Source organism: Nocardioides massiliensis, from assembly GCF_030811215.1.
GTDB lineage: Bacteria > Actinomycetota > Actinomycetes > Propionibacteriales > Nocardioidaceae > Nocardioides_A > Nocardioides_A massiliensis.
Genome location: NZ_JAUSQM010000001.1, coordinates 2,096,587 through 2,550,292, shown reverse-complemented (window position 1 = coordinate 2,550,292; position 453,706 = coordinate 2,096,587). Strand labels below are relative to the sequence as shown.

Below are 453,706 nucleotides of genomic sequence, written 5' to 3'. Positions count from 1 at the left end.
GCCTCCTGCGCGGCGATGTCGGCCTTGCGCAGCTTGTTGAAGCCGGTGATCACGAACAGGGCGAGGATCACCAGGACGGCGATCACGATCAGGGTGGGGATCACGAAAGGGACTCCTTCTCAAAGACGTGCACGACGTGGGGGTCTGCGGGACGCAGGCGACGAACCGGGCGACTCACCAGGAGCCGCCGCCTCCGCCCCCGCCGCCACCGCCGCCGCCTCCGCCGCCGCTCGACGAGGAGGACTGGGTGGCCTGGTAGGCGCTGATGGAGCTGGACAACGCGCTGTCGAAGCTGCCCAGCGAGTCGGAGAACGAGCCGACGGAGCCGGCCCCGACCCACGCGGCGGTGTGCACGTAGCTCGGGGCGGGGGCAGGCTGCCCCGTCTCGACCTCGTACTTGCGCTGCCACGCGTCGGCGCAGTCGAACGCGACCGCCCAGGGGATGAACGCGGTGTAGAGGTCCTTGCGGGCGCTGAAGTCGAAGCGCGCCTCGGCCGAGTCGGTCGAGAGGATGCGCACGAAGCCGGCCACGCGCGACCACAGCTCGCGCCCGCGGTCCGTACGTCGGGTGCCGGTGCCGGTGCGGATCGCACCGACCGCTCCGGCGGCGAAGGCGAGGAACGGCAACGCCACCAGGCTGAGGTGGAAGGGGTTCCAGATCGCCAGCACACCGCCGAGGATCGCGGCGACGATGGCGAGCAGGACGGTCGCCGCCTCCGACCCGCGGCGCTCGATGTAGCCGTCCGAGCGGGCCCAGGCCGCGGCGTCCGAGTCGATGCCCGCCACCGCGGTGCTCAAAGTGGTGCCGGAGTCGACCGACCCGTCGGCGGAGAAGACCCCGCCGGGGTGGCTGACGCCGAGTGCCTGCGCAAGCTGGCGACTGACCGGGTCGGCTTTGCGCCAACCCGCGGAGTCCGCGAGGCCCGTGACCGTCCAGGTGTCGTCGTCGACCTGCTCGAGCTCGATCAGGCCCTGCTCGGCCTGGTGCAGCAAGGTGGCGACGAGAGCGTGGCCGCCGGTGGACTCGTGCACGACGTAGTGGCCCTGCACCGGACCGATCCCCTCCGGCGGGGCATACATCAGCGGGGTGCCGGGCGGGTGCTCGACGACCGCGCTGGCGCGACGCCAGCCGTAGCCGCACGTGAGCAGGCCGAGCACGAGCAGGACGCCGACCGGCCAGATGCTGGTGCCGAGCACCGGCTCCCACGTGCGCGACCACGGGGGGAGGCCCAGGTCGGGGGGCGACACCGGGACGGCGGCACGGATCGTCAATGCCGTGCGCCGCGGCAGCTGCGGGACGGTGATCGTGAGGTCACGCGAGCTGGTGCCGGTGACGACGCAGCCGGGCTCACCGCCGACCCAGCACTCCACCGGGCCCTCGGGAGCCTCGGGCAGCCGGACCGTGATCGTGCCGCCGTTGATGCCCATCTCCCACCCACGCGGGATGAGGTCCCAGTGGAACACCGAGGACTCCCCGTCGTCGGACGGCAGCAGCGCGCCCTCGACGGCGTAGTCGATCTCGTAGGTGTGGATGCCGGCCGGGAGGAAGACCGACTCCTCGCCGATCCGCGCGACCCGGAAGCGCCTGCCGTTCTCCCAGCTCATGGCGACCGCGGCGGACCCGCCGTCCTGGGTGATCTCGATGTCACGCGGGGTCAGCCTTGGTCCGCCGTCCTGGCCGTGGGTGTCCCAGTAGCGGAAGATGCCGCGGCGGCCGCTGGGCATCTCGACCTCGAGGGTCTCCTCGGCGGTCAGGCGCCCGTCGGCGTCGACCTCGAAGGCGGCGTCGTAGGTGTCGATGACCGACGGGTCGCTGCCGGACCCGCCGTCGCCACCGGCGGCCTGCTCGACGACCACCGGCACGAGCAACGCCACGAACCCGAGCACGGCGACCACGACCGTGGCGATGATGCGACCCATGGCCGCAGCCTAGGGCAGATCGAACGGCGCAGACGCCAACCTCAGACGGCGTACGGCGCGAGGGCTCCGGCCAGGTCGTCGTGGGCGCGTCCGCGGACGCGGGTGCCGTCGCCGGTGTGCTCGAGCTCCTCGATCTCGCCCTGCTCGTGGAGGCGGTTGAGCAGGTCGCCACGCTCGTAGGGCACGAGCGCGTCGAAGCTGACCTCCGGGCGCGGCAGCTCCTTCTCGATCGCGGCGAGCACGTCCTCGATGCCCTCACCCGTGCGGGCGGAGATGACGACGCTGTGGGGCTCGCGCTGGCGCAACCGGGCCAGCACGAGCGGGTCGGCGACGTCGGCCTTGTTGATCACGACGAGCTCGGGCACCGATGCCGCCTCGATGTCGGCCAGCACCGCTCGGACGGCGCTGAGCTGACCCTCGGGGTCGGGGTGCGATCCGTCGACCACGTGCACCAGCAGGTCGGCGTCGGCGACCTCCTCCAGCGTCGAACGGAACGCCTCGACGAGCTGGTGCGGGAGGTGGCGGACGAACCCGACAGTGTCGGACATCGTGTAGACGCGACCGTCGGAGGTCGTCGTCCGTCGCGTGGTCGGGTCGAGGGTTGCGAACAGCGCGTCCTCGACGAGCACGCCGGCGTTGGTGAGGCGGTTGAGCAGCGAGGACTTGCCGGCGTTGGTGTAGCCGGCGATCGCGACGCTCGGCACCGCGTTGCGGCGGCGCTCGGTCCGCTTGGTGTCGCGGGTGCCCTTCATCGCGGCGAGCTCGCGGCGGAGCTTGGCGATCTTGGTGTTGATGCGACGCCGGTCGGTCTCGATCTTCGTCTCACCGGGACCACGACCACCGATGCCCTCACCACCGGCGACCCGGCCACCGGCCTGACGGGACAGGTTGCCACCCCAACCGCGCAGTCGCTGCTTCATGTAGGACAGCTGGGCCAGCTCGACCTGCGCCTGACCCTCCTTGGACTTCGCGTGCTGGGCGAAGATGTCGAGGATCAGCGCCGTGCGGTCGACGACCTTGACCCCGATCTTGTCCTCGAGGTTGCGCAGCTGGCTCGGAGCGAGCTCGCCGTCGCAGATCACCGTGTCGGCGCCGCTCGCGGCGACGATCTCACGCAGACCCTCGACCTTGCCGCGACCGATGTAGGTGGCCGGGTCGGGCGAGGAGCGGCGCTGGTAGATCGCGTCGAGGACCTCGGAGCCGGCAGTCTCGGCGAGCAGCGCGAGCTCGGCCATGGAGTTCTCGGCGTCCTCGACCTTGCCCTCGGTCCAGACCCCGACGAGGACGACCCGCTCGAGGCGGAGCTGGCGGTACTCGACCTCGGTGATGTCCTCGAGCTCGGTGCGCAGGCTCGCCACACGGCGCAGCTGGTGGCGCTCGGCGAGGTCCATCTCACCGGCGGTGAGGACCTCCGGGTCGGGCTCGGCGTCGGGGTCGACGAAGGCGTAGCCGGACTCCCAGTCCTCGTCCTCCCAGCCCTCGGTCGCGTCGAGAGCGGCGGAGAGGTCGACCGGCTGGGCGCCGGTCGTGTCGGAGTTCTTGTCATGAGCCGTCATGGAGTGCGTCATCACCTGCTGCAACGTCGGGGTGGGAGGAAACCTTCCCCGATCGTGGCACGCGGAACCGCTGCTGGCGACCGGGTGTCGCCTCAGTCGTCCGGCAGGTGCGCGACCCCGGACGCCACGAGGACGGCGGGACCGATGAGCACGAGGTGCTCCTCGTCGGTCCAGGCGACGGCGAGCTCGCCGCCGGGGACGTCGACGCGATAGGTCACCGCTCCCTCCCCCGGCGCCGGAGCCACTCGACCGTCGGCCAGCACGGTGGCGAGCATGACGGCGCACGCGCCCGTGCCGCACGAGCGGGTCTCCCCCGACCCGCGCTCGAAGACCCGGAAGGCGACGTGCTCGGGACCACGGCGTACGACGAACTCGACGTTCACCCCGTCCGGGTAGGCCACCTCGTCGTACGCCGGGGACTCGTGCAGCGGTCCGGCGTCGTCGAGGTCGTCGACGAAGACGACGGCATGCGGGTTGCCCACGTCGACGTGTGTGGCGGGCCAGCTCCGCTCGCCGACCGACACCTCGGTGTCGGCGAGCACGCGGGCACTGCCGAGGTCGACACCGATGCGCCCGTCGTCGGTGAAGGTGGCGACCTTGACGCCGTCACGGGTCGCGATCGGCAGACCACCGGTGGGGTCGACGCCGGCGTGCGTGACGAGGTACTGCGCGAAGACCCGCGTGCCGTTGCCGCACATCTCCGCCACCGAGCCGTCGGCGTTGCGGTAGTCCATGAACCACTCGGCCTGCTCGCGCGCGGCGACCGCAGCGGGGTCGTCGGTGGCGTCGGTGCGCACGACCCGGATCACGCCGTCGCCGCCGACGCCCGCGCGGCGGTCGCACAGCCACGCCACCTGGGCCGGGCTCAGGTCGGCGAGGGCCGTGCCGTCGTGGTCGGGCAGCAGCACGAAGTCGTTCTCGGTGCCGTGGCCCTTGACGAAGGGCACCTCGCGGTTGCTCATCGTCCTAGTGTGCCCGCGCGGCCGCGGTGCGCACGGCCGTGACCGCGGTGCGTACGCGCTCGGGGTCGTCGTGGGCGACCCAGGTCACGCGGTCGTCCTTGGTGAACCAGCTCTCCTGCCGACGGGCGAAGCGGCGGGTGCCGTGCACGGTCTGCTCGCGCGCCTCGTCCTCGCTGCAGCGTCCGTCGAGGTGGGCCAAGATCTGCTGGTAGCCGAGCGCGCGGCTCGCGGTGAGGCCGTCGCGCAGCCCGTGCGCCGCCAGCGTCTCGACCTCCGCGACGAACCCTGCCTCCCACATCTGCGCCACCCGCCGCTCGATCCGCTGGTCCAGGGTCGGCCGGTCGATGCGTACGCCGACCTGCACCACGCCCGGCAGCGCGTAGCGCGGCGGCGGCAGGGTCGCCCGGAACGGCTCACCGGTGAGCTCGACGACCTCCAGCGCACGCACGATGCGCCGGCCGTTGGCCGGCTCGATGTGGGCGGCCGCAGCCGGGTCGACCTCGGCCAGGCGCGCGTGCATCGCCGCGACGCCCTCGGCCTCGAGCTGCGCGGTCAGCCGTGCCCGCAGCTCCGGGTCCGTGCCGGGGAAGGTGAACTCGTCGACCACCGCACGCGTATAGAGCGCCGACCCGCCGACCAGGACGGGCACGCGTCCCCGGGCGCGGATCTCTGCGATCGCCGTACGCGCCCACTGCTGGAACTCCGCGACCGTCGCGGTCCGCTCGATGTCGAGGACGTCGAGCAGATGATGGGCGATCCCGCGGCGTTCGGCGAGCGGAACCTTCGCCGTGCCGATGTCCATGCCGCGATAGAGCTGGAAGGCGTCGGTGTTGACGACCTCGCCGTCGAGCGCCTCGGCGAGGTCCAACGAGAGTGCCGTCTTCCCCGCCGCCGTCGGGCCCACGACGGCGACCACCGGCGGACCGGCGTACGACGTGGGGGCGGCGGGTGAGGTGCGGCTCATGGCCCGCACATTGTCGTGCGAGCGCCTCGTCCCGGCATAGCCGGGCCGTCGCCGGGTAGGACTCCCTCCATGAGTGCCCACCCCGACGACCCGAAGCAGGGCCCCGCGAACCACGGTGCGGCGCGTGCTCCCGGCGACCTCGACGCACCGACGCCGCCCGGCGGCCCGCAGCGCGCCGACCAGCCCGGCGGGAGCCTGCCCCCGGTCGAGGACCCGATGCCCGACCCGCAGCCGGAGATCCACCCCAGCAGCACGCCCGACGGTCCGAGCACCGTGCCCACGCCCGATGCCGTGCCCGAGCCGGACCCCCACGAGAACCCGGGCGGAGCCGACACCGGCGCCCAGGCGTTGCAGCAGGAGAACGCCGAGACGTCGCTCGACCAGCCCTCGACGTGAAGGAGTCCGCGATGGACGACGCCAACCCGCACCACGAAGCAGCTCGTTCCTCCACCCCCGGGTCCACCGGCCCGCAGGGCGCAGCCGGCGGCATGGGGATCAGCTCGGAGCGCCAGGGTCCGGACGTGCCCGACGACGGACGGGAGCGCCCGCGCAGCGACATCGAGGGCACCGGGACGGTCGGAAGCGCCCGAGACCACACCGACGGCACCACCACGCTGAGCGCTGCCGAGACCGCCGCGGTCTCCACCGATCTGCCCGAGGAGAGTGCCGGTGGGGTCGAGCCCCACCCCGACCCCGTCCCCTCCCACGAGCTGGGCAACAAGAACCCCGGTCACCAGCGCTCCTGACCCCCGCGTAACCTCCGCCCGGCTCGATCGATGATCCGGGTGTGACCGACCCCTGCTGCGCACACGTCGGGCTCGACGGCTCCCCCAGCCACGCGAGCGCAATCGGGCGGCGTGCGCTGCTGATGGCCGGCGCCGGCGTCATCACCACTGCCGCGGTGGCGACCCCGGCAGCGGCCGGTCCGCGCGTGCGCCGGCATCGGTTCACCGGCCGGTTCACCGGGGTGGGGACCCCCGACTGGCACTACCTCCCCGTGCGCGTGCCCCGCGGGGTGCGCGAGATCGAGGTCTCCTACACCCACTCGCCGATCGACACCGGGCTGGGATTCAGCCTGAACGTCGTCGACCTCGGGGTCTTCGACGCCAACGGCCACACCGGGACGGCCGCCGCGGCGGGTTTCCGGGGCTGGTCGGGCGGCGCCCGGAAGGGCTTCCACATCAGCCGTCGGCGCGCCACGCCCGGCTACCTCCCGGGCCCCATCGACCCGGGCGTGTGGCACGTCGTCCTCGGACCGGTGGCGATCGTGCCACCCGGCGTTGCCTGGACGGTGACGGTGACCCTGCACTTCGGTCGACCGATGCGCCGCTTCCAGCCGCAACCGCCGCCGCGGCGGGTCCCGCGCACCGGACCGGGCTGGTACCGCGGCGACTGCCACACCCACACGGTCCACTCCGACGGTCAGGAGACCCAGCCCGCGTTGGCTCGGCGCGCGCTCGCCGCCGGACTGGACTTCATCGGGTCGACCGAGCACAACACCTCGTCAGGCTCCCTGACCTGGGGACGCCACGCGCCGGCGGGGCTCCTGGTGCTGCCGGGCGAGGAGGTGACCACGCGCGCCGGACACTGGCTGGCGCTCGGTCTGCCCGCGGGCAGCTGGATCGACTGGCGGCACCGCCCGGGCCAACGCGGTCTGGCTGCGGCGACGCAACGGGTGCGTGGCCTCGGAGGCATCGCCGTGGCTGCCCATCCGTTCGTCCCCATCCCGGGCACCGGCTGGGAGTTCGGCCACGACTACGCCGACATGGACGCGGTCGAGATCTGGAACGGTCCGTGGACCGCCGACGACGAGGTCGCGGTCACGGCCTGGCACGCCATGCTGGTGACGGGGCGGTTCGTCCCGGTGATGGGCAACTCCGACACGCACGGCCCCGGCACGCCGATCGGCACTCCCCAGACGGTGGTGCACGCCAGGACGCTGTCGGTGCCGGCGGTCGTCGCAGGGCTGCGCCGAGGACGGTCGTGGATCGCGGAGTCGTCCACGGTGGACCTGTCGTTCACGGTCCGCAGCGGCGGCCGCACGGTGTCGTGCGGGCAGCGGCTGCGCGCCACGTCCGGCGCCCGGGTGCCGGTGCGGCTCGTGGTCCGCGGCGCACCCCACTGCCTCGTCCAGGTCATCGGACCGCTGGGTCCGCTCGCCGGGGCGTTCACGGGCGCGGCCGGCAGGGCCGAGGTGCGGGTGACCGTGCCGGCGGCCCTGGTTGCGTTCGTCCGGGCCGAGGTACGCCGCCTCGACGGCACCCCGGAGGTCAACCCGCTGGCGGGCGTGCTCGGCCTCGCGATGGTGGCGATGACCAACCCGATCTTCCTGCGCTGACCGAGCCCCTACGGACGACGGCCCGTCACCCCCCGTGAGGTGACGGGACGTCGCGGTCCGTGGCGCGCGTCGGTCAGCCGGCCGGTGGGGTCCGCGGCGTGCGGGAGACCCCGCACAGCGCGTCCTTCACCGACAGCGTGATGTCGCCGATGATCGGGATGTCGTAGGCCGTCACGTCGAGCACGGTCGAGCCGACACAGTTGACGATCCCGGTGCCACCGACGCCGTCGAGACCCACGGGCTGGCCCAGCAGCTTGCGGACCCGCAGGTTCGTGATCGCGTCGACCGCGAAGAACCCGTTGCCCGGGTCGAAGCGCAGACCCGCCCCGCCGAGGTCGACGCGGACGCTGCCACCCAGGATCGGGTGGCGGCAGCCGTCGAACCCGCACTCACCGTCGAACTCGGTGGTGTTGAGGTAGACGTCACCGCCGTTGTCGATGTCGAGGCTCCCGGTCAGCTCGAGCAGCCGGACGCGCAGGTTGCGCACGTCCATGCCGCTGGAGGGGTCCACCAGGTTGAGCGTGGTGTGCTCGCTGGCGGCGAACCGGATGGTGCCGAGCTCGGGGTTGGCGATCCCGGCGCCTGGGAGGCATGCCTCGTCACCGGCCATGCAGACGTCCAGGGACGCCGGCAGCGGGTCGGCGATCGAGCCTTGCAGACCGTCGAAGTCGAACGACAGCGAGTTCGTCGGCTCCGACGCCCTGTACTGCAGGCTCATCGCCCCGCTGCCGTCGTCCTGCAGGCCCAGGCGCAGGTGGGGCACCAGGTGGTCGATGACCGCGTTGACGTTGCCGGTCACGGCACCGCCGTCGTCGGTCTGCTCCAGCCCGAGGGTGAACACCTTGCCCGCGACCGTGTCGAGCAGCACCTCCGGCATGCCGCCGAGGCCGGCCTCGATCTCGCGCAGGCCGGTGATCCGCCCGGCGAGCGTCGTGCCCGTCGGCCCGGTGCGGACCGTGAGCCCGTCCTCGGTCGGCATCGGCAGCGCCGTACCCCCGTGAGCGTTCAGCTCGAGCAGGCCGATGGGCTGTCCGCCGGTGCCGAAGCGCACCTTCTCGCCCTCCATCTGGACCTGCAGCAGCCCGGGGATCTCCTCGATCCGCAGGTCGAGGTCCGTGGCGCCGTCGAAGATGCCGTCGGCGTCGTGGGCCTGGATCCTCACCAGGTCGATCGGAGCCGAGCCCTCCACGGTCACGGCGCCGCTCTCGCCCAGGGCCAGCGCGAGGCGGCCCGGGGCGTCGAGGACGTGGGCGTCGAGCTGCAGACCGTCCTGGTCCACGACCACGTGCAGCGGCGTCGGGGCCAGCCGCAGGTCGATGCCGAGCTCGCCGCTGTCGTCCCCGAGCGCGAGGTCCATGCCCTCGAACCCGGGCAGCTTGAGCCCGATCGACTGGGTGTCGTTCGCGGTGTCGCTGACGAGGTTGAGGTACGCCGGGTCGTCGAGCGTCTGGATCATCCGGTTCTGGCCGTAGCCGACCTCGAACTCCGTCACCGGTGCGCTCGCGGTGAGCGAGCCCTGCCCGTCGGCGCCCAGCTCGAACGCCAGCGACCGAGGCACGTCGGTGAGGCCGAGCAGCAGGTCAGTGACCGGCCGGCCGTCCACGACCTCGCGACCCTCCACCCGCAGCGACGGCAGCGGCCGGTCGGCCTCCACACTCGCGGCGAGACCGTCGGCGGTGTCGCCGGCGAGACCGAAGGACACGGTGCCGTCGACCTGGGCCAGCTCGACACCGGCGCGGAAGACCTTCGCGCCACCGGAGTCGTCGTCGAAGCTGACCTCGATGTCGGTGGGCTTGTCGGTGGTCAGGCTCGCGGCCAGGTTCTGGGTCGAACCGAGCTCCACCGCGACCGTGGCCGACCGCGGAGCCTCGCTGAAGGCCGCGGCGAACCGCTGCTCCGCACCCGCAGCCGACGCGTCGGCGTCCACCGCCCCGGAGACCTTCAGCGCACCGCTCGCGGTGCTGGCCACCTGCAACGCCGCACCCTCGTCGTCGAGGACGACATCAGCCCGGAACCCGCGCGGTGCAGTGCCCTCGCGGGCGTCGTACCCGAAGCGGAAGGACTCGCTCGCGCCCGGCAGCTCGAGGACGGCCTGCACGCTCGCGGGAAGCGGCGCGGCGACGTCGCCCAGCCGGGCGATCTCCAGGCGCGGCACGATCGTGGTCAGGCTGCCGCGCGGGTCGATGTCGAGGTCGAGGCCGCGGGAGCTGCCCGAGTAGCCGAGGGCCACCGCGCCGGTCACGAGGCTGACGTTGGCCAGCAGGTCGGGCGCACCGTCGCCGGTCACGTCGATCGGCTCGGGGACGCCCATCCGGGCGCGGAACTCCCGAGCCAGACGCTTGCCGTCCCCATCGACATACACCGAGCGCCACTGGAAGCTGGTGACGTCGAGCAGGTCGTCGAGCGGCGTGCCGGTGCGAACCTTCGACACCAGGCCCTCGACGATCGCATCGACCGGTCGGCCGGCCTCGCGCACCGTGGTGACCAGACCGTCGTTGAGCTGGGTGAGCAGGTCCTGGAGCCCCGTGCTGTCGAGCAGGTGCACGACGCCCGAGTCGACCATCGACACGAGGTCGTCCAGCGGAGTGTCCCCACCGGTGAGCAGACCCACCAGCTCGCCGAGCGAGAGCGGCTTGTCGGTCCCGGTCACGATGCCGGTGACCCCACCGAGGAGGCTGCCGAGCAGCGACGTGAGGCCGCCGATCGGACCGTGTACGACGGGTGCCGGCGTGCCGGCGTCGTCGCCGACGTAGAAGACGACCTCGTCGTCGCTCGCCGCGTAGACCCCGTCACCGGCATATGCCGCACCGGCCGTGGTCATGCGCGAGGGACCGGAGACCGCGACCTCGCGGATCGCGCGGCCCGAAGCCGTGGTGACGACCTCCTCGCCCTGGCCCTCGAAGACCAGGCTGAGGGGCTCGTCGCTGAGCGGGTCGCCCAGACGCTCGCTGCCAGGGGTCGCATCGACCAGCTGGGCTTCGAGTCGAGCGGTCCTGCCCGGGTCGACGCGGGTGTCGCCGCGATAGAACACGCGCGTCGCCCGCTTCGCCAGACTCGTCGTGGCCGAGCCCGGCGCGGAGCCCAGATAGTGGTCGTCCTCCCCCGCGACGGCGGTGACCGTGAGCGATCCGGCCGGCAGGTCAGGGAGGTCGAAGGTCGCGGACGCGACGCCCGCGGCGTCGGTGGTGACCTCTTCGGTGCCGACGCCGGGCACCTCGATGGTCACCGGACGCTCGCCGAGCGCGGAGCTCACACCGGTGCTGGCGTGGCGGGTGTTCACCGTGACCGTGAGGTCCTCACCGGTCACGACCCTGGCCGGCAGCGACACGTCGACCGCCGACCCGTTGGCCAGCGTGACCGTCCGGACCGGCTGAGCCGACTCCGACTGGTTGGTGCAACCGAGGTTCAAGAAGCCGGACCGGACCGAGTTGCGGATCCACGAGCGGATGACGTACTGCCCGCGCGGCTGTCCGATCGCGTTCCACGTCGTGGTCAACGTGCCGGTGTCGTCACGCCGCGCGGTGTGCACCACGGCGTTGTCGCTCGCCCGCCGCACCTCGACGCGGGAGTACGGCGAGCCCTGGCCGAGGGTGCAGTTGTTGGATGCGCCCGACTCGGTGATCGTGACCCGACCCGAGACGGTCGCGTTGTTGCCCGGGGCGGTCAAGGCGGCCTGCGCGGGCAGTGCCGGCAGCACCGCCAACGCGAGGCCACCGGTCAGCGTCACCGCCAACAGTCGGACAGGACGGCCGCGGCGACGTATGCGCCGGGCCATGGGAGGAGGGGTACCCATGGGTCTCCTTCGACAGGTCGGGGTGCCGTCCACGGCGACGGCACACCTCACCGGCATCAACCCCCGAGGCGTTCCGGAGGTGCGGGTGGTTCTGCTGTGGCCCGAAGGTGTCTTGTGAGACTGCTGGGATCTTTGATAGTGACGGGGATCACGCGGCAGGTGGGCGCGGTCGCCGACCGACCACCGTTGTCAGCCGCAGGCCGGCGCCGGCGGCAGCGGCGCCGGGATGCCGACGGCCGGCATGCCGAGCCCGACGCCCTTGGCGGCAGGAGCGGCGCCCTGACGCAGGTCCCACGCGTCACCGGAACGCGTGCGGCGTACGTCGAGGACGGTGCCGTCGGCGACCAGGTGGTGGGGCGCGGCATAGGTGACCTCGACGCTGACGACGTCGCCGGGACGGATGCCCTCGACGGCCGTGCCGTCGGGACGGGTCGGGGTGAAGTGCACGAGCCGGTTGTCGGGACCGCGGCCGCTCAGGCGGCGGGTCTGGGTGTCCTTGCGCCCCTCCCCCTCGGAGACCAGCAGGTCGACGCGGCGACCCACGAGGCGCTTGTTCTCCTCCCAGGCGATGTCGTTGACCAGTGCGACGAGGCGCTCGTAGCGCTCCTGCACGACCGCCTTGGGCACCTGCTCCTCCAGGACGGCGGCGGGGGTGCCAGGACGCTTGGAGTACTGGAACGTGAACGCGCCGGAGAAACGTGCCTTCTCGACGACCGCCATCGTCGCGAGGAAGTCCTCCTCGGTCTCGCCGGGGAAGCCCACGATGATGTCGGTGGTGATCGCGGCGTCGGGGATGGCGGCCCGGACGCGGTCGATGATGCCGAGGAACTTCGACTGGCGGTAGGAGCGGCGCATCGCGCGGAGCACCTGGTCGGAGCCCGACTGCAGCGGCATGTGCAGCGACGGCATCACATTGGCGGTCTCGGCCATCGCCTCGATCACGTCGTCGGTGAACTCCGCCGGGTGCGGGGACGTGAACCGGACCCGCTCGAGCCCGTCGATCTCGCCGCACGCGCGCAGCAGCTTCGAGAACGCCTGGCGGTCACCGAACTCGACGCCGTAGGCGTTGACGTTCTGCCCCAGCAGCGTCACCTCGCTGACGCCCTCGGCGACCAACGCCTCGATCTCGGCCAGGATCTCGCCGGGGCGGCGGTCCTTCTCCTTGCCGCGCAGGCTCGGCACGATGCAGAAGGTGCAGGTGTTGTTGCAGCCGACCGAGATCGACACCCACGCGGCGTACGCCGACTCGCGCTTGGTCGGGAGCGTGGACGGGAAGACCTCCAGGCTCTCGATGATCTCGACCTGGGCCTCCTCGGCGACCCGCGCCCGCTCCAGCAGCACCGGCAGCGACCCGATGTTGTGGGTGCCGAAGACGACGTCGACCCAGGGCGCCTTGCGGGTGATCTCGCCGCGGTCCTTCTGCGCCAGGCAGCCACCGACAGCGATCTGCATGCCGGGGTTCTTCGCCTTCGCCGGCGCCAGCTGGCCCAGGTTGCCGTAGAGCTTGTTGTCGGCGTTCTCCCGCACCGCGCACGTGTTGAACACCACGACGTCGGCAGCATCGGCCTCGGCGGCGGTCGGGTCGAAGGCGACGTACCCCGCGTCCTCCAGGAGCCCGGTCAGGCGCTCGGAGTCGTGGACGTTCATCTGGCACCCGTGGGTGCGGACCTCGTAGGTGCGCGGCCCGGCGTGGACCGGACTGGAGTCAACACTGCTCATAACGACACCAGGGTACGGCGGCGGAGGCGATGCTCCGGCGCCGCACCCTGGTGCGCGCTGCTTCGTGCAGAAGTCAGTGACGGCAGGTCACTTGGGAGGCATCCGGATACCGCCGTCGACCCGGATCACCTCGGCGTTGAGGTAGGAGTTGGTGACGGCCTCGACGACCATCGAGGCGAGCTCCTCGCCGCTGCCGAGGCGCTTGGGGAACAGCACGTTGGCGCCCAGGTTGGCCTTGAACTGCTCGGCCGCCTCGCCCTCGCCGTAGATCGGGGTGTCGATCAGGCCCGGGGCGATGGTGTTGACGCGGATGCCGGCGGCGGACAGGTCGCGCGCGATCGGCAGCGTCATGCCGACCACGCCGCCCTTGGAGGCGGAGTAGCTGGCCTGGCCGATCTGGCCGTCGAAGGCGGCGACCGAGGCCATGTTGACGATCGCGCCGCGCTCGCCGGACTCCAGCGGCTCGGTCTGGCTCATCGCGGTCGCGGCGAGGCGGATGCAGTCGAAGGTGCCGATCAGGTTGATCGCAATGACCTTCGAGAACGCCGCCAGGTCGTGGGCCGACTCGTAGGCACCGTCGCGACCGATGGTCCGCTGCGCCCAGCCGATGCCGGCGGAGTTGACCAGGACTCGCAGCGGGCCCAGCTCCTTGGCCACCTCGACGGCGTTGATGATCTGGTCGGTCTTGGTGACGTCGACCTCGACGAACGCGCCGCCGATCTCCTCCGCCAGGGCCTGGCCCTTGTCGGCCTGCAGGTCGGCGACGACCACGTTCGCGCCACGGGCGGCCAGCTGGCGGCAGGCAGCTGCCCCGATGCCGGAGGCGCCGCCGGTGACGATTGCACTCACACCATTGATGTCCATGCTCGGAGCGTAGTGGTCCCGGTCACCCTCGCGACGTGGGCTCAGTCACTCTCGCGCCGGGGTGGCAGGGAGCCGCCCGGCGCCGACTCGCGGGCCTCGTCGAGCGCCGCCGACTCCTCGACCGCCGCCTCCTGCGCGAGCGTCGGCTTCGCCGCGAGGTCGGCGGGTGTCGCGTCGACCTCGGGGAGGTTGGTGTCGACGTCGGTCACGGGCTCGGTGGCAGCGGCCTTCTTCGCGGGAGCGGCCTTCTTGGCCGGCGCCGCCTTCTTCGCAGCTGGGGCCGCCTTCTTCGCGGGAGCGGCCTTCTTGGCAGGAGCGGCCTTCTTCGCAGCCGGCGCGGCCTCCTCCGCGGGAGCCGCCTTCTTCGCGGCCGGGGCCGCCTTCTTCGCGGGAGCGGCCTTCTTGGCGGGGGCGGCCTTCTTCGCGGGTGCCGCCTGCTTCGCCGGGGAGCTCTCGACGGGAGCCTGTGCCGCGTCCTCGCGCTTGGCGTCGGACTTCTTGTCCGCGGGTTCGGCCGCGGCGGTCTTCTTCGCGTCCGGCGTGGGCGTGGGAGTGGGCTCCGACGACCGCGACTTGCCGCCGACCAGCTTGCCGCCGACACGCAGGAGGGGGTCGGGCACCAGACCGACGGCACGGCCGCCCACCTGCTGGCCGACGTCGCCGGCGAGCTTGCCGACGCCTCGCGCCAGTGATCCGATCTGGTCCAGGGGCAGCAACTTGCGGGGGCTCATGCAGGTCCTCTCGGAGGGGGCGTACGCGGGATGCGGCACCGACGCGCCCGTTGCCACGATCGCGCGGGCCGCTCCTGATGTGGTGCACATCCGTGACCGAATCGAAACCCTGCGCGGGCGCCAGATCGTGGCTCTCGCGTCACAGTCTGGATACCGTGCAGCACCATGACCACCCCTGTCGACGAAGAACCCCGCGCTGCCATCGGTGAGCCACTGGTCGTGCTCGACGGGGTCAACAAGTGGTTCGGCGACCTGCACGTGCTGCAGGACATCAACCTCACGGTCACCCGCGGCGAGGTGGTCGTCGTCATCGGCCCCTCCGGGTCGGGCAAGTCGACGTTGTGCCGCGCGATCAACCGGCTCGAGACGATCGGCAACGGCACCATCAGCATCGACGGCGAGCCGCTGCCCGAGGAGGGCAAGGCCCTCGCCCGCCTGCGCGCCGACGTCGGCATGGTCTTCCAGGCGTTCAACCTCTTCGCCCACAAGACGATCCTCGAGAACGTCACCCTCGGCCCGATCAAGGTCCGCAAGCAGAAGAAGGCCGACGCCGAGAAGCGCGCGCGTGAGCTGCTCGAGCGCGTTGGCGTCGCGCACCAGGCCGACAAGTACCCCGCCCAGCTCTCCGGCGGTCAGCAGCAGCGCGTGGCGATCGCCCGCGCGCTGGCGATGGAGCCGAAGGTGATGCTCTTCGACGAGCCGACCTCGGCGCTCGACCCGGAGATGATCAAGGAGGTCCTCGACGTCATGGTCGACCTCGCCAAGGGCGGCATGACGATGATCGTCGTGACCCACGAGATGGGCTTCGCCCGCACGGCCGGCGACCGGGTGGTCTTCATGTCCGACGGCCAGATCGTCGAGGAGAACACCCCCGAGGAGTTCTTCACCAACCCGCAGAGTGACCGCGCCAAGGACTTCCTCGGCAAGATCCTCAAGCACTGACCCGTTCCGCAGGGGCCGGCACATCGGGGCCGGCCAGGTATGACCCTCCCACCACGACGGCGGGGGGACCCGTCCAAGAAGGAGTGCAGATGCGACTCAAGAAGATCACCGCAGCGGCAGCGGGCCTCGGCCTTGCGCTGGCGTTGGCGGCATGCGGTGGCGACGACGGTGGCGACAGCCCGGCCGAGGTCGCCGACAGCCCCGAGTTCCCCGCGGGCACCACGATGGCGAAGCTGGCCGACGCTGGCGAGATCACCGTCGGCACGAAGTTCGACCAGCCCGGCTTCGGCCTGCTCAACCTCGAGGACGTCCCCGAGGGCTTCGACGTCGAGGTCGCCAAGATCATCGCCGGCGCCCTGGGCATCGGCGAGGATGGCATCAACTGGCGGGAGGCCCCCTCCGCCGAGCGCGAGAACCTCATCGAGTCCGGTGACGTCGACATGGTCGTGGCCACCTACACGATGAACGAGGAGCGCGCCCAGCGCGTCACCTTCGCCGGGCCGTACTACCAGGCCGGCCAGCAGCTCATGGTCCTGTCGGACAACGACACCATCAACGGTCCCGAGGACCTGAAGGACAACCCGGACATGAAGGTGTGCTCGGTCGACGGCTCGACCCCGGCGGAGAACATCAAGGAGTACCTCGCCGCTCCCGACCAGCTGGTCACCTTCGACGTCTACGACCGCTGCGCCGACTCGCTGAGCAACGGCCAGGTCGACGTGGTCACCACCGACAACGTCATCCTGCTGGGCTTCGTCTCCGAGTCCGACGGTGAGTTCAAGCTCGTCGGCGAGCAGTTCACCGAGGAGCCGTACGGCATCGGCATCGAGAAGGGCGACGTGGAGTTCTGCGAGTTCATCCACGAGACCCTGCGTGACAACGAGGACGCCTACGTCGAGGCCTGGAACAACACCGCCGGTCAGGCCGAGGGCACCGAGGAGCCCACCCTGCCCGAGTTCGGCACCTGCTCCTGACGTACGCGGGTGGTCGGTCGCCGGTGAGGCCGGCGACCGACCACCTGTGGCACCTGCCGACGACGATCCGCGCGACAAGAAAGGGCTGAGGTGGAGCAACTCTGGACGCGGTTCATGGACTTCATGGACCCGGTCTTCTCCAATCCCGACCTGTACTGGTCGGGGTTCCAGCGCTCCTTCGGCCTGATCCTGTGGGCGACCGTCGGTTCGCTGGTGCTCGGCACCCTCATCGCGGCCTGCCGCGTCTCGCCGGTGGCCCCCCTGCGCGGGTTCGGTTCCGCGTACGTCACCGTGATCCGCAACAGCCCGCTCACCGTCGTCTTGTTCTTCTTCGCCTTCGGGTTGCCGGAGATCGGCATCAACACCAGCTTCTACGTGTTCGGGATCAGCGCGCTGTGCATCTACACCGCTGCGTTCGTGTGTGAAGCGATCCGGGCGGGCATCAACTCGGTCTCCGCCGGCCAGGCCGAGGCGGCACGCGCCGTCGGGATGAATTTCGGCCAGTCCCTGACCTCGGTCATCCTGCCGCAGGCGTTCCGCTCCACGATCCCCCCGCTGGGCAGCGTGATGATCGCGATGTTCAAGAACTCCGCGGTGGTCGGGGCGTTCGGGATCGGCGGCGACCTGTTCAGCGTCTTCCGCTCGCTCAGCTCCGCCCAGGGCTACCCGCCGTTCCCGGTGCTGATCGGCGTCGCGCTCGGGTTCTTGGCGATCACCATCCCCGCCGGCATCGCCTTGTCGGTCGTCGAGCGAAAGGTGGCGATCGAGCGATGAGCGCCGCCCCGTCCGTCCTTTACGACATCCCCGGCCCCCGCGCCCGCCGCCGCGCCCTCATCGGCACCGTCGCGGTGCTCGCGCTCGTCGCCGTGGCTGTCTACTTCGCCGCCCGCAGACTGGCCGACCGCGGCCAGTTCGACGGTGACCTGTGGGCGCCGGTGTTCAACCCCAGCGACGAGAACTTCCCGCTGGTGTGGGACCTGCTCGGCAAGGGACTGGTCGCGACCCTGACCGCAGCTGCGCTGGCGATCGCCTTCTCCCTCCTCATCGGCACGGCCCTGGGCTCCGCGCGGATGCTCCTCGCCGCCTCCCACACCCGGGCGCGCTGGTTGCGCTACCCGATCGTGGTGCTCATCGAGCTGTTCCGCGGGTTGCCGGTGGTGATCTCGATCTTCTTGAGCTACCACCTGTTCCGCTATGCGGGGTTCCGCCTGACGTTCCTGCCCGGCGAGGAGCTGATGTGGTACGTCGTGGTCGGGCTGACGGTCTACAACTCGGTGATCATCGCGGAGATCCTGCGCGCCGGGGTCGCCTCGCTCCCCCGCGGCCAGGCCGAGGCCGGTCGGGCGACCGGCATGACCGAAGGCGCCATCATGCGGCTGGTGCTGCTGCCGCAGGCGTTCCGGGTGATGCTCCCCGCGCTGATCAGCCAGCTGGTCGTGATCGTCAAGGACACCTCGCTGGGTACCTTCATCGCCTACTCCGAGCTCCTCAACCGGTCGCTGCGCATCTCGCAGAACCTCGACAACCCGATCCAGATGCTGCTGGTGGCCGCGGTGCTGTTCATCGCGATCAACTACGCGCTGAGCCGCCTGGCGGTGTGGACCGAGCACCGGCTGAGTCACAGCAAGCGCGGCACCACCGCGCAGGCGGAGCCGGAGCAGACCGGCGCCGTCGCGGGTGCGTGAGGCTCAGCGGCTGGGCTTGCGCGTGACCCAGAGCCGGATGACGCCCTCGATCACCACCGTGCCGTCGGGCTTGACGCCCCACACGCGGACGCCGACGTCGGGGTCGTCACCGCTCCACTGCGCCGGGTCGGTCTCGGCGATGCACAGCACGTCATCGTCGGCCTTGGCGGTGTAGCGCACCTCCATCCCCTTGGGGATCCAGCGCTTGCCGGCCGGCACGGTGGCCTCGGCCATCGCTCCCATCGCCGCCTCCAGGCCGTTGCACAACGCGATGGCGTGCACGGTGCCGAGGTGGTTCTGCACCCCGCGCCGCTTGCGGATCCGCACCGCGGCGTAGTTCGGTCGCAGGGCGACGAAGTGCGGCCGGATGGAGGCGAAGTACGGCGCCTTCTGCGCGAACCCGACGGAGAACAGGTGCGGGCCGAGCACCGGGACCTTGGACAGCGCGTCGTACACCGACTGGATCTGGCTCATGACCCAACCCTACTGGTCAGTAACCGTAGGTCGCAGCGACATCCAGCGTGCACCCGATGACCGTGCTGGCCTCCCCGCCCGGGACCGGGCAGTCGAACCACACCCCCTGCGTGAATCCGAGCTTGTCGAGGACGCGCAGCGAGGCCCGGTTCCGGTGGTCGGGGGCGGCGAAGATGACCGGGGCGTCGTACGCCGGGGCCACGACGTCGGTCAGGTAGGCGCTCAGCATGCGGGTGCCGATACCGCGACCGACGTGCGCGGGCTCGCCGATCAGATAGTCGATGCCGACGGAGTCCTGCGGCGCCGTGGTGAGTGCCCAGTCGGGGTGGTCGGCGACCCGGTAGTCCTGCACCCAGCCGATCGAGCGTCCGTGGCGCTCGACGATCCAGTGCCGGGTCGGGTCGGTGCCGTCGATGGCGGGCCCGTAGCGCGTCTCGGCTGCGGCGAGGTCTACCGCGCTCGCCCGCCACCAGGGGGCGACGTGCTCGGCCTGCTGCCAGCGCACCAGGTCGCGCAGGTCGCCGCGGGTCAGGGGACGGAACGCGAGCCCTGCGAACTCCACCAGCACGAACCGGCGGGGACTGTCCGCAAGGTCCTCGGCGAGCAACTGCCACCCGGCGTGGTCCGGCACCCGGTCGCGGGCGAGCTCGCGCGCGGCGGCGTACCACCCCTGACCCGCCCCGACCTCGCCGCGGTGGCGGGCCGGCGGGGGCGGTTGCCCGAACGGCTCCACCCGGATCTCCACAGTTGCTTCCGGGTCGGTGTCCTCGGCGGCGGCGCTCATGCTCTCACCGTGCGATCTCGGTCGTCCGGGACTCGCGGATCACCGTGACCGCGACCTGGCCGGGGTAGCTCAGCTCCGCCTCGATCTGCTTGGCCAGGGTGCGGGCGAGCTCGGCGGCGCCGAGGTCGTCGACCCGGTCGGGCAGCACGAGCACCCGCAGGTCGCGACCGGCCGAGACGGCGTACGCCCGCTCGACCCCGTCGTGGGAGAGCGCGAGCGCCTCCAGACGGCGCAGGCGCTGCTGGAAGTCCTCGGTTGACTCGCGGCGCGCGCCGGGGCGGCCGCCGCTGATCGCATCGGCCGCCTGGACGATGAACGCCTCGAGGGTCTGCGGCTCGACCTCGTTGTGGTGGGCCTCGATCGCGTGCACGACGTCCGCATGCTCGCCGCACCGCCGGGCCAGGTCGGCGCCCACCAGCGCGTGGCCGCCCTGGACGTCGTGGCTCGGGTCGTGAGCGCTGTCGTGGGTCAGCGCCTTGCCGATGTCGTGCAGGAAGGCCGCCCGGGTGGCGATCGCGGGGTCGACGCCGAGCTCACCGGCGAGCAGCCGGGCGGCGTGGGCGGACTCCACGAGGTGGTGGAGGACGTTCTGGCCGTACGACGTGCGGAACGCCAGGCGCCCGAGCGTCTCCTGCAGGTCGGGGTGCAGCCCGTCGATGCCGACGTCGAGGCACGCATCGGTGGCGGCGGCGCGGCAGTGGGCCTCCACCTCGCTCTCGGCCCGGGCGTGGACCTCCTCGATCCGCGTCGGGTGGATGCGGCCGTCGGCGACGAGCTCATCGAGGGTACGGCGGGCGACCTCGCGGCGGATGGGGTCGAAACAGCTGAGGACGACGGTGCTCGGGGTGTCGTCGATGACCAGCGAGACGCCGGTGACCTGCTCGAAGCTGCGGATGTTGCGGCCTTCACGACCGATGATGCGGCCCTTCACGTCGTCGGAGGCCAGCGTGACCGTGGTCGTCACCGCATCGGCGGTGACCGAGGCCGCCATCCGTTGCACGACGGTCGTCAGCATCCGGCGCGCGCGCCACTCGACCTGCTCGGCCGCTTCGCGCTCGATCTCCCGGGATCGGCGCGCGACCTCGCTGCGGGTCTGGGCCTCGGCATCGGCCAGGACCGCGGCGCGCGCCTGCTCCGGCGTGAGCTCCGCGAGCTCGGTGGTATGGCGGGCGCGGGCCTCGGCGAGCTCGGTCGTCAGCTGGGTGCGGGCCTGTGCGAGCTCGGCGTCGTGCTCGGCGCGGGCACCGGCGAGGTCGGCCTCGTGCTGGGCACGCGCTTGCGCGAGGTCGGCCTCGTGGCGGTCCCGCGCGGTCTCGAGTGCGGCCTGTTGGCGCTCGCGCTCGCGGGCGAGCTCGGCCGTCGCTGCGGCGAGCGCGGACTCCCCCGCCGTCAGTCTCGCCTCGGCAGCGTGGAGCCTGGCCGCGAGCTCGTCGAGCGCGCGCCGTCGCTCCTCGACCCGACTCTCACGCTCGTCGAACTGGGCGACCCGGCGTTCGTGGGCCGCCGCGGTCTCCCCCTCGAGCACCGTCGAGCGGGACCGCTCGCGGAGCACGAGCACCAGCACGGTGCCGACCACCGCCGCCACCACGGCCAACGCGACCACCAACGCGACGAGGACGGTCACGGTGGACACGGGCGACCTCCCTCTCACGACGCGGCGGTGCGGCCGGCTGGCCGACGCCCAGCCTAGAGGGTGGGCTCGTCGAGGCCCTCGCTGTCGCGCCCGGCGGCTGCGAGCTCCTCGCGCACGACGCGGAACGTCAGGGATGACGGGTAACCGCGGCGGGCGAGCATCCCTGCCAGCCGGCGGATCGCTGCCTGGTCGTCGACCCCGCGCAGGGATCGCAGCTTGCGCTGCACCAGTCGCCGCGCGGCGGCCTCCTCCTCGTCGGGCTCGAGGGTGTCGAGCGCCTCGCGAGCGACCTCGTCGTCGACGCCCTTGCGCCGCAGCTCCTGGGCCAGCGCGCGGCGGGCCAGGCCCTTGGCCTGCTGGCGGCCCTGGACCCACGCATGGGCGAACTGCGCGTCGTCGACCAGACCCACCTCGGTGAACCGGTCGAGCAGCCGCTCCCCGATCTCCGTCGGCACGTTCTTGCGCGCGAGGAGATCGGCGAGCTCGGAGCGCGAGCGGGCCCGGCCGGTCAGCGCGTCCAACAAGATGGTGCGCGCGACCGACTCCGGGTCGGCCTCGGGGACCTCCGACTCCGGGTCGGGCGGCGGCTGCTGGTCGGGCTGCATGGACCGGTCGCTGCGCGGGGACCGACTCAGAAGTCGATGCCCGTCGGCTCCTCGGCGGCCTCGACGTCGACCTGCGGGGTGACGCCGAGCTTCTCGAGGATCTTCTTCTCGAGCTCGTTGGCCAGGTCGGGGTTGTCGCGCAGGAAGTTGCGCGCGTTCTCCTTGCCCTGACCGAGCTGGTCGCCCTCGTAGGTGTACCAAGCGCCGGCCTTGCGGACCAGGCCCGCCTCGACGCCGACGTCGATCAGGCCGCCCTCACGGCTGATGCCCTTGCCATACATGATGTCGAACTCGGCCTGCTTGAACGGCGGAGCGACCTTGTTCTTCACGACCTTGACGCGGGTGCGGTTGCCGACCATGTCGGTGCCGTCCTTGAGTGTCTCGATGCGCCGCACATCGAGGCGCACCGAGGAGTAGAACTTCAGCGCGCGGCCACCGGTGGTGGTCTCGGGCGAGCCGAACATGACGCCGATCTTCTCGCGCAGCTGGTTGATGAAGATCGCGGTCGTGCCGGAGTTGTTGAGCGCACCGGTCATCTTGCGCAGCGCCTGGCTCATCAGCCGGGCCTGCAGACCGACGTGGCTGTCGCCCATCTCGCCCTCGATCTCGGCGCGCGGCACGAGCGCGGCCACGGAGTCGATGACGATCAGGTCGAGCGCGCCGGAGCGGATCAGCATGTCGGCGATCTCGAGGGCCTGCTCACCGGAGTCGGGCTGGGAGACCAGCAGCGCGTCGGTGTCGACGCCGAGGTTCTTGGCGTACTCCGGGTCGAGGGCGTGCTCGGCGTCGATGAAGGCGACGATGCCGCCGGCCGCCTGGGCGCTGGCGACGGCGTGGAGGGCGACGGTCGTCTTGCCGGAGGACTCCGGGCCGTAGATCTCCACCACGCGACCGCGCGGCAGGCCACCGATGCCGAGCGCGACGTCGAGCGCGATCGCGCCGGTCGGGATGACCTCCAGCGGCGGGCGGGTGTCGTCGCCCAGCCGCATGACCGAGCCCTTGCCGTACTGCTTGTCGATGTTGGCCAGTGCGGCCTCGAGGGCCTTCTCGCGGTCTCCTGCAGCCATGGTGCTTCCGTCCTCTTCGCCGTCTGCGGTCAGTGTGAATCAGTGGTGAGCGGGTGCTCTTCAGGTGCGGTGGCGACCCTAGGTGGGGGCACCGACACTGCCGGTCGCAGCGGGTGACCCCGTGGATGCGAGGACCGCCGACGTGGGCTGTGCACCGAGCCTAGCCCGAACAGGTGTTCGATGCGATCACACGGGGCGGCGTGTCGTGTGGCGCGCCGCGACGGCCGCCGCCACCGCGACGCCGGCGGCCAGGACCGCGCCGAACACGTTGAGCAACCCGAAGCCGAAGCTGCCCACGATCACGCCGGCCAGTGCTCCGGCGGCCGCGGCGGTCAGGCCCATGACGAGGTCCGCGATCCCCTGCACCTCGGTGCGGACCTCGAGCGGTGTCTCGGCCGTCAGCAGCGTCGAGGCCGCGACCGTCGCGCAGGACCAGCCGACCCCGAGAAGCAGCAGACCGAGGGTGATCTGGACCGAGGCGCCCTGGGCCGAGAGCCCCGCCAGCACGAGCGAGACGAGGAGCACGACTGCTCCCCCAGCGAGCACGAGCGGCGCGCCGAGCCGGTCGACGGCCCACCCGACCAGCGGCGACAGGGCATACATCCCCAGCACGTGGATGCTGATGACCAGACCGATGACCTCCAGTCCGGCGCCGCCGTGATCCATGTGCAGCGGCGTCATGATCATCACCGCGACCATCGTCGCGTGCGCCAGCGCCATCCCGGCGACGGCCGCCGCCACCGCGGGCCGCTCGCGCAGCGCGGCCATCCCCCGCGCCCGCCGTGGGCGCCGCGCCAGCTCGCCGACCTCGGCCGTCGGGCCGACCGTCGCGGTGGCGTCCGGCAGGGCCGCCTCGCGCTCCGGCTCCACGATGTCGGACGCCGGCGGGACGACCGCCGGCGCCGGCGCAGCGGCAGAGCCGCCCCGTGCCAGGTCGCGCGCCAGCAGCAGCGGGTCGGGTCGCAGACCGACGAGGATCACCAGTGCCGCCACCGCCATCCCGACGGCACCCAGCACGAACGGTCCGGTCAGCTCGGGGATGTCCCAGGCCGCCGCCAGGTCGCCCGCGGGGCCGGCGAGGTTCGGTCCGGCGACCGCCCCGATGGTCGTCGCCCAGACCACGATCGACAGGTGCCGGGCGCGCTGGTCGGCGGTCGCGAGGTCGGTGGCGGCGTACCGCGACTGGCTGTTGGCCGCCGTGGTCGCACCGAGCAGGACGGCCGCCGCGATCAGCAGGGGGTACGACGACACCACACCCGCGACGACGCACAGCGCGGCGCCGAGGGTGCCGACGACGTACCCCAGGGCCAGTCCCGGCCGGCGACCGGACCGCCCCATCACCCGGGCGAGGACGTACGCCGCCAGGGCCGCGCCGAGCACCTGGGCGGTCTGCACCAGCCCGGCGAGCTCGGGTGAGCCCGACACCTCCTCGGCCAGCAGCGCGGCGGTCGCGACCCCGATCGTGATGCCGACCCCGCCGAACGCCTGTCCCCCGACGAGGGTGGCGAGGGTGCGCCGCTGGACCCGGTGCTGCATCTGGTGTTGCGCCTGCTGCTGCCGCGGCGCGCTCACCGGTCGCGCTCGGGCAGCTCGAGCTCGGCGTGCACGGCCCGCCAGACGCGCTGGGGGTCCTCGCCCTCGTCGAGCGCGCCCTGCACGGTGCGTCCCTCGAGCGCGGTGAGGACGTGGTCCTGGGCCCAGGATCGGGCACGGATGCCGAGGACGTCCTCCAGCCGGCTCCAGAACTCCGTGTAGCGCATGGGACGAGATTAGGACCCACCCTGTTGTCAGTCCGTGGGCGGCCGCCCGACCCCAGGCCGGCGTGCGAGAAGATGGCGCTCATGGCGCGGAACCCGGCAGAGGACTTCCAGACGCGCGCAGCGACCGAGCGGGACCTGCCCCAGATCGCGGCCATCTACAACCACGAGGTCGAGACCAGCACGGTCACCTTCGACCTCGAGCCTCCCGACCTCGACCACTGGCGCGCCCGGCTCGAGGGCCAGCACCCCGGTGACCACCTGCTGGTGGCGGTCGACCACACCGACACCAACGTCGTCGGCTACGCCTACTCCTGGTCCTACCGGCCGCGTCCGGCCTACGAGCTGACCCGGGAGACCTCGCTCTACCTCGACCCGTCGGTGCGGGGTCGGGGCGTCGGCCGGCTGCTCTACCCGGCGCTGCTGGAGACCATGGCCGTGTCCGGGGTCCACACCGCCGTCGCGCTGGTCGCGCTGCCCAACCCGGCGAGCCAGCGGCTGCACGAGAGCGTCGGGTTCGAGAAGGTCGGCATGCTGCGCGAGGTCGGCCGCAAGTTCGACCGGTGGATCGACGTGGTGTGGTACCAGAAGATGCTCACCAACCTGCCCTGAGCCACACGTGTGCGGTCAGTGCGCGCCGGCCCGCCGCAACCGGTCCTCGAGGTCGCGCAGCGTGGATCCGACCTCGAGGTCGCGGCTGATGACGTGTACGGCGATGCGCGGTCCGTCGATGCGGGCGGACAGGGTCCCCGGCAGCAGGTTCATCACCAGCGCCAGTACGACGCGGGCGCCCGGTGACTCCAGCGCGGTCTCGTAGGTCTCCCACACGGGCTCGACGTCGACCGCAGGCACGGTCACCGCGCGCCGCGCCACATCGACCCCACCGACCGCCGCGCGGGCAACCAGCCAGCCGAGCAGGCCGAGCAGCGCGCCCGGGCGCGGTCCCCGACGTCGGCGGTCCGAGGTCCGGACGCCGGTCACCCAGAGACTGAGTGCCACTCCCACCGGCACGATGACCGCGCCGTACGCCACCATGCCGCCGTCGCCCTCGACCAGGCCCCACCAGACCAGTGCGCCCAGGACGAGCCGCACCAGCACCGCCCCCACGACGCCGCTGACCGCTGCCATCAGCCCACCCTTCCCGTCGCCGCCACCCACACCAGGGCCGCGGCCACGGCCACGAGCAGCACGACCCCCGAGCCGGCCCAGGTGCCGATGCGGGCCTGGACCGACGCCACGAGCGGGAGCGGTGACGGGGTCGCTCGGAGACCCTCGCGCCCCCGCGCACCGATCTGCTCGAGTCGGCGCACCGCCCGTGCGAGCGCACGTCCGACGGCCCGCACCGCTCGCTCCCCGATCTCCACCACATCGCCCGGTGGCACGAGGTCACCGCGCGGATGGGCCACCCGGGAGCGGTCCAGCTCGCGCCGCGTGGCGATCGCGGCCGCGGCCGCGGCGAGCACGAGTCCCAACAGCACGGGCCACGCCTGGCTCCAGAGCGCCGACGCGTCCAGCCAGCCCGGCACGCTCTGCAGCGGCGCGTGACTGCGCGCCAGCGCCATCACGCCGATCGCCGCGACGACGGTCAGCAGCGCCCAGCCGGCATCGCGGCCCACCGGCGTACGGTCCTGGCGACGCTCACGGCGCCACATCACGACGCCGAAACGGGCGAGCAGCAGCGTCGAGCCCAGGCCGATCCACGGCAGGACGTCGGCCAGCAGGACCCCGCCCCCGACGGGGAGCGTCGTCTGCGCCACCGCCTCCTTGGCGCCGTACTTCGCGACGTACCCGCTGGTGAACGGCGCCCCGGCCACGGCGAGGCCGGCGACCACGAGCACGCCGGTCACGAGCGGTCGCGGCAGGCGTTCGGTGTCCCATGCCTGGACGCCGAGGAAGAGCGCGCCCTTGGCGATGCCGTGGTGCACGGCATAGACGACGGCCGCCAGGATGCAGGCCTCAGCCAGCTCCGGCACGGCCAGGGCTGCTCCGACAACGGCCGCGAGGAAGCCCATCTGGCTGATGGTGCTGTAGGCGAGCACGACCTTCGGGTTGTCCTGCAGCAGTCCCAGCGGCACGGCCACGAACCCTCCGAGCAGGGCGACAGCGAGGAACGCGGTGCCCCAGATGGCGTGGTCGGCGACGCCCTCACCCGCCTCGCCCAACGGCAGGAACCGCACCCACCCCACCAAGCCGGCCTTGACCATCACCCCGGAGAGCACCGCGCTCGCCGGCGTCGGCGCGGCCGGGTGCGCCAGCGGCAGCCACACGTGCAGCGGCACCGTGCCGGCCTTGACCCCGAAGCCGACGAGGACCAGCACGATGATCCAGCCCGCGTACGGCGACGAGGCGACGGCGGCCGGCACCTCCGCCAGCCGCACCGCGCCGGCGTGGGCCACCAGCAGCACCGCCGCGAGGACGGCTCCCTCGCCCAGCACCGCCAGGACCAGGTAGATCCGCCCTGCCCGTCGTGCGTCGGAGGTCCGGTCGTGGACCACCAGCGCGTACCCGACGAAGCTCATGACGGTGAAGCAGAGATAGAAGGTGACGACGTCCGCGGCCGCGAACACACCGGCGTTGGCGGCGAAGCAGATCAAGAGCCAGGCGCTGAGCGTGGGTTGGCGCTCGATCGGTGACCTCGGCACGAACGCGAGGGCCAGGCCGTAGAGCACGACAGCCAGCGCGAGCAGAGGCCGCCCGACCTGGTCGAGCTCGACGCTGGTGCCGAGGAGCATCTCCTCGACCAGCCGCCCGCGCCCGTCGTCGAGCGTCGTCAGCGCGGCCGCCGGCACGACTGCGACCCAGGCCCAGCGCGCGAGCGGCGCCCGGGCCGACGGGACGAGTGCGATGGCGAGGGCAGCCGTCACCGGCACCAGGAAGGTCAGCACCCACAGGGCGTCGACGAGATCGCTCACGGGTAGCTCCCTTCCGCGATCAGCTGCGCCAGCGCCCACGGGGAGTAGTCCCATCCGGCCAGCACCCCGACGGCGAGGGCGAAGCACGCGGTCAACGCCGCCGGGACCAACAGTGGCAGCGGCGCCTCGAGCGCACCGGGACGCTCACGGTGGGGCGCGGTCGACCACTCCGCCCCCTCCTCCGGGTCGGCCACCCACAGCGTGTAGAGGATCGGGAGGAAGTACGCCGCGTTGAGCAGCGTGCTGGTCACCAGCACCGCCACCACCCACGGGTGGCCGGCATCGAGCCCGCCGAGGGCCAGCGGCCATTTGGACACGAAGCCCGCGATCGGCGGCAGGCCGATCATGCCGAGCGCGCCCACGGTGAAGGCGGCCGAGGTGACCGGCATCCGCCGGCCCACACCGGCGAGCTGGCTGACCTTGGACAGACCCAGCACCTCGGCGAAGAGGCCGGCGCAGAAGAACAGCGTGATCTTCATCAGGCCCTGGTGGACGATGTGCACCAGCGCGCCGGCGGTCGCCATCGGTGCCAGCAGCGCGGCCCCGAGGGCGACGTACGAGAGCTGGGAGACCGTGGAGTAGGCCAGCCGCTTCTTCAGGTCGTCCTGCATCAGCGCGCGCAGCGAGCCATAGACGATGGTGAAGGCGGCGAACGCCGCAAGCACCGACAGCACCCCCAGGTCGGCGAGGACCGCCACCCCGAAGACGTCGTGGACCACGCGGACGATGCCGAAGGCGCCCGCCTTGACCACCGCGACCGCGTGCAGCAGCGCGCTGACGGGCGCGGGAGCGACCATCGCGACGGGGAGCCACCCGTGTAGCGGGAAGATCGCGGCCTTCACGGCCAGTCCGGCGAGCAGCACCCCGGCCACGGCCGCCGCGGTGGCGGGACGCTCGGCAGCCAGGTCGGCCACCTCCTGGACACCACCTGCGGTGAACTCCACCGGGCCGACCAGGGCGGTCAACCAGACCACCCCGCCCAGGAGCACGACGCCGCCGCCGAGGGTGTAGGCGAGGTAGGTGCGGGCGCCGTCGTGAGCGGCCTTCGTGCCGCGATGCGCCACGAGTGGGTAGGTCACGAGGGTCAACAGCTCGTAGAACAGCAGGAACGTCAGCAGGTTGCTCGACAGGGCGATGCCGGTCGTGGCCGTCACGCACAGGCTGAAGAACCCGAAGAACCGGCTGCGGTTCGGTGAACCCTCGAGGTAGCCGATGGCATAGATCGTCGTCAGCAGCCACAGCAGCGCGGACAGTCCGACGAAGAAGAGCGCGAACGCGTCGGTGACGAGCACGATCTCCAGCCCCGGTGCCCACGGCATGGAGGCGCGCAGCTTCTGACCGTCGACCACCGGAGGGATCAGCGCGATGACGAACCCGACCTTGGCGATGGCGCCGGCCAGGTTGAACGTGGTGCGCAGGCGGACCTGGTCCTCGCGCAGCGTGAAGATCACCGCTGCCGGGATGAGCGACGACAGCAGCATCAGCAGGGGTACGACGCTGTAGGTGACGGCGGCGTTCTCGCTCACGGCAGGTCACCTCCCGGCGCGGCACGGGCGACCAGGGCGACCACGTCGGCGGAGAACACCCCGAAGGCGACGGAGGCGAGCGCCAGCACGAACGGGACCACCGCCAAGACGAGCGGCACCCTGACCGCGGGTGCCTCGACGTCCTGGGCGCCGGGCGGGTTGAAGGTCGCGCGGACCATGGCAGCGGTGTAGGCGAACGTGACCAACCCGCCCAGGAGCAGCACCGCCAGCACCCACCAGTCCTCGCGTCCGATCGCTGCCACCAACAGCTGCCACTTGGCGACGAACCCGAAGGTCGGCGGCAACCCGGCGAGGCTCACGCCGGCGACGCCGACCGCCGCCACCGTCATCGGCATGTGGGTCACGGCTCCCCGGAGTCCGCTGAGGTGGTCGGAGCCGTACGCGTAGGCGAGGGTGCCCGCCGCAAGGAACATCGCCGCCTTGGCGAGCCCGTGCGAGAGCACGAGCAGGACTCCCCCGGCCCAGCCCGCTGCTGCCGCGACGTCCGGACCGCCCGGGTCGGCAAGGCGGAGAACGAGCGCGAGGTAGCCGACCTGCGCGACCGTGGAGTAGGCCACGATCTCCTTCAGCCGCCGCTTGCGCAGCGCCATCAGGCCACCCCAGAACACCGCGACGGCGCCGGCGACGGCGCTCGCCAGCGCCAACCCGTCGCGCATGGGCGTGCCGACGGCGACGCCGCCGAGGTCGAACCAGACCCGCCACAGCACGAACAGCGCGGCCTTGATGACCAGCGCCGACAGCAGGGCACTGACCGCGGCCGGTGCGGCCGGGTGGGCGACCGGGAGCCAGGAGTGCAGCGGCAGCAGCGCCATCTTGGCGGCCATCCCGACCAACGTCAGCGCCAGCACGGCGCCGAGCACCGGACCGGCCTCCACCCGGTCGGCGGCGGCGACGTAGTCCAGCACCCCGGTCTGGCCATAGACCAGCCCCACGGCGAGCACGAACAGCAGCGACCCGGCCACGCCGACGAACAGGTAGCGCAGCGCAGGGGCGGCCGAGCGCCGGCCTCCCAGTGCCACGAGCGCCACCGCGGCGACGGTGAGCAGCTCCAGGCTGACGTAGGTGTTGAAGAGGTCGCCGGCCAGGTAGACACCGTTGAGCGCGGCCCACAGCGACAGCCAGAGGGGCCAGAAGATCGGGCCGCCGGTCACCTCGTCGCCCCCGAGCGCGTACGCCGTCACCGCGAGTCCGACCGTAGCGGTGATTGCGAGGAGGGCCGCGCTGGCCCCATCGGCGCGCAGCACGATCCCGAGCGGCGCGTCCCAACCCGCCAGGGCGATCTCCAGCTCGCTGCGCTCGGAGCGGATCAGTCCGGCGACCAGCACGCCGCTCGTCGCGGCGATCGCGATGGCGCCGGCGACGCCGAGGGCCGGGCGGTGTCGCGTCGGCAAGATGGCCGCGACGGCAGCCAGCGCCACGGGACCGAGCACGAGCAGCGGTAGCAACCAGGTCAGGGGGGTCGCATCGAGTGGGGAGTCGCTCATGGCGTCTCCTCCTCGTCGCCCACCGACTCCACCCGGCGTACGAGCGCGACCGCGAGGCCGGTGGCGGCCGCCATGATCACGATCCCGGTGAGCACGAGCGCCTGCGGGACCGGGTCCGGCTCCTCGCTCCGGGCCGCCAGTGCCAGCAGCACCATCATCACGCCGCCGGAGGCGACGTTGAGCGCCACCACGCGCCGCAGCAGGTCCGTGACCAGGAGGTGCCCCACCAGCCCGACCACGAGCACCGCTGCCCCGAGCGCGAGGACGAGGTCGACGTACGTCCAGGACGTCCACAGCTCCGTCACGACGCCCCACCTCCGAACCTCGCGCCGCGCCGGTTGACCACGAAGAGGCGCGCCAGGGCGATGCCGATGCTGACGGTGAGTGCGGTCTCCACCGCCAGGATCGCGGCACCCGCCCAGCTCGGGCTGAGCACGAGCCACCCGCCTCCCGCCACGGCAGTGCCGAACGCCAGCGCCACGAAGACGAGCAGTCCCCCGGCCACCAGGGCGGCTGCTGTCGGTCCTCCGAGGTCCACCCCGCGGACGCCGGCCAGGTGTGCCACCACCAGCGCCGCTCCCAGGACCGCACCCGCCTGGAAGGCGCCGCCCGGTCGCGTGGTCCCGGCCACCAGCAGCCACCCGGCCAGCAGCACCAGCACGGGCAGCAGCAGGACGGCCAGCGTGTGCAGCACGGGCGGTGGCGGACCGAGGACGGGAGCGGTGCCGTGTGCCACTCCGGACGCGGCCACGACCACGACGACGAGGACGGCGATCTCCAGCAGCGTGTCGTAGCTGCGGAAGTTGAGCAGCACGGCGGTGGTCGGATGCGTGGCTCCGGACTCCCCGATCTCCTGGTCCACCAGGGCCGGCACCGGACCCGCGCTGTCGGGGAGCGTGCGCACGATCGCGACCAGCGTGCCGACGACCACCGCCCCGGCGAGCGCTGCCGCGCCCACGAGCCAGCCCGACCTGCGGCGTACGCCGGGGGCGGGTGGCGAGGAGAGCGCGTCGACGAGCAGCGCCCCGGCCACACCGCCGCCGAGGGCGGCCTCGGCGAGCGCGACGTCGGGTGCGCCCAGTCGCGCCCAGAGGACGGCGAGCAGGATCCCGAAGACCAGGAACGCCGTCACCGCAGCCGGACGCCGCGGGAGAGCGACGGCCGCTACGGCCACCACCAGGACCGCGCCGGCGAGCGCGACGTCGATGACACCGGCCGTGCCGGTCATGGCGCGTCCTCCGGCTCGTCCTCCCACTCCTCGCCGGGGGCGACGGCGAGCAGGTGACTGTTGGTGGCGGTCCCGAGCAGCGCGAGGAGCCAGATCAGGACGAGCTTGGCCGCGACCCCGAGCCCGCCGCCGTCGATGACCGCGTGCACGACCAGGCCCACCGTGACCAACCCGAGGCCGAGGCTGTCGGCCTTGGCGACCGCGTGCAGGCGCGTGGGCAGATCGGGGAACCGGAGCACCCCGACGGTCCCGACGACGAAGAAGCCGGTGCCGGCCACCAGCAGGACGATCACCGCGACGTTCGCGACCGCCTCCGCGGCGGCGATCACTGCTCCGGCTCCGACCGCTCCGAGGGCTGCTGTCCGGGCCGGGCCAGCACGACGGTGACGACGGTGGCCAGGGCGACGAGGATGAGCGCTGCGTCGCGGAGCGCCGCCGTCTCGGTGGCGGAGCCGAGGACGGCGAACAACGCCGCTCCGGTGGTGCCGAGCAGGACGAAGGCCGTGAGCCGGTCGCGCGTCGTGGGGCCCCTGGCGGCCCGCCACAGCCCGGCGACGACAGCGACGAGCAGGACCCCGGCCACGACGAACATCACCGTCGAGACCAGGGCAGACACGTCGTTCATCGTTCCTTCCGGGTCGGCGCGCACGTGGCCGCTACGGCCACTCGCGGGCACCCTTCCCCGGAACGCTGCGGACTAGACCTTCCGGCGCACGGGTCGGGGTGACAGGTCGGTGTCTCTGGGTTGCTTGACCGGTCGGTCAGGCAGCAGTCTGCCGGATGCGGCGCTTGAGTTCCTTCTTGACTTGCAGCGGGGTGCGGCCGGCCATGTAGTCGCCGTGGTTGGGGCGCTCGTTGTTGTAGTCGACGACCCAGGCCTGCAGGGCCCTGTCGAGCAGCGCGATGTCTTCGACCCGTCCTCGGTGGAAGTGGGGCCGGTAGAACTCGTGGAGCACGGTTCCGTGGAACCTCTCGCACACCGCGTTGTGGTTCGGTGACCTCGGCGGGATCCGGTGATGATGCAGCCCGAGCTCGCCGACGCGGGCTTGGAACGCCTTGCCGACGAACTCTGGACCGTTGTCGGTCAGGACCCCTTCGAGGGTGATGCCGTGCTTGCGCAGCGCCTTCTTCAGATGATCCAGGAGCAGCGCCGTGACGGCGGCTGTCTTGTCGCCCACGACGAGCTGGACGACCGCGATCCGGGTGGCGATGTCGACCGCGGTCAGCTGCCACACCGCACCCACGCCCTTGAGGCGCCCGACGTAGAACGCATCCAGGGCTACGACCTGGCCCGGGCGGGAGGCGTATTGGCAGAACCCGAAGGGGCCCTCGAGGGCAGCCTCGGTGAGCTGCCCGGTTTCGGTGGCAGTCAGACTGGCCAACGCGATGATCCGCTGCTTGGCGGTGCCCAGGTTGTGACGCTTGAGGACCTTCGCGACGCCTGAGGCCGACCGGTCGACACCGCGCTTGCTGAGGTGGCGAAGCAACGACTTCGGACCCAGCGTCGGCTTGGCGATCGCTTCGGAGAGGATCACCGCGACCTCTTCGGAGGACATCGCGTTCGGCATGTGCGGACGGCGTCGCTCACGCGGCAGCAGTGCCGAGAGGCCGTACTGCTCGGCTTTGTTGACCCACTCGTAGTAAGTCTTGCGCGAGATGCCGAACACTCGGCACGCCTCGCTCACGTTGTTGATTCTCGCTGCGTACTCGAGCACTCGCACACGCCTGTCGTACACAATGTCGTCGTGGGTCACGGAATGACTTCCTGTTCTCTAGATCTCAGCAATCCAGAGACTGTCTTCCGTGGCCCACACCTACGCGCAGGCTCACCGGGTGTCACCCCAACCCGTGATCCCTACGGACCTAGTGCCTGCGTGACCGGAGCCACCCGCAGGACCGGAACGTCAGGACAGCAGCAGCGTGGTCAGCCGACGTCGGCATACCCACAGGCCCGCGAGCCCCATCGCCGCGAGGTAGACCACCGAGATCGCGGAGTCCCAGGTGAGGACGCCCGTGGTGAGCTCGCGGCACAGCACGACGCCGCGGTAGAGCGGCGTGCACTCCACCACGACCCGCAGCCATCCCTCGAAGGTGTCGACGGGGAAGAACGTCGCCGAGAACATGAACATCGGCATGACGACCAGCTGCACGAGCTCGAGGTCCTGCCACGACCGCATGAACGTCGTGACCGCCATGCCCACGGCGGCGAACGCGAAGCCGACCAGCAGCGTCGCCGGCAGCGCGAGCACGCCCCACCACGACTCGACGTACCCGAGCGCGCCCATGATCGCGAGGAACGCCGCGGAGTAGAGCCCCCCGCGGGCCAGGGAGAACCCAATCTGGCCGCCGGCGACCTGCACCGCGGTCAGCGGCGTCGACAGCATCTGGTCGTAGAGCTTGTCGTACTTCAGCCGATGGAAGACGTTCATCGTCGAGTCCATGACCGCGCCATTCATGGCGGAGGCGGCGAGCATGCCGGGCGCGACGAAGGCGGCGTACGCGACCTCCTTGCCCCCGATCTCGAAGCCGCCGACGAGCGCGCCGACGCCGATGCCGATGGAGAGCAGGTAGAGCAGCGGCTCGAGGAAGCCGGTGGCGAAGATCCACCAGACGTTGCGCATGGCCAGGACGTGGCGGCGTACGACGAGCCCGGTGCCGACCGCCGGCGGCAGCACGGTGGGCTCGGGACGCTTGGCGGCGAGGTAGCCCGCGACGGCCATCAGACCACCAGCTTCGCGGTCAGGCGACGCACGGCCCACCAGGTGCCGAACGCCGCGAGGGCGCCGAGGTAGACCAGGTGCACGAGCGCCTGGCCCCCGGCGAGGGTGTCGGTGGTGAGCATCCGGGTCAGCGAGACGCCGTGCCACAGGGGTGTGGCCTTGGCCGCCCACTCCAGCGCGGTCGGCAGCTGGCTGACCGGGAAGAAGGCGCCGGAGAAGAGGAACATCGGCAGGATCGCGAGGCGGTAGATCACCGTCAGGGTCGTGTCGGAGTCCAGCCCGGCGGTGAACCCGAAGCACACCGCGGCGAAGGCGAGGCCGACGAGGATGAGGACGGGTACGGCGAGCAGCGCGCCCCACCAGGTCGCGAGCACGCCGAACGGCGCGAGGACGAGCAGGAAGACGGCGACCGCGACGAAGAGCCGGAACCCGACGAAGGCCAGCTGGGCCAGCACGATCGACGGCACCGTCAGCGGCGTGGCGATCTGGCCGACGTACACCTTCTGCCACTTGATGCCGCTCATGACCGGCCAGCTGGTCTCGCTGACACCGACGGTCATCACCTGGCCGGCGATCATGCCGGGGACGACGAAGGCGAGGTACGACGAAGCGCCCTCGAGCTGCGCGGGGTCGCTGTCGATGTAGCCGCCGAGCAGGACGCCGATCGCGACGACGTACAGCAACGGCATGAGGAACGACGAGGCAAGCGTGCCGTGCCAGGTGCGCAGGTAGACGCGGCCCCAGTAGTCGAGCTGGCGCGCGACGAGCTGGCCGGTCGTCGGCACGGGGACGGCTTCGGCTGTGCTGCCGGTGGTGTCGGTGGGGCGAATGCTGCTCATCAGTCCACCAGCGAGCGTCCGGTCAGGTGGAGGAACACGTCCTCCAGCGTGGAGCGGCGCACGAGCACCGCCGCGGGCTGCAGACCGCGCTCGTGGACCAAGGCCAGCGTCTCCTCGCCGTGCTCGCTGTAGAGCAGCAGCCGGTCGGGCAGCACCTCGACGCGGTCGGCCAGGTCGGCGACCTGGTCGGCCAGCGCGTCGTGCCCACCGTCGACGGAGACACCGAAGCGCAGCTCGGTGACCTCGCGGGTGGAGTGCGAGCGGATCAGCTCCAGCGGCGAGCCGTCGGCGACGATGCGGCCCTTGTCCATGACCACCAGCCGGTCGCACAGCTGCTCGGCCTCGTCCATGTAGTGCGTGGTGAGCACGAGCGTGACGCCCTGCGCCTTGAGCCGGAACAGCCGGTCCCACAGGACGTGGCGCGCCTGCGGGTCGAGGCCGGTGGTCGGCTCGTCGAGCAGCAGCAGGTCGGGGCGGTTGATGAGGCTGCGCGCGATGGTGAGGCGGCGCTTCATCCCGCCGGAGAGGTCCTCGACGCGTGACTTGGCCTTCTCGGTCAGCTGCACGAACTCCAGCAGCTCGTCGGCGCGGTCGCGCACCTCGCCGCGCGGCAGGCCGAAGTAGCGGCCATAGACGAGCAGGTTGTCGCGGACGTTGAGCTCGACGTCGAGGGTGTCGTCCTGGGGGCAGACACCGAGCCGAGCGCGGATCTGCGGGCCGTGGGTGGCGGGGTCCATGCCGAGCACGCGCAGCTCTCCGCCGGAGATCGGCGAGACGGCCGCGATCATGCGCATCGAGGAGGACTTGCCGGCGCCATTGGGGCCGAGGAAGCCGAACGCCTGCCCGGCGGGGACCTCGAGGTCGATCCCGTCGACGGCGGTGAAAGAGCCGAACTCCTTGCGCAGTCCGCGGGCGCTGATCATCGCGGGCCGATCCCCCGTGCTGGTGGTCACCGGAGCACCCTACGCCCGCCGCTGGACTACTCGACTAAGGTCGGCCTAACTTCAACAGAGGAGAGCCATGCACGGCGAGGTCGTGGCGACCGAGGCGCTGACCCCGCACCTGATCCGGGTCGTCCTGGGTGGTCCGGGTCTGGACGGTTTCGCCGCTCCGGGTGGCGCGGACTCCTACGTCAACGGGTTCTTCCTGCCGCCCGAGGCGGGCTACACCGCGCCGTTCGACGACGCTGCGGTCCGTGAGCTCCCGTGGGAGCAGCGACCCTTCCCGCGCCGGATCACGGTCCGGGCGTGGGACCCGGTCGCGCGGCAGCTGACGCTCGACATCGTGACCCACGGCGACGTCGGGTACGCCGGACGTTGGGCGCTGCACGCCCGTCCCGGCGACACGCTGCAGTTCCGCGGCCCGGCCGGCGACTGGTCGCCGGCCCCGGCTGCCGACTGGCACCTGCTCGTCGGCGACGCCAGTGCGCTGCCGGCGATCGCGGGTGCGGCCGAGCGCGTGGCGGCGGGCGTCCCGGTCGTCGCGGTCATCGAGGTCGCGGGCGCCGAGGAGGAGCTCAAGCTCGACTCCCCCGGCGACCTGTCGGTCACCTGGGTCCACACCGGCACGCCGTACGACGCCGAGCAGCTCGCCCGCACCGTCGCCGACCTGTCGCTTCCCGTCGGCCGGTGTAGCGCGTTCGTCCACGGGGAGGCGGAGGCCACCCGCGCCGTACGCCGACACCTGCTGAGCACCGGCGTGGTCAGCCGTGAGGACCTGTCCTGCTCGCCGTACTGGCGCCACCCCGACACCGACGAACAGTGGCGTGCCGCCAAGGCGGCCTGGACCCGCGACATGGAGACCGACGTCCCGTAGCCGGTCGAGCTCCCGGTAGGTGATCGAGTGCCACGGCGAGGCGCCAGCCGAGCTCCCTGTAGGTGATCGAGTGCCACGGCGAGGCGCCAGCCGAGCTCCCTGTAGGTGATCGAGTGCCACGGCGAGGCGCCAGCCGAGCTCCCTGTAGGTGATCGAGTGCCACGGCGAGGCGCCAGCCGAGCTCCCTGTAGGTGATCGAGTGCCACGGCGAGGCGCCAGCCGAGCTCCCTGTAGGTGATCGAGTGCCACGGCGAGGCGCCAGCCGAGCTCCCTGTAGGTGATCGAGTGCCACGGCGAGGCGCCAGCCGAGCCGGGTGTATCGAGATCCCACCACCCGACCCGCGGGGGTCTCGATACGCCGGCTCGTCCCTCGCCGACGCTCGATCACCGCAGCGGAGTCGAGACCCCGCAGTCGGTGCCGTCGGGCAGTATCAAAGGCGTGAGCGACGTCCTCGACCTCTTCGCCGCACCCACGCGCACGTGGTTCGCTGCGGCCTTCGCCGAGCCCACCCCGGCGCAGGAGGGTGCGTGGCGGGCGATCGCGGCGGGTGACAACGCGCTGGTCGTCGCGCCGACGGGTTCGGGCAAGACGCTGTCGGCGTTCCTGTGGTCGATCGACAAGCTGCTGAGCACCCCGCCGCCGGCCGAGAAGCTGCAGCGCTGCCGGGTGCTCTACATCTCCCCGCTCAAGGCGCTGGCCGTCGACGTCGAGCGCAACCTGCGCGCTCCGTTGACCGGCATCCGCCAGACCGCTGAGCGACTTGGCGAGACCGCGACCGAGGTGCGGGTCGGCATCCGGTCCGGTGACACCCCGCCGGCGGAGCGACGGAAGCTGGCGACCGCTCCCCCGGACATCCTGATCACCACGCCGGAGTCGCTGTTCCTCATGCTGACCTCGGCGGCGCGCGAGACCCTGCGCGGTGTCGAGACGGTCGTGCTCGACGAGGTGCACGCCGTCGCCGGCACCAAGCGCGGCGCCCACCTCGCGTTGACGCTCGAGCGACTCGACGCGCTGCTCGACAAACCCGCTCAGCGCATCGGTCTGTCCGCGACGGTGCGACCGATCGAGGAGGTCGCACGGTTCCTCGGGGGCCAGGCGCCGGTGGAGATCGTGGCGCCGCCCTCGACCAAGGAGTGGGACCTCTCGGTCGTCGTACCGGTCGAGGACCTCGGCGAGCTCGGCAGCGCCGCGGGCGAGGAGGACGAGCGCAGCGGCTCGATCTGGCCCCACGTCGAGGAGCGCATCGTCGACCTCATCGGCGAGGCGCGCTCGACGATCGTCTTCGCCAACTCCCGGCGGCTGGCCGAGCGACTGACGGCGCGGTTCAACGAGATCACTGCCGAGCGCGCGGGCATCGCGACCGAAGCCGACCCCAGGCCGCCCGCGCAGATCATGGCGCAGTCCGGCCGCGCCGACGGCGCCCCGACGCTGGTCGCCCGCGCTCACCACGGCTCGGTCAGCAAGGAGCAGCGCGCGCTCATCGAGGACGACCTCAAGCAGGGGCGGCTGCCCGCGGTGGTGGCGACGTCCAGCCTCGAGCTCGGCATCGACATGGGTGCGGTCGACCAGGTGATCCAGGTCGAGAGCCCGCCCAGCATCGCCTCAGCGCTGCAGCGCGTGGGGCGCGCGGGCCACCAGGTCGGAGAGATCTCGCGCGGCGTGCTTTTCCCCAAGCACCGCGCCGACCTCGTGCCCACCGCGGTGGCAGTCGAACGCATGCGGGCCGGTGCGATCGAGTCGCTGCGCATCCCGGCCAACCCGCTCGATGTCCTCGCCCAGCAGGTCGTCGCGATGGTCGCGATGGAGGACTGGGACGTCGACGAGCTCTACGCCGTCGTACGCCGCTCGGCGTCCTTCGCCGGGCTCCCCCGTTCGGCGTACGACGCGACCCTGGACCTGCTCGCGGGCCGCTACCCCAGCGACGAGTTTGCCGAGCTGCGCCCGCGCATCGTCTGGGACCGCGTGGCCAACAACCTCAGCGGACGTCCGGGCGCGCAGCGGCTCGCGGTCACCAGCGGCGGCACCATTCCCGACCGCGGACTCTTCGGCGTCTTCCTCGTCTCCGGCTCCGACAAGGGCGGCGCCCGGGTCGGCGAGCTGGACGAGGAGATGGTCTACGAGTCCCGCGTCGGCGACGTCTTCGCCCTGGGTGCGACCAGCTGGCGCATCGAGGACATCACCCACGATCGCGTGCTCGTCACGCCCGCGCCCGGAGTCCCGGGCCGACTGCCGTTCTGGAAGGGCGACCAGCTCGGTCGTCCAGCCGAGCTCGGCGCGGCAGTGGGCGCATTCACCCGCGAGATCGCCGCGCTGGCCCCGGACGCGGCGCGCAAGCGCTGCCGCGAGTCCGGCCTGGATGAGTGGGCCGCTGGCAATCTCGTCACCTTCGTCCACGAGCAGGCAGCGGCCACCGGCGCCGTACCCACCGACAAGACGCTGGTGCTCGAGCGGTTCCGCGATGAGCTGGGCGACTGGCGGCTGGTGCTGCACTCGCCCTACGGCACGCCGGTCCACGCGCCGTGGGCGCAGGCGATCGCGACCCGGATGCGGGAGCGGTACGGCGTCGACGCCCAGGCGATCCCCAGCGACGACGGCATCGTGCTGCGGCTGCCCGACACCGACGCGGAGCCGCCGGGTGCGGAGCTGGTGATGTTCGCCCCCGACGAGATCGAGGAGATCGTCACCTCCGAGGTCGGTGGGTCGGCGCTGTTCGCCTCCCGCTTCCGCGAGTGCGCCGCGCGTGCACTGCTGCTCCCCCGTCGTGACCCCGGGCGCCGCTCGCCGCTGTGGCAGCAGCGCCAGCGCTCGGCGCAGCTGCTCGAGGTGGCGTCGAAGTACCCGTCCTTCCCCATCGTGCTCGAGGCTGTCCGCGAGTGCCTGCAGGACGTGTACGACGTCCCGGCGCTCGTCGCGCTCCACCGTGACCTCGACAACCGCACGCTGCGGGTGGTCGAGGTCGCCGGCAACCAGCCCTCGCCGTTCGCGCGGTCGCTGCTGTTCGGCTATGTCGCGGCGTTCCTCTACGAGGGCGACTCCCCGCTCGCCGAGCGGCGCGCGGCCGCACTGACCCTCGACCAGAGCCTGCTCGCCGAGCTGCTCGGGCGTGCGGAGCTGCGCGAGCTGCTCGACCCCGAGGTGCTGGTCGAGGTCGAGGCCGAGCTCCAGCGGCTTGCGCCCGACCGTCGCGCCCGCGACGCCGAGGGTGTCGCCGACCTGCTGCGACTGCTCGGCCCGCTGACCACCGACGAGGTCGCGGCGCGCGCGGTCGAGGGAGCCGACGCCGCCACCTGGGTCGCCGAGCTGGCCGCGGCCCGCCGCGTCGTGGAGGTGCGCATCGCCGGCGAGGAGCGCTGGGCGACCGTCGAGGACGTCGGCCGGCTGCGCGATGGGCTCGGCGTCCCGGTGCCGCCCGGCACGCCGTCGGCGTTCACCGAGTCGGTCGAGGACCCACTCGGCGACCTGGTCGGCCGCTACGCCCGCACCCACGGGCCGTTCGCCGCCGCGGAGTGCGCGACGCGGCTCGGCCTCGGAGTCGCGGTCGTCCGCCAGACCCTGCTGCGCCTCGCGGCGTCCGGGCGCGTGCTGGAGGGCGAGTTCCGCCCCGGTGGCGTCGGCGAGGAGTGGTGTGACGCCGAGGTCCTGCGCCGACTGCGCCGCCGGTCGTTGGCGAAGCTGCGCCAGGAGGTCGAGCCGGTCGAGCCGGCCGCGCTCGGTCGCTTCCTCCCCGCCTGGCAGTCGGTCGGCGCCACCGGCAGCAGCCGCCTTCGCGGGGTCGACGGCGTGCTGGCTGCCGTCGAGCAGCTGGCCGGGTGTGCCGTGCCGGCGTCCGCGCTGGAATCACTGGTGCTACCGGCGCGGGTCGACGACTACCAGCCGGCCTACCTCGACGAGCTCACCTCCACGGGCGAGGTCGTCTGGGCCGGTCAGGGTGCAGTCGGCGGCAAGGACGGTTGGGTCTCGTTGCACCTCGCCGACACCGCGCACTTGACGCTGCCGGAGCCGACCGAGGTCGAGATGACGCCCGTCCACGAGGCGCTGCTCGAGGCGCTCGCCGGCGGTGGTGCATGGTTCTTCCCGCAGCTCTCGGCGCGGGTCGAGGCCAGTGATCCTGACGTGCTGCGCGCGCTGCACGACCTGATGTGGGCCGGCCACGTCGGCAACGACACGCTGGCTCCCCTGCGCTCGCTCGTCGGCGGACGCGGCACCCACCGCACGCGGGCGCCGGCGCCGCGCGCCCGGGCCGGACGACCGGGACGCCTGGGCCGGCCGGGTCGCGGCGGGGTGCGCAGCCTGCCCGAGGGCGCCGCCGGCCGCTGGACCCTGCTGCCGGAGCTCGACCGCGACCCGACCAGGCGGGCGCACGCCGTCACCGAGGCGCTGCTCGAGCGCCACGGCGTCGTCACCCGCGGTGCGGTCGCGGCCGAGCGGGTGCCGGGCGGGTTCGCCGCGGTCTACAAGGTGCTGGCGGCGTTCGAGGAGACCGGGCGCTGCCGGCGGGGGTACTTCGTCGAGGGCCTCGGCGCCGCGCAGTTCGGGCCCGCCGGCGCGGTCGACCGGCTGCGCACGTTCTCCCGAGCGCCGGGCGAGGAGCCAGGCACGGCACCGGTCGGCGTCGCACTCGCCGCCACCGACCCCGCCAACCCGTACGGCGCCGCGCTGGCCTGGCCCGAGCGCGTTGTCGAGGGTGACGGTGACGGCGCGACCGGCCCCGGCCACCGGCCCGGCCGCAAGGCGGGCGCACTCGTGGTGCTCGTGGACGGTGAGCTCGCGCTCTACGTCGAGCGCGGCGGCAAGACGCTGCTGACCTTCGGCGAGCTCGACAAGGACGCGCTGGGTGTGGCGGTCCGGTCGCTGGCCACAGCCGTACGCCGCGGGGCCCTCGGCCGGCTGACGGTCGAGCGGGCGGACGGCGTCTCGCTGCTGGCCGGCGACGGTCCGGCGGCGCGGTTGCGCGATGCCCTGGCGGAGAACGGCTTCGTGGTCACCCCGCGTGGCCTGCGGTTGCGCGAGTCCGGGACGGGGTGGACCGGGGGCGGCAGTGCCTGAGGGCGACACCGTCTATCGCGCCGCGCGCGAGCTCGACGAGGCCCTGACCGGACGGGTGCTCACGCTCTCGGACTTCCGCGTGCCGGCCTACGCGACCGTCGACCTGGCGGGTCGCACCGTGCTGGGCACGATCCCCCGTGGCAAGCACTTGCTTACCCGCTTCTCCGCGGCTGGCGACTCTCCCCCGCTGACCCTGCACACGCACCTGAAGATGGAGGGCATCTGGCAGGTGCAGCGGCCGGGCGACAAGTGGCGCCGCCCGACGCACCTGCTGCGCGTGCGCCTCGCAGTCGGTGAACGCGATGCAGCCGACCGCATCGACGCGCTGGGCTTCGAGCTCGGCGTCGTCGACCTCGCCCCCACGGCCGAGGAGGACACCTTCGTCGGCCACCTCGGCCCTGACCTCCTCGGCCCCGACTGGGACGTCGACGAGGCGCTGCGCCGGATGCGCGGGACCGATCAGGACCGCGCGATCGCCGAGGTGCTCCTCGACCAGCGCGTCCTCGCGGGCGTCGGCAACGTCTTCAAGTCCGAGATCTGCTTCGTCTCCGGTGTCCACCCGCACACCCCCGTCGGTCAGCTCGACGACGCGAAGCTGCGCAAGATGCTCGTGCTCTCCCAACGGATGCTCGAGGCCAACAAGCTCCGCGGCGAGCGCACCACCACCGGCATCGCGCGCCGCGGCCAGCGGCTGTGGGTGTACGGCCGCCGCGACCAGCCGTGTCGCCGGTGCGGTGCCAAGATCCGGCGAGCTGAGGACGGGGAGCCGGGCAAGGAGCGGTCGACGTACTGGTGTCCGGGGTGTCAGGCGACGTAGGGCAATTCGCCGCCTTTACTGCCGCGCCCGTGCGCAACTCGATTCCCGTCTCGCGTCCCGCAGCGGGCTTTGAGTGACCAGTTCAGTTCGACTTCTCAGACTGCTCGCGGCCGCCCTCCCCCGCCACGATTGGTGACGGATCCGCGGCTGGTTCGGCTCCGTCCTGCGAGGACAACGACGTGGAGGATAGCGCTACCGGCTGGACCGGCTCAGGCTCTGCCTCCCGCATCCGTGGAGGCGCTGCGGACCAGGCCTTCAGGTACTGCACGACATCGCCGTAGAACGCGTCCACCAAGTCCAGCACCGAGTCGATGAACGCCCCTCGACCTCGTCCGCGCTTGTTCCCCATGGGAGCGCTCATCGCGACGCGGAAGGACCGGATCTCCTTCTTTGGGTCGATGACGATCGCGGAGGGGTTCTCGCGCACGGCTCCTAGCAGTTCAGCCGCGCCAGCCCCACGTGCATTGGCCACGAACGCCTCGACTCGAAGACTGTCTGGTGCTGCCTTCAGCTGACGAAGGAGCCAGTTCACCCGAGTGGCGGCTCGTCCGTCCTTAGGCGCGTCGATGTCCACGTGACAGGTAATCCGTCCGGCGCGCAGATCTGCTGTCACGTGGATGGGTGCGACCGTGTTGGGGATGCGGATGGCACCTGCCAGCTCGCCCCGGTTCACCAGCGCGTCGAGTAAGGACTCGGCCCGCAAGTTGGGTCGGCAAGTTCCTTGCGGCTGAGCACATGCACCACATCGGTGCCGAGCTGCCGGCCGAGACGTAGGGAGGTGTAGCGCAGGAGCGCGTCGAACCGAGCGACCACTTCCGGAGCGGTCTGTCCGTACTGCGAAGGGTCCCAGCTGTCACAGCCTGACGGACCGAGACCCAGTTGGCGCCCATGTCCTCGAGCTCCATCGCGCCGGAACGCGGGTGCTCCAAGTACCGGATCAATTCGCCCAAGATCCATGCCTGTTCAGGGTCGGAAACCCCCTTGTGGTCCTTCTGCATGACGGCCGTGGAGAGGATCGCCGTCCACGACCGGTGATGGATCGACACCTTCTTGAGCTTCCGCTTATCCACCTTCGTGGGGTGCTGACCGGCCACCGGCGGGATCTCGTTGCTGATCGTCAAGAGAACGTCGAAGCCCTGCTCTCGAGCGATGTCGAGGTAGCTCTCCAACTGCTCGGTTTCCAGTTGGTTGCGGCCGGTCTTCACCTCTACGAGTGCCGTCCATGTCTTGCTTCCTCGAGTCACCCGAATCAACCCATCGGGGTAGCACTTCTTCTCCCCGAGCACGAACGGCACCTCGATGTAGGTCTCGACGTTGCCGGACGGCGCACCCAATGGCGCGAGGATGGCCTTGCTGAACTCTTTGACCGTGCCCATCACTGCGAGGAGAGCCGACGTCGCTCGGCGTTCTTGCTCCTCCGCCCCTGAGATGCCGGACGTTGGAATGAGCCGTGCTTGATGCCAGTTCTCTTCGGTCATGGGATCCCTCGGTTGATGACGCGCTCTGGAAGTGAAGGCATTTCGACCATAACGACGACCACCGATGAGCGCAGCCGAATCGAACCGCCCGGGGGTGTCGCAGGCAGCGTGCGTCGCCACGCCACGATCTGGCCTCCTGGGCTCCGGGAGCCGCGTCACTTGGATCGGGCAGCAGACCCGACCGTCAAGCAAACTCGAGCGAGCCACCCCTCGTGGCGTCAACGCTCCGGGTAGCGTCCAGTGGTGGCCAGCTCTCGCCGATCCAGTGCGCGCCGGCGCAGCGCGTCACCGCGTCGAAGCCGGACGCGGCAGCCACAGCGGCCACTCCCTGTCGCTGGGTCCGGCGAACGACTCTGGGTGCTCGACGTCCCGTACGGAACCCAAGTCGACGGCGCTTCCTGGCACCCGGCGGTGAAGACCCACCTCTTCGTTGGCCGCGCACTGCCCGCGCACCTGGCTCCCTACTCCCCCGGCCCGCACACGCTCGGTCGGTTCATCGAGAACACCCTCAACCGCGACGATCCAGCTCCCGCCCCCGAGCCGACCGGCGCACTCGAACCTCGCAGAATCCAGTTCGAGGCAGCCGACGCGATCGCGGAGCGCGCGGCGGCGGGCGGACGGCAGTTCCTGCTCGCTGACGAGCCCGGCGTGGGCAAGACGATCTCTGCGGTGCTCGGCGCGATCGCAGTCGGTGACCTCCGTGGTGCGCGACGGGTGCTGGTTGTGGCCGACCGGCCCGCCGCCATCACGATCGGTCACTGGTGTCGCACCATCACCGCCCTCGGCGACGGGGGTCTGGAGTGGGTCGTGATCACGTGGGACCGGCTGGAGAAGGTGAAGGGCCACGAGTGGGACGTGATCATTGCCGACGAGGCCCACGCGCTGCGCCGTACGACGACGAAGCGGTGGAAGCTCTGGGCGACGATCTCGGGACACCACCGCCCGCACGACAAGGCGCCGTTCGTCATCGCAACCACCGCGACGCCCGGACACACGCCGCTCGAGCTGCCGTACCTCGCGCCGGCGTACGCCCAGGTGCTCGGCGAACCCATGCGGGAGTGGAGCTCGGCGACGCAGCCGGGAACCGCGTTCGCCACCGCGCTCGAGCGACACGGCGTCGGGGTGGAGCACGGCCGCTACGGCGCCACCTGGACCACCGACCCGGCACGGCGCGCTGCCGACCTCAAGCTGGTGCGCGGCTGGCTCGCGGACGAGCGACCGCCAGCGATGCTGCACCGCGCCGCGCCGTGGGGGCCGGTGCCGATCTCCGGCATGCCGGTGGCCCTCACGCCGGCGGAGCGGACGGCCTACGAAGCCGAGTGGGGTGAGTTCTGCCGCGAGATGGACCTCGCCAGACGGGGTCGGAGTGTGGCGAAGGGTCGAGCCGCACTTCTGCGGTTCCGGCAGAAGGCCGGCTTGATCCGTGTCGACTCAACCGTCGACTGGATCGCCCAGCAGGTCCAGTCCGAGCGACAGGTGGCGTGCTCGGTGGAGTTCGTCGCGACCGCCGCGGACCCCATCGCCGACCGGCTGCGCGACTCCGGCATCGAGGTCGCCACGATCTATGGTCGCGACCGGTTCGACGCCGAGGCCGAGCGGATCCGGTTCCAGACCGGGCAGGCGAAGGTCTGCGTCTTCACCACCGTCGCCTCGATCAGCCTGCACGCAGGCGAGACCCTCGCCGACGGGCGACAGGCGAGCAGCGAGCCGCGCGTCGGGGTCTTCCACCAGGCCCGCTTCTCCGGGATCGCCGCGCGCCAGGTCACCGGCCGCACCCACCGCGACCATCAGGTGTCGCCGTGGCACATCGCGTACGCCGAGGACACCGTCGAGGAGAAGGTCGGCCAAGTGATGGTGGAGCGGATCGCCGCTGCCTCCGACACGGTGGGCAGCGACACCACCGGCCTCGCCGACGTCGCGCAGCTGCTCGGCGCCGACTGGCTGCCGCCTACGGCCCTAGTCGACGACGGCGCCTGAGGTCGCGCCTACGCCTGCAGCTGGTTGACGGTCTTGGTGATGTTCTCTCCGTGCTTCTCGAGGAAGACGATCTCGCCGTACTTCAGCTCCAACCAGTCGTCGGTGCCCTCGGTGAGGGGCTCGGAGGCAAAGATGGCCGAGGTCGCCTCCTCTTCGCTGCAGTCCTCGAACTCGTACGTGCCGCGGTCGTGGAAGTCGCGGCCGAGCAGCATGTACATCGGCTCCAGCAACATGCCGAGAGCGAAGTCGTCGGTGCCGGGCTCGGCCTTGCGCAGCTCGCGCCAGTCGCCGTCCGGGTGGACGTTCCCGTCGTGTCCGGCTCCAATGTTGACGCCGATGATGCGGCGCGGCGAGACCATCGCGAGCTTCAGCTTGAACAGCGCGACGAGGTCGAGCTTCTTCATCGCCTCCACGATCAGTCCCACCAGTCGCTCGAACACCCGCTGGATCTCCTCATCGCTGTCGCCCTCGAGCAACGACAACAGCAGCACGTAGAGGAACTCCGTGTCGGTCGTGCCGCTCATCTGCTCGAGGTACTCGTCCTTGCAGTGCTGGAGCAGTTCGCGCTGCAGGAGCTTCCAATTCGGCAGGTCACCGTTCTGGGCGACGAGCCACTGGGTCTTCTTGAAGGCGAAGGGATGGCAATTCTCGTCGGCGAGCACGGCCTGCTCGTTGACGTCGCCCGCTCGTACGTGCGCGAGCATCGTGTTGGCACGCAGATGCGGCACGATCTTGGTGACGTTGTCGTCATAGAACGCTGCCATGGGCCGGTGATAGACGAACGGCTTGTCGGGGTCGAGGAAGTGCTCGCTCCACGCTCCGAACCCCCAGCCGGCCAGCTGCAGCTGCGGGTGCCGCTCTGGGTCGAGGGTCTGGTTGATCAGGCTGTTCGCCGGTTTGAGCAGCAGGTTCTCCAGCGGCAACTCAGGTCCGATGTAGGCGAGCACGCGGCACACAGGTGGGTCCTCCGTCGACGGGACAATGGTCGGTGTCGGTCATCGCACTCCCGGGCCGCGGAGGGACAAGACTGTCGGCGGGTGTTGCGATACTCCGAGTTGTGTCCAGGCCACCGCGTATCGAACCATCCGGCGACGTCGTCGCACGGATCGCAGCCATCGCCCTGGCGCTGCCCGAGGCGCATGAAGAGGACGCCTGGACCGGCGTGCGGTGGCGGATCCGGGCAAAGACCTTCGCCCACGTCCTGGTCTCCCAGGAGGGCTACACCTCGGCGTACCGCGAGATGACCGGCATCGCCGAACCGACGACGGTGCTGACTCTCCGGTCGACCGGAGACGAGCTGTTGGCGCTGGCCCAGGCAGGTCCGCCGTACTACCAACCTCCCTGGTCCCCGACGGTCGTCGGCATGGTGATCGACGACAACACCGACTGGGACGAGGTCGCCGAACTGGTGACCGAAAGCTACCTGTTCTGCGCCCCTCAGAAGTTGCGCCGTCTCCTCGCGCGGTGACGGACTATCGGCCCCGGTTGCGCGGGTGGTTGCGGGCTTGCCGCTCGTTGCCGCGGCGGTAGTTGCCCGTCAGGCGCGCCATGAGCTCTTGGTCGTCCGCCGACTCGACGTCGCGCAGGAAGTCGACAGCGCGGCCACCGCGAAGCGTCGTCGCGACACGTCCGTGGTGGCTGATGACGACGTCGCTCCCACGTACGACGTAGGTGAAGCCGTCCGGTCCAGGCATGGCCAGACTGTAGATCCCGTGGAGGTTGCAGCGCCTGCGGTTATCCGTCGCGCAACCAATTCAGCTGAGCAGCGCGAGGTCGCGGCGGACGTAGCGCAGATGCGCCCATTCCTCCTCGAGGATCACTCGGATGCAGTCCCCGACCGTCGGTCGCCAGTCGTCGCCTCCGCCCCAGGGATTCGTCCGTTCCTCGGCCAGCAGCTCCGCCGTCGCGGTGGCGAGGAAGTCGGTGACCATCTGCTGGCGTTCTGCGCGGACGGTGAGGATCTCGTCGAAGGTCGGGGTGTCCTCGCGGAACATCGACATGTCGAAGCCCATGGACGCAGCTCCGGTGAAGATCAGTCCGATCTCGTGGAAGGGCTGCTCTATGCCGAGGATTCCCCCACGCAGCCAGGCGTCGGTCGCAAGGATCAGGTGGCGCAGGGTCTCGGCGAGCGACCACTCGTCCTCCACGTGGGCGTCGCGAAGCTTGGGCGGTGTGCTGTCGACGGTCTCCTGCCACGCTGCCTGCACCGCGACCCACCCGGCACGCAGCCCTTCCGGCGTCTCGGCCTTCTGCAGCTCCCGTCCCGGGAACTGGCGGTTCAGCTCGGCGTCGACCAGAGGAACCACGTCGACGCCGTTGACGATCAGCTTGCCGAAGAAGAGGTCGTGGCTGTCGATGTCGAGCCCGTCGCAGTCGACCGCGCGCATCGTCACGCCGCTGACATCGGAGAAGCGCAGCTTCGCGCCCTTGAAGCTCGTCTTCACGAAGGTCGCGCCTTCGAACTCCTTGGTGCCTGTGTAGTCGGCCATCGCATCATCATGCGCCTGACGCACAGGATCGGGGAGGGTTTGGCGCACCAGACGCGTCAATCACTCCCCGCTGCTGTCCAAGGCAGGTGACTACTGCCAGCACGGAGCGGCCCATCGGCTCGAGCGCAGACAGCGGGCGGATGTGGTGCCACCTGCTGACACCAGATCCACCCGCTGTTCGTGCTGACGCTCAGACCACCGCGCGGATCAGGTACTGCACCTGCACTTCGTGGTTGGGGGCGACGCCGTACTCCCGGTCGAGCTCGAGGATGCGCTGCAGCGGGGTGAGGGTGACCTCGGAGAAGCCAGCGGCGCGGACGCGCTCGACGATCGGGTCCATCGACCGCGCCTCGGCGAGCGGGAGGGCGGCGCGGACGGCGTCGTCGTACTTCTCCTGGAAGTCCTCGGTCGTGTCGGCGGCGAGGCCCTCGGGGAACCAGTTGCTGTCGATCGCGACGAGCACTCCCCCGGACTTCAGCAGCCGGCGCCAGTTGGCCAGCGCGGTGTCGGGCTCGCGCAGGGTCCACAGCACGTAGCGGTTGGTGATCGCGTCGAAGCTGCCCGGCGCGAAGTCGGGCGCGACCGCATCGGCGCGGAGCACCTCGGGCACCCCGATGCCCTGCGCGGACAGCTCGGCGGCGCGAGCACGCGCGACCTCGAGCATGCCCTCGGCGAGGTCGGTCGCGGTGACGTCATAGCCGAGGGAGGCGAGCAGGAACGCGACGTACCCACTGCCGCTGCCCACGTCGAGCACCTTCGCCGGCGCCGACGGCAGCGCCTCGGTCAGCACCTCGCCCCACGCGGCGCGGTCGAGCTCGAGGCGCTCGGGGCGCTGCTGGTAGGCGTCGTACTCCGGGTCACGGCCCGACCAGTACGCGTCGAGGTTGGCCTGGACGTCCGAGGCGGTGTCAGACGAGGTGCTCATGGGGTTCTCCGTGGGACTCGTGGGCGGGATGGAACGCAAGATGGGGTACGCCGTCGACGTCGAGGCGGTGGGTGCCGATGCCATAGACAGGCTCGATGACCTCGGGCACGAGCACCGCATCCGGAGTCCCGTACGCCGCCACGCGGCCGCCGTCGAGGACCAGGAGCGCGTCGCAGTAGCGCGCCGCGAGGTTGAGGTCGTGGAGCACGACCACGGCCGCGACCTCCGAACCGACGGCGAGGTCGCGCACCAGGCCGAGCACCTCGTGCTGGTAGCGGATGTCGAGGTGGTTCGTGGGCTCGTCGAGCAGCAGCGTGCCGGCACCCTGCGCCAGCGCGCGGGCGATCAGCACGCGCTGCCGCTCACCACCCGACATCGTGCTCAGCGGGCGTCGTGCCAGCTCGATCGCCCCGACCCGGCGTAGCGCGTCCTCGACCGCGGCGATGTCGGCGCGGCCGGGACGCTGGAACGGCCCGAGGTGCGGCGTGCGGCCGAGCATCACGATCTCCGCCGCGCTCAACGGCGTCTCGGTGATCCCCTCGTCCTGCGAGACCATCGCCAGCAGCTTCGCGAGCGCCTTGGGCGAGGTGCGTTCGACCGGGTGGTCCTCGATGTGCGCCTCGCCGTGCTCGGGCGTCACCTCACCCGACAGCATCCGCAGCAGGCTGGTCTTGCCGCTGCCGTTGGGCCCCGCGATCCCCAGCACCGCACCGGCCGGCACCGTCAGGCTGACGTCGTCGACGACCACCCGGCCGTCGTACGACAGCCGGAGGTGCTCGGCGCGCAACCGGGGGCCTGTCACTGCATCGACTCCAGCGCGTCGACGAGCTTGCGCAGGCCCTCGATCGTCAGCGGCGTGGCGGGCTCGGTGTAGTTGAACAGCTGCGTGATCAACCGTCCCTCGCGTACGGCGCCCAGGTCGTCGGCACCCGGCAGGGAGGTCACCGCCCCCTCGACCGCTTGCGGATCACCGTCGCTGTGCAGCAGCACCAGCACGTCGGGGTCGCGGCCGAGCAGCTCCTCGACGCCGATCTCGAAGACTCGCTGGTCGACGTCGCCGAAGACGTTCTCGAGCCCGGCCGACTCCAGCTGGGCGTGCGCCATGCTGTGGGTGCCGTAGGCGTAGGTCACGCCACCGCCGACGGTCGGGTAGAGCACCGCGGCGGTGGTGACGTCACCCTCGCGCGGCTCGACGGTGATGCTCTCGACCTCGGCCTCGAGCTCGCCTGCCTTCTCCTCGGCCAGCTCGCGGACGTCGAACACCTCGCCATACATCCGCATCTGGTCGTAGATGTCGTCCCAGGTCGGCTCGGCGGCCCAGCTCGGGCACAGCGCCGGCTCCTCCAGCAGCGGGATGCCCACCGCCTCGAGGGTGCCGCGTTCGAGGTTGTCGACGCTGCCGAAGACCAGGTCGGGCTCCTGCTCCAGCACCGCTTCCTTGGAGATCTGCAGGTGCCCGGAGGTGTCGGTTCGGTCGGTGAGCAGCGGGATGTCGACGAGCGTGGCGAGGGTGTCGGCGTCGTAGTAGTCGGGCGGGTACTCCCCCGCCCGCGCCACCGCCCGGTCGAGCACGCCGAGCGCGTCGAGGTAGGTCACCGACGCGCTCTTCAGCAGCACGAGCCGCTCGGGTGCCTGCTCGAAGGTCACCTCGGCGCCACAGTTCTCGACCGTCACGGGGTAGTTGCCCTCGGCGGCGACCTCCTGCTGGCCGGGCTCACCGCACGCAGCGAGCAGCAGCGCGCCACCCAGGGCGAACGACACGACGGGCACGAGACGGCGCAGCCAACGGTGGGGCATGGGGGTCCCTCTCACGGGGTCAGCCGGTCGCCGAGGCGTGCAGGCGACGGACCAGGATCAGCAGGAAGGGCGCCCCGACCAGGGAGGTGATGATCCCGATCGGGATCTCCTGGGGCGCCAGCAGCGTGCGGGCGACGATGTCGGCCCACACCAGCAGGATCGCGCCCATCAGGGCGGCGACCGGGACGACGTACGCATGCTTGGCGCCGACCGCGCGGCGCGCCAGGTGGGGCACCACCAGGCCGACGAAGCCGATGCTGCCGGCCGCGGCCACCACGACCCCGATGCACAGCGACACCAGCAGCAGCAGCCGGGTGCGGGCCGCGGCGGCGGACGTACCCAGGGCCCGGGCCGTGGCGTCGCCGATCATCAGCAGGTCGAGCTGGCGCGAGCTGAGCATGAGCAGGACGACGGTGAGCGCGACGACGACCAGCACGACCACGAGCGGCGAGCCCCACTGTGCCAGCCCGAGCGAGCCGAGCAGCCAGAACAGCACCGACCGCGCCCCCTCGGCCGAGCCGGAGGCGAAGATCAGGAAGCTGGTGGTGGCATAGAGCGCGTAGCCCACCACGACCCCGGCGAGCAGCAGGCGTACGGCGGTGACCTGGCCCCCGCTGCGCGCGATGCCATAGACCAGCGCCGAGGCCGCCATCGCCCCGAGGAACGCGCTCACCGACAGCGCGTGCTGGCCCAGGCCGGCGGCGAAGCCGAACAGGATGGCCGCGGCCGCGCCGCTCGAGGCGCCGGAGTTGATGCCGAGCAGGTAGGGGTCGGCCAGCACGTTGCGCACCATCGCCTGGAGCGCGACGCCGCAGACCGCGAGGCCGGCGCCGACCGCGACGCCGAGCAGCACTCGGGGCAGGCGCACCTGCCAGACGATCGCGTCGACCGACGGCGCCCACGTCACCTCGACCGGGAAGCCGCTGCGGTCGGCCAGTACGCCGGCGACGACACCGGGGGCGAGGCTCACCGACCCCCAGGCCACCCCGAGCAGGACCGACCCGATCAGGACGACGAGCAGGCCACCGGCCCAGCCGACGAAGCGCCGCCGGCGGGCGGCGATGCCGAGCAGGTCACCGGTCTCGTCCGCGTCGGTCGCCGGTGCGGCTGCCGGATCCACTGCGGGTACGACGGAGCCCCGGGGCGTCGTCCCGGTCGGTCCCATCGCGGCCTCCGCTCGTTATTGCCAACTGTTTGCAATAACAGTCCGACGCCAACCTAGTGCACGCGGGCACGCGACGCCGCATCGGGACGCGGCAGCACACCTCCGGTCTGCCGGAGCGAACAGAACGGCCGGAGCGGTCAGGCAGCGGCGACGACGTCGCCGTCGGTGTCGACCCCGGCGGTCGCCTCGGCGACGACCAGGCCGAGCGCGACCTCCTCGAGGGCGACCGCGTCGCTGACCTCGCTGAGGATGGCCGACAACGGCACGTCGAGGGCGGCGCACAGCGAGCCGAGCAGCTCGGAGGAGGCTTCCTTCTGACCGCGCTCGATCTCGGAGATGTAGCCCAGGCTGACGCGCGCAGCGGCCGAGACCTCGCGCAGGGTCATCCCTCGACGCATGCGTTCGGCACGCAGCACTTCGCCGAGCAGGCGACGGAACAGGACCATGGCTGCTCCTTCCGGTCTCGAGGGTTGCGCCAGCCTAGCGACCGACGACGACCAGCGTACTGAGTGACTCAGACATCGGGCGGCGCGACCGCATTGAGGGCGGCCTGCAGCACCGCGCGGACGGTGCCGTAGCGGACCTCGTCGCGCTCGCCGTCGAGGTCGAGCTGCTCGACGTGGGTGCCCTCGGGCGTCGCCACCGCGATGTGGACCCGCCCGACGGGCTTGTCCTCCTGCTTCGTGGGGCCGGCGACACCCGTCGTGGCGAGCCCGACGTCGACACCGAGCACGCGGCGTACGCCCTCGGCCATCTCCTGCGCGCACTCGTCGGAGACCACGCCGCACGTGTCGACGGTCTCCTGGGAGACGCCGAGCACCTTCACCTTGACCTCGCTGGCGTAGGACACGACCCCGCCCAGCACCGCCGAGCTCGAGCCCGGCATCTCGGTGAGCACGGCGGTCAGCGCGCCGCCGGTGAGGGACTCGGCGCAGCCGATGCTCCACTCCCGGAAGGCCAGGCCGGCCAACACTCCTGCGGCGATCGACGACCCGCGGTCGAGCTCTGCCTCCGCGTCGTCGGTCATGGGCGGTCAGTCCTGAGGGGCGCGCTTGCGGTCGGCACGTTGAGCGGCAGCATCACGGAAGAACTCATACCCACTGGTCAGCGTGAGAAGCACGGCCGCTCCCATGAATGCGGCAGCGACCCACCACAGCACCTCGCCCGGCACCTCGAGGGCGCCGCCGAGCTCGCGCAACGGGAGGATGAAGGCGCCCAGCGCCAGGGCCTGCAGCGTGGTCTTGACCTTGCCGCTCTGACTCGCGGGCATGACGACGTCCTTCATCACCGACAGCCGCAGCAGCGTGACGCTCCACTCGCGCACCAGCACGATGATCGTCACCCACCACCACAGAGCGCCGATGACGGAGAGCCCGATGAAGGCCATGCCGGTGATCGCCTTGTCGGCGATCGGGTCGGCGATCTTGCCGAAGTCGGTGACCAGGTCGTGCTTGCGCGCCAGGTCGCCGTCGATCTTGTCGGTGACCATGGCGACGGTGAAGATGACGAACGCCAGCACCCGCCAGCCCTCGGACGCGCCGCCGTCGTGGAGCAGCGCCCAGCCGAACACCGGGACCAGCAGGATCCGCAGGGTGGTCAGCGCGTTGGGGACGTTCCAGTTGCTCCCGCGGCGGCCCACCGGGGTGCGCTCGCCGCGCTCGCCGGGCAGAGGGATGTCGGCGCTCATCGAGGCGCTCCTTCGCTACGCGTCACGTGCCTACGGGCTGTCCACCTGGGCGACCAGGTCGATGCCCTCGGTCGCGACCACGGTCGCGGTGACGAAGTCTCCCACGCGCACGCCGCTCAGCGGGTGACCGTCGACGTCGAGCAGGCTGGTGACGCCGTCGACCTCGGGACCCTGGTGAGCCGCGCGGCCCTCGGCCGGCTCGCCGTCCTCGACGCTCTCCACCAGCACATGCACGGTCTCGCCGATGCGGTCCTCGGCGCGCTGGGCGGTGAGCTCCTCGACCAGGGCGGTCACGTGCGCGACGCGCTCGGCGACCTCGTCGGGGTCGAGCTTGTCGTCGTACGACGCCGCCTCGGTGCCGTCCTCGTCGGAGTAGCCGAAGACCCCCACCACGTCGAGGCGCCCGGCCTCGAGGAAGTCGCACAGCGTCTGCAGGTCGTCCTCGGTCTCGCCGGGGAACCCGACGATCACGTTGGAGCGCACGCCCGCCAGCGGCGCCTGGCTGCGGACCTGCTCGAGCAGCCCGAGGAACGACTCGGGGTCGCCGAAGCGCCGCATCCGGCGCAGCACGGTGGCCGAGGCGTGCTGGAAGGACAGGTCGAAGTAGTCCGCGACGCCCGGCGTGGACGCGATCGCCGTGACCAGCCCGGGACGGGTCTCGGCCGGCTGCAGGTAGGACACCCGCACCCGCTCCAACCCGTCGATCGCGGCCAGCTCGGGCAGCATCGTCTCCAGCAGCCGCAGGTCGCCGAGATCCTTGCCGTACGACGTGGAGTTCTCACTGACGAGGAAGACCTCCTTCACGCCCTGCTCGGCGAGCCACTGGGCCTCGCCCAGGACGTCGGAGGGGCGGCGCGAGACGAACGAGCCGCGGAAGCTGGGGATCGCGCAGAACGCGCAGCGCCGGTCACAGCCGCTGGCGAGCTTGAGCGGCGCCATCGGGCCACCGTCCAGCCGCCGGCGTACGGCGCGGGGGCCCGACGCGGGAGCCGCACCGACGGGCAGGTCGGGTGCGACGACCTGGTGGCCGGGCACGACAGCGGCCGCGTCAGCCCGCTCGCGCGGGGAGATCGGCAGCAGCTTGCGGCGGTCGCTGGGCGTGTGGGGGTGCAGCTTCTCCCCCGCCAGCACCGAGCGCAGCCGCGCGGCGATGTCGGGGTAGTCGTCGAAGCCGAGCACCGCGTCGGCCTCGGGCAGCGACTCGGCGAGGTCCTTGCCGTAGCGCTCCGAGAGACACCCGACCGCGACGACGGCCTGCGTGCGGCCGGTCTGCTTGAGGTCGGCGGCCTCCAGGAGCGTGTCGACGGAGTCCTTCTTGGCCTGCTCGACGAAGCCGCAGGTGTTGACCACGACCGTGGTCGCGTCGGCGGGCTCGTCGACGAGCCGGAAGCCCTCGGCCTCCAGCCGGCCCGCGAGCTCCTCGGAGTCGACCTCGTTGCGGGCGCACCCGAGGGTGACCATCGCGACGGTGATCGGCTCACCCGCCTCGGGCGCGAGAGCGGCGGCGGACGGGGCGGGAGACGGGGCGGCGGTGCTTGTCATGTCCCACCGAGGATAGCCCCGAATCCGCGTTCAGCCTGCTTCGGTGCGGGTGCGGCCGTCCCCGAAGGGGCGGTCCCGCTCGTCGAGCGCCGCCGTCACGCGGCCACCGCTCGCTGCCGCCATGAACTGGCCGAAGGCCTCGGTCCCGGTGGCGACCACGCACGCGTCGGTGCCGGCGCGCACCGCGGTGTGCATCCCCATGGCCTGCATCGCGCGGTGCACCGTGCGCTTGTTGATCTGCACGATCTCGGCCGGGATCGCCGCGATCCTCGCCGCCTGGGCCAGCACCTGCGCCTCGAGCTCGGCGGCCGGGTACGCCCGGTTGGCGAGTCCGGCCTCGACGGCCTCCGCACCCACGACGACGTCCCCGGTCAGCACTGCCTCCATCGCACGCCGCATCCCCATCAGCCAGGGGTGGTACTGCAGGTCGGGCACCCCGAACCGCACCGCCGGGTAGCCGATCCGGGCGTCGTCGGCGACGTAGACCAGGTCGCAGCACGCCACCAGCTCCGACCCGCCGGCCAGGCAGTGGCCGTGCACCTGGGCGATCACGGGCAGGCGCAGCTCGGTCAGGCTCAGCCAGCCCTCGACGACCTCACGGGTGAAACGCCCTGGGCCGGCACCCGCGTCGGCGTACTTCTCCCCCTCGGCGGGATCCAGGTCGTAGCCGGCGCAGAAGTCCGGCCCGTCGGCGGCGATGACCACCACCCGGCACCTCTCGTCGGCCGCGGCCGCATGCACCGCGTCCAGCACCTCGCGCCTGGCCACGCCGTCCAGGGCGTTGCGCTTCGCCGGCCGGGCAAGGGTCACACGGCGTACGCCGGGGGCGGGGTCGTCGATGCGGATCCGGCGCAGGTCCTCGGTGGTCATGGGCGTCGAACGTAGGGCGGTGGTGGTGAGGTCACCAGCGGGAGTCCCGGAGGGCGGTCTCGGCGCTGTTGGTCGAGCGGAGTCGAGACCGACGTGGTCTCGATACACCGCTCACTTCGTTCGCGGCACTCGACCACCCCGAAGCTAGTGGAACTGCCGGTAGTAGTTCGCCGCCTCGACCACGCTGTGGTTGTAGGCGAGGCCGGCGTTGTAGGAGGCGACCGCGTCGATCCAGGCCTGCGAGTCGCGCAGGTCCCGCCCGGAGTGACACAGGTAGTACGCCGCGCTGAGTGCCGCGTCATCGATGTCGTCGATGCGGACCTCGCCGTCGCCGTCCCCGTCGCGGCCGTGGGTGCGCCAGGTGGAGGGGATGAACTGCATGGGTCCGACCGCCCGGTCCCAGGTGGGGTCGCCGTCGAGCTCGCCACCGTCGGTGTCGCGGATCGCCGCGACCCCGTTGCCGTCCAGTGCGATCCCGCGGATGCGCGGGCTCGTCATGCCGTCGTCGAGCAGGCGGCTGCCGTTGATCGACCCGTGGCCGGACTCCACGTGCCCGATCGCGGCGAGCGTGTTCCACCCGAGATGGCAGCCCGGGCGGTCGTCGGCGACGGTGAGCACCGCACCGGCGTACGCCGCGAGCGCGCGTGGTGGGATGCCGGCGCCCTCGGCCACCCGCGCGACCCAGGCGGGGTCGGCGCGCAGCTCGACCGGGACCGGTCCGTCCAGCCGGGCCTCCGGTGCGGGCACCGCCGGCGCGACGGGCGTCGGGGCCGGTCGCGCACCACCGACGTCGGCGGCGGTCGGCACGGTCACGGGCCCGGAGCGTTCGTGCACGCCCAGGACCACGAGCACCACGCCGATCACGACCGCGACCACGACGCCCACCAGGGCGAGGGCTGGCAGCAGACGGTCGTTCGATCCCACGCTCAGCGACGATACGTGGCGGTGACCGGCTCCGGGTCCGTGCCGGCAGTCGGCTCACCGAGCAGCCCGCGGTCGCGACCGCGCACGCTGATCTCCACGACGCCGGGGACACTGGCCCGCACGCGCACCGGCGGCGGCACCGACAGGCGCTTGCGCTCGCCCAGCACGAGCGGGCCGCGGAACACGACGTTGCCCTCGCGGTCGCGCACGACGACGCGGGCGTCGGCGGTCGCGGTGAGGACCACCTGCACGGGCTTCACGACCGGCGTCGCCGGCGCGATCGGGGCGATGTCGGCGCGGGTCAGCCCGGCCGAGCCGTTGAGGGACGGCGAGGGCACCTCGACGGAGCCACCGTCACCCGTGAACACCCGCGCGACGCCCCACACCAGCGCGAGGCTCAGGACGGCGGCGGCGAGGGCGGTCCAGTTCGGGCCCCCGGACGTACGCCGCATCGATCCGGTCATACCGGTGGCGAGCTCGGCCTCGAAGACCCGGCGCGCGTCGATGGGTGCGTGCGCGTAGCGGTGGTCGAACGTCGCGACCAGCCCGTCGGCGTCCATCCCCAGCACCCGGGCGACCGTGCGCAGGTGCCCGCGTGCATAGACGTCGCCGCCGCACGGCGCGAAGTCGTCGACCTCGATGGACTCCAGGACGTGCGGCCGGATGCGGGTGCGCTCGGCGAGCGCGTCGACGCTCAGGCCCAGCCGGGTGCGCGCGGCGGTGATCTCCGGTCCGATGACGGGGTCGGGGGCGGGCTCGGCGTGGTCGTCGATGACGATCGGCTCGACGGCGCGACCGGGCCGCGCGATCGGGACGACGCCCCCACCCTGGGGCACCTGCTCGACGAACAGGTCGACGGCACCGGGGCGACGCAGCTCGCGGCCCTCGGGCAGCTCGTGGCGGGTCTCGTCGTGGTCGTGGTCGCGCGCCAGCGCGTTGGCGCCCCACGTGGTCTCGGCGACCAGCTCGGCGCGGACGGCGGGGCGGGTGTCGCGCAGCGGCACCGGGGACGGCGAGGCGGAAGGACCGGCGGAAGGCGCCAGGAACGGCTCGCTCGCAGGGCTCGACGGCTCTGCCACGTCGACGTCGCGGGTGTCGCCCCCGCCGAAGCGGGACACGAAGGTCGCCAGCGGGCCCACGACGGAGCGGCGCGGCTGCGGGTCGGTGGGCGTCTCGCGCGCGTCGTCGTACGCGGCATCCGCGTCGTACGCGTCGAGTGTCTCCGCGGGCTCGGGAGCGGTCTGCACCGGCTCGGGTGCAGTCTGGGCGAGCAGGACCTCGACGGGGCACCGGCCGTCGGCCAGGTGCGTGAGCACCGCGGTGGGGGGCGCGTCGGCAGCACTGCCGCTCACCCGGACGCTCGGACCACCCAGCGGCACGGCGAACGGGGCGCCGTACCAGCGCGAGGTCCAGCCGGCCTGGCGGCGGGCGCGGCCGTCGAGACCGGCCAGGGCGCGGTCGACGTCGCGCGGGACGAGGACGAGACGGTCCTCCTGCAGGCGGTGGCGTGCCGGGAGCACGACGACCCGCTCGAGGGACTCCCAGGTCAGGCCGCGCCAGACACTGCCGAAGCGCAGGCGGACGCCGAGGTCGTCGGCCACCGCGAGCGGCGTACGCGCGTCAACCAGCGCGGCGAGCTGGTAGGCGGCTACCACCGTGAGCGCGAGGCAGAACGCGGCGTCGACCCACGAGCCGGTCTGCACGGCGCGCCACAGGAACGCGATCGCGAGCGCGGCGCCGGCGACACCGATGAGGGCGGCCGTGCCACCGCGGCGGCGTACCTCCCACGACGGCTCCTGCTGCGCGTCGGGCACGCCGTCGGCCCAGGGGGTGCTCACTGCTCCCCCTGGATGACGGCGATGACCTGGTCGATCTCGTCGGGCTTGACGAGCACGTCGCGCGCCTTCGACCCCTCGCTGGGGCCCACCACGCCGCGGCTCTCGAGGATGTCCATCAACCGCCCCGCCTTCGCGAATCCGACCCGCAGCTTGCGCTGCAGCATGGAGGTGGAACCGAACTGGGTGGAGACGACCAGCTCGATCGCCTGGATCACCAGGTCGAGGTCGTCACCGATGTCGTCGTCGAGCTCGCGCTTGGACGCCGCCGGCGCGGTGACGTCCTCGCGGTAGCTCGGCTCGAGCTGGGTCTTGCAGTGGCTGACGACCTGGGCGATCTCGGCCTCGGTGACCCACGATCCCTGCACGCGCACGGCCTTGCTGGCGCCCATCGGCAGGAACAGCCCGTCGCCCTGGCCGACGAGCTTCTCCGCGCCCGGCTGGTCGAGGATGACCCGGCTGTCGGCGAGGCTGGAGGTCGCGAACGCCAACCGGCTCGGCACGTTGGCCTTGATCAGACCGGTGACGACGTCGACGCTCGGGCGCTGCGTGGCGAGCACCAGGTGGATGCCCGCGGCGCGCGCGAGCTGGGTGATGCGGACGACCGCGTCCTCGACGTCACGCGGGGCGACCATCATCAGGTCGGCGAGCTCGTCGACGACCACGAGCAGGTAGGGGTACGGCGTGAGCACCCGCTCGCTGCCGGGCAGCGGCTGGATCTTGCCCGCGCGGACGGCCTTGTTGAAGTCGTCGACGTGGCGGAAGCCGAACGCGGCGAGGTCGTCGTAGCGCATATCCATCTCGCGCACGACCCATTGCAGCGCCTCGGCGGCCTTCTTGGGGTTGGTGATGATCGGCGTGATCAGGTGCGGGATGCCCTCGTAGGCGTTGAGCTCCACGCGCTTGGGGTCGACCATGATCATCCGGACCTCGTCCGGGGTCGAGCGCATCAGCAGCGACGTGATCATCGAGTTGATGAAGCTCGACTTGCCGGAGCCGGTCGCACCGGCGACCAACAGGTGCGGCATCTTCGCGAGGTTCGCGACGACGAAGCCGCCCTCGACGTCCTTGCCGAGGCCGACCACCATCGGGTGGTGGTCGGTGCGCGCGACGTTGGAGCGCAGGACGTCGCCGAGCGAGACGATCTCCTTGTCGACGTTGGGGATCTCGATGCCGATCGCGGACTTGCCCGGGATCGGCGAGAGGATCCGCACGTCGGCCGAGGCCACGGCGTAGGAGATGTTCTTGCCCAGCGCGGTGACCTTCTCGACCTTCACCGCGGGGCCGAGCTCGACCTCGTAGCGCGTCACCGTCGGGCCACGGGTGTAGCCGGTGACGTGGGCGTCGATGTCGAACTGCTCGAGCACCTGGGTGAGCCGCTCGACGACCTCGTCGGAGGCCTTGGAGCGCGCCTTGTGCACACTTCCGGGCTTCAGCACCTCGTTGGCCGGCAGGGAGTAGGTGACGTCGCCCGACAGCGACAGCTGCTCCACCCGCGCGGGCAGCGGGGTGTGCGGCGGGGCCTCGACCTTCTCGCCCGCGCCCTTGTCGCTTCCCTGGTCGGTCGAGCTTGTCGAGACCAGGTCCGCCGCCGCCACGTCGGCGTCCACGTCGTACGGCGCGTCCGGGTCGGCCTTCTTGCGGCGCTTGGCCAGCTCGCGCTCGGCGAGCACCGGGCTGTCGTAGGCGTCGGGGCCTCCGGGCTCCAGCGCGTCGTCGTCACCGTCGCCGTCGGCCATCGCGCCCTGGCGGCGGCGCGGACGACGACGCTTGAGGGGCTTGGGCTCCTCGCCCGGCGCGAGGGCGACGGTGTCGTCGTCGGCACCGTCGGCGCCCTCGGCGGGTGCGGTGCGACCCATCATCTGGTCGCCGAGGGCGCGCAACCGGGCGGGCACCTGATAGACGGGCGTCGCGGTGATCACGAGCACGCCGAAGACCGCGAGCAGCAGCAGGAGCGGCACGACGACGTACGACGTCTGCAGCAGGTCGAGCAGCAGGCTGGAGACGACGAAGCCGATCGCGCCGCCAGCGTCCTGCAGCGGGGTGACGTCGCCCTCGACCGGGCGTGGGGCGCCGTTGGAGATGTGGACGATGCCGAGGACACCGAAGAGCAGCGCGGTCCAACCGATGACCTGACGGCCGGCGGGGCCGTTGGTCTCGGGGTCGCGCATGTTGCGCCAGGCGACCAGGCACAGCAGGAGCGGGACGAACCAGCCGACCAGACCCACCGAGCCGGTGACGATCGTGCGGGTCACCTCGCCGACCCAACCCGGGATGTGCCACCACACGGCGGCGGCCACGACCGTCGCGAGCGCGATCAGCAGTAGGCCGATCCCGTCACGGCGCTGCTCGGGCTCGATCTCGCGAGCGGAGTGCCCGATCGCGCGGGCCCCTCCCCCGACGACGTGCGCGATCCCGAGCCACACCTTCGTCAGCGCCCGCCCGATGGCGAGCGCGATGGTCGCGATCGGGCCTGGGCCGTTGCGGACGGCGCGCGGGGCCGGCCGGGCCGCCGACTTCGAGGCAGGCTTGGACCGGGTGCTGGTCTTCGGTTTGCTACCGGACGCCCGGGTACGCGAGCCGGAGCCTCGTCCGCTTGCGGACGTGCTCTTGCTGCGCGACCCCGGCGGGGAAGACGTACGGGTCGCCATGCTGGGAGCCTAGAACAACAGTCACACCAGTCACTGGTTTCACACGCCGTCGGCGCGCCCTTGTCGGTCGAACGCTGTCGAGACCCCTTGTCGGTCGAGCGTCAAGCGGCCTGGTAGTGCACGATCGCTTCGTCCGCACCACCGGCGATGAGCCGAGCGACCAGGGCGTCGAGCTCCTTCATCACTGCGGGGGTGAGGTAGACCTCGCCGCAGCTGCCGCACTCGTACATCGGCACATCACGGATCACGACCAACTTGCCGTGCCGGTCCACAGCATGGGGTCGGAGGACCTCGACGGCGCTGCTGCCGCACTCCACACAGGGAAACTCACCGACGTCAGCCATGTCGTTTCCTCCTCTCCCGGAAGCCGGGCTGCCATTCGTTCAGCGTCGGCAGATAGATCGTGCGAAACACGATCAGTCTACGGTCGTGATGGACGACGTACACCACATGAAGCGGCACATCCCAGTCCAGCAGAAGCCTGATCTCCTTGACCATCAGATCGTCGAAGACGTGAGCCTCGATCACCTCGCCGCCATCGAGCATCGCCTCGACCTCGGACCAGGTGATGTCGATGCTGACGCACTTGTCGTAGACATGGAGCCGCGCCCTGTGCGACCGCCGGAAACGCTGTCGGCTTCATGGTTGGCGAAACGCAAACCGATCCCGATCGTGAGGAGTCCTGATGGACAAGAAGCTGGCGATTCCCGCCTTGGCCCTGTTGGCGCTGCTTGGCAGCGGGTGCGATGTCGCCGAGGTCGCCACGGCCCCGGATGAGGAGACGAAGCACGTCACGACCAGCGACCAGGCCACGGACGACGAGCCGAATGCCGACCAGGGCGCGGCGGCCGACGCCGCCGTGTCGGGCGACGTGCGCTCCTTGCGCAAGAAGGATGTCGTGATGCGGCTTCGGGTCACCGAGAAGAAGTGCTACGGCTCGGCCGGCTGCAACGTGGGCTATGAGGTGAAGCCCGCGCTCCGTCAGGAATTCGATCTCGACGGCGACTACGACATCACCTACCGAGTGATCGGCGACGAGTCCGGGCCGCAGATCGGCACGGTGACCCTGCGCGAGGACGGCAGCTACGACGAGATCTGGCCAGGCTTTGCCAGCACCACCTCGGAGTCCGTCGAGCTCCGCGTCCGGGTGGACAGCGTCACCGAGGCCGGCGGCTGGTGACTGCCCGAGCTCGGTGGCCGCCGGCGCTCGCCCACGGTCAGTGTCGGTGCCTTCTGGTTGAGTTTCGGTATGGCAGAGATCTCGGGCATTCAGGTCACCGGCGGGGTCGGCGCAAGCCGTCCTTCGCACCCGGTGCTGACCTGCACGTCCCGGGTCCGCGCGGCCCTTGATGACGTCGCCGATGTGGATCCGTTGTTCGCCACCACCGAGGCCAAGAAGGTCATGCTCACCGAGCTCACCGAGTTGGCCGATCGGGTGGTGGCGTTGCGCAACGAGGTCCTCGCCTCGGCTGACGATGTCGCGGCCGACACCGCGGCTCGGCGTACGGCGAACTGGGTCGCCGACGCCACCCGAGAGCACCCCGGCCGCGTCGCCCGCGCCCAAGACCTCGGCGAAGCACTCCGGATCCGCTACCAAGCGCTCGGGGCCGCGGTGCGCGACGGGCGCGTGCGGATGAGCCAGGCCGAGATCGTCGTCAAGGCCCTCGACAAAGCACCGCCGTCGATCTCGGTCGAGCTGCGCAAGCGCGCCGAGACCGACCTGGTGAAGCTGGCGCAGAAATGGGGACCCAAAGCGCTGACCCGCCTCGCGGAGCGGGTGTGGTCCCACCTCGATCCTGAGGGATTCGCCGACCACGAGCGCGAGCAGCTCGAGAAGGAACTCAGGGAGGCCGAAGCGCAGACCCGGTTCCGGATCCGCCACCGCTCCGACGGGACCGCGGACATCACCGGTCGGATCCCGCGCCACTACGCCACCCGGTTGCGCGGCTACCTCGAGGCGTTCACCGCACCACGCCGGGACACCGCCCTGACCGGCGCCGGGGGCAGCATCTTCGGGATCGAATCCGTCGCCACGACCGACGAAGCCACCGGTGCGAAGCGTCCCCACGACCAGGTCCTGGGCGAAGCGTTCTGTGCGTTCCTCGATGCCTACGACCCCCACGCGTTGCCGCAGCACGGCGGGATGGCCACCACGATCATCGTCCGCATCGATCTCGACGACCTGCGCGACGGCCTCGGCGTCGGGCTGCTCCCGGACGACGGCACCATCCCCGTCTCCGAGGTCCGACGGTTAGCTTGCACCGCGGGCATCGTTCCCGCCGTCCTCGACGGTGACGGTGAAGTCCTCGACCTCGGCCGCACCCAACGACTCTTCTCCGCCGCCCAACGCAAAGCACTCGCACTGAAGTATCCGTCGTGTGCTGCGCAGGGATGCACGATCCCCGCCAGGTGGTGCGAAGCCCACCACGCCGGGGATCCCTGGTGCGAGGGCGGGCGCACCGATCTGGCCGAAGGTGTCCTGCTGTGCTCCTGGCACCACCACCGCGTCCACGACCCCACCTACGACCACAGCCGCCACGCGGACGGGTCGTACCGGTTCTATCGACGGACATAGATCTCGACTCCGCTCGATCCACCGGATCTCGACCCTTCGACTCCGCTCAGGGCACCGCTCCGCTCGATCAACAACAGCCGCTCGACCGAGATCTCGACCCTTCGACTCTGCTCAGGTCTCGACTTCGCTCGACCGACAGGCGGTCCCTCGATCGACAGGCTCTGGTGGCACCCTCAGCGCGGTGCCGACGAGTCGCAATGCGGCGAGCCTGAATCAGCGACACCCCATCGGCGTGGCTCGGGGCGATCAGGCGGGGCCGGGGCGTTCCCACCGCAGTCCGTCGAACCGCGCGAAGTCAGTGTCGAAGGAACAGATGCCGACGCCGTACTCGATCGCCAGCGCTGCGAGGTGGGCGTCGGGGACCAGGTTGCCGCGCAGATCGCCGCCCACGACGAGTTCGCCCAGGATGTTGCGATGACGCGGACCAGGCACTGGTATCCAGACGCCATCGACATCGAGCCAATCCTCAATGTGACTCCATGCCTGCTCCGCGGCGAGTGGAGCAGCCGTGACCCGCGGATGGGTGATGATGCGCTGGAACGCGGTCAACGTCGCCCACGGCAGGCCGACCCGTCCAGGACCACCCATTGCCGACTCGAGCCAGATCCGGGCGCTGTCGTGGAAGGGCGCTCGCTCATCGACGGCATAGAGCAGCACGTTCGCATCGACGATCACCGGGCGCCTTCGGCGTCGTCAGCGTCCAGCAGTTCGAGCACCTCGGCGACGTTGGCGACGTCGACCTTCAGCCCGACGGGTGCGGTCCGCTGACGGAAGGGCGGAACGTCGCGATCACGCGCGAGCAGCCCGGCCCGAGCCAGCTCGTTCACCGCCTCACCCAGGCCGATGTGTCGCTCGCGCCGCAGCTCTTCGGCGGCCGCCGCCACCTCGGGATCGAGTCGCACCGTCGTCCGCATGGCTACCACGGTAGCACCACTGATTCAGGTCCACGCGCATCTCTGGTGCGCACATCGATGCCCCACCTCCGGCGGAACGTCACGGCGACGGCGAAGCTCAGCGCAGCAACCCAGTGACCCACGGCTGCACGACCAGCACCGTGGGCAGCACGAGCACGGCGGCGGCCAGCGCGTAGGCGACGACCACCCGGACCTGGTCGCGCACAGAGGGTGCAGGGCCGGCGAGGAGCTGCGCGCGCTCGGCGAGCTGACCGCCCGCGCCAAGGGTGGCCACGGGACGAGCCGTGCCCGCGAGCGCCTGGAGCGCCCGCAGCAGCGGCACCCGCCCCACACGGCGTACGGCCGCGGCGTCGGCGAGCACCTCGACCAGGAGGCTCACCTCGCGCAGTGCGGCGGCACTGGAGACGTAGCGCGGGAAGGCGCGGTGCAGGACGCCGAACGCCTCCAGCACCAGGTCGTGGCGCGCGCGCAGGTGGGCGCGCTCGTGGGCGAGCACCGCGTCGAGCTCGTCGGACGCGAGCCGTTCCATCGCGGCGGCGCTGACCACGACGCGTGAGCCGGTCAGGCCGGGCACGCAGTAGGCGACCGGGACCTCTGCGTCGATGACCGCCACTCCCCCGCGGCGCTCGGCGAGCACGTCGACCAGTGCGCGGTGGCGCCGGCGCGCCGCGCGCAGCCCGGTGCCCTCGAGGTGCCCGCTGAGCAGCAGCCGGGCCAGGACGACGATCGTGACCAGCGCGGACGCCCCCGCGAGCACCCACCCCCACCAGGTCGGCTCACGATCGCCGAGGACCAGCAGCGTGACCAGCGAGGCGCCCGAGCCGAGGGCGGCGAGCACCGCCGCCAGCGCCACGCACTGCCACAGCGTCATGGCCGCCCGGGGCGTACGCCGCAGCGCACGCCAGCCAGCGAGCAGCACCGGCACCGGACCGGTGAGCACCAGCGCGAGCCCGGCGAGCGACGCCGGCACCCACACGGTCACCGCCGCTTCACCCCTCCAGCCGGGCGAGCGCCTCCCGCAGCGCGGCGCGCTCCTCCTCCGACGCCTCGCCGACGAACGCGACCAGGGCGTCGCGGGCTCCGCCGGCGTCGTCGGCGACGCTGCCCAGCGCCTGGCGCATGAGGTCGGCCGCCATCTCGCCGCGGGACCCGGCCGCGCGGTAGAGGTAGGCCTTGCCCTGGCGGTGCTGCTCGACCAGGCCCTTCTTGGCCATCCGCGCCAGCACGGTCATCACGGTCGTGTAGGCGATCGGCCGCTCGGCCTCGATCACGGCGAAGACGTCGCGGACGGTGCGCCAGGGACGCGACTCGTCATCCGGGGATCTCGACGAGCTCGATCGCCGGGGAGAGTCCCACAGCACGTCGAGGACGGCCTTCTCCAGGTCGCCGACACGGGCGCCGCGGGCGCTCCCGGAGGCGGTCTCGGACACATCGGCAGCCATGGGGGCAGTCTACCGACACATCGTCGTACTACACGGCGTAGTATCTACGACGCTGCGTAGTTGGTACGTGGCCGTACTGGATGCAGGAGGGCCCTGTGGAGGTCGTCGACATCGCGCGGTGGCAGTTCGGGATCACCACCGTCTACCACTTCTTGTTCGTCCCGCTGACGATCGGCCTGACGCTGATCGTGGCGATCTTCGAGACGCTCTGGCTGCGCACCGGCCGTCCGGAGTACCTCCGGCTGACGAAGTTCTTCGGCAAGCTGTTCATCATCAACTTCGCCCTCGGGCTGGTCACCGGCATCGTCCAGGAGTTCCAGTTCGGGATGAACTGGTCGGACTACTCGCGCTTCGTCGGCGACATCTTCGGCGCACCGCTCGCGATCGAGGGGCTGCTCGCCTTCTTCCTCGAGTCCACGTTCATCGGGCTGTGGGTCTTCGGCTGGGACAAGCTCCCCCGCGCGCTGCACGCCGCCTGCATGTGGATCGTCCATCTCGGCGTCCTGGCCTCGTCGTGGTTCATCCTCGCCGCCAACTCCTGGATGCAGCACCCGGTCGGCTATGAGTTCAACGCCGAGACCGGGCGCGCGGAGCTGACCGACTTCGCTGCGGTGATGTTCAACAAGGTCCAGCTCGTCACCTTCCCCCACGTCGTGCTCGCGGCCTACATGACCGGCGCCGCGTTCGTCATCGGCATCAGCGCGTGGCTCTATGCCAGCAAGCGCCACGGCTCCCGCGTCGATGACGACGGTCGCGACGCCGGCGCTCCCGACCGCGAGATGTATCGCAAGTCGATGCGCATCGCGGGCGTGCTCATGCTCGTCAGCGGCATCGGCGTGGCCGTCTCCGGCGACATCCAGGGCAAGATCATGACCGAGGTGCAGCCGATGAAGATGGCCGCGGCCGAGGGGCTCTACGAGACCGCCGAGTCGTGCGCGCCGTTCTCGGTCCTCACCATCGGCACCCCCGACGGTCGCGAGGAGAAGTTCGCGCTCACGGTGCCCTGCCTGCTCTCCTGGCTCGGCGCCGGCAGCTTCGACGCCGAGGTCAAGGGCATCAACGAGCTGCGCGAAACCTACCGCGAGGAGTACGGCACCGACCCGGGCGCGGCCTACTACACGGCCTCCGAGTACGTGCCCAACATCCCCGTCACCTACTGGAGCTTCCGCTGGATGATGGGCTTCGGCGTCATCGGTGCCGGCGGTGCGGCCCTGGTGCTGTGGCTGACGCGCCGACGCAACGACGGCGCCCGCTTGCCGTCGTGGATCGGCCGGGTCGGCATCGGCCTGCCGATCGCGCTCGCCGCCGCCAACTCGTTCGGCTGGATCTTCACCGAGATGGGCCGTCAGCCGTGGGTGGTCTTCGGGCTGATGACCACCGAGCGCGGCGTCTCCCCGGGCGTCAGCGTCACCGAGGCACTGATCTCCGTCGTCGTCCTGACCGCGTTGTACGGCGTGCTCATGGTCATCGAGATCGGCCTGCTCGCGAAGTTCACGAAGAAGGGACCGGAGCCGTTCGTCGAGCCGCCGGACCCGGGCTCCCCCGACCACGACCAGGACGCCCCGATGGCGTTCGCCTACTGACCGGCCGACCCGAGACAAGCGAGAGAAGAGGAAGACGATGATCTTCGGCATCGAGCTCACCACCGTCTGGTTCGTGCTCATCGCGGTCCTGTGGATCGGCTACTTCACCCTCGAGGGCTTCGACTTCGGCGTCGGCATGCTGGTGCCGGTGCTGGCCCGCGACGAGACCGAGCGGCGCGTCATGATCAACACCGTCGGGCCCGTCTGGGACGGCAACGAGGTGTGGGTGCTGGTCGCCGGCGGCGCCACCTTCGCGGCGTTCCCGGAGTGGTACGCCACGCTGTTCAGCGGCTTCTACCTCCCGTTGCTGCTGATCCTGGTCGCGCTGATCCTGCGCAACCTCGCCTTCGAGTACCGCCACAAGGGCGACACCGCGCAGTGGCGCGGCCGGTGGGACGCCGCGCTCATCGGTGGCTCGTTCGTGCCTGCGCTGCTGTGGGGCGTCGCCTTCGCCAACATCGTGGCCGGCGTGCCGATCGACGCCGACAAGGAGTTCACCGGCACCCTCTTCACCCTGCTCAACCCCTACGCACTGCTCGGCGGCGTGACCACGCTGCTGTTGTTCCTCACCCACGGCGCGATGTTCGTGGCACTCAAGACCGACGGCGACATCCGCCACCGCGCACGGGCGCTGTCGGTCAAGCTCGGCCTTGCCGCTGCGGTCGTCGCGGTGGTGTTCTTGCTGTGGACGCAGGGCCGCACCGGGTCGATCGGCTCCGCGGTCGCGTTCTTGCTCGCCGCTACTGCCCTGCTCGCCGCCATCAGCGCCGCGCGCGCCGGCCGCGAGGGCTGGGCCTTCACCGGCACCTTCGTCACGATCGCGCTCGCGGTCGCGGGGCTCTTCCTCGCGCTCTTCCCCGACGTCATGCCCTCCAGCACCAATCCGGCGTACTCCCTGACGACGACCAACGCCGCCGCGACCGACTACACGCTGACCGTGATGACCTGGGTTGCTGCGCTGTTCACGCCGATCGTGCTGGGATACCAGGCATGGACGTACTGGGTGTTCCGCAAGCGGATCTCGACGCGGCACATCCCGACCGAGGAGCTGGCGCAGGCGCGGTGACGGCGACATGAAGCCCCTCGACCCGCGGCACCTGCCGCTGCTGCGGCCCGCGACCGGCGCGTTGGTCGCCATGGTCCTGGCATCCGTCGCGACCGGGTTGCTCGTGGTCGCCCAGGCGTTCGCGCTCGGGTGGCTGGTGGTGGCCGTCCTCGACGACCCCACCGGCACCAGCTGGCACCAGCCCGCGCTGGTGCTCGGGCTCGTGGTGCTCGGGCGCGTCGCGGGTGGGCTCGCGAGCGACCTGGCCGGGGCGCGTGCGGCCGCCCAGGTCGGCGCGGGGCTGCGGGCCCGCGTGCTCGCCGCGATCCAGCGGGTCGGACCGGTCGGGCTCACCGGCCGCCGCACGGGCGGCCTCGCCCTGCTCGCGACCCGCGGCATCGCGGCCGCCGAGCCCTATCTCGTGCGCTACCTCCCGGCGCTCGTCACGGCGGCCGTCCTGCCGCTGGCCACCGTGGCCGCGATCGCCTGGCTCGACTGGTGGAGCGCGCTCGTCGTCGTCCTGACCCTCCCACTCGTGCCGGTCTTCGCGATCCTCGTGGGCCTCACCACCCGCGACAAGGCCGATGCGCAGTACGCCGCCCTGTCGGCGCTGGCCGGGCACTTCGTCGACGTCGTCCGCGGGTTGCCGACGCTGGTCGTGCACCGGCGGGCGCGGGCGCAGACCGACACCATCGCCGCGGTGACCGACCGCTACCGGCGGACCACCGTCGACACCATGCGGCTGGCGTTCGCCTCCTCCGGCGTGCTGGAGCTCGTGGCGACCATCTCGGTCGCGCTGGTGGCCGTGCTCGTCGGCCTGCGACTGGCCGGCGGCAGCCTGGAGCTCCAGGTCGCCCTCACCGTGCTGCTGCTCGCGCCCGAGGCGTACTGGCCGCTGCGCCGCGTCGGCGCGGAGTTCCACGCCGCCGCCGAGGGCAGCGCGACGCTCGAGGAGGTCCTCGCCCTCGACGACCTCGATCTCGACCCGCTCCACGACCTCGACGACCCGGCCACGGGGTCGCTGCTCGGCGCGCTCGACGTCCCGCGCCCCCTGCGCCTGCACGATCTCGAGCTCACCTGGCCCGAGCGCACCACCCCTGCCGTACGCCGGCTCGACGCCGTGCTGCCCGCCCGCGGCCTGGTCGCGATCAGCGGGGCCAGCGGCTCGGGCAAGTCGACGCTGCTCGCCGCGCTGGTCGGCGACCTGGAGCCGACCCACGGTGCCGTCGAGGTCGGTGGCGTGCCGGTGCACGAGCTCGAGCCTGCGCTGTGGCGAGGCCGCATCGCGTGGCTGCCCCAGCGCCCGTGGCTGCAGTCCGACACCATCAGCGCCAACCTCCGCCTGGGTGCGCCCGAGGCCACCGAGCCCGAGCTGTGGGCAGCGCTGACCTCGGTCGGCCTCGCCACCGTCGTCGCCGCCCTGCCCGCCGGGCTCGCCACCGAGCTCGGCGAGGACGGCGCGGGACTCTCGGCCGGGCAGCGGGCGCGGCTCGCGCTCGCCCGCGTCGTGCTCGCCAAGCGGCCGCTGGTCGTGCTCGACGAACCCAGCGCCCACCTCGACGCCGAGTCCGAGGAGGTCGTCCTGCGCGTCATCCGCGAGCTGGCCACCTCCGCCCTCGTCGTGGTCGTCGCCCACCGGCCCGCCCTCGTGCAGGAGGCCGACCACGTCATCACGCTGCCGGCGCCGCTGGTCCCCGAGCGTGAGCGTCCGGTCGCGTCCCTGCTGCCCCGGCCGCGCACCGACGCCGACGCCTCCCCAGCCCCCCGAGACCACGATGCCGCGAGCGGGCTCGAGACCAGCGATACCACCGAGACCGGCACCTCGCGCTGGCGCTGGGCCCTGGCCACCTTCCTCGGCGCCGGTTCGTCGCTGGCGGGTGTCGCCCTCACCGCCACCGCCGGCTGGCTGATCGTCCGCGCCTCCGAGCAGCCCCCGGTGCTGATGTTGATGGTGGCGATCGTGGGGGTGCGCGCTTTCGGGCTGGCCCGTCCCGCGATGAGGTACGCCGAGCGGTTGCTGTCCCACGACCTCGTCCTGCGCATGCTGGCGCGTCGGCGCACCGAGGTGTACGCCGCCCTGGTCCCCCTCGTCCCGGGTGCGCTCGGCCGGCGCCGCGGTGACCTGCTCGCCGGCGTGGTTGACGACGTCGACGCCCTGCTCGACGACCGGCTCCGGGTCCGCCAGCCGGTGGCCTCGGCGATCTGGGTGGTCCTCGTGACCTGCGCGGTCGTCGGCTGGCTGCTGCCGGTCGCCGGCCTGGTGCTGCTGCTCACCGCGACGGTGGCGGGTGCGGCGGCGTACGCCCTGGGCCGGTGGGGTGCCCGGCACGCCGAGACCGCGGCGGTGACGCACCGCTCCGACCTCTCGGCCCGCGTCACCGAGCTGGTCACCGACCTGCGTGACCTGCGCCTATGGCAGCGCGACGACCACGCCGCGGAGCGCGCCCTGGACAGCGGCGAGCGGCTCGCCGCCGCCCAGCACCGCTCCCTGCGTGGCCAGGCGTTCGGTCGTGCCGCCGTGGCCCCCCTCGTGCTCGCCGCGATCGTCGCGATCGCCGCCACGGGCTCACGGGAGTACGCCGACGGCGCGATCAGCGGCCCGCTGCTCGCGCTGGCCCTGCTCGTGCCGCTCGCCCTGGCCGACGTGCTCACCCCGCTGGCCGAGGCCGGGGCGCTGCGCGTGCGCACCCGCGCCGCGCAGGAGCGGCTCGACGACCTCAGCAGCCGGCGTCCGGTGGTCACCGACCCCCAGCACCCGGCACCGCGGCCCGGACCGCACCCGCGCCTCGACGCCGTCCGCATCTCGGCGGGCTACGGCGGACGCGACGCCTTCACCGACCTCGACCTGCGGCTGCGTCCCGGCACCCGGGTCGGGGTGGTCGGACCGTCGGGCTCGGGCAAGTCGACCCTCGCGGCCGTGCTGCTGCGCTTCATCGACCCCCGCACCGGCCATGTCGACCTCGACGGTGTCGACGTCCGGCAGCTGGCGCTCGACGACGTGCGCTCCCGGGTGCTCCTGGTCGACGACGACCCCTACGTCTTCGGCTCGAGCGTCGTCGAGAACGTCCGCCTCGCCCGTCCCGACGCCACCGACCACGAGGTGGCTGCGGCCCTCGAACGCGCCGGCCTCGGCGACTGGGTCGCGGGCCTGCCTGCCGGGCTCCACACGCGCGTGGGCGACGGCGGTGCGGCGGTCTCCGGCGGCGAGCGGGCCCGCCTCGGCCTGGCCCGCGCGATCCTGGCCGACCCCCCGGTCCTCGTGCTCGACGAGCCGACCGCCCACCTCGACGGCCCCACCGCCCGCGCCGTGACCGCCGACCTGCTGCGCGACCGCGACCGCACCCTGGTGTGGATCACCCACGACGGCATCGGGCTGGACGAGATGGACCAGGTCCTGCGGTTGGGCGACGCCCCGTCGAGCGTCCCGGTGCTGCCCTCCTGAGCCGCGCTCAGGCCTCCACGACAACCGGGATGATCATCGGCCGGCGCCGGTGCTTGCCGGAGACCCAGCGCCCGATGACCCGCCGCATCGCCTGCTGCAGCTGGTAGGTGTCGGTGACGCCCTCGCGCACGAGCGCGTCGAGGGCGTCGATGATCGGCTGCTTGATCTCGTCGAAGACCGCGTCGCTGCCGAGGAAGCCGCGCGCGTGGATCTCCGGCCCACCGGCCACCTTGCCGGTCACGGAGTCGATGACGGCGATGACGGAGATGAAGCCCTCCTCGCCGAGGATCCGTCGGTCCTTGAGCGAGGACTCGGTGATGTCACCGACGGAGGTGCCGTCGACGAAGACATAGCCGCACGGCACCTTGCCGGCGATCCGCGCCACCCCGTCGATCAGGTCGACGACGACGCCGTCCTCGGCGATCACGACCCGGTCGGCCGGGACGCCCGTGGCCTTCGCCAGGTCGGCGTTGGCGCGCATGTGCCGGATCTCGCCGTGGATCGGCAGCACGTTGCGGGGCTTGACGATGTTGTAGCAGTAGAGCAGCTCCCCGGCCGAGGCGTGGCCGGAGACGTGCACGAGCGCGTTGGACTTGTGGACGACGTTGGCGCCCCACCGCGAGAGGCCGTTGATGACGCGGAAGACGGCGTTCTCGTTGCCGGGGATGAGCGAGGACGCCAGGACGACGGTGTCGCCCTCCTCGATGTGGACGAAGTTGTGGTTGCGCTGGGCGATGCGCGACAGCGCCGACAGCGGCTCGCCCTGTGACCCGGTGGAGATCAGCACCTGCTTCTCCGGGGGCAGCTCGGCGAGCTCCTTGGCGTCCACAACCAGCCCCGGCGGGACGTTGAGATAGCCCAGGTCGCGCGCGACGCCCATGTTGCGCACCATCGAGCGCCCGACGTAGGCCACCTTGCGCCCGTGGGCCTCGGCGGCGTCCATCACCTGCTGCACGCGGTGGATGTGGGAGGCGAAGCAGGCGACGATGATCCGCTGGTTGCTGGCGTGGAAGACCCGGTCGAGCACCGGCGAGATGTCGCGCTCGCTGACGTTGAAGCCCGGCACCTCGGCGTTGGTGGAGTCGACCATGAACAGGTCGACGCCCTCCTCCCCCAGTCGTGCGAAGGCCCGCAGGTCGGTGAGCCGCCCGTCGAGCGGCAGCTGGTCCATCTTGAAGTCGCCGGTGTGCAGCACGACCCCGGCGGCGGTGCGGATCACGACGGCGAGCGCGTCGGGGATCGAGTGGTTGACCGCCACGAACTCCAGCTCGAACGGCCCGAAGGAGATGCGCTCGCCCTCGGCGACGACGTGCTTGACGGTCTCCTTGAGCCGGTGCTCGCGCAGCTTGGAGCCGAGCAGCGCCAAGGTGAGCTGGGAGCCCACCAGCGGGATGTCGCCGCGCTCGCGCAGGAGGTACGGCGTGGCGCCGATGTGGTCCTCGTGGCCGTGGGTCAGCACCAATGCCTCGACGTCGTCGAGGCGGTCGCGGATCGACTCGAAGTCGGGGAGGATCAGGTCGACGCCGGGGTGGTGCTCCTCCGGGAACAGCACGCCGCAGTCGACGATCAGCAGCCGCCCGGCGTGCTCGAAGACGGTCATGTTGCGACCGACCTCGCCCAGCCCGCCGAGCGGGGTCACCCGCAGGCCGCCCTCGGGGAGCGGGCCGGGCGCGGACAGTTCGGGGTGCGGGTGAGACACGGAGCGCGGTCCTTCGAGTCGTTCGGTCAGGGCAGGAGGCCGGCGGCCGCGAGGCCCGACCGCAGCGCTGCCAGCTCGTCGTCGTCGAGCGCCACCAGCGGCGAGCGGACGTGGCGGTTGTCGAGCACGCCGAGCAGCTCGAGCGAGGCCTTCGCCGTCGTCGCGCCGTAGTTGGCCACGCCCATGACCGCCTCGAACGCCGGCAGCAGCCGCAGGAAGATCTCGCGCGCCCCGTCGTGGTTGCCGCTCAGGAACGTGCGGATCATCGTGGCGAGCTCACGCCCGGCGACGTGACCGACCACCGACACCAGGCCCACGGCGCCGTGGGCCAGGAAGCCGAGCGTGTTGACGTCGTCGCCGGAGTAGACGGCGTACCCGAGGTCGACCAGCTGCGCGGCGCGGGGCATGTCGCCGACCGCGTCCTTCACGGCGACGACGGGCTCGAGCCCGACGAGCTCGCGGTAGGACGCCAGGGCGATCTGGCTGCCGGTGCGGCCCGGGACGTCGTAGAGCATCACCGGGAGCTCGGCGGCGTCGATGACCTGACGGAAGTGGTGCACGATGCCGCGCTGGCCGGGTTTGTTGTAGTACGGCGTCACGAGCAGTACGCCGTCGGCGCCCCGCTCGCGGGCCTGGCGCGCGAGGAACGTCGAGGTGCTGGTGTCGTTGGTGCCGACCCCGGCGACCAGGACGACCTCGGGACCGACGGCGTCGCGGACGGCGGCGAGGATCTCGCCGTCCTCCTCCTTGGTCGTCGTCGCCGACTCGCCGGTGGTGCCGGAGACCACGAGCCCGTCGTTGCCGGTCGCGACCAGGTGCTTGGCGATGCGCTGGGTGCCCTCGAGGTCGAGCGTGCCGTCGGGACGGAACGCGGTGGCCATCGCAGTCAGCATCGTCCCGAAGGGCGCTTGGGCCGTCCCGAAGGGCGCGCTGGCAGCGCCGGACGGCGCAGCGGGATCGAGGGGCGTGGTCATGGGCTCAGGCTATCGCCCGGTTGCCCCGCTCCTCGTCACAGTCCGAACGCACGGTCCTGGAAGTCGGCGATCTCCTCGCCATCGGCGAGGAGCTCCGGCGTCGTCTCCAGGGCGATCGCGGGGTCGAGCAGGATCGACTCGAGCACCGTGCGCGAGACGGGGAATCGGGTCCAGTCGACCGAGGACGGGATCCGCGCGCCGGCGACGGTCACCGACACGCGTGCGTCACCCCGCAGCAGGACCATGCCGGCCGTGCCCTGACCCGTCGCGGCGCCGGCGGGCTGCCACAGCACCTGGTACGGCGTCCGGTTCCCCTCGTCGTCGGTGGCGACCGCGTCGCTGCACCACCGCGCCAGCGCACCGCACAGCTGCGCACCGTCCAGGTCCGGGTCCTCCGGCGCCACCGACACCGAGACCTCGGCGTCGTCGATCGCGGCCGTGGCGATCAGGACCGGGCGCGGGTCGTCGGTGGCGTCGGTGTCCTCGACCCCACCGACGGCGCGGACGTCCACGTCCTCGAGGTGGTCCAGCAGTGCCGCCGCCGTCGAGCGGGCGGTCGCCGGCACGCGCTCGTCCGTGTCCAGCTCACCGCGGTAGTAGGGGTCCGCACCGCACGCGGCGAGCAGCACCAGCGCCACCAGACCGGCGGCGACCCTCACCGCCGTACCCACCACACGATGTCGAAGCCGTCGTGGGGCTCGCGCCGGTCCTCGCGCCACGCGGAGCGGTCCCAGTCGGGATAGAACGTGTCGCCCTCGGGCGAGAGGTGCACCTCGCTGAGCACCTGCTCCTGCGCCCCGGACTCCAGGGCGAGGCGATAGATCTGCGCCCCGCCGACGACCATCAGCGGCTGGTCGGGGTGGAGCTTCGCCGCGAGCGCGAGTGCCTGGTCGATGTCGTGGACGACGTGGGCGTCGTGGGCGACGAAGTCCGGGTTGCGGGTGAGGACGATGCTCGTGCGCTGGGGCAGCGCACCCATCTCGTCGTACGTCGTGCGGCCCATGAGCATCGCGTGCCCGGTCGTCGTGCGCCGGAAGTGCCGCATGTCCTCGGGCAGGTCCCACGGGATGGCGCCGTCGCGGGCGATCACCCCGTTGTCCGCCACCGCGGCGACCAGGATCATCCGCGGCTCGGGGCCGCCGTCGTCGCGCGGCATCTCAGACCGCGATCGGCGCGGCGATGGCCGGGTGCGGGTCGTAGCCCTCGACGCTGATGTGCTCGAGCTCGAACGCGTCGAGCTGCGTCACGCCCGCGTCCAGGCGCAGCGTCGGCAGCGGCCGGGGCTCCCGGGTGAGCTGCAGGCGCGCCTGGTCGAAGTGGTTGGCATAGAGGTGCGCGTCGCCGAAGGTGTGGACGAAGTCGCCCACGCCCAGGCCGGTCACCTGGGCGACCATGTGGGTCAGCAGCGCGTAGGAGGCGATGTTGAACGGCACCCCGAGGAAGACGTCGGCCGAGCGCTGGTAGAGCTGGCACGAGAGCCGACCAGGCGTCTCGCCGGTCGGGTCGGGCGCGACGTAGAACTGGAACAGCGCATGGCACGGCGCGAGCGCCATCTGCGGGATGTCGGCGACGTTCCACGCCGACACGACGTGGCGCCGCGAGCTCGGGTCGCGACGGATCTGCTCGACCACCTGCGCGAGCTGGTCGACGTGCTCCCCGCTCGGGGTCGGCCAGGAGCGCCACTGGGCGCCGTACACCGGTCCAAGGTCGCCGTTCTCGTCGGCCCACTCGTCCCAGATCGTCACGTTGCGCTCCTGCAGCCAGGCGACGTTGGTGTCGCCGCGCAGGAACCACAGCAGCTCGGCGAACACCGAGCGCGTGTGGACCTTCTTGGTCGTCACCAGCGGGAACCCGGCGTTGAGGTCGAAGCGCAGCTGGTGGCCGAAGACGCTGCGCGTCCCGGTCCCGGTGCGGTCGTCGCGATCGACGCCCTCGTCGAGGATCCGGCGCACGAGATCGAGGTATGCCTGCACGGTTGAGAGCCTAGAGCGTCCGCGGGCACCGCAGGTGCAGGCGTCCGGCCGTGCCGGGCGTGGAGGGCGCCCGGCACGGCCGGAACATCGGGGGCGGCAGGGCCGCGGGCGGGGGCTAGCGGTTGCGGCGCGCGGCGGAGCTGCGGCGCTGGGCCTTGCGGATCGCGGCTGCCTCGGACTTCACGGTGTCGACGAGGAACGAGCGGATCGCGGGACTGTTGAGCTCGGCGTACACCCCGGGGAACAGCGGTGTCGCACACCCCAGGCCATAGCTGACCACGCCGACCTGGACCGGGCGACCGTTGGCGCGGCGACCGAAGAGCGGCCCACCGGAGTCGCCCTGGCAGGAGTCGCCGAGCAGGGTCTGGGCACACATCTCGGTGCGGGGGCGGAACCCCATCAGCCCGTTGAGCAGGCACCCGGAGTCGGAGACGGCCTGTACGTCGACCTTGCGCAGCACCGTGGACGGTGGTCCGAGCAGGAAGAACGTCGTGCCCCACCCGGTCACGGTCAGGCGTGCGCCGTTGCGCTCGAAGGCGTCGTTGCCCGCCGCGACCACGGGGATCCGGGCCCCGGTGATCGGGCGGGTGGTGCGCAGCAGGGCCACGTCGTGGGTGCCGGTCTCGGCGTAGCGCGGGTGGATGACGATCTTGTCGACGGCGTACGCCGTGCCCCGCCGGGAGTCGAGGTGGTGGGCACCGACGACCAGGCGCAGGTCGCGCGGCTCGTTGCCGGTGACGCAGTGGGCGGCGGTCAGCACCAGGCGCTTGCGCAGCACCGAGCCACCGCAGAAGTGGGCGTCGGAGCCGGTGCGGTCGGCGGCCTGGACGGAGACCATGAAGCCGAACTCGCCCGGGGCTGCGGCGCTGCCGCCGACGATCGCCTGGGCCGCAAGCGGTGTGGTCGCGAGGATCGTCGCCACCGTGGCGAGCGCCGCGGTCAGCAACGCTGCGACCCGCATCCGCCGGGGGCCCCGGGTGCTTCGGGCGCCCGAGGTGCTTCGGGTGCGCTGCCACGACTCGGACGTCATCTGTCCTCCGCCCTGCCGGCCCGTCGCCGGCACTGTGGACCCCAACGAGGGCGGGCCGACGGGGGTTACGCAGGTCACGCGGCCGGGTGGGTCAGGCGTCGTAGTCCAGCTCCAGCACGGCGGTGGTCGCCCGGGAGCGACAGGTGAGGACGTAGCCGGCCTCAACCTCGGCGGCCTCGAGCGCCCACTGGTCCGCCATCGCGACCTCGCCGGACACGACCTGGGCCCGGCAGGTGCCACACACCCCGCCGCGGCAGGCGTACGGCGCGTCCGTCCGAGCGCGGAGCACGGCGTCGAGGACGCTGGCGTCGTACGGCTGGGTCGCGACCGTGGTCAGGCGACCGCCGAGCCGGGCGGTGATGATGTGCGCGGCGGCGTCCTCGTCACCGGGCACGGCGGGGGCCGCCAACGGCGCCCCGGCGTGGAACAGCTCGACGTGCACCCGGTCCGCCGGCACCCCGCGTGCGCGGACGGCGTCGCGTGCCTCGTCGACCAGGGCGAGCGGACCACAGAGATACCACCCGGTGACCGCCGGCGCACCCGTCAGCGCGGCGTCGAGCAGCCGGGCCCAGCGCTGCGGGTCGGGTCGCCCCGAGAGCACGGGCGCTGCCTGCGGTTCGCGGGTGAGCACATGGGTGAGCACGACGCGGGCGGGGTGGGCGTCCTTGAGGTCGGCCAGCTCCTCGGCGAACATCACCGACTCCGCCGTGCGGTTGACGACGAGGAGCGTGACCCGGGAGGTGGGATCGGCGGCGAGGAGCTCCTCGGCGATGGCGAGCACGGGCGTGATGCCGGACCCGCCGACGATGCCGACGACGTGGGCGGGACCGGACTCCGCAGCTGTCGGGGCGAGCACGAACCGGCCCGTGGGCGCGGCGACCTCCAACACGTCACCGGGGCGCAGGTCCTCGACGAGGTGGGTGGAGAGCCGCCCGCCTGCGAGGCGGCGTACGCCGATGCGCAGCTCCCCTCGAGCCCGCGACCGGGACGGGGCCACGCACACCGAATAGGTACGCCGCTCCTCGGCCGCGCCGTCGAGCAGCAGGTGCGCCGGCACCCGCACGGGGACGTGCTGGCCCGGGAGGTGGCAGAAGACCTCGGCCAGGTCAGGCGGCACGCACAGCCCGATGCTGACCGCGTCGGCGGTCAGACGCGTGACGTCGGCGACCTGCAGCCGGTGGAACCCGCTCATCGGACGGTCCGCCTCACCGCAGCGTCCGCACGTGCTCGTACGGCTCCTCGCACGCCCCGCAGACCCACAGCGACGTGCACGCTGTCGGGCCCGAGCGCGACACGAGCCGGGACCGCTCCGCCCCGCACTGCGGGCACGCCGGGTCGGCGTACCGGGTCGGGGCGAGGGTGAGCGCCGTGGCGCCGCCGGCGGACGGGTCCGGCGGCGTCGGCGGGGCGATCCCGGCCGCGCGCAGCGCCGCCAGCCCGGTCGGTGTGATCGCGTCGGTCGTCCACGGCGGCGACCACACCGTCTCGACGTGCGCCTCGACTCCGTGCTCGGCGAACGCGGCCACGAGGTCGCTCGCCATCGTCTCGACGGCGGGACATCCCAGGTAGGTCGGGGTGATCCGCACCTGCACGGTGCCTTCGGGAGCGACCACGACACCACGCAGGACCCCCAGGTCGGCGAGCGAGAGCACGGGGAGCTCGGGGTCGAGCACGCTCCCGGCGATCGCCCACGCCTGCTCCGCGCGCAGGACCGTCCGCGCGCTCACCAGACCGCTCCGGGGTGGGCGCGTGCGACCTCCTGCATGGTGGCCAGCAGCGGCGCGAGGTGCTCGGTGTGGCGGCCCTCCCGGCCCCCGGCGTACGGCGTGGGGTCGTCGGGCTCGGACGGCACGACCAGCGTCGCGGCGGCGATGTCGTCGGCCAGCTGGCCCCGGACGGTCGCGCCGGTCTGCGGCGTCAACAGCTCGGCCAGGTAGGGCCACTCCGCCTCCAGCGCCCGCTGCACCCGGTCGTGGGACTCGTGGGTGCCGTCGCCGAGGCGCAGCAGCCAGGTGCGGGCGTGGTCGCGGTGATAGCTGACCTCGGCGACCGCCTTGGCCAGCACCGCGGCGACCGTGGGGTCGGGCACGGAGCGCAGCGCGGCGTAGCGGTGCAGCTGCGCGGTGCTGAGCAGCAGGAGGCGTACGACGAGCACGCCGAAGTCCTGGCCGTCGGGACGCTCCACCAGCAGCGCGTTGCGGAGCTCCGCCGGTGTGCGCCAGTAGGCCAGGTCGTCCTCGCTGCGCCCGCGTCCCTCGAGCTCGCCGAAGCGGGTCAGCAGGGCGCGGGCGACGCCGAGCTGGTCGAGGGCGATGTTGGCGAGCGCGACGTCCTCCTCGAGGACCGGCGCGAGGCTCACCCAGCCGCCGAGCCGCTGGGCGGCGATCAGCGCGTCGTCGGCCAGCGCCAGCAGGTCGTCCGCGTCGAGCATGGCGGCGGCGGGAGGCGAGACGCTCACAGGTGCGGCACCCCCTCGGGCACGGCGTAGAAGGTCGGGTGGCGGTAGGGCTTGTCGGCGCTCGGGTCGAAGAACGCGTCCTTCTCCTCCGGGCTCGAGGCGGTGACCGCGCTCGAGGGGACGACCCACAGCGAGACGCCCTCGCCGCGACGGGTGTAGAGGTCGCGGGCGTTGCGCAGGGCGAGCTCCGCGTCCGGTGCGTGCAGGGACCCGACGTGCTGGTGGGACAACCCGCGGCGCGGTCGGACGAACACCTCCCACAGCGGCCAGTCGCTCACTGGATTACCTTCCTCAGGTCGGTGGCTTCAGATGGGTTGCCGGTACACCCCTGGTCCCCACCGGACCATCGCCACGGTCGCTCGACCTTCGAGGTCCAGCGTGAGTTCTGCGAGGTCCGGTGGCCCAGGACCCGCCGACCGGCTACAGGGCTATGCGCCGATGAGCGCCGATCAGTGAGCGACCGGCTGCAGGGTCCCGGGACCACCGGGTGTTCTCTCACTGCTCCAACAGCGAGGAACTGACCATGAGTGTGACCCCTGAAGCGACCCGACCACGAGTGTGCGCCGGTCTGGACTGGGCCAAGGACGACCACGTCGTGTGCATCCTGGACCCCGACGGCGAGGTGCTTGACCGGTTCACCGTCGAGCACACCGCTGCCGGCCTCAAACGACTCGTACGACGTCTGTTGGCAGCTGAGGTCGTCGAGATCGGCATCGAACGCGGCGACGGGCCCGTCATCGATGCCTTGCTTGCCACCGAGCTGACCGTGCTGGTGATCAGCCCCAACCAGGTCAAGAACCTCCGCTCGCGCTACGGCTCGGCCGGCAACAAGGACGACCGGTTCGACGCCTACGTCCTGGCAGATGTGGTCCGCACCGACCGCCGTCGCCTGACCCCGCTGACCAGATCGACCCCGGCCACCCAAGCGCTGCGCTCCAGCGTGCGTGCTCGTCGGGACCTGGTCGCGCACCGCGTCGCGGCAGCCAACCAGCTCCGCGCGCACCTGCAGGTCGTGTTCCCCGGCATCGTGGACCTGTTCGCCCACCTGGACTCCGCGATCAGCCTGTCCTTCCTGGAACGGTTCCCCACCCAGACCAAAGCCGACTGGCTCACCGCCGACCGGCTCGCAGCATGGCTGAAGAAGCTCGCCTACTCCGGGCGCACCGACCCTGCCGTGTTGCACCAACGGCTGCTCGCTGCGCCCCGCGGCACCACCGGTGCTGAAACCGGCCCCCATGCCGCAACCACGCTCGCGTTCGTCGCGGTCCTGCGGAGCTTGAACACCCAGATCGCCACGCTCGCGGACTCGATCGCTGAGCAACTCGACGTCCACCCCGACGCGCACGTCGTGACCTCGCTGCCTCGCTCCGGGACCGTGCGCGCCGCGCGACTGCTCGCCGAGATCGGGGACGCCCGCGGCAGGTTCCCCACCGCCGACTCCCTGGCCTGTCTGGCCGGCGTCGCGCCCTCGACGCGGCAGTCCGGCAAGGTCAAAGCCGTCACCTTCCGGTGGGGATGCGACAAAGAACTCCGCGACGCCCTGTGTGACTTCGCCGCTGACTCCCGACACGCCAACCCGTGGGCCGCCGACCTCTACAACCGCGCCAGGGCACGCAACCACGACCACCCCCACGCCGTCCGGATCCTCGCCCGCGCCTGGGTCGACATCATCTGGCGCTGCTGGCAAGACCGGGCCACCTACGACCCTAGCCAGCACCGAGCCTTCCAACGCGTCCTCAACGAACACCACCAAATCGCCGCCTGACGGCGCGGAGGTTGACACAGGGCAACTCACGCCGTGGCCCCCTCGCGCTCGGCGCGCCGGGCGGTGCGCTTGGCTTCGTACGCCGAGGCCGCCTCGCGCACCCAGGCCCCCCGCTCGTGGGCACCGACCCGGTGGGCGATGCGCTGGCGGTTGAGCGGGCCGTCGCCGCGGATCACGGCGTACAGCTCGGAGAAGTCGATCGCGCCGAAGTCGAAGGACCCGCGCTCGGGATTCCACCGCAGGTCGGGGTCGGGCAGGGTGAGCCCGAGCGCCTCGGCCTGCGGGACGGTCATGTCGACGAACCGCTGACGCAGCTCGTCGTTGGAGAACCGCTTGATCCCCCACGCCATCGACTGCTGCGAGTGCTCCGAGGCGTCGTCGGGCGGGCCGAACATCATCAGGCTCGGCCACCACCACCGGTCGACGGCGTCCTGGGCCATGGCGTGCTGCTCGGGTGTGCCGTGGGCGAGGGTGTGCAGGATCTCGAAGCCCTGGCGCTGGTGGAAGGACTCCTCCTTGCAGATGCGCACCATGGCCCGGGCGTAGGGCCCGAACGAGCAGCGGCACAACGGCACCTGGTTGACGATCGCTGCCCCGTCGACCAGCCACCCGATCGCCCCGACGTCGGCCCACGACAGCGTCGGGTAGTTGAAGATCGAGGAGTACTTCTGCCGTCCGGTGTGCAGCGCGTCGAGCAGCTCCTCCCGGCTCGCGCCGAGCGTCTCGGCGGCGGCGTACAGGTAGAGCCCGTGGCCGGCCTCGTCCTGCACCTTCGCCAGCAGGATCGCCTTGCGGCGCAGGCTGGGCGCCCGGGAGATCCACTCCCCCTCGGGCTGCATGCCGATGATCTCGGAGTGCGCGTGCTGGGCGATCTGGCGGATCAACGTGCGCCGGTAGGTTTCCGGCATCTCGTCGCGCGGCTCGACGCGCTCGTCCGCGGCGAGCAGCGCGCGGAACGAGTCGGGCTCGCGGGGCGCCTCGGATGTGATCGCGGTCACCATAGAGTGAGGGTACCTGAGTTATGACACCTCTGCGCACATCATGCGGTTGGCCGTCACACGCGCGCAGGCGCGCAGCAGGGACCGTCACGGGACGACTGCGATCGGTGAGTCTCACCTCGGGTGCGAGGATGGCGCCATGAGCACCGAGCCTGGCCGCCCCACCGCCGACGTCTCCTGCCGCGTCGCGTGGGCCGACGATGCCCGCGGGATTGCCGAGGTGCAGGTGCGGGCCTGGCGGCAGTCGTACGCCGACCTGTTCCCCGCCGAGGTGCTCGCGAGCATGGACCCGGCCCAGATCGCCGCGGTCTGGCACCAGTCGCTGACCAAGCCGCAGGACGCCCGCAACCGGGTGCTCGTCGCATTGGAGCGCAACCGGATCGTCGGCTTCGCCGTCACCGGACCGACCGCCGACGACGACAGCGACCCCATCGCCGACGGAGAGATCGCCGAGTTCTCCGTCGACCCGGACGACCAGCGGCTCGGCCACGGCTCGCGACTGCTGCAGGCCTGCGTCGACACCCTCGTCGCCGACCGGTTCACCCGCGGTCTGTGCTGGCTGAACTCCACCGACGACGCCCGTCGCGCCTTCCTCACCGAGGCCGGCTGGGCCCCCGATGGCGCCCACCGCGAGCTCGATCTGCACGGCGACGGGACGGTCCGGGTCAAGCAGGTCCGGCTGCACGTGGCATTGACCGACTGATCTTCGCGGGGGATGCTGGAATCGGGTTTGCCGTCCGCGCGGCGGGGAACCTCGCGTTCGCCGACCACGTCCCGAGCAGCCGTGGACTCCCCCCGGGCCGGCCTCGCGTAGCTGGCCTCAGGAGGCGCCATGCTCGGTCCCCTACCCCTGGTCCATCAGGTCGCGGTCGGGATGGCCGCGGTGCTCACGTGCGCGGCCCTGGGCCTGTGGCTCGGCTGGCTGGTGCCACTGGCCATCGTCCCCACCACGCTCGCGCTTCTCGGTGCAACGGTGGGTGCCGTCGCCGCCTACGTGCTGCTGCACGACTCCACCCGCCGCCCGGCCTCGCGCCCGTAGCGGTCCCCGGCCGACACCGCCCACCGGCGACCGCGCGCGGACCCGGTCGTTAGGGTCCCGCTGTGCCTGCGCCCCCGCCCTACCCCGACGAGCTCGCCGTCCCCGACGAGCCCCTCGACCGGCCACTCGACCGGGCTGAGCGGCGTGCCGTCGTCCGGGACTCCCTCGCCGTGGGTGTCGCGACCGGTGCCTATGGCATCTCCTTCGGCGCGGCGGGGATCGCCGCCGGGCTCGACGTGTGGCAGACCTGCCTGCTGTCGCTGCTGATGTTCACCGGTGCCAGCCAGTTCGCGCTCGCGGGCGTGATCGGCGCGGGCGGCTCGCCGGTGGCAGCTGCGGCGGCGGGTCTGCTGCTCGGCACCCGCAACACCCTCTACGGCCTGCGGCTGGCACCGATGCTGGGCTGGCGCGGCGTACGCCGGTGGGGTGCGGCGCACCTGGTCATCGACGAGTCCACCGCGATGACGATCAACCGCGAGTCCCGGCCGGCCGCCCGGCTGGGCTTCCTCACCACCGGCGGCTCGATCTTCGTGCTGTGGAACGTCTTCACCGCGATCGGCGCCTTCGGCGGTGAGGCGATGGGCGACCCGCGCGCGTACGGTCTCGACGCCGCGGTCGGGGGTGCGTTCCTCGCGCTGCTGTGGCCGCGGCTCACCGACGCCGTCCACCGGGTCGGTGCGCTCGCAGGGGCGGCGCTGGCGCTGGCGCTCGTCCCGCTCACGCCCGCCGGCGTCCCGGTGCTGGCCGCGGCCGTCGTCGCCCTCGGCCTGGCCCTGCGCGCACGGGAGGCCCGCGCATGAGCCTCTGGGTCGCGATCATCGCGGCCGGGCTGGGCTGCTACGCCCTTAAGCTCGCCGGGCTGTCGGTGCCCGAGTCGGTGCTCGACCGGCCCTACGTACGCCGCGCCACGGACCTGCTCCCGGTCGCGCTGCTGGCGGCGCTGATCGCCGTGCAGGTGTTCGCCGACGGCCAGCGGCTGGTGGTCGACGCCCGCGTCGCGGGGCTCGCCGCGGCGGCCGTGGCCCTGCTCCTGCGCGCGCCGTTCCTCGTGGTGGTGGTGGTCGCGGCGGGGACGGCTGCGCTGCTGCGCGCCCTCGGCATGCCCTGACCCCCACTCCGCTGACGTCATGCGCTCCCGGAGCAATAGCGTCGGAGTCGTATGACGTCGCAGCGGGGCGTCATGCGCTCCCGGAGGAATAGGGCCGGAGGCGTATGACCTCCCGGCGGGGCTGGCGCCTCACGCGAGGTCGAGCAGCTCCTCCAGGCCCACGGTGAGCCCGGGCCGCTCCCCGATCGCGCCCAGCGCCCGCAGCACACCCGGCGCGAACGACGCACGGTCCATCGAGTCGTGCCGGATCGTCAGGGTCTCCCCCGGCCCGCCGAGCACGACCTCCTGGTGGGCGACCATCCCGCGGATGCGCAGCGCGTGGACGGGGATGCCGTCCACGGACGCACCGCGAGCACCGTCGAGCGCGGTGGAGGTCGCATCGGGTGCCGCGCCGAGGCCGGCGTCGGCGCGAGCAGCCGCGATCAGCTGCGCCGTACGCCGGGCGGTGCCCGACGGGGCATCGGCCTTGTCGGGGTGGTGCAGCTCGACGACCTCGACGGAGTCATAGAACCGCGCCGCCTGGCCGGCGAAACGCATCATGAGGATCGCACCGATGGAGAAGTTCGGCGCGATCAGCACGCCGACACCGGGGGCGTCGGCGAGCCAGCCGCGCAGCGTCTCCAGGCGCTCGTCGTCGAAGCCCGTGGTGCCGACGACGGCGTGGATGCCGTGCTCGATGCAGAAGCGCAGGTTGTCCATCACCACGTCGGGGTGCGTGAAGTCGACGACCGCCTCGGCGCGGGTGTCGACCAGCGTCTGCAGCGTGTCGTCCTGGTCGACCTCGGCGACCAGCTCGACGCCGTCGGCCTCGTCGACCGCGCGACAGATCTCGCGACCGACCTTGCCCTTCGCTCCGAGGACACCGACCTTGCTGACACGCGCTGCAGGACTCACGCGCGCCAACGTATCCCAGCCGGTCTCAGTCCAGCGGGCCGACCATCGCGAGGACCGGGGCGCGTCCGAGGGTCGAGGCGGCAAGGGCGCGGACGTCGTCGAGCGTGACCGCCTCGATCCGGCCCAGCACCTCCTCGACGCTCGGCAGCTCGTCATAGAGCAGCTCCGCCTTGGCGATGCGCGACATCCGCGACGCCGAGTCCTCCAACCCCAGCACGAGCCCGCCGCGCAACTGGCCGATCCCGCGCTGCAGCTCGTCGGAGGTGATGCCGTGCGCGGCCACCTCAGCCAGCTCGGCGCGCACGACGTCGAGCAGCTCACCGACCCGGTCGGGCAGGCAGCCCGCAGCGACGCCGACCAGGCCGGCGTCGGAGTAGTGGGTGGTGAAGGCATAGATGCCATAGGCCAGCCCGCGCTTCTCCCGCACCTCCTGGAAGAGCCGCGACGACGTCCCGCCGCCCAGCGCCGACGTCAGCACGCCCAGGGCGTAGCGGCGCGGGTCGGTGCGCGTGAGGCCCGGCATCCCGAGCACGACGTTGACCTGCTCGAAGGGACGCGCGACCCGCACCTCACCCGGCGTGACCGAGCGGGTGCGCGAGGCCTGCCGCACGGGCGCCGGCCGGCGACCCGAGTCGGCGAGGAAGTCGTTGCCGGCGAACGCCTTGCGCACGGCGCGGACGACGGTGGTGTGGTCGAGGTTGCCCGCGACCGCGACCACCATGTGCTCGGGGCGGTAGCGCGAGCGGTAGTAGCGCTGGATCTGGGTGCGGGTCAGTGCCTGCACCGACTCCTCGGTCCCGCCGACCGGGCGGCCCATGGGGGTGTCACCCCAGGCCTGGGAGACCAGCAGGTTGTGGACGACGTCCTCGGGGTCGTCGTCGTGCATGGCGATCTCGTCGAGGATCACCGCCCGCTCGGCCTCGACGTCGTCGGCACTGATCACCGAGGAGGTGATCATGTCGCCGAGCACGTCGATCGCCACCGGCAGGTCCTCGTCGAGGACCCGCGCGTGGAAGCAGGTGTACTCCTTCGCGGTGAAGGCGTTGAACTCCCCGCCCACCGCGTCCAGTGCGACCGAGATGTCCATCGCCGAGCGGGTCGGCGTGCCCTTGAACAACAGGTGCTCGAGGAAGTGCGAGGCACCCGACAGCGTCGGGCTCTCGTCGCGCGACCCGACGCCGACCCAGACCCCGATGGAGGCCGAGCGGACGTGCGGCATCGCCTCGGTGACGACCCGCAGTCCCCCGGGAAGCACGGTGCGGCGAACGCGGCTCGTCGCCGCGCCCGCCGCATCCGTGCTCGTGAGGAGCGTGCGGGTCGTCCCGGGCTTCTGCTCCGTGGCCCTCACCGGGGACGACCCAACACTCTCAGGCCTGCGATCTCAGGCCTCCGTGTCGCTCTCGGCGTCGGCCTGCTGCTCACCGGCTGCCTCGTCGACCACCGGCGACAGCGACAGCTTGCCGCGGTCGTCGATCTCGGTGATCTCGACCTGGACCTTCTGGCCGACCGAGACGACGTCCTCGACGTTCTCGACCCGCTTGCCGCCGGCGAGGCTGCGCAGCTTGCTGATGTGCAGCAGGCCGTCCTTGCCAGGCATGAGCGAGACGAACGCACCGAAGTTGGTCGTCTTCACGACCGTGCCGAGGTAGCGCTCGCCGACCTCGGGCATCGTCGGGTTGGCGATCGCGTTGACCGCGGCGCGCGCAGCCTCGGCCGCCTCACCGTTGGTCGCACCGATGTAGACCGTGCCGTCGTCCTCGATCGACAGGGTCGCGCCCGTGTCGTCCTGGATCTGGTTGATGATCTTGCCCTTGGGGCCGATGACCTCGCCGATCTTGTCCACGGGGACCTTCACGGTGATGATCCGCGGCGCGTGCTGCGACATCTCCGCCGGAGCGTCGATGGCCTCGGCCATCACCTCGAGGATCGCCATGCGCGCGTCGCGCGCCTGGGTCAGCGCGCCCGCCAGCACGTCGGCCGGGATGCCGTCGAGCTTGGTGTCGAGCTGCAGCGCGGTCACGAACTCCGACGTACCGGCGACCTTGAAGTCCATGTCGCCGAACGCGTCCTCGGCACCGAGGATGTCGGTGAGGGCGACGTACTCGGTCTTGCCGTCGATCTCACCGGAGATCAGGCCCATCGCGATGCCCGCGACCGGCGCACGCAGCGGCACACCGGCAGCCAGGAGCGACAGGGTCGAGGCGCAGACCGACCCCATGGAGGTGGAGCCGTTGGAGCCCATCGCCTCCGAGACCTGCCGGATGGCGTAGGGGAACTCCTCGCGCGTGGGAAGCACCGGCTCGAGGGCGCGGCCCGCGAGGGCACCGTGGCCGATCTCGCGACGCTTGGGCGAGCCGACGCGACCGGTCTCGCCGGTGGAGTACGGCGGGAAGTTGTAGTTGTGCAGGTAGCGGCGGCTGGTCTCCGGGGAGAGGGTGTCCAGCTTCTGCTCCATGGTGAGCATGTTGAGCGTCGTGACGCCGAGGATCTGGGTCTCGCCGCGCTCGAACAGCGCCGAGCCGTGGACCCGCGGGATCACGTCGATCTCGGCCGACAGCGTGCGGATGTCGCTGAGGCCACGGCCGTCGATGCGGACCTTGTCGCGCAGGACGCGCTCGCGCACGACCTGCTTGCTGAGGCCACGGAACGCGGCGCCGACCTCCTTCTCGCGACCCTCGAAGTCACCCGCGACGCGCTCGAGCAGCGTGGCCTTGATCTCGTCGAGCTTGTCCTCGCGCTCCTGCTTGCCGGCGATCGTGAGGGCCTTGGCGGTCTCGTCCTTGACGGCCTTCTCGACCGCGGCGTAGACGTCGTCCTCGTAGTCGAGGAAGACCGGGAAGTCCTGGACCGGCTTGGCGGCCTGCTTGGCCAGCTCGGCCTGGGCCTCGCACAGCTGCTTGATGACGGGCTTGGCAGCGTCCATGCCACCGGCCACGACCTCCTCGGTCGGGGCCTGGGTGCCGGAGCGCACGAGGTTCCAGGTGGCGTTGGTCGCCTCGGCCTCCACCATCATGATCGCGACGTCACCGGTGTCGGTGACCCGACCCGCGATGACCATGTCGAACACGGCCTCCTCGAGCTGGCTGTGGGTCGGGAACGCCACCCACTGGCCGTCGATGAGCGCCACGCGGGTCGCCCCGATCGGGCCGGAGAACGGCAGGCCCGAGAGCTGGGTCGAGATCGAGGCGGCGTTGATCGCGAGCACGTCGTACGGCGTGTCGGGGTCGAGCGCCATCACGGTGATGACGACCTGGACCTCGTTGCGCAGACCCTTCTTGAAGGTCGGGCGCAGCGGGCGGTCGATCAGCCGGCAGGTGAGGATCGCGTCCTCGGAGGGGCGGCCCTCACGACGGAAGAACGAGCCGGGGATGCGGCCCGCGGCATACATCCGCTCCTCGACGTCGACGGTGAGCGGGAAGAAGTCGAGGTGGTCCTTGGGGTGCTTGGAGGCCGTGGTGGCCGACAGCAGCATGGTCTCGCCGTCGAGGTAGGCGGTCACCGAGCCGGCGGCCTGGCGGGCCAGGAAGCCGCTCTCGAAGGTGACGGTGCGGCTGCCGAAGCGGCCGTTGTCGATGGTGGTCTCGACGGTGTAGATCTCGGGTCCCTCGGTCAAGGGGTGTCCCTTTCTGTTCGCGGAGCGAGCCGCGAGGCGCCTTCACGCACCGAGCCCCGCCGGCACTGCCGGCGGTCTCGGGGGTTGGGCACCATGCCTTGATGGCCGATCAACCTGCTGCGGGTGGCCGGTCTTCGATCGAGGCCTACGGACGCTGCCCGCGATGGCGGGGTTCCGGGGGCCACTACCGAGGACCGGGCCAGACGTCCGGCGGTCGCTCCTTGTGTGGTGTGACACTGTGCTTTTGTTGTGATGCTGTGCAGTTGTGGGTGCCGCGCAAGGCGGCCTTCGGGCTCACGGTAGCGAACCGGGGCCGAAACTCACAGGAGCGGCACTCCGTGGCGGAGTGCCGCTCCCGCGACGTGGTTCAGCGACGCAGACCGAGCCGCTCGACGATCGAGCGGTAGCGGTTGATCTCGCTCTTCTGCAGGTAGTTGAGCAGCCGGCGGCGCTGGCCGACCAGCAGCAGCAGCCCACGGCGGCTGTGGTGGTCGTGCTTGTGCGTCTTCAGGTGCTCGGTGAGGTGGCTGATGCGGTGCGAGAGCAGCGCGATCTGGACCTCGGGCGAGCCGGTGTCGCCGTCGGTGGTGGCGTACTCGGCAATGATCTTCTTCTTGGTCTCAGCGTCGGTACCGATGGACACGTGGGCTCCTCAGGAGGTCTCGTTGCGCGGCGCGCCGGGGCCTGTTCACCCGGGCACTCTGGATCCGCGGCCGATTGCACGGCGGTGACATGATCGTGCCCGGCGTCGCCGGGCAACCGCCCAAGGTTATCAGCGCGGCGCGTTGGTGCCCAATCCGTGCCACGATGAGCCATGGGCGAGACGCGCATCGGAGTGTGCAACCTCTGCGAGGCCATCTGCGGACTGGAGATCACCGTCGAGGGTCGCACGGTGACCGGCATCCGGGGCAACCCGGCCGACCCGCTCTCGCGGGGCTATGTCTGCCCCAAAGGCGTGTCCCTGGCCGACGTGTACGCCGACCCCGACCGGCTGCGCCGCCCGGTGCGGCGCGTCGGCGCCGGCGCCGAGGCGACCTGGGTCGAGATGGACTGGGACGAGGCCTACGACCTGGTCGCCGAGCGTCTTGCCGCCGTCATCCGCGACCACGGCCGGAACGCGGTCGCCGGCTACCTCGGCAACCCCACCGCTCACTCGATCGGCGCGGCGACCCACGGCAGCGAGCTGCTGCGCGTCATCGGCACCCGCAACCGGTTCAGCGCCTCCTCGGTCGACCAGATCCCCCACCAGCTCGTCGCCTGGCAGCTCTACGGCCACCAGCTGCTGATCCCGATCCCCGACATCGACCGCACCGACTACTTCTGCGTCTTCGGCGCCAACCCGATGGCGTCCAACGGCTCGTTGATGACCGTTCCCGACTTCCCGCAGCGCGCCCGCGACCTCGCCGCGCGCGGCGGACGCATGGTCGTCTTCGACCCCCGGCGTACCGAGACCGCCCGCATCGCCGACGAGCACCACTTCGTCCGTCCTGGCACGGACGCGGTCGTGCTCCTCGCCATGGTCCGCACCATCCTGGCCGACGGCCTGGCCCGCCCCGCGGCGTACGTCGACGGGAGGGAGCGGCTGCGCACCCTCGTCGAGCCGTTCACGCCGGAGCGGGCGGAGACCGCCAGCGGCGTGCCGGCTGCGACCGTGCGGCGGGTGGCCCGCGAGATCGCCACCGCCCGCAGCGCCGCGGTCTACGGCCGGGTCGGGGTGTCCACCCAGGAGTTCGGGTCGCTGTGCCAGTGGGCGATCGGCGTGCTCAACATCCTCACCGGCAACCTCGACCGACCCGGCGGCGTGCTCTTCCCCGAACCGGCCATCGACGTCGTGGGCCGGCAAGTCCTCGCCCCGGGCCACTTCGACGCCTGGCGCAGCCGGGTGCGCGGGGCGCCGGAGTTCGCCGGCGAGCTGCCGGTCGCGGTGCTCCGCGAGGAGATCACCACGCCCGGCGACGGACAGGTCCGAGCGCTCCTCACCCACGCCGGCAACCCGGTGCTCTCGACCCCGGACGGCCGGGGCCTGGCCGATGCGCTGGACTCGCTCGACTTCTTCGTCGCGGTCGACATCTACGTCAACGAGACGACCCGGCACGCCGACGTCATCCTGCCCCCGACCACGGCGCTCGAGCGCGACCACTACGACCTCGTCTTCCACGGCCTGGCCGTGCGCAACACCGCCCGGTGGACCCCCGCGGTGCTCCCCCGCGACCCGGACCAGCGCCACGACTGGGAGATCTTCCGCGACGTCACGCGCCGACTGATCGCCCAGCTGGACCGCGACCCGGCCACCCGGCTGCCGCGGGCCAAGCGGTGGCGCGCCCTGGCCCGCGTCCTGCCCAGCCCGGCGACGATGGTCACCGCAATGTTGCTCCGCGAGCGACGTACGTCGATGCGGGCGCTGCGCCGCCGGCCCGAAGGCGTCGACCTCGGTCCGTTGCGGCCCACCCTCCCAGGTCGGCTGCAGACGCCCGCCGAGCGCATCGACCTCACCCCGGAGCTCCTCGTCGCCGACCTGGCCCGGCTCGAGACCGCGCTCGCCCGGACGCCCGTGGCCGACGACGAGCTGCTGCTGATCGGGCGACGCCACAAGCAGGACTGCAACTCCTGGCTGCACAACACCGAGCGGCTGACGCGCGGTCGTCCCCGCCACCACCTCCTGATGCACCCCGACGACCTTGCCGCGCGGGGCATCGGCGACGGGGAGTGCGTCGAGATCACCTCGGCCGTCGGCGCCGTCCGGGTCGAGGTCACGGCGACCGACGACGTGCTGCCCGGCGTGGTCTCGCTGCCCCACGGCTACGGACACCAGCTCGAGGGCGTCCGGCTCGGGCGCGCGAGCCAGGTGCCGGGGGTCTCGATCAACGACCTCACCGATCCCGCGCTCCTGGACCTGTCGGGCAACGCCGCGCTGTGCGGGGTGCCGGTGCGCGTGGCGGCGGTCCCGGTCGAGGCGGCGACTCAGCCGCTGGTGTCGCCGGTCGGCTGACCCGGCTCCCGGTCCCGCAGCTCGAGGTACGCCGTACGCGCACGCAGCGCCCGGGTGAGCTCGTCGGTGACCGTGGTGAAGAACTCCTTGCGGTAGAGGTCGTCGGTCACCGCCGTCACCGTGAAGTGGAGGCCGGAGAACGCCGCGAGGAAGATCGAGACCTGCACCAGCTCCCAGGTCAGGTTGGGGATCCCGAGCAGGCTCTGCGGTGGCGCACCGGTCCAGGACTCCACCAGCCCGCGGTCCATCACCATCGCGCCGAAGACGAGGAAGAACGCCAGGAGCGCCAGGGCCAGCAGCAACACCTGCACGGCCTGCGCGACAAGCAGGACCAGCACGAGGTTGGCCCGCTCGAACGGCGTCAGCCGGTGCTCACCGGACTCGGAGGTGGCTGCCAGCTCCTCGGGCATCCGACCGAGGAGGAACCCCGCCGCGATGGCGGTGAAGAGCAGCACGACCAGCCAGAGCACTCCGCCTTCGAGCCGGGCAGCGAGCTCCCAGACCTCGGCGTTGATGAAGAGGAAGGTGACGAAGAGCAGCAACAGCGGCAGCGCCCGGGTTGCCAGGGGCACGAGCAGACCGAGGCTGCCCAGCGTGTGCCGGATCCCCCACCCGGCGATCGGCCCGGCCCGCAGGGTCGTCAGGGCATAGAGCGCCGCGACCGCCCCGGCGGTCGTCATCGCGCTCGGCACGCCCCATGACACCCGGCTCGCCAGCGCGACCGTGCCCCCCACGATCGCGCCCAGCGCCACCGCACCGAGCGCGACCAGCACGAGACGCGCCGGTCGCAGACCGGCGTGCACCGCGTGCCGGGTCTCCGGCACGAAGTAGGGCAGGCCGTGCCGACCGAACCAGGTCTCGGCGCTCGTCCGGTCCGCGAACTCGCTCACCGGGCCGGGAGGCCGAGGAGCCCGCGGGTGCGGGAGACGTCGTCGGCCATCGCCTCGACCAGCTGCTCGATGCCGTCGAAGCGACGCATCCCGCGGATCCGGGCCACGAAGGTGACCTCGACCTCGACGCCATACAGGTCCAGGTCGGTGCGGTCGAGGACGTAGGCCTCCACGCGACGGTTCCGCTCCCCCTCGAACGTCGGGTTGGTGCCGACCGAGATCGCTGCGGGGAATCGCTCGGCGGTGTCGTGGCGGGTGAGCCAGCCGGCGTACACCCCGTCCGCGGGGACCGCGACGCCGTCGCGGGCCGGCACGTTGGCGGTCGGGTAGCCGAGCTCGCGCCCGCGCTGGTCACCGCGCACCACCGCGCCGTCGACGGTGACCGAGCGACCCAGTGCCTCCGCGGCGCCCTCGACGTCACCGGCGGCCAGGCAGTTGCGGACGTACGTCGACGACCAGACCTGCGGCCCCCCGTCGAGCGCGACCGGGTCGACGGTGAAGTCGTGGACGGCCCCGAGCTCCTGCAGCGTCGCGACGTCACCCGCGGCACGGTTGCCGAAGCGGAAGTTGGCACCGACGCAGACCCCGGCCGCGCGCAGGGTGCGCACCAGGATCTCCTCGACGAAGTGCTCAGGGGTCCAGTCCGCGATCGCGCGGCTGAACGGCACCACGAGGACGTCGTCGATGCCCGCGCCGAGCAGCAGCGGGAGCCGGCGATCAACCGTGGTCAGGGTGGGGGGTGCGTGCTCGGGCCGCAGCACCGCGATCGGGTGCGGGTCGAAGGTCACCGCGACCACCCGCGCCACGCCGAGCCGGTCGGCGAGCTCGCGGGCGCGGCGGATCACGTGCTGGTGTCCGAGGTGCACACCGTCGAAGTTGCCGATCGTCACGACGGTGCGCCCGAGGTCGGACGGCACCTCGTCGAGGGTGCGCCACACGCGCGTCGCTTCCGGATCTGCCACAACCGCGATCATCCCAGGTCGCCCCAGCTCCTCGCGAACGGGTGCCGCGGGGACGGCTCTGAGGGACGGCTCTGAGGGACGGCTCAGGCGAACGGGCCAGGCGAACGGGTCAGACGAACACCGCGACCGGGCGGGCGCGGCCGTCCTTGGGCTCATACAGCGCGAGGAACTCCCCCGCCGGGTCGAGCAGTGCCGTCAGTGCCTCCAGCTCCGCGTCGATCGCGCGGCCGAACCGGACGGCCTGCGCCGTGTCGTCGCTGAGGTCGAGGGTCGGGAAGGCCGCGCGGGCGACCTGCGCCATCGGCAGCAGCGCGTCGGCATCGAGATCGTCGGGCAGGTGCGCGACGTCGAGCCCGAACGGTCCGACCGCCGTACGCCGCAGCGCGGTGAGGTGCCCGCCGACCCCGAGGTCGCGACCGGCGTCGCGGGCGATCGCCCGGACGTAGGTGCCGCTGGAGCAGCGGACGCGGAAGGACACCTCGGGCAGCGTGACGCCGGTGACGTCGAGCTCGTGGATGGTCACGGGCCGGGCCTTGAGCTCGACCTCCTCGCCGTCGCGCACCCGCTGGTAGGCACGCTTGCCGTCGACCTTGATCGCGGACACCGCGGTCGGCACCTGCTCGATCTCGCCGACGTACGCCGCCAGCGCCGCCCGCACCGCGTCCTCGTCGAGGTGCGCGGTGTCAGCCTCGGCGACGACCTCGCCCTCGGCGTCGTCGGTGGTCGTGATGACCCCGAGCCGCATCGTCGCCTCGTAGGTCTTCTCGGTCAGCATCAGGTGCCCGAGCAGGCGGGTCGCCCGCCCGACACCGAGGACCAGCACCCCGGTCGCCATCGGGTCGAGCGTCCCCGCATGGCCGATCTTGCGGGTGCCGAGCGCCTTGCGGGCGCGCGCGACGACGCCGTGGGAGGTGATGCCCGCCGGCTTGTCGACGACCAGCAGCCCCGTGGGAGCCGGAGCGCTCACTCCCGCTCCGCGCCGCTCTCGCCCGCGTCCTCGTCGTCGTCCGCGTCGTCCTCGCCGATGACCCGCGGCTTCTTGTAGGGGTCGGGCTCGCCGGCGTACGTCTCCTTGCGCGACGCCGCCAGCTGCTCGTCGAGCTGCCGCGCCCGGGCCAACACCTCGTCGAGCTGGCGCGCGGTCTCGGGCAGCGCGTCGTGGACGAACGTCAGGCTCGGCACGTGCCGCATCCCCAGCTGCTTGCCCACCTCGGAGCGCAACAGCCCCTTGGCCGACTCCAGCGCCGCGGCCGACGACGCGATCGCCGACTCCTCGTCACCGGCATCCATGCCGAGCACGGTGTAGAACACCGTCGCCTGCTGCGCATCGCCGGTCAGCCGCACGTCGGTCACCGTCACGAACCCCAGCCGCGGGTCCTTGATCCGCCGCTCGAGCATCTCCGCGACGATCACCTGGATCCGGTCAGCGATCTTGCGCACCCGCGGGCTAGCCATCAGCGTTCTCCCTCACTCGGCACCTGAACAATCGATTCTGCCTGCCACCTGGGAAGCCCCCACGCACTCCCCTACGCCAGCGCGGTCCTTGAGCATCCTCAGCCGCCCTCACGTAGGGGAGTGTCCGCCGCTCGGCCGACCTCTGAGGCCGGCCCGCCGGGAGATTCCCCGGGGCTGCGACCCCCTGGACCTCTTGGCCCGGACCCGACCTCGCGCCTCCGCCGCAGGTGGGCGAGCGGAGGGAAGCGGGCGGAGGCGTGGATGGGACTGGCCCCCCGGAGCGAGGAACGAGCGGAGGGGTGGTTGCCTCCGCCCGCTTCCCGGAGGTCGACCGCCGGAGGCGGGCGCCGGGAACTGTTCCTCGCCCCGCAGGGCCAGGCGACTCACACGGTCAGTCCCGCGGAATCTCCCGCATCTCGAAGCACTCCACGACATCACCGATCTTGATGTCGCCGTACCCCTTGACCACCAGACCGCACTCGAAGCCCTCGCGGACCTCCGACACGTCGTCCTTCTCGCGGCGCAGCGACGACAGGTCGGTGCTCTCCACGATGACGGCGTTGTCGCGCAGCAACCGCACCTTGGCGTTGCGGCGGATGACTCCGCTGGTGACCATGCAGCCGGCGATGTTGCCGATGCGCGAGGACCGGAAGATCTCCCGGATCTCGGCCTGGCCGAGGACAGCCTCCTCGTACTCCGGCTTGAGCATGCCCTTGAGCGCTGCCTCGATCTCCTCGATCGCCTGGTAGATGACCGAGTAGTAGCGGATCTCGACGCCCTCCTTCTCGGCCATCTCCGTCGCCTTGCCCTGCGGGCGGACGTTGAAGCCGATGATGATGGCGTCGGAGGCCGCGGCCAGGTCGACGTTGGTCTCGGTGATCGCACCGACACCGCGGTCGATGACCCGGATGCTGACCTCGTCGCCGACGTCGATCTGCGACAGCGAGTCCTCGAGGGCCTCGACCGAACCGGACACGTCGCCCTTGAGGATGAGGTTGAGCTCCTGGCTCGACCCCTTCTCCATGGAGGCCATGAAGTCCTCGAGGGTACGCCGCACGCGGCGCTTCGCCTGCAGGGCGGCACGCTCGCGCGCCTCCCGCTTCTCGGCGATCTGGCGGGCGACCCGGTCATCGTCGACGACGATGAAGTTCTGCCCGGCGCCGGGCACCGCGGTCAGACCCAGGACCATCGCGGGACGCGACGGGGCGGCCTCCTCGATGTTGTTGCCGTGCTCGTCGAGCATCGCGCGGACGCGGCCGTAGGCCGGACCGGCGACGATCGAGTCGCCGACGCGCAGCGTGCCGCGCTGGACGAGGATCGTGGCCACCGGGCCACGTCCACGGTCCAGGTGGGCTTCGACGACGAGACCCTGGGCGTCCTGGTCGGCGTTGGCCCGCAGGTCGAGCGAGGCGTCGGCGGTCAGGACGATCGCCTCGAGCAGCTTGTCGAGGTTGAGCTCGGCACGCGCGGAGACGTCGACGAACATCGTGTCGCCGCCGTACTCCTCGGGCACCAGGCCGTACTCGGTCAGCTGACCGCGGACCTTGGTCGGGTCGGAGTCGGGCTTGTCGATCTTGTTGACCGCGACCACGATCGGGACACCGGCGGCCTTGGCGTGGTTGAGCGCCTCGACCGTCTGCGGCATGACACCGTCGTCGGCCGCGACCACGAGCACCGCGATGTCGGTCGCCTGGGCACCACGGGCACGCATGGCGGTGAACGCCTCGTGACCGGGGGTGTCGATGAAGGTGATGCGACGGTCGTCGCCATCGACCTCGGTGACGACCTGGTAGGCACCGATGTGCTGGGTGATCCCACCGGCCTCCTTGTCGCCGACGTTGGCCTTGCGCAGCGCGTCGAGCAGGCGGGTCTTTCCGTGGTCGACGTGACCCATGACGGTGACGACCGGCGGACGCGCCGAGAGCGCGTCCTCGCCACCCTCGTCAGCGCCGAACTCGAGGTCGAAGGACCCCAGCAGCTCGCGGTCCTCGTCCTCGGGGGACACGATCTGGACGACGTAGTTGAGCTCCTCGCCCAGCAGCTCGAGCGTGGCGTCGTTGACCGACTCGGTCGCCGTCACCATCTCGCCGAGGTGGAAGAGCATCTGCACCAGCGATGCCGGGTCGACGCCGATCTTCTCGGCGAAGTCGGTCAGCGAGGCGCCGCGGGCCAGCCGGACGATCTCACCGTCGCCCTTGCGGACGCGCACACCACCGATGGTCGGGGCCTGCATGGCCTCGAACTCCTGGCGACGTGCCCGCTTCGACTTGCGACCACGACGCGACGGACCGCCGGGGCGACCGAACGCACCCTGGGTCTGACCGCGCTGGCCGGGACGGCCGCCACCGGGACGGCCGGGGCCGCCACCGAAGCCCGGACGACCCGGAGCACCGGCACCGCCGGCACCCGGACCACCACGACCCGGTGCGCCGGGACGACCCGGAGCGCCACCACGGGCTCCGCCGGGGCCACCACGGGCTCCACCGGGACCACCCGCGCGACCGCCGGGACCGCCGCCGAAGGCAGCCGGGGACTTCGGCATCATCGCCGGGTTGGGACGCGGCATGCCCGGACGACCGCCGCCGCCCTCACGCGCCGCCGGCGGACGCGGCGGTCGGTCAGCACTGCCGCCGGGAGCGGGTGCCGAGGGACGCCGCCCCATGCCCTGGGTGGACGAGAACGGGTTGTTGCCCGGACGCGGCGCACCCGGACGGGGCGCGGGACGCGGCGTCGGACCGCCGCCCTCGCGGGCGGCAGGCGCTGCCGGGGCCTCGGGGGCCGGCGGCTCGTCGGCAGCGGCAGGGGCCGTCGGGGCGACGGGGGCGGGCGGCGCCGGCGGCGCCTCCTCGACCGGGGCCGCCTTCGGACCGGGCTTGGGACCAGGCTTGGGGCCCGGGCGGGGCGCGGTGGCCGCGTCGCCGGAGGCAGGGGCCTCGGGAGCGGGAGCGCTCTCGGTCTCGACCGCGGGCGCCTCGGCAGCCGGGTACGCCTCGGCCGGCATGTCCTCGGTCAGGGCGTCGCCCTGCTCCTTGGCCGGCTCCTTCTTGGGGGCGGCCTTCTTGGCCGGCGCCTTCTTGGCAGCCTTCTTCTCGGCTTCGGCCTTGAGGGCCTCGCCGTACTCCTTCTTGAATCGCATCTCGACGGGGGGCTCGACCGTCGACGATGCCGACTTGACGAACTCGCCCATCTCCTTGAGCTTGGCCAGAACGACCTTGCTCTCGACGCCGAGCTCCTTCGCGAGCTCGTGTACTCGGACCTTAGCCACGCTTCTCCTCCTGGTCCGAGCCGTCAGGAGGGCGTCGGACCGTTAGCTGGTGTGCATGCTCATCGTGAAGTACTCATCGAGTGCTCATGAGCTGCTGCTCCCTTAATCGGTCTGGCGGACGGTGTCCGCTTCGGAACGTTTCGCAGTGAGGTACGTCGTCAACGGTGCGAGGTCCAAGCCCCCCGGTGCGCGCAGTGCGCGGGGGAAGGCCTTGCGTCGCACCGCCAGGTCGAGACACGCGGGATCGGGGTGCAGGTGCGCCCCGCGCCCGGGTGCCGTGCCCGCCGGATCGGGGACTGCGGCGGGGCCACGGTCTCCTGCACCGACGACCACACGGACCAGTGCGGTCTTGGTGACCCGCTGACGACAACCCACACAGGTGCGTATGGGACGCGTCGGAACAGGTTCCGCGCGCGGGTCGAGGTCAGATGGGTGAGCCACCGCGTTTCACTCTACCCGCTCAGGCGTCGTGCTCCGAACCGGGTAAAGGTCGTGGGCATGTCATCGGGTCTCGAGCGTTTGGTTGCGGCTCCGGTCGTTGCGGTCGCCGGTTGAGTCACCGGGTCTCGACGCGCTCGTGCGACCTCGCAGGCTCGGTCGCGTCGCTTGCTCGACCTGGCCGACACACCGACGCGTTCGTCCCTCACGCCTCGGTGGTCGGCTCATCATCCGACCTGATGTCGATGCGCCAGCCGGTGAGGCGCGCGGCGAGGCGGGCGTTCTGGCCCTCCTTGCCGATGGCGAGCGAGAGCTGGTAGTCGGGAACGATGACCCGGGCGGCCCGTGCGGAGGCGTCGACGACCTGGACGGAGGCGACCCGGGCGGGGCTCAGCGCGTTGCCGACGTACGTCGCGGGGTCCTCGGCCCAGTCGATGATGTCGATCTTCTCGCCGTTGAGCTCCGACATGACGTTGCGCACGCGGCTGCCCATCGGCCCGATGCACGCACCCTTCGCGTTGACCCCGGCCACCGTCGAGCGGACCGCGATCTTGGTGCGGTGACCGGCCTCGCGGGCGATCGAGGCGATCTCGACCGTCCCGTCGGCGATCTCGGGGACCTCGAGCGCGAACAGCTTGCGCACGAGGTTCGGGTGGGTGCGCGACAGCATCACCTGGGGACCCCGCATGCCCTTGCGGACGCTGACGACCAGGCCCTTGATGCGGGTCCCGTGGCGGTAGTCCTCCCCCGGCACCCGCTCGGCGGCGGGCAGCAGCGCCTCGAGCTTGCCGAGGTCGACCAGCACGTCCTGCGGATCACGTCCCTGCTGGATGACCCCGGAGACGATGTCGCCCTCGCGCCCGGAGAACTCCCCGAAGCGCAGCTCGTCCTCTGCCTCGCGCAGACGCTGCATCATGATCTGCTTCGCGGTGGTCGCGGCGATGCGGCCGAAGTCGGCGGGGGTGTCGTCGTACTCCCCCACCGGGTTGCCCTCGTCGTCGGTCTCCGTGGCGAGCACGGTGACGTGGCCGGACTTGCGGTCGAGCTGCACCCGCGCGCGCTCCTGGGCGCCCGGCGACTTGTGGTACGCCGTCAGCAGCGCCTGCTCGATGGCCTCGACGAGGACGTCGAAGGAGATCTCCTTCTCGCGCTCGAGCATCCGCAGGATGGTCATGTCGATGTCCACGTCAGTTCTCCTTGCGGTTGAACTCGATCTGCACCAGGGCCTTGGCGACCTCGGCGTAGCTGATGCGCTCGATGCTGCCGTCGACGTCGAGGTCCACGCCGTCGTCGTCGGAGGACACGATCCGGCCGGTGATCGTGGGCTCCTCGTGGCGGGTGACCTTGACCAGGCGGCCGTGGTTGCGGCGCCAGTGGCGCGCAAGCGTCAGCGGCCGGTCGACGCCCGGGGAGGTGACCTCCAGGGTGTAGGGCTGCTCGCCCATCACGTCGCCCTCGTCGAGCACCCGCGAGATCTCCCTGGTCGCGGCGGCCACGTCGTCGAGGTCGATGCCACCGTCCTTGTCGACGGCGATCCTCAGGACGCGGCGCTTGCCGGCGCTGCTCAGGTCCACGGCCTCGAGGTCGAGCCCGAGGTCGTGCAGTGGCGGGGCGAGCACTTCGTGAAGGCGGTCCCTGGTCGCTCCTGCGGGTCCGGGGGTGCGGGCGGTCACTGCGGACACCGTCCTCTCGCTCTGCTGTGCACTTGTGGGTCTGTCAGCCTAGCGGCTCCGCAGCGCCGCGCTGCGCGGTAGCCTCGCCCCATGTCCCCACGGTCCCTCCCCGTGTGGTCGCGCCGCATCCCCCGGTCGACGTCGTCCCGTCGACCGCCGTCGGCGCCCACCCGCACCGCCGTACCACTGCTCGCCCGACCGGTCGCGCTGGTGGTCGCGCTGCTCGTCGGTCTCGTGCTCACTGGGTGCGGCGGGAGCGAGGCGGAGCCGCAGGACACTCCATCGGCTGCGAGCAGCCCGGCGTCGACGGGCGCCGCCGGGCCGTCAGCCGCAGCAGCGGGTCCGACCACGAGCGCGAGCCCTGGCGCGACGGCGCCCCTGATGTCCCCGCGCGTCGCCGAACGCACCACGTCAGGTCCCACGACCCGGCCCGTCCCGCCGCTGCCCGACGCCGCGACGACCCGGTCGGTCGCCGGGCGCGACGCCTTCGTCGAGCACGTCATCGACCTGTGGGCGCACGCGCTCGCGACCAACGACGCCGCGCCCCTGCGTGCGCTCGCGCCGCGCGGGCGCTGCGAGGGATGCGCGACGCTCACCCGCGAGCTCGACGGTCGGGCGCAGGAGGGGTGGTACGTCGCCCTCGACGGCGTGCAGGTCACGGACCTGACCGGTCCCCGGCGGGTCCGGCCGCAGACCCCTGCGACGATCGTGGCCACCATCGACATCCCCGCGACGTACTCGCTCAACGACGACCAGACCTACCGCACGAGCAACCCGTCGCACGAAGGCGCGATCTTCGAGGTGGACGTCGTGTGGCGCCAGGGGCGCTACTTCCTGCTGGGCTACGCGCTGACCGGCTGACCGGCTGACCGGCCGACCGCGCGGCGGTTGTGAGAACCTGCGGTCCGTGACCGGAGGATCGCTGCCCGCCGTCGGGCGTCGCGCGCTGGGCGCCGGCGCGCTCACCGTCGGTGCGGCGTGGGCTCTGGGCGCCTGCACCGGCGCCGACGACCCCGGGAACCCCGACCGGTCCCAGGATCCCGACACCGCGCTGGCCGCCGAGGTCATGGCGACCCTCGACGGGCTGCTCACGCTGCACGCAGCGGTCGTCGCCGAGCACCCGCGCCTGACCCGACGGCTCAGCGCCGTCACCGCGGCCCACGAGGACCACCGCGCCGCAATCGTGGAGGCCGTCGTCACCGGCTCCGCGGACGTCACCCCCGCTCCCGGCGCGGGAGCGACCACCTCCTCGGTGACGCCAGCGCCCCCGCGTCCGCGGGCTGCGCTGGCGACCGTCGCCGGCGCCGAGGCGGCGGCGGCCGAGACGCTCTCGCGGCTCGCGTTCCGGGCGCTCAGCGGACCGTTCGTCCGGGTGATCGCCGGCATGGCCGCCTCCGCACACCAGCACTCGCTCGCACTCGCGACCCTGGCCGGCGAGGAGGGTGCACCGTGAGCACCAGTCTCACGCCCGTCGACGCTCTGCAGGACGCCCTCGCCGCGGAGCACGCGGCCGTCCATCTGCTCGGCTTCCTCGGCGCTCGCACCTCCACCGCCGCCCAGCCGCAGCTCGCCGGTCTGCTGCGCGCCGGCTACGTCCTCCACCGCGGGCGCCGCGACCAGCTCGTCCGGATGCTGCGCGACCGCGGCGCTGAGCCGGTCGCGGCCTTCCCGACGTACGACGACCCGCGCGAGCTCACCAGCGCGGCGGGGCTGCGCGGCCGCGCCCGCCAGCTCGAGGAGGACTGCTGCGCGGTCTATGCCACCGCGGCCGGCGCCACGTGGGGAGCGGCCCGCCAGTGGGCGCTGCAGGCTCTGCTCGAGAGTGCCGGGCGAGCGATCGCGCTGGGTGCCGAACCGGCCACCTGGCCGGGGCTGCCCGAACGCGTCGGATAGACAGCCGTCTCCGCCAGGCTGCGCGCGGTCAGCGCCGCACCCGCACGACCTTGCTCCGCGCCGCGTTCAGGCCGCGGACCCCCGCCTTCCGGACCGTGACCCGCACCGAGAGCTGACGACCGCGGTCGACGCGGCGCACGACGTACGTGCGCTTGGCACCCGCCCGGCCGCGGATCGGCGCAGTCCCGCGGAACCATCGGAAGGCGTAGCGCGTGGGCTTGCCGGTCCAGGCCCCCCGCGTCGCCCGCAAGGTGCTGCCGACACGTGCCTGCCCGCGGATGGCCGGACGCTTGCGGAGCTTCAGCACCTGCTTGGCCGTCTTCGGCTTCGGCTGGACGCGCGGCTCGGGCGTGACGTCGTACTTCGCGGCCGACCAGTCCGGTTGGGTGGCGTTGCTCAGAAGCCGCTTGAACTGGGCGCTGCCGCACTCGGGTGACGCCTCGAAGTCCCAGCCGATCCAGACCTCGTTGCCGTTCTCCTGCCACAGCATCGAGGTCGAGTCGGGAGAGAAGTGAGGGTGCTCGAGGGGTGCGTCCTCCCCGGCGAGGCCGCACAACGCGGTCGGGGTTCCGGGCACCGAGGTCCGCACGTCCCCGTTGACGCGCGCCAACAGGATCCGGCCGGTGGTGTAGCTGGTCCAGGCCACCAACCGACCGTCGCGCGAGACCTGGGGGAAGCCCGGCGTGTCCCCGTAGTCCCTGGTCACCTCCGCCTGGTTGAACCACAGTCGCGACTGGGAGTTGCGGCCCAGCTCGTAGACGTGGATGTCCCCGTCGACCAGGACTCCACGGGAGTTGCCGAGCCAGGCGAACTCGTCGCCGAGCACGATGCCGTACTTCTCCACGCTCGAGAGTCCGGTGGTGTCGGTGAACGCGGTGCGGACGTCGGCCGGTGAGGAGATGGACGGGTAGCGCACCTGGTGGTAGGCGACCTTCGATCCGTCCGGGGAGATCTCGGCGTCGACCGGTCCGGTCACGCCGAAGGAGCCCGCCCCGTTCTCGACTTAGAGATGTCCCTTCGGGACCGCGATCCGGCGCAGGACAGTGCCGTTCTGCAGACGACATGCCGCCATCCTCGAGAGCCCACCGAGGCGGCACATCGTCCTCGCGGACGAAGCGGTTCCTTCGCGCGGACGAGTCCCCGGGGCGGGGGTTCTCCGGGCGGGGGTGCAGTGACGACAGGGTCCGCGGCGTGCCGCGGACCCTGTCGAACGAGGAGTGCTGTGTCCCAGCCGCCCCGAGATGGCGGCTGGCCCACCGGGCTGGCGACGATCCCGCGACTCGTCGCAGCCGACAGCCTCGATGGTGCCCCGCCGAGGTGTGGGGTGTAACCCCTCGAGGGGTTCACGTCTTCGCACTGCACGATCGTGCAACTTCGCCGGCCATAGAGAACCGCGACGGGGCGCTGCGCTGCAGGATCGTGCAACCGACGCGCGGGGCTCAGGCGTCGACCACAGCCCGCACCCGGGCGGCGAGGTCGCCCAGCGCGACCTCCTCACGCTCGCCCGTCACGCGATCCTTGATCTCGGCCACGCCGGTGGCGACGCCCTTGCCCACCACGACGATGGTCGGGACGCCGATCAGCTCGGCGTCCTTGAACTTCACGCCGGGGCTGACCTTGCCGGTGCGGTCGTCGAAGAGGACGTCGAGACCGAGCGCAGACATCTCCTCCACCGCCCGCTCCGCGGCGGCGAGGATCTCGGCGTCCTTGCCGGCGGCGACCACGTGGACGTCGGCGGGTGCGACCGCGCGCGGCCACCGCAGCCCGGACTCGTCGTGGTTGTATTCCGCGGTGACGGCGACGGCGCGGGACACCCCCACGCCGTACGACCCCATCGTGACCGTGACGAGCTTGCCGTTCTCGTCGAGCACCTGCAGCCCGAGCGCCTCGGCGTACTTGCGTCCGAGCTGGAACACATGGCCCATCTCGACGCCGCGGGCGATCTCCATCGGACCCGAGCCGTCAGGCGAGGGGTCGCCGGCGCGGACCTCGGCCGCCTCGATCGTGCCGTCGGCGACGAAGTCCCGGCCGTAGACCAGGTCGAGGACGTGCTTGCCCGCAACGTTGGCACCGGTGACCCAGCGGGTCCCCTCCACCACGCGGGGGTCGACGAGGTAGCGGATGCCGGACTCCGACTCCTCCCCCAGGACGGTGCGACCGTCATGGGCCGGACCGATGTAACCCTTCACCAGCGCGGGGAACTTCGCCAGCTGCTCGTCGGTCATCGGCTCGACCTCGGCGGGCTCGAGCTGGGCGTGCAGCCGCTTGGCGTCGACCTCGCGGTCGCCGGGCAGGCCGATCGCCAGCGGCTCGGTCGTGCCGTCGGGGTGGTGCAGCACCATCAGCACGTTCTTCAGCGTGTCGGAGGCCTGCCACGGCCGGTCCTCGCGCGGGAACGCGGTGTTGAGGTGGTCGACGAGGGTGGCGATCGTCGGGGTGTCAGGGGTGTCCTCGGCGTGCGCGGCCGGGACGTCGTCGAAGGGGACCGGGTCCGGCACCGGCGTCGTCACCGCCTCCACGTTGGCGGCGTATCCGCCGGGGCTCACGACGAAGGTGTCCTCCCCGACGTCGAGCCGGGCGAGGAACTCCTCGCTCCGCGAGCCGCCCATCGCCCCCGAGGTCGCCTCGACGATGACGTAGTCGAAGCCGAGCCGGTCGAAGATCCGGATGTAGGCCGCGCGGTGGGCCTCGTAGGAGCGCTGCAGGCCGGCGTCGTCGATGTCGAAGGAGTAGGAGTCCTTCATGACGAACTCGCGCCCACGCATCAGGCCCGCACGGGGTCGCGCCTCGTCGCGGTACTTCGTCTGGATCTGGTAGAGCCAGACCGGCAGGTCCTTGTAGGAGGAGTACAGGTCCTTCACCACGAGGGTGAACAGCTCCTCGTGGGTCGGGCCGAGCAGGTAGTCGGCGCCCTTGCGGTCCTGCAGGCGGAAGAGCGTGTCGCCGTACTCCGTCCACCGGTCGGTGGCCTCATAGGGCTCGCGCGGCAGCAGCGCGGGGAACTGCAGCTCCTGGGCGCCGATGGCGTCCATCTCCTCGCGCACGATCGCCTCGATCTTGCGGTAAACCCGCAGGCCGAGCGGGAGCCAGGTGTAGATCCCCGGCGCCGTACGCCGGATGTAGCCCGCCCGCACGAGCAGCCGGTGGCTGGGCACCTCCGCGTCGGCGGGGTCATCGCGCAGCGTCCGGACGAACAGGCTCGACATCCTCAGGATCATGCGCGCAAGGCTACGACCCGTTCGTCCGGGACTGCTATCGGCCCGTCACCAGCCCGGGGGGCGCCAGTACATGACGGCCTGGCTGGTGTCCTGGCTGCGCTGGACGACGTAGCGACGGCCCTTGCGCGTGTTGCTCTTGGGGTGCGGGGCGTTGCCGTCGATGGTGACGACGTCGCCGTTCTTCTTCACGCGCACGATGAGGCCGCCGTGGGCGGGCTTGCCGTTGCCGACGCGGTCGATGAACATGAACGCGCCGCGCTGCGGCTTCTTCAGCATCGTGCCGCGCTGGCGCATCACGGCGATCTGCTTGGTGTAGTGGTCGGCCTTCGGGTAGCGGTTGCCGTTGAGGGAGGCCCGGCTCACCCAGGCGTTGAAGAACCCGCACCAGGCGCGGTCGTTGCCGATCCACTCGTTCCACTTGCTCCCGCGGACCCTTGGCTCGCGGTAGCCGACGTAGGCCCGCGCGACCGCGAGGTAGGCGGCACGCTGCGGCTTGCCGAAGGCGTGCACGACCTTCTTGATGGCGTCGCGGTCGTGAATGATCGCGCCGCGCTTGAACCGCTGCGAGCACACGCCGGTCGGCTTGTGGCACCGCTGCGGGCCGATGGGGGCCCCGAGCCGACCGTTGGCGCCGCCGAGCTTGCGGTAGCGCTTGCCGATGGGGCCCGTGACGGCGTACGACGCCGGGGCGAACTTGGCCTTCGCGTGCACGACCTGAGGCGCGGCCGCCGCAGGGGCGGGCGCGGCCGCGAGCGGCAGGGCACCGGTGAGGGCGAGGGCCATCCCGGCGGCTCCAGCGAGGAGGCGCCGTAGGCGCGGAGCGCGGCGGGCGGCAGGTCGGGCGACAGGGACGGTGTTCGTCAGCATCAGCGTGATCACGGCATCCAGTAGGAATGAACGTTGTAGGTCGAGCGTACGGACTCCACGATGCCACGCGCGTGCCGAGGACCGGTGTTGCCCTCCAGCGTCGTGATGGTGCCGTTGGCGTGCACCGCGGTGATGTAGCCGACGTGGCTGGGACGTCCGTAGCCGTGGTTGTCGAAGAACACGATGGCGCCGACCCGCGGTCCGCGCAGCTTCGTGCCGCGCGCGTAGACCCGCGCCACCTGGGTATCGAAGTGCTTGGCCGCCGGGAACCAGTCGCCGTTGCCGCTGGCCCGGCTCACCCACGACTGGAAGAACCCGCACCAGGCACGGTTGCTGCCCATCCAGGCGTTGAACTTGCTCTTGCGGTACGCCGGCTCGACGTACCCGATCTGCGAACGCCCCACGGCGATATAGGCCGCCCGCGCCGGCGGGTGACCGCTCACGACCACCAGCGGGCGGGGAGCCTGCGGGTTGCGGTAGATCGCGCCGCGCTGGAAGCGCTGCAGGCAGCCGTTGCCGGTCAGCTGGCAGTGCTGGTCACCGACCGGCGCACCGAGCCGGCCGGTCACGGCGCCGTTGCGGCGGTAGGCCTGGAGGATCGCACCCTGCACGACCGAGCTGTTGGCGCCGACCTGGGCGATGATGCCGCGGGCGTGCTCGACGAAACGCACGCGGCTGCGGAACCTGTTGACCGTGCGTACGTTGCTCCGCGCCGCTCCCAGGGCCTTGCCCCAGGCTGCGCGCCGCTCCTCGAGCCGGCGGGCCGCGGTGCGCCGCTCGACGGTCACGATCCGCGAGCTCGCGATCAGCGAACCGTTCGGACGCTCGAGACGGGCGCGGTACTGCGTGGTGGCGGCGCGCCGATGCTGGATGCTGTAGCGACCCGCGGGGCCGGTGCGGGTGACCCGCACCCGGGTGAACCTGCCGCCGGGCTTGCGGGCGACGAGCGCGATGCGGACCCGGCCCGGCGCCTTGCCGTCGACCAGGGCGCGACCCTGCACGAGCAGCATCTCGCTTCCGCGTACGTCGCCCTGGTTGATCCGCAGCGACACGGCGGCGCCGCTCGCCGAGGCGGGCGCTGCGGCGATCAGGGCGAGCAGCGGGGCGACGAGCGCGAGGGCGGCGGTAGCCGATGCCCAGCGGCGGGCGCCGGAGCCGGCGGCGCGTCGGGCGGACGCGCGTGGCGCGACAGGGACGGTCATCAGGTCTCCTCGCTCGGACTTCCGAGATGGTCGGGGCGGGGCACTCCAGGGTCGCTCATGCGGGACGGGCCGGCCAAACCCGGGCCGATCACATCGAGGCATAGAACAGGACCGACCCGGGCGAGCGGACGATCGGGAAGACGCCCCGCGGATGGCCGGTGCCGCCGTTGCTGGCCACGTTGCCCTCGATCAGCTCGATGCGTCCGTCCTTGCGGATCCCGGTCACGAGACCGACGTGGGTGGGTCGGCCGTTGCCGAAGTAGTTGATGAACGCGAACGATCCGACGCGGGGACGGGAGTGGGTCCGGCCACGGGAGCGGATGATCGCGACCTGCTCCGAGAAGACTCCGGAGCGCGGGAACGCCTCACCGTTGCCGCTGGCGTGACTCGCCCACGACAGGAACGACCCACACCAGGCATTGCGGTTGCCCTGCCAGTGGGAGAACTTGCCGCCGCGGTAGCTCGGCTCGCGGTAGCCGGACCACGCCTGGGCTGCGGCCAGCAGCGAGGCGACGCGGCGCTCGCCCACGACGCTGGTCACCCGGTGGGGCGCGGAGGGGTGGACGTAGATGGCGCCGCGCTGGAACCGCTGCAGGCAGGCGCGATCGAGCCCCTGGCAGTCGACGTCGGCGACCGGTGCGCCGAGGCGTCCGCGCACACCCCCGCGGCGGGTGTATTCAGTCAGCACCGCACCCTCCACGAGCGAGGTGTTCTTGCCCCACCGCACCAGCAGGCCACGCGCGAACGGCTGCGCGGCGACGCGGGCGCCGAAGCGGCGGTAGGTCCGCGCCGGCCCGGTCGCGTCGCGGAGCCGGGATCGAAGCAGCTGCGCGCGGGCCGGCAGGGTGCGTCCGGCCTTGCGCACCGCCACCCGCCGCACCGGCGAGCGCGACGCTGCCCGCTCGGCGTCGCGGACGACCACGGCGCGGTAGTCGCGGGCGCCGTACGGGCGGTGCTGGACGAAGAACCGTCCCTTCGGCCCGGTACGGACGGTCATGACGGTGCTGAACGCGCCGCCCGGGCGCCGGGACTCGATCCGGACCCGGGCGCGCCCGGGAGTGCCGCCGCCGGCCAGGCGGACCCGTCCGCGCAGCACGACGGCCTCGGTCGTGCGGGCAGCATCCTGGCTGACCGCCAGGGCGACGCTCGTCGAACGCGGGGCGGCGCTCGCCGGTGGCGCGGCGAGCAGACCGGCGACAGTCAGCAGCGCGGTCGCCGCGGCGGCACGGGTACGCAGGTGCATCGATCCTCCGAGAAGCGCATCAGGTGTGACCGGGAGCACGCCCCCGGCGCCGACTCCCTACCCCCTCCGCTCGGCGTTCACTCCCGTCACATGCGTCCCGGAGGCGTTTCTGCTCTCCCGCCGCGCCGCGAGGCGGCACGGCGTTGCAACCTTCCTGGGACCCACCGCGTCGAGAAGGATGGAGCACGCAGTCACCGCGCTCCCCCGAACTCGTGGAGGAAGAACCCCATGCACTCATCGCTCACGTCCTCGGGCCGGCGACCGCGGCGTCGCGTCCCTGCCCTCGCCCTGGGCGCCCTCGCCCTCGCTCTCTGCGCCGGCACCCTCGTGGCACCCGCGCAGGCCGCCCCCGCCTCGGCCCCCGCCTCGACGGAGGTCAAGCCCGCGAAGCTCAAGCGCGGCGCCGACAGCTCCGTGGCGTACTTCGACGGCTCGACCCTCGTCGTGGGGTCCGAGCGCATCCCGACCAACCTCCAGGGACACCGCACCGTCCTCGGCACCGAGGCGGATGGCGACCACCTGGTCAGCGCCGAGCGCTCACGGCGTACGACGGTCGCGCGGGTCACCCCCGACGGCGAGGTCTCGGTCGTCGCCCGGATCCACCGGCCCGCGCAGGTCATCGCGTCCAGCGACCTGAACCGCGTCGTCTTCACCACCGCCTACCGGGCACGCACCGTGCTGTCGGTCCGCACGGTCGACACCGGCATCGGCATCCTGCAGCGCAGCTTCCCCGGCCACCTGCAGACCCTCGCTGCCGGCCCACATCGCGTGCTGGTCAGCCAGACCCACAAGAACCGCACCTCGACGTGGTGGTGGAACCCGACCACCAACCGCACGCAACACGTCAGCAACTGGCGCGGCTACCGCGCCGACCTCGCCAGCGACCGGCTCGCGCTCCTCGAGGGCGACCCCTACCAGGACGCCTGCCAGCGGGTGGTCCGGCTGTCGGCGCCACGGAAGACGCTGTGGCGCAGCTGCGCCGACCGGGTCGACGCGTTCGGCCCGACCGGGATGATGGCCACGGTCCACATCCTCAGCGACGGCCTCGGACCCAACCACGTGGCGCTGCGCCGGGTCGGCGGACGTGCCGTGGCCCGCTTCCACACCAGCGGCTGGTTCGGCGACATGGTCTTCGAGGGTCCTCGGGCGCTCGTGACGTACGCCGCCGGGCGCAGCCAGGCCGCTCGGATCCGGTGCCTGCCCCGGGGCTGCGAGCGGATCTCCGACCTGGAGCCGAAGCCGCAGTTCTGAAGTGCCGCGGTCAGAACATGATCGTCGAGAACACGCCCGCCGGACCGAACCCCACCCGTTCATAGGTCCGGCGGGCGGGTTCGTTGTGGCCGTTGACATAGAGGGAGACCGCGGGCGCGATCTGGGCGCGTGCGTGCGCGACCACCGCAGCCATCCCGCGGGCGGCGAGGCCCTCACCGCGGCGCTCGGGCGCGACCCAGACCCCCTGCACCTGACAGGCGGCGGGCGACGCGGCGGCGACCTCGGCCTTGAAGACCACCCGGCCGTCCTCGATGCGGGCGAAGGACCAGCCGCGAGAGATCAGCTGGCTGACGCGGGTGCGGTAGAGGTCGGCCCCACCACCGATCTCCGGCGAGACGCCCACCTCCTCGGTATACATCGCCACGCAGGCCGGGTAGAGGACGGCCAGGTCGCCGGGGACGGTGGGGCGCACCAGCGGGTCGGGTGCCACGTCGGGGGCGCGGTCGATCACCAGGTGCGGCTGGTCCCAGCGCAGCTCGCGCGGGGTGCCCCAGGCGGGTCCGAGGCGCTCCCACAGGCCCTCGACCTCGGGTCGCGGACCGACGATCGTCGAGCACCGCCGCCCGCGCGAGAGCGCGCGGCCGGCGAACGCCTCGATCGCGGCGTCGGTGGCAGCCACCGGCACGAGGTTCGCCGCCGCGTGGCAGGCCGAGACCAGCTGCCCGTCCTCGACGTACCCCCACATCTCACCCCCCAGCCAGCGGGGGTCCAGACGGGTGAGGCGAGCGCGGTACTCCGCGAAGACGTGGGTGACGGGGTCCTGCGCGACCAGGCGCAGCAGTGCCGGCAGGTCGTCCGGCCCGAGCACGCGGACGCCGGGCCTCAGCGGGGCCTCGGCGTCGGCGGGCGCGGACATGGTGAGTCGCTCGTCAGCCGACGGTCACGGTCGGGGCGCCGTCGACCGCCTCGCCCAGGTCCATCTCCTCGGCGATCCGCATGGCCTCCTCGATCAGGGTCTCGACGATCTGCGACTCGGGCACGGTCTTGATCACCTCGCCCTTGACGAAGATCTGGCCCTTGCCGTTGCCGGAGGCGACACCGAGGTCGGCCTCGCGGGCCTCGCCGGGACCGTTGACGACGCAGCCCATGACGGCCACGCGCAGCGGGACCTCGAGCCCGTCGAGACCGGCGGTCACCTCGTCGGCGAGCTTGTAGACGTCGACCTGCGCGCGACCGCAGGAGGGGCAGGAGACGATCTCGAGCCGACGCGGGCGCAGGTTGAGCGACTCCAGGATCTGCAGTCCGACCTTGACCTCCTCGACCGGCGGCGCGGACAGCGAGACCCGGATGGTGTCACCGATGCCCTTGCTCAGCAGGGCGCCGAAGGCCACCGAGGACTTGATGGTGCCCTGGAAGGCGGGGCCGGCCTCGGTCACGCCGAGGTGGAGCGGCCAGTCGCCGCGCTCGGCAAGCATCTCGTAGGCGCGCACCATCACGACGGGGTCGTTGTGCTTGACCGAGATCTTGAAGTCGTGGAAGTCGTGCTCCTCGAACAGGCTCGCCTCCCACACGGCCGACTCGACGAGCGCCTCGGGCGTCGCCTTGCCGTACTTCGCCAACAGCCGCTTGTCGAGGGAGCCGGCGTTGACGCCGATGCGGATCGAGGTGCCGCGGTCCTTCGCGGCGGCCGCGATCTCCTTGACCTGGTCGTCGAACTGGCGGATGTTGCCGGGGTTGACGCGCACGGCGGCACACCCGGCGTCGATCGCGGCGTAGACGTACTTCGGCTGGAAGTGGATGTCGGCGATGACGGGGATCTGGCTCTTCTGCGCGATCGCCGGGAGCGCCTCGGCGTCGTCCTGGCTCGGGCAGGCCACGCGGACGATGTCGCACCCGGCAGCCGTCAGCTCGGCGATCTGCTGCAGCGTCGCGTTGACGTCGGAGGTCAGCGTCGTGGTCATCGACTGCACCGAGACGGGGGCGTCGCCGCCGACCAGGACCTTGCCGACCGCGATCTGGCGGGACTGCCGGCGCGGCGCCAGCACCGGCGGGGGTGCGGACGGCATGCCGAGCGAGACGGAGGTCATCGAGGGCCTTTCACGAGCGGGGTACGACAGGGATCACGCGGGCGCGGGCTCCGCCTCCGAGACTAGCGCGGGTCTCGACAGGCTCGACCTACTGGAGGGCCGGCTCGACCGGCTGGAGCCGGACTCACCCGAGCCGGACGGGAGCGACGATGTCGGCGTAGATGAGCAGGACGCTCATCACCACCAGCACCATCGCCATGGCGTAGGCCAGCGGCAGCAGCTTGGCAACGTCGACGTAGCCCGGATCGGGGCGCCCCCACAGCCGGGCCCACCCCCGCCGTACGCCCTCGTAGAGCGCGCCGGCGATGTGGCCGCCGTCGAGCGGGAGCAGTGGCACGAAGTTGAACATGCCGAGGAACAGGTTCACCCCGGCCAGCAGCATGATCAGGCTGATCATCCGGTCGACCGCGGGGGTGGTGTGGTCCGACGAGATCTCCCCCGCGACCCGGCCGGCCCCGACCACGCTCATCGGGGAGTTCGGGTCGCGCTCCTGCAGGCCGAGCACGGTCTTGCCGACGTCGTAGAGCCGGATCGGCAGCTGGCCGAGCGCCTTCACCGTCTCCCAGGTGTAGGTGCCCATCTGCTGCACGACGAAGACCGGGCCCTGGCGCTCGAGCTCCGTGGTGGGGCTCACGCCGAGGAAGCCGGCCTGGACGACCGCCTCGGGGTCGTCGAGGTCGAGGACGGTGTTGACGGTGGTGTTGGTCGTCGCGGTCTGCCGCTCGCCATCGCGGACGAACTCGATGCGCGCCTCGCCGTCGGTGTTGGCCCGGATGAGCGTGGTGAGGTCGTCCCACGACTCGACGGTCGCGCCGTTGAAGCCGACGATCCGGTCGCCGGGCAGCAGGCCGGCGTCAGCGGCCGGGGTCGGCGGGTCGTCGGCGGTGCACTCCCGGGCGGGTGCGTTGGCCGGCACCACGCACTCACTCACCACGGAGATCGTCTGGGTCGGCACGGCCACGCCGTGGAGCATGAAGACGCCGCCGAAGAGCGTGAAGGCGATGCCCAGGTTCACCAGCGGTCCGCCGGACATCACGATGAGCTTCTTCCACCACGGCAGCTTGTAGAAGAGCCGGTCCTGGTCCTTCGCCTCGACCTGCTCGTACTCGAAGGAGCGAGCGTCGGAGACCATCTGGGTGAACAGACCCGTGTTGGACTTCCGCACGCGCGTAGGGTCCTCCCCCGGGTGCGGGGGGAACATCCCGACGAGCTTGACGTAGCCGCCGAGCGGGATCGCCTTCAGTCCGTACTCGGTCTCACCACGGCGCACGGAGAAGATGGTGCGGCCGAAGCCGACGAAGTACTGCGTGACCTTGACGCCGAACTTCTTGGCCGGGGCCAGGTGACCGACCTCGTGGAGCCCGATCGAGACCGCCACGCCGAGGGCGAACAGCACGACCCCGAGGGTGTAGAGCAGGACGGTGTCCACCGGGGTTGATCCTCCTTGGGGGCGGGCGGAGCGGCGGACTCAGCCGGCCACCCGCGCGCGGGCGTCCTCACGGGCCCACGCGTCGGCGGCGAGGACGTCGTCGACCGTGACAGGGGCCCGGCTGTGGGTCGGGTCCGCGGCCGAGCCTACGCCGGACCCGTAGGCCGCGAGGACCTCTGCGACGGTGTCGACGATCGCGGTGAATCCGAGTCGGCCCTCCAGGAACGCCGCGACACAGACCTCGTTGGCGGCGTTGTAGACCGCCGGGGCGACACCACCGCGGGTCCCGGCCTCGCGCGCCAGCGCCACCGCGGGGAACGCGTCGTCGTCCAACGGGGTGAACTCCCAGGTCTGGGCGCTCGTCCAGTCCACGGCGGGAGCGACGTCGGGCAGCCGCTCGGGCCACGTGAGGCCCAGCGCGATCGGGATCATCATCGTCGGGGGCGAGGCCTGCACCAGCGTCGAGCCGTCGCGGAACTCCACCATCGAGTGGACCACCGACGTGGGGTGGACGACGACCTCGATGGCGTCGAAGCCGATGCCGAAGAGCAGGTGGGCCTCGATCACCTCGAGTCCCTTGTTGACCAGCGTGGCGGAGTTGACCGTGATGACCGGTCCCATGGACCAGGTCGGGTGGTCGAGCGCCTGCTCCGGGGTGACCGTGGCGAGCTCCGCGCGCGTGCGCCCGCGGAACGGACCGCCGCTGGCGGTGAGGACGAGCTTGCGGACCTCGCCGGCCTCCCCCGAGCGCAGGCACTGGGCCAGGGCGGAGTGCTCGGAGTCGACCGGGACGATCTGGCCCGGCCGGGCGCGCGAGGTGACCAGCTCGCCGCCGATGATCAGCGACTCCTTGTTGGCCAGCGCGAGCGTCGTACCGGCATCCAGGGCGGCCAGGGTGGGCAGCAGCCCGACGGCGCCGGTGATGCCGTTGAGCACGACGTCACACGCCATGCCGGCGGCCTCGACGGAGGCCTCCTCCCCCAGCCCGCTAAAGGCCGGGCCGAACTCGGCGACCTGGTCCTCGAACAGCTTGCGGTTGCTGCCGCCCGCGGTCAGCCCGACGACCCGGAACCGGTCCGGGTGGCGGCGTACGAGCTCGAGTGCCTGGGTGCCGATGGAGCCGGTGGAGCCGAGGACGACGACGTCACGGCGGGCGGTGGACTGCACCGCGCCATCCTCGCTCACTCGCGACGCAGGACGGGGCGCAGGGTGTCGAGGACCTGCGGGTCCTCGATCGTCGAGGGCACGGTGGGGTCGCCGCCGTCGGCGATCTCGCGCATCGTGCGGCGCAGGATCTTGCCTGAACGGGTCTTCGGCAGCGCCTCGACGATCTCGACGTCGCGGAACGCCGCCACCGCGCCCACCTCGCTGCGCACGCGGGCGACGAGCTCCTCGCGCAGCTGGTCGGGCGAGATCTCGGCGCCCGCCTTCAGCACGACCAACCCACGCGGCAGCTGGCCCTTGAGCGGGTCGGCGACGCCGATGACCGCGCACTCGGCGACGGCCGGGTGCCCGGCCAGGGCGGCCTCCAGCGAGCCGGTCGAGAGCCGGTGACCGGCGACGTTCATGACGTCGTCGGTGCGGCCCATCACGAACAGATATCCGTCCTCGTCGAGGTAGCCGCCGTCGCCGGTGAGGTAGTAGCCGTCGTACTCCGCGAGGTAGGAGCGCACGTAGCGGTCGTCGTCGCCCCACAGGGTCGGCAGCGTGCCGGGCGGCAGCGGCAGCTTGATCGCGATCGCACCCTCGGTGCCGGCGGGGACGGGCTCGCCGTGTGGGTCGAGCACGCGCACGTCGTACCCAGGCACGGGGACCGAGGGCGAGCCGGCCTTGAGCGGCATCGGGGCCAGCCCGCGCAGGTTGGACGCGATCGGCCAGCCGGTCTCGGTCTGCCACCAGTTGTCGACCACTGGAAGCCCCAGGCGCTCCCCCGCCCACGTGAAGGTCTCGGGGTCGAGACGCTCGCCGGCGAGGAAGAGCGTGCGCAGGCTCGACAGGTCATGGCCGGCCATCAGCTCGCCGTCGGGGTCGGCCTTCTTGATGGCGCGGATCGCGGTCGGGGCGGTGAAGAGCGCGTTGACGCCGTGGTCGGCGACGACGCGCCAGAAGGTGCCGGCGTCCGGGGTGCCGACAGGCTTGCCCTCGAACAGGACCGTGGTCGCGCCGGCGATCAGCGGCGCGTAGACGATGTAGGAGTGGCCGACGACCCACCCGACGTCGGAGGCGGTGAACCAGACGTCGCCGGGGCCGATGCCGTAGACCTCCGGCAGCGACCACGCGAGCGCCACGGCGTGACCACCGTTGTCGCGGACGATCCCCTTGGGCTTGCCGGTGGTGCCGGAGGTGTAGAGCACGTAGAGCGGATCGGTCGCCGCGACGTCCTCACAGGCGGCCGGGTCGGTCGCTCCGGCCCGCATGACGACGTCCCAGTCGAGGTCACGTCCCTCGACCAGGTCGGCGGTGAGCTGTGGGCGCTGCTTGATGATCACGGCATCGGGCGCGTGCTCCGCCAGCTCCAGCGCACGGTCGAGCATCGGCTTGTAGTCCACGGTGCGGCTCGGCTCGATGCCGCAGGAGGCACTGACGACGACCTTGGGCTTGGCGTCGTCGATGCGCACGGCCAGCTCCTGGGAAGCGAACCCGCCGAACACGACCGAGTGGACCGCACCGATGCGCGCGCACGCCAGCATCGCGATGACTGCCTCGGGGATCATCGGCATCGACAGCACGACCCGGTCGCCCTTGCCGACGCCCAGCCCGTGCAGCACTCCTCCGAACGCCGCGACCTTCTCCAGTAGTTCGGCGTAGGTCAGCAGCGACACCGACTCTGTCACGGGGCTGTCGTGGATCAGCGCCACCCGGTCGCCGTGGCCGGCGACGACGTGCCGGTCCAGCGCGTTGTAGCAGGTGTTGAGCGTCCCGTCGGGGAACCACCGGTAGAACGGCGCCCCGCTGTCGTCCAGCGCCCTCGTCGGCTTGCGGAACCACGTCACCCGCTGCGCTGCCTCCAACCAGAACCCCTCCGGGTCCTCCAGGCTGCGCCGGTAGGCCGCGTCGTACGCCGTGCGGGCCTGCCCGGGGTCGGTCTGCGCATCACGAATCGCCATGGCCCTATCTTGCCCAAGGCCGGTGACGGGTACGGCGAGGGTGGTTCAGACGTTGGCGGCGGCGAGCTGGCCGCAGGCCGCGTCGATCTCGCTGCCGCGGGTGTCGCGCACGGTCGTCGGGATACCGGCCCGCTCCAGCCGGCGGACGAACTCGTCGGTGTCGGCGTCGCGGGAGCGGGTGTATTTCGACCCCGGCACCTCGTTGAGCGGGATGAGGTTGACGTGGACCCACCCCCAGTCGCCGTACGACTGCAGCACCTCGCCCAGCAGGTCGGCGCGCCAGGCCTGGTCGTTGATGTCGCGCATCATGGCGTACTCGATGGAGACCCGGCGCTTCGTGACCCGCGCGTAGTTCCAAGCGGCCTCGACCGTCTCGGCGACGCTCCAACGGGTGTTGATCGGCACGAGCTCGTTGCGCAACTCGTCGTCGGGCGCGTGCAGGCTCAGCGCGAGCGTGACCGGGATGCCCTCCTCGGCGAGCTGGCGCATCCGCGGGACCAGGCCCACGGTGGAGACGGTGATGCCGCGCGCGGACATGCCGTAGCCGTCGGGCGCCTCTGCCGTCAGGGCGCGCACCGCACCGACGACGGCCTTGTAGTTGGCCAGCGGCTCGCCCATGCCCATGAAGACGATGTTGTTGACCCGGCCGGGACCACCGGGCACCTCGTCGCGGGCGAGGGCGCGCGCCCCGGCCAGCACCTGCTCGACGATCTCGGCGGTCGACATGTTGCGCTGCAGTCCGCCCTGGCCGGTGGCGCAGAACGGGCAGGCCATGCCGCACCCGGCCTGCGACGAGACGCAGATCGTCGTGCGCATGCGTCCGTCGCTGTCGCGGTCGCCGTAGCGCATGAGCACCGACTCGACCAGCGCGCCGTCGAACAGCCGCCACAGCGTCTTGCGGGTCGTGCCGCGGTCGGCGGTGCTGACCTTGAGCGGGGTCATCAGGTCGGGCAGCAGACCGGCGACGAGCTCGGCGCGCTGCGCGGCCGGGAGATCGGTCATCTGCTCGGGGTCGTCGGCCAGCCGGGCGAAGTAGTGGTGGGCGACCTGGCGGGCGCGGAACCGGGGCAGTCCGAGCTCCTCGAGGCGCTGCTTGCGCTCGGCTGGAGTGAGGTCGGCGAGGTGGCGCGGCGGCTTCTTGCGGCCGCGGGGCTCGTCGAAGACCAGCGGAAGGCTGCGGGTCGGCTCGGGGGAAGGAACGACGGAATCAGTCATGGGTCCAAAGGGCGGCTAGAGCACCAAGTAGTGCAACAGCAGCCAGGTAGGGGCGACGGTGGCGAGCAGGGAGTCGAGCCGGTCCATGAGGCCGCCGTGACCCGGGATGATCTGGCTCATGTCCTTGATCCCGAGGTCGCGCTTCATCACCGACTCGACCAGGTCACCCAGCGTAGCCATCACCCCCACGATGAGGCCCAGGACGACGCCGACCCACCAGTCGCCGTCGAGGAGGTGGACCACGAGCAGCCAGCCGGCGAAGGTGCAGAAGGCGAGCGAGCCGGCCAGCCCCTCCCAGGATTTCTTCGGCGAGATCACCGGCGCCATCGGGTGCTTGCCGAACAGCACGCCCGCGACGTACCCCCCGGTGTCGGAGGCGATGGTGACGAGGATGAAGGTGACGATCGCGAGCTCGCCGCGGTCCTCGGCGAGCAGCAGCGCGACGAACGACCCGAGGAACGGGACGTAGACGAGCGTGAAGATCGCTGCTGACGCAGTGTGGACGTAGCCGTCGATGCCGCGGCGCAGCAGCCAGAGCATGGTCACCAGGGCGGTGACCGCCGTGGCAGTGACCAGCGCGGGCGCCCCGAAGAAGTAGGCGACGACCACCATCACGACTCCGCCGGCCATCAGCGGCTGCTCGGGCAGGTCGATGTCCTTGGCGAGCATCCCCTGTCGCAGCTCCCAGATCGCGACGACCACCGCGATGACGACGATCACCATGAACGCGGTCTTCCAGAAGACGAGCGAGGCGGCGATCGCCGCGAGCAGCACGACCGCCGAGGCGATCGCGGCGGGAAGGTTGCGTCCCGCCCGTCCGTGATCCTTCTTCGGGGTCGCTGAGGAGCTCGGGCTGGGCGGGGAGGTGTCGGTCATGGCGTCGTACTGGGGTCTGGCGCTCAGACCTCCAGGAGCTCGGCTTCCTTCTTCTTCAGCATGTCGTCGATCTCGTCGGTGTGCTTCTTGGTGGTGGCGTCGAGCTTCTTCTCGGCACCGGTCACGTCGTCCTGGCCGACGTCGCCGTCCTTCTCCGCCTTGTCCATCGCCTGCTTGGCGGTACGGCGGATGTTGCGGACCGCCACGCGGCCCTCCTCGGCCTTGGCGCGTGCGACCTTGATGTATTCCTTGCGGCGCTCCTCGGTGAGCTCCGGGAACACGCAGCGCAGCACCTTGCCGTCGTTGCTCGGGTTGACTCCGAGGTCCGACTCGCGGATGGCCTTCTCGAGTGCGTTCATCGCCCCGATGTCGTAGGGCTGGATGAGGATGACCCGAGCCTCGGGCGCCGTGAAGGAGGCGAGCTGCTGGATCGGGGTCGGGGTGCCGTAGTAGTCGGCGGTCAGCTTGGCGAACATCGACGGGTGCGCCCGTCCCGCACGGATGGCGGCGAAGTCCTCACGGGTGACCTCGACGGCCTTGCCCATCTTCTGCTCGGCCTCGCGCAGGGTCTCGTTGATCACGGTTGCTCCTCGTCTCGTCGTCGTGCTGCAGGTCTTCGCCGGGCCCGCCCAGGGGTCCCGGGGCGCTCAGGGCTCGCGGGAGACCGTCGTACCGATCTTCTCACCTTGGACGACCCGCGCGATGTTGCCCTCTTCGGAGAGGTTGAACATCACCATGTCCATGTCGTTGTCGCGCGCGAGGCTGACGGCCGTCGCGTCCGCGACCTTGAGCCCGCGGGCGAGGAACTCGTCGTACGACAGCGTGTCGAACTTCTGCGCGTCCGGGTTGGTCTTGGGGTCGGCGTCGTACACCCCGTCGACGCCCTGCTTGCCCATGAGGATCACCTCGGCACCGACCTCGAGCGCGCGCTGGGCGGCGACGGTGTCGGTGGAGAAGTACGGCATGCCGGCGCCGGCGCCGAAGATCACGACGCGGCCCTTCTCCAGGTGGCGAATCGCGCGGCGCGGGATATAGGGCTCGGCGACCTGCCCCATGGTGATCGCCGACTGCACGCGGGTCTCCACGCCCTGCTTCTCGAGGAAGTCCTGCAGGGCCAGGCAGTTCATCACGGTGCCGAGCATGCCGATGTAGTCGGCGCGCGAGCGGTCCATGCCACGCTGCTGCAGCTCCGCTCCACGGAAGAAGTTGCCACCGCCCACCACGATCGCCACCTGCACGCCGGTGCGCACGACGTCGGCGATCTCGCGGGCGATCGAGTTGACGACGTCGGGGTCGACTCCGACCTTGCCTCCGCCGAACACCTCGCCGGAGAGCTTGAGCAGCACGCGCTGGTAGGTCACAGGGTCGCCTCCTGGATCAGGGCTGGGTCGGTGTCGGTGTGTGCCGGAACGGCTGCGGACATGAGAAAGCCGGCTCGTACGGATGTGTGGTCCATGCGAGCCGGCCTCCTCGAGTTGGTCCTCGAGTCCGCACGCTACTGCACGCGGTGCCCGGTGAGGTATCGGGCGAAACTCAGCCCCCCACCTCGAAGCGAGCGAACTTCGTCACCGTCACGCCGGCCTCGTCGAGCACGGCCTTGACCGTCTTCTTGCTCTCCTGGACCGACGCCTGCTCGAGCAGGACGACGTCCTTGAAGAAGCCGTTGACGCGACCCTCGATGATCTTGGGCAGCGCCTGCTCGGGCTTGCCCTCCTCACGCGCGGTGGCCTCGGCGATCTCGCGCTCCTTGGCGACGATCTCCTCGGGCACCTCGTCACGGGTGAGGTACTTCGGCCGCATCGCCGCGATCTGCATCGCGACACCGCGTGCGGCCTCGTCGGAGGCACCGTCGTACGCCACGAGCACGCCCACGGCCGGCGGGAGGTCCGCGGCGCGCTTGTGCATGTAGGTCGCGACCGTGCCGTCGAAGTAGGCCACGCGGCCCAGCTCGATCTTCTCGCCGATCGACACGGCGAGCCCGTCGACGATCTCGCCGACGGTCTTGCCGTCGAGCTCGACCGCCTTGAGCGCCTCGGTGTCGGCCGCCTTGGCCGCGTCGGCGGCCTCGGCGATCCGCTGGGCGGCGGCGATGAAGTCGTCGTTCTTGGCGACGAAGTCGGTCTCGCACTTGACTTCGACGAGGGCACCACCCGCGGTGGCGACCAGGCCGGCCGACGCCTCGCGCTCGGCGGCGCGCTCAGCCATCTTCTTGCCACCCTTGATCCGGAGGATCTCGGCGGCCTTGTCGAAGTCGCCCTCGGCCTCGGTCAGGGCCTTCTTGCAGTCCATCATGCCGGCGCCGGTGAGCTCACGGAGCTTCTTGACGTCGGCGGCGGAAATGTTCGCCATGAAAGTGGTGATCCCTTCTGGGGTCGTCGTACGGGGTGGGCTGCTCAGGCCTGCTCGGCCTCGGTCTCCGCCGCAGCGGTGGCCTCGGCGGGAGCCTCGGGAGCCTTCTGCTCGGCGGCCGGGTCCTCGGCGCCGCCCGCACCGGCGGTGGCACCCACGGGCTCGGTGGCCTCCTGCGCGGGAGCAGCGACCTCGGTGGACTCGCTCGACGCGCCGGTCGCCTCGGCCGCCGGGGCCTCGGTCGCGGCGTCGCCGCCGGTCGCGGAGACGGCAGCCTTCTCCGCCTCACCGGCGAGGAGCTCGCGCTCCCACTCGGCCAGCGGCTCGTCGGTGGTGCCGCCACCCTCGGCGGTCTTCGCACCCGAGCGGGCGATGAGGCCCTCGGCCACGGCGTCGGCCACGACGCGGGTCAGCAGCCCGACCGCGCGGATCGCGTCGTCGTTGCCCGGGATCGGGTAGTCGACGACGTCGGGGTCGCAGTTGGAGTCCAGGATGCCGATGATCGGGATGCGCAGCTTGCGCGCCTCCTCGACGGCGAGGTGCTCCTTGTTGGTGTCGACGATCCACACCGCGTTGGGGGTGCGGGTCATCTCGCGAATACCGCCGAGCGACTTGTTGAGCTTGTCGCGCTCGCGACGCATCTGCAGCAGCTCCTTCTTGGTGCGGCTGCTGCCCGCCACGTCGTCGAAGTCGATCTCGTCGAGCTCCTTGAGGCGGTTGATCCGCTGGTGCACGGTCTGGAAGTTGGTGAGCATGCCGCCCAGCCAGCGCTGGTTGACGTAGGGCATCCCGACGCGGGTCGCCTGCTCGGCGATCGCCTCCTGGGCCTGCTTCTTGGTGCCCACGAACATCACGGTGCCGCCCTTGGCGACGGTATCCTTGATGAACTGGTAGCTGCGGTCGATGTAGGCCAGCGACTGCTGCAGGTCGATGATGTAGATGCCATTGCGCTCGGTCATGATGAAGCGCTTCATCTTGGGGTTCCAGCGACGGGTCTGGTGCCCGAAGTGGACGCCGCTCTCGAGGAGCTGGCGCATGGTGACGACGGCCATGGTGTCCGTACCTCTTCTTCATGGCCCCACGCGGGGGCCGTCCAGTTTGTCGCAGGGCACGCCCGGTGCGTGTCCCGCCCTGGCGCTCGGCGCGACCCGACCCGGTTGCCCAGGACTGGAGGTCGTCGCCCGGTCCCCGCCGTAGCGGAGTCTGGAAACGAGCGCGCGAAGTCGACCCGCACACGCGGGCCGCTGCCTCAATCGTAGGTCCGGGGGTGGGGGTTGGCCTAATCGGCCCCCGGGGTCGCCCCACCTGCCCCACAAAACGCCACATCTGTGGCGACTTCAGCGCTTCGGACAGGTTCTCGCCGGCGTGTCGCGCAACAACCTGTCCGAAGTGTGACCGGTGGGACCGAGCGTGTACGGCGGCGCCGGGTGCCGGATCCGTGCCGACGGTGCCAGCGACCGCTCGGCGTCCCCATCCGACCGCGAGAGCTGCTCCTCCACCGGCGTTGGCGACGCGCCCCAACCGCCGGCCCGCCCGTCCTTGGATGTTGCGATGACCTCCGCCCTCCGGACCTCGTGCCGGGCATCCCTGATGGCAGTGCTCGTCGCGCTCATCCTCCTCGTGGCCTCGTCGCCCGCGGCCGGGTTCGGCGAGCCTGCGTCCACCGATGGTGTGTGGCCCCTCGACCCGCGCCCCGAGGTGGTGAAGGGCTTCGACCCGCCGGCGGTGACGTGGGGCGCGGGGCACCGCGGCGTCGACCTCCGGGGGTACGTCGGCCAACCGGTCCGCGCTGCGCTGGGCGGCACCATCAGCTACGCCGGCATGCTGGCCGGTCGTGGTGTCGTGGTGGTCGACCACGGAGGGCGGCGTACGACGTACGAGCCCGTCGACGTCGAGGTCAGCGTCGGTGACGTGGTCGCGCGGGGCGGGCGACTGGGCACGCTGGCGCCGACACCGGGCCACTGCGCTCCGTTGTATTGCCTGCACTGGGGCCTCATCCACACCACCTTCACCGGTGACGAGTACGTCGACCCGTTGACCCTGGTCGGCGGCGGCCCCGTCCGGCTGGTGCCGTGGGACGGCCTGCCCAGCACTCGCGGGTTCGGCCCCAGCGGCCCGGCCCCGTCGTCCGCGCTGGCCGCCGCTGCCCTGCCCGTGGAGTCAGGCGCGCGGGTGGGCCTGACGGTAGGCCTGGCGTAGCCGGTCAGTGCTCACGTGGGTGTAGAGCTGCGTCGTCGCCAGCGTGCTGTGGCCGAGCAGCTCCTGGACGACCCGCAGGTCCGCGCCGCCCTCCAGCAGGTGGGTCGCAGCCGTGTGGCGCAGTCCGTGCGGGCCGAGGTCGGGCGCGCCAGGGACGGCGGCGATGCGGGCGTGCACGAGCTCGCGGACGCGCCGCTGGTCCAACCGTCCGCCGCGGGCTCCGAGGAAGAGCGCGCTGCCGGAGCGGTCAGCGGCCAGCTCCGGGCGACCCCGCACCAGCCAGGCGTCGACGGCGTCCTCGGCCGGCTTGCCGAACGGCACGGCCCGCTCCTTGCGTCCCTTGCCGAGCACGCGGACGACCCGCCGCTCCCGATCCAGGTCGTCGACGTCGAGGCCGCACAGCTCCCCCACCCGGATCCCGGTGGCATACAGGAGCTCGAGCACAGCGGCGTCGCGCAGCCCCTCGGGCGTGCCGTCGGCCGCGTGGGTGGCAGCCTCGGTGAGCAGGTCGCGCGCCTCGTCGCGGCGCAGCACGGGCGGCAGCGTCCGGTGCGGCTTGGGTGAGCCGAGCAGCGCGCCGGCGTCGGTGGATGCGCGGCCGGTCCGGGCTGCCCATCGGGTGAAGACGCGGGCAGCGGTCGCGCGGCGCGCCAAGGTCGTGCGCGCCAGGCCCAGCGTCTGCTGCTTGGCCAACCAGCTGCGCAGCAGGCGCAGGTCCAGACCGTCGAGCTCGTGGTGGCCGAGCCGTGCGGCGTGCTCGAGCAGCCCGGTGACGTCACCGACGTAGGCGCGCACCGAGTGTGGGGTGAGGTCGCGCTCCACCGCGAGGTGTCGCTCGTAGTCGGCCAGCACCCGGGCGAAGGACTCCGGCAGGTCCGGGTCGGCGGAGCCCGAGCCCGCCTCAGTCGGATCTGCGGTCATGCTTGGAGCCTAGGAGCGGGGCGTCCTCCGGCGAGCGCGCCACGCAGGGCGCGCCGTCAGGTGCTGCGCCCCAGAGGCCCCAGGCGCCACCCGTCCTCGCTGGCCTCGGCGAACCCCGCCTCCTCGAGCACAGCCAGCGACCGACGGACCCGCGGCCGGGCGAGGCCGGCGGTCGACGCAAGCGAGGCAAGACCGGCGGGGCGGCGTACGGGCAACGCATCCAGCACGCGCTTCTCGATCGGGTCGAGCCAGTCGCGCGGGGACTCAGCGCCACGCGGCTCGTCGAGCGTCCGACTGCCCATCGGCGCGAGCAGCTCGAGGACCTCCTCGCCGCGGGTGACGAGGACCGCACCCCGGTTGCGGATCAGCTGGTGCGCGCCCGCCGAGGCTGCGCTCGTCACCGGACCGGGGACCGCCATCAACGGACGACCGAGCTCGTTGGTCCACGAGGCAGTGTTGATCGCACCGCTGCGCAGGGCCGCCTCGATCACGACGGTGCCCGACGAGAGAGCGGCGATCACACGGTTGCGGGTCAGAAACCTGCCGCGGGTCACCGTGCACCCTGGCGGCAGCTCGGACACGATCACGCCGTGCTCGGCGACGAACCCGAGCAGCCGCTGGTGGGCGATCGGGTAGGCCCGATCCACCCCGCACGCGAGCACGACCGCGGTCCGACCCTCGGCCAGCGCGCCACGGTGCGCCGCCTGGTCGATGCCGAAGGCTCCACCGGAGACCACCGTCCACCCCTCGTGGGCCATGCGTGCCGAGAGGTCTCCGGCGACCGTGGTGCCGTACGTCGTCGCGGAGCGCGAGCCCACCACTGCGACCGCCTGGATGGCGACCTCGTCGAGCCGCAAGGGCCCGCGGGCCCACAACCCGAGCGGCGCTCCCCCGCTGCCGTCGACCTGCCCGCAGTCGTTGAGCCCGTCGACCGCCGACGGCCACTCATCGTCGCCAGGAATGACGAACCGGATGCCCTGCTCCGCAGCGCGATCAAGCTCCGCGCGGGCGTCGAGCCCGCGCAGTCGATCGGCCAGGTCGCTGCGATTCCCGAGCACGTCGCTCTCGGAACGGATCTCCTCCAGCACGAGCACAGCGCCGTGCTGCGCCACCGCCTGCGCGAGGTTGCGGCGCCCGGGCTCGGTCAGCCGGGACAGTGCCGCACGCGCCTCCCGCTCCTCCGCTGACGCGGTCATGAGGCGGACCGCTCTTGGAGCCACCGCGCTTCCAACGGCCGTCCCGTGCGCAGGCGGAGTGCCATGTCGACCTCGACCGACCCGGGGCGCGCGGAGCTGAACAGGTCGGCGATCGTCCAGGCGAGACGATGGACCCGTGTCGCTCCACGACGGGTGAGCGACCCGCCGTAGAGCTCGGTGTCGAGCAACCGTCGCCCCTCCTCCGTCAACGGGAAGTCCGACAACAGGACCGGCCCCGGTACGTCGGCGTTGAGCCGCCACGGCGTCTCGGCGTACCGCGTGCTCTGGCGTGCCCGTGCCGCCTCGACGCGGGCGCGGACGACGGCGCTGGGTTCGGGCGAGGCCAGCGGATCGCGCGCCTCGTGGGGTCGAAGTGGCTCGACGTACCGCACGATGTCTATGCGGTCGGCGACCGGGCCCGAGATCTTCCGGCGGTACTCGCGGCGTTTGACCTCCGCGCAGACGCAACGGTCCTGCGCTCCGGCACTCGGTGAGTAGTCGCCACACGGGCACGGGTTCATGGCGAGCACGAACATGGTGCGGGCTGGGTACGTCGCGGTCTCCTCGCCCCGCGCGATCGTCACCTCACCGCTCTCGAGCGGTTGACGCAGCGCCTCGACGATGTCGCTGCTGAACAGGGGGAACTCGTCGAGGAAGAGGACGCCGAGGTGAGCCCGGCTGAGCTCGCCGGGCCGCACCTTCCCGCTGCCGCCACCCAGCAGACTGGCCCGGGTGGACGAGTGGTGCGGCGCGAAGAACGGCGGTCGCACCAGCCGCGGAGCAGCGGGGTCGAGGACCCCGGCGAGGGAGTGCAGCGCGGTGAGTTCCAGGGACTCCTCGACGGTGAGGTCCGGCAACAGACCCGGAAGACGCTCGGCCAGCGTCGTCTTCCCGGCGCCCTTGGGTCCGGTGATCATCAGGTGGTGGCCGCCGGCCGCAGCGACCTCGAGCGCGAAACGCGCGTCCTCCATCCCGAGCACATCGGCCAGGTCCAGGTCATGCAGCCGGTCCTCGCCTCGCCACCGCAGGAACGACGCCTGCGACGCCCCGTCGACCGGCGGCGCGTCGGGGATCTCGTCGCCGCGCAGCACCGCGACCACCTGGGCGAGCGATCGTGCACCGATGACCTCGATCCCCGGCACCATCGTCGCCTCCGCGACCTGCGGCTCGGGGACGATCACGCGGGCGATGCCGTGAGCGCGCGCAGCCATCACCATCGGCAGCACCGCCGGCACGCAGCGCAGTCCCCCATCGAGCCGGAGCTCACCGAGGAAGACAGTGTCGGCGAGCATGTCCGGCTTGAGCCTGCGCGTCGGCTCGCCCTGCGGCGCCAGCGAGTCGCCCGCGGCCGCGAGTACGGCGAGAGCCATGGCCAGGTCGAAGTGCGGCCCGCGCTTCGGCAGGTCGGTGGGTGCGAGAAGGATCGTCGTACGCCGGGTCACCGGCCACGGGAACCGACTGTTGGTCACGGCCGCGCGGCACCGGTCCCGACCCTCGCTGATCGACGGGTCCGGTCGACCGACGATCATCGTCGCGATCAGTCCTTGGGAGACGTCGACCTGTACGTCGACCAGGTGGCCGCTCGCTCCGGTGAGCGTGATGGAGCGGGCCGTGGCGTACCCCATCAGCCGACCCCGCGGATGTGCTCGACCTGCGCGGGACCCGAGCGGGACCGCAACACGCCGACGACGTCGATCCGCACCTCGGGCGGGTGAACGCCGCGCGCCTCGATCCACTTCGCCGCCAGCCGGCGCAGGCGCTGCGCCTTCGCAACGGTGACGCCCTCCAACGGCGAGCCGAAAGCATTGCTGCTGCGGGTCTTGACCTCGCAGACCACCAGCGCCCGGCCGTCTTTGAGCACGATGTCGAGCTCGCCAGCGTCACAGCGCCAGTTCTGCTCGAGCACCACCATCCCCTGGTCGGTCAGATGGCGTACGGCGATGCGCTCGCCGTACTCGCCGAGGGCGTGCTTCTGGGCTGCGGTCGCGCCAGAACGCGACGCGACCGTGGGATCTGAGTGCATCAGGGTCCTCCTCCGTAGGAGGAGAACCTCTTACAAAGGGCACTCCGCACCGTCCTCGCACGACCGGTACTGGGGACAACAACGGCTCACGCCGGGCTGGGGACGGCTGACGGTCGCGCCGGCCCATGCGTCAATTCTGCAGGTGCAGACTCCCAGGTGGCCGTTGCCACGTCTGGGTGAGCCCGTTGGTGACCCGCAGGTGGGACTTGTTGCCGTTCAGGTAGATGCCCCGCACCACGATCGACCCGTTGGTGACCCCGTTGCCCGAGTTGCCGTTCGCGTAGAGCCGTGCGGAGGCGGCGTACACGGTCCCGGTGATGTTGGTGACGCCGTTTCCCTGGACCCGGACCTCGGCGGTGTTGTGGCGGTCGTACAGGATCGCGATACCGGGGATCGCCCCTGCCGTGATCGTGACGTCTCCGTTGGTGGCGTCGAACTGGCCACCAGCTTCGCCGGGCTGGCAGTTCCTCGGCGCCACGGCCGTCCCGCAGGTCGCAAACAACGTGACGCCCGTGCCTCGAAGATCGGTGTTGTTCTTGAGCCCCCAACGGCCTGTCAGGACGTAGAGGCCCGGTTGCAGGACGCAGGTTCTGTCCGGGAGCTCGTGGGCACCGTAGACGCCAGGTCCGTCCGCACAAGGATTCAACTTCGCCGGAATACCTCGGAGGTCGGGGAGCGCCAGCCCCGCCAACGGATCGCCCACTCGACCGGCGCCAGTCCGGGCCTTCGGGACGAAGTTGTGCCCGGTGGCGGTGCCCTCGACCGTGATCTGGTGTGCCACCGCCGTGACGTGCCCGTTGGGGCCGGCGACGATGCTGCCGTTGATGTGCACGCCGCTGTTCTCCACGGTGATGTCGCCGTTGCCCACGTCGTGCGTCCCCTGTCCGAGCACGCACAACGCGCACCGGTACACCTCTCCCGGGAGGAGGGCCGCTTGCGCCGCGGTACCGATCGGGATGCTCTCGATCCCGGCGAGTCCGCCGAACGCCGGCTTCACCTCCCGCGTGGGGATACGCACCCGCACCTTTGAGGGTCGCGCGACGTCGTCGAACGAGATGCAACCGCTTCCGTCCGCAGCATGCACGAGTCGGTCTGGGTCGGTACACCCCTCCCAGTCCGCCTCGGAGACGCCGAAGTTCTCGGCTGCATAGGTCTGAGCCGCTTGCACCGCTGCGGCCAGGTCAACGCGACCCTGATCGTCGTACAACGCTGTCCCCGCTGCGAGCGCCGAGGCGTCCGCCGCGTTCTGCGACTGTGCACGTACGTCGCGAGCAAGGCCGAGGTCCATCACCAGACCCACGACGAGCAGAAGGGCGACAGCGATGAACGCGACCAGGAGAGCGATGGCGCCTGACTCATCGCGCCCGGGGGCACTCACCTGCACCACGCCCACGCGTCCCCCGACGGGTCGACGGACGCCTTAGCCATGGCGACCGCCCCGGTCGGCTCCACGTCGTCGACCTCGATGGACATGCGCAACTTGGTAGAGATGACCCCGCCGTTCGGCATCGGCAGCAGACCGAGATCAGCACCGGAATCCACCACCGCACAGACCAGCAACGGGCGACCCTTCGCCCAACCCTCTGGCGCGGTCACCCGGACCTGCGCCGGTCCGGTGAGCGCGTTCACCTGTTCCCTCACGGTGCACTCGAAGGCCGCCCACTGGTTGTCGTCACTTCCGCAGGAGTGCGACTTCACCACTGCCATCCGTGCAGCTTCGCGCACGCCTTGGCGAAGATTCAGTGAGTCGTTGAAGTACAGGCCGTACTGCAACACCCCGAAGACGATCAGGAGCAGCACCGAGCCCACGAGCGCGAACTCGACCGCTGCCGCCCCATTGTCTTGCTCCATCCGCGCATGCCGATGACGAGCCACGCCCCCCCTCCCCAAGAACCAATGCTCGAGTTCCATAACGGCCGAGGGAGCCCTCTCTTGAGGAGATGTGGTGCGGATCTCCATGAGACCTTGCGGAACAGAGGCCTTGGAGCACAGACCCGCAATGGCGCACCCCGACACACGAGACCGGACGCCTGCCCAGCGCTCAGGCCGAATGGAGCGGCGAGTTCGACCAGTGGCGTAAGCGCCGTCTTCGTTGCGCGAGGGGCGTAATCGTAGGGCCGCTACCGCAACTGATATGTAGTGATTTCCTGTCAAGAGGCAGGGTGAGGCGCCCGTCCCCGTTGGTGGGGGCGGGCGCCTCTGGCTTCGTCGATGTGGTCGGTGGGGAGCGTGTCGTTGGCGACCGCGGTCAGACTGATATGCGCGGGTTGATTACCGCAGGACGGGGTGTTCGGCAGGAGCGGACCGCGTGTCTAGGGTCGAGCGTCGCCCGGTGTAGTCGGGCTGCTCATAGTTGCTTCGCGGGTCGCTCCACGCGCTGCTTCCACCCACCTTGTCGGCGAAGCGGTCTGGGGTGGTTATTCCTCGAGCACGGCCAGGGACCAGCACCAGCCGGCCAGCTCGCGAGCGATCGCGACGTTCGCTACGACGTGACGATTTCGGCGCTCACGGAAGGTGTTCCAACGAGCATGGAGTGGGCGGTTGCCGTCGTCGCCGCGGGCTCGAGCAGCAGGCGTGGCGAGTTCCCATCGGTCACGCATGGTCTTGCCGACGACGTAGCGGGCGCGGTGGTGCCAGGCAGCCTCAACCAGCAGCCTGCGGACGTGGGTGTTGCCGGTCTTGGTGATCGAGCCTTGTGCTCGTGACCGGCCCGAGGAGTACTCGGATGGGACGAGCCCGACGAACGCGCCGATGGTGTTGCCGCTGCACCGGTGCCAGTCGCCGATCTCCACCGCCAGTGCCAAAGCGGTCAGATTGCTGATCCCGCGCAGACAGCTCAGCGCCGCACGAGCGGGGTGAACTCGCTGTTCGCAGCCATCGCGGCGATTGCCTCGTCCAGTCGGTCTCGGCGGGCTTTCACCGTCAGCACGGCGTCGAAGTCGGACTCGAAGGTCATCTGCAGCGCCGGTGATTCGAACCGTTGTCGGCGCAACCACGCGTCGTGGGCATCGGTCCAGGCTTTCCCGCCGGAGTAGACGATGCCCTGACGCAACAAGAGCTTGGACAGTCGGTGACGTGCGCGCATCAGGTCACCGCGGGCGTCCTCGCGTGCGTGGACCAGATGGCGGGCGTGTTCTTGGTCGATGCTCGGGATCGACACCGAGGTGTACTCATCGAGTCTCAGCAACCGCGCCAAGTGCACCGCGTCCTTCGCGTCGGTCTTGACGTGGTCCCCGCTGGGACGCTGCAGCTTGCTCGGTGCCACAACCTCGCACCCGATCCCGGCCGAGCTCAGCGACCGCGACAGCCCGAACCGGTCGGTCCTGCTTCATAGGCCACCGGGACCGGGCCGGGAAGCGCGCTGAGCCAGGAACGGATGTGCTCGTGTGAGGAGTCAGTTTGGTCTGGATGAGCTCGCCCGTGACGCCATCGATCGCTGCTGCGACGACCGATCGTGCGTGCACGTCGAGCCCCACGCTCGTACGCTCGGTGAACACCGGGGCCTCCCACGAATGTCGAGAGACCGAGCAGGTGGCCCCTGCTCGCTAACCCACGAATGTCGTGAGCGAGGCCCCGGCCCGCAACCCCGCCACTACGACCGGGCCGCTACATACCGTCTAGCGGATCAATCTCGGCGAGGCACACCTGGCATCGGGAACGGCCACGATGTCGGCACCACCGAGTTGCAACCCTAACAACTTCGACAACGGTTCGACGATTAGCGGCTGCAACACGTCGTCGACGAGCGGACCCAAGACAGAAGTTAGTCCGCTTACAACTGGGCTAACGATGTTGTCGAACAGTGGCTCAGTATTCAGTACTTCAACTACCCGATCCGAGCCGAACAGACGCTTGTAGTGAATACTCACATTCGTTGCACTGGTTGCTTCGATCGTGGGCGTCGAAAGGAGCACCCCTGAGCCAGTGCCATGTCGTACGCCATATCCGGTCGGCAGTGGAATCGAAACGGAACGGTTGTAAGCGTCCGGCATCGGTATTGAAGCACCGACACCTACATTACCTTCCACAACGATCGTCGGCGCACTAAGCAAGTCGAGCAAACTTAACTTCAACCAACCCAACAGCAAATCCAAGAGGCCGCCGAGAGGGTTCGACGAGACGTTGAACCCCAGAGTCCCAGCCACAGAAACCGGGCCTGCCACGGCCGACTTCACAGCCACTTGCATCGAGGTTGGGTCACCCTGAGTGCAGGGGACGTCCAGCAAACGAGCTTCGGCGCCGGCGAGGTCAACGGTCAGAGTGATTGTGGCGGGTTTGACCGTGACTGAAGTCGCCAGGCCGGGCACCGAAATCGTCCTTGCCGGAATCTGCACATTGACCCTCACTACAACCTGGGCCGTACGGGCCACCGTCCCCAAGTGGCCACATGCCATCTGGGGAGCTTGAATTACGTCGAGATCCGCAGATACCGTTGCGCCCGTCAACGAATCGGGCAACGCTAAAGAAAAGTCGTTCAACCCAATCGCGGACCTGCCTCGACTACTCAGGAACGCTGCGCCAGAAATCAGATCCAGCACGTTGACATCGGCATCCAGAGCCGCATCGTCGCCGGGCGCCGCCTTGATCAGATCGCCTAGACGGATCGGCGGCGTGCTGGCGGCAACGTTGATCTCTCCCAACCGTTTCAGCGCCTGAGCATCTACGAGACCCCTGGCGTCAAGCACCGTGATCGTGGCGTCGATCAGGTCGGCAATCTCAACTGACCCGGAGTGCAGGAGTCTCTCCGGAGATCCCGCTGAGAGGCCGCCGATCTCCACCAACTCCGTGAGGGTGACGCTGGCATTCGCGAGGCCCTGATAGTGCACCAAGTCAAGATCGACAGTTGAGCCGAGGAGGGCACCGAGGATCGGGTTCAGGAGCGCGCTCTGCGCGCTATCGACCGACGCAGCAAGTGACCCGACCCGAAAACAGGCAGTGGCCTGGGCAAGCGCGTACGACTGCCGAGATACACCGCCTGCTCCGCCTACAAAGGCGAAGTCGACCGACGACGAGGTTTGAACCTTCACCGCTTCAGGGAGGTCGTCGTCACCGCTAACGTCGACTAAGCCAGCATCGTCTTGCATAGCGAAAGTTACTTTGACGCGGATCTCCGGGTAATGCACGCTCGTAGCCACGCTCGCGCCGGGTTCACCGGTATCAACACTCCACGAGCCGTTCTCAGTCGGGAGCTGGCGCTCTACCGTGCTCCGCAGAGCGCTCGTCCAGGCTTCATCCTCCCGGATTTCGCCAATGCTTCGCCCCTTCAGTTCTCGCGCCATGTCCATGGCAACTACATCGGCGAGTGCCTGCATGTCGCGGCGTTCGACTCGCTGAACACCCAAGTCGACGGCAAAGGCAGCGATCGCGACTACGAGGACAACGACCGCCGCCAGCATGATCGCGGCGGCACCTCGTTCGTTCCTGCGCCTGCCGAACCGCATCAGTCCGCCCTCACCGACGCCGAGTAGCTCAGAGACTTGGGATAGATGATGCCCATCCCGGGGAGTGACGGCAGGAGCGAATGATCGCGATAGGGGTAACTCACGGTGACCTCCGCGCAGGTGCCCGTCCCACATTCAGCTGCGGGATCGACCTCACAGTTCAGGACAGCACCGCAGGAAACGCCGTAAGACGCTACGGCTTCGTTGATCATGGTTCGCGCCATGGCCTCTTTGGCCGGACCGTCCGTCGCAGAGATCTCCACGGCAGCGGCGCGTGCCGCTTCTGAAGCCGCCTGGCTGATCGCCTGCCGGAAGCTGAGCATGTAGCCGTACCCGATGATCCCGAACGTCAACGGCAGGACCAGGAAGCAAATGATCAAGGCAGCTTCAACCGCGGCCGCGCCGCCGTCGGCACGACGATTTCGGCGGATCAGCCGGTCCTCAAGACGCAGAGGGCGCGCGCATGCGCGACGTCGGAGCACGATTCCCCCTCCTGAAGTTGGTGGGACGGATCACAACCGTGATCGGCCCCGGGAGTGCTGACCTGAGGGGTCTCGACAAGCTCGACGGCGACTAGCACCTCCACGAGGAATTTCGAAGCGCGCTCAGTTCTTCGGCGGCTCGAAGTCCTGCGCCGCCAGCTCCTCGACGTTGACGTCCTTGAAGGTCAGCACCTTGACGTTCTTCGCGAAGCGCGCGGGTCGATACATGTCCCACACCCACGCGTCGGTCATCGACACCTCGAAGAACACGTCACCGGCCTCGGTGCGCGCCTTCACGTCCACGGCGTTGCAGAGATAGAAGCGCCGATCGGTCTCGACGACGTACTTGAAGATCCCCACCACGTCGCGGTACTCGCGGTAGAGCTTGAGCTCCATCTCGGCCTCGTACTTCTCGAGGTCCTCCGTGCTCATTGCGTCTCCTCCGCGCAGCGGTCTTCGGACGCTGGCGAGGATAGCCCCGCAGCCCGACGCACGTTGACGAAGCACCAGCGATGGATCTCGCACGGCCCGTGCTCGGCGAGCTCGGCGGTGTGCAGGGGCGTGATGTAGCCCTTGTGGACGTCGAAGGAGTACGCCGGGTAGTCCGCGGCGTACGCGGTCATGATCCGGTCGCGCGTCACCTTCGCGATCACCGACGCTGCGGCGATGCACGCCGCCACCCGGTCGCCCTTCCACACCGCCAGCCCGGGTACGCCGAGGCCGTCGACGGGGAACCCGTCGGTCAGGACGTACGCCGGACGCACCTCCAGCGCCGCGACGGCACGACGCAGCGCCTCGATGTTCGCGACGTGCATGCCGAGTCGGTCGCATTCGTCGTGCGGGACCACGACCACCGACCACGCCAGCGCCCGACGCACGACCTGCTCGTAGCACCGCTCGCGCGCCGCCTCGGTGAGCAGCTTGGAGTCGGCCAGACCGGGCACCTCACCGCGCCGCCCGTCGGGCAGGACCACGGCAGCCGCGACCAACGGTCCGGCACACGCACCGCGGCCGGCCTCGTCCGCACCGGCGACGGGGGTGAGCCCCGACCGCACGAGCGCGCGCTGGTAGCCGTACAGGCCGGCGTCACGGCGGATCGCCGTACCGCGGGGCAGGACAGTCATGGAGCACTCACCGACCAGCAGACCTCAGGATGCGTCCGGGACGTCCTCGAACGTCGCGGGACGTCGCATGATCTTCGCATTGTCGAGCGGCCAGACGACGCTGAAGACCTTGCCGACCACGTCCTCCACCGCGACCGTGCCGCCACCGGGGTCACCGAGGTGGAAGCGCGAGTCGGAGGAGTTCGGCCGGTTGTCGCCCATCAGCCACAGCCGGCCCTCGGGCACGTCGACCTCGAAGGGGTTCAGCGACGGCCGCACCCCGTCGAAGAGGTAGTCCTCCTCCTGGAGCGGCACCCCGTTGACGACCAGGCGGCCCCGCTTGGTGCAGCAGCGCACGTTGTCGCCTCCGACGCCGATGACCCGCTTCACCAGGTGCCCACCGGTCGGGAAGAGCCCGAACATCTCGAGCGTCTTGGTGAACGGGTTGTCGGCGGTGCGGATCTCGGCGGGGTCGAGCCAGCCGCCGGGGTCGGCGAAGACCACCACGTCACCGCGCTCGGGCCCGTCGCCGCCCCAGTAGGAGACCTTCTGCACGAGGATCCGGTCGTCCTTCACCAAGGTGTCGCGCATCGACCCGGACGGGATGTAGAACGCCTGGACGAAGAACGCCTTGATGACGATCGCGAGGGTCAGTGCGATGCCGAGCAGCAGGATGCTCTCCTGCCACACCGGCATGGACTTGCGATCCTTGCCGGCCTTGGTCTGCTGCTCGCGCGCCGCTTTGCGGTCCGCCCTGCTGGGGAACGGCTGGTCCCCATGGGGATGCCGCTCGTCCTCCGGGCTCGGGTCACTCACGCGGTGAGCCTAGGCCCTGGGAGGTGCCGACGATCAGGCGGTCGGGGTGGTGTCGCGACGCTCGCGGATCTTGGCCGCCTTGCCGCGCAGGTTGCGCAGGTAGTAGAGCTTCGCGCGGCGCACGTCACCGCGGGTGACGACCTCGATCTGCTCGAAGATGGGCGAGTGCAGCGGGAAGGTCCGCTCGACGCCGACCCCGAAGGAGACCTTGCGGACGGTGAAGGTGCGGCCGATGCCGGCGCCCTGGACGCGGATCACGACACCCTGGAAGACCTGCACGCGGGACCGGCTGCCCTCGATGACCTTCACGTGCACCTTGACGGTGTCACCGGCGCGGAACTCCGGGAGGTCGGTACGGCGGGTCGCCTCGGCGAGCACGTCGATCGGGTTGGTCTGAGCCATGATCACTCCTCACGGGCGCCACAGGTCACCCGCGGAACGTCGTTGTCATCGGGGCGGTCCGGCCGCGCATGCGGCGATGTCCGCGGCGCTCCCCCTGTGGCAGGCGGGCCGCCGACCCCCGCTCAGGCGGGCAGTCGAGACTTGGACCAAGGAGGAAGTCTGCCACACTCCCGCGCGTCGCCGGAAATCCGCCGCCCGCCCGGCCGCAGGGCTGAGCCGCCTGGTCCGAGCCCCCGAGCAGGGAGCCCTCAGCGCCGCGACCGGCGCCACAGCCGCGGGTCGACCCCGTCCCCGGGCACGGTGCGCTCGACGCCGGCCGGGACGCGCCCGCGCGCCTCGGTCAACAGCCAGGCGTCGACCCCCCGGTCCTGCAGGTCCGGCGCCACGACGAGCCGGTCGACGACGTACGCCGAGCCACGGACCCGGGTGCGCACGGAGCCGATCAGGCGCCCACCCTCGCGTACGACGAGGGTGTCGCCACGCGCCACCTCCGCGCGGACCTGCTCCAACGACTCAGCGCCGCCGACCTCCCCGGCCTGACCGGCCGCGACGCCGGAGGCGAGCCGCAACGTCCACAGCTCCCCTGCGTCGGCCGGCACGGCCGTCCGGAGCTCGAGCGCCCCCAGCCCCTCGACCGAGAGCGCGTGCACGGCCGGCAGCAGGTCCGGACGGCGTACGGCGGTGCGGGCCCGGGCCTGCTCGTGGCGCCAGCTCGCGATCCGTGCGTGGTCACCGCTGCGCAGGACCTCCGGCACCTCGCGCCCGCGCCAGACCTGCGGCTTGGTGTAGGTGGGGTACTCGAGCAGTCCGTCGGAGTGCGACTCCTCGACCAGCGACGCGGGGTTGCCCATGAACCCGGGCAGCAGACGCACCACGGCCTCGATGACCGCGAGCGCCGCCACCTCGCCACCGTTGAGCACATAGTCGCCCAGCGAGATCTCCCGCACCGGTCCCCGATCAGCGGCATCGTCGAGCACCCGCTGGTCGATGCCCTCGTAGCGCCCGCAGGCGAAGACGAGGTGCTGCTCGGCGGCGAGCTCCTCCGCGACGCGCTGGGTGAACCGCTCCCCCGACGGGGTCGGCACGACCAGGACCGCGCCGCCTGCAGGGTTCGGACCGCGGTCCAGGCAGTGGTCCAGCGCTTCCCCCCACGGCTCGGGCCGCATGACCATCCCGGCGCCGCCACCGTAGGGGGTGTCGTCGACGGTGCGGTGCCGGTCGGTGGTCCACTGCCGCAGGTCGTGGACGGCCACCTGGAGCAGTCCCGACTCCTGCGCCTTGCCCGGCAGCGACAGGCCCAGGGGCGCCAGGTAGTCCGGGAAGATCGTGACGACGTCGATCCGCATCCGCGGGCCGGCCGGAGCCGCGCTCACGACTCCCCCGCCTCCGGGTCGAGCAGACCGGGCCGGTCGGCCACCACAAGGAAGCCACCGGCCACGTCGACCGTCGGCACGAGCGCCTGCACGAACGGCACCAGCACCTCGCCGGCGTCGGTGCGCACGGCCAGCAGGTCCTGGGCGGCACCGTGGATGACCTCGGCGACGGTGCCGGCCACCTCGCCGTCGGGCGTACGGACCTCGAGGCCCTCGAGCTGGTGGTCGTAGAACTCCTCGGGATCCTCCGGGGTGTCCGTCGGGTCGAGGGTGACGGTCAGCAGCATGCCGCGCAGGAGCTCGGCGCGGGTGCGGTCGCCGAGTCCGGCGAAGGTCACCAGGAGACGGCTCTGGTGCCAACGGGTCCGCTCGACCTCGAGCGCGGCGGGGCAGTCTGCCGGGCGCTGGACCCCGCGGGGCGGTGTCACGTCCAGCCGTGCGCCGGTCGCGAACCGCTCCTCCGGCGCGTCGGTGCGGACGTCGACGGCGACCTCGCCGCGGACCCCGTGGGCGCGTCCCACCCGTCCGACGACCACCTCGGGGCGCTCGGCTGCTCGACTCATCAGGCGTTTCCTCTCGAGACGCGACAGAGCGGGGAGACCTCGGTCTCCCCGCTCTGTCGATGGTGCCAGTAGGTGCGTGCCGCTCAGCGGCGACGGTCCACGTCGACGAAGTCGACCCGGGCCCCGCCGCGACCTGCGAGCGCACCGATCACGGTGCGGAACGCTGTCGCCGTACGACCGTTGCGGCCGATGACCTTGCCGAGGTCGTCAGGGTGGACCCGGACCTCGAGCACAGAACCGCGCCGCAGCTGCTTGTCCCGGACACTGACGTCGTCGGGGTTGTCGACGACACCACGCACCAGGTGCTCGAGCGCCTCGGCGAGCACGCTCAGGCCTCGGTGCTCTCAGCCTCGGCCGGAGCCTCGGCGGTCTCCTCGGCCGGAGCCTCTGCTGCGGGCTCCTCGTCCTTCTTGGCCTTCTTGGTGACGGCCTCGCGGGCGGGAGCGTCGGACGCCTTGAGCGCCTCGTTGAAGATCTCGGCCTTGTCCCGCTTGGGCTCGGCCACCTTCAACGTGCCCTCGGTGCCCGGCAGGCCCTTGAACTTCTGCCAGTCGCCGGTGATCTTGAGCAGGGCCTCGACAGCCTCGGACGGCTGCGCGCCGACCCCGAGCCAGTACTGCGCCCGGTCGGAGACGACGTCGATGACCGACGGCTCCTCCTTGGGGTGGTACTTGCCGATCTCCTCGATGACCTTGCCGTCCCGCTTCTTGCGGGAGTCGACGACAACGACGCGGTAGTACGGCGCGCGGACCTTGCCCATGCGCTTGAGACGGATCTTGACGGCCACGGGTGTGGTGTCTCCTCGATGCTGGATGGAAGATGAGCGGGCCGCTCCCTGTGGGGCAAGGGCGACGCCGGCTCTACGGGCACGACACGCGATGGGTGAGAGGGTCCACGCGCGCCGAGACTCAGCGGGTCATTGTGCCAGAGGTACGGCGGGGCGAGAAATCAGGAGGCTCCGCCGGCAGCGATCAACGCGTCCCGCTCCGCGCGGCGTGCTTGCTGCTCGTCGGGGTCCGGCACGGGCACGGCGGCGACGAGGCGCTGGGTGTACGCCGCCTGCGGCTGGTGCGCAACCTGCGCTGCAGGCCCGACCTCGACGAGCTTGCCGTGGTGCAGCACCGCGATCCGGGAGGCCAGCATCTCCACGACCGCGAGGTCGTGGCTGATGAACAGGCAGCCGAACCCATGCTCGCGCTGCAGCTCCTGGAAGAGGTCGAGCACGCGCGCCTGCACCGAGACGTCGAGCGCCGAGGTCGGCTCGTCGGCGACGAGCAGCTCCGGCTCGAGCGCGAGGGCACGCGCGATGCCGACGCGCTGGCGCTGACCGCCCGACAGCTCGTGCGGGTAGCGGTTGCGCATCGCCCGCGACAGCTGCACCTGGTCGAGCAGCTCCTCCACCTTCCGCGACAGCTCGGCTCCCCGGAGGTTGGCGTGCAGCTGCAGCGGCTCGCCGATCGACTCGCCGATCGGGAAGCGCGGGTTGAGCGAGGAGCCCGGGTCCTGGAAGACGATGCCGACCCTGCGGCGCAACGGCTTGAGATCCTTGGCTTTCGCCCCCGCCATCTCGACACCGGCGACCTTCAGCGAGCCGGCGTGGATGGGCAGCAGGCCCACGGCGGCACGACCGATGGTCGTCTTGCCCGAGCCCGACTCCCCCACCAGCCCGACGATCTCGTTGCGCGCGATCGAGAACGTCACGTCGTCGATCGCCCGGAAGGCCGGCTGGGAGCCGCGCTTGGGATACTCGAGGACCAGGTTGGTGAGCTCCAGCACCGGCTCCGCAGGCGCAGCAGCACCAGCCAACGGATCGGGGTCGGGCTCGACCGGCTGCCGGCTGTGGGTGCCGAAGTGCGGGACCGCCGCCAGCAGCTGCTGGGTGTAGGGGTGCTGCGGGTCGTTGAAGATCTGGCGGGTCGGGCCCTGCTCGACGATCCGCCCGTCCTTCATCACCAGCACCCGGTCGGCCATGTCGGCGACGACACCCATGTCGTGGGTGATCAGGACGATGCCGGAGTCGAAGCGGTCCTTGAGGTCGCGGATCAGCTTGAGGATCTCGGCCTGGACGGTGACGTCGAGCGCCGTGGTCGGCTCATCCGCGATCAGCAGGGTCGGGTCGCAGGCCAGCGACTGGGCGATCATCGCGCGCTGTCGCTGACCACCGGAGAGCTGGTGGGGGAAGTTGTCGAAGCGTCGCTCGGGCTCGGGCATCTCCACGAGCCGGAGCAGCTCGAGAGCCCGCTCACGCGCCTCGTTGGGCGACATGGGCAGGTGGGAGCGGAGCATCTCCATGATCTGGAAGCCGATGGTGTAGACGGGGTTCAGCGCCGTCATCGGCTCCTGGAAGATCACCGAGATCTCCTGGCCGCGGATCCGCCGCGCGGCAGCACCGCGCAGGCCGAGGATCTCCTTGCCCTTGAGCTTCGCGCTGCCGGTGGCGCGCCCGTTGGGTGGCAGGAGACCCAGCAGCGACATCGACGACTGGGTCTTGCCGGAGCCGGACTCACCCACGATGGCGAGCACCTCGCCGGGGTGAACCTCATAGCTCACGTCGCGCGCGGCGGCGTGCCACTCACCGTCGACGTAGAACGACACCGAGAGGTCCTTGACCTCCAGCACGGGCTCACGTGTCGGGTCGGAGCTGGTCCGCGGACTCGGGTCGGGCGTGGTCACAAGACACCTTCCAGGTCTGTCAGAGTGTGGCCATGGCGTACGTGCAGACCTACCGCTCGGGTTGGTCCCGCTTCCTGGCGTTCGCCGCCATCGCGCTCGCCGTGGCGTTCGCCGTCTCGCTGCTGATCGCGGGCGACGCCCGCGGCGTGCTCCGCTGGACACCCGCGCTCCTGCTGCTCGCGGTGGGCGGGTGGCTGGCCTACGGACGTCCGCTCGTGCAGGTCGACGAGGACGGGGTGACGCTGCAGAACGTCCTGCAGCGCGTCGTCGTGCCGTGGCCGGCACTGGTGGAGATCGACAGCAGGTACGGCCTGCGCCTGGAGACGACCGACGGCAAGCGCTGGAGTGCCTGGGCGGTGCCGGCACCGGTCGGTGTGCAGCGGGCCCGCGGTCAGGAGACCGAGGCGGCCCTGCTGGTGCGCCAGCGCTGGGACCAGCTGCGCGGTCGCGGCGAGATCCCCGCCCGACCGGACGCCCAGGTCGTCGCCCAGCCCGACCCGGTCGCGCTGGCGACCATCGGTGCGCTCGCCGTCGCGACGCCGCTGGCCCTGCTGCTCCTGCGCTGACTGCTGGCGCGCTGACCGCGGGTGCGCTGGGCCCGCGGTCACGACGCGTCCTTGTCGCCGCGCTCGCTGGCCCGCAGGGCGCGGTCCATCTCCCGTGCCGAAGGGATCTTCTTCTGGCGCGGGTCGAAGGCGTCGCGGATGCCGTCACCGATGAAGTTGATCGACAGCGCGATGGCGATGATGAAGACGCCCGGCCACCAGAACAGCCACGGCCGCGTGCTGAACGCGGACTGGTACTCCGAGATCATCCGGCCCAGCGACACATCGGGCGCGCGTACGCCGAACCCGAGGAAGCTCAAGGCTGCCTCGAGCAGCACCGCGGCGGCCATCAGCAACGTGATGTTGACGATGATCACGCCCATGGCGTTGGGGATCATGTGCTTGCGGATGATCCGGAAGTTGCTCGCTCCGGCGACCTTGGCCGCGTCGACGAACTCGCGCTCGCGCAGCGACAGGAAGTCACCACGGACGAGTCGTGCCAGACCGGTCCAGGTGATCAGGCCAAGCACCAGCGCCAGCAGGAAGACGCCACCGGCGCCGGCCATCTTGCCCAGCACCGCACCGATGACGATCACCGGGAAGGTGATGACCAGGTCGGTCAGGCGCATCAGAGCCTGGTCGATCCAACCGCGGAAGTAGCCGGCTGCCGCACCCACGGCGACACCGATCACACCGGCAACGAGGCCGATGATGACCATCACCTGCAGCGAGGTCTGCACCCCGAGCATGGTGCGGGCGAAGATGTCACGCCCGATCTCGTCCTGGCCGAACGGCGCGTCGCCGAACGCCAGGCCCTCGCCACCGAGCCACGTCGGTAGACCCATCGTGGGCCGGCCACCGGGATTGATGACGGCGTTGGTGGCGTTGGGGTCCCACTTCCACCACCCGGGGAGCGGGCCGTAGCCGATCGAGGTCACCGAGAGCAGCAGGATGAGCAGCAGCGCGGTGGTGCCGGCGATCGCGCCGCGGTGGCGGACGAACTTGCGCAGGACGATGCGGCCCTGCGAGAGCCCCTCGACGTCCTTGAGCTCGATCGCGTTCTCGACCGACTCCTCGGGGGGGACGCTGCTGGGAGGCGTGGGCGTGGTCATGCCCGGATCCCTTCTGCGAGGCGTGCGTGTGTGCGGGCCGGCCGGCTCATGCGTTCACCCGGATCCGCGGGTCGAGCACGGCATAGACGAGGTCGGCGATGAAGTTCGCGATCACGGCGAGGATCGCCACGATCAACAGGTACGCCATCACCGGATCGATGATGTTGTGGGCCAGCGAGTCGACGAAGAGCTTGCCCATGCCGAACCAGCTGAAGATCGTCTCGGTGATCACCGCGCCGCCGACGAGCGTGATGATGTCGACCGGCACGATCGAGGCGAGCGGGATCAACGCGTTGCGGAAGGCGTGGCGCATCACCACGGTCCGCTCGGTGAGGCCCTTGGCGCGCGCCGTACGGATGTAGTCCTGGTTGAGCACCTCGAGCGTGCTGGCCCGCGTGTAGCGCGTGTAGGCCGCGAACGAGATGAGGATCAGCGTCAGCGTCGGCAGCACCAGGTGGGTCAGCAGGTCGAGGGTCTCCATCCAGAAGCTGCCCTCGAAGTTCGGCGTACGACGACCGAAGGTCGCGATGGGTCGCCCGCGGATGAGCCCACTGTTGGTGTAGCGCTCCCAGTTGACCAGGAGCTGCTCGAGGAACAGCAGCCCCGACACGGGGATCGCGGTGATCGCGGCGGTGCGCGCGGCACGCCAGCGGTCCGGCCCGCCCCACAGCAGACCGATGCCCATGCCGACCAAGACCGCGAGCACGCCCAGGCCGAGGATGATCGGCCAGCTCTCGTCGAGGTAGTACCAGAGGAACTGGATCGGGTAGTAGAGCGCGATGCCGAGGCCGGCCACGGTCAGCGCGGCGTAGAACGAGCGGCGGTCGCGGATGCCCGTCGAGAGCGTCGTGATCGCGATCGCGAAGGCGATCGCACCGATCGCGACGCCGACGATCGTCAGCTGGGGGTCGGTCAGCCAGTTGACCCAGTCGATGTAGAGCACGGCGAGCAGGGTCAGTCCGCCGGAGATGGCGAAGTTGCGCAACCGCATCAGGCGGGAGCCGCCCATCGCCGCGGTGGTGAACCCGCCGACGAGCAGCACCGTGCCGACGTAGAACCACAGCGGGATGCTCGGGTCGGCGAGGAAGTTGTTGAACTCGATGGCACCGAACTGCTTCAGCAGCACCGCGACCCAGAAGACGGGCAACGAGTAGAGCAGGAAGGAGACGAAGGTGATCGAGTAGTCGAAGCCCGTGTATTGCCGCAGCGCGCTCACCACGCCGACCAGCACGCCGAGGATGATCGCGAGCACCGTCGCCGCGGTGATCAGCTGCAGGGTGGTCGTGATCGCACCCGACAGCAGCGAGGTCACGGGCTGACCGGTCACCCAGTTGGTGCCGAGGTTGCAGCTGCCGGTGAAGCACTGCCCGACGCCTCCGAGCCAGTCGAGGTAGCGCACCAGGACCGGGTCATTGAGGTTGAGCAGGGCGATCCGGCTCTCGAGCAGCTGCGCCTTGTTGGGCGCCGTGCTCAGGCGCAGGTCCTCGAGCGGGTCGATGGACAGGTCCACCAGGACATACATGATGAGCGTCGAGACCAGGACCACCAGGCTCGAGGTGAGCAGGCGCCGGGCGAAGAACATGATCATGAGAAGTCGCGCAACCTTCGAACGATGCGGTCGGGAGGCCGACCGGTCGGTGTGGGGCCGGATCGAGACTCGGGCCGAGAGTCTCTCCCCAGCCTGGCGAGAGGAGCGCCGCCGGAGTCGACGACGCCCCTCTCGGATGCAGGTGCCGCCGGTGGGCGGGGCGCTGGGCGCCCCGGCCACCGTCGGTCAGCTGACGATCAGCTCTCCGGAACCTTCCAGTCCCAGAAGGCGTGGAAGATCGTCGGGTTCAGCGGAGCGGGCGAGACGTTCTCGATCCGGTCGCTACGCCAGGCGGCCACGGCCGGGAACTGGAACAGCGTCGTACCGATCTGGTCCTCGACCAGCAGCTTCTCGATCTCCATCTGGATGTTGAGCTGCTCGTCGGCGTCGGTGGTGACCGCCAACTGGTCGAACAGCGCGTCAACCTCCTCGTTGGAGTAGCCGATGAGGTTGTTCAGGCCACCGGTGCCGTAGGTCGGCTGGCTCTCCGAGACGGCGGTCGAGGTCGACTGCCACGCGAAGAACACCGCGTCGTACGTGCCGTCACCGAGCTTGGAGCCCCAGTCGACGTTGCGACGGTCGATGAGGTTGAAGCCGGCCTCGGCCAGCACCGGCTTGGCGATCGCGAAGAGGTTCTCGCGACGCACGTTGCCCTCGGCGAACATCGTCCGGACGTCGATCGGCGTGTCGACGCCGGCGTCGGCCAGGATCTGCTGCGCGGCCTCGACGTCACCGGTGTGCTGGTCGGCCATGCCGTTGGAGCCGGCGATCTCGTCGTAGCCGGGGGCACCGGGGGTGACGAGGAACGAGTTGCGGACCTCAGCGTCCTCCTGCAGCGGCGTGACCAGCTTGTCGACGACCTCCTGGCGCGGGAACGCGGTCAGGAACGCCTTGCGGACCTCGCGAGCCGTGGCCTCGTCGCCGCCGTACGACGCCGGGTCGAACGGACCGCCGTTGTTGAACACCAGGTCGACGTGCTCGTAGGTGCCCTCGACGCCGGTCTCGACCTCGACACCGTCGATGGCCTCGACGCGCTGAAGCACGTCGGTGGTGGCCTGCGGGGCGAACAGGTCGAGCTCGCCGTTCTCGAGCGCCTGGGCCTGCGCGAGCGGGTCCTCGTTCCAGCGGACGGTGACCGTCTCGATGCTGGCGGCGTGGTCGCCTTCGTAGTCCTCGTTGGCCTTGAGGGTGATGTACTGGTTCTCGACGAACTCGGTCATGAGGTACGCGCCCGAGGACAGGTACAGCGACGGGTCGTCGGGCAGCGACGAGTAGTCGTAGCCGGAGTTCCAGAAGTTTGCGATCTGCGAGAGCGCGGCGTTGTCCTTGTTGTTGACCGCGTCGATGAGGGCCTGCTTGGCCTCCATCGGGTCCTCGATGCCGAGCGCCTGCTGAGCCGTGACGTGCGCCGGGACGTTGGCGCCCATCATGAGCTCCCAGTCGGCGAACGGCTCGTCGAAGACGAGCGTGATGGAGCGGCCGTCCTCGGAGATCTCGGGGGTCTGGGTCACGAGGCTCAGGCCGGCCGAGGAGGAGTCGAAGAAGACGCCGTCACCGGGCTCGGGCACGTTGGTGTCGGGGTTGCGCTCGACCTCACCCGCGCTCACGGTGTTGAGGTGACCGCCCTGGGAGGCCCAGGTCAGCAGCAGGTCGGCCGCGTCGAGAGGCGTGCCGTCGGACCACTGGGTGTTCTCGTTGACCGTCCAGGTGACGGTCAGCGGGTCCTCGGACTCCAGCTCGTAGGTGCCGAACGACTCGTCCTGGACGAGCTCCTGGTCGGCGTTGTAGTAGTTGAAGCCGCCGTTCATCATGTACTTGATGATCGAGTTCGCGGTGGCGTTGCCGTTCGAGGTGTTCTCGTTGTACGAGTAGAACGGCTGGTTCCAACCGACGGTGACGGCGGTGTTCGCCGCGGGGCCCTCCGAGGAGCCCTCGTCGTCGGCCGGGGGCGAGCACGCGGCCGCCACCATCCCGAGCGTCACCGCTACTGCGGCGACTGTGAACTTCCTGATCTTCACGGATCCTCCAGATCTCGTCTGATGCCGTGGTGATCGTCGCGCGAGGCTAAGTCACCCGATCGACGTCCACCCTCTGCGCGGACAGTAGTCATCAAACGTTGCCGGTTGGCCCACGCATCAGAGTCGGGACCGCATCGTTACGCAAGTGAGACGCGTGTCTTCTCACCGTCCTGACGACGCGTAAGCGTCACACGACGCTCCCGCAGCCGGCTCGCGCGTGCGCTCAGGCGACGACGCGACCGCGCAGCACCACGGTCCGCGGGTGCTGCAGGACGCGCAGGTCGGCCAACGGGTCGGCGTCGTACACGACGAAGTCGGCCATCGCTCCCGGCGTCAGGACGGCGTCGAACCCGAGCCAGGCGCGTCCCTTCCAGGACGCCGCGGCGAGCGCGTCCTGCGCGCTCAGCCCGTACGCCGTCAGCTCGAGCACCTCCTCGGCGAGCAGGCCGTGCGGTTGGACCCCACCGGCGTCGGTGCCGGCGTAGATCGCGACCCCGGCGTCGTACGCCGCACCGATGGTCTCCTTGCGCCGCGCGAAGAGGTCCCGCATGTGGGCGGCGTAGCCGGGGAACTTCTCCTCACCCGAGGCGGCGTACTCCGGGAAGTTGAGCAGCTGTTTGACCGTCGGCACGAGCGCCACACCCCGCTCCGCCATGAGCCCCACGAGGTCGGGAGACAGCCCGGTGCCGTGCTCGATGCAGTCGATGCCGGCCTCGATCAGGTCGGGCAGCGCCTCCTCGCCGAAGACGTGCGCGGTCACCCGGGCGCCGTGCGCGTGGGCGACCTCCATCGCCGCCTCCAACACGTCGCGCGGCCACAGCGGAGCCAGGTCTCCACGGTCGCGGTCGATCCAGTCCCCCACCAGCTTCACCCAGCCGTCGCCGCGCTGGGCTTCCTGGGCGACGTACGCCGGCAGCTCCTCCGGCTCGAACTCGTGGCCGTAGTTGCGGATGTAGCGCTTCGGCCGCGCCAGGTGCCGGCCTGCGCGCACGAGCCGGGGCAGGTCCTCACGGTCGTGCACCCAGCGCGTGTCGGCCGCGGAGCCGCAGTCGCGCAGCAGCAGCGCGCCCGAGTCGCGGTCGGCGATGGCCTGCGCCTCGGTGGTGGCCTCGTCGACCGCGCCACCGGAGTCGAGACCGATGTGACAGTGGGCATCGACCAGGCCCGGGACGATCCACCCGTCGGTGCAGACCACCTCGGCATCGGCCACGGGCTCGGGGGCGATCACACCGCCGACGACGTCGAACGTGCGTCGTTCGCCGTCAGGCAGGACGATGCCGGTGAAGCGCAGGACGGTCGAGGCAGCCATGGCCCGACGCTACCCGGTCGCTCCCCCGTCACTCACCCGTCACAGGGTCGCGGAACGCCACGGACGGGTAGCCGGTGTCGAAGTGCATGTAGTCGGGCACGTCGATGTTCTGCCAGATCCAGCCCTCGTCGATGAACGCCTGCCACACCGGGCCGCCCTCGAGGATCTTGCCCGGACCGGGCGTGCGCTCCTTGAACTCCGGTCCCGGGAACCAGCACTGACAGCGCAGGTCGATCCAGGGGTTCTCGCGCGGGTTGATGTCGATCGCGCGGCCGTTGGCGTGCGGCGACGCCTGCTGCGGGGCGTTGATCTGGTCGGGCCGACGGCAGTTGTAGGAGGCCGTGTTGTCGGCGCGCAGGCTGGCGTGGCTGTCGCCGCCGTAGTGCTCCAGCGGCCGCATCCGGCGGATCGGGAATTCCTCGTCGAACAGCTTCGTGAACACCCGCGCGACGCTCGCCGCCACGTCGGCGTTGACGACGAGCACGCCGCGCTTCACCCGCCCGTCGAACGTGTGGTGGTTGACCACGACCCGGCTCAGCTGCTCCCGGCTGGTGATCGGGCAGCCCGCGTAGGCCATCCCGGCTGCGACGATGCGGTTCCACTGCGCCTGGGTCACCGGGCGCACGCGGGCGTCGGCCGTGGTCGGTTCGGGCTCCTGCGTCGGCGTCGGGTCCGGGCTCGGGCTGGGGGTGGGGTCCGGCGTCGACGACGGCTCCGGTTCCGGCGCGGGTGCGGAGCTCGCCGGCGCCGACGGGCTGGGCTCGTCATCGGCCAGCAGGTCCTCCACCGCGCCGCATCCGGACAGTGCCAGGGTCAGCGTGAGGCCGAGCGCGGCGAGGGACCACCGCAACGGCGTACGCCGTCGGCTCCGGGACGGGCGCCGGGTCACTGCTTGAGGTACTTCGCCAGGTCGTCGGGCAGCTGCAGGTCGGCCGGGTCGAGGTCTTGGTCAGCCGGGAGGCCGAACGGGTTGGCGGCCGCGGGGGCCGGGGCCTCCTTGCCCTGCTGGGCGCGCTTGGCGGGGTTGCCCGAGACGCGCTTGCCCTTGGCCTTGCCCTTCTTGGCCGTCTGCTTGCCCTTGCCTCGCTTGCCGGCGCCGGGCATCCCCATCCCCGGCATCCCCGGCATGCCGGGGATCCCCCCGCCGCGGGCCATCGTCTGCATCATCTTCTTGGCCTCGAAGAACCGGTCGACCAGCGTGTTGACGTCGGAGACCTTGGTGCCGGAGCCCCGGGAGATGCGGGCGCGCCGGGAGCCGTCGATCATCTTCGGGTTGGCCCGCTCGGCCGGCGTCATCGAGAGGATGATGGCCTGGATCCGGTCGATCTCGCGCTCGTCGAAGTTCTCGAGCTGCTCGCGCATCTGCCCCGCACCGGGCAGCATCCCGAGGATCTTCGACAGCGAGCCCATCTTGCGCACGGCCTGCATCTGCTCGAGGAAGTCCTCGAGGGTGAAGTCGCCTCCCTGACCGGTGAGCTTGGCGGCTGCCTTCTCCGCCTGCGCGACGTCGAAGGACTTCTCCGCCTGCTCGATCAGGCTGAGCATGTCGCCCATGTCGAGGATGCGCGAGGCCATCCGATCGGGGTGGAACAGGTCGAAGTCGGTCAGCTTCTCGCCAGAAGAGGCGAACATGACCGGCCGCCCGGTGACCGAGCGGATGGACAGCGCCGCGCCACCACGAGCGTCGCCGTCGAGCTTGGTGAGCACGACCCCGTCGAAGCCGACACCGTCGAGGAACGCCTGAGCCGTGGAGACCGCGTCCTGACCGATCATCGCGTCGACGACGAAGAGCACCTCGTCGGGCTGCACGGCATCGCGGATGTCGGCGGCCTGCTGCATCATCTCGGCGTCGACACCCAGGCGACCGGCGGTGTCGACGATGACCACGTCGTGCAGGGTGCGGCGCGCTTCGTCGATCGCCGTACGCGCCACCGCGACCGGGTCGCCGACGCCGTTGCCGGGCTCGGGCGCGAAGACGGTTACTCCGGCACGCTCACCGTTGACCTGGAGCTGCTTGACGGCGTTGGGTCGCTGCAGGTCGGCGGCAACCAGCATCGGGCTCTTGCCCTGGCCCTTGAGCCACAACGCGAGCTTGGCTGCGAGCGTCGTCTTGCCGGCGCCCTGGAGGCCCGCGAGCATGATCACGGTCGGGGGGTTCTTGGCGAACCGGATGCGCCGGGTCTCCCCACCCAGGATCGTCACGAGCTCCTCGTTGACGATCTTCACGACCTGCTGCGCGGGGTTCAGCGCTCCGGTGACCTCGGCGCCCCGGGCACGCTCCTTGACCGCTGCCACGAACTCCTTGACGACCGGCAGGGCGACGTCGGCCTCCAGCAGGGCGATGCGGATCTCGCGTGCGGTCGCGTCGATGTCGGCCTCGGACAGGCGACCCTTGCCGCGCAGTTGCTTGAAGGTGTCAGCAAGGCGGTCGGAGAGCGTGGCGAACAAAGTGGTTCATCCTCGAGTCGTCGTGCGCCGGGCCCCTGCCCGGCACGGGTGTGTCGAGGCGGACCGCAGGCGGTGCGGTCAGCCGTGGTCCAGCGTAACGGCGGCGAGCAGCGCTGTGCGTACGGCGTGGGCGGCCGCGTCCGCGCGCTCGGGCGACAACGGGCCGCCGCCGGGCTCCTGCACGTAGAACACGTCGACCGCCTGCGGGCCCCAGGTCGCGATGTGGGCCGAGCGCACGGAGATCCCCTCGGCTGCGAGGGTGGCGGCCACCAGGTGGACCACCCCCGGCCGGTCATCCATGCGCACCTCGAGCACCGTGGCCCGATCAGAGGCCTCCGCACACACCGTGACCGTGGGTTCGAGCCGCGCCGGCGTCGGCCGTGCGAGACGGCTGCTCGGATCGAGGCGACCCGCCTCGATCGCCTCGAGCCGGGTGGCGAGCAACGCCGGGTCCGCCGCGGTGTCCTCGACCTCCCAGACCGAGATCCCCCACCCGTCCGTCGACCAGGCCCGAGCGCCGTGCACGCGGATGCGCTGCAGCGCGAGCACCGCCGCCACGTCGGCGAGCAACCGGGTCCGGTCGGGCGCGACCACCGTCACGCGCTGGCCCCCGGGCACGTCCTCGACGGTGAGTCGACGCCGTACCGGTAGCGGCTCCGCGGCCCCCGTCGGCCCGTCGTCGGCTGGGGTCTCGTCCTCACTTGCGGGTGCCGACCCGAGTGCCGCCAGGCACCGGCGGGCCAGGTCGTCGATCAGCGCCGCACGCCACGGCGTCCACGCCTTCGGAGCGGTCGCACGGGCGTCCGCCTCGCTGAGCTGGCGCAGCAGCTCGATGTCCGCCACCGTCGGCAGGTGCTCGACCACCGCGGCGACCGTCGCCGGGTCCTCAGGGTCGCGCGTGGTTGCCGTCCCGGCCAGCAGCAGGTGCCAGCGCACCAGCCGAGCGATCTGCGCGACGTCGGGGTCCGAGAATCCCAGCCGACGCGCGATCGTTCGTGCCACCGGCTCACCGGCGACGCTGTGGTCGACAGTCCCTCCCTTGCCGATGTCGTGGAGCAGCGCTGCGACCACCAGCAGGTCCGGCCGAGCGACCCGGCGGATGAGCCGGGCGGCCTCGATGCAGGTCTCCACGACGTGCCGATCGACGGTGTAGCGGTGCACGACCGAGGCGTGCGGCAACAGTCGGATCTGCTCCCACTCGGGCAGCAGTCGCGGCAGCGCGCCGGTCTCGTCCAGGGTCTCCCACACCGCGCGCAGCCCCTCCCCGGAAGCGAGCAGCCGGACCAGCAGACCGCGCGCCTCCTCCGGCCACGGGTCCGGCAGCGCGGCAGCCTCCCGCGCCAGTCGTGCCGCTGTCGGTGGCGCCAGCACGAGTCCGCGCTCGGCGGCCTCCGCGGCTGCCCGCAGCAACAGCGTGGGATCGAGGTCCGGACGCGCGCGCGGCGCCAGCACCACCTCGCCATCGGCGATCGCCACACCCTGCCCGAGGGGCTGGAGGTCGGGTCGGCGGCCCAGACGCGGCGTACGACGCCGACCCAGCGCGGCATCCACCCGCCGCCAGGTGAGCCGGGACAGGTGCGTCATCCGGCGCGCCTGGCTGCGCACGTGACGCTGTGCGGCCCGCTCGTCGGCGAGGCCGAGGTGACGAGCCACGCCCTCCCAGTGCTCGGGCGCGACCCGGTCGGTCGCCCGCCCCGCGACCGCGTGCAGCGCGTCGCGCGCGTCCAGCAGGTGGGTGCGGCACCGCTCGAGGTCCGCGTGCGGCACGTCGACCAACCAGGTCGCGACCAGGGCCTTGAGGACCGTGGCGTCGCGCAGTCCCCCGGCGGACTCCTTGAGGTCGGGTACGGCGGCGTGCGCCAGCTCGCCGAGCCGCTCGCCGCGAGCTCGCACGATCTCCTGCAGGGCGGGGAGTCGATCTCTGGCCGACTGGCGCCACTGCGCGAGCACCGCCGTGCGAAGTCGCAGCGTCAGGTTCGGGTCGCCGGCGAGGTGGCGCAGGTCCAGCAGGCCGAGGGCCACCCGCAGGTCGTCGGCCGCGGCGGAGGAGCACTGTTCGAGGCTGCGTACGGAGTGGTCGATGCTCGCTCCGGAGTCCCACAACGGGTACCAGAGCGCGGCGGCTTCCTCGCCCAAGGTGACCTGGTCGTCGTGGATCAGCACGATGTCGAGGTCGCTGTGCGGCGCGAGCTCTCCTCGGCCGTAGCCACCGACGGCCACCAGCGCCACGCCATCGGCGGGCAGCGCCGTCTGCTCGTAGGCCGAGCGGACGAGCTCGTCGGCAGCGTCGCGTCGGTGCAGGCGCTCGGTGGCGGTCATGGGTGGTGTCGTCCTCGTCGTCGAGCCCCGGACACGCCCACGGGCACGACCCGCCTGGCTGGCGGATCGTGCCCGGTGGGCAGCACGGGACGAGCGTGTCAGTCCCGCGTCAGATTGCGGCGGTGTCGGTGTCTCCGGTGCGGACCCGGACGACGCTGTCGACCGGGGTCACCCACACCTTGCCGTCACCGATCCGACCGGTCTGCGCGGTCTTCACGATGATGTCGACGACGTCTTGGGCGTCCGGACCGTCGACCACGATCTCCAAGCGGATCTTGGGGACCAGGGCGATGTCGTACTCCGCCCCTCGGTAGACCTCGGTGTGGCCCTTCTGCCGGCCATAGCCCGAGACCTCGCTGACCGTCATGCCGGTCACTCCGAAAGTCTCGAGGGCCTCGCGGACCTCTTCCCACTTGTGCGGCTTGATCACCGCGGTGACGAGCTTCATGCCGTTACTCCTTCGGAGGCAGGTGCGCTGGTAGCGGTGGGGAGCGATCCACGACGCACGGCGCCAACGCCGCCGAAGTCGTAGCCGGACTCACCGTGTTCGACGGAGTCGATGCCTGCGGCTTCGTCCTCCTCGGTGATGCGCCACCCCATGATGGCCTTCAGGGCGAGCGCGATGAGGAGGGTGAGCACACCGCTCCACAGCATGGCGAACGCGGCGATCGCGATCTGGACGACCAGCAGCTTGATGCCGTCGCCGTAGAGGAGACCACCCGAGGTGGCGATGAAGCCGAGGGCCACGGTGCCGACCAGGCCACCAACAAGGTGGACGCCGACCACGTCGAGCGAGTCGTCATACCCGAGCTTGTACTTCAGGCCCACGGCCAGGGCGCACAGCGCACCGGCGACCAGACCCAGGCCGATCGCGCCCACCGGGCTGACATCGCCGGCGGCCGGGGTGATCGCGACCAGACCGGCGACGATGCCCGAGGCGGCACCGAGCGAGGTGGCCTCGCCGTCGCGGATCTTCTCCACGACCAGCCAGCCGATGATGGCCGCGGCGGTACAGGTGGTGGTGTTGACCCAGGCCAGACCGGCCGCGCCGTCGGCCCCGTACGCCGAACCGCCGTTGAAGCCGAACCAGCCGAACCACAGCAGACCCGCGCCGAGCATGACCAGTGGCAGGTTGTGCGGACGCATCGGCTCCTTGCCGAAGCCCTTGCGGGCACCGATGACCAGGGCGAGCACCAGCGCGGCCACCCCGGCGTTGATGTGGACCACGGTGCCGCCGGCGAAGTCGATCGGGGCGACCTCGGCGACGCCGTCGACCGCGCCGAAGATCAGCGCCGCCAGACCATCCTCGGAGTCACCCAGGAAGCCGCCGCCCCACACCTGGTGGGCCAGCGGGAAGAAGCAGGCGGTGGCCCAGATCGCGGTGAAGACCATCCAGGTCGAGAACTTCACGCGGTCGGCGATGGCGCCGCTGATCAGGGCGACGGTGATGATGGCGAAGGTCGCCTGGAAGCCGACGTCGACGATGACCGGCAGGCCGCCGGAGAGGACGTACTCGCCGGCGTCGTCCAGGATCGTGCCCTGCAGGCCGAACTGCTCGAAGGGGTTGCCGAAGAGCCCACCGACGGTGCCGTCGGAGTAGGACATCGACCAGCCCCACAAGACGTAGACCACGCCGATCACGCCCATGGCGCCGAACGACATCATCATCATGTTCAGCACCGACTTGGAGCGGACCATGCCCCCGTAGAACAGCGCCAGACCGGGGGTCATGAGGAGGACCAGGGATGCGGAGGTCAGCATCCAGGCGGTGATGCCCGGATCCAGTACTTCTTCCATGTGCGGAACCTCGTGTTCGTGTCGCGGGAGGAGTCCGGCGACGCGTAACGACGCTGTTCGGCGGGCGCGGGCTCCAGGTGGAGACACTGTGACGAGCCGAGGTTTCAGCCCGCGTCGTCAATCGTGACGACTGTGTGACGAGTGCGGGCGCTGTGTTGCGGGAATGTGTCGGGCGGCTGTCCGGGCCGGCTGGACGGGCCGGCGGGGAGGGGCCGGTCAGGCCTCCAGCAGGGCGTCCACGAACGCACCGGCGTCGAAGGGCGCCAGGTCGTCGGCACCCTCGCCGAGCCCGACCAGCTTCACGGGCACGCCGAGCTCGCGCTGGACGGCGACGACGATGCCGCCCTTGGCCGAGCCGTCGAGCTTGGTGAGCACGACGCCGGTGACGTTGACGACCTCGCTGAACACCCGCGCCTGCGCCAGGCCGTTCTGGCCCGTGGTCGCGTCGAGGACCAGCAGGACCTCGCTGACCGGCACCTGCTTCTCGATGACGCGCTTGACCTTGCCGAGCTCGTCCATCAGGCCGGCCTTGTTCTGCAGGCGCCCGGCGGTGTCGACAATGACGACGTCGGCGTCCTGCTCGACGCCGCTGCGGACGGCCTCGAACGCCACCGACGCCGGGTCCGATCCCTCCGGTCCACGGACGACGGGCACGCCGACGCGCTCACCCCACGTGCCGAGCTGCTCGGCGGCGGCCGCGCGGAAGGTGTCGGCCGCGCCCAGCACCACCGACTTCTCCTCGGCGACGAGCACCCGGGCGAGCTTGCCGACGGTCGTGGTCTTCCCGGTGCCGTTGACGCCGACGACCAGCGTGACCGCGGGCTTGCCGTCCGCTCCCTGGGTGGCGAGGGTGCGATCCAGGGTCGGGTCGACGAGCGTCAGCAGCTCCTCGCGCAGCACGGTGCGCAGGTCCGTGCCTTCGGCCCCCTCGATCCGCAGCCGGTTGCGCAGCCGCTCGACCAGCTCGGTCGTGGCGGCGACGCCGACGTCCGCGGTGATGAGGGTGTCCTCGAGGTCCTCCCACGCGTCGTCGTCGAGCCGGTCGCGCGACAGCAGCGCCAACAGACCGCGACCGAAGACGTTCTGCGAGCCGGCCAACCGCTGACGCAGGCGCACCAGCCGGCTGGCGGCACCCTCCGGACGCTCCAGCTCCGGAGCCGGGGCGACCTCGGGCTCCGGCGCGAGCTCCGGCTCCGTGACCGCCGCCGGACCCGCCGGCGGCTCGTCCAGGACGGCCGTGCCCGCGTCCGTCGTACGGCCATCGGCCTCGGGGGGTGGCGGCAGCAGGTCGTCGGAGCTGCTGCGGTCCGGCGGCAACGGCCGCGCGCGACGCCGCAGTCGCGGCACGACCAGGGCGGCGAGCAGCACCACGGCCAGGACGCCGAGGACGAGGATCAGCCAGATGTACTCGGAGAGAGTGTCCACGTCGGCCATCCAAGCAGAGGACCCACAACCCTCACGGGCGTGGTCGGGCGGTCACCGGGTGCCGGCGGACGCTTCCTCGCGCTCGCGCTGGTTGTCGAGCGTCGGCAGTGCCTCGACGCCACGCCGCAGCGCGTCCCCCACCCACGGCAGCTGCGGCACCTCCTGCCCGCGGTGGGGGTAGGCGACGTACAGCACGACCGTCCCGGCCAGAACGAGGATCCCAAGCATCAACACGATCATCACGGTCATGGTCCTCATGGTCCCACCCGTTCCTGAACTCAATCCTCAGGAAGGCAGCGGGTTGGAGGTGCGAGTTGGACTGTGTAGGCGAAACTGCGCGACACGCCGACTGGAACGTATACGAAGAGACAGTTTCACTACACGTGTAGTGAAACTGCCGGGGGTCGCGTCAGCGCACCAGGGGTTCGGCGGCGGCGCGGATGACGTCGGGGATGGGGCGGACGGGGCGGTTGCCGGGACCGCGGGTGTTGTCGACGTAGACGTGCACGAAGCGTCCCTCGGCGGCGACCTCGTCGTCGTCGCCCTGGAAGAGCCCGATGCGGTAGATCACCGACGAGGTGCCGAGGCGCTCGACGACGAGTCCCATGTCGATGGGCGCGGGGAAGCCGATCTCACGGAAGTAGCGGCACGACGTCTCCGCGACCACGCCGATCTCGGGCAGCGCGCGCACGTTGACGCCCGTGGCCTCGATGAGGTGGGCGTTGACCGCGGTGTCGAACAGCTCGTAGTAGCGCGCGTTGTTGAGATGGCCGTAGACGTCGTCGTCGGCCCACCGGGTCGTGGCCTGGCGCCAGACGACATAGTCGGTACGCCGTGGGCGCGCGGGCCGTGCGGAGTCACTCATGCCGGCTCCACCTCCCGCAGGCGCTGGCTGATCACGGCCGAGACGCCGTCGCCGCGCATGGTGACGCCGTACAACGCATCCCCCACCTCCATGGTCCGCTTCTGGTGGGTGATGACGAGCAGCTGGCTGGTCTCGCGCAGCTCCTCGTAGATCTCCAGGAGCCGGCCGAGGTTGGTGTCGTCGAGCGCCGCCTCGACCTCGTCGAGGATGTAGAACGGCGAGGGCCGCGCCTTGAAGAGCGCCACCAGGAACGCGACGGCGACCAGCGACCGCTCGCCACCGGAGAGCAGGGAGAGGCGCTTGACCTTCTTGCCGGGCGGACGCGCCTCGACCTCGACGCCGGTGGTGAGCATCGACGACGGGTCGGTCAGCACCAGCTTGCCCTCGCCACCGGGGAAGAGCCGCGAGAAGACGTGGTCGAAGGCGACCCGGACGTCGTTCCACGCCTCGGTGAAGACCTGCTCGACGCGCTCGTCGACCTCGCGGACGATGTCCATGAGGTCCTTGCGGGTCTGTTTGAGGTCCTCCAGCTGCTCGGTGAGGAACTTGTGCCGCTCCTCCATCGCGGAGAACTCCTCGAGCGCGAGCGGGTTGACCCGTCCCAGCATCGCCAGCGCCCGCTCGGCCTTCTTCAACCGCTGCTGCTGCTCCTCGCGGACGTACGGCACACCGGCGGGTACGGCGGGCTCCCCGCCCTCGCTGTCCGGTTCACCCTCCGGCTCGCCCTCTGCGACGGGTTCCGCCGTCGGCGCTTCCGGCGCCTCCACCGGCGGCACGAGCTGGTCGGGGCCGTATTCGGCGACCAGCGCCTCAGGGTCGAGCCCGAGCTCCTCGAGGGCGCGCTCCTCGAGCTGCTCGATGCGCATCCGCTGCTGGGCACGCGCCATCTCGTCGCGGTGGACCGAGTCGACCAGCTTGTCGTGCTCGCGGGCCAGGTCGCGCAGGTCCTCGCGCACCTCGCGCAGCTGCTGCTCGCGGCCGGCGCGGGAGCGCTCGACCGCCGTGCGCTGCTCGGCGGCGCGCTCGATCGAGAACTCCAGGAACCGCAGCACCTGCTCGGTGCCGGCGACGACCGCACGCGCGGTCTCGCCCTCGCGCAGCAACCGCTCGCGGCGCTCCCGGGCCCGCTCGCGGGCCGCCTCCTCCTCCGTGGCGCTGCGCTCGAGCGCGTCGGCCCGACCGTGCAGGGCACGCCCGCGCTCCTCGGCGGTGCGCAGCGCGAGCCGCGCGTCCATCTCGGCCTGCCGCGTCCCACGGGCCTTCTCGGCCAGCTCCTCGCGGACCGTCGTGTCGGGGTCCTCATCGTCGGTGTCCTGGGCGGCGGCGAGCCGCTGCTCGAGCTCCTCGAGCCCAGCGACGTCGGCGTCGCGCGCCTCCTCGGCACGCGTGATCGCCGCGGCCAGGCGGTCGGCCTCCCCCCGCGCCGAACGCACGAGCGAGGCGTGCTGACCGAGCTCCTCCGCGACCGCGGCGAGGGTGGCGTCGGACTCGTGCAGTTGCGCGAGTGCGACGTCGACGCGACGCTGCGCCTCCGAGCGCTCGTTCTCCAGCCGGGTCTGCTCGAAGCCCAGCCGCTCCTCGGTGTGGGCGGCCGCCTCGAGCTGCTGGGTCGCCTCGTCGACGGCCGCCTGGACCTCCAGGAGGCTCGGGGTGCTGGCGGACCCGCCCGTCACCACGAGAGCGCCGAGGACGTCACCCTCGCGGGTGACGGCGGTCAGCTCGGGCCGGCTGCGCACCAACCCCCGGGCGGCCGACAGGTCGTCGACCAGCACCACGTCACCCAGCAGTCGGGCCAGAGCGGGGCGCAGCTCTGCTCCGCAGTCCACCGCGTCCATCGCCCAGACCGCGCCCGATGGCAGGTCGGCGGGTGCCGTCGGCAGACCGATGCCGGAGCCGACCAGGATGCCTGCCCGGCCGAGATCGTCGGCCTTGAGCCGGTCGAGCGCACCCACGGCGGCGTCCAGGTCTGCGACAACGACCGCGTCGGCGGCGGTGCCCAGCGCCGCCGCGATCGCCGCCTCGTAGCCCGACCGGACCGTGACCAGCGCCGCGACCGAGCCGAGGATCCCGGAGAGCTCGTCGCTGGCGGCGAGCAGGCCGGCAGCGCCGTCCTTGCGCTGCAGGCCGAGCTCGAGCGCCTCCTTGCGTGCGGCGAGCGCGGCGCGGTCGCGGTGAGCCTGCTGCACCTGCTCGCGAACGGCGGCGAGGCGGTCCTCGATCTCCGCGAGTGCGGCTGCGGCCTCCTCGTGCTCGGCGTCGAGGCCCTCCTCGCCCGCGTCCAGCCCGGCGATCCGGGTCTCGAGCGAGGTGAAGTCACGCTGGGCCCGCTCGGCGCGTGCCTCGGCCTCGGCCCGCGCTGCGGTCAGCCGCTCGATCTCCGCCTCGGCCGCAGCGGCCCGGCTCTTGACGGTGTTGACCTTGCCCTGCAGGCGCGCCAGACCCTCACGACGGTCCGCAGCCGCGCGCTGCAGCGCGGAGATCCGTTGGTCCTCGGCCTGGTGGGCGGCCTCGGCGTCGTGGCGCGCCGCGACGGCGGCCTCCAGCTCCTCACGGTGACGCGCGATCTCCGCCTCGATCTCCGCCTCCCGCTCCCGCATGCGCGCCGCCTGGGCCCGGAGCTCGTCGGGGTCGCGGGAAGAGGTGGGCTCGCCGGCGTTGGAGGCGTCGCCGGCGTTGCGCACCCGTTCGGCGGCCAGCCCCGCGGTGCCGCGCAACCGCTCGCGCAGCGCGTTGAGCCCGAACCAGACCTCCTGCGCCTGCGACAACGCCGGGAGGTCCTCGCGCAGCGCCGCCTCGAGCTCGGCCTCCTTCGACCGCGCGGCGGCCGTGGCCTGCTCGACCTCCGTACGCCGCGCCACGAGAGCCGACTCGTCGGCCATCTCCTGCTCGAGGGCGGTGCGTGCGGTCACCAGGTCGTCGGCGAGCAGACGCGCCCGCGCGTCGCGCGCGTCGGCCTGCACGACCGCCGCCTGCCGCGCAACCTCGGCCTGCTTGCCCAGCGGCTTGAGCTGGCGGCGGATCTCGGTCAGCAGGTCCTGCAGCCGGGTCAGGTTGCCGTCGGTGGAGTCGAGCTTCCGCAGCGCCTTCTCCTTGCGCTTGCGGTGCTTGAGGACCCCGGCCGCCTCCTCGATGAAGCCACGCCGGTCCTCCGGGGTCGCGTGCAGGATCGAGTCGAGCTGCCCCTGCCCGACGATCACGTGCATCTCGCGGCCGATCCCGGAGTCCGACAACAGCTCCTGGACGTCGAGCAGGCGACAGCCCTGCCCGTTGATGGCGTACTCCGAGCCGCCGTTGCGGAACATCGTGCGCGAGATCGTGACCTCGGCGTACTCGATCGGCAGCGCGCCGTCGGAGTTGTCGATGGTCAGCTGCACCTCGGCGCGGCCCAGCGGCGGGCGCCCGGAGGTGCCGGCGAAGATGACGTCCTCCATCTTGCCGCCGCGCAACGACTTCGCCCCCTGCTCCCCCATCACCCAGGCGAGCGCGTCGACGACGTTGGACTTGCCCGACCCGTTGGGTCCGACGATGCAGGTGATGCCGGGCTCGAGCTGGAGGGTGGTGGCGGAGGCGAACGACTTGAAGCCCCGGAGCGTCAGGGACTTGAGGTACATCGGTGCGGACTCCTCACGAGCGGCGGGCAGGCGCTGACGGCGCATCTTGCCAAAGACGCCCCGTGGGGAAGCAGCGAGCACAGCGTACGACGCCTGCGCCGGCACCGCGGGAAGCGGACCGGGGCGGCCAGCGGCCGGTCAGGGGCGGTCAGGAGCGGCGGTGGACGAGCGGCGCGAGCGCGGCAGCCGGGCCACGTCCGCTGAGCACCCACAGGTCCTCCGGACCGGAGCCCTCGCGCTCGTCCACGACGACCACCACCCCCCGGCGGGGCCAGGGCGCCGGGCATCCGCACCGGCGTCACCCCGCGGATGGCCGCCGCTGGCACGGTGACCCCGGGGACCGCGTCATCGGCAGGACGCAGCTCCAGCGACCCGTCGGGACCCCTCACCACGTCGACAGGTCGGGCGCGGCCCACCCCCAGCCGGTCGGCGGGCCCGGCCGTGAACGCGTGCACCAGGGGTCGGTGGCGTCGCCGGGTCGCCTCGAGTGCGACGAGGACACCGACGCCCAGCATGGCCGCGACGGCCAGCAGCGCCTGGGACTCACTGGTGGTGACCTGCACGCCGAGCGTGACGAGCAGACCGCAGAAGAAGGCGACCCAGACGAATCGCGCTGCTCGGGCCGGGCGCAGGGGCGCATCCGTCGGTGCGACGCCGGGGTGCAGCAGCGCACGCCGGGCCAGCAGCACCTCGCGCTCGATCCACCGCTGGTGATAGGCGACCTGACGGCGGAACGCCTCCCGGTAGGCCAACCCGAGCAGGGTCGCCGCCGGCACCAGGCAGACGACCACCGCGACCGCACCCCCGACGCGGTGTGGGGTCTCGGCGAAGGGAAGGACGACGGCCAGCAGCCCGACGAATCCGATCATGAAGGGCAAGGTCGCCACGAGGTGGCCGCGCGGACCCATGGCGAGGATCGATGCCCACTCGCGCGTCGCGCGACGGTCGGCGGCCTCCTCGAGGTCGGCGGCGTCGCGTCGGTCCCAGGCCGTGGCCAGGTCGCCGGGCTCGCCGGCCGGGAGCGCCCGCGCCGCAGCCGTCCGGTCGAGGTCACGCCAGTGCACCGCCGCCTCCGCCTCGCGTGCGGTCAGCATCAGGGCACGGCACAGCGCACGTCCCCCGCGCCACAGGACGAGCGCCGCTGCGGCGAGGACGAGGACGAGCGCCAGCACGGAGTCGTCGGCGAGGTCACCGGTCACACCCTGCAGCGCCATCAGCACGACGAGGAGCACCGCCAGCATCCATGCGGTCGCCGGCGCCATCCGGCGCAGGCCCCAGGTCCGGCGGTCGAGCTCAGCCACCGCCCGGTCCTGCGCGATGAGCAGCGCCTCGCGGCTCGGGTACGCCGATGCCGGCGGCACCTCGGTCAGGACGTCGCTGTCGACCCCGGCTGCCCCCACGCTCACGGCGACGGCTCCGCCGCCAGTCCGGTGTCGAGGACCGAACCGGCACCGATCGCCGTCACGAGGCCCCCAAGCTCGAGGACCTGGTCGGGGTCGATGCAGATGCCGAGCACGCCGAGTGCGACCGAGGAGCCGTGGGCGCCGGTGATCGTCGCTGCGACGCCGACCTCGCCCACCTCCGCGTGGGCGGGCCCGCCGGCGACCGCGTGCCCACCCAGGCCGGCCACGAGCGGGCCGATGCCCTCCGGCAGCTGGGGGGTGAAGGACCCGAGCACGCCGACGCCCCACCCCATCCGGCTCTCGAACGGCTCGACGTAGGTCCTCGTCTCGTCCCAGCGCTGCCCGAGCACCCGGGCGAACAGCGTGCCGACGTCGAGCTCGTCGGGCGTCGGCACCTCGAGCGCTGCGACCAGCACGTGCCAGTGGACCGGGACGGGGGTGTGCTCACCGGCAGGCACCCCGACGAAACCGTGCACGAGCACGTGGGCCGAGGTGAGCAGCTCCCGCCACCGCATCATGCCGTCCACCGCTGCCGCGATCTGCTCGGCCGAGGCCGTGGGCAGCATGCGCCGGAACAGCACGTCGAGCTCGGTGCGTGCCTGCACGGGATCCGCGGGGTGCAGGAGGTCGTAGAAGTCCGGCGGGAGCAGGAGATCGACCTTGGCGTCCGCGCCGAGGGGCACGGTGCCGCGTCCGGCGGTGGGGTCGGGACTCATCGCACCACCACGGGGTCGTTGGTCCACCGGCGCGGGTAGGAGGAGCCGGAGAACAGCCCGCCGGCGAAGCCTGCCGTGTCGCCGCCGCCGATGATCAGCTCGCCCAAGCCCCAGTAGGTGCCGCGCAGGTTGACGGTCCGCAGGACGAACTCGGCGGTCTCCATCGTCGGGACCTTCCCAGCCATGATGCTGAAGAAGCCGTAGGGGACCTCACGGGTGCCACCGATGAGCAGCTGCGGGACCTGGCGGGTGTTGCCACTGAGCCGCGCGGCCGCGGTGAGGTGGTTGCCCAGCGCCATCCCGCCGACCCCGATGGCCAGGGAGACCGCTCCGATCCAGAACTCCCCGGTGGTCATCGGCTCCAGCCAGCTGCCCGTCGTGCCGGCGTCGGCCAGGTAGTTGGCGAGGAACGAGATGGCCGCGAGCGCCAGGGCCGGGCCAGCGAGCCAGTTCAATCCCGGGATGAAGGCGAGCAGGCCGAGGATGGTCGACAGCAGACCGGTCAGCTCGCCGATGAACTCCAGCAGCGGCGCGATCTTGTGCAGGAAGTCCAGCACTGCGTCGCTGAGGTCGGCGAGCAGGTCGCCCAGCGCGGAGAGCGCGCCGCTGATCGCCTCGACCGCCCGGTCGAACCATCCCGGCTCGGCCGGCGCCGCGTCGATCGCGTTGGCCAGCATCCCGGCGATGTCGCGCGCACGTGTTTCGTACTCCTCCTGCAGGTCCTCGGCGGCATCGCGGGCGTTCTCCAGCCGGGTCCGCGCCGCAGAGAGCGCCGCCCCCTGCACCCGGCGGGTGTCGGCGTCGGACTCGGCCCGCGTGCGCTCGGCGGGGTCCTCCGGCAACGGCGTGCCGGGCGGCGCCTCCGGCGGGAGGCCGTCGAGCACGGCGGAGGCGGCGTCGATGTCGTCCTGGGCGTTGCGGGCACGCTCCTCGACCGCACGGGCGCGCTGCTGGAAGAGCGCGAGGTCGTCGGACCAGGTGTCGAGGGCGCGGTAGGCGTCACCGAAGGCCAGCTCGGCGCTGTCGATCTTGGGGCGCAGGTCCTCGGCGAGCAGGTCGCGGAAGGCGATCGCCGCCTGGCCGCGCCACTCCCCGTCGGCCGCACCGTGCAGGACGCTGCGGATCTCGGTCAGCGCATGGGCGGTGGTGCGCAGGGTGCGGACGGTCTGGGTGACCGCCCAGACATCGCCGGGAGTCGGGTCGAAGCCGAGGTTCGGGTAGTCCGCAGCGGAGGTGGGTGCCATCAGGACACCCCGTTGGCGTCATTGAGCGCGTTGGCGAGGTCGGTGTCGGCCTGCTGAAACGCCTCCTCGATCGAGGTGAGCGCCTCCACCGCCGAGGCAGTGAACTCGCCCAGCTGCGCGATGCCGTAGGCCCACTCGTCGGCGAACTCGGTCACGCGCGAACGCAGCTTCGCCGGCCCGAGCTCGGTGCCGTCCAGCGCCTTCATGTCGTTGGCGGGCCGGCTCAGCATGGTCTCGATGCGCCCCAGGTTGGTGCGGACGCGACGCAGCATCCCGGCATCGATGTAGAGATCGTCACCCACGTCAAGACTCCCCCGTCAGCGCTGGCGTGTGCGGGACCATCGTAACGAAGAACCGTCGGGGGCGGACGACGGGCGGGGCTGGGTTCAGGCGGGCTGCATGCTGGAGTCGTCCAACGCGAGCAGCGGCCGGTCGGCCAGGGCGGCGGCGAGCGCGTCGTTGTCGGCCTGGAGTCGCAGCACGTGTGCCTCGAGGTCGGCCACCCGCTCGCGGAGCCGACGGTTCTCGGCGACCAGACGCGCGTGCACGCGGGGGTCAGTGGTGCTCATGTGACCGAGCAGGGCCTTGGCCATGGGGTTCCTTCCACCGGGGTGGTGCTCACCGGGCGCGAGGGCGAGCGGTGTCGGGTGCCGGGCTGTGGTCCGAGGGGCCGGACCCGGCCTCCGCGCAGACGACTCCCAAGAATCTCACCGTTGCCCTGCTGGGTCAATCCGGGCGGGGCATCGTCGGCACGGGCGTGGGTCAGCGCGTACGCCGTCGCAGCCGCGGCGGCGGCTGGCAGGTCGGGCAGAAGTACGACGAGCGGTTCATGAACGCCACCCGGCGGATGGGCGTCGCGCAGCGCGCGCAGGGCAGTCCCTCCTGGCCGTAGGCGTGCAGGGACCGGTCGAAGTAGCCGCTCTCGCCGTTGACGTTGACATACAACGCGTCGAACGACGTCCCGCCCTCGGCGAGCGCGGCCTGCATCACGGCCCGGGCGTGAGCGACGAGCTCGACGGCCTCACCCTGCTTCAGTCGGGTGCCCGGCCGGTCACCGTGCTGCTGGGCCCGCCACAGGGCCTCGTCGGCATAGATGTTGCCGACCCCGCTGACCAGCGTCTGGTCGAGCAGCTGGCGCTTGAGACCGACCTCGCGCCGGCGCAGCCGACGGGCGAAGGCCACGTCGTCGAACAGCGGATCCAACGGGTCGCGGGCGATGTGGGCGATCTCGGCGGGGAGGTCCGCCCCGTCCGGGGACACGAGCAGCCCGCCGAACATGCGCTGGTCGACGAACCGCAGCTCCTGGCCGTCGTCGAGGGTGAAGCGCACCCGCAGGTGCCGCTCATCGGCCGCAGACGACGGCTGGACCAGCATCTGCCCGCTCATGCCGAGGTGGCCGAGCACGGCTGCGCCGTCGTCGAGCGCGAGCCAGAAGTACTTCCCGCGCCGGCGCACGTCGAGCACGACCCGGCCCTCCGTGCGGCTCGCGAAGTCCGCCGGCCCGGCCGTGTGGCGGCGTACGGGACGGGGGTGGAGGACCGTCGTGACGGTCAGTCGCCGTCCGACGACGTGCCGCTCGAGCCCTCGGCGGACGACCTCGACCTCCGGCAGCTCGGGCACGGCGTGGTCAGTCCTGGCCGGGCGGCGGCGCCTGGGGCGCCGGTCCGGCGCTGCGCGCCTGCTCCGACAGCGCCGTGTAGGCGGTCTCGGCGGCCTGCTGCTCGGCTTCCTTCTTGGATCGGCCCGTGCCGTGGCCGTAGAGCTGCTCGCCCACGCGGACGCGTGCGGTGAAGGTCTTCTCGTGGTCGGGACCGGAGTCCTCGATGACGTACTCCGGCACGCCGAGGCCGTGCTCGGCGGCCAGCTCCTGCAGGCTCGTCTTCCAGTCCAGGCCGGCGCCGAGGGCTGCTGCCGCCTCCATCAGCGGGTCGAAGAGCCGGTGCACGACCTCGGTCGCGACCTCGAAGCCGGCACTGAGGTAGACCGCCCCGATGATCGCCTCGACGGTGTCGGACAGGATCGAGGACTTGTCGCGCCCGCCGGTGGCCTCCTCGCCGCGACCGAGCTTGATGTGCTCACCCAGACCGATGGTGCGCGCCACCTGCGCGAGTGCGCGGGCGTTCACCACCGCTGCCCGCAGCTTCGCCAGCCGTCCCTCGGAGAGGTCGGGATGGGTGCGGTACAGCGTCTCGGTGACGACGACGCCGAGCACCGAGTCGCCGAGGAACTCCAGGCGCTCGTTGGTCGGCAGCCCGCCGTTCTCGTAGGCGTAGGACCGGTGCGTCAGGGCATGCTCGAGCAGCTCGGGAGCCAGGGACGGCTCACCGAGCTGCTTGCGCAGGTCGTCGTACGCATCGGCGCTCGCCGACGCCGTGGACGCCTCGCCCACGCCGACGTCGCTGGTCAGAGGACCTGACGCCGGTTGTTGCGAGCGCCGTACTGGCCGCACTCGCCGCACGCCCGGTGCGGGAGGTGCTTGGCGTTGCAGGCGGGGTTGGCGCAGTCGACCAGGGAAGGCGCGACGGCCTTCCACTGCGAACGACGGTGCCGCGTGTTGCTGCGCGACATCTTCCGCTTCGGGACTGCCACTTCACTCACTCCTCTTCGGCTCGGACCCCGTCGGCCCGGCTTCGCCTGTTGCAGAACGGTCGGATGGACCGTCGGACTGTTCTCTCAGCGCCGTGAGGCCGGCCCACCGGGGGTCGATCGGCTCCTCGTGCTGGTGGTCGGGGTCGTCAGCCAGGCGTGCACCACACTCGATGCACAGCCCCGGACAGTCGTCCCGGCACAGCGGCTGGAAGGGCAGTGAGAGCACTATCCCGTCCCGCAGCAGTGGTTCGAGGTCGAGCAGGTCCCCGTCGAGACGGAAGACCCCCTCCTCCTCATCGTCCTCAATGTCGCTGTCGTCATAGACGAACAGCTCCTGGACGTCGACCTCGATGGGTTCCGAGAGCGACTCCAGGCACCGTGCGCACTCGCCCTCCAGTCCGGCCGTGGCCGTCCCGGTGACGAGCACCCCCTCCATGACCGCCTCCAGGCGGAGCCTGAGCTCCACCGGCGACCCTTCGGGAACGCTGAGCACCTCGATACCGAGTTCTGGTGGTGCCGGGACGGAGAGGTCGACCTCCCGTTGCGACCCCGGGCGTCGGCCGAGCTCGCGTGTGTCGAGCACGAGCGGCGCTCTCGGGTCGAGGTTGGTCACAGTCCTACTTCGTCACGGCACAACAGAACAGCACGAGTTTACCGATGGGCGGCCCCGGCGCGAAATCGCGGTGGGCCAGCGGTTGCTCAGCGGTTGCCCAGCGGTTGCCCAGCGGTGGCTCAGCGGTCGGCCTCGAGGTGCTCGGGCAGCCGGATCGCGTCCACGTCGTCGCCGCCGAGACGGTCGAGCGCCGCGCGTCCCGCGAGCCGGTCCCGGCCGCGGCGCACCGCTTCGAGGGTCCGCTCGAGCGTGATCTCGAAGTTCGCCAGCGAGGAGTCGACGTAGTCGTCGGTCTCCTTGCGCAGCTCGCTCGCCTCGGTCTGGGCGTCGATGACCAGCGCCTCGCCCTTGCGGCGGGCGACCGAGAAGACCTCCGTGTCGGAGACCAGTCGGTCGCGCTCGAAGTGGGCGTCCTTGATGATCTGGTCGGCCTGGGCGTTGGCCTCGGCGATGAGCCGGTCGCGCTCGGCGAGCACCCGGCCCGACTCCGCGCCGGCCTCGTCGACCGCGGCCTGCAGCTCGTCGACCAGGCGCAGCATCTCGGCGCGGTTGACCACCACCGAGGTCGACATCGGCATCGCGCGCGCTGCGGTGATCGCGGTACGCAGCGCGTCCAGCCGGTCGTTGACGTCCACTCGTGCTCCCTCCGGCCCCGACGGCGTCAGGGCCAGCCCAGTATTCCCGGTGCGTGCCCGGCTCATGCGTCGAGGCGCGCGCGCAGCCGCTCGAGGACCGCAGGAGACAGGAACGGCGTGACGTCACCGCCGAACGCCGCGACCTCCTTGACCAGGCTGGAGGACACGAAGGACAGCTCGGGATCGGTCGCCACGAAGACGGTCTCGACGCCGGTCAGCCGTGCGTTCATGTGGGCCATCGGCAGCTCGAAGTCGAAGTCCGAGGCGTTGCGCAGACCCTTGACGATCGCCGCGATGTCGCGCTCGCGGCAGAAGTCGACCAGCAGGCCGCTGAACCCGGCGACGGAGACGTTCGGCAGGTGGGCCGTGGCCTCCTCGAGCATCTCGATGCGCTCCTCGGGCGAGAACAACCGGCGCTTGGAGGGGTTGGTGCCGATCGCGATGACGAGCTCGTCGAAGAGCGCAGCCGCCCGGCCGAAGATGTCGACGTGCCCCAGGGTCACCGGGTCGAACGTTCCCGGACACACGGCCTTGCCCACGCGCACCTCCACTCCCGGATCCGCTGCTCCCCGCGGCCACCTGCGGGGGCATGCCTCACACGTCGGCGCGACCGTACCAAAGCGTGGTCTCGCCATAGGCCCGCGTGCGGACCACCGAGACCGGCGCGGACCACTGCAGCGGGTCGCTGCGGGTCGCGCGCTCGACCACGACCACCGCCTCGCTGGCGAGCCACCCGTGGACGGCCAGAGCGGCGACCACCGCGTCGACCGCGGTCGAGGTCACCGGGTAGGGCGGGTCGGCGAACACGACGTCGTACGCCGCCTTGGCCGGTGCCGCGACGATGCGTGCGACGTCGCCCGCGACGACCTCGGCATTGGGGAGCCCGAGGGTGCGGACGTTGTCGCGCAGCACCTTCAGCACGCGTTTGTCCTGCTCGACCAGGGTCGCCGCCGCGGCGCCGCGGGAGAGGGCCTCGAGTCCGACAGCACCGCTGCCGGCGTACAGATCGAGGACGCGGACGTCCTCCCACCCGCCGAGCTCGGACTCCAGGGAGGAGAACAGCGCCTCGCGGACCCGGTCGGCGGTCGGCCGGGTGACGCTCCCCTCCGGCGTGCGCAGCCGGTGGCCCCGGGCGGCGCCGGCGATGATCCGCGTCATCCGCGCTCCAGGTAGTCACCGCGGCCGCTGTGCTCCAGCTCCGAGACGGCCTCCATCAGGTCGGGCGCCCCCAGCAGCGCGGGGTCCTCGGCGAGATAGGCGGCCGCGGCATCGCGCGCCTCGGCGATGACGTGCTCGTCGGCCACCACCGAGAGGTGGCGGAAGCCCGATGCCGTGCCGGCCTGCGCCGCGCCGAGCACGTCGCCCTCGCGACGCGTGGCCAGGTCGAGCTGCGCGACCGCGAAGCCGTCGGAGGTGTCGGCCATCGCCTGCAACCGCTGGAACGACGGCGAGTCCGGCAGGACGCGGGTGACGAGCAGGCACAGGCCGGCGGCCGAGCCTCGCCCGACCCGGCCCCGGATCTGGTGCAGCTGCGACAGGCCGAACCGGTCGGCGTCGAGGACGACCATGACGGTGGCGTTGGGGACGTCGACGCCGACCTCCACCACCGTCGTGCACACGAGCACGTCGATCTCACCCTCGGCGAAGGCGCGCATCACCTTGTCCTTGTGGTCCGGCGCCTGTCGGCCGTGCAGCCGGTCCACGCGCAGCGCCGCGAGCGGACCGGCGGCGAGGAGGTCGGCGACCGACTCGACGGCAGCGCCGGCGGGGTCGTCGCCGTCGGCCTCGATCTTGGGACAGAGCACGAACGCCTGGTGGCCGGCCGCGACCTCCTCGCTGATGCGCTCCCACGCACGGTCGAGCCAGCCCGGCCGCGCGCTGATCGGGACCAGCGTCGTCTGCACCCCGGCGCGACCGCGCGGGACCTCGGTGAGCAGCGACGTCTCCAGGTCGCCGAAGACCGTCATGGCGACCGTGCGCGGGATCGGCGTCGCGGTCATGACGAGCAGGTGCGGCGGCCGGTCGGACTTGGCCGTCAGCTCGGCGCGCTGCTCCACTCCGAAGCGGTGCTGCTCGTCGACCACCACGAGGCCGAGGTCGGCGAAGTCGACCTTCTCCTGCAGGAGCGCGTGGGTGCCGACCACGATGCCGGCGGCGCCGGAGGCGATCTCGAGCAGCGCGGCACGGCGGGCCGCGGCGGGCAGCGAGCCGGTGAGCAGGGTGACTCGGGTCGCCTGGTCGGAGCCGCCGAGCATGCCCGCCTCGGCCAGGGGGCCGAGCATCTCGCGCAGCGAGCGGGCGTGCTGCTGCGCGAGGACCTCGGTCGGTGCCAGCAGCGCGGCCTGTCCCCCGCCGTCGACCGTGCGCAGCATCGCGCGCAGTGCGACGATGGTCTTGCCGGAGCCGACCTCGCCCTGGAGCAGGCGCTGCATCGGGTGTGTCTGCGCGAGGTCGTCGAGGATCTGGGCCGAGACCTCCTGCTGTCCCTGGGTGAGCTCGAACGGCAGTCGCTGGTCGAAGGCGTCGAGCAGGCCGCCCTCGCGCGGCAGTCGCGCCGTGCTGGCGATCGAGCGCAGCGCCACGCGGCGGCGCGCCAGCAGGGTCTGGGCGGTGAACGCCTCGGCGAACTTCCAGTACTCCTGCGACCGCTCCACCTGCGCCAGGTCGGTCGGGCGGTGGATCCACTCCAAGGCCTGACGTCCGGTGACGAGCCCGCGAGCGCGGCGTACGGACGTCGGGACCACCTCGGGCCAGTCGTCGAGCAGCTCCAGGACGAGCTTGACGAGGTCGCGCAGCTGCCAGGTCTGGACCTTCGCCGAGGCCGGGTAGACCGGGGTCAGGTCGGGCTGGAGCTCGAACTCCAGCGCGGCGTCGTCCTCGCTGCCGAAGGTCGTGGCGTCGGGATGGGTCAGCTGCAGCTGTCCGCGGAACTCCCCCAGCTTGCCCGAGAAGATCCCGACGGTGCCGGGGCGGTAGCGGTCCATCCGCCAGTCGGCGATGTGCTGGCGGCGGTCGAAGAAGGTCAGCAGCAGCCGGCCGCCCTCGACCGCGACGACGAGCTCGACGCGGAAGGCCTGGCGGTTGGTCCGCCGATCGGTGTAGGGCCGCACCTGCGCGTCGACGACGCGGCCCACGACGCTCACATGGGTGTCGGGCTCCATGTCGGCCAGCGTGCTGAGCTCGCCCTTCGCGACGTAGCGACGCGGGTGGTGGTGCAGGAGATCGGCGACGGTGTGGAGCCCGAGCTTGGCGAGTGCCTCACCACCCTTCTTGCCCCCGGCGAGCTGGCTGAGCCGCGTGTGCGGCGACACTGCCGCCATCACTCGACCGCGACGAGCAGCGGGTAGCGCTCCTGCCCGCCCTCGTAGACGACGACGTCGACGGTCGGATGGGTGGCCTCCAGGTGCGCGGCGCAGCGCCCGGCGAGCTCGGCTCCGTCGACCCCCGCGACGATCGTGACCAGCTCCCCACCCCCGCCGAGCAGCCGCTCGAGCACGGTCACGGCCACGGCGTAGAGGTCGGCTCCCACCTCCACGAAGTCGCCCTCGATCGCGCCCAGGACGTCACCGGGCCGGCAGGCACCCGCCGTGGTCATCGCCTCCTTGACCGCCACGGTCACCGCGCCGTGGCGCGCGTGCCGGGCCGAGGCCGTCATCTGGACCAGGTCCTGCTCGAAGCTGCGGCCGGGCTCGTGGACGGCGAGGGCGGCCAGGCCCTGGACCTGGGCGGTCGTCGGCACGACCGCGACGCGTACGTCGTGGTCGGTCTCGGCGGTGCGGGCAGCAGCCTCCGCCACCCGCACCGAGTCGCCGTCGTTGGGCAGCACGACCACCTCGGCCGCGCCGGACCCGGTGATGGCCTGCAGCAGGTCACCGGTCGAGGGCCGCCGACCCGGCCCGCCGCTGACCACGACGGCACCGCACTCCGCGAAGAGCTCCGCCAGGCCGGGGCCTGCTGCGACGACCACGACCTTGCGGCCCTTCCGATCGGTCGGGACGACGGCACGCGCACGCCCGATCTGCTCGGCGAAGTGCGTCACCTTCACCCGGCGCGGGCGACCGGCGACGAGCCCCGCCTCGATCGCGGCCCCCACGTCGTCGACGTGGACGTGGACGTTCCAGAGCCCGTCACCCCCCACGACGACGAGCGAGTCCCCCAGGCTGCGCAGGGTGCGGCGCAGCTCGGGGATCGACGCGTCGTCGGCGTCGAGGAGGTACATCACCTCGTAGGCCGGTCCCTCCGCAGTCAGATCGCCGCTCGGCAACGGCACGGGGATCCGGCGTGGCTCGCCGAGCCGGAAGGTCGACCCGACCGCGCGCTTGCCGGTGATCGCGGACTCGGCCGCGTCGAGGACCACGCACAGGCCACGGCCGCCGGCGTCGACGACGCCGGCGTCGCGCAGCACCGGCAGCTGCTCCGGCGTGCGCGCCAGTGCCTCGCGCGCTGCGGTCGCGGCGGCGCCGATGACGTGGCCCAACCGGGTCGTGGGCACCGCGGCCACGGCGCGAGCAGCGTCGCTGGCCGCGCGGGCCACCGACAAGATGGTGCCCTCCACCGGGTCGCCGACCGCGGCATAGCTCGCCTCGGTCGCCGCCACCAGTGCCTCGGCGAAGACCTCCGCCGTGCGGTCACCGACCTGGGCGGCCGCGATCCGCCCGGCGAACGCCGCGATCACCTGGCACAGGATCACGCCGGAGTTGCCGCGCGCGCCCAGCAACGCGCCGCGGCCCAGCGCCGTCAGCGCCGTGCTCAGGTCTGCGTCGGGGTCACCGCCGGTCGCGGCGAGCATCGCGTCGCGGGCCGCCTGGAAGGTGAGGTACATGTTGGTGCCGGTGTCGCCGTCCGGCACCGGGTAGACGTTGAGGGCGTCGATCTCCTCGCGCGCCTCGGCCAGCCGGTCGACGGCCAGGTCGCAGAACCGGGTGACGACCGCGAGATCGAGCGAGCCCACCTGGTCGACCGGCGGCAGGGACGCACGCACACCGGGCGCGGGCGCGTCGTGGTCCACGTCCCTGGCCTCCTGCTCCTGTGGGTCCGAGCGGCGTCGCGGCTTGCGCTACGGCGTGTGCGCGATCACCCTAGGACATCGCACCCCCCACGCCCGGGGGCTGCCCGGGGGCTGCCCGGGGGCTGCCCGGGGACCGCCCGGGACGCCGGACGAGGGCTCGATTCGCCTCACCGGGGACACTTCGTTATCCTGTTGCGGTTGCCCGGCGTACGCCGGGACCCCGTTCTGATTCTCGAGATCCCCAGGAGTGCCACGGTGGCTGCCGTCTGCGACATCTGCGCCAAGAAGCCGGGCTTCGGTAACAACCGGCCGTGGTCCCGCAAGATCACCAAGCGCCGCTTCAACCCCAACATCCAGCGCGTCCGCGCGACCATCGACGGCACCCCCAAGCGGGTCAACGTCTGCACCGGCTGCCTGAAGGCCGGCAAGGTCTCGCGCTGACCTGAGCGACAACTCGTCGAAGGGCCGTCCCGTCCGCGGGGCGGCCCTTCGACGTTCAACGTGCCCGGCGGGCGCCATTCAGAAGTGCGTCCAGCCCCCGGCCTCGGACCGCGGCTCGCCGTCGACCGTGACTCCGGACCCCGCGACGACCCGGCCGATCCGGAGCCAGCCGTCGGGGACGTCGGCGGCGTTCTCGAAGCACGCCACCAGGCTGTGGTCCTCGCCCCCGGTGAGGATGAACGCCAGCGGGTCGGCGCCGAGCGCGGCCCCCACGGCGTGCAGCGGCTCGGGGATCTCGAAGACGGTCGAGTCGATGTCGATGGCGACCCCGCTCGCCGTCGCGACGTGACCGAGGTCGGCCAGCAGTCCGTCGGAGACGTCGATCATCGCCGTCGCCCCGGCACGGGCGGCCTCCGGTCCGGCGGCGTACGGCGGCTCGGGGCGGCGGTGCGCCTCGACCACCGTGCGGGGTGAGCGGAACCCCCGGCTCAGCACCGCGAGGCCGGCGGCCGACCAGCCCTGTCGGCCGGCCAGCGCGACGACGTCGCCCGCACGGGCGCCGTCGCGCAGCACCGGCGCCTGGGCGCAGGCGCCCATGACCGTCACCGCGATCATGATCTCGCCGGACTGGGTGAGGTCACCGCCGACCACATCGGCCCCCACCAGCGCCGCCTCCTCGGCCAGCCCGCGCGCGAGGTCGCGGACCCACTCCACCGGAGTGTCGCCGGGCGCCGCCAGACCCACGGTGAGCCACGTCGCGGTGCCACCCATCGCCGCGATGTCGGCGAGGTTCTGCGCGGCCGCGCGCCGCCCCACGTCGTACGCCGAGGTCCACGCCCGGCGGAAGTGCCGGTCCTCCACGAGCAGGTCGCTGGAGACCACCACGTGGCCCGTGCGCACGCGCAGGACGGCCGCGTCGTCGCCGGGGCCGACCAGGACGTCCTCGCCGGGCGCGCGGGCCTCGCGGATCGCCTGCGTGATCGCGCCGATGACGGCGAACTCCCCATGGTCGGCGAGGGTCTGGCCGTCCTGTGCTCCATCCATGACGTCCATCCAACCCGATGCCGGACGGCGTACCGGCACCCCCGCGGCGTGTTCCGACGGGTTCGCAGAGCAGGTAGGTTGTGCCGGTCCCCCACCCGCGACCCGCAGGAGTCCTCATGGTCGTCCAGGCCTACATCCTCATCCAGACCGACGTCGGGAAGGCCGCGGACGTGGCACGGGCGATCTCCGAGGTCAAGGGCGTCACCCTCGCCGAGGACGTGACCGGCCCGTACGACGTCATCGTGCGCGCCGAGGCGCGCAACGTCGACGAGCTCGGCAAGCTGGTGGTGGCGAAGGTGCAGACGCTCGACGGCATCACGCGCACGCTGACCTGCCCCATCGTGCACATCTGACGCCCGCGCCCAGGCACCTCCCGCTCGTGCTCCCCCCGCTCGCACCCTCGTGAGGCGCGCGTTCGCGGACATCCGGCCGCTGCGCGAGAGTGCCGACTACCGCCGGCTGTGGATCGGCACCTCGGCCCAGGGCTTCGGCCGCCAGGTCGCCTCCGTGACGGTGCTCTACCAGGTGTGGGAGCTCACCGGCAGCCCGCTGTGGGTCGGGGTCGTCGGGCTCGTGCACGCGGTCCCGATGGTCGTGATGACCCTGGTCGGCGGGGTGCTGGCCGACCTCACCGACCGCAAGCGACTCGTCGTCTGGACGACCGCGATCGCCTGGGTCACCTCACTCGGTCTGGTCGCCCAGGCCTTCCTCGACGTGGGCTCGCTCGCCCTGCTCCTCGGGGTGCTGGCGGTGCAGACCACCGCGACGTCCCTCGGCGCGCCGGCGCGCCGGACGCTGATCCCCCGGCTGCTCCCGCCCGCGCGGGTCGGCGCCGGGATCGCGCTCATGCACCTGAGCTTCCAGGCGAGCATGCTCGCCGGACCGGCCGTCGCCGGCGTCGCGATCGCGGAGGGCGGTCTGGCCACGGCGTACCTGGTCGAGGCGGTGGCATTCGTCGTCTCGTTGTACGGCGTGGCCCGGCTGCCGTCGATGCGACCGGAGCGGGCGCCGGACACGAGCGTCACCGGCTTGCGGCTGGTGCGTGAGGGCATCGGGTTCGTCGCGCGGACCAAGGTCGTGGCGGGAGCGTTCTGGACCGACCTGTCGGCGACGGTGCTGGCGATGCCGATGGCGTTGTTCCCGGCGATCAACGAGGACCGCTTCGGCGGGGACCCGCGCACGCTGGGCCTGTTCGTCAGCTCGGTGGCCGTCGGCGGGTTGGTCGCCGGCCTGCTGTCGGGTTGGGTGGTGCGGCAGCGTCGCCTTGGGACGATGCAGCTGTGGGCGGCGGGCGTCTGGTGCGTCGCCCTGGCCGGGGTCGGGTTGGCGGGCTCCCTCCCGCTGCTCCTCGCGCTCCTGGCCGTCGCCGGCGCCGCTGACACCGTCAGCGTCGTGTCGCGCGCGAGCCTGCTGCAGCTCGCCACGCCTGACGCCGTACGCGGCCGGGTCAGCTCGGTCGAGCAGGTCGTCGGCGTCGCGGGCCCCGAGGTCGGCAACTTCCGCGCGGGGGTGATGGGCTCGGCCCTCTCCCCCGCCATGGCGATGACCGGCGGTGGGCTGCTCGCGCTCGCCGGTGTCGTGGCGGTGGCGGCCACCAACCGTCCGCTGCGCGACTTCCGGACGCCGACGGGGCCCGACACGGCGGACGGAGGCCCCGTCAGCCCGTGATCAGCGCAGGCCCGTGCTGCGCGCGGCAGCCAGCCGCACGAGGCGGTCGACCAGCGCCGGGTAGTCAACGCCCGTGGCGGCCCACATCCGGGGGAACATCGACGACGGCGTGAAGCCGGGCATGGTGTTGATCTCGTTGATGACCAGCCGGCCGTCGGGCAGCCAGAAGAAGTCGACGCGGGCGAGCCCCTCGCACTCCATCGCGTCGAACGCGCGCACCGCGAGCTCCCGCGCCTCCTGCGCGACGTCGTCGGGCAGGTCCGCGGGGACGTCGAGGCGGCTGCCCTCGTCGGGCAGGTACTTCGCCGCGAAGTCGTAGAACTCGTGGTCTCCCTCGACCACGATCTCGGCCACGACGCTGGCCTCGGGCGCGTCGTGGCCGAAGCCGCCGAGCACGCCGCACTCGAGCTCGCGGGCGTCGACGGCCGCGGCCTCCACCAGCACCTTGGGGTCGTGCTGGCGCGCCAGCTCGACTGCCTCGTCGAGCTCCTCGAGTGAGCCGACCTTGCTGATGCCGATGCTGGAGCCGCCGCGCGCGGGCTTCACGAAGACGGGGAACCCCAGGCTCGCCACCGGCTCGCGGGCGGCCGCACGGTCGGTCTCCCAGGTGCGCTCGGTGATGACGGCGTACGGGAGCACGGGCAGGCCCTGGGCCATCAGGTGCAGCTTCATCGCGTGCTTGTCCATGCCCACGGCGGAGGCGAGGACACCGGAGCCGACGTAGCGCACGTCGGCGAGCTCCAGGAGTCCCTGGATCGTGCCGTCCTCGCCCCAGGGGCCATGCAGGACGGGGAAGACGACGTCGACCTCGCTCAGCTCGGCCGGGAGGTCACCGGCGTCGAGGGCGACGAGGTTGCCGCCGGGGGCGAGCACGAGCCCGGTGCCGTCGGTGGTGACCTCGGGCAGCGCTCCCTGCTCGGAGATCCGCAGGGCGGCGGGGTCGCGCGACTCCAGCACCCAGCGACCGTCGCGCGCGATGCCGATGGGGACGACGTCGTAGCCCGCGCTGGTGAGGGCGTCGATCACCGAGCCGGCCGTCACGCAGGAGATGGCGTGCTCGGTCGAGCGGCCTCCGAAGATCACCGCCACCCGGTGCGGACGCGGGGTCGACGGTGCGGGGCTGGCGGTGGTCGTCATGGCAGGGCGACCCTATCGCGGGACGGCGACGGTCCCGCGGCACCCAGCGCCTACCGTGAGGGGCATGAGTGCACCTGGAGACGCGACCGGACCCTGGCGGCGCGGCACCGTGGTCGTCGCTGCCGGACGACCCGCCCGCGAGCCGGACCAACCGCTCAACGTGCCCGTCACCCTGGCTGCGCCGTACGTCGCGGGCGGGGACCGCGAGTACGGGCGCTACGCCAACCCGAACTGGACCGCGTTCGAGGACGCGCTCGGTGAGCTCGAGGGTGGACGCTGCCTGGCCTACGCCAGCGGCCTCGCGGCGATCGCCGCGGTGCTCGACCTCGTCGCCCACGGCGAGCGCGTCGTGGTCCCGCGCCACGCCTACCAGGGCAGTCTCGGCCAGCTCGCCGACCTCGAGGCGCGCGGCCGGGTGCAGGTCGAGCTGGTCGACGTCACCGACACCGCCGCCGTCGTGGCGGCGTGCGAGGACGCGGCGCTGGTCTGGATGGAGTCCCCCACGAACCCGGCACTCGAGGTGGTCGACCTCCCCGCGGTGATCGAGGCCGCCCACGCGGCCGGCGCCCGCGTGGCTGTCGACAACACCTTCGCGACGCCGCTGGTGCAACGGCCGTTGGAGCTGGGTGCCGACATCGTCGTGCACTCGGTGACGAAGTACCTCTCCGGCCATAGCGACATCGTGATGGGAGCCGTCGTCACCGCCGACGACGAGATCGGCGAGGTGCTCAAGCTCCGGCGCGACTCCTTCGGCGCCATCCCCGGCCCGTGGGAGGCGTGGCTGGCCCTGCGCGGGATGCGCACCCTCGAGGTGCGGCTCGAGCGCGCCCAGGCCAACGCCGCCGAGATCGCCCGGCGGCTCGCCGAGCGGCCGGAGGTCGCCGAGGTCCGCTACCCCGGCTTCGGCGCCGTCGTCGCCGCCGTGCTCACCGACGCCGACCAGGCCGACCGGTGGACGCGCGCGACCTCCCTGTGGGTCAACGCCACCAGCCTCGGCGGCGTCGAGTCCACGCTCGAGCGACGTCGCCGCTGGCGCACCGAGTCGCGCACGATCCCCGAGGGTCTCGTGCGCCTCGCCGTCGGCATCGAGGACGTCGAGGACCTGTGGGAGGACCTGGCCGGCGCTCTCGACCGGACCGGGTGAGGCGACGGCGTACCGGTTCTGCCTACTCCTGCTCGTGCTTGGTGCGCCGCTCGAGGAACGCGGCCATCGTGTCGGCCGGGGTGATGGTGCCGGCGACCACGGCCTTGACCGCCTCGGCGATCGGCGCGTCGACGCCGGTCTGCTCGGCGAGGTCGACCAAGGACGAGCACGACTTGGCGCCCTCGGCGACCTGGCGCGTGGACGCCGTGATCTCGGCCGTGCTCATCCCCTGGCCCAGCTTCTCGCCGAAGGTGCGGTTGCGCGACAGCGGTGACGAGCAGGTGGCCACCAGGTCACCCAGACCGGCCAGGCCCATGAGGGTGAGCGGGTCCGCGCCGAGCGCCATCGCCAGGCGCGCGGTCTCCGCCAGGCCGCGCGTGATGAGCGAGGCGGTCGTGTTGTCGCCGAATCCCAGCCCGACCGCCATCCCGACGCAGAGCGCGACGACGTTCTTGTAGGCACCACCCACCTCGCAGCCGACGACGTCGGTGCTGCGGTAGGGCCGGAACGCCGGCGAGTGGCACAACGCCTGAAGCCGTCGCGCCACGTCGTCGTCGGCACAGGCGACCACGCTGGCCGCAGGCTCGCGCCGCGCGATCTCCTTGGCGAGGTTGGGCCCGGAGACGACCCCGATCCGCGCCGGTCCGATGTCGGCGACCTCGGTGATGACCTCGCTCATGCGCTTGACGGTGCCGAGCTCGACGCCCTTCATGAGCGACACCAGCACGGCGTCGTCCGGGATCACCGGCGCCCAGGACTCGAGGTTCGCCCGCAGGGTCTGCGACGGCACCGCGAGAACGACGAACTCGGCGCCCGCCATGGCCTTCTCCGGATCCGTAGTCGCCGACACCGTGGGAGGCAGCTCGACGCCGGGCAGGTAGTCGGAGTTCTCGTGGCGCTCGTTGATGGAGGCGGCGAGCTCCTCGCGCCGGCCCCACAGGGTGACCTCGCTGCCCGCGTCGGCGAGGACGAGCGAGAACGCCGTACCCCACGAGCCGGAGCCCATGATCGCGACCTTGCTCATCGGTGTCCTCGCTTCCGTCGACGCTCACGTTCGGCCTGCTCGTGGGGGTTGCCGATCTCGCGGACACCGGCAGCCTTGGGGTCGAAGCGGACGGCCGGCGCCTTCTCCTGCCGCACCATCTCCAGCTCCGCGGTGATGGCGTCCATGATGTCGCTGGTGGCGGCCCGCAGCACCTCGGGCGTCAACGAGCGACCGTCGTACGCCGACAGGTCCACCGGCGGACCGGCGCGCATCGTCATCGTCTTGCGGGGCAGCAGGTTGACCTTCTTGGCGTACGGCGCCAGCAGCTCCTGGACCCCCCACTGGGCGACGGGGATGACCGGGCAGCCCGTCGCCAGCGCGATGCGGGCCGCTCCGGTCTTGCCGACCATCGGCCACAGGTCGGGGTCGCGGGTGATGGTCCCCTCGGGGTAGACGATCACCAGGTTGCCGGCGCTGACCGCCTCGACGGCGGCGGCGAACGCGCTCGCGGCGCCGGCGCTCAGCCGGGCCACGGGGATCTGCCCGGTCGCGTGGACGAGCCGACCGGCGACCGGGATGTCGAAGACCTCGGCCTTGGCGAGGTAGCGCGGCAGTCGGCCGTGGTCGTAGACGAAGTGGGCGAAGGTCAGCGGGTCGAGGTGGGACAGGTGGTTGGCCGCGATCACGCAGCCGCCCTCGGCCGGGATGTGCTCGCCACCGGTCCAGTCCTGCTTCGTGGTCGCCAGGAGCGTCGGCTTGACGATCGCGACGGCGATCCCGAACGCCAGCCCTCGCTTCTCCTGCAGCTTGCGCCGCGCCACGTCCGCCTCCTCGCTCCGTCCCCTGCGACGGGACCTCCACCCGTGCGCCCGAGGAGGCTCCTGCCTCCGCGCACCGCCCACGTGAGCGTACTGCGCGGGGCCGGGCCCGCGGAGCCGGACACGGGCTCGGCTGGCAGGATCTGGGCGGTGTCCACGTCGTCGCCGTCCGCGGCACCCCGCCGCTACCGGGCCCTCGTCCCGGTCAAGTCGTGGGCTCGCGCGAAGACACGGCTCGGTCTCAGCCCAGCGCAGCGGGCGCGGTTGGCGCTCGCCTTCGCGACCGACACGCTGCAGGTGCTGGCCGCGACCCCGCAGGTGGAGGAGGTCGTCGTGGTGACCGACAGTGCGAGTGCTCCCGATGAGCTGCCCGGCGCGTGGCGCTTCTTCGTCGACCCCGACGCGCGGGGGTTGAACGACGCGCTGCTGCGCGCGAGCGCGGCGCTCGGAGACGACGACATCGCCGTTCTCGCCGTGTGCGCCGACCTCCCCGCCCTGCGCAGCGCCGATGTCGGCGCAGTGCTCGCCGCTGCCGACGAGGCGGGTGGTGGAGCAGAAGCCCTCAACCACGGTTGGTTCGTCGCCGACGCGGCCGGCGTCGGGACGACGGTCCTGGCCGCGCCGCACCACACGGGCTTCCACCCCACGTTCGGTGCTGGGTCGCGGGAGGCCCACCGGGGCCTGGGACTGCGCGACCTGAGCGGCTCGGCGTCGATCCGCCTCCGTCAAGACGTCGACACCCTCGACGACCTGCAGCGCGTACGCCGACTGGGGGTCGGGCCCGCGACGCTCACCGCGCTCACCGAGCTCGGACTGGTCTGACTGATCGCCGCTGCTCGCCGACGGACGCGAAGAAGGGGCGGCCGATGGCCGCCCCTTCTCCTCGTCGCGTCGGTGAGTCAGACGCTCAGGCCTTCTTGGCCGTCTTCTTCGCGGCCGTCTTCTTGGTCGCGGTCTTCTTGGCCGGCGCCTTCTTGGCCGCCGTCGACTTGGTCGCGGTCTTCTTGGCCGGCGCCTTCTTGGCCGCCGTCGACTTGGTCGCGGTCTTCTTGGCCGGCGCCTTCTTGGCCGCCGTCGACTTCGTCGCGGTCTTCTTGGCCGGCGCCTTCTTGGCCGCCGTCGACTTCGTCGCCGTCGACTTCGTCGCGGTCGACTTCTTCGCTGCCGTCGACTTCGTGGCGGTCTTCTTCGCCGCGGTGGTCTTCGCGGTCGACGCCTTCTTGGTCGGGGCTGCCTTCTTGGCGGCCGAGGCGGCGGACTTGGTGCCGCTCGCGGCCTTCGCGACGGTCAGCTTGGGGAGCTTCTTGGCGCCGGAGACGACGTTCTTCAGGTCAGCACCAGCACTGAACTTCGGGACGGCCGTCTTCTTGGCCTTGATGCGCTCGCCCGTCTGCGGGTTGCGGACCCAGCGAGCCGCGCGGATGCGCTTCTCGAAGGAGCCGAAGCCCGTGATGGCGACCTTCTCGCCCTTCGCGACCTCACGCGTGATGGTGTCGAGCACCGACTCCAGCGCGTGGGCTGCCTGCTTCCGATTGCCGTCGAATCGTGCGGCAAGCACGTCGATCAGCTGAGACTTGTTCACTTCACTTCCCTTTCGGTGAACGCGGGAGCCGAGTCCATGCTCGACCTTCGCTTGGCACGCTAGGGAAATCCCGCCTGCCCCACAATGGGCGCGCCGACACGAAAGGTGAGTTTCTGCAGGTCACCGCCACTGTCGTCGATGCTCAGAACACCGGATCCTGAGGGGTTCTGAGCGTATTGGGTCGCTGAGAACCGGCGAGCCCCGCAACGCTCGAGCCACACCTGCGCTCCTGCTGCAGGAACGACCGAGGCCCAGAACCCTTCTGTTGAGCGGGTTCTGGGCCTCGGATCGGTTGCTGCACCGTCATGCGCGGATCGTGACCGGCTTCCACGACGGCCGCTTCGCCTCGAACGCGGAGATGGTCTCGTCGTGGCCGAGGGTGATCCCGATGTCGTCGAGACCCTCGAGCAGACGCCAACGGGTGTAGTCGTCGATGTCGAAGGAGTCCTCGATCGCGTCAGCACCCTCACCCGCGCGCACCGTGCGCGACTCGAGGTCGACGGTGACCTGCGCGCCAGGCTGCGACTCGAGCAGGTCCCAGAGCCGCTGGATGACCTTCTCGTCGACCTGTGCCGCGAGCAGACCGGCCTTGCCGGAGTTGCCTCGGAAGATGTCGGCGAACCGCAAGGACAGCACGACCTTGAAGCCGTAGTTCTGCAAGGCCCAGACGGCGTGCTCGCGCGAGGAACCGGTGCCGAAGTCCGGGCCCGCCACGAGCACCGAGCCCTGGGCGTAGGAAGGGTTGTTGAGCACGAACTCGGGGTCGTTGCGCCACGCGGCGAACAGCCCGTCCTCGAAGCCCGTGCGCGTCACTCGCTTGAGGTAGACGGCCGGGATGATCTGGTCGGTGTCGACGTTGCTGCGTCGCAGCGGGACTCCGATGCCGGTGTGGGTGGTGAACTTGTCCATGGGCGATGCTCCTGATCGTCAGTCTAGGTTTCGACACGCGCCTTCGCGCTTCGCAGGCTCAGCCGGAGCGCTGCTCAACCTTCAGCCATCGAGCGCGTTCGTTCCTCACGCACTCGGCGGAAGGTCAGCAGGCGAGGACAACGTCCCGCGCACGGCGGTGGCGGCGGCGACCGGCACGGAGACCAGGTGGGTCCGTCCGCCCTTGCCCTGGCGGCCCTCGAAGTTGCGGTTGGAGGTCGAGGCGCTGCGCTCCTGCGGGGCGAGCTGGTCGGGGTTCATGCCCAAGCACATCGAGCACCCGGCCCCACGCCACTCCGCGCCGGCCTCCTTGAAGACCACGTCGAGGCCCTCCTCCTCGGCCTGCAGGCGCACGCGCACCGAGCCGGGGACCACGAGCAACCGGGTGTTGTCGGCGACCTTGCGTCCCTTGATCACCTCGGCGGCCAGGCGCAGGTCCTCGATGCGCCCGTTGGTGCACGAGCCGACGAACACGGTGTCGACGGCGATGTCGCGCATCGGCGTACCGGCCTCGAGACCCATGTAGTCCAGCGCGCGCTCCGCTGCGATCCGGTCGTCGGCGTCGTCGAAGTCGGTGGGCGACGGCACGCTTGCGCCCAGGGGCACGCCCTGTCCGGGGTTGGTGCCCCAGGTGACGAACGGCGTCATCGTGGAGGCGTCGAGGACGATCTCCTTGTCGAAGACCGCGTCGTCGTCGGTGACCAGGCTGCGCCAGTGTGCGACGGCGGCGTCCCAGTCGGCCCCCTCCGGCGCCTCGGGGCGGCCGGCGATGTAGTCGAAGGTGGTCTGGTCCGGCGCGATCATGCCGGCCTTGGCGCCCCACTCGATCGACATGTTGCAGATCGTCATCCGCGCCTCCATCGAGAGCTCCTCGATGGCCGGGCCGCGGTACTCGACGATGTAGCCCTGACCGCCACCGGTGCCGGTGTGCGCGATCAGTGTCAGGACCAGGTCCTTGGCGGTGACGCCCTCGGGCAGGCTGCCGTTGACGGTGACGGCCATCGTCTTGGGCTTGGCCTGCATCAGCGTCTGTGTCGCCAGCACGTGCTCGACCTCGCTGGTGCCGATGCCGAAGGCGATCGCGCCGAAGGCGCCGTGCGTCGAGGTGTGCGAGTCACCGCACACGATGGTCATGCCGGGCTGGGTGAGGCCCAGCTGAGGACCGACGACGTGCACGATGCCCTGCTCTACGTCGCCGAGCGGGTGCAGCCGCACGCCGAACTCCTCGGCATTGCGTCGCAGCGTCTCGACCTGGGTGCGCGACACGGGGTCGGCGATCGGCTTGTCGAGGTCGAGGGTGGGGACGTTGTGGTCCTCGGTCGCCAGGGTGAGGTCCGGGCGGCGCACCGGCCGACCGGCCAACCGAAGGCCCTCGAACGCCTGGGGCGAGGTGACCTCGTGGATGAGGTGGAGGTCGATGTACAACAGGTCCGGCTCTCCGGCTGCGCTGCGGACGACGTGCTCGTCCCAGACCTTCTCGGCAAGGGCCTTGCCCATGACTTCTCCCTCAGACGTTCAGACTCGTCGGACCGTCACAGCGCTGGGTGCTGTGACCTCGACCCTAACGCTTGCGTCCCACACTCCGAGACGGCAGTATTAGAGTATGGACAACTCTAGCGGAGTCGGCGTCCTCGACAAAGCCGCACTGGTGCTCTCGGCGCTCGAGGCCGGACCGGCCACGTTGGCGGGCTTGGTGGCCGGCACGGGCCTCGCCCGCCCGACCGCTCACCGCCTCGCGGTCGCCCTCGAGCACCACCGCCTGGTCGCCCGTGACATGCAGGGGCGCTTCGTCCTCGGCCCGCGGCTGGCAGAGCTCTCCGCGGCGGCCGGTGAGGACCGGCTGCTCGCTGCTGCCGGCCCCGTCCTCGCACGGCTGCGCGACATCACCGGCGAGTCCGCGCAGCTGTGGCGTCGCCAGGGTGAGTTCCGCGTCTGCGTCGCAGCCGCCGAGCGCCCCTCCGGCCTGCGCGACACGATCCCGGTCGGCTCGCAGCTGACGATGCGTGCCGGCTCCGCGGCGCAGGTGCTGCTGGCGTGGGAGGACCCCGACCGGATGCACCGCGGTCTGCAGAACGCCGCGTTCTCGGCCACGGCGCTGTCCGGCATCCGCCGTCGTGGGTGGGCGCAGTCCATCGGCGAGCGCGAGCAGGGCGTCGCCTCGGTCTCGGCTCCGGTCCGCTCCCCCAGCGGCAAGATCATCGCCGCGGTCTCCGTCTCCGGCCCGCTCGAGCGACTGTCCCGTCAGCCCGGCCGGATGCACGCCCCCGCCGTGCTCGCCGCCGCCGACCGGCTCTCGGAGTCCCTGCGCCGCGCCGCCGCCGACTGACGTCATACGTCCGCCGCGCTATAGCTCGTCGCCCGTATGACGCTGCCCCGCAGCGTCATACGAAGCAAGGGCTATAGCTCCGGTGGCGTATGACGTCCGGCGGGGGTCAGAAGAGCGCACCCTGCTCGAGGTCGAGCAGGATCTGCTTGCGCTCTATCCCGCCGGCGTAGCCCGTGAGCGCGCCCTTGGCCCCGATGACGCGGTGGCACGGGATGACGATCGGGATGGGGTTGCGCCCGTTGGCCAGGCCGACAGCGCGCGACGCCGCGTTGGTCATGCCCAACTGTGTCGCCACCTGCCCGTAGCTCAGCGTCTCGCCGTACCCGATCGCCCGCAGCTGAGCCCATACGCGCTGCTGGAAGTCCGTGCCGTCGGGGGCGAGCGGCAGATCGAAGTCGGTGCGCTCCTTGGCGAAGTACGCCGTGAGCTGCTCCCGGGCCGCCCGCAGCACCGGGTGGTCGTCGGCACGCTCGCCGCGTGGCCTCCCGTCACCGACGGGGAACGGCGCGAACTCGATCGCAGTGATCTGGCCGTCGCGCTCCACCAGGCGCAGGTCACCGACGGGGCTCTGCATCACGGTCCACATCAGCTGGCCTCCTTGGTCGCGGGTCGGGACGGGCGGGTACGGCGGGTGGGGCGCGGTTGCTCGAGGACGAGCTGCCACAGCTGGCTCTGAGCGTAGGAGCGCCACGGGCGCCAGGACTCCGCAGCCTCGGGTCGCAGACCCAGCATGGTCAGTGCCTGCTGCGTGCCGAGGTCGGTCGGCAACCACACGTCGGGATCGCCCCAGGCACGCATCGCCACGACGTCGACGGTCCACGGCCCGATCCCGGGCAGCGCGAGCAGCGCGGCGCGCGTCGCGTCGCGGTCCACACCGCGGTCGAGCTCGAGCCGACCCTCGGCGACCTCCGTGGCCAGACGGTGCACGGTGGCGGCACGGCGCCGCGGCATGGGCCACTGCTCCGGATCGGCCTCGGCGAGCTGTGCAGGAGACGGGAAGACCACGGTGGGTACGTCGTCGCCGCCGCCGAAGGTCGACCCGTGGGCGCTCGCCAGGCGGGCAGCGGTGCCGCTCGCACTGGCGATGCTCACCTGTTGACCGAGCACCGTGCGGACGGCGGCCTCGAAGCCGTCGACGTGACCCGGGACGCGCAGGCCCGGGTGGCGGCGCACGAGGGGACCGAGACCCGCGTCGCGGGCGAGGTGGTCGTCGACCGCGCCGGGGTCCGCGTCAGCGTCGAGGAGTCGCCGCGCACGCTCGACGGCGGCAGCGGTGTCGCGCAGGTCGGCAAGACGCAGCTGCAAGCGCACCCGCCCCGGGTCGTCGAGGAGCTCGACGCGCAGTGACCCCGCTCCGTGCGGCAGGCGCATCGTGCGCGCGAACCAGTCGGCGCCACCCGTCTCGACGCCGGCGACGCGGTGACGCACGAGGAAGGCCATCAGCTCGGCGGCGGCGAACGGCGCGCGCAACCCGATCGCGAGCTCGATCGTGCCCGTCCCAGGCGTCGCGCGCCGTCCCTGACGCAGCTCGCGCGGCGTGGCGGCGTACACCTCGCGGATCGTGTCGTTGAACTGCCGGACGCTGGCGAACCCGGCCGCGAAGGCCACGTCGGCGAAGGGCAGGTCGGTCGTGTCGATGAGGACGCGGGCGGTCTGCGCGCGGTGGGCCCGGGCGAGGGCGAGCGGGCCCGCGCCGAGCTCGGCGTGCAGGACGCGGTTGAGGTGCCGGCTGCTGTAGCCCAACCGACGGGCCAGACCCTCGACACCCTCCCGCTCGACGACGCCGTCCGCGACCAGGCGCATCGCGCGCCCCGCCAGGTCGGCCGCGAGGTCCCAGCGCGGCGAGCCGGGGGTGGTGTCGGGCAGGCAGCGCCGGCACGCCCGGAATCCGGCGGCGTGTGCGGCCGCGGCAGTGGGATGGAAACTGACGTTCTCCACGCGCGGGGTGCGCGCCGGGCAGGAGGGGCGACAGTAGATGCCGGTGCTGTGCACGGCGGTGTAGAAGACCCCGTCGAAGCGCCGATCGCGGCTCTGCACCGCTCGGTAGCAGGCAGCGGGATCGAGATCCATGGCTCCATCCTGCGCGACCGCAGTCCCGCTGTCTCGCGGAAATCGGACACCGCGGTGCGAGCGCGCCGAGGAAAGCCGAAGGGCCCCTCCCCGCGTCACGCGGAGAAGGGCCCTTCGGTGATTGGTACCCCCGACCGGATTCGAACCGGCGCTACCGCCTTGAGAGGGCGGCGTCCTAGGCCACTAGACGACGGGGGCGAGCGGACGGAACTTAACCACAGCGGGCCGAGCAGCGTCCAATCGGGTCAATCGCTGGGGTACTAGGACTCGAACCTAGACTAACTGGACCAGAACCAGTCGGGCTGCCAATTACCCCATACCCCATGGGAATGCTGGATCCTGGCGGCTGCTGCAGCGGCCTCAGGAACCGAGGGGAGACATTACACGGGGCTCCTCGGCGGTGCCAAAACGGGGTGGCGTGGTGGTGCGCTGGACGCCCATCCGTCGTGCGACCCAGACCACGAGCACGGCGTACACGCCCGCCTGGGTGAGCGTGACGGGGATGTTCCACCAGGAGATCTCGCCCACGTTGAGGCTGTCGCCCACGTTGCCGAGCAGGATCGCGACGCCGAAGGCGAGGATGTTGTTGAGCACGTGCAGCGCGATCCCGGCCTCGAGCCCGCCCGTGCGGATCACCAGCCAGGCGGCGATGAAGCCGAACATGAAGCGGTCGAAGAACAGCGGGAAGTTCTGCGCACCGTGCGCGAAGGCGAACAGCAGTGCTGTGACGAAGATCGTCACCCAGCGGTTGGTGAAGATCGCCCCGATCGCCTGCAGCAGGTAGCCGCGGAAGACGTACTCCTCGCCCGCCGCCTGGAGCGGGGTGGTGAGGATCACCACCAGACCGAGTAGCACGGTGGTCGTGGTGATCGGGTTCGGCTCGATGGGCGGGAGGGTGTCGTCACCGGGCACCAGCATCCCCGCGACGACCTGCGCGACCAGGGCGACGACGGAGATCCCGAGGCATGCCGCGAGGAACTTCCAGCGCATCTTGGGCACGACCGACGTCAACCACCGTGGGCGCATGCCGTGCAGCAGCCGGATCACCAGCCAGGTGACGAGGATCATCGCCCCCAGCACCAGGTTGAGGTAGAGCAGGCCCGACGGAGTGATCTCCTCGAGCAGCAGCGCGCGTTCGAAGCCGTCCCAGAACGGACCGCCCTCCAGCCAGATCCCGACCGCGAGCACCGGCAGCACGACGATGGGCGCCACGACCAGGGCGAGCACGGCGACGAGGATCACGCCGACGGTGGGTCGCCACCAGGCGTAGTTCCAGGTGCGCAGCATGCGGTGGTACTCGCGCGGCTCCGGGTGCGGGTGGCCCCGCCCCTCCCCCTGCCGTACGGCGACCTCGGCCGGCTCGCGGCCGGCCGCGACGGGCAACGGTCCCGCGACAGCCTGTTGTCCAGGCGGGCCCGCCCACCCGCCGGGTGGCGGGTGGGTCGGCGTCGGCTGGTGGACCGGCCCGGGAGCACTCACCCGGCGTCCGCCTCCTGCTGGGCGGAGGCCAGCCGGGCCAGGGACCGCTCACGGCCCAGGAGCTCGAGAGACTCGAACAGCGGCGGGGAGACCTTGCGGCCGGTGAGGGCGACGCGGACGGGCCCGAACGCGTTGCGGGGCTTGAGCCCCAGCTCCTCGACCAGGCTGCGGCGCAGCGTCGCGTCGATGCTCTCGGTGGTCCACTCCGACGCGGCCGCGAGGGCGTCGTGCGCCGCACGCACGACCGCGACCCCCTGCTCGTCGAGCAGCTTCGCCACGTCGGCCGGGTCGCGGGTGAACGCGTCCTCGTCGACGAGCAGGAACTCCAGCATGGCCGGAGCCTCGTCGAGGGTGACCATGCGCTCCTGCACGAGCGGGGTCGCGGCGTGCACCACCGCCCGCTGCTCGTCGGTGACGTCGGCCGACAGGACGCCGGCACGCTGCAGGTGGGCGACGATCCGCTCGGCGAGGTCGTCGACGGCGAGCGCCCGCACGTGCGAGGCGTTGATGGCTTCGCACTTCTTCAGGTCGAAGCGCGCGGGGTTGGGGTTGACCCGACGGATGTCGAAGACCTCGACCATCTCGTCGATGCCGAACACGTCGCGGTCCTCGGCGATCGCCCAGCCCAGCAACGCCAGGTAGTTGAGCAGGCCCTCGGGCAGGAAGCCGGCGTCGCGGTAGCCGAGGGCGTTGGCCTCGGGGTCGCGCTTGGAGAGCTTCTTGTTGCCCTGCCCCATGACGTAGGGCAGGTGACCGAACTGCGGGGTCGTGCCGTTGCCGACACCGATCTCGGCGAGCGCGTCGTAGAGGGCGATCTGGCGCGGGGTGGACGACAGGATGTCCTCGCCGCGGAGCACGTGGGTGATCTCCATGAGTGCGTCGTCGACGGGGTTCACGAGTGTGTAGAGCGGGTGACCGTTGTTGCGCACCAGCACGAAGTCGGGGACGTTCTCGGGCTGGAAGGTGATCTCGCCGCGCACGAGGTCGTCGAACGTGATCGCGCGGTCGGGCATGCGGAAGCGCAGCACCGGCTTGCGCCCCTCCGCCTCGTAGGCCTGCACCTGCTCCTCGCTGAGGTCGCGGCAGTGACCGTCGTACCCCGGCGCGCGGCCCTCGGACCGCGCCGCCTCGTTGCGTGCCTCGAGCTCCTCCGTCGAGCAGTAGCAGTCGTAGGCCCGGCCGGCCTCGCGCAGCCGGCGCGCGACGTCGGCGTAGATCTCGAACCGCTCGGACTGGCGGTAGGGACCGAAGTCACCACCCACGTCCGGCCCCTCGTCCCAGGTGAGGCCGAGCCAGGTGAAGAGATCGATGAGCGCGTCGTAGGACTCCTGGGTGTTGCGCGCGGTGTCGGTGTCCTCGACCCGGAAGACGAACGTGCCGCCGTGGTGACGCGCGAACGCCCAGTTATAGAGCGCCGTTCGCACCAGCCCGACGTGGGGGCTGCCCGTCGGCGAGGGCGCCATCCGGACGCGCACCGGTCGCGCGGCCACTGCTGCGTCGTCGGAGCCGGCGTTGTCGAGAGCCGCGTCAGTCACGCGCTACCACCTTGTTGGTCAGGGATCCGATGCCGGCGACGGAGATCTCGACCTCGTCGCCGACCTGCATGGGGCCGACACCCTCGGGGGTGCCGGTGAGGATGACGTCACCGGGCAGGAGCGTCATCACCGAGGAGACGTGCGCGATCAGGGCCGGGACGTCGAACACCATGTCAACGGTCGTGCCGTCCTGGACGACCTCGCCGTTGAGGTGGGTCGTCACCCGCAGGTCGGCCGGGTCGAGCTCGGTCTCGATCCACGGGCCCAACGGGCAGAACGAGTCGAACCCCTTGGCGCGGGTGAACTGCACGTCCTTGCTCTGCAGGTCGCGTGCGGTCACGTCGTTGGCGACGGTGTAGCCGAAGACCACGTCGAGCGCCTTCTCGGCCGGCACGTCACGACAGATCCGTCCGATCACGACGGCCAGCTCGCCCTCGTAGGCGACGTGCTCGCTCTGACGCGGGTAGAAGATCGGGTCACCCGGACCGACGACGGTGGTGTTGGGCTTGAGGAACATCATGGGCTCCTCCGGCACGTCGTTGCCCAGCTCGGCCGCGTGCGCGCGGTAGTTGCGGCCGATGCCGACCACCTTGCTGCGCGGGATCACCGGCGCCAGCAGGCGCACGTCCGCGAGCGGGATCTCGGTGGAGGTGAGCTTCAGCCCCACGTAGAGCGGGTCGCCTGCCAGCACCACCACCACCGCGTCGTCGGCGGGCTCACCGTGCTCGTCGACCTCACCGGTCACCACGCCGTACTGGGGGTCCTCGCCTGTCGTGAATCTCGCTATCCGCACCCTGCGAGCGTACCGGCGGCGCACGGCGTCTCCCGCGGCGCTCCTACCCTGGTGCCGTGCCCACCGCGACCCACACGACGCCTGCGTCCACCACCGTGCTCACCGAGCCACAGTGGCAGCGACGCCCGGTGGCGCACGAGCAGCGCGTGGACGGTTGGACGCAGGGCTACCTGGACCGCCGGCGCGACGGCGTCCCGCACCCGGTCGAGGACTTCCTCTTCCGCTACTACAGCCAACGGCCGGCGCAGTTCCGCCAGTGGCACCCCGGGTTCGGCACGACGCTCGTGGGTGCGACCGACCACCTCGCCCTCAAGGGGTACGCCGACCTCGGTGCCGGCCAGGTGGGAGTAGACATCGAGCACGTCCGCAGTCAGCAGCGACTCGTGCGCACGGTCCGCACGTTGCTCGTCGCCACGGCGCAACGGCCCGCCCAGCTCGGGTGCTTCGGCCTGCACGAGTGGGCGATGGTCTACCGCCTCGACGCGGACGAGGTGCGGCACGCGGCCTGGCCGCTGCGCCTGGGCTCCGCCGGCACCGACGCCGTCGTCGAGCAGCACCGGATTCGCTGCACGCACTTCGACGCCTTCCGGTTCTTCACCGAGCCTGCGCGTCCGCTCAACGTGCTCCAGCCCGCCCGCGACGACCGCCCCGACTTCGAGCAGCCCGGTTGTCTGCACGCTGGCATGGACCTCTACAAGCACGCCTTCCGGCTATCGCCGATGGTGCCGTCTGAGCTGGTGGCGGACTGCTTCTCCCTCGCGCGCGAGATCCGCGAGCTCGACATGCGCGCCTCGCCGTACGACCTCAGCGAGCTGGGCTTCGAGCCGGTCGCCATCGAGACGGCCGAGGGCAAGCAGGCCTACGTCGAGGCTCAGGCCGACTTCGCGCGTCGGGGCGCGCCGTTGCGTGCAGTGCTCATCGCGTGGTGTGACCGGTTGCTGGAGGCCGCTGCCGACGCGTGATCCATGAGATCCGGTCAGGTGAGCGCCGGCGGCTTCCTGTCGACCCACGGCGCCGCCGCCTCGACCTGGGCGGCGGCCGCGAGCAGGACACCCTCCTCCCCCGGGCGCGCGGCGAGCATCACGCCGACCGGGAGGCCGTCAGGGGTCTCGTGCAGCGGCAGCGAGATCGCCGGCATACCGGTGACGTTCCACGCCGAGGTCCAGGGTGTGAACCGCTTCTGGGCGGCGAAGTCGGCCGCCGGATCCGCGTCGTCGCGCAGCGCGCCGACCGGCAGCGGCACGTCGGCGAGGGTGGGGGTGAGCACGAGGTCGAACGGCGCGAGCAGCCGCAATGTCACCGCGGCGTGCCGGCGCAGCGCCCCGATCGCCAGCCCGAACTCCGGGCCGGAGACGGCGCGTCCGCGCTCCGACAACCATCGGGTCAACGGGCGGATGTCGTCCTCGCGCCCGGGCGGCACCGGGGAGAGCGCGGTCAGGACCGCCCAGCAGGTCTCGAAGTCGGCGACCGCCTCCGTCGGCAGCGGGGGCGGCACGTCGACGACCTCGTGGCCGAGGTCCGCCAGCAGCGCAGACGCCTCGTCGTACGCCGCGAGACACTCGGGGTGCACCTCGGTCTCGGCGATGAGCGGTGTGCTGAAGCGCGCGACCCGCAACCGTCCGGGCTCACGGCGGGCGAGGTCGACGAACGGCTCGGCCGGCGGCGCGGCCCAGAACGGGTCGCCGATCGCGGGGCCGGCGAGCACGTCGAGCATGGCGGCGGCATCGGCCACCGTGCGCGTGAGTGCGCCGGGCGTGCCGAGCCCGATCGGGTCGCCGTACGCCGGGGAGCCGCTGATCCGTCCACGCGACGGCTTCAGCCCGACAAGGCCGCAGCAGCTGGCCGGGGTCCGGATCGAGCCGCCGCCGTCGGAGCCCTGCGCCGCCGCCACGATCCGGGCCGCGACCGCCGTGCCGGCGCCGCCGCTCGATCCGCCCGCCATGCGGGTCGGGTCCCACGGCGTGACGGCCGCCGGCAGCCCTTCCGGCTCGGTGTAGCAGGGCGAGCCGAACTCCGGCGTGCTCGTCTTGCCGATGCTCACCAGCCCAGCCCGCTGCAGCCGGAGCACGACCTCGTCGGAGACGTCGGGCACGAAGTCGGCGTACGCCGCGGAGCCGAAGGTCGTGCGCACCCCGGCGGTCACGTTGAGGTCCTTGATGGCGGTGGGGACGCCGTGCCAGGGCCCGACCTGCTCCCCGCGCGCCCGCGCCTGGTCGGCGGCGCGCGCCTCGGTCAGCGCGAGCTCGGGCGTCATCGTGACGAACGCGCCCCAGGCGGCGTATCGCTCGGCACGCTCGAGCGCGGTGGTCACGAGCTCGACCGAGGAGACCTCCCCAGCGGCGAGCGCGGCCGCCTGTCCGTGCAGGTCCAGGTCCGCGAGGTCAGCCATGGCGCCACCGTACGTCGCGCGCGTGCTGGCCGGCCGTCGTCGTCGCCTCAGCCGGGATTGGTCGGCCTGGACTCAGACGCCGTGCCGGCGCAGCCCGAAGGTCACGCCGTCGAGCAGCGCCTCCCACGAGGCCTCGATGACGTTGGCGCCCACCCCGACCGTCACCCACGACGAGACGCCGTCGGAGGTCTCGATGAGCACCCGCGTGATCGCGTCGGTCCCGTGCCCCTGGTCGAGGATGCGGACCTTGTAGTCGATCAGCTCGAACTTCGCGACCTCGGGGTAGGCCTGACCGATCGCCTCGCGCAGGGCGTGGTCGAGCGCGTTGACCGGGCCGTTGCCCTCTCCTGTGACCACGATCCGCGCACCTCCGGCGCGCAGCTTCACCGTCGCCTCCGAGAGCGCCTCGGCGCCCGGACGCGAGTCGGTGATCACCCGCCAGGACTCCACCTCGACGTACGCCGGCCGGGTGCCCTCCACCTCCTCGACGAGCAGGAGCTCGAAGGACGCGTCAGCCGCCTCGAACGTGTAGCCGCGGGCCTCGTGCTCCTTCACCCGGTCGGTGACGCGGGTGATGAGCTCCTTGCCCTCGGCGGTGTCGGCGGAGAGGTCGAAGCCGAGCTGGCGGCCCTTGAGCTCGATGCTCGCGCGACCGGCCATGTCGGACACCAGCAACCGCATGTCGTTGCCGACCTCGAGCGGGTCGAGGTGCTGGTAGAGATCGGGGTCGACCTTGATCGCGCTCGCGTGCAGGCCGGCCTTGTGGGCGAAGGCGCTGACCCCGACGTAGGGCTGGCGCGACGACGGCGGGACGTTGGTGACCTCGGCGACGGCGTGCGCGATCCGGGTGGCGTCGCGCAGCGCGCCGTAGGGCACGACCGGCTGGCGCAGCTTGAGCTCCAGCGCGGCGACGACGGCGATGAGGTCGGCGTTGCCGGTGCGCTCGCCGTAGCCGTTGATGCAGCCCTGCACGTGGGTCGCCCCCGCCCGGACGGCCGCGATCGAGTTCGCGACGGCGCAGCCGGTGTCGTTGTGGGCGTGGATCCCAACGCGACCCGAGCCCTGGTCCATCACCTCCGCGACGGTCTCCCCCACCCAGTCGGGCAGCATCCCGCCGTTGGTGTCGCACAGCGCGACGACGTCGGCGCCGGCGTCGTGCGCCGCCGCGACGACCGCGAGGGCATAGTCGCGGTTGCGCTGGAAGCCGTCGAAGAAGTGCTCGGCGTCGACGAAGACCCGCATGCCCTCGCCGGTGAGGTGCTCGACGGTGTCGCGCACCATGGCCAGGTTCTCCTCGAGCGTGGTGCGCAACGCGAGCTCGACATGCCGGTCGTGGGACTTCGCCACCAGGCACGCGACCCGCGCGCCGGAGTCCCGCAGGGCGGCGACCTGCGGGTCGTCGGCGGCGGCCAGGCCCGCACGGCGCGTGGATCCGAACGCGACCAGCTGGGCGTGCTCCAGCACCAGCTCGCCCTGGGCACGGCGGAAGAACTCGGTGTCCTTCGGGTTCGCGCCGGGCCAGCCACCCTCGATGAAGCCCACCCCGAGCCCGTCGATGAGACCGGCGATCGTCAACTTGTCGGCGACGGAGAGGTTGAGACCCTCCTGCTGGGCGCCGTCGCGCAGGGTCGTGTCGTAGACGTGGAACTGGTCGCTGATCACTTCGGTCCTCACCACTCACTTCGTCGAATCCGTGCGGGTGCGGGCATCAAAAAACCCTCTCGGGGTGCGAGAGGGTGGCGCGCCGGTGCTGAGCGGACTCAGCGAGCGGCGCGCTCGGCAATGATGATCGCGGTGACGGTCACCCCTCCAGGGTGCCAGATCCGGCGTCTCGCCGTCACCCGGTCTCGCGATCCGGGTCAGCGGCGCAGGTGTCCGAGCAGGGTGCCCTCGGCCCACGGCGCGCCGGCGAAGGGCTCCCACGACGGGCCCGTCGTGCCGGCCGCCCAGCCGAGCGCCAGACCGAGGACGGCGAGCGCGGCGATGGCGGTCCAGGCGAGCCCGGGTCGCCGGGACCAGCCGCGGACCAGTGCCGTCGCGGGGCGGCGGACCCGGCCGGAACCCGGCCCCCACCACAGGCCGGCCACCACCGCCGTACCGAGGAGCGGGAGCACGAGCTGGTCGCCCGCACCCAGCAGGAGCAGGACGACCAGGAGCAGGAAGACCAGCAGGCTGGTCCAGGCGAGCAGGACCAGGGCGCCCCACGACGCGATGGCGGCGTACCACGGGCTGGCCAAGGCGCTGAGGGGTACGTCGTACCACCGGGCCGCGCCGCGGATCTGGCGCCGCTCGCGGGTCGCCGAGGCGGTCCAGGACGCCGTACGGAGCGCGAGCACCCCGAAGATCAGGACGACCAGCGCGAGGACGGGCGCGGCCACCAGGCCGAGCACCGCGCTCACGGCCCCACCGGCCGTCAGCAGCCACCGCCGCAGCGGGGTCCGGTCGGGCCGGGGTGCGGGGAGCTCGGCGGCATCGGGGTCCAGCAGCGTCGCGGGATCGGCCATCGGCCAGTCGTCGGGGTCCTCTCGCTCCCGCAGCCCCCACGCCAGCGGCATCGTCATCGTGACCGGCTCGGCGTACGCCGCCTCGTCCAGCTCGTCATCCAGGCCGTCGTCGAACCCGTCGTCCAGCTGCTCACGCTGCCAGGTCTCGAGGCGCTCGAGGATCTCGGTCAACGACGGCCGCTCGTGGGGCACCGGCGCGAGACACTCGGTCAGCAGCGGGCGCAGCACCGGATCGACGGCACTCAGATCGTGCTCACCGCGCCGGACCCGGTCCATCACCGCCATCGCCGGTCCACGCCCGTAGGGCGGCGCGCCGGTCGAGGCGAAGGCGACCGTGGCGGCCCAGGCGTGCACGTCGGCCGCGGGCGTCGGGTCGTCGCCGTACAGGATCTCGGGGGCAAGGTAGCCGGGCGTGCCGAGCAGCCACCCGGTGTGGGTGATGCGCGAGTCCTCGGCCAGCCGGGCGAGACCGAAGTCGATGAGCACCGGCGCGCGACCCTCGAGCAGGACGTTGGACGGCTTGATGTCGCGGTGCAGGACACCGGCGGCGTGCACCGCGCGCAGCGCCTCGGCGAGACCATGGGCGAACCACACCAGGTCGGTCCCGGTGATGGGTCCCTCCGTGCGCAGGTGCTCGTGCAGCGACAGCCCGGGCACGTAGCGGGTGGCGACGAACGGCAGCTCCCCCCACGGGTCGGCGTCGAGCACCTCGGCCACCCGTGGGCTGTGGATCCGCTGCAGCGACGCGACCTCGCGCGCCAACCGCGCCCGCGCCTCGTCGTCACCGACGACGTGCGCCCGCAGCACCTTCAACGCGACCCGTCGTCCGTCAGGCGCCCGGGCGAGGTGGACGACGCCCATTCCCCCCTCGCCGATCTTGGTCAGCAGGCGGTAGCCGCCGACCTCGGGTCCGGCGGCGTCCGGGCCCGGTCGCTGGACCGGCGCGTAGGGATCGGCCACCGCTCCACGGTATCCGCTCGACTCACCGACCTCGCTCAACCAGGCCGTTCATCGAGTGAGCTAGCGCCCGACGGCCTGCAGGGTGAGGTGGAGGCGGCGTACGGCGTCGGAGTCCCAGCCCGGCCGGATGATCGCCCGCCACGCGCCGGCCGGCATCTGCCCGTAGCGATGCCCGGCACCCTCGTCGAAGTCGTTGCTCACCACCATGTCGACCGTCAGGTTGAGGAAGGTCACCAGCGGGCGCCATTCCAGAGCGGGGTTGACCTCGCGCGCCAGCGGCTCGGCCAGCCAGTCCGGGCGGGTGAAGGCGGTCCGCGGGTCCCACCAGACCACCCCGTCGTCGGGCTGCTGCAGGAAGACCGCCCGCGGCCCGGCGCGGTCCTCGTCGACCAGCAGCTCGCGCAGGTCGCGGCTGCGGTTGGCGAAGACGATGTCCTCACCGTCGCCGACGACTGGGCGCACCTGCGGTGATCCCGGGCGCCGCTCCCGCTCGGCCTCGCCGCGCAGCTCGCTCATGGACGGCGTGCCCACCAGCACCGCGCCGTCGACCTCCGAGGTCAGCGCGTCCAGGTCCGCGAAGGCGCCGTCGAGCGCGAAGGCACCCAGGCTCTCACCGGCGACGTACAACCGCGGGCGCGCTGCGGCGGGCAGCTCGTCCAGCCGTGCCCGGACCGCGGAGACGAGCTCGCGTGCGGACTCCTTGGCACCGGCCCGCTCGGCGACGAAGGCCAACGGACTGGGCATGTGGGAGTACTGCGTGGCCACGGTCGCCAGGTCCCCGCTGAGCAGGTGCTCGAGCGGACGGACGACCTGCTCGTTGACCCAACCGGTGCCGGTCGGCATCACGACCAGGACGGCGCTGCGCTCGAACCCACCGAGCCGCTCGAGCTCCGCGACCGCCAGTCGCGCGCGCTCATCGGGCTCGGCGCTGGCGTGCCGCCCGATGAACGCCCGCACCGGCGGGGTCACGTCCTGGCCCTCAGGCGCCACCGCCGCGAGCTCCGCCGCGTCGGGTGCGCGCGCGACCCACGTGCGTCCCTCGGAGCCCAGGGTCGACCAGGGTTGGGCGGACGCCGGACCCCCCGAGACGTACGGCGAGGTGGGTGGCGGTTGCTCCGTGGTGTCGACCACCTGGTCGACGAGCGCGAAGCCCTCGTTGGCGGTGTCGATCACGCGTTCGTAGACCTGGGTGTCGAGTGTCACCACCAGCAGCCACGGCACGAGCACGGCCGCGGCGAGCGCTGCGAGCCAGGACGGCAGCACCAGCCGTCCCGCGCGGTGCAGCAGGCGCCACAGCGCGACGATCAGTCGCGCCACGACGAGCACAAGTCCCGCAGTGCCGCCGGCCAGCAGGACGATCCCGACATAGGCCCAGGTCCACGACGTCGGCTCGTAGCCGAGCCGGCGCCAGGTCCATGAGTGCTCACGCGCCGCGACGACGAGGACCCAGCCACCCCCGGACACGATCCCCAGGAGGGCGAGGCGGCGCAACACCAGGGCAGTGCGTGGCGACCACCACTGCGCGGGGCCCCGGCGCAACAACACGCGCCGCACGGCCCCCGCCACCAACGACCCCACGCCGTACCCGACGACGAGGGCGACGCCGGTGACCGCACCCTGGAAATACCACGTCCGTGGAAGCAGCGTCGGACTCAACGACGCCCAGGCGGCCAGGAGCCCGACGAGCAGCCCGACCACGTCGAAGCGCTGGAAGACGCGGGCGCGGACCTCCGGCCGCTGCTGGCTCACGAGCCGTCGAGCTCGACGAGCAGCGTCCGTGCGGCGACCTGGCGATAGGAGGCGTCGACCAGCTCGGCGACCTCGTCCCAGTCGACGTCCGGGCCGTCGAGATCGACGCCCAGCCAGCCCGAGGGACCGAGGTACGCCGGCGACCAGAACCGTGCGTCATCACGCAGCGCGTCGGCCTCGGCCGGGTCGGGCTTGAACAGCAGCCCGGCGTCGTGCGGCTCGTGTCCTTGCGGCTGCTTCACGCTGCCGCCGAAGTAGGCGAAGACCTTGCCCTTCTCCCCGGCCCGGAACGTCGGCCGGCCGTGGGCGACCTTCTCGAAGCACCCCGGGAAGCGACCCACCACCGACCGCAGACGGGCCAGGTACGGGTCGTCCTCGTCGAACATGATCGGGTGGGCCATGAGCCGATCCTGACGCGCGATGCCCCCTCCCGCCTAGAGGACGCGGTGCATCCAGCCGAACGTGTCCTCGGAGCGGCCGTACTGGATGTCGACCAGCTGGCGCCGCAGCTCCTGGGTCACCGGGCCGACGAAGTCCTCGCCGGTGCTGACCTCGCCGCCGTCCCAGCGCAGCGTGCCGACCGGGGTGACCACGGCCGCCGTGCCGCAGGCGAAGACCTCGGTGATCGCACCGCTGGCCACACCGTCGCGCCACTCGTCGATGGAGAACCGGCGCTCCTCGACCTGGTGGTCGAGCTTGCCGGCCAGCTCGATGATCGAGGCGCGCGTGATGCCCTCGAGGATCGTGCCGATCTCCGGGGTCACGATGCGTCCGTCGGCGTGGACGAAGTACATGTTCATCCCGCCGAGCTCCTCGACGTACTTCCCCTCCTGGGCGTCGAGGAAGACCACCTGGTCACAGCCGTGGGCGGTCGCCTCCTGCTGGGCGACCAGGGAGCTGGCGTAGTTGCCCCCGGTCTTGGCCGCGCCCATGCCGCCGCGACCGGCCCGGGTGTAGTCCTCGGTCAGCCAGATCGAGACCGGCTTCACGCCCTTCGAGAAGTAGACGCCCGCCGGGGAGGTGATGACCATGAACGTCACGTGCTGCGAGGGCCGCACGCCGAGGAACTTCTCGGAGGCGAACATGAACGGCCGGACGTAGAGGCTCTTCTCCCCCGTCGGATCCGGCACCCAGCGCTCATCGATCTCGATGAGCGCGTCCACGGCCGCCACGAAGTCCTCCACCGGGAGCTCGGGCAGTGCCAGCCGCTGCGAGGACCGGATCATCCGCTCGGCGTTGGCCTCCGGGCGGAAGGTCCACACCGACCCGTCCTCGTGCCGGTAGGCCTTCAACCCCTCGAAGGTCTCCTGCGCGTAGTGCAGGACGGCCGTCGCGGGGTCGAGCTGGATGGGGCCGTACGGCGTGATCCGCGCGTCGTGCCAACCGGCGTCCGGCGTCCACTCCACCGTGAGCATGTGGTCGGTGAAGTGCTGGCCGAAGCCGGGGGCGGCGAGGATCTCAGCGAGGCGGTCGTCCGGAACCGGGCGGGGGTTCGGGGTGACCGCGATGTCGAGCGAGCGGGGCATGGGAGGCACGGTAACTCACCTTTCGGGGTGCGAGAGACGTGCGGGGCAGCGCAGTCGAGCACCCCGCGGATCAGGCCAGGCGAGCGGCGATCGCGTCGCCCACCTCAGAGGTACGCCGACCCCCGGTGGGGCCGGCGCCGGGTACGCGCTGGGCCAGGTCCTCGGTCACCGCCGCTTCGATCCGGGCCGCGGCCTTGTCGTGACCGAGGTGGTCGAGGAGCAGGGCCGTGGACAGGATCGCGGCCGTCGGGTCGGCCTTCTGCTGACCGGCGATGTCGGGCGCGGAGCCGTGGACGGGCTCGAACATCGAGGGCGCCGTCCGGTCCGGGTTCACGTTGCCGCTCGCCGCGAGACCGATGCCACCGGTGATCGCCGCGGCGAGGTCGGTGATGATGTCGCCGAAGAGGTTGTCGGTGACGATGACGTCGAAGCGCGCCGGGTCGGTGGTCATGAAGATCATCGCCGCGTCGATGTGCATGTAGTCGAGCTCGACCTCGGGATACTCGGCCGAGATCTCCTGAGCGAGACGCCACCACACCGCACCGGCGTGCACGAGCACGTTGGTCTTGTGGACCAGCGTGAGCTTGCGCCGCGGCCGGCGCTGCGCCCGGGCGAAGGCGTCGCGCAGGACCCGCTCGACGCCGAACGCGGTGTTGACGCTGACCTCGGTTGCGACCTCGTGGGGCGTGCCGACGCGCAGGGCGCCACCGTTGCCCGTGTAGGGGCCCTCGGTACCCTCCCGCACGACGACGAAGTCGACCTCGCCGGGGTTCGCCAGCGGCGACGAGGAACCCGGGTAGATCTTCGACGGCCGCAGGTTGACGTAGTGGTCGAGCACGAACCGCAGGCGCAGCAGCAGCCCACGCTCGAGGATGCCGGGCGGCAGGTTCGGGTCATTGGGCTTGCCGCCGACGGCGCCGAGCAGGATGGCGTCCGCGCCGCGGACCTCCTCCAGCACGCTGTCGGGCAGCACCTCGCCGGTGCGCAGGTAGCGCTCGGCACCCAGGTCGTAGGTCGTGGTCTCGAAGCGCACGCCCTCGGGCGCCGCGACCTCGAGGACCTTCAACGCCTCGGTGGTGACCTCCCCACCGATGCCGTCGCCAGGGATGACTGCCAGCCGCACGCTGCTCGTTGAGCTCATGGGGCAGACGTTAGTTGTCGTCGGGGCGCTGCCCGCCGTTGTCTCGCAGGTCAAGCGCCGTCTGCACGGCGCTCGGACCCCCGATCAGCGGGTGGTCGGGGTGGTTCTCCGGGTGGTGCTGGGCGGGGCCCCATTCGGGATACATGGCGTACATCGCGGAACTCTCTCGGCTACTGCCGTGTCGAGCGACACAGCGGACGGAAGTCGTAGAGCCGAGACGTCGCCGAACCCCGCGGCGAGGTGGCCCTACTTAGCAGGCCCCGCCACGGCGGTCGATGAGTACGCAGACGTTCCGCATGATGGGCCCGATCGTACGCCGCGCCGCGCGACCTTGTCTGCACCTACGCGCGCACTTTTTTTTCGCGCACTCCTTTCCGCGCACGGCTGGGCCGCACGTCCACACCGGTCCCAGTGCCCGGACGGGACGGGGGCGCGATGGGGTGGTTTGTCAGACTCGCGGCATGAGCGCCCCCCTCGAGCTCCCGCCCGTGGTGTCAGCCGCCTTCGAGGTGTCGCTGCGCCACGGCTACGCCTCGTTCTGCCGCAACGAGACCGGTCGGCTGCTCGCTGCGCTCGCCGCCACCCGCAGCGGCACGCTCGCCGAGTTCGGCACCGGCACCGGCGTCGGCACCGCCTGGCTGCGCTCGGGCATCCGACCGGGCGCGCGGATCCTCTCCGCCGAGCTCGACCCCACCCTGGCGGACGCGGCGACCAAGCTCTTCGAGACCGACGACCAGGTCGAGGTCGTCGCCGCCGACTGGTCGACCCTGAGCGGACGCTCGCCGTTCTCGCTGCTCTTCCTCGACGCCCGCGAGCCTGAGCACAGCGGTGCGGACACGGTGATCGACCTCATGGAGGAGGGCGGCATCGTCGTCATCGACGACCTGGTCCCCTGTGAGTCCTGGCCGCCGCTCTACGCCGGCCGGGTCGACAGCGTCCGCGAGGCGTGGCTGACCGACGACCGCTTCACCGCGGTCGAGGTGATGGTCGCCTCCGACACCGCGGTGCTGCTGGCCACCAAGCGCTGAGGTCGTCAGGCGGGAGGCGGAGCGTCCTCGTCCACGACGGGTGGCACCGCCCCCGGGAGCCGCACGACGAACCACGGCAGCGCCCACTGGGCGATCGGACCGATCGCCAGGGCGTAGACGACCGTGCCGAGCCCGACGATGCCGCCGATCAGCCAGCCGATGACGACGACGGTGACCTCGATGCCGGTGCGCACGAGCCGCAACGACCAGCCCGTACTCCGTGCGAGTCCGGTCATCAGCCCGTCGCGGGGTCCACGCCCGAGCTGGGAGCCGATGTACATCGCGGTGGCCAGGCCGTTGAGCACCACGCCGGCGACGAGCAGCCCCACCTGCGTCCACAGCGCGGACGGCTCGGCGAGGACCGCGAGCGTCGCGTCGGCGCTGAGCCCGACGAGCAGGGCGTTCGCGACCGTGCCCAGACCCGGCTTCTCGCGCAGCGGGATCCACAACAGCAGCACGACGAAGCTCATCACGATGACGACCTGACCGATGGTCAGCGGCACGTAGCCGGTCAGACCGGAGTGCAGCACGTCCCAGGGCGCGAGGCCCAGGGTGCTGCGCAGCATCATCGCCAGGGAGACGCCGTAGAGCACGAGGCCGACGACCAGCTGCACCAGCCGGCGCGGCAGCACACCGGCGCGCAGCTGCGCGACCGGACCCAGGTCCGCGAGGGTCGACATCGTCAGGCCGTGGGCTCGAGGTCGACCGCGCGGACGTTGTCGGCGCCCATGGCCACCTCGATCTCGTGCAGGACCTCGACCGGGATCGCGGAGTCGACCGACAGCGTCACCAGGGCTCGGCCGCCCTGTCGCTCGCGGGAGACCTGCATGCCGGCGATGTTGACCTGCGCGTCGCCGAGGAGCTGGCCGATCGTCCCGACCATGCCCGGTCGGTCCTCGTAGCGCAGGAAGGCCAGGTGGGCGGTCGGCTCGATGTCGACGGAGAACCCGTTGACCTCGACCAGACGCTCCCGCTGGGCGATCCCGACCAGCGTGCCGGAGACCGACACCTCGCTGCCGTCGGCCAAGGTGCCGCGCAGCGTCACGAGGTTGCGGTGGTCGGGGCTGGTGTCCTCCGTGACCAGCCGCACCTCCAGTCCGCGCTCGGCGGCGAGCAGCGGCGCGTTGACGTAGGAGACCGCGTCCTCGACGACATCGGCGAAGACGCCCTTCAGTGCGGCCAGCTCGAGCACCCGGACGTCGTGGGCGGTGATCTCGCCGCGGACCTCGACGTCGAGGGTGGAGGCGACCTCGCCGGCCAGTCCGGTGAAGATCCGGCCGAGCTTCTCCGTCAGGCCGATGCCGGGGCGGACCACCTCGGCGATCACACCGCCCTGGACGTTGACCGCGTCCGGGACGAGCTCCCCCGACAGCGCCAGGCGGACCGAGCGCGCGACGGCGACACCGGCCTTCTCCTGGGCCTCCTCGGTGGAGGCACCGAGGTGAGGCGTCGCGACGACGTTGTCGAGCTCGAACAGCGGGGAGTCGGTGCACGGCTCGGTGTCGAAGACGTCGAGCCCGGCCGCCGCGAGGCGGCCCTCCTTGAGCGCGGCATAGAGCGCAGACTCATCGACGATCCCCCCACGGGCGGCGTTGACGAGAACCATCCCCGGCTTGGCGGTCGCGAGCTCGGCGGCGCCGATGAGGCCGGTGGTCTCCGGCGTCTTCGGCAGATGCACCGAGACGAAGTCCGATTGGGTGAGGAGCGTGTCGAGGTCGACCAGGCGCACCCCCATCTGGGCTGCCCGGCCGGGCTGCACGTAGGGGTCGTAGGCGATGACGCGCATCCCGAAGGCGGAGAGCCGTTGCGCGACCAGCACACCGATGCGTCCCAGCCCCACGACGCCCAGCGTCTTCTCGAACAGCTCGATGCCGGTGAACCGGGACCGCTGCCACTCTCCCCGACGCAGTGCCGCGTGCGCGGGCGAGACGTGCCGGGCGGCGGCGAGCATCAGGGCGACCGCGAGCTCGGCGGCCGAGACGACGTTGGAGGTGGGGGCGTTGACCACCATGACGCCGTACTGGGTCGCCGCGCGTACGTCGACGTTGTCGAGCCCGACTCCTGCGCGCGCGACCACCTTCAAGGACGAGCCGGCCGCCAGCGCCTCGGCGTCGACCCGCGTGGCACTGCGCACGAGCAGCGCGTCCGCCGCGGGCAGGGCCGCCAACAGGGCCGCGCGGTCGGTCCCGTCGCAGTGACGGATGTCGAAGTCGGGTCCGAGCGCGTCGACCGTGGCAGGGCTGAGCTCTTCGGCGATGAGTACGACAGGCTGGGTCAACGGGGGTCCTCGAGGGTCGTGCGTCCGGCGCGCGGGGGTGGCGTGCACGGCGGGCCCGCCCGGACAGCGATGCTACGCCAGCCGGCCCGGCACGCTCCGGGACGCTCGGGACCCGGTCAGTCGGTGTCGACGCGCAGCACCTCACCGCTCTTCGCGTCGATGTGGATCTCCTGCTCCGTCCCGTCGGCACGGATGCTCACCTGCCAGACGAGTGTGCCGCCGTCCTCGTCCAGGTCGGCGTCCTCGATCTCGCCGGCGACCTCCGCTGCTGCGGCTTCGAGCGCACCGCCCAACGTCACCGTGGCGGCCTGGAGCTCTGCGCGGTCGTCGTCGTCCAGGCGGTCGTCCTCGCGGCTGTCGAGCACCTCGCCTCCGGTCTGGTCGGTGCGCACCTCGACCTGCCGGTCGTCGACCGCGACGTCGATCTGCCATCCCCCGTCCTCGCGGTCCAGGGCGTAGGCGGTCCCGCCGGTCTCGGACTCGGCCAGAGCCACGGCGGCCAGCGCCTGCCCGAGCGGGCTGCCCGACGGGTCCGCCGGGGTCTCGTCATCCGACGGGCTGGACCCGCCCTCGGTCACCGCCGACTCGATGCCGGCCGTGGGACTCGACGCCCCCGACGGCTCCTCGTCGGTCCCACAGCCGGCCAGCGCGGTGGCCAGGCCGAGGGCGAGCAGTGAAGGGACGATGCGGCGCGTGGAGGTCATGACGTGTCCGTGCCCCCGCCCCGACACGCGGAAACGGGTCCGCTCAGGCCGAGGCGGTGGCGAGCTTGACCGCGAACCCGAGGAACACCGCACCCACCACCGAGGTGCCGCCGGCCGAGAGCGCCCGTCGCTTGCGAAAGACTGCCGCCAGCTGCGCGCCGGCGAAGATCAGCGCGCTGAGGTAGAGGAAGCTCGCGATCTCGAGCAGGGCGGCGAGGATGAGGAACGGGATCGCCGGCTCGGGGTACGCCGGGTCGACGAACTGCACGAAGAAGGCGACGAAGAAGAGGATCGCCTTCGGGTTGACGAGGCTGATCACCAGCGCGCGCCGGAACGCCGAGCCGGCGGGGCTGCGCGACTCCCCGTCGCTCGCGACGTGCGCCTCCGGCTGCTGGACGACGAGCGCCGCGGCGTCATCGGCGAGGGTCGCCGTCTCCGCGCCCCGGTCGCCGGCCCGCCACTGCGCCCATGCCGCGCGCAGCAGGCCGAGCGCCAGCCAGCCGAGGTAGCCCGCGCCGAGATACTTCACGATCGTGAACAGCACCTGGTTGGCCTGCAGGACCGACGCGACGCCGACGGCGGAGAGGAACATCAGGACCGCATCGCCCAGGAACACGCCGCTGGCCGCCGCATAGCCACGTCGTACGCCGTCTCGCGCCGCGACGGTGAGCACGAACAGCGAGTTCGGCCCCGGGAGCAGCACGATGAGGATGAGACCCACCAGATAGGTCTCGATGTCCGTCACGCCCCACACGGGCACATCCTCCTGGACGACAGCGCCGGCTGTCTCGGGGTTTCTCGAGACAGCCGGCGCGGTTGGTGCGAGCGATCAGCGCGCCGCGGTGCCCTCGACGTAGTCGGAGTCGTGGCTCTTGACCCACGCCATGAGCTTGCGCAGCTCGCGGCCGGTGGCCTCGATCGGGTGCTGCTCGCCCTTGGCGCGCAGCTCCTTGAACTCCGGCGAGCCCGCCTCGTGGTCGTCGATGAACCGCTTGGCGAAGGAGCCGTTCTGCACGTCGGCCAGGACCGCCTTCATGTTCTCCTTCACCTCGGGGGTGATGACCCGGGGACCGGAGACGTAGTCGCCGTACTCGGCGGTGTCGGAGACCGACCAGCGCTGCTTGGCGATGCCGCCCTCGTACATGAGGTCGACGATGAGCTTGAGCTCGTGCAGGCACTCGAAGTAGGCCACCTCCGGCTGGTAGCCGGCCTCGGTCAGCACCTCGAAGCCGTACTGCACCAGCTGCGAGGCACCGCCGCAGAGCACGGCCTGCTCGCCGAACAGGTCGGTCTCGGTCTCCTCGGTGAAGGTGGTCTTGATGCCGCCGGCGCGCAGACCGCCGATGCCCTTGGCGTAGGACAGCGCGAGGTCCCAGGCCTTGCCCGAGGCGTCGGTCTCGACCGCGACGAGCACGGGGACGCCGCGGCCCTCGGTGTACTCGCGGCGCACCAGGTGACCGGGGCCCTTCGGGGCGACCATGAAGACGTCGACTCCCTCGGGCGGGGTGATGAAGCCGAAGCGGATGTTGAAGCCGTGACCGAAGACCAGGGTGTCGCCGGGGGCGAGCTGCGGGGCGATCTCCTCGGCGTACAGCTTCTTCTGGTGCTGGTCGGGGGCGAGGATCACGACGACGTCGGCCTCCTCCGCGGCCTCGGCCGGCGTGACGACGCGCAGACCCTCGGCCTCAGCCTTCTCACGGCTCTTCGAGCCCGGCTGCAGGCCGATGCGGACGTCGACGCCCGAGTCGCGCAGGGACAGCGCGTGGGCGTGGCCCTGGCTGCCATAACCGATGACGGCCACGTTCTTGCCCTGGATCAGGGACAGGTCGGCGTCGTCGTCGTAGAACATCTCAGCCACGGGGGCTTCTCCTTCGTCTCATCTTCTCGGTCTGGGGGAATTCTCGTACGTCAGCCGGCCGACACCGCGGCGGGGGCCGGGACGGGCACCGGGCGGACGGTGCGGTCGCTGATGGACCGGCCGCCCCGGCCGATCGCGACCATCCCGGACTGGACCAGCTCGCGGATGCCGAACGGCTCCAGGATCCGCAGGAAGTCCTCGATCTTGCCCTGGTTGCCGGTGATCTGGATCGTGATCGCGTCGGTCGCGACATCGACGACCTTGGCCTTGAACAGCTGGACGATCTCCAGCACCTGGCCCCGGCTGTCGGCGTCGGCCTTCACCTTCACCAACAGCAGCTCGCGGACCACGGCCGCGGAGTCCTCGAGCTCGACGATCTTGATGACCTCGACGAGCTTGTTGAGCTGCTTGGTGACCTGCTCGAGCGGGGAGTCGTGGACATTGACCACGATGGTCATCCGGGAGATGTCCGGCTGCTCGGTCTGTCCCACCGCGAGCGACTCGATGTTGAAGCCGCGCCGGCTGAACAGCCCGGCGATCCGCGCCAGGACACCGGGCTTGTCCTCGACCAGCACCGAAAGCGTGTGCGTGCTCATGTCTCTCCTCGCGCCTCTGCCGTCGCCGGTCAGAGGTCGTCCTCGTCGAACTCGGGCGCCATGTCACGGGCGAACTTGATGTCGTCGTTGCTGGTGCCGGCGGCGACCATCGGCCACACCATCGCGTCGCGGTGGACCCGGAAGTCGACCACGACCGGGACGTCGTTGATCTCCATCGCCTTCTGGATGGTGGCGTCGACGTCGGCCGGGCTGTCGCACGCGAGGCCGACCGCGCCGTACGCCTCCGCGAGCTTGACGAAGTCCGGGACCCGCTTGCTCTGCAGGTCGGTGTTGGAGTACCGCTCGTTGTAGAACAGCGTCTGCCACTGGCGGACCATGCCGAGCGACTCGTTGTTGATGATGGCGACCTTGATCGGGATGCCCTCCAGCGTGCAGGTGGCCAGCTCCTGGTTGGTCATCTGGAAGCACCCGTCGCCGTCGACGGCCCACACGGTCGCGTCGGGACACCCGACCTTCGCGCCCATCGCGGCCGGCACGGCGTAGCCCATGGTGCCGGCGCCGCCGGAGTTGATCCACGTGTTGGGGTTCTCGTACTGCACGAACTGCGCGGCCCACATCTGGTGCTGGCCGACGCCGGAGGCATAGATCGCCTCGGGCCCAGCGATCGCGCCCAACCGCTCGATGACGTACTGCGGCGACAGCGAGCCGTCGGCCGGCTCGTCGTAGCCGAGCGGGTACTTGCTCTTGACCCCACTGAGGAACTGCACCCAGGCCTCGTAGTCACCGCTCTCGCCGGCGTCCTGCTCGGTGCGCAGCATCGCGACCAGGTCGGAGATCACCTCACGGCAGTCACCGACAATCGGGACGTCGACGGCGCGGTTCTTGCCGATCTCGGCCGGATCGATGTCGGCGTGGATGACCCGCGCGTGGGGCGCGAACGTGTCCAGGTTGCCGGTCACGCGGTCGTCGAAGCGCGCCCCCAGGCTGATGATGAGGTCGCTGCGCTGCAGGCCGGCGACCGCGGCGACGGTGCCGTGCATGCCCGGCATGCCGAGGTGCTGCGGGTGGCTGTCGGGGAAGGCACCACGCGCCATCAGCGTCGTAACGACCGGGATGCCGGTGAGCTCGGCCAGCTCGCGCAGCTGGGCCGAGGCCCGGGCACGGATCACACCGCCCCCGACGTAGAGCACCGGCCGGCGCGACTCCAGCATCAGCTTCGCCGCCTCCCGCACCTGCTTGGCGTGCGGGCGGGTGACGGGGCGGTAGCCCGGCAGGTGGATCTCGGTGGGCCAGGCGAAGGTGGTCTGCGCCTGGAGCGCGTCCTTGGAGATGTCGACGAGCACGGGGCCGGGCCGGCCGGTGGAGGCCAGGTGGAACGCCTCGGCGATGGTGCGCGGGATGTCGTCGGCGTTGGTGACGAGGAAGTTGTGCTTGGTGATCGGCATCGTGATGCCGCGGATGTCGGCCTCCTGGAAGGCGTCGGTGCCGATCGAGCCGCTCGAGACCTGGCCGGTGATCGCCACCATCGGGACCGAGTCCATGTAGGCGTCCGCGATCGGCGTGACCAGGTTGGTGGCCCCCGGACCCGACGTCGCGATGCAGACCCCCGTGCGCCCGGTCGCCGCGGCGTACCCCTGGGCGGCGTGGCCGGCACCCTGCTCGTGGCGGACGAGGATGTGGCGCAGGCGCTCGGAGTCGTACAGCGGGTCGTAGGCGGGGAGGATGGCGCCCCCGGGGATCCCGAAGATCTCCTCGACCCCCGCAGACTCCAGGGCCCGGACGAGGCTCTGTGCTCCGGTGACCTGCTCGCTCATTGCTCCTCTTTCGTCGTTCGGCGAAGGTGTGCTGGATGCGGGCGGGGAGGCGCCTGCATGAAAAAACCCCTCGGCCGACGGGCAGGCGAGGGGTGACGCGTGGGCTGTCTGGCGGATGTGCCGTCAGCCTACGCGCCTGCTGGGTACGAGGAGGTGTCCACGCATGGGCACTACGGTCGTCGCCCCCGCTTGCCGCGTCAAGCGAGTATGGCGGGTGTCTCATCGGGCGATACGCGAGTCTCAGCCCACGGACGCCGGCTGCTCGCCTGGTGAAGAGCGAAGCGGAGAACCGTTGCGTGTCCGTTATCCCGCTGGAGACGTGACCTGGCTTACGGTGGCGCGCGGGAGGGAACGTCGCGCGAACTCGGGCCGCGGGGCGAGCGCCGTGGCCGGCACGACCTTCCTCGGTCAGCCCGCAGGAAAGGGGTCGCCTGATGGCACCCAGGTTCTCTCGTCGGACAGGATGGGCGACCGCCTCCGTGTCCGCCGTCCTGCTGGGGGCGATGTCCCTCAGCGTCCTTCCGTCCTCAGCGGCGCCCGGCGACCTGCGCCCGGCGACCCCGGGACCCGTCGCGGAGGGCAAGGCGCCAGGATCGGTCGCGCTGTCGCCGACGGTGCGCGCCCGGCTCGCCGGCAAGTCCGGTCCGCAGTCCGTGTTCGTGACGTTCCGCGGCAACGGCGCGGCCGACGCCGCCCGGGCCCGCAACGGCACGCGGGCGCAGGAGCGCAGCGCGGCGCGCAACCAACGCGCCCAGGTGGAGCGCCGGGCCGATGAGGTCGTGGCGGCCGCCCGCCGCAAGGACGGCGACGCGCGCCGGCTCTTCGCGACCACCAACGCCGTGCCGGGCGTCGCCGTGCTTGCGGACTCCGCCGCGCTGCGGACGATCGCGGCGCGGTCCGACGTCCTCAAGATCTCGCCGCTCCCCCGCCACCAGGTCACCAACGCCAGTGCGGCCCAGCTGACCCGCGCGCTGCAGACCTGGCGCAACCGCAAGAACGTCGGCGACGGGATCAAGGTCGGCATCATCGACACCGGCATCGACTACACCCACGCGATGTTCGGCGGCGTCGGCACGATCGAGGCCTTCGAAGCCGTCGACGAGACCGCCGCGGACTGGCGTGACGACCTGCCGGCACGCGCCGCGACGAAGATCGCCGGCGGCTACGACTTCGTGGGCAACGCCTACAACGCCGACTCCGACGACCCCGACGTCGCGACCCCGCAGCCCGACCCCAACCCGATCGACTGCAACGGACACGGCACCCACGTCGCCGGCACGACGGGTGGGTACGGCGTGGCGGCCGACGGCACGACGTACACCGGCAGCTACGCCAACGCCACCGCCGCCCAGCTCGACGGCATGCGCATCGGCCCCGGCGTCGCGCCCGGCACCTCGCTCTACGCACTCAAGGTCTTCGGCTGCGACGGGTCGACCGACGTGACGATGGCGGCCCTCGACTGGGCGCTGGACCCCAACGGCGACGGTGACTTCGCCGACAAGCTCGACATCGTCAACATGTCGCTGGGCTCCTCGTACTCCCCCTCCGACGACCCGCTGTCCGCCACGGTTGCCAAGCTGACCTCGCACGGCGTCCTCACGGTGGCCTCCGCCGGCAACGAGGGCGACCTGACCAGCGTCGGCGGCAACCCCGGCAACGCACCCAGCGCGCTGTCGGTCGCCAGCAGCGTCGACGCCCTGCAGCTGCGCGACGGGTTGCGCGTCGATGCCCCGTCCGACGTCACCGGCACCGTCGCGGGACAGGTCTCCCAGTCCTACCCGTGGGCCGGCAGCGAGCCGGTGTCCGGCGACGTCGTCGCCATCCCCGGTGACAACGCCGATGGGTGTGACCCGCTGAGTGCGGAGGACGCGGCCACGGTCGCGGGCAAGATCGCCTGGCTGGAGTGGGACGACGTCGACGCCACTCGGCGGTGCGGGTCCGCGGGACGTGCGAACAACGTCACCGAGGCCGGTGCGATCGGTGCGCTGTTCACCTCCGAGCTCGACAAGTTCGGCGCCGGCATCGCCGGCAACGCCGAGATCCCGGTCTTCCAGCTGACGGGCACCGCCACCAAGCGGCTGCGTGCGGCGGCGGAGGCGGGCACCCTCCGGGTGACGCTCGACCCCGCGCTGATCGGCACGATCAAGGACCGCTCCCCCGCCATCACCGACACGATCTCCGACTTCACCTCGCGCGGTGAGCACGGCTCGCAGGGAACTGCCGGCCCGACGGTGACCGGACCCGGCGACACCATCACCTCCGCAGGGGTCGGCACGGGCAACGACCAGCTCACCATCTCCGGCACGTCGATGTCGGCGCCGCACGTCGCGGGCGTCGCCGCGCTCGTGAAGAAGGCGAACCCGGCGTGGAGCGTGCTGCGGCTGAAGGCCGCGGTGATGAACACCGCGACCGCCGACCTGTGGACCGGCCCCCACCGCACGGGCAAGCGCTACGGCCCGATCCGGGTGGGTTCGGGACGGGTCGACACCCTCCGCGCGGCCACCACCAAGGTGCTCGCCTACAGCCCCCGGGCCGACAACCAGGCCTCGGTGGTGTTCGCACCGGTCGTGGCGGGTCCCGCCGACGCCACGGTCCGGCGTACGCAGCGGGTCCGGATCGACAACTTCGCGAAGAAGACCCACGTCCTGTCGCTGTCCTACGAGCCGATCGTCACGACGCCCGGCATCAGCTACACCGTCACCCCGCGTACGCTGCGGGTCCCCGGCGGCAAGAGCGCCACCGCGACCGTGACGATGACGGTCGACCGGGCAGCGCTGCGGCACACCCTGGATCCCACGATGCAGGCGGAGCAGCTCGACACCGCGCGCTCCTACGTCTCCGATGCGTCCGGCCGGTTGCTGGTGAAGAGCAAGGGGAATGCCCTGCCGCTGCGCGTGCCGGTGGTGGGGACGGCGAAGCCCGCCTCCGCCACCACGGCGACGGCGGCCGACGGCCAGATCACGCTCAGCGGCACCGGGGTCGACCAGGGGTCGGGGAGCACGGCGTACCGCTCCTTCGTCGCTCCGCTCGAGCTGGGCGCGCGCAGCGGCACCCTGCCGGTCTGCACCGCGGTGAAGACGTCGGGCTGCCTCTACAACCAGTCCAGTCGGGGAGGTGACCTGGAGTACGTCGGCGCCGGCTCGGATGCGGAGCTGGTGTGGTTCGGTATCGCGGCGCGCGGCACCTGGACCGACCTCGGGTCGTGGCTCGAGGCCAGCGTCTACACCGACACCGATGCCGACGGCGAGCCGGACTTCGTGACGTTCACGCTGAGCTACCCCGGCGACCTCACCGCCGACCTGCCTGCGGCGTACACCGTCGACCTGGGCTCGGGCGACATCGTCGACATCCAGCCGCTGAACTTCAACTACGGCGACGTCGACACCAACGTGTTCGACACCGACGTCGCGGTGCTGCCGGTCACCAAGGCGGCGCTGGGGATCGAGGGCCCCGGTTCGGCGCCGCTGTCCTACCAGGTGAGCACCTTCGACTACGTCGTCGAGGCGCCCCTGGACACGACCCCGTGGATCGACTACGACGCCGGCTCCCCCACGGTCGGCGTCAGCGGCCCGCTGTTCGAGGACGTCGGCGGCACCGCCATCGACTACACCCTCGACGGCGACTCCGGCAAGGCCCTGCTGCTGCACCTGCACGGTCTGCCCGGCAAGCGGGCCGAGGTGGTCGACCTGGCGCCCTGACGGACGAGCGGACGAGTCGTGGGTCCGAGGCCTCCCGACGGGGAGGGCTCGGACCCACGACCGTGTCGGGGGTGGCGGTCAGGCCAGCACGATGTCAGCGATCGGCCCCGGGTTGAACGCGATCTCCCAGCGATAGCCGTCGGGGTCGGCGAAGTAGCCGCTGTAGCCGCCCCACTCGCGCCACGCCGCGTCGCTCACGGGATCGGCGCCGGCGGCACGAGCCGCCGCCGCCAGCACCTCGTCGACCTCCGCCGCCGTCGCCACGTTGTGGGCCAGCGTGATCGGGACGACCCCGGGACCGCGGCGTACGGCACCGACCTCGGCCTCGAACGCCTCCAGGTCCCACAACGACAGCAGGAGCCGCTCGCCGGCGCGGATCATCACGACCTCACCCGCCACGTCGACCTCGGCGGGCCAACCGAGGCCGTCGAGGTAGAAGCGCCGCGTCGCCGCGAGGTCGGCGACCCCCAGCGTGACCAGGCTGATCCGAGGATCCACCGCAGTCCTCGCACTCAGCCGCAGATGGCGCCGTGCGCGGCCGACTGCACGACCTTGGCGTACTTGCCGAGCACGCCGCGCGTGTACTTCGGCGGGTTCGGCTGCCAACCGTCCTTGCGCGCCTCGAGCTCGGCCTCGTCGACCAGCACGTCCAGGCCGCCGTTGGCGACGTCGAGGCGGATCCGGTCGCCGTCGCGCAGGAACGCGATGGGGCCGGCGTCGACCGCCTCCGGGGCGATGTGACCGACACACAGACCCGTGGTCCCGCCGGAGAACCGGCCGTCGGTGATGAGCAGGACGTCCTTGCCGAGTCCGGCGCCCTTGATGGCACCGGTGATGGCGAGCATCTCGCGCATGCCGGGACCACCCTTGGGGCCCTCGTAGCGGATGACGACCACGTCGCCGTGCTGGATCCGGCCTTCGGCCAGCGCGTCCATCGCGGCCTTCTCTCCGTCGAAGACCCTGGCGGGTCCCTCGAAGACCTCGTCGTCGAACCCGGCCGACTTCACGACCGCGCCCTCGGGGGCCAGGGACCCCTTGAGGATCGTCAGGCCGCCGGTCTGGTGGATGGGCTCGCTGAGCTTGCGGATGATGTCGCCGTCGACGGCCGGGGGGTTGAGGGCCTCGAGGTTCTCGGCCATCGTCTTGCCGGTGACGGTGAGGACGTCGCCGTGCATGAGACCGGCGTCGAGCAGCAGCTTCATGACGACGGGGATGCCGCCGATCTTGTCGACGTCGTTCATGACGTAGCGACCGAACGGCTTGAGGTCACCCAGGTGCGGGACCTTCGCGCCGACGCGCGTGAAGTCGTCGAGGGTGAGGTCGACGTCGGCCTCACGGGCGATCGCCAGCAGGTGGAGCACAGCGTTGGTCGAGCCGCCGAGCGCCATCACGACGGCGATGGCGTTCTCGAAGGCAGGCTTGGTCATGACCTGGCGGGCCGTGATGCCCTGGCGCAGCATCTCGACGACCGCCTGGCCGGAGCGGTGGGCGAAGCCGTCGCGTCGACGGTCGACGGCCGGCGGGGCGGCCGAGCCAGGCAGGGACATGCCGATCGCCTCGGCGACCGAGGCCATGGTGTTGGCGGTGTACATCCCGCCGCAGGCACCCTCGCCGGGGCAGATCGCCCGCTCGATGCGGTCGACCTCCTCGCGGGTGATCTTCCCCGCCAGGCAGGCACCGACGGCCTCGAAGGCGTCGATGATGGTGACGTCGTTGCCGTCGACCTGTCCGGGCATCGTCGAGCCGGCGTACAGGAACACACTGGCGAGATCGAGCCGGGCGGCGGCCATGAGCATGCCGGGCAGCGACTTGTCGCAGCCGGCGAGGAGCACGGAGCCGTCGAGGCGCTCGGCCATCATCACGGTCTCGACCGAGTCGGCGATGACCTCACGGGAGACCAGCGAGAAGTGCATGCCCTCGTGGCCCATGGAGATGCCGTCGGAGACCGAGATCGTCCCGAACTCCAGCGGGAAGCCCCCGGCGGCGTGCACGCCGTTCTTGACGGCCTTGGCGAGCCGGTCGAGCGAGAGGTTGCACGGCGTGATCTCGTTCCACGAGGACGCCACCCCGATCTGGGGCTTGGCGAAGTCCTCGTCGCCCATCCCTACCGCGCGCAGCATGCCGCGGGCAGCGGCCCGCTCCAGACCGTCGGTGACGTCGCGGCTACGGGGCTTCAGATCGCGCTCAGACATACGCCGAGTGTACGCCGCAGCGCGGCGCGCCCTCGCGGCAGTCTCACCGCCGCATCTGACCGGGACGTCCCTCGTCTCGCGCGGGCGAGTTCACGCACTTGTCACGCAGCGTTGACGTCCTCGGCGACGCGCCGGCCTAGCGTCGAGCACAGCAAGTCAGGAAGCGCAGGGCCGCGACGGGGAGGTACGCAATGACGGCGACACGGTTCCGGAGCACGGCCGGGCGGGCCGGGGGGCAGCTGCTGGGATGGATCGATCATTGGGTGGCACCCGCGCAGGAACGTGCTCGACGCAACGCGATGGTCGCGTCGACGGACCTCCTGCACCGGCGCCGCGAGCGCGAGGAGGTCGAGGAGTTCCTCCGCGTCGCCCTCAGGCGTGCCGGGTGAGGATCGACATCGAGGTGCACCGCTCGACCCCGACCTCGCTGCACCCGATGAGCTCCTCGAGCTCCTGCCACACCTCCGGTCCCTGACCCCAGGCGTCGTCGGCGAGGACGTCGAGCTCGAGCATCACCGAGAGGGTGTGGTCGTGGACCTCGGCGGTCCAGCCCAGCACCGGGCCGGGCGAGGCGTCCTGCAGCCGGTCGTCGATGGTCCCGCGCAGGTCATGGAGGCGTCCCAGCGTCGCGCTGCGCTCTTCGACGAGCACGCCCGCGGCATCGGTCGTCGGGAACCGGAACCCGGTCACCAGCTGCAGCCGCACGCTCACTCCCCGTCGTCCGTGGACACATCACCCAACACGTGGCATACCCGCCGCGGCGGAGATCACACACCCGGGCTTGGGGGGACGAGCTGGCCTGTAGGCCGGGTTCTGTCCTCGCGAGGCGAGGGGCGACCATCCATCTAGGGCTGCCGTTGCCGACAGCCTCGTGCGATCTACCCGTGAGCTCGGGCGGGCCGCCCTCGGACGCTCACGCAGGCGGACCGGAGTCCGCCCTCTTGATCTTGCTCCAGGTGGGGTTTACCGAGCCACCCCGGTCACCCGGGGTGCTGGTGGTCTCTTACACCACCGTTTCACCCTTACCGCCGGTGCGAGCACCGGCGGCGGTCTGCTTTCTGTGGCACTGTCCCGCGGGTCACCCCGGGTGGGCGTTGCCCACCACCTTGCCCTGTGGAGCCCGGACCTTCCTCGGGACCGGTCACCCGGTCACGCGGCCGCCCGGCCAGCTCGTCCTCGCTCATCCTAGCCGCGCTCACCCCCGGCCGCGGACCTCCGCCCCGGTCCCTCGGGAGCGCTCCCTAAGCCCGGATCCACCGATGGCCATGGCGCTGAGCGCCTGATCCGGTTCGTCTGGTCATGAGGAGCCGCGGGCATGTCGATGTGCCGGACCTCGTTGTCCGGTGTCGTCCACTTGGTCCTCGGTTCGCGCAGCGGCGGGCTGCTGGGTGGTCAGGCTGCGAGGCTTGGCGGCGGGTCGTTGACTCGGTCGAACAGTGCCGTCCAGGCGCTCTCCCAGGGCCAGGCATGGGGCAGGTGCAGGGTGATCCGGCGTGCTGAGGTCGCGACCCTTGCCGGCACGATGATCAGCTTGCGACGGAGCGTGGCGGTGGTGGCCTTCGCCAACTCCCGATCGGTCAGGCTCGCGGCGGCTCGGGTGAGGTTGAACGCGATGACGGCGAGCACCAGCCAGGCGGCGTTCGCGGTGAACACCCCCGACGGCAGGTGTGCCAGCGCGGCGCCTTTGAGGTCAGCATGGACTTGTTCGATGACCGCGTGATGGCGGTGCATCTTGTCGGCGGCGACGGTGTCCAGCACGTCGGCGTCGGTGGTGGTGAAGAAGGCGTGGAAGCGCCAGGTGTCGAACAAGGTGTCCTGGCCGGCTGCCTTGTTCTTCTCGGCGTTGAAGTCCGGGATGCGACGGACTACGAGCCGGCCCGGGACGTGGTCGGACTTCTTCTGCGCAGCGAACGCGGTGAAGTCGATCTCGGCGACCTCGGCTCGCGAGATCCAGCGGCCACTCGGCTCGTCGAAGATGGCGTCGGTGTATTCGATGGTGGTCCACGCATCGTCGGCGATCGCTTCGATCGCCGCCTTGATGCGTTTGTCCATCCGCACCGTCACCGACACCGCGGCCCCACCAGCGATCGCGGCGTGGACTGGTCTGCGACCGTAGAACGCCGAGTCCATCCGCACCAGGATCGGCCGGTTCTTCCCGAGCAGCCGTCGGGCGGTTCGCACCGCGTCGCCGACCAGACGCTTCGCGCCGCGTGGTGACCCGGTCGAACCCTTGCGCAGACGCTGGGCCACGACCACCGGGGCCCCACCGGGGACGGTGAGGGTGGCAAGCAGCGCGTTGAGCCCACGGACCCCGGAATAGCCGAACCCTGCGCCCTGCTTGGCATAGCCATGGACCTCGATGATCGTGTCGTCGACATCGACCAACGCGTACCCGCGATCCACCTCGAGGTCGGTGTCGGTGTCGCTGGCTGCGGGGTCTGCCGATGCGCCGAGCAAACCGGTGAGGCCGCCCAGTGCGATCAGGAACCGCGAAGCGATCGCGTCGAGCTGGCGGACGTGCCCGAAGGTGAACGCCCGAAGGAACGAACCCAACGTCGAGGGCGCATACGCCCGGGTGAACAGCCGCCCCATTCCGCCATGACGCAGCAGCGCCATGTCATCGATGCTGTCCGCGCCGGCGACCATCCCGCCGACCAGCGAGGTGACCTTCAACCCAGCGTTCGCGCCTTTGTCCGTCGGCACGCTCAGGTGCTCATCTGCCAGGTCACGCAGGCCGGCGGACTCGGCCAACGCGAGCGCCGGCACCAGGCCTGCGGCCGACACGAGATTCGGGTCATCGAAGACCGCCGACGTCGATCGAAGCGTGTGAGAGAGTTTCACCTCAGAGATGCCCTTGCTCTTGGTGTGAATCGTTGCCTCAAGAACTCCGATTCTCCCGCCCAGCAAGGGCATTCTCGTTCTACGCCACGCTCACCGCCCAAGTTCATCGGTGGATCCGGGCTAAGGTGTGCGACGTGCTGATCCTGCTCCCCCCGTCCGAGGGCAAGACCGCTCCGCGGCGCGGCAAGCCGCTCGACCTCGAGACCCTGTCGCTGCCGGACCTGAACCCGGCCCGGGGCGAGGTCCTCGACGCGCTGGTCGCGCTCTGCGAGGGCGACCCGGGCGAGGCCGCGCGCGTGCTGGGACTCGGCAAGACCCAGCAGGACGAGGTCGAGCGCAACGCGGCCCTGGCGAGTGCACCCACCGCGCGCGCGGAGCAGGTCTACACCGGCGTGCTCTACGAGGCCCTCGACCTGCCGTCGCTGACCGGCGCGGACAAGCGCCGCGCGGGGTCCTGGATCGCCACCACCTCGAGCCTCTTCGGACTCGTCCGTCCCGGGGACCGGATCCCGGCGTACCGGCTCTCCGGTGACGTCACCCTGCCCGGCCTCGGCAGCGTCGCCGGCCACTGGCGCGCCCGCCTCGAGCCGGCCGCGCTCGCCGCTGCCGGCGACGGCCTCGTGCTCGACCTGCGCTCCACGACGTACGCCGCCTTCTGGCGTCCGGCGGGCGACATCGCCGACCGGCTGGCAACCGTGCGGGTGCTGCACGAGGTCGACGGCGTCCGCAAGAGCGTGTCGCACTTCAACAAGGCGACCAAGGGCCGGCTGGTCCGGGCACTGGTCACCGGCGGCGAGCACCCCCGCACGCCGGACCAGCTCGTCGACGTCCTGCGGGCTCAGGGCTGGCACGTCGAGGTCGCGGGCCAGGACCGCTTCGGCACCAAGCTCGACGTCGTCGTCTCCGACCTGTGAGCCGGTTTCAGCTGGTGAGGTTGAACGCCCGCAGCGAGGCGGCGCCGTCGGCGTAGTGCGCGACCACCGACACCGATGCCGGCGCCAGCTCCATGCGGTGCACCGCTGAGGTGTCCGCGCCGACGGCGTCGGCGACGAGCATCTTGATCGGGGTGACGTGGGAGACCACGACGACGACCCGACCGGGGTGCTCGGCAAGCAGCCGTTCGCGAGCGTCGCGGACCCGATCGTGCACCGCCCGCATCGACTCCCCCTCGGGCGGCGACACCTCCGCCGACCTACGCCAGCGGCCCAGCAGCTCCGCGTCCCGCTCGGCGATCTCGGTGAAGGTGAGGCCCTCCCAGGCCCCGAAGTCCACCTCGCGTACGCCGGGCTCCGCCACCGCGCCCGTCAGGCCGAGACGCTCGGCCAGCACCGCGGCCGACTCCTGCGCCCGGCGCAGCGGCGAGGACACCAGCACCGCATCGTCCCCGTCGAGGAACCGCCCCACGAGCGGCGCGGCCGCCCGCACCTGCGCGCGGCCCTCGGCGACCAGACCCGGGTCGGAGCCGGTGGAGCCGGAGAACCGGCGCTCGGCGGTCAGCGCGGTGGCTCCGTGACGCACGAGCACGAGCACGGTCGCCGTGCTGCGCGGCGCCCAACCGCGCGAGCTGCCCTGCTCCTCGCGGCGTACGGCGGGCTCCCGTCGCGCCGGCTCCGCCTCGGGGTCGACGAGTCGCGACCCCGGCTCCCGCTTGCCGTCGAGCACCTCGTTGAGGATTCGGTCGGCGTAGGAGTTCTGTGCCCGCGGGATCCACGTGAACGTGGTGCCGAACGGCGCGAGCCGGTGAGCCTCCGTCGCGAGCGGACGCATGTCGGGATGCTTGATCTTCCAGCGCCCCGACATCTGCTCGACGACGAGCTTGGAGTCCATGCGGACCTCGATCTCGGCGTCGGGCGCGTGCTCCGCGGCGAGCTCGAGGCCGGCGATCAGGCCGCGGTACTCGGCGACGTTGTTGGTCGCGATCCCGATCGTCTCCGCGCTCTCGGCGATCGGACGACCGGTCGCGGCGTCCAGGAGGACCGCACCGAAGGCCGCCTTGCCGGGGTTGCCGCGCGAGCCACCGTCGGCCTCGATGATCACGCGGGGCGGGTTCCCGCCCATCCTCAGAGCCCGGACTCGGCGGTGCGGACCAGGATCCGCTGGCACTCCTCGCAGCGCACGACCTCGTCGGCCGGGGCCGCCCGGACCGCACCCAGGTCGGAGGCGGTCAGCTCGAGGCTGCACCCCTCGCACCGGCGGGCGCGCAACGGGGCCGCGCCGACGCCACCCTTGGCAGCGCGCAGCTTGTCGTAGAGGGCACGCAGGTCGTCGGGCACGTCGTCGGCGATCGACCCGCGACGGGCGTGCAGGTCGGCGACCTCCCCGTCGATCTCGGCGTAGGAGTGGTCGCGCGCCCCCATGGCCGCGGCGATCTTGCCCTCGACGTCGGCGAGCTCGTCGGAGACCTTCGTCAGCTCCTGCTGCGTCGTCTCGAGCCGCTCCATGACCTCGAGCTCGATGTCCTCGAGGTCCGAGATCCGCTTGCTCAGCGAGACCAGCTCGTGCTGCATGCGCTCGAGGTCCTTGGGGTTCGCGATCGCGCCGGAGTCCATCCGCTGCTGGTCGCGCTCCCGACGGGCCCGGACCTGCTCGACGTCGGCGTTGGCCCGCTTGAGCTCCCCGGCGGTGTCGTCCGCCGTGATGCGCAGGTCACGGACGCATGCGTCGAGCGCGGCACGCTGCTGCTCCAGCTCCTCGAGCACGGAGTGCTCGGGCAGTGACCGGCGACGGTGGGCGAGCTGCCCGAGCTGGGCGTCGAGCTCCTGCAGCTCCAGCAACCGCAGCTGCGCGGACGGGTCGGCTTTCAGCGGGTCTCCTCGGATCGTGCGCCTCAGGCGCGGAAGGTCCACGGGTCGGTGGGGGTGGTGCTCACCCGGATCTCCAGGGCGTCCCCCACCGTAGCGGTCAGACGCTGCTCGAGCACCGGCAGCCAGGTCCACTCCGCGGCCCAGTGGGCGACGTCGATCAGGGCCGGCCCGCCGTGCTCGAGGAACTCCGCCGCCCGGTGGTGACGCAGGTCGGAGGTCAGGTAGACGTCGGCGTCGGTCTCCAGCACCCGCTCGAGCAGGAAGTCGCCGGCGCCGCTGGTCACCGCGACCCGGCGGACGAGCCGGTCCGGGTCACCCCCGACGCGCACGCCGTGCGCGCACGCGGGCAGGGCTGCCGCGACCTGCCGGGCGAGCTCTTCGAGTCGCACCGGTGTCGCGAGGTCACCGATGCGTCCGGTGCCGCGGGTGGGGCGACGGGTCCCCGGGTTCGCCAGCTCGATCAGGTCGAAGGCCACCTCCTCGTAGGGGTGTGCGGCGTGCATGGCGGCCAGGACGTCGCGGCGCAGCTCGCGCTCCAGCACCACCTCGATGCGCTCCTCCTCGACCACCTCGAGCTCGCCGATGCTGCCGATCGCAGGGTCAGCGCCCGCCTGCGGCCGGAACCGCCCACGGCCCTCCGCGCTCCACGAGCAGGCCTCGTAGTCGCCCAGCGCGCCGGCACCCGCCTCCGCCAGCGCCCCGCGCACTGCCTCCGCCGCGTCGCGCGGCGCGAACACGACGAGCTTGTCGAGCGCCGGTCGGCCGTCGGGGTCGATCACCGCGACGTCGACCAGGCCGACGGCATGGGCCAGGGCCTCGTTGACGCCGTACGCCGGTGCGTCCGCGTTGGTGTGGGCGGTGAACAGCGCGGTCCCGCCGGTGAGCAGCCGGTGCAGGGTGCGGCCCTTCGGCGTGGTCGCGGCCACCGAGCTGACCCCGCGCAGGAACAACGGGTGGTGCACGACGACCAGGTCCGCGCCCCACTCCAGTGCCTCGTCGACGACGGCCGGCGCCGGGTCGACGGCGAGCAGCACGCGGCGTACCTCCGCGTCGGGGTCGCCTGCCACGAGTCCCACGGCGTCCCAGGAGTCCGCCCAGGCGGGGTCGTACCAGGAGTCGAGCAGGGCGGTGACCTCGTGCAGACGCATGAGGCAGACCCTAGGCGCCCGCAGTCGTCAGTTCACCTGCCGCTCGCGCCCGTCCCAGTACGGCTGGCGCAGCTTGAACTTCTGCAGCTTGCCGGTGGCGGTGCGGGCGAGCACGTCGCGGAACTCGATGCTGGTCGGGGCCTTGTAGCCGGCCGCCCGCTCCTTGCAGTGCCGGATGAGCTCCTCCTCGGTCGCCGTCGCGCCCTCGGCGAGGACCACCAGCGCCTTGATCGTCTCGCCCCACTTCTCGCTCGGCACACCGATCACGGCGACCTCGGCCACGGCAGGGTGGCTGAAGAGCACGTCCTCGACCTCGATCGAGGAGACGTTCTCGCCGCCGGTGATGATCACGTCCTTCTTGCGGTCGCTGATCGTCAGGTAGCCGTCCTCACCGATCTCCCCGCCGTCACCGGTGTGGAACCATCCGCCGGCCAGCGCCTGCTCGGTCTCCTCCGGCTGCTCCCAGTAGCCCTCCAGCACCACGTTGGACCGCGCCAGCACCTCGCCCTGCTCGGTGGTCGCCAGGCGTACGCCGATCGCGGGCGCCCCGGCGCGCACGAGCTTGGCGGCGCGGTCCTCGGGGGCCAGGTCGTCCCACTCGGCGCGGGTGCGGTTGACCGTGAGCAACGGCGAGGTCTCGGTGAGGCCGTAGATCTGAATGAACTCCCAGCCCAGCACGGTCTCGACCTCGGCGATGGTGCGGGTGGGCGGCGGTGCACCGGCGACGACGATCCGGACGCGGCCGCTCCCCGGGATCTCGCCATCCCAGCTCGCCGCCGCGTCGAGGACGCTGGAGACCACGGCCGGAGCGGCACACAGCATCGTCACCCCGTGTCGCTCGATGCGCCGCAGGATCTCGGCGCCGTCGATCTTGCGCAGCAGCACGTGCTGGGCGCCGACACCCGTCATCGCGAACGGCATCCCCCACCCGTTGGCGTGGAACAGCGGGAGGGTGTGCAGGTAGACGTCGCGGTCGCTGATCTGGGTGTGCAGGCCGAAGGTGACCGCATTGGTCCAGATGTTGCGATGGGTGATCTGCACGCCCTTGGGCCGCGCCGTCGTGCCGGAGGTGTAGTTGATCGTCGCGGTCGCGGTCTCGTCGACGTCCCACGCCAACGGTGTCGCGCCCTCGCGGTAGATCTGGGCGTCGTCGCGCCCCAGCACCCAGCGGTGCTCCAGGCCCGGCACCTCGAGGTCTCCGAGCGTCGGTTCGAGCTCGGGGTCGATCAGCAGCACGCGGGCGCCGGAGTGCCCGACGATGTAGGCGACCTCCTCGACCGACAGCCGGAAGTTGATCGGCACCAGCACGCGTCCGGACCCGCTGACGCCGAAGAACGACGTCAGCAGCCGCGCGCTGTTGTGGGAGACGATGGCGACCCGGTCACCGGTGCGCAGGCCGAGCTCGTCAAGCCGCGCGGCCTGGGCGGCAGCCCGGACCGCGACCTCGCGATAGGTGAGGCTCCCCCACGACGTCGCCGGTTGGTCCGGCTCGTCCACCACGCCGATCCGCTCGCCGTACACCTGCACAGCACGGTCGAGGAAGTCGCTGGCGCTGAGCGGGACGTGCATGGGTCCTCCCGAGATCGATGACCGGACCTTCGAGCATGCCAGATGAGAGACCTCTCATCCGGTTCTCATCGGTGCGCTACCCCTCGGGTCCAGGATGGTCGCCATGAGCACGTACTGGAAGATCCTCATCGGCTTCACGGTGACGCTCCCGGTGCTCGCCTACCTCGGCGGGTCACTGCTCGCGACGCAGAACGACGTCGACGACCGCCCGGTGCCGATCGTCGTACCGGTGGCGGACGCGACCGGCGGCACCGACAGCGACCGGACCGCCGACGCCGAGCAGAAGGCGAAGCGCGCCGAGCAGGTACGCCGCAAGCGCGCGGAGCAGCGTCGGCTGCAGGAGGCGAATGCAGGCCAGAAGGGTGCGCCGGACCGCGGGGACGACCGACGCGGCGGACGTGACGAGGACCCGCAGGCCCGCCGTGGCGGTGACTCCGACGATGACGACGACGAGCCCGAGGTCGTGCGCCCGGAGCCCGACACGGTCGATGATGACGACGATGACGACACGAGGGACGACGACACCGACGATGACGACTGACCCCTCCGCGGGTGAGTCCTCACCCGCCGGTGGGTGGCGCGCGCGGCTGACGCGCTGGGGCGCGTTCTCCGTCCGCACCCGGATCACCGTCGCCTTCGTCGCGGTCGCTGCGCTGGCGTTGTTCAGCGCCGGGTTCTTCGTCTACACGATCGAGGTGCGCGCCATCGAGCGTGATGTGCGCGACCAGATCCGCCAGGAGCTCGCGGAGTTCCGCACGCTGTCGGAGTCCGATCCCCCACCGGCCGACGTCGACACCGGCGCACCCATCTCGACCGCGGACCAGCTCGTGCGCGTCTTCCTGACCCGCAACGTCCCCGACGACGACGAGCTGCTGCTGGGGTACGCCGGAGGCAGTCCCCGCGTCATCTCCCCCACCCGCTACGCGGCGGAGTATCGCGACACCTCGACCGGCCTGCAGGCGCAGCTACGGCAGACGGCTGAGCCACTGCTGCAGTCCGGCGGGACCGAACGCATCCACCACGCCGACCTCGGCGAGATCGTGCTGACGGTCCAGCCGGTCGACTACCAGGGCAGCCCCGGCGCGCTGGTGATCGCGAACTTCCTCGGTGACGAGTACTCCGAGCTCGACTCCTTCATCCGGACCTACATCATCCTGTCGCTGCTGATGCTGGGCGCGATCGCCGTGCTGTCGTCCTTCCAGGCCGGCCGGCTCCTGCGGCCCGTGCGCACGCTGCGCGAGACCGCGCAGAGCCTCGGTGCGACCGACCTCTCGCGCCGCATCCCCGAGCAGGGCAACGACGACATCACCGACCTCACCCGGACGGTCAACCAGATGCTCGACCGCCTGGAGCGCGCCTTCCGCACCCAGCGTGAGTTCCTCGACGACGCCGGCCACGAGCTCAAGACGCCGCTGACGATCATGTCCGGTCACCTGGAGCTGCTCGACCCGCACGACCCCGAGGACGTCGCCGCGACCCGCGACCTGCTGCTCGACGAGACCGACCGGATGAGCCGTCTCGTGCGCGAGCTGATGCTGCTCGCCAAGCTGGATCGGCCCGACTTCCTCGATCCCCGGGAGGTCGATGTCGCTCCGCTGACGACGCGGGTCTGGGAGAAGTGCCGCGGTCTCGGCGAGCGCGGCTGGGTCCTCGACGCGGCGGCGGAGGTCACCGCACTGCTCGACGAGCAGCGGATCACCCAGGCGATGGTGCAGCTCGCCCAGAACGCCACGAAGCACACCGAGGACGGTGCGGTCATCGGCATCGGCTCGGCGTACGCCGACGGCGACGTCACCTTCTGGGTCCGCGACACCGGGCCCGGCGTACGCCCCGAGGATCGCGAGACGATCTTCGAGCGCTTCGGCCGCGGACGGATCGCCGCGGGCGACGACGGCTTCGGCCTGGGACTCTCGATCGTGCACGGCATCGCGACCGCCCATGGCGGGACCCTCGCGGTCGGCGACGAGCACCCGCACGGTGCCAGGTTCACGCTCACCCTGCCGGTCGCGGACGCGACGGCCTCCCCCTCCCCCCGGAAGGAAGACCCCTCATGGCCCGCATCTTGATCGTCGAGGACGAAGTGCGCATCTCCAGCTTCGTCTCCAAGGGCCTGCAGGCCGAGGGGCACACGACCACCGTCGCCGCTGACGGCGTCACCGGCCTCGACTACGCCCTGACCGGCGACTTCGACCTGGTGGTGCTCGACATCAACCTGCCGGGCAAGAACGGCTACGAGGTGCTCGAGGAGATGCGCGCCGTCGGCAGCACGCTGCCGGTCATCGTGTTGACCGCCCGCGACTCGGTGACCGACACGGTCTCCGCACTCGAGGGCGGCGCCGACGACTACATGGCCAAGCCGTTCAAGTTCGCCGAGCTGCTCGCCCGGGTGCGCCTACGGCTGCGGCAGGCCAACGGCCAGGCGGGACCCGTCGAGGACGTGCTCGAGGCCGGTGGCGTGGTGCTCGACCTGCGCGCCCGCACCGCCACCGTCGGCGGCCGCGAGGTCGTGCTCTCCGCCCGGGAGTTCAAGCTGGCCGAGATCTTCCTGCTCAACCCCGGCCAGGTGCTCTCCCGCGAGCAGCTGCTCTCCCACGTCTGGGGCTATGACTTCGACCCCGGCTCCAACGTCGTCGACGTCTACGTCGGCTACCTGCGCAAGAAGTTCGGCGCGCAGGCGATCACCACCGTGCGCGGCATGGGCTACCGCTTCGGCTGAACGCGCAACCCCCCACACTCCCCTACGTGAGCGTCGTCGCCGGGTACGGCGGAGGACGCTCACGTAGGGGAGTGTGGGGGGTAGGGGGCGCGTGGTGGGCCGCTCAGCGGGTCTGTAAGGAAGGTTCCCGTGAGTGTCGTGGGGCCTCGGGTCAGCTGGCTGGTCGTAGTTCGACCTCGAGGCCGAGTGCGCGTAGTTGTTTGAGGGCTCGTCGTTTGATCTGGTCGGGGTGGCTGAGCTGGTAGTGATCAGCGCCGAGATCGCGATAGGCGACGTCGTCGGTGAGCATGTGCCAGACCGAGGTCAGGATGGAACGCTCGATCGCGACGATGGCCCGTAGGCGTCCGCGGCGGGCAGCGATGCGGCGATAGCGGGCGGCCAGGTAGGTGTTCTTGCTTTTGGACGCAGCGAGCGCTGCGCTTCCGAGCGCGCCTTTGAGGTAGGAGTCCCCGGGGCGAGTCGTGCCCTGTTTCTTGCGGCCTGCGGACTCGTTCTGGCCCGGCGCGACCCCCGCCCAGGCCGCTAGGTGTGCTGGGGAGGGGAAGTTGCTCATGTCGCCGCCGGTCTCGGCGATGATCACATCGGCCACGATCACCGAGACCCCGGGAATGGTGATCAGCAGGTCGCGGAGATGCCGAAAGGGTTCGATCATCACCTCGATCCGCTCATCGAGGGTGGCGATGGCTTGGTCGTGTTGTTCGATGCGGTCCAGGTGCAGACCGATCATGAACGCGTCGTGATCGCTGAACCGGCCGGTGAGGGCGTCGATGAGCTGGTCTCGCTTGGCGCGCATCGTGCCCAAAGCCAGGTCCGCCAGGACCTCGGGATCACGCTCACCAGCCACGAGGGCTTTGAGCATCCGACGGGCCGAGACACCGTTGAGGTTCGAGGCCACGACCGAGAGCTTGATCCCGGGTGATTCCAGCCGCTTCTCCAACCGGGTGGTCTCACGGACCCGCTCACGGGCGATGATCGTGCGAGTCCGGGTGAGGTCACGAAGTTGTCGAACCTGCGGCGGGGGCACGAACGAAGCACGCACCAGACCGTGCGCGGCCAGGTCGGCCAACCACACAGCATCGGAGACGTCACTCTTGCGACCCGGGATGTTCTTGACGTGGCCGGCGTTGGCCAAGATCAACTCGAACCCGGCGTCCTCGAGCAGGTAGTAGTAGGGCTTCCAGTAGTCGCTGGTGGACTCCATCAGCACGCAACTGACCTGCTCGGCGATCAGGTACTGGCGCAGATCCAAGATCTCGCGAGTCATCGATCCCCAGTCGCTGACCTCGGTGCTCGTGGCGCGAGCACCCGAACCCTGGACACGCACGCACACTTTCGCGCTCTTCTTGCCGATATCGATCCCGGCGCAACGCGAGTGAATGACTTCCATGACATCCCCTAGGACCCGGCGCCGACAACGCCACCAACGCCAGCAATGCCAGTGGCGCTGTCGAGCAGTGATGTGGACAGGCGTGTGCCGCGGGGAGGGCCAGAGGTCAGACGAAGTCTGTAAGACGTGCTCGATGGCGACAATCCGCGGTTCCCGCGGAGACCCTCCGCGCCAAGCTCGATAACAGGCTCCGCCCCGCCCTGCAGGGTCGAGGCAGTGGCGCTAGAGACAAACGGCTGCGGACCGCGACACACCCCCCAGTGTGATCCTCAGCAGTACTCAGCGGAAGACCCCCGCCGACCGGCCCCAACCCCCGCGGAACCTTCCCCCCACGCATCGGTGAGCGAAGCCACCAAAGAGCTCGATACACCGTCGCTCGTTCCTCACGACGGCACTCGACCTCCTCGCTACGCTCGGACCTTGAAGCCGGCGAGGCGGCCGCGGGGGACGCGCGCGAGGGCGGGCTCGAGGGCCTCGGCGAGCTCGGCGGGGGCTGGCCGCTTCGCGGGGTCGGGGTCGAGCGCGGCGTAGACCGCCGCTGCCACGTCGGGGGCCACCTTGTCCTCGGGCAGCGTGTAGGACAGGTCGCGGGTCTGGGGGAAGCGCGCTGCGAGGTCGGCGCCGTCGCGGTCACCGTCGTCGAACGGCCGGTAGCCCGCGATCGCCTCGAACAGCGACGCACCCAACCCGAAGACGTCGCTGGCGTAGCCCGGCGTACCCGTCGTCGGCGGGTCCGTCTGCTCGGGCGCCATGTAGAGATCGGTGCCGATCGGGTAGGTCAGCTGCGCCGCCTGCTCGGGAGTGCGCGCCACGCTGAGGTCGATGAGTCGCGCGGGCGCACCCATGATGATGTTGCTCGGCTTGATGTCGAGGTGGACCAACCCGACCCGGCGGAAGTAGTGCAGGGCCGAGGCGATCTCGATCGCGAGCGGCAGGTACTGGTGCTGCTGCAACGGCCCGTACTTCCGGATCAGCGTCGAGAGCCGCGGCCCCTCGAGGTGCTCGAGGACCACGTGCGGGCGCTCCCCCTCGGTCACCGCCCGCAGCCCGCGGACCACCACCGGGTGGTTGACCAGGTCGAGGGAGGCGACCTCGCGACGCAGTCCTCGCAGCACACTCGCGGAGTCGACCAGCCCGGGGCGGACCATCTTCACCACGACGGCGCCGTAGGTCACGTCGTCGAAGGCGAGGTAGGCCTCGAAGTTCTCCCCACCACCGAGGAGCCGCATCGCGGTGAGGTCCTCGGTGATGGGGTCGCCCTCGGTGAAGCCCCAGGTGTCCTGAAGGTGCGCCCGGTGCTGGCTGGACATGCTGACTCCTTCGTTCTGCGGGTCAGCCGCGCGAGGCGGTGTCGCGGGAGACGGTGTCGCGCGAGACGGTGTCCTGGGAGACCGTGTCCCGCGAGACGGTGTCACGGCTCGGGACCGAGGCGCGCGAAGGCGCGCTCGCACGGGTCTGCCGACTCGGTGCACTGGCGCGGGTCTGCCGGCTCGGCGCGCTGGCGCGCGACGGCGCACTCGCGCGGGTCTGCCGGCTCGGCGCGCTGGCGCGCGACGGCGCACTCGCGCGGGTCTGCCGGCTGACGGCGCTGGCGCGCGGCGCCTTCGACCGCGTCACCTGGCTGTCCGCGCCGGCCCGGGTCAGGTCGTCCTCGGGCCCCTCGGGGTCCTCGTCGACGGTGACCAGCTCGGTGCTGGACTCCTCGCGCTTGGTGATGGCCGGCTCGTTGCTGACGGTGTCGGCGTTGCCCGGGAAGGCCATGACGCCGACGCCGACGAGTGCGGCCAGGCCGAGGACACTGCCGCCGGCGACCTTGGTGCCGGTGCGGCTGAGGGTGCTCTTGAGGTTCATCTCGCTCCTCCTGCGTTCGGGGCCCTGCTCGGGCTCTGGTGATGGACACCAGCCTGGAGCCGAGCAGTGAGGCGGAGGTGAGTCGTGGATGAGTCCCCTCTCATGTGGGGACTCCCCGCAGGGGTGGTGCGCCGGGACGGGATCGAACCGCCGACCGCTCGGGTGTAAACCGAGTGCTCTACCGCTGAGCTACCGACGCGCGCGCGGCACACGGTACCGCGGGGCATGAGAAACGGCCGCTGGCGTCTCGGGTCACCAGCGGCCGTTCGAGGGAGATCATGCACCAGCGCGCACGTGTTGTCATGCATCCGGACCAAATCGTGACCTGTGTCTCAACCGGCCTCACCCGACCGCGTCGAGCGCGGCCAGGTGCTGGGTGACGGTGCGCGGCTCCCCCATGCCGTGGTGCAGCGCCCACCGCACCACGCCGTCGGCGTCGAGCAGGAAGGACGAGCGCCGCGGACACCCCCGCTTCGCATCCAGTACGCCGAACGCTGCCGCCAGCGCGCCGTGGGGCCAGAAGTCGCTCAACAGCGGGAAGTCCAGGCCCTCGGCGTCGGCGAACGCTCGCTGGGTGAAGACCGGGTCGCAGGAGACGCCGACCAACACCGCACCGGTCCGGTCGAGGGCCGTAGCGAGCTCGGCGCTCCGGGCCAGGTCGCGCAGCTCGGAGGTGCAGACCCCGGAGAACGCGTAGGGGTAGAAGACCACCAGCGCCGGTCCCCCACGCAGGTCGGCGAGCCCGAGGGCGGCACCGTGCTGGTCACGCAGGGTGAGGTCCGGGGCAGCAGCGCCCACGCCCAGCGGCTCGCTCGTCAGGGCGTCACTCGTCGGCCGATGCCTCATGGGAGCCATCTTTGCGCAGCTCGCGCTTGAGCACCTTGCCGGTGGCGTTGCGCGGCAGCTCGTCGAGGAAGACGATCTCCTTGGGGACCTTGTAGCGCGCGAGGTTGGCCTTCACATGGTCCTTGAGCTCATCGGCCGACACCTCGGTGCTGGTCACGACGAACACCCGCAGACGCGCGCCGTAGTCGGGGTCCTCGACCCCCACCGCAGCCACGTCGGTCACCGCCGGGTGTTGGACCAGGCAGTCCTCGACCTCCTTGGGGAAGACGTTCTCCCCGCCCGAGACGATCATCTCGTCGTCGCGGCCCTCGACGTACAACAACCCGTCGTCGTCGTAGCGCCCCACGTCGCCGGAGGCCATCAGCCCGTCGACGACCTCCTTGCTGCCGCCGCCGGTGTAGCCCTCGAACAGCAGGTGGTTGCCGACGAAGATCCGCCCCGAGCTGCCGCGCGGGACCTCACGGCCCTCCTCGTCGAGGATCCGCACCTCGGTGGCGTGGGGCGGGCGGCCCGCGGTGGTGGGGGCGCGGCGCAGCTCGGCAGGCTGGGCGACGCTGGCCCAGGCGACCTCGGTGGAGCCGTAGATCGAGTAGAGGTTGTCACCGAAGCGGTCCATCCAGGCGGCAGCGAGGTCGCCGGGCAGCGCCGATCCCGAGGAGGCCACCACCCGGAGCCGGGGCAGGTCGTAGCCCGCCAGGGTGTCCTCGGGCAGGCGCAGGATGCGCTGCAGCATCACCGGGATGACCACGGCGGAGTCGCAGCCCTCGTCGCGCAGGGTGCGCAGGCACTCCTCGGGGTCGAAGGTGCGACGCAGCACCATCGTGGAGCCGAGCAGCATGGCGAGCGCGAAGTGGGCGTAGCCCCAGGTGTGGAACAGCGGCGCGGCGATATGGGTGCGCCACCCGAAGCGCAACGGCATCCGTGACAGCAGCGCCACGGCGGCCGGGATACCGGCCTCCTTGCGCGGGGCGCCCTTCGGCGTGCCCGTCGTGCCCGAGGTCAGGATCACCACCCGCGTGTGGCGCTCGGGCGGGGTGAGGTCGGCGGCCGGGTTCTGCGCGATCAGTCCCTCGAGCGTGGGCGGACCGTCGGAGCCGGGCTCGTCGTCGGTCCACCCCAGCACGCGGTGCTCGATGGGGGCGCCGGCGAGCAGGTCGGTGAACTCCTCGTCGTGGATCACGACGGTCGGTTGCTCGCGCTCGAGCACGTCGGCCAGCTGCGGTCCCGCGAACGCGGTGTTGAGGTAGAGCAGGTCCGCGCCGAGCTTGCCCACGGCGATGGAGGCATCCACGAAGCCGCGGTGGTTGCGGCACATCAGCGCTACCGCATCGCCCTCGCGGACCCCCAGCGCGGCGAGCCCGCGCGCCAGCGCGTTGGAGCGACGGTGCAGGTCGGCGAAGGTCAGCTCACCGCGTTCGTCGATGAGGCCGACGCGGTCGGGATGGCGTACGGCGAGGCTCGCGAAGCCCCCGGCCGGCCCGGTGCCCCACGCCTTGAGCGTGCTCAGGAGCCGGGCGAGGCGAACCGGACCGTACGGGCGCACGACGCCCGCCGTGGCCAGCACCTTCAACGACACCGCGGCGTCGGCGACCTTCGACATCCTCGTCCTCTCCTCGACGTCTCGCGAAACTGTAACCGCGAGTTACACGCGAGTCGAGGGAGCGTGACGGCCCTTACGCCCCGAAGCGCGGTGCCCGCTTCTCGAGGAACGCCTGCACGCCCTCGCGGCCGTCGGCGCCGACCGCGAGCTCGCGGATCGACAGCGTCTCGGCGCGCAGCCGCGTCTCGATCTCAGCCTCGGCAGCCGTGCGCACCAGTCGCTTCGCCGCCGCCTGCGCGGGACCGGAGCCACCGGCGAGCCGCGACACGATCTCCTCGGCGGTCGCGGCCAGCTCGGCCACCGGCACCACGCGGGCGACGAGCCCCGCGGCCAGCGCGTCGGCGGCCGACAGGGTGTCGTGGAGCAGGGCCATCCGCAGCGTGCGGTGGAGGCCCAGCGTGTGGACGAGGAGACTCGAGCCGCCGTCCGGGCTCAGCCCGACCTTGCCGTAGGCGAGGGCGAACACGGCGGTGTCGGCGGCCAGCACCACGTCCGCAGCCGCCGCCAGCGGGAACCCCGCGCCCGCGGCCGTGCCCTGCACGACCGACACGACGACGGCGGGGAGCCGCTGCAGCTCGCTGATGACGCGGTGCAGGGCGTCGGCGAGGTCGTCGATATAGCGCCCGACGTCGTCGGCACCGGCGAACGCCGCCAGGTCGCCCCCGACGCTGAAGAACCGCCCCTCGGCGGCAAGCACGACCACGCGCGCCGCGTCGCTGCGGGCGCGGAGTACCGCGTCGGTCAGGGCGGCGACCGAGTCGAGGTCGACGGGGTTCCCGCGGCCACCGTCGGTCAGGGTGATCCGCGCGACGCCGTCGGCGTACGCGTAGGAGACGGGCGATCCGGCGTCGGTCATCAGCGACCCTTCCACTGCGGTGTGCGCTTCTCGGCGAAGGCGGTGGCGCCCTCCATCGCGTCCTCGGAGGCGAAGACCGGGGTGACGATCGGTCCCTGCTCCTGCCAGCTCTGCTCGAAGGTCCAGTCGGCAGCGCGGCGGGCCAGCTCCTTGGTGACGCGTACGGCGAGGGGGCCGTTGGCCGCGATGGCAGCGGCCAGCTCGAGCGCCCCCTCGAGTGCGGCACCCGGCTCGGTGAGGCGGTTGACCAGACCCAGCTCGGCCGCCCGCGCGGCCGTGATCGGGTCCCCGGTGAGCAGCAGCTCGAGTGCGATGGCCCGCGGGATGCGCCCGCTCAGGTGCAGCGCAGCGCCGCCGCCGGCGACCAGGCCGCGCTTGACCTCGGGTACGCCGAGCTGCGCCGTGCGCGAGGAGACCACCAGGTCGCAGCCCAGGAGCAGCTCGAACCCGCCCGCCACCGCGTAGCCCTCGACCGCGCCGATGAGCGGCTTGGCCGGTGGCTGCTCGACGAGGCCGCCGAAACCGCGGCCCTCGACGTACGGCACGTCGCCGGTCACGAACGCCTTCAGGTCCATGCCGGTGCAGAAGGTGCCACCCGCACCGGTGAGCACGCCGACCCGCAGGGCGTCGTCGCCGTCGAGCTCGTCGAACGCCGCTGCCAGCCCGCGCGCGGCCGCTCCGTCGAGGGCGTTCTTGACCTGCGGACGGTTGATGGTGATGACCAGGACGTCGTCGCGGCGCTCGGTCAGGACGACCTCGGCCGCTGCGTTCTCGCTCATCGTGGCCCTCAGACGTCCGTGACCCGGATGCCGGAGTGCGCCTTGTAGCGCCGGTTGATGGCGATCAGGTTCGCGGTGAGTGCCTCGACCTGGTGGGCGTTGCGCAGGCGTCCGCCGTACACGCCCCGGACCCCCGGGATCGTGTCGGCGAGTGCCTGGACGAGGTCGGTCGCCTCACGGTCGTCACCCAGGACCAGCACGTCGGTGTCGACGCTGGCCTCGGGGTCCTCGAGCAGCACGGCGGACACGTTGTGGAACGCGCCGACCACGGTGCTGTCGGGCAGCAGGGCACGCGCCTGCTCGGAGGCGGATCCCTCCTCGACCTTCAGCGCGAAGGGGCCCTGCTTGTCGAAGCCGAGCGGGTTGACGCAGTCGACCACGATCTTGCCGGCGAGGTGCGGGGCCAGCTCGGTGAGCAGCTCACCGTGGCCGTCCCACGGGACCACGACCAGGACGACGTCGCCGGCCGCGGAGGCGCCGGCGTTGTCGAGCCCGGTCACGTTGCCGCCGGTCGCCTCGGCGAGCGTCGCCGCCGTCTCGGCCGCGCGCTCGGCGGAGCGGCTGCCCAGCACGACCGCGAGGCCGGCGCTGGCGAAGCGGCGGGCAAGCCCGCGGCCCTGGGGACCCGTCCCTCCCAGGACGGCGATGGTCTTGTCGGCAAGCTCCGCGGGAAGCGCGTTCATGGGTCGTCGGACTCCGTTCGTCACAGGTGAGGCGTCAGCACAGCAGACGTTCTGCGTGCGTACGCTCTCAACCTGTCACGAGACGTGCGTCACCGGGTCCGGTGTCACCATCCGGGCTCGGCCGGGTCTGGACTCAGGCGCGGGCGTTCTTCGGCGCCAACAAGCGCGTGGCGGCCCAGTCCCTGCTGACGGCCGCAGTGGTCGTGGTGGACAGACCGGCCACGTCGGCAGCCTCGGCGACGTCGGCGGGGTCGACCGTGCCCGGGCGTCCGACCTTCGGCGAGAGCAGCCAGATCACGCCGCCGTCCGCGAGGTCGGTCAGGGCATCCATGAGCGCATCGGCGAGGTCACCGTCCTCGTCGCGCCACCACAGCAGCACGGCGTCGACCACGTTGCCGTGGTCACCGTCCACCATGTCGGCGTCCAGGGTGTCCTCGATCGCGATCCGGAGGGCGTCGTCGACGTCCTCGTCCCAGCCGAGCTCCTGCACGACCATGCCCTTGCTGAAGCCGAGCCGGTCGCCGGCACCCACGGTGTCGTCGCCTGCGACGGACGCGCTCACCAGTCGTTCCTCCTCACGTCTGCGGGTCCGCTCATCGGCGTACCCACCGGCGCTCGGTGCGCCGGTTGGCGTGTAGTCCAGCCGAAAGGGTCCTACCGGCGCAAGCCCACGGCGGATTTGGGCGCGTCCGGAGCATCGGCACCGGGGCCTGCACGCGCCCGCGTGTGCCGCGTAGTGGGACTACCGACCGGTAGATTTTCTCCCCCGGTCGCACGTGACACGATGAAGTGGTGGCTACCACCGACGATTCCGACAAGACCGGGACCGCGGACTCCAGGCCCACAGGCCAGGCTCCGCCCGTGATTCACGAGGGACTGCCCACCCAGCTCCCCGACATCGACCCCGATGAGACCGCTGACTGGCTCGCATCGCTCGACGCGTTGCTCGACGAACGCGGCGGCTCGCGCGCTCGCTACGTGATGCTCAAGCTGCTCGAGCGGGCACGTGAGCGCAACGTCGGCGTCCCGGCACTGCGCAGCACCGACTACATCAACACGATCCCCCCGGAGCGCGAGCCCTGGTTCCCCGGTGACGAGGAGACCGAGCGCCGGATCCGGGCGTTCATCCGCTGGAACGCCGCGGTCATGGTCTCCAGCGCCAACCGCAAGGGGCTCGAGGTCGGTGGCCACATCGCGACCTACCAGTCCTCCGCCTCGCTCTACGAGGTCGGCTTCAACCACTTCTTCCGGGGCAAGGACCACCCCGGCGGTGGCGACCAAGTCTACATCCAGGGTCACGCCTCCCCCGGCATCTACGCCCGCGCCTACCTCGAGGGCCGGCTCACCGACACCCAGCTGTCGCGCTTCCGCCAGGAGGTCCAGCACGGCCCGGGCGCCGGGCTGGCGTCGTACCCCCACCCCCGGCTGATGCCGGACTTCTGGGAGTTCCCGACCGTCTCGATGGGCCTGACCGCGATCAACGCGATCTACCAGGCCCGGTTCAACCGCTACCTGCACAACCGCAACATGAAGGACACCAGCGACCAGCACGTCTGGGCTTTCCTCGGCGACGGCGAGATGGGCGAGCCGGAGTCGCTGGGCGCCATCGGCCTCGCGGCGCGCGAGGAGCTCGACAACCTGACCTTCGTCGTCAACTGCAACCTGCAGCAGCTCGACGGTCCGGTGCGCGGCAACGGCAAGATCATCCAGGAGCTGGAGTCCTACTTCCGCGGTGCCGGCTGGAACGTCATCAAGGTCGTCTGGGGTCGTGAGTGGGACGACCTGCTCGCCCGCGACGTCGACGGCGTGCTGGTCAACCGGATGAACCAGACCCCCGACGGGCAGTTCCAGACCTACTCGGTCGAGGACGGCGCCTACGTCCGCGACCACTTCTTCGGCACCGACCCGCGACTGCGCGCGATGGCCGAGCACCTCTCGGACCGGCAGATCCAGAAGCTGCCGCGCGGCGGGCACGACTACCGCAAGGTGTACGCCGCCTTCAAGGCCGCCACCGAGCACGTCGGCCAGCCGACGGTGATCCTGGCCAAGACCGTCAAGGGCTGGACGATCGACTCCCTCGAGGGCCGCAACGCCACCCACCAGATGAAGAAGCTGGACAAGGAGGCGCTGAAGAAGTTCCGCGACCGGCTCTACCTCCCGATCTCCAACAAGGACATCGACGAGGCCGAGATCGCGCCGTTCTTCCACCCCGGTGCCGACAGCCCCGAGGTCGAGTACCTCATGGAGCGGCGCAAGGCGCTCGGCGGCTCGCTGCCCAAGCGGGTCAACCGGTCGTCGCTGCCGAAGCTGCCCGACGACAAGGTCTACTCCGAGCTCAAGCAGGGCTCGGGCAAGAACGCCGTCGCGACCACCCAGGCCCTCGTCCGGCTGCTGCGCGACCTCATGCGCGACCCCGAGATCGGCAAGCGGATCGTGCCGATCGCGCCCGACGAGTACCGCACCTTCGGCATGGACTCGATGTTCCCGACCGCCAAGGTCTACAGCCCGCACGGGCAGAACTACGAGTCGGTCGACCGCAACATGCTGCTGGCCTACAAGGAGTCCACCGAGGGGCAGCTGCTCCACGAGGGCATCTCCGAGGCCGGGGCCGTCGCGTCGGCGACCGCCGCGGGGTCGGCGTACGCGACCCACGGCGAGCACATGATCCCGTTCTACATCTTCTACTCGATGTTCGGGTTCCAGCGCACGGGTGACTCGATCTGGGCGATGGCCGACCAGCTCGCGCGCGGCTTCCTCGTCGGCGCCACCGCTGGGCGCACCACGCTCACAGGTGAGGGCCTGCAGCACGCCGACGGCCACTCGCCGCTGCTGGCCGCGACCAACCCCGCGGTCGTGCACTACGACCCGGCGACGGCCTACGAGGTCGCCCACATCGTCCGCAGCGGGCTCGACCGGATGTACGGCGCCACCGACGGTCACCCCGACGGCGAGGACGTGATCTTCTACCTCACCGTCTACAACGAGCCGGTCGCCCAGCCCGCCGAGCCCGAGAACCTCGACCTCGAGGGGCTGCTCAAGGGCATCTACCACTTCGCGGTGCCCCCGAAGGTCGAGCGCACGGAGGGCGACGTCCCCCGCGTCCAGCTGCTCGCCTCGGGCGTCGGGCTGCCGTGGGTCAACGAGGCCCAGCGGATCCTGGCCGAGGAGTGGGGCGTGGCCGCCGACGTGTGGTCGGTGACCTCGTGGAACGAGCTGGCCCGCGACGCCATCGAGGCCGACCGCTGGAACCTCCTGCACCCGCAGGAGACCCCGCGCACGCCGTACGTCGCCGACAAGCTCCAGGCGGTCGAGGGACCGATCGTCGCGGTCAGCGACTACATGCGCGCGGTGCCGCTGCAGATCGCGCAGTGGGTGCCCACCGACTACCACGTGCTCGGCACCGACGGGTTCGGCTTCGCCGACACCCGCCCGGCCGCGCGGCGGTTCTTCCAGGTCGACGCCGAGTCCGTCGTCGTGCAGGCGCTCGCCGCGCTCGCCAAGCGCGGCGAGGTGTCGAACGACGTCGTCGTCAAGGCAGCCGAGCGCTACCGCGTCGACGACCCGACGGCCGTCGCGGGCCGCGAGCAGGAGGGCGGCGACGCGTGATCGGCCGCTAGGCCGAGACCTGCGTCGGGCCCGAGGCCGTGGCCTCGACCGGCGCGGGGACCGGCGCGCCGTTCTTGAGCAGCGCGCGCCAGCGCCCGCGGTGGTAGGTCGCCGCGGGCGTCCGGTGCGCGAACTCCCGCAGCAGCTCCACGAAGCGCTCGGGGTGCTCCTTGTGGGGGAAGTGCCCTGCGCCGGGCAGCACCTCGACCCACGCGTCGGGCGCGACCGTGGCGACGTGCTCGGCGTGCCTGGCCGGGATGACTTGGTCGGCGCTGCCCCACACCACGCACATCGGCATGGCCTGGGTGAGATAGGCACGGTCGACCATGGTGACGACCTGACCGCGCCAGTCGACGACCGCACGCACGACGTGCCGGATCGCGGCACGCGCGCGCGGGTCGGCGAAGGACTCGTAGATCGTCGCGACCTCGTCGAGGTCGCGCACCAACGGCAGGCGGGTGCGGGCGAGCGCCCGCATCCCGCCCGCACCGACGTGGCGGACACCCGGCATGGTCAGCAGTGCCATCGCCTGGTGGAAGCCGGGCATCGTGATCGCGCGGATGACCGGCGTGACCTCGGGTCCCAGACCTCCGGGGGCCACCAGCATCAGCCGCTCGGTGCGCTCGGGGAACTGGTAGGCGAACTGCATCGCCACCCCACCGCCGAAGCTGTGCCCGACGACGGTCACCTTGTCGATGCCGAGCACCGTGAGCAGATCGCGCATCCCGTTGGCGTAGCCGCCGAGGCTGTAGTCGGCGCGCGGCTTGTCGGAGTCACCGTGGCCGAGCAGGTCGGGAGCGATGACGGTGAAGTGCTCGGCCAGCGGCCCGATGACGGGCGCCCAGGTCGTGTGGTCGCAGCCCAGGCCGTGCAGGAGGAGGAGCACCGGACCCTGGCCCGCACGAACGTAGGCCCGCCGGTGCCCGTGGATGATGACGTGCTCGACCGTGGGTCGCATCGTCTGCTCGGCCATGCCGTCTCCTGTCGTTGACACCAGTCAACACCGTGTGTGGTGATCCATCGACCAGGCGCGGTCGAACCTGAACGGTGTCGTCCGAGCACTCCTCGAAGCGACTACTGTGCCCCGGGTGGCCAGAGCCAATCCGGGCGCACCCACGCCTCGTCAGCATCGCGCCCGCCTCGCCCAGCGCGTACGGCGCTCGTCGGGGCGGCTGGTCACGACGGCCACCGCCCGGATGGAGGCCGAGATGGCCTGGTTCCGCGAGCTCTCTGCCGAGGACCGGTCCTGGATCGGCCTGATCGTGGAGGCCGGCGTCCAGTCCTTCGTGACCTGGTTCCGCGACCCCGAGTCCACCGCTGTCCCCGCCGCCGACGTCTTCGGTGCCGCACCGCGCACGCTGACCCGGGTGGTCAGCCTGCGCCAGACCGTCGAGCTGGTGCGTCTCACCATCGAGGTCGTCGAGGAGAACGTCGCCGACATCGTGGGGGGCGAGGACGCCGCCGACATCCGTGAGGCGATCACCCGCTACGCCCGCGAGGTCGCCTTCGCCACGGCGGAGGTCTACGCCCGTGCGGCGGAGATGCGCGGGGCCTGGGACGCGCGGCTCGAGGCGCTCGTCGTCGACACCGTCCTGCGCGCCGAGGCCGACGACACCCTGACCTCCCGCGCCAGCGCGCTCGGGTGGCGTGGCGTCGGCGACGTGGTGGTCGTCCTCGGCCACACCGGGGCGGAGAAGGCCACCGCCGTCGACGACGTACGCCGCAGCGCCCGCGAGCACGGGTTCGAGGTGCTCGGGGCCGTCCAGGGCGATCGCCTGGTCGCCGTGGTCGGCGGACTCGCTCCCGGCGACCCGGCGGGGACGGCGACCGCAGGTGGGTGCGTGGCCGCCCACTGCGGCGACGGTCCGGTCGTCATCGGTCCCGCCGTACGCGGACTCACCGAGGCACACCTCTCGGCGCGCGCCGCCGTGGCTGGCCTGCGCGCCGCCGCGGGGTGGCCCGACGCGCCCCGCCCGGTCAACACCGCGGAGCTGCTGCCCGAGCGCGCACTCGCCGGCGACGGCCACGCCCGCCGCCAGCTGGTGGCCGAGGTCTTCGACCGCCTGCACGATCACGGGGACCTGCTCGCGACGTTCGCGGCGTACGCCGACCACAACGGATCGGTCGAGCGCACCGCCCGTGCCTTGTTCGTCCACGCCAACACCGTGCGCTACCGGTTGCGGCGCGTGGCCGACGTCACCGGCCTCGACCCGACCGACGCCCGGGACGCCTACACCCTGCGCGTGGCCGTCACTCTGGGCCGCCTCAGCCGCTCCGACTGAGCGTCCCCCGACGCCGGCCGGGCGCTCCGGGAGCCGCCCCCGGCGGGCCGCGATGTTTGTAGGGATCCCACAAGATCCCGTCCTGCCTTTCGTGCGCGCCGCACGCGGCTCCGACGACGTACGGCGGCACAGTGGTCACGTGCTCGTCATCGTCGCTCCCGGACAGGGATCCCAGACTCCCGGCTTCCTCACCCCGTGGGTGGCCGACCCGGTCTTCGCCGCGCGCATGCGGTGGCTCTCCGCCGTCGCGGGGATGGACCTCATCCACTACGGCACCGAGGCGGACGCCGACACGATCCGCGACACCGCGGTCGCACAACCGCTGCTGGTCGCCAGCGGCCTCGTCGCCGCGCTCGAGCTGTTCCCCCACCCGGCCGACGCGTTCAGCAAGATCGGCGCCGTGGCGGGCCACAGCGTCGGTGAGCTCACCGCCGCTGCTGGCGCCCGCGCGATCACCGCCGAGCAGGCGATGGTGCTCGTGCGCGAGCGCGGCCGGGCGATGGCCGACGCCGCCCGGCAGCGCCAGACCAGCATGACCGCGGTCCTCGGCGGCGACCGCGACGAGGTGCTGGCCGCGCTCGAGCGCCACGGCCTCACCCCGGCCAACGACAACGGCCCCGGCCAGATCGTGGCCGCCGGCACCCGGGAGCAGCTCGACGCGCTCAAGGCCGACCCGCCCGCCAAGGCCAGGCTCGTGCCGCTCCAGGTCGCCGGGGCCTTCCACACCGAGCACATGGCACCCGCGGTCGACGTCCTGGCCGACCTGTCCCGGGCGGTGTCGACGCACGACCCGCGCACCCCCCTGATCTCCAACCGCGACGGGCAGATCGTGCACGACGGCCAGGAGGTCGTGCGCCGGATCGTGTCGCAGGTGAGCAACCCGGTCCGCTGGGACCTGTGCCTGGAGACGATGCGCGACCTCGGCGTGACCGGGATCCTCGAGGTGCCCCCGGCCGGGACGCTGACCGGCATCGCGAAGCGCGCCCTCAAGGGTGTCGAGACGTTCGCCCTGAAGACGCCCGACCAGCTCGACGACGCCCGCGCCTTCTGCGAGCGTCACGGCACCCCGTCGGGCTACGACACCAACCCGACGTGGCGGATGGTCGTGTCGCCGGCGAAGGGCACCTTCCACGCCAGCGACACCTGCTCCGAGGGTGACCTCGTCGCTGCCCGCGAGCCGATCGGTGCGGTCCAGAGCCTGCGCGACCGCACCGAGGTCACCGCCCCGCACGGCGGCACGGTCGTCGAGTGGCTCGTGCAGGACGGCGATCTCGTCTCCCCCGGTCAGCCGCTGCTGCGCCTGCACCCCGAAGGCGTGCCCGCGTGAGCGCGACCCGAGGTACGGGGCTGCGCAGTGCGACCGGCGCGCGGCACGCGCGTCCCCTCGGTTTGGGTGCCTACCGGCCCAGCGTGGTCGTCCCCAACGCCGACATCGTCGAGGCGATCGACTCCAGCGACGAGTGGATCCAGCAGCGCTCGGGCATCCGGAGCCGCCGCTTCGCCGCGCCACACGAGACCGTGCTGTCGATGTCGGTCGCCGCTGCCCGCGAGGCGATCGAGGACGCCGGCATCGCGCCGGAGCAGATCGACGCCGTCATCGTCGCGACCGTCTCCCACATGCTGCAGACGCCCGCGGCCGCGCCGGCGATCGCCCACGAGCTCGGCCTGGCCCGCCCCGTGGCATTCGACATCTCCGCCGCCTGCGCCGGCTTCTGCCACGGTGTCGGCCTGGCCGACGACATGATCCGGGGCGGCAGCGCCCGCCACGTGCTGGTCATCGGCGTCGAGCGGCTCTCCGACATCACCGATCCCGAGGACCGCGGGACGGCGTTCATCTTCGCCGACGGTGCCGGCGCGATGGTCCTGGGCCCTTCGGACGAGCCGGGCGTCGGCCCCGTCGTCTGGGGCTCGGACGGCGAGCAGTTCGACCTCATCCGCCAGCGCGAGGACTGGCGCGACGTCGTCGCCGGTGACGACCCTCGGATGCCGCACCTGGTGATGCAGGGCAGCGCCGTCTTCCGCTGGGCGTCCTTCGAGATGGCGAAGGTCGCCCGCGAGGCGCTCGACCGGGCCGGGGTCACGGTCGACGACCTCGACGTGTTCGTCCCCCACCAGGCCAACATGCGCATCACCGACGCGATGGCTCGGGCGATCAAGCTCCCCGGCCACGTGCGCATCGCTCGCGACATCGTCGAGCAGGGCAACACCTCGGCCGCGTCGGTCCCCCTCGCCCTGCACCGGATGGTGGCCGAGGGCGAGGCCCGCAGCGGTGACCTCGCGCTGCTCATCGCCTTCGGCGCCGGCCTGTCCTACGCAGCGCAGGTCGTGCGCGTGCCCTGACCGGCAACGGTCCCCCGTTCGGCCGTCCGACGTCCGTCGTCCGGCACCTCCAGAGCTCCACCCGAGAAACCCACCCGAAGCAGCACCCCACGAAGGAGAACACCCCATGGCCACCACCGAGGAGATCCGCACCGACCTCGCAGAGATCGTCAACGAGGTCGCCGGGATCGAGCCCGCCGACGTCCAGCTCGACAAGTCGTTCGTCGACGACCTGGACGTCGACTCGCTGTCGATGGTCGAGGTCGTGGTCGCGGCCGAGGAGAAGTTCGGCGTAACGATCCCCGACGACGAGGTCAAGAACCTCAAGACCGTCGGCGACGCCGTCGCCTACATCGAGCGCGCCCAGAACGGCTGACAGCACAACGGCTGAGAGCGCCACGGCTGCCCGCAGCCTGCGCCCGGGTGGCCGGCCCCGCCGGCCACCCGCACCACCCAGCGCCACCCCCGCAGCAAACCGAAAAGGATCCTCATGAGCACCCGCGTCGTCGTCACCGGCCTCGGCACCACCTCGCCCGTCGGCGGTGACGTGGCCAGCACCTGGACCGCCCTCGTCGGCGGCGTGTCCGGGGTCCGCCCGCTGACCCACGACTGGGCCGAGCAGCTCGGCACGAAGATCGCCGCCGAGGTGGCGGTGGACCCGAGCGAGGTCCTCGACCGGGTCAAGGCCCGTCGCCTCGACCGTTCGGGCCAGCTCGCGCTGGTCGCCGCGCTCGAGGCCTGGGCCGACGCCGGGTTCTCCGTGGGCACCGACGAGGGCACCGACGGCCCCGACCCGCTGCGCATCGGCGTGGCGATGGCCTCGGGCATCGGCGGCGTCACGACGCTGCTGTCCAACTACGACGCGCTCAAGGAGAAGGGGCCGCGCCGGGTCTCGCCGCTGGCGATCCCGATGCTGATGCCCAACGGGCCCGCCGCGGCGATCGGCCTCACGATCGGCGCGAAGGCCGCCGTCCACACCCCCGTCTCCGCCTGCGCCTCCGGCAACGAGGCCATCGCGCTCGGCATCGACCAGATCCGCCTGGGCCGCGCCGACGTGATGGTCGTCGGCGGCACGGAGGCGGCCGTCCACCCGCTCCCACTGGCCGCGTTCGGTCAGATGATGGCGCTGTCGAAGCGCAACGACGAGCCCGAGCGGGCCTCGCGCCCCTGGGACAAGGGCCGCGACGGCTTCGTGCTCGGCGAGGGCGCTGCGGTGCTGGTCCTCGAGTCCGAGGAGCACGCCCGCGCACGCGGTGCGACGGTGTACGCCGAGGCGGCCGGCGCCGGCATCACCGCCGACAGTCACGACATCGCCCAGCCCGACCCGGAGGGCCTCGGCGCGACGCGCGCCATGGAGATGGCACTGCGCGAGGGCGGCCTCTCCGCCTCCGACATCCACCACGTCAACGCTCACGCCACCTCCACGCCGCAGGGCGATGTGGCGGAGGCGAAGGCCATCCGCGCCGCCCTGGGCGCCGCTGCCGACCAGGTGGTGCTGACGTCGACCAAGTCGATGACCGGTCACCTGCTCGGTGCCGCCGGCGCGTTGGAGTCGGTGGCCACGATCCTCGCGCTGCGCGACCGGGTCGTCCCGCCGACGATCAACCTCGAGGATCCCGAGGACATCGGCATCCAGATCGCGCGGGGCAAGCACCAGCTGCCCGACGGCCAGCTCGCCGCTCTCAACAACTCGTTCGGGTTCGGCGGCCACAACGTCGCCCTCGCCTTCCGGAGCGCGTGATGGTCTCGACCAGCTCGACCACCGAGGCGCCACGCTCCCCCGCACAGACCACCGCGACGAGTCCGGCGAAGCCGCCGCGCGAGCAGGACCCGCGCAACCCGCTGCACCGACTCACCGCGCTCTTCGACGAGGGCACCTGCTCCCCCATCACCGAGGACGACGGCTCGGGCATGCTGGCCGCCGTCGGCCACGTCGAGGGCAACCCCGCCGTCGCGTTCTGCTCCGACGCCACCGTCATGGGTGGCGCGATGGGCGAGGTGGGCTGCCGCGTGGTGGTCCGCGCCTACCAGCGCGCCCTCGCCGACGGCGTACCGATCATCGGCCTGTGGCACTCCGGCGGCGCGCGTCTGGCCGAGGGCGTGCTGTCGCTGCACGCCGTGGGCGAGATCTTCCACGCCATGACCCAGGCCTCGGGCAAGATCCCGCAGATCTCCGTCGTGCTCGGCCCGGCCGCAGGGGGTGCGGCGTACGGTCCCGCGCTCACCGACGTGGTGATCCTCGGTCCCGAGGGCCGCATCTTCGTGACCGGTCCCGACGTCGTGCGCTCGGTGACGGGCGAGGACGTCGACATGCTCCGCCTCGGCGGCCCCGAGCCCCACGGACGCCGCTCCGGTGTCGTGCACCTCATCGCCGAGACCGAGCGCGAGGCCCTCGACCAGGCTCGCGACGTCGCCACGCTGCTCGGCGCCCAGGGCAGCCTCGAGGTCGACGCCGTGGCCGACACCGACCTGGAGGCGCTGCTGCCGGAGTCGCCCAAGCGGGCCTACGACGTGCACCCGCTGGTCGAGGCCGTGCTCGACGCGGGCAGCGCGCTGGAGCTGCACGCACGCTGGGCGCCCAACATCGTCACCACGCTCGGTCGCTTCGGCGGCCGTACGGTCGGAGTCATCGCCAACAACCCCCTGCGGCTCGGCGGGTGTCTGGACTCGCTGTCGGCGGAGAAGGCATCGCGGTTCGTGCGGATGTGCGACGCGTTCGGCGTCCCGCTGATCGTGCTCGTCGACGTCCCCGGCTACCTGCCGGGTGTCGGCCAGGAGTGGGACGGTGTCGTCCGCCGCGGCGCCAAGCTGCTGCACGCCTTCGGTGAGGCCGTGGTGCCGCGGGTGACGCTGGTGACCCGCAAGACCTACGGCGGCGCCTACATCGCGATGAACTCCCGCTCGTTGGGCGCCACGAAGGTGTTCGCGTGGCCCGGCGCGCAGGTCGCCGTCATGGGTGCCGTGGCTGCCGTCCGCATCCTGCACCGACGCCGGCTCGCCGACGTCGCTCCGGAGATCCGGCACCAGGTCGAGACCGAGCTGGCAGCCGAGCACGAGCGGATCTCGGGCGGGGTCGACAAGGCGGTCGAGATCGGCGTCGTCGACGAGATCGTCGCCCCCGACCGCACCCGCTCAGCCCTGGCGCACGCGATCGCCGACGCCGGGCTCGTGCAGCGCGGTCAGCACGGCAACATCCCGCTCTGACCCGGGCGGCACGTCCGGCCTCAGACCCGTCCGAGGCTGTGGTCGAGGAACGTCCGCGTGCTGTGCATGAAGTCGGACCAGCGGGAGGAGAACTTGTGTGCCTCCCCGGCGTAGAACCGCAAGTCCACCGGGGCGCCACCGGCCTTGAGCCTGCTCGCCGTACGCCGGCTCCACCGCGGCAGCGTCTTCGCGTCGGCGAGACCGTGGTGGATCTGCACGGGGATCGTGATCCGGTGCAGGTAGGAGTCGGAGCTGATCTGGCGCCAGTACCTCGGGCGGGTGCGCGGGGTGCCGAAGGCGCCTTCGATCCGCTCGGAGAGCTGGCGGTGGGTGCGACGGGTGCCGACGAAGTGTCGGTAGTTGTCGGTCATCGACGCGCTCAGCGGTGAGTAGAGCACCGCTGCGTGGGCCAGGCGCGGCCGGGCGGCGAGTGCGTTGAGCACCACGCCCCCGCCCATCGAGCGGCCGAACAGCGCCAGGCGCGAGGTGTCGGCGTACGGCAGCCGGGCAGAGCGCACGGCCCGGACCAGGTTGATCAGGTCCTCGGCGTAGCCCCTCGGCCTGCGCACCGTGCGCCCGCGCGGCTCGGTGAAGGAGCCTCCGTAGTTGCGGTAGTCGGTCTGCACCACGACGTAGCCGGCATCGGCGAGGTAGGCCTGCTCGCGCTCGAGCGTGGCGCCGCTGAAGTAGACCGCGGGGTCGACGTACCCGTGCGCCATGACGACGACCGGGAACGGACCCGGGCCCTGCGGGACGCTGATCGAGCCGGTGACCTGACGCCCCGCAGAGCGGTAGACGATCTCCTGCATCCGGTGCCCCGGGGTCTCCCACAGCGTCGACCGGATGCGCAGCTGACCCCCGTCGAAGCGGGTGCGGGCCAGCGTCGGGATGTGGCTGACGTTGAACGGCGTCGACACGTCGTTGTGGGCGCCGTAGCGCGGGAAGGCGTACGCCGAGCGCGCCGGCGCAGCGCCGGGGATGAGGACGGCGACGAGGCCGGCGATGGCCAGACCGGTCAGGATGAGGAGGAGGGGGCGCCGCGACGAGCGGGCGGGGCGGTTCTGCACGGGAGAATCATCGGGTCGGCCCCCGGGTGAAATGACCGATTCGACGCCCCGTTATCGATCCGTGAGGAAAGCGTGTCCCTGGCTTGCGGATTCCTTGCGGTTTGGGCGATTCGCGCAGGTCAGCAGGTGTCCTGGGTCACTCAGACGACGTGGTGCAGCCACCGCACCGGAGCCCCGTCGCCGGCGTGCCGGAAGGTCTCGAGCTCGTCGTCCCACGGCTTGCCGAGGAGCTTGTCGATCTCGAGCAGCACGGTGGTGTCACCGAGCGCGGCCTTCACCACGGCCGCCTTGAGCCGGTCCTCGGGGATCATGATGTCGCCGTGCAGGCCCGTCACGGCGTGGAAGACGCCGAGGTCGGGGGTGTAGGAGAACCGCGCCGCCTCGCTGCTCGGCGTCGCGTCCTCGGTGACCTCGAAGCGCAGGTGGTTCCACCCGCGCAGCGCGGAGGTGATCGCCGCGGCGGTACCGCTGCTGTGCGACCACGAGTACTCCGCGCGGTAGGTGCCGCTCTGCGCGGGCTGCGGGGTCCAGTCGAGGTGCACGGGCACGCCGAGCACGCCGCCGAGCGCCCACTCGATGTGCGGGCACAGGGCGGACTGCGCGGAGTGCACGTAGAGCACGCCGCGCGTGGTGGCCTGGGTCGAGGCACGTGTGGTCACCGAGGGCTCCTTCGTCCTTGCTCCGGCGCGAGCTGCGCCTTCCCCAGCGTTCTCGGCAGTCGGAGGTGGACGATCGGCCGTCGGCTTCGCCGGTGGTCGACTCCTGGTGGTGCTGTGTAGTTCTGTGGCCATTGTGACGCACGAGGCGTCATTGCGCCAGCATCGACGTCGTCAGGCGTGCGCGGCGCCTCCCGCGTCGGTGTCCGCCCGGGCGGGGTGACACACGACGCCCAGCACGTCGCGGGCGATGCCGAGGCCGCCGAGGTGGCTCTCGCCGTCGATCACCGACAGCGTCGCATGCGGCATCCGCGCCACCGCGTGCTCGCCGTGCCGGAACGGGACGATGTGATCGGCGTCGCCGTGCCACCAGTGGACCGGGACCCGGACGTCGGCCAGGTCGAAGCCCCAGTGCCGACAGAACAGCACCAGGTCGGAGAACGGCGCGCTCATCTGGAACCGGCTGCCGTTGAGGAGGTCGTCGACGAACATCGCCTTGAACTCCGGGCGCGCCAGCAGGTTGCGGTCGCCGGCCGGCTGGAAGTGACCGTAGAGATCGACGGCGGGGTTCGCCAGCGGACGCACCACCCGGATGACCCCGCTCACCGCGGCCCCCATGGCCAGGCGTCCGCGCCGCAGCACGGGCTCGAGGCGGACGGCGAGCTGGATCGGTCCGCCTGCGGCGGCGTCGGGACCCACCGTCGGCGCGACCCCGCCGAGGACGCCCACGGCCTCCACCCGGTCGGGGAAGGCGGCCGCGGCGGCCAGCGCGTAGGGCCCACCGCCCGAGAGACCGACGGTGCGGAACGTGTCGATGCCGAGCGTGTCCGCGAAGAGCGCCAGGTCCTCGGTCCAGTCGAGGACGTCGCGGTAGAGGTGCGGGGTGGAGCTCCCGATCCCGGGACGGTCGATGCCGATGATCCGCAGCCCCTCGGACTCCGCGATCGCCCGCGCCTCGACGGGCACCTGCCGCCGGGCACCCGGGGTGCCGTGCATCCACACCACGACCCGGCCCCGCGGTACGCCGTACTCCGCGAAGCCCAGGCGTCGCCCGTCGCGCACCGCGACGGTGCCCTCGAGCCGCGGCCGTGTGACGTCCGTCATGGACGAGGATCATGCCACCGCGCCCGCGCCGACGGGACCTGTTCCGCCCGACGGACCCGGTCCGTCCCTGCACTGCACGCGGTAGCGTCTGGTCAGACCGATCCGCGACCGAAAGGCACCTGGGCCAGGATGGCCGACGACCAACCCCCTGATCGCCGCCCCTCCTCGTCACCTTCGCACCGCACCGCCCGGAGCCTCGCGTGACCGAGCTGCTCCTGCTGCTCCTGGCGCTGCTGATGGTCGCCGCCTGCGGGCTGTTCGTCGCTGCGGAGTTCTCGTTCGTCACCGTCGACCGCTCGACCGTCGACCGGGCCGCGTCCTCCGGCGACCGCGGGGCCGAGGGGGTGCAGCGGGCGTTGCGCACGCTGTCGACCCAGCTCTCCGGCGCCCAGGTCGGCATCACCATCACCAACCTCGCGATCGGCTACCTGGCCGAGCCCGCGCTCGCCCGCCTGCTGCAGGAGCCGCTCGCCGACCTCGGCCTGAGCGCGAGCCAGGCCTCCGGCGTCGCCTTCGGCCTCGGCTTCACCCTCGCCACCGGCTTCACCATGATCTTCGGCGAGCTGGTGCCCAAGAACCTCGCCATCGCCAGGCCGCTGGCCACCGCCCGCGGCACCCAGCTGTTCATGCGTGCGTTCACCGGCGCGATCGCGGTGCCGATCCGCTGGCTCAACGGCTCAGCCAACGGGCTCGTCCGAGCCCTCGGCATCGAGCCCCAGGAGGAGCTGCGCTCGGCGCGCACGAGCGAGGAGTTCGTCTCGCTCGCCGCCCGCTCCGCCACCGAGGGCACGCTCGACTCCGAGACCGCGCATCTCGTGCAGCGGTCGGTGGCCTTCGGGCCGCGCATGGCCGCCGAGATCATGACCCCGCGCGTGCAGATGGTCGCAGTCGACGTGAAGGACCCGGTGACCCGGGTGATCGCCCTGTCGCGGGCGACCGGCTACTCCAAGTTCCCCGTCACCCAGGGTGCCAGCGACAACGTCGTGGGAGTCGTGCACGTCAAACAGGCGGTCGCGCTGCCCTGGGGCGAGCGCTCCACGAAGGTGCGCGACGTCATGGTCCCGCCCACCGTCGTCCCCGGCTCGCTGCGCCTCGACCCCCTGCTGACCCTGCTGCGCGGCGAGGGGTTCCAGCTCGCTGTGGTGGTCGACGAGTACGGCGGCACCGACGGCGTTGTCACGCTCGAGGACGTCATCGAGGAGATCGTGGGCGAGATCGCCGACGAGCACGACCGCTACGGCAGCCAGATCCGCGCTCGCAAGGACGGCTCCTGGACGCTGTCGGCGATGCTGCGCCCCGACGAGGTCGCGGACGTCAGCGGGGTGTCGCTGCCGGAGCACGACGACTACGACACCGTGGGCGGCCTGATCATGCGTGCGCTCGGACGGGTTCCGGTGCGCGGTGACAGCGCTGTCGTGCCCCTGCCGGTCGAGCACCCCGAGGACGGTGATCCCCCGCCGCCCGACGTCGCCGAGCTCACCGTCGAGCGGATGGACGGCCTGCGGGTCGACCGGGTCCGGATGGTGCGCCGCGCCGCCCGACCCGGCGAGCACGAGGAGGCGAGCCGATGAGCGACTACACCGCACTCCTGCTGGCGATCTTCCTGCTCGTCGCCAATGCGTTCTTCGTCGGCGCGGAGTTCGCCCTGATCTCCGCACGCCGGTCCCAGATCGAGCCGCGAGCCGCCGCCGGCTCCCGCGTCGCGCGTACGACGCTGCGGGCGATGGAGCAGGTCTCCCTGGTCATGGCCGGCGCCCAGCTCGGCATCACCGTCTGCTCCCTGGGCCTCGGTGCGGTCGGCGAGCCCGCGGTGGCGCACCTGATGGAACCGCTGTTCGCCGCCCTCGGCGTCCCCGACCACCTCGTGCACCCGGTCGCGTTCATGATCGCGCTGACGCTCGTGGTCTACCTGCACGTCGTGCTCGGGGAGATGGTGCCGAAGAACATCGCGATCGCCGGCCCGGAGCGCTCGGCGCTGCTGCTGGGGCCGCCGATGATGGTCGTCGTCACCATCATCAAGCCGCTCGTCGTCGCGCTCAACGCGACCGCCAACGGCATCCTGCGCCTCTTGCGGGTCGAGCCGCGCGACGAGATCGCCTCGGCCTACACCCGCGAGGAGGTCGAGGCGATGGTCGACGAGTCCCGCCAGGAGGGCACCCTCGCCGACGAGGAGTACGAGCGGCTCGCGGGTGCGCTGGGATTCACCGGTCGCCAGGTCGCCGACGTCGCGCTGCCGGTCGAGACCCTCCAGTCGGTGCACCGCGGCGCACGGGTGATGGACCTCGAGGCGGCGTGTGCCGCTACGGGCTACTCCCGCTTCCCGGTGGTCGGCGACGACGACGAGCTCGTGGGCTACCTGCACATCAAGGACGCCCTCGAGGTCGACCCCGAACGCCGTACGCGCACCATCGATGACAAATGGGTGCGCCCCTTCGCCAACATCCGTCCCGTCGACACCTTGAGCGAGGCGCTGCAGACGCTGCGCGCCAAGGGTGCCCACATGGGCCGGGTGGTCGAGGCCGACGGACAGGTGCGGGGACTCGTCATGCTCGAGGACGTGCTGGAGGAGCTCGTGGGCGAGATCCGCGACGCGACCCGGGCCGACGCCCCGTCCGACGATCCGTCGGGCGCACCACTACCCTGAGCCCGTCCGCCCCCGCACCCTCAGCAGGAGGAACCGTGAAGAACTCGTTGGTCCGCGCCACCGGCATCGCCCTCGCCGCGACGGGAGGTGCGCACTTCGTCGCTCCCGAGATCTTCGAGGACCTCACGCAGGCGGCGTTCCCGCAGGACACCGAGACCTGGATCAAGCGCAACGGCGCCACCGAGGTGGCCCTCGGCCTCGGTCTGGTCAGCCGTCGCACCCGCAAGCTGGCCTCCGTCGGTCTCCTCGCGTACGTCGGCCACCTGGCCTTCCGCATGGCTGGCAACCGCAAGGGCTGACGCCGCCGTGACCCTCCACCCCCGCACCCCGCGCCGCGCCCTCCGCAGCGCCGGGGTGCTGCTGGCCGCATTCCTGCTCGCCGCGTGCGGCGGATCGGCGCAGGACTCCGTCAAGGAGGACCCGGCCGTCACGGAGTCACCGGCGCTCCAGGCGACCCCTTCGCCCGAGGCCGAGGAGTCGCCGGCCGAGGACCCCTCGCCCGCCCCAGAGCCTGTCTCCTCCGACGGTCCCTCGGAGGTCATCCTCGGCATCGAGGTCGCCGGAGACTCGATCTCCCCGAACGCGATCAAGACCTCGCTGCCGGCCGGCGGCATCCTCACGCTGCGGATCACCGCCGACCGCTCCGGGGAGTTCCACGTGCACGCGCGTCCGGAGTCCTACATGCAGTTCGGCCCGGGCGAGACGACCAAGAGCGTGACCCTCGAGAACCCCGGGATGGTCGAGATCGAGGAGCACGACACCGGCTTCACGATCGCCATCATCGAGGTTCGCTGAGGTGGACGTGGGCCGTCGCCCCTCCGGGAGCGTCGGTGACCACGTCCTCGCCCACGGGGTCGGCGGGGCCGCGGACCTGCCGATCCCGGCGGAGTGGGCCGTCACAGGTGGTGCCGCCGCCCTCGCCCTGACGTTCGTCGTCCTGCTCCTCGCCTGGCGTACGCCCCGGTTCGCGAGCGCGGCCGAGCGCCCCGTGCCCCGGCTGGACCGGGTCGTCGGCTCGACGGCGTTCGTCGTCGCCGTGCGGCTGATCGGCCTGGTCGCCACGGCGTACGTCGTGGTCGCGGCGGTCTGGGGCGAGGACTTGCGCCTCAACCCGGTGTTCGGCGTCGTCTACGTGCTGCTCTGGGTCGGACTGGTCCCGGCCAGCCTGCTGCTCGGTCCCGTCGTCCGGACCCTGAGCCCGCTGCGCACCCTGCACGTCGTGCTGTCCCGCCTCACCGGTGGCGACCCTGCCCGCGGGCTCGTCACGCTCCCCCGCTGGCTCGGCTACTGGCCGGCGGCGCTCGGCCTGCTCGCCTTCGTGTGGCTCGAGCTGGTCCACCCCGAGCAGACCTACCTCACCCCGGTCCGGGTCTGGTTCGCCTGCTACGCCGGGGCGATGCTGGTCGGGGCCGCGGTGTTCGGTGACCGCTGGTTCGCTCGGGCAGACCCGTTCGAGGTCTACTCCACGCTGGTCGCCCACCTCTCGCCGTGGGGCCGGAGCGACGACGGGGCCCTGGTCGTGCGGAACCCGCTGCGCAACCTGCGGACGATCCCGGTCGAGCCCGGCCTGGTGGCGGTCGTCGCCGTGCTGCTCGGCAGCACGGCCTTCGACAGCTTCCGCGAGGCTCCGGTGTGGCGCCGGGTCGTGCAGGACCTGACCTCGGGCGCCACGTGGGTCAACACCGGCGTCCTGGTCGCCTTCTGCGCGGGCGTCGCGCTGGCCTTCTGGGCCGCGACCGTTGCCGTGCGTCCGCGCCGGCCCTGGACCCGACGCGAGGTCCCCGGCCTGTTGGCGCACTCGGTCGTGCCGATCATCCTCGGCTACATGGTGGCCCACTACGCGTCGCTGCTGGTGGAGTACGGCCAGCAGACCATGATCTATCTCAGCGACCCGCTGGTGCGCGGGGACGACCTCCTCGGCACCGCCGACCTCACCGTCGCCTACGTGCTGTCGTCACGCCCGGGCATGCTCGCGACGCTCAAGGTGGTCGCGATCGTGCTCGGGCACCTGCTCGGCGTCCTCGCTGCCCACGACCGCTCGTTGGAGCTGCTCGACGAGCGTCGGCGGGTCAGCGGTCAGCTGCCGTTGCTCGCCGTGATGGTCGCGTTCACGTTCGGCGGGCTGTGGCTGCTGTTCGGGATCTGATCGGCCTCGACCCGGATCAGCCCTGCATCCCGTCGAGGGCGAGGACGGCGCCCGAGATGTAGCCGGCGGCCGCCGAGGACAGGTAGACGATCGACGCCGCGACCTCTGCGGGCGGCATGAACGACGTGCCGTCCAGGAGCGGGTTCATCCGGTCGGTCAGGCGCGGGTGCAGGTCCGACGGGTAGCTCTTGGCGACCTCGGCCACGAGCGGCGTGTCGACACCCCCGGGGCACACGCAGTTGACCCGGATCCCGTCGGGCGCCAGCTCCATCGCCAGCGAGCGGGTCAGATGGACGAGCCCGCCCTTGGCCGCGGCGTACGCCGCCACGTAGGGGTTGGGGATCCGGCCGGCGACGGAGGCGACGTTCACGACCGACCCGCGCGCCGTGCGCAGGTAGGGCAACGCCGCCTGCATCGTCAGGAACGGCCCCTTGAGGTCGACGGCGAGAGTGCGGTCCCAGACGTCCTCGGTGATCGTCTCGAGCCGCCCGAACTGCGGGATGCCGGCCACGTTGGCGAGGACGTCGATGCGCCCGTCGACGGCAGCACCGTCGATCGCCGCGGTGACGGCCGCGCGATCGGTGACGTCGCAGGTCACCAGTTCCGCGCCGGCAGGGGCGGTGCCCGCGACGTCCAGACCCACGACCCGGTCACCCAGCTCGACGAAGGCCGCCGCGGTCGCGGCCCCGATCCCCGAGCCGGCTCCGGTCACGACGACGACCCGTGGTGCTCCGTCTGCAGCAGTCATGGTCGACAACGTAGTCCACCAACGAGAACGTGTTCTCGTTTCTGCGGGCGCGCCTCAGCCCGTCGGGTCGAAGCGCAGATGTGTGGAGAGGTCGCCCACGAGTCGCATCCCCATGCGCCGCTCGGCGAAGCACCACTTCCCGTCACGGCGGGCGAAGACGTCGTCGTAGGTCCCGGTGAGCAGCGGGCGCAGCTCTCCTCCGTCGGGCTGGTGGAGCACGAGGTACGACGAGCGGCAGGCGAGACGGTCCGCGTCGTCGCCCGGATCGGCGAACCGGGTGCCGAGCACGAGGTGGTGGGTGCGCGGTGTGCCGTCAGCGTGCAGGCGCAGCGAGCCGCGATAGAACGCCGTCACCTCCGCCGCCCCGGTCGCGAACGGCGTACCGGTCTCATCACACAAGCGGGCATCGGCCATCAGCTCGCCGAGGGCGTCGAAGTCGGCGGCGTCGACGAGGTCGCCGTAGATGCTGAGCAGGTTGCGGACGCGGTCGGCGTCGGAGAGGGCCACGCCCGGAGCCTAGAGTCGCGGGCTCCCCCAGCACAGCGGGCACTGCGCGCCGCCATCCGCGCGAGGACCGACCAGGTGCAGTGTCTCGAGCCCGGTGCCGCAGAGCGTCTGGTAGGAGCCGGGCCGGGCCGCGTGCACGACACCGCACGCCGCGATCAGCTTTCCGGCCCGCCGCTCCGGCTGCTCCTCGCAGTAGCTGAGCAGTCGCGGCTCCGTCATGGGCCGACCGTACGACGGCCCCGCCCCCGGCGGCATCGGCCGAACGGTCGATTCGTCATGGCGAGACCGGGGTCACAGCCGGATCGGGAACACCGACGGATCGCTGGACGCTTCAACCTTTGACGTACCCGCCCCCGACGAACAGGACCCCCATGACTGCGACCCAGACCCGCCTGCCCGTGCTCGACGAGACCGGGCGCTCCGCGCTGTTCACTGCCGCTCGCACGGTCAACAACTTCGCCGACACCCCGGTGAGCGACGAGGAGCTGCGTTCGATCTGGGAGCTGGCCCGGTGGTCGCCGAGTGCCGCCAACAGCCAGCCGCTGCGGGTGCTGTTCGTCCGCACCGAGGAGGGCAAGGCGCGCCTGCTCCCCCACCTGGCGGAGGGCAACCGCACCAAGTCCGCGCAGGCCCCCGTGGTCGCCGTGCTCGCGCACGACGTGGACTTCCACGAGCACATGCCGCGCGTCTTCCCGATGGCGGGCGAGTCGCTGCGGGACGGGCTGGCCCAGGACGAGTCCGCCCGGGTCGGGATGTCCTCCTACAGCGCAGCGCTGCAGACCGGGGTGTTCCTGCTCGCCGTCCGGTCCGTCGGCCTCGCAGCCGGTCCGATGAACGGCTTCGACCACGCCGGCCTGGACGCGGAGTTCTTCGCGGGCACCAACTGGCGCAGCCAGCTCGTGGTCAACATCGGCCACCCCGGTGCCGACCCCTACTTCGACCGGCTCCCCCGCCTCGAGCTCGACGAGGTCATCGCCTGGGCCTGAACGACCTCGGGCTCGGCGTGCTCGGCACGCCAGTCCGGGTCGACGCGCTCCATCAACGCCATCGCGTCGTGCGGCGCGAAGCCCTTGGCGTCGTTGTCGAAGTAGACGACGACGTCCGCGTCCTCGGCCCAGTCGTGGCACCGCTGCGCCCACCGGTCGAGCGCGTCGGAGGAGTAGCCGCTGGTGTAGAGCTCGGTGTCGCCGTGCAGGCGGACGTAGACCAGGTCCGTCGTACGCCGGGTCGCCATCGGGAACTTCTGGGCGGTGTCGGCGACGACGCACGCGATGTCGTGCTCGGCCATGAGGTCGAACGACTCGTCGGTGCAGAACGACTCGCTGCGGAACTCCAACGCGTGGCGCAGCGGTCGGTCCTCATCGGTGGTGGTGAGCGCACGGTCCTCGGGGACCTTGTCGTCGTGACGCGTCGCCAGCTCTGCCGCCTCCCCGGTCGTGCGCGGCAGCATCCGGTAGAAGTCCGCCATCCGCTCGGCGTCGAAAGGCAGTCTCGCGGGCAGCTGCCACAGCACGGGTCCGAGCTTCGACCCGAGGCCGAGCACGCCGGAGGCGAAGAAGTTGGCCAGCGCCGTCTCGACGCCGCGCAGCTTCAGCATGTGCGTGATGTAGCGCCCTCCCTTGACCGCGAACACGAAGTCGTCGGGGGTCTCGTCGCGCCATCGGGCGTACGACGTGGGGCGCTGCAACGAGTAGAACGAGCCGTTGATCTCGATCGAGCTCAGCCGCGCCGCTGCGTACGCGAGCTCGCGGCGCTGCACGAGACCCTCGGGGTAGAAGTCGCCGCGCCACCCGGCGTACGTCCACCCCGAGATGCCGACCCGGATGCGTCCTGCCATGGCTGCACCGTGCCCGCGGAGGGCCGATGCCACGCCCGGCCGGGGTCAGCCGGGCTCGGCCGGGGTCAGCGGCGGGCGATGAACCCGTCGATGGCTACCGGCTTGCCGCTGCTCAGCACCCGGACGACCAGTCGGCCCGTGCGGACCTTGCGGGTGGGCTTGAGACGGATCACCCGCTGGTGGTGGACGTTCTTGGTGCCCAGGTTGACCGTGCCCAGCGTCTTGCCGCCGTGGACGACCCGGACCTTCCCGCAACGGGGACAGCTCCGGACGACCAGGCTCACCTGCTTGGCCTTGACCCTGCTCAGCGCCAGCGTGGCACCCTGACGGCTGGTGGTCGTGAGCGTCCTGCTGTAGGCGCGAGGTGCACGTGCCTTGCTCCAGGCGGTGCCTGCGTTCAGCCGGCGCTCGTCGGTCGCGATGGCGCGACAGGTCGCCGGACTCCATGGACCCGTGACGCCGCCGGTGTTGCGAGCCCGGACCTGGAAGCAGGTGGTCCGTCCTGGCGCCAGGTTCCACGGTCGGGTGGTCCCGCTCAGACCGCGCAGCACCCGCCACCGGGTGAAGGGACCCTGCGCCGTGGCCGTACGGACCCGCAGGTCGTAGCTGCGGATCGGCGCCGGCGCGGTGGCCTCCCACGCCAGGGTCACCTGGCGCTGGGTGCCCGCCTTGACGGTGAACGGGGTCATCGTGGCCCGGGGAGCCACCGCCTGGCCGACCCGGTCCACCGTGGCCAGCCGACCGTTGTCGGTGTAGACCACGGTGAAGACGCCGCCCGGCGTCGCCGTCACCTGCGGGGCCGGTGTGACCACGTCGGTGTCGGACGCGCCCGCGAGGTCACGCGGACGCTGCCATGTGCCGCCGACCGGGCGGTACGCCGCCTGCGGCCGGCCCTGTCCGGTCTCCCTGTCGTCGGTGGACCAGGTCGCCAGCAGGTTGCCGTGTCCGTCGGAGGCCAGCTCCGGCGCCGACGGGTGCGGCAGCCGCCCGGTCAACGCCACTGCCTTGCCCCACCGCCCCCGCGGGCCGCGCGTCATCGCCATCACGCGACCAGCTCCCTGTCCGCTGACCCAAGCGACCGTGACCGTCCCGTCGTCCGCCACCGTGACGTCGGCATCGCGCACCACGCCTGGCGCCTCGAGGATCCGCTCCGCCCGCCACCGGTCCCCCGGCGCTTTTGTGATCATCGTGATCCGCGAGGGCGAGGTGAACCCCTCGTCGTCGTGCAGCGCGGCGACGACGTAGGCGGTGCGGTCGGCTGTGGTGTGCGCGCGAGGGTCACCGTTGGTGAAACCCATCGCGATCCGGACCGGCTCGGTGGCCCGAAGTCCAGCCCCGCCGCTTTGCGCCCACAGCGCTCCGGAGGCCGACGACATCAGCAGATGCACGACGTTCCGCTCGCCGAGAGCCAGGACACCTAGACGATCGCGGCGAGCGAACAGAAAGCCGCTCCCCATACCGGCTCCGGTTGGCCCCCATTGTCCTCCGGCCGACTGAACACTCAGAACCTCGCCCCCACCACCAGAGCCGTCGGCCCCGTGATCCACCCACCGGTGCAAGATGTACGTTCGACCGTCGGGATCTGCGACGGCCCCGTAGCCGGTCGTGCCCACGTGGATACTCCAATCCTGGTCGTGGGCGTACGTAACGGGGCCGGTCCACTCACTCCCGTGGCTCTTGGTCCGCACCTCGTCATGAGTCACGAGGGTTGCCGTCCCTTCTCGGTTCATGGTGACGACCGGCGCCAGGTCATACCAAAGTTCACCCGCGGCGTGCACGGGACGCTCCCAACGTCCACCAGCCCGACGGACTGCTACGGCGACCGCCCGGTGCCACTCGTTGGGTGAGGCCTCGCCCCACGCCACCACCGCATCACCAGCATCGTTCGCCGCGACATCGAAGCGCTCGACCGTCCCGGTGCTGAGGTAGCGCGGGTCGGTCCACTCCGGGACCGCTGATGCCGGCTGAGAGAGGCCGAGGGATAACAGGAGTCCCGACAGGGCGACGGGCAGGACGACACGAGCGCGCAAGAGTTTCTCCCAGGAAGACGAGGGCCCAGGATATGCGCCGAACGCGGCCGGTTGAGCCGCGTCACCACGTAGGCCGGGTGGGACTTGAACCCACGACCCAAGGATTATGAGTCCTCTGCTCTAACCGACTGAGCTACCGGCCCTCGGGGCGTCAACCTACCGGGTGACGACGCAGCCGACCGGGTAGGGAACACACATGGACACCCTCGCCGTCGTGACCGCCGCCGCGGCCCTGATCACCGGCATGACCCTGCCGGCCGGGGTCTGGCGCATCCTCGCCTACCGCTCGGGCCAGGTCGACCATACGCCGGGCATGCGCAACGTCGGGATCCTCGCGCTCAGCCTCGGGATCGTCTCCGCGACCGTCCTGGCGGTCTGCGTCGTGCTGCTGGCGACCCGCTGATCTGGCCCGCGCCGGGGTCGCCGCCTACGGTCGAGCCATGACCACCGACCCCGCTGACACACCCGCCCCGCTCTCCCCGGTCGACGAAGACTGGCAGCGCGCCCTGTGCGTGGTCGCGCACCCCGACGACATGGAGTTCGGCACCGCCGCCGCCGTGGCGCGCTGGACCGACCAGGGCAAGGAGGTCGTCTATTGCATGGTCACCAGCGGCGAGGCCGGCATCGACGGCATGCGCCCCGACGAGGCGCGGCGGGTGCGCGAGGCGGAGCAGGTGAAGTCCGCACGGTTGGTCGGCGTCGACACCGTCGAGTTCCTCGGCCAGCCCGACGGGATCCTGGAGTACGGCGTGGCCCTGCGCGCGGTGATCGCCCGCGCCGTGCGCCGCCACCGTCCCGACGTGGTCGTGACCAACAACTTCCGCCCCTCGTGGGGCGGGCGCTCGCTCAACCAGGCCGACCACATCGCCACGGGTATGGCAACGCTCGACGCCGTGCGCGATGCCGGGAACCGCTGGGTCTTCGCCGACCAGTTGACCGACGGGCTGGAGCCCTGGGGCGGTGTCCGCGAGGTCTGGGCGGCGGGGTCCCCGGACGCGCAGCATGGGGCCGACACCACCGCGACCTTCGACCGCGGGGTGGCATCGCTCGAAGCCCACCGCGCCTACATCGACGGACTCGGCTGGGACCACTTCGACCCGGAGGAGTTCCTGGAGTCGGGCTCGCGGCCGGCCGGGACACGGCTCGGCGTGACGCACGCGGCGACCTTCGAGGTCTTCGGCATGGGATGGGGTGGGTAGGAACCCGCGGCTGACATGATCAGCCCGAACCCGACCCCAGGAGGATCCGTGAGCGACATCGCGCCACCCGGCGGCCATCAGCGCAAGGCGCCGTCGGTGCCCGGGATGCGCCCCACCCGTGGTGAGCTCGCATGGCGCGGCATGGTGAAGCTGGCGTGGTTCAGCGTCGCGACACTGGTGATCCTCGCGTTCGCCGTCGTGGTGCTCGAGGTCGTCGGCGCGCTGTGGGTGGTCGTCCTTCCGGTGCTGCTGGGACTCCTGCTCGCGACGGTGCTCTCACCGCCGGCCGCGCTCCTGCGGCGGGTGCTGCCGGACGCGTTGGCTGCACTCGTCGTGATCCTCGGCGCGTTGGGGCTGCTCGTCGGGCTCGGGTTCGCGCTGGCGCCCAGCGTCGCCGGTCAGAGCGAGGACGTCGCCGACGCGGTCGTCGCCGGCCTCACCGACATCCAGGAGTGGCTCAAAGGCCCGCCGTTCAACCTCGGCGAGGAGCGCATCGGCGAACTGATCGACCAGGGCATCCAGCAGCTGCAGAGCAACGCCGAGACGATCGCCGACGGGGTCCTCGTCGGGGTCAACGCGGTCAGCGGCATCGTCCTCAACCTGCTGCTCGCGCTGGTCTTGTGCTTCTTCTACCTCAAGGACGGCCCGAAGTTCGTGCCGTGGATCTCCCGGCTCAGCGGCCCGGTCGCGGCCCCGCACCTCGCGGCCGTCTCCCTCCGGATTTGGAACGCTTTGGGCGGCTTCATCCGCGCTCAAGCGCTGGTGGGTCTGGTCGACGCCGCCTTCATCGGCGTCGGACTGCTGATCATCGGCGTCCCGCTCGCGCTGCCGCTCTCAGTGCTGATCTTCTTCGGTGCCTTCATCCCGATCATCGGTGCGTTCGTCACCGGCGCCGTCGCGGCGCTCGTCGCCTTGGTCACCCAAGGCGTCACCGCGGCGATCATCGTGGTGATCTTGATCGTCATCGTGCAGCAGATCGAGGGCAACGTCCTCCAGCCGATCCTGGTCGGCCGCAGCCTGGACCTGCACGCCGGTCTGGTGATCCTCGCGGTCACCGGGGGCGGGTCGCTCTTCGGCATCATCGGCGCGTTCCTCGCCGTCCCCGTCGTCGCGACGGCCACCACCCTGGTCCGCTACCTACGTCTGCAGCTCGACGAACACGCCCGAGATCCGGAAGACGCGCCGCAGGCCGCACCCGACGCCCATGAGGCGAAGGACGACGAGCGTGCCGAGACCATTGCCGAGGAGGCGACCACGGACGAGGTCACCGCTTCGGACGGCGTCGCCGCCAAGGGCGAGAGCGGCTCGTCCCCCGGCGCGAGCTGACCGACCCAGCGGGCCTCAGGGTCGCAGCCACTCCCCGAGCTCGGCATCGACCATCAGCTGACGTGCCTCGGACTCCTGCTCGTCCGGCACCAGGACCCGCATCGGGATGGCGAGGATGGAGCCCTCGAGGACGCTCATGTTGCGATCGGTGACCTGGTGCGGGATGCCGGCGTCGTTGAGCAGCGCCTCGACCAACGCGACCAGTCCGACCTCGTTGGTCCGCAGCAGCTCAGCCATGCAGCTCTCCTCGGTCGTCGATGCGCAAAAACCAGAAGGGCCTGCCGCGCTGCGGTCAGGCCCTTCTTGTCTTGCTCCCCCGGTTGTGTGTTGGTCCAGGACATCCCGGACTGATGTCTCAAGACATGCCGGACTGATGTCTCACGACATGCCGGACTGAGTGCTGAGCCGGCTCAACGCTCCGGCCATGTCGAAAACCAGACTGGTGATCACCGCTGTGGTGATCCAGAACCGTCCTGTCCACGAGGTCGCCGCCGAGTACGGCATCTCACGGTCCTGGCTCTACGAGCTGCTGGCCCGCTATCACACCGAGGGCGAGGCGGTCTTCGAACCGCGCTCGCGCCGACCCAAGAACATCGCGAACGCCACTGCGGAAGAGGTGGTGGAGCTCATCGTCGAGCTCCGCGAGAAACTCGCTACCACCGGGCTCGACTGCGGCCCAGACACCATCAAGTGGCACCTGGAACACCACCACGGCGTCGAGATCGCTCGCACGACGATCTCCCGACACCTGACCGCTCGCGGCCTGGTGGTCCCGGAGCCGAAGAAACGCCCGAAGTCCTCCTACATCCGGTTCGAAGCTGCTATGCCCAACGAGCGTTGGCAGTCCGACTTCACCCACTACCGCCTCACCCGCCCCGACGGTCACCCCGGTGCGGACACCGAGATCTTGAGCTGGCTCGATGACTGCTCCCGCTTCGCGCTCTCGGTCACCGCACACGTCCGGGTCACCGGCACCATCGTGCTCACCACCTTCCGCGCGAGCGTGACCATCTACGGGATCCCGGCCTCCACCCTCACCGATAACGGCATGGTGTTCACCACCCGCCTGTCCGGCGGCAAGGGCGGACGCAACGGCTTCGAGCACGAGCTGCGGCGTCTGGGCGTGCGGCAGATCAACTCCACCCCGAACCACCCGACTACCTGCGGCAAGGTCGAACGGTTCCAGCAGACGCTGAAGAAGTGGCTACGCGCCCAACCGGTCCAACCGAGCACCGTCGAAGAGCTCCAGGCACTGCTGGACCGCTTCGTCGAGACCTACAACCACCACCGACCGCACCGGTCGCTACCGCACCGCGCCACCCCCGCGACCATCTACACCAGCCGCCCCAAAGCAACCCCTGAGCAACACGCTCGCGCCGATGACACCCACGACCGGGTCCGCCGCGACCGCATCGACAAGACCGGCAAGATCACCCTGCGCCACAGCGGACGGCTCTACTCCATCGGCATCGGGCGAACCCACGCCCGAACCCGCGTGATCGTCCTCGTCCAGGACCTCAACATCCGCATCATCGACGCCGCCACCGGCGAACTACTCCGCCAACTGGTCCTCGACACCACCAAGCGCTACCAACCGATCCCACGCCCGAACACATCGAGCTGAAAATGAAGGACGGCCGAACCCAAATGGCGTGGGTTCGGCCGTCCGCGATGTCCTGAGACATCACATTGCTCCCCCGGTTGGACTCGAACCAACAACCCTCCGGTTAACAGCCGAATGCTCTGCCAATTGAGCTACAGGGGAATATCGCGGTCACGGACCACGACGGCCGGGACAGGTTAGCAAGGAAGTGCACGCCAGGCTAAATCCGGGTGGGGTTCACCCCGACCTCGGCGCACGCCGTGGCCAGCGCCGCGTCGGCGACAGCGCGGACGGCGGGATCGACGGGGTCGATGCCCTCGTCGAAGGAGAACATCCACCGCAATTCACCGCCGCGCGGTGCACGGCGCGCGATCACGGTGACGCCGGCCTTCCCCTGCACCGCCGTGTGCCGTTGCAGCACGATGCTGGCGGTCACGCGCTCGCGAAGGAGCTCCAGCAGCAGCCCGGGATCGGTCACCGCGAAGGTGCGCTCCGGGTGGCTCTCGCCGTACGCCCCGGTCTCGCGCACCCGCAGCCGCTGCTGCTCGAGGTCCCAGTCGGCGGCCTCGACCCGCTCCCACGGCAGCACGACGGCCTCCCCCACCTGGGGCAGGACGATCAGCAGGTCGCGGGTGCCGAGCAGCCACGTGCCGTCCTCGGCCTGCGTCCCGGCCAGCACGCGTGTGAGCCGGCCCAGACCCGCTGCTGCCCGCGCCCGGCGTACGACATCGGCGGGCACGGGCACCGCACGTCGCAGTCGGCGCACGCCCGGCTCCGGTGCGGTCGCGTCACTCACTGCCCACCGCCTTGTCCCGCAGTGTCCTGCGGTGCTGTTCGAGCGCGACCAGGTCGCCGAACATCTTGTTGTAGTCCGCCGCCTGGTCGACGGGGTTGGTGCGCTGCAGCCGCGACTTGAGGTCGGCGATGCGCCGCTGGGTCGTGACCTCCTGCAGACCGTAGACATGGGCGGCGACGTAGTCGCTGCTGGGCTCGCGCAACGAGCGCAACGGCTCGACCGCGAGCGCACCGAGGACCGGCGACGCGGACGGATCGGGCAGGGAGGCGGCCAGCGTGGCCGGCCAGGTCTCCGGGGACGTGGCGGCCGCCGGCCCCCCGGCGGCGGCGACCGCTGCCCAGATCGCCCGGTAGTGCGGGTGCGCGAAGTCGTCGGCGGTGAGGTCGGCAGCGGTCGTACCGACTGCTGCTGGGTGTTGCACCACGAGCTTCAGGGTCTCCCGCTCGACAGCGAATCGCGGGTCGCGCGGGTCAGGCACGTCGGGCCGCGGGGCGGGGGGCGCCGGCTCGTCCTCGACGGGGGTACGCCGACCGCGGGTCTCGACCTGCTCCGGTCCGCGGGCCACGGCCCGGCGGACCTCGCGACGGGCCTCCTCGACGTCGACGCCGACCATGCCGGCGAGCTCGCGGGCGAACGCGTCGACCTTCGACCGGTCGCGGACGCTGGAGACCAGCCGGGCGGCGCGGCGCAACGCGTCGACGCGGCCGTCGGCGCGGTCGAGGTCGAAGCCCTGGACCAGGTTGCCGAGCACGAAGCGGTAGAGCGGCACGCGCCGCGCGACCAGCTCCCGGACCGCGGCGTCACCCTTGGCCAGGCGCAGGTCGCAGGGGTCCATCCCGTCGGGCTCGACGGCGACGTAGGTCTGGGAGGCGAACTGCTGGTCGCCCTCGAACGCCTTCATGGCGGCCTTCTGCCCGGCCTCGTCACCGTCGAAGGTGAAGATGATCTCGCCCCGGAAGTCCTCGTGGTCGTGCAGCAGACGCCGCAGCACCCGGCCATGCTCCTCGCCGAAGGCCGTGCCGCACGACGCGACCGCGGTGCCGACACCGGCGAGGTGGCAGGCCATGACGTCGGTGTAGCCCTCCACCACCACCGCCTGGGACGTGCGGGCGATCTCCTTGCGCGCGAGGTCGACGCCGTACAGCACCGTGCTCTTCTTGTAGATCGGCGTCTCGGAGGTGTTGAGGTACTTCGCGTCGATGCGGTCGTCGTCGAAGATCCGACGGGCTCCGAAGCCGATCGTGTCGCCGTTGGTCTCCCGGATCGGCCACAGCAACCGCCCGCGGAACCGGTCGTAGGCGGAGCGACCCTGGGCGGCGAGACCGCCCGTGATCAGCTCGTCGACGCGGAAGCCCTTCTGACGCAGGTGGTGGACCAAGGCCTCGCCGCTGCGGGGGGCGAAGCCGAGCCCGAAGGTCTCCGCCGAGTCACGGTCGAACCCGCGGTCGGCGAGGAACTGCCGCGCGACCATCGCGTCGGGGGTGGTGAGCTGGTCGGCGTAGAACTCCTGGGCGAGCTTGTGGGCCTCGATCAACCGGGCGCGCTGGCCGGGGTCGCGGCGCGGGCCCGGGGCGTCCCCCTCGCTGTAGCGCAGCTGGATGCCGACCTTGTCAGCCAGCCGCTCGACCGCGTCGGCGAATCCGAGTCCCTCGACCTCCATGACGAACTTGATGACATCGCCGCCGGCCTGGCACCCGAAGCAGTGGTAGTAGCCCCGGCTCGGGGTCACGTGGAAGGACGGGGTCTTCTCGTCGTGGAAGGGGCACAGCCCCTTCATCGAGCCGCCGCCGGCGTTGCGCAGGGTGACGTGCTCGCTGATGATCTCGTCGATCCGAGCGCGCTCGCGGACCGTCGCGATGTCCTCGTCCTTGATCAGCCCGGCCACGTGGCGGAGTCTACGGCCGGACTACGACGACGACCCGACGACCTGGGCGTGCCAGTCGACGGCCGAGGCGTCGGTGAGCGAGGCGACCTGGTCGATGACCACCCGCAGCCGCGCCGCGTCGTCACCGGCGGCGGCCAGGTCGTCGGCGAACGCCGGGGCGAGCAGCTTCTCCGGGGCCGCGGCCAGCGCCGTGACCAGCTCCGACAGCAGCTCCCGCTCGCGCTCCATCAGCCGCAGCCGGTCGTCGGCGCGCATGACGTAGTGGGCGGCCACGCCCTTGAGCAGCCCGACCTCCACGAGCGTCGACCGCGGGACCACCAGGTCGGCGTGGTGGCGCACGAGCGGGGCCGAGCCGTACGCCGCCCGGGTCGCCGCCTGCACGCTGCCGCAGAACCTGCCGATGACGTCGCTGGTGAGGTTCTTCAGCGCCGCGAGCGCCGGTCGCGAGCCGTCGTAGGGATGCTCGGGCCACGAGCCGATGGAGCGCAGCGCGGCGTAGGCCTCCTCGACCTCATCCGCGTCGACGTCGGGGAGGTACCAGTCGCGCACCGTCTGCGCGACCTCCGCGCGTGCCTCGGCGGACTCCAGCCACCCGAGGTCGATGCGCCCGGCGACCACGCCGTCCTCGACGTCATGGACGCAGTAGGCGACGTCGTCGGCGAAGTCCATGACCTGGGCCTCGACGCACCGGCGACGTGCGGGCACGCCCTGGCGCAGCCAGGCGAAGACGCCGAGGTCGTCGTCGTACACCCCGAACTTCGTGCCGCGGCGCGCGGAGCCGTCGGAGTGGTAGCCGACCGGGTCGGGCGCCTCCGAGCGGCGCCAGGGGTACTTCGTGCAGGCGTCGAGCGTGGCGCGGGTGAGGTTGAGCCCGATCGAGCGCCCGGCGGCGTCGACCGACTTGGCCTCGAGCCGGGTGAGCAGGCGCAGGGTCTGGGCGTTGCCCTCGAACCCGCCGCAGTCGGCGGCGAGCTCGTCGAGCACCCGCTCGCCGTTGTGGCCGAACGGCGGGTGACCGAGGTCGTGAGCCAACGCGGCCGTCTCCACCACGTCGGGGTGGCACCCGAGCACGTGGGCGACGTCGCGCCCGACCTGCGCGACCTCCAGGCTGTGGGTGAGGCGGTTGCGGACGAAGTCGTCGCTTTGCGGACCGACCACCTGGGTCTTGGCCGCGAGCCGGCGCAGCGACGCGCTGTGGACGACCCGGGCGCGGTCACGCTCGAACGGCGTGCGCTCGGGCGCCTCGACCCGCTTGGCCGGCTCGGCGACCCAGCGTTCGCGGGCAGCCGCGTCGTAGAGCTGGTCCCAGGACAACGGGGTCGGGGACAGCTGGGTCGGGGGCATCGAGGTCATGGCGTGGGCACCCTACTCCGGGGCACCGTCACCGCGAGCTGCCTCAGCGGCAGCTCACAGGCACAGGGCGTCGACCAGCGCGACGACCGGGCCGAGCAGCCCGTCCTCGTTGTTCTCCAGTGCCCGGCCGAGCGGTCCGCAGTTGACGTCGGCGAGCACGGCGGCGTGCTCGGCGGCGATGCGCTGCCGCAGGGGCGCGGCGTTCTCGGCCGCGATCGCGGCGCGCAGCTTGCGCACCCGAGCGACCTTGCGCGCCTGCTCCGCGGCGAGGACCCTGGCGTTGATGCGCGTCTGCGCGGTCCGCGCCGCTTCCTCGATCTCGCGCAACGCGGCCACGGGGAGCTCCTGGAGCCGCACGTCCTCGCGGACCAGCCGGAACGCCTCGTGCCGCTGGCGGGCCACTCGACGGACCTGCTGCCTGGCCTGCGCCAGCTTCTTGGGCTGCGCCGCGGCTGCCACGCTCACCCGGTCCGACGCCGGAGCCGCACTCGCGACCGGCGTGCCCACCCCCGACCCGAGGAACAGCCCCAGGACAAGAGCCAGTACGGCGAGCAGCGCACCAGGACGGCGTACGGCGGGACGGGTCGGCGCAGGCACGCGCTGGTCTCCTCTCGGACGGCGGGGCCGTGCGGGAGCACGGACCCGGACGACGCTAGGTGTCGTGCCCCACCTCGGGTGTCACCCACGCCTCATCGAGCCTGTGGGACTCCTCACCCACCGCTACCCGTCACCTCGCGGCGGCGGCGTCGTTCGGCGCACCGCGAGCGGCAGCGTGAGCGCGGAGAAGCCGGCCGCGACCAGCAGCGCTGTCGGGAACGACGCCCCGGCCGCGATCGCGCCGACGAGCACCGCACCGAGCCCCGTGCCCGCGTCGAAGCCGACGTTCCAGACGGCGCTGGCGGTGCCGAAGTCGCGCCGACCGACGGTCGCGAACGACAGCACCAGGGTCAGGTTCTGCAGCCCGCCGTAGCTGACCCCGACCAACGCCATGCCGACCAGGAACGCACCGACGTCGGTGGCGTCAGGGTCCTGCACGGCGTACGCCGTGATCGCCAGGCCGACGGCCGTGAGCAGCACCAGCGGCCACACGAACCGCCGCGCGCCGTACCGATCGGCCAGTCCGCCGGCCTGCCACCGGCTGATCGCCGCGGTCGCGGTCAGCAGTGCCAGGCCCACCATGGTCATCCACGCGGCGCTGACCATCTGGGCGGCGAAGGTGATCAACGCACCGCCGGCCAGCGTGACCGCCAGCAGCAGCGCCATCGGTCGCATCAGCCGCACATAGACGGGCCAGCGCGACTGCCGCTCCCCCACCACGGCGGGCTCCTGGGGATCGCGGTGCAGGTGTCGCCCGAGCCGGCGCGCGGGCAGGCAACCGAGCAGGGGCAGCGCCCCGGCGGCGAACATCACCCGGAAGTCGACCGTGTCGGCCAACCAGGGACCGAGCGGGATCAACACCAGCTGCGGACCGGCGATCGCCAGCCCGTAGGCACCGATCGCCGCGCCCCGGCGGGCGGGCTCGACCAGCTCGGCGACCGCGGCGCTGCCGGTCACGGTCAGCACCCCGAAGCCCAAGCCGCGCACCGCCGAGAGCAGCAGCACCGGCACGAGCCCGTCCGAGAGCGCGAGCAGCAGCGACGGCAGGCCAAGCAGCAGCAGGCCGGCGATCAGCACCGGAGCCCAGCCCAGACGCCGGATCGCACCGGGCACGAACGGCTGGGTGAGCACGGTGAAGAGCATCAGCACGCCGTTGACCGCGCCGGCGCCCGCGGACCCGGCACCTCCGTGCACGGCCCACAGCGGTGCGACCGGGAGCAGCGCGGCGTACCCCGCGAAGCCGGTGGTCGTGACGGCGATCAGGGCCGGCATGCCGGGGGCACGCCAGACGGAGGAGGGAGAGCTCAATAGGTCGTGACGTGCACGTGGTCGTAGTGGTTGGCCGTCGACGAGCCGCGGTCCTCCATGGACCGCCAGCCCTCGCCGGAGCGCTCCACGGTCCAGATCCGCTGGGCGTAGATGACCTCGCTGACCCCGAGCTCACCGGCGCGAGCGCGCACCCACTCGGCGATCTCCCACCCGCGGTCGCCACTCACCATGACGTCTAGGGCGCGGCCCGCGGCGTGCTCGCCGTCGCCGCGGTAGCCGCCGTACGACGAGATGTCCGGGAACGCAGCGCACACGGCGCGGTAGACGGCCGTCGCGTTCGGCCCCAGGCCACCCTCGATCGAGGAGCCGTGGATGCACGGCGCCGAGGAGGCGGCGGCGCTGACGGCCTCCTGGGCCTCGGCGCGTTCGGCGACGAGGTAGGCGGCCTTGACGTAGCGCAGCTTGTCGTCGTGGACGACCTGCGCCCAGATGCCCTCGGTCTCGCCGGTGATCAGCACGCGCGCGCCGGCGTCGAGGACCGTGACCAGCCGGTGCTGCTCGCCGGGACCGGTCCAGACGTTGAGGTCGACGGTGGTCCAGCGCTTCTGCGTACGCACCGGGCCGGCCGTCTGCTGCTTCGGCTTCTTGGCAGGCTTGGCCTTCTTGGCGGACTTCTTCGCCGCCGGCGCGCTGCGCGCCTGGCTGCGGTTGGCGCGGTCGGCGGCGGCCGCACGGGCGCCGAGGTCGATCAGCCCGGCGCCGAGGGAGGCCGCGGCGTCGGTGGCCTCGAAGACCACCGCGGTGTCCGGACCGGCGGGGGCGTCTCCCGGGTCAGCCAGCGAGATGCCGGCGGTCACGACAGCCACGGTGGCCAGGGGCGCAGCGACGAAGGTCCAGCGGATCCGTCGCCGCAGCGAGGCGGGACGGGCGGGCGCGCGGTGGCGGCCGTGACTCATGGGGAGAAGGACTCCTGCGGCAGGGGACGCGGGCTACCGTCCAGTACAACATGGACCGGGTCGGGATGGACGAGGACCCCGGATCCGGCGCGTGGAACGGTGCTCAGCCGCCGCTGGTCTCGCCGGCGTCCTCGCGCATCGCGCAGCCGCGACCGTCGGTGTCGGCGAGCCACCCCTCGGGCAGGGCGACGCCCTTGCGCGGACCACCCTGGCGCCCGCGCGGCGAGCCGAGCTCGCGCACCGGGAACGGCTCGGTGGGGTCCAGCTCGGCGAGCAGCCGGTCGAGGTCGGCCAGGCTGGAGACGAGCCCGAGCGAGCGGCGCATGTCGCCGCCCGCGCCGAATCCCTTGAGGTACCACGTGACGTGCTTGCGGAACTCCTTGCAGCCACGCTCCTCGCCCATGTGGTCGCAGAGCAGCTCGGCGTGGCGGCGCATCATCTGCGCGACCTCGCCCAGCCGGGGCAGGGTCGCGACCTGCTCCCCGGCGAACGCAGCGGCGAGGTCGCGGAACAGCCACGGCCGGCCGAGACAACCCCTCCCGACGACCACGCCGGCGACCCCGGTCTGCTCGACCATCCGCAACGCGTCGGCGGCTTCCCAGATGTCGCCGTTGCCGAGCACCGGGATGTCGACGCGGGTGACCAGGTCGGCGATCGCGTCCCAGTCCGCCTCGCCCGAGTAGCCCTGGATCGCCGTACGGCCGTGCAACGCGATCGCCGCGCAGCCGGACTCCTGGGCAATCCGGCCGGCGTCGCGGTAGGTGAGGTGGTCGTCGTCGATGCCCTTGCGGGTCTTCATGGTCACGGGGACGCCGTACGGCTCGGCAGCCCGCACCGCGGACGCGAGGATGTCGGCGAGCAGGCCGCGCTTGTAGGGCAGCGCCGCGCCCCCGCCCTTGCGCGTGACCTTGGGGACGGGGCAGCCGAAGTTGAGGTCGACGTGGGCGACGCCATACTCCGCGCAGAGGATCTCCGTGGCCTTGCCGACGTAGACCGGGTCGGTGCCGTAGAGCTGCACCGACCGCACGTCCTCGAGCGGGTCGAAGACCAGCATGCGCATCGTGGTGGCGTCGCGCTCGACCAGACCCCGGCTGGTGATCATCTCGCAGACGTAGAGCCCCGCGCCCTGCTCGCTGCAGAGCCGGCGGTACGCCGCGTTGGTGATCCCCGCCATCGGCGCGAGCACGACCGGCGTCTCGACCTCGAGGGCGCCGAGACGCAACGGTCCGGGGAGCACGGGCGCGATGGTCACCCCACCATTGTCCGGGTGGAGCGCGGAGCCACGAAATCGGCGACGTCGCCGACGGGGCTCGGCTCAGAGCTCGGGCAGCGTCGCCAGAAGTGTCGCCAGGGGTCGAGCGGCAATCTCCTCGGCAGGCCGCGACAGGAAGAAGTCCGCGTGGTAGCAGCCGTCGGCCTCCTTCCCGGCCGGATCGAGCCCGAGGCTGCGCACCCGGTCGACCGCCCAGGACTGCTCGTGGGCGTCGACGAACCGACGCTGGCGGAACGTCCGCGTGAAGGTCTCGGTCACCAGCCCCTTCGCCGCGAGTGCGTGCGCGATCGGTCCGTAGTCATAGGTGCGCAGGCAGAAGGCAGCCACCTGCGTGGACGGACCGGCGACATCAACGAGGCGCTGGAACGTCCGCTCCGTGACATAGCCGATCCCACCGGTCGTGGTGATGAGGTCCACCTCGGCCATCACCTCGGCGAGCCCCGGCGAGGGATCCTCGCGTTCGAGGTCCTCGACGAAGCCGACGTCCAGCGAGCCGGTCGCGACCGCGTAGTCGACCGCGCTCTCGGCGATGTCCAACCCGATCACCCGCAGGTCCTGCTGGCGCCGATGGGCCTCCAGGAAGGCGGCGTCCGCCCGCTGGAGGTCCTCGGTCGTCATCGCGACGACCTCGGGGCGGGCGTAGTGGGCGTAGACGTCACTCATGTCGAGACCGGTCTTGAGCAGGGTCGACACGATGCCGTAGGAGCAGCAGACGTCGAGGATCGTGGGGACGTGGTCGGGGCTCGCGCAGGCGGCGAGGAGGCGCCGGAACACCTCCGCACCCTCCTGCGGGATCTGGTAGTCGTAGCCCGACAGCGTGGCGAAGTAGGCCCGCGGGTCGGGCTGGACGTAGATGTCGCCGAAGTCGGCCTTCTGCAGGATCGGCTCCGGGCTGCTCAACGGTTCCTCGAGCGCTTCTTGCGCGCCGGCTTCGCCGGGGTCACCTCACCGGTCCAGGTGATCGGCTCGACCTCCTGCGACGGACGGAACGACACCGCACGCAGCACTCCGGCGTCCGGGAGCAGGTAGACCAGGCAGGTCTCCACGCTGGCGCCCGGCGCGAACTCGGCCGGCAACGGCGTCGACGCACACGGCTCGAACCGGGCGGAGAAGGTCGAGGCCTGCACGAGCTGGTTGCGCTCATCGACCGCCCACAGCGGCACCGGTGCACCACCGAGGTCGGTCTCGCCGACGTTCTCGACCGTGACGTCGACAAAGTAGGGCGACGACGCCAGCGTCTGCTCGTCGAGGGTGTACGCCGAGAACGCGGCCATCCGGGCCTCCCGCACGCCGGTGACCGTCACCTCCACGACGCTGCCGCGCTTCTGGTCGGGTTCGTGCACGACGGTGGCGGTCTCCCCGAAGTCGAGCTCGGTGCCGGCGTCGGTGAGGGCGACGCCCTCCGGGACGGCGACGGTGCTGCCGGCGCTGGGGCTCGCCGACGCGGAGTCCTCCGCGGCCGGCTGCTCCGGCTCGTCGGACCCGCCGCAGCCGGCCAGGACGAGGCTCAGCGCGACCGGGACGACCAGCGCGGCGGCACGCCGGGAGGGTCGGCGTGCCATGTCAGCAGCCGACCAGTCGCTCGGCGAAGTAGGAACGCACCTGGTCCAGGCTCACCCGCTCCTGCTTCATCGTGTCCCGCTCGCGGATCGTGACCGCGTTGTCCTCGAGGGTGTCGAAGTCGACGGTGACGCAGTACGGCGTACCGATCTCGTCCTGGCGGCGGTAGCGACGACCGATGGCGCCGGAGTCGTCGAAGTCGACGTTCCACAGCCCGCGCAGCTCGGCGGCGAGGTCCTTCGCCTTGGGCGAGAGGTCGGAGTTGCGCGACAGCGGCAACACCGCGACCTTGACCGGCGCGAGGCGCGGGTCGAGACGCAGCACGGTGCGCTTGTCGATGCCGCCCTTGGCGTTGGGCGCCTCGTCCTCGGTGTAGGCGTCGACGAGGAACGTCATCAGGGAGCGACCGAGACCGGCTGCCGGCTCGATGACGTAGGGCACGTAGCGCTCCCCGGCGGCCTGGTCGAAGTACGACAGGTCCTGCCCGGAGGCCTCCGAGTGCGTCGAGAGGTCGAAGTCGGTGCGGTTGGCGATGCCCTCGAGCTCACCCCACTCCGAGCCGCCGAAGCGGAAGCGGTACTCGATGTCCACGGTCCGCTTGGAGTAGTGGGAGAGCTTCTCCTGCGGGTGCTCGTAGTGGCGCAGGTTGTCGCGGTCGATGCCGAGCTCGACGTACCAGTTGGTGCGCTGGTCGATCCAGTACTGGTGCCACTCCTCGTCCTCGCCGGGCTTGACGAAGAACTCCATCTCCATCTGCTCGAACTCGCGGGTGCGGAAGATGAAGTTGCCCGGCGTGATCTCGTTGCGGAAGCTCTTGCCGATCTGGGCGATGCCGAACGGCGGCTTCTGCCGCGCCGAGGTCACGACGTTGGCGAAGTTGAGGAAGATGCCCTGGGCGGTCTCGGGACGCAGGTAGTGCAGGCCCGACTCGTCGTCGACGACACCGAGGTAGGTCTTCAGCAGCCCGGAGAACGCGCGCGGCTCGGTCCAAGCGCCGCGGGTGCCGCAGTTGGGGCACGCCAGGGTGGCGAGGTCGATGTCGTCGGGGTTCTCGTCCTGTCCGCTCTTCTGGGCCTTCTTCTCCGCGGCCTCCTCCTGCAGGTGGTCGGCGCGGAACCGCTTGTGGCACGAGAGGCACTCGGTGAGCGGGTCGGCGAAGGTGGCGACGTGGCCGCTGGCCTCCCAGGTCTGCCGCGGCAGGATCACCGAGGAGTCCAGGCCGACGACGTCGTCGCGCATCTGCACGACCGAGCGCCACCACTGCCGCTTGATGTTGTCCTTGAGCTCGACGCCCAACGGCCCATAGTCCCAGGCGGAGCGCGTGCCGCCGTAGATCTCCCCGCACGGGAAGACGAACCCGCGACGCTTCGCGAGCGAGACGACGTGATCAACGACAGATGCAGGCTTCTTGGCCACGGGACAGGTGCCTTTCGCAGACGCAACGCCGCCTGGCTGACGGCGAGCGTCCAGGGTAGGCCGTGGGCCGGGTCCGTGGCGCGTCGGGCGTCAGGTCGCGCGCGGTACGGCGCGGTTGAGCTCCGCCTCGTCGGTGACGACCTCGTAGGCCGACGGCTCGTCCACCGCCCGCGAGAGCAGCGGCACCGCGCCGAGCTTGACGTCGTACGCCGACAGCGCGCGCCGGTAGCTCCCGACGTCGGCCCACCGCGTCTGCAGCACCCACAGGTCCGGCTCGTCGACGTTGCGGCCCACCGCGCCGTCCAGGTAGCCCGGCCGCGCGGCCAGCAACGCGTGGGCGGCACCCAGGTCGGCACGGAAGGCCTCGGCCTCCTCGGCGGGGACGCGGAACCGGTTCACGACGAGCACGGGGGCAGCCTAGGGCTTCCGGCGCACGGGTCGGGGTGACAGGTCGGTGTCTCTGGGTTGCTTGACCGGTCGGTCAGGCAGCAGTCTGCCGGATGCGGCGCTTGAGTTCCTTCTTGACTTGCAGCGGGGTGCGGCCGGCCATGTAGTCGCCGTGGTTGGGGCGCTCGTTGTTGTAGTCGACGACCCAGGCCTGCAGGGCCCTGTCGAGCAGCGCGATGTCTTCGACCCGTCCTCGGTGGAAGTGGGGCCGGTAGAACTCGTGGAGCACGGTTCCGTGGAACCTCTCGCACACCGCGTTGTGGTTCGGTGACCTCGGCGGGATCCGGTGATGATGCAGCCCGAGCTCGCCGACGCGGGCTTGGAACGCCTTGCCGACGAACTCTGGACCGTTGTCGGTCAGGACCCCTTCGAGGGTGATGCCGTGCTTGCGCAGCGCCTTCTTCAGATGATCCAGGAGCAGCGCCGTGACGGCGGCTGTCTTGTCGCCCACGACGAGCTGGACGACCGCGATCCGGGTGGCGATGTCGACCGCGGTCAGCTGCCACACCGCACCCACGCCCTTGAGGCGCCCGACGTAGAACGCATCCAGGGCTACGACCTGGCCCGGGCGGGAGGCGTATTGGCAGAACCCGAAGGGGCCCTCGAGGGCAGCCTCGGTGAGCTGCCCGGTTTCGGTGGCAGTCAGACTGGCCAACGCGATGATCCGCTGCTTGGCGGTGCCCAGGTTGTGACGCTTGAGGACCTTCGCGACGCCTGAGGCCGACCGGTCGACACCGCGCTTGCTGAGGTGGCGAAGCAACGACTTCGGACCCAGCGTCGGCTTGGCGATCGCTTCGGAGAGGATCACCGCGACCTCTTCGGAGGACATCGCGTTCGGCATGTGCGGACGGCGTCGCTCACGCGGCAGCAGTGCCGAGAGGCCGTACTGCTCGGCTTTGTTGACCCACTCGTAGTAAGTCTTGCGCGAGATGCCGAACACTCGGCACGCCTCGCTCACGTTGTTGATTCTCGCTGCGTACTCGAGCACTCGCACACGCCTGTCGTACACAATGTCGTCGTGGGTCACGGAATGACTTCCTGTTCTCTAGATCTCAGCAATCCAGAGACTGTCTTCCGTGGCCCACACCTACGCGCAGGCTCACCGGGTGTCACCCCAACCCGTGATCCCTACGGCCTAGGGGCTGCCGCCTCCCACGCCAGTCCAAGTTGACAACGGTTCTCATCTGACTTGAGAATCGTTGTCATGACAGTCGCACCGCGCACATCGCGGACCCCGTTCTTCCGACTCTCCGCAGCCGCAGCCGCCCTCCCCCTGCTGCTCACCCTCGCCGCGTGCGGTGACGACGCCGGGGCCGGCGACCAGGGCGGTGTCGACGTGGTCGTGGCGATCTACCCGTTGGAGTACGTCGCCACCCGGGTCGGCGGCGAGCACGTCACGGTCGAGACGTTGACGCCTCCCGGCGCCGAGCCGCACGACCACGAGCTCACTGTGCGCCAGACCGCCGCGGTCGCCGAGGCCGAGCTGGTCGGCTACGTCGCCGGGTTCCAACCTGCGGTCGACACCGTCGTCAGTCAGCAGGCGCGTGACACCGCGGTGGACGTGCCCTATCCGCGGCGGGAGTTCGGTGCACCGGCCGACGAGCACGAGGGAGACGACCACGACTCCGATCACGGTGACGATCACGCGGCCGAGCACCGGGACAAAGGCCCGCAGGACGGCCCGAACGGCGGCCACGACCACGAGCACGACCACGGGGACGAGGACCCGCACGTGTGGCTCGACCCGCGCGCGCTGGTCGCGACCGCGAACGCCTACGCCGAGCGGCTCGCCGACGTCGACCCCGACCATGCCGAGGACTACACCGCCAACGCGGCCGCGGTCGTCGCCGACCTCGAGCAGCTCGACACGGCGTACGCCGAGGGGCTGGCCAGCTGCGAGCGTCAGCAGGTCGTGGTCAGCCACGACGCGTTCGGCTACCTGAGTCGCTACGGCTTGGAGTTCGCCTCGATCGCCGGCATCTCCCCCGACGCCGAACCGTCGCCGGCACGGCTGGCCGAGCTCGGTGACCTGATCGAGGACACCGGTGTGACGACGGTCTTCACCGAGACCCTCGCCAGCCCCGCGCTCGCCGAGACGCTCGCGTCCGCGCTCGACATCACCACCGCCGTGCTCGACCCGGTGGAGGGACTGACCGAGGCGACCGCGGACGAGGACTACCTTTCTCTCATGGAGGCCAACCTCGCTGCCCTGCGGCAGGCGAACGACTGCGCATGAGGGACCGCACTCCGGCCACCGGCACTGCCGCGACCGCCGACCCCGCCGTCGCGACCCCCGTTTTCTGGATGCGCGACGGCGCGGTCGTCCTCGGCGGACGCCCTGTGCTGCGCGGCATCGACCTGACGGTCCCCCGCGGGGAGGTGCTCGCGGTCCTGGGCGCCAACGGCTCGGGCAAGTCGACGCTGATGCGCGCCCTGCTGGGGCTGATCCCGCTCGTGCGCGGCGAGACGCGCGCGTTCGGCGTACCCGTGGCGGACCTGCGCGACCGGCACCGGCTGGGCTATGTGCCACAGCGGACCAGCGCGGCGTCGGGCATCCCGGCCAGCGTGCGCGAGGTCGTCGCCAGTGGCCGCCTCTCGCGGCGCCCGGTCTGGCGCCTGGCCAACCGGGCCGACCGAGCCGCGGTCGCCGCAGCACTCGAGGTCGTCGACCTCGCCGACCGCGCGCACGAGGACGTCTCCGATCTCTCCGGCGGACAGCAGCAGCGGGTGATGATCGCGCGCGCCCTGGCCGCCGAGCCCGAGGTCCTCGTGCTCGACGAGCCCACCGCCGGCATCGACCTGGCCAACCAGCGCGCGCTCGCCGCCACGCTGGAGCGGCTCGTCGCCGACGGCGCGACGGTGGTGCTGGTCGCCCACGAGCTCGGCCCGCTGGCGCCGCTGGTCGACCGCGCGGTCGTGATGCGCGACGGCCGGATCGCCTACGACGGGCCGCCCGCCGGCCTCCCCGTGGACTCGCACGGCGGCGACCACCACCATCCCCACGAGGACCACTACCTCGCGCCCAGCAACGCACCCGAGACGGCCTCCCCCGTCGACCGGCTCAGCGAGCCGCCCGAGCACGGAGAGGTGCCCTAGATGAGCCTGCTCTCCTACCAGTTCATGCAGTACGCCCTCGTGGCGGCGCTGCTGACCGGTCTCGCTGCGCCCGCCGTCGGCACCTTCCTCGTGCAGCGCCGGCTGTCCCTGCTCGGCGACGGCATCGGCCACATCGCGGTGACCGGCGTGGCGCTGGGACTGCTCACCGGGACCTCGCCGACCCTCGCCGCCGTCCTGGTGGCGATCGCGGGTGCGGTGGTCATCGAGGTGATCCGCACCTACGGCCGGTCCGGCGGTGACGTCGCCCTGGCACTGATCTTCTACGGCGGCATCGCCGGTGGCGTCCTGCTGACGGGACTCGCGGGTCAAGGCCCCAACGTGCTCTACGCCTACCTCTTCGGCTCGATCACGACGGTGTCGGGCACCGATCTGCTCGTCACCGTGATCCTCGCGGTCAGCGTCCTCGTGATCGCGCTCGGGCTGGCCCCGCGGCTGTTCGCCGTGGCCCAGGACCCCGAGTTCGCCCGCGCTGCCGGGCTGCGGGTCGGCTTCTACAACATCCTGGTTTCGGCGATGGCCGCCGTGACGGTCACGGTCGCGATGCGCACCGTCGGGCTGCTGTTGGTGAGCGCGCTGATGGTGGTGCCGGTGGCCACGGCGCAGCAACTCAGCCGAGGCTTCCGGGCGACGCTGGCCGGCGCGATGGTGCTGGGCTGCATCGCCTCGGTCGCCGGTCTGCTGATCTCGGCGTACGTCGACGTCGCTCCCGGCGCGACGATCGTGCTGCTCACCCTCGCCGGCTTCGGCCTGACGTGGCCGGTCGGCGCCGTCATCCGTCGCCGCCGCCGGATCGCCTCACCGTTCCCCGCCGACGAGGTGGCCGAGGCGTACGAGCGTGCGCACGCCGCCGAGGACCACGAGCACGGACCGGACTGTGGTCACCGTGCGGTCCCACACGGGGACCACGTCGACTACCTGCACGACGGACACCGGCACGCACCGCACGGCGCGCACTACGACGAGCACTGAGCCGGTCGGGCGCCCGTCATCCCTCGGCGCCCGGCTCAGCTCTCGGCGCCGCCGTACCTGCGGTCGCGCTTGGCGTAGGTCTCCACGGCGTCCCAGAGGTGCCGCCGGTCGGCGTCGGGCCACAGGACGTCGGTGAACACCATCTCGGCGTACGCCGCCTGCCAGAGCATGAAGTTCGACAGGCGTTGCTCGCCGGAGGTGCGCCACACGAGATCGGCGTCGGCGAGCTCGGGGACGTAGAGGTAGCGCGCGAAGGTGCGCTCGTCGACACGATCGGCGTTGACCTTGCCGGCCGCGACGTCCTGCGCCAGACCTCGCGCAGCGTCGGCAAGCTCGGCTCGACCTCCGTAGTTGACACACATCGTCAACGTGAACACGTCGTTGTCCTTGGTCATCTCCTCCGCGACCCGGAGCTCCTTGATGACCGATCGCCACAGCCGGGGCGCGCGGCCCGCCCAACGGACGCGTACGCCGAGCTCGTGCATCTCGTCGCGGCGGCGGCGGATCACGTCGCGGTTGAAGCCCATGAGGAAGCGCACCTCGTCGGGCGAGCGGCCCCAGTTCTCGGTGGAGAAGGCGTAGGCGGAGATCGCCTTCACACCGATCTCGATCGCCCCCTCGACGATGTCGAAGAGCGAGGACTCCCCCGCCTCGTGGCCGGCCGTGCGCGGCAGACCCTGCTGCTTGGCCCAACGGCCGTTGCCGTCCATCACGATGGCGACGTGGCGCGGCACGAGCTCGGCCGGGATCTCCGGGGGGCGGGCTCCGGAGGGGTGCGGCGACGGAGCCCGTACGGTGCGTACCGGCGCCTTGCGTGGACTACGTCGTGCCACGACCTCTCCTCGTCCCTAGGATCGCCGCAACCCTAGACCTGGCCCGGAGGCTCACGGTGGACGACACCACGGATCGCATCGAGCAGCACCTCACGACGCTGTTCCGGCGCGTGCAGAAGATCCACGTGTTCACCTCCCACGGCGAGTTCGCCCTCGACCGCTCCGGCTACGGCCTGCTGTGCCGGATCGCCGACGAGGGGCCGCAGCGCCTGGGCTCCTTCGCCACGGCCTTCGGCCTCGACCCCTCGACCATCACCCGCCAGGTGCAGGCACTCGAGCGGGCCGGCCTCGCCGAGCGCCAGCCCGACCCCGACGACCGCCGCGCCGCCCTGCTCTCCCTCACCGACGAGGGGCGTACGGCGGTGCTGGAGACCCGCGCCCACCGTCGCCGCCGACTCGAGCAGGTCCTCGCCGACTGGAGCCCCGAGGACCGGCGCGACTTCGCCCGGCTGGTCGCTCAGTTCAACGAGTCGACCGACCGACTGATCAGCGCCGAGCACGCCGCTGACAGCTGAGTCCGGGACCGCTGCGCCGCAGTCGAAGATCCCAGGCACCTGGTGGCTGTTGCGAAATGGGGTCGTGGCGGTCGGTGACTTCGGGTCGTGGGGTCGAGATCATGGGGCGTGGCTCGTTCCTATCGCCCGGTGATCCGGGATCAGGAGTTTCTTCTCCCGCCGAACATGGCGGACTGGCTGCCTGAGGACCACCTCGCGTGGTTCGTCCTCGACGTGGTCGAGCAGCTCGACACCGCGCGGTTCCACGCTCGTCGACGCACGGGCGGCGTGGGCCGGGCGGGTTATGACCCGGACATGCTGTTGGCGCTGTTGATCTACGCCTACGCGGTCGGCGAGCGGTCCTCACGACGCATCGAGCGACTGTGCAGCGACCACGTGGCGTTCCGGGTGTTGTGCGGCCAAGACGCCCCCGACCACACCACGATCGCCCGGTTCCGTGCCGAGCACCACGACGCGGTCATCGACTTGTTCGCCCAGGTGCTGCGGTTGTGCGCAGATGCCGGGATGGTCAAGGTCGGGGTGGTCGCGATCGATGGCACCAAGATCGCAGCGAACGCCGCGCGCTCAGCCCTGATCCACCGATGGGTGGAGAGTTGAGCGTGGCGTAGAACGAGAATGCCCTTGCTGGGCGAGAGAATCGGAGTTACCACACACACGATTCCGGGCCGAGCAAGGGACACCTCGTAAGTGAAAGCCTCTCACACGATCAGGCCCGTCTTCGATGATCCGAACTTGGTGTCGGCCGCAGGTCTGGTTCCGGCGCTTCGGTTGGCCGAGTCGGCCGGCCTGCACGATCTCCTCGCGCAGCGACTGACGGTGCCTTCGCCGAATGCGGCGACGAAGGCGACCAGCGTGGTGGGCGGGATGCTCGCGGGCGCAGACAGCATCGATGACCTGGACCTACTCCGGCACGGCGGGATGGGTCGGCTGTTCGGCGGGGTGCGGGCACCCTCCACGCTGGGCACGTTCCTACGTTCCTTCACCCACGGGCACGTGCAGCAGCTCGACGCGGTCGGTGGCCGGCTCCTGGCCGGCCTCGCCGACCGGGTTCCAGGACTGGTCGCTGGCGGCGATGCCGCTGAGGAGACCGCGTTCATCGATGTCGATGACACGATCCGCGAGGTCCACGGCTATGCCAAGCAAGGCGCCGCCTACGGCTACTCCCGGGTGCGGGGGCTGAACATCCAGCTCGCCACGGTCTCCACGCCGTTGAGCGCGCCCGTGATCGCTCGGGCACGGCTACGCAAGGGCAACACCGCGTCCGCAGCGGGTGCCGGCCGGCTGCTGGCCCAGGCCATCGGCACCGCCCGTGCATCGGGCGTGAAGGGCCCGATCCTGTGCCGGGCCGACTCGGCCTACTACGGATGGGCCTTCGTCGGGACCGCGATCCGCGCGAAGACCTGGTTCTCCGTGACCGCCCGGATGACCCCCAGCGTGAGCGCCGCAATCACCGGCATCGACCAAGAAGCATGGACACCGATCAAGTATCCGAACGCGATCTGGGAGGAGACAGAGCAGCGCTGGATCTCCGACGCGGAGGTCGCCGAGGTGGCCTTCGTGGCGTTCACCGGCCGCCGCAAGGCCGAGCACGTGGCCTGCCGGCTGGTTGTGCGCCGGGTCAAGCGGCTCCAGGCCCTCGCCGGCGACGGCACCGAACAAGGTGAGCTGTTCGCCAGCTACCGGCACCACGCGTTCATCACCAACTCCACCCTCGACATCGTTGAGGCAGACCAGGCTCACCGTGACCACGCGATCGTCGAGCAGGTCATCGCCGAACTCAAGGACGGCGCCCTGGCGCACCTGCCGTCGGGGAAGTACGCGGCGAACGCCGCGTGGGTCGCGCTCGCAGTGATCGCGTTCAACATCGCCCGTGCCACCGCCGTCGCCGCCAACATGGCCAAGGTCCGATGGGCGACCCTGCGCAAGCGGATCATCAACATCCCCGCCCGGATCGCGGCCACCGGCCGCCGACTCATCCTGCACCTCCCGATCCGATGGCCCTGGGCAGAGCAGTGGGACACCCTCCACGCGCTCGCGACCGGACCACCAACACCCGCCACGACGTGACCATCCAGCCCAGCACGGGCGCAACCGAGGACCCTGAAGTGGAAGAACCGGCGTAGACCGGCAGGTCCCGCACGCCCACGACGCCGCGATACCCGCCAGCGCCGAGAACGACCACTACAGAAACAACGTCGGTGGATCAGGGCTCAGCGAACCGGTCCGCGGACTGGGTGCGTCAACAAGCCCAACGCGTCGCGGCCGAGGTGGTCGCCGAGGCTGAGCAGACCGACGCCCGCGAGGATGCCGAGGACGACTCTGATCGGCTCCCGCCGCAGTTCGCCAACCGCAAAGACCGTGCGGCAAGCATCAAGAAGGCCCTCGATGAGCTCGATCGTCGTCGCGGTGAGGAGGCCGAGCAGGACCAGGCCGACCGGGTTCGTGCTGAACAGATCCTGGCGCGCGCTGCCACCGAGGCGATGCCGGGACCGGTCCCAGCCGGGGTGGACCCGGTGGCCTATCACCGGGCGCGGATCAGCCGGTTTCAACGGCTGCTTGCCGAGAACGAGACGGCGCCGGGCCAAACAGCTGCCCGGGTCCGGTTCGACGCGCGCAAGGCCCTGGAGCGAGCTGAACAAGCACTCAACGAGGCTGAGGCCGCAAGCGCCGCGGGCGAGGTCGATCTGCGCGGCCCGCGTCGCCGCGCGCGTGATCGTCGAACGGCACGGGCACGCGCCCGCGGCGGCCAGGGAGAGGTGGTCAACACCACCGATCCTGAATCACGGTTGATGACCGAGGGCGCTGGTGGCGGATCGGTGCAGGGCTATAACGCCCAGATCGCGGTCAGTGACGACCACTTCATCGCTGGGATCCACGTGTCTCAAGAGGCCAACGACACCGGCTGCTTCACCCCGACGCTGAACGAGGTCACTGCCCAAGTTCGGGCGTTGGACAAGCAGATCGATCTGGTGCTGGCCGACGCCGGCTACTTCACCGACGACAACCTCACCACCACCGGACCCGAACGGTTGATCGCACCGGGCAAGAGCCGCGATCTCCACGCCGATGCCGCTCGTCGACCAGCCACCGGCCCGCGGTCAGAGGAGGTCTCGGTCAAAGACGCAATGCGTCACCGGCTGCGACAACCCCAGAACGTTGAACGCTACAAACGTCGCAGCGCCACCGTCGAACCCGTCATCGCCCACCTCAAAGAACAAGTCGGCCTACGTCGCTTCGCTCAACGCGGCCTCGCCGCCGTGACCGCCGAACTCCACCTCGCAGCCGCAGTCGTCAACCTCACCCGCCTCCACCGAGCACAAGCAGCCACCGGCTGACCCCGCAGGGGCAGGCCCAGGCGCCGCCCCCGCAAACAGGTGACAGCGCGACGCCACCACGCGGGCCCGCACGGGCTCACTCAATTCGCGACAGCCACCTGGTGACTGCGATCTTCGACCAGGACTCACGCCACCGGCGCGCTACCGCACGAGGTGCGGCAACGACTTGAGCCCGCGCTCGAGGTGCCAGGCGAGGTAGGCGGTGACGAGCGTGTGCGCCTCGCGCCCGTGGCGCGGGTCCGCCTCCTGCACGCGTGCCCAGTCGCCGGTGAGCAGGGCGGCGAGCAGCAGCATCGTGCCGTCGGCCGGGCTCGCCGAGCCCGGGACGCGACACCCGGGGCACAGTGCGCCACCGGCGGCCGGCGAGAACGCGCGGTGCGGGCCCACGACGCCACAGCGTGCGCACGCATCGAAGCTCGGCGCGTAGCCGGCCACGGCCAGCGAGCGCAGCAGGAACGAGTCGAGGACGGCCAACGGGCCGCGCACCGCGACGCCGTCTGCGGGGCCTTCGCTCTCCGTCAGAGCTCGCAGCGCGCCCAGCAGCAGCAGGAACTGCTGCAACGCCGGCTCCTTGTCCTCCATCACCAGCCGCTCGGCGGTCTCGAGCATCACGGTGCCGGCGGTGTAGCGGTCGTAGTCCCCACCCAGGCGGGCGCCGTACGGCGTGAGGGTCTCGGCCTGGGTGATGACGTCGAGCGAACGGCCCTCGGCGAGCTGGAGGTCGACGTAGTTGAACGGCTCGAGCCGCGAGCCGAACTTCGACGACGTCCGGCGCACGCCCTTGGCCACCGCCCGGATCCGCCCGTGCTGGCGGCTCAGCACGGTCACGATGCGGTCGGCCTCACCCAGCTTCTGGGTCCGGAGGACGATCGCCTCGTCACGATAGAGCGGCACTCCCCCATTGTGCCGTGCCGCCGACGCAGAAGCCCGCTAGCGCGACCGGGTCGTCGGCCGCGCCCGCCGGGCGCGGGGGCGCTGCCAGCAGGACGCGACGAACGCCACCGCTTCAGCGTCGAGCCGTTCGGGCCGCAGGCGCCACTCCAGCAGACCGTTGGCACGGACGAACCTGCCGTGGGGCAGCTCGTCGGCGAGCATGGCGGCGTCCGCAGCGGGATGGATCGGGTCGCGGGGATGGCCGACGACGAGCGCGGGCGCCGTGATGAGGCGACGGCGAGCCGACGGTGGCGCCACTCGGCCGAAGAAGATGCCGTGCACGAGCGCCGCCATCGGTGCCGGCTTCTGGTCGAGCGTCTCGAGCAGCACACTGGTCCAGAACGGCACGATCCCGCGCGGCACGGCCCGCGACACCCGGCGTACGGCGTGCACCGGCAACGGCAGGAAGCGACCGGCGAACAGCAACGGACCGAACGCGAGGATGCCCGCCTCCACGGCGTTGTCGAGTACGGGCATCTCCAGCAGCAGTCCCCGCACGCGACCAGGGGCAGCATCGGCGACCTCGAGGGCGACGTTGGCGCCGAGCGACGTACCGCCGAACACCGCCTCCTCGACCCCGAGCTCGTCGAGGACCGCCAGCACCTGCGCGGCGAAGCCCGGCACGGAGTACGCCTGCGGGTCGGCCGGCCGGTCCGACCTCCCGTGCCCGAGCAGGTCGATGGTGAGCACGTGCGCGCCCTCGGCCGCCAGTGCGCGGGCCAGCGGACGGTGCATCCGCCTCGTCAGCAGCTGGCCGTGGACGAGCACGACCCAGCGGTCGCCGGCGCCGTACTCGGTGTACTCCAGCCGGTCGTCGCCGACGAACACCTGACCGATCCGCTCACTGACCAAGAAGACCATGTCGCCAGCGTAGGCGTACGACGCGTGACGCCGGGCACACTGGCGTCATGGACGCCCTCGAACCCGCCTACAGCACCCCGGTGATGCTGTTGATCGCCCTCGGGGCGGTCGTCATCCTGCTGACCCTGATCATGGTCGTGCGGCTGCACGCCTTCGTCGCCCTGGTCCTGGTCAGCCTCGTGACCGCACTGGTCGCCGGCATCCCCATCGGCGACATCCCGGACGTGATGCTGCAGTTCTTCGGCAGCACACTCGGATCCGTCGCCCTGCTCGTCGCGCTGGGAGTGATGCTGGGCCGGGTGCTCGAGGTGACCGGTGGGGCCCAGGTACTGGCCGACACGCTCATCGGCCGCTTCGGTGAGAAGCGCGCACCCCTTGCCCTTGGTGTCGCAGCCCTGATCTTCGGTTTCCCGATCTTCTTCGACGCCGGTCTGGTGGTCTTCCTGCCGATCATCATGACGGTGGCACGACGGTTCGGCGGCTCTGTCCTGCTCTACGCACTGCCTGCCGCGGGTGCGTTCGCCGCGATGCACGCGATCGTCCCGCCCCACCCCGGACCCGTCGCGGCTGCCGACTCCCTCGAGGCCAGCATCGGCCTGACGTTGCTCACCGGCCTGGGCGTGGCCCTGGTGTCGTGGTTCGTCGGCGTCTACCTACTGTCGCGCTTCCTCGGTGCGCGGATCCACGTCCCGGTGAGCGACCTGCTGTTCGGGGAGATCAAGGACGACAAGGAGGCCGACGGGGCCAGCCGACCGCCGGCGTTCGCGGTCGTCCTGTCCCTCCTGCTGCTGCCGATGCTGCTGATCTCGCTCAACACCGTCGTCGACACCCTGCTCACGGCCGGCACGATCGACGAGGCCTGGTGGACTGACACGTTCCTGCTGATCGGCCAGACCCCGGTCGCGCTGCTGATCAGCCTGTTGGCGACCTTCGCCCTCCTCGGTTCCCGGGTCGGCAGCCGCAACGACCTGCAGCAGCTCGTCGACGACGCGCTCGGCCCCATCTGCTCGATCATCCTCATCACCGGCGCCGGCGGCATGTTCGGTGGGGTCCTGCGCACCAGCGGCATCGGCGAGTCCCTCACCGGCGCCCTCGGCGACGTGGGCATCCCGTTGCTGCTGCAGGCCTTCCTCATCGCCGCTGCGCTGCGCGTCGCCCAGGGCTCCGCTACGGTCGCGCTCACCACGGCGGCGGGTCTGGTCGCCGCCGGTGCCGGCGGGCTGTCGGAGCTGCAGCTGGTGGCGCTGGTGTTCGCCATCGCCGGCGGGTCGACGGTGCTCTCCCACGTCAACGACTCCGGGTTCTGGCTGGTCAGCCGCTTCTTCGGCATGGACGAGAAGACAACGCTGAAGACCTGGACGGTCATGGAGACCACGCTCGGCACCATGATGTTCGTGTGCTCGGCCGTGATCTGGACGATCGGATGACCCAAGCCGCCTCTCCTGACCTCCCCCGGGTCGTCGTGGTCATGGGCGTCTCGTCGACCGGCAAGACGAAGGTCGGCACCCGGCTCGCACGTCAGCTGGGCTGGCGGTTCGTCGAGGGCGACGAGCTCCATCCCCCGGCCAACATCGAGAAGATGTCGGCCGGGACGCCCCTCACCGACGAGGACCGCTGGCCCTGGCTCGACGCGATCGTCGAGCACGTGCGTGCCGTGCTCGAGGAGGACACCTCCGTGGTGGTGACCTGTTCAGCGCTGCGTCGCAGCTATCGCGACGTGCTGCGCGGTGCCGACCCCGACGGGTCGGTGTTCTTCGTGCACCTGCACGGCACGTTCACCCTGCTGGCGGAGCGGATGGACCAGCGCGAGGGGCACTTCATGCCCGCAGCGCTGCTGCAGTCGCAGTTCGAGACCCTCGAGCCGCTGGAGCCCGACGAGGTCGGCGCACTCGTCGACGTCACGCCGCCCGTGCACGTTGTCTCCGCCGAGGCCGAGCGGGAGGTCCGCCGCGGCGGCCAGCAGGCCTGAGGCCGTACGTCGTACGCCCTCTCGGGTCAGGTCGCGAGCGCGCGGTCGAGGTCCGCGCGCAGATCCTCCACGTCCTCCAGCCCGACGCTGAGTCGGATGACTCCGTCGGTCACGCCGATCGCGGCACGCCCCTCCTCACCCATCTTGTGGTGGGTCGTGGTGGCCGGGTGGGTGACCAGCGACTTGGCGTCGCCGAAGTTGTTGGAGATGTCGACCAGCTCGAGGGCGTCGAGCACGGCGAAGGCGCGCTCCTTGCCGCCCGCCACCTCGAAGGTGACGATCGTGCCGCCTCCGCTCATCTGCCGGTGCGCGAGCTCGACCTGCGGGTGCGACGCCAGCGTCGGGTAGCGCACCCAGCTCACGCCGTCGCGCTGCTCGAGCCACTGCGCCAGGTCGAGCGCGTTGCGCGAGGAGTGCTCGACGCGGAGCCGCAAGGTCTCCAGCCCCTTGAGGATCACCCAGGCGTTGAACGGGCTCAGGCTCGGCCCGGTGTTGCGCATGAGGGTCTTGACCTCGCCGTTGACGAACTCCGCCGATCCGAGGATCGCCCCGCCGAGCACCCGGCCCTGACCGTCCATGTGCTTGGTCGCGGAGTAGGCGACGACGTCCGCACCCTGCTCCAGCGGGCGTTGCAGCACGGGGCTGGCGAAGGCGTTGTCGACGATCACCGTCGCGCCCGCGTCGTGCGCCAGCGCGCTGACCGCGGCGACGTCGACGAGCTCGTGCATCGGGTTCGACGGCGTCTCGAAGAAGACCGCCTTGGTCGGACGGTTGAGCGCCCGCGCCCACTGCTCCAGGTCGTGGCCGTCGACAAACTCCACGTCGACGCCCCACCGCGGCAGCAGGTCGTGGATCACGTTGTAGCAGGACCCGAACAGGCTGCGGGCCGACACGACCCGGTCACCGGCGCGCACGAGCGCCATGAGCGCGTTGAAGACCGCCGCCATCCCCGTCGCCGTCGGGTAGCAGGCCTCGGCACCCTCGAGGGCGCAGAGACGCTCGGCCAGCATCGTCTGGGTCGGGTTGGTGAAGCGGGAGTACATGTAGTGCTCCGACTCCCCCGCGAACGCTGCCTCCGCCTCGGCTGCGTTGGGGTAGACGTAGCCGGAGGTGAGGAAGAGCGCCTCGGCCGTCTCGTCGTACGACGTCCGCCCGAGACCGGCCCGCACGGCGTGCGTGTCGGGCCGCCAGCCCTCGGCGCCGCTCACCCCTGCCGCCACGGCAGCCCGCGGACCTTCCAGCCCGCGACGTCGCGGTGCCCGGACGGGCCCACCGGACCCTCGAACCCCTCGGTGATGTTGTAGGAGCGCGCGAACCCGGCCTCGGTCGCCAGGGTCGCGGCACCGATCGAGCGCTGGCCGGACCGGCACAGGAAGACGACCGGCTGGTCGGGGCGCACCCCCGCGGCCTGCAGGTCCTCGACGAAGCCGTCGTTGAACCCCCCGGGGAACCGGTTCCACTCGATGTAGGCGACCTGTTTGCCCAGCTCCCCCAGGTCGGCGATCCCGACGAACGTCCACTCGGCCTGCGTCCGGCAGTCGACCATCACCGCGTCCGGGTCGCCCGCGAGCATCTCCCAGGCCTGCTGCGGGTCGATGTCCCCGGCGTACGGCGTTGGCTGCGGAGTGCTCATGGAGCCAGAGTACGGATCCCGAGCGGGGTGGCAGTTTCACCGCCCGAGCGGTGAAACTGCCCAACACGCCGGGCAGCTTCGTACTACAAGCGGGCGTGTCGTTCGACGGGCGGTGAAACTGCCGCGCTCAGCGGGAGCGGTTGACGGCGGAGGTGACGGCCTTGAGCGAGGCGGTCACGATGTTGGCGTCGAGGCCGACGCCCCACAGGACCTGGTCACCGACGGCGCACTCGACGTACGCCGCAGCGATCGCGTCGCCGCCCGACGACAACGCGTGCTCGGCGTAGTCCAGGACGCGTACGTCGAAGCCCTCCGGCAGGGCGTTGATCGCGTCGACGAACGCCGCGATCGGGCCGTTGCCCTCGCCCTGGAGGGTGCGGACCTCGCCGTCGACGTAGACGTTGACCTCGAGCTGGTCCTTCTCGCCCGCGGCGGACGAGGTGTGGACGGAGTTGAGCCGCAGCGGTGCGTCCTGGTCGAGGTACTCGGCGCGGAAGACGCTCCAGATCTCCTCCGGCGTCACCTCGCCACCCTCGGCGTCGGTGCGCTGCTGGATGACCCGGCTGAACTCGATCTGCGCGCGTCGCGGCAGGTCGAGCTTGTGCTCGGCCTTCAGCACGTACGCCACGCCGCCCTTGCCCGACTGGCTGTTGACGCGGATGACCGCCTCGTAGGACCGGCCGACGTCCTTGGGGTCGATCGGCAGGTACGGCGCCTCCCAGTCGATCTCCGAGACCGGCACGCCCTGCTCCTCGGCCTTGCGCTCGAGGTCCTCCAGGCCCTTCTTGATGGCGTCCTGGTGGGAGCCGGAGAAGGCGGTGTAGACCAGGTCGCCGGCGTACGGGTGCCGCGGGTGGACCGGCAGCTGGGTGCAGTACTCGACCGTGCGCCGCACCTCGTCGATGTCGGAGAAGTCGACCTGCGGGTCGATGCCCTGGCTGAACAGGTTCATCCCCAGCGTCACCAGGCAGACGTTGCCGGTGCGCTCACCGTGACCGAACAGGCAGCCCTCGACCCGGTCGGCGCCGGCCATCAGGCCGAGCTCGGTGGCGGCGACGGCGGTGCCGCGGTCGTTGTGCGGGTGCAGCGAGATCACCGAGTGCTCGCGACGGGTCAGACCGCGACCGAAGTACTCGATCTGGTCGGCGTATGTGTTGGGCGTGGACATCTCGACCGTCGCCGGCAGGTTGAGGATGATCTCGCGACCGGCCTCGGGCTGCCACACGTCGGAGACGGCTTCACACACGCTCAGCGCGAAGTCGGTGTCGGACTGGGTGAAGATCTCGGGGCTGTACTGGTAGCCGAACTCGCAGTCGCCCAGGAGCTCCTCGGCGTACTTCACGACCATCTCGGTGCCGCGCACGGCGATCGCCAGGCACTCCTCGGGGGTGACGCCGAAGACGACGCGCTGGAACAGCGGCGCGGTGGCGTTGTAGAGGTGCACCGTGGCGCGGTCGGTGCCGACCAGCGACTGCACGGTGCGCTCGATCAGGTCCTCACGGGCCTGGGTCAGCACGGAGATGCGTACGTCGTCGGGGATGCGGTCCTCCTCGACGAGCTGGCGCACGAACGCGAAGTCGGTCTCGCTCGCCGAGGGGAAGCCGACCTCGATCTCCTTGTAGCCCATCTTCACGAGCAGCTCGAACATCATCAGCTTGCGCGTGGGGCTCATCGGGTCGATCAGCGCCTGGTTGCCGTCGCGCAGGTCGGTGGACAGCCACCGCGGCGCCTGCGTGATGCGCTGGTCGGGCCACGTGCGGTCGGGCACGGTGACCGGCTCGAAGGCGGTGTAGCGCCCGAACGGCATGCCGCTGGGCTGCTGGGACGGAACGGTGAAGGGGGTGGTCATCTCGGGATCCTCGCTGGGTAGGCGTCTGACGCCGGAGGCATCACGAACTCTCCGCAGCGAGGGGGTCCGGCTGAGTCAGACCTCGCTGCGGCAGCGAAGGAGGAGAACCGCGTGCCACATGATGGCGACCAGACTAACGCACGCCCGCGCTACGGTCGCCCCATGGCCCGGCTGCTGATCGTCCACCACTCCCCGACCCCCGGGGTCGAGCGCCTGAGCGACGCGGTCGTTGCCGGCGCACGTGACGACGCGATCGAGGGTGTCGAGGTGACGGTGCGTACGGCGCTGGAGGCCGCGAGCGCCGAGGGGGCCGAAGACGTCCTGGCCGCGGACGGCTACGTGCTCGTGACGCCGGCGAACTTCGGCTACATGTCCGGGGCCCTCAAGCACTTCTTCGACACGGTCTTCCTGCACGTCGGTGGAGCGCTGGCCGACGACGGGAGCGGCGGGGACAGCGGCACGACAGGGCCGAAGCGGCCGTTCGGCCTGCTCGTGCACGGTCGCTACGACACCAACGGCGCGGTCCGCTCGGTGCTGGCGATCACCGGCGCGCTCCCTTGGCGTCAGGCGGCCCCGACGCTGGAGGTGCTCGGCGACGTCACCGACGCCGACACCGAGGCCGCCTACGAGCTCGGCGCGACCATCTCTGCGCTGGCGGCCGAGTCCGCCTGAAGCAGGTCCTTCACCGCTAGCGACGCGAACACCATCGCCGTACCCAAGGGCACGCCCGGCGCCGGATAGGTGGCGCCCGCGACCGAGGCAGCCGAGTTCGCCGAGGCGTACAACCCGGCGATCGGCGACCCGTCGGCGCGCAGCACGCGCGCGTGCTCGTCGGTGACAAGTCCGCCCTTGGTCCCGAGGTCGCACAACACGAACTTCGCGGCGTAGAACGGCCCCTGGCTGAGCGGCTTCAGGACTGCACTCGGACCGCCGCCGCCGGCGAAGAAGGTGTCGTACTCGTCCTCACCACGACCGAAGTCGGGGTCGTGACCGGCCGCGGCGTGCTCGTTGAAGCGTGTGGCGGTGGCCTCGAGCTCGGCGGCTCCGGTGAGCTCGGTCAGCTCCTCGATGGAGTCGGCGCGCACCCACGTGCCGGCGGCGAGGTGCTCCTCCGGGTCCCCCGCGGGCATCGCGATGGCCGGGATGCGCCCGCCCTCGGCCGAGTCGAAGACGAACCACGACGGCACCCGCTCGGGCGCCTTCGCCATCTCCCGCCCGAACCGGTCGTAGGGCAGCGACTCGTTGGCGTAGCGCCGGCCGTCGCTGTCGACCATGAAGCCGCTGCGGAACGCCAGCACGAACGACCCCCGCCCGTCGGGGTGCACCATCCCCGGGCAGAACCACCCCTCCCCCAGCAGGTCGGTCGCGGCGCCGATCCGGACGCCGGCCTCGATCGGCTCGCCCGCGTTGGTGCCGGCGGGTGCCATCGTCCACGACGCATCACCGGGGACACCTCGCGCAGCACGGAGCTCGGCACTTCCCTCGAACCCGCCGGCCGCGAGCAGCACCCCGCGATCGGCGCGCAGCTCGACGCTGCCGGCTGCCGACTCCGCGACGACACCGACGACCCGATCGCCCTCGACGACGAGATCGGTCATCCGGTGCTCGGTCAGCACGGTGCCGCCCTCCCGGAGGAAGCCGGTCAACGCCCGGGCGATCAGCGCCTGCCCTCCGGACAGCGTCGAGCGGCCCTCCCTGCCCACGCGGTCACGCTCCACCGGCGGGCGCACGAGGGCGGCTACCTCCGCCGGCAGGTCGGCGCGCTTCACGGCCGAGGGCTGGATCGAGCGCCCGCCCGGCACCCGCCCCGGCGCGTCGAAGTACTCGGGGAACGGCGTCCACTCGAAGGCGAAGGTGCCGTCGGACTCCAACGCGTCCACCAGCGCGGGCGCCTCGGCGAGGAACGTCTCGAGCCGCGCCCGCCGAGCGGCGTCGACCTCGCCCAGGACATGGTCGAGGTAGGTCCGCGCCGACGCGGTCGAGTCGGGCAGGCCGGCGTCGCGCTGCACGTGCGAGCCCGGCAGCCAACAGGCACCTCCGGAGTACGCCGAGGTCCCCCCGGCGTACGCCGTGCGCTCCACGACCACCGTGCGCAGACCCGCACGCTGTGCCAGGAACGCCCCCACGAGGGCACCACCGCCGGAGCCCACCACCACCACGTCGAAGACCATGATCGTCATCCAAGCACCGTCGCGGGCCGGACGCGGCGGGTACGCTGAGAACCGCGCTCCGGGTTCTGGGGCGAACCCGTTCGAGGACACCGATGGAGGCACGCATGGCGCGCACCGGTCGCCGGCTGCGCCGCACGTCCCCCGCCGCGTTCGCGGCCGTCGTCCTCGCACTCCTCGCCGCCTCCTGCAGCAACGCCACCCCGGACGAACCCGCCGAGGACGCCCCGGTCGTGATCGAGACGCCGCGCGCCGATGCGTGTCGCGTGCTGGAGCCGCAGGACGCCGCGGCCAGCAGCAACGAACGTGACGTCGTCGACTGCACCGAGGAGCACACGGCGCGCACGTTCGTCGTCGACGAGTTCCCCCCTGCCTTCGCCGACGCGGCGTACGACGACACACGTCTCGGCGAGCACGTGTACGGCGTGTGCGACGAGGCGTTCGCCAAGGTCGTGGGCGGGGACGAGAGCGCGCGTCTGCGCTCCCTGCTGAGCTGGGTGTGGTTCCGCCCTCAGGCTGACGCGTGGGAAGCCGGAGCCCGGTGGTTCCGTTGCGACGTGGTGGGCGGCACCGACACCGCCGAGACCTACCGTCCCCTGCCCGCGGACCTCGACAAGATCCTCGACACCCAGCCCGACGAGTGGATGGCGTGCGTCCAGGGCCCGCAGGTCGCAGGCGCACCGCGCGTCCCGTGCTCCGAGCCGCACAACTGGCGTGCCGCCACCACGATCAAGCTCGGCAAGGCCGGGGACGACTACCCCGGTGACCGGCTCGCCGAGGTTCGCACCCGCGACTTCTGCCGCACCTCGATCAGCGCCTGGCTCGACTACCCCGACAGCTACGAGTTCGGGTTCACCTGGTTCGGCCAGGCCGAGTGGGAGGTCGGCAACCGCCGCTCGATCTGCTGGGCGAAGATCGACCGGTGAGCCGCTCGCCTCGGACCGGGTCGTGCGCGCGTACGGCGGCGGGCGCGCTGCTCGCGCTCCTGCTCACCGCCTGCACGGGGACCTCCGACCAGCCGCGGGACGACACCTCGTCCCCCGCCGCCTCTCCTGAAGAGGCGGCCACCAGCGCAGCGCCGGCCTCGCCTCCGGCACGGGGCGCGTGCTACGACCTCGACTTCGCCCAGGCCACGGCCAGCTCGGTCACCGCCGAACCGGTCGACTGCAGCGACCCGCACACCGCACTGACCGTCCACGTCACGAGGACGGACGCCCCGGGTTCCGTGGACACCGCCCGGGCCTGCAACCGTCGGGTCGACCGGTTCCTCGGCGGCGACCGCGAAGCCCGGCGGTTGAGCCGGTTCGCGGCCGTGTGGTTCACGCCGACCGGAGACGAGCAGGCCGCCGGGGCGCAATGGGTGCGATGCGACGTCGTCGCCGTCGAGTCGCGCGAGAAGCTGACGACCCTGCCCGCGCCGCGGGTGATGCGCGGCATCCTCGACCGTCCCCGCGGGCGCCGCTTCGACCTCTGCGCCACGGCGGCCCCGGGCTCGGACGGGTTCGAGCGGGTGGTCTGCGCCCGGCCGCATCGCTGGCGGGCCATCGCCACGCTGCGTGTGCCTGCGCGCCGAGGTGACGCCTACCCGGGCCAGCGTGCCGCCCGCGACGCCGGCCTGGACCAGTGCCGGCGTACGGCGCGCGCGAGCGTGCAGGCCGACCGCGTCCGGTTCGGTTGGGAGTGGCCCACCGCGGAGCAGTGGGAGGCTGGGCAGCGGTACGGCTACTGCTGGGTGCCGCGGCGCAACTGAGCGGAGGAAACCGTGAAGCTCCTGTTGACCTCGGGCGGGGTCACCAACCCGAGCATCCACGAGGCGCTCGTCCGCCTGCTCGGCAAGCCGGTGGAGGAGTGCAGTGCGCTGATCATCCCGACAGCGCAGTGGGGTCACCCGATGTGCGTCCCGAGCTCGGTGCGCGGGCTGGTCGCCGCCGAGCCGGACTGGCGCCCGCTCACCGGTCTGGGCTGGGCGTCCCTCGGCGTCCTCGAGCTCACTGCCCTGCCCAGCATCGATCCATACCGTTGGGTGCCCTGGGTCGAGGAGGCCGACGCCCTGCTGGTCGACGGCGGGGACGCGACGTACCTGGTCCGCTGGCTCCGGGAGTCCGGCCTCGCCGACCTGTTGCCGTCCCTTGCCGAGACCGTGTGGGTCGGTGTGAGCGCCGGCAGCATGGTGCTGACGCCCCGGATCGGCGACTACTTCGTCGAGTGGCCGGGTGCGCAGGACGATCGCACCCTCGGCATCGTGGACTTCGCGATCTTCCCGCACCTCGACCTGTTCGCGACCAACACGATGGACCATGCCGAGCGGTGGGCAGCCGACGTGGCGATCCCCGCCTACGCCATCGACGAGCAGACGGCCATCACGGTCGTCGACGGCTCCGTCGAGGTGGTGTCCGAGGGTCGCTGGCGACGGTTCGAGGCGTGACCCGCTGCGCGAGGCCTCGACCCGGCGGTCGCGGGCTCGTCCCTCGCCCGCGCGCCTTGCTCGACCTGCCCCCGCGACGCCGGCCGCTGGTTCCTCGCGGTCGGCTGCGGGGTCAGAACCCGAGGCGGCGCAGCTGCTTGGGATCGCGCTGCCAGTCCTTGGCGACCTTCACCCGCAGGTCGAGATAGACCGGCGTCCCGAGCATCGCCTCGATCTGCTTGCGCGCGGCCGTGCCGACCTCACGCAGCCGCGACCCGCGGTGCCCGATCATGATCCCCTTCTGGGAGTCACGCTCGACGAAGACGATCGCGTGGACGTCGAGCAGCGGCTTGTCGGCCGGGCGGCCCTCGCGCAGACCCATCTCCTCGACCACCACCGCGATGGAGTGCGGCAGCTCGTCGCGCACTCCCTCGAGGGCGGCCTCGCGCACGAGGTCGGCGACGATCGCCTCCTCGGGGGTGTCGCTGAGCTCGCCGTCGGGATAGAGCGGCGGACCCTCCGGCAGCAGTCCCACCAGCAGGTCGGCGAGCAGCGACACCTGGTCGCCGGACACCGCCGACACCGGGACGATCTCGGCCCAGTCGGTGCCGGTCTCCTCCCCGAGCGCCTGCACCGCCAGCAGCTGCTCGCCGAGCCGGCCGGGGTCGACGGTGTCGGTCTTGGTGACGACCGCGACCTTCGTCGTACGTCGCACCTTGCCGAGCTCGCCCACGAGGAACCGGTCACCCGGCCCGATCTTCTCGTCCGCCGGGAAGCACACCGCGACGACGTCGACCTCGGCCCACGTGGTGACGACGAGGTCGTTGAGCCGCTCCCCGAGCAGCGTGCGGGGCCGGTGCAGCCCGGGGGTGTCGACCAGGATCAGCTGCGCGTCCGGGCGGTGGACGATGCCGCGCACGACCGTCCGGGTCGTCTGCGGACGCGAGGAGGTGATCGCGACCTTCGTGCCGACCAGGGCATTGGTCAACGTGGACTTGCCGACGTTGGGCCGCCCCACGAAGCAGGCGAAGCCGGACTTGTGCTCGCTCATCGCTGCCCCATCTCCCGGCCCATCTCCTGGCCCATCTCCTGGCCCATCTCCTGGCCCATCTCCTGGCCTGCTTCCTGGGCGGCGTCGTAGCGCTGCCAGATCTGCTCGTCACTCTCCCCCGCCGCCTTGCCGGCCTCCCAGATGGGCCCCGGGTCGACGGGACGGGTGCGGCCACCGGGCTTGCGCCAGTAGCCCATCACGTCGTACGCCGAGCTCGGTAGGCGCCGCTCGCGCATGAGGTGCTTGCGGATGGCGCGCATCTGCGACGACTCCCCGCTCATCCAGAAGTAGCCGTCGCCGTCCGGCCAGTCCAGACCCTCCACGACCGCAGCGAGTGCGCTGTCGGCGGGACCGGGCGGGCGGGTCCACGTCACCTCCGCCGCGGTCTGCGGCAGCAGGTGCTCGTGCCCGGGCGGCGCCTCGACCCACACGCGGGTGGGGACGTCGGCACGCTCCTCGAGGATGCGCGCGATCGCGGGCAGTGCAGTCAGGTCACCGACGAGCATCAGCCAGTCGGCGTCGGCGGGCGGGGCGAACGAGCCCTTCGCGGGGCCGATGCCGACCTCGTCACCGACGGGGTCGCCGCTGGCCCACTCGGTCACCAGACCCTCGGCGTGGACGACGACGTCGAGCACCAGCCGCTCCCCGTCCCAGGAGCGCACGGTGTAGTAGCGGCTCTGGAACTGGCCCGGCACCGTCAGCGGCACCCACTCATCGGGAATCCCGGTGACCGTGAGGCCGACCAGGTCGGGGCCACCGAGCTCGAGGCGCAGCAGATGCTCGGACAGCGAGGTCCGGGAGAGGACCTCGGCGGTCCAGGAGGAGGCGTCTGCGCGGCTGGTCACGGGGGTCCAGGCTAGGCCATGACGCCCGGTGAACCTCAGCCCAGCCGGTTCAGCCCGACCGTCAACCCAGCCAGTCGGGCCGCAGCGGGAAGTCGGCGCCCCCGCGCTCGTCGGTGCGGACGGCGAGCACTTGGTGCAGCTGGATCTCGTTGCGCTCGAACGCCAACCGCGACGAGGCCATGTAGAGCCCCCACACCCGCGCCGTGCCGATCCCGACCTCGGCCACGGCCTCGTCCCAGTGCTCCACGAGGTTGCGGCACCACCCGGCGAGGGTCCGCGCGTAGTGCTCGCGCAGGTTCTCGTGGTGGCGCACCTCAAGCCCGGCGTCCTCGACCTCGGTGACGATGCGCCCCGATCCGGTGAGCTCGCCGTCCGGGAAGACGTAGCGGTCGATGAACGCCCCGGTCGCCTGCGGGCGGTTGGACGGGCGGGTGATGCAGTGGTTGAGCAGCCGACCACCCGGCCGCAGCCGGTCGCGCAGGAAGGAGAAGTAGGCCGGGTAGTTGCGGACCCCGATGTGCTCGGTGAGTCCGATCGAGCTGACGGCGTCGAAGCCGGACTCGGTGACGGAGCGGTAGTCGGCGTGCCGGATCTCCGCACCCTGCAGCCCCTCGGCGGCGATCGCCTCGCGCGCCCAGGACGCCTGCGCGCTCGACAGCGTGACCCCGATGGCGCGGACGCCGTACTCGCGCACGGCGTGGCGGACCATCCCGCCCCAGCCGCAGCCCACGTCGAGCAGGCGTTGACCCGGACGCAGACCGAGCTTCTGGCACACGAGGTCGTACTTGGCGGCCTGCGCCTCCTCGAGGGTCGCCCCCTCGTGCGGGTAGACCGCGCACGTGTAGGTCATCGACGGGCCGAGGACCATCTCGTAGAACGCGTTCGAGACGTCGTAGTGGTGCTCGATGACCGCGGCGTCGCGCCCCAGGGAGTGCCGGACTCCCTCGACGGTGCGCCGCCATCGCGGCAGGTGCTCCTGCGGAGGCGGTGGTGGCGGCAGCAGGTGGGAGAGCCCGAGACCGCGCAGCAGCCGCACGGCCTCAGCCGGGCGCGGTCGCCGGAAGCGGAGGTTGTTGAGCAGGAAGAGCATCGCCGGGTAGGGGTCCCCAGGATGCGCGCCGTGGAGCTCGAGGTCGCCGGCGACGTAGGCCCGCGCCATGCCGAGGTCACCGGGCGCGGTCATGAGGTAGGACAGCCCGCGCTCGTTGGCCAGATGCAGCCGCACCGGGCAGTCCTCGGGGCCGGCGGCGCTGCCGTCGTACGCCGTGAGCCGGAACGGCAGCCCGTCGGGCATCAACGAGGTGAGCGCGTCGCCGATGCGCAACGTCGACTCGCGCGTCCGATCCGGGGCCTGGGTCATCGCCGTCGCACCGCCTTCTCGTAGAGCGTGGTGAATCGATCGTCAGGGTCGTACGTCGCCCGGACGGCGTCAAGGGTCGCGGTGCCGTAGAGGGTCGCGAAGGTCGCCGGGTCGTAGAACGCCTCGGAGTACAGCGACTTGTGCCCACCGAGCGCGTGCACCTTCTCCTCGACAGCACGGTTGATGACCCCGTCACGCGCACCGGGGCCGACGGGGACCGTGCCCCAGAACCCGATGTTGACGTAGGTGCGGCCCGGGTCGAGCGGGTACGCCGGCCAGTGCCGCGCGGAGCCCGGCCCGTCCGGCTCCCGCAGCCGCAGCGGGCACACCCAGACCGGCGTCATCGCGACGTGGTCGTCGAACCAGTCGAGGAACTCCCCGAGCCACTCGACCGGCACCTCGACGTCCTGGATGACCCGCTCCCGGGCGGGGCGCTTGCGTGCCTGGTCGATGCGGTCGACGATCCCGAGGCGTCGGTCCCAGCCCACGAGGCGGTGGTAGACGTCGCTGCGACGCCACCGCCGGGGCCAGACCCGGCGGACGAGCGGGTGTTGCGCCCCGAACGCACCCGAGCACCAGAACCAGTCGGTGTCCCAGCGCCACAGGTAGTCCTCAGTCGTCAGCAGGTCCTCGGTGCGCTCGCGGATCGAGCGGTAGTAGATCTGCTGCCCGCCGTAGTCGCTCGTCGGGGTGCCGGCGGGACGCGCGGTCCACGTGGCGAGCGTCAGGTACGCCTCGTCGCGCGCGAAGACCGTGCCGTCGACGGCGTCGACGCGCACGCCGTCGTACGTGCGTTCGTCGCAGATCGCGGCGATCGCCTCGGCCAGCGCCGACCGATCCCCGAACCGGACGTGGCGAAGCGCGACGTGGGTGGGCACCTGCTCCAGCTCGATGCGCAGACGCGTCGCGTAACCGAGGCTGCCGTAGGAGTTCGGGAAGGCGGCGAAGAGCTCGGGCTTGCGGTCGGGACTGGTCGTCACCACCTCGCCGGACCCGACCAGCACGTCCATCTCGAGAACCGACTCGTGCGGCAACCCGTTGCGGAACGACGTGCTCTCGATCCCCAGCCCGGTCACCGCGCCGCCGAGGGTGATGGTGCGCAGCTGCGGGACGACCAGCGGCATCAGACCGTGCGGGAGCGTGGCCGCGACGAGGTCCTCGTAGGTGCACATCCCCTGCACGTCGGCCGTACGTCGCGGGACGTCGACGGAGACGACGCCGTCGAGGCCGCTGACGTCCAGGCCCGGGGTCGACAGCTGCCCGCGGGGACGGAAGAGGTTGGAGGTGCGCTTGGCCAGGCGGACCGGCTGACCGGGCGGGATCGCGGCGAAGGAGTCCTGCAGGCGGCGTACGCCGACCTCGTGCGCTGCCGCACCGACGAGACCCCGCCCCCGCATCGTCAGGCCTCCGTCGTCCCCTGGACGGTCCCCCGCCCGTCACCGTGGTGGACGGGTACGCCGGCGCCGGCGAAGTCGCGCAGCACGGCGAGGTCGGCGGAGTCCGGGGCCTCGCGGTCACCGAGCACGACGGCCGCCTCCAGGCCCCGCGCGCCGGACGCGACCGCCATCACCACGCAGCCGGCGAGCGCGCTCACCTGGAGCGAAGGGAGGTCGACGGTGACGGCGGCATAGGTGCGACCGTCGAGATCGCGGACCGCGGCACCCTCGGCCGCCGACGTCCGGGCCCGAGTCGAGCGGGCCAGGACGACCAGCTTCTGGTCCTCGGGGTCAGTCAGCTCAGGCATGGGTCTCCACGTCCTCCTCGTCGTGCTCGTCCTCGTCGACCGGGTCGAGCACGGTGATCACGACCGTGCCGATCCGGTTGCGGCGGCCGGTGGGCGCCTCGGCCTCGAAACGCATGCCGTGGACCTCGACCTCCGAGCCGGGGATCGGCACCCGGCCGAGGTACTTCGCCATCAGACCACCCACGGTGTCGACGTCGTCGTCCTCGACGGCGATGCCGCACAGCTCCTCGAGGTCGTCGACCGGATAGCGCGAGCTGACCCGGATCGACCCGCTCGCCAGCGTCTGGACGGCGATCTCCGCCTCGTCGTACTCGTCGGTGATCTCGCCGACGATCTCCTCCAGCACGTCCTCGATGGTGACGAGGCCGGCCGTGCCGCCGTACTCGTCGATGACGACGGCGATGTGGCGCCGGCGGGCCTGCATCTCGCGCAGCAGGTCGTCGACGGGCTTGGAGTCGGGGACGTACATGACCGGGCGCATGACCGAGTCGACCTTCTCCGTCGTCTCGGCCTCGTGGTTGTCGAAGACCCGCTTGGTGAGGTCCTTGAGGTAGGCGAAGCCGACGATGTCGTCGAGGTTCTCGTCGATGACCGGGATCCGGGAGTAGCCGCTGCGCAGCGCCAGCGACATGGCCTGACGCAGCGTCTTGGTGCGCTCGATGAACACGACGTCGGTGCGCGGCACCATCACCTCGCGCACGATGGTGTCGCCGAGCTCGAAGACCGAGTGGATCATCTTGCGCTCGCCGGACTCGATGAGACTGCTCGCCTCGGCGAGGTCGACGAGCTCGCGCAGCTCGGCCTCGGAGGCGAACGGGCCCTCACTGAAGCCGCGCCCGGGCGTGACCAGGTTGCCGATGATGATGAGGAACTGCGGGACCGGGCCGAGCACCGTCGTGATCGCCCGCAGCGGGCCGGCGGCGAGCAACGCGACACGCTCCGAGTGCTGGCGCCCGATCGTGCGGGGACCGACGCCGACCAGGACGAAGAGCACGACGAGCATCACGGCGACGGTGAGTGCGATGGACCACCAGCGGTCACTCGCGGCGACCCCACCGGTGTCACGCCAGCGCCCCACGACGTCGAGGAGGACCACGCCCACCAGCACGATGGCGGTGATCTCGAGGAACATCCGCAGGAGGAGCGCGGTGTTGAGGTAGCGGGGCGGGTCCTCCAGGATCCCGAGCACCCGGCCGGCACCGGCACGCCCCTCGGCCTCCATCTCCTCAGCGCGTGCCTTGGAGAAGGACGAGAGCGCGGCCTCGACCGCGGAGGTGAGTCCGGCCAGGACGACCAGGAGTCCGGCGACGAGGAGGAGGGTCACCTCGCCGGCGTTCACCGGATCTCCTCTCCGCTCTTCACGCCCTGCCACTCGGCGAGCAGACGGGCCTGCAACCCGAACATCTCGCGGTGCTCCTCGGGTTCGGCGTGGTCGTAGCCGAGCAGGTGCAGGATCCCGTGCACCGTGAGCAGGTCGATCTCGTCGGCGACCGCGTGACCCGCCGTCTCGGCCTGCTTGGCCGCCACCGCGGGGCAGAGCACGAGGTCACCGAGCACGCCCTCCTCGGGCTCCTCGTTGACCAGACCGGGACGCAGCTCGTCCATCGGGAAGGCCAGGACGTCGGTGGGTCCGACCTTGTCCATCCACTGCTCGTTGAGCTCGGCGATCGTCGCCTCGTCGACGGCCTTGATGCACAGCTCCGCCTGGGGATGCACGCGCATCCGGTCCATCACGAACCGCGCCAGCTTCGCCAGGCCGGTGGCGTCGACCACCGCGCCGGACTCGTCGAGCACCTCGATGCTCATCGCCGCGGCTCCTGTCGTCGGTTGGGCCGTCCCGGCTTCGATCCGCCGCCGCTCTCGCTCGCCAGCCGCTCGGCCTCGAACTCGTCGTACGCCGCCACGATCCGGCCGACCAGGCGGTGACGCACGACGTCGCCGGAGGTCAGTCGGTTGAACGACACGTCCTCGACGCCGTCGAGGATCTCCTCCACCACTCGCAGCCCGCTCTGCACACCGCCGGGGAGGTCGACCTGGGTCACGTCACCGGTGACCACGATCTTGGAGCCGAACCCGAGCCGGGTCAGGAACATCTTCATCTGCTCCGGGGAGGTGTTCTGCGCCTCGTCGAGGATGATGAAAGCGTCGTTGAGCGTGTTGTGGGTGACCAGGAAGTCGTCGGTCACGTAGAGCGAGTCGGCAGCCGCCACCTGGATGCACTGCGTCTGTTGACGACCGACGTACTCGATCGAGTCGATGAACCGCATCGGTCGGCCACCGCCCGTTGCCGCGTAGGCATCCGCCTTCCGCTGCAGACGGAACGGGGCGATGTCAGCGGGCAGGCGGATGTCGACGACATCCGTCCTCAGCGTGGCGGTGCCGCCCAGCGACTGCACGAGCCACGCGACGTCGCGGCGCAGAGTGTCGAGCGGGCTCCGGAACTCCGGCCGTCCCTCCCGCACACGCCCGTGGTCGGAGTCCAAGAGCCCCTGCAGCAGTGCGGAGCGCACAGCTACCGAGTTCTCGAGGTACTCCGCAGGAACCGACCCGCACGACTGCGCGTACGCGACGACGCAGTGCGCGTCAACCTCGCCACCGCCGACCGTCGCGAACGCGGGGGTCGTCGAGGTGGTCAGGCACCCGTCGCCCAGCAGCAGTCCGAGTGCGTACGGGTCCAGCGGGACGTCGGCCGCGGGGAACTGCACGGGCTGGACCATCGGCAGCTCGTAGCGGCGCGCGTGGAACGAGCGCAGGTTGCCGATCATCTGCTGCGTCTCGAGGGTGCGGGTCTTGCCGCGGCGCTTGTCGCTGGCCGTGCGGACGGTCCACAGGTGCTCGCCGCACGCCAGGGTGGACGCGCCGTCCTGGGTGGTGACGCGGTAGACGTCCTTCTCCCCCTGCGGGTAGACGCCGAGCACCACCGTGGGTCGTCCGTCGGCACCGGTGACGAGGTCGCCCACCGAGAGCGTGCCCATCGAGACGAAGCCATCGGGGGTGAGGACGTCGGCGTCGAGCGGCTGCGCGCGGCCCCGCATGTATGCCAGGGGCGCGACCTCGATCGTTCCGGCTGTCAGGAGCTTGGGGATCGTCTCCGGGTCGAGCATGTCGTGGAGCGCGTCGTAGAGCGGGCGCAGGTAGGGGTCGATCTTCTCGCTCAGCGTGCCGGGCAGGAAGCCGAGCCGCTCACCGGCCTCGACCGCGGGCCGCGTGAGGATGATGCGGCTGACGTCCTTGGCCTGCAGCGCCTGGACCGCCTTGGCCATGGCCAGGTAGGTCTTGCCCGTGCCGGCGGGGCCGATCCCGAAGACGATCGTGTGGTCGTCGATCGCGTCGACGTACTTCTTCTGGTTGAGCGTCTTGGGTCGGATGGTGCGCCCGCGGTTGGACAGGATGTTCATCGACAGCACGTCGGCGGGACGCTCGGCACTCTCGACGCGCAGCATCCCGATGGCGCGCTCGACGGTCTCCTTCGTCAAGCCCTGCCCGGTGCGGATGATCGTCACCAGCTCGTCGAGCAGCCGCTCGGCCAGCGCGATCTCCGAGGGCTCACCTCGCAGGGTGATCTGGTTGCCGCGCACGTGGAGCTCGGCGTCGAACGCCTTCTCCAGGACGGCGAGGTGTTCGTCGGTGGGTCCGAGAAGGGCGACCATGTCGATGCTCGCGGGCACCGTCACGGTGGTCTGGGGATGTTCGCTCATGGGCTGTCCATGCTAGCCGCGGCACCCGACAGGGTCACCCGGGATACCGCGGGCGCCCTGAGCTCAGCCGGGAGGCCAGGCCATCGGGCGCCCGCCCAGCAGGTGCAGGTGGACGTGGAACACGGTCTGCCCACCGTCCTGGCCGGTGTTGAAGACCAGCCGATAGCCGTTGCCGAGCCCCTCGGCCTCCGCGACGCGCTTCGCCGTACGCACCAGCGCATCGACGCCGCCGTCGGTCGACGACGCGAGCGAGGCGGCGTCGACGTGATGCTCGCGCGGGATCACCAGGACGTGGGTCGGCGCCTGGGGCGAGATGTCGCGGAAGGCGACCGTGTGCTCGTCGGCGGCCACCACGTCGGCGGGGATCTCCTCGGCCACGATCTTGCAGAACAGGCAATCGCTGACGGCGGTCATGGCCTCTTCCTACGGCACCGCTGCGTCCGGCGTCCACCCGGTGCGGACTGTTGCCGAGTTGTGGAGGAGCTGTGGACTCGATGTGGACCTGACGTGGGGATCTCGTGGTGTCGAGGCGAGCAGAGTTGTCCTCATCAACAAGCCGCACCCGGCGGCCCACGAAAACCCCTCAGGAGCACCCGATGTCGAACACCCGCCGCAAGGTCCTCGTCCCCCTCGCCACCCTGCTCGCCGCCGGCGCCGTGGCCATCGGCTCGGGTGCGACCTTCACCTCCACCACCGCCTCGACCACCTCGGTCGCCTCCGGCCACGTCGAGCACACGCTGGACAACACCACGCTCGACCTCACCAACATCAAGCCCGGCGACGTCATCACCGGCTCGGTCAAGCTCACCAACACCGGCACCCTGCCCGCCACCGTGACCCTGCGCGAGAGCGCCTCGACCAACACCTTCACCAAGGACGCGCTCACCCTCGAGCTCACCCAGGCCGGCAACGCCACCCCGCTGTACTCCGGCAACTTCGGCGACCTGGCCGACACCGCGGTCCTGCCCCTGGGCGCGGTCGACGTGGCCGGCTCGACCACCGTGACCTGGAAGGTCACCTTCGCCGCCGACGCCGGCAACGTGAACGAGAAGAAGGCCGCCACCGCCAGCTACACCTGGATCTCCACCCAGAACCCCGGCGTGGCCCTGCCCTTCGGCGCCACCGTCGGCCTGCCGAACCTGGGCGACTGACGCCCTGAGCACCACCACACACCTACCGCGCAACACTGAGAGGAGCATCCGATGAGCACCACCACGGCCCGCCGCAAGCGCACCAGCCGGGTCACCACCGTCGTCACCAACACCGCGATGCTCCTCGTCGTCGCCCTCGCCGTCGGCTTCCTCGCCCCCGCCCTCATGGGCTACCAGCGCTACGTCATCACCTCCGGCTCCATGACCGGCACCTACGACACCGGCTCGGTCGTCTTCGCCGAGGTCGTCCCCACCGACGAACTCGAAGTCGGCGACGTCATCACCTACGTCCCCCCGGCCGAGACCGGCATCACCCACCTCGTCACCCACCGCATCGTCTCCATCGACAACGGCGAGATCCGCACCCAGGGCGACGCCAACCCCCAGGTCGACCCCTGGACCTTCCAGCTCGCCGACCTCGAGCAGCCCCGCGTCGTCGCCGGCGTCCCCTACGTCGGCTACCTCTTCCTCGCCCTGGCCGACCGCACCACCCGCATGGTCCTCATCGGCATCCCCGCCGCCATCATCGCGCTGCTCGCCCTCGCCGAGCTCATCCGCCACACCCGCCCCGAGGCCGAGACCCCGGCAGTCCCCGTGCACGTCGTCTCCGGCGCCGGTCCGCTCCCCACGCGCTGAGCGCCCGACCCGCCGCCCCGGCTGTCAACCGATCGCGCTGCTCGAGCGTGGCACTAGCGTGACCACCCAGCTGCTCGTCGCGCGAGCCCCCGGCCGTCCAGCCGCGTGGGCGTGGAAGGGGGTCGGTGGAGTGGCACCGTCCCTGGACGCCGATGCCGGCATCACCGCGCTCTACCAGTCCCACCAGCGCGCGATGGTACGACTGTCCACCCTCCTGCTGCGCGACAGCATGCTCGCCGAGGAGATCGTCCAGGACTCCTTCGTCGCTGTGCACCGGCACTGGCGGCGGCTCCGGCAGCCCGAGCACGCGCTGGCCTACCTGCGCCAGACCGTGGTCAACCGGTCGCGATCGGCGTTGCGCCGGCGCGCGGTGGAGCAGCGCTACGTCCCGCCCGTGGTCCGCGAGGCGCCGGGTGCCGACGAGGACGTGCTCGTCGGCGAGCGCCGCACCGCGGTCCTCGACGCGCTGCAGCTGTTGCCCACGCGGCAGCGTGAGGTGCTCGTGCTGCGCTACTACCTCGATCTCTCCGAGGCCGACATCGCCGCGACGCTCGACATCAGCCGCGGCGCGGTGAAGAGCCACGCTTCGCGCGGATCCGCCCGGCTGCGCGAGCTGCTGGCCGGGGAGGTGGGACCGCGATGACCCGTCCCCACTCCACCGTGCCCTTCGAGGACGCTGACGACCCGCGGCTGCGCGACCTGCTCCGCGACGCCGTCCTCGACGTGGACCCGACGCCCCGCCTCGACGAGGTGCTCGACCGCGCGCACGCCGAGCCCCGGCGTACGGCGTGGGCGGTCGCGCTGGTGGTGGCGGCGACGGTCGCGGCGGTCGCGATCGGCGTGGGCCTGTGGCTGCCCACCGCATCCGACGCACCACCTGCAGCTGCGCCCGAGGTGCTCACCACCGATCGGGTCAACGTGCCGGTCTACTACCTCGGCGGCGACGAAGCGCCGCGGCTGTTCCGGGAGTTCCCCTTCGTCGACGGACACGGCAGTCTCGACCTGCCGTCGCTCGCGGTCGGGGCGGCGCTCACCGTGGCGCCGTCCGACCCCGACTACCGCTCACCGTGGCCGAGCGGCACGAGCGCCGACGTCGACTTCGCCGACGGTCGATGGGAGATCACGCTCGCCAACGACGAGGTCGACCTCCACCGCCGCCCCGCCGACCTCACATCGCGCGAGGCGGAGCTGGCCGTCCAGCAGCTGGTCTACACCGTGCAGGCCGCCGCGGGCGACGCCGAGCGCCACCCGGTCGCGTTGCGCGTGGGGTCCGGGAGCGCGACGACCGTCCTGGGCGTCCCGGTCCGCGCACCCGTCGTCCAGGAGCCGATGCCGTCCGCGCTCGCGCCGGTATGGATCATCGAGCCGGCCGACGGCAGCACTCTGGATCCGCTGGAGGTCAGCGGTGTCGTCAACCGGCCGTTGCCCTTCGTCGCCTGGCACGTCACCGACGCAGCCGGAACGATCGTGGAGTCCGGGCGCGCCGGTGTCAGCGCTGAGCAGACCGGCGCGACATACTCGTTCACCGTGGACGGCCTGCCGTCCGGGACCTACACCGTCGTCGTCACGCGCGGCCGCGAGCCGCTCGGTGCGGGCTCCGGCACCGGCGTGGCCGGCGATCTCGTCGACACCAAGGAAGTGACCGTGCCATGACCGCCTCCCCGTTCCGCCTCCGCCGTACGACGGCCCTCGCCGCAGGCGCCCTGGCGCTCAGCGTCGCGCTGACCGCCTGCGGGGAGGACGACACGACCGGCACCGTCAGCGAGCCGGAGACGTCCGCCACCCCCAGCGAGACCCCCGACCCCGAGCCCACCGAGACCCCCTCGCCGAGCGAGCCGGCCGCCTCCCCCACGACGTACGCCGACGACACCGGTCGCATCACCGTCACGAGCATTCCCAGCGACGATGTCGTCAGCTCGCCGTTCGAGGTCAGCGGTGAGGCGAACGTCTTCGAGGCCAACGTGCGCTGGCAGCTCCTGCGCGGCGAGGAGGTCGTCGAGGACGGCTTCACCACCGCGGAGTTCGCGATGGAGATGGCGCCGTACTCCTTCACCGTCGAGGCCGAGCCCGGCGACTACACGCTGGTGGTCTTCGAGGAGGACGCCTCCGACGGCGAGGGCAACGCCCCGCCGCGCGTGGAGATCCCGATCACCGTCGGCTGAGGCAGCGGCTGCTGCTCACGCGCCCCAGCGCGGGGTGCGGCTGAGCAGTGCGGCCACGGCGGCGACGCCGGCGGTCGAGGTGCGCAGCACCTCCGCACCCAGCCGGACCGTGCGGGCGCCGGCGGCCGTGAGCCGGTCCAGCTCCGCGTCGCTCAGCCCGCCCTCCGGCCCGACCACGACGAGGACGTCGCGGACGTCGGAGAGGTCGAGTGCGTCGATCGCCACACCGCCCTCAGCCTCGTGCAGGACGAGGGCGAGGTCGGTCTCGCCCACCAGGGCGACGACGTCGTCGGTGGACGCCAGGGCGGCCACGTCCGGGAACCACGTCCGCCGCGCCTGCTTGGCCGACTCCCGCGCGGTGGCCTCCCACTTCGCGCGGCCCTTGGCGGCGCGCTCGCCCTTCCAGGTCGCCACGCACCGCTCGGCCGCCCACGGCACGACCCGCGCCACGCCCACCTCGGTCAGCACGCTGACCGCGAGCTCGCCGCGCTCACCCTTCGGCACCGCCTGGACGACGCTCACGCGGGGCAGCGGCTCGGGATCGGCCGCGCACTCCTCCACGCGCACCTCGAGCCGGCCCTTGGCCGCCGCGGTCACCGTGCACAGCGCGGACGTCCCGGCGCCGTCGGCGAGGACCACCCGCTCGCCGGCCCGCGTACGCCGTACGACGACCGCGTGGTGGGCCTCGTCGCCGTCCACGACGAGGTCCCGGCCCGCGCGTACCCCGGCCAGGTCGGGGTGCCGGTAGACCGGGAGGGTCACTTGAAGGCGTCGCGCAGCCGGCCGAAGACACCCTTGTGGGAGGCGTGGACCTGCCCATCGGGGTGGGTCTCCTCGCGCAGCGCCGCGAGCTCGCGCAGCAGTTCTTCCTGGCGGGCGTCGAGCCGGGTCGGAGTCTCGACGAGCACCCGCACGACGAGGTCACCGCGCCCCGTACCGCGCAGGCTCGGGACGCCGCGGCCGTGCAGCACCGTCTCCGCACCCGACTGCGTGCCGGGCTGGATCTCCAGCGGCACCGTGGTCTCCACGTCCGTGACCGCGCCGGACTCGACCAGGTCCGCCTCCAGCGTGGGCAGCTCGAGGGTGGTGCCGAGCGCGGCCGCCGTCATCGGCAGCGTCACGGTCGCCAGCAGGTCGGTGCCCTGCCGGGTGAAGGTCGGGTGGTCGGCGACGTGCATCTCGACGTACAGGTCGCCCGCAGGCCCGCCACCGGGACCGACCTCGCCCTGGCCGGACAGCTGGACCCGGGTGCCGGTGTCGACGCCCGGCGGGATCTTCACGGTCAGCGTGCGACGCGAGCGCACGCGGCCGTCGCCGGAGCACTCGCGACACGGCTCGGGGATGATCGTGCCGAAGCCGCGACAGGCCGCACACGGACGCATCGTGCGGATCTCGCCGAGGAACGAGCGCTGCACCTGGTGGACCTCGCCGCGTCCGCGGCAGGTCTCGCAGGTCACCGGCTTGCTGCCGGGCGCGGCCCCGTCGCCCGCGCAGGTGCCGCACGTCACCGCGGTGTCGACCTTGAGCTCGCGCGTGACGCCGAACGCCGCCTCGGCCAGCTCGACCTCGAGCCGGATGAGCGCGTCCTGGCCGCGGCGCACGCGCGGACGCGGGCCACGACCCTGCGCCTGGCCGGCCGACTGGCCGAAGAAGGCGTCCATGATGTCGGTGAAGGAAAAGCCCTGACCGGCTCCGCCGAAGCCGCCCGCACCACCGAACGGGTCACCGCCCATGTCGTAGTGGCGGCGCTTCTCCGGGTCGGAGAGCACCTCGTAGGCCCGGGAGACCTCCTTGAACCGCTCCTGGGTCTCCGGGTCCGGGTTGACGTCCGGGTGGAGCTGTCGCGCGAGCCGCCGGTACGCCTTCTTGATGGCGTCGGCGTCGGCGTCGCGGGACACCCCGAGCACGTCGTACAGGTCCTGACTCATCTCACTCCTCGAGGATCCGGGACACGTAGCGTGCGACAGCGCGCACCGCTGCCATCGACCCGGGGTAGTCCATGCGCGTGGGTCCGACGATGCCGAGGGTCGCCAAGGCCTCGTCGCGGGGGCCGTAGCCGGTGGCCACGACCGAGGTGCCGGACAGCTCCTGCACCGGCCCCTCCCGTCCGATCCGGACGGTGACGGTGGAGGAGGACGTGGCCTCCCCCAGCAGACGGAGCAGGACGACGTGCTCCTCGAGCGCCTCCAGCATCGGCCGGATGGTGGTCTCGTAGCCGTCGCCGAAGCGGGCGAGGTTGGCCGTGCCGCCCACGACCACGCGCTCGTCGGAGCGGTGGTCGCTCATCGCCTCGATCAGGGAGGCGACGACGACGGTCGTGGCCGCGAGACCGGCGCTCGCGCTCTCCTGGGTGATCTCGCCGAGCCGGTCGGCGGCATCGGCGATGCGCTCCCCGACCACGGCCCGGTTGACGTCGGTGCGCAGCCGGGACAGGTCGTCCTCGGAGAGCTCGTCGGGCAGCTCGATCACCCGCTGCTCCACGCGCCCCGTGCTGAGGATCAGCACGCTGAGCATGCGCGTGGGGGTGAGCGGGACGAGCTCGACGTGGCGCACCGTGGAGCGCGCGAGGATGGGGTACTGCACGACCGCCACCTGGCGGGTCAGCTGCGCCAGCAGTCGCACGCTGCGCTGGACGACGTCGTCCAGGTCGACCGCCCCCTCGAGCAGGGTCGTGATCGCCCGGCGCTCCGCGGCCGACAGCGGCTTGACCGTGCTGAGCTTGTCGACGAAGAGCCGGTAGCCCTTGTCGGTGGGCACCCGCCCGGCGCTGGTGTGCGGCTGGGCGATGAGGCCCTCCTCCTCCAGCGCGGCCATGTCGTTGCGCACCGTCGCCGGGGACACGCCCAGCTGGTGGCGGTCGACCAGGGCCTTCGAGCCGACCGGCTCCTGCGTGGAGACGTAGTCCTCGACGATCGCGCGCAGCACGGCCAGTCGTCGCTCCTCGACCATTGCCACCTGCTCCTTCCGCTCGTCGCCCGGTCCGTTCCCGGCACTTTGGCACTCGTGCGGACCGAGTGCCAATCCTACGGGGTTCGGCGATGGGTAGCCTGCACCTGATGAGTGATCCCACACTGGAGCCCGACACCGGCCTGGTCGAGCTGCGCCCCGGCTGCTGGGGCTGGCGCACCGCGTTCGCCGACCTGACCCTCGGGGTGGTCACGGGCCGCGACGGCGCGGTCGTCGTCGACACCGGCCCGACCGAGGCGCACGCCACCGCCTTCGCCGACGCGATCGAGGCGCGCGGCCTGGGCCCGGTCGTCGCGGTCGTCAACACCCATGTCCACTGGGACCACGTCCTGGGCAACGCGGTCTTCGCCGACCGCTGGCCCGACGCCGTCGTGCTGGCGCAGGAGAACGCCGCCGCCGCGACCATCGCCCACGTCGAGGAGTTCCGCCGCACCCTGGCTGAGCCGGGGTCGCCGTACGCCGCCAGCGAGCACCTCGACGGGTTGCGCACCGCGCGCGTGCGCCCGGCGACCGACACGCTGTCCTCGGCGCGCGTGCTCGACCTCGGCGACCGCTACGTCGAGGTGATCCACCCGGGCCCCGCCCACACCGACGGCGACGTCGTGGTGCACGTGCCCGACGCCGCGCTCGTCTTCGTCGGCGACCTGGTCGAGGAGTCGGCGCCCCCGTCGTACGGCGAGGACTCCTTCCCGCTGACCTGGCACACCGCGCTGGACCTCGTCGTGCAGATGCTGCCCGAGCACGCGGTCGTGGTGCCCGGTCACGGCGCCCCGGTCGGCCGGGCGTTCGTCGAGGAGCAGCGTGGCGGCATCGGCGTGGTCGCCACGACCATCAGCGACCTGGCCGGACGCGGCATCTCCCCCGGCGACGCTCTGGGCGCCAGCACCTGGCCGTTCCCCGTCGAGGCGTTGGAGCACGCCGTACGCCGCGGGTACGCCCACCTGCCGCGCGGCGCCCGCCAGCTGCCGCTGGCCTGACGCCTCAACCGCGGCGGGACAGCACCAGGTAGATGGCGACTCCCACCAGCAGCAGGACGAGGAACGGCGCACGCACGACCGCCATCAACGCCACGATCGCGACCACCGCGACCAGTGCCGTGGGATAGGTACGCCGTGGGCGCGCCGGCGGCGTGGGCCTCGGCGACGACGCCACGGCCGGCAGCAGGTCGGGGTGCGGGAGCGGCAGGTCGGCGAAGAGCCGCATCAGATCGGCGCCGGTCCGCGCCTGCAGCGCCTGGCCGCAGCGCTGCTGGTGCTCCTCGGCGTCCAGCCGACCGGCGACGTAGTGCTCCCCGAGGGCGTCCACCGCGGCGTACCGCTCGCTGTCGCCGACCCGGAGCCGGTGCAGCCGGGGATCCTCCTTGGCCATCAGGCACCCATCAGGACTCGTCGTCGGCGAGCAGGCCGTAGAGGCGGCGCCGGGTCTCCGCCAGGATCTCGGTCGCCTCGGCCTTCTGCTGCCGGGTGCCGCTGAGCACCACCTGACCGACCGCACCGAGCACCTGGCCGATGACCGGACCGAGGTCGGGACCGTCGTCGGCGCCGGGGGCGGTGTGGTCGTCGCGGATCGTGAAGACCTCCCAGGTCGCGGCCAGCTCGTCGGGGTGCTCGGCCACGTAGCGGCGCCCCTCCTCCGTCAGCGCCAGCAACCGGCGTCCGCCCACCTGCTCGCCGGCGACGAGCCCCTCGTCCTCCAGCGCCTGCACGGTCGGGTAGACCGAGCCCGGGCTCGGCTTCCACGCGCCGTCGGTGCGGTCGGCGATCTGCTGGATCAGCTGGTAGCCGTTCATCGGCTCGGTCGCGAGGACGTCGAGGATCGCCGCGCGGACGTCGCCACGCCGGGCGCGCCGGGGTCGCGCCTGCCCGAAGCCCGAGCCGAAGCCTGGTCCGCCGGGTCCGCCGAGGCCACGCACCAGGTCGCGCACCCACGGTGGCGTGCCGGTGCCCGCGGCGGGGCCGCGACCGCCGAATGCGGCACCGAGCGCGTCGGTCGCTGCGGCCCAGGGGTCCTTCGGGCGGTCTGCTCCGGTCATCGTCCACCTCCACGTGTGTTCTCGCCGATCGGTCGGCGATAGGTCAACGATATATCGCCCGACCACATCACACCCGTCACGTCACCTGCGTGCGGCGTGCCTGACCCACCCTGTCGGTGGCCCCTCCTACGGTGCCCCCATGACCCCCCGCGACCGCTACGGCACCGACGTCCTCGCGACCGACTGGCGCGCGCCCAAGCGCGGCCGCGCGGTCGAGACCGAGGCGCAGCACGGCATGGTTGTCGAGGAGGTCACCACCGACTGGTGCGGGGAGGTCGTCGCGGTCGAGCGCGACCTCGGCACGGTGATCCTCGAGGACCGTCGCGGCAAGCGCCGCACGTTCCCCCTCGGGCCGGGCTTCCTGCTCGAGGGCCGTCCGGTCATCCTGGTCGCCCCGACGCGCCGCGGCCCGAAGGCCCCCACCCGCACGGCGTCCGGCTCGGTCGCCGTCGCCGGCGCCAAGGCCCGCGTGGCACGCGCCAGCCGGATCTTCGTCGAGGGTCGCCACGACGCGGAGCTGGTCGAGAAGGTGTGGGGCGACGACCTGCGCATCGAGGGCGTGGTGGTCGAGTACCTCGCCGGCGTCGACGACCTGCCCGCCCACCTCGCCGACTTCGGTCCGGGCCCCGAGCGGCGCGTCGGTGTCCTGGTCGACCACCTCGTGCGCGGCTCCAAGGAGAGCCGGATCGCGGAGGAGGTCCGGCGTGGACCCCACGGTGCCCACGTCCTCGTGGTCGGTCATCCGTTCGTCGACGTCTGGCAGGCGGTCAAGCCCGACCGGCTCGGGCTCGAGGCGTGGCCCACGATCCCGCGCTCGACGGAGTGGAAGCGGGGCATCTGCCAGCACCTCGGCTGGCCCCACCGCACCCAGGCCGACATCGCCCGCGCCTGGCAGCACATCCTCGGCCGGGTCACGTCGTACGCCGACCTCGAGCCCGCTCTTCTGGGTAGGGTCGAGGAGCTGATCGACTTCGTCACCGCTTGATCGTCACCGCTTGATCGTCACCGCTTGACGCCACACACCCGAGGAGCACGCGATGACCTATCCGCCCGGACCTCCCTACGGCTCCCCTTCGGTCGGCGACGCCCCCAGCTCCGAGGAGCGCACCTGGGCGCTGGTCTCCCACATCGGCTGTCTGGTCAGCGCGTGGTTCGCGCTCGGCGTGCTCTGCCCCCTGCTGGTCCTGCTGCTGAAGAGCGGCTCGCCGTTCGTGCGCCGGCACGCGGTCGAGTCGCTGAACTTCCAGATAACCCTGCTGATCCTGATCGTGGTCGGCGTCGTGATCAGCGTGGTGACCCTGGGCCTCGGCCTCCTGGTCGTGATCCCGGTCGGCGGGGTCGTCGCGCTGCTCGCGCTGATCTTCCTCATCATCGCCACCGCGCGCGCCTCGTCGGGTGAGGACTACCGCTACCCGTTCAACATCCGCTTCATCAGCTGACGCCTCCCCGGCGTCCCTCAGGCCAGCAGCTCGCGCACGACCAGGTCGGCCAGCAGCCGGCCCCGGTCGGTGAGCACGACCCGCGGGTCGGGGGCGCTCAGTGGCTCGGCGCGGACCAGGCCGGCGCCCACCTGTGCGCCCACGGCGTCGCGACCGGCGGCGTCGAGCACGTCGAGCGCCAGCCCCTCGGCCAGCCGGAGCTCCAGGAGCACCCGCTCCACCCGGCGGGTCTCGGCGTCCAGCACCTCGCGCCCGTGGGCCGGCGACTCGCCCGCGGCGATGCGGCGGGCGTACGCCGCCGGGTGCTTGACGTTCCACCACCGCACGCCGCCGACGTGGCCGTGCGCGCCCGGCCCGGCGCCCCACCAGTCGGCGCCGCGCCAGTAGGCGAGGTTGTGTCGGCACCGGGCGGCCTCGTCCCGTGCCCAGTTGGAGACCTCGTACCACCCCAGCCCGGCGGCACGCAGAGCGGCGTCGGCGGTCTGGTACTTCTCCGCCAGGTCGTCCTCGTCGGGCATCGGCAGCTCGCCGCGGCGCACCCGCCGCGCCAGCGCCGTGCCGTCCTCGACGATCAGGGAGTACGCCGACACGTGGTCCGGCGCGCACTCCAGCGCGGCCGCCAGCGTCTGCTCCCAGTCGGCGTGGCTCTCGCCGGGCGTGCCGTAGATCAGGTCGAGACTGAGCTGGTCGAACCCGGCGGCGCGGGCGGCGGCGACGACCTCCGGCACCCGGCGGGGGTCGTGGGTGCGGTCGAGCGTCGCGAGCACGTGCGGCACCGCCGACTGGACGCCGAAGGAGACGCGGTTGATGCCACCGGCGCGCAGCTGCGCGAGGCGCGCGGCGTCGACGCTGTCGGGGTTGGCCTCGGTCGTGACCTCGGCGTGTGCGGCGAGACCGAACTCCGCGTCGATCGCCGCCAGGATCCGCTCGAGGTCCCCGGCGGGGAGCAGCGTCGGGGTCCCGCCGCCGAAGAACACGGTCTCCACCGGCAGCTCGGTGTCGCCCAGCACGCGGCGCGCCAGCCGGATCTCGGCGATGGCCTGGTCGGCGTACGTCGTGCGCGACGCCCCGGAGCCCAGCTCCTCGGCGGTGTAGGTGTTGAAGTCGCAGTAGCCGCAGCGCACCCGGCAGAACGGGACGTGGACATAGAAGCCGAACGGCCGCGTCCCCAGCTCGGCGAGCGCGGCCGCCGGGAGGCTGCCGTCGCGCGGGACGGGGTCGGCGTCGGGAACGACTGAGGGCACCGGTCCACCCTAGGCGGGTGCGCGGTGCCCTCGTCGGTCGGCCGGTGTGGCCGATCACGTCACTGCTCAGGCGTAGAGCGCGTCGATCTGCTCGCGGTACTTCTCCTCGACGACGTTGCGCTTGACCTTCATCGACGGGGTCAGCTCACCGGACTCGATCGAGAGGTCGTGGTCGAGCAGGATCCACTTCTTGACCGTCTCCCAGCGGTTCAGGCGGGTGTTGAGCTGGTCGACGTAGTCGCCCACCATCGCCTTGACCTTGTCGCTGGAGACGATCTCAGCGTACGACTTGCCCTCCATGCCGTTCTCGGCGGCCCACATCGCCATCGCGTCGGGGTCGAGGGTGATGACGGCGATGCAGAAGTTGCGCTCCGCGCCGATCACGATGAACTGGCTGGCGTAGGGGCACAGCGCCTTGAACTGCGACTCGATCGCCGGCGGGACGACGTACTTGCCGCCGGAAGTCTTGAACAGCTCCTTGATGCGACCGGTGATCGTCAGGAACCCGTCCTCGTCGAGCGAGCCCTTGTCACCGGTGTGGAGCCAGCCGTCGGCGTCGAGCGTGCGCGAGGTCTCCTCGGGGAGGTTGTGGTAGCCCTCCATGATGTGGGGCCCGCGCAGCAGGACCTCGTCGCCCTCACCGATCTTGATCTCGGTGCCGGGCAGAGCCGGGCCGACGGTGCCCATCTTGTAGTGGTGCGGGTGGTTGACCGCGGCGCCGGCGGCGTTCTCGGTCATGCCGTAGCCCTCGAGGATGAGGATGCCGGCAGCGTGGAACCACTCCGCGATCTCCCGGTTGAGGGCGGCCGAGCCGGAGATGAAGAACCGCACGCGGCCACCGAAGCGCTCGCGGACCTTGCTGAAGACCAGCTTGTCGAACAGCGCGTGCTGCTTGCCCAGCAGGAACGGCACCGGCTTGCCCTCGAGCTTGAGCTTGTCGACCTTGAGGCCGACCTCGAAGGCCTTCTTGAACAGTTTCTCCTTCACGCCGCCCTCGGCCGCCTGCATCGTGACGATCTTGCCGTGGGCCTTCTCGAAGATGCGCGGCGCGGCACCCATGAAGGTCGGGCGCACGACGCCGAGGTTGTCGACGATCTTCTCGACCCGGCCGTCGATGGCCGTGGCGAAGCCGATCGCCAGCTGCGCGGAGAGCAGCACCTTGCCGAAGGAGTGCGCCATCGGCAGCCACAGGAACTGCAGGTCGTCCTCGGAGAGGATGTTCTGCGCGGCGATCGAGGCGCCCTCGTAGGTCCACGAGGAGTGCTTGAGGCGCACGCCCTTGGACCGGCCGGTGGTGCCGGAGGTGTAGATGAGGGTCGCCAGGTCGTCGGGGGCGATCTTCGAGATGGCGGTGCGCACGGCCTCCGGGTCGGAGGCGAGCAGCTCGGCGCCCTTCGCCTCCAGCTCGGCCAGGGTCATCACCCAGTCGCCGTCGCCGGCGCCGTCGAAGACGATCACGTGGCGCAGGTGCGGGAGCTCCGAGCGCTGCTCGACCAGCTTGGCGACCTGGATGTCGTCCTCGGCGAACACGATCCGGCACTCGGAGTCGGCGAGGATGTAGGCGACGTCCTGGGCGATCGTGGTCGGGTAGACCGTCGTCGTGGCGGCGCCGGCGCACATGATCGCCAGGTCGGCCAGGATCCACTCGTAGCGGGTGCCGGCGGCGATGCCGACGCGCTGCTGCGGCTCGATGCCGAGCGCGAGCAGCCCGGCGGCGAGCTTGTCGACGTGGTCACCGGCCTCGCGCCACGACATCGACTCCCAGGACTCTCCGACGGGGTAGCGGAACGCCTCCCGGTCGGCGGAGGCCTTGACCCGTTCGACGAACTGGACGGCCATGTTCGGTGGGCGGTTCTCGATCGCTGCGAGGTCGTACTTGATGGCACTCACGATTCTGCTCCCGGCTCCTGGGTGATGACGGGTCCATCCTGAGGCGCATGAGGCGTGGCGTGCGTCACGCGATGGACTGGTGGGTAATAACCTAAGTCACACCGGCCCCCGGCGGCAGCCGGGTCGCCACATTGCCCCGAAAACCCCCTGGGCTCGCTCCCGCGATCAGACCTCGACCGTCGCGCGTGGGGCGACGTACGCCTCTGCGACCGCCCGCGGGCGGCTCCCGACCTGGGGGACGTCGAGCAGCTCGGGCAGCAGGTCCCGCTCGGTCGTGAGGGCGCGGAAGAGCCGCAGCACCGTCAGGCCGTGGTCCGGGCGGTGCACGACGCGCAGCGGGTCGCCGGCGCGCACGACCCCGGGCTCCAGCACCCGCAGGTACGGCCCCGGGCGACCGGCGTGGGCGAAGCGCTTGACGAACGCCGTGTCGTCGAGGCCGCGCAGCCCCAGCCAGTTCGCGAAGACGCGGCAGGGGATCCGCACGGACGCGACCTCGAGCAGCGGACCGGTGCCCGGCTCGCCGACCTGCCACTGCTCCCCCACGAGGGCGGCGTTGACGTCGATGCCGACGGTGGTGAGGTTCTCGCCGAACATGCCGTCGTCGATCGGTCCTCCCAGCTCGCCCGCCCAGTGGTCGAGGTCCTCACGCGCGTAGGCATAGACCGCCTGCTCGAGTCCCCCGTGGTTGGCCTGATCGGCGATCTCGTCGCCCTCGACGCCGCCTACGTCGACCCGGACCGCGCCGCTGACGGGGCGCTTGTCGATCGCCGTACGCCGCAGCTTGCCGGCCCACTCCTCGTCGCGCGCGGGTCCGACGTTGACCGCGACGACACGCGCGGCGGGAGACTGGCTGCTCATCGGGCCATCATCGCGCATCAGCCCCCACCTGGGGTCCTCAGTCCTGCACGGCCTTCGCGACCGTGATGCAGGTCGTCAGCCACGTCCGGTCGGTGGGGCCTGCCGGCTGGGCGGGGTGGCCGGCCTCGGCGGCGTTGACGACCATCCGGAGCACGACCCAGTCACGGGCGCGGTCCTCGTCCAGCATGGCCGTGTCGACGACCGCGTGGAACCGCTGACGGACGGCGGTCCGCGCGTCGGTCGCGCCGACGACCTCGCCCCACCGGTTCCACAACAGCGGTGCGACCTCGTAGTGCGGGTCGCCCGACAGCGGCTTGGGGTCGATGACCACCCAGTCCTCGTCATCGCCCGCCAGCACGTTGGCCCGGAGCACGTTGGCGTAGTGCAGGTCGCCGTGGACGAGCAGCCCGTCGGTGGCCGGGTCGGTGCGCAGGTCGCGTCCCACGGCGACCGCCTGCTCGACGAGCCGTCGCGGGAGCGGCGCGTCGCGCGGGAGGCTGGACAAAGCCTCCACCCACCGCTCGACGTACGCCGTCAGGGGGCGCAGGGTCGGGGGTGCGGGCACGTGCAGTCGGGTGTAGAGCGACGCGGCGATCTCGCACGCCTCGACGTCCCACAGCTCCTGCAGATCACCGCCCGGCAGCCGCTCGAGGAGCAATGCCGCCCGCCGCGGGTCGGCCCGCAGCAGCCGCACCGCGCCGCCGCGCCCCTGGGGCCCGCCCCAGTGCCGCAGGGCGAGGTGCTCGTGCTCGGCCTCCTCGTGCGGCAGCCCGATCTTGAGCACCGCGGACTCCCCGGTCTCGGTGCGCACCGCGAGCACCCAGGAGGCGTGGCCGTGCCAGGCCCCACCACCCGCGGTTTCCGGGACCCAGACGAGCCCCCACTCGGCCAGCAGTTCCGCGGCGAGGCCGGGGAGCCGGTCGAGCCACTCGGCCCACGCGGGGCCGCGCTCGCCGGCCCGCTCCAGGGCGGCCGGGACGCTCGGCAGCCTCACCGCCGGGGCCGGCTACTTCTTGGCCGAGGTCGGCTCCGAGGTCGACAGCGCGGCGATGAACGCCTCCTGGGGGACCTCGACGCGTCCGACCATCTTCATCCGCTTCTTGCCCTCCTTCTGCTTCTCCAGCAGCTTGCGCTTGCGGCTGATGTCACCGCCGTAGCACTTGGCGAGCACGTCCTTGCGGATGGCGCGGATGTTCTCCCGCGCGATGATCCGCGCCCCGATCGCGGCCTGGATGGGCACCTCGAACTGCTGGCGCGGGATGAGCTCCTTGAGCTTGCTGGCCAGCGAGACGCCGTACGCATAGGCGGCGTCGCGGTGGACGATCGCGCTGAACGCGTCGACGATCTCGCCCTGGAGCATGACGTCGACCTTCACGAGGTCGGCGGCCTGCTCGCCGGCGAGCTCGTAGTTGAGCGACGCGTAGCCCTTCGTGCGGCTCTTCAGGGCGTCGAAGAAGTCGAACATGATCTCGCCCATGGGCAGTGTGTAGCGGATCTCGACGCGGTCCTCGGAGAGGTAGTCGATGCCGCCGAGCTGGCCGCGCCGCGTCTGGCAGAGCTCCATGATGGCGCCGATGTAGTCGCTCGGCGCGAGGATCGTCGCCGACACGATCGGCTCGTAGACCTCGGAGATCTTGCCGTCGGTGGGGTACTCGCTGGGGTTGGTGACGACGATCTCGCGCCCGTCCTCCATCACGACGCGGTAGACCACGTTGGGCGCGGTGGAGATGAGGTCGAGGTTGAACTCGCGCTCGAGCCGCTCGCGGACGATCTCGAGGTGCAACAGCCCGAGGAAGCCGATCCGGAAGCCGAAGCCGAGCGCGCCGGACGACTCCGGCTCGTACTGCAGGGCGGCGTCGTTGAGCTGGAGCTTCTCCAGCGCGTCGCGCAGCGTCGAGAAGTCGTCGCCGTCGATGGGATAGAGCCCGGAGAAGACCATCGGGTTCGGGTGCTGGTAGCCGCCGAGCGGCTCGGTCGCGCCGTGGTGGGCGGAGGTGACCGTGTCGCCGACACGGCTCTGGCGGACCTCCTTCACCCCGGTGATGAGGTAGCCCACCTCCCCCACGCCGATCTCGCCGGCCTTGACCGGCTCGGGGCTGATCACGCCGACCTCGAGCATCTCGTGGATCGCGCCGGTCGACATCATCTTGATCCGGTCGCGGTGCTTGAGGCTGCCGTCGACCACCCGCACGTAGGTGACCACGCCGCGGTAGGTGTCGTAGACCGAGTCGAAGATCAGCGCGCGGGCCGGTGCGTCGGCGTCGCCCACCGGGGGCGGGGTCTGCGCGACGATCGTGTTGAGCAGCTCCTCGACCCCGAAGCCGGTCTTGGCGCTGACGTGCAGCACCTCCGACGGGTCGCACCCGATGATCCCGGCGAGCTCCGCGGCGTACTTCTCCGGGTTGGCGCTGGGCAGGTCGATCTTGTTGAGCACCGGGATGATGTGCAGGTCGGCGCCCAGTGCGAGGTAGAGGTTGGCCAGCGTCTGGGCCTCGATGCCCTGGGCGGCGTCGACCAGCAGGATCGCGGCCTCGCACGCCTCCAGCGAGCGCGACACCTCGTAGGTGAAGTCGACGTGGCCGGGGGTGTCGATCATGTTGAGCACGAACGTCTGACCGGCCTGCTCGCCCTCGGTCACCGTCCACGGCATCCGCACGGCCTGCGACTTGATGGTGATGCCGCGCTCGCGCTCGATGTCCATCCGGTCGAGGTACTGCGCGCGGGCGGCCCGCTCGTCGACGACGCCGGTGAGCTGGAGCATGCGGTCGGCCAGCGTGGACTTGCCGTGGTCGATGTGGGCGATGATGCAGAAGTTGCGCAGGATCGCGGGGTCGGTCCGGCCCGGCTCGGGTGCTGTCGGGTGGGTGGCCACGGGTCTTCGTCGCGTCCTTCGGCTGGGGTGCTCATGGGGTCGTGATGAGGTACGGCGCCAGCGGTCGGCGCGGCACCATCCTCCCACGCTCCGGGCCCTGACAGCATGCTCGGGTGATCACCTCGCCGGTCCCCCACGGGCAGACCGCCCGCCGCCTCACCTGGGAGCTGCTGCCGCCCCTGGTGCGGCGCCTGGTGGCGCAGCGGTGCGGCTCGCCGGTCGTGCGCGCCGAGTCGCAGGACGCGGGCTACACCCCGGGCTTCGCGTCGGTGCTCGAGTGCGCCGACGGATCGCGGCACTTCGTCAAGGCGGCCTCACGGATCGCCCAGCGGGTCTTCGCCGACTCCTACCTGGAGGAGGCGCGCAAGGTGGCCGCGCTCCCGACCGGCGTACCCGCCCCGCGGTTGCGCTGGCAGCACGTCGACGAGGCGTGGGTCGTCCTCGGGTTCGAGCACGTCCCCGCGCGCCAGCCGGGCCGGCCGTGGCAAGCCGTCGAGCTCGACGCACTCCTGGACGCGCTGGAGACGACCGCCGACCTGCTGACGCCCGACCCACCCGGTCTGACCACCTCCACCTTCGCCGAGGACCACGGCGCGATGGCCGGCTACTGGCACCAGCTGGGCGCCCGCTCCGTCCGGGTCCGCGGACTCGCCGACCACGGTGCCGAGGCTGCCGCACTGGCCGCCCGGCTCGGCGAGGTCACCGACGGCGCCACGGTCGTCCACACCGACGTGCGCGACGACAACGTGCTCATCCGTCCCGACGGCTCCGCGCTGCTGTGCGACTGGAACTGGCCCTGCCGGGGAGCCGCGTGGATCGACACCGTCGCAGCACTCATCGGTCCCCGCGGCGACGGGCTGGACGTGGAGACGGTCCTGGCCACGCGCCGGCTGACCGCGAGCGTCCCGTCCGAGCACGTCGACGTCCTGCTCGCCCTGCTGTCCGGCTACTTCCTGCGCCAGGCGGGCGAGCCGGTGCCCCGCACCTCGCCACACCTGCGCGACGCCCAGTGCTGGCAGGGCGAGGTGGTGTGGGACTGGCTCGGGGAGCGGCGCGGCTGGTGGTGACGGTGCGATTTGGGCGGCCCGGCGCCCCGCTGGTAACGTTGCCCTCCGCGTGTCCGGTGCTGACGCCTGCCCTGCGCAGCCAGCCGGGACCGCCCCTGAGCAGCGCACTCCATCCCGCACGTCCATTCAGCACCGAGCAGCAGAGGCAACTTCGTGGCGAACATCAAGTCCCAGATCAAGCGCAACAAGCAGAACGAGGCCGCGCGCGAGCGCAACAAGGCCGTCAAGACCAACCTGAAGTCGGCGATCCGCAAGTTCCGCGAGGCTGCTGCCGCCGGCAACGCCGACGAGGCCCGCACCCTGGCCGCGACCGCCGCGCGCAAGCTCGACAAGGCCGCCTCCAAGGGCGTCATCCACAAGAACCAGGCCGCGAACCGCAAGTCCGCGATCGCCAAGAAGGCCGCCTCCCTCTAAGGCTCGCCTCCCCCTGAGGTCCCACGACCTCGCACCTCTGCTCACGTCGGCGCCGTTCCCCTCGGGGACGGCGCCGACGGGCGTTTGCGGACCTACCCGACGAGCTCGGTGGCGCGGGCCAGGAGCTCGAAGGAGCGCAGCGTCGCCTCGGTGCTGCGCGCCATCGACGCCACGATGAGCTCGTCGGCGCTCGCGTGGACGGCAAACTCGTCGAGGTAGGCACGGACCTCGTCGGCGGTGCCGACGGCCGTGTAGTGGCTCATCTGCTGGATCTGGCGGCCCGCAGGTGAGTCGAGGACCGCGTCGGCCTCGGCGTCGGTGAAGGTGCGGCCGCGGCCCACCAGCTGGGTGACGCGCAGGCGCTGGGACTCACGCATCAGCGCGTGCGCCTCCTCGGTCGTCTCGGCGGCCACGACGTTGACGCCGGCGATCACCCACGGTTCGGCGAGCTGATCGGACGGGCGGAAGTCTCGCCGGTAGAGCGCCACCGCCTCGGTGAGCGCCTGCGGGGCGAAGTGCGAGGCGAAGGCGTACGGCAGACCGAGCGCTGCGGCCAGCTGCGCACCGAAGAGCGAGGACCCGAGGATGTAGAGCGGAACGTGGGTGTCCTTGCCCGGGATGGCGTCGACGCCCGGGATCAACGACCGGCCGGTGAGGTAGCCCTGGAGCTCCTGGACGTCCTGCGGGAAGGACTCGGCCGACATCGCGTCGCGGCGCAGGGCGCGCATCGTGTTCTGGTCGCTGCCGGGCGCACGCCCGAGGCCGAGGTCGATCCGGTCGGGATGCAGCGTCGCGAGGGTGCCGAACTGCTCGGCGATCACCAGCGGCGAGTGGTTGGGCAGCATCACGCCGCCGGCACCCAGCCGGATGGTCTCGGTGTGCGCCGCGACGTGAGCGATGAGCACGCTGGTGGCCGACGACGCGATGGTGGCCATGTTGTGGTGCTCGGCGTACCAGACCCGGCGGTAGCCGCTGCGCTCGGCGAGCTGGGCGAGGGCGACGCTGGCCCGGAAGCTGTCGGCGGCGTTCCCGCCGGGGCCGATCTGGGCGAGGTCGAGGATCGAGAGCGGGATGGCAGCCATGGCAGGACAACCCGGCACCGGTGCGGATTGTTCCGGGAGGTCCGTCGGCTCAGACCCGCAGTCCGGCGACCCTCAGGACCAGGCGCTCGAGGCTGTAGGCCGCGTCGCCGGCCTGGCCCTTGATGTCGGCGTCGGCGCGCGCCACCTCGCGGATCGCCATCGCCAGCCCGCGGTCGTCCCACCCACGGGCCTGCTCACGCAGCGACCGCAGCTTCCACGGAGGCACCCCCACCTCGCGCGCGAGGTCGGCCTCGCGGACCCCCCGTCCCGCCGCGCGGAAGCGGGCCAGCCCGCGCAGCCCACCGGCGAACGCACTGGTCACCAGCACGGCCGGGGTGCCGCCGTCGAGCGCCCAGCGCAGCTCCTCGAGCGCGTGTGCGGTGCGGCCCATCAGCGCGGCGTCGGCGATCGCGAACGACTTGGCCTCCGCCCGGCCACCGAAGTACTGCCCCACGCGCTCCTTGGTGAGCGGCTCGTCCGGGAAGTCGGAGGCGAGCTGGCGCGCGGCGGCGGCGAGGGCGCGCAGGTCCTGGCCGATCGCCGAGACCAGTGCCTCGGCCGCGTCCTCCGCCATCCGGGCACCGTGCAGGCGGGCCTCGGAGGCCGCGAAGCGCGGGAGCTCGCTCGGCTTGAGCGGGGTCGTCTTCACCTCGGTCACACCGGGCTGCTTGCGGAGCTTGTTGAGGACACCGCTGCCCTTCTGTCCCCCACCGTGGACGAGGACGAGCGCGACGTCCTCGGCCGGGGCGGCGGCGTAGTCGACCAGGCCCGGCACCGACTCCTCGGGGAGGTTCTCCAGGCCTCGCACGACCACGCACCGGGTGGAGGAGAACAACGAGGGTGCCGCGAGGTCGCCCAGCGTGGCCATCGTCAGCTGGTCGGCGTCGGTCCTGGAGAACTCCGCCTCCGGGTCGACGCGACGCACGGCGTCGCGGACGTGCTGCACCTGCCGCTCGGAGAGGAACTCCTCGCCCCCGGTCACCAGGAGCACGCTGCCGATCGGTCCCTGACTCGCCACGGCAGCAGCCTCCCACACCGCCCGGACAGTCCGAGCCCGACAGTCAGCGCGAGGAGCGGGCGCCCCACTCGCCCTCGGCGTCGACGACCACCACCAGGTCGCCGTGCCGGTCGGTGCGGAGCACGCGCGCTCCGGTGTCCTCGAGCACGTCCACGGTCCTCGGTCCGGGGTGTCCGTAGCCGTTGTCCTCGCCGACCGAGACGAGCGCCAGCCGTGCACCCGTGCCGGCGAGGAACGCCTCGTCCTGGTGCGGACTCCCGTGGTGCGGCACCGTCATGACGTCAACCTGCAGCGCGGGGAGGTCGCGGCGCAGCAGCACCTGCGCCTCCGGCTCCATGTCGCCGGTCAGCAGCGCGCGGACGCCGCCCACCTCGACCACCTGGACGATGCTGGCGTTGTTGGCGCGCCCGCCCTCGCCCTCGGCCCCACCGGCCACGACCCGGCGTGGCCCGATGACCTGCCACACCGCCGCACCCACCCGGCGTACCTGACCCAGGGGCGGCACCGCGACCGGCACCTGCTCCTCGACGCCGCGGCGGCGTACCCAGTCCGCAGCCGGGGCGGGCTCGTCGACCGGCGACACCCAGATCTCCCCCACCGGCACCGCGCCGAGCACCCCGTCGAGGCCGCCCACGTGGTCGGCGTGGAAGTGGGTCAGCACCAGGGCCGGGACGTGGCGTACGCCGAAGCGGCGCAGGCACGCCGCCATGAGGTCGGGGTCGGGACCGACGTCGACGACCACCGCGGCGTCCGGCCCGGCGCGCACCAGCGTCGCGTCGCCCTGGCCGACGTCGCACGCCGCGAGCACCCATCCGCGCGGTGGCCACCCGGGCGTGGGCATCGGCACCGCGATGACCACGCCCAGGACCAGGGCGAGCAGCAGTGTCGGCCAGCGCCGTGGCAGGAGCCGTCCGAGGACGATCGTGAGCAGCACGCACGCGAGCGTCAGGCCGCTGACCCCGGCGACGGACGCGGTCCAGTCGATCGCTGGCGCGTGCAGCGCGCCGCTGCGCTCCGCGACGGTGACGATCCACCACCCACCCGCTCCGGCGACGGTGCCGGGCACCTTCGCCGCGGCGCCCCACACCACCCCGACCAGGCCGCCTCCGAGCCCGGCGACGGTGGCGGGACCGACCGCCGGTGCCGCCACGAGGTTGGCGGCGACCGCGACGAGGCTGACCTTGCCCGAGATCGCCGCGATGATCGGGGTGCAGGCGACCTGTGCGGCCAGCGGCACGGCGATCGCCTCGGCCAGCCAGCGCGGCATCCACCGCGCCATCGCGTCACGCCAGCCCGGGGCGAGGAAGAGGATCCCCGCCGTCGCGCACACCGACAGCGCGAAGCCGATCGTGGTCGCCAGCCAGGGGTCGAACAGCAGCAGGCCCACCACCGCGACCCCGAGGCCGCGGGTCCCCCGCTGACGACCGTCGCTGGTCATCGCGAGCAGGCCGACCGTCCCCATCGCCGCCGCGCGCACGACGCTCGGCTCGGTGCGGGCGAGGAGGACGAAGCCGACGACGCCGCACGCGCCCACGACGAGCAGCCCGCGTCCACGCACGCGCGACCAGCGGGCCAGCGTGAGCAGGAACCCGACCATCAGGGTGAGGTTCGTGCCCGAGACCGCGAGCAGGTGGGTCAGACCGGAGACCTCGAAGTCCTCGACCAGCTGCTCGGGCATGCCCTGGTCGTCACCGACCACGAGCGCCGGGATCAACGACCGCTCCTCCGGCGGCAGGTGGGCGACCGAGGCGCGCAGCGCGGCACGCACGCGCGCGGCACCGTCCAGGACGCGTCCCGGCTCCTGCAGGACGACGGGCGAGCCGCGGGCGCGCACGAGAGCGGCGAGCTCCCCGTCGACCGGTGCGAGCCGTCCGCGCAGACTGATCACGGAGCCGAGCTCGGGACGCACACCGGGCTCGGCCCAGGACTCGGGCGCGACGACCATGACCGGGAGCCGGGTACGCCGCGTCTGTCCACGCGCGGTCGCGGTGTGCACCTGCATCCGGACCAGGACGTAGCCGCCGTGCTCACCGGCGCGTGGGCGGGGGTCGGTGGTCACCAGCCCGGTCAGCTCGGCGACGGCCTGCTCATCGGCCCACGCACGCAGCGCCGAGTCCTCCGTGGCGCCCGCACGCAGGTGTGCCGCGGCGCCCACCCCGAGCAGGACCACGAGCGCTGCGGCCACGGTCTGCGCCGCGTGCGGGCGCCGGCGTACGACGGCGAGCCCGGCACCGAGGACGATGACACTGAGCACCAGGAGTGCCCGGCCCGGCATGAGCAGGCCGGCGAGCGCGCCCGCCCAGGCGAGCCCGCCGAGGACGGGGGCACGCAGGTCGGCCGCGCCCGCCGCGGTGGCCTCGTCGGGGCGCGGCACCTGCTCAGAGGGTCACGTGCGGCGCGAGCTGGGCCAGCGTCTTCTCCCCGATGCCGGAGACCTCCAGCAGCTCCTCGACGGCCGTGAACCGGCCGTGCTCCTCGCGCCACGCGACGATCGCCTGCGCGGTCACCGGCCCGACTCCGTTGAGGGTCTCGAGCTCGGCCTGGGTGGCGGTGTTGAGATTGACGAGCCCGGCCGCTCCCGGCGTGCCTGCTGCACCTGCCGGGTCCGTCGTCCCGGAGGGAGGAACGGCCGGCGCGACACCGACGAGGATCTGCTCGCCGTCGACCAGCACGCGCGCCAGGTTGAGCGTGCTCGTGTCGACGCGGGGGCGTACGCCGCCGGCCTCCTCGACGGCATCGGCGACGCGCGAGCCCAGGGGCAGGGTCACGATGCCGGGCCGGCGGACCTTGCCGGCGACGTGGACCACGACGGTGCCGGCGTCGGGGTCGGCTTCGCCCGCCTCCGGCCCGTCGGTCGTCTGCACGGCACTCGGCGAGGGGTCCCCCGGCGTACCCCTGTCCTCGACCAGTCCCGTCGCGGGCACCGCGGGGGCCGCCCACGATGTCTCGTCGGCGTCGCCGACCGCGCTCAGCACCCACCAGGTCGTCACCGCCAACGCGAGGGCGACGACCACGCCCAGCAGGGCGACGTGCTGGGGCGCGAGCCGGACCCGCCCGCGCAGCGAGTCCGGGACCCAGCCCTGGGCGCGGGTCGGGGGTGCGGCACGGTGGTCGGCGCGATGGCGGCCGGCGGCCGGGACCGCGACAGCGACACGTGGTGCCGACTCGGCGGGCGGGTCGGAGGACAGGTCGTCCGTCGGCGCGGCGTCGCCTCCGCCGAGCAGGTCCAGCTCCTGGCCGATGAGGGCCAGCCGGCGACGCGCGACGGCGTTCAGCTCGTCATCACCGGGTCGTCGCGGACGCATGCGAGAACGCTAGGAAGCGTCCGCCCGGTGGGCGGGCTCGCCGGCGCCGCTGGGGACGGACCCGCGTCGTCGCGGGGTTGGGGACGCCGGACGGTCAGGAACGGGTCAGGCGTGCGGGGCGACGACGACCGCGACCATCCCGGGACCGACGTGAGCACCGAGGGCGGCGCCGACCTCGCCGATGACCACGTCGCGCCCCTCCAGCTCGGACTCCAGCTGCGCGGCGAGCTTCTCGGCTAGCGCCTCGGCCCGCTCCGGGCTGGCGAGGTGGCACACCCCCACGTCGACCGCGCCGCCACCCTCGTGGGCCGCGGCGACCGCGAGCTCCTCGAGGCGGCTGAGCGCCCGGCCCGAGGTGCGGACCTTCTCGAACGGCCCGATCCGGCCTTCGTCGATGCGCAGGATCGGCTTCACCGCCAGCGCGGAGCCCAGGAACGCCGCCGCCGCGCCGACCCGACCGCCGCGCCGCAGGTGCTCGAGGGTGTCGACGTAGAACAGCGAGGTCACCGTGCTCGCGCGCCTGCCGACGGCGTCGACGACGGTCGCGACGTCGGCACCGGCGTCGAGCAGGTCGGCTGCGCCGAGCACCAGGAAGCCCGTGCCGATGCCGACCTGGCAGGAGTCCACGCAGGTCACCGGCACCGGGGACTCCTTGGCGGCCAGCTGGGCGGACTCGAAGGTCCCGCTGACCTGGGCCGACAGGTGGATCGACACGATCTCCTCGGCCCCCTGTTCGGCGAGGTCGCGGTAGACGGCGAGCAGCCGCTCCGGCGCCGGGCGGGACGTGCTCACCGGCTTCCACTCCCGCAGCGCCGCAGCCAGCTCCTCCGGGCCGAGGTCCGCGCCTTCGTCGTACGCCGTGCCGGCGACGATCACCTGCAACGGGACCACTGCGATCTCACGAGCAGTGACGACCTCGGGCAGCAGGGATGCCGAGCTGTCGGTGACGAGAGCGATCCGGCGAGGCATGGGAGGAGGGTAGTCCGGTCGTCGTCCCGACGTCCCGACGTCCGTGGCCCGGCGCCCCTTGTCCGCTCCGTAGCGTGGAGAGCATGACTTCCACCCCCGCCGACCAGACCGGAACCCCGACCGACGGCCTCGACGTGGTGATCGCCGGTGGCCACGGCCAGATCGCGATGCTGCTCGAGCGGCGCCTCGCCGACGCCGGCCACCGGGTGCGCGGGATCATCCGCAACCCCGACCACGCCGACGACCTGGCTGCTGCCGGCGCGGAGTCGATCGTGCTGGACCTGGAGGACACCTCGGCCGGCGACCTCGCGACCGCGATCCGCGGGGCCGACGCGGTCGTGTTCGCCGCGGGCGGCGGACCCAACAGCGGCGCGGCCCGCAAGGAGACCGTCGACAAGGGTGCCGCGATCCTGCTGGCGGACGCCGCCGAGCAGGCCGGCGTACGCCGCTATGTGATGGTCTCGGCGATGGGCACCGACCAGGCCGACCCCGACAGCGTCGACGTGTTCCAGGTCTACCTGCGCGCGAAGGCCGCGGCCGACGCCGACCTGCAGGCCCGTGACCTCGACTGGACGATCGTGCGACCCGGTGCGCTCGTCGACGAGCCGGGCACCGGCAAGGTGCAGCTCGCGGAGAAGACCGGGTACGGCGAGGTCCCCCGCGCCGACGTCGCGCACGTGCTGCACGCGGTGCTGGAGACGCCCTCGTCCGCAGGCTCGGTCGTCGAGCTGATCGGCGGCGAAACCCCCGTGACCGAGGCGGTCGCCGCGCTCTAGGAGACTGCTGAACAATCCGCGCGCCTGACCGGGGCGGCGTGCGGGTGCTGGGATCCTTGGGTTGTGCAGGGTGAGGCGGATCGTCAGCGTGAGTTGTTGGACGTGGAGTCGGTGGCGGGGCATCTGCTCGAGCCGGGCAGCGTGTTCGCGTTGCTGGCCGAGCATCGCGACCGGCTGTTTCCCGGCGAGTTGTTCGCCGACCTGTTCCCCTCCAGACGCGGTCGGCCCTCGATGCCGGGCGAGGTGATCGCTTCGGTGATCGTGCTGCAGGCGCTGTATGGCCATTCGGACCGCGAAGCGATCGATGCGCTCACCTATGACCTGCGGTGGAAAGCCGCGTGCGGGTATGCGATCGACGCCAAGGGCTTCGACCCCTCGACGTTGACCTACTGGCGGCGCCGGCTGGCCGCCAGCGACCGGCCGCAGCGGATCTTCGAGGTGGTCCGCGAGGTCATCACCGAAACCGGGGCGGTGGTCGGCAAGCAGCGCCGGGCACTGGATTCCACGATCCTCGATGACGCGGTCGCCCGCCAAGACACCGTCACGCAGCTGATCGCCCAGATCCGCCGCGTTGGCCGCGAGGTGCCGGGCGCAAAGGATCTGATCGCGACTGTGTGCACCCGGCTGGCGACACTGACCGGCCAGGACTACGACCAGCCCGGCAAACCGTCGATCGCTTGGGACGACCAGGCCGCTCGCGAGGAGCTGGTCACCGCGCTGGTGGGAGACGCGCTCGCGCTGCTCGCCGGACTTGATGTCGAGGCGATCACCGCCGAGGGCGGCAAGGCCGCTGATGCGGTCGCGTTGCTGGCCCTGATTGCCGGCCAAGACGTCGAGCCCGCGGAGGGCTCTGACGGCACCGACGGGCGGTGGCGCATCGCGCGCCGGACCGCGCCGGACCGGGTGATCTCGACCGTCGATCCCGACACCCGGCATGCCCACAAGTCCCGCGAACGGCGCCAGGACGGGTTCAAAGCCCACCTGGTGGTCGAACCGGACACCGGGCTGAGCACGGTGTGTGAGTTGACCAAGGCCAACGGGGCGGGGACTTCTGATGCGAGCGTGGGAGCTCGGCTCGTCACCGCTGATCTGACGATCAGCGAGAACAATGACGAGAACGGGAACGGCATTGAGGTGCTGGGCGATTCTGCCTATGCCAGTGGCGACATGCTTGATGAGCTCAACGACAACCAGTGGCGGCCGCTGCTGAAGCCGCGGCCGCTGCGCCCAGCGGTCGAGGGCGGGTTCACCATCGATGACTTCACCCACGACACCGCCGCCGGCACCCTGACCTGTCCGGCAGGAGTCACGCGCCAGGTCACCGCGAAGAACTACGCAACGTTCGGGACCGCGTGCCGTGGTTGCCCACTACGCGAGCGGTGCACCACCTCAGCGGCGGGTCGCAGCATCAAGATCCACGAGCACGCCCACCTCCTGCGCGAGCACCGTCAACGAGCCGCCGACGAAGGTTTCCAGGCCGCATATCGCCAGCACCGGCCGATGGTCGAACGCTCCATCGCCTGGCTCACCCGCGGCGCCCGACGAGTGCCATACCGAGGGATCGAGAAGAACAACAACTGGCTCCACCACCGCGTCGCCGCGCTCAACCTGCGCCGCCTGCTCGCGATGGGGCTGACCAACACCAACGGAACCTGGGTACTGGCCTGAAACAGGCCCCCGGGGGCCTTGCCACCCGTCCCTGAGCCGCGCACGATGGCTCACAGGCGGGCGGAACGACCCCGTTGTCGTACTCACGAGTGCTGACCCAAACACGCCGCTCGACGGCCTTGGCGGCGTTCCGCCCGCCGTCCACGCCCACACGCGCACCAAGACCCCACCTTGTTCAGCAGTCTCCTAGGCTCGCGTGGTGTCCGACACCGCGCCCGGCCCCGACCTCCGCATCAACCGCTTCGTCACCGCCCTCGACGAGCATCTCGGCGCGCTCGCCGAGCGCGACCTCTTCTCCGGAGTCGCCCTGGTGCGCCACGGAGGTACGGACCTGCTGCACACGGCGTACGGCGTGGCGACCCGACGCTGGCACGTGCCGGTCACGCTCGATACCCGCTTCGACGTGGCGTCGGTGACGAAGCTGTTCACCAGCGTCGCCGTGCTGCAGCTGGTCGAGGCCGGGCGGCTCGACCTCGACGCGCCGATCACCGGCCTGGTCGACCTCTCCGACACCACTGTGCGCGACGACGTGACCGTGCGCCACCTGCTCACCCACACCAGCGGCATCGCCGACGACGCCGACGAGGAGGCCGGGGAGAGCTACGAGGAGCTGTTCGTCGACCGGCCCAACTACGGCGTGACCACGACCCGCGACTTCTTCCCCGGGTTCGCCCACAAGCCGCCGCGGGTCCCGCCCGGCACCGACGTGCGCTACTGCAACGTCGCCTTCGTGCTGGCCGGCCTCGTGGTCGAGGAGCTGACCGGGTCGACGTACCGCGACCACGTGCGCGAGCACGTCTTCGCCCGCGCCGGCATGGACGGCGCCGGCTTCTTCCACATGCGCGAGACCACGGACGGTCCGCCCGTTGCCGAGGGCTGGGACCCGGTGCTAGACGAGGACGAGGCGATCACCGGCTGGCGGCAGAACATCTACTCCTACCCGCCCCTCGGCTCCCCCGACGGCGGCGCGCACTGCACCGCCGCCGACCTGGCGCGGTTCGTCGAAGCCATCCGCAACCACGAGCTGCTCGGTCCCGAGCTCAGCGCCTCCTTCTGCGCGCCGCAGGTCGAGCACTACGAGCGCGAGGACCCCACCAACGTTTCGATGTGGATGGGCTTCGGGACCGAGGTCGCCGTCCGCGCCGACGGCTCCGTCGCCTCCTGGGCCAAGGACGGCATCAACGCCGGCGCCTCAGCCGTCGTCGAGCACGTCCCCGACGCCGACCTCACCTACGCCCTCGTCTCCAACCTCGAGGACGGCGTCTGGTCCGCCTGGGAGCTCGCCCGCGACACCCTCGACCACGCCCGCACCCCGTTGGCGTGAGGCGGGCCGCAAATTCGCTACACGTGTAGCGAACTCACCGCCTCGTACACGTTCCAGTCGGCGTGTCGGCCAAATTCACTACACATGTAGCGAAACTTGGGGCGCGTGGGACTCAGCCGGCGACGACGTTGACCAGCTTGGGGGCGCGGACGATCACCTTGCGGACCTGCTTGCCCTCGAGCGCGGCGACGACGGCGGGGTCGGCGAGGGCGAGCTGCTCGAGCTCGTCCTCGGTGATGTCGGGTGAGACCTCGAGGCGGGCCTTGACCTTGCCCTGGATCTGCACGATCGCGGTGACGGTGTCGTCGGTGAGCAGGTCGGGGTCGACCGTGGGCCAGCCGACGCGGGCGACGGTCGGCTCGTGGCCGAGGCGCTCCCACATCTCCTCGGCGGTGTACGGCGCGACCAGGCTGAGGAGGATCGCGACGGTCTCGACCGCTTCGCGTACGGCGGGGTCGGCGGGGCCGCAGCCGGAGTCGATCGCCTTGCGGGTGACGTTGACCAGCTCCATGATCCGCGCGACGACCACGTTGAAGCGGTGGTTCTCGAGCAGCTGGTCGGCTTCGGCGACGGTCTTGTGGGTCGCCTTGCGCAGCGCCACGTCGCCGCCGGCCGGGTCGGTGCCCGGCTCGCTGGTGACGTCACCGGAGAGCCGCCAGGCGCGCTGCAGGAACTTCAGCGATCCCTGGGGAGACATGTCGGCCCAGTCGATGTCGTCCTCGGGCGGGCCGGCGAAGACCATGGTCAGCCGGACTGCGTCGACACCGTAGGCGTCGATCTGCTGGCCGAGGTCGACGCCGTTGCCCAGCGACTTGCTCATCGCCTTGCCCTGGTTGATGACCTGACCCTGGTTGAGCAGCGCAGCGAACGGCTCGACGAAGTCGACCAGGCCGAGGTCGTGCAGGACCTTCGTGAAGAACCGGCTGTAGAGCAGGTGCAGGATCGCGTGCTCGACACCGCCGACGTACTGTGCCGCCGGCATCCAGCGCCCGACCTCCTCGCGGTCGAACGGCCCGTCGGTCTTGCCCGGCGAGCAGTAGCGCAGGAAGTACCACGACGAGTCGACGAAGGTGTCCATCGTGTCGGTGTCGCGCCGCGCCTCGCCGCCGCACGACGGGCAGGTGGTCTCGACCCAGTCGGTCGCCGCGGCCAACGGGGAGGTGCCCTTGGGCTTGAGGTCGGCGCCACGCAGGTCGGGCAGCTCGATCGGCAGCTGGTCGTCGGGGACGTCGACCTCGCCGCACTTCTCGCAGTGCACGATCGGGATCGGGCAGCCCCAGAAGCGCTGACGGCTCAGCAGCCAGTCGCGCAGCCGGTAGTTGACGGTGCCGGTCCCCCGCCCGTCGGCCTCGAGCTGCTCGATGATCCGCGCGATGCCGGTGGCCTTGTCGGTCAGACCGTCCAGCGGCCCGGAGCTGACGTAGGTGCCGTCACCGGAGGTCGCGACGCCGGAGGTCTCCGGGTTGTCCTCGCCGGTGTCGATGACGCGACGGACCGGCAGCCCCATTTCGCGCGCGAAGTCGAGGTCGCGCTGGTCGTGCGCCGGCACGGCCATGATCGCGCCGGTTCCGTAGTCAGCCAGCACGTAGTCGCTCGCCCAGACGGGGATCCGCTCCCCGCTGACGGGGTTGACCGCCGTCACGCCGAGGTCGACACCGGTCTTGGGCCGCTCGGTGGAGAGCCGGTCGATGTCGCTGGCCTTGCGGACCTCGTCGCGGTACGCCGTGAACGCCGCGCGCTGCTCGGGGGCGCAGACCTCCTCGGCCAGCTTGGCGTCGGCCGCGACCACCATGAACGTGGCGCCGTACAACGTGTCGGGGCGGGTCGTGAAGACGGTGACGGTGCGCTTCTCACCGGCCTGGTCGCCGGCGAGCTCGATGTCGAAGTCGACGTGGGCGCCCTCGGAGCGGCCGATCCAGTTGCGCTGCATCGCCAGGACCCGGTCGGGCCAGGTGCCCTCGAGGTCGTCCATGTCGTCGAGCAGACGCTGGGCGTAGTCGGTGATCTTGAAATACCACTGCGACAGCTCGCGCTTGGTGACCTCGGCGCCGCAGCGCTCGCACATCCCCTGCACGACCTGCTCGTTGGCCAGCACCGTCTGGTCGACCGGGCACCAGTTGACCGGCGACATCTTGCGGTAGGCCAGCCCCTTCTCGCGGAAGCGCAGGAAGAGCCACTGGGTCCAGCGGTAGTACTCCGGGTCGGAGGTGTGCAGCCGGCGCGACCAGTCGAAGGAGACCGCGTAGCGACGGAACGACTCCGCCTGGGTCTCGATGTTGGCGTAGGTGTACGTCGCCGGGTGCTCGTCGCGGCGGATCGCGGCGTTCTCGGCCGGCAGACCGAAGGAGTCCCAGCCGATCGGGTTGAGGACGTCGTAGCCCTTCTGCCACCAGTAGCGCGCCAGCACGTCGTGCAGCGCCATCACCTCGGCGTGGCCCATGTGCAGGTCGCCGCTGGGGTAGGGGAACATCGTCAGCGCGTAGCGCCGCTCCTTGGACCCGTCGTCGGCCGGCCGGAACGGGTCGAGCCGCTCCCAGACCGGGCGCCACTTGTCCTGGACCCCGACGACGTCGTACGTCGCTCCGCGGCCGTCGCCCGCGCCCTGGTCGTCGGTCCTGCTCGGACCGGGCTTCTGCGTCACCACGGGCTCCTCGTCTGATTGCTGATCTGATCCGCGACCGCCCGGCATCGTACTCCGCGCCGGCCTTCCGCCGAGCAGGCCACTCCCCGGTCTAGGGTCGGGTCATGGACTCCTGGCTCGTGACCGGGGGCGCCGGCTACATCGGCGCTCACATCGTCGCCTCCTTCGCCGACGTCGGGATCGCGACCGTCGTCCTCGACGACCTCTCCAGCGGCCACCGGCACTTCGTGCCCGACGACGTGCCGTTCGTCGAGGGCTCGATCCTCGACGCCGACCTCCTGGCCCGGGTCTTCGCCGAGCACCAGATCGCCGGCGTGGTGCACGTGGCGGGGTTCAAGTACGCCGGGGTCTCGGTCGACCGCCCGCTGCACACCTACGAGCAGAACGTCACCGGCACCCAGCGGCTGCTGCAGGCGATGGAGACCGCGGACGTCTCGCACCTCGTCTTCTCCTCCAGCGCGGCGGTGTTCGGCACCCCGGACGTCGACGTGGTGACCGAGCAGACCCCGACCAGCCCGGAGTCGCCGTACGGCGAGTCGAAGCTGATCGGCGAGTGGCTGATCCGCGACCAGGCGCGCGCCACCGGGCTGCGCCACACCTCGCTGCGCTACTTCAACGTCGTCGGGTCGGGCGCGGACCACCTCTACGACACCAGCCCGCACAACCTCTTCCCGCTGGTCTTCGACGCGCTGATGGCCGGACGCACCCCGCGGATCTACGGCACCGACTACCCCACCCCCGACGGCACCTGCGTGCGCGACTACATCCACGTCGCCGACCTCGCCGACGCCCACGTCGTCGCGGCCCGCCGCTTGGCCGACGGTGACGACCTCGAGGCCGTCTACAACCTCGGCAGCGGCACCGGCAGCTCGGTGCGCCAGATCATGGACACCGTCGCCGAGGTCACCGGCATCGACTTCACTCCCGAGGTCGCCGACCGGCGTCCCGGCGACCCCGCCCAGATCGTCGCGACCGGCGAGAGCGCGGCGCGTGACCTGCAGTGGCAGATGCGCCACGACCTGCGCTCGATGGTCGCAAGCGCGTGGGCGGCCCGGCAGGCCGCCGAGCACTGAGCGCTCCCTCTTCTCCCTCGTCCCGTCCCGCTGAACCCGTCCCAGGAGCACCCGTGACCGAACCCGCCACGACCCCCACCACCCAGCAGCCGGTCTCCCGCCCGCTCGCCGACCTGCTGCGCCTCGACGGTCGCGTCGCGATCGTGACCGGAGCATCGTCGGGCCTCGGCGTGGTCTTCGCCGAGGTGCTCGCCGAGGCCGGCGCCGACGTCGTGCTGGGTGCGCGTCGCGTGGACCGGCTGGCGGAGACCGCCGCCCTGGTCGAGAAGCACGGCCGCCGGGCGGTCTCGGTGGCGACCGACGTCTCGTCGCCGGAGGACTGCCAGCGCCTGGTCGATGCGGCGATGAGCGAGCTCGGCCGCGTCGACGTGCTGGTCAACAACGCGGGCATCGGCACGGCGGTCCCCGCGACCCGCGAGACCCCCGAGCAGTTCCGCCAGGTCGTCGACATCAACCTCAACGGGTCCTACTGGATGGCCCAGGCCTGCGGCCGGGTCATGCAGCCCGGCAGCAGCATCATCAACATCTCCTCGGTGCTCGGCCTCACCACCGCCGGCCTCCCCCAGGCGGCGTACGCCGCGTCGAAGGCGGCCGTCATCGGTCTCACGCGCGACCTGGCGCAGCAGTGGACCGGCCGCAAGGGCATCCGGGTCAACGCGATCGCGCCGGGGTTCTTCACCTCGGAGATGACCGACCAGTACCCGCCCGGCTACCTCGAGTCGCAGCGCGACCGGATCCCGGCGGGCCGCAAGGGCGACCCGCGCGAGCTCGCCGCGACCGCGGTCTTCCTCGCCAGCGACGCCGCCGGCTACATCACCGGTCAGACGCTCGCCGTCGACGGCGGCATGACGATCGCCTGACTCACTTCCGGACGACCACGACGGGTGCGTCGGCGTGCCGGATGACCTGGTCGGCGACCGAGCCGAGCAGGAGGGTGGCGAACCCGCCGCGTCCGCGCGCGCCGACCACCACGACGTCGGCGTGGGCCGAGGCGTCGATGAGGCACTGGGCTGCCGGGCCGTAGGGGACGTGCACCTCGATGGTCACGTCACCGACCTCGCCGACCAGACGGCGTACGCGGTCCTCGGTCGCCTGCTTGGTGGCAGCGGCGAGCTCGGCCAGCGACGGCGCGTAGCCGTGCGGGGCGTCGGCCGGGCGCTCGGCACTGGTGATGGAGAACGCCCGCACGACGTGCAGGGGCGCACCGCGGCGCCGGGCCTCCTCGAGCGCGTAGCGCACTGCTCGTCCTGCCGACGCCGACCCGTCGTCACCGACCAGGACGCCGCCGTCGATCTCCACCCGCGTAGGAACGTTCTCCGCCATGCATCCATGGTCCCACGCCGGGTTCCGTGATCCCGCGTGCGGGGATACTGCGGACATGAACCCTCAGAACCTTCCGCAGCTCCAGAAGACCCTGCGCCTGCAGTTCCCGCAGTCGCTGGGCGTGTACGACGACTACGCCGGCGCGCAGCGGGCCGTCGACCACCTCGCCGACAACGAGTTCCCCGTCCAGGACGTGCTGATCGTCGGCACCGACCTCAAGCAGGTCGAGCGGGTGACGGGCCGGCTCACGACCGGCAAGGTGGCGGCCGGCGGTCTGCTGTCCGGCCTGTGGTTCGGCGTCTTCATCGGCTTGATCTTCGGACTGTTCACCACCGAGCCGATGCTCGCCGTGCTGCTGACGACAGCCGCCTTCGGTGCGTTGTTCGGTGTGATCTGGGCACTCGTCGGGTACGCCGCCACCCGGGGTCGCCGCGACTTCACCTCCATCGCCCAGGTGGTCGCGACACGCTACGAGGTGCTGTGTGAGCACAAACACGTCGCAGCGGGCCGCGAGCTGCTCGACCGTTTGCCGGGTGGACGCCCTGATCCGTTCGCCTGACCGGCGAGGCACAATGGCGCCCATGTCCTGGACCAATGAGACCGTGCGCACCACCTACGAAGAGGTCTTGCGCCGCAACCCCGGCGAGACCGAGTTCCATCAGGCTGTGCACGAGGTCTTCGACTCCCTGGACCCGGTCCTCGACAAGCACCCGGAGTACGCCGAGCACGCCATCCTCGAGCGCATCTGCGAGCCGGAGCGCCAGGTCGTCTTCCGGGTCCCGTGGGTCGACGACAACGGCCGCGTGCAGATCAACCGCGGCTTCCGGGTGCAGTTCAACTCCGCGCTCGGTCCCTACAAGGGCGGTCTGCGCTTCCACCCGTCCGTGCTGCTGGGCACGGTCAAGTTCCTCGGCTTCGAGCAGGTCTTCAAGAACGCGCTGACCGGCCTCCCTCTCGGCGGCGGCAAGGGCGGCAGCGACTTCGACCCCAAGGGCCGCTCCGACGGCGAGATCATGCGGTTCTGCCAGTCGTTCATGACCGAGCTGCACCGCCACATCGGTGAGTACGTCGACGTGCCCGCCGGCGACATCGGCGTCGGGATGCGCGAGATCGGCTACCTGTTCGGCCAGTACAAGCGCATGACCAACCGCTACGAGTCCAGCGTCATCACCGGCAAGGGCCTGGACTGGGGCGGCTCGGTCATGCGCCCCGAGGCGACTGGCTACGGCACCGTCTTCTTCACCCAGCACATGCTCGCCACCCGCGGCCGCAGCTTCGACGGCGCCCGGGTGCTGGTGTCGGGCTCCGGCAACGTGGCGCACTTCGCCATCGAGAAGGTCCACCAGCTCGGCGGCATCGTCGTCGGCTGCTCCGACTCCGCGGGCTCGGTCTACGACCCCGACGGCATCGACCTCGAGCTCCTGCACCAGGTCAAGCAGGTCGAGCGCGAGCGGATCTCCGTGTACGCCGAGCGCCGCCCGCGCGCCCGCTACATCGCCGGCGCCACCGTGTGGCGCGTGGCCGGCGAGGAGGACGTCCAGGTGGCGCTGCCGTGCGCGACCCAGAACGAGCTCGACACCGACGACGCGAAGTTCCTGCTCGACCACGGCCTGTGGGCCGTCGCCGAGGGCGCCAACATGCCGTGCACGCCCGAGGCCACCAGCGTCTTCACCGGTGTCGACATCCTGTTCGGGCCCGGCAAGGCGGTCAACGCCGGCGGCGTGGCGACCTCCGGCCTGGAGATGCAGCAGAACGCCTCCCGCGACGCCTGGACCGCCGCCTACACCGAGCAGCGGCTGGCCGAGATCATGGAGGGCATCCACTCGCGCTGCGCCCACACCGCGGAGGAGTACGGCCGCCCCGGTGACTACGTCCTCGGCGCCAACGTCGCCGGCTTCGCCAAGGTCGCCGAGGCGATGCTCGCCCTCGGCGTCATTTAGGCCGGGTCGTCGAAGCCATGACCGCCTCCTCGCCTCGCGCGCTCGTCCGCCCGCCGTCCTCACGCATGGCCGAGGGCCTCGTGACCCACATCGAGCGCACGGCGGCCGATGCCGACCTCGCCCGCCGGCAGTGGGAGGGCTACGTCGCGGCGTTGCGCGACCACGGCTGGGAGACCGTGGAGGTGCCGGCGGCCGACGACTGCCCGGACTCGGCGTTCGTCGAGGACACCGTCCTGATGTACGGCGACCTCGCGATCATCGCGCTGCCGGGCGCGGAGGAGCGCCGTCCCGAGCCGGCCGGCACCGAGGCGGTGCTGCGCGAGCTGGGCTACGAGATCGCCCTCATCGAAGCGCCGGGCACGCTCGACGGCGGTGACGTGCTCAAGCACGGTGCCGACGTCTGGGTCGGCCTCGGAGGCCGCACCAACTCCGAAGCCGTCGACCAGCTGGCCGCCCTGCTGGAGCCGCGCGGCGCGCGCGTGCACGGCGTCCCCCTCACCAAGGTGCTGCACCTGAAGTCCGCGGTCACCGCGCTGCCCGACGGCACCGTCCTGGTCCACCCGCCGCTGCACGAGGACTCGTTCCCGTGGACCGAGGTCCTGGAGGTCCCCGAGGAGCCGGGCAGCCACGTCGTCGTACTCGACGAGTCCACCGTGCTGATGTCCACCTCCGCGCCGCGCACGGCACAGCTGCTGCGTGAGCGGGGACTGCAGATCGTCGCCGTCGACATCTCCGAGTTCGAGAAGCTCGAGGGCTGCGTCACCTGCCTCTCGGTCCGGCTACGCGAAGCGCCCGGCCAGCCTGTCGGCTGACCGGGCGCCCTCGATCGCGTCGATGCTCAGCGCAGGTCGAAGCGGTCGAGCTCCATGACCTTGACCCACGCGGCGGCGAAGTCGCGCACGAACTTCTCCTGCGCGTCGCTGCTCGCGTAGACCTCTGCCAGGCCCCGCAGCTGCGAGTTGGAGCCGAAGATCAGGTCGACCGCGGTGGCGGTCCACTCGACCTCACCCGAGGCGTCGCGGATCTCGTAGACGTTCTCGGAGTCCTGCGACGCCTTCCACTCCTTGCCGTTGGTCAGCAGGTTGACGAAGAAGTCGTTGGTCAGGACCCCCGGCCGGTCGGTGAGCACACCGTGCTGGGTGCCGCCGGCGTTGGCGCCGAGCGCTCGCATGCCACCGACCAGAACGGTCATCTCCGGCGCCGAGAGGTCGAGCATGTAGGCCTTGTCGAGCAACAACACCTCGGGCTGCAGCTTCTCGCCGGGCCGGAGGTACTGACGGAAGCCGTCGGCACGCGGCTCGAGCACCTTGAAGGACGCGACGTCGGTCTGCTCCTCGGTGGCGTCGGTGCGCCCGGGACGGAACCCGACGGTGATGTCCACACCCGCGTCCTTCGCCGCCTTCTCGACCGCGGCCGAGCCGGCCAGGACGATCAGGTCGGCCAGCGACACCTGCGCACCGCCCGCGCCGTTGAACTCCGCACGGATCTCCTCGAGCTTGCCGAGCACGCGCTCGAGCTGCTCGGGCTGGTTTGCCGCCCAGCTGCGCTGCGGCTCCAGACGGATGCGGGCACCGTTGGCGCCACCACGCTTGTCGGTCTTGCGGAACGACGAGGCCGAGGCCCACGCGGTGGACACGAGCTCGGCGACCGACAGGCCCGAGTCGAGGACCTTCGCCTTGAGCGAGGCCACGTCGGCGTCGCCGATCAGCTCACCCTCGTGCGCCGGCACGTTGTCCTGCCACAGCTGCGGCTCGGACGGCACCAGCGGGCCGCGGTAGCGGCTCACCGGGCCCATGTCGCGGTGGAGCAGCTTGAACCAGGCCTTCGCGAAGGCCTTGCTGAACTCCTCAGGGTTCTCGTGGAAGCGCTTCGAGATCTTGCCGTACTCCGGGTCGACACGCAGCGCGATGTCGGAGGTGAGCATCCGCGGCTCCCGGCGCGGAAGGCCCTCGTGCGCCCCGGGGACCATGTCGGAGCCCGCGCCGTTCTTGGGCCGCCACTGCCACGCACCGGCAGGCGACTTGAACGGCTCCCACTCGTAGGCGAACAGGATGTGGAAGAACTCGTTGTCCCAGCGGGTCGGGTGGTAGGTCCAGGTGACCTCGAGGCCGGACGTGATGGTGTCCTTGCCCTTACCCTCGCCGAAGCTGTTGCGCCAGCCGAGGCCCTGCTCCTCGATCGGAGCTGCCTCGGGCTCGGGGCCGAGGTTGTCGGCCGGCCCGGCACCGTGGGTCTTGCCGAAGGTGTGACCACCGGCGATCAGCGCGACGGTCTCCTCGTCGTTCATCGCCATCCTGGTGAAGGTGGCCCGGATGTCCTTGGCCGAGGCGAGCGGGTCGGGGTTGCCGTTGGGACCCTCGGGGTTGACGTAGATCAGACCCATCTGGACCGCGGCCAGGGCCTCCTCGAGCTCACGCTCGCCGGCGTAGCGCTCATCGCCCAGCCAGGTGTCCTCCGGACCCCAGTAGATCTCCTCCGGCTCCCAGATGTCCTCGCGACCGAAGGCGAAGCCGAAGGTCTCGAAGCCCATGTCCTCGAGCGCGACGTTGCCGGCGAAGACGATGAGGTCGGCCCACGACAGCTTCTGGCCGTACTTCTGCTTGACCGGCCAGAGCAGTCGGCGCGCCTTGTCGAGGCTCACGTTGTCGGGCCAGCTGTTGAGGGGCGCGAACCGCTGTGCGCCGTCGCCCGCACCGCCGCGGCCGTCGAAGATGCGGTAGGTGCCGGCGGAGTGCCAGCTCATCCGGATGAACAGGCCGCCGTAGTGACCGAAGTCGGCCGGCCACCAGTCCTGGGAGGTGTTGAGCACCTCGACGACGTCACGACGCAACGCCTCGACGTCGAGGGTCTCGACCTCCTTGGCGTAGTCGAAGTCGGCGCCGAGGGGGTTGCCGCGCGGCTGGTGGGCGTGCAGGACCGAGAGGTCCAGCATGTTGGGCCACCAGTCCTGCAGCGAGTGCGGACGGCCACCGGTCTTCGGCTCCGGCGACGGGACGGCCGGGTTCTCGCTCTCGCTACCACCGGACCCGGCGGCGGAGTCGTGCATCACCGGGCAACCCGCCTCGGCCTTGCGGTCCACCCCCTGGGGGCTCTCGGGGGCGTTGTCCTGCGTGTCGCTCATCTGCGTCCTTCCGAACTCGCGGTCACTGGGTGGGTGCTGCGGATGCTGCGGATGCTGCCGTCGCGCACGTGGGGCAGGTACCCCAGTACACGACCTCCGCCTCCTCGATCACGAACCCGTGGTCGTGGGAGGCGGTGAGACAAGGGGCCTCGCCGACGGAGCAGTCGACGTCGGCGATGGCGCCGCACGAGCGACAGACCACGTGGTGGTGGTTGTCGCCGACCCGCGCCTCGTAGCGCGCCACCGACCCGGCCGGCTGGATGCGGCGTACGACGCCCGCGGCGGTCAGCGCGCTCAGGGAGTCGTAGACAGCCTGGTGAGACACGGCCGGCAGGTCACGGCGGACCGCGGCGATCACCGACTCGGTGTCGGCGTGCGGGTGGGCGTGGACGGCGCGGAGCACCGCCAGCCGGGGTCGCGTGACCCGCAGTCCGGTCTCGCGCAGGAGGTGCTCGAGGGCGGGCGTGGTCATGGCGCCAAGCCTGACACCTTGTCTTGAACGAGTCAAGACAAGGTGTCAGGGATCGCCGCTCAGTCGCTCAGTCGCTCAGTCGCTCAGTCGCTCAGGAGATCCAGGGCGAGCTTGGTGCTGGCCGGGTAGTCGACCTTGCTGACCGGGGTCCGCGGGACGTGGGACACGAAGAGCACTTCCTTGGGCGCCTTGTAGTTCGCCAGCAGGGACTTCACGTGCTCGCGGATCTGCTCGGCGGTGGCCTCCGCGCCATCACGCAGCTGCACGAGCGCGGTCACCTGCTGGCCCCAACGGTCGTGCGGGGTGCCGACCACGACCGCGTCGAAGACGTCGGCGTGGCGCAACAGGGCGGACTCCACCTCCTCGGGATGGACCTTCTCACCGCCGGTGTTGATGCAGACCGATCCACGACCCAGGACCGCGATCGTCCCGTCCTCCTCGCGGCGCGCGAAGTCACCCGGGATCGACCACCGCTTGCCACCGATCTCCTTGAAGGTCGCCGCGGTCTTGACCGGGTCGTTGTAGTAGCCCAGCGGGATCGGCCCCGTGCGTCCCAACATCCCGTCGACGCCCACCGGACACGGGGTGAAGTCGACCGGGTCGAAGACCTCGACGTCGTCGCTCGCGCCGAAGCGCGGCGGGCCGACCGGGCCGTCCTTGCCGTCGTCGATCCGCGACGCGGTGGCGCCGGACTCCGAGGCGCCGTACGTGTCGAGGATGAAGCGGCCCGGCAGCGCCTCGCGCAGCTGGGCCCGCACGCCGTCCGACAGCGGCGCCGCGCCGTTGGAGATCGAGATGAGCTTGGACAGGTCCCACCGGTCGGGCTCGGCGAGGATCGCGTCGGCGACGGGACGTCCCATCGCGTCGCCGAGGAAGGTCAGCGACGTGACGCCGGCGTGCTGCACGAGCTCCATCGCGGTCTCGGCCGAGAACGACGCCTCGGTGTAGAGCGCCATCGACTGGCCGGCGACGTGGCCGTTGGCCATCGTCCACTGGCTGCCCCCATGCATCATCGGTCCGAGTGCGAGCAGCACCATGGGGCTCTCGTTGGCGGCCGCCTCCTGCCCGAGCTGCTCGACCGACTCGATGGGAGCACCGAAACGCCCCGCGTTCAGCGCGGCGAGGATCCAGTCCTCATGGCGCCAGACCACGCCCTTGGGGTTGCCGGTGGTGCCGCCGGTGTAGAGCACGTAGTGGTCGTCACCGCAGCGCCCGTTCCCCGTGGGCCGCTCGGGCGAAGCGGCCGCGAGGGCCGCCTCGTAGTCGTCGCCGAAGACGAGCGTGTGCCGCAGCTTCGGCACGTCGAGCTCGGCGACCGCGGCGACGTGCTCGGGAGCGATCAGCGCCACCACGGAGTCGGAGTTGCTGTAGAGATACTGCAGCTCCTCGCGCAGGTACTTGTAGTTGATGTTGATCGGCACGACGCGCGCCTTGAAGCAGCCGTAGAACGCCTCGACCCACTCGATCCGGTTCTTCGAGTGCACGGCGACGTGGTCGCCCGGCTGCACGCCGAGCGACAACAGGTGGTTGGCCAGCCGCGAGGCGCGGGTGTCGATGTCGCGATAGGTATAGGTGCCGTCCATCGTGATGATCGCGGCCCGGTCGGGCACGGCATCCGCGATCACCTCGAACACGTCGGCCAGGTTGAGCGGCCGAGCGGCGGTCGAGCTGGACTGGGGCGCGGGAGCTGTGGTCTCGGTCACAGGTGCCACTGTGCCAAACGAGAACGCGTTCTCGCCATGGTTCGTCTCAGTCGGCGCCCGTCCGCAGGTGGATCCGCTCGCCGTCGTGGCTGAAGATGCTCAGCACGTGCGCCGGCCGGCCACCCGTCGCTGAGAGGCTGTGAGGCGTCCGGGTGTCGAACTCCGCGGCTTCGCCCCGGGTCAGCACGAGGTCCTGCTCCCCCAGCACCAGGCGCAGCCGGCCGCTGAGCACGTAGACCCACTCGTAGCCCTCATGGGTCCGTGACGGCGGCGGGTCGGCCCGCGGCGGATAGGTGATCCGGTACGTCGCGAAGGGCGCGCCCTCCGGCGACAGCGGCACGATCACCAGCCCGCCGCGGCGGATCGTCGACCGGCGTACGCGCGGGTCGTGCTGCGCGGGTTGCACGAGGTCGTCGAGCCGCACGCCCAACTCCCGCGTCAGCGGGACCAACAGCTCCAGGCTCGCCTGCCGTTTGCCGGACTCCAGCCGCGACAACGTGCTCGGAGACATCCCGGCCCGCTCCGCGAGGTCGTCGAGGGTCCACCCGCGGTCCTGACGCAGCACGCGCAGCCGCGGGCCGACTCGACGCAGCTCCTCCATCGCGCCCCCTTGCTGATTCTGCAAGATTGTTTGCCCATCTTGCCATGGCGGGCGTCCCCTAGTCGCATGGACACGATGAAACAGACATCCGACTGGGACGCGATCGTGGTCGGCGGCGGGGCCGCCGGGCTCGCGACCGCACTGATGCTGGGACGGGCGCGGCGCCGCACGCTGGTGATCGACGCCGGCCAGCCGCGCAACCGCTACGCGGCACACATGCACGGCGTGCTCGGGCACGAGGGCCTGGACCCCGCCGAGCTCCTGCGCCGCGGGCGCAAGGAGGTCGTGGAGTACGGCGTCGAGGTGCGCGACGGGTCGGTCGAGCGCGTCGAGGAGCTCACCGGCGGGCTTCGGGTCGCCCTGGCCACCGGCGAGGAGGCCTCCACGCGCGCCCTGGTCGTCGCCACCGGGCTCACCGACCGGCTCCCGGACATCCCCGGGCTGGCGGAGCGGTGGGGCGCCAGCGTCCTCCACTGCCCGTACTGCCACGGGTGGGAGGTCCGCGGTCAGCGTCTGGGCGTGCTGGCGACCAGCCCGCTCAACCTCCACCAGGCCCAGCTCGTGCGGCAGTGGAGCGCCGACGTGACGCTGTTCACCGCCGCCATCGAGCCGCTCGAGACGGACGTCGGGGCACGGCTGCGCAGCCGCGGCGTGCGCCTGGTCCGTGAGGCTGTCGTCGAGGTCCTCGGCGAGGGCACGGCGATCTCCGGCGTCCGCCTGACGGACGGGTCCGTCGTCGAGCTGGACGCGATCTTCACCGGCGGCGCCCTGCTCCCCCACGACGGGTTCCTGGAGGAACTCGGGCTCGAGCGCGCCGAGAACCCGATGGGCAGCTACCTCGCCGTCGACGGTGTCGGCCAGACCAGCCACCCGCGGATCTGGGCGGCGGGCAACGTCGTGAACCCCGGCGCCAACGTGCCGCTCGCGATCGGGGCCGGCACGATGACCGGCAGCGTGGTCAACATGGCCCTGGTGACCGAGGAGTTCGACGCCGCGGCGTCGTGAGGAAGACCTTCGGTGGAGCTGAGGGGACTCGAACCCCTGACCCCCTCCATGCCATGGAGGTGCGCTACCAGCTGCGCCACAGCCCCGCCGCCCGTCTCCGGGCAACGCGTGAACAATACAAGGCCCCTCGGGCCAGGGGAAATCGGGGTCCTGTGCGACCCACGACGTCTCGATACACCCCTCACTCCGTTCGGGGCACTCGACGACCTAATGAACGCTCGTCGGCACGTTGTAGCTCACCAGCGTGCCGCGTCCGCGGTGCACGTCGACCCGCGTCAGGGCACAGTTGGCCATGCCCCGCAGGCGGGTGGGGTCGGCATCGGGCCAGTCGAGGAGTGCAGCCACCGCGCTCTTCAGGGCGCCACCGTGGGAGATCACCACGACCCGCTCCCCCGGCGTCGCACCGGCGACGAGGTCGCGCATCGCGGCACGGACGCGCACGAGGACGTCCGCCTCGGCCTCGCCGCCGGCGATCGCGACGGTGCGGCCCGACGCCTCCCAGGCGGCATGCTCGGCGGGGTGCTGCGCGGCGAACTCCGCCAGCGTCAGGCCCTCGCGCACGCCCCAGGAGGTCTCGCGCAGCCGCGGCTCCAGGACGGCACGCAGGCCGGTCTCCTGCTCGACGTACGCCGCGGTCTGGGTCGCGCGCCGCAGGTCCGAGGTGAGGATGCGGCTCGGCTCGAGGCGGGCGAGGGTCGCCGCCGCAGCCTTGGCCTGGCGGTGGCCCACCTCGTCGAGCTCGACGTCGGTGTGCCCCTGGGCGCGCCCCTCGAGGTTCCAGACCGTGCGACCGTGCCGGAGGAGGTGGACCTCGACCGGATGCTCAGCGCCCACTGTCGACGACAGTCTCAGCGCTCACTGACGACGTCGGCCGGCAGCTCCACCAGCGGGCAGTCGCGCCACAGCCGCTCGAGGGCGTAGAACTCGCGCTCCTCGGCGTGCTGCACGTGGACGACGACCTCGGCGTAGTCGAGCAGGACCCAGCGACCCTGTCGCTCCCCCTCGCGCCGGATCGGCTTGGCGTCGAGCTCGCGCAGCGCCTCCTCGACGGCGTCGACGATCGCGCGCACCTGCCGGTCGTTGGGAGCAGAGCAGAGCAGGAAGCAGTCGGTGATGAAGAGCTGCTCGGAGACGTCGAAGACGAGGATGTCCTCGGCGAGCTTGTCCGAGGCCGCACGCGCGGCGGCGTGGACCAGGGTGAGGGCGCGGTCGGTGGCGGTCACTTGACTCCCTGGGGAGGTGCGGTCGGTGGGGTGGCCTGGTAGAGGTGGTGCTTGGTGAGGTACTGCACGATCCCGTCGGGGACGAGGTACCACGCCTGCTTGCCCGCAGCCGTGCGCCGGCGTACGTCGGTCGAGGAGATCGCCAGGGCGGGGATCTCCAGCACCGTCACCCGCTCGGCAGGCACCCGCTTCAGGACGTCGTCATCGAGCTCGTGTCCGGGCCGCGTGCAGCCGACGAAGTGCGCCAGCGCGAACAGCTCCTCGGCGTCACGCCAGCCGAGGATGTCGCCGAGCGCGTCGACACCGGTGATGAAGTAGAGGTCGTCGTCGGGCAGCTGGGCGTGCAGGTCGCGCAGCGTGTCGATCGTGTACGTCGGACCCGGCCGGTCGATGTCGACGCGGGAGACGGTGAAGCGCGGGTTGGCTGCGGTCGCGATGACCGTCATGAGGTAGCGGTGCTCGGGCGAGGAGACGTCGCGGTCGGCCTTCTGCCAGGGCCGGCCGGTGGGGACGAAGATGACCTCGTCGAGGTCGAGGAGGTACTGCGCCTCGCTCGCCGCGACCAGGTGCCCGTTGTGGACGGGGTCGAACGTGCCGCCCATGACCCCGACGCGACGTCGGGGGGCCGGGGGCGTGGAGTCGCGCGAGCCGCTCAGCGGGACCTCAGGAGTGGTCGCGCCCCGCGGCGAAGGCGAGCAGGCCGAAGAGCAGCAGGAGCAGGAAACCGAGGGACAGGGCGCCGACGACGATCGGGTTGATGCCACCCTCGGAGGCGGTCTCGGCTGCGAGCAGGAGCGACTGGAGCATGGGCACAGCCTAGCGTCCTCAGCGGACCTGACCGTCACCGACCACGACGTACTTCGTCGAGGTCAGCTCCGGCAGGCCCATCGGGCCGCGCGCGTGCAGCTTCTGGGTCGAGATCCCGATCTCCGCGCCGAAGCCGAACTCGCCACCGTCGGTGAAGCGGGTCGAGGCGTTGACCATCACGGCAGCCGAGTCGACGGCGGCGGTGAACCGGCGCGCTGCGGCCTGCGAGCCGGTGACGATCGCCTCGCTGTGGCCCGACGACCACTGCCGGATGTGGGCGACCGCGGCCTCGAGGTCCGCCACGACGGCTGCGGAGATGTGCAGGCCGAGGTACTCCTCGGCCCAGTCGGCGTCGGTCGCGGGGACCACGCCGTCGTACGCCGCGAACCGCTCGTCGCCGTGGATCGTCACGCCGGCCTCCTGCAGCGCGGTGACGACGCGCGGCAGGAACGCGTCTGCGACGTCGGCGTGCACGAGCAGCGACTCCGCCGCGTTGCAGACGGAGGGACGGTGGGTCTTGGCGTTGAGCACGATCCGCAACGCCATGTCGAGGTCGGCCTCGGCGTCGACGTAGACGTGGCAGTTGCCGGTGCCCGTCTCGATCACCGGCACCGTGGACTCCTCCACGACCGACCGGATCAGGCCGGCGCCGCCGCGCGGGATCAGCAGATCGACGAGGCCGCGGGCGCGCATCAGCTGCTGCGCGCTGGCCCGGCTCTCCGCCGGGACCCGTTGGACGACGTCAGCAGGCAGACCCGACGCGACGGCCGCCGCCCGCAGGGCCTCGACGATCGCCAGGTTGGACCGCTTCGCGCTCGAGGACCCCCGCAGCAGGACGGCGTTGCCGCTCTTGAGGCAGATGCCGGCGGCGTCCGCGGTGACGTTGGGACGGGCTTCGTAGATGATGCCGACCACGCCGAACGGCACGCGGACCTGGCGCATCTCCAGCCCGTTGGCCAGGACGGAGCCGCGCACGACCTCCCCGACCGGATCGGCCAGACCGGCGACCTCGCGCAGGCCGTCGGCCATCCCGGCGAGGCGGGCGTGGTCGAGGCTGAGCCGGTCGATGATGTGCTCGGGCGTCCCGTCGGCGCGCGCAGCGGCGACGTCCTCGGCGTTGGCTGTCAGGATCTCCTCGGCGTGCTCGAGCAGGGCGGCTGCCATCGCGTGCAGGGCGGCGTCCTTGGTGGCCCGGGTCGCCGTGGCCAGCTCGTTGGCCGCCACCCGCGCCCGGCGCGCGAGGTCGGCGACCTGCTGGTCGGACTGCTGGTCGGACTGCTCGTCGGACTGGCGGTCGGGCTGATGACCGGATGGGGGGGCGACTGCCGTGCTCATGCCTCCAGCCTAGGTCTTGGGTCCGACGAGGTCAGAACGACGTCGGCCGGACCTCGTGCAGCTGGACGACGTCGGCCCCCGTGGCCTCCGGCGCGCGCGAGGCGTGCAGGTCACGCTCGACGATCTCGAGCCCGACCAGCTCCCAGCGCGGGAGGCCGGCCGACGACCGGTGCTCCATCCACACGCGCAGTGCCAGGGAGGCGACGTCGAGGAGGCTCTCGCCCTCCTCCCAGAACTGGATCTCGGCGTGGTCGCCGGAGCAGCGCAGGCCGTGCACGATGGGACGCTGCTCGCTGAGACGCTGGAGTGCGCGCGCCACCATCGGCTCCTCCATCGGCTGGCCGCTCACACTGAGCGTCACATGCCAGAGCCTGGGCGTGATCACCCTGCTCACCCCTTCGCGTTCGTGCCTCCACCCCGTCTGCTCGAGTGTGCACCCTCGGGTGCCTGCCAGGGCGGGTTTTCCCAAGGTCGTGATGCGTCGCCGACGCTCAGCGGGATGCCCGGGCGAGGACCGCCAGCGCGTCGCGGTGGACGACCTCGCGCTCGTACGCCGATCCCAGGCTCGCCGACAGCTCGCGGGTGGACCGGCCCAGCAGCTCGGGCAGCTCGGCGGCGTCGTAGTTGACCAGGCCGCGCGCCACGGGAGTGCCATCGGGGTCCACGAGGTCGACGGGGTCACCGGCGACGAAGCTGCCCCGGACGCCGGTGATCCCGGCGGGCAGCAGCGAGGCACGGCGCTCGACGACGGCCCGCACTGCGCCGGCGTCGAGCTGCAGGGTGCCGGCCGGCTCGGTGGCGTGGGCCAACCACAGCAACCGCGCCGGGCGGCGGCGCCCCGTCGGACGGAAGAGCGTGCCCACGGGCTCGCCGGCGAGGGCGGCACCTGCCTGCGGCGCGGACGTCAGCACGACCGGGATGCCGGCACCGGTGGCGATCCGGGCGGCCTCCACCTTGGTCTGCATCCCGCCGGTGCCCAGTCCGGCCGCACCCGTCTTGCCGACCTGCACGCCCGCGAGGTCGTCGGCCCCGGCGACCTCGGGGATCAGCGAGGCGGATCCGGAGGCCGGGTTGGCGTCGTAGAGGCCGTCGACGTCGGACAGCAGCACGAGCAGGTCCGCCCGGACGAGGTGAGCGACCAGTGCCGCCAGCCGGTCGTTGTCGCCGAAGCGGATCTCCGAGGTGGCGACGGTGTCGTTCTCGTTGACGATCGGGATCACGCCGAGGTCGAGCAGTGTCTCGAAGGTGCGCGAGGCGTTGCGGTAGTGGCTGCGACGGGTGACGTCGTCGACGGTGAGCAGCACCTGGCCGGCGATCAGGTCGAAGCGCGCCAGCTCCTCGGTGTAGCGGTGCACCAACAGGCCCTGGCCGACGGCGGCCGCTGCCTGCTGGCGCGCGAGGTCGCGGGGCCGACGCGGCATCTCCAGCGGGGCGAGGCCCGCAGCGATGGCACCGGACGACACCAGCACGACCTCGGCACCCCCACGGCGTACGCCGGCCACGGCCTCGACCAGTGCGCTCAGCCGCTCGGTGTCCAACCCGCCGGCGGCGGTCGTGAGGGAGGACGAGCCGACCTTGACGACGACCCGCTTGGCCGCGAGGACCTCCGGACGCTCAGTCATCGTCAGCTCAGTCATCGTCCGGGTCGGCGGCGCCGCCGCGCGCGTCGGGGTCGTAGTCGTCCCATCCAGCCTGCCACCAGTCCTCGGCCAGCTCCTCGCCCCGGTCGCGAGCGACCTGCTCGATCATGTCGGCGGGCACGCCCTCCTCGGCGAGCCGGCGCGCGACGTCGGCCCGGGTCTCCCCCGGCGCGCGCTCGGTGAACGCCTCGTCGATGGCGCGGCGGCGCCGCGCTGCGGGCCGCGACTCCTCGAACCGGTTGTCCTCGCCGCGGCGTCCGAGGATCTCGCCGCCCGCGTCGAGACCCGGCTTGAAGTCGAAGACCACGGCGTTGTCGGGGTGTCCGATGAGGACGGCGTCGCCCTCGACCGCACCCGCCTTGACCAGGGCGTCCTCGACGCCCAGCCGGTTGAGCCGGTCGGCCAGGAACCCGACGGCCTCGTCGTTGCTGAAGTCGGTCTGGCGCACCCAGCGCTCCGGCTTCTCGCCGCGCACGCGCCACCCCTCGGCGGTCTCCTTCACCGTGAACTCCTCGCCGCTGCCGGTCGCGGCCTGCGGACGGATCACGATCCGGGTGGGCGGTGCGGCGGGACGCTCGGCCCGGGCGGCCGAGACGATCTCCGCCATCGCGAACGACAGCTCGCGCAGGCCGGCGCGGGAGGCCGCGCTGACCGGGAAGACCCGCAAGCCCCGCTCGCGCAGGTCGGCGACGACCATGTCGGCGATCTCCTGGCCGTCGGGGACGTCGATCTTGTTGAGCGCGACCAGCCGCGGACGGTCCTCGAGCCCGCCGTAGCGGGCGAGCTCGTTCTCGATGACGTCGAGGTCGGCGATCGGCTCCCGGCCGGGCTCCATGGTGGCGGTGTCGATGACGTGCACCAGCGCGGCGCACCGCTCGACGTGGCGCAGGAAGTCGTGGCCCAGGCCGCGCCCCTCGCTCGCGCCCTCGATCAGGCCGGGTACGTCGGCGACGGTGAAGGTGACGTCGCCGGCGCTGACGACACCGAGGTTGGGCACGAGCGTCGTGAAGGGGTAGTCGGCGATCTTGGGCCGAGCCCGGCTCAGCGCGGCGATGAGGCTTGACTTGCCGGCGCTGGGAAAGCCGACGAGACCGACGTCGGCCACCACCTTGAGCTCGAGCACGATGTCGCGCTCCTCACCGGGCTCGCCGAGCAGCGCGAACCCGGGCGCCTTGCGCTTGGCCGAGGCCAGCGCGGCGTTGCCGAGACCCCCGCGGCCGCCCTCGGCGACGATCATCTCGCTGCCCGGTCCGACGAGGTCGCCGAGCACCGTGCCGTCGGCGGTGCTGACGACCGTGCCGTCCGGCACCGCGAGGACCAGGTCCTCGCCGTGCCCACCGTTGCGGTGGGCGCCGGCGCCCTGGCGGCCGTGCTCGGCCTTGCGGTGCGAGGAGTGGTGGTAGTCGATCAGGGTGGTCACGTCGGGGTCGACGCGCAGGATGACCGAGCCGCCGCGGCCGCCGTTGCCGCCGTCGGGCCCACCGAGGGGCTTGAACTTCTCCCGGTGGACGGACGCGACCCCGTTGCCTCCGTTGCCGGCGCTGACCCGGAGGGTCACCCGGTCGACGAACGTCGGGACGGCCATGGGGACTCCTGGGGGTCGGGATGGGTCAGGCGATGGGATCAGCTGCGTGGATCAGGTGCGTGGATCAGGTGGGAACAGCACGAGGGCGCCCCGTGGTCGGGACGCCCTCGTGGGAAGTACGCAGTGTGCCGGTGAGCGTCAGATCACTCGCCCGGGACGATGTTGACGACGCGACGGCCGCGCTTGGTGCCGAACTGCACCGCGCCGCCCACGAGGGCGAACAGGGTGTCGTCGCCACCGCGACCGACGCCGCTACCGGGGTGGAAGTGCGTGCCGCGCTGACGGACGATGATCTCGCCCGCGTTGACGAGCTGTCCGCCGAAGCGCTTGACGCCGAGCCGCTGCGCGTTGGAGTCGCGACCGTTCTTGGTCGACGCCGCGCCCTTCTTGTGTGCCATGGGGGATCCGTCCTCGCTCGCGCTGGTGGGGTCGCCGGTCCGGGGGGACTCAGGCGGAGATGTCGGTGACCTTGACCTGGGTGTACTTCTGGCGGTGACCCTGGCGCTTCTTGTAGCCGGTCTTGTTCTTGTACTTCTGGATGATGATCTTGGGGCCCTTGGTGCCACCGAGGACCTCGGCGGTCACAGCCGCCTTGCCCAGCTTGTCGGCTCCGCTGGTCACCGACTCACCGTCGACGAGGAGCACCACGGGCAGGGTGACCTTCTCCCCAACCGGGGTTGCCACCTTGTCGATCTCGATGACGTCGCCAACAGCAACCTTCTGCTGCGTACCGCCACTGCGCACGATCGCGTACACCGCGTGCTCACTCTCTTCGTCGGGTAGTTCGGCCTCCGCGTGACTCACCCCGCTGATGCGGGAGGCGCGAAGGTGCAGGCACGTGTCAACGCACCGAGGGACGAGTCTACGCAACCACCGGCACAGATCGCAAAACGACCTGGGGACGAGCGTTCCACGGGGCGCGAAGAGTCTAGGGTCGCACCATGACCGAGTACCAGCCGTATCCGTCCGAGGGCCCCGAGCCCGTCTACCAACCGGGCAGCAACCGTGGCCCGCGACCCTCCGCTGTGGACACCGCCCTCAAGCTGATCTGGGCCGGCATCGCGCTGGGTGTCATCAGTGCCCTGCTCACCTTCGTCTACCTCGACGACCTCGTCGACGCCGCGCTCGAGAACGCTGATGCGACCATGGAGCTCAGTGAGAGCGCGGCCCGCGGCGGTGCCATCGCCAGCGTGATCTTCGGCCTCGTCGTCGGGGTCGGGCTCATGGTGCTGGTCGCCGTCTTCATCGGCAAGGGCGCCAACTGGGCTCGGATCGTCTTCACGGTCCTGGGTGTCCTCAGCGTCCTCGGGGTCCTGCTGACCCTGACCAACCCGAGCGGCCCGGTGATCCTGCTGATCCTCTCGCTCGTGCAGGTCATCTTGACCATCGCGGCGATCGTGTTGTTGTTCAAGTCCGAGTCCAGCGCCTGGTTCAAGTCCGCCTGACCCGTTCCCCTCGCGCGTACGACGACGGGCCGCCTCCGACTCGGAGGCGGCCCGTCGCGTTGCTGGGGGCTGTGGCCCGATTCAGCGCTTGCGCGCGCCCTTGCGCTTCACGGGGACGTGCACGGGCGCCTCGTCTTCGGACGTCGAGGACTCCCCCGCGCCGACCGGGGCGATCGCGTCGGCGTCGACCTCGGGCGCCGGGACCACCGGCGGCGGGCCGGCGGCCCGACGCGCACCGCGACGACGCACGGTGCTGGTGAGCTTGGGCTCGGTTACCGTGGGGACGGCCGACTCCACGTCACCAGCCACGTCGGTGGCCGGCTCCGGAGTGGGTTCCGGCGTCGGCTCCGGAGTGGGTTCCGGGGTGGGCGCCGGGGTCGGCTCCAACGCCTGGGTCGCGGCGGGAGCGGTCGCCTTCCGCCCGGCCCGGGCACGCCCGGTGCGGGTCTGCGTGGTCCCGACCTGCGGCGTCTCCATCACGGGAACCTCGGGCTGCGTGACCTCGGGCGAGGCTTCCGGCTGGCTCGCCGCAACGGTGTCCGGCGCTGCAACGGTGTCCGACTCGTCCGAAGCGACCCGCTCGGCGTTCTCCGGGCGCGCCATGGCGGCGACCACCTTCGGCGAGGGCACGGGCCGGCTGTCGGCCTTCTGTCCGTCGTCACCGTCGCGGCCGCGGTTGCGACCGCCGCCGCCCGATCCGCCGGAGCCGCCAGCACCGCCGGAGCCGTTGCCGGATCCACCACCACCGCCACCACGGCGGTTGCGGCGCGGCTCGTCCTCACGCTTCTGCTTCTGCTCGACGGGCATGTCGTGCAGGACCAGACCGCGGCCGGCACAGTGCTCGCAATCCTCGCTGAAAGCCTCGAGCAGGCCGGTGCCGATGCGCTTGCGCGTCATCTGGACCAGCCCGAGCGACGTCACCTCGGCGACCTGGTGCCGGGTGCGGTCACGACCGAGGCACTCGACCAGCCGGCGCAGCACCAGGTCGCGGTTGCTCTCCAGCACCATGTCGATGAAGTCGATGACGATGATGCCGCCGATGTCGCGCAGCCGGAGCTGGCGGACCATCTCCTCGGCGGCCTCGAGGTTGTTCTTGGTGACCGTCTCCTCGAGGTTGCCCCCGGAACCGGTGAACTTCCCGGTGTTGACGTCGACGACCGTCATCGCCTCGGTGCGGTCGATGACCAGGGACCCGCCGGAGGGCAGGTAGACCTTGCGGTCGAGACCCTTGGCGATCTGCTCGTCGATCCGCAGGTCGGCGAAGACGTCCTTGCCGTCGCCGGCGTCGTAGCGCGACACCCGCTCCATCAGCTCGGGCGCGACGTGCTCGACGTACGTGCTCACAAGGTCCCACGCCTCGTCGCCGGAGACGACCAGGCTCGCGAAGTCCTCGGTGAAGAGGTCACGCACGACCTTCAGCGTCAGGTCGGGCTCGCCGTAGAGCAGGGTCGGGGCGTTGCCCTTCTCGATCTTGGACTGGATGTCCTCCCACCGAGCGGTGAGCCGCTCGACGTCGCGGCGCAGCTCCTCCTCGGTCGCGCCCTCGGCAGCCGTGCGCACGATCACGCCCGCGCCGTCGGGGACGATCTCCTTCAGGAGGTTCTTCAGCCGGGTGCGCTCGGTGTCGGGGAGCTTGCGGGAGATCCCGCTGGTGGTCCCGTCGGGGACATAGACCAGGAAGCGGCCCGGCAGGCTGATCTGGCTGGTGAGCCGCGCACCCTTGTGGCCGACCGGGTCCTTGCTGACCTGCACCAGCACCTGCTGGCCGGACTTCAGCACGCTCTCGATCTTGCGCGGCCCGTCCTTGGCCCCGAGCGCGGTCCAGTTGACCTCACCGGCATAGATCACCGCATTGCGGCCCTTGCCGATGTCGACGAACGCCGCCTCCATCGACGGGAGCACGTTCTGCACCCGGCCGAGGTAGATGTTGCCGATCAGCGACGTCTGGGACTCGCGGGCGACGTAGTGCTCGACCAGGACGTCGTCCTCGAGCACCGCGATCTGCGTGAGGTCCTTGTGCTGGCGGATAACCATCTTGCGGTCGACCGACTCGCGGCGCGCGAGGAACTCGGCCTCGCTGACGATGGGCGCGCGCCGGCGACCGGCCTCGCGACCCTCGCGGCGACGCTGCTTCTTGGCCTCCAGCCGGGTCGAGCCCGACACCGAGGTGATCTCGTCCTCGGCGCTGCGCTGGCGGCGGACCCGGGTGACGGTCTTCTCGGGGTCGTCGGAGGACCCCCCGTTGTCGGCGTCCTCACCGGAGCGACGCCGGCGCCGGCGGCGCCGCGAGCCCGATCCGGAGCCGCCCTCGCCCGACCCGTCACCGGAGTCCTGGTCGGAGTCACCCGCCGTGTCACCGGACGCGTCACCGGTCTTCGTGGCAGAGGCGTCGGCGCCCGAACCGCTCTCGTCGTCGCTGCTGTCGGGGCCGTCGGTGTCGTCGTTGTCGTCGGTGTCGTTGGCGGAGCTGTCACCCCCGCCGCCACCGGAGCGGCGCCGGCGCCGGCCCCCACGTCGGCGGCGGCGGCGCGTGCCGCCGCTGCCCTCGCTCTGCTCGTCGTCGGAGCCGTCGCCGTCGTCGTCGGAGTCGTCACCGTCCGTGTCGGTGTCGCCGGCCGTGGTCTCCGCCGGCACCTGCGAGACAACAGCCTCGTCGGTGGCCTCGTCGGTGGCCTCGTCGGTCGGCTCCTCGGACTCCTCAGCAGCCGCTTCGGTGATCTCGACCGGCTTGCGGGCGCGGCTGCGGGTGCGAGTGGCCTTCTTCGCGGGGGGAGCGGCCCCGTCGGCCGAGTCCTGCGCTGGCGTGGCCTCGTCGGCGGCAGCTTCCTCGGGGGCGGCCGCCGCCTTCTTGGCAGCGCTCTTGCGGGCCGCGCGCTTGGCGGCGGGCGTCGTCGCGGGCTCGGCAGCCCTCTCAGGAGCACTCTCGGGAGCGCTGTCGGCCGTGCTCTCCGCAGCAACGTCAGTTTCGGCGGGGGCCGGAGCGGCGGCCTTGCGCGTACGCCGGCGCGCGGGAGTCGTGGGGGCCTGGAACAGCGGCGCGCTCACGCCGGGCGCGACCACGGGGCCGCTCGGTGCGGCGGCCTCCTCGGTGGTCGGGGTGTCGGCCGGAGCCTCGTCCGCGGGCGCGGGCGCTGCGGCGGCCTTCTTGGTCGTGCGCTTCGCGGCGGTCTTCTTCGCCGCGGCCTTCTTGGCGGCGGGTTCGGCCGCGGCCTTCTTGGTCGTGCGCTTCGCGGGAGCCGGTGCGGCCGGCTCGTCGAAGCCCAGGGCGGGCTGATCGGCGCCGGAGTCAGCAGCGGAGTCCGGGTCCGGGGCCTCGGCGGCCTTCTTCGCCGGCGTCTTCTTCGCAACGGCCTTCTTCGCCGTCGTCTTCTTGGCAGCGGCCTTCTTGGCGGGTGCCTTCTTCGCCGTCTTCGCAGCGGTCTTCTTGGCGGTGGTCTGCTCCGCGCCCGCCTCGGCGGCGGGTTGCGCGCCGGGGTTGTCCTCGCCTGCGAGCGTGGAGCTGGTGTCTTCGGTGTCGAGCATGCGCTCTCCTCTGCCACCGGCGGGCAGCCTCCGGCAGGTACGCCGAACGCCCTCACCCGCCTCAGTGGCGGTCATTCGCCGCCTCCGGTCTCACCCGGGACGACGCAAGCCAACGTGTCGTGACGTCCGCACACCCGCCGCGGTCGCTGGCCTGGCGATCTCCGAGCCTGTCACCCTCGTCGATCGGCCGCGTCGCGGTCCGGCGTCAATCTCAGACGTCTTGCGGCGAGTATCGCACACGAGTGCCGCTGCGCCGCGGCGATCGGGCGTCGCGACGCTCAGGGCGCGTCGGTCGAGCCCAGCGGGTCGACCACCGCACCGGTGGTCTCGTCATAGGTCCCCTGGGCGATACGGCGCTGCAGCGCCTGGACGTCCTCGGGGAGGTCACCCACCTCGCGCAGGCCGCGGAGCACGTCGTCGGGACGCACCGCGGGCGTGCCGTGGCGCAGCAGGACGTCGACGATCGCTCCGGGGATCCCGGGCCCGGGGTCCTCGACGCTCAGCTCGATGACCGCCGCGCGGCAGTCGAAGCTGCGCATCCCCTTCTTCGTCATCCGCTCCACGGTCACCTCGTCGGTGGCCAGGAAGGCGGCGGCTGCGTCCTGCACGGTGCCGAGCTCGGCACCGGTCACCGCCAGCTGCCACCGGCTCACCTCGAGCAGGTCGGCCAGCGACCCGCCGGGGCTCTCGGCCGCCGCCAGGACGTCGAGACCGTCGGGGAGGGCAGCGTCGAGGGCCGCGCGGACCTCCTCGGGGTCGACCGGCCGCGCCAGGCCCAGCTCGACGTACTCCGCCTCGCTCGCCGAGCCGGTCGGCGCCGCGCCGGCGTAGGAGATGCGCGGGTGGGGGTGGAAGCCCGAGGAGTAGGCCATCGGTACGCCGGCCCGGACCACGGCACGCTCGAAGGCCCGGCTGAAGTCGCGGTGGCTGGTGAACCGCAGCCGCCCGCGCTTGGCGTAGCGCAGCCGGATCCGCTGGACGGGGGGCGCTTGCTGCTCGGGTTGGGCTCGCACGGACGGCACCCTAGGCGAGCACCCCGCGGGTGGTCGCGCTCAGGCCGGTGCGCTCACGCATGAGCGGGGAGGGATAGACCGTGCCGACCCGCTCGCCGTCGAGCCAGGCGGTCAAGCGGCGCGCCTCGGCGTCGAGCGCCTGCCGCGCACCGGCCGGCACGTCCTCGAGCACGCTCACCACGACGGCGCCGTCGGCATCCTGGTGCCAGCCACCGACGACGCGCCCGTCGTACCACGCGGTCGTGCCGGCGTTGCCCGCGCTGTCGAAGAGCAGCGGCGCGTGCGGGCCGAGATAGAAGTCGCGCTGCTTCCACCCCATCGTGGTCGCGTCGAGCACCGGCAGCAGCGCGACCCACGGCTCGACGGTCGGCTCGGGCGCGAGGTCGTCGGGGAGCAGCCAGCCCGCCTCGGTGGTGCCGTCGAGCGACACCGGGACCGCGCCGAGGGCGCCCAGCGCGGCGCGGACGGCGGACTTCGTGGCGCCCAGCCACCAGACCAGGTCGGTCTCGGTGCCGGGACCGAACGCGCGCAGCCACGCCGCGACCAGGACGGCGTACCCCTCCTCGGAGGTGAGCGGCGGGGGCAGGTCGGGCAGCCACTGGTCGGCCAGGGTCCAGCGCGGCCGCGAGCTGCGCCACCCGGTCGTCTGGGTGCCGCGGTAGACCCGGCCCTCGGCACTGAGGATGGTGAGGACCCGCGGGGTCAGCGGGGTGCCGTCGAAGCGCTGGGCGAGCGTCGGCGACGCCTCGGCGAGCTCCGCGGTGGTCGCCGGGCCGTGCTCGGCGAGGACGCGCAGCACCTCGGCCTCGACCTCCGCGACGACCGTCTCCGGGTCCGCGACCTGGCCGAACCGGGCCAGGTCGCGCGGCAGCTGCCCGCGCTGCTGCGCCGCCACCCGCGCCGAAGCGCTCCCGATGGCTGCGGGCAGCAGCTCGGGCGGGAAGCCGAACAGAGTCCGGCGCATCGCGAGGTGCTTGACGATGCTGCGCTCGTCGTAGAGCGCGCGGGCGATGGCGGGACGGTCGACCTCCTCGACCCGGGCGAAGACCGAGAGGTACGGCGTGGGCGGCTCGGTCGCGTGCAGGCACACGGTGACGGCTGCGGCCTCCCCCGCCGAGGAGACCCGGAGCCCCGGTGCGACGGCGTGGCGCCGGGCGAGCCGCGCCCGGCGCTCGGCGTCGTCGACGTGGCGAACGGGGGCGGGCGTCGACGCGCGGGGGCTCATGTGCCCATGCTGCCGCAGCGGACCGACACCCCGGTGCGGATCGGAAGCAGCGGCGGACGGATCATGGGGCGGTGACAGACCCGACGACCGCCCGTCCCTCCGCGCCGCTCGTCGGAGCCGGGCTGGCCGCCGTGGCGATCATCGGCTTGGCCTTCAACCTGCGCCCGGCTGCGGCCAGCGTCGGCCCGGTCCTCGACGAGCTGACCAGCGCGCTCGGCGTCGGTCCCACGATCGCCGGGGTGCTCACCACACTGCCCGTCCTGGCCTTCGCCGTCTTCGGCGCGCTGGCACCGACCGCGGCGGGCCGGATCGGCCCCCACCGGATCGCCGTGCTTGCGCTCGCGTGCGTCATCGTCGGCCAGGGCGCGCGTGTGCTGGTCTCCGACCCGGTCTCGTTCCTCCTGCTGTCGCTGCTCGCGCTGGCCGGCATGGCCACCGGCAACGTCGTCCTGCCGTCGCTGGTGCGGCTGCACTTCCCGCGCCGCATCGGGATGATGACCGCGGCCTACACCACCTCGCTCGCGCTCGGGCTCACCGCGGCGTCCGCGTTGACGGTCCCGCTCGCCGAGGCGTTCGCCGGGTCGGTCGAGGACGGCTGGCGCACGGGTCTGGTCGTCTGGGCCATCGCCGCAGGCGCCGCGCTCGTGCCCTGGTTGCTGATGCTGCGCGCCGACCGGGTCGCCGCTCGCCGCACCGGGCCGGCGCCGTCCGTGGTGCGCATGCGGGCGATCGCCGGGACCCGGCTCGGGTGGGCGATGGCCATCTTGTTCGGCACGCAGTCGCTGCAGGCCTACGTCGTCTTCGGCTGGTTCGCGCAGCTCTACCGCGACGCCGGGTTCGACCCGACCACCGCAGGAATTCTGCTCGGAGTGATCACCGGCGTGGGGATCCCGCTGTCGATCGTCATCCCCGTGCTCACCGCGCGCCTCGTCGACCCGCGGCCGCTGCTCGTCGGTCTGGTGTTCTGCGTCGCCGCGGCGTACCTCGGTCTGCTGCTCGCGCCCGCCGATGGCGCGTGGCTGTGGGCCGTCCTCCTCGGCACGGGGCTGTCGATCTTCCCCATGGTGCTCACACTCATCGGCCTGCGCGCCCGCACGGCCGCCACGACCGCGGCCCTGTCGGGGTTCACGCAGTCGGCCGGCTACCTGATCGCCGCCGTCGGCCCGATCGGCATGGGCGTGCTGCACGACCTGACCGGCTCGTGGGACTGGCCGCTGATCGTCCTGCTCGGGATGCTCGTCCCCCTGCTCGTCTCCGGACTGGTCGCGGCGCGGCCCGGCACGATCGAGGACGAGCTCGAGCTCAGACCACGCTGAGCGGGAGCAGCTTCTGGCCGGTGGGCCCGATCTGGATCTCGGTGCCCATCTCCGGGCACACGCCGCAGTCGTAGCACGGCGTCCAGCGGCAGTCCTCGACCTCGACGGTCGAGTCGGGGTCGATGGCGTCCTGCCAGTCCTCCCACAGCCAGTCGCGGTCGAGCCCGGAGTCGAGGTGGTCCCAGGGCAGCACCTCGTCGAAGTCGCGCTCGCGGGTGGTGAACCAGTCGAGGTCGACCCCGGTGCCGGCGAGCGCGGTCTCGCACGCGGCGACCCAGCGGTCGTAGGAGAAGTGCTCGCTCCAGCCGTCGAAGCGGCCACCCTGACGCCAGACCTCCTCGATGACCGCGCCGACGCGCCGGTCGCCACGGGAGAGCAGTCCCTCGATGATGCCGGGGCGCCCGTCGTGGTAGCGGAAGCCGATCGCGCGCCCGAACTTCTTGTCGGCGCGGACGTTGTCGCGCAGCTGCTGCAGGCGCCGGTCGGTGCTCTCCCAGTCGAGCTGGGCGGCCCACTGGAACGGCGTGTGCGGCTTGGGCACGAACCCACCGATGGAGACGGTGCAGCGGATGTCGTTGTGGCCGGAGACCTCGCGGCCCTTGGCGATGACCTTCTTGGCGAGGTCGGCGATCTCGAGGACGTCCTCGTCGGTCTCCGTGGGCAGGCCGCACATGAAGTAGAGCTTCACCTGGCGCCAGCCGTGGGAGTACGCCGTCGCGACGGTGCGGATCAGGTCCTCCTCGGTGACCATCTTGTTGATCACCTTCCGCATCCGCTCGGAGCCGCCCTCGGGGGCGAACGTCAGACCGGAGCGGCGCCCGTTGCGGGAGAACTCGTTGGCGAGCGTGATGTTGAAGGCGTCGACCCGCGTCGAGGGCAGCGAGAGCGAGACGTGGGACCCCTCGTAGCGGTCCGCCAGGCCCGTCGCGACCTCGCCGATCTCGGTGTGGTCGGCGCTGGAGAGCGAGAGCAGCCCGACCTCCTCGAAGCCGGTCTTCTTGATGCCGTTCTCGACCATGTCGCCGATGGTGGTGATCGACCGCTCGCGCACGGGGCGGGTGATCATCCCGGCCTGGCAGAAGCGGCAGCCGCGGGTGCAGCCGCGGAAGATCTCCACGCTGAAGCGCTCGTGGACCGTCTCGGCCAGCGGCACCAGGGGGTTCTTGGGGTAGGGCCACGCGTCGAGGTCCATCAGCGTGTGCTTCACCACCCGCCACGGGACGCCTGGCCGGTTGGGCGCGACCCGCTCGATCGTTCCGTCGGGGCGGTAGCTGACGTCGTAGAACTTCGGGACGTAGACCGCGCCGGAGGCGGCCAGTCGCAGCAGCACCCCGTCGCGGCCGCCGGGCAGACCCTCGGCCTTCCACTCGCGCACGACCTCGGAGATCTTGAGCACGACCTCCTCGCCGTCGCCCAGCACGGCGGCGTCGATGAAGTCCGCGACCGGCTCGGGGTTGAACGCCGCGTGCCCGCCGGCGAGCACGATCGGGTGGTCGTCGGTGCGGTCGACCGCGTGCAGCGGCACGCCCGCGAGGTCGAGCGCGGTCAGCAGGTTGGTGTAGCCGAGCTCGGTCGAGAACGAGACGCCCAACAGGTCGAAGTCGCCCACGGGGCGGTGGTTGTCGACCGTGAACTGCGGGATGGCGTGCTGACGCAGCACCGCCTCCATGTCGGACCACACGGCGTACGTGCGCTCGGCGAGGATCCAGTCGACCTCGTTGAGCACCTCGTAGAGGATCTGCACGCCCTGGTTGGGCAGGCCGACCTCGTAGGCGTCGGGATACATCAACGCCCAGCGCACGGTCGGACCGGCCGGCTCAGCGGCCTCGCCACAGTCCCAGTCCTTGAGGGTGGCGTTGAGCTCGCCCCCGACGTACTGGATGGGCTTCTGGACCGACGCGAGCAGCGGCTCCAGCCGGGGGAAGACCGAGGTTCCCGGGGCGACGGGACCGAGCAAGACGACACACCTCGACAGACAGAGAGACGACGGGCAGCCGGCAGGCGCCGGCAGGACCCCACCAGGGTACGGCGTCGGGCCCGACCTCAGCTCCGCACCAGGACTCCGCGCCCGCTGGGGGTGGCCGTCCACCGGGTCGCCTCGGAGCCGAACACGCGTGCCTGGCCCGATCGGTGGGCGATGTTGAGCAACAGCCCGACGGCCATGAGGCCGGCGAACATCGACGAGCCGCCCGAGGAGACCAGCGGCAGGGGGACGCCGGTGACGGGCATGATGCCCAGGCACATGCCGATGTTCTGGAACGACTGGAAGCCGAACCAGCAGGCGATGCCGGCGGCGGTGACGCGGCCGAAGAGATCGTGGGCGTGGACGGCGATGACCAGCGCCCGCCAGATCAGCACCGCCAGCAGCGCGATGACCACGCCGGCGCCGACCAGGCCGAGCTCCTCGCCGATGACGGTGAAGATGAAGTCGGTGTGCTGCTCGGGCACGAAGCCGGAGCGGGTCTGCGACCCCTGGAAGAGCCCCTGGCCGAACACTCCCCCGTTGCCGATCGCGATGCGGGCCTGGGTGGTGTTGTAGCCGGCGCCGCGCGGGTCGAGCGTCGGGTCGGTGAAGGCCAGGAACCGGTTGACCTGGTAGTCGGCGAGGAAGCCGACCTGGACGGCGACGACGGCGGCCAGCACCGCTGCCCCGGCCAGGCCGAACAGCCAGCGGCGCGACGCCCCGGCGATCGTGAGGACGCCGGCGACGGTGGCGGCCAGCACCAGCATGGTGCCGAGGTCGGGCTGGAGCAGGATCAGCGCGGCCGGCAGCGCCGCGATCGCGAGCATCCCGATCACGTCGATGGGCCCCACCCGGCGACGCCAGGCGTTCTCACTGCGCTCCGCGACGAACAACGCCATCGCGACGATCACCGCGAGCTTGGCGAACTCGGCCGGTTGCAGCGACATGCCCGCGACGAAGAGCCACGAACGCGAGCCGTTGATGGTCGTGCCGATGGCGAGCACCAGCGCAAGCCCCACGACGGAGGCGACGTAGACCAGCGGCGCGAGCAGGCGCACCCACCGGTAGTCGGTGGCCAGCACCAGCACCCCGAGGACCGTGCCGATGGCGATGTTCATCAGCTGCTTCTTGAGATAGAGTGTCGGGTCGCCGCCGGTGAGGTCGTCGCGTCCCGAGGTCGCCGACCACACGGCGAGGGTGCCGATCACGAGCAGTGCGGCGACCGCGATCACCAGGAGCCGGTCGACGCCGGGCCGGGGACCGGCGCCTGCGGGTGCTTGCAGCATCAGTCCTCCTCCCGCGCCGGCGGCAGGATCTCGCCGTCGGCGGCGAACGTCGGCAGTCCCTTGGGCGGCGTCGCGCCCGGCATCGCCGCGCGCGCCGGCACGACGTCCTCACCGCGGACGCCGTACAACGTCTCCCAGATGGTGCGCACGGCCGGACCCGACGTGCCGGAGCCGGTGCCACCCTGGCTCACCATCATCACGACGACGTAGGTGTCGTCGTAGGTCGCCAGCCACGAGGTGCTCTGCTTGCCGTGGACCTCGGCCGATCCGGTCTTCGCCCGCACCTGGACGCGTTCGAGCGGGAAGCCCTGCATCCGCCACGACATCGTGCCGGTGCGGGTGACCCCACCGAGCGCCCGGTCGATGTAGGCGAGGTCGCGCTTGGCGGTCTTCACGCCACCGGCCTTCTTCGCCTTGATCCGGCGTACGACGTTGCCGTCGGCATCGACGACCGCCTTGGCGACGCGCGGCTCGTAGAGGGTGCCGCCGTTGGCCAGCGCGGCGTACGCACGGGCGAGCTGCAGCGGCGTGACGAGCGTGTCGCCCTGCCCGATCGAGAAGTTCACCGCGTCACCGGCGCGGTAGGCGAAGCCCTCGGCGCAGAACTCGCGGGCGAACTTCGGCAGGAAGTCGTTGCCGGTGGGGTTCTTCTTGGCGATCCGGCAGTAGTACTGCTTGTTGGCCTCGTAGTACTCCCGCTTCCAGGACCGGTCGGCGATCCGGCCGCTCGCCTCGCCGGGGAGGTCGATGCCGGTGCGCTCGCCGAAGCCGAAGTCCTTGGCGCCCGCGACCAGCGGGTCCTTGGCATCGACATCGGCGATGTCGCTGCCGAACTTCTGCCAGTAGTCGTAGCCGATCCGGTAGAAGAAGGTGTTGCACGAGACCTCGAGCGCACGGTCGAAGCCGATGGAGCCGTAGGCGCCGGACTCGTAGTTCTTGAAGTCGCGGTTGCCGACCCGGAACGCCGACGAGCAGTTGAGCCGGGTGTCCTGGCGATAGCCCGCGCCCAGTGCCGCCGCGGTGATGAACGGCTTCCAGGTGGAGCCCGGTGCGAACTGCCCCTGGGTCGCGCGCGACAGCAGCGGGGTCCCGGCCTTCTCGGAGTAGAGCCGCTCCAGCTGCTTGGCGCTGATGCCACCCACCCAGACGCCCGGGTCGTAGGTCGGCTCGCTCGCCATCGCGACGACCCGGCCGTTGCGCGCGTCGAGCACGACGGCGGCGCCGGAGTCGGCGACGTAGTTGCGGCCGGTGACGGAGTCACGGGTCTGGCGGGCCTCGCGGATGGTGCGCGCCAGCTGCTGCTCGACGACCGCCTGCACCCGCGCGTCGATGGAGGTCACGAGGGTGTCACCGGCGATGCCCTCGACCTCGCCGCTGTCTCCCAGCACGCGACCGCGCGAGTCGACTGCGACGCGCTTGTAGCCGGGTTGTCCGCGCAGCACCCGGTCGTACTCCCGCTCGAGCCCGGCACGGCCGACGTCGGAGGCACCGTGCACCGAGGTGTCGCCCTCGGTCTCGGCCTCCTCGAGCTCCTCGGCGGTGATCGGGCTGAGGTAGCCGAGCAGGTGTGCGGCGTTGATGCCGAACGGCTCGGGGTAGGCCCGCACGTGCTGCTTCTCGGCGAGCACCGCCGGGTAGTCCTCGGGCTGCTCGAGGATGCGGACGGCGACCGTCTGCTCGATGTCCTCGGCGATCGGGACGGGCTGGAAGGGAGAGCCGTTCCAGCACACGCCGACGACCGCGCCCTCCTCGCCACAGAGCCGGGTGCGGGCGAGGACGTCGTCGTACGACGACCCCACGGTGCGCGCGACCCGGCGCAGCAGCGTCTCGCGCTCCTCGAGCTCGAGCTTGCCGAGCAGGGTGCGGTCGACGGACACGACCCAGGACGTGCGGTTGGCGACGAGGGGTCGACCCTGCGCGTCGACGATCAGGCCGCGCGGCGGCTGGACGACGAGCTCGCGCACGGACTGCTCGGCAGCGGCGGCCTGGTAGGACTCGCCGGTGAAGACCTGGAGATACCACAACCGGCCGAAGAGCGTGAGGAACAGGCTCAGCACCAGGGCCTGCACGACGATCAGCCGGAGCCGGCTGCGCCGCGCGGGGTCGGCGGCCGGGGTGCGCAGCGGTGTGCTCACCACGCCACCCGGGTCTGCTCGAGGCGTCGCAGCACCGTGAGCGCGAGCGGGAGGACCAGCGGCGTGACCAGGACGTCGTAGACCAGCGAGATCGGGACGACCTGCAGCACCGCTCCGACGCTCACGCCGCCGTCACCGAGGATCATGCCGCTGAGCGCGAAGACCGAGGTGCCGACGAACGAGCACGCTGCCACGGTGACCACGGCGGCGAAGGCGGAGGAGCCGGCGTCGCTGCGCACGCGGCCGGCGAGGTAGCCGACCACGACCAGGGCCAGCGCCCAGCGTCCGGCGACGTGGTCGGCCGGTGGGGCGAGGTCGAGCGCGAGCCCGGCGAGCAGGCCGAGCACCGCCGCCGCCTCGGGGCCACGGGCGATGGCCATGGCGACGACCAGCAGCAGGACCAGGTTGGGCACCACTCCCGCGAACGCCAGGTGGGAGAAGACGCTGGTCTGCAGGACCAGGGCGACGACCACCAGCGCCGTGAAGGCCGCGCTGCGCACCAGCGTCATCGGGCCTCCTCCTCGGCGCCGAGGAGCGTGCGGTTCGACGTGGTCCCGGCCGGCACGACGACGCCGACGAGGTCGAGAGAGGTGAAGTCGACCAGCGGCTCGATGACCGCGCTGCGGGTCAGGTCGCGCGGGTTGCTCTGGACGGACTGCACGGTGCCGAGCGGGATGCCGGCGACGTACGGCGCACCGGTGCGCGAGCCCCAGGTGACGACCACGTCACCGCGCGCGGGGACGACCGAGCCGTCGGCCAGGTCGAGGTCGAGCAGCCCGGAGCCGCCGACCTCCCCGCGCCCGCGGACGAAGCCGAGCTCCATGCTCGTGGCGAGCCGGCCGCCGACGACGGAGTTCGCGTCGGCGATGAGCAGGACGGTGGCGGTGCGGCGGTCCACACGCAACACCCGTCCGACGAGACCGGAGGCGTTGAGCACGGTCTGGTCGGCGCGGATCCCCGCGTCGGTGCCGGCGTCGATCGTGACGGTGCGGGTGAATGTCTGGGCGGGTCCCATGCCGACGACCCGCGCCGGCACGACGGAGTAGCCGGTGTCCTCGGCGGTCTGGAGCAGCCCGTCGAGCTCGGCGGCGCGGTTGCGGTCCAGCGCGGTGCGGGCGAGCTCGCGCTGCAGCTCGGCGTTGGTCTGCTCGAGGTCGCGCACCTCCGTGCGCAGCGCGCGGTGGGTGCGGAAGGTGTCGGGGAGGTCGGTGAACGGCCGGACCAGCGTGCTGGCCCCGGACTCGACGGGCCCCAGCACCGCGGCGACCGCGGAGCGCGCCGGGTCGATCGGCGACCCCTTGGTGCTCACGTCGAGGACCATGACCGTGACGCACGCGAGGACGAGCACGGCCAGGAGCCGGCGCGACGGCGGCGTCGCGCGACGGGGACTGCCGTCCTGGGCCGGGGACGGCGTACGGCGAGGGCGGGGACGCATGGGCGGGCCTACCGTCGCCGGTCCGCGACCAGCACCTGCTGGAGCGCCTCGAACTCCTCGACGCACTTGCCGGCGCCCAGCGCGACGGACGTCAGCGGATCCTCGGCGAGGTGGACCGGCATGCCGGTCTCGTGGCGGATGCGCTCGTCGAGGCCGCGCAGGAGCGCGCCGCCGCCGGTGAGCACGAGCCCGCGGTCCATGATGTCGCCGGCGAGCTCCGGCGGGGTCTGGTCGAGGGTCGCGCGCACCGCGTCGACGATCGCGTGCACCGGCTCCTCGAGCGCCTGGCGGATCTCGGCGGTGGAGACCTCGACCGTGCGCGGCAGGCCGCTGACCATGTCGCGGCCGCGGACCTCGGCCATCGGCTCGTGGGGCAGCGGGAAGGCCGAGCCCAGCGTGGTCTTGACCTCCTCGGCGGTGCGCTCCCCCAGCATGAGGGAGTACTCCTTCTTCATCCACCCCACGATCGCCTGGTCGAGGTCGTCACCGGCGGTGCGGATCGAGAGGCTGGTGACCACACCGCCCAGCGAGATCACGGCGACCTCGGTCGTGCCGCCACCGATGTCGACGACCATGTTGCCGGTCGCCTCGTGCACCGGCAGGTTGGCGCCGATGGCGGCGGCCATCGGCTCCTCGATGATGTAGACCCGGCGCGCGCCGGCCTGGTAGCCGGCCTCCTTCACGGCCCGCTGCTCGACGGCGGTGATGCCGCTGGGGACGCAGATCACCAGCCGGGGCTTGGCGAAGTAGCGACGCCGGTGGACCTGCTGGATGAACCAGCGCAGCATCTGCTCACAGGCGTCGAAGTCGGCGATGACACCGTCCTTGAGGGGGCGGATCGCGGAGATCGAGTCGGGCGTGCGCCCGATCATCCGCTTCGCCTCGTGACCGACCGCGAGGACCTCACCGGTCGTGGAGCTCATCGCGACGACTGACGGCTCGTCGAGCAGCACCCCCTTGCCACGCACATAGACAAGGGTGTTGGCGGTGCCGAGGTCGACCGCCATGTCGCGGCCGATGATGCTGTTCGCCATGCCGGATGCCTCGCAGGTCCGCTCGTGCCGGGGGAAGGAGGCAGGACGCGCGACCTGCCCGGACCGAGACTAAGGAGCGCTGCGGCGTGGTTCCGGGAGGCACGCCGTAGGACCCCGGGACTACCGGGCGAGCTCGGGGAACCAGAGGGCGATCTCGCGGGCGGCGGACTCGGGCGAGTCGGAGCCGTGGACGAGGTTCTCGCGGTTGGACAGCGAGAAGTCGCCGCGGATCGTGCCGGGCGCGGCGACCCGGCCGTCGGTGGCGCCGTTGAGCGCGCGGACGACCTCGATCGCCTGGTCGCCCTCGAGGACGACCGCCACCAGCGGGCCGGAGGTCACGAAGTCGCGCAGCGGCGGGTAGAAGTCGCGCTCGACGTGCTCGACATAGTGCTGGTCGGCCAGCGCGGCGTCGATGGTGCGCTGCTGGAGCGCGACGACCCGCAGCCCCTTCGCCTCGTAGCGGGACAGCACCTCGCCGACGAGTCCCCGACGAACGGTGTCGGGCTTGAGCAGGACGAAGGTGCGTTCGGTGGTCACGGCAGCCATGAGCCGCACCCTACTGGCTCAGATCACGCGCTTGCCGCGCCGCATCCGTCGACGCATGTCGCGCAGGACGAGGTGGGCGTGCAGGTGGCGCAGGCGCCGCGGGAGGAGTCGGTAGGCCGGGACGAAGAACCGCCAGAACAGGTCATAGAGCCGCTGGTCGCGCCGGGACCACGGCAACGCGAGCACTGTGCGCGTGTGGGGGTCGAGGTTGCCGCGGGTCATCAGACTCTGCAGCGGCAGGACCAGGCGAATCAGCGGTCCCTGGCCATGGGTCGAGAGCAGCTGCTTGGCGAAGCACTGCACGGCCGGGTCGGGCTCGAGGCGCGCGAGGCTGGCCTCCCAGTAGTCCTCGAACTCCGCGCGCGTGGCGGGCCACATGTCGGGGCGCACCTGCAGGGCGTTGCCGAAGATCTGCGCGTCGCGGTAGACCTGCTCGCGCGACGCCTCGTCGAGCGGGCCGAACACCCGCTCGTGGATGACCTCGCCGTTGCGGGCCAGCGTCGCGGCGACCCACAGCTGCAGGTCGGGGTCGAAGGCGGAGTAGCGCCCGGTCGAGCGCACCGGGCCGTGCGCCTTGTTGACCATGCGGGCGATCGCCTGCCGCTCCTCGAGCGTCCCGAGGGTCATCACGTAGACGTAGCTCAGCGTCGTGCGCAGCCGGTCGACCGGGCGCTGGAGCGTGGTGCTGTGCTCGGCGACGCCGAGACCGACGCCCTTCATCGCGAGCTGATACATCACCGTCGAGCCGGCACCCAGCATCAGGGCCTGTTCGGCGATGAAGTCCTCCAGCCGCACGCGCGCGCCGGGGACCGGGGCTGGTCCGGCGAACCGGTCGGTGGGGGGCGCGGGAGCGGGCGAGGTGCGGAGGGCGCTCATGTGCAACATGACAACAGATCGTGTTGCATCGTTGCAAGAGCTCGTCCAGAATCGGCTCGTGCCCGCCCACCCCCACGAGTCCATCGACCCCGCCGCGAAGGACGCTGCGCTCCTCGACGCCGCGCTCGCGCAGTTCGCCCAGACCGGCGTCCGGCGCAGCACCGCCGACGACATCGCGCGGCGGGCGGGGGTCAACCGGGCGACGCTCTACCGCCGCCTCGGCACGATGGAGCAGATCACCCGAGCCGCGATGCTGCACGAGACCGGCCGCGTCCTGGCCGACATCGAGCGGGCCATCGGCGACGTGCCGGCGCCGGGGACCGCGCCGGACTTCGACCCCGCGGCGTACGTCGTCGGGTTCTTCACGACCACCCTGCGGGCCGTCCGCGAGAACGCTCTCCTGCAGCGGCTGCGTGAGGTCGACCGCGACGAGACGCTGGTCGGGCTCACCGAGCGGGCCGGGCCGGTGTTGGCGCTGTCGGCCGGGCTGGTGGAGGAGCGGGTGCGGGCGCTCCGGCTGTGGTCGGGCCAGGCCCCGCCGGAGGACGACGACGACGTCCCGGCGCTCGCGGTGACCCTGGCGCGGCTGACGCAGTCACTCGTGCTGACCCCCGACGGGCCCCCGACGCTCGACACCGACGCACGCTGCCGCGCGTACGCCCTCGACGTGGTCGTGCCGATGGTGTTGCGGCCAACCCCACCGTCAGCGCCGCGTCAGTGACCGCGTGATGATGTTGTTGGCTGCACGCTGGAAGCCGGCGACGACCGACTCCAGGGTCAGCCGACGGGTCTCGACGAGGGTCTGCTCGAAGCGCTCGGCCTGCTCCGGGGTGCGGGGTGCGCTGCGGAACGGCTCGACGACCTCCTCGCGGAGCACCTCGGTCAGCTCCAGCGCGAGTGCCTCCATGTGGCGGGTGATGACCTCGCCGGCGCGCACCATGCCGGCGGTGGGGATCGGCAGGCCCAGGACGCGTACGCCGACGTCGAAGCCGGTGTGGACGACGAACCTCTCCCCCTCCCGGGTGAGGTGACCGAAGGCCTCGAGCGTGTCGAGGTCGTCGTCGGAGAGCCGGCGCTCGGCCCGCTTCTCGAGCTGGCGCCGGGTGAGCGACTCGCGCTCGCGCGGGGTCCACGAGGTCAGCATCGCCCGTTGCAGGGCGAGGTCCTCGACCCCGGCGTCGGCCGGCAGCGACGCGAGGTACCCCTCGATCGCCTGCAGCGTGAACCCGTGCCCCTGCAGTGCCCGGACCATCTCCAGGCGCGCGCGGTGCTGGGCGTCGTACATCGCGAACCGCCCCCGCCGGGTGGGTGGCGGGAGCAGCCCGCGGCTCGCGTAGTAGCGGGTCGTGCGGACGGTCAGCCCGACGGACGCAGCCAGCTCGTCGACGGTCATCAAGGCGTCGTCACCGGTGGGGTCGTCGACCTCCGGCGCGCGCTGGTCTGCGGTCATGACTGTCACAGTAGAACTGTGACCAGAGTGCCGCAACTGCCGTGTTGAGCGGGAAATCCGGGGGTTGACGTGGATCACACCGACGCAGCACAGTACCTCTTGCTGTAACAGTTCTGCTGTCATCGTCTGCTGTCATCGTCGTCCTCCCTCCTGCGACGAGGAGGATGCCGTCTGCCCGAGAGGAGGACCGGTGTCCACGATCTCGGCACGGGCCTCCGGCCGGCCCGGCACCGCGCTGGTCGCGCAGGTGCTCGCGGTGCTCCGGCTGGGCGAGCAGGTGGTCAGCGGGCTGGTCCGCAGCGTCGTGCACCGTCGGTTCCCGCTGGAGGAGGTGCTGCTGCAGACGTGGTACGCGATCCGCGTCTGCACGCTGCCGGCACTCGCGGTCTCGGTGCCGTTCGGCATCATCCTCGCCCTGCAGGTCGGCGTGCTGGCGCAGGAGGTCGGCGCAGTCGCCTTCACCGGCGCCGGCAACACCCTCGCGGTGGTGCGGCAGGCCGCACCGATCATCACCGCGCTCATGCTGGCCGGCGTCGCCGGCTCGGCGATCTGCGCCGACCTCGGCGCGCGGCGGATCCGTGAGGAGCTCGACGCCCTGGAGGTGATGGGCATCCCCGTCATCGAGCGACTGGTCGTCCCGCGCGTGCTGGCCATCGTGTTCGTCGCCGTCCTGCTCAACGGGGTGGTCATGTTCTTCACGATCATGACCACGCTGCTGGTCAGCGTCGTCGTCCAGGACCTGCCACCGGGCAGCTACCTGGCCTCGGTCACCACCCTCGCCCAGCCCTCGGACCTCTACCTGTCCCTGACCAAGGCGGCCGTCTTCGCGGTCCTCTGCGCCGTCGTCGCGTCCCACAAGGGGATGACCGCCTCTCGCGGCCCCACCGGCGTGGGTGATGCAGTCACCAGCGCCGTGGTCATCAACTTCGTGCTCCTCTTCGCGGCCAACTTCGTCATCTCGCAGGTGCACACCAGCCTCGTCGGGGGTCCGTTGGGATGAGCGTCCTCGACAGCCGGGCCGCGACCCGCATGAGCGCACCGCTCGTCTCCACCGGTGAGCTGATGGTCTTCGCCTGGCGCGCACTCGCCGGGATCCCCGTCGCGCTGCGCCACTACCGCGGCGAGATCGGCCGCGTGCTGGCGGAGGTGACCCTCGGCTCCGGGATCTTCGTCGTCGGCGGTGGGGTCGTCGGTGTGGTGCTGCTGCTCTCGACGCTCACCGGCACCGAGGTCGGCCTGGAGGGCTACAACGGCCTCGACGTCATCGGTCTCGCGCCGCTGACCGGGTTCATCTCCGGCTACGCCAACACCCGCGAGCTCGCCCCGATCGTCGCGGCCCTGGGGTTCGCCGCCCGCATCGGCTGCGGGTTCACCTCGCGCCTGGGCGCGCAACGGATCAGCGAGGAGGTGGACGCGCTGGAGTCGATGGCGATCCGGCCCGTGCCCTACCTCGTGAGCACCCGCATCGTCGCCTCGATGATCATCGTGCTGCCGCTGTTCCTCATCGGCCTCGTCGGCACCTATCTGGCGACCGACTTCATGGTCACGCACTTCTTCGGCCAGTCGGCCGGCACCTACGACCACTACTTCCGCACGTTCGTGGCGCCCATCGACGTCGTGTACGCCGGGATCAAGGTGGTCGTGCTGACCATCGTGGTGACGATCGTCCACTGCTTCCACGGCTTCACCGCCAGCGGCGGCCCGGAGGGCGTCGGACGCGCCACCGGCCGGGCCATCCGCACCAGCATCATCGCGATCACCGTCCTCGACATCCTCATGACGCTGGCGCTGTGGGGTCCCGACCAGCACGTGCAGATCTCGGGGTAGCGCTGCCGTGACCTCCTTGCTCTTCACCCGTTCCGCGGCCTCCCCCGCGCGACTGCGACTGCGCCTGCTGCTGATCGGCGCGTGTGGTCTCGCGGTGCTCGGCGTGCTGGGTGGCCTGTTGGGACTCTCGTACGTCGGTGTCCTGACGAGCGACGTGCACGCGCGCGCCCAGCTGCTCACCACCGGCGACTCCCTCGGCGTCGGCTCCGACGTGAAGTACCGCGGTCTGCGCGTGGGGCGGGTCCTGCGGGTGCGTCCCGGCACGACACCGGAGGCCGAGGTGGTCCTCATGCGGGAGCACCTCGATGCGCTCCCGACCGACGTCCGCGCGCGGGTCCTGCCCGCCACGCTCTTCGGCAACGAGTACGTCGACCTCGTGCCGCCGCAGCATCCGGTCACCCGCACCGGTGGGTGGGAGGACGGCACCGTCATCGCGGTCGACGACTCGGCGCGCACCGTGCGGCTCATGGACACGTTCAGCGACACCCAGCGCCTGCTCGCGGCCGTGGATCCCGCGCAGCTGCAGGGCGCCCTGGCCCAGCTGGCGCGTGCCCTCGACGGGCGCGGCACCGACCTCGGTGACTTCGTGGCGCAGGCCGACGCCGTGCTCACCCGCTGGCAGCAGCGCGAGCCGGCGCTCTACGCGGATCTCGAGCTCCTGGCGGCCGACAGCCGCCTGCTCGCGGACCTCGAGCCGGTGCTCGTCGACGCGGTGCGGGACTCGATCCGGGTGGCGCGCACGCTGGCGGCGCAGGAGGAGGCGCTCGCCACCAGCCTCACCAACGGGCGCCGTCTCGTCGCGGCCGTGGGCGACACGCTGGCTGCCGAGAGCCAGCGGCTCGTGCGGTTCCTGCGCGCGAGCGCGGCGACGTTCGCCGTGTTCGCGCAGCGGCACCCGTCGTTCGAGCTGCTGCTCTCGAAGGTCCCCGCGCTGCTCGACAACGGCGCGAAGGCGGTCAGCAACGGGCGCATCCAGATGGAGGGCGTCCTGGGGCCGCAGCTGCTCGACCCCTACGACGCCGACGACTGCCCTCGCTACCGCGACCTCCCGGGCAAGAACTGCCGTGCCGGGGGTGGGCGATGAGCGTCCGCACGATCGTCCGGCGCCACCCCGGGGCCCTCGCGGGCGTCGTCGCCTTCGCCGTGGGAGCGGTGCTGCTCACCTCGCTCGTCGCCGGCACGCTCGGACGTGCGGTCGGGGACGACACGATCCGGGTGACCGCGGTCTTCGCCGACGCCACCGGGGTGCGCCCCGGTGACGACGTCCGCGTTGCCGGCGTCAAGGTCGGGCGCATCATCGAGGCGCGCCTGGTGGAGGGTCGCGCCGAGGTCACCTTCGACGTCGAGTCCGATCAGCCCCTCACCGAGGCCACGACCGCGAGCCTGGACTACCTCAACCTCATGGGCCAGCGCTACGTCGCGCTGGCCGAGCCGGACGGCGACACCGGTGCGGGCGAGGGTGCAGCACCGCTCGAGGACGGGGCACGCATCCCGCTGGACCGCACCCGGCCGGCGCTCGACCTCACGACGATGTTCAACGCGTTCCGCCCGATCTTCGACCTGCTCCAGCCCGAGGACGTCAACCTGCTGGCGAGCAACCTCGTCGGCGTGCTGCAGGGCCAGGGCGGGACGTTGCGCGGACTCCTCGAGCAGACGGTGGAGCTCACCGGCAACGTGCTGGAGCGCGAGGACGTGCTCGACCGGGTCGTCGACAACCTCACGCTCGTCCTGGAGACGACCGACGACCACCGCACCGAGATCTCCGCGCTCGTCTCCGGGCTGGACGACCTGACGACCGAGCTCGCCGACGACCGCGGGGAGATCGTCTCGAGCATGCAGAGCGTGGCGCGGATGTCGAGCATCGCCGCCGGGCTCGTCGAGGAGGTCTCCCCCGACCTGGTCGCCACCTTGGAGGCCGCAACCCCGTTCACGGGCTACCTCGCACGGCGTACGCCGTTGATGGCGCGGACGATGCTCGCCGTCCCCGAGCAGCTCACGACGTACCTCAAGACGCTGTCGTACGGCAGCTTCCTCAACGTCTACGTCTGCACGCTGACCATGCGGGTCGCCGGGGTGCCCGGCGAGGTCGACCTCGGCCTCGGCGCGAGCAGGTTCGCGGAGCGGTGCCGATGATCCGCCGCGTCGTCGTCGTGCTGGTCGCGCTCGTCGCGGTGGTCGCTGCTGCCCGGCTGATCCCGACCGGCGACGGCTACCACGCCGAGCTCGTGCACGCCGCCGGCCTCGAGGCGGGTGACGCCGTGCGCGTCGCGGGCCTGACCGTGGGCCGGGTGAGCGACGTCGCCGCCGAGGGCGACACCGTGCGGGTCTCGTTCCGACTCGACGCCGGTGCGGTCGAGGACGCCGCGCTCACCGTCGACACCGCGACGGAGGTCAAGATGCTGTCGTTGCTCGGTCAGCGCTACCTGTCGCTGACCCCGGGCCGCGGGGCGCCCCTGCGGGCCGGCGACACGATCCCGCGCTCGCGCGCGCAGGACACCTACACGATGGAGCGGTTCTGGCTCGAGGGCGTCGCGCAGGTGCAGGACCTCGACCCGGCGGCACTCGACGACGCGGTCGACGTGCTGACCCAGGACCTGCTCAGCGGACCCGACGAGCTCCGAGCGGCGCTGGACGGCGTGGCCGGGGTCGCCCGGATGGTGGCCGACCGCGACGCCGAGCTCGAACGGCTCCTCTCCTCCGCACGCGCGGTGACGCGGCTCGTGCTCGACCAGACCGAGGAGCTCGACGGGGTGCTCGACCACGGCACGCAGCTCATGACGATGGTCCACGAGCGACGCGAGCTGCTGCGCGCGATGCTGCGCGACTCGCGGCGGTTCGTGGTCGCGCTCGACGAGCTCGCCCGCACCACCGCGCCCGAGCTGCGCCCGACCCTGCGCCACCTGCGCACCGTGCTGCGCACCCTCAACCGCCAGGAGAAGCACCTGGGCAGGACACTGCGACTGGCCGGCCCGACGATGCGGGTCTTCACCAATGCCGCCGGCGACGGGCCGTGGCTCGGCGTCAACGCGCCGTACGCGATCCTGCCCGACAACCTCCTGTGCGCGCTCCCGTCGGGAGACTGCGAATGACGGGCCGGCGCGTCACCTTCGTCGGCGCGGCGCTGGTCGTGGTGCTCCTTGCCGTGACCGGCGTCGTGCTCGGCCTGCGTGGGGGTACGGCGATCGAGGTCACCGCCGACTTCGAGGACACCACCGGGTTGTACGTCGGCAACGAGGTGACCTACCTCGGTGTCGCGGTCGGCGAGGTGGTCGAGGTCGAGCCACGCGGCACCTCGATGCGGGTCCACCTCCGACTGGAGCCGGGCACCCGGGTCCCGGCCGAGGCGGGCGCCGAGATCTTGCAGTCCGCGCTCGTCACCGATCGCTACGTGGAGCTCGGGCCGGCCTACACCGGCGGGGCGACCCTGGTCTCCGGCGACCACGTGCCCGCGGACCGCACCCGCTCCCCCGCGACGATCGACGAGATCGGCGAGACGATCGACGGTCTCGTGCGGGCGCTCGCCACGACCGGGCGCGACGGCGCGGACCTCGGCGACCTGCTGGCCGCTACCGCGCAGACCCTCGAGGGCACCGGTGACAAGCTGCGTACGGCGTTGGTGGCCGGCGAGGACGCGGTCGCGACCGTCACCGACAACGGGGACGACCTGCGCGGGCTGGTCGCCGACCTCGCCGCCGTGGTCGACCTGCTCGCCGACCGGGACCGCCGCATCCGCCGATTCGTCAGGGCCACGGGCCAGGCGAGCGGCGTCCTGGCCGAGCAGCGCCACGAGGCGACCCGGGCACTCCGGGCACTCACCCGACTCACGGGTGAGGTCGGCGACTTCCTGCGCGACAACTCCGACGTCGTCTCCGAGGACCTGCGCCGAGCGCTGCGGGTGACGCGGACCGTGGCCGAGCACGAGGGGTCCCTGGAGGAGGCCTTCGACGTGATGCCGACGCTGGCGCAGAACTACGCCCGCGCCTACGACTGGGACCTCGGTCGGTTGCGGGTGCAGTTCTCCTTCGCCGTCGGCCCGTTCTCGGCGATGTTCCGCTCGCACTTCTGCAAGGCCTACGGGCTCCCGATGTGTCAGGCCCTGCTCCGGCCCGACGGCACCGGGCTGCTCGACCCCCTGCTGGACGGGCTGTTCGGCGCGCTCCCGGGGGAGATCCCGTGACCCGCCCCGGGCGTCTCACCGCTCTCGCCGCCAGCGCAGTCCTGCTCCTGGGAGGTTGTGGCCTCGAGCTGCAGGACGTGCCGATGCCGCGGCTGGTCTCCGGCCCGACCTACGAGGTCACCGCGGAGTTCGCGTCGGCGCTGAACCTCCCCCTGGACGCGCCGGTGAAGCTCGACGGCGCGACCGTCGGACAGGTCAGTGCGATCACCGCCACCGACTGGCATGCCCGGGTGGCGATGGCCATCGCCGACGACGTCGCGCTCCCCGAGGGCGTGACCGCGGAGATCCGCCTCACCTCCCCGATGGGTGTCGCGTTCGTCGACCTCACCACGCCGCGCGGCCAGGACACCACCGGTGGCGTGCTGGACGACGGTGCGCTGATCCCGCTGAGCGCCACCTCCACCGCTCCGGACGTCAGTGACCTGCTCAGCGCGCTGTCGACGCTGGTGACCGGCGGCAGCTTCGGCGACATCTCCACCATCGTCGACGAGCTCAACGTCGCGCTCGCGGACGGCACCGGCGGCGCGCGCCGGCTGCTGCGACGCCTGGAGAGCACCGCGACGAGCGTCAACGCGCGTTTCGACACCGTCGACGAGCTGATCCGCGACGCCGACCGCCTGACAGCCGCCCTGGCGCGCGACCGCTCCGTGCTCACCGAGGCCCTGGACACGCTCGGGCCCGCGGTCGCCACGCTCAACCGGCAGCGGGAGTCGGTGATGACGTTGCTCGGCGAGCTCCGTGCATTCGACGCGACCGCGACCCCGGTGGTGCAGCAGGTGCGCGGTGACCTCGTCGGCACGAGCACGTCGCTGCGGACGGTGCTGGCGAGCCTGCAGCGGACCACCACCGACCTCACCGGGGTGATGGAGGGGCTGATCGCCTTCGCCGAGGGATCCGGCAGGGCGAGCCCCGGCGACTTCGCGAACTTCGACCTGACGTTCCTGCTCGACCCCGAGGCACTGACGCGCTTCCGGGCCGACGACGACCCCGTCGACCTCCCCGGCGCGCCGCGCCGACCCGACGGACCGCCCGACGAGTTGCCACAGGTCCTCGACCGGGTGCTCGGCGGACTGCTCGGCGCGATCGGAGGGATCCGCCCATGATCACGACCGCTGCGGACCGCGCCGTCGCCGGCGCACGCCGGTGGCAGCGCCGCATCGTGCTGGCCCAGGTGCTGCTCCTGCTGATCCTGGTCGGCGGGGTGGTCTACGTGACCGACTCCGTCGTCGGCGGGTCGCTGTTCCGCGACCCCATGCGGGTGACGGTGCACCTGCAGGGCGCCAGCGGCCTGCATCCGAAGTCGGTCGTCACCTACCGCGGGCAGCGCATCGGCGAGGTCACCTCGGTCCGCCTCGTCGCCCCCGGGGAGGGCGGCGAGGCCCCGGTCGTCGCCGAGCTGGCGCTCGACGAGGACGCGCGGGTGCCGCTGGCGAGCGACTTCTGGGTGCGCAACCTGTCGGCCGTCGGGGAGCAGTACCTCGACGTGCGGCCCCGCACCGTCGACGGTCCGTACGTCGAGGACGGCACGGTGGTGGCGGTCAACCAGACGTCGCTGCCGCTGTCGATCGACACGATCCTCGCGCGGGCGCAGTCGCTCATGGACGGGATCGACACCGCCGACATCACCACGATCGGACGCGAGGTGCAGGCCGCGTTCGGTGGTGACGCCGTCGACCTGCGAGCCCTCGCCATCGGCTTGGAGGACGCGCTCGACCTCTTCGTGGCGCTCGAGGCCGACTTCGACCGCATCGTCACCCGTGGCGCCGTACCCCTGCGCGCCCTCGACGACCTGGGGCCCCAGCTGCGCACGCTGACCCGCGACCTCGCGGCCGTCAGCGCCACGCTGCGCGCCGCGGAGCCCGACATACGCCGCCTGCTCGTGCGCGGCACGGACCTGCTGCCCCGGCTCGACGCGTGGTGGCGCGAGCTCGACCCCGACCTGCGCCGGCTCCTGCGCACGGCCGTCTCCCCCGCCGAGATGTCGGCCGATCACCTGCGGGGTCTGCACGAATGGCTCGACTGGGCGCCCCTGCAGGCGGACGCGATGGCCGGGAGCACGCGCGACGGCAGCGGGCGCGTCCTGCTCGTCCCGCGGTTCCTGAAGAACTGCATCTACGAGCCCAACCGACAGCGCGACCTCTACGACATCAGCGACCGACGACTCTCCACCGACGCCCAGTGCACCGACCCCAACCCGAAGGTCCAGGCGCGCGGATCGCGCAACGTCCCGGACCAGTGAGGAGCCAGACCACCATGGACTTCGACCTTCCCGAGTCGGCGATCGCCGTGCGCGAGGGCGTCGCGGCCGTCGCCGCGAAGTACGACCACGCGTACTGGTCGCGCTGCGAGGAGGAGCACCGCTTCCCGCAGGAGGTCTTCGACGACCTCGGGCGCGGTGGTTGGTTCGGGTTGTGCGTCCCCGAGGAGTACGGCGGGGGTGGTCAGGGTCTGCTCGAGCTGGCAATCGCCAACGAGACGCTGTGCGCCTCGGGCGGTGTGGCCGGCACGTTCTTCTACGTCACCACCCCGGGCTTCGGGGCGATGACGCTGACCCGGCACGGCACCGACGAGCAGAAGCAGCGGATCCTGCCCGGCTTGGCCGACGGCTCCGTGCAGTTCTGCCTGGCGTTGACCGAGCCCGATGCGGGCTCCAATGCCATCGCGATCACGACCCAGGCCACACCGGAGGGGGACGACTTCCTCATCAAGGGCCAGAAGGTGTGGATCTCCAACGTCGAGAACGCCGACTGGATGGTTGCCGTCACCCGCACGATCCCGGCTGCGGAGACCGCCGACCGGGGCCTGCCGCGCACCGCCGGCTTCACGCTGTTCCTCGTCGACGTCAAGGAGGCGTTGGCAGCGGGGACGCTCAGCTACCAGCCGATCCCCAAGATGGGCAGCAATATCTTGCATTCCAGCCAGGTGTTCTTCGACGACGTGCGGTTGCCGGCGAGCAACGTCATCGGCGAGGTCGACGCCGGGTTCGCCGTGCTGTGGGACGTGCTCAACCCGGAGCGGATCCTGGCCGCCGCCGGCGGGATCGGCACGGCGGAGGCGGCGCTGCGGATCGCCAGCGACTACGCGCGGACCCGTGAGGTGTTCGGCCGTCCGATCGGCGCCAACCAGGGGTTGCAGTTCCCGCTGGCCCAATTGAAGGCGAAGACCGAACTGGGCCGGCTGATGACCTACAAGGCGGCGTGGCTCTTCGACCAGGGACGCCCGTGCGGCAACGAGGCCAACGTCGCCAAGCTCACCGGCGCGCAGGTCGGCTGGGAGGCCGCCAACCAGGCCTTTCAGACGCTCGGCGGCATGGCCTACTCCAAGGAGTACCCGGTCGAGCGGATCTTCCGCGACGCCCGCATCGCCAAGAACATCCCCGTCGCCGAGGAGCTGATCCTCGCCCACATCGGCACCCAGATGCTCGGGCTCCCCCGCAGCTACTGACCCACCCCCACCCAAGGAAGGCACCCGATGACCACGCTCTCGCCCAGCCCTACCCCCGACGTCCTCGCCACCCGCGCCGAGATCGAGGAGGCGATCGCCGGCCGCACCCTGCTGGGCGCGTTCGCGGCCACCGTCGCGGCGCGCGGGGACACTCCGGCGTACTCCGACAAGGTGGGGGTGACCAGCGCTGACGGCACGGGGTGGCGCACCCTGAGCTGGACCGCCCTCGCCGCGCAGGTCAACGACCTCGCCACCGCATTAGTCGCCGCGGGCGTGCAACCGGGGGACACCGTCGCGATCATGGCGGGCAACCGCAACGAGCACGTCGTGGCCGACCTCGCCGCCCTGCACGCGGGCGCGGTGCCGATGTCGATCTACAACACCCTCGCGCCCGAGCAGGTCGCCTACGTCGCGGGACTGGCCGAACCGGCCGCGGTCATCCTCGAGAACGCCGACCACGTCGGCCGGTGGAGCGCTGCCCTGGACGCCAGCGGGTCGGTGCGGTCGGTCATCGTGATCGAGCCCGACGCCCTGCCCGCGCACGGCGCCGCGATCACCTGGGACCAGGCGCTCGCTGACGGGGCTGCGGCGCGGGCCGATCACGCCGACGAGCTGGTCGCACGCGCGTCGGCGGTCACCCCTGACGATCCGGCCACGGTGCTGTTCACCTCCGGCACGACCGGCAACCCGAAGGGCGTGGTGCTGACGCACCACAACATCTTGTTCGAGGCCGAGTGCTCGCTGCACATCGCGGCGCCCGAGGGCGAGAACATCTGGATCTCCTACCTGCCCTTCGCCCACATCGCCGAGCGGATGCTGGGGATCTACATCCCCCAGATCAACGGCGCACAGGTCCACCTGATCAGCGACCCGTCGCTGCTGCTGGGCGCCCTCGGGGAGGTGCGGCCGACGCGGTTCTTCGGCGTCCCGCGGGTGTGGGAGAAGATCAAGACCGGCATCTCGGCCAAACTCGCCGCGGAGCCCGACGAGGCCAAGCGTGCGGGGATCGAGGCGGCGATGGCGGTCGGGCTCGAGTACGTCGAGGCGCTGCAGTTCGGCAACACGCCGTCGCCCGAGCTGACCGCGAAGTACGAAGCGGTCGACGCCCAGGTCCTCGGCCTGCTGCGGATGCTGCTCGGTCTGGACCGCTGCGAGTGGGCGGCGTCGGCTGCGGCGCCGATGCCGCTGGAGGTCGCGCGCTTCTTCGCCGGCCTGGGCATGCGCATCTACGACGTCTACGGGATGACCGAGACCGCCGCCGCGGTGACCGCGTGCGGGCCGGCGCAGTTCCGGCTCGGCACCGTGGGTCGCCCGCTCGCCGGCATCGAGATCGCCCTCGCCGAGGATGGGGAGATCCTCGCGCGCGGACCGGTGACGACGCCGGGCTACTTCCGCACCGAGGAGGCCACCGCCACGCTGCTCGACGCGGACGGCTGGGTGCACACCGGCGACATCGGCGAGATCGACGAGGACGGCTTCCTCACGGTGGTCGACCGCAAGAAGGAGATGATCATCACCTCGTCGGGCAAGAACATCGCCCCCTCCAACATCGAGAACTACCTCAAGGAGAGCCCGCTCATCGGGCACGCACTGGTGTTCGGTGAGGGCCGGCCGTACGTCGTCGCGGTGCTGACGCTCGACGCCGAGATCGCGCCGTTGATCGCCGCACAAGCCGGCATCGAGTTCACCGACCTCGCCGACCTCGCCACGAAGCCCGCCATCCAGGCGATGGTGCAGCAGGCCGTCGACGCCGCCAACGCGCGCCTGTCGCGTCCGGAGCAGGTCAAGGCGTTCGAGCTGCTGCCGGTCGAGTGGACCGCGGAGTCCGAGGAGCTCACCCCGACCCTGAAGCTCAAGCGGCGCGTCGTGCACGAGAAGTACGCCGACGTGCTCGAGCGGCTCTACGCCTGAGAGGAGACCGCCACCGATGTCCACACAGCTCGCCGACCTCCCCGCCCGACCGCTCGGACCCCAGGGCGTCATCTGGTACGCCGCCGCCGACGTCCGCGCCCTCGTCGCCGTCATCCGGCTCCTGGTCCACCAGGTTGCCCACCCCATGGTCGGGGCGGGGGTCGGCGAGCACTCGGTCTACAAGACCGACCCGTGGGGCCGTCTGCTGCGCACGACGAACTCGGTCGTGTCGTCGGTGTACGGCGGGGTCGACGCGGCCGTCGAGGGCCAGCGGCTGCTGCGGATGCACGCACAGATCAAGGGCGTGGACGCGGCCGGCCGGCGCTACCACGCGCTCGACCCCGACGCCTACGCGTGGGTGCACGCCACGGCGTACGAAGGGACCCGGCTCTTCCTGCTCGAGGCCGGGCCGGGTCTTACCGACGCGCAGGACGAGCAGCTGTTCACCGAGTGGCGCCGGCTCGGGCTGCTCATCGGCGTGCGCGACTCGGCACTGCCGCGCACCAGGGCTGAGTTCTGGGAGCTGTGGGACCGCACGCTGCCGCAGCTGGAGAACAACCCGGTCGTCCAGGACCTGCTGTGGTCCGCGCCGACCGCTCCGCCGTACGTCCCGCAGAAGCTGGTCGATCTCGCCTCCGCACCGGTGCTGCGCCGCCAGCGCGAAGTGATGGCCGTGACGCTCGACCCGGCGTTGCGCGCACGCATCGGACTGCCGGAGCCCACCGACCGGGTGCGCCGGCGCGTGCAGCGCACGATGCGCCTGATGCGGCTCGGCAACGGCCTGCCCGAGCGGGTCAGGCACAACCCGCTGACCTGGCGCACCGCCGCGCGCACCGCTGCCGACCCGCGCCTCGGCCCCGAACCCGTCCGCTATCCCTGAGGAGCACCGATGACCGCCACCGCTGAGCGTCCCCCGACCACCACCGACTCCGCCCGACCCACGTGGGTGGAGCAGCATCACCTCGACACCTGGACCCGCTGGGTCTTCCGCGACCCGAACGGCACGCAGACCAGCAGCGCCGTCGCGCCGTACGACGGTCAGGTCACCGCCGAGGTGCCGGCCAGCACGGCCGCCGACGTCGACGCCGCGGTCGCCACTGCGCGCCATGCCCAGCGCGCCTGGGCGCAGGTGCCGTACGGCGCGCGGGCCGAGGTCGTGCTGCGGTTCCACGACCTGCTCGTTGAGCGCCAGGACGAGGTCCTCGACCTCATCCAGTGGGAGATGGGCAAGAACCGGTTCAGCGCGTGGCAGGAGATCCTGCAGGTCGCCAACATCTCCCGGCACTACGCGCGGCACGGGGCGTCGTACCTCGGGGTCAACAAGGTGCGTGGCGCGATCCCGGGCCTGACGAAGGTGAAGGAGGTGCGCATCCCGAAGGGCGTGGTCGGGATGATCTCGCCGTGGAACTACCCGCTCTACCTTGCGGTCGGCGACGTGATTCCCGCTCTGTTGAGCGGGAACGGCGTGGTCAGCAAGGCCGACTCGCAGACGCCGTTGACCCTGTTGTGGGCGCGAGCGTTGATGGCCGAGGCCGGACTGCCGACGGACCTGTGGCAGGTCGCCGTGGGTCCCGGTCGCGTCGTCGGCGAGGCGTTGATCGACCACGTCGACCACATCTGCTTCACCGGCTCGACCGCGACCGGACGCACCGTCGGCGCGCGCGCCGGTGAGCGGCTGATCGCCGCCTCGCTCGAGCTCGGCGGCAAGAACCCGCTGATCGTGCGCGCCGACGCCGACGTCGCCAAGGCGGCCGCGGGGTGCATTGCTGCGGCGTTCGCCAACACCGGCCAGATGTGCATCCACATCGAGCGGGTGCTGGTCCACGACGCCGTGTACGACGCGTTCCGCGACGCCCTCGTCGCTGGTGTCGGGGCGTTGAGCCTGGGCCAGACCTACGACTACACCGCCGACGTCGGACCGCTCGCGTCGCAGGCGCAGCTGGAGACGGTCGTCGCGCACGTCGAGCAGGCCCGCGAGGCCGGCGCGACGGTGCTCACCGGCGGGCGCCACCGTCCCGACCTGGGCCCGCTCGTCTATGAGCCCACGGTGCTCGAGGGCGTCACCCCCGACATGACCGTGTGCGGCGAGGAGACGTTCGGGCCCGTGATCTCCCTCTACCGCGTGGGGTCCGACCACGAGGCGATCACGCGTGCCAACGAGGGCAGCTACGGCCTGTCCGCGTCGATCTGGTCGGCCGACACGACGACCGCGGAGAAGATGGCGTCGAAGATCCGGTCGGGTTCGGTCAACGTGAACGACGGTGCGGCTGCTGCGGCGGGCTCCATCGAGGCGGGCATGGGCGGGATGGGCGACTCTGGTCTGGGTCGCCGGCACGGCGCTGAAGGCATCCGGAAATACACCGAGTCCCAGACGATCGCGACCCAGCGCCTGATGCCGCTCGGTCCGCCGCAGCAGCTGGCGGTGGAGACCTTCGTCAAGATCAGCAACAAGCAACTCAAGCTGCTCCGGTCCCTGAGGGTGCGATGAATCCCGTGGTTGAGGAGGATCTGCGGTTGAGGTTCGAGAACCTGCGCTCAGCGACACATGTCGAGGTCGCCGACGTGGAAGCGCTGTGGGCGCGCTGCCGCACCGTCGGCGTCGAGGAGGTCCTGGGTGCGTGGCGCGGCGGCGACTTCGCGGTCGGCCACCCCGTCAGCAATCTGCTCACCTCCGCCCGCTGGCACGGCAAGCGCTTCGACTCTCCCACCGAGGCGCACCCGTTGATCTGCCGTGACGAGCACGGCGAGCTCTACTCGGAGAAGACGATGGGGGGTGGCGGCTACGCATCCCTGTGGGAGGTGGGCTTCCGCGGCGAGGTCACCGCGACCATGGTCTACGACCGTCTGCCGGTCCTGGACCAGTTCAAGGCGGTCGACGACAACGCCCTCCTGGGGGTCATGAACGGCAAGCTGGAGCGCTACTTCGGCTCCGCCGAGCTGTACTGGTTCTGGCTCGAGCGCGAGTGAGACGGACGTACCGTGGGTCGATGAGGCCGCTGTGCTACTCCATCAATCTGACCATCGACGGCTGCTACGACCACACCGTGGGTGTCCCCGACGAGGAGCTGCACCAGCACGCGGCTGCCACCATCGCGCGCGCCGACGCTCTGATCCTCGGGCGGGTCACCTACGCGATGATGGAGTCCGCTTGGCGCTATCCCGATCCGCCGGCGCTCACGGCGGCTTGGACCGAGCCTTTCGCGCGAGCGATCGACGCAGCCAAGAAGTACGTCGTGTCTCACACCCTCACCGATGTCGACGGGAACGCCGAGCTCCTGCGCGGGGACCTCCGCGAGGAGGTGCAGCGACTCAAGGACGAACCCGGCGAGGGGTTGTACGTCGGGGGCGCCCAGCTGCCCTTGGCCCTCGCCCAGCTGGGACTCATCGACGAGTACGAGTTCATCATCCAGCCGCGCATCGTCGGTCGTGGTCCCACCCTCTTCGCCGGCCTCCCCCACCACCTCGACCTGCAACTCCTCGGTCGCACCGACTTCCGCTGCGGCGCCGTCGCCCTGCGCTACCGGCCGGTGTAACGAGACCCGAACCGCGACTTTCGCTGTCAACCACGGGCATCGCATGTCGTGGAGAGCCCTCGACGAACCATGAACGCCGGTCGAGCGAAGCGATGTCCTGAGCGGGGTCGAAGGGTTCGAGACCCGGGCACTGTCGGTAGGCCCTGGGAGACTATGACCATGCTCGATCGAGGCGACCTGGAGAACTTCGGCAAGGCCGAAGCCTGGGAGACGCTGCGCTCGAACCGCGCCATGCGCGACCGGGCACTGTCGGTAGGCCCTGGGACGATATGAGCATGCTCGATCGCGACGATCTCCCCGACTTCGGCAAGGCCGAAGCGTGGGAAACGCTGCGCTCGAACCGCGCCATGCGCGATCGCCTCGAGGTCGACGACCTGCTGATCGCCAACCACCTGGCCGGGCTCTATGAAGGCCACCAGATCGTGGCCGACCACGCCGCGTTCAAGCACGAGCCCGAGCGCATGGTGGCGCTGGCCGGTGAGGGCGCACCGATCCTGAGCGAGTACGCCGCCAGCGAGCTCTCCGGGCACCTGCGGATGCCGCTGCAGGCCGCGCGACAGCTGCTCGGGGATGCGATCGAGATCGCCCACCGTCTCCCACGCCTGTGGCAGCACATGGTCGACGGGAAGACCGAAGCCTGGCGGGTCCGGGCCGTCGCCAAGGAGACCCGCGCGCTGAGCTTCGAAGCAGCGTCGTGGGTGGACGTCCAGCTCGTGCACTCTCAACAGAAGCGCAAGCCCAACAACGCCGCCCCCACGTTGGTGGACGAAGCGATCCGACGGTTCGACGCCGACCTGTTCGCCCAGCGCGAGGAACGCCGCCAAGACGGCCGCGGTGTCTGGTTGGACCCCGACACGTGCCAGGGCCTGTTGCGTGGGGTGCACATGAACCTCGACACCCCCGACGCCGAACTGTTTGACCAGACCCTCGACACCATCGCCGCAGGGTTGAAGGCCGCGGGCGACACCAGCGACCACCAGGCCCGCCGCGCCAAAGCGGTCGGGACCCTGCTCGATCCGCAGCTCGCGATGGACTTCCTCAACGGCACCCTCCCCGACACCAGCTCGGACGGCACAACGAAGACCAAGGCGCCGGGGGCGCCGAGCCGGGTGGCGAACATCTACGTCCACTGCGCCCTCAGCGACCTCGCGACAATGACCAGTGCCGGCGTCGACCACGGCGCGAGCATCGAGAAGCTCGGACCCATCACCCTCACCCGGCTCAGCGAATGGTTGACCCGCCCCGGAGGGGTCGGATCCGGACGGATCGACGTGCGGCCGGTGATCGACACCAACACCGACCAAGCAGTGGATCAGCACGACCCGCCCGCGTGGATGCGCGAGGCGATGATCCTGCGCGACGAGGTCTGCGTGTTCCCCGGTTGCACCATCACGGCGCGCCGTTGCGATGCGGACCACATCGACCCCTACGTCCCAATCGACGAAGGCGGCCCACCCGCCCAGACCCACCTCGGCAATCTGGCCCCGCTGTGCCGGAGCCACCATCGGCTGAAGACCCACATGGGGTGGAGCTATGAGCGCCTTCGCGATGGGACCTATCGATGGTGGGACCGGTGGGGACGACCGGTCAGGGACAGCCATGACCTCGACCAATCAGATGCTTGTGACCCCGCTTCCGCTCGATCGACGAAGACGTCAGCCATCGAGATGTATCTGCACGACTTCTTGATCGAGTACGCCGGCCCCAGCGGTACCGACCCACCCACCTAACGACCGCGCCCCGACGCCCGCGCGACCCAGAACGACCCGCGCGGGCGCATCGGCATGCCCACACACCCGGCATGACCGCTACCGGAGCCGCTCGATGATCGAGAGCGCCCGTTCGCGCGTCATGGGATAGGACAGGCCCACGGGAGGAGCCAACTCCGAGAGGAGCCAGAAGGTGTTGTCCTCGGGCTCAAGCTCGTCCCGCATCTCCAGGACCTCGGCCCACTCGCCTACCTGTTCGGCGCTGACAGCTCCTGCCAAGTAGTCCTCCAAGAGGCCGATGAGGTCGGCGCTGCGGAGGGGGACCTCGAGATCGCCCCACATCGTCGTCACCGACATGTCGGCCAAGAGCTCATCGAGATCGCCGTCGCGCTGGATGACACGACGCAGGCAATCCCGCCTGATCTCCCGCTCCTCCTCCACCGAGATCCGTTGCTCGAAGCTCTGGGGACCGAGCGCAGTCAACGTGCGGCGGATCTCGTCCGCCCGATCGGGATCTCCCACGACCAGCACGATCCGTACCCAGTCGGTGCCTCCGTGGTCGGTCCCCACCCGGAGGTCGCCGCCGTCCATTCCCAAGAAGAACTCCAGCGCGTCCTCTAACGGCTCGTTGTCGTGCCACGTGGTCAACGGCTCAGCAGCAGGGAGCCCCTTGATCGATCGCCCCAAAGAGGCGAAGTCGACGACGTCATCGAGCACCGTACTGTTGGGCCCCCACGAGCAGGTCAGCATCAGCTCGCGCTCGACGCAGTAGTCCGCGAACCTGGACCACGCCTCGACGTCCGGTTGGGGATCGGAACTCACCGTGAACAGCCCGAACGGTCTCCGCCGGCGTTCGATCAGTCGCTGCCAGTCGAGGTCTTCGATGACCGAACGCCAGTCTTCGATGCTGTCGATGGAGGTCAACCAGACCGGACGGGGTCGCGGCCGGGCCGGTACGAGCGCGCGCGCCGGCTTCCTCGGGAAGCACTCCATGTCAGTCTGGTCCGTCCAGCCGGTCAACCAGCGTGCGGATGTCGTCCGGCACCGGCCCGTCCCCACACTCGGGTGCAGGGACAGCGGCATCGGCGACGAGCCGGAGCGGGATGTGGCCACCCCACGTGCCGGCCTCGATGTCGGCCGCGTCGTCACCCGGGCCACCTGCGCGGATCTTCACCGATGCCTCGAGCAGCGGCAGCGCGAGGACGACCGTGGCAGCCAGCTCCTTGCGGGTGTGCGGACGCAGCGTCGCGGCACGGCCGGGGACGACCTGGTCGACGATGAGGTCCAGGGCGCGTGCCCGCTCGGCTTCGTCGGTCACCACGCGCGGGCGGCCGATGACGACGGCGGAGCGGTAGTTCATCGAGTGGTGGAACGCCGAGCGTGCGGCGACGATCCCGTCCAGGAGCGTGACGGTCACGCAGATCGTCCGGTCCGGCGCGGCGACCAAGGACCGAGCAGCGACGGAGCCGTGGAGGTACAGCGTGCCGCCCTCGTCCGGGCCCTCGGCGTCCGCGGCGCAGACCGTCGGGAGCACGACGGGGTGCGCCTCGGCTCCCTCGCCGACGACGACGCCGAGGTGGCAGACCAGCGCCTCGCCGAGCAGGTCGAACAGCGCCCGGCGCTCCTCGACCGCACGGATGCGACCCCGCCGGACGGTGGTGCGATCGGTCGGGCTCAGAGGTGTTGTCAGGGGTGTTGTCAGGGGCGCGGTCACGAGGCAACCCTGCCGGGCGCCGGCCGTGGTGTCACTCGAATTCACGTCACCCGGATTGAGGAGGAGCCGGTGGGTCCTCGCCGGCCGCGGCCGCTGCTTCCCACTCAGCCCGTTCACGGATGATCTTGTCGCCGAGGAAGATCGCCCCCGCCCACAGCGACGCGAAGATCACGCCGAGCGCGAGCATCGTGATGACGACGAACCCCAGCGCGATCGACACCACCTGGATCGCCCAGCCGACGGCGTACCCCCACCGGCGCCCGAGCATCCCGGCGGTGAGGATGCACAGCACGCACATGCCGAGGCCGATCAGCATCGCCACCGGCGTGGAGATGTCCTCGACCGCGATCATCACCGGCGTCGTCAAGCCGAGGACAACCGCCTGCAGGGCGAGGATGGCCGCTGCCATCGCCCGCTTCGGGTCACGCATCCGTGCCGCCTCTCGTCCGGCGCAGCATCCGCCGCGCCTCGCCGACCGTGACCACCGAGCCCGTGACCAGCACCCCGCCGGAGCCGACCGACTCCCCGATGGCCGTTCCGGTCTCCGACAGCGTCGCCGCCCGCTCGATGGCCGACGCCAGGTCACGATCGACGTCGACGCGGTCACTGCCGAAAATCCCGCGCGCCGTCTCCGCGAGCTCCTCGGCCGGCATCGCACGGTCGGTGGAGTTCTGCGTGCAGACGACGTGGTGCACGACCGAGGTGAGCTCGTCGAGCATGCCGGAGGCGTCCTTGTCGCCCATCACCCCGACCACCGCGACCAGCGGGTGGAACGTGAAGGCGTCCTCAAGCGCGGCCGCCAGCGCCCGCGCCCCGTGCGGGTTATGGGCGGAGTCGAGCACGATCGAGGGGCTCCGGCGCACGACCTCCAGGCGCCCGGGAGAGGTGAACTCGGCGAACGCCTGCTCGACCACCTCTCCCCCGAGTGCGGCCCCGCCGGTGAACGCCTCGACGGCGGCCAGCGCGAGCGCCGCGTTCTCGGCCTGGTGGGCGCCGTACAACGGGAGGAACAGCTCGTCGTACGTCGCCCGCAACCCGGCGATGCGGATCATCTGTCCGCCATGCGCCACGACGCGCTGCTCGAGACCGAAGTCCCGTCCCGCCACCAGCAGCGACGCCCCGACCTCCTGCACGCGGTCATGGAGCACCGCAAGCACCTCGGGAGCTTGCGCCGCGCTCACGACGACCGTGCCCGGCTTGATGATCCCGGACTTCTCGACGGCGATGTCGGCCGGCCGCTCCCCCAGGTACTGCGCGTGGTCGACGTCGATCGGCGTGATCACCGCGACCCGAGCGTCGGCCACGTTGGTCGCGTCCCAGGAACCACCCATGCCGACCTCGACGATCGCCGCGTCGACCGGCGCGTCGGCGAAGGCGGCGTACGCCATGCCCACCACGGTCTCGAAGAAGCTGAGCGGGTGGTCCTCGGAGCCGTCGACCAGGTGGGTGTAGGGCGCGACGTCGTTGAACACCTCGACGAACCGCTCCGGACTCAACGGCTCCCCGTCGAGGGAGATCCGCTCGGTGATCGACTCCAGGTGCGGGCTGGTGAACCGTCCCGTGCGCAACCCCAACGTGCGCAGCACGGTGTCGATCATCCGGCTGGTGCTGGTCTTGCCGTTGGTGCCGGTGAGGTGGATCAGGGGCGCGGCGTGCTGGGGGTCGCCGAGCAGCTCGACGAACGCCTGGATCCGGTCGAGGGAGGGTTCGAGCCGCGTCTCCGGCCAACGGGAGAGCAGGGCTTCCTCGGCTTCGGCGAGGGTCGCGGCCGGGCGCGCGTCGGGGGTGTCCATGTCAGGGCGAGTCTAGGCGCCGGGCGGGTGGGGCCGACGCGGCGCGGGGCGCCTGATCGCCGTAACATGCGGCGCATGACCGAGACCCCTGGCACGCCCCCGACCACGACGACCCCGGACGCCCCGGGCCTCGTCGTACCGGACAAGCCTGCCCTCGAGGGTCTCGAGGCCACCTGGTCGCAGCGCTGGAAGGCCGACGACACCTACGCCTTCGACCGCACCCAGCCGCGCGAGAACGTCTTCTCCATCGACACCCCGCCACCGACCGTGTCGGGCTCGCTGCACGTCGGGCACGTCTTCTCCTACACCCACACCGATCTGCTCGCGCGCTACAAGCGCATGCGCGGCATGGCGGTCTTCTACCCGATGGGTTGGGACGACAACGGTCTGCCCACCGAGCGCCGGGTCCAGAACTACTTCGGCGTGCGCTGCGACCCGTCGCTGCCCTACGACCCCGACTTCACCCCACCGGCCAAGCCGGACCCCAAGAAGCAGATCCCGATCAGCCGCCCCAACTTCGTCGAGCTGTGCGAGCAGCTCGTCGAGCAGGACGAGCAGGTCTTCGAGGACCTCTGGCGCACCCTCGGGCTGTCGGTGGACTGGAGCCACACCTACACGACCATCGGCGCCGACGCGCAGACCGTGTCGCAGCGCGCGTTCCTGCGCAACTTCGCGCGCGGCGAGGCCTACCTGCAGGAGGCGCCGACCCTGTGGGACGTCACGTTCCAGACGGCCGTCGCCCAGGCCGAGCTCGAGGCCCGTGAGTACGCCGGTGCCTACCACCGCGTCGCGTTCCACGGCGCCGACGGCCCGGTCCACATCGAGACCACCCGCCCCGAGCTCATCGCCTCGGTGGTCGCGCTCATCGCGCACCCTGACGACGAGCGCTACCAGCCGCTGTTCGGCACGACGGTCACCTCACCGATCTTCGGCGTCGAGATCCCGGTGCTCCCCCACCCCGCGGCGGAGCCCGACAAGGGCGCCGGCATCGCGATGTGCTGCACCTTCGGCGACCTCACTGACGTGCAGTGGTGGCGCGAGCTGCAGCTCCCGGTGCGCACCGTGATCGGCCGCGACGGGCGGTTCGCCCGCGAGACCCCGCCGTGGCTCGAGGCCGACGCAGCCGCTGCGGCGTACGCCGACCTGGCCGGCAAGACCGTCTTCAGCGCACGCGAGGCCATGGTCGCGAAGCTGCGCGAGACCGGAGACCTGGTCGGCGACCCCAGCCCGACCCAGCGCATGACGAACTTCTACGAGAAGGGCGACAAGCCCCTCGAGATCGTCGCCACGCGCCAGTGGTACCTGCGCAACGGTGGCCGCGACGCCGATCTCAACGCCGAGCTCGTCGCCCGCGGCTCGGAGATCACCTGGGTGCCGTCGCACATGCTGCACCGCTACGAGAACTGGGTCAGCGGCCTCAACGGCGACTGGCTGATCTCGCGCCAGCGGTTCTTCGGCATCCCGTTCCCGGTCTGGTACCCCCTCGACTCCGACGGTGAGCCCGACTACGCGCACCCGCTCATGCCGTCAGAGGCCGAGCTCCCGGTGGACCCCTCCACCCAGGCGCCCCGCGGCTACGACGAGTCCCAGCGCGGCAAGCCGGGCGGCTTCATCGGCGACCCCGACGTCATGGACACCTGGGCGACGTCCTCGCTGACCCCCCAGCTGGTCTGCGGGTGGGAGCGCGACGAGGACCTCTTCGCGCGCACCTTCCCGATGGACGTGCGGCCCCAGGCCCACGACATCATCCGCACCTGGCTGTTCTCCAGCGTCGTGCGCGCCCACCACGAGAACGGCGTCGTCCCGTGGTCGCATGCCGCGATCTCGGGCTTCGTGGTCGACCCCGACCGCAAGAAGATGTCGAAGTCCAAGGGCAACGTCGTCGTCCCCACCGAGATCCTCGACAAGTACGGCGCCGACGCCGTGCGCTGGCGCGCCGCGATGGCGCGCCCGGGACTCGACTCCCCCTTCGACGAGACCCAGATGAAGGTCGGGCGCCGCCTGGCCATGAAGGTGCTCAACGCCTCGAAGTTCGTCCTCGGCGGCGTCGGTGCCCACACCACCAGCCCCGCGGCGGTCACGCAGCCGGTGGACCTCGCGATGCTGGGTGCGCTCAGCCGCGTCATCGAGACCGCGACCGACTCGTTCGAGGCCTACGACTACACGGGCGCACTCGAGGTCACCGAGAAGTTCTTCTGGGAGTTCTGCGACGACTACCTCGAGCTGGTCAAGCAGCGGGCGTACGGCGAGACCGGTGACGACGGCGCCACCTCGGCCAAGGCCGCCCTGGCGCTCGCCCTGCACGTGCAGCTGCGCCTGCTCGCACCGTTCCTGCCCTACGTGACCGAGGAGGTCTGGTCGTGGTGGCAGGAGGGATCGGTGCACCGGGCGTCCTGGCCGACCCAGGCCGACCTCGGTGCCGCTGGCGCCACCAGCCCCGACCTGATCGCGGCGGTCGAGGCGACCCTGCACGGCCTGCGCGGTGCGAAGTCGCAGGCCAAGGTCTCGATGCGTACGCCGCTGGCCTCCGCCGAGGTCCGTGGTCCGGCAGCTCAGGTCGCGCTCGCCGAGCAGGCGGCTGAGGACCTGCGTGCGGTCGGACGGGTCGAAGGACCGGTGACGTTCGTGGCGACCGACGACCCGGAGATCACCGTCGTCGCCGTGGTGGCTGACAACCCCGAGGGCTGAGCCCGGCCGGCCGACCGCTCAGTCGGTCGGGCCGGGTCCCGGGGCGACCGCGCTGCCGGCGCTCTCCGCGTCTTCATCCTCCGCTGCGTCCTCGTCACCGGGGGTCGGCGTCGCGGACGGCGTGGGAGTAGTGGGCGTCGGAGCCGGGGCGTCGCCCTCGTCCGGCGCCGGGGTGGGCGACGGCGCGACGGGCGGAGTCGTCGGATCGGACGGCGGAGCCGGCGGTGCGGGACGCGCCTCGACGTGCTTCGGCTCAAGCTCCCGGCCTTCGTCATCAACGCCACCGAGCCTGCCGGGCACCACCAGCGCGGGACGCTCGTCGCCCTGCGGTCCGGGCACGGTGATGACCACCGGGCCGGTGCGCGGGGTCGGCTCCACGGCCGGGGCCGCCGGAGCAGCCGGCGGGCGGGGCTCGGGCAGGGTCGCGCGGCCGGCAGTGTGCCGCGCGGAGAACGGTGAGGAGCTCACACTCGGCGTGGGGGTCGTGGTCGGGGCAACGGCCACCGGGGCTCGCGCGGGCTCGGACGAGTCGAGCGAGGAGACCACGAAGGAGGCGCAGAGCGTGGCGACGGCAGTGAACGCCGCCAGCGGCGCCGCGTGTGCTGCGCGCATCTGCTCACCCCATCCGGTCGTGCCCGGATCCCCATTGTGCCTCGTCAGGAGGGGGTTGTCTCCTCGATGACGGAAGCGGGACCTGCGTCACGCTCCAGACCCCGGACAAACCGGGGAGAACCGATGCCGCGTCAGGCCGACTTCTTCTTCTTCGGCTCGGCCTCGCGCGGCACCAGGGTGGGCACGGCGTGGTCGTTGACCACCTCGGCAGTGACGACGACCTTCGCGACGTCCTCGCGGGAGGGGACGTCGTACATCACGTTGAGGAGGACCTCCTCGATGATGGCGCGCAGGCCGCGAGCACCGGTGCCCCGCTCCATCGCCTTGCCGGCGACGGCGAGGACCGCGTCCTCGGTGAACTCCAGCTCGACGCCGTCGAGCTCGAAGAGGCGCTGGTACTGCTTGACCAGCGCGTTGCGGGGCTCGGTGAGGATCTGCACCAGCGCCGGCTCGTCGAGCTTGTTGACCGAGGCGATCAGCGGCAGTCGGCCGATGAACTCGGGGATGAGCCCGAACTTCACGAGGTCCTCGGGCCGCACCTGGGCGAGCAGCTCCTCGGCGTCGCGCTCGGCCGCGGACCGCACCTCGGCGGCGAAGCCCAGGGTCTTCTTGCCGACGCGCTGCTCGATGATGTGCTCGAGCCCGGCGAAGGCCCCACCGACGATGAACAAGATGTTGGTGGTGTCGATCTGGATGAACTCCTGGTGGGGGTGCTTGCGGCCTCCCTGCGGCGGCACCGAGGCCGTCGTGCCCTCCAGGATCTTCAGCAGCGCCTGCTGCACACCCTCGCCCGAGACGTCGCGGGTGATGGAGGGATTCTCCGCCTTGCGCGCGACCTTGTCGATCTCGTCGATGTAGATGATGCCGGTCTCGGCCTTCTTGACGTCGTAGTCGGCCGCCTGGATCAGCTTGAGGAGGATGTTCTCGACGTCCTCACCGACGTAGCCGGCCTCCGTGAGCGCGGTCGCGTCGGCGATCGCGAACGGGACGTTGAGCATGCGGGCGAGCGTCTGCGCGAGATAGGTCTTGCCGCAACCGGTCGGACCGACGACCAGGATGTTGGACTTGGCGACCTCGACCTGCTCCTCCTTGGAGTGCTTGGCCGCGGCGGTCGCGCCGGCCTGAACGCGCTTGTAGTGGTTGTAGACCGCGACGGCCAGCGACTTCTTCGCCTGCTCCTGGCCGATGACGTAGGTGTTGAGGAAGTCGAAGATCTCGCGCGGCTTGGGCAGCTCCTCGAGGCCGAGCTCGCTGCCCTCGCTGAGCTCCTCCTCGATGATCTCGTTGCACAGGTCGATGCACTCGTCGCAGATGTAGACCCCAGGTCCTGCGATGAGCTTCTTGACCTGCTTCTGGCTCTTCCCGCAGAAGGAGCACTTCAGCAGGTCGCCACCGTCACCGATGCGTGCCATCTGTGACTCTTCCCTTCGGTCGTGGCCGGCCCGTCCTGGCCGAGATCAGTTCGACGGTACCCCGGATGACCCCGCCGCGTGGCGGGGACACACGAGTTGCGGTGTCCCCGCTCGCACGGGGTCGGCGCCGGTCAGACCAGCGCGGCGGTGGCCTTGCGCGACTCGAGGATCGAGTCGACGAGGCCGTACTCGACCGCCGCGTCGGCGGTGAGGATCTTGTCGCGCTCGATGTCGCGGCTGACCGTCTCGAGATCCTTGCCGGAGTGCTCGCTGATCATCTTCTCGAGCAGCTCGCGCATCCGCAGGATCTCGTTGGCCTGGATCTCGATGTCGGAGGCCTGGCCGTAGGTGCCCTCGGTGTAGGGCTGGTGGATCAGGATCCGGCTGTTGGGCAGCGCCATCCGCTTGCCGGGGGCGCCGGCCGCGAGCAGGATCGCCGCAGCCGAGGCGGCCTGCCCCAGGCACACCGTCGACACGTCGGGCTTGATGAAGCGCATCGTGTCGTAGATCGCCGTCAGCGCCGTGAACGAGCCGCCGGGCGAGTTGATGTAGATGGAGATGTCGCGGTCGGGGTCCATCGACTCCAGGCACAGCAGCTGCGCCATCACGGCGTTGGCGATGTCGTCGGAGATCGGCGTGCCGAGGAAGATGATGCGGTCCTCGAACAGCTTGGCGTAGGGGTCGATGCGGCGGATGCCGTAGGACGTCCGCTCCTCCCACTGCGGGATGTAGTAGTTCATGCGTCAGTCCTTAATCCGGGCCGGGCGGCCTTCGTCAGCGACTTCCTTCGCGCTGCCGATGACCTTGTCGATGAAGCCGTACTCGAGGGCCTGCTGGGCGGTGAACCAGCGGTCGCGGTCGGAGTCGCGCTCGATCTGCTCCAAGGTCTGGCCGGTGTGCTGGGCGATCAGCTCCTGCATGACGCGCTTGATGTGCAGCGACTGCTCGGCCTGGATCTTGATGTCGGAGGCCGAGCCACCCATGCCGCCGAGTGGCTGGTGCATCATGATCCGCGCGTGCGGCAGGGCGTAGCGCTTGCCGGGGGCGCCGGCGCACAGGAGGAACTGCCCCATCGAGGCCGCGAGGCCCATCGCCACCGTGGCGACGTCGTTGGGGATGTAGTTCATCGTGTCGTAGATCGCCATCCCCGAGTCGACCGATCCTCCGGGGGAGTTGATGTGGAGGAAGATGTCGGATTCGGGGTCCTCCGCGCTCAGCAGCAGCATCTGCGCACAGATCGCGTTGGCGTTCTGGTCGCGCACCTCGGAGCCGAGGAAGATGATCCGCTCGCGCAGCAAGCGCTGGTAGATGTGGTCGTCGAGGCCGTAGCCGCCGGCCGCGTTCATCTGCGGGGTCTGCGGGAAGCTGTTCACGGATCCGACACTAGCCGCCGGGACCGACGCACCCACGGGCAACCTGCCCGTGTTCGCCCACAGCGGAGACAGCCCCACACCAGCAGTTCAGTCGAGCCAGCGGTCGAAGGCGGCGTGCAGGCGCGGATCGTTGAGCAGGTGGAAGTGGTGCGCCTGCCCGAGGTGCAGTCGCTCCGCCCCGGGGAACAGCGTGCGCCCGCCGGGCTCGACGCCGTACGCCGACCGCTCGCGCACCAGCAGGTCCCCCGCCAGCCACCCGACCGGGTGCCGCGGGGAGCGGGTCACGGTCGCGGACACCAGCCGGTAGCGGGCGGACGGCAACGGCGCGACGTCCGCGGTCAGTCCGGCGACGAGGTCGCGCACCCCGGCGGATCGCCGATCGAGGAAGCGCCCGAAGGGCGCGGTCTCGGGTAGCCACCCGAGGCCGGTGCTGCCGTGCCCGATCCCGCGCGCGATCGGCGCGCCGAGGTGCGGCGTGCCCAGGGTGACGACGTCGCTGACGCGCTGGGTCCACGGGTCGGCGGCGTCGGTGGCCACAGCTCCGGCCGCGCGCATCACCAGCCCGCCCATCGAGTGCCCGACCAGGGTGATCCGCTCGACCGGGACCGGCCAGTGGTCCACAAGGTCTTGGAGCAGGGAGGACAGCGCGACGCCGTTGGCGCGCACACCGAGCCCGGTGTTGGCGCGCAGCAGGACCGGCGTCCATCCCTTCGCTGCGAACGCGGCGGGGTAGGTGGTGCCCACGACGTCGCGGGCGCGCTCCCAGTACGACTCGTTCTCACACAACCCGTGCAGCAGGACGGCGACCCGTCCGGTGGCGGCGGGATAGGCGACCGCCACCGCGGCGGCGTCGCGCACGTCCACGTCACCGACGCCGGGTGCGCGCACGGTCATGGTCAGCGCCAACCGCGGGTGGTCGTCGACCAGCTGGTCACCGATCAGCCCGTTGACCGCGGAGCGCACGAACCGGCCGCCCGCGCTGGCCTCCAACGGCGTGCCTGCACCCGTGCGCGCCCACCTGCCCAGCCCGCGGGCCGTGGCACGCAGACCGAGCCCGAGTCCGCCGTACACCGTCCGGGCGATCCCGGTGTGCAGGGCGGTCGGCACAGCAGCGGTCCGGCCGAGCACGCGCGTCACGGTCCGGTCGATCCGACGGGCCACCGCGAGGTGGGTGTCGCGTGCGATCCCGACGACCAGCTCGTCGACCGCCTCCGCAGCCAGCGCCAGCGCGTCGAGCACGGTCGGGCCGGGCGGCACGGGAACGGTCGTCATGGCGGGAGCGTAGACCCGCCGGTGGACGACTGTTCACTCACCGCGCCGTACCCGACCTCGTCGGTCCGGCCCAGCGGGGGCCTCAGCCCTCGTCGCTCTCCGCAGCCTCGTCGGTCTCGGCGGTCTCGTCGACCGGCTCGCCGATCGTGCCGTCGGGCTGGAGGTTCTTCAGGTCGACCTCGTTGCCGGACTCGTCGGTCACCTTCGCCGACTCGACGATGACGGCCAGCGCCTTGCCACGCAGCACCTCGGCCACCATGTCGGGCAGGTGGTTGTGCTCGACCATGTGGTTGATGAACTCCTGCGGGTTCTGCCCGGACTGCTGCGCACGGCGCATCAGGTGGTCGGACAGCTCCTGTTGGTCGACACCGATCTCCTCCTTCTTCGCCACGGCGTCGAGGAGGAACTGGGCGGCGACCGCGTCGCGGACGCGCTTCTCCAGGTCGGCCTCGAACTCGTCGATGGTCTGCTCCTCGGAGTCGAGGTAAGCCTCCATCGTCATGCCGGCGAACATCAGCTGCTGCTCGATGCTCTGGCGCCGGGCGTTGAGCTCGTCGGTGACCATCGTCTCCGGCAGCGGGATCTCGACCTGGTCGAGCAGCTTCTCCAGGGCCGCGTCACGGGCGACCGCCGCCTGCTCGAGACGCTTGCCCCGCTCCAGGCGGACGCGGACGTCCTCACGCAGCTCGGCGACGGTGTCGAACTCCGAGGCGGTCTGGGCGAAGTCGTCGTCGAGCTCGGGGAGCTCCTGCTCCTTGACCTCGGTGACGGTGACCTCGACCTCGACGTCCTGGCCGACCAGGTCGCCACCGACGAGCTGGGACGTGAACGTCGCGGACTCGCCGGCGGAGAGACCGCGCAGGGCCTCGTCGAGGCCATCGATCATCCCGCCCTTGCCGACCTGGTAGTTCATCTGGCTGACCTCGCCACCCTCGACGGGCTCGCCGTCCTGCTTGGCCAGCAGGTCGATGGTCACGAAGTCGTCGTCGCCGGCAGCGCGCTCGACGGTCGTGAGGGAGGCGAACCGCTCGCGCAGCGCCTCGACCTGGGTGTCGACGTCCTCGTCGGTGACGACCACGTCGTCGACGGTGACCTCGAGGCCGGTGTAGTCCGGCACCGTGACCTCGGGCTTGACGTCGACCTCGGCGGTGAACTCCAGCGACTTGTTGTCGTCGAGCTTGGTGATGTCGATCTCGGGCTGGGCGACCGGCTCGAGCTCGTTCTCGCGCAGGGCCTCGGTGTAGAGGCGCGGGAGCGCGTCGTTGATGGCCTCGTCGAGGACCGCGCCGCGACCGACCTGACGGTCGATGATCGCCGGCGGCACCTTGCCCCGGCGGAAGCCCGGGATCGTGATCTGCTGAGCGATGCGCTTGTAGGCAGCATCAAGACTGGGCTTCAGCTCCTCGAAGTCCACCTCGACGGTGAGCTTGGCCCGGGTCGGACCCACGGTCTCGACGGCGCTCTTCACAGATCTACTCCTTGCAGACTTCGATTGATTTCTCGCGGCTTCGGTTCGCGCGAGCAACAGGGGACGTTGGTCGGGGCGACAGGACTCGAACCTGCGATCTCCTGCTCCCAAAGCAGGCGCGCTAGCCACTACGCTACGCCCCGTCGGACGACCCCCGGGAGTCTAGGGCACGCGGGTACGCCGCCCCGAATCGCGGGCGGGCCCAGCGGCATGGCATCCTGTCTCCGGTCGTCGCGAGACGACCGCGCGGGTGTAGCTCAATGGTAGAGCCCCAGTCTTCCAAACTGGCTACGCGGGTTCGATTCCCGTCACCCGCTCCACCTGACCGGGTTCACCGCCCGGTTCGACCCGATCTTCGGCCAGGTAGTGCGCCAACGCCTGGCGAATGACCTCGGTGAGGGTCCTGCCCTCTGCCGCAGCCTTCGCGGCAGCCGCCGCGTGCAGCTCTTCGTCGACGCTGTAGGACCGTACGACGATCCCCTGCGCGCGACGGTTCGGCATCAGCCCTGCAGCGCCCGGCGCAGACCTGCGCGCGGGTGGCGGATGGGGGCACGCCGGGATCTTGACACGGTGCATTACACCGCTGGGGCAGGTTCCGCGTTTACGCCGTGTGACCTCAGGCACTCGGCGCGCTCAACGTCGGTGCAGCAGGACCAGCGCGCGGTCGTCGTCACTCGCCCCGAGCTGGGCGACGAGCCGCTCGGCCGCACCCTCGACGCCCTTGGTCAGCAGTCGCTCGGCGCGCCCGCGCAGGCGGTCGATGCCCTGGGAGTAGTCACGCAGCGCGGTCTCGACGAGGCCGTCGGTGTAGAGCAGCACGCTGTCACCACGCTGCAGCTTGCCGCGCAGGACCTCGTACGTCGCGTCGGCCATCAGGCCGAGCACCGGCCCCTCGGTCTCGAGCGTCGACCACCGCCCGGAGCCGGCCGAGAGCTGCAGCGCCGGTGGGTGGCCGGCCGTCCGCAGCTCGTACTCCCCGCTGTCGAGATCGACCGAGAGGTGCACGGCCGTGGCGAAGCCCTCCGGCCAGTCCTGGCGCAGGAGGTAGCGGTTGGCCGAGGGCAGGAAGTACGCCGGGGGCAGCGCACCCAGCAGACCGCTCAACGCACCCGAGAGCATGAGCGCACGGGTGCCGGCCTCCTCGCCCTTGCCGGACACGTCCACTACGACGAGGTCGAGGCGACGCCCCTCGTCGGCGAGGTTGGCGACGGTGAAGTCACCGGCGAACGGCGTCCCGCCGGCCGAGCGCAGCACCGACTCGGCGTACCAGCTCTCCGGCAGCCGCGGCAGACGCCCCTGGTCGGTGATCTGGTCACGCAGGTCGACCAGCATCGACTCCCCCCGGAACCCCGAGACGCCCAAGCGGGTGCGGCGGAACGACGACAGCAGCACGACCAGGCCGTAGAGGAAGATCACCGCGACGGAGACGCCCCGGCGCAGGTCGAAGACGTCCTGCAGCCACACGCACAGCGATAGCGCGAGCAGGACGAAGACCACGAACCACGGCAGCCGTCCCGGCCCGAGCAGCAACGTGCCGACCGCCAGCGGGAGCACCATGGTCGTCATCGGCACGGACTGCTGGAACGTGATCACGGCCCACGACAGGACGACGGTGCTCACCATCAGCAGCGTCAGCCACAGCGACTCCGCATGCACCGTACGACGCAGCCGGGCCGAGCGGCTGGTGCTCACGACGCGCCGCTGCACCGTGGCGGGTGCGGTCATTGCTGAGTCCTTGAGGGATCGGGGGGCACCGCGAACGGGTCGCCACCGGTGAGGGTCGTGGTCACTGTACGGCCCGGGGGCGGTATGCCGGCTGACATCGCGCACACCAGAAGACGTTGCGTGTTGCGAGCACATCTGTGCGCACAGGCCGCTCGCAGACGAAGCACGGCTGACCGGTGCGGCGGTAGACGTAGACCTCGCCGCCGTGGTCGTCCTGGCGCGGCGGCCGTCCCATGGCTTCGGGGGTGTGCTCGGGGCGGACCGTGTCGATGCGACCGGTGCGCACGCCCTCCTCCATCAGCCCCACCAGGTCGTCCCACATCGCCTCGAGGGTCCTGCGGCGCACGGCGGTGCCGGGGCGCAGCGGGTGCACCCGATGGCGGAACAGGACTTCGGCGCGGTAGACGTTGCCGACGCCGGCCAGCACGGACTGGTCCATCAGCAGCGTGCCGATCGGTGCGCGGCTGCGGCGTACGCGCTCGACCATCCGCTCGGGATCGGCGTCGGGGCGCAGCGGGTCCGGACCGAGCCGGTCGACGATCGCGCCCTGCTCGGCCGGCGTCATGAGGGTGCAGGCGGTCGGACCTCGCAGGTCGGCGTACGTCGCGCGCTCGTCGTCAGCAGCCACGAGCCGGAGCCGGACCTGGCCGACGGGCGCGGGCACCGACTCCACACCGGCAGTGATCGCGAAGGAGCCGTAGAGACCCAGGTGGACGTGCACGACCCGCTCACCGGTGAAGGTGACGAACAGGTGCTTGCCCCACGCCTCCGCGGACTCGACGGTGCTGGCGTCGAGCAGCGCCGCCTCGTCGGCGAACCGGCCCTGCGGACTGCTCACGCGCACCCCGCGCGCGGCGAAGGCGTCGGTCAGATCACGTGCGAGCCGGTGGAGGGTGTGTCCCTCGGGCACGTCACTGGTCCGTGCTGGTGTCCGTAGGCCCGGTGAGCGCCGACGCCGGGAGCGGCGGGAGGTCGCCGGTGGTCTCGTAGTCGGCGAGCATGCCGATGCGGCGGGTGTGACGCTCCTCGTCGGAGTACGGCGTGGCGAGGAAGGTGTCGACGAACGCCGTCATGTCCTCGAGGCTGTGCAGCCGGCCGCCGACGGAGATCACGTTGGCGTTGTTGTGCTCGCGCGCGAGCACCGCGGTCTCCTGGCTCCACACCAGCGCGGCACGGACGCCCTTCACCTTGTTGGCGGCGATCTGCTCGCCGTTGCCCGAGCCACCGATCACCACACCGAGGCTGCCCTGGGTGTCGAACTCGTCGGCGACGGCCTCGGCCGCCCGCAGGCAGAAGACCGGGTAGTCGTCGAGGGCGTCGTAGACGAACGGACCGTGGTCGACGACCTCGTGCCCGGCGTCGACCAGGTGGGTCATCAGGTGGTTCTTCAGCTCGAGGCCTGCATGGTCGGAACCGAGGTGAACGCGCATGCGCTCAGTCTCCCAGACCCGGGTGCAGGCGGAGGAATCCGGCCACCTGGTGCAGGAGCGGACCGGCGGCGTCGAAGACGGTGTCGTGGCGCCAGAACCCGTGGATCTGGCCGAGGTAGCGGGTCGCGGTCACGGCGACACCGGCATCGTCCAACCGGCGGGCGAGCTCCTCGCCCTCGTCGCGCAGCGGGTCGTGCTCGGCGGTGACCACGAGCGTCGGCGGCAGGGTCCCGAACGCCTCCGACCGCAGCGGTGCCAGGTCGGGGTGGGTGAGGTCGGCGGGTGTGGCGGCGTACTGCTCCCAGTACCAGGCGGCCTCGCGCGGGTCGAAGCCGTCGGCGGCGGTGCGGTAGGAGTCGAAGCCTGCCGACGGGTCGAGGAACGGGTAGATCAGCGCGACGGCGGCGAAGTAGCCGGGGTTGCGCAGCCCGGCCACCAGGGCGAGGTTGCCGCCCGCGCTGTCACCGTGGGCGTACGCCGGCTCCCCCGCTGCCGGACCGATCGTCCGTCCGCCCGCACCCGCAGCGAGCCAGCGCAGGACGGTGTCGACGTCGTCGGGCGCCGCCGGGAAGCGGTGCTCGGGCGGACGTCGGTAGTCGACCGACAGCACGGCCGTGCCGGAGGCGTTCGCCAGTCGGCGCGTGGCCGCGTCGTGGACGTCGATGTCGTGGAAGACGAAGCCGCCACCGTGCAGGTGGACCACGACGCCGGGACGCCGGTCGGCGGGCACGTAGAGCCGACAGCGCACGCCGTCGGCGTCGACGTCGGTGACCTCCTCGACGTCCTCGCGCGGCTGACGGACCGCCAGGTCGCGCGCCTGCTGGCGCGCGGCCGCGATGTCGCTCTCCCATACGGGCGGGTCGCCGGCCGCTGCGGCGACGGCCGCGCGTGCCTGCGCGAAGAGCACCACCTCAGCTGTCCTGCGCCTCGACGCCGAGGCGCGCGAGCTCCTCCTCGGCGATCGACGGGTCGAGCTTGGTGAAGACGGGCGTCGGCTTCTCGACCGTCGTCCCGGGCACGACCGGACGCCGCTCCCACGCGGGTGCGGTCGTGTAGTCACCGGTGATGATCGGGTACGCCGCGCCGTCGTCGAGGTCGGTGACCTCCTCGATGCGCGGCATCGGTGCGACGTCGCCGGCGCCGCCGAGCACCCGGTCGACGTCGTTGGCGCTGTGGGGCAGGAACGGCGCGAGAAGGAGGTTGCAGTCGGCCACGCACTGCGCCATCACGTGCAGCACGGTGGCGAGCCGCTCGCGCTGGTCGTCGCCCTTGAGCTTCCACGGCTCGCACTCGGTGACGTAGCGGTTGACCTCGGTGACGACCCGCATCGCCTCACCGATCGCCTGCCGCTGCCGGTGGTGGCGGATCAGGTCGCCCACGACGTCGAACCCGCGCTCGACGAGGTCGAGGATCGCGCGGTCGGCGTCGGTAAGCTCGGCGGCCGCGGGGATCTCGCCGAAGTTCTTGGCGACGAGCGTCGCCGTGCGGTTGACCAGGTTGCCCCAGCCGGCGACGAGCTCGTCGTTGGTGCGCCGGACGAACTCCGCCCAGGTGAAGTCGCTGTCCTGGTTCTCCGGACCGGCGGCGCTGATGAAGTAGCGCAGCGCGTCGGGCTGGTAGCGCTCCAGGACGTCGCGGACGTAGATCACGATCGACTTCGAGGAGCTGAACTTCTTGCCCTCCATCGTGAGGAACTCCGAGGACACGACCTCGGTCGGGAGGTTGAGCTCGCCGTACTCCCCGGGGTGCCCGCCACGCTCGCCCTTGCCGGCGTACGCGAGCAGCTCGGCGGGCCAGATCTGGGAGTGGAAGGTGATGTTGTCCTTGCCCATGAAGTAGTAGGACAGGGATTCTGGGTCGTTCCACCAGGCACGCCACGCGTCCGGGTCACCGGTGCGCCGCGCCCACTCGATGGAGGCCGACAGGTAGCCGATGACCGCGTCGAACCAGACGTAGAGCCGCTTCGACGGGTTGTCGCGCCAGCCGTCCAGCGGCACCGGGATGCCCCAGTCGATGTCGCGCGTCATCGCCCGCGGACGGATGTCGGCGAGGATGTTCTTGCTGAAGCGGATGACGTTGGGGCGCCAGGTGCCCGACGCCTCGCGCTCGTCGAGCCACTCCCCCAACGCCTCGGCCAGCGCCGGCAGGTCGAGGAAGAAGTGCTGGGTCTCGACGAACTCCGGCACCTCCCCGTTGATCCGGCTGCGCGGGTCGATCAGGTCGGTCGGGTCGAGCTGGTTGCCGCAGTTGTCGCACTGGTCGCCGCGGGCGCCGTCGGCCTTGCAGATCGGGCACGTGCCCTCGATGTAGCGGTCCGGCAGCGTGCGACCGGTCGAGGGCGAGATCGCGCCCTTGGTGGTCTGCTCGACCATGTAGCCGTTGCGGTGCACGGCGGCGAACAGCCGCTGGGCGACCTCGTAGTGGTTGCCCGTCGTGGTGCGCGTGAACAGGTCGTAGGACAGGCCGAGTGCGACCAGGTCCTCGACGATGAGCCGGTTGTTGCGGTCCGCGAGCTCGCGCGGGCTGACCCCGGCGGCGTCGGCGGCCACCAGGATCGGGGTGCCGTGCTCGTCGGTGCCCGAGACCATGAGCACGTCGTGCCCCGCCATCCGCATGTAGCGGCTGAACACGTCCGAGGGCACCCCGAATCCGGCGACGTGGCCGATGTGACGGGGACCGTTGGCGTACGGCCAGGCGACTGCGGAGAGAACCTTGCTCATGGGGGTCGATCCTAGGGCGCGCGCGACGCCCTCCCGACCGCCGGCCGCGATGGGGTACACCTGGGACATGACCTCCGCACCCCACTTGATCGCCGAGGACCTGCTGCTGCTCCTGCTCGACGACGAGACCGGCAAGATGGCGGCCTCGACGTACGAGAAGTCCGTCCTCGGTGGTGCGCTGCTCGCCGAGCTCGGCCTGGTCCGGGCGGTCGAGGTCGAGAAGGGTGCCGGGGTCTTCGGCCGCCAGGCCGTGGTCGTCACGGCCGACACGGCCCCGAGCGACCCGCTGCTCGCGTCCGCGTTGGAGACGGTCGCCGAGAAGCCCCGCTCCCCCGGCGACCTGGTGGACCGGCTCGGCAAGGGGCTCAAGGCGCGCCTGACCGACCGGCTCGTCGAGCGCGGCCTGCTCGAGCGCCGCGACGGCAAGGTGCTCGGACTGTTCCCCACCACGACCTGGCCGGCTCGTGACTCCGCGCACGAGGACGCCGTACGCCGTCAGCTCCAGGCCGCGCTGGGAGGCGGCGTCGACCCCGACGAGCGCACCGCGACGCTCGTGGCCCTGCTGCACGCCGTCGATGTCGTCCCGAAGGTGCTCGCGGTCGAGGGGATGCGCCGAGGTGAGCTGAAGAAGCGCGCCAAGGAGATCGCCGACGGCGACTGGGCGGCCAAGGCCGTCAAGGACGCCGTGGCCGCCACCACCGCGGCGATGACCGCGGCCATCGCCGCCGGCGGCGCGGCGGCGTCGAGCTCCTGATCAGTCGAAGTCGAGGTCCCCGGTGCGGGTGCGCTTGAGCTCGAAGAAGTAGGGATACGACGCCATCGCGACGGCGCCGTCCCAGACCTTGCCGGCCTCCTCGCCGCGCGGGATCTTCGTCAGCACCGGACCGAAGAACGCGACGCCGTCGATCGCCACGATCGGGGTGCCGACCTCCTGGCCCACCTGGTCGATGCCACGGTGGTGGGAGGCCTTGAGCGCCTCGTCGTAGTCGGTCGAGTCCGCTGCGTCGGCGAGCTCGGTCGGCAGACCGGCCTCGGTCAGCGCCTCCTCGATGACGGCGCGGTCGAACTCGCGACCCGAGTTGTGGCGGCGGTTGCCGAGCGCGGTGTAGAGCCGGCCCAGCGCCTCCTGGCCGTGCTGCTGCTCGGCGGCCACGCAGACGCGCACGGGACCCCACGCCGTCTTCAGCATCTCCCGGTAGTCCTCGGGGACGTCCTTGTCCTCGTTGAGGTAGGCCAGGCTCATGACGTGCCAGGTGACCTGGATGTCACGAACCTTCTCGACCTCGCCGATCCAGCGCGAGGTGATCCAGGCGAACGGGCACAGGGGGTCGAACCAGAAGTCGGCGTTGGTCATGCGTCCATGATGCGTCACGGCTCATCGCGGGCGGGCGACGACCACCGTCGAGCGCGGCGACCGGACCGGCGTGATCAGCGGTCGCCCGGCGTAGGCCACCCGCACGGCACGCGTGCCGGGCTTGAGGTCGCGGACGACGACCCGCGCGCGGCCGTTGCGCAGGTCGGCCTGCGCCGTCTGCTTGCCGACGCGGACCGTCACCGCACCCCGGACGTTCGCCACGCCCGGTGCGACGACTCGGATCCGCACCACCGCACGGCCCGGCTTGCCGATCGCCTTCACCCGCAGGCTCGGGTCGGTGACGACCCGGGCCGAGGGCGCCATGGTGTGGCTGAAGGTGCGGAAGTGCGTCTGCGTGATGGTGATCCGCGGACGGATGCGGGCGCCGACGTCACCGGGCTGCAACGCGTAGGTCTCACCGGTGACGCCGGTCGGCTTGCCGTTGCGCAGCCACTCGATGCGCACCTCGGCGGTCGCCGGCTCGACGGTGCCGGGCTCGACCCGCAGGACCTGTCCGCGGCGCGCGTCACCCGTCACGGCGAACCCGGACGCGGTGATGGTGCCGGCGAGCACGGGCTCGGTGGCGGCGCTGGCCGCAGCGAGGTCGTGGTGCGCGGCGGCACGCCAGGTCACCCGGGCGGTGACGTGCTTGCCGATCTGGGCCTGGCCGAGGGCCAGCGAGGTGCCGGTGGCACCGGGGATAGCAGCCCCGTCGGCGTACCACTGGATGGCCGGGCTCGGGGTGACGGCCTTGAACGGCGACGCTGCGGCGCCGGGGTCGACGGTGAGCGTGCGGTCGACCTCGGCCGTGCCGCTGACGGTCGGTGCCGCGACGGTGGTCAGCGTGCCGGGCTCGACTGCGGGCGTGGGTGCCGAGTCGGCGGTCGCCGCCCGATAGCCGGTCCGCTCGCCGATGATGCGGACCGCGATCTCCTTGCCCAGGTGGGCCGGGCGCGGTGCGAAGGTCTGCTTGTTCTGGTTCGGCAGGCGGGTGCCGTCGACGAACCAGCGGTACTTGTAGGTGCCGGCCGGGTGCCAAGCCCCGGGGTCGGCCTGCAGGGACGCGCCCACCGCCGGGGTGCCGATCACCTTCGGCGCGGCGACGTTGCTGACCGCGGCGTCGTTGAAGTGGATGAAGCCGTCGGGCCACCCCCGGCCGCTGGTGATGCGGCGCCAGCTGAAGTCGCCTCCCCAGCTGTCCTCGGAGACGATGATCTCGGTCGGCGACACGACCTGCTCGACGTACGCGACGTGCCCGCTCGCCCCACCCGAGGTGCCCTTGCGCCACCAGGCGATCGCGCCGACCATCGGCGTGGTGTCGGTGATCTTGGACATCGCCACACCCCAGTGGGTGGCGTTGCCCTCGCCGGTCCACGGGCGCTTGTTGGCCATGCCGCTCTGCACGAGGCGGTAGGCGGCGTAGTTGGTGCAGTTGTGCCCGCCGTACATCTGCCAGTACATCGTCTTCTTGGCGCTCACGGCCTTGTAGCCGGCGTGCGGGTAGCCGGCGCGCTGGCAGGCGTCGTACCCCTTGCACAGGTACGTCGAGGCGCTCGGTGTCGCCGCGCTCATCGCGTTGAAGCGGACGTCCTCCTGCGGTCGCGACGCGGTCGAACCGGCGGCTCCCGACGGCGCGACCCAGCCCAGCGTGGCCACCATGACAGCGACGATCCCCATGGCCGACGACGCGCGCAGCACCTTCCCCGCACTACTCACGGGGAGCATTCGACCACGGTTGCAAGCGCGACACGCCGGTGAGTCCCAATTTTTACTTTGGCATCACCTGTCGCGTGCGTCACGACCGTACCGTTGTCCCCACCCTCCCCGCCATCCCCGAAGGCGACTTCGGCACCGCCGGCACCAGCAGGCGACGGGTGACAGGATGCTGCCCATGCCTGGAACCAACCTGACCCGCGAGGAGGCGCAGACCCGCGCCCAGCTCCTCGCCGTCGAGTCCTCGACCATCGACCTGGATCTCACCGTCGGCGACAAGGTGTTCGCCAGCACCACCGTGCTGCGCTTCACCTGCCGCGAGCCCGGAGCGTCCACCTTCGCCGACCTCGTCGGCGCGACCATCGACGAGATCACGCTCAACGGCGTGCGTCTCGACGAGACGCAGGTCTACCGCGACAACCGGATCCAGCTCGACGACCTGCGCGGTGACAACGAGCTCGTCGTCCGCTGCCAGCTGCCCTACAGCCGCACCGGCGAGGGGCTGCATCGCTTCGTCGACCCCGCCGACGACCGCGTCTACCTCTACACGCAGTTCGAGGTGCCCGACGCGCGCCGGGTGTTCACCACGTTCGAGCAGCCCGATCTCAAGACGGTCTTCACCTTCACCGTCACCGCGCCCGCGCACTGGACGGTCGTCTCCAACTCCCCCACCCCCGCGCCTGAGGACGCCGGCACCGACGACTCCGGTACGCCGCGCGCCACCTGGCGGTTCGCGCCCACGGACCCGATGTCGACCTACATCACCGCGCTGGTCGCCGGGGAGTACCACGAGGTGCGCGACACCTACGTCGGCGCGCACGGCGAGATCCCGCTGGGACTGTTCTGCCGGCAGTCGAAGATCGCCGACCTCGACGCCGACGACATCCTCGAGGTCACCAAGCAGGGCTTCGCGTTCTTCGAGGAGGCCTTCGACCACCCCTACGCGTTCGGCAAGTACGACCAGCTGTTCGTGCCGGAATACAACATGGGGGCGATGGAGAACGCCGGCTGCGTGACCTTCCGCGACGAGTACCTCCCCCGCAGCCGCCAGGTCCGCTCGTTCTACGAGCAGCGCGCCAACACGATCCTGCACGAGATGGCGCACATGTGGTTCGGCGACCTCGTGACGATGCGCTGGTGGGACGACCTGTGGCTCAACGAGTCGTTCGCCGAGTGGGCCTCCCACCACGCCTCGACGAAGGCGACGCGGTACACCGAGGCCTGGACGGGGTTCACCAACGCCCGCAAGAACTGGGCCTACCGCCAGGACCAGCTGCCCAGCACCCACCCGGTCGCCGCCGACAACTACGACCTCGAGGCCGTCGAGGTGAACTTCGACGGCATCACCTACGCCAAGGGCGCCTCGTCGCTCAAGCAGCTGGTGGCCTGGGTCGGTGAGGAGGAGTTCCTCGCCGGGCTGCGCCGCTACTTCAAGGCCCACGCGTTCGGCAACACCGAGCTCGGTGACCTCCTCGGCGCGCTCGAGGAGGCCTCCGGCCGCGAGCTGCGCTCGTGGGCAGACGAGTGGCTGACGACCTCCGGCGTCAACACCCTCAGCCCGGAGTTCGAGCTCGACCCCGACGGCGCCTACACCGGGTTCGCCGTACGCCAGAGCGCTCACCCCGACTTCCCCACCCTGCGCCGGCACCGCATCGGCATCGGCCTCTACGACCGCGAGGGCGACCAGCTCGTGCGGCGTACGGCGGTCGAGGTCGACGTCCGCGGTGAGCGCACGGAGATCCCGGAGCTCGACGGACAGCGTCAGCCCGACCTCCTGCTGCTCAACGACGGCGACCTCACCTACGCCAAGATCCGCCTCGACCCCCGCTCGCTCGCGACGCTGGTCGACGGCATCGACACCCTCGACGACTCGCTGGCGCGCGCCCTGTGCTGGGGAGCGGCCTGGGACATGACCCGCGACGCGGAGATGAGCGCCACCGATTTCGTCGCCCTCGTCCTGAGGGGCATCGGCACCGAGAGCGACGTCATGGCAGTCACGCGGCTGCCGCTCTACGCGCGCGAGGCGACCGAAAGCTTCAGCCACCCCCGCAACCGTGACCGCGTGCGCGCGACGTGGGAGGAGGGGCTGCGCGAGCTGCTGCACGCCGCGGAGCCCGGCAGCGACCACCAACTGGCGTTCGCCCGCGCGTTCGCCTCGGCGGCGCGCAGCGACGCGGGTCTCGACCTGGTCGCCGGGCTGCTCGACGGCAGCTCCTCGGTCGAGGGCCTCACCGTCGACACCGACCTGCGCTGGACGCTGCTGGGCGCGCTCGCGGCTGCCGGACGCGCCGACGCCGATCGGATCGCCGCCGAGCTCGAACGCGACAACACCATCTCCGGCCAGGAGCGGGCCGCGGCCGCGCGGACGCTGCGTCCGCTCGCCGAGGCCAAGGAGGAGGCCTGGGAGCTGGCGATCGTGCGCGACGACGTCCCCAACGAGACCCAGCGCAGTATCGCGACCGCGTTCATGACAGCAGGCCAGGAGGAGCTGCTGGCGCCGTACCTCGAGCGCTATCTCGAGGCGGCCGAGACGCTGTGGGAGGCCAAGGGTGTGCAGCGCGCCTCGACTGCGCTCACGGCGATGTATCCGCGGCCCCTGACCGACGACGCGTCGGTCGAGCGGGTGCGGGCGTGGCTCGAGTCGTCCCCGGCGAACCCGGCGGCCAAGCGCTATGTGCGTGAGGGACTGGACGACGTCGAGCGGGCGCGCCGCGCGCAGGAGCGCGACGGCGCCTGAGCCGCAGCGAGCGAAGGGTCAGCCGCGGGCCTGCTGGGCCAGCGTCCGCAGCCCGCGGCTGATCCCGCCGACCAGGTCGCCGTCGGCGAGGTCGGCCTGCATCGCCAGGACGGCGAGGCGGACGTCCTCGTCGGTGAGGGTGCGGCGTACGACCGCCCCGGTCACCACCTCCAGGACCCGCGCTCCCGGGTCGACGAGCACGAGCACCGAACGGTCGGGCACCACGAGAGCGGCGTGCAGACGCTCTGCGAAGGCGCGGGAGTCATCCTCGGCCGGGCCGAGGTACACGGAGAACTCGAACCGGCTGACGGTCTCGGCCGAACGGATCGCCTGATCGAGAGCGACCCGCTCGGCGGCACCCAGCACCTCACCAGCGGGCACTGGCACCGCCGGTCTCCTCCGCGGAGGTACCGGTCGCGGCCTGGACGCCCTTCTGCGGGCCACCCATCCAGGTCTGTCCCTGGTGCAGCTCGACCGCCTTGGCGTAGCGCGGCGGCCGCGAGGCCGCGAGGTGCGCCAGCACCCAGATGACGAGGAACGCCACCAGCGGGAACACGAGCAGGACCAGCAGGAACTGCAGCCCGGACACCGATTCCGCGGTGTCCCAGCCCTCGGGGACCGAGGCGGACGCCGGGGCGACCGTGGCCAGGACACCGGTGAGGGTGAGCGCGGTCACGACGCCGGCACGGCGCCAGGCGCGGGCGGCGGGAGCGGGGAGGAAACGCATGGTCGTCACGCGTGCCAGGGTACCGCTGTCGGTTGGGCGACCGGCACCGGTCTCGTAGCCTCGCGTTCCATGGAACTGCCTGACGCGACTGCCTGTGAGCCCGACAACGCGGTCTCCTGCCGCCTCGTCTACCGCTGGACCGAGGACGACGCCCTGGCCTCCGCCGCGACCTTCCTGATCGGCAAGCCGCTGGCCGTCGTCGCGATCATCCTCATCGGCTTCCTCGCCCGCTGGCTGGCGCACCGGTTCATCGCCCGCGTCACTCAGCGCGCGGCCAACGGCACCGGCCCCGGTGGGGCGATCCACGGCCTCACGAAGGGCAAGCTCGGGCGCAGCGGTCACCGGGCCGACCTGCCCGCGTCCGCCGAGCGCCGGGTGCAGCGCGCGGAGACCATGGGGACGCTGCTGAAGAGCATCGCCTCGGGCGTCATCGCCGCGATCGTCATCGTCATGGTGCTGGCCGAGGTCGGCATCAACGTCGCGCCGATCATCGCCAGCGCCGGCATCGTCGGCATCGCCCTCGGCTTCGGGGCCCAGAGCCTCGTCTCCGACTTCCTCGCCGGGATCTTCATGATCGTGGAGGACCAGTACGGCGTGGGCGACGTCGTCGACCTCGGCGACGCCTCCGGCACGGTGGAGGCGGTCTCGCTGCGCGTGACGCGGCTGCGCGACGTCGACGGCACGGTCTGGTACGTCCGCAACGGCGAGATCCTGCGCGTGGGCAACATGAGCCAGAACTGGGCGCGCGCCGTCATCGACGTGCCGGTCGACTACGACGTCGACCTCGCCAAGGTCCGCCGCGTCCTGCAGGAGGTCGCCCACGACATGTGGGACGACGACGACTTCCGCGACGTCATCCTCGAGGAGCCCTCGGTGTGGGGCATGCAGACCCTCGACGCCTCCGGCATCACGATGCGGGTCGCGGTCAAGACCAAGCCGCTCGAGCAATGGGCCGTCGGCCGCGAGCTGCGCGCGCGGATCAAGACGCGCTTCGACTACGAGGACATCGCGATCCCCATGCAGCAGCTGTTGTTCAGCCGCACTCCCGACCCTGCCGACAAGGACGGGAAGGACGCCGGGACCGTCGACGCCGTCACCCCCAGCCCCGAGGGCTGACGGGGCGCGCCAGTTTCACTACACGTGTAGTGAAACTGGCGCTGTGTACACGTTCCAGCCGGCGTGTCGCGCAAGAACGTGTACAGAGTCGTCAGGCCAGGCTGGCGTTCAGGCTGATGTCGACGCCGGCGAGCGCCTTGCTCACGGGGCAGTTGGCCTTCGCGCCCTCGGCGAACTCCTGGAACTGCTCGGCGGTGATGCCCTCGACCTCGCCGGCGACGGTGATCACGATGCCGGTGATGCCGGTGCCGGGGGTCAGCTCGACCTCGGCGGTGGTCTTCAGCGAGGTCGGCGGGGTGCCGGCCTTGCCGAGGGCGGCCGACAGCGCCATGGAGAAGCACGATGAGTGAGCGGCGGCGATGAGCTCCTCGGGGCTGGTCTTGCCCCCGGGCTCCTCGGCGCGGGCGACCCAGGTGACGTCGAAGGTGCCGACGCCGCTCGACTCGAGGGCGACACGGCCGGAACCCTCGGCGAGGCTGCCCTGCCAGTTGGTGGTCGCGGTGCGGGTGGTGGGCATTGCGGGATGCTCCTTCGCGGTCGGGGAACGGACGGGGACCCGTCCGCTCGCGAGTCTCGCACGCCACGCGCCGCTGCCTCCCGGGCACGCTCGCCAACCGGTCACCACGCACAATGGCGGTGTGAGCTTCTACGAGGAGATCGGCGGGTACGACACCATCCACAAGATCGTGGAGGTGTTCTACGCCGGCGTCGCCGAGGACGAGCTGCTGCGCCCGATGTACCCCGAGGAGGACCTGGGGCCCGCCGCGGAGCGCTTCACCCTGTTCCTGTGCCAGTACTGGGGCGGCCCCACCACCTACTCCGAGCGCCGCGGTCACCCGCGGCTGCGGATGCGGCACGCGCCGTACGCCGTGACGGTCGCGGCCAAGGACCGCTGGCTGCACCACTTCCGTGCCGGGCTGGACGCCGCGGGGCTCACCCCCGAGCAGGACGCGCAGTTCTGGGACTACGCCGAGCACGCCGCGCAGTTCATGGTCAACACCTTCGAGGAGGGCGGCGACGTCGTCGCGGCCCCGGACGCCGGCGGGACCGGGCTCCAGCGCGACTGAGGCGGCACGCTGCACTGTGTACCGTCGCGGCGTGAGACGACCCCCGCTGCGCCGTACGCTCGCCCGCCTCGTCCTGCGCGCCGCCCACTGGCGGACGGTCGGTGAGGTCCCCGAGCGCGGCGTACTCGTGGGCGCGCCGCACACCTCCAACTGGGACTGGGTGCTGACGCTGCTCCTCGGCTGGTCCTACGGCATCCGCATCGGCCTGCTCGTGAAGGCGGAGTGGTTCCGCGGACCGCTGGGTCCGGTGCTGCGCGCGACCGGGGCGATCCCGCTGGACCGCGACAACCCCCGCGCCACGGTGCGCAGCCTGCTCGCCCAGGCCGAGGGCGAGCACCCGTTCCTCCTCGGCATCGCCGCCGAAGGCACCCGCAGCCGTGGGGAGTACTGGAAGTCCGGCTTCTACCGCATCGCCGAGTCCAGCGGCCTGCCGATCACCCTGGCGTTCCTCGATGTGCCCTCGCGCACGGTCGGGTGGGGCCCGACCTTCCACCCGAGCGGCGACGTCCCCGCCGACATGGAGCGGGTGCGCGCGTTCTACGCCGACAAGCGCGGGTTCCGGCCCGACAACTTCACTCCCCCGCGGTTGCGTGAGGAGGATCGGGCCTGAGCCCGCTGGAGCCTGAGTACGGCGGCGTGTGAATGCCGCCGCCGCGGGATACCTCCCCGCCATGGCACCCGCATCCTCGACGCACCACTCCTCGCGTCCCCTTGCCGCGGTCACCGGCGTTTCCAGCGGCATCGGTCTCGAGCTCGCCGTCCAGCTCGCCGAGCGCGGCTACGACGTCATCGTCGGCGCCGAGGACACGGCGCTGCAGGACGCGGCTGACCGCGTGCGCCAGTGCGGCGCCGAGGTCCGCACGGTCCAGTGCGACCTGCGTGAGGCACGCGGCGTCGCGGAGATGTACGGCGCGATCGCCGCGGACCGCCGTCCGCTCGACGTGCTCGCCCTCAACGCCGGCATCGGCGCGGGCGGCGCGTTCCTCGACAACGAGCTCGCCGACGAGCTCGCGATCATCGACCTCAACATCGTCTCCACCGTGCGTCTGGCGAAGCTGGTGCTGCGCGACATGGCGGCCCAGGGCGCCGGGCGGGTGCTGGTGACGTCGTCGATCGTCTCGGAGATGCCCGGCCCCTACCACGCGGTCTACAACGCCTCGAAATCGTTCCTGCAGTCGTTCGCCGAGGCACTGCAGGAGGAGCTGCGTGACAGTGGCGTCACCCTGACGTCCCTGATGCCTGGCCCGACCGACACCGAGTTCTTCGCCCGCGCGGGGATGCTCGACACCGCGATCGGCCAGGGCCCCAAGGACGACCCGGCCGACGTCGCCCGGCAGGGCATCGAGGCACTGCTCTCCGGTGACAGCCGCGTGACCGGCGGCGGCCTCAAGACCCGGGTGCAGGACATCGCCGCCAAGGTCACCCCCGACAAGGTCAAGGCCGTTCTGCACCGTGGGCTCGCCGAGCCCTGCAGCGGCGACTGACCCGCGAGAAGCCCTACAGCAGTGGCGCGAGCCGCGCGCGGTGGTCGTCGTCGAACGGCACCGCGGTCCCCGCCTTGCGGTCGAACCGGACGATCGTGACCTCGCCGCGCGCCTGCACGGCGGCGTCCGGATCCTGGCCGTCGCGGATCTCCGAGGCGATCGTCAGCGAGCTGCGGCCGAGCCGGGCGATCCGGGAGGTGACGAGGTAGGGCCGACTGCGGAACAGCACCGGGCGCAGGTAGTCCACGTCGGTGCCGGCGACGACCACCCACACCGGGGCATCCCCCGGCTCGCGCAGGGTGCTGAGGAACGCGACCCGCGACTCCTGGAGGTACTCGAAGTACTTCACGTTGTTCACGTGGCCGTAGGCGTCGACGTCGGACCACCGCACGTGCAGGTCGTAGCTCAGGGACTGCCCGCCCTCGGGCAGCGGCGCACAACGGCGTACGTCGGGGGCGCGCAGCGGCGGCGTCTGCTCGTCGAGGAAGACCCCCAGCACCTCACGCTCACGCACGCTGAGCCGGCGCGGGCGCTCCTCGGCGAAGACGTACGGCGTCAGCACGGATCGCGCCCGCAGGTAGACGGTGCGGGTGCCGTCGGGGTGCTGGTCGAACACCTCGTAGGCCATCGTGAACGTGGCGGCGCGCACCTCCGTCACCCAGGTCTCGACCAGGACCGGGTCGGGGCGGTAGGTCAACGGCGCGAGGTAGTCCACCTCGTGCCGCACCACCACCACACCCTCGGCCAGGTCCTCCCCGCCGCGCACCGGCGCGTGGTTGACCAGCATGTCGATGCGGGCCTCTTGGAGATAGTCGATGTAGGTGACGTTGTTGACGTGGGCGAGCATGTCCATGTCGGCCCAGCGCAACGGGCAGGAGTAGGTGTGACGCACCTATCGATCCTCCCAGAGGCTGCGACTCGTAGGCTGGTGGCATCCACCACAGATCGGAGTTACATCCATGCCCGAGGCAGTGATCGTCAGCGCGGCCCGCACCCCCATCGGCCGAGCCAACAAGGGCTCGCTGAAGGAGTTCCGTCCGGACGACCTCAGCGCGCTGATCGTCCAGGCGGCGCTGGACAAGGTCCCCGCACTGGACCCGAACACCATCGACGACCTCATCCTCGGGTGCGGCCTGCCCGGCGGCGAGGCGGGCAACAACATGGGCCGCAACGTCTCGGTCCTGCTCGGGCTCGACGACGTCCCCGGCACCACGATCACGCGCTACTGCTCGTCGTCGGTGCAGACCACCCGGATGGCGTTCCACGCCATCAAGGCGGGCGAGGGTGACGCGTTCATCTCCGCCGGTGTCGAGACGGTGTCGCGCTTCCAGTTCGGCACCTCCGACCACATCCCCAACACCCACAACCCCAAGTTCGACGAGGCCAAGGAGCGCACCAAGGCCTCGGCGGCCGGTGGCCAGGTGTGGACCGACCCGCGCGGCCAGGGCCTGCTGCCCGACGTCTACATCGCCATGGGCCAGACGGCCGAGAACGTCGCCTCGTCGCGCGGCCTCGACCGCAAGGTGCTCGACGAGTTCGCCGTCCGCTCGCAGAACCTCGCAGAGGAGCGCATCAAGGACGGCTTCTGGGCCCGAGAGATCACGCCGGTCACGCTGGCTGACGGCACGGTCGTCTCGGCTGACGACGGCCCGCGCGCCGGCGTCACCTACGACGCGATCTCCAAGCTCGACCCGGTGTTCCGTCCCGATGGCGTCGTCACGGCCGGCAACTGCTGCCCGCTCAACGACGGCGCGGCCGCGGTCATCGTCATGTCCGACACGAAGGCTGCCGAGCTCGGCCTCACCCCGCTCGCGCGGATCGTGTCGACCGGTGTCTCGGGTCTCTCCCCCGAGATCATGGGCATGGGCCCGGTCGAGGCCAGCCGACGCGCGCTGAAGCACGCCGGCATGACGATCGACGACATCGACCTGGTCGAGATCAACGAGGCGTTCGCCGCGCAGGTCGTCCCCTCGGCCGAGGACCTCGGTGTCGACTGGGACAATCTCAACATCAACGGCGGCTCGATCGCCGTGGGTCACCCGTTCGGCATGACCGGTGCGCGCCTGCAGGCGACGATGCTCAACTCGCTGGACTGGCACGACAAGTCCACCGGCCTGATCACGATGTGCGTCGGCGGCGGCATGGGCATGGCCCTGATCCTCGAGCGGATCTGATCCAAGACCGCTTCCTCAGCGCACTGGACGAACGAACGGCCCGTGACCTGCCCAAGCAGGTCGCGGGCCGTTCGGCAATGTGGTCGAAGATTCAACTACCTGTGCTTATCCTGGGCCGGTGAGCTCTTCCACGCCGCGCTGGCTCGAGCGCGACCAACAGCACGCCTGGCGCTCGTACGTCGTCGGCAGCACCCTGCTCCTCGCCAAGCTCGACCGCGAGCTGCGCGACGAGTTCGGGCTGGCACTGGCGGAGTACGAGATCCTCGTGCGGCTCTCCGAGTCCGACGGCGGCCGGATGCGGATGTCGGCGCTGGCCGACAGCATGTGTCACTCGCGCAGCCGGATCACCCACACGGTCAAGCGCCTGCAGGACCGCGGTGTCGTCGAACGGGTGGCGTACGGCGACGACGGGCGCGGGGTCGAGGCGGTGCTCACCGACGCGGGTCGTCAGCTGCTGGAGCGTGCGGCGCCGGTGCACGTCCACGGCGTACGCCGACACTTCGTCGATCGCCTCAGCGCCGACGACCTGGCCGCGGTCGGGCGCGCGTTCGGCACCGCGGCCGACGCGTTGGTCGCCGAGCACCCGGCCGCCGACATCCGCGAGGCGGGCGGCCGGGCGCTGCGGGGAGCCGTCAGTCGCGGGTGAGCCGGCGGTGGGTCACGCGGTGCGGCCGGGCGGCGTCGGCGCCGAGGCGCTCGACCTTGTTCTCCTCGTAGGCCGCGAAGTTGCCCTCGAACCAGAACCACTGCGCCGGGTTCTCGTCGGTGCCCTCCCAGGCCAGGATGTGGGTCGCGACCCGGTCGAGGAACCACCGGTCGTGGGAGGTGACCACCGCGCACCCGGGGAAGTCGAGGAGCGCGTCCTCCAGCGAGGACAGGGTCTCGACGTCCAGGTCGTTGGTGGGCTCGTCCAGGAGCAGCAGGTTGCCGCCCATCTTCAGCGTGAGGGCGAGGTTGAGCCGGTTGCGCTCACCGCCGGAGAGCACGCCGGCCTTCTTCTGCTGGTCGGGCCCCTTGAAGCCGAACGACGCCACGTAGGCGCGCGAGTTCATCTCGAAGTTGGCGACCTTGATGTGGTCGAGCCCATCGGAGACGACCTCCCAGACGTTCTTCTGCGGGTCGATGCCGCCGCGGCTCTGGTCGACGTAGGAGATCTTGACCGTCTGGCCGATCTTCAGCTCACCGGAGTCGGGCGTCTCGTTGCCGGTGATCATCCGGAACAGCGTCGTCTTGCCGACGCCGTTGGGACCGATCACGCCCACGATGCCGGCGCGCGGCAGCGTGAAGCTCAGGTCGTCGATCAGGGTGCGGTCGCCGAAGCCCTTGCTCAGCCCGTGGGCCTCGAGCACCACGTCGCCGAGGCGCGGGCCGGGCGGGATGTTGATGTCGGCGGTGTCGATCTTGCGCGCCTTGTCGGCCTCGGCCGCGAGCTCCTCATAGCGAGCGAGACGGGCGCGGCTCTTGGTCTGCCGGGCCTTGGCGTTGGAGCGGACCCACTCCAGCTCCTTCTCGAGCAACCGGGCGCGCTTGGCGTCCTTCTGGCCCTCGATCTTGAGCCGCTCCTTCTTGGTCTCCAGGTAGGTGGAGTAGTTGCCCTCGTAGCCGTGGATCGCCCCGCGGTCGACCTCGGCGATCCACTCCGCGACATTGTCGAGGAAGTACCGGTCGTGGGTCACGGCCAGGACGGCGCCGGGGTAGTTCTTGAGGTGCCCCTCCAGCCACTGCACCGACTCGGCGTCCAGGTGGTTGGTGGGCTCGTCGAGCAGCAGCAGGTCGGGCTGCTGGAGCAGCAGCTTGCACAGCGCGACGCGGCGTCGCTCACCACCGGACAGGTGGTCGACGAGCGCGTCCGGTGGCGGGCAGCGCAGGGCGTCCATCGCCTGGTCGAGGCGGCTGTCGAGGTCCCAGGCGCCAGCGTGGTCGAGGTCGGCCTGCAGGTCGCCCATCTCGGCGAGCAACGTGTCGAAGTCGGCGTCGGGGCTGGCCATCTCCTCGGAGATGGCGTTGAACCGGTCGAGCTTGCCCTTGATCGCGCCGACGGCCTCCTCGACGTTCTCCAGCACCGTCTTGCCCTCGGTCAGCGGCGGCTCCTGCTGGAGCATGCCGACCGTGGCGTCGGGGTCGAGGATCGCGTCGCCGTTGGACGGCTGGTCGAGACCAGCCATGATCCGCAGCAGGGTCGACTTGCCCATGCCGTTGGGTCCGACGACACCGATCTTCGCTCCGTGGAGGAACGAGAGGGTGACGTTGTCGAGGATGACCTTCTCCCCGTGCGCCTTGCGGACGTTGCGCAGCGTGAACACGTACTCAGCCATGGGCCGAACCCTACGGCCGCAGGTCCCGTGAGACCGAACCGGCCCGGCGGCCGCCGAGCGTCAGCCGACCGCGCCGACCGCCGGACCGGGATCAGGCGACCGACGCCGCCGGGCCCTCCACGCTCTCGGGCTCGGCCGTCGGAGCCGACGCCCAGGGGTCGCCGCCGTGGGCGGCCTGCGCGGTCGCCGGCCCGGCATCCGCGTCGGCGTACTCCTTGCGCGGCGTGCGGATGAACGCCGCGGTGCCGCGGTTGAGGTCGTGGCCGACGAAGCCGGCCTCCACCACCAGGGTCGTGGAGCGCACACCGTCGTCGCGCTGCCACTGGTCGGCCTGGAGCCGACCGCGCACGACGACCGGGTCACCCTTGCGGACCGAACGGGCGACGTTCTCGCCGAGCGTGCGCCAGGCCTTGACGTCGTACCACGTGGTCTCGCCGTCGTGGTACTCGTCGTTCTTCTTGCGATAGCGCGGGGTGCACCCCACCCGGAACTTGGTCACGGTGGCGGTGCCAGCAGTGTGGGTCTCCGGGTCGGTGCCGACCCAGCCCTGCAGGACGACGTAGGTGTCGTACATCGGGCGAACCTCCTGGGGACGGGAACAGTTGTCCCAGGGAGCCTCACCGACGGCGGTCCACCGCCGAGCCCGCGACCGCGGCGTTGGGGACAGTCGCGAGGAGCGGGCGCCTGGGGACCGCAGCCGGCCCAGCCCGATTCCCTACCGCAGCTCTACCGCAGCGCGGTGTCGAGTCCGGCGCGGGCCGCGCGGCAGCTGTCGAGCTCGGCCTCCACGGGCGCGATCACCAGCCGGGCGACAACCTCGCGCACCGCGGCCTCGAGCCGCGACCGTGCGCGTCTGCCGGCGGAGCGCGCGGCGAGGCCGGCGCTCAACGCACCCAGGACCGTCAGGGCGATGCCCGCCACCAGACCACCGAGGGCGAGCAGCACGGGCAGGGACATGCCCGCGGCCTGCGGGGGCTCCGGAGCGTCACCACCGGTCATGGGTACGACGGCCAGGTAGCCGAGCCAACCGACGCCGGCGAGCGCGGCCGTGAACGCCAGCACCTGCAGCAGCTGCAGCAGGCGCGACCACGCGGGCGGCCGGTCGGCTCCCAGGTCGACGCCGGCGACCGCTCGGTCGAGCGCGTCCTCCAGCTCGGGGAGGGTGTCGACGGACGCCGCGCGGACGGCGGCGGTCCACCGTGGCGACAGGTCGGCCGTCACCTCGTCGACCGTCTCCCGTACGGCGGTGTCGATGCGCGCGCGGTGCAGCGCGGTGACGCGGCCTCCCCCGCGGGTGGCGGCCGCGAGCGGGTCGCGGCGACGCGTGAACGCGGAGAACAGCGGCCAGTTCGTCGTACGGCGTGTGCGGTGGCGCACCGAGGCCTCGACCGCCTCGACGAGGGCAGGCACACCGGCGGCGTCGACACACGCGTCGACCAGCTCGGCCGAGCGCCGGTCGTCCAGCGCCGCAGTCGGTGCCGGACCGCTCACCTGCGACAGGTCCTCGGCTGCGACCAGCACGTCGGCGAGCAGGCGGGCGTTGACGGAGTCCTTGTCACGGACGCGGCGGGCGATGTGGTCGCGCAGCTCGTCCATCCCGGTGCCGTCCTTGGCCGAGGCGACGACGAGGGGGACGTCGTGCAGCCCGTCGGCGTCGAGCAGGCGCCGGCAGTCGGCGACCATCGCGTCGCGTCGGGCGAGCGGCACCTCGTCGATGTGGTTGAGCACGATCAGCATGACGTCGCGGTGGCTCGCGAGTGGCTTGAGGTAGCGGTCGTGGATCGCCGCGTCGGCGTACTTCTGCGGGTCGAGCACCCACACCAGCATGTCGGCGAGCGCGACCAGGCGCTCGACCTCGAGGTGGTGGGACACCTCGGTGGAGTCGTGGTCGGGCAGGTCAAGCAGCACCAGGCCCTGGAGGTCGCGCTGCGCGTCGCCGCGCACGTCCAGCGTGGAGTCCCGGCTGACGCGGTGACGCGGCGGGATCTCCAGCCAGTCGAGCAGCGAGTCGGCACCCGAGGCGCCCCACACGCACGCGGTCGCCCACGAGGTGGTGGGACGGCGGACCCCGACCGCGGCGATGTCGAGGCCGGTGAGGGCGTTGAAGGTCGAGGACTTTCCCGAGCCCGTCGCACCGCCCAACGCGACGACGGTGTGGTCGGACGACAGCTGCAGCCGGCGTCCGGCGCGCTGCACGACGGTATCGGCGTGGTCGAGCTCGGGGCCGTCGAGTCGCCCGCGCCCTGCGGCGACGGCACTGTCGAGTCCGGTGACCCGGGCGGCGACGGACGAGCCCCCGCCCAGCAGTCGTTTGGCCCGCTCCATCAGTCCGGTCACGCATATCCCCCTTCGGGCGCGGCGAACCGCACGTCGTCCACGCGGCGCGTGGCATCGCGCAGCCGCTCGGCCGCGGTGGTGTCCACGCCGAGCTCGTCGAGCACAGTGTCGAACCGGGCGCGCTCCTCGTCGAGCAGTGCGCCGACCCGGCGCTCGAGGTCGCGGCGGGCGCGCTCGGCGAGGCGGCGTACGGCCTGGTCGCCGAAGACCGCCTCCAGGACCTTCTGGGCGACCGCGGCAGTGCCTCCGGCGACCCCGACCTCGGCGCCGGTGACGCCGCCGGTGCTGGCGAAGACCACCATCATCAGCGAGACGCCCAAGCCGTTGACGCCGAAGGCGAGGAACCGTGCGGTGCCGCGCTTGCCGGCACCTTCGGCCCGGACGAGCTCGAGGACACCCTCGTGCCAGGCACGCACCTCCGCGTCGACCCGGCGACGCAACGTGCGCGAGGCACGGCCGAGTTCCGACGGCACGGAGTCCGACAGTGCGACCCCGGCGTCGCTGCCGCGCCAGGCGCGGTCGGCGTTCTCCGCCGCGCGCTCGGCGTGCTCGAGGATCAGCGACTCGAGCCCGGACTCGACCGCGACCGCGACGCGCTCGATCTGCTGGGTCCGGCCCCGGATGCCACCGACGACGCGGTCGCGCAGCTGGCTCACCCGGGACTCGAGCGCCTTGAGCAGGTCACCGGTGCCGACGAACTCCTGCCAGCGCATGAGGACCTCGCCGCGCAGGAGGTTGCCGCTCGTGATGGCCTCGTCGATGTCGCGCTGGGCGGCGTCGTACGCCGTGTCGACCGCCTCGCGGAGCCGGGTGACGACCGTGGCCTGCTCGGCCAGGGCGTCCGCGAGCGGGTGGGTGCGCCGCGACAGGCTGCGGATGGCGCCGTCGAGGGTCTGGCGCACGACGGCCGCCCGTGCCCCGGCGTCGGCGGCGAGCATCTCCAGCCACGCCCGGATGTCGGCAACGGCCTCGGGGGGCAACAGGCCCTCGTCGTCGACCGTGCTCTCCGGGACGGCGAAGAGCGGGGAGTCCCGCAGACCGCGTGCGGTCAGCATGCGCGCGAGGTGGCCGCTGACCTCCGCGAGCGCGTCGGGCGGGGTGCGGTCGAGGACCACCGCAACCGCGGTGCTGCGCTCGGCGGCCGACTTGAGGAACTCCCACGGCACCTGGTCGGCATAGCGGGCGGCCGAGGTGACGAACAGCCACAGGTCGGCGGCGGCCAGCAGCTGCGAGGCGAGCAGCCGGTTGCGCTCCTCGACGGAGTCGATGTCGGGGGCGTCGAGGATCGCCAGTCCCGGCGGCACGTTGTCGCTGGCGACCAGCTGCAGCCTGCCGGTGTCCATGCTGGCGTCGGGGGTGCGCTCGAGGTCGGGGAGGATGCGCGACTGGTCGAACCACGCCACATCTGAGGGATGGTGGACCAGCACCGGGGAACGCGTCGTCGGACGCAGCACGCCGGGCAGTGACACCCGACCGCCGACGAGGGAGTTCACCAGCGTCGACTTGCCGGCGCCGGTGGAGCCGCCGACGACGGTCAGCAGCGGCGCGTCGATCTGGATGAGCCGCGGCAGGACGTAGTCCTCGAGCTGAGCGAGCACCTCGGTGCGGACGCTGCGGTGCGCGGCGATCCCAGGCGTCTCGAGCGGCAGCGGTGCCTTGCGCAGGACCTCGCGCAGCCGCACCAGGGCGGTGAGCATGTCGGTGGTGGCGTTGGTCGCCGTCATCGCGCGCTCCCTCCCAGGGGCTGGGCGACGCCGGTCGGCGTCGGTCCGGGCCAGATCACTGCGGGGCGCAGTGCCTGGAGCTGGTCGACCAGCTCCTGTCCGCGCGCCGCGAAGTCGGCCGGGGCGACGTTGCGCAGGTAGCGGTCGTGCAGGAAGCCCAGCTCGGTGGCGGTCGCCTGGAACTCCGCGACCGTCTCGGCGGCGGCCTTCCCGCCCACCTGCCGGGCGTGCCGGCGCGCGGCGTACCGCGCGGGCAGCCGGACCAGCCACGGCACCTCGTGCGGGAGCACGAAGCCGCGGCGTACGCAGTCGCCCAGCGAGCGCGTGAGCATGAGTCCCTCGCGCCGGCGCACCCACAGGGCGAGTCCGACGACGATGAAGAACGCGGGGACCATGAGGAACACGTAGGTGATCAGGAACCCGGCGCCCTCGGCGTAGAAGACCGAGCCGTTCCACAACGCGTGCGTGGCCACGGCCACGGCGTACCCGACGACGGGCGCGACGATGCGGAGCGCCCGCGAGGCGGTGTAGCAGGCCAGTCCGACGCCGATGCCGATGAAGACCGTGAAGAAGGGGTGCGCGAACGGGCTGAAGATGCCGCGGACGACGAAGACCGCGGTGGTCTCCTCGAGCCCACCGGGGCCGGTGCCGTCACCGACGTACGCCGCGGCGTAGTAGAGGATGTTCTCGGTGAAGGCGAACCCGATGCCGACCATCCCTGCATAGACGACACCGTCGAGGACCCCGTCGATCTCGTGGCGGCGGAACCACAGCAGCAGCAGGATGAACAGTCCCTTCGCGGCCTCCTCGGTGAACGGCGCGACGAGGGCCGCGGACACCGACTCGGGGCGGCCGAAGACGACGGCGTCGACGACCTGGAACACCAGCGCGACCGCGGTCGCGACGAAGGCACCCCAGCCGAGGCCCGCGAGCAGGAGTCCGCGCGGCTCGGGCTCGTAGCGGTCGAGCCACATGAACGAGGCCACGAGCGGCCCGACCGGGACCGCGGCGAGCAGCACCCCGAGCACGATCGCGTCGGGCGCGCCGACGCTGACCAGGACGATCGCCATGACCGCAGCACCGAGCAGCATCGCGACGGCCACGAGGACCGTGAACGCAACACTGTGACGGCGGCGGACGGGCATGGCCAGAACCCTATCGGTCAGCGCCTGCGCGAGACGTAGGCTGGAGCGATGAACGAGGAGCCGCGTACCGAGACCCACGATCCCGCCGTGCCCGAGGCCTACGCCGCGTTCATGCGCACCGGCTGGGGCGACCGCGAGCTGGACCTGCCCCGGCACCCGGTCGCGGAGCGCGCTGCGGAGCGCCGGCAGCGGCTGGCGGAGCTGTTCCCGGGCGAGCGGCTGGTGATCCCGGCCGGCGGCTACAAGGTGCGTGCCAACGACACCGACTACCGCTTCCGGCCCGAGACCGCTCACACGCACCTGTCCGGCAACCAGACCTCCGACGCCGTGCTGGTCGTCGAGGACGGCGATGCCGTGCTCTATGCCCGCCCGCGTTCCTCGCGCGACACCGACGAGTTCTTCCGCGACCGGCAGTACGGCGAGCTGTGGGCCGGGCGGCGGCCCTCGCTCGGCGAGCTCTCCGACTCGCTCGGCATCGAGTGCCGCCACCTCGACGACCTCGACGCGACGCTGCGCACCCCCGGCAAGACCCGGGTGCTGCGCGGGGTCGACGCCCGCGTCGACGCCGCCGTCGAGCCCGACGAAGGTCAGGACCGCGAGCTCGCGCGCGTCGCCTCCGAGCTGCGCCTGGTCAAGGACGACTGGGAGGTCGCCCAGCTGCAGGAGGCCTGCGACATCACCACCCTCGGGTTCGAGGACTGCGTCCGCGAGTGGGACCGCGTGCTGGAGATGGGCGAACGCTGGATCGAGGGCACGTTCTTCCGGCGCGCCCGGGCGATGGGCAACGACATCGGCTACGACTCCATCGTCGGCGGGGGCCGGCACGCCACGACCCTGCACTGGATCGAGAACTCCGGACCGATCGTGCCCGGTGAGCTCGTGCTGCTCGACATGGGCGTCGAGGCCTCGAGCCTCTACACCGCCGACGTCACTCGCACCCTGCCCGTCTCCGGCACCTGGACCTCGCTGCAGCGCGAGCTCTACCAGCTGGTGCTCGCCGCCCAGCAGGCCGGGATCGACGCCGTACGCCCCGGTGCTCGGTTCCTCGCCGCGCACGACGCCGCGATGAGCGTGATCGCCCACGGGCTCGACGACATGGGCCTGCTGCCCGTCCCCGCCGAGGAGGCGCTGTCGCCAGACTCCAAGGTCTACGCCCGCTGGACCCTGCACGGCACCAGCCACATGCTCGGGATGGACGTGCACGACTGCGCGCGCTCCGCACCGGAGACCTACCCGCGCGGCGACCTCGCCGAGGGCATGGTGCTGACCGTCGAGCCGGGGTTGTACTTCCAGGAGGACGACCTGCTCGTGCCCGAGGAGCTGCGCGGCATCGGCATCCGGATCGAGGACGACATCCTCGTCACCGCCGACGGCCCACAGAACCTCTCCGCGGCGCTCCCCCGCGAGCTCGACGAGGTCGAGGCGTGGATGGACCGGCTGCGCAGCGGGAGCTGAGCAGTCGGCATGCGCGTCGTCTACTACACCGCAACCACCCTCGACGGCTTCATCGCGACCGAGGACCACTCGCTGGACTGGCTGCTCAGCCGGGAGATCGACCAGTCCGGTCCGGGCGGCTTCGAGCCGTTCGCCCCCACGATCGGTGCGATCGCGATGGGCGCCAACACCTACGTGTGGCTGCAGGAGCACGGCGAGGCGGAGCAGCCGGGTGGCGACCCCTGGCCGTACGACGTCCCAGCGTGGGTCTTCACCCACCGCGACCTCGAGCCGTTCCCGGGCAAGGACATCCGGTTCACGAGCGCATCGGTCACCGAGGCCATGCCTGAGCTCGCCGCAACGGCCGGTGACCGGGACCTGTGGATCGTCGGCGGGGGCGGGCTCGCTGCGCAGTTCGCAGAGGCCGGGGCGCTCGACGAGGTGCAGGTCGCGATCGCGCCGGTGACGATCGGCGCGGGTGCGCCGCTGCTGCCCGCACACGTCGAGCTACGGCTCGAGTCGGTGTCGCAGAACGGCGAGTTCGTGGTGGCGACGTACGCCGTCGTGCGCTGACGCGTTGAACGCGCCGGTCGTGATCCGCCCGCAGCGCGCTGACCTGCGAGTGCCTCACTAGACTCCTGGCCGGATCGCGGGTGGCCGGGTGCGAGATGTTCGGACTCGTTGCGAGGTTTCTCCCGATCCGCGCCTCCGTAGCTCAGCTGGATAGAGCAGCGGCCTTCTAATCCGCCGGTCACAGGTTCGAATCCTGTCGGGGGCACCGATGTCAGCGTCCCACTCGAGGATCGCAGTCACCACGTGGCTGTTGCGAAATGGGGTCGTGGCGGTCGGTGACTTCGGGTCGTGGGGTCGAGATCATGGGGCGTGGCTCGTTCCTATCGCCCGGTGATCCGGGATCAGGAATTTCTTCTCCCGCCGAACATGGCGGACTGGCTGCCTGAGGACCACCTCGCGTGGTTCGTCCTCGACGTGGTCGAGCAGCTCGACACCGCGCGGTTCCACGCTCGTCGACGCACGGGCGGCGTGGGCCGGGCGGGTTATGACCCGGACATGCTGTTGGCGCTGTTGATCTACGCCTACGCGGTCGGCGAGCGGTCCTCACGACGCATCGAGCGACTGTGCAGCGACCACGTGGCGTTCCGGGTGTTGTGCGGCCAAGACGCCCCCGACCACACCACGATCGCCCGGTTCCGTGCCGAGCACCACGACGCGGTCATCGACTTGTTCGCCCAGGTGCTGCGGTTGTGCGCAGATGCCGGGATGGTCAAGGTCGGGGTGGTCGCGATCGATGGCACCAAGATCGCAGCGAACGCCGCGCGCTCAGCCCTGATCCACCGACGTTGTTTCTGTAGTGGTCGTTCTCGGCGCTGGCGGGTATCGCGGCGTCGTGGGCGTGCGGGACCTGCCGGTCTACGCCGGTTCTTCCACTTCAGGGTCCTCGGTTGCGCCCGTGCTGGGCTGGATGGTCACGTCGTGGCGGGTGTTGGTGGTCCGGTCGCGAGCGCGTGGAGGGTGTCCCACTGCTCTGCCCAGGGCCATCGGATCGGGAGGTGCAGGATGAGTCGGCGGCCGGTGGCCGCGATCCGGGCGGGGATGTTGATGATCCGCTTGCGCAGGGTCGCCCATCGGACCTTGGCCATGTTGGCGGCGACGGCGGTGGCACGGGCGATGTTGAACGCGATCACTGCGAGCGCGACCCACGCGGCGTTCGCCGCGTACTTCCCCGACGGCAGGTGCGCCAGGGCGCCGTCCTTGAGTTCGGCGATGACCTGCTCGACGATCGCGTGGTCACGGTGAGCCTGGTCTGCCTCAACGATGTCGAGGGTGGAGTTGGTGATGAACGCGTGGTGCCGGTAGCTGGCGAACAGCTCACCTTGTTCGGTGCCGTCGCCGGCGAGGGCCTGGAGCCGCTTGACCCGGCGCACAACCAGCCGGCAGGCCACGTGCTCGGCCTTGCGGCGGCCGGTGAACGCCACGAAGGCCACCTCGGCGACCTCCGCGTCGGAGATCCAGCGCTGCTCTGTCTCCTCCCAGATCGCGTTCGGATACTTGATCGGTGTCCATGCTTCTTGGTCGATGCCGGTGATTGCGGCGCTCACGCTGGGGGTCATCCGGGCGGTCACGGAGAACCAGGTCTTCGCGCGGATCGCGGTCCCGACGAAGGCCCATCCGTAGTAGGCCGAGTCGGCCCGGCACAGGATCGGGCCCTTCACGCCCGATGCACGGGCGGTGCCGATGGCCTGGGCCAGCAGCCGGCCGGCACCCGCTGCGGACGCGGTGTTGCCCTTGCGTAGCCGTGCCCGAGCGATCACGGGCGCGCTCAACGGCGTGGAGACCGTGGCGAGCTGGATGTTCAGCCCCCGCACCCGGGAGTAGCCGTAGGCGGCGCCTTGCTTGGCATAGCCGTGGACCTCGCGGATCGTGTCATCGACATCGATGAACGCGGTCTCCTCAGCGGCATCGCCGCCAGCGACCAGTCCTGGAACCCGGTCGGCGAGGCCGGCCAGGAGCCGGCCACCGACCGCGTCGAGCTGCTGCACGTGCCCGTGGGTGAAGGAACGTAGGAACGTGCCCAGCGTGGAGGGTGCCCGCACCCCGCCGAACAGCCGACCCATCCCGCCGTGCCGGAGTAGGTCCAGGTCATCGATGCTGTCTGCGCCCGCGAGCATCCCGCCCACCACGCTGGTCGCCTTCGTCGCCGCATTCGGCGAAGGCACCGTCAGTCGCTGCGCGAGGAGATCGTGCAGGCCGGCCGACTCGGCCAACCGAAGCGCCGGAACCAGACCTGCGGCCGACACCAAGTTCGGATCATCGAAGACGGGCCTGATCGTGTGAGAGGCTTTCACTTACGAGGTGTCCCTTGCTCGGCCCGGAATCGTGTGTGTGGTAACTCCGATTCTCTCGCCCAGCAAGGGCATTCTCGTTCTACGCCACGCTCAACTCTCCACCCATCGGTGGATCAGGGCTCAGCGAACCGGTCCGCGGACTGGGTGCGTCAACAAGCCCAACGCGTCGCGGCCGAGGTGGTCGCCGAGGCTGAGCAGACCGACGCCCGCGAGGATGCCGAGGACGACTCTGATCGGCTCCCGCCGCAGTTCGCCAACCGCAAAGACCGTGCGGCAAGCATCAAGAAGGCCCTCGATGAGCTCGATCGTCGTCGCGGTGAGGAGGCCGAGCAGGACCAGGCCGACCGGGTTCGTGCTGAACAGATCCTGGCGCGCGCTGCCACCGAGGCGATGCCGGGACCGGTCCCAGCCGGGGTGGACCCGGTGGCCTATCACCGGGCGCGGATCAGCCGGTTTCAACGGCTGCTTGCCGAGAACGAGACGGCGCCGGGCCAAACAGCTGCCCGGGTCCGGTTCGACGCGCGCAAGGCCCTGGAGCGAGCTGAACAAGCACTCAACGAGGCTGAGGCCGCAAGCGCCGCGGGCGAGGTCGATCTGCGCGGCCCGCGTCGCCGCGCGCGTGATCGTCGAACGGCACGGGCACGCGCCCGCGGCGGCCAGGGAGAGGTGGTCAACACCACCGATCCTGAATCACGGTTGATGACCGAGGGCGCTGGTGGCGGATCGGTGCAGGGCTATAACGCCCAGATCGCGGTCAGTGACGACCACTTCATCGCTGGGATCCACGTGTCTCAAGAGGCCAACGACACCGGCTGCTTCACCCCGACGCTGAACGAGGTCACTGCCCAAGTTCGGGCGTTGGACAAGCAGATCGATCTGGTGCTGGCCGACGCCGGCTACTTCACCGACGACAACCTCACCACCACCGGACCCGAACGGTTGATCGCACCGGGCAAGAGCCGCGATCTCCACGCCGATGCCGCTCGTCGACCAGCCACCGGCCCGCGGTCAGAGGAGGTCTCGGTCAAAGACGCAATGCGTCACCGGCTGCGACAACCCCAGAACGTTGAACGCTACAAACGTCGCAGCGCCACCGTCGAACCCGTCATCGCCCACCTCAAAGAACAAGTCGGCCTACGTCGCTTCGCTCAACGCGGCCTCGCCGCCGTGACCGCCGAACTCCACCTCGCAGCCGCAGTCGTCAACCTCACCCGCCTCCACCGAGCACAAGCAGCCACCGGCTGACCCCGCAGGGGCAGGCCCAGGCGCCGCCCCCGCAAACAGGTGACAGCGCGACGCCACCACGCGGGCCCGCACGGGCTCACTCAATTCGCGACAGCCACCACGTGACTGGGATCCTCGAGCAGGGCGCATCCGGCTACGCGGTGACGAGTGCGGCGAGCTGTGCGGCGGTGCGATCGACCCACTGCGCGTCCGGAGCCCCGCGGCGCAGCGAGCCCGCCAGGTAGGCGCCGAGGACGAGGTCGAGCAGCAGGTCGGGGTCGAGGTCGGCCCGCAGGTCGCCTGCGGCGATGTCGGCTTCGACCAGCTCACGCACGGGCGCGAGACCGCTCTCCAGCGACGCACGCAGAGCCGTCGCGAACTCCGGGTCGCTCCCCGTGAGGACGGCGGCCACGCCACCCGGCCCGACGCCGGACGCCAGCACCTCCCCCGTACGCCGCAGGACCCACGCGAGGTGGTCGCGCACGGATCCCGGTTCGGGTGGCGCGCCGGCGGCGGTGACGGGGTGGAGGACCGCGGCGAGCAGCTCAGCGCGGTCGCGATAGCGCCGGTAGATCGTCGTGCGCGCGACGCCGGTCCGCGCGGCGACGGCGGCGACGTTGACCGCTCCGGGTCCCTGCTCCCGCAAGAGCGCCAGCGCCGCCTCGCGGATCACCTCGTCGGTGCGAGGTTGGCGCGGCCGTCCCCGCGGACCAGGACCCTCGGCGGCGGGGTCGGCAGCGTCACTCATGCGGGGAATTCTTCCGCACTTCTTTTCGCTACACTAGGTGTATCGGAAAGAATGCGACCCGGCGCCGCCGGAGAACGGAGCTCCTCATGGAATTCCTGCCCTACCTGATCTTCATGGTGGTGGTGGCTCTCGCCGTCGCCATCACGACCTTCGGCATCACCACCTGGGTGTACGTCCAGGGCAACAAGGACGAGGACGACACGAAGTCCCCGACGGCCACGCGCACCGACCGGGAGATGGCCACCTCGGGCGCTCGCCGCTGACCTATCCGGTGGGGCACTGACCCGCTACCCTCCCCAGGGTGCGTCCCTCCCGCCCGTTCTCCCTGTCCTTGCCTGGGCGCGAACGCGGGGGCTCCGTACGCGCCACCTCGGTCACGAGGCTCGCACTCGTCACCGTCGTGGCCGTGCTCGTGGCGACAACCGGTGCACAGCCGGTCGCTGCCGGTCAGGAGGATCGGCAGGAGGCACTCCGACCGGCGGCCCTGGAGCATGACCGGCCCCTGGGCACTCCGCGCCCGCGCGAGCTTCACGTCATGTCGCTCAACGTCCTCTACGAGTCGACGTTCTTCAACTTCAAGCCTTCCTGGTCGGCCCGCAGACCCGCGCTACGCGGCGTGCTCAAGCGCGCGCGGCCGCACCTGATCGGAACCCAGGAAGCCACCGAGCGGCAGGTCGACCACATCAGCAGCGACCTCGGCAAGCACTACCGACAGGTGGTCCGCACGCCCGCCGGCACCTCGTGGGCACTCGCGATCTTCTACGACAAGCGACGTCTCCGCCCCCTCGAGTCGGGCCTCATTGCGCTGCCGTCGCGACGCATGCTGTTTGGCGCCTGCTGCCGTCGAGCGGCTCTGTGGACCCGCTTCGTCGACAAGAAGACCGGTCACCGCTTCGTGCATGTCAACACTCATCTCGAAGCCTTCTCTGCGGACGCTCGCGCCGAATCGGCTCGGATCCTGCGCCAACGGGTCGAACGCATCGCCCGTCGAAAGCCGATCGTGCTCACCGGCGACTTCAACGAGCCGGCACGCGCAGGGAGGCCCGTCTACGTCCACCTCGTGCGTTCTCGATGGGTACGCGACAGCTGGCGGGCTGCTCGGGTCCGCACCAACCGAGTCGGCACATACCACAACTACCGCGGCCTCAAGCAGAACGGCAGCCGGATCGACTGGATCCTGACGTCGCCACAGATCCGGGTACGCCGAGCCGCGATCAACATCAGTAGCCGGGACGGGTTGTTCCCCAGCGACCACTTCCCCGTGCAGGCGTTGATCCGCCTTCCCCGCCGCTGAGGCTCACCAGGGGCTGGGCTCGTAGTCCTTCACGAAGCAGCCGTAGAGGTCCTCGCCGGCCTCACCACGCACGATCGGGTCGTAGACCCGCGCCGCACCGTCGACGAGGTCGAGCGGCGCGTGCCATCCCTCGGCGGCGATGCGCAGCTTCTCGTGGTGCGGGCGCTCGTCGGTGATCCAACCAGTGTCGACGGCGGTCATGAGGATCTTGTCGGTCTCGAACATCTCCCCCGCGCTGGTGCGCGTGAGCATGTTGAGCGCCGCCTTCGCCATGTTGGTGTGGGGGTGCCCTGCGCCCTTGTAGCGTCGCGAGAACTGGCCCTCCATGGCCGACACGTTGACGACGTACGCCCGACGGGCGCCGGCGTCCACCGCAGCCCGCATCGCCGGCCGCAGCCGGGACACCAGCAGGAACGGGGCGATCGAGTTGCACAGCTGCACCTCGAGGAGCTCCAGCGGGTCGACCTCGTCGACGGTCTGGGTCCAGGAGTTCGTCATCTGCACGTCGGGCAGCAGTCCACCCGCATCGACAGCGGTGCCGGCGAGATGCGCCTCCATGCTCGCACTGCCGGCCTTGAGCGCGAGCGCCGTCAGGCTGGCCGCGCTGTGCGCCGCCATTGCAGCCTCGGGCGACTCCCCCTCGTGATGGGCGACCGACACCTCCTGCAGGGCGCCGGCGATCGCAGCCGGGTGCGCCTCGGAGATCTTGTCGAAGCTGACCATCTCCGGCAGCGCACGGTCGGCCGGCAGCGGCGCCGACTCCCCCTCGATCAGCGGCGCATAGGCGCCGGGGCTGCGGCGTACGGTCTGGCAGGCGTTGTTGATGAGGATGTCCAGCGGCCCGGCGGCAGCCACGTCCTCGGCCAGCGAGATCACCTGCGTGGGGTCGCGCAGGTCGATGCCGACGATCTTCAGTCGGTGCAGCCACTCGTCGGAGTCCTCGGCTGCTGCGAACCGGCGTACGGCGTCCTTCGGGAACCGCGTGGTGATGGTGAGGTGTGCGCCGTCGCGCAGCAGGAGCAGCGCGATGTACATCCCGATCTTCGCGCGCCCACCCGTGAGCAGCGCCCGCTTGCCGGTGAGGTCGGTGCGCTGCCTGCGTTTGGCGTGCGACATCGCCGCGCAGTTGGGGCACAGCCAGTGGTAGAAGGCGTCGACCAGCGTGAAGTCCTGCTTGCAGATGTAGCAGCCGCGCGCAGTGATCAGCTCACCGGCGAAGGCACCCTCGGCGTTCGACACCAGCGGGATCCCCGCCGTCTCGTCGTCGATCCGCAACGGCGAGCCGGTCGCGGTCTTCTCGATGATCCGCTGGTCGTGCGACTGCCGCTCCATCCGGATCTCGGCCCGGCGCGACTTCTTGATCAGCTTGTACATGTGCGACGCGGCCCGCTTCATCGTGCGGACGTCGTCGTGGTCCGGGTGCAGCTGGGCGATCTCGCGCAGCACCTTCAGCGCGACCGCCATCTCGTCGGGATCGATGCCCGCCGGTGCAGCGTTCGCAGCGGTGTCCTCCGGCGTGCTCACGGGGATAGATCGTAGGCGGCGCGGGCCGCCCGGCCGGCACCCGGGTTCAGTCGCTCCACAGCGCGCGCACGCGCTCGGCCACGTCGGCCGCCTGCGCCCGCCCGGCTTCGGCACTGATGCTGCGACGCGCCGGGTCCAGCACGTTGCGCCCGATCGCCGCGCGCGAGCGCGCGTCGGGCCGCACCACCTCGTGGCGTACGCCGGCCAGCTGCTCGCTCGCCCGACGCATCGGACCGATCGCCCGGTCGACGGGGGCGAGGACGAGCACCCGCTCACAGTCGCGGGCGAGATCGGCATTGACGTAGGACCGGGCGCCGCCGTCAACGTGGTCGCGGCCCTCGAGCGGCACGGGCGGGTAGACGCCCGGGACCGCACAGCTCGCCGCGACCGCCTCGAGGAGGCTCACCCCGCTCGCGGCGTCCAGTCCGCGCAGTTCGCCCGTGGCGACGTCGACGGCGGTGGCGACCAGCGGCTCGGCCGGCCACTCCAGGGAGGGAAGGCGCTCGCGGATCGCGGCGTACCGCTCCTCCAGCGTCGGCGTCCTGCCCGCCCGCGTCTGCGCCACGGCGTACGCGCCCAACGCACGGCACATGCGCCGGCTGTCACCGCGCCCGCGCAAGAAGGCGACCGCGTAGCGCGCCAGCACCGACGGGCTGATCGAGGCGACCTGCTCGCCCGGCTTCGCGACGTACGGCGAGGCTTGGTAGGCGTACAGCTCCTCGACCGGGGTCCCCGACCGCAGCTGCGCACCCACGACCGAGCCGGCCGACGTGCCGACGACCATCTCGGCCGTGCGCACGTCGACACCCGCCTCCGCGAGCCCCGCCACCAGTCCGGTCATCCAGGCGATGCCGGTGATGCCGCCACCACCGAGCACGAGTCCGCGAGTCATGGAGCCAGACGGTAGCGTGGACCACGACCGTGACACGGGGTGCCCGCGCGCAGCGGGCTGAGAGCACACCCGTCGAACCTGATCTAGTTCGTACTAGCGAAGGGATGTCGCGCATGCCGCGCACCGTGAACGACCCCACCCCTCAGACCGCCGCGCTGGTCGACGCCCTGGAGCGCGTCCGCACCCGCGCACCACTCGTCCAGTGTGTGACCAATGCAGTGGTCATGCAGTTCACCGCCAACGCGCTGCTCGCACTCGGCGCGTCGCCCGCGATGGTCGATATCCCCGACGAGGCCGGAGCGTTCGCCTCCGGCGCCGACGCGCTCCTGGTCAACCTCGGCACCCCGTACGCCGAACAGCGCGACGCCGCGGGTGAGGCGGTCGAGGCCGCCTGCGCCGCCGGTGTCCCCTGGGTCCTCGATCCCGTCGCCGTGGGCATGTTGCCGGTGCGGACGCCGCTCGCCGTCCGCCTCGTCGCGGCGCGGCCGACGGTGGTCCGTGGCAACGCGTCGGAGGTCGTTGCGTTGGCCGCCACGGCCGGGCTGAGCGACCCTGCGGCCGGCGGCCGCGGGACCGACGCGACGCTCTCGGTCGACGAGGCGCTCCGGGCTGCGGGTGCACTGGCCGGTCACACCCACGGCGTCGTCGCCGTCTCGGGTCCCGTCGACGCCGTCACCGACGGGGACCGCGTCGTCCGCATCGACAACGGCAACAGCCTGCTCACCCGCGTCACCGGTGGCGGGTGCGCACTCGGCGCCTGCGTGGCCGCCTTCCTCGGCGCCACCCGCGCTGACCAGCTCGACCCGCTCGTGGCCACGGTGGCCGCCGTGACCGCTTACGGGGTCGCTGCCGAGGTCGCAGCTGAGGTGGCGACGGGACCGGGCAGCTTCGCCGTGGCACTCATCGACGCCCTCCACCACCTCGACGCGACCCAGCTGACCGATCGCGCCTCGGTCGTCCTGGCGACTGCGAGCGCCCGGTGAGGCGGCCACCACTCGACCTCTCGGTCTATCTCGTGGCCGACCTCGGCGTGCTCGATCGGCTCGGGCGCGACGCCGTGGATGTCGTCACCGCAGCGGTGGACGCCGCCGAGACCGACAGCGCGGTGAGTGTCGTGCAGCTGCGAGCCAAGGAACGTGGCGCGCGCGACCAGGTCACGCTGGCGTGTGCGCTTGCAGCCGCCCTCCCCGCAGGCGTGCCGTTGATCGTCAACGACCGCGTCGATGTCGCGCTCGCGGCACGAGCCCGCGGCGCAGGCGTCGCCGGCGTTCACCTCGGCCAGAACGACCTCGACCCGACCGACGCCCGACTCCTCCTGGGCCCGGACGCCGTGCTGGGACTGAGCACCTCGACCGCTGCGCAGGTCCGTGCCGCCTGCGCCGCAGGGGTCGTCGACTACCTGGGACTCGGCGCCTTCCGCTCCACGTCGACCAAACCGGACGCACCGGCGCCGCTGGGCCTCCAAGGCCTCAGCGAGCTGGTCGCCCACAGCACGCTGCCGACCGTCGCGATCGGCGGCCTCGACGCCCCGGACGCGTCGGCAGTGCGGGGGGCTGGCGCCGACGGGATCGCCGTGGTGTCGGCGGTGTGCGCCGCGGCGTCGCCGGCCGCCGCGGCAGGTCGGCTCCGCGCCGCCTGGGGCGGGGAGGAGAGCCGATGAACGCCGTCCCGCGGGTTCTCAGCGTCGCCGGCACGGACCCGACCGGTGGCGCAGGCATCCAGGCCGACCTGAAGGCGATCGCCGCGCTGGGTGGGTATGGCATGGCGGTGGTGACCGCGCTGGTCGCCCAGAACACCATGGGCATCCGCGCGGTCCACGCCCCACCGGTCGAGTTCCTTCGCCGCCAGCTCGACGGGGTGTGTGACGACGTCGAGGTCGACGCCGTGAAGCTCGGCATGCTCTTCGACACCGCGATCGTGGAGACCGTCGCCGACTGGCTCGGCCGTGTCCGTCCCCCGGCCCTGGTGGTCGACCCGGTGATGGTCGCGACCAGCGGCGACCGCCTGTTGCTGCCCGAGGCCGAAGCTGCGCTCATGCGACTTCTGGGCGAGGTCGAGAGCGACGTCCTCGTCACCCCGAACCTCCCCGAGCTCGCCGTGCTCGCCTCGGCAGCCCCGGCACGCACCGAGTCGGACCTGAGTGACCAGGCACGGGTCGTGGCATCGGCCTACGGCGTCCGGGTGTTGGCCAAGGGCGGTCATCTCGACGCCGACCATTCCGACGACGTGCTCGTCGCTCCCGACGGCACCACGACCGCCATTCCGGGACGCCGGGTGGCCACACGACACACCCACGGGACGGGCTGCTCCTTGTCCGCCGCCGTGGCGACCGCGCGGGTGCGCCATGGCAGCTGGGAGCCAGCCGTGCGAGAGGCCAAGGCGTGGCTCACGGAGAGCCTGCAGGCCGCGGGCACCCTCCACGTCGGGCGCGGCCGCGGGCCGATCTCCCATTTCGCGGGGTTGTGGTCACGGGCGGGGACCTACGCCCCTCCGCCCGTGACCGGACGGCCCATCGACTAGGCCGACAGCACCACGCCGCTGGTCGGCACGCCCGTGCCGGCGGTGACGACCACGTTGTCGACCTGACCGGGCTGGTTGACCGACTCGCCCCGGACGAGTCGCACTGCCTCGGCGATCCCGTTCATGCCGTGCAGGTAGGCCTCGCCGAGCTGGCCGCCATGGGTGTTGGTCGGCAACGACCCGTCGAGCTCCAGGTTGCCGTCGGCGATGAACGCCGCCGCCTCGCCGCGGCCGCAGAAGCCGAGCTCCTCCAGCTGGGGCAGCACGAACGGCGTGAAGTGGTCGTAGAGGATCGCGGCCTGCATGTCCGAGGGCTTCAGCCCACTCTGCGCCCACAGCTGGTCACCGACCAGCCCCATCTCCGGGATCCCGGAGATCGAGGGACGGTAGTACGACGTCATCATGTGCTGGTCGTCGCCGGAGCCCTGGGCCGCCGCCGCGACGTACGCCGGCTTGTGGGGCAGATCCTTGGCCCGCTCGGCGGAGACGAGCACGAGCGCCTGGCCGCCGTCGGTCTCCTGGCAGCAGTCGAGCAGGTGCAGCGGCTCGGCGATCCAGCGCGAGGCCTGGTGCTCCTCGAGCGTGATCGGCCGGCCGTAGAAGTGCGCCTTCGGGTTGGTCGCCGCGTGCTTGCGGTCCACGACGGAGACGCGGCCGAAGTCCTCCGACGTCGCGCCGTACTCGTGCATGTAGCGCCGGGCGAACATCGCGACCCACTGCGCCGGGGTCGAGAGCCCATAGGGCGTCATCCAGGAGTACGCCGCACGGTCGGCGTTGGTGTCCATCGGCCGGTTGGCCTGACCGAGGCCGTAGCGCTCGCCCGAGCGCTCGTTGAACGAGCGCCACGCGACGACCACGTCGGCGAGCCCGGCCGTGATGGCGGCCGCGGCGTGCGCGATGGTGCCGCAGGCGGCACCCCCGCCGTACCCGACCCGGCCGAAGTAGGACAGGTCGCCCATGCCGAGGTTGCGCGCGATGTGGATCTCCGAGCTCGACTCGGCAGTGAAGGTCACCAGCCCGTCGACGTCGGAGGGCTTCAGACCCGCATCGGTGACGGCGGCGAGCACGGCCTCGCACCCGAGCTGCAGCTCGCTGCGCCCGGACTCCTTGGAGAACTCGGTGGCGCCGATGCCGACGATCGCGGTGGCGTTGGAGATCGGCGCGTTCACTGGGGCAGCTCCAGGGTCACGGTGCCGCTGACGTGCGGACCGAGCGAGTTGGTGCCGACGACCTTGAGGTCGACGAGCCGGGCAGCGGTGTCGATCGCGGTGACCTCGCCGGTCATCACCATCGTGTCTCCGGGGTAGTTGGGCGCGCCGAGCCGGATCTTGATCCGCTTCACCCGGGCGGCCGGACCGGCCCACGCGGTGGCGTAGCGCTCCGCGAGGCCGTTGCTGGTCAGGATGTTCATGAAGATGTCCTTCGACCCCCGCTCCTTGGCGAGCTCGGGGTCGTGGTGGACGTCCTGGTAGTCCCGGCTGGCGATCGCCGTCGCGACGATCAGCGTGCGGGTGATCGGGATCGCCTCCTCCGGCAGCGTGTCGCCGACGCTGAGGTCCGCGAGCGCGCGGGTGGGTGCCACCTCGACAGGCGTGCCGGTCACGACGCCACCTCCGCGCTGGTGAGGAGCTGTCCGAGGTCCTCGAGCGCCTGGGCGGACCCGCCGAGGGTCGAGGAGATCTGCTTGCCCCACAGGAAGTAGCGGTGCACGGGGTAGTCGACGTCGACGCCGATCCCGCCGTGGACGTGCTGGACGCGGTGGACGACGTCGAGGCCGGCCTGGTCACACCACCACTTCGCGACGAGCGCGGCACGGTCGGCGGCCTTCGGCTCGCCGTCCTCGACGTGGGACACGGCCTGCCAGAGCGTCACCCGCATCGCGTCGATGTCGATGTAGCAGTCGGCGAGCTGGTGCTGCACGGCCTGGAAGGTCGCCAGCGGCCGGCCGAACTGCTCGCGCTCGGAGAGGTACGCCGCAGCCAGCTTGAGCGCTCCCTCGGCGACACCGACCTGCACCGCGGCGAGTGCGACCGCTGCGAGCCGCAGGGCGGCCGGTAGCGCGGGGCCACCGGGGTCCCCGACCGCCTGCGCGCGGGCGCCGGCGAGCGCGAGGTTGCCGGCGTGGTCGCGGGTCGTCGTCTCGGTGGTGGTCCACGTCAGACCATCGGCACCCGACTCGACCAGGAAGAGTCCCGGCCCGGCGTCGGTCGTGGCCGAGACCAGCACGTGGGTCGCACCGACCGCGCCCGGGACGACCGCCTTGGTGCCGGTGAGCACCCAGGCCTCGTCGTCGGCGGTGGCGGTCGTGGACGGCGACGCCGGGACGTCGGGCGCGAACTCCTCGAGAGCCAGCGTCAGCCGCACGGAGCCGTCGGCGATCCCGCTGACCAGCCCGCCCTGCGCGTCGTCACCGTGCTCGGCGAGCAGCAGACCGCCGACGCCCGCGGCCCACAGCGGCACGGGGGCGACGGTGCGCCCCTGCTGCTCGAGGACGACGCAGAGCCCGGCCAAGCCGAGTCCGGCGCCGTCGTGCGCCTCGGGGAGCGCGATACCGAGCAGCCCGGCCTTCGCCAGCTCGCCCCACAGCCGCTCGTCGACACGGCTGTCGGTCTTCTCGACCTCGCGCACGCGGTCGACGTCGGCCAGGTCACCGAAGATCTCGGCAGCCAGCGCCTCGACCTCCTGCAGGTCCTCGCTGAGGTGGAAGTCCATCACGCCTCCTGGGTGGTGGTCGGGCCGTCGGTCGGGCGGAACAGCGGCAGGGTGAGCTCGGGGTCGGCATCACACCAGTCGACCTCGACCGGCATCCCGATCTCGACCTCCTCGGGCGTGACGCCGGTGAGGTTGGTGATCAGGCGCGTGCCCTCCTCCAGCTCGACCACCGCGATCAGCAGTGGGTAGTCGAACGCCGGGTGCTTCGGGTGGTGGGCTACGACGTAGCTGTAGACGGTGCCGCGACCAGAGGCCTCGACGGTGTCCCACTCGAAGGAGTTGCACTCGGGGCAGGCCGGGCCGGGCGGGTGGCGCAGCGTGCCACACGACGCACACCGCTGCACGACGAGCCGGTGCTCCTTCGCCGCCTCGAACCAGAACTGGTTGTCGAGGTTGATCGCGGGCCGCGGGCGTAGGGCCTTGGGCTCTGCGTCAGCCCCCTCGTCGGTCGAGCTACCCCCGTCGGTCGAGCTTGTCGAGACCAACGGCTGGAACCGCAGGGTCCGCCACCGCTGGGTCGCCACGACCTCGTCGCCGACCCGGTAGGTCTTCAACGTGGTGACGAAGCGCCCCACCCCCAGGCCTGTGGACTTCTCCGGCGAGATGTCCTCGACGACCTCGTCGAAGCTCACGTGCTCACCGGGACGCACCTCGCGCTCGAAGGTGAAGTCGGAGTCGGTGGCGACGACCGAGGTGTAGCCGCCCTCGTCGAGCAGCGCGAGCAGGTCCGCGAAGGCCCCGCCGGCGTTGGCGTGGGGGTCCGGACGCCAGGTGGCGGCGTACCCCCGCATCGACCAGGCCTGCATCATCGACGCCGGCGCCACGACGCCGTCACGACCGGTCGCCCGGGCGGCGTCGTCGTCGAGGTACGCCGGGTTGTGGTCCTCCATCGCCTCGACCCAGTGCCGGATCATCGGGACGTTGACCGGGTCCTGGCCGAGCTTGCGCGGGTTGAGCTCCACGCCGACGAAGGCCTGCAGCCGCTCGTCGTACGCAGTCTCGGCGGCGCTCACTTGCCACGCCCCAGACGCGGCAGGCCGAGGCCCTGCGTGGCGACCATGTCGCGCAGGATCTCGTTGACGCCGCCGCCGAAGGTGTTCACGATGCCCTGGCGCGAGAGCTGCTCGATCTGGCCGCCGAGCACGGCTGCCGGTGAGTCCGGCCGGATGCGACCGGCCGCACCGAGGATCTGCGTGAGCGAGCGCTGCACGTCGATGTGGGTCTCCGTGCCGTAGGTCTTCGCGGCACCGGCGGTGGCGCCGGTGAGGCTGTCCTCCGCGACCGCTGCGGTCATCTTCCAGTTCATCAGTCGCATCGCCTCGAGCTTGGCGTAGGTGCGCGCGAACTCCGAGCGCACCCACGGCTTCTCGATCACGCCGGTCTCCTCGGCCCAGGCGAGCGTGTGCTCCCAGAGCTGGATCATCCGGCCGCCGAGGGCTGCCAGGCCGACCCGCTCGTGGTTGAGCTGCGCGGTGATCAGGCGCCACCCGCCGTCGACCTCGCCGACGACGTTGCCGGCCGGCACGCGGATGCCGGAGTAGTAGGTCGCCGTGACGACCATGCCGCCGACCGCCTGGATCGGGCTCCAGCTGAACCCCGGGTCGTCGGTGGGAACGATGAGGATCGACATGCCCTTGTGCTTGGCGACGTCGGGGTTGGTGCGCGCCGCCAGCCACACGTAGTCGGCGGTGTTGGCACCGCTGGTGAAGATCTTCTGGCCGTCGACGACGAACTCGTCACCGTCGCGCACGGCCTTGGTCTTCAGCGAGGCCAGGTCGGTGCCGGCGTCGGGCTCCGTGTAGCCGATCGCGAAGACGATGTCGCCGTTGAGGATGCCGGGGAGGTACTTCTGCTTCTGCTCCTCGGTGCCGTACTGCATCAGCGTCGGCCCGACCGTGTTCACCGTGACGAACGGGAACGGCAGGCCCGCGCGCTGCACCTCGTCGAAGAAGACGTACTGGTCCTCGATGGTGCGCCCTTGGCCGCCGTACTCCGTGGGCCAGCCGATGCCCAGCCACCCGTCGCGGCCGAGCATGCTCACCACCTCGCGGAAGCGGCTGCCCCCGACGCCCTCCTCGCCGACCTGACGGCGTTCGTCGGCCGGCAGCAGGTTGGTGAAGTACGCCCGCAGCTCCTTGCGCAGCGCGCGCTGCGCCTCGGTCTCGCGAAGTTCCATGACCCCAGGATGACGGGTGAGTAGACGACCGTCAACCACGCGTCTACTATGTGGGAGTGGCGAACGCACGGATCCCCTCCCTGCTCTCCCCCGCGCGCGCCGCGACGCGGGAGAAGCTGATCGAGGCGGCGCTCGAGCTGGCGACCGAGGGCGGGTACGACGCCGTGGGCATCCGCCCGGTGGCCGCCCGCGCCGGCGTCTCGGTGCCGACCGTCTATCAACACGTCAGCTCCAAGGACCAGCTGCTGGTCGAGGCGCTGATGACGCTCGGTGTCCGCTCGACCGAGGGGGTGCGGCAGCGCCCGCCTGCCGACGCCTCCCCCGCCGACCGCCTCGTGCGGGTCTTCCAGCGGATCATGAAGGCCGCCGCCGCCAAGCCGCTGCTCTACGCCGCGCTCTATCGGGCGTACGCCGCCAGCGGTTCGCTGGTGGGAGCCGAGGGCGTCGTCGGGTTCGGGCCCGAGCAGGCCGGGTGGATCGGCGAGACCCTGCGGGCAGGCGATCACGAGGGCTACACCGACGAGGAGCTCGACGCCGCCGCGCGGATCCTGTCGATGCAGTTCCTCGGTGCGATGGTCGGCGTCGCCGCGGGCCGACCGGTCCCCGACGCGCTCGCCGTGCTCGATGAGGCGACCCACCGCCTCCTGCCGCCACGATGAGCGAGCTCACGTTCGGCGAGCTGGTCGCCGCGCGCGCCGACGACGACCACGTCGGGCTGCGCTTCGGTGACGACTCCTGGACCTGGCGCGAGCTGGTGGCCGAGGCGCGTCGCCGGTGCGCGCTCGTCGCCGACCTGGCCGCTCCCCGGCACGTGGCGCTCGGCATGGCCAACACGCCGGAGCACCTCTTCTGGTGGCTGGCGGCGGCGATCGGCGGCTTCACCGTCGTGGGCGTCAACCCCACCCGCCGCGGACCCGAGCTCGCCCGGGACCTGCACCACACGAACTGTGCGTTGGTGGTCGCCGACGCCTCGCGCCGCGAGGTGCTCGAGGCCGCGGACCACGGCATCCGCACGCTGTGGGTCCCGTCGTCGGTCGAGCCAGGTGGAGTCCCGACGTACGAGGACCTGCTCGGTCCGGCCACCGCGCCCGGGTCTCGACAGGCTCGACCGGCGGGGAACGCGATCCTGTCGCTGGTGTTCACCTCGGGCACCACCTCCGACCCCAAGGCCGTCATCTGCACCCAGGCGCGAATGGGCCGCATCGCCCAGCAGCAGCGCGACCGCCGCGGCCTCACCGGTGACGACGTGTTCTACGTGGCGATGCCGATGTTCCACTCCAACGCCGTCATGGCGGGCATCGCGCCGGCGGTCGCCACCGGCGGCACGATCGCCCTGCGGGAGAAGTTCTCCGCCTCCGGGTTCCTGCCCGACGTCCGCCGCTACGGCGTGACGTTCTTCAGCTATGTCGGGAAGCCGCTGAGCTACATCCTCGCCACGCCCGAGCAGCCGGACGACGCGGACAACACGCTGCGCCTGGCCTTCGGCAACGAGGCCAACGAGGACGACATCGCCGCGTTCGCCCGTCGCTTCGGATGCGAGGTCATCGACTCCTTCGGCTCGAGCGAGGGCGAGATCCGGATCAACCGCACCCCCGACACCCCGCGCGGCTCACTCGGGCGCGCACCGGAGGGCACCGTCGTGCTCGACCCGGAGACGCTGCAGGAGTGTCCGCCCGCACGCTTCGACGACCAGGGCCGGCTGCTCAACGGCGACGAGGCGGTCGGCGAGATCGTCAACCTGCACGGCGCGGAGCTCTTCGAGGGCTACTACGCCAATCCCGAGGCCGAGGCTGCGCGGTTGTGCCACGGCTGGTCGTGGTCGGGCGACCTCGCCTACCGCGACGCCGATGGGTTCTTCTACTTCGCCGGTCGCAACGGTGACTGGCTGCGCGTCGACGGCGAGAACGTCGCGATCGCACCGATCGAACGGCTGCTGACCCGCTTCCCGAGCGTCGTCAGCGCCGCCGTCGTCGCGATGCCCGACGAGCGGGTGGGCGACCAGGTGCGCGCGGTGCTCGAGCTGCGACCCGGCGTCGAGTTCGACCCGGAGGAGTTCGCCGGCTTCCTCCGGGCACAACCGGACCTCGCCACCACCTGGGTGCCCCGGGAGGTGCGCGTCGTACGCCGTCTTCCACGCACGCCGACCACCAAGGTGCTCAAGCGCGCCATCCCGGCCGAGGCCGGACCTGACGACCAGGTGTGGGTGCGGGTGGGACGCGAGATCATCTACGAATGAGCAGCCGGACCGCCGAGGGACCCCAGGAGCACGACGTCACGATCGACGGCCGTTCAGTGCGGGTCCGCGATGCCGGCGACCCCGACGGCGCACCGATCGTCTACTTCCACGGGACGCCCGGCTCGCGACTCGATGTCGGCTTCGGCGACGGGGCTGCGACCCAGGCGGGTGTGCGCGTGATCAGCTTCGACCGTCCCGGGTACGGCCGGTCAAGCCCCGCGGCGTACGACCTCGAGAGCGTCGCCCGGGACGCCCTGCAGATCGCCACGGACCTCGGCGTCGACAGGTTCGCCGCGCTCGGCTGGTCCGGGGGTGGGCCGTTCGCCCTGGCGACGGCCGCGTACGGCGGTGACCGAGTGAGCGCCGTCGGAGTTGCCGGTGGCTTGGCGCCCCCACAAGAGATGCCGGGCGGCACCGATGCGTTCACGCCAGAGGACCAGCGGGCGCTGTCCTACCTGCCCGATGACCCGTCGGGTGCCGCGCTCGCGTTCCGTGAGGCCAACCAAGGCACGCTGCAGCTCCTGCTGTCGGCTCGCAACGACGACGCCGACGCACGCTGGATCGACTGGATGTGGGGTCAGACGGATCCGACCGTGGTCGCGGACCCAGCGTTGCGCACCGCGTTGCGCACTGTGCTGGACGAAGGGCTTCGCCAGGGGCCTACCGGCGTCTGCTGGGACAACGTCGCGTGGGGCGGCCCGTGGGGATTCGCACTCACTGAGGTCCGAGCTCGCGCGCACCTGTGGTACGGGGAGGACGACCAGATGGTCCCGCCCGCGAACGGCCGTTGGCTCGCGGCACAACTGCCGCAGGCCGCTCTGACGAGCTATGCCGACGAGGGGCACCTGACTCCAATGCGGCACTGGGCCGAGATGATGCGCGCGCTGACGGCGTGAACGCTGAGCCGCAGCGCCCTCACTCCCGCCTGGGGAGGTTGCGGTCGGTGAGGAGGACCGAGCCGGCGCGGCGGCGTACGGGGTCGCCGTGGCGGGTGGTGAAGCGGTAGCTGCGCCCGGGTGTGACGTGGGGTCGTTCGTGGGGCAAGTCGTGAGTACGGCGTGGTGGCTGGTCGGGGAGTGGGTGGAGGAACTCGCGCAGGAGTTGCTCGAGGCGGGACTCTTCGCGTGGCGGGTTGGTGGGGGCGGTGATGACGAGCTTGCCGTAATGGACCAGCCGGTGGCACGGCCCACAGAGCCCGATCAGGTTGTCCAGGTCGGTCGCCCCGCCGGCCGACCACCAGGTGAGGTGGTGGATCTCCTCCACCGGCAGCCCGCACGCGGGGGTGGCGCACCGGTGGGCCTGGTGGGCCTCGACGGCCTTGCGTTGCCGCAATGTTGCGACTCGGCGGGTGCGTCCGACATTCAGCACCCCGGAGTCGGGTGCGGCACCGGCGGTGGTCACGACCGTGACCTGACCCAGGCACGCCAGGTAGCCGACCAGTGCGGGACCGATGGGTCCGAACCCCTCCAACCGTGCGACCGGCGCGAACGGGTCCGCCGCACCGCCGTCCGGTGCCGCACCGCCGGGGCTCGCACCGTGCTGGGCTGCGGCTGCGGCTGCACCGAAGACGTCGGCAGGCACGGTGACGGTCATATGCGGTCGTACGCCTTTGTCGGCGGGCAGGACACCGCCGTCGAGGATCCCGGTCAGCAGCGCGGACAGCCCGGCGCAGCGACGTGCGGAGGCGGTGCGTTCATCGCCTGCGTCGCTGGGTTTGGTCAGTGAGTCGAGGACGGCTTTGAGCTGGGCGCCGGTGGTGGCGCCGAGGAACCCGGTGACGTTGAACCCGTCGCCACACCGCACCAAGCGGAGGTCTTCTTTGTCCATGCCCTCAAGCCAGGCCCGGTCGAGCTCGTCGGGATGGAGCCGGGCGCGCATCTCGCGCACCACGCTCATCAACGCACCCGGCTCGTGAGTCACGGCGTAGTCGACCAACGTCTCCTCGGCCGCCAGCATCTTGTCCACACCGATGTGCTTGATACCGAAGGCGAACACGTTGAGGTGCTCGGTGCGCAACCGGCCTGCTGAGGCCGCAGCCCCGACCTTGACCATGACTCCGGTGACCCGACTGGTGCGCCGCAACCGGGCGGTCTCGTGGGCATCGAGGCGCAGCTCGCGCCGCGCCCAGGTGGTGATCGTGGAGGCGCCCTCGTCCTCGAAGCCCTTGGTCTCCACCAGCTCCGCGATCCCCGCAACCCGCAGCACATCACACACATCACGCCCGGCCTGCGCCGCCCGCAACATGTCGGTGGCCGGAGCTAGCGTGTCCACCAGGTCAGCGACCTCCCGCAGCACCCTCGCGACAACAGTGCGGTCGACCACGCCGGTGGTGTCGGTGATGGAGGAGGGGTCCATGACCCGACGATAGTCGAACACATGTTCGAGTGCAAGGGTTCGGGCAGACCTCGTTCCAGCGCCCGTCCACCCATCGGGCACTCTGAGGCGTGATCACGACGCTCTTGGTGGAGCACCCCTGGCTCGCACCTACCGCGCTGGCAGCCCTGGTCGTCCTCGGCCCGTTGGTCGGACGCTGGCTCGCGCCGCGCCCACGCGCCGCATGCGCGTTCACGGCACTCGCCCTCCTCCCCGTGGCCGCGCTCACCCTCGTGCCGGTCGACCGCGAGCTCTTCGGTCGCTGCGAGGTCGCCTGGGTGCTGCCGACCTTCGGCCGCGTGGAGCTCTTCGCCAACGTCGTGCTCCTCGTCCCTGCGGTGCTGACCGCCGCCGTGGCCCTCCGCCGCCCCCTCCTCGCCCTGCTCGCCGGCAGCGCGCTCTCAGCGGCGATCGAGCTGTTCCAGGCTCTCGTCCCGGCGCTCGGCCGGTCCTGCTCGACCAACGACTGGCTGGCCAACACGATCGGCGCGGCTCTCGGCGCCGCCCTGGGGTGGCTCGCGTTGAGGTGGGCCGCCCGACGCTGGTCTACGCTGCGCGGATGAGCCGGATCTTCACCGACAGCGTTGCTTCGGTCTACCCCCTGTACGTCGCCAAGCTGGAGCGCAAGGGCCGTACCCAGGCCGAGCTCGACGAGGTCATCACCTGGCTCACCGGCTTCGACCAGGACACCCTGCAGCACCACCTCGACGCGGGGACGACGTTCACCGAGTTCTTCGCGGCCGCGGAGCTCAACCCCCGGGTCTCCGCGATCACCGGCAGCGTGTGCGGGGTCAAGGTCCAGGAGGTCGAGGATCCCTTGATGCAGAAGATCCGCTACCTCGACAAGCTCGTCGACGACCTCGCCAAGGGCTGGCCGATGCCGAAGGTCCTGCGCACCGAGGTGGCGGCCACCGGGTCCGGCGCTAGCGCGAAGCCGCGCCCACGACCTCGGCCGCCCGGTGCACCTGCGTGATGTCCGAGCTCGTCGGCACCAGCTGCACCTCGTCACACCCCAGGTCGGCGATCCGGTCGAGCGTCTCGCGCAGCTGGGCCGGGGTCCCGGCGAAGCCGAGGCCCGGGATCATCGCCTCGACCAGGTCGGCGGGCAGCCAGGTGAAGTAGTGGCGCAGGTGGGCGTTGACCTGCTCCCGCGCTGATCCGTCGCCGTCGTCGAGGGCGAACCAGAATGACGTCGTCAGCTGAGGCACAGGACGCGAGGCGTCCGCCCACGCCGTACGCACCTGGTCGAAGGTCCGCTCCAGAGCGGTGAGGTCGAGGTCCATGGTGATGCCGGCGATGCCGTCGGCCCAGGCCGAGGCCGACCGGATCGACTTCGGCCCGACCGCGCCGATGAGCAGCGGCGGCCCCCCGTCCTGCACCGGCGGCGGTCCGACGCGGCGGTCGTCGGACTCCACCGTCCACTGCGGCTCTCCGGACCAGATGCGGCGCATGACGTTGACGCGGCGCGCCATCTCCGCCCGGGTCTGGGTCGCGGGGTCGGCGCCGACCGCGCGATAGTCCTCCTCGCGCCCGCCGACCCCCACACCGACGGTGAGGCGACCGCGGGTGAGCAGGTCGCCGGTGGCGATCGCCTTGGCGAGGAAAACGGGGTCGTGAAGCTGCGGGATCAGCACGGTTGTCACGACTCGGACGCGCGACGTCCATGCCGCGACCGCGCCCAACAACGTGAGCGTCTCCGGGTTGTCGAAGACGACCCGCTCCCCGAAGGCGATGGACGACCACGGTCCCTCATCGGTCGCCCGCGCCCAAGCCTCGAGGATGTCGGCGTCGAGCGCCGGCTCCATCACGGGCAGGGTCATGCCGACGTCCATCCGGCCAGCCATGCGCTCAGCCCTCCGGGGACTGCAGGAGGGAGACGACGCAGGCGCCACCGAGCCCGAGGTTGTGCTGCAGACCCAGCCGCGCACCCGGGACCTGACGTGCGTTCGCCTGACCGCGCAGCTGCCACGTCAGCTCGGCGACCTGGGCCACGCCGGTCGCGCCGAGCGGGTGCCCCTTGGAGATCAGCCCGCCCGACGGGTTCACGACCCAGTCGCCGCCGTACGTCGTGGCCCCGGACTCGACCAGCTTGCCGCCCTCGCCGGGCACACACATCCCGAGCCCCTCGTAGGTGAGGATCTCGTTGATGGAGAAGCAGTCGTGCAGCTCGATCACGTCGACCTCGTCGATGCTGCGCCCGGTCGCGGCGAAGAGCTGCTCGGCCGCGAGCCTGGTCATCGGAGCACCCACGGCGTCGATCATCGAGTCGGTGCCGAAGCAGTCGGGAGTGTCGGTGGCCAGCGCCTGGCCGAGGATCTCGACGGCCTGACCGCCGATTCCGTGCTCGCGCACGAACCGCTCGCTCGCGACGATCGCGGCCGCTGCACCGTCGGAGGTCGGCGAGCACTGCGACCGCGTCAACGGCTCGTGCACCGGCTTGTCGTTGAGCACCTGCTCGAGGGTGTAGGCGTCCTGGAACTGCGCGTAGGGGTTGTTGGTCGAGTGCTGGTGGTTCTTCACGGCGACCTGGGCCAGCTGCTCGACGGTGGTGCCGTAGCGCTCCATGTGCTCGCGCGCGGCGTTGCCGAAGAACTGCGCCGTCATGGGACCGGTCCCCCACCCGTGCTTGGGCACCATCACGCCGAGCGTGCCGTCGACGGTGGTCACCTTCGGCATCGACCCGTCACCCATCAGGGCCTTCTTCGTCATCTTCTCGAAGCCGACGGCGAGCGCGACATCGACAAGACCGGCCTCCACCCACTCGCGCGCCATGAAGAGCGCGGAGGAGCCGGTCGCACAGTTGTTGTTGACATTGAAGACCGGGATGCCGGTGTGACCGAGCTCGTAGAGCGAGCGCTGCCCCTGCGTCGAGGTGCCGAAGACGTAGCCGACCGCGGCGCGCTGGACCGCGGCGTACTCCACCCCGGCGTCGGCGAGGGCCGCGGTCACGGCCTCCTTCACCATGTCCGGGTAGTCCCACTCGCGGGTCTCGATCTTCTCGAACTTCGTCATGCCGACGCCGGCGACGAATGCGCGGTTGCTCATCTGCGTTCCTCTCAGGACTTCTCAGGGGGGAGCGGCGGGTGCAGCGGACCCCCGCCGAAGATCTCGCGGTGCGAGGCCGGCTGGCGGCCGCCGTCCTCGGTGATGCCGTACGCCGCAGCGGCCTCGGCGGTCACGACGACCTGGCCGGTGCGGTCGGCGGTGGCGGGGTCTGCGGCCAGGGCCGCGACGACCCGACCCTGCAGCAGCGGCGTCTCCCCGTCGGCGATGCGGAAGCCCTCGAACTCCTCCAGCCCGCTGGCCTCGATCAGCTCGGTGCGGACGAGACCGGGCCACAGACCCAGGACGTGGACTCCGTGCGGGCGCAGCTCGAGCGCGGTGTCGTGGGTCATCTTGTCGATCGCGGCCTTGCCCATGCCGTAGACGACCGAGTGCAGGTGGGCGCGGGCCCCGAAGGACGACACGTTCACGACCAGACCGCGCCCGGCCTCGATGAGGTACGGCGCCGCGGCGTGCGTCGCGACATAGTGCGGACGCAGACCGACGCCGATGAGCGAGTCCCAGTCGCTGAGCGGTCGCTGCCAGAACGGCTCGGGACGGAACGGGTTGACCATCGGCCCTGCCCAGACGTTGTTGACGAGCAGGTCGAGGCCGTCGGCCGCGACGGTGTCGATGAGGCGGCGTACGGCGTCGTCGTCGGTGTGGTCGCACGGCATCGCCACGCCGTGCCCGCCGGAGCCGGCGCCGATCGCGTCGAGGTCAGCGACGGCACGCTCGAGCGCGGCGACGTCGCGCCCGGTCACGTGGACGGTCCAGCCCGCCTCGGCCAGCCCCAGCGCGATCCCCTTGCCCACGCCCCGGCTGGCGCCGGTGACGAGTGCGCGCACGCTCAGTCCAGCATCCCGAAGACGCCGACGTCCTCGGGCAGCGGACGCACCGATGCCCAGAGGACCTTGACCACCGAGGTCGCGATCCTCCACTCCCCGTCCTCGCGGCGGT

Annotated in this window: 434 protein-coding genes, 9 tRNA genes, 1 other RNA gene, 3 pseudogenes and 1 riboswitch (2 of these 448 running past the window's edge); of the genes and pseudogenes, 136 read left to right on the top strand and 311 right to left on the bottom strand. The window is 71.5% G+C overall.

Annotation, left to right across the window (positions count from 1 at the left end; translation table 11 throughout):
• From J2S59_RS12610 to miaA, 5 genes are all read right to left on the bottom strand, one after another.
• A protein-coding gene (locus J2S59_RS12610) for a LemA family protein (protein ID WP_068119083.1) crosses the window boundary here: on the bottom strand, positions 1–104 show its beginning. It extends 457 nt beyond the left edge of the window; 104 of the gene's 561 nt are visible here — the first part of the coding sequence; it begins with the start codon at positions 102–104; its stop codon lies beyond the left edge, outside the window.
• A 70-nt stretch (positions 105–174) separates the two neighbouring features.
• Positions 175–1,920: a DUF2207 domain-containing protein gene (locus J2S59_RS12605; protein ID WP_306825181.1), complete on the bottom strand. Its 1,746-nt coding sequence runs from the start codon at positions 1,918–1,920 to the stop codon at positions 175–177.
• Between the two features lie 41 nt (positions 1,921–1,961).
• A complete protein-coding gene (gene hflX / locus J2S59_RS12600) occupies positions 1,962–3,476 on the bottom strand; it encodes a GTPase HflX (RefSeq protein ID WP_370871489.1) in 1,515 nt (504 codons plus the stop codon).
• A 92-nt stretch (positions 3,477–3,568) separates the two neighbouring features.
• Positions 3,569–4,438 (bottom strand): diaminopimelate epimerase, encoded by an 870-nt coding sequence (dapF, locus tag J2S59_RS12595; RefSeq protein ID WP_068125215.1) that lies wholly within the window; start codon positions 4,436–4,438, stop codon positions 3,569–3,571.
• 4 nt (positions 4,439–4,442) lie between these two features.
• On the bottom strand, positions 4,443–5,402 hold the full coding sequence (gene miaA / locus J2S59_RS12590) for a tRNA (adenosine(37)-N6)-dimethylallyltransferase MiaA (RefSeq protein ID WP_306825180.1): 960 nt from the start codon (positions 5,400–5,402) through the stop codon (positions 4,443–4,445).
• A gap of 69 nt (positions 5,403–5,471) precedes the next feature.
• On the opposite strand from miaA, the gene J2S59_RS12585 reads away from it, so the two are divergent.
• From J2S59_RS12585 to J2S59_RS12575, 3 genes are read left to right on the top strand one after another with little or no spacing between them, the layout of a single operon-like run.
• Positions 5,472–5,798: a hypothetical protein gene (locus J2S59_RS12585; RefSeq protein ID WP_068121955.1), complete on the top strand. Its 327-nt coding sequence runs from the start codon at positions 5,472–5,474 to the stop codon at positions 5,796–5,798.
• Positions 5,799–5,809: 11 nt separating this feature from the next.
• Positions 5,810–6,148, top strand: coding sequence for a hypothetical protein (locus tag J2S59_RS12580; protein WP_181642119.1), 339 nt, complete (start codon positions 5,810–5,812; stop codon positions 6,146–6,148).
• A gap of 41 nt (positions 6,149–6,189) precedes the next feature.
• On the top strand, positions 6,190–7,740 hold the full coding sequence (locus J2S59_RS12575) for a CehA/McbA family metallohydrolase (protein ID WP_220138497.1): 1,551 nt from the start codon (positions 6,190–6,192) through the stop codon (positions 7,738–7,740).
• 73 nt (positions 7,741–7,813) lie between these two features.
• On the opposite strand, the gene J2S59_RS12570 is transcribed toward J2S59_RS12575, so the two are convergent.
• The 4 genes from J2S59_RS12570 to J2S59_RS12555 all read right to left on the bottom strand — a co-directional run bounded on the left by J2S59_RS12570 (position 7,814) and on the right by J2S59_RS12555 (position 14,847).
• Positions 7,814–11,533 carry an Ig-like domain-containing protein gene (locus J2S59_RS12570; protein WP_306825179.1) on the bottom strand — a complete coding sequence of 1,240 codons (3,720 nt, stop codon included), beginning with the start codon at positions 11,531–11,533 and terminating at the stop codon, positions 7,814–7,816.
• A 189-nt stretch (positions 11,534–11,722) separates the two neighbouring features.
• Positions 11,723–13,252, bottom strand: a complete 1,530-nt coding sequence (gene miaB / locus J2S59_RS12565) for a tRNA (N6-isopentenyl adenosine(37)-C2)-methylthiotransferase MiaB (protein ID WP_306825178.1) — start codon at positions 13,250–13,252, stop codon at positions 11,723–11,725.
• 87 nt (positions 13,253–13,339) lie between these two features.
• Positions 13,340–14,116, bottom strand: a complete 777-nt coding sequence (locus J2S59_RS12560; RefSeq protein ID WP_068117581.1) for an SDR family NAD(P)-dependent oxidoreductase — start codon at positions 14,114–14,116, stop codon at positions 13,340–13,342.
• 41 nt (positions 14,117–14,157) lie between these two features.
• Positions 14,158–14,847 (bottom strand): hypothetical protein, encoded by a 690-nt coding sequence (locus J2S59_RS12555; protein WP_181641567.1) that lies wholly within the window; start codon positions 14,845–14,847, stop codon positions 14,158–14,160.
• A 165-nt stretch (positions 14,848–15,012) separates the two neighbouring features.
• Here J2S59_RS12555 and J2S59_RS12550 point away from each other — a divergent pair, with 165 nt between their 5' ends.
• The 4 genes from J2S59_RS12550 (at position 15,013) to J2S59_RS12535 (ending at position 18,448) form a co-directional block, all read left to right on the top strand.
• Positions 15,013–15,789, top strand: a complete 777-nt coding sequence (locus tag J2S59_RS12550; protein ID WP_068117583.1) for an amino acid ABC transporter ATP-binding protein — start codon at positions 15,013–15,015, stop codon at positions 15,787–15,789.
• 89 nt (positions 15,790–15,878) lie between these two features.
• Positions 15,879–16,763 (top strand): glutamate ABC transporter substrate-binding protein, encoded by an 885-nt coding sequence (locus tag J2S59_RS12545; RefSeq protein ID WP_068117587.1) that lies wholly within the window; start codon positions 15,879–15,881, stop codon positions 16,761–16,763.
• A 90-nt stretch (positions 16,764–16,853) separates the two neighbouring features.
• A complete protein-coding gene (locus J2S59_RS12540; RefSeq protein WP_306825177.1) occupies positions 16,854–17,537 on the top strand; it encodes an amino acid ABC transporter permease in 684 nt (227 codons plus the stop codon).
• Positions 17,534–18,448 (top strand): amino acid ABC transporter permease, encoded by a 915-nt coding sequence (locus J2S59_RS12535; RefSeq protein WP_068125207.1) that lies wholly within the window; start codon positions 17,534–17,536, stop codon positions 18,446–18,448. The genes J2S59_RS12540 and J2S59_RS12535 overlap by 4 nt, the downstream gene beginning before the upstream one ends.
• Before the next feature lie 3 nt (positions 18,449–18,451).
• Here the strand turns inward: J2S59_RS12535 and J2S59_RS12530 are convergent, their stop codons facing one another.
• The 7 genes from J2S59_RS12530 to J2S59_RS12500 form a co-directional block, all read right to left on the bottom strand.
• Entirely contained in the window at positions 18,452–18,922 is a 471-nt protein-coding gene (locus J2S59_RS12530; protein WP_068125209.1) for a hotdog fold domain-containing protein, read from the bottom strand.
• 16 nt (positions 18,923–18,938) lie between these two features.
• Positions 18,939–19,706, bottom strand: a complete 768-nt coding sequence (locus tag J2S59_RS12525; protein WP_068125211.1) for a GNAT family N-acetyltransferase — start codon at positions 19,704–19,706, stop codon at positions 18,939–18,941.
• A 4-nt stretch (positions 19,707–19,710) separates the two neighbouring features.
• Entirely contained in the window at positions 19,711–21,339 is a 1,629-nt protein-coding gene (gene rny / locus J2S59_RS12520) for a ribonuclease Y (RefSeq protein ID WP_306825176.1), read from the bottom strand.
• Between the two features lie 53 nt (positions 21,340–21,392).
• On the bottom strand, positions 21,393–21,944 hold the full coding sequence (locus J2S59_RS12515) for a regulatory protein RecX (RefSeq protein WP_068121477.1): 552 nt from the start codon (positions 21,942–21,944) through the stop codon (positions 21,393–21,395).
• A gap of 26 nt (positions 21,945–21,970) precedes the next feature.
• Positions 21,971–23,011, bottom strand: coding sequence for a recombinase RecA (gene recA / locus J2S59_RS12510; RefSeq protein WP_306825175.1), 1,041 nt, complete (start codon positions 23,009–23,011; stop codon positions 21,971–21,973).
• 186 nt (positions 23,012–23,197) lie between these two features.
• On the bottom strand, positions 23,198–24,583 hold the full coding sequence (locus J2S59_RS12505) for an MFS transporter (protein WP_306825174.1): 1,386 nt from the start codon (positions 24,581–24,583) through the stop codon (positions 23,198–23,200).
• Positions 24,580–24,771, bottom strand: coding sequence for a DUF3046 domain-containing protein (locus J2S59_RS12500; RefSeq protein ID WP_068117015.1), 192 nt, complete (start codon positions 24,769–24,771; stop codon positions 24,580–24,582). The genes J2S59_RS12505 and J2S59_RS12500 overlap by 4 nt, the downstream gene beginning before the upstream one ends.
• An 81-nt stretch (positions 24,772–24,852) precedes the next feature.
• Between J2S59_RS12500 and J2S59_RS12495 the strand changes: the two genes are divergently transcribed.
• Positions 24,853–25,380, top strand: coding sequence for a GNAT family N-acetyltransferase (locus J2S59_RS12495; protein WP_306825173.1), 528 nt, complete (start codon positions 24,853–24,855; stop codon positions 25,378–25,380).
• A 15-nt stretch (positions 25,381–25,395) separates the two neighbouring features.
• Here the strand turns inward: J2S59_RS12495 and J2S59_RS12490 are convergent, their stop codons facing one another.
• The 12 genes from J2S59_RS12490 to J2S59_RS12435 all read right to left on the bottom strand — a co-directional run bounded on the left by J2S59_RS12490 (position 25,396) and on the right by J2S59_RS12435 (position 36,451).
• Positions 25,396–25,896: a Na+/H+ antiporter subunit E gene (locus J2S59_RS12490; RefSeq protein WP_181641621.1), complete on the bottom strand. Its 501-nt coding sequence runs from the start codon at positions 25,894–25,896 to the stop codon at positions 25,396–25,398.
• On the bottom strand, positions 25,896–27,680 hold the full coding sequence (locus J2S59_RS12485; RefSeq protein WP_306825172.1) for a complex I subunit 5 family protein: 1,785 nt from the start codon (positions 27,678–27,680) through the stop codon (positions 25,896–25,898). The genes J2S59_RS12490 and J2S59_RS12485 overlap by 1 nt, the downstream gene beginning before the upstream one ends.
• The gene (locus tag J2S59_RS12480; protein WP_220138273.1) at positions 27,677–29,206 is read right to left on the bottom strand and encodes a proton-conducting transporter transmembrane domain-containing protein; all 1,530 of its coding nucleotides are present in this window, start codon (positions 29,204–29,206) and stop codon (positions 27,677–27,679) included. The genes J2S59_RS12485 and J2S59_RS12480 overlap by 4 nt, the downstream gene beginning before the upstream one ends.
• Entirely contained in the window at positions 29,203–30,711 is a 1,509-nt protein-coding gene (locus tag J2S59_RS12475; RefSeq protein ID WP_306825171.1) for a complex I subunit 5 family protein, read from the bottom strand. Before J2S59_RS12475 ends, J2S59_RS12480 begins: the two co-directional genes overlap by 4 nt.
• Positions 30,708–31,016, bottom strand: coding sequence for an NADH-quinone oxidoreductase subunit K (locus tag J2S59_RS12470; protein ID WP_220138469.1), 309 nt, complete (start codon positions 31,014–31,016; stop codon positions 30,708–30,710). The genes J2S59_RS12475 and J2S59_RS12470 overlap by 4 nt, the downstream gene beginning before the upstream one ends.
• Entirely contained in the window at positions 31,013–31,939 is a 927-nt protein-coding gene (locus J2S59_RS12465; RefSeq protein ID WP_306825170.1) for a hydrogenase subunit MbhD domain-containing protein, read from the bottom strand. Before J2S59_RS12465 ends, J2S59_RS12470 begins: the two co-directional genes overlap by 4 nt.
• On the bottom strand, positions 31,936–32,268 hold the full coding sequence (locus J2S59_RS12460; RefSeq protein ID WP_220138520.1) for a cation:proton antiporter: 333 nt from the start codon (positions 32,266–32,268) through the stop codon (positions 31,936–31,938). The genes J2S59_RS12465 and J2S59_RS12460 overlap by 4 nt, the downstream gene beginning before the upstream one ends.
• Complete coding sequence (locus tag J2S59_RS12455; RefSeq protein WP_068122283.1) at positions 32,265–32,564, bottom strand: MrpF/PhaF family protein; 300 nt, start codon at positions 32,562–32,564, stop codon at positions 32,265–32,267. Before J2S59_RS12455 ends, J2S59_RS12460 begins: the two co-directional genes overlap by 4 nt.
• Positions 32,565–32,700: 136 nt before the next feature.
• Positions 32,701–33,660 carry a helix-turn-helix domain-containing protein gene (locus J2S59_RS12450; RefSeq protein WP_281366677.1) on the bottom strand — a complete coding sequence of 320 codons (960 nt, stop codon included), beginning with the start codon at positions 33,658–33,660 and terminating at the stop codon, positions 32,701–32,703.
• A 183-nt stretch (positions 33,661–33,843) separates the two neighbouring features.
• Positions 33,844–34,659, bottom strand: a complete 816-nt coding sequence (locus J2S59_RS12445; RefSeq protein WP_068117073.1) for an ABC transporter permease — start codon at positions 34,657–34,659, stop codon at positions 33,844–33,846.
• Entirely contained in the window at positions 34,659–35,498 is an 840-nt protein-coding gene (locus tag J2S59_RS12440) for an ABC transporter permease (protein WP_181641513.1), read from the bottom strand. The genes J2S59_RS12445 and J2S59_RS12440 overlap by 1 nt, the downstream gene beginning before the upstream one ends.
• On the bottom strand, positions 35,498–36,451 hold the full coding sequence (locus tag J2S59_RS12435) for an ABC transporter ATP-binding protein (protein ID WP_438361586.1): 954 nt from the start codon (positions 36,449–36,451) through the stop codon (positions 35,498–35,500). The genes J2S59_RS12440 and J2S59_RS12435 overlap by 1 nt, the downstream gene beginning before the upstream one ends.
• Before the next feature lie 67 nt (positions 36,452–36,518).
• Here J2S59_RS12435 and J2S59_RS12430 point away from each other — a divergent pair, with 67 nt between their 5' ends.
• The 3 genes from J2S59_RS12430 to J2S59_RS12420 all read left to right on the top strand — a co-directional run bounded on the left by J2S59_RS12430 (position 36,519) and on the right by J2S59_RS12420 (position 43,177).
• Entirely contained in the window at positions 36,519–37,313 is a 795-nt protein-coding gene (locus J2S59_RS12430) for a siderophore-interacting protein (protein WP_068124527.1), read from the top strand.
• 430 nt (positions 37,314–37,743) lie between these two features.
• Positions 37,744–42,360 (top strand): ATP-dependent helicase, encoded by a 4,617-nt coding sequence (locus tag J2S59_RS12425; protein ID WP_370871537.1) that lies wholly within the window; start codon positions 37,744–37,746, stop codon positions 42,358–42,360.
• Complete coding sequence (locus J2S59_RS12420; RefSeq protein ID WP_068122225.1) at positions 42,353–43,177, top strand: DNA-formamidopyrimidine glycosylase family protein; 825 nt, start codon at positions 42,353–42,355, stop codon at positions 43,175–43,177. Before J2S59_RS12425 ends, J2S59_RS12420 begins: the two co-directional genes overlap by 8 nt.
• Before the next feature lie 82 nt (positions 43,178–43,259).
• On the opposite strand, the gene J2S59_RS12415 is transcribed toward J2S59_RS12420, so the two are convergent.
• Together J2S59_RS12415 and J2S59_RS12410 are read right to left on the bottom strand one after the other, a co-directional pair.
• The gene (locus J2S59_RS12415) at positions 43,260–43,604 is read right to left on the bottom strand and encodes a hypothetical protein (RefSeq protein WP_306825168.1); all 345 of its coding nucleotides are present in this window, start codon (positions 43,602–43,604) and stop codon (positions 43,260–43,262) included.
• A 127-nt stretch (positions 43,605–43,731) separates the two neighbouring features.
• Complete coding sequence (locus tag J2S59_RS12410; RefSeq protein WP_181642536.1) at positions 43,732–44,655, bottom strand: hypothetical protein; 924 nt, start codon at positions 44,653–44,655, stop codon at positions 43,732–43,734.
• A gap of 357 nt (positions 44,656–45,012) precedes the next feature.
• On the opposite strand from J2S59_RS12410, the gene J2S59_RS12405 reads away from it, so the two are divergent.
• Entirely contained in the window at positions 45,013–46,632 is a 1,620-nt protein-coding gene (locus J2S59_RS12405; RefSeq protein ID WP_220138598.1) for a DEAD/DEAH box helicase, read from the top strand.
• Positions 46,633–46,640: 8 nt separating this feature from the next.
• Here the strand turns inward: J2S59_RS12405 and J2S59_RS12400 are convergent, their stop codons facing one another.
• Positions 46,641–47,588, bottom strand: a complete 948-nt coding sequence (locus J2S59_RS12400; RefSeq protein ID WP_068124290.1) for a class II glutamine amidotransferase — start codon at positions 47,586–47,588, stop codon at positions 46,641–46,643.
• 101 nt (positions 47,589–47,689) lie between these two features.
• Between J2S59_RS12400 and J2S59_RS12395 the strand changes: the two genes are divergently transcribed.
• Entirely contained in the window at positions 47,690–48,100 is a 411-nt protein-coding gene (locus tag J2S59_RS12395) for an MmcQ/YjbR family DNA-binding protein (RefSeq protein ID WP_068124292.1), read from the top strand.
• 4 nt (positions 48,101–48,104) lie between these two features.
• Here J2S59_RS12395 and J2S59_RS12390 read toward each other — a convergent pair whose 3' ends face one another.
• From J2S59_RS12390 to J2S59_RS12315, 16 genes are all read right to left on the bottom strand, one after another.
• Complete coding sequence (locus tag J2S59_RS12390; protein WP_068124293.1) at positions 48,105–48,326, bottom strand: hypothetical protein; 222 nt, start codon at positions 48,324–48,326, stop codon at positions 48,105–48,107.
• Between the two features lie 60 nt (positions 48,327–48,386).
• Entirely contained in the window at positions 48,387–49,121 is a 735-nt protein-coding gene (locus J2S59_RS12385; RefSeq protein WP_068124295.1) for a DinB family protein, read from the bottom strand.
• A 190-nt stretch (positions 49,122–49,311) separates the two neighbouring features.
• On the bottom strand, positions 49,312–50,046 hold the full coding sequence (locus tag J2S59_RS12380; protein ID WP_068124297.1) for a class I SAM-dependent methyltransferase: 735 nt from the start codon (positions 50,044–50,046) through the stop codon (positions 49,312–49,314).
• Positions 50,030–50,848 (bottom strand): ABC transporter ATP-binding protein, encoded by an 819-nt coding sequence (locus J2S59_RS12375; protein WP_246360587.1) that lies wholly within the window; start codon positions 50,846–50,848, stop codon positions 50,030–50,032. The genes J2S59_RS12380 and J2S59_RS12375 overlap by 17 nt, the downstream gene beginning before the upstream one ends.
• Positions 50,845–51,843, bottom strand: a complete 999-nt coding sequence (locus J2S59_RS12370) for an ABC transporter substrate-binding protein (protein WP_068124301.1) — start codon at positions 51,841–51,843, stop codon at positions 50,845–50,847. The genes J2S59_RS12375 and J2S59_RS12370 overlap by 4 nt, the downstream gene beginning before the upstream one ends.
• Before the next feature lie 19 nt (positions 51,844–51,862).
• Positions 51,863–53,008, bottom strand: coding sequence for a FecCD family ABC transporter permease (locus J2S59_RS12365; RefSeq protein ID WP_181642537.1), 1,146 nt, complete (start codon positions 53,006–53,008; stop codon positions 51,863–51,865).
• A 137-nt stretch (positions 53,009–53,145) separates the two neighbouring features.
• Positions 53,146–53,454 carry a helix-turn-helix domain-containing protein gene (locus J2S59_RS12360; RefSeq protein WP_068124308.1) on the bottom strand — a complete coding sequence of 103 codons (309 nt, stop codon included), beginning with the start codon at positions 53,452–53,454 and terminating at the stop codon, positions 53,146–53,148.
• A 68-nt stretch (positions 53,455–53,522) separates the two neighbouring features.
• Positions 53,523–54,035, bottom strand: coding sequence for a CinA family protein (locus tag J2S59_RS12355; RefSeq protein ID WP_068124310.1), 513 nt, complete (start codon positions 54,033–54,035; stop codon positions 53,523–53,525).
• Between the two features lie 6 nt (positions 54,036–54,041).
• The gene (gene pgsA / locus J2S59_RS12350) at positions 54,042–54,695 is read right to left on the bottom strand and encodes a CDP-diacylglycerol--glycerol-3-phosphate 3-phosphatidyltransferase (protein WP_068124312.1); all 654 of its coding nucleotides are present in this window, start codon (positions 54,693–54,695) and stop codon (positions 54,042–54,044) included.
• 30 nt (positions 54,696–54,725) lie between these two features.
• Complete coding sequence (gene rimO, locus J2S59_RS12345; protein ID WP_220138599.1) at positions 54,726–56,168, bottom strand: 30S ribosomal protein S12 methylthiotransferase RimO; 1,443 nt, start codon at positions 56,166–56,168, stop codon at positions 54,726–54,728.
• Positions 56,169–56,267: 99 nt separating this feature from the next.
• Positions 56,268–57,107 (bottom strand): enoyl-CoA hydratase-related protein, encoded by an 840-nt coding sequence (locus J2S59_RS12340; RefSeq protein WP_306825167.1) that lies wholly within the window; start codon positions 57,105–57,107, stop codon positions 56,268–56,270.
• Positions 57,108–57,251: 144 nt separating this feature from the next.
• Positions 57,252–58,031, bottom strand: a complete 780-nt coding sequence (locus tag J2S59_RS12335; protein ID WP_068124317.1) for a lytic transglycosylase domain-containing protein — start codon at positions 58,029–58,031, stop codon at positions 57,252–57,254.
• Between the two features lie 2 nt (positions 58,032–58,033).
• Positions 58,034–59,869, bottom strand: coding sequence for a RodZ domain-containing protein (locus J2S59_RS12330; protein WP_306825166.1), 1,836 nt, complete (start codon positions 59,867–59,869; stop codon positions 58,034–58,036).
• A complete protein-coding gene (locus J2S59_RS12325) occupies positions 59,866–62,517 on the bottom strand; it encodes a DNA translocase FtsK (protein WP_306825165.1) in 2,652 nt (883 codons plus the stop codon). Before J2S59_RS12325 ends, J2S59_RS12330 begins: the two co-directional genes overlap by 4 nt.
• 101 nt (positions 62,518–62,618) lie before the next feature.
• A complete protein-coding gene (locus J2S59_RS12320; protein ID WP_068125248.1) occupies positions 62,619–62,861 on the bottom strand; it encodes a YgiT-type zinc finger protein in 243 nt (80 codons plus the stop codon).
• Positions 62,854–63,063, bottom strand: coding sequence for a hypothetical protein (locus J2S59_RS12315; protein ID WP_068125250.1), 210 nt, complete (start codon positions 63,061–63,063; stop codon positions 62,854–62,856). Before J2S59_RS12315 ends, J2S59_RS12320 begins: the two co-directional genes overlap by 8 nt.
• A gap of 139 nt (positions 63,064–63,202) precedes the next feature.
• On the opposite strand from J2S59_RS12315, the gene J2S59_RS12310 reads away from it, so the two are divergent.
• On the top strand, positions 63,203–63,697 hold the full coding sequence (locus tag J2S59_RS12310; protein WP_068125252.1) for a hypothetical protein: 495 nt from the start codon (positions 63,203–63,205) through the stop codon (positions 63,695–63,697).
• A gap of 69 nt (positions 63,698–63,766) precedes the next feature.
• Positions 63,767–65,092: an HNH endonuclease signature motif containing protein gene (locus J2S59_RS12305; protein WP_306825164.1), complete on the top strand. Its 1,326-nt coding sequence runs from the start codon at positions 63,767–63,769 to the stop codon at positions 65,090–65,092.
• A gap of 246 nt (positions 65,093–65,338) precedes the next feature.
• Here J2S59_RS12305 and J2S59_RS12300 read toward each other — a convergent pair whose 3' ends face one another.
• The 4 genes from J2S59_RS12300 to J2S59_RS12285 form a co-directional block, all read right to left on the bottom strand.
• Positions 65,339–65,767 (bottom strand): TA system VapC family ribonuclease toxin, encoded by a 429-nt coding sequence (locus J2S59_RS12300; RefSeq protein ID WP_068120250.1) that lies wholly within the window; start codon positions 65,765–65,767, stop codon positions 65,339–65,341.
• Complete coding sequence (locus tag J2S59_RS12295) at positions 65,764–66,006, bottom strand: CopG family transcriptional regulator (protein WP_068120248.1); 243 nt, start codon at positions 66,004–66,006, stop codon at positions 65,764–65,766. The genes J2S59_RS12300 and J2S59_RS12295 overlap by 4 nt, the downstream gene beginning before the upstream one ends.
• 97 nt (positions 66,007–66,103) lie before the next feature.
• The gene (locus J2S59_RS12290; protein WP_220138415.1) at positions 66,104–66,988 is read right to left on the bottom strand and encodes a M56 family metallopeptidase; all 885 of its coding nucleotides are present in this window, start codon (positions 66,986–66,988) and stop codon (positions 66,104–66,106) included.
• Between the two features lie 7 nt (positions 66,989–66,995).
• Positions 66,996–67,448, bottom strand: coding sequence for a BlaI/MecI/CopY family transcriptional regulator (locus J2S59_RS12285; protein WP_068120245.1), 453 nt, complete (start codon positions 67,446–67,448; stop codon positions 66,996–66,998).
• 95 nt (positions 67,449–67,543) lie between these two features.
• Here J2S59_RS12285 and J2S59_RS12280 point away from each other — a divergent pair, with 95 nt between their 5' ends.
• Genes J2S59_RS12280 through cydD form a run of 3 tightly spaced genes read left to right on the top strand, consistent with a single transcriptional unit; the run spans position 67,544 to position 73,518 of the window.
• Entirely contained in the window at positions 67,544–69,031 is a 1,488-nt protein-coding gene (locus tag J2S59_RS12280; protein WP_068120243.1) for a cytochrome ubiquinol oxidase subunit I, read from the top strand.
• A gap of 37 nt (positions 69,032–69,068) precedes the next feature.
• Positions 69,069–70,097 carry a cytochrome d ubiquinol oxidase subunit II gene (gene cydB / locus J2S59_RS12275; protein ID WP_306825163.1) on the top strand — a complete coding sequence of 343 codons (1,029 nt, stop codon included), beginning with the start codon at positions 69,069–69,071 and terminating at the stop codon, positions 70,095–70,097.
• Between the two features lie 7 nt (positions 70,098–70,104).
• Positions 70,105–73,518, top strand: coding sequence for a thiol reductant ABC exporter subunit CydD (cydD, locus tag J2S59_RS12270; protein WP_306825162.1), 3,414 nt, complete (start codon positions 70,105–70,107; stop codon positions 73,516–73,518).
• 7 nt (positions 73,519–73,525) lie between these two features.
• Here cydD and J2S59_RS12265 read toward each other — a convergent pair whose 3' ends face one another.
• The 10 genes from J2S59_RS12265 to paaB form a co-directional block, all read right to left on the bottom strand.
• On the bottom strand, positions 73,526–75,217 hold the full coding sequence (locus J2S59_RS12265) for a ribonuclease J (protein WP_068119790.1): 1,692 nt from the start codon (positions 75,215–75,217) through the stop codon (positions 73,526–73,528).
• A 26-nt stretch (positions 75,218–75,243) separates the two neighbouring features.
• Entirely contained in the window at positions 75,244–76,191 is a 948-nt protein-coding gene (gene dapA, locus J2S59_RS12260) for a 4-hydroxy-tetrahydrodipicolinate synthase (RefSeq protein ID WP_306825161.1), read from the bottom strand.
• A gap of 35 nt (positions 76,192–76,226) precedes the next feature.
• A complete protein-coding gene (locus J2S59_RS12255) occupies positions 76,227–76,850 on the bottom strand; it encodes a hypothetical protein (protein ID WP_306825160.1) in 624 nt (207 codons plus the stop codon).
• Positions 76,847–77,347, bottom strand: coding sequence for a dihydrofolate reductase (locus tag J2S59_RS12250; RefSeq protein ID WP_068121602.1), 501 nt, complete (start codon positions 77,345–77,347; stop codon positions 76,847–76,849). Before J2S59_RS12250 ends, J2S59_RS12255 begins: the two co-directional genes overlap by 4 nt.
• Before the next feature lies 1 nt (position 77,348).
• Complete coding sequence (locus J2S59_RS12245) at positions 77,349–78,164, bottom strand: thymidylate synthase (protein WP_068121606.1); 816 nt, start codon at positions 78,162–78,164, stop codon at positions 77,349–77,351.
• 115 nt (positions 78,165–78,279) lie between these two features.
• Positions 78,280–79,194 (bottom strand): S1 family peptidase, encoded by a 915-nt coding sequence (locus J2S59_RS12240; RefSeq protein ID WP_068121610.1) that lies wholly within the window; start codon positions 79,192–79,194, stop codon positions 78,280–78,282.
• Between the two features lie 91 nt (positions 79,195–79,285).
• Complete coding sequence (locus J2S59_RS12235; RefSeq protein WP_306825159.1) at positions 79,286–80,386, bottom strand: 2Fe-2S iron-sulfur cluster-binding protein; 1,101 nt, start codon at positions 80,384–80,386, stop codon at positions 79,286–79,288.
• Between the two features lie 13 nt (positions 80,387–80,399).
• Positions 80,400–80,921, bottom strand: coding sequence for a 1,2-phenylacetyl-CoA epoxidase subunit PaaD (paaD, locus tag J2S59_RS12230; RefSeq protein ID WP_181642182.1), 522 nt, complete (start codon positions 80,919–80,921; stop codon positions 80,400–80,402).
• Positions 80,918–81,652 carry a 1,2-phenylacetyl-CoA epoxidase subunit PaaC gene (paaC, locus tag J2S59_RS12225; RefSeq protein ID WP_246360436.1) on the bottom strand — a complete coding sequence of 245 codons (735 nt, stop codon included), beginning with the start codon at positions 81,650–81,652 and terminating at the stop codon, positions 80,918–80,920. Before paaC ends, paaD begins: the two co-directional genes overlap by 4 nt.
• The gene (gene paaB / locus J2S59_RS12220) at positions 81,649–81,930 is read right to left on the bottom strand and encodes a 1,2-phenylacetyl-CoA epoxidase subunit PaaB (protein WP_068122244.1); all 282 of its coding nucleotides are present in this window, start codon (positions 81,928–81,930) and stop codon (positions 81,649–81,651) included. The genes paaC and paaB overlap by 4 nt, the downstream gene beginning before the upstream one ends.
• Positions 81,931–82,175: 245 nt before the next feature.
• On the opposite strand from paaB, the gene J2S59_RS12215 reads away from it, so the two are divergent.
• Positions 82,176–83,417, top strand: coding sequence for an IS110 family RNA-guided transposase (locus J2S59_RS12215; protein WP_068124533.1), 1,242 nt, complete (start codon positions 82,176–82,178; stop codon positions 83,415–83,417).
• A 26-nt stretch (positions 83,418–83,443) separates the two neighbouring features.
• Here the strand turns inward: J2S59_RS12215 and paaA are convergent, their stop codons facing one another.
• Complete coding sequence (paaA, locus tag J2S59_RS12210; RefSeq protein WP_068118127.1) at positions 83,444–84,418, bottom strand: 1,2-phenylacetyl-CoA epoxidase subunit PaaA; 975 nt, start codon at positions 84,416–84,418, stop codon at positions 83,444–83,446.
• Positions 84,419–84,554: 136 nt separating this feature from the next.
• Here paaA and J2S59_RS12205 point away from each other — a divergent pair, with 136 nt between their 5' ends.
• From J2S59_RS12205 to J2S59_RS12190, 4 genes are all read left to right on the top strand, one after another.
• On the top strand, positions 84,555–85,118 hold the full coding sequence (locus J2S59_RS12205; RefSeq protein ID WP_068118130.1) for a GNAT family N-acetyltransferase: 564 nt from the start codon (positions 84,555–84,557) through the stop codon (positions 85,116–85,118).
• A gap of 129 nt (positions 85,119–85,247) precedes the next feature.
• Complete coding sequence (locus tag J2S59_RS12200; protein WP_068118133.1) at positions 85,248–85,454, top strand: hypothetical protein; 207 nt, start codon at positions 85,248–85,250, stop codon at positions 85,452–85,454.
• Positions 85,455–85,516: 62 nt separating this feature from the next.
• Positions 85,517–86,254 (top strand): AzlC family ABC transporter permease, encoded by a 738-nt coding sequence (locus tag J2S59_RS12195; protein ID WP_068118136.1) that lies wholly within the window; start codon positions 85,517–85,519, stop codon positions 86,252–86,254.
• Positions 86,251–86,562 (top strand): AzlD domain-containing protein, encoded by a 312-nt coding sequence (locus J2S59_RS12190; RefSeq protein ID WP_306825158.1) that lies wholly within the window; start codon positions 86,251–86,253, stop codon positions 86,560–86,562. The genes J2S59_RS12195 and J2S59_RS12190 overlap by 4 nt, the downstream gene beginning before the upstream one ends.
• 129 nt (positions 86,563–86,691) lie before the next feature.
• Here the strand turns inward: J2S59_RS12190 and dapB are convergent, their stop codons facing one another.
• The 4 genes from dapB to rpsO all read right to left on the bottom strand — a co-directional run bounded on the left by dapB (position 86,692) and on the right by rpsO (position 91,712).
• Positions 86,692–87,456 (bottom strand): 4-hydroxy-tetrahydrodipicolinate reductase, encoded by a 765-nt coding sequence (dapB, locus tag J2S59_RS12185; RefSeq protein ID WP_068122125.1) that lies wholly within the window; start codon positions 87,454–87,456, stop codon positions 86,692–86,694.
• Between the two features lie 25 nt (positions 87,457–87,481).
• Positions 87,482–88,804: a M16 family metallopeptidase gene (locus tag J2S59_RS12180; protein ID WP_306825157.1), complete on the bottom strand. Its 1,323-nt coding sequence runs from the start codon at positions 88,802–88,804 to the stop codon at positions 87,482–87,484.
• Positions 88,805–88,837: 33 nt separating this feature from the next.
• Positions 88,838–91,069 carry a polyribonucleotide nucleotidyltransferase gene (locus J2S59_RS12175; protein ID WP_306825156.1) on the bottom strand — a complete coding sequence of 744 codons (2,232 nt, stop codon included), beginning with the start codon at positions 91,067–91,069 and terminating at the stop codon, positions 88,838–88,840.
• Between the two features lie 367 nt (positions 91,070–91,436).
• Entirely contained in the window at positions 91,437–91,712 is a 276-nt protein-coding gene (gene rpsO / locus J2S59_RS12170; RefSeq protein WP_181641790.1) for a 30S ribosomal protein S15, read from the bottom strand.
• A 171-nt stretch (positions 91,713–91,883) separates the two neighbouring features.
• On the opposite strand from rpsO, the gene J2S59_RS12165 reads away from it, so the two are divergent.
• Positions 91,884–94,058, top strand: a complete 2,175-nt coding sequence (locus J2S59_RS12165; RefSeq protein WP_068119845.1) for a molybdopterin-dependent oxidoreductase — start codon at positions 91,884–91,886, stop codon at positions 94,056–94,058.
• On the opposite strand, the gene J2S59_RS12160 is transcribed toward J2S59_RS12165, so the two are convergent.
• From J2S59_RS12160 to rimP, 8 genes are all read right to left on the bottom strand, one after another.
• On the bottom strand, positions 94,031–94,948 hold the full coding sequence (locus J2S59_RS12160; protein WP_068119843.1) for a hypothetical protein: 918 nt from the start codon (positions 94,946–94,948) through the stop codon (positions 94,031–94,033). The two genes, J2S59_RS12165 and J2S59_RS12160, sit on opposite strands and share 28 nt — an antisense overlap.
• A complete protein-coding gene (locus J2S59_RS12155) occupies positions 94,945–95,910 on the bottom strand; it encodes a bifunctional riboflavin kinase/FAD synthetase (RefSeq protein WP_246360229.1) in 966 nt (321 codons plus the stop codon). Before J2S59_RS12155 ends, J2S59_RS12160 begins: the two co-directional genes overlap by 4 nt.
• A 109-nt stretch (positions 95,911–96,019) precedes the next feature.
• Positions 96,020–96,877, bottom strand: a complete 858-nt coding sequence (truB, locus tag J2S59_RS12150; protein ID WP_068119839.1) for a tRNA pseudouridine(55) synthase TruB — start codon at positions 96,875–96,877, stop codon at positions 96,020–96,022.
• Positions 96,874–97,365 carry a 30S ribosome-binding factor RbfA gene (gene rbfA, locus J2S59_RS12145; protein WP_181641789.1) on the bottom strand — a complete coding sequence of 164 codons (492 nt, stop codon included), beginning with the start codon at positions 97,363–97,365 and terminating at the stop codon, positions 96,874–96,876. The genes truB and rbfA overlap by 4 nt, the downstream gene beginning before the upstream one ends.
• Before the next feature lie 391 nt (positions 97,366–97,756).
• Positions 97,757–100,630, bottom strand: coding sequence for a translation initiation factor IF-2 (infB, locus tag J2S59_RS12140; RefSeq protein ID WP_306825155.1), 2,874 nt, complete (start codon positions 100,628–100,630; stop codon positions 97,757–97,759).
• 102 nt (positions 100,631–100,732) lie between these two features.
• Complete coding sequence (locus J2S59_RS12135; RefSeq protein ID WP_281366815.1) at positions 100,733–101,005, bottom strand: YlxR family protein; 273 nt, start codon at positions 101,003–101,005, stop codon at positions 100,733–100,735.
• Positions 101,006–101,273: 268 nt separating this feature from the next.
• The gene (gene nusA, locus J2S59_RS12130; RefSeq protein WP_068125133.1) at positions 101,274–102,254 is read right to left on the bottom strand and encodes a transcription termination factor NusA; all 981 of its coding nucleotides are present in this window, start codon (positions 102,252–102,254) and stop codon (positions 101,274–101,276) included.
• A gap of 1 nt (position 102,255) precedes the next feature.
• Positions 102,256–102,741, bottom strand: coding sequence for a ribosome maturation factor RimP (gene rimP / locus J2S59_RS12125; RefSeq protein ID WP_306825154.1), 486 nt, complete (start codon positions 102,739–102,741; stop codon positions 102,256–102,258).
• Positions 102,742–102,831: 90 nt separating this feature from the next.
• On the opposite strand from rimP, the gene J2S59_RS12120 reads away from it, so the two are divergent.
• Genes J2S59_RS12120 through J2S59_RS12110 form a run of 3 tightly spaced genes read left to right on the top strand, consistent with a single transcriptional unit; the run spans position 102,832 to position 104,634 of the window.
• Positions 102,832–103,602, top strand: a complete 771-nt coding sequence (locus J2S59_RS12120; protein WP_181641914.1) for a DUF6318 family protein — start codon at positions 102,832–102,834, stop codon at positions 103,600–103,602.
• Between the two features lie 46 nt (positions 103,603–103,648).
• The gene (locus tag J2S59_RS12115; protein ID WP_068120480.1) at positions 103,649–104,194 is read left to right on the top strand and encodes a hypothetical protein; all 546 of its coding nucleotides are present in this window, start codon (positions 103,649–103,651) and stop codon (positions 104,192–104,194) included.
• Positions 104,191–104,634 (top strand): ferritin-like domain-containing protein, encoded by a 444-nt coding sequence (locus J2S59_RS12110; protein WP_068120486.1) that lies wholly within the window; start codon positions 104,191–104,193, stop codon positions 104,632–104,634. Before J2S59_RS12115 ends, J2S59_RS12110 begins: the two co-directional genes overlap by 4 nt.
• Positions 104,635–104,662: 28 nt before the next feature.
• Here the strand turns inward: J2S59_RS12110 and J2S59_RS12105 are convergent, their stop codons facing one another.
• The 5 genes from J2S59_RS12105 to J2S59_RS12085 all read right to left on the bottom strand — a co-directional run bounded on the left by J2S59_RS12105 (position 104,663) and on the right by J2S59_RS12085 (position 111,164).
• Complete coding sequence (locus tag J2S59_RS12105; RefSeq protein ID WP_068120489.1) at positions 104,663–105,610, bottom strand: TolB-like translocation protein; 948 nt, start codon at positions 105,608–105,610, stop codon at positions 104,663–104,665.
• A gap of 463 nt (positions 105,611–106,073) precedes the next feature.
• Positions 106,074–107,852, bottom strand: a complete 1,779-nt coding sequence (locus tag J2S59_RS12100) for a proline--tRNA ligase (protein ID WP_068120491.1) — start codon at positions 107,850–107,852, stop codon at positions 106,074–106,076.
• A 45-nt stretch (positions 107,853–107,897) separates the two neighbouring features.
• Complete coding sequence (locus tag J2S59_RS12095; RefSeq protein WP_306825153.1) at positions 107,898–108,719, bottom strand: LGFP repeat-containing protein; 822 nt, start codon at positions 108,717–108,719, stop codon at positions 107,898–107,900.
• 8 nt (positions 108,720–108,727) lie between these two features.
• Positions 108,728–109,921, bottom strand: coding sequence for a CHAP domain-containing protein (locus J2S59_RS12090; protein WP_306825152.1), 1,194 nt, complete (start codon positions 109,919–109,921; stop codon positions 108,728–108,730).
• An 88-nt stretch (positions 109,922–110,009) separates the two neighbouring features.
• Positions 110,010–111,164 carry a CHAP domain-containing protein gene (locus J2S59_RS12085; RefSeq protein WP_068121333.1) on the bottom strand — a complete coding sequence of 385 codons (1,155 nt, stop codon included), beginning with the start codon at positions 111,162–111,164 and terminating at the stop codon, positions 110,010–110,012.
• Positions 111,165–111,392: 228 nt separating this feature from the next.
• On the opposite strand from J2S59_RS12085, the gene J2S59_RS12080 reads away from it, so the two are divergent.
• Positions 111,393–112,415, top strand: a complete 1,023-nt coding sequence (locus tag J2S59_RS12080) for a hypothetical protein (RefSeq protein WP_068121336.1) — start codon at positions 111,393–111,395, stop codon at positions 112,413–112,415.
• Between the two features lie 10 nt (positions 112,416–112,425).
• Here the strand turns inward: J2S59_RS12080 and J2S59_RS12075 are convergent, their stop codons facing one another.
• The 11 genes from J2S59_RS12075 to rpsB form a co-directional block, all read right to left on the bottom strand.
• Positions 112,426–113,292, bottom strand: coding sequence for a GNAT family N-acetyltransferase (locus tag J2S59_RS12075; RefSeq protein ID WP_068121339.1), 867 nt, complete (start codon positions 113,290–113,292; stop codon positions 112,426–112,428).
• 13 nt (positions 113,293–113,305) lie between these two features.
• Positions 113,306–114,463: a flavodoxin-dependent (E)-4-hydroxy-3-methylbut-2-enyl-diphosphate synthase gene (ispG, locus tag J2S59_RS12070; RefSeq protein ID WP_306825151.1), complete on the bottom strand. Its 1,158-nt coding sequence runs from the start codon at positions 114,461–114,463 to the stop codon at positions 113,306–113,308.
• 124 nt (positions 114,464–114,587) lie between these two features.
• The gene (locus J2S59_RS12065) at positions 114,588–115,892 is read right to left on the bottom strand and encodes a M50 family metallopeptidase (RefSeq protein ID WP_306825150.1); all 1,305 of its coding nucleotides are present in this window, start codon (positions 115,890–115,892) and stop codon (positions 114,588–114,590) included.
• 39 nt (positions 115,893–115,931) lie between these two features.
• Positions 115,932–117,059, bottom strand: a complete 1,128-nt coding sequence (locus J2S59_RS12060) for a 1-deoxy-D-xylulose-5-phosphate reductoisomerase (protein WP_068121762.1) — start codon at positions 117,057–117,059, stop codon at positions 115,932–115,934.
• Between the two features lie 14 nt (positions 117,060–117,073).
• The gene (locus J2S59_RS12055; protein ID WP_306825149.1) at positions 117,074–118,999 is read right to left on the bottom strand and encodes a propionyl-CoA synthetase; all 1,926 of its coding nucleotides are present in this window, start codon (positions 118,997–118,999) and stop codon (positions 117,074–117,076) included.
• 45 nt (positions 119,000–119,044) lie between these two features.
• A complete protein-coding gene (rlmN, locus tag J2S59_RS12050) occupies positions 119,045–120,214 on the bottom strand; it encodes a dual-specificity RNA methyltransferase RlmN (protein ID WP_068121865.1) in 1,170 nt (389 codons plus the stop codon).
• A gap of 15 nt (positions 120,215–120,229) precedes the next feature.
• On the bottom strand, positions 120,230–121,090 hold the full coding sequence (locus tag J2S59_RS12045) for a phosphatidate cytidylyltransferase (RefSeq protein WP_306825148.1): 861 nt from the start codon (positions 121,088–121,090) through the stop codon (positions 120,230–120,232).
• Positions 121,091–121,113: 23 nt separating this feature from the next.
• Complete coding sequence (frr, locus tag J2S59_RS12040; protein ID WP_220138334.1) at positions 121,114–121,668, bottom strand: ribosome recycling factor; 555 nt, start codon at positions 121,666–121,668, stop codon at positions 121,114–121,116.
• Between the two features lie 69 nt (positions 121,669–121,737).
• On the bottom strand, positions 121,738–122,451 hold the full coding sequence (gene pyrH, locus J2S59_RS12035) for a UMP kinase (protein WP_068118265.1): 714 nt from the start codon (positions 122,449–122,451) through the stop codon (positions 121,738–121,740).
• Positions 122,452–122,623: 172 nt separating this feature from the next.
• Positions 122,624–123,439 (bottom strand): translation elongation factor Ts, encoded by an 816-nt coding sequence (gene tsf, locus J2S59_RS12030; protein WP_068118263.1) that lies wholly within the window; start codon positions 123,437–123,439, stop codon positions 122,624–122,626.
• 44 nt (positions 123,440–123,483) lie between these two features.
• Positions 123,484–124,491 carry a 30S ribosomal protein S2 gene (rpsB, locus tag J2S59_RS12025; RefSeq protein WP_068118261.1) on the bottom strand — a complete coding sequence of 336 codons (1,008 nt, stop codon included), beginning with the start codon at positions 124,489–124,491 and terminating at the stop codon, positions 123,484–123,486.
• Positions 124,492–124,990: 499 nt separating this feature from the next.
• Here rpsB and J2S59_RS12020 point away from each other — a divergent pair, with 499 nt between their 5' ends.
• Positions 124,991–125,638 carry a murein hydrolase activator EnvC family protein gene (locus tag J2S59_RS12020; RefSeq protein ID WP_181641967.1) on the top strand — a complete coding sequence of 216 codons (648 nt, stop codon included), beginning with the start codon at positions 124,991–124,993 and terminating at the stop codon, positions 125,636–125,638.
• Here the strand turns inward: J2S59_RS12020 and J2S59_RS12015 are convergent.
• From J2S59_RS12015 to J2S59_RS11925, 19 genes are all read right to left on the bottom strand, one after another.
• Positions 125,600–126,559 (bottom strand): tyrosine recombinase XerC, encoded by a 960-nt coding sequence (locus J2S59_RS12015; RefSeq protein WP_068120873.1) that lies wholly within the window; start codon positions 126,557–126,559, stop codon positions 125,600–125,602. The two genes, J2S59_RS12020 and J2S59_RS12015, sit on opposite strands and share 39 nt — an antisense overlap.
• A gap of 56 nt (positions 126,560–126,615) precedes the next feature.
• On the bottom strand, positions 126,616–127,755 hold the full coding sequence (gene dprA / locus J2S59_RS12010) for a DNA-processing protein DprA (RefSeq protein ID WP_068120871.1): 1,140 nt from the start codon (positions 127,753–127,755) through the stop codon (positions 126,616–126,618).
• The gene (locus J2S59_RS12005) at positions 127,752–129,380 is read right to left on the bottom strand and encodes a YifB family Mg chelatase-like AAA ATPase (RefSeq protein WP_306825147.1); all 1,629 of its coding nucleotides are present in this window, start codon (positions 129,378–129,380) and stop codon (positions 127,752–127,754) included. Before J2S59_RS12005 ends, dprA begins: the two co-directional genes overlap by 4 nt.
• Positions 129,380–129,778: a YraN family protein gene (locus J2S59_RS12000; protein WP_068121111.1), complete on the bottom strand. Its 399-nt coding sequence runs from the start codon at positions 129,776–129,778 to the stop codon at positions 129,380–129,382. The genes J2S59_RS12005 and J2S59_RS12000 overlap by 1 nt, the downstream gene beginning before the upstream one ends.
• Positions 129,779–129,908: 130 nt before the next feature.
• Positions 129,909–131,156: a pilus assembly protein TadG-related protein gene (locus J2S59_RS11995; protein ID WP_181642001.1), complete on the bottom strand. Its 1,248-nt coding sequence runs from the start codon at positions 131,154–131,156 to the stop codon at positions 129,909–129,911.
• Positions 131,153–131,737 (bottom strand): TadE/TadG family type IV pilus assembly protein, encoded by a 585-nt coding sequence (locus tag J2S59_RS11990; RefSeq protein WP_181642000.1) that lies wholly within the window; start codon positions 131,735–131,737, stop codon positions 131,153–131,155. Before J2S59_RS11990 ends, J2S59_RS11995 begins: the two co-directional genes overlap by 4 nt.
• Positions 131,738–132,195: 458 nt before the next feature.
• Entirely contained in the window at positions 132,196–132,582 is a 387-nt protein-coding gene (locus J2S59_RS11985) for a transposase (protein WP_306825146.1), read from the bottom strand.
• A gap of 32 nt (positions 132,583–132,614) precedes the next feature.
• Positions 132,615–133,043, bottom strand: a complete 429-nt coding sequence (locus J2S59_RS11980; protein WP_220138378.1) for an IS110 family transposase — start codon at positions 133,041–133,043, stop codon at positions 132,615–132,617.
• A 352-nt stretch (positions 133,044–133,395) separates the two neighbouring features.
• On the bottom strand, positions 133,396–135,219 hold the full coding sequence (locus J2S59_RS11975) for a Tad domain-containing protein (RefSeq protein WP_068121828.1): 1,824 nt from the start codon (positions 135,217–135,219) through the stop codon (positions 133,396–133,398).
• On the bottom strand, positions 135,219–135,701 hold the full coding sequence (locus J2S59_RS11970) for a TadE/TadG family type IV pilus assembly protein (protein WP_181642097.1): 483 nt from the start codon (positions 135,699–135,701) through the stop codon (positions 135,219–135,221). Before J2S59_RS11970 ends, J2S59_RS11975 begins: the two co-directional genes overlap by 1 nt.
• Before the next feature lie 123 nt (positions 135,702–135,824).
• Positions 135,825–136,133, bottom strand: a complete 309-nt coding sequence (locus J2S59_RS11965; RefSeq protein ID WP_068121820.1) for a DUF2469 domain-containing protein — start codon at positions 136,131–136,133, stop codon at positions 135,825–135,827.
• The gene (locus J2S59_RS11960; RefSeq protein ID WP_068121817.1) at positions 136,130–136,825 is read right to left on the bottom strand and encodes a ribonuclease HII; all 696 of its coding nucleotides are present in this window, start codon (positions 136,823–136,825) and stop codon (positions 136,130–136,132) included. The genes J2S59_RS11965 and J2S59_RS11960 overlap by 4 nt, the downstream gene beginning before the upstream one ends.
• Positions 136,826–136,849: 24 nt before the next feature.
• Positions 136,850–137,620 carry a signal peptidase I gene (gene lepB / locus J2S59_RS11955; RefSeq protein WP_246360392.1) on the bottom strand — a complete coding sequence of 257 codons (771 nt, stop codon included), beginning with the start codon at positions 137,618–137,620 and terminating at the stop codon, positions 136,850–136,852.
• Between the two features lie 33 nt (positions 137,621–137,653).
• Positions 137,654–138,022 (bottom strand): 50S ribosomal protein L19, encoded by a 369-nt coding sequence (gene rplS, locus J2S59_RS11950; protein ID WP_306825145.1) that lies wholly within the window; start codon positions 138,020–138,022, stop codon positions 137,654–137,656.
• A gap of 248 nt (positions 138,023–138,270) precedes the next feature.
• On the bottom strand, positions 138,271–139,395 hold the full coding sequence (trmD, locus tag J2S59_RS11945) for a tRNA (guanosine(37)-N1)-methyltransferase TrmD (RefSeq protein ID WP_246360226.1): 1,125 nt from the start codon (positions 139,393–139,395) through the stop codon (positions 138,271–138,273).
• Complete coding sequence (gene rimM, locus J2S59_RS11940; RefSeq protein ID WP_068119760.1) at positions 139,392–139,958, bottom strand: ribosome maturation factor RimM; 567 nt, start codon at positions 139,956–139,958, stop codon at positions 139,392–139,394. Before rimM ends, trmD begins: the two co-directional genes overlap by 4 nt.
• A gap of 83 nt (positions 139,959–140,041) precedes the next feature.
• A complete protein-coding gene (locus tag J2S59_RS11935; protein ID WP_068119761.1) occupies positions 140,042–140,284 on the bottom strand; it encodes an RNA-binding protein in 243 nt (80 codons plus the stop codon).
• A gap of 2 nt (positions 140,285–140,286) precedes the next feature.
• Positions 140,287–140,745: a 30S ribosomal protein S16 gene (gene rpsP, locus J2S59_RS11930; RefSeq protein WP_068119763.1), complete on the bottom strand. Its 459-nt coding sequence runs from the start codon at positions 140,743–140,745 to the stop codon at positions 140,287–140,289.
• Positions 140,746–140,906: 161 nt separating this feature from the next.
• Entirely contained in the window at positions 140,907–142,631 is a 1,725-nt protein-coding gene (locus J2S59_RS11925) for an ABC transporter ATP-binding protein (protein ID WP_306825144.1), read from the bottom strand.
• A gap of 32 nt (positions 142,632–142,663) precedes the next feature.
• Here J2S59_RS11925 and J2S59_RS11920 point away from each other — a divergent pair, with 32 nt between their 5' ends.
• Positions 142,664–143,197 carry a PH domain-containing protein gene (locus tag J2S59_RS11920; RefSeq protein ID WP_181641453.1) on the top strand — a complete coding sequence of 178 codons (534 nt, stop codon included), beginning with the start codon at positions 142,664–142,666 and terminating at the stop codon, positions 143,195–143,197.
• Between the two features lie 38 nt (positions 143,198–143,235).
• Here J2S59_RS11920 and J2S59_RS11915 read toward each other — a convergent pair whose 3' ends face one another.
• The 27 genes from J2S59_RS11915 to J2S59_RS11785 all read right to left on the bottom strand — a co-directional run bounded on the left by J2S59_RS11915 (position 143,236) and on the right by J2S59_RS11785 (position 173,876).
• The gene (locus J2S59_RS11915; RefSeq protein WP_068116687.1) at positions 143,236–144,288 is read right to left on the bottom strand and encodes an ABC transporter permease; all 1,053 of its coding nucleotides are present in this window, start codon (positions 144,286–144,288) and stop codon (positions 143,236–143,238) included.
• 46 nt (positions 144,289–144,334) lie between these two features.
• Positions 144,335–145,876, bottom strand: coding sequence for an ABC transporter permease (locus tag J2S59_RS11910; RefSeq protein ID WP_068116686.1), 1,542 nt, complete (start codon positions 145,874–145,876; stop codon positions 144,335–144,337).
• A gap of 197 nt (positions 145,877–146,073) precedes the next feature.
• Entirely contained in the window at positions 146,074–147,894 is a 1,821-nt protein-coding gene (locus tag J2S59_RS11905; RefSeq protein WP_068116685.1) for an ABC transporter family substrate-binding protein, read from the bottom strand.
• A gap of 223 nt (positions 147,895–148,117) precedes the next feature.
• Positions 148,118–149,203: an amidohydrolase family protein gene (locus J2S59_RS11900; RefSeq protein WP_068116683.1), complete on the bottom strand. Its 1,086-nt coding sequence runs from the start codon at positions 149,201–149,203 to the stop codon at positions 148,118–148,120.
• 28 nt (positions 149,204–149,231) lie between these two features.
• On the bottom strand, positions 149,232–150,092 hold the full coding sequence (locus J2S59_RS11895; protein WP_246360053.1) for a M15 family metallopeptidase: 861 nt from the start codon (positions 150,090–150,092) through the stop codon (positions 149,232–149,234).
• Positions 150,089–151,651: a signal recognition particle protein gene (gene ffh / locus J2S59_RS11890; RefSeq protein WP_068116681.1), complete on the bottom strand. Its 1,563-nt coding sequence runs from the start codon at positions 151,649–151,651 to the stop codon at positions 150,089–150,091. Before ffh ends, J2S59_RS11895 begins: the two co-directional genes overlap by 4 nt.
• Positions 151,652–151,729: 78 nt before the next feature.
• Positions 151,730–154,072, bottom strand: coding sequence for a [protein-PII] uridylyltransferase (locus J2S59_RS11885; RefSeq protein WP_306825460.1), 2,343 nt, complete (start codon positions 154,070–154,072; stop codon positions 151,730–151,732).
• 7 nt (positions 154,073–154,079) lie between these two features.
• Positions 154,080–154,418, bottom strand: a complete 339-nt coding sequence (locus J2S59_RS11880) for a P-II family nitrogen regulator (protein WP_068121920.1) — start codon at positions 154,416–154,418, stop codon at positions 154,080–154,082.
• A complete protein-coding gene (locus J2S59_RS11875) occupies positions 154,415–155,767 on the bottom strand; it encodes an ammonium transporter (protein WP_068121923.1) in 1,353 nt (450 codons plus the stop codon). The genes J2S59_RS11880 and J2S59_RS11875 overlap by 4 nt, the downstream gene beginning before the upstream one ends.
• Before the next feature lie 216 nt (positions 155,768–155,983).
• Positions 155,984–157,192 carry a signal recognition particle-docking protein FtsY gene (gene ftsY, locus J2S59_RS11870; RefSeq protein WP_306825143.1) on the bottom strand — a complete coding sequence of 403 codons (1,209 nt, stop codon included), beginning with the start codon at positions 157,190–157,192 and terminating at the stop codon, positions 155,984–155,986.
• Positions 157,193–157,243: 51 nt separating this feature from the next.
• Positions 157,244–157,441 (bottom strand): hypothetical protein, encoded by a 198-nt coding sequence (locus J2S59_RS11865; RefSeq protein ID WP_068120687.1) that lies wholly within the window; start codon positions 157,439–157,441, stop codon positions 157,244–157,246.
• A 160-nt stretch (positions 157,442–157,601) separates the two neighbouring features.
• Positions 157,602–158,057: an acyl-CoA thioesterase gene (locus J2S59_RS11860; RefSeq protein ID WP_068120688.1), complete on the bottom strand. Its 456-nt coding sequence runs from the start codon at positions 158,055–158,057 to the stop codon at positions 157,602–157,604.
• Complete coding sequence (smc, locus tag J2S59_RS11855; protein WP_306825142.1) at positions 158,054–161,668, bottom strand: chromosome segregation protein SMC; 3,615 nt, start codon at positions 161,666–161,668, stop codon at positions 158,054–158,056. Before smc ends, J2S59_RS11860 begins: the two co-directional genes overlap by 4 nt.
• On the bottom strand, positions 161,650–163,074 hold the full coding sequence (locus tag J2S59_RS11850) for a hypothetical protein (RefSeq protein WP_306825141.1): 1,425 nt from the start codon (positions 163,072–163,074) through the stop codon (positions 161,650–161,652). Before J2S59_RS11850 ends, smc begins: the two co-directional genes overlap by 19 nt.
• Positions 163,071–163,787, bottom strand: coding sequence for a hypothetical protein (locus J2S59_RS11845; RefSeq protein WP_068121502.1), 717 nt, complete (start codon positions 163,785–163,787; stop codon positions 163,071–163,073). Before J2S59_RS11845 ends, J2S59_RS11850 begins: the two co-directional genes overlap by 4 nt.
• Complete coding sequence (locus tag J2S59_RS11840; RefSeq protein ID WP_068121500.1) at positions 163,784–165,031, bottom strand: putative T7SS-secreted protein; 1,248 nt, start codon at positions 165,029–165,031, stop codon at positions 163,784–163,786. The genes J2S59_RS11845 and J2S59_RS11840 overlap by 4 nt, the downstream gene beginning before the upstream one ends.
• The gene (locus tag J2S59_RS11835) at positions 165,031–165,333 is read right to left on the bottom strand and encodes a hypothetical protein (protein ID WP_068121497.1); all 303 of its coding nucleotides are present in this window, start codon (positions 165,331–165,333) and stop codon (positions 165,031–165,033) included. The genes J2S59_RS11840 and J2S59_RS11835 overlap by 1 nt, the downstream gene beginning before the upstream one ends.
• Positions 165,334–165,417: 84 nt before the next feature.
• A complete protein-coding gene (locus tag J2S59_RS11830) occupies positions 165,418–165,624 on the bottom strand; it encodes a hypothetical protein (protein ID WP_068121494.1) in 207 nt (68 codons plus the stop codon).
• 169 nt (positions 165,625–165,793) lie between these two features.
• Entirely contained in the window at positions 165,794–166,651 is an 858-nt protein-coding gene (mutM, locus tag J2S59_RS11825; protein WP_306825140.1) for a bifunctional DNA-formamidopyrimidine glycosylase/DNA-(apurinic or apyrimidinic site) lyase, read from the bottom strand.
• 7 nt (positions 166,652–166,658) lie between these two features.
• On the bottom strand, positions 166,659–167,420 hold the full coding sequence (gene rnc / locus J2S59_RS11820; protein WP_068122263.1) for a ribonuclease III: 762 nt from the start codon (positions 167,418–167,420) through the stop codon (positions 166,659–166,661).
• A 14-nt stretch (positions 167,421–167,434) separates the two neighbouring features.
• Positions 167,435–167,620 carry a 50S ribosomal protein L32 gene (gene rpmF / locus J2S59_RS11815; RefSeq protein WP_306825139.1) on the bottom strand — a complete coding sequence of 62 codons (186 nt, stop codon included), beginning with the start codon at positions 167,618–167,620 and terminating at the stop codon, positions 167,435–167,437.
• A 1-nt stretch (position 167,621) separates the two neighbouring features.
• On the bottom strand, positions 167,622–168,233 hold the full coding sequence (locus tag J2S59_RS11810; RefSeq protein WP_068120921.1) for a YceD family protein: 612 nt from the start codon (positions 168,231–168,233) through the stop codon (positions 167,622–167,624).
• A gap of 119 nt (positions 168,234–168,352) precedes the next feature.
• Entirely contained in the window at positions 168,353–168,868 is a 516-nt protein-coding gene (locus J2S59_RS11805) for a hypothetical protein (protein ID WP_068120923.1), read from the bottom strand.
• Between the two features lie 62 nt (positions 168,869–168,930).
• Positions 168,931–169,407 carry a pantetheine-phosphate adenylyltransferase gene (coaD, locus tag J2S59_RS11800; RefSeq protein ID WP_068120928.1) on the bottom strand — a complete coding sequence of 159 codons (477 nt, stop codon included), beginning with the start codon at positions 169,405–169,407 and terminating at the stop codon, positions 168,931–168,933.
• Positions 169,408–169,462: 55 nt separating this feature from the next.
• A complete protein-coding gene (gene rsmD, locus J2S59_RS11795; RefSeq protein WP_068120926.1) occupies positions 169,463–170,026 on the bottom strand; it encodes a 16S rRNA (guanine(966)-N(2))-methyltransferase RsmD in 564 nt (187 codons plus the stop codon).
• Positions 170,023–172,188 (bottom strand): ATP-dependent DNA helicase RecG, encoded by a 2,166-nt coding sequence (locus J2S59_RS11790; protein WP_370871485.1) that lies wholly within the window; start codon positions 172,186–172,188, stop codon positions 170,023–170,025. The genes rsmD and J2S59_RS11790 overlap by 4 nt, the downstream gene beginning before the upstream one ends.
• On the bottom strand, positions 172,188–173,876 hold the full coding sequence (locus J2S59_RS11785; protein WP_306825137.1) for a DAK2 domain-containing protein: 1,689 nt from the start codon (positions 173,874–173,876) through the stop codon (positions 172,188–172,190). Before J2S59_RS11785 ends, J2S59_RS11790 begins: the two co-directional genes overlap by 1 nt.
• A gap of 255 nt (positions 173,877–174,131) precedes the next feature.
• Between J2S59_RS11785 and rpmB the strand changes: the two genes are divergently transcribed.
• Positions 174,132–174,317 carry a 50S ribosomal protein L28 gene (gene rpmB / locus J2S59_RS11780; protein WP_068120636.1) on the top strand — a complete coding sequence of 62 codons (186 nt, stop codon included), beginning with the start codon at positions 174,132–174,134 and terminating at the stop codon, positions 174,315–174,317.
• Positions 174,318–174,395: 78 nt separating this feature from the next.
• Here the strand turns inward: rpmB and J2S59_RS11775 are convergent, their stop codons facing one another.
• Entirely contained in the window at positions 174,396–175,361 is a 966-nt protein-coding gene (locus tag J2S59_RS11775; RefSeq protein WP_068120635.1) for a thiamine-phosphate kinase, read from the bottom strand.
• A gap of 116 nt (positions 175,362–175,477) precedes the next feature.
• Between J2S59_RS11775 and J2S59_RS11770 the strand changes: the two genes are divergently transcribed.
• Positions 175,478–175,714 carry an Lrp/AsnC family transcriptional regulator gene (locus J2S59_RS11770; protein WP_068120633.1) on the top strand — a complete coding sequence of 79 codons (237 nt, stop codon included), beginning with the start codon at positions 175,478–175,480 and terminating at the stop codon, positions 175,712–175,714.
• A 49-nt stretch (positions 175,715–175,763) separates the two neighbouring features.
• Positions 175,764–177,029: an MFS transporter gene (locus tag J2S59_RS11765; RefSeq protein ID WP_068120631.1), complete on the top strand. Its 1,266-nt coding sequence runs from the start codon at positions 175,764–175,766 to the stop codon at positions 177,027–177,029.
• On the opposite strand, the gene J2S59_RS11760 is transcribed toward J2S59_RS11765, so the two are convergent.
• On the bottom strand, positions 177,030–178,166 hold the full coding sequence (locus J2S59_RS11760; protein WP_068120630.1) for a D-alanine--D-alanine ligase family protein: 1,137 nt from the start codon (positions 178,164–178,166) through the stop codon (positions 177,030–177,032).
• A gap of 64 nt (positions 178,167–178,230) precedes the next feature.
• On the opposite strand from J2S59_RS11760, the gene J2S59_RS11755 reads away from it, so the two are divergent.
• On the top strand, positions 178,231–179,310 hold the full coding sequence (locus J2S59_RS11755; protein ID WP_068120628.1) for a trans-sulfuration enzyme family protein: 1,080 nt from the start codon (positions 178,231–178,233) through the stop codon (positions 179,308–179,310).
• Between the two features lie 22 nt (positions 179,311–179,332).
• On the opposite strand, the gene J2S59_RS11750 is transcribed toward J2S59_RS11755, so the two are convergent.
• Both J2S59_RS11750 and J2S59_RS11745 read right to left on the bottom strand, forming a co-directional pair.
• Positions 179,333–180,334 (bottom strand): NAD(P)H-dependent glycerol-3-phosphate dehydrogenase, encoded by a 1,002-nt coding sequence (locus J2S59_RS11750; RefSeq protein WP_068120625.1) that lies wholly within the window; start codon positions 180,332–180,334, stop codon positions 179,333–179,335.
• Positions 180,331–181,116 carry a lysophospholipid acyltransferase family protein gene (locus J2S59_RS11745; protein WP_068120624.1) on the bottom strand — a complete coding sequence of 262 codons (786 nt, stop codon included), beginning with the start codon at positions 181,114–181,116 and terminating at the stop codon, positions 180,331–180,333. The genes J2S59_RS11750 and J2S59_RS11745 overlap by 4 nt, the downstream gene beginning before the upstream one ends.
• 147 nt (positions 181,117–181,263) lie before the next feature.
• Between J2S59_RS11745 and cofC the strand changes: the two genes are divergently transcribed.
• The gene (cofC, locus tag J2S59_RS11740) at positions 181,264–181,935 is read left to right on the top strand and encodes a 2-phospho-L-lactate guanylyltransferase (RefSeq protein WP_306825136.1); all 672 of its coding nucleotides are present in this window, start codon (positions 181,264–181,266) and stop codon (positions 181,933–181,935) included.
• A gap of 85 nt (positions 181,936–182,020) precedes the next feature.
• Here the strand turns inward: cofC and J2S59_RS11735 are convergent, their stop codons facing one another.
• From J2S59_RS11735 to leuC, 3 genes are all read right to left on the bottom strand, one after another.
• The gene (locus tag J2S59_RS11735; RefSeq protein ID WP_068119599.1) at positions 182,021–182,695 is read right to left on the bottom strand and encodes an HU family DNA-binding protein; all 675 of its coding nucleotides are present in this window, start codon (positions 182,693–182,695) and stop codon (positions 182,021–182,023) included.
• Between the two features lie 303 nt (positions 182,696–182,998).
• Positions 182,999–183,604 carry a 3-isopropylmalate dehydratase small subunit gene (gene leuD, locus J2S59_RS11730; RefSeq protein ID WP_068119596.1) on the bottom strand — a complete coding sequence of 202 codons (606 nt, stop codon included), beginning with the start codon at positions 183,602–183,604 and terminating at the stop codon, positions 182,999–183,001.
• Positions 183,605–183,709: 105 nt separating this feature from the next.
• Positions 183,710–185,119, bottom strand: a complete 1,410-nt coding sequence (leuC, locus tag J2S59_RS11725) for a 3-isopropylmalate dehydratase large subunit (RefSeq protein WP_068119592.1) — start codon at positions 185,117–185,119, stop codon at positions 183,710–183,712.
• 106 nt (positions 185,120–185,225) lie between these two features.
• Between leuC and J2S59_RS11720 the strand changes: the two genes are divergently transcribed.
• Positions 185,226–185,948 carry an IclR family transcriptional regulator gene (locus J2S59_RS11720; protein ID WP_068119589.1) on the top strand — a complete coding sequence of 241 codons (723 nt, stop codon included), beginning with the start codon at positions 185,226–185,228 and terminating at the stop codon, positions 185,946–185,948.
• Between the two features lie 106 nt (positions 185,949–186,054).
• On the opposite strand, the gene J2S59_RS11715 is transcribed toward J2S59_RS11720, so the two are convergent.
• From J2S59_RS11715 to J2S59_RS11685, 7 genes are all read right to left on the bottom strand, one after another.
• The gene (locus J2S59_RS11715) at positions 186,055–186,534 is read right to left on the bottom strand and encodes a methylated-DNA--[protein]-cysteine S-methyltransferase (RefSeq protein WP_068119586.1); all 480 of its coding nucleotides are present in this window, start codon (positions 186,532–186,534) and stop codon (positions 186,055–186,057) included.
• Positions 186,534–188,018 (bottom strand): AlkA N-terminal domain-containing protein, encoded by a 1,485-nt coding sequence (locus J2S59_RS11710; protein ID WP_306825135.1) that lies wholly within the window; start codon positions 188,016–188,018, stop codon positions 186,534–186,536. The genes J2S59_RS11715 and J2S59_RS11710 overlap by 1 nt, the downstream gene beginning before the upstream one ends.
• Positions 188,019–188,140: 122 nt before the next feature.
• Positions 188,141–188,216, bottom strand: a tRNA-Glu gene (locus J2S59_RS11705).
• A gap of 54 nt (positions 188,217–188,270) precedes the next feature.
• A tRNA-Gln gene (locus J2S59_RS11700) sits at positions 188,271–188,342 on the bottom strand.
• Positions 188,343–188,378: 36 nt separating this feature from the next.
• Complete coding sequence (locus J2S59_RS11695) at positions 188,379–189,497, bottom strand: CPBP family intramembrane glutamic endopeptidase (RefSeq protein WP_181642361.1); 1,119 nt, start codon at positions 189,495–189,497, stop codon at positions 188,379–188,381.
• A complete protein-coding gene (gene gltX, locus J2S59_RS11690; RefSeq protein WP_068122925.1) occupies positions 189,494–190,960 on the bottom strand; it encodes a glutamate--tRNA ligase in 1,467 nt (488 codons plus the stop codon). The genes J2S59_RS11695 and gltX overlap by 4 nt, the downstream gene beginning before the upstream one ends.
• A gap of 64 nt (positions 190,961–191,024) precedes the next feature.
• Positions 191,025–191,825: a fumarylacetoacetate hydrolase family protein gene (locus J2S59_RS11685; RefSeq protein ID WP_068122915.1), complete on the bottom strand. Its 801-nt coding sequence runs from the start codon at positions 191,823–191,825 to the stop codon at positions 191,025–191,027.
• A gap of 56 nt (positions 191,826–191,881) precedes the next feature.
• On the opposite strand from J2S59_RS11685, the gene J2S59_RS11680 reads away from it, so the two are divergent.
• A complete protein-coding gene (locus J2S59_RS11680; RefSeq protein WP_068122918.1) occupies positions 191,882–192,787 on the top strand; it encodes a 3-methyladenine DNA glycosylase in 906 nt (301 codons plus the stop codon).
• A gap of 14 nt (positions 192,788–192,801) precedes the next feature.
• Here J2S59_RS11680 and J2S59_RS11675 read toward each other — a convergent pair whose 3' ends face one another.
• The 8 genes from J2S59_RS11675 to J2S59_RS11640 form a co-directional block, all read right to left on the bottom strand.
• Positions 192,802–194,214 (bottom strand): amidase, encoded by a 1,413-nt coding sequence (locus J2S59_RS11675; protein WP_068122919.1) that lies wholly within the window; start codon positions 194,212–194,214, stop codon positions 192,802–192,804.
• A gap of 72 nt (positions 194,215–194,286) precedes the next feature.
• The gene (cimA, locus tag J2S59_RS11670; protein ID WP_370871483.1) at positions 194,287–195,891 is read right to left on the bottom strand and encodes a citramalate synthase; all 1,605 of its coding nucleotides are present in this window, start codon (positions 195,889–195,891) and stop codon (positions 194,287–194,289) included.
• 182 nt (positions 195,892–196,073) lie between these two features.
• Positions 196,074–197,678, bottom strand: coding sequence for a serine/threonine-protein kinase (locus J2S59_RS11665; protein ID WP_068122922.1), 1,605 nt, complete (start codon positions 197,676–197,678; stop codon positions 196,074–196,076).
• A 60-nt stretch (positions 197,679–197,738) separates the two neighbouring features.
• Positions 197,739–199,427 (bottom strand): alpha/beta-hydrolase family protein, encoded by a 1,689-nt coding sequence (locus tag J2S59_RS11660; protein ID WP_306825134.1) that lies wholly within the window; start codon positions 199,425–199,427, stop codon positions 197,739–197,741.
• Positions 199,424–199,828: an MmcQ/YjbR family DNA-binding protein gene (locus tag J2S59_RS11655; protein ID WP_068124724.1), complete on the bottom strand. Its 405-nt coding sequence runs from the start codon at positions 199,826–199,828 to the stop codon at positions 199,424–199,426. The genes J2S59_RS11660 and J2S59_RS11655 overlap by 4 nt, the downstream gene beginning before the upstream one ends.
• A 33-nt stretch (positions 199,829–199,861) precedes the next feature.
• Positions 199,862–200,953 carry a branched-chain amino acid aminotransferase gene (locus tag J2S59_RS11650; RefSeq protein ID WP_068124722.1) on the bottom strand — a complete coding sequence of 364 codons (1,092 nt, stop codon included), beginning with the start codon at positions 200,951–200,953 and terminating at the stop codon, positions 199,862–199,864.
• 70 nt (positions 200,954–201,023) lie between these two features.
• Complete coding sequence (locus J2S59_RS11645; RefSeq protein ID WP_068124718.1) at positions 201,024–202,094, bottom strand: 3-isopropylmalate dehydrogenase; 1,071 nt, start codon at positions 202,092–202,094, stop codon at positions 201,024–201,026.
• A 10-nt stretch (positions 202,095–202,104) separates the two neighbouring features.
• Complete coding sequence (locus J2S59_RS11640) at positions 202,105–202,248, bottom strand: hypothetical protein (RefSeq protein ID WP_181642606.1); 144 nt, start codon at positions 202,246–202,248, stop codon at positions 202,105–202,107.
• Between the two features lie 307 nt (positions 202,249–202,555).
• Here J2S59_RS11640 and J2S59_RS11635 point away from each other — a divergent pair, with 307 nt between their 5' ends.
• A complete protein-coding gene (locus tag J2S59_RS11635; RefSeq protein ID WP_068124716.1) occupies positions 202,556–203,122 on the top strand; it encodes an O-methyltransferase in 567 nt (188 codons plus the stop codon).
• A 5-nt stretch (positions 203,123–203,127) separates the two neighbouring features.
• Here J2S59_RS11635 and yczE read toward each other — a convergent pair whose 3' ends face one another.
• From yczE to J2S59_RS11600, 7 genes are all read right to left on the bottom strand, one after another.
• Positions 203,128–203,802 carry a membrane protein YczE gene (yczE, locus tag J2S59_RS11630; protein WP_068124714.1) on the bottom strand — a complete coding sequence of 225 codons (675 nt, stop codon included), beginning with the start codon at positions 203,800–203,802 and terminating at the stop codon, positions 203,128–203,130.
• Positions 203,803–203,804: 2 nt separating this feature from the next.
• On the bottom strand, positions 203,805–205,400 hold the full coding sequence (gene serA, locus J2S59_RS11625; RefSeq protein ID WP_068124712.1) for a phosphoglycerate dehydrogenase: 1,596 nt from the start codon (positions 205,398–205,400) through the stop codon (positions 203,805–203,807).
• Between the two features lie 116 nt (positions 205,401–205,516).
• The gene (locus J2S59_RS11620) at positions 205,517–206,104 is read right to left on the bottom strand and encodes a PepSY domain-containing protein (protein WP_068124710.1); all 588 of its coding nucleotides are present in this window, start codon (positions 206,102–206,104) and stop codon (positions 205,517–205,519) included.
• A gap of 43 nt (positions 206,105–206,147) precedes the next feature.
• Positions 206,148–206,858, bottom strand: coding sequence for a leucine efflux protein LeuE (gene leuE / locus J2S59_RS11615; RefSeq protein ID WP_068124708.1), 711 nt, complete (start codon positions 206,856–206,858; stop codon positions 206,148–206,150).
• A 75-nt stretch (positions 206,859–206,933) separates the two neighbouring features.
• Positions 206,934–207,962 (bottom strand): ketol-acid reductoisomerase, encoded by a 1,029-nt coding sequence (gene ilvC, locus J2S59_RS11610; RefSeq protein ID WP_068124706.1) that lies wholly within the window; start codon positions 207,960–207,962, stop codon positions 206,934–206,936.
• 50 nt (positions 207,963–208,012) lie between these two features.
• Positions 208,013–208,558 carry an acetolactate synthase small subunit gene (ilvN, locus tag J2S59_RS11605; protein ID WP_068124703.1) on the bottom strand — a complete coding sequence of 182 codons (546 nt, stop codon included), beginning with the start codon at positions 208,556–208,558 and terminating at the stop codon, positions 208,013–208,015.
• 29 nt (positions 208,559–208,587) lie between these two features.
• The gene (locus J2S59_RS11600) at positions 208,588–210,333 is read right to left on the bottom strand and encodes an acetolactate synthase large subunit (RefSeq protein WP_068124701.1); all 1,746 of its coding nucleotides are present in this window, start codon (positions 210,331–210,333) and stop codon (positions 208,588–208,590) included.
• A gap of 479 nt (positions 210,334–210,812) precedes the next feature.
• Between J2S59_RS11600 and J2S59_RS11595 the strand changes: the two genes are divergently transcribed.
• Positions 210,813–214,031: a S8 family peptidase gene (locus tag J2S59_RS11595; RefSeq protein WP_306825133.1), complete on the top strand. Its 3,219-nt coding sequence runs from the start codon at positions 210,813–210,815 to the stop codon at positions 214,029–214,031.
• 78 nt (positions 214,032–214,109) lie between these two features.
• Here the strand turns inward: J2S59_RS11595 and J2S59_RS11590 are convergent, their stop codons facing one another.
• Positions 214,110–214,529, bottom strand: a complete 420-nt coding sequence (locus J2S59_RS11590) for a VOC family protein (RefSeq protein ID WP_306825132.1) — start codon at positions 214,527–214,529, stop codon at positions 214,110–214,112.
• Between the two features lie 14 nt (positions 214,530–214,543).
• Positions 214,544–216,223, bottom strand: a complete 1,680-nt coding sequence (gene ilvD, locus J2S59_RS11585) for a dihydroxy-acid dehydratase (RefSeq protein WP_068120580.1) — start codon at positions 216,221–216,223, stop codon at positions 214,544–214,546.
• 191 nt (positions 216,224–216,414) lie between these two features.
• On the opposite strand from ilvD, the gene J2S59_RS11580 reads away from it, so the two are divergent.
• Positions 216,415–216,612 carry a hypothetical protein gene (locus J2S59_RS11580; RefSeq protein WP_181641926.1) on the top strand — a complete coding sequence of 66 codons (198 nt, stop codon included), beginning with the start codon at positions 216,415–216,417 and terminating at the stop codon, positions 216,610–216,612.
• On the opposite strand, the gene J2S59_RS11575 is transcribed toward J2S59_RS11580, so the two are convergent.
• From J2S59_RS11575 to J2S59_RS11565, 3 genes are all read right to left on the bottom strand, one after another.
• Positions 216,596–216,928: a hypothetical protein gene (locus J2S59_RS11575; RefSeq protein WP_181641925.1), complete on the bottom strand. Its 333-nt coding sequence runs from the start codon at positions 216,926–216,928 to the stop codon at positions 216,596–216,598. The genes J2S59_RS11580 and J2S59_RS11575 overlap by 17 nt on opposite strands.
• Positions 216,929–217,009: 81 nt before the next feature.
• An RNA gene (gene rnpB / locus J2S59_RS11570) (RNase P RNA component class A) lies at positions 217,010–217,396 on the bottom strand.
• Positions 217,397–217,615: 219 nt separating this feature from the next.
• The gene (locus J2S59_RS11565; RefSeq protein WP_306824762.1) at positions 217,616–219,064 is read right to left on the bottom strand and encodes an IS1380 family transposase; all 1,449 of its coding nucleotides are present in this window, start codon (positions 219,062–219,064) and stop codon (positions 217,616–217,618) included.
• 134 nt (positions 219,065–219,198) lie between these two features.
• Here J2S59_RS11565 and yaaA point away from each other — a divergent pair, with 134 nt between their 5' ends.
• Positions 219,199–219,978: a peroxide stress protein YaaA gene (gene yaaA, locus J2S59_RS11560; protein ID WP_306825131.1), complete on the top strand. Its 780-nt coding sequence runs from the start codon at positions 219,199–219,201 to the stop codon at positions 219,976–219,978.
• Positions 219,979–219,985: 7 nt separating this feature from the next.
• Here the strand turns inward: yaaA and J2S59_RS11555 are convergent, their stop codons facing one another.
• From J2S59_RS11555 to J2S59_RS11540, 4 genes are read right to left on the bottom strand one after another with little or no spacing between them, the layout of a single operon-like run.
• Positions 219,986–221,122, bottom strand: a complete 1,137-nt coding sequence (locus J2S59_RS11555) for a bifunctional RNase H/acid phosphatase (protein ID WP_068120165.1) — start codon at positions 221,120–221,122, stop codon at positions 219,986–219,988.
• A 2-nt stretch (positions 221,123–221,124) separates the two neighbouring features.
• Positions 221,125–221,910, bottom strand: coding sequence for a zinc ribbon domain-containing protein (locus J2S59_RS11550; RefSeq protein ID WP_246360262.1), 786 nt, complete (start codon positions 221,908–221,910; stop codon positions 221,125–221,127).
• Positions 221,892–223,016: a Nif3-like dinuclear metal center hexameric protein gene (locus J2S59_RS11545; RefSeq protein ID WP_068120163.1), complete on the bottom strand. Its 1,125-nt coding sequence runs from the start codon at positions 223,014–223,016 to the stop codon at positions 221,892–221,894. The genes J2S59_RS11550 and J2S59_RS11545 overlap by 19 nt, the downstream gene beginning before the upstream one ends.
• A 27-nt stretch (positions 223,017–223,043) precedes the next feature.
• Entirely contained in the window at positions 223,044–224,585 is a 1,542-nt protein-coding gene (locus J2S59_RS11540; RefSeq protein WP_068120161.1) for an AMP-binding protein, read from the bottom strand.
• Positions 224,586–224,688: 103 nt separating this feature from the next.
• Here J2S59_RS11540 and J2S59_RS11535 point away from each other — a divergent pair, with 103 nt between their 5' ends.
• From J2S59_RS11535 to J2S59_RS11525, 3 genes are read left to right on the top strand one after another with little or no spacing between them, the layout of a single operon-like run.
• Entirely contained in the window at positions 224,689–225,126 is a 438-nt protein-coding gene (locus tag J2S59_RS11535) for a hypothetical protein (protein WP_068120159.1), read from the top strand.
• Entirely contained in the window at positions 225,116–226,651 is a 1,536-nt protein-coding gene (locus J2S59_RS11530; protein WP_181641847.1) for a sensor histidine kinase, read from the top strand. Before J2S59_RS11535 ends, J2S59_RS11530 begins: the two co-directional genes overlap by 11 nt.
• Positions 226,636–227,301 (top strand): response regulator transcription factor, encoded by a 666-nt coding sequence (locus tag J2S59_RS11525; protein WP_068120157.1) that lies wholly within the window; start codon positions 226,636–226,638, stop codon positions 227,299–227,301. Before J2S59_RS11530 ends, J2S59_RS11525 begins: the two co-directional genes overlap by 16 nt.
• A 151-nt stretch (positions 227,302–227,452) precedes the next feature.
• Here the strand turns inward: J2S59_RS11525 and J2S59_RS11520 are convergent, their stop codons facing one another.
• The 10 genes from J2S59_RS11520 to J2S59_RS11475 form a co-directional block, all read right to left on the bottom strand.
• A complete protein-coding gene (locus J2S59_RS11520; RefSeq protein WP_306824840.1) occupies positions 227,453–228,688 on the bottom strand; it encodes an IS110 family RNA-guided transposase in 1,236 nt (411 codons plus the stop codon).
• 407 nt (positions 228,689–229,095) lie between these two features.
• The gene (locus tag J2S59_RS11515) at positions 229,096–229,998 is read right to left on the bottom strand and encodes a serine/threonine-protein kinase (protein ID WP_068121215.1); all 903 of its coding nucleotides are present in this window, start codon (positions 229,996–229,998) and stop codon (positions 229,096–229,098) included.
• A 22-nt stretch (positions 229,999–230,020) separates the two neighbouring features.
• Positions 230,021–230,539 (bottom strand): hypothetical protein, encoded by a 519-nt coding sequence (locus J2S59_RS11510; RefSeq protein WP_068121212.1) that lies wholly within the window; start codon positions 230,537–230,539, stop codon positions 230,021–230,023.
• Between the two features lie 124 nt (positions 230,540–230,663).
• Positions 230,664–230,738: transfer RNA gene (locus tag J2S59_RS11505), tRNA-Val, on the bottom strand.
• 143 nt (positions 230,739–230,881) lie between these two features.
• The gene (locus J2S59_RS11500; protein WP_068121210.1) at positions 230,882–231,385 is read right to left on the bottom strand and encodes a redoxin domain-containing protein; all 504 of its coding nucleotides are present in this window, start codon (positions 231,383–231,385) and stop codon (positions 230,882–230,884) included.
• The gene (locus J2S59_RS11495) at positions 231,363–232,985 is read right to left on the bottom strand and encodes an AMP-binding protein (RefSeq protein WP_068121208.1); all 1,623 of its coding nucleotides are present in this window, start codon (positions 232,983–232,985) and stop codon (positions 231,363–231,365) included. Before J2S59_RS11495 ends, J2S59_RS11500 begins: the two co-directional genes overlap by 23 nt.
• 73 nt (positions 232,986–233,058) lie before the next feature.
• Positions 233,059–233,841 (bottom strand): enoyl-CoA hydratase/isomerase family protein, encoded by a 783-nt coding sequence (locus J2S59_RS11490; protein WP_068121201.1) that lies wholly within the window; start codon positions 233,839–233,841, stop codon positions 233,059–233,061.
• A complete protein-coding gene (locus J2S59_RS11485) occupies positions 233,841–234,620 on the bottom strand; it encodes a crotonase/enoyl-CoA hydratase family protein (protein WP_068121199.1) in 780 nt (259 codons plus the stop codon). Before J2S59_RS11485 ends, J2S59_RS11490 begins: the two co-directional genes overlap by 1 nt.
• Positions 234,621–234,628: 8 nt before the next feature.
• Positions 234,629–235,303: an NADPH-dependent F420 reductase gene (npdG, locus tag J2S59_RS11480; RefSeq protein ID WP_068121196.1), complete on the bottom strand. Its 675-nt coding sequence runs from the start codon at positions 235,301–235,303 to the stop codon at positions 234,629–234,631.
• 133 nt (positions 235,304–235,436) lie between these two features.
• Complete coding sequence (locus J2S59_RS11475) at positions 235,437–235,865, bottom strand: DUF3052 domain-containing protein (protein ID WP_220138467.1); 429 nt, start codon at positions 235,863–235,865, stop codon at positions 235,437–235,439.
• 299 nt (positions 235,866–236,164) lie between these two features.
• Here J2S59_RS11475 and aceE point away from each other — a divergent pair, with 299 nt between their 5' ends.
• A complete protein-coding gene (aceE, locus tag J2S59_RS11470; protein WP_068121219.1) occupies positions 236,165–238,909 on the top strand; it encodes a pyruvate dehydrogenase (acetyl-transferring), homodimeric type in 2,745 nt (914 codons plus the stop codon).
• Positions 238,910–238,916: 7 nt separating this feature from the next.
• On the opposite strand, the gene J2S59_RS11465 is transcribed toward aceE, so the two are convergent.
• The gene (locus J2S59_RS11465; protein ID WP_306825130.1) at positions 238,917–239,882 is read right to left on the bottom strand and encodes an alpha/beta fold hydrolase; all 966 of its coding nucleotides are present in this window, start codon (positions 239,880–239,882) and stop codon (positions 238,917–238,919) included.
• A 115-nt stretch (positions 239,883–239,997) separates the two neighbouring features.
• Here J2S59_RS11465 and J2S59_RS11460 point away from each other — a divergent pair, with 115 nt between their 5' ends.
• From J2S59_RS11460 to J2S59_RS11435, 6 genes are all read left to right on the top strand, one after another.
• A complete protein-coding gene (locus J2S59_RS11460; RefSeq protein ID WP_068121890.1) occupies positions 239,998–241,191 on the top strand; it encodes a PucR family transcriptional regulator in 1,194 nt (397 codons plus the stop codon).
• A 139-nt stretch (positions 241,192–241,330) separates the two neighbouring features.
• Positions 241,331–242,518, top strand: coding sequence for an acyltransferase domain-containing protein (locus J2S59_RS11455; protein ID WP_306825129.1), 1,188 nt, complete (start codon positions 241,331–241,333; stop codon positions 242,516–242,518).
• Positions 242,515–243,531: a beta-ketoacyl-ACP synthase III gene (locus J2S59_RS11450; protein WP_068119690.1), complete on the top strand. Its 1,017-nt coding sequence runs from the start codon at positions 242,515–242,517 to the stop codon at positions 243,529–243,531. The genes J2S59_RS11455 and J2S59_RS11450 overlap by 4 nt, the downstream gene beginning before the upstream one ends.
• Positions 243,532–243,637: 106 nt before the next feature.
• A complete protein-coding gene (locus J2S59_RS11445) occupies positions 243,638–243,886 on the top strand; it encodes an acyl carrier protein (protein WP_068119691.1) in 249 nt (82 codons plus the stop codon).
• Positions 243,887–244,000: 114 nt separating this feature from the next.
• Complete coding sequence (fabF, locus tag J2S59_RS11440) at positions 244,001–245,251, top strand: beta-ketoacyl-ACP synthase II (protein ID WP_068119693.1); 1,251 nt, start codon at positions 244,001–244,003, stop codon at positions 245,249–245,251.
• Positions 245,251–246,714 (top strand): acyl-CoA carboxylase subunit beta, encoded by a 1,464-nt coding sequence (locus J2S59_RS11435; RefSeq protein WP_068119695.1) that lies wholly within the window; start codon positions 245,251–245,253, stop codon positions 246,712–246,714. The genes fabF and J2S59_RS11435 overlap by 1 nt, the downstream gene beginning before the upstream one ends.
• A 20-nt stretch (positions 246,715–246,734) precedes the next feature.
• Here the strand turns inward: J2S59_RS11435 and J2S59_RS11430 are convergent, their stop codons facing one another.
• From J2S59_RS11430 to J2S59_RS11420, 3 genes are all read right to left on the bottom strand, one after another.
• Positions 246,735–247,781, bottom strand: a complete 1,047-nt coding sequence (locus tag J2S59_RS11430; RefSeq protein ID WP_068119697.1) for an alpha/beta hydrolase family protein — start codon at positions 247,779–247,781, stop codon at positions 246,735–246,737.
• Between the two features lie 140 nt (positions 247,782–247,921).
• The gene (locus J2S59_RS11425; RefSeq protein ID WP_068119699.1) at positions 247,922–248,440 is read right to left on the bottom strand and encodes a DUF3145 domain-containing protein; all 519 of its coding nucleotides are present in this window, start codon (positions 248,438–248,440) and stop codon (positions 247,922–247,924) included.
• A gap of 171 nt (positions 248,441–248,611) precedes the next feature.
• On the bottom strand, positions 248,612–249,541 hold the full coding sequence (locus J2S59_RS11420) for an alpha/beta fold hydrolase (protein ID WP_068119701.1): 930 nt from the start codon (positions 249,539–249,541) through the stop codon (positions 248,612–248,614).
• A 200-nt stretch (positions 249,542–249,741) separates the two neighbouring features.
• On the opposite strand from J2S59_RS11420, the gene J2S59_RS11415 reads away from it, so the two are divergent.
• From J2S59_RS11415 to J2S59_RS11395, 5 genes are read left to right on the top strand one after another with little or no spacing between them, the layout of a single operon-like run.
• Positions 249,742–251,112 (top strand): hemolysin family protein, encoded by a 1,371-nt coding sequence (locus J2S59_RS11415; protein WP_068119703.1) that lies wholly within the window; start codon positions 249,742–249,744, stop codon positions 251,110–251,112.
• Positions 251,109–252,185, top strand: a complete 1,077-nt coding sequence (locus tag J2S59_RS11410) for a hemolysin family protein (RefSeq protein WP_068119705.1) — start codon at positions 251,109–251,111, stop codon at positions 252,183–252,185. Before J2S59_RS11415 ends, J2S59_RS11410 begins: the two co-directional genes overlap by 4 nt.
• Before the next feature lie 35 nt (positions 252,186–252,220).
• Positions 252,221–252,484, top strand: coding sequence for a DoxX-related protein (locus J2S59_RS11405; RefSeq protein ID WP_068119707.1), 264 nt, complete (start codon positions 252,221–252,223; stop codon positions 252,482–252,484).
• 7 nt (positions 252,485–252,491) lie between these two features.
• A complete protein-coding gene (locus tag J2S59_RS11400) occupies positions 252,492–252,980 on the top strand; it encodes a hypothetical protein (protein WP_068119708.1) in 489 nt (162 codons plus the stop codon).
• Position 252,981: 1 nt separating this feature from the next.
• The gene (locus J2S59_RS11395) at positions 252,982–254,331 is read left to right on the top strand and encodes a hypothetical protein (protein ID WP_246360220.1); all 1,350 of its coding nucleotides are present in this window, start codon (positions 252,982–252,984) and stop codon (positions 254,329–254,331) included.
• Positions 254,332–254,347: 16 nt separating this feature from the next.
• Here J2S59_RS11395 and J2S59_RS11390 read toward each other — a convergent pair whose 3' ends face one another.
• The 3 genes from J2S59_RS11390 to J2S59_RS11380 are packed head-to-tail and all read right to left on the bottom strand — an operon-like array spanning position 254,348 to position 255,805.
• Entirely contained in the window at positions 254,348–255,079 is a 732-nt protein-coding gene (locus tag J2S59_RS11390; RefSeq protein ID WP_068119711.1) for an SDR family NAD(P)-dependent oxidoreductase, read from the bottom strand.
• 54 nt (positions 255,080–255,133) lie between these two features.
• On the bottom strand, positions 255,134–255,586 hold the full coding sequence (locus J2S59_RS11385; RefSeq protein ID WP_068119712.1) for a nuclear transport factor 2 family protein: 453 nt from the start codon (positions 255,584–255,586) through the stop codon (positions 255,134–255,136).
• Between the two features lie 9 nt (positions 255,587–255,595).
• Positions 255,596–255,805 carry a hypothetical protein gene (locus J2S59_RS11380; RefSeq protein ID WP_068119714.1) on the bottom strand — a complete coding sequence of 70 codons (210 nt, stop codon included), beginning with the start codon at positions 255,803–255,805 and terminating at the stop codon, positions 255,596–255,598.
• 152 nt (positions 255,806–255,957) lie between these two features.
• On the opposite strand from J2S59_RS11380, the gene J2S59_RS11375 reads away from it, so the two are divergent.
• Positions 255,958–256,572, top strand: a complete 615-nt coding sequence (locus J2S59_RS11375; RefSeq protein ID WP_068119716.1) for a malonic semialdehyde reductase — start codon at positions 255,958–255,960, stop codon at positions 256,570–256,572.
• Here J2S59_RS11375 and J2S59_RS11370 read toward each other — a convergent pair.
• The 3 genes from J2S59_RS11370 to J2S59_RS11360 all read right to left on the bottom strand — a co-directional run bounded on the left by J2S59_RS11370 (position 256,518) and on the right by J2S59_RS11360 (position 259,596).
• Entirely contained in the window at positions 256,518–257,423 is a 906-nt protein-coding gene (locus J2S59_RS11370; RefSeq protein WP_181641767.1) for a DUF72 domain-containing protein, read from the bottom strand. The two genes, J2S59_RS11375 and J2S59_RS11370, sit on opposite strands and share 55 nt — an antisense overlap.
• Before the next feature lie 65 nt (positions 257,424–257,488).
• Positions 257,489–258,799: a fibronectin type III domain-containing protein gene (locus J2S59_RS11365; RefSeq protein WP_181641768.1), complete on the bottom strand. Its 1,311-nt coding sequence runs from the start codon at positions 258,797–258,799 to the stop codon at positions 257,489–257,491.
• Between the two features lie 723 nt (positions 258,800–259,522).
• A tRNA-Ile gene (locus J2S59_RS11360) sits at positions 259,523–259,596 on the bottom strand.
• Between the two features lie 53 nt (positions 259,597–259,649).
• On the opposite strand from J2S59_RS11360, the gene J2S59_RS11355 reads away from it, so the two are divergent.
• Genes J2S59_RS11355 through J2S59_RS11345 form a run of 3 tightly spaced genes read left to right on the top strand, consistent with a single transcriptional unit; the run spans position 259,650 to position 261,978 of the window.
• Entirely contained in the window at positions 259,650–259,856 is a 207-nt protein-coding gene (locus tag J2S59_RS11355) for a hypothetical protein (protein WP_068119720.1), read from the top strand.
• Between the two features lie 37 nt (positions 259,857–259,893).
• The gene (locus J2S59_RS11350; protein WP_306825128.1) at positions 259,894–260,652 is read left to right on the top strand and encodes a PIG-L deacetylase family protein; all 759 of its coding nucleotides are present in this window, start codon (positions 259,894–259,896) and stop codon (positions 260,650–260,652) included.
• A gap of 48 nt (positions 260,653–260,700) precedes the next feature.
• Positions 260,701–261,978, top strand: a complete 1,278-nt coding sequence (locus tag J2S59_RS11345; protein ID WP_220138358.1) for an AI-2E family transporter — start codon at positions 260,701–260,703, stop codon at positions 261,976–261,978.
• Between the two features lie 15 nt (positions 261,979–261,993).
• Here the strand turns inward: J2S59_RS11345 and J2S59_RS11340 are convergent, their stop codons facing one another.
• Positions 261,994–262,215, bottom strand: coding sequence for a putative signal transducing protein (locus J2S59_RS11340; protein ID WP_068119092.1), 222 nt, complete (start codon positions 262,213–262,215; stop codon positions 261,994–261,996).
• Positions 262,216–262,402: 187 nt separating this feature from the next.
• Here J2S59_RS11340 and J2S59_RS11335 point away from each other — a divergent pair, with 187 nt between their 5' ends.
• On the top strand, positions 262,403–263,602 hold the full coding sequence (locus tag J2S59_RS11335; protein WP_306825127.1) for an IS481 family transposase: 1,200 nt from the start codon (positions 262,403–262,405) through the stop codon (positions 263,600–263,602).
• 68 nt (positions 263,603–263,670) lie between these two features.
• Here J2S59_RS11335 and J2S59_RS11330 read toward each other — a convergent pair.
• From J2S59_RS11330 to J2S59_RS11270, 13 genes are all read right to left on the bottom strand, one after another.
• Positions 263,671–263,743, bottom strand: a tRNA-Asn gene (locus tag J2S59_RS11330).
• Between the two features lie 58 nt (positions 263,744–263,801).
• Positions 263,802–264,377 (bottom strand): hypothetical protein, encoded by a 576-nt coding sequence (locus J2S59_RS11325; RefSeq protein ID WP_068121134.1) that lies wholly within the window; start codon positions 264,375–264,377, stop codon positions 263,802–263,804.
• Entirely contained in the window at positions 264,370–266,262 is a 1,893-nt protein-coding gene (gene dnaG / locus J2S59_RS11320; RefSeq protein ID WP_068121136.1) for a DNA primase, read from the bottom strand. Before dnaG ends, J2S59_RS11325 begins: the two co-directional genes overlap by 8 nt.
• 21 nt (positions 266,263–266,283) lie before the next feature.
• Positions 266,284–267,615, bottom strand: coding sequence for a deoxyguanosinetriphosphate triphosphohydrolase (locus tag J2S59_RS11315; protein ID WP_246360338.1), 1,332 nt, complete (start codon positions 267,613–267,615; stop codon positions 266,284–266,286).
• Positions 267,616–267,669: 54 nt separating this feature from the next.
• Positions 267,670–268,212: a hypothetical protein gene (locus J2S59_RS11310; RefSeq protein WP_306825126.1), complete on the bottom strand. Its 543-nt coding sequence runs from the start codon at positions 268,210–268,212 to the stop codon at positions 267,670–267,672.
• Between the two features lie 123 nt (positions 268,213–268,335).
• On the bottom strand, positions 268,336–269,484 hold the full coding sequence (locus tag J2S59_RS11305) for an MFS transporter (protein ID WP_068120431.1): 1,149 nt from the start codon (positions 269,482–269,484) through the stop codon (positions 268,336–268,338).
• Between the two features lie 32 nt (positions 269,485–269,516).
• Positions 269,517–270,437, bottom strand: a complete 921-nt coding sequence (locus tag J2S59_RS11300; RefSeq protein WP_306825125.1) for a VldE C-terminal domain-containing protein — start codon at positions 270,435–270,437, stop codon at positions 269,517–269,519.
• Positions 270,438–270,540: 103 nt separating this feature from the next.
• Positions 270,541–271,683, bottom strand: a complete 1,143-nt coding sequence (gene dusB, locus J2S59_RS11295) for a tRNA dihydrouridine synthase DusB (RefSeq protein ID WP_068119469.1) — start codon at positions 271,681–271,683, stop codon at positions 270,541–270,543.
• Positions 271,684–271,752: 69 nt separating this feature from the next.
• Positions 271,753–272,610, bottom strand: a complete 858-nt coding sequence (locus J2S59_RS11290) for a class I SAM-dependent methyltransferase (protein WP_220138372.1) — start codon at positions 272,608–272,610, stop codon at positions 271,753–271,755.
• On the bottom strand, positions 272,607–273,272 hold the full coding sequence (locus tag J2S59_RS11285) for a hypothetical protein (RefSeq protein ID WP_068119462.1): 666 nt from the start codon (positions 273,270–273,272) through the stop codon (positions 272,607–272,609). Before J2S59_RS11285 ends, J2S59_RS11290 begins: the two co-directional genes overlap by 4 nt.
• Position 273,273: 1 nt before the next feature.
• Positions 273,274–274,686, bottom strand: coding sequence for a glycine--tRNA ligase (locus J2S59_RS11280; protein WP_068119459.1), 1,413 nt, complete (start codon positions 274,684–274,686; stop codon positions 273,274–273,276).
• 90 nt (positions 274,687–274,776) lie between these two features.
• Complete coding sequence (locus J2S59_RS11275) at positions 274,777–275,094, bottom strand: antibiotic biosynthesis monooxygenase family protein (protein ID WP_068119456.1); 318 nt, start codon at positions 275,092–275,094, stop codon at positions 274,777–274,779.
• A 73-nt stretch (positions 275,095–275,167) separates the two neighbouring features.
• Positions 275,168–276,127 carry a helix-turn-helix domain-containing protein gene (locus tag J2S59_RS11270; RefSeq protein ID WP_281366677.1) on the bottom strand — a complete coding sequence of 320 codons (960 nt, stop codon included), beginning with the start codon at positions 276,125–276,127 and terminating at the stop codon, positions 275,168–275,170.
• Positions 276,128–276,337: 210 nt separating this feature from the next.
• Between J2S59_RS11270 and J2S59_RS11265 the strand changes: the two genes are divergently transcribed.
• The 3 genes from J2S59_RS11265 to J2S59_RS11255 are packed head-to-tail and all read left to right on the top strand — an operon-like array spanning position 276,338 to position 279,219.
• Positions 276,338–277,369 carry a metal ABC transporter substrate-binding protein gene (locus tag J2S59_RS11265; RefSeq protein ID WP_068119789.1) on the top strand — a complete coding sequence of 344 codons (1,032 nt, stop codon included), beginning with the start codon at positions 276,338–276,340 and terminating at the stop codon, positions 277,367–277,369.
• On the top strand, positions 277,366–278,229 hold the full coding sequence (locus J2S59_RS11260; protein ID WP_181641781.1) for a metal ABC transporter ATP-binding protein: 864 nt from the start codon (positions 277,366–277,368) through the stop codon (positions 278,227–278,229). The genes J2S59_RS11265 and J2S59_RS11260 overlap by 4 nt, the downstream gene beginning before the upstream one ends.
• A complete protein-coding gene (locus tag J2S59_RS11255) occupies positions 278,230–279,219 on the top strand; it encodes a metal ABC transporter permease (RefSeq protein ID WP_068119787.1) in 990 nt (329 codons plus the stop codon). It begins immediately after the preceding gene.
• A gap of 35 nt (positions 279,220–279,254) precedes the next feature.
• On the opposite strand, the gene J2S59_RS11250 is transcribed toward J2S59_RS11255, so the two are convergent.
• Positions 279,255–280,052 (bottom strand): isoprenyl transferase, encoded by a 798-nt coding sequence (locus J2S59_RS11250; RefSeq protein WP_068119785.1) that lies wholly within the window; start codon positions 280,050–280,052, stop codon positions 279,255–279,257.
• Between the two features lie 56 nt (positions 280,053–280,108).
• On the opposite strand from J2S59_RS11250, the gene J2S59_RS11245 reads away from it, so the two are divergent.
• The 4 genes from J2S59_RS11245 to J2S59_RS11230 all read left to right on the top strand — a co-directional run bounded on the left by J2S59_RS11245 (position 280,109) and on the right by J2S59_RS11230 (position 283,902).
• Positions 280,109–280,567 (top strand): MarR family winged helix-turn-helix transcriptional regulator, encoded by a 459-nt coding sequence (locus J2S59_RS11245; protein WP_068119784.1) that lies wholly within the window; start codon positions 280,109–280,111, stop codon positions 280,565–280,567.
• Positions 280,568–280,675: 108 nt separating this feature from the next.
• Positions 280,676–281,164: a transposase gene (locus J2S59_RS11240; RefSeq protein WP_306825124.1), complete on the top strand. Its 489-nt coding sequence runs from the start codon at positions 280,676–280,678 to the stop codon at positions 281,162–281,164.
• Positions 281,165–281,254: 90 nt separating this feature from the next.
• Positions 281,255–282,634, top strand: coding sequence for an IS1380 family transposase (locus J2S59_RS11235; RefSeq protein WP_370871479.1), 1,380 nt, complete (start codon positions 281,255–281,257; stop codon positions 282,632–282,634).
• Positions 282,635–282,765: 131 nt separating this feature from the next.
• Positions 282,766–283,902 (top strand): transposase, encoded by a 1,137-nt coding sequence (locus tag J2S59_RS11230; protein WP_306825123.1) that lies wholly within the window; start codon positions 282,766–282,768, stop codon positions 283,900–283,902.
• Between the two features lie 141 nt (positions 283,903–284,043).
• On the opposite strand, the gene recO is transcribed toward J2S59_RS11230, so the two are convergent.
• Positions 284,044–284,796 carry a DNA repair protein RecO gene (gene recO, locus J2S59_RS11225; RefSeq protein WP_068122434.1) on the bottom strand — a complete coding sequence of 251 codons (753 nt, stop codon included), beginning with the start codon at positions 284,794–284,796 and terminating at the stop codon, positions 284,044–284,046.
• Between the two features lie 36 nt (positions 284,797–284,832).
• Complete coding sequence (locus J2S59_RS11220) at positions 284,833–285,696, bottom strand: alpha/beta fold hydrolase (protein WP_068122433.1); 864 nt, start codon at positions 285,694–285,696, stop codon at positions 284,833–284,835.
• Positions 285,697–285,743: 47 nt separating this feature from the next.
• Here J2S59_RS11220 and J2S59_RS11215 point away from each other — a divergent pair, with 47 nt between their 5' ends.
• Both J2S59_RS11215 and J2S59_RS11210 read left to right on the top strand, forming a co-directional pair.
• On the top strand, positions 285,744–287,123 hold the full coding sequence (locus tag J2S59_RS11215; RefSeq protein WP_068122431.1) for a GntP family permease: 1,380 nt from the start codon (positions 285,744–285,746) through the stop codon (positions 287,121–287,123).
• Positions 287,120–287,665: a gluconokinase gene (locus J2S59_RS11210; RefSeq protein WP_068122437.1), complete on the top strand. Its 546-nt coding sequence runs from the start codon at positions 287,120–287,122 to the stop codon at positions 287,663–287,665. Before J2S59_RS11215 ends, J2S59_RS11210 begins: the two co-directional genes overlap by 4 nt.
• A gap of 26 nt (positions 287,666–287,691) precedes the next feature.
• Here the strand turns inward: J2S59_RS11210 and J2S59_RS11205 are convergent, their stop codons facing one another.
• From J2S59_RS11205 to leuA, 3 genes are all read right to left on the bottom strand, one after another.
• The gene (locus tag J2S59_RS11205) at positions 287,692–288,873 is read right to left on the bottom strand and encodes an O-succinylhomoserine sulfhydrylase (protein WP_068122435.1); all 1,182 of its coding nucleotides are present in this window, start codon (positions 288,871–288,873) and stop codon (positions 287,692–287,694) included.
• Complete coding sequence (locus tag J2S59_RS11200) at positions 288,870–289,298, bottom strand: rhodanese-like domain-containing protein (protein WP_068122428.1); 429 nt, start codon at positions 289,296–289,298, stop codon at positions 288,870–288,872. The genes J2S59_RS11205 and J2S59_RS11200 overlap by 4 nt, the downstream gene beginning before the upstream one ends.
• A 127-nt stretch (positions 289,299–289,425) precedes the next feature.
• The gene (leuA, locus tag J2S59_RS11195) at positions 289,426–291,147 is read right to left on the bottom strand and encodes a 2-isopropylmalate synthase (protein ID WP_068122426.1); all 1,722 of its coding nucleotides are present in this window, start codon (positions 291,145–291,147) and stop codon (positions 289,426–289,428) included.
• 162 nt (positions 291,148–291,309) lie between these two features.
• On the opposite strand from leuA, the gene J2S59_RS11190 reads away from it, so the two are divergent.
• Entirely contained in the window at positions 291,310–291,819 is a 510-nt protein-coding gene (locus J2S59_RS11190; RefSeq protein WP_068122423.1) for a flavodoxin family protein, read from the top strand.
• Here J2S59_RS11190 and J2S59_RS11185 read toward each other — a convergent pair.
• Positions 291,771–293,327: an FAD-binding protein gene (locus tag J2S59_RS11185; protein WP_306825122.1), complete on the bottom strand. Its 1,557-nt coding sequence runs from the start codon at positions 293,325–293,327 to the stop codon at positions 291,771–291,773. The two genes, J2S59_RS11190 and J2S59_RS11185, sit on opposite strands and share 49 nt — an antisense overlap.
• 83 nt (positions 293,328–293,410) lie before the next feature.
• On the opposite strand from J2S59_RS11185, the gene J2S59_RS11180 reads away from it, so the two are divergent.
• Genes J2S59_RS11180 through J2S59_RS11170 form a run of 3 tightly spaced genes read left to right on the top strand, consistent with a single transcriptional unit; the run spans position 293,411 to position 295,740 of the window.
• A complete protein-coding gene (locus tag J2S59_RS11180; RefSeq protein WP_306825121.1) occupies positions 293,411–294,241 on the top strand; it encodes a septum formation family protein in 831 nt (276 codons plus the stop codon).
• Complete coding sequence (locus J2S59_RS11175) at positions 294,238–295,065, top strand: septum formation family protein (RefSeq protein WP_181641785.1); 828 nt, start codon at positions 294,238–294,240, stop codon at positions 295,063–295,065. Before J2S59_RS11180 ends, J2S59_RS11175 begins: the two co-directional genes overlap by 4 nt.
• A gap of 12 nt (positions 295,066–295,077) precedes the next feature.
• Positions 295,078–295,740 (top strand): Type 1 glutamine amidotransferase-like domain-containing protein, encoded by a 663-nt coding sequence (locus J2S59_RS11170; protein WP_068119808.1) that lies wholly within the window; start codon positions 295,078–295,080, stop codon positions 295,738–295,740.
• Positions 295,741–295,852: 112 nt separating this feature from the next.
• On the opposite strand, the gene era is transcribed toward J2S59_RS11170, so the two are convergent.
• The 10 genes and pseudogenes from era to J2S59_RS11120 all read right to left on the bottom strand — a co-directional run bounded on the left by era (position 295,853) and on the right by J2S59_RS11120 (position 304,831).
• On the bottom strand, positions 295,853–296,770 hold the full coding sequence (gene era / locus J2S59_RS11165; protein WP_068119811.1) for a GTPase Era: 918 nt from the start codon (positions 296,768–296,770) through the stop codon (positions 295,853–295,855).
• Complete coding sequence (locus J2S59_RS11160) at positions 296,767–297,615, bottom strand: siderophore-interacting protein (RefSeq protein WP_181641786.1); 849 nt, start codon at positions 297,613–297,615, stop codon at positions 296,767–296,769. The genes era and J2S59_RS11160 overlap by 4 nt, the downstream gene beginning before the upstream one ends.
• Before the next feature lie 61 nt (positions 297,616–297,676).
• Positions 297,677–298,975 carry an SAM-dependent methyltransferase gene (locus J2S59_RS11155; RefSeq protein WP_068119813.1) on the bottom strand — a complete coding sequence of 433 codons (1,299 nt, stop codon included), beginning with the start codon at positions 298,973–298,975 and terminating at the stop codon, positions 297,677–297,679.
• Positions 298,972–300,372 carry an FAD-binding oxidoreductase gene (locus tag J2S59_RS11150; RefSeq protein ID WP_068119815.1) on the bottom strand — a complete coding sequence of 467 codons (1,401 nt, stop codon included), beginning with the start codon at positions 300,370–300,372 and terminating at the stop codon, positions 298,972–298,974. Before J2S59_RS11150 ends, J2S59_RS11155 begins: the two co-directional genes overlap by 4 nt.
• A gap of 2 nt (positions 300,373–300,374) precedes the next feature.
• The gene (locus tag J2S59_RS11145) at positions 300,375–300,719 is read right to left on the bottom strand and encodes a cytidine deaminase (protein ID WP_068119817.1); all 345 of its coding nucleotides are present in this window, start codon (positions 300,717–300,719) and stop codon (positions 300,375–300,377) included.
• Positions 300,712–302,058, bottom strand: a complete 1,347-nt coding sequence (locus J2S59_RS11140; protein ID WP_068119819.1) for a hemolysin family protein — start codon at positions 302,056–302,058, stop codon at positions 300,712–300,714. Before J2S59_RS11140 ends, J2S59_RS11145 begins: the two co-directional genes overlap by 8 nt.
• The gene (gene ybeY, locus J2S59_RS11135; RefSeq protein ID WP_068119822.1) at positions 302,055–302,525 is read right to left on the bottom strand and encodes an rRNA maturation RNase YbeY; all 471 of its coding nucleotides are present in this window, start codon (positions 302,523–302,525) and stop codon (positions 302,055–302,057) included. The genes J2S59_RS11140 and ybeY overlap by 4 nt, the downstream gene beginning before the upstream one ends.
• Positions 302,522–302,875: pseudogene (locus tag J2S59_RS11130) on the bottom strand (PhoH family protein); the annotation flags it as partial. The pseudogene J2S59_RS11130 and the gene ybeY, both read right to left, overlap by 4 nt.
• A gap of 867 nt (positions 302,876–303,742) precedes the next feature.
• A pseudogene (locus tag J2S59_RS11125) lies at positions 303,743–304,417 on the bottom strand (PhoH family protein); the annotation flags it as partial.
• 63 nt (positions 304,418–304,480) lie between these two features.
• Positions 304,481–304,831, bottom strand: coding sequence for a histidine triad nucleotide-binding protein (locus tag J2S59_RS11120; protein WP_068119825.1), 351 nt, complete (start codon positions 304,829–304,831; stop codon positions 304,481–304,483).
• A gap of 182 nt (positions 304,832–305,013) precedes the next feature.
• On the opposite strand from J2S59_RS11120, the gene J2S59_RS11115 reads away from it, so the two are divergent.
• The 5 genes from J2S59_RS11115 to J2S59_RS11095 all read left to right on the top strand — a co-directional run bounded on the left by J2S59_RS11115 (position 305,014) and on the right by J2S59_RS11095 (position 308,366).
• Positions 305,014–305,568, top strand: a complete 555-nt coding sequence (locus J2S59_RS11115; protein WP_306825120.1) for a TasA family protein — start codon at positions 305,014–305,016, stop codon at positions 305,566–305,568.
• A gap of 51 nt (positions 305,569–305,619) precedes the next feature.
• Positions 305,620–306,204 (top strand): signal peptidase I, encoded by a 585-nt coding sequence (locus tag J2S59_RS11110; protein WP_306825119.1) that lies wholly within the window; start codon positions 305,620–305,622, stop codon positions 306,202–306,204.
• Between the two features lie 130 nt (positions 306,205–306,334).
• Positions 306,335–306,847: a SigE family RNA polymerase sigma factor gene (locus J2S59_RS11105; RefSeq protein ID WP_068117682.1), complete on the top strand. Its 513-nt coding sequence runs from the start codon at positions 306,335–306,337 to the stop codon at positions 306,845–306,847.
• Positions 306,844–307,857: a hypothetical protein gene (locus J2S59_RS11100; protein ID WP_068117676.1), complete on the top strand. Its 1,014-nt coding sequence runs from the start codon at positions 306,844–306,846 to the stop codon at positions 307,855–307,857. Before J2S59_RS11105 ends, J2S59_RS11100 begins: the two co-directional genes overlap by 4 nt.
• The gene (locus tag J2S59_RS11095) at positions 307,854–308,366 is read left to right on the top strand and encodes a Gmad2 immunoglobulin-like domain-containing protein (RefSeq protein WP_068117674.1); all 513 of its coding nucleotides are present in this window, start codon (positions 307,854–307,856) and stop codon (positions 308,364–308,366) included. The genes J2S59_RS11100 and J2S59_RS11095 overlap by 4 nt, the downstream gene beginning before the upstream one ends.
• 15 nt (positions 308,367–308,381) lie before the next feature.
• Here J2S59_RS11095 and J2S59_RS11090 read toward each other — a convergent pair whose 3' ends face one another.
• Genes J2S59_RS11090 through hrcA form a run of 3 tightly spaced genes read right to left on the bottom strand, consistent with a single transcriptional unit; the run spans position 308,382 to position 311,315 of the window.
• On the bottom strand, positions 308,382–309,128 hold the full coding sequence (locus J2S59_RS11090; protein ID WP_068117671.1) for a 16S rRNA (uracil(1498)-N(3))-methyltransferase: 747 nt from the start codon (positions 309,126–309,128) through the stop codon (positions 308,382–308,384).
• Positions 309,125–310,294, bottom strand: coding sequence for a molecular chaperone DnaJ (gene dnaJ / locus J2S59_RS11085; protein WP_068117669.1), 1,170 nt, complete (start codon positions 310,292–310,294; stop codon positions 309,125–309,127). Before dnaJ ends, J2S59_RS11090 begins: the two co-directional genes overlap by 4 nt.
• Position 310,295: 1 nt before the next feature.
• Complete coding sequence (gene hrcA, locus J2S59_RS11080; RefSeq protein WP_068117667.1) at positions 310,296–311,315, bottom strand: heat-inducible transcriptional repressor HrcA; 1,020 nt, start codon at positions 311,313–311,315, stop codon at positions 310,296–310,298.
• Positions 311,316–311,422: 107 nt separating this feature from the next.
• Between hrcA and J2S59_RS11075 the strand changes: the two genes are divergently transcribed.
• Entirely contained in the window at positions 311,423–312,310 is an 888-nt protein-coding gene (locus tag J2S59_RS11075; RefSeq protein ID WP_181641575.1) for an MBL fold metallo-hydrolase, read from the top strand.
• Between the two features lie 4 nt (positions 312,311–312,314).
• Here J2S59_RS11075 and J2S59_RS11070 read toward each other — a convergent pair whose 3' ends face one another.
• A complete protein-coding gene (locus J2S59_RS11070; protein ID WP_068117660.1) occupies positions 312,315–312,701 on the bottom strand; it encodes a DUF1707 SHOCT-like domain-containing protein in 387 nt (128 codons plus the stop codon).
• Positions 312,702–312,711: 10 nt separating this feature from the next.
• A complete protein-coding gene (locus J2S59_RS11065; RefSeq protein WP_068117657.1) occupies positions 312,712–313,365 on the bottom strand; it encodes a PadR family transcriptional regulator in 654 nt (217 codons plus the stop codon).
• Positions 313,366–313,504: 139 nt separating this feature from the next.
• Here J2S59_RS11065 and J2S59_RS11060 point away from each other — a divergent pair, with 139 nt between their 5' ends.
• Positions 313,505–314,350, top strand: coding sequence for a DUF3097 domain-containing protein (locus tag J2S59_RS11060; RefSeq protein WP_068117654.1), 846 nt, complete (start codon positions 313,505–313,507; stop codon positions 314,348–314,350).
• 52 nt (positions 314,351–314,402) lie between these two features.
• On the top strand, positions 314,403–314,804 hold the full coding sequence (locus J2S59_RS11055; RefSeq protein WP_220138306.1) for a DUF4870 domain-containing protein: 402 nt from the start codon (positions 314,403–314,405) through the stop codon (positions 314,802–314,804).
• A gap of 17 nt (positions 314,805–314,821) precedes the next feature.
• Here the strand turns inward: J2S59_RS11055 and hemW are convergent, their stop codons facing one another.
• The 5 genes from hemW to lepA all read right to left on the bottom strand — a co-directional run bounded on the left by hemW (position 314,822) and on the right by lepA (position 321,668).
• The gene (gene hemW, locus J2S59_RS11050) at positions 314,822–316,048 is read right to left on the bottom strand and encodes a radical SAM family heme chaperone HemW (RefSeq protein ID WP_306825118.1); all 1,227 of its coding nucleotides are present in this window, start codon (positions 316,046–316,048) and stop codon (positions 314,822–314,824) included.
• A gap of 66 nt (positions 316,049–316,114) precedes the next feature.
• Positions 316,115–317,887 (bottom strand): AMP-dependent synthetase/ligase, encoded by a 1,773-nt coding sequence (locus tag J2S59_RS11045; RefSeq protein WP_068116801.1) that lies wholly within the window; start codon positions 317,885–317,887, stop codon positions 316,115–316,117.
• A 216-nt stretch (positions 317,888–318,103) separates the two neighbouring features.
• Positions 318,104–318,796 carry an MOSC domain-containing protein gene (locus J2S59_RS11040; protein ID WP_068116791.1) on the bottom strand — a complete coding sequence of 231 codons (693 nt, stop codon included), beginning with the start codon at positions 318,794–318,796 and terminating at the stop codon, positions 318,104–318,106.
• Between the two features lie 37 nt (positions 318,797–318,833).
• Complete coding sequence (locus tag J2S59_RS11035; protein ID WP_246360076.1) at positions 318,834–319,790, bottom strand: aminoglycoside phosphotransferase family protein; 957 nt, start codon at positions 319,788–319,790, stop codon at positions 318,834–318,836.
• Positions 319,791–319,802: 12 nt separating this feature from the next.
• Positions 319,803–321,668, bottom strand: a complete 1,866-nt coding sequence (gene lepA, locus J2S59_RS11030; protein WP_068116792.1) for a translation elongation factor 4 — start codon at positions 321,666–321,668, stop codon at positions 319,803–319,805.
• Positions 321,669–321,781: 113 nt separating this feature from the next.
• Here lepA and J2S59_RS11025 point away from each other — a divergent pair, with 113 nt between their 5' ends.
• The gene (locus tag J2S59_RS11025) at positions 321,782–322,735 is read left to right on the top strand and encodes a phosphotransferase family protein (RefSeq protein WP_068116793.1); all 954 of its coding nucleotides are present in this window, start codon (positions 321,782–321,784) and stop codon (positions 322,733–322,735) included.
• A gap of 153 nt (positions 322,736–322,888) precedes the next feature.
• Positions 322,889–323,149, top strand: a complete 261-nt coding sequence (gene rpsT / locus J2S59_RS11020) for a 30S ribosomal protein S20 (protein WP_068116795.1) — start codon at positions 322,889–322,891, stop codon at positions 323,147–323,149.
• A 92-nt stretch (positions 323,150–323,241) separates the two neighbouring features.
• Here rpsT and J2S59_RS11015 read toward each other — a convergent pair whose 3' ends face one another.
• From J2S59_RS11015 to J2S59_RS10995, 5 genes are all read right to left on the bottom strand, one after another.
• A complete protein-coding gene (locus tag J2S59_RS11015; protein WP_068116797.1) occupies positions 323,242–324,231 on the bottom strand; it encodes an LLM class flavin-dependent oxidoreductase in 990 nt (329 codons plus the stop codon).
• A gap of 49 nt (positions 324,232–324,280) precedes the next feature.
• Positions 324,281–325,249: a DNA polymerase III subunit delta gene (holA, locus tag J2S59_RS11010; protein ID WP_306825117.1), complete on the bottom strand. Its 969-nt coding sequence runs from the start codon at positions 325,247–325,249 to the stop codon at positions 324,281–324,283.
• A 43-nt stretch (positions 325,250–325,292) separates the two neighbouring features.
• Complete coding sequence (locus tag J2S59_RS11005; protein WP_068118104.1) at positions 325,293–327,623, bottom strand: ComEC/Rec2 family competence protein; 2,331 nt, start codon at positions 327,621–327,623, stop codon at positions 325,293–325,295.
• A gap of 4 nt (positions 327,624–327,627) precedes the next feature.
• Positions 327,628–328,554, bottom strand: a complete 927-nt coding sequence (locus J2S59_RS11000; RefSeq protein ID WP_220138326.1) for a helix-hairpin-helix domain-containing protein — start codon at positions 328,552–328,554, stop codon at positions 327,628–327,630.
• Positions 328,555–328,659: 105 nt separating this feature from the next.
• A complete protein-coding gene (locus tag J2S59_RS10995; RefSeq protein WP_068118101.1) occupies positions 328,660–329,523 on the bottom strand; it encodes a DegV family protein in 864 nt (287 codons plus the stop codon).
• An 83-nt stretch (positions 329,524–329,606) separates the two neighbouring features.
• Between J2S59_RS10995 and J2S59_RS10990 the strand changes: the two genes are divergently transcribed.
• From J2S59_RS10990 to J2S59_RS10980, 3 genes are all read left to right on the top strand, one after another.
• Positions 329,607–330,299 (top strand): SDR family oxidoreductase, encoded by a 693-nt coding sequence (locus J2S59_RS10990; RefSeq protein WP_068118099.1) that lies wholly within the window; start codon positions 329,607–329,609, stop codon positions 330,297–330,299.
• 63 nt (positions 330,300–330,362) lie between these two features.
• Positions 330,363–331,967 carry an IS1182 family transposase gene (locus tag J2S59_RS10985; RefSeq protein WP_306825116.1) on the top strand — a complete coding sequence of 535 codons (1,605 nt, stop codon included), beginning with the start codon at positions 330,363–330,365 and terminating at the stop codon, positions 331,965–331,967.
• 199 nt (positions 331,968–332,166) lie between these two features.
• Positions 332,167–333,291, top strand: a complete 1,125-nt coding sequence (locus tag J2S59_RS10980) for a serine hydrolase domain-containing protein (protein WP_306825115.1) — start codon at positions 332,167–332,169, stop codon at positions 333,289–333,291.
• A 112-nt stretch (positions 333,292–333,403) separates the two neighbouring features.
• On the opposite strand, the gene leuS is transcribed toward J2S59_RS10980, so the two are convergent.
• Positions 333,404–335,932 carry a leucine--tRNA ligase gene (gene leuS / locus J2S59_RS10975; RefSeq protein WP_306825114.1) on the bottom strand — a complete coding sequence of 843 codons (2,529 nt, stop codon included), beginning with the start codon at positions 335,930–335,932 and terminating at the stop codon, positions 333,404–333,406.
• Positions 335,933–336,036: 104 nt separating this feature from the next.
• Here leuS and galE point away from each other — a divergent pair, with 104 nt between their 5' ends.
• Both galE and J2S59_RS10965 read left to right on the top strand, forming a co-directional pair.
• Positions 336,037–337,005: a UDP-glucose 4-epimerase GalE gene (galE, locus tag J2S59_RS10970; RefSeq protein WP_068125256.1), complete on the top strand. Its 969-nt coding sequence runs from the start codon at positions 336,037–336,039 to the stop codon at positions 337,003–337,005.
• Between the two features lie 53 nt (positions 337,006–337,058).
• Positions 337,059–337,865 (top strand): SDR family NAD(P)-dependent oxidoreductase, encoded by an 807-nt coding sequence (locus J2S59_RS10965; protein WP_306825113.1) that lies wholly within the window; start codon positions 337,059–337,061, stop codon positions 337,863–337,865.
• A 1-nt stretch (position 337,866) separates the two neighbouring features.
• Here J2S59_RS10965 and J2S59_RS10960 read toward each other — a convergent pair whose 3' ends face one another.
• A complete protein-coding gene (locus tag J2S59_RS10960; protein WP_068125117.1) occupies positions 337,867–338,328 on the bottom strand; it encodes a universal stress protein in 462 nt (153 codons plus the stop codon).
• A gap of 55 nt (positions 338,329–338,383) precedes the next feature.
• On the opposite strand from J2S59_RS10960, the gene J2S59_RS10955 reads away from it, so the two are divergent.
• Genes J2S59_RS10955 through ddaH form a run of 3 tightly spaced genes read left to right on the top strand, consistent with a single transcriptional unit; the run spans position 338,384 to position 341,080 of the window.
• On the top strand, positions 338,384–338,887 hold the full coding sequence (locus J2S59_RS10955; protein WP_068125115.1) for a YflT domain-containing protein: 504 nt from the start codon (positions 338,384–338,386) through the stop codon (positions 338,885–338,887).
• Between the two features lie 22 nt (positions 338,888–338,909).
• Positions 338,910–340,268, top strand: a complete 1,359-nt coding sequence (gene gdhA / locus J2S59_RS10950; RefSeq protein WP_068125119.1) for an NADP-specific glutamate dehydrogenase — start codon at positions 338,910–338,912, stop codon at positions 340,266–340,268.
• A 17-nt stretch (positions 340,269–340,285) separates the two neighbouring features.
• Positions 340,286–341,080, top strand: coding sequence for a dimethylargininase (gene ddaH, locus J2S59_RS10945; RefSeq protein ID WP_306825112.1), 795 nt, complete (start codon positions 340,286–340,288; stop codon positions 341,078–341,080).
• Between the two features lie 26 nt (positions 341,081–341,106).
• Here the strand turns inward: ddaH and katG are convergent, their stop codons facing one another.
• From katG to J2S59_RS10925, 4 genes are all read right to left on the bottom strand, one after another.
• Positions 341,107–343,389, bottom strand: a complete 2,283-nt coding sequence (gene katG / locus J2S59_RS10940) for a catalase/peroxidase HPI (RefSeq protein WP_068116508.1) — start codon at positions 343,387–343,389, stop codon at positions 341,107–341,109.
• 22 nt (positions 343,390–343,411) lie between these two features.
• On the bottom strand, positions 343,412–343,861 hold the full coding sequence (locus J2S59_RS10935; protein WP_068116506.1) for a Fur family transcriptional regulator: 450 nt from the start codon (positions 343,859–343,861) through the stop codon (positions 343,412–343,414).
• An 83-nt stretch (positions 343,862–343,944) separates the two neighbouring features.
• Positions 343,945–345,564 carry an AMP-binding protein gene (locus J2S59_RS10930; protein ID WP_068116503.1) on the bottom strand — a complete coding sequence of 540 codons (1,620 nt, stop codon included), beginning with the start codon at positions 345,562–345,564 and terminating at the stop codon, positions 343,945–343,947.
• Positions 345,565–345,610: 46 nt separating this feature from the next.
• On the bottom strand, positions 345,611–346,165 hold the full coding sequence (locus J2S59_RS10925; RefSeq protein WP_068116501.1) for a helix-turn-helix domain-containing protein: 555 nt from the start codon (positions 346,163–346,165) through the stop codon (positions 345,611–345,613).
• Positions 346,166–346,240: 75 nt separating this feature from the next.
• Between J2S59_RS10925 and J2S59_RS10920 the strand changes: the two genes are divergently transcribed.
• Complete coding sequence (locus J2S59_RS10920; protein ID WP_068116499.1) at positions 346,241–347,170, top strand: NAD(P)/FAD-dependent oxidoreductase; 930 nt, start codon at positions 346,241–346,243, stop codon at positions 347,168–347,170.
• A 13-nt stretch (positions 347,171–347,183) separates the two neighbouring features.
• Here the strand turns inward: J2S59_RS10920 and J2S59_RS10915 are convergent.
• The 11 genes from J2S59_RS10915 to rplU form a co-directional block, all read right to left on the bottom strand.
• A tRNA-Ala gene (locus J2S59_RS10915) sits at positions 347,184–347,256 on the bottom strand.
• A gap of 121 nt (positions 347,257–347,377) precedes the next feature.
• The gene (locus J2S59_RS10910; RefSeq protein ID WP_306825111.1) at positions 347,378–348,004 is read right to left on the bottom strand and encodes a histidine phosphatase family protein; all 627 of its coding nucleotides are present in this window, start codon (positions 348,002–348,004) and stop codon (positions 347,378–347,380) included.
• A gap of 14 nt (positions 348,005–348,018) precedes the next feature.
• Positions 348,019–348,393: a ribosome silencing factor gene (rsfS, locus tag J2S59_RS10905; protein WP_068120458.1), complete on the bottom strand. Its 375-nt coding sequence runs from the start codon at positions 348,391–348,393 to the stop codon at positions 348,019–348,021.
• Positions 348,390–348,995 carry a nicotinate-nucleotide adenylyltransferase gene (gene nadD, locus J2S59_RS10900; RefSeq protein ID WP_068120460.1) on the bottom strand — a complete coding sequence of 202 codons (606 nt, stop codon included), beginning with the start codon at positions 348,993–348,995 and terminating at the stop codon, positions 348,390–348,392. The genes rsfS and nadD overlap by 4 nt, the downstream gene beginning before the upstream one ends.
• Positions 348,996–349,056: 61 nt before the next feature.
• A complete protein-coding gene (locus J2S59_RS10895; protein WP_181641907.1) occupies positions 349,057–349,200 on the bottom strand; it encodes a hypothetical protein in 144 nt (47 codons plus the stop codon).
• A gap of 18 nt (positions 349,201–349,218) precedes the next feature.
• Complete coding sequence (locus J2S59_RS10890) at positions 349,219–350,535, bottom strand: glutamate-5-semialdehyde dehydrogenase (RefSeq protein WP_181641908.1); 1,317 nt, start codon at positions 350,533–350,535, stop codon at positions 349,219–349,221.
• A 31-nt stretch (positions 350,536–350,566) separates the two neighbouring features.
• Entirely contained in the window at positions 350,567–350,896 is a 330-nt protein-coding gene (locus J2S59_RS10885) for a DUF8830 family protein (protein WP_181641909.1), read from the bottom strand.
• Positions 350,897–351,026: 130 nt separating this feature from the next.
• Positions 351,027–352,157 carry a glutamate 5-kinase gene (proB, locus tag J2S59_RS10880; protein ID WP_181641910.1) on the bottom strand — a complete coding sequence of 377 codons (1,131 nt, stop codon included), beginning with the start codon at positions 352,155–352,157 and terminating at the stop codon, positions 351,027–351,029.
• Positions 352,158–352,164: 7 nt separating this feature from the next.
• Entirely contained in the window at positions 352,165–353,760 is a 1,596-nt protein-coding gene (obgE, locus tag J2S59_RS10875) for a GTPase ObgE (protein WP_306825110.1), read from the bottom strand.
• Positions 353,761–353,903: 143 nt separating this feature from the next.
• The gene (rpmA, locus tag J2S59_RS10870) at positions 353,904–354,158 is read right to left on the bottom strand and encodes a 50S ribosomal protein L27 (protein WP_068118196.1); all 255 of its coding nucleotides are present in this window, start codon (positions 354,156–354,158) and stop codon (positions 353,904–353,906) included.
• 49 nt (positions 354,159–354,207) lie between these two features.
• Complete coding sequence (gene rplU / locus J2S59_RS10865; protein WP_068118193.1) at positions 354,208–354,516, bottom strand: 50S ribosomal protein L21; 309 nt, start codon at positions 354,514–354,516, stop codon at positions 354,208–354,210.
• A 185-nt stretch (positions 354,517–354,701) separates the two neighbouring features.
• On the opposite strand from rplU, the gene J2S59_RS10860 reads away from it, so the two are divergent.
• Positions 354,702–355,205, top strand: coding sequence for a hypothetical protein (locus tag J2S59_RS10860; protein ID WP_068118190.1), 504 nt, complete (start codon positions 354,702–354,704; stop codon positions 355,203–355,205).
• Positions 355,206–355,286: 81 nt separating this feature from the next.
• Here the strand turns inward: J2S59_RS10860 and J2S59_RS10855 are convergent, their stop codons facing one another.
• The 3 genes from J2S59_RS10855 to J2S59_RS10845 form a co-directional block, all read right to left on the bottom strand.
• Positions 355,287–358,727, bottom strand: coding sequence for an Rne/Rng family ribonuclease (locus tag J2S59_RS10855; protein ID WP_306825109.1), 3,441 nt, complete (start codon positions 358,725–358,727; stop codon positions 355,287–355,289).
• A gap of 278 nt (positions 358,728–359,005) precedes the next feature.
• Complete coding sequence (locus J2S59_RS10850) at positions 359,006–359,740, bottom strand: TIGR03936 family radical SAM-associated protein (protein WP_068124129.1); 735 nt, start codon at positions 359,738–359,740, stop codon at positions 359,006–359,008.
• Positions 359,741–359,750: 10 nt separating this feature from the next.
• The gene (locus tag J2S59_RS10845) at positions 359,751–360,965 is read right to left on the bottom strand and encodes a winged helix DNA-binding domain-containing protein (protein ID WP_068124127.1); all 1,215 of its coding nucleotides are present in this window, start codon (positions 360,963–360,965) and stop codon (positions 359,751–359,753) included.
• A gap of 71 nt (positions 360,966–361,036) precedes the next feature.
• On the opposite strand from J2S59_RS10845, the gene J2S59_RS10840 reads away from it, so the two are divergent.
• Positions 361,037–362,281: an MFS transporter gene (locus J2S59_RS10840; RefSeq protein WP_068124125.1), complete on the top strand. Its 1,245-nt coding sequence runs from the start codon at positions 361,037–361,039 to the stop codon at positions 362,279–362,281.
• Here J2S59_RS10840 and J2S59_RS10835 read toward each other — a convergent pair.
• From J2S59_RS10835 to J2S59_RS10800, 8 genes are all read right to left on the bottom strand, one after another.
• Positions 362,268–364,238 (bottom strand): TIGR03960 family B12-binding radical SAM protein, encoded by a 1,971-nt coding sequence (locus J2S59_RS10835; protein WP_306825108.1) that lies wholly within the window; start codon positions 364,236–364,238, stop codon positions 362,268–362,270. The genes J2S59_RS10840 and J2S59_RS10835 overlap by 14 nt on opposite strands.
• An 86-nt stretch (positions 364,239–364,324) precedes the next feature.
• On the bottom strand, positions 364,325–365,530 hold the full coding sequence (gene rodA, locus J2S59_RS10830) for a rod shape-determining protein RodA (RefSeq protein WP_306825107.1): 1,206 nt from the start codon (positions 365,528–365,530) through the stop codon (positions 364,325–364,327).
• The gene (mrdA, locus tag J2S59_RS10825; protein ID WP_246360183.1) at positions 365,530–367,665 is read right to left on the bottom strand and encodes a penicillin-binding protein 2; all 2,136 of its coding nucleotides are present in this window, start codon (positions 367,663–367,665) and stop codon (positions 365,530–365,532) included. The genes rodA and mrdA overlap by 1 nt, the downstream gene beginning before the upstream one ends.
• Positions 367,662–368,174 (bottom strand): rod shape-determining protein MreD, encoded by a 513-nt coding sequence (gene mreD / locus J2S59_RS10820; protein ID WP_068118878.1) that lies wholly within the window; start codon positions 368,172–368,174, stop codon positions 367,662–367,664. Before mreD ends, mrdA begins: the two co-directional genes overlap by 4 nt.
• Entirely contained in the window at positions 368,171–369,100 is a 930-nt protein-coding gene (gene mreC / locus J2S59_RS10815) for a rod shape-determining protein MreC (protein ID WP_068118880.1), read from the bottom strand. Before mreC ends, mreD begins: the two co-directional genes overlap by 4 nt.
• Positions 369,101–369,108: 8 nt before the next feature.
• Positions 369,109–370,134, bottom strand: coding sequence for a rod shape-determining protein (locus J2S59_RS10810; protein ID WP_068118883.1), 1,026 nt, complete (start codon positions 370,132–370,134; stop codon positions 369,109–369,111).
• A 120-nt stretch (positions 370,135–370,254) separates the two neighbouring features.
• Positions 370,255–370,680 (bottom strand): nucleoside-diphosphate kinase, encoded by a 426-nt coding sequence (ndk, locus tag J2S59_RS10805; RefSeq protein ID WP_306825106.1) that lies wholly within the window; start codon positions 370,678–370,680, stop codon positions 370,255–370,257.
• A gap of 18 nt (positions 370,681–370,698) precedes the next feature.
• Complete coding sequence (locus tag J2S59_RS10800; RefSeq protein WP_068122281.1) at positions 370,699–371,556, bottom strand: oxygenase MpaB family protein; 858 nt, start codon at positions 371,554–371,556, stop codon at positions 370,699–370,701.
• 58 nt (positions 371,557–371,614) lie between these two features.
• On the opposite strand from J2S59_RS10800, the gene J2S59_RS10795 reads away from it, so the two are divergent.
• Positions 371,615–372,277 carry a TetR/AcrR family transcriptional regulator gene (locus J2S59_RS10795; RefSeq protein ID WP_306825105.1) on the top strand — a complete coding sequence of 221 codons (663 nt, stop codon included), beginning with the start codon at positions 371,615–371,617 and terminating at the stop codon, positions 372,275–372,277.
• Here the strand turns inward: J2S59_RS10795 and J2S59_RS10790 are convergent.
• Positions 372,260–373,006 (bottom strand): MerR family transcriptional regulator, encoded by a 747-nt coding sequence (locus tag J2S59_RS10790; RefSeq protein ID WP_306825104.1) that lies wholly within the window; start codon positions 373,004–373,006, stop codon positions 372,260–372,262. The genes J2S59_RS10795 and J2S59_RS10790 overlap by 18 nt on opposite strands.
• A 190-nt stretch (positions 373,007–373,196) precedes the next feature.
• Between J2S59_RS10790 and J2S59_RS10785 the strand changes: the two genes are divergently transcribed.
• The 15 genes from J2S59_RS10785 to J2S59_RS10715 all read left to right on the top strand — a co-directional run bounded on the left by J2S59_RS10785 (position 373,197) and on the right by J2S59_RS10715 (position 389,628).
• Positions 373,197–374,006, top strand: coding sequence for an MlaE family ABC transporter permease (locus J2S59_RS10785; protein ID WP_068120017.1), 810 nt, complete (start codon positions 373,197–373,199; stop codon positions 374,004–374,006).
• Positions 374,003–374,833: an MlaE family ABC transporter permease gene (locus J2S59_RS10780; RefSeq protein ID WP_068120018.1), complete on the top strand. Its 831-nt coding sequence runs from the start codon at positions 374,003–374,005 to the stop codon at positions 374,831–374,833. The genes J2S59_RS10785 and J2S59_RS10780 overlap by 4 nt, the downstream gene beginning before the upstream one ends.
• A gap of 7 nt (positions 374,834–374,840) precedes the next feature.
• Entirely contained in the window at positions 374,841–375,917 is a 1,077-nt protein-coding gene (locus J2S59_RS10775) for an MCE family protein (RefSeq protein ID WP_068120020.1), read from the top strand.
• Positions 375,914–376,966 carry an MCE family protein gene (locus J2S59_RS10770; RefSeq protein ID WP_068120022.1) on the top strand — a complete coding sequence of 351 codons (1,053 nt, stop codon included), beginning with the start codon at positions 375,914–375,916 and terminating at the stop codon, positions 376,964–376,966. Before J2S59_RS10775 ends, J2S59_RS10770 begins: the two co-directional genes overlap by 4 nt.
• On the top strand, positions 376,963–377,922 hold the full coding sequence (locus J2S59_RS10765; RefSeq protein ID WP_306825103.1) for an MCE family protein: 960 nt from the start codon (positions 376,963–376,965) through the stop codon (positions 377,920–377,922). Before J2S59_RS10770 ends, J2S59_RS10765 begins: the two co-directional genes overlap by 4 nt.
• Positions 377,919–379,010 (top strand): MCE family protein, encoded by a 1,092-nt coding sequence (locus J2S59_RS10760; protein ID WP_068120029.1) that lies wholly within the window; start codon positions 377,919–377,921, stop codon positions 379,008–379,010. Before J2S59_RS10765 ends, J2S59_RS10760 begins: the two co-directional genes overlap by 4 nt.
• Entirely contained in the window at positions 379,007–380,113 is a 1,107-nt protein-coding gene (locus J2S59_RS10755; RefSeq protein WP_068120031.1) for an MCE family protein, read from the top strand. The genes J2S59_RS10760 and J2S59_RS10755 overlap by 4 nt, the downstream gene beginning before the upstream one ends.
• A complete protein-coding gene (locus tag J2S59_RS10750; RefSeq protein WP_068120033.1) occupies positions 380,110–381,249 on the top strand; it encodes an MlaD family protein in 1,140 nt (379 codons plus the stop codon). Before J2S59_RS10755 ends, J2S59_RS10750 begins: the two co-directional genes overlap by 4 nt.
• A 14-nt stretch (positions 381,250–381,263) precedes the next feature.
• Positions 381,264–382,454: an acyl-CoA dehydrogenase family protein gene (locus tag J2S59_RS10745; RefSeq protein WP_306825102.1), complete on the top strand. Its 1,191-nt coding sequence runs from the start codon at positions 381,264–381,266 to the stop codon at positions 382,452–382,454.
• Positions 382,455–382,481: 27 nt separating this feature from the next.
• A complete protein-coding gene (locus J2S59_RS10740; RefSeq protein ID WP_068123223.1) occupies positions 382,482–384,365 on the top strand; it encodes an AMP-dependent synthetase/ligase in 1,884 nt (627 codons plus the stop codon).
• Positions 384,366–384,381: 16 nt separating this feature from the next.
• On the top strand, positions 384,382–385,245 hold the full coding sequence (locus J2S59_RS10735; RefSeq protein ID WP_306825101.1) for an oxygenase MpaB family protein: 864 nt from the start codon (positions 384,382–384,384) through the stop codon (positions 385,243–385,245).
• 9 nt (positions 385,246–385,254) lie between these two features.
• Entirely contained in the window at positions 385,255–386,853 is a 1,599-nt protein-coding gene (locus J2S59_RS10730; protein WP_306825100.1) for a succinic semialdehyde dehydrogenase, read from the top strand.
• A 26-nt stretch (positions 386,854–386,879) separates the two neighbouring features.
• Positions 386,880–387,332 (top strand): DUF4334 domain-containing protein, encoded by a 453-nt coding sequence (locus J2S59_RS10725; protein ID WP_220138495.1) that lies wholly within the window; start codon positions 386,880–386,882, stop codon positions 387,330–387,332.
• A gap of 20 nt (positions 387,333–387,352) precedes the next feature.
• Positions 387,353–387,898 (top strand): dihydrofolate reductase family protein, encoded by a 546-nt coding sequence (locus J2S59_RS10720; protein WP_068121936.1) that lies wholly within the window; start codon positions 387,353–387,355, stop codon positions 387,896–387,898.
• Positions 387,899–388,173: 275 nt separating this feature from the next.
• Complete coding sequence (locus J2S59_RS10715) at positions 388,174–389,628, top strand: HNH endonuclease signature motif containing protein (protein WP_306825099.1); 1,455 nt, start codon at positions 388,174–388,176, stop codon at positions 389,626–389,628.
• Positions 389,629–389,706: 78 nt separating this feature from the next.
• On the opposite strand, the gene J2S59_RS10710 is transcribed toward J2S59_RS10715, so the two are convergent.
• The 4 genes from J2S59_RS10710 to J2S59_RS10695 all read right to left on the bottom strand — a co-directional run bounded on the left by J2S59_RS10710 (position 389,707) and on the right by J2S59_RS10695 (position 393,114).
• On the bottom strand, positions 389,707–390,531 hold the full coding sequence (locus J2S59_RS10710) for a DUF7684 family protein (protein WP_181642656.1): 825 nt from the start codon (positions 390,529–390,531) through the stop codon (positions 389,707–389,709).
• A 70-nt stretch (positions 390,532–390,601) separates the two neighbouring features.
• A complete protein-coding gene (locus J2S59_RS10705; protein WP_246360652.1) occupies positions 390,602–391,321 on the bottom strand; it encodes a pyridoxamine 5'-phosphate oxidase family protein in 720 nt (239 codons plus the stop codon).
• Positions 391,322–391,367: 46 nt separating this feature from the next.
• Positions 391,368–391,751 (bottom strand): DUF4233 domain-containing protein, encoded by a 384-nt coding sequence (locus tag J2S59_RS10700; RefSeq protein ID WP_068125019.1) that lies wholly within the window; start codon positions 391,749–391,751, stop codon positions 391,368–391,370.
• Entirely contained in the window at positions 391,744–393,114 is a 1,371-nt protein-coding gene (locus J2S59_RS10695; RefSeq protein ID WP_068125018.1) for a bifunctional folylpolyglutamate synthase/dihydrofolate synthase, read from the bottom strand. Before J2S59_RS10695 ends, J2S59_RS10700 begins: the two co-directional genes overlap by 8 nt.
• Positions 393,115–393,189: 75 nt before the next feature.
• Between J2S59_RS10695 and valS the strand changes: the two genes are divergently transcribed.
• The gene (gene valS / locus J2S59_RS10690) at positions 393,190–395,802 is read left to right on the top strand and encodes a valine--tRNA ligase (protein WP_306825098.1); all 2,613 of its coding nucleotides are present in this window, start codon (positions 393,190–393,192) and stop codon (positions 395,800–395,802) included.
• Positions 395,803–395,820: 18 nt separating this feature from the next.
• On the opposite strand, the gene J2S59_RS10685 is transcribed toward valS, so the two are convergent.
• The 7 genes from J2S59_RS10685 to J2S59_RS10655 all read right to left on the bottom strand — a co-directional run bounded on the left by J2S59_RS10685 (position 395,821) and on the right by J2S59_RS10655 (position 402,082).
• The gene (locus tag J2S59_RS10685) at positions 395,821–396,414 is read right to left on the bottom strand and encodes a hypothetical protein (RefSeq protein WP_068123905.1); all 594 of its coding nucleotides are present in this window, start codon (positions 396,412–396,414) and stop codon (positions 395,821–395,823) included.
• Positions 396,415–396,545: 131 nt separating this feature from the next.
• Positions 396,546–397,826, bottom strand: coding sequence for an ATP-dependent Clp protease ATP-binding subunit ClpX (gene clpX, locus J2S59_RS10680; protein ID WP_068123907.1), 1,281 nt, complete (start codon positions 397,824–397,826; stop codon positions 396,546–396,548).
• 131 nt (positions 397,827–397,957) lie between these two features.
• Entirely contained in the window at positions 397,958–398,566 is a 609-nt protein-coding gene (locus J2S59_RS10675; RefSeq protein ID WP_068123910.1) for an ATP-dependent Clp protease proteolytic subunit, read from the bottom strand.
• A gap of 3 nt (positions 398,567–398,569) precedes the next feature.
• Complete coding sequence (locus J2S59_RS10670) at positions 398,570–399,172, bottom strand: ATP-dependent Clp protease proteolytic subunit (protein WP_068123914.1); 603 nt, start codon at positions 399,170–399,172, stop codon at positions 398,570–398,572.
• Positions 399,173–399,286: 114 nt separating this feature from the next.
• Positions 399,287–400,471, bottom strand: coding sequence for an esterase/lipase family protein (locus J2S59_RS10665; protein ID WP_068123912.1), 1,185 nt, complete (start codon positions 400,469–400,471; stop codon positions 399,287–399,289).
• Positions 400,472–400,553: 82 nt separating this feature from the next.
• Positions 400,554–401,939, bottom strand: a complete 1,386-nt coding sequence (gene tig, locus J2S59_RS10660) for a trigger factor (protein ID WP_068124413.1) — start codon at positions 401,937–401,939, stop codon at positions 400,554–400,556.
• A gap of 67 nt (positions 401,940–402,006) precedes the next feature.
• Positions 402,007–402,082 (bottom strand) — tRNA-Pro (locus J2S59_RS10655).
• 103 nt (positions 402,083–402,185) lie between these two features.
• On the opposite strand from J2S59_RS10655, the gene J2S59_RS10650 reads away from it, so the two are divergent.
• Positions 402,186–402,259, top strand: a tRNA-Gly gene (locus J2S59_RS10650).
• Here the strand turns inward: J2S59_RS10650 and J2S59_RS10645 are convergent.
• The 6 genes from J2S59_RS10645 to metG form a co-directional block, all read right to left on the bottom strand.
• On the bottom strand, positions 402,228–402,440 hold the full coding sequence (locus J2S59_RS10645) for a ribbon-helix-helix protein, CopG family (RefSeq protein WP_181642558.1): 213 nt from the start codon (positions 402,438–402,440) through the stop codon (positions 402,228–402,230). The two genes, J2S59_RS10650 and J2S59_RS10645, sit on opposite strands and share 32 nt — an antisense overlap.
• 132 nt (positions 402,441–402,572) lie before the next feature.
• Complete coding sequence (locus tag J2S59_RS10640; RefSeq protein WP_306825097.1) at positions 402,573–403,664, bottom strand: PP2C family protein-serine/threonine phosphatase; 1,092 nt, start codon at positions 403,662–403,664, stop codon at positions 402,573–402,575.
• Between the two features lie 61 nt (positions 403,665–403,725).
• Positions 403,726–404,574 (bottom strand): Fpg/Nei family DNA glycosylase, encoded by an 849-nt coding sequence (locus tag J2S59_RS10635; protein ID WP_068122340.1) that lies wholly within the window; start codon positions 404,572–404,574, stop codon positions 403,726–403,728.
• Between the two features lies 1 nt (position 404,575).
• Positions 404,576–405,094 carry a ribose-5-phosphate isomerase gene (locus tag J2S59_RS10630; RefSeq protein ID WP_306825096.1) on the bottom strand — a complete coding sequence of 173 codons (519 nt, stop codon included), beginning with the start codon at positions 405,092–405,094 and terminating at the stop codon, positions 404,576–404,578.
• A gap of 4 nt (positions 405,095–405,098) precedes the next feature.
• Positions 405,099–406,004 (bottom strand): alpha/beta hydrolase, encoded by a 906-nt coding sequence (locus J2S59_RS10625; protein ID WP_068118508.1) that lies wholly within the window; start codon positions 406,002–406,004, stop codon positions 405,099–405,101.
• Position 406,005: 1 nt separating this feature from the next.
• Positions 406,006–407,814 carry a methionine--tRNA ligase gene (gene metG, locus J2S59_RS10620; RefSeq protein ID WP_068118517.1) on the bottom strand — a complete coding sequence of 603 codons (1,809 nt, stop codon included), beginning with the start codon at positions 407,812–407,814 and terminating at the stop codon, positions 406,006–406,008.
• Between the two features lie 67 nt (positions 407,815–407,881).
• Between metG and J2S59_RS10615 the strand changes: the two genes are divergently transcribed.
• Positions 407,882–408,568, top strand: coding sequence for a GOLPH3/VPS74 family protein (locus tag J2S59_RS10615; protein WP_068118531.1), 687 nt, complete (start codon positions 407,882–407,884; stop codon positions 408,566–408,568).
• Here the strand turns inward: J2S59_RS10615 and J2S59_RS10610 are convergent, their stop codons facing one another.
• Both J2S59_RS10610 and J2S59_RS10605 read right to left on the bottom strand, forming a co-directional pair.
• On the bottom strand, positions 408,569–409,168 hold the full coding sequence (locus J2S59_RS10610; RefSeq protein ID WP_068118520.1) for a mycothiol-dependent nitroreductase Rv2466c family protein: 600 nt from the start codon (positions 409,166–409,168) through the stop codon (positions 408,569–408,571).
• A gap of 21 nt (positions 409,169–409,189) precedes the next feature.
• Positions 409,190–410,884 (bottom strand): CHAP domain-containing protein, encoded by a 1,695-nt coding sequence (locus tag J2S59_RS10605; protein WP_181641652.1) that lies wholly within the window; start codon positions 410,882–410,884, stop codon positions 409,190–409,192.
• A 175-nt stretch (positions 410,885–411,059) separates the two neighbouring features.
• Between J2S59_RS10605 and pepN the strand changes: the two genes are divergently transcribed.
• Entirely contained in the window at positions 411,060–413,618 is a 2,559-nt protein-coding gene (gene pepN / locus J2S59_RS10600; RefSeq protein WP_068118523.1) for an aminopeptidase N, read from the top strand.
• A gap of 18 nt (positions 413,619–413,636) precedes the next feature.
• On the opposite strand, the gene J2S59_RS10595 is transcribed toward pepN, so the two are convergent.
• Together J2S59_RS10595 and J2S59_RS10590 are read right to left on the bottom strand one after the other, a co-directional pair.
• Complete coding sequence (locus tag J2S59_RS10595) at positions 413,637–414,005, bottom strand: DUF5130 family protein (RefSeq protein ID WP_306825095.1); 369 nt, start codon at positions 414,003–414,005, stop codon at positions 413,637–413,639.
• Positions 413,986–414,354: a hypothetical protein gene (locus J2S59_RS10590; protein WP_306825094.1), complete on the bottom strand. Its 369-nt coding sequence runs from the start codon at positions 414,352–414,354 to the stop codon at positions 413,986–413,988. The genes J2S59_RS10595 and J2S59_RS10590 overlap by 20 nt, the downstream gene beginning before the upstream one ends.
• A 60-nt stretch (positions 414,355–414,414) precedes the next feature.
• Between J2S59_RS10590 and J2S59_RS10585 the strand changes: the two genes are divergently transcribed.
• On the top strand, positions 414,415–415,461 hold the full coding sequence (locus tag J2S59_RS10585; protein ID WP_068120885.1) for a mechanosensitive ion channel family protein: 1,047 nt from the start codon (positions 414,415–414,417) through the stop codon (positions 415,459–415,461).
• A 91-nt stretch (positions 415,462–415,552) separates the two neighbouring features.
• Here J2S59_RS10585 and J2S59_RS10580 read toward each other — a convergent pair whose 3' ends face one another.
• Complete coding sequence (locus J2S59_RS10580) at positions 415,553–415,978, bottom strand: OsmC family peroxiredoxin (protein ID WP_068120883.1); 426 nt, start codon at positions 415,976–415,978, stop codon at positions 415,553–415,555.
• Positions 415,979–416,099: 121 nt separating this feature from the next.
• Here J2S59_RS10580 and J2S59_RS10575 point away from each other — a divergent pair, with 121 nt between their 5' ends.
• The 3 genes from J2S59_RS10575 to J2S59_RS10565 all read left to right on the top strand — a co-directional run bounded on the left by J2S59_RS10575 (position 416,100) and on the right by J2S59_RS10565 (position 418,012).
• Positions 416,100–416,528, top strand: coding sequence for a globin (locus J2S59_RS10575; protein WP_306825093.1), 429 nt, complete (start codon positions 416,100–416,102; stop codon positions 416,526–416,528).
• A 31-nt stretch (positions 416,529–416,559) separates the two neighbouring features.
• A complete protein-coding gene (locus J2S59_RS10570) occupies positions 416,560–417,138 on the top strand; it encodes a 1-acyl-sn-glycerol-3-phosphate acyltransferase (RefSeq protein WP_220138265.1) in 579 nt (192 codons plus the stop codon).
• A gap of 61 nt (positions 417,139–417,199) precedes the next feature.
• The gene (locus tag J2S59_RS10565; RefSeq protein ID WP_068116556.1) at positions 417,200–418,012 is read left to right on the top strand and encodes an SDR family NAD(P)-dependent oxidoreductase; all 813 of its coding nucleotides are present in this window, start codon (positions 417,200–417,202) and stop codon (positions 418,010–418,012) included.
• Positions 418,013–418,025: 13 nt separating this feature from the next.
• Here the strand turns inward: J2S59_RS10565 and J2S59_RS10560 are convergent, their stop codons facing one another.
• The gene (locus J2S59_RS10560; RefSeq protein WP_068116558.1) at positions 418,026–418,904 is read right to left on the bottom strand and encodes an acyl-CoA thioesterase; all 879 of its coding nucleotides are present in this window, start codon (positions 418,902–418,904) and stop codon (positions 418,026–418,028) included.
• Positions 418,905–418,971: 67 nt separating this feature from the next.
• Here J2S59_RS10560 and J2S59_RS10555 point away from each other — a divergent pair, with 67 nt between their 5' ends.
• Entirely contained in the window at positions 418,972–420,186 is a 1,215-nt protein-coding gene (locus tag J2S59_RS10555; protein WP_068116560.1) for an acetyl-CoA C-acetyltransferase, read from the top strand.
• 118 nt (positions 420,187–420,304) lie between these two features.
• Entirely contained in the window at positions 420,305–420,832 is a 528-nt protein-coding gene (locus J2S59_RS10550) for a MarR family winged helix-turn-helix transcriptional regulator (protein ID WP_068116563.1), read from the top strand.
• On the opposite strand, the gene ettA is transcribed toward J2S59_RS10550, so the two are convergent.
• From ettA to J2S59_RS10525, 5 genes are all read right to left on the bottom strand, one after another.
• Positions 420,819–422,501 carry an energy-dependent translational throttle protein EttA gene (gene ettA / locus J2S59_RS10545; RefSeq protein WP_068116565.1) on the bottom strand — a complete coding sequence of 561 codons (1,683 nt, stop codon included), beginning with the start codon at positions 422,499–422,501 and terminating at the stop codon, positions 420,819–420,821. The two genes, J2S59_RS10550 and ettA, sit on opposite strands and share 14 nt — an antisense overlap.
• A 91-nt stretch (positions 422,502–422,592) precedes the next feature.
• Entirely contained in the window at positions 422,593–423,075 is a 483-nt protein-coding gene (locus tag J2S59_RS10540; RefSeq protein WP_068116567.1) for a single-stranded DNA-binding protein, read from the bottom strand.
• 152 nt (positions 423,076–423,227) lie between these two features.
• Positions 423,228–424,838 carry a GTPase gene (locus tag J2S59_RS10535; RefSeq protein ID WP_068116570.1) on the bottom strand — a complete coding sequence of 537 codons (1,611 nt, stop codon included), beginning with the start codon at positions 424,836–424,838 and terminating at the stop codon, positions 423,228–423,230.
• A complete protein-coding gene (locus tag J2S59_RS10530; RefSeq protein WP_246360045.1) occupies positions 424,835–426,562 on the bottom strand; it encodes a GTPase family protein in 1,728 nt (575 codons plus the stop codon). The genes J2S59_RS10535 and J2S59_RS10530 overlap by 4 nt, the downstream gene beginning before the upstream one ends.
• Complete coding sequence (locus J2S59_RS10525; RefSeq protein ID WP_068116572.1) at positions 426,559–427,707, bottom strand: PrsW family intramembrane metalloprotease; 1,149 nt, start codon at positions 427,705–427,707, stop codon at positions 426,559–426,561. The genes J2S59_RS10530 and J2S59_RS10525 overlap by 4 nt, the downstream gene beginning before the upstream one ends.
• Positions 427,708–427,755: 48 nt before the next feature.
• On the opposite strand from J2S59_RS10525, the gene J2S59_RS10520 reads away from it, so the two are divergent.
• The 4 genes and pseudogenes from J2S59_RS10520 to J2S59_RS20345 form a co-directional block, all read left to right on the top strand.
• Complete coding sequence (locus J2S59_RS10520; protein ID WP_306825092.1) at positions 427,756–429,162, top strand: aminopeptidase P family protein; 1,407 nt, start codon at positions 427,756–427,758, stop codon at positions 429,160–429,162.
• 9 nt (positions 429,163–429,171) lie between these two features.
• Complete coding sequence (locus tag J2S59_RS10515) at positions 429,172–429,714, top strand: dihydrofolate reductase family protein (protein WP_068125052.1); 543 nt, start codon at positions 429,172–429,174, stop codon at positions 429,712–429,714.
• 131 nt (positions 429,715–429,845) lie between these two features.
• Positions 429,846–429,919 (top strand) — tRNA-Arg (locus J2S59_RS10510).
• Between the two features lie 161 nt (positions 429,920–430,080).
• Positions 430,081–430,344 (top strand): annotated as a pseudogene (locus tag J2S59_RS20345) (transposase); the annotation flags it as partial.
• 281 nt (positions 430,345–430,625) lie between these two features.
• Here the strand turns inward: J2S59_RS20345 and J2S59_RS10505 are convergent.
• Positions 430,626–432,005, bottom strand: a complete 1,380-nt coding sequence (locus J2S59_RS10505; protein WP_370871479.1) for an IS1380 family transposase — start codon at positions 432,003–432,005, stop codon at positions 430,626–430,628.
• Between J2S59_RS10505 and J2S59_RS10500 the strand changes: the two genes are divergently transcribed.
• Positions 431,901–433,250 carry a transposase gene (locus J2S59_RS10500; RefSeq protein ID WP_306825091.1) on the top strand — a complete coding sequence of 450 codons (1,350 nt, stop codon included), beginning with the start codon at positions 431,901–431,903 and terminating at the stop codon, positions 433,248–433,250. The genes J2S59_RS10505 and J2S59_RS10500 overlap by 105 nt on opposite strands.
• A 133-nt stretch (positions 433,251–433,383) precedes the next feature.
• On the opposite strand, the gene J2S59_RS10495 is transcribed toward J2S59_RS10500, so the two are convergent.
• Positions 433,384–433,977, bottom strand: a complete 594-nt coding sequence (locus J2S59_RS10495) for a TetR/AcrR family transcriptional regulator (protein WP_068122058.1) — start codon at positions 433,975–433,977, stop codon at positions 433,384–433,386.
• 86 nt (positions 433,978–434,063) lie between these two features.
• Between J2S59_RS10495 and J2S59_RS10490 the strand changes: the two genes are divergently transcribed.
• Together J2S59_RS10490 and J2S59_RS10485 are read left to right on the top strand one after the other, a co-directional pair.
• Positions 434,064–434,240, top strand: coding sequence for a hypothetical protein (locus J2S59_RS10490; protein ID WP_181642139.1), 177 nt, complete (start codon positions 434,064–434,066; stop codon positions 434,238–434,240).
• Positions 434,241–434,278: 38 nt separating this feature from the next.
• Complete coding sequence (locus J2S59_RS10485; protein ID WP_306825090.1) at positions 434,279–435,271, top strand: endonuclease/exonuclease/phosphatase family protein; 993 nt, start codon at positions 434,279–434,281, stop codon at positions 435,269–435,271.
• A 3-nt stretch (positions 435,272–435,274) separates the two neighbouring features.
• On the opposite strand, the gene J2S59_RS10480 is transcribed toward J2S59_RS10485, so the two are convergent.
• Positions 435,275–436,795: an SDR family NAD(P)-dependent oxidoreductase gene (locus tag J2S59_RS10480; protein WP_246360428.1), complete on the bottom strand. Its 1,521-nt coding sequence runs from the start codon at positions 436,793–436,795 to the stop codon at positions 435,275–435,277.
• Between the two features lie 46 nt (positions 436,796–436,841).
• Entirely contained in the window at positions 436,842–437,687 is an 846-nt protein-coding gene (locus J2S59_RS10475; RefSeq protein WP_068122172.1) for a patatin-like phospholipase family protein, read from the bottom strand.
• Between the two features lie 25 nt (positions 437,688–437,712).
• Positions 437,713–437,809: riboswitch (TPP riboswitch) on the top strand.
• Between J2S59_RS10475 and thiM the strand changes: the two genes are divergently transcribed.
• From thiM to thiD, 3 genes are all read left to right on the top strand, one after another.
• Positions 437,801–438,670 (top strand): hydroxyethylthiazole kinase, encoded by an 870-nt coding sequence (gene thiM, locus J2S59_RS10470; protein WP_068122181.1) that lies wholly within the window; start codon positions 437,801–437,803, stop codon positions 438,668–438,670. (Overlaps the previous riboswitch by 9 nt.)
• Positions 438,667–439,347 (top strand): thiamine phosphate synthase, encoded by a 681-nt coding sequence (gene thiE, locus J2S59_RS10465; RefSeq protein ID WP_068122175.1) that lies wholly within the window; start codon positions 438,667–438,669, stop codon positions 439,345–439,347. The genes thiM and thiE overlap by 4 nt, the downstream gene beginning before the upstream one ends.
• Complete coding sequence (gene thiD, locus J2S59_RS10460; protein ID WP_306825089.1) at positions 439,344–440,207, top strand: bifunctional hydroxymethylpyrimidine kinase/phosphomethylpyrimidine kinase; 864 nt, start codon at positions 439,344–439,346, stop codon at positions 440,205–440,207. Before thiE ends, thiD begins: the two co-directional genes overlap by 4 nt.
• On the opposite strand, the gene J2S59_RS10455 is transcribed toward thiD, so the two are convergent.
• From J2S59_RS10455 to J2S59_RS10435, 5 genes are read right to left on the bottom strand one after another with little or no spacing between them, the layout of a single operon-like run.
• Positions 440,204–441,376: a lipid-transfer protein gene (locus J2S59_RS10455; RefSeq protein ID WP_306825088.1), complete on the bottom strand. Its 1,173-nt coding sequence runs from the start codon at positions 441,374–441,376 to the stop codon at positions 440,204–440,206. The two genes, thiD and J2S59_RS10455, sit on opposite strands and share 4 nt — an antisense overlap.
• A complete protein-coding gene (locus J2S59_RS10450) occupies positions 441,373–441,810 on the bottom strand; it encodes a MaoC family dehydratase (protein WP_068119396.1) in 438 nt (145 codons plus the stop codon). Before J2S59_RS10450 ends, J2S59_RS10455 begins: the two co-directional genes overlap by 4 nt.
• A complete protein-coding gene (locus J2S59_RS10445; RefSeq protein ID WP_306825087.1) occupies positions 441,807–442,919 on the bottom strand; it encodes an acyl-CoA dehydrogenase family protein in 1,113 nt (370 codons plus the stop codon). The genes J2S59_RS10450 and J2S59_RS10445 overlap by 4 nt, the downstream gene beginning before the upstream one ends.
• Positions 442,919–443,932: a bifunctional MaoC family dehydratase N-terminal/OB-fold nucleic acid binding domain-containing protein gene (locus J2S59_RS10440; protein ID WP_068124926.1), complete on the bottom strand. Its 1,014-nt coding sequence runs from the start codon at positions 443,930–443,932 to the stop codon at positions 442,919–442,921. The genes J2S59_RS10445 and J2S59_RS10440 overlap by 1 nt, the downstream gene beginning before the upstream one ends.
• The gene (locus J2S59_RS10435) at positions 443,929–445,095 is read right to left on the bottom strand and encodes an acyl-CoA dehydrogenase family protein (protein ID WP_068124928.1); all 1,167 of its coding nucleotides are present in this window, start codon (positions 445,093–445,095) and stop codon (positions 443,929–443,931) included. Before J2S59_RS10435 ends, J2S59_RS10440 begins: the two co-directional genes overlap by 4 nt.
• A 56-nt stretch (positions 445,096–445,151) precedes the next feature.
• Between J2S59_RS10435 and J2S59_RS10430 the strand changes: the two genes are divergently transcribed.
• From J2S59_RS10430 to J2S59_RS10420, 3 genes are read left to right on the top strand one after another with little or no spacing between them, the layout of a single operon-like run.
• Complete coding sequence (locus tag J2S59_RS10430; protein WP_220138633.1) at positions 445,152–445,754, top strand: TetR/AcrR family transcriptional regulator; 603 nt, start codon at positions 445,152–445,154, stop codon at positions 445,752–445,754.
• Entirely contained in the window at positions 445,751–447,331 is a 1,581-nt protein-coding gene (locus J2S59_RS10425; RefSeq protein WP_306825086.1) for an AMP-binding protein, read from the top strand. Before J2S59_RS10430 ends, J2S59_RS10425 begins: the two co-directional genes overlap by 4 nt.
• Positions 447,328–448,227, top strand: coding sequence for an alpha/beta fold hydrolase (locus J2S59_RS10420; protein ID WP_068125243.1), 900 nt, complete (start codon positions 447,328–447,330; stop codon positions 448,225–448,227). Before J2S59_RS10425 ends, J2S59_RS10420 begins: the two co-directional genes overlap by 4 nt.
• A gap of 19 nt (positions 448,228–448,246) precedes the next feature.
• Here the strand turns inward: J2S59_RS10420 and J2S59_RS10415 are convergent, their stop codons facing one another.
• Entirely contained in the window at positions 448,247–449,686 is a 1,440-nt protein-coding gene (locus J2S59_RS10415) for an HNH endonuclease signature motif containing protein (protein WP_306825085.1), read from the bottom strand.
• Positions 449,687–449,775: 89 nt separating this feature from the next.
• Here J2S59_RS10415 and J2S59_RS10410 point away from each other — a divergent pair, with 89 nt between their 5' ends.
• Together J2S59_RS10410 and J2S59_RS10405 are read left to right on the top strand one after the other, a co-directional pair.
• Positions 449,776–450,267, top strand: a complete 492-nt coding sequence (locus J2S59_RS10410) for a VanZ family protein (RefSeq protein WP_068120300.1) — start codon at positions 449,776–449,778, stop codon at positions 450,265–450,267.
• A complete protein-coding gene (locus J2S59_RS10405) occupies positions 450,264–450,677 on the top strand; it encodes a DUF2200 domain-containing protein (RefSeq protein WP_181641874.1) in 414 nt (137 codons plus the stop codon). The genes J2S59_RS10410 and J2S59_RS10405 overlap by 4 nt, the downstream gene beginning before the upstream one ends.
• On the opposite strand, the gene J2S59_RS10400 is transcribed toward J2S59_RS10405, so the two are convergent.
• The 4 genes in view from J2S59_RS10400 to J2S59_RS10385 are tightly spaced (at most 11 nt apart) and all read right to left on the bottom strand, a layout consistent with a single transcriptional unit that may run on beyond the window.
• Positions 450,628–451,548, bottom strand: coding sequence for an LLM class flavin-dependent oxidoreductase (locus tag J2S59_RS10400; RefSeq protein WP_220138420.1), 921 nt, complete (start codon positions 451,546–451,548; stop codon positions 450,628–450,630). The genes J2S59_RS10405 and J2S59_RS10400 overlap by 50 nt on opposite strands.
• A 4-nt stretch (positions 451,549–451,552) precedes the next feature.
• Positions 451,553–452,749, bottom strand: a complete 1,197-nt coding sequence (locus J2S59_RS10395) for a thiolase C-terminal domain-containing protein (protein WP_068120298.1) — start codon at positions 452,747–452,749, stop codon at positions 451,553–451,555.
• A gap of 11 nt (positions 452,750–452,760) precedes the next feature.
• Positions 452,761–453,594: an SDR family NAD(P)-dependent oxidoreductase gene (locus J2S59_RS10390; RefSeq protein WP_306825084.1), complete on the bottom strand. Its 834-nt coding sequence runs from the start codon at positions 453,592–453,594 to the stop codon at positions 452,761–452,763.
• Positions 453,595–453,596: 2 nt separating this feature from the next.
• Positions 453,597–453,706: the 3' portion of a nuclear transport factor 2 family protein gene (locus tag J2S59_RS10385; protein ID WP_068125190.1), read on the bottom strand. 391 nt of this gene lie beyond the right edge of the window; only the last 110 of its 501 coding nucleotides appear in the window; the start codon falls outside the window, past its right edge — the gene reads right to left on this strand; it ends in the stop codon at positions 453,597–453,599.

Bases quoted from the DNA above. Each gene is read 5' to 3' on its own strand.
- J2S59_RS12605 (WP_306825181.1), bottom strand. From the start codon at position 1,920: ATGGGTCGCATCATCGCCACGGTCGTGGTCGCCGTGCTCGGGTTCGTG.
- hflX (WP_370871489.1), bottom strand. From the start codon at position 3,476: ATGACGGCTCATGACAAGAACTCCGACACGACCGGCGCCCAGCCGGTC.
- dapF (WP_068125215.1), bottom strand. From the start codon at position 4,438: ATGAGCAACCGCGAGGTGCCCTTCGTCAAGGGCCACGGCACCGAGAAC.
- miaA (WP_306825180.1), bottom strand. From the start codon at position 5,402: ATGAGCCGCACCTCACCCGCCGCCCCCACGTCGTACGCCGGTCCGCCG.
- J2S59_RS12585 (WP_068121955.1), top strand. From the start codon at position 5,472: ATGAGTGCCCACCCCGACGACCCGAAGCAGGGCCCCGCGAACCACGGT.
- J2S59_RS12580 (WP_181642119.1), top strand. From the start codon at position 5,810: ATGGACGACGCCAACCCGCACCACGAAGCAGCTCGTTCCTCCACCCCC.
- J2S59_RS12570 (WP_306825179.1), bottom strand. From the start codon at position 11,533: ATGGGTACCCCTCCTCCCATGGCCCGGCGCATACGTCGCCGCGGCCGT.
- miaB (WP_306825178.1), bottom strand. From the start codon at position 13,252: ATGAGCAGTGTTGACTCCAGTCCGGTCCACGCCGGGCCGCGCACCTAC.
- J2S59_RS12560 (WP_068117581.1), bottom strand. From the start codon at position 14,116: ATGGACATCAATGGTGTGAGTGCAATCGTCACCGGCGGCGCCTCCGGC.
- J2S59_RS12555 (WP_181641567.1), bottom strand. From the start codon at position 14,847: ATGAGCCCCCGCAAGTTGCTGCCCCTGGACCAGATCGGATCACTGGCG.
- J2S59_RS12550 (WP_068117583.1), top strand. From the start codon at position 15,013: ATGACCACCCCTGTCGACGAAGAACCCCGCGCTGCCATCGGTGAGCCA.
- J2S59_RS12545 (WP_068117587.1), top strand. From the start codon at position 15,879: ATGCGACTCAAGAAGATCACCGCAGCGGCAGCGGGCCTCGGCCTTGCG.
- J2S59_RS12535 (WP_068125207.1), top strand. From the start codon at position 17,534: ATGAGCGCCGCCCCGTCCGTCCTTTACGACATCCCCGGCCCCCGCGCC.
- J2S59_RS12530 (WP_068125209.1), bottom strand. From the start codon at position 18,922: ATGAGCCAGATCCAGTCGGTGTACGACGCGCTGTCCAAGGTCCCGGTG.
- J2S59_RS12525 (WP_068125211.1), bottom strand. From the start codon at position 19,706: ATGAGCGCCGCCGCCGAGGACACCGACCCGGAAGCAACTGTGGAGATC.
- J2S59_RS12515 (WP_068121477.1), bottom strand. From the start codon at position 21,944: ATGCAGCCCGACCAGCAGCCGCCGCCCGACCCGGAGTCGGAGGTCCCC.
- recA (WP_306825175.1), bottom strand. From the start codon at position 23,011: ATGGCTGCAGGAGACCGCGAGAAGGCCCTCGAGGCCGCACTGGCCAAC.
- J2S59_RS12500 (WP_068117015.1), bottom strand. From the start codon at position 24,771: ATGCGCTACACGGAGTTCTGGAGCCGGCTGGAGGACGTCCTCGGCATC.
- J2S59_RS12495 (WP_306825173.1), top strand. From the start codon at position 24,853: ATGGCGCGGAACCCGGCAGAGGACTTCCAGACGCGCGCAGCGACCGAG.
- J2S59_RS12490 (WP_181641621.1), bottom strand. From the start codon at position 25,896: ATGGCAGCGGTCAGCGGCGTCGTGGGGGCGGTGCTGGTGCGGCTCGTC.
- J2S59_RS12475 (WP_306825171.1), bottom strand. From the start codon at position 30,711: ATGAGCGACTCCCCACTCGATGCGACCCCCCTGACCTGGTTGCTACCG.
- J2S59_RS12465 (WP_306825170.1), bottom strand. From the start codon at position 31,939: ATGACCGGCACGGCCGGTGTCATCGACGTCGCGCTCGCCGGCGCGGTC.
- J2S59_RS12455 (WP_068122283.1), bottom strand. From the start codon at position 32,564: ATGAACGACGTGTCTGCCCTGGTCTCGACGGTGATGTTCGTCGTGGCC.
- J2S59_RS12445 (WP_068117073.1), bottom strand. From the start codon at position 34,659: ATGGCCGTCGCGGGCTACCTCGCCGCCAAGCGTCCCGAGCCCACCGTG.
- J2S59_RS12440 (WP_181641513.1), bottom strand. From the start codon at position 35,498: ATGAGCAGCATTCGCCCCACCGACACCACCGGCAGCACAGCCGAAGCC.
- J2S59_RS12430 (WP_068124527.1), top strand. From the start codon at position 36,519: ATGCACGGCGAGGTCGTGGCGACCGAGGCGCTGACCCCGCACCTGATC.
- J2S59_RS12410 (WP_181642536.1), bottom strand. From the start codon at position 44,655: ATGACCGAAGAGAACTGGCATCAAGCACGGCTCATTCCAACGTCCGGC.
- J2S59_RS12390 (WP_068124293.1), bottom strand. From the start codon at position 48,326: ATGCCTGGACCGGACGGCTTCACCTACGTCGTACGTGGGAGCGACGTC.
- J2S59_RS12385 (WP_068124295.1), bottom strand. From the start codon at position 49,121: ATGGCCGACTACACAGGCACCAAGGAGTTCGAAGGCGCGACCTTCGTG.
- J2S59_RS12380 (WP_068124297.1), bottom strand. From the start codon at position 50,046: ATGAGCACCTCGTCTGACACCGCCTCGGACGTCCAGGCCAACCTCGAC.
- J2S59_RS12370 (WP_068124301.1), bottom strand. From the start codon at position 51,843: ATGCCCCACCGTTGGCTGCGCCGTCTCGTGCCCGTCGTGTCGTTCGCC.
- J2S59_RS12365 (WP_181642537.1), bottom strand. From the start codon at position 53,008: ATGGGACCGACCGGGACGACGCCCCGGGGCTCCGTCGTACCCGCAGTG.
- J2S59_RS12360 (WP_068124308.1), bottom strand. From the start codon at position 53,454: ATGGTCCTGTTCCGTCGCCTGCTCGGCGAAGTGCTGCGTGCCGAACGC.
- J2S59_RS12355 (WP_068124310.1), bottom strand. From the start codon at position 54,035: ATGACCGACGACGCGGAGGCAGAGCTCGACCGCGGGTCGTCGATCGCC.
- pgsA (WP_068124312.1), bottom strand. From the start codon at position 54,695: ATGAGCGCCGACATCCCTCTGCCCGGCGAGCGCGGCGAGCGCACCCCG.
- J2S59_RS12340 (WP_306825167.1), bottom strand. From the start codon at position 57,107: ATGACCACCGAGGACCTGCGCCGGATCCGCATCGACGACCCCGCCCCC.
- J2S59_RS12325 (WP_306825165.1), bottom strand. From the start codon at position 62,517: ATGGCGACCCGTACGTCTTCCCCGCCGGGGTCGCGCAGCAAGAGCACG.
- J2S59_RS12320 (WP_068125248.1), bottom strand. From the start codon at position 62,861: ATGGCTGACGTCGGTGAGTTTCCCTGTGTGGAGTGCGGCAGCAGCGCC.
- J2S59_RS12315 (WP_068125250.1), bottom strand. From the start codon at position 63,063: ATGCTCGATGGCGGCGAGGTGATCGAGGCTCACGTCTTCGACGATCTG.
- J2S59_RS12310 (WP_068125252.1), top strand. From the start codon at position 63,203: ATGGACAAGAAGCTGGCGATTCCCGCCTTGGCCCTGTTGGCGCTGCTT.
- J2S59_RS12305 (WP_306825164.1), top strand. From the start codon at position 63,767: ATGGCAGAGATCTCGGGCATTCAGGTCACCGGCGGGGTCGGCGCAAGC.
- J2S59_RS12295 (WP_068120248.1), bottom strand. From the start codon at position 66,006: ATGCGGACGACGGTGCGACTCGATCCCGAGGTGGCGGCGGCCGCCGAA.
- J2S59_RS12285 (WP_068120245.1), bottom strand. From the start codon at position 67,448: ATGGCTGCCGATGTGTCCGAGACCGCCTCCGGGAGCGCCCGCGGCGCC.
- cydB (WP_306825163.1), top strand. From the start codon at position 69,069: ATGATCTTCGGCATCGAGCTCACCACCGTCTGGTTCGTGCTCATCGCG.
- cydD (WP_306825162.1), top strand. From the start codon at position 70,105: ATGAAGCCCCTCGACCCGCGGCACCTGCCGCTGCTGCGGCCCGCGACC.
- dapA (WP_306825161.1), bottom strand. From the start codon at position 76,191: ATGACCACGCCCCTCGATCCCGCTGCGCCGTCCGGCGCTGCCAGCGCG.
- J2S59_RS12250 (WP_068121602.1), bottom strand. From the start codon at position 77,347: ATGCCGCGCGACGACGGCGGCCCCGAGCCGCGGATGATCCTGGTCGCC.
- J2S59_RS12240 (WP_068121610.1), bottom strand. From the start codon at position 79,194: ATGACGTCCGAGTCGTGGCAGCGCACCCGAAGCACCTCGGGCGCCCGA.
- J2S59_RS12235 (WP_306825159.1), bottom strand. From the start codon at position 80,386: ATGAGCGGGTTCCACCGGCTGCAGGTCGCCGACGTCACGCGTCTGACC.
- J2S59_RS12215 (WP_068124533.1), top strand. From the start codon at position 82,176: ATGAGTGTGACCCCTGAAGCGACCCGACCACGAGTGTGCGCCGGTCTG.
- paaA (WP_068118127.1), bottom strand. From the start codon at position 84,418: ATGGTGACCGCGATCACATCCGAGGCGCCCCGCGAGCCCGACTCGTTC.
- J2S59_RS12205 (WP_068118130.1), top strand. From the start codon at position 84,555: ATGAGCACCGAGCCTGGCCGCCCCACCGCCGACGTCTCCTGCCGCGTC.
- J2S59_RS12200 (WP_068118133.1), top strand. From the start codon at position 85,248: ATGCTCGGTCCCCTACCCCTGGTCCATCAGGTCGCGGTCGGGATGGCC.
- J2S59_RS12190 (WP_306825158.1), top strand. From the start codon at position 86,251: ATGAGCCTCTGGGTCGCGATCATCGCGGCCGGGCTGGGCTGCTACGCC.
- J2S59_RS12165 (WP_068119845.1), top strand. From the start codon at position 91,884: ATGGGCGAGACGCGCATCGGAGTGTGCAACCTCTGCGAGGCCATCTGC.
- rbfA (WP_181641789.1), bottom strand. From the start codon at position 97,365: ATGGCTAGCCCGCGGGTGCGCAAGATCGCTGACCGGATCCAGGTGATC.
- J2S59_RS12120 (WP_181641914.1), top strand. From the start codon at position 102,832: ATGTCCCCACGGTCCCTCCCCGTGTGGTCGCGCCGCATCCCCCGGTCG.
- J2S59_RS12100 (WP_068120491.1), bottom strand. From the start codon at position 107,852: ATGATCCTGAGGATGTCGAGCCTGTTCGTCCGGACGCTGCGCGATGAC.
- J2S59_RS12095 (WP_306825153.1), bottom strand. From the start codon at position 108,719: ATGCTGACGAACACCGTCCCTGTCGCCCGACCTGCCGCCCGCCGCGCT.
- J2S59_RS12090 (WP_306825152.1), bottom strand. From the start codon at position 109,921: ATGACCGTCCCTGTCGCGCCACGCGCGTCCGCCCGACGCGCCGCCGGC.
- J2S59_RS12085 (WP_068121333.1), bottom strand. From the start codon at position 111,164: ATGCACCTGCGTACCCGTGCCGCCGCGGCGACCGCGCTGCTGACTGTC.
- J2S59_RS12080 (WP_068121336.1), top strand. From the start codon at position 111,393: ATGCACTCATCGCTCACGTCCTCGGGCCGGCGACCGCGGCGTCGCGTC.
- J2S59_RS12075 (WP_068121339.1), bottom strand. From the start codon at position 113,292: ATGTCCGCGCCCGCCGACGCCGAGGCCCCGCTGAGGCCCGGCGTCCGC.
- ispG (WP_306825151.1), bottom strand. From the start codon at position 114,463: ATGACCTCCGTCTCGCTCGGCATGCCGTCCGCACCCCCGCCGGTGCTG.
- J2S59_RS12055 (WP_306825149.1), bottom strand. From the start codon at position 118,999: ATGGCGATTCGTGATGCGCAGACCGACCCCGGGCAGGCCCGCACGGCG.
- rlmN (WP_068121865.1), bottom strand. From the start codon at position 120,214: ATGACTGATTCCGTCGTTCCTTCCCCCGAGCCGACCCGCAGCCTTCCG.
- J2S59_RS12045 (WP_306825148.1), bottom strand. From the start codon at position 121,090: ATGACCGACACCTCCCCGCCCAGCCCGAGCTCCTCAGCGACCCCGAAG.
- tsf (WP_068118263.1), bottom strand. From the start codon at position 123,439: ATGGCGAACATTTCCGCCGCCGACGTCAAGAAGCTCCGTGAGCTCACC.
- rpsB (WP_068118261.1), bottom strand. From the start codon at position 124,491: ATGGCCGTCGTCACCATGCGCCAGCTCCTCGAGAGCGGCGTCCACTTC.
- J2S59_RS12020 (WP_181641967.1), top strand. From the start codon at position 124,991: ATGACCTCCGCCCTCCGGACCTCGTGCCGGGCATCCCTGATGGCAGTG.
- J2S59_RS12015 (WP_068120873.1), bottom strand. From the start codon at position 126,559: ATGACCGCAGATCCGACTGAGGCGGGCTCGGGCTCCGCCGACCCGGAC.
- dprA (WP_068120871.1), bottom strand. From the start codon at position 127,755: ATGACCGCGTCAGCGGAGGAGCGGGAGGCGCGTGCGGCACTGTCCCGG.
- J2S59_RS12005 (WP_306825147.1), bottom strand. From the start codon at position 129,380: ATGGGGTACGCCACGGCCCGCTCCATCACGCTCACCGGAGCGAGCGGC.
- J2S59_RS12000 (WP_068121111.1), bottom strand. From the start codon at position 129,778: ATGCACTCAGATCCCACGGTCGCGTCGCGTTCTGGCGCGACCGCAGCC.
- J2S59_RS11990 (WP_181642000.1), bottom strand. From the start codon at position 131,737: ATGGAGATCCGCACCACATCTCCTCAAGAGAGGGCTCCCTCGGCCGTT.
- J2S59_RS11975 (WP_068121828.1), bottom strand. From the start codon at position 135,219: ATGCGGTTCGGCAGGCGCAGGAACGAACGAGGTGCCGCCGCGATCATG.
- J2S59_RS11965 (WP_068121820.1), bottom strand. From the start codon at position 136,133: ATGAGCACGGAGGACCTCGAGAAGTACGAGGCCGAGATGGAGCTCAAG.
- J2S59_RS11960 (WP_068121817.1), bottom strand. From the start codon at position 136,825: ATGACTGTCCTGCCCCGCGGTACGGCGATCCGCCGTGACGCCGGCCTG.
- rplS (WP_306825145.1), bottom strand. From the start codon at position 138,022: ATGGCTCAGACCAACCCGATCGACGTGCTCGCCGAGGCGACCCGCCGT.
- rimM (WP_068119760.1), bottom strand. From the start codon at position 139,958: ATGAGTCGAGCAGCCGAGCGCCCCGAGGTGGTCGTCGGACGGGTGGGA.
- J2S59_RS11920 (WP_181641453.1), top strand. From the start codon at position 142,664: ATGGCGTACGTGCAGACCTACCGCTCGGGTTGGTCCCGCTTCCTGGCG.
- J2S59_RS11915 (WP_068116687.1), bottom strand. From the start codon at position 144,288: ATGACCACGCCCACGCCTCCCAGCAGCGTCCCCCCCGAGGAGTCGGTC.
- J2S59_RS11910 (WP_068116686.1), bottom strand. From the start codon at position 145,876: ATGATCATGTTCTTCGCCCGGCGCCTGCTCACCTCGAGCCTGGTGGTC.
- J2S59_RS11900 (WP_068116683.1), bottom strand. From the start codon at position 149,203: ATGGCTGCCTCGACCGTCCTGCGCTTCACCGGCATCGTCCTGCCTGAC.
- J2S59_RS11880 (WP_068121920.1), bottom strand. From the start codon at position 154,418: ATGAAGCTCGTCACCGCGGTGATCAAGCCGCACAAGTGGGAAGAGGTC.
- J2S59_RS11875 (WP_068121923.1), bottom strand. From the start codon at position 155,767: ATGGAAGAAGTACTGGATCCGGGCATCACCGCCTGGATGCTGACCTCC.
- J2S59_RS11865 (WP_068120687.1), bottom strand. From the start codon at position 157,441: ATGACCGTGATGATCGTGTTGATGCTTGGGATCCTCGTTCTGGCCGGG.
- J2S59_RS11860 (WP_068120688.1), bottom strand. From the start codon at position 158,057: ATGAGTGACTCCGCACGGCCCGCGCGCCCACGGCGTACCGACTATGTC.
- smc (WP_306825142.1), bottom strand. From the start codon at position 161,668: ATGTACCTCAAGTCCCTGACGCTCCGGGGCTTCAAGTCGTTCGCCTCC.
- J2S59_RS11845 (WP_068121502.1), bottom strand. From the start codon at position 163,787: ATGAGTCCCGACCCCACCGCCGGACGCGGCACCGTGCCCCTCGGCGCG.
- J2S59_RS11840 (WP_068121500.1), bottom strand. From the start codon at position 165,031: ATGGCACCCACCTCCGCTGCGGACTACCCGAACCTCGGCTTCGACCCG.
- J2S59_RS11830 (WP_068121494.1), bottom strand. From the start codon at position 165,624: ATGGCCAAGGCCCTGCTCGGTCACATGAGCACCACTGACCCCCGCGTG.
- rsmD (WP_068120926.1), bottom strand. From the start codon at position 170,026: ATGACGCGGATCATCGCCGGCGCCGCCCGGGGCCACCGGCTGCGCACG.
- J2S59_RS11790 (WP_370871485.1), bottom strand. From the start codon at position 172,188: ATGGCGGCAGTGTCGCCGCACACGCGGCTCAGCCAGCTCGCCGGGGGC.
- J2S59_RS11775 (WP_068120635.1), bottom strand. From the start codon at position 175,361: ATGGATGGAGCACAGGACGGCCAGACCCTCGCCGACCATGGGGAGTTC.
- J2S59_RS11770 (WP_068120633.1), top strand. From the start codon at position 175,478: ATGGTCGTCCAGGCCTACATCCTCATCCAGACCGACGTCGGGAAGGCC.
- J2S59_RS11760 (WP_068120630.1), bottom strand. From the start codon at position 178,166: ATGACGACCACCGCCAGCCCCGCACCGTCGACCCCGCGTCCGCACCGG.
- J2S59_RS11755 (WP_068120628.1), top strand. From the start codon at position 178,231: ATGAGTGCACCTGGAGACGCGACCGGACCCTGGCGGCGCGGCACCGTG.
- J2S59_RS11750 (WP_068120625.1), bottom strand. From the start codon at position 180,334: ATGAGCAAGGTCGCGATCATGGGCTCCGGCTCGTGGGGTACGGCGTTC.
- leuD (WP_068119596.1), bottom strand. From the start codon at position 183,604: ATGGACAAGTTCACCACCCACACCGGCATCGGAGTCCCGCTGCGACGC.
- leuC (WP_068119592.1), bottom strand. From the start codon at position 185,119: ATGGGCAAGGCCCTTGCCGAGAAGGTCTGGGACGAGCACGTCGTCCGC.
- J2S59_RS11720 (WP_068119589.1), top strand. From the start codon at position 185,226: ATGGACAACTCTAGCGGAGTCGGCGTCCTCGACAAAGCCGCACTGGTG.
- J2S59_RS11715 (WP_068119586.1), bottom strand. From the start codon at position 186,534: ATGTGGACCGTGATGCAGAGCCCCGTCGGTGACCTGCGCCTGGTGGAG.
- J2S59_RS11710 (WP_306825135.1), bottom strand. From the start codon at position 188,018: ATGGATCTCGATCCCGCTGCCTGCTACCGAGCGGTGCAGAGCCGCGAT.
- gltX (WP_068122925.1), bottom strand. From the start codon at position 190,960: ATGGCGCCCTCGCCGACGGGCAGCCCCCACGTCGGGCTGGTGCGAACG.
- J2S59_RS11675 (WP_068122919.1), bottom strand. From the start codon at position 194,214: ATGGCTGACCTCGCGGACCTGGACCTGCACGGACAGGCGGCCGCGCTC.
- J2S59_RS11655 (WP_068124724.1), bottom strand. From the start codon at position 199,828: ATGGCCCACCCGATCATGTTCGACGAGGACGACCCGTACCTGGCCCGT.
- J2S59_RS11650 (WP_068124722.1), bottom strand. From the start codon at position 200,953: ATGCCCCGCTCGCTCGACATCGCGGTCACCCCGAACCCCCGCCCGGTT.
- J2S59_RS11645 (WP_068124718.1), bottom strand. From the start codon at position 202,094: ATGAGCTCAACGAGCAGCGTGCGGCTGGCAGTCATCCCTGGCGACGGC.
- J2S59_RS11640 (WP_181642606.1), bottom strand. From the start codon at position 202,248: ATGTACGCCATGTATCCCGAATGGGGCCCCGCCCAGCACCACCCGGAG.
- J2S59_RS11635 (WP_068124716.1), top strand. From the start codon at position 202,556: ATGAGCGCCCCCCTCGAGCTCCCGCCCGTGGTGTCAGCCGCCTTCGAG.
- yczE (WP_068124714.1), bottom strand. From the start codon at position 203,802: ATGTCGACCCTCGCGGACCTGGGTCCGGTCGCGCAGCTGCGCGCCGGT.
- J2S59_RS11620 (WP_068124710.1), bottom strand. From the start codon at position 206,104: ATGACCTCCACGCGCCGCATCGTCCCTTCACTGCTCGCCCTCGGCCTG.
- ilvN (WP_068124703.1), bottom strand. From the start codon at position 208,558: ATGAGCACGCACACGCTTTCGGTGCTGGTCGAGGACAAGCCCGGTGTC.
- J2S59_RS11600 (WP_068124701.1), bottom strand. From the start codon at position 210,333: ATGAGCGAGCAGGTCACCGGAGCACAGAGCCTCGTCCGGGCCCTGGAG.
- ilvD (WP_068120580.1), bottom strand. From the start codon at position 216,223: ATGTCTGAGCGCGATCTGAAGCCCCGTAGCCGCGACGTCACCGACGGT.
- J2S59_RS11580 (WP_181641926.1), top strand. From the start codon at position 216,415: ATGACGGCGACACGGTTCCGGAGCACGGCCGGGCGGGCCGGGGGGCAG.
- J2S59_RS11555 (WP_068120165.1), bottom strand. From the start codon at position 221,122: ATGGGCGGGAACCCGCCCCGCGTGATCATCGAGGCCGACGGTGGCTCG.
- J2S59_RS11545 (WP_068120163.1), bottom strand. From the start codon at position 223,016: ATGCGTCTGCACGAGGTCACCGCCCTGCTCGACTCCTGGTACGACCCC.
- J2S59_RS11540 (WP_068120161.1), bottom strand. From the start codon at position 224,585: ATGCACGTCCCGCTCAGCGCCAGCGACTTCCTCGACCGTGCTGTGCAG.
- J2S59_RS11535 (WP_068120159.1), top strand. From the start codon at position 224,689: ATGAGCACGTACTGGAAGATCCTCATCGGCTTCACGGTGACGCTCCCG.
- J2S59_RS11530 (WP_181641847.1), top strand. From the start codon at position 225,116: ATGACGACTGACCCCTCCGCGGGTGAGTCCTCACCCGCCGGTGGGTGG.
- J2S59_RS11525 (WP_068120157.1), top strand. From the start codon at position 226,636: ATGGCCCGCATCTTGATCGTCGAGGACGAAGTGCGCATCTCCAGCTTC.
- J2S59_RS11520 (WP_306824840.1), bottom strand. From the start codon at position 228,688: ATGGAAGTCATTCACTCGCGTTGCGCCGGGATCGATATCGGCAAGAAG.
- J2S59_RS11515 (WP_068121215.1), bottom strand. From the start codon at position 229,998: ATGTCCAGCCAGCACCGGGCGCACCTTCAGGACACCTGGGGCTTCACC.
- J2S59_RS11510 (WP_068121212.1), bottom strand. From the start codon at position 230,539: ATGAACCTCAAGAGCACCCTCAGCCGCACCGGCACCAAGGTCGCCGGC.
- J2S59_RS11500 (WP_068121210.1), bottom strand. From the start codon at position 231,385: ATGAGGCATCGGCCGACGAGTGACGCCCTGACGAGCGAGCCGCTGGGC.
- J2S59_RS11495 (WP_068121208.1), bottom strand. From the start codon at position 232,985: ATGTCGAAGGTCGCCGACGCCGCGGTGTCGTTGAAGGTGCTGGCCACG.
- J2S59_RS11490 (WP_068121201.1), bottom strand. From the start codon at position 233,841: ATGACCGACGCCGGATCGCCCGTCTCCTACGCGTACGCCGACGGCGTC.
- J2S59_RS11485 (WP_068121199.1), bottom strand. From the start codon at position 234,620: ATGAGCGAGAACGCAGCGGCCGAGGTCGTCCTGACCGAGCGCCGCGAC.
- npdG (WP_068121196.1), bottom strand. From the start codon at position 235,303: ATGAACGCGCTTCCCGCGGAGCTTGCCGACAAGACCATCGCCGTCCTG.
- J2S59_RS11465 (WP_306825130.1), bottom strand. From the start codon at position 239,882: ATGGCCGAGCAGACGATGCGACCCACGGTCGAGCACGTCATCATCCAC.
- J2S59_RS11445 (WP_068119691.1), top strand. From the start codon at position 243,638: ATGGCCACCACCGAGGAGATCCGCACCGACCTCGCAGAGATCGTCAAC.
- fabF (WP_068119693.1), top strand. From the start codon at position 244,001: ATGAGCACCCGCGTCGTCGTCACCGGCCTCGGCACCACCTCGCCCGTC.
- J2S59_RS11435 (WP_068119695.1), top strand. From the start codon at position 245,251: ATGGTCTCGACCAGCTCGACCACCGAGGCGCCACGCTCCCCCGCACAG.
- J2S59_RS11420 (WP_068119701.1), bottom strand. From the start codon at position 249,541: ATGACGGACGTCACACGGCCGCGGCTCGAGGGCACCGTCGCGGTGCGC.
- J2S59_RS11410 (WP_068119705.1), top strand. From the start codon at position 251,109: ATGAGCGACTACACCGCACTCCTGCTGGCGATCTTCCTGCTCGTCGCC.
- J2S59_RS11390 (WP_068119711.1), bottom strand. From the start codon at position 255,079: ATGACTGCTGCAGACGGAGCACCACGGGTCGTCGTCGTGACCGGAGCC.
- J2S59_RS11380 (WP_068119714.1), bottom strand. From the start codon at position 255,805: ATGACGGAGCCGCGACTGCTCAGCTACTGCGAGGAGCAGCCGGAGCGG.
- J2S59_RS11375 (WP_068119716.1), top strand. From the start codon at position 255,958: ATGACTGCGACCCAGACCCGCCTGCCCGTGCTCGACGAGACCGGGCGC.
- J2S59_RS11370 (WP_181641767.1), bottom strand. From the start codon at position 257,423: ATGGCAGGACGCATCCGGGTCGGCATCTCGGGGTGGACGTACGCCGGG.
- J2S59_RS11365 (WP_181641768.1), bottom strand. From the start codon at position 258,799: ATGTCGTCGGCCTCCGGAGCGCTGTGGGCGCAAAGCGGCGGGGCTGGA.
- J2S59_RS11355 (WP_068119720.1), top strand. From the start codon at position 259,650: ATGGACACCCTCGCCGTCGTGACCGCCGCCGCGGCCCTGATCACCGGC.
- J2S59_RS11350 (WP_306825128.1), top strand. From the start codon at position 259,894: ATGACCACCGACCCCGCTGACACACCCGCCCCGCTCTCCCCGGTCGAC.
- J2S59_RS11340 (WP_068119092.1), bottom strand. From the start codon at position 262,215: ATGGCTGAGCTGCTGCGGACCAACGAGGTCGGACTGGTCGCGTTGGTC.
- J2S59_RS11335 (WP_306825127.1), top strand. From the start codon at position 262,403: ATGTCGAAAACCAGACTGGTGATCACCGCTGTGGTGATCCAGAACCGT.
- J2S59_RS11315 (WP_246360338.1), bottom strand. From the start codon at position 267,615: ATGACCTCGATGCCCCCGACCCAGCTGTCCCCGACCCCGTTGTCCTGG.
- J2S59_RS11305 (WP_068120431.1), bottom strand. From the start codon at position 269,484: ATGCCGGCCCTGATCGCCGTCACGACCACCGGCTTCGCGGGGTACGCC.
- J2S59_RS11300 (WP_306825125.1), bottom strand. From the start codon at position 270,437: ATGAGTCACGGCCGCCACCGCGCGCCCGCCCGTCCCGCCTCGCTGCGG.
- J2S59_RS11285 (WP_068119462.1), bottom strand. From the start codon at position 273,272: ATGGCACGCCGACCCTCCCGGCGTGCCGCCGCGCTGGTCGTCCCGGTC.
- J2S59_RS11265 (WP_068119789.1), top strand. From the start codon at position 276,338: ATGACAGTCGCACCGCGCACATCGCGGACCCCGTTCTTCCGACTCTCC.
- J2S59_RS11260 (WP_181641781.1), top strand. From the start codon at position 277,366: ATGAGGGACCGCACTCCGGCCACCGGCACTGCCGCGACCGCCGACCCC.
- J2S59_RS11255 (WP_068119787.1), top strand. From the start codon at position 278,230: ATGAGCCTGCTCTCCTACCAGTTCATGCAGTACGCCCTCGTGGCGGCG.
- J2S59_RS11220 (WP_068122433.1), bottom strand. From the start codon at position 285,696: ATGGTCTTCTTGGTCAGTGAGCGGATCGGTCAGGTGTTCGTCGGCGAC.
- J2S59_RS11215 (WP_068122431.1), top strand. From the start codon at position 285,744: ATGGACGCCCTCGAACCCGCCTACAGCACCCCGGTGATGCTGTTGATC.
- J2S59_RS11210 (WP_068122437.1), top strand. From the start codon at position 287,120: ATGACCCAAGCCGCCTCTCCTGACCTCCCCCGGGTCGTCGTGGTCATG.
- J2S59_RS11200 (WP_068122428.1), bottom strand. From the start codon at position 289,298: ATGAGCACTCCGCAGCCAACGCCGTACGCCGGGGACATCGACCCGCAG.
- leuA (WP_068122426.1), bottom strand. From the start codon at position 291,147: ATGACCACCCCCTTCACCGTTCCGTCCCAGCAGCCCAGCGGCATGCCG.
- J2S59_RS11190 (WP_068122423.1), top strand. From the start codon at position 291,310: ATGGCCCGGCTGCTGATCGTCCACCACTCCCCGACCCCCGGGGTCGAG.
- J2S59_RS11185 (WP_306825122.1), bottom strand. From the start codon at position 293,327: ATGACGATCATGGTCTTCGACGTGGTGGTGGTGGGCTCCGGCGGTGGT.
- J2S59_RS11180 (WP_306825121.1), top strand. From the start codon at position 293,411: ATGGAGGCACGCATGGCGCGCACCGGTCGCCGGCTGCGCCGCACGTCC.
- era (WP_068119811.1), bottom strand. From the start codon at position 296,770: ATGAGCGAGCACAAGTCCGGCTTCGCCTGCTTCGTGGGGCGGCCCAAC.
- J2S59_RS11155 (WP_068119813.1), bottom strand. From the start codon at position 298,975: ATGACCCAGGCCCCGGATCGGACGCGCGAGTCGACGTTGCGCATCGGC.
- J2S59_RS11150 (WP_068119815.1), bottom strand. From the start codon at position 300,372: ATGCGGGGGCGGGGTCTCGTCGGTGCGGCAGCGCACGAGGTCGGCGTA.
- J2S59_RS11145 (WP_068119817.1), bottom strand. From the start codon at position 300,719: ATGCCTGAGCTGACTGACCCCGAGGACCAGAAGCTGGTCGTCCTGGCC.
- ybeY (WP_068119822.1), bottom strand. From the start codon at position 302,525: ATGAGCATCGAGGTGCTCGACGAGTCCGGCGCGGTGGTCGACGCCACC.
- J2S59_RS11120 (WP_068119825.1), bottom strand. From the start codon at position 304,831: ATGACCGCCGTCAGCGATTGCCTGTTCTGCAAGATCGTGGCCGAGGAG.
- J2S59_RS11115 (WP_306825120.1), top strand. From the start codon at position 305,014: ATGTCGAACACCCGCCGCAAGGTCCTCGTCCCCCTCGCCACCCTGCTC.
- J2S59_RS11110 (WP_306825119.1), top strand. From the start codon at position 305,620: ATGAGCACCACCACGGCCCGCCGCAAGCGCACCAGCCGGGTCACCACC.
- J2S59_RS11100 (WP_068117676.1), top strand. From the start codon at position 306,844: ATGACCCGTCCCCACTCCACCGTGCCCTTCGAGGACGCTGACGACCCG.
- J2S59_RS11095 (WP_068117674.1), top strand. From the start codon at position 307,854: ATGACCGCCTCCCCGTTCCGCCTCCGCCGTACGACGGCCCTCGCCGCA.
- dnaJ (WP_068117669.1), bottom strand. From the start codon at position 310,294: ATGAGTCAGGACCTGTACGACGTGCTCGGGGTGTCCCGCGACGCCGAC.
- hrcA (WP_068117667.1), bottom strand. From the start codon at position 311,315: ATGGTCGAGGAGCGACGACTGGCCGTGCTGCGCGCGATCGTCGAGGAC.
- J2S59_RS11075 (WP_181641575.1), top strand. From the start codon at position 311,423: ATGAGTGATCCCACACTGGAGCCCGACACCGGCCTGGTCGAGCTGCGC.
- J2S59_RS11070 (WP_068117660.1), bottom strand. From the start codon at position 312,701: ATGGCCAAGGAGGATCCCCGGCTGCACCGGCTCCGGGTCGGCGACAGC.
- J2S59_RS11065 (WP_068117657.1), bottom strand. From the start codon at position 313,365: ATGACCGGAGCAGACCGCCCGAAGGACCCCTGGGCCGCAGCGACCGAC.
- J2S59_RS11060 (WP_068117654.1), top strand. From the start codon at position 313,505: ATGACCCCCCGCGACCGCTACGGCACCGACGTCCTCGCGACCGACTGG.
- J2S59_RS11055 (WP_220138306.1), top strand. From the start codon at position 314,403: ATGACCTATCCGCCCGGACCTCCCTACGGCTCCCCTTCGGTCGGCGAC.
- J2S59_RS11045 (WP_068116801.1), bottom strand. From the start codon at position 317,887: ATGGCCGTCCAGTTCGTCGAACGGGTCAAGGCCTCCGCCGACCGGGAG.
- J2S59_RS11040 (WP_068116791.1), bottom strand. From the start codon at position 318,796: ATGAGCAGCCAGTCTCCCGCCGCGCGTGTCGTCGCGGTCAACGTCGGA.
- J2S59_RS11015 (WP_068116797.1), bottom strand. From the start codon at position 324,231: ATGGCTGCCATCCCGCTCTCGATCCTCGACCTCGCCCAGATCGGCCCC.
- J2S59_RS11000 (WP_220138326.1), bottom strand. From the start codon at position 328,554: ATGCGTCCGCGACGACCCGGTGATGACGAGCTGAACGCCGTCGCGCGT.
- J2S59_RS10995 (WP_068118101.1), bottom strand. From the start codon at position 329,523: ATGCCTCGCCGGATCGCTCTCGTCACCGACAGCTCGGCATCCCTGCTG.
- J2S59_RS10990 (WP_068118099.1), top strand. From the start codon at position 329,607: ATGACTTCCACCCCCGCCGACCAGACCGGAACCCCGACCGACGGCCTC.
- galE (WP_068125256.1), top strand. From the start codon at position 336,037: ATGGACTCCTGGCTCGTGACCGGGGGCGCCGGCTACATCGGCGCTCAC.
- J2S59_RS10960 (WP_068125117.1), bottom strand. From the start codon at position 338,328: ATGGCGGAGAACGTTCCTACGCGGGTGGAGATCGACGGCGGCGTCCTG.
- J2S59_RS10955 (WP_068125115.1), top strand. From the start codon at position 338,384: ATGAACCCTCAGAACCTTCCGCAGCTCCAGAAGACCCTGCGCCTGCAG.
- gdhA (WP_068125119.1), top strand. From the start codon at position 338,910: ATGTCCTGGACCAATGAGACCGTGCGCACCACCTACGAAGAGGTCTTG.
- ddaH (WP_306825112.1), top strand. From the start codon at position 340,286: ATGACCGCCTCCTCGCCTCGCGCGCTCGTCCGCCCGCCGTCCTCACGC.
- katG (WP_068116508.1), bottom strand. From the start codon at position 343,389: ATGAGCGACACGCAGGACAACGCCCCCGAGAGCCCCCAGGGGGTGGAC.
- J2S59_RS10935 (WP_068116506.1), bottom strand. From the start codon at position 343,861: ATGACCACGCCCGCCCTCGAGCACCTCCTGCGCGAGACCGGACTGCGG.
- J2S59_RS10925 (WP_068116501.1), bottom strand. From the start codon at position 346,165: ATGGAGGAGCTGCGTCGAGTCGGCCCGCGGCTGCGCGTGCTGCGTCAG.
- J2S59_RS10920 (WP_068116499.1), top strand. From the start codon at position 346,241: ATGAAACAGACATCCGACTGGGACGCGATCGTGGTCGGCGGCGGGGCC.
- nadD (WP_068120460.1), bottom strand. From the start codon at position 348,995: ATGGGCGGCACGTTCGACCCCGTCCACAACGGGCACCTGGTCGCGGCG.
- J2S59_RS10895 (WP_181641907.1), bottom strand. From the start codon at position 349,200: ATGCTCCAGTCGCTCCTGCTCGCAGCCGAGACCGCCTCCGAGGGTGGC.
- J2S59_RS10890 (WP_181641908.1), bottom strand. From the start codon at position 350,535: ATGAGCACGGCAGTCGCCCCCCCATCCGGTCATCAGCCCGACCGCCAG.
- proB (WP_181641910.1), bottom strand. From the start codon at position 352,157: ATGACTGAGCGTCCGGAGGTCCTCGCGGCCAAGCGGGTCGTCGTCAAG.
- obgE (WP_306825110.1), bottom strand. From the start codon at position 353,760: ATGGCCGTCCCGACGTTCGTCGACCGGGTGACCCTCCGGGTCAGCGCC.
- rpmA (WP_068118196.1), bottom strand. From the start codon at position 354,158: ATGGCACACAAGAAGGGCGCGGCGTCGACCAAGAACGGTCGCGACTCC.
- J2S59_RS10860 (WP_068118190.1), top strand. From the start codon at position 354,702: ATGACCGAGTACCAGCCGTATCCGTCCGAGGGCCCCGAGCCCGTCTAC.
- J2S59_RS10855 (WP_306825109.1), bottom strand. From the start codon at position 358,727: ATGCTCGACACCGAAGACACCAGCTCCACGCTCGCAGGCGAGGACAAC.
- J2S59_RS10845 (WP_068124127.1), bottom strand. From the start codon at position 360,965: ATGAGCCCCCGCGCGTCGACGCCCGCCCCCGTTCGCCACGTCGACGAC.
- rodA (WP_306825107.1), bottom strand. From the start codon at position 365,530: ATGCTGCAAGCACCCGCAGGCGCCGGTCCCCGGCCCGGCGTCGACCGG.
- mreD (WP_068118878.1), bottom strand. From the start codon at position 368,174: ATGACGCTGGTGCGCAGCGCGGCCTTCACGGCGCTGGTGGTCGTCGCC.
- mreC (WP_068118880.1), bottom strand. From the start codon at position 369,100: ATGCGTCCCCGCCCTCGCCGTACGCCGTCCCCGGCCCAGGACGGCAGT.
- J2S59_RS10810 (WP_068118883.1), bottom strand. From the start codon at position 370,134: ATGGCGAACAGCATCATCGGCCGCGACATGGCGGTCGACCTCGGCACC.
- ndk (WP_306825106.1), bottom strand. From the start codon at position 370,680: ATGGCTGCCGTGACCACCGAACGCACCTTCGTCCTGCTCAAGCCCGAC.
- J2S59_RS10800 (WP_068122281.1), bottom strand. From the start codon at position 371,556: ATGAGCGCCCTCCGCACCTCGCCCGCTCCCGCGCCCCCCACCGACCGG.
- J2S59_RS10790 (WP_306825104.1), bottom strand. From the start codon at position 373,006: ATGACCGCAGACCAGCGCGCGCCGGAGGTCGACGACCCCACCGGTGAC.
- J2S59_RS10780 (WP_068120018.1), top strand. From the start codon at position 374,003: ATGAGCGTCCTCGACAGCCGGGCCGCGACCCGCATGAGCGCACCGCTC.
- J2S59_RS10770 (WP_068120022.1), top strand. From the start codon at position 375,914: ATGAGCGTCCGCACGATCGTCCGGCGCCACCCCGGGGCCCTCGCGGGC.
- J2S59_RS10765 (WP_306825103.1), top strand. From the start codon at position 376,963: ATGATCCGCCGCGTCGTCGTCGTGCTGGTCGCGCTCGTCGCGGTGGTC.
- J2S59_RS10760 (WP_068120029.1), top strand. From the start codon at position 377,919: ATGACGGGCCGGCGCGTCACCTTCGTCGGCGCGGCGCTGGTCGTGGTG.
- J2S59_RS10750 (WP_068120033.1), top strand. From the start codon at position 380,110: ATGATCACGACCGCTGCGGACCGCGCCGTCGCCGGCGCACGCCGGTGG.
- J2S59_RS10745 (WP_306825102.1), top strand. From the start codon at position 381,264: ATGGACTTCGACCTTCCCGAGTCGGCGATCGCCGTGCGCGAGGGCGTC.
- J2S59_RS10740 (WP_068123223.1), top strand. From the start codon at position 382,482: ATGACCACGCTCTCGCCCAGCCCTACCCCCGACGTCCTCGCCACCCGC.
- J2S59_RS10735 (WP_306825101.1), top strand. From the start codon at position 384,382: ATGTCCACACAGCTCGCCGACCTCCCCGCCCGACCGCTCGGACCCCAG.
- J2S59_RS10730 (WP_306825100.1), top strand. From the start codon at position 385,255: ATGACCGCCACCGCTGAGCGTCCCCCGACCACCACCGACTCCGCCCGA.
- J2S59_RS10720 (WP_068121936.1), top strand. From the start codon at position 387,353: ATGAGGCCGCTGTGCTACTCCATCAATCTGACCATCGACGGCTGCTAC.
- J2S59_RS10715 (WP_306825099.1), top strand. From the start codon at position 388,174: ATGCTCGATCGCGACGATCTCCCCGACTTCGGCAAGGCCGAAGCGTGG.
- J2S59_RS10700 (WP_068125019.1), bottom strand. From the start codon at position 391,751: ATGCGTGACCCGAAGCGGGCGATGGCAGCGGCCATCCTCGCCCTGCAG.
- J2S59_RS10695 (WP_068125018.1), bottom strand. From the start codon at position 393,114: ATGGACACCCCCGACGCGCGCCCGGCCGCGACCCTCGCCGAAGCCGAG.
- valS (WP_306825098.1), top strand. From the start codon at position 393,190: ATGACCGAGACCCCTGGCACGCCCCCGACCACGACGACCCCGGACGCC.
- J2S59_RS10685 (WP_068123905.1), bottom strand. From the start codon at position 396,414: ATGCGCGCAGCACACGCGGCGCCGCTGGCGGCGTTCACTGCCGTCGCC.
- clpX (WP_068123907.1), bottom strand. From the start codon at position 397,826: ATGGCACGCATCGGTGACGGTGGCGACCTGCTGAAGTGCTCCTTCTGC.
- J2S59_RS10675 (WP_068123910.1), bottom strand. From the start codon at position 398,566: ATGAACTACTACATCCCGCAGTGGGAGGAGCGGACGTCCTACGGCATC.
- J2S59_RS10670 (WP_068123914.1), bottom strand. From the start codon at position 399,172: ATGAACGCGGCCGGCGGCTACGGCCTCGACGACCACATCTACCAGCGC.
- J2S59_RS10665 (WP_068123912.1), bottom strand. From the start codon at position 400,471: ATGACGACCGTTCCCGTGCCGCCCGGCCCGACCGTGCTCGACGCGCTG.
- J2S59_RS10645 (WP_181642558.1), bottom strand. From the start codon at position 402,440: ATGCCGAACCGTCGCGCGCAGGGGATCGTCGTACGGTCCTACAGCGTC.
- J2S59_RS10640 (WP_306825097.1), bottom strand. From the start codon at position 403,664: ATGACCGCACCCGCCACGGTGCAGCGGCGCGTCGTGAGCACCAGCCGC.
- J2S59_RS10630 (WP_306825096.1), bottom strand. From the start codon at position 405,094: ATGCGCGTTCACCTCGGTTCCGACCATGCAGGCCTCGAGCTGAAGAAC.
- metG (WP_068118517.1), bottom strand. From the start codon at position 407,814: ATGAGCAAGGTTCTCTCCGCAGTCGCCTGGCCGTACGCCAACGGTCCC.
- J2S59_RS10615 (WP_068118531.1), top strand. From the start codon at position 407,882: ATGACCTCCGCACCCCACTTGATCGCCGAGGACCTGCTGCTGCTCCTG.
- J2S59_RS10610 (WP_068118520.1), bottom strand. From the start codon at position 409,168: ATGACCAACGCCGACTTCTGGTTCGACCCCCTGTGCCCGTTCGCCTGG.
- pepN (WP_068118523.1), top strand. From the start codon at position 411,060: ATGCCTGGAACCAACCTGACCCGCGAGGAGGCGCAGACCCGCGCCCAG.
- J2S59_RS10585 (WP_068120885.1), top strand. From the start codon at position 414,415: ATGGAACTGCCTGACGCGACTGCCTGTGAGCCCGACAACGCGGTCTCC.
- J2S59_RS10580 (WP_068120883.1), bottom strand. From the start codon at position 415,978: ATGCCCACCACCCGCACCGCGACCACCAACTGGCAGGGCAGCCTCGCC.
- J2S59_RS10565 (WP_068116556.1), top strand. From the start codon at position 417,200: ATGGCACCCGCATCCTCGACGCACCACTCCTCGCGTCCCCTTGCCGCG.
- J2S59_RS10555 (WP_068116560.1), top strand. From the start codon at position 418,972: ATGCCCGAGGCAGTGATCGTCAGCGCGGCCCGCACCCCCATCGGCCGA.
- ettA (WP_068116565.1), bottom strand. From the start codon at position 422,501: ATGGCTGAGTACGTGTTCACGCTGCGCAACGTCCGCAAGGCGCACGGG.
- J2S59_RS10540 (WP_068116567.1), bottom strand. From the start codon at position 423,075: ATGTACGACACCTACGTCGTCCTGCAGGGCTGGGTCGGCACCGACCCG.
- J2S59_RS10530 (WP_246360045.1), bottom strand. From the start codon at position 426,562: ATGACGGCGACCAACGCCACCACCGACATGCTCACCGCCCTGGTGCGG.
- J2S59_RS10525 (WP_068116572.1), bottom strand. From the start codon at position 427,707: ATGCCCGTCCGCCGCCGTCACAGTGTTGCGTTCACGGTCCTCGTGGCC.
- J2S59_RS10520 (WP_306825092.1), top strand. From the start codon at position 427,756: ATGAACGAGGAGCCGCGTACCGAGACCCACGATCCCGCCGTGCCCGAG.
- J2S59_RS10515 (WP_068125052.1), top strand. From the start codon at position 429,172: ATGCGCGTCGTCTACTACACCGCAACCACCCTCGACGGCTTCATCGCG.
- J2S59_RS10495 (WP_068122058.1), bottom strand. From the start codon at position 433,977: ATGAGTGACGCTGCCGACCCCGCCGCCGAGGGTCCTGGTCCGCGGGGA.
- J2S59_RS10490 (WP_181642139.1), top strand. From the start codon at position 434,064: ATGGAATTCCTGCCCTACCTGATCTTCATGGTGGTGGTGGCTCTCGCC.
- J2S59_RS10475 (WP_068122172.1), bottom strand. From the start codon at position 437,687: ATGACTCGCGGACTCGTGCTCGGTGGTGGCGGCATCACCGGCATCGCC.
- thiM (WP_068122181.1), top strand. From the start codon at position 437,801: ATGCCGCGCACCGTGAACGACCCCACCCCTCAGACCGCCGCGCTGGTC.
- thiD (WP_306825089.1), top strand. From the start codon at position 439,344: ATGAACGCCGTCCCGCGGGTTCTCAGCGTCGCCGGCACGGACCCGACC.
- J2S59_RS10445 (WP_306825087.1), bottom strand. From the start codon at position 442,919: ATGGACTTCCACCTCAGCGAGGACCTGCAGGAGGTCGAGGCGCTGGCT.
- J2S59_RS10435 (WP_068124928.1), bottom strand. From the start codon at position 445,095: ATGGAACTTCGCGAGACCGAGGCGCAGCGCGCGCTGCGCAAGGAGCTG.
- J2S59_RS10425 (WP_306825086.1), top strand. From the start codon at position 445,751: ATGAGCGAGCTCACGTTCGGCGAGCTGGTCGCCGCGCGCGCCGACGAC.
- J2S59_RS10420 (WP_068125243.1), top strand. From the start codon at position 447,328: ATGAGCAGCCGGACCGCCGAGGGACCCCAGGAGCACGACGTCACGATC.
- J2S59_RS10415 (WP_306825085.1), bottom strand. From the start codon at position 449,686: ATGGACCCCTCCTCCATCACCGACACCACCGGCGTGGTCGACCGCACT.
- J2S59_RS10405 (WP_181641874.1), top strand. From the start codon at position 450,264: ATGAGCCGGATCTTCACCGACAGCGTTGCTTCGGTCTACCCCCTGTAC.
- J2S59_RS10400 (WP_220138420.1), bottom strand. From the start codon at position 451,548: ATGGCTGGCCGGATGGACGTCGGCATGACCCTGCCCGTGATGGAGCCG.
- J2S59_RS10395 (WP_068120298.1), bottom strand. From the start codon at position 452,749: ATGAGCAACCGCGCATTCGTCGCCGGCGTCGGCATGACGAAGTTCGAG.